Below are 345,085 nucleotides of genomic sequence, written 5' to 3' on the forward strand. Positions count from 1 at the left end.
GTGACCGCCTGCACGATCGACTCGCGCAGCCGGAACCGCACCGACAGATCCTGGACGCGCAGCAGCGGCGGCGGGGTCACAGCGCCAGCTCCGAACGCCGCCGGGGCACCAGCCGGTCCCGCCACCAGCCGGCCAGCCCTGCCACCGCGAGGGTCACCGCGACCAGCACCCCGGCGGGCGCCGCGATCGTCCACCAGGCGCCCAGCAGCACGTCGTCCCGGCTGTCGGCCACCATCGTGCCCAGGCTCGGCAGGTGCGGGGGCAGCCCCAACCCCAGGAAGCTCAGCGCGGTCTCGTGCCAGACCGCGTGCGGCAGCAGCAGCGCCGCGGCCAGCGCCGACTGCGGGGCGACCGCGGGCAGCAGGTGGCGGACCAGCACGGTACGCCGGGACGCCCCGCCCGAGATCGCCGCGTCGACGTAGGGGCGCGAGCGCAGGGAAAGCACCTCCGCCCGGACGATCCGGGCCACCGTCGTCCAGTGCGTCAGCGCGATGGAGACGACGACCGAGATGAGGGAGCCGCGGTAGAGGGCCACGATGAGGATGCCGAGCAGCAGGTGCGGCACCGCGTTGAACCCGTCCACCACCCGCATCACGATGGCGTCGGTCAGGCCGCCGACGGCGCCCGACACCGCGCCCACCAGGGTGCCCAGCAGCGTCGCCACCACGGCGCAGGTGACGGCGACCACCAGGGAGACCCGGGCGCCGAGGACGGCGCGCACCAGCACGTCGCGGCCGGCGTCGTCGGTGCCCAGCAGGTGGCCGGCCCCCGGTGGCAGCAGCACGGCGTCGTAGTCGACCGTTCTGGTCGCCGCGTCACCGGCGACCAGCGGCACTACCAGGATCACGGCGACCACCGCCACCAGCGTGCCGGCCGCGAAGGCCAGCCGCACCCGGGCGGGCACCGCGGTCCCGCGGCCGGGTGCGCCGCCGGGCCGCCGCCGCCCGGCCGGCCGCCACGGCCCGGCCTCCGGGTCGGCCTCCGGACCGGTCGGTACGGTCTTCTCGCTCATCGCCTCATCTCCGCGGGGACGTTCTCGGATCGATCAGCAGCACCGCGGCGTCGGCCAGCAGGTTCCCGGCCAGGACCGCGCCGGTGGCCAGCAGGGTGAGCGCGACGAGCAACGGGTAGTCCACGTTCAGCCCGGCGCGGACCATCGCCCCGGCGACCCCCGGCCAGGAGAACACCTCCTCGACCAGGACCACCCCGGTGACCAGTTCCGGCAGGCGGGTGCCCACGGTGGTCACGAACGGCAGCAGCGCCGCCGGCAGCCCGTGCCGCAGCACGACGGTGCGTTCGGGCAGGCCGCGGGCGCGGGCCGCCGTCACGTGGTCGTCGGCGAAGGCGACCAGCAGTTGCTGGCGCAGGGTGAGGATCAGCCAGGGCAGCTGGGAGACCGCGAGCACGAGCGCGGGCAGCGCCAGGTGCCGGAGCGTCGAGCCGAACCCCGTCTCGCCGGTGGCGTCGGCGACGCCCCCCGCGGGCAGCAGCGGGAGCGCGACCGCGAAGGCGGCGATCGCGCCCAGCCCCAGCAGGAACGTCGGCAGCCCCTCCAGGGCGTGCGCCGCGGTGACGACGAAGCGGTCGGCCCACCCGCCCTGCCGCCACGCCGACACGACGCCGAGGGTCAGCGCGATGAGCACCGCGAGGGTGAGCCCGGTGCCCGCCAGCAGCAGGGTCCAGGGCAGCCGTTCGGCCACCACGTCCGCCACGGGCTGGCCGAAGCTGCGGCTCATCCCCCAGTCCCCGGTCAGCGCCCCGTGCGCCCAGTCCAGGTACTGCCGCCAGATCGGCTCGTCGAGCCCGAGTTGCTCCCGGGTGCGCGCCACGTCCGCTTCGGCCGCGGTGAAGATGCGCGTGCCGTAGTACTGGTACACCGGGTCGAACGGCGAGGCCGCGCCCAGCAGGAAGACCACCACCGACACGGCGAACAGCAGCGGGACCGCCACCGCCAGCCGTGCCAGCGCCAGCCGCCGGACCGTGCGCGCCCGGCCGCCCCGGGCCGTTCTGGTGGCGCTCACCCGCGCCTGGACCACTCGGGGAGGTTCCACCAGGGTCCCCACGTCAGCGTCCCGTGGACGTGCGGGTCGACGACCGGGCGGTAGCCCGACCACTGGCCCCGCATCACGTAGGTGTGCTCCAGGAACACCAGGAAGACCCAGGGCGGGTTCTCAATCAGGCGGCGCTGCACCGTCCGGTACGCCTCGGTGCGCACGGCCCGGTCGGGGCTGTTGCGGCCCCGGTCGAGGGCGGCGTCCACGGTGGCGTCCCGGTAGGAGCCGGGGTTGTTGAACCCGTCCTCGGCCTGCGAGGAGTGCAGCAGGCCGTAGGCCACCAGGTCCGGGTCCAGGGAGGTGCCGCCGCCCATCAGCAGGGCGTCTTTCTTCATCCGCGGCTCGATGGCGTCCCAGCCGAGCCCGAGCAGGTCCACCCGGACTCCGACCTTGCCGGCGTCGGAGGCGAACCCGCCGGCCAGCGCCTTGCGGACCGAGTCTTCGGCGGGGTACATGAGGGTGAACCGCGCCTGCCGGCCGTCCTTGGACCGTGTGCCGCCCGGCCCGGCCCGCCAGCCCGCGTCCTCCAGGATCTTCCTGGCCTGCTCGGGGTCGTGTTTGAAGGTCGCCGCGGGGTCGGCGAACTCGGCCAGCGCCGGCGGTACCGGGGTGAAGGCGCTCTGGCCCCGCCCGGCGAGCAGCGCCCGGATCATGCCCTGCCGGTCCACCGCTAGGTTGAGGGCCCGCCTGATCGCCAGGTCGCTGGTCACCGGGTTCTTCTGCGGCAGCATCACCCCGCGGTAGTCCGCGCTGTCGTGGCCGTAGACGGTCATGCCGTTCTGCCGGGAGAACGTGCCGGCCAGCGCGGGCGGCAGCACCGTCCCGTCGAAGTCGCCGCGCCGCATCCGCTGCGCCCGGGTGTTGTCGTCGGGCACGAACGCCACGGTGACGCGCCGGAGCTTCGGCTTGGTGCCCCAGTAGCGGTCGTGGGCGGCCAGCACCAGCCGTTCGCCCCGCCGCCATTCGGCGAGCCGGTAGGGGCCGGTCCCGATCGGGCGGGTGTTCAGCGGGGAGGACTCCAGTGGGCCGCCGGTCAGCTTCTCCGACGGGAGGACGCCCAGCACCAGCCGGTGGGCGAAGGGCGCGTACGGGTGGCGCAACCGGAACTCCACCGTGTCCGGGCCCGTCTGCCGCACGCCGGACAGCATCTTGAAGGACGAGGAGATCGGGGAGGCCGCCGCCGGGTCCAGCAGCGTCCGGTAGGTGGCCACCACGTCTTCGGGGCCGAGGGCCGACCCGTCGTGGAAGACCACCCCGGGGCGCAGCCGCGCCGTCCAGGTCAGCCCGTCCGCCGAAGGTTCGGGCACCGCGGTGGCCAGTGCGGGTTGGAGCCGGCGGTCGGCGTCGTGGGTCACCAGGCCGTCGAAGATCTTGCTCATGCCGTCTTCGGCGAAGCCCATCAGCGGGTTCAGGGACTCGTCCTCGTAGGGGTCCGCCAGCACCAGACCGTCGGCCACTGGCTCGGCGGGCTGGGAGCACGCCGACAGGGCCGCCGCACCGACCATGACAGCGATCAGTGCAAAGCGGGGCAAACCACTCAAAGAGAGACCCATGATCGAGACGCTAACGACAGCCGGAAGCTATTGCAAGTAGCTCGCAGGTGCAAAGAAAAGGCATCCGTTGCCTGGCCTCCCCTACCGCCCGCTCGCCGAACCCGGGCCGGGACGGGCCACCACCGCCGCGGCGAGCGGCGGGGACACGCCTGCATTGTTGATGTAGTTGCGACTAGTTTGCAATAGTGGTGGCCATGACCTACTCACTGCCCGACCTGCCTTACGACTACGCGGCGCTGGAGCCCGCGATCACCGGGGAGATCCTGGAGCTGCATCACGCCAAGCACCACGCCGCCTACGTCAAGGGCGCCAACGACACCCTGGAGCAGCTGGAGGAGGCCCGCGCCAAGGAGCAGCTGGGCGGCCTGGTCGGCCTGGAGAAGACCCTGGCGTTCAACCTGTCGGGGCACGTGCTGCACACGATCTTCTGGGACAACCTGTCCCCGGACGGAGGCGACCGCCCCGACGGTGAGCTCGGTTCGGCGATCGACGAGCACTTCGGGTCCTTCGAGGCGTTCAAGAAGCAGCTCACCCTGGCCACCCAGACCGTCCAGGGCTCCGGGTGGGGCGTGCTGGGCTGGGAACCCCTCGGCCGGAAGCTGATCGTGCAGCAGGTCTACGACCACCACGGCAACGTCGGCATCGGCTCGGTCCCGCTGCTGGTCTTCGACGCCTGGGAACACGCCTACTACCTGCAGTACCGCAACGTCCGCCCCGACTACGTCGCCAAACTCTGGGACCTGGTCAACTGGAACGACGTCGCCGCCCGCCTCACCGCCGCCAAGGGCGCCTGACCCGGGCGGCCCCGCCGACCAGCGGCGCCCACCAGGCCGAGGATCGTGCTCTCAACCTTTCCTCGCGGCCCGGTGGGCGCCGCTCCCGTCATCGTCCCCCGGCGGCGACGTGCCCGGCCGTACCGTCGAGGAGGATCTGCCTGCGCAGGACGATCTGCATGCGGAAGCGCCAGTCGGGATCGTGCAACCGCGGGCCGTACAGCTCGTGCAGCAGGTTCATGCGGTAGCGGACGGTCTGCGGGTGGACGTGCAGGCGGCCGGCGATCTCGGGGGCGCTGCCGCCCTGGGTGAGCAGGACGAAAAGCGTTTTCACCAGCCGCTCGCGCCTGGCGGGGGGCATCTCCGCGAGCGGGGCGTACTCGTCACGGGTCATCAGCTCGACGATGTCCTCGTCGCCGAACAGGAGCAGGGTGGACAGGTGGTCGGCGGCGCGCACGGGCGAGCCGGCCGTGATGACGCCGCGGTGGCACAGGGCGAGGGTCCGGCGGGCCAACTGCAGGGACAGCGACGCTTCGGCGAGGTCGACGGTCGGGCCGACCGCGAAGACCGAGTCGCCCAGGGCGCGTACGAGCATCTCCTGCCGGCCGGGGCCGTCGGCGTCGGGAACCAGCAGGAACGGTTCGGGGCTCTCCAGGTCCATCAGCACGTCCGGGCTCACCGCGGGCGACACCAGATGCCGGTCCTGCCAGGACCCGCTCAGCGCCACGCACGCGACCCGGGCGGGCACCCGCCAGCCGGATTCGGTGGCCAGCCGGACGACGGCCTCGTGCGAGACCGGCTGCCCGACGGTGGTGAGCAGTTCCAGCAGCCGGCGGCGGCGCCGCTGCGAAGTGTCGGTGGCCTCGGCCGCCAGCTCGGAGTAGGCGTACACCGAGTGGGCTGCGACCTCCTCGATGTAGGCGAAGACGGCCTCCGCCAGGGCGCACAGGGTTTCGGCCGAGTGGCCGGCTCGCATGGCGCAGGCCGCGAAGCGGCGCCAGGCGGCGCGGGCACCGATCCGGTAGGCGGCCTGCAGGGCGTCCATGCTGCGCCCCTCGTGGAACTCGCCCCGGCCGAGCGCCCGGGGGACGCTCGGATCGTGCGGCGCGGGTGCGGTGGGGTCGGCGATCTGGCCGACGAACTGGCGCAGTCCCTGCTCCACGCCCAGCCGGATGCCCGCCCCGAACGCGCCCTGCAACGGGCGGTCGAACTCCGGAACACCGTGCCGGATCTCCGCCACGATCTCGTCGGCGAGACTCGCCAGTTCAGGCTGGAGGACGTCGGCGAGCTCCCGGGGAAGTTCTCGCCATGGGGCAGGGCGTCCGCCTGTCCGGGTCAGGGACTCCCTGCAGTCGTCGATGAGTCCGGTGCTCATGAGTCACCCCGGGTGGGGGGAGGCGTTGTCTGACATGGCGGGCTCCAAATCATCCGGTGGGAGCCGGCCGCCACCATCTCCGGCGGCGGCCGGGTCGAGCGTGTGCGGGAGTCAGCAGTTGCCCCGGACGGGGGTTCCGGCGAAGCGGTCGGCCAGGAACGTCAGGGCGTCGGGCTGGGCGAAGAGCATCCCGAACGCGTGTCCGAGCATCGGGTAGGTCTTCCAGGTGACGTTGACGTTCTTGCCGCACCAGTCACGGCGCAGCTGCTCGGCCTGGGCGAAGGGGATGATCTGGTCGCCCTGCCCGTGTCCCATGAACACTGGCACGGTGGGGGCGGTCGAGCCGAGCTTGTTCTCGCCCAGCCGCCGCTGCCAGGCCGGGGTGGCCAGCGGGTCCGAGGTGGTGTAGTCGGAGATGCGCTTGAACGCGGTCCCCAGGAAGTTGGCCACCCCGTCGATGCTCACCAGGCACATGCTCTGGCTGGTGGCCAGCAGTTTCCTGCCCGCGTCGTTGAGGTAGCCGGACAGGTTCAGCTCCGGGTAGGCGGTGTCGTAGCCGACGGCCGCCATGAAGGCGAACGCCACGGCGAAGCCGCCGTCCAGGCCGCGTGCCACCGCGGTGAGGTCGGCGGGGACACCGCCGGCCGCCATGCCCTTGAGCGCGAGTTCGGGCGCGTAGGAGGGGGCCAGTTCGGCGGCCCAGCCGGCGGAGGTGCCGCCCTGGGAGTAACCCAGCAGCCCCACCGGGTTGGCCGCGGTCAGGCCGGTGCCGGGCAGTCGCTGGGCGGCACGGGTGATGTCGAGCACGGCCTTGCCCTGTGCGCGGCCCACCTCGTAGGTGTGCACGCCGGGGGTGCCGAGCCCCTGCATGTCCGTTACCGCGACGGCCCAGCCCTTCTTGAGCGCGTCGTTGATGAACCCGCTCTCGTAGTCGAAGCCGCCCGGGGTCAGGGTGTACGAGGGGGCGCAGCCGTCACCCAGGCCGCGCGTGCCCACGCCGTAGGAGACCAGCGGGCGCGGGCCCGAGCCTGACCAGGCGGAACCGGGCACCAGGACGGTCCCCGACACCGCGATCGGCGCGCCGGTGGCCGACTCGGACCTGTAGAGCACCTGCCAGGACTTGACCTTGGAGTCGCCGGAGAAGCTGGACTGCCGGGAGCGGATGACGGTTCCCGGCTGCCCCGCGGGCAACGGTGCCGGTGGCGTGTAGAAGGGGTCCTCCGCCGGGGCGGGGGCCGCCTGCGCCGCGGTGGCTCCCGCGAGCAGGCCGGCGGGTACGAGTGCGGCGCCCAGGGCCACCGTCAACGAGGCGCGCAGGCTCCGGTACCTGCGGGAACGGCGCCGGATCGCGATGCCGGGAAATCTTTTCGTCATTTTCCGAGCCCCTTCTACCGCTACTCATCGCAGCATGTTTCCAGCGAGTAACATAGAGGTTTAAGCGGCAGTGGACAAGACCCGAAATCCACATATCACCGTGACCGTTGCAGTAAATCAGACAATGGTGACATTGGTTCCACCAATCGCAATGTTGGCGCTCTGAACTGCACTTATAGTGCACAATGAACATGCCTGAAGGGCGTACAGCCAACCCGTTCACGGCATTGAAAATGCGTCGTCGGCCGTGTCTTCACGATCTACGCGAGAATCTCAAGGGAAGGTTTCATCGCGCAGCAAAGGCGAGCATATTGACAACTGCGTACTCCTCGACACTCACCGCCCGCGGAATGCGAGAGACGACACCGAGGAGAACACACATTAATAAGACGGCAAGGCCGTGTCTAGCCGATCGGCTATAAATTTTCTAGCCGATCGGCTAGATGGTGCTCACAGAAGTTATAGACATCCCGCCCGCACCGGTCCGCCGACGTGAACCTGCGCACAACCCGGGCCCGCCACCCATGATCGTCCGAAACCTGTTCGGTTCCGTTGGTAGGGTTCCGGTGATGGTCCAGAAGAGTCAGCGGCCGGGAGCGGCCCGAGAGCGGCTGCTGGCCGTCGCCGTGGGCCTGTTCACCCGCCACGGCGTCAACGGCACCTCCCTCCAGATGATCGCCGACGAGCTCGGCGTCACGAAGGCCGCCGTCTACTACCAGTTCCAGAGCAAGGACGACATCGTCTGGGCGGTGGTGGCCCCGGCCCTCGACCGGCTCGCCCACGTGATCGAGGCGGCGGAACGGCAGCGCCGCCGGTCCGAGCGGATAGAGACCGTCCTGTCCGGCCTGGTCGACCTCGTCGTGGACAACCGCCAGCTGACGACCATCCTGCAATCCGACCCCGCCATCATCCGGCTCACCCGCGACCAGCCCGTCCTGCAGGAGTTCGAACAGCGCATCACCCTGCTGCTGGTCGGTCCCGAACCCGACGCCGAGGCGCTCGTCAACGCGGCCATGGTCAGCGGCCTGCTGATCATGGGCACCGACTCCCGGCTGATCGGCATCGACAACGACACCCTGCGCCACCATCTGCTCGGCACGGCCCGCCGTATCCTCCGCCTCCGGGCACCCGCGCCCGTACGCCTCGAAAATCCGGAACAGCCGCTGCGTGCCTAGAGCCTGTCTCGAAGCGAGGTCGGCGGCCCCGCGGTCCCACTGACGGCTGCTCCGCGCCCGCCCCGGCCCCATGCCGGAATGATCGTTGAGGAGGGAGGGGGCTGCAGCCCCCTCCCTCCTCAACGATCACCTACGTGTGCGCCGGCGGCTCTGGCCGGGTCGCACCGGTGCCTAGAGACCGGAGATGATCACGGCGTTGGTGTCGGCCGCGGCCTGCCGCAGCGCCTTCGCCTTCTGGTATTCGGCCGACTCGTACCAGGCGCGGGCCGCCTCCACCGAGGGGAACTCCAGGACGACCGTCCGGTCGCCGTGCCACTCGCCTTCGAGGGTCTGCGGCTGCGAGTCGAACGCCAGCAGCTGGAGATCCCCGGACATCGCCGACGCGGCCGCCTGGCCGTAGGCGTCCATGCCCGCCTGGTCCTTGATGGCCTCGGTGAAAATGACATATGCCTTGGGCATGGGACCCTCCTTGGGTTTCGGTGCCCGGGCCGTGCCCCGAGCCGGAAGCGCGGGGCACGACGACCTCAGCTCACCGTAATGGCACGCTCAGGACACTGGCCGACGGCGGTGCGGACCGTCTCCTCGAACTCGGCGGGCACCTGCGGTACCCGCACCTCGGCGTAGCCGTCGTCGGTCAGGGTGAACACCTCGGGGCAGAGCGCGTTGCAGACGCCGTGCCCGCGGCAGCGGTCCTCGTCGACTGCGGCCTTCACCGGGACGTGTCCTCGGCGAGCGTGAACTCCAGGTTCAGGTTGGTCAGCCCGCGGAGGATGTAGGTCGGCAGGTACCGGTAACGGCGGGCGTCCGCGGGACCGTGCACGCTCTCGGCGAGCCTGATGTCGGTCGTGCGGGCGAGGAGCTTCTGGAGGACCACCCGGGTCTCGGCGCGGGCGAGCGGCGCGCCGGGACAGGTATGGATGCCGCGGCCGAACGCGAGGTGGTGGCGGGCGTTCCCGCGGGCGGGGTCGAACGTCTCGGGGTCCTCGAAGTGGCGCGGGTCGCGGTTCGCGGCCCCGTTGAGCACCATCACCGTGGTGCCGGCGGGGATGTCGACCCCGCCCACCGTGGTCGGGACGCGCGACAGCCGGAAGTCACCCTTGATCGGGCTTTCCGTCCGCAGCGACTCCTCGATGAAGTTGGGGATGCGGTCGGGTTCCTCGCGCAGTTGCCGCTGCAGTTCGGGACGCTCGGCCAGCTCTTTGAGGGCGGCGCCGAGCAGCCGGACGGTGGTCTCCTGGCCCGCGGCGAAGAGGTTGGAGGCGACCCGCGCGACGTCTTCGGGGTCGGGCGTCGAGCCGTCGGGGAACGTGGCGGCGGCCATCCCCGAGAGCACGTCGCTGCCGGGCTCGCGGCGCCGGTTCTCGATGTAGGTCACGAACCGCGCGTACAGGTACTCCAGCGGGGAGTGCGCCAGCGCGTCCTTGGTGCTCCCGATGCCGCCGCCGGCGTGCTCCCCCTGCTGGAGCGTCCGGGCGAACTCGTCGCGGTCCTCCTCGGGCATGCCCAGGAGGTCGGCGATGACCAGCAGGGTGAAGGGGGCCGCGAACCCGTTGATGAACTCGCCCTCGCCGGGGGCCAGGAACGTGTCCAGCAGCCGGTCGGCGAGCTGCCCCATGGCGTCCTCGTTCTCCTTGAGGCGCCGGGGCGTGATCAGCTTCATCAGCAGCGCGCGGTGGTCGGTGTGCACCGGCGGGTCGAGCGTCGGAAGCTGGTCGCTCATCGGGAGTTCGTCCCGGTGCTGCTCGATCAGCTCGGTCACGTCGTCGCCCTCGAGCGGAACCGGGAATCCGGGGAACGGACCGGTCACCGAGATGCACGACGAGAACGTCTTGTTGTCGTTGAACACCTGAACGGCTTCGTCGTACCCCGTCACCATCACCACGCCGTGGTGGGGTTCGCGCCGTACGGGGCACTCCTCACGCAGGGACTTGAAGTACGAGTAAGGATCATCGACGAGATCCTCGCCCCGGAAGAAGTCGGGCTCCTGGAAGTCGTTCACCGGCTGTACCGCTCCCTTCGACACCGCGATGCGGATGTCCTGCTGCTGTTCGAGGATGTTCCGTCCTCATCCGTGCACGGCGTCACGTCCTCGCCCCGGCGGAACGTCCCGTGCCGCCGGAGCGAGGAACATCTCAGGCCGTTGCCGAGCCGGGTCACGGCGGTGACCTGGCGGGCGCTGGTCGTGAAGGCCAGGCCGGGCAGCTGGTGCTCGCCGCGCATCAGCTGCCCGGCCTGGCCGGCTGGGGACGGTGGACGAGCACCGTCGGCATGCCCCGGGTCACGCCGCCCGTCGGGCATCAGGCGAGCCGGCGCCGGCGCGGCGCGCGTCGGCTCGTCCCGCCGCTCCTCCGGCGGCGGGGCAGGCACATCCGGCACTCCCCCTCCGTCCGTCCGAGGACCCGGTCCGCGTGCGGGCTCGGGACCGTAGTCCGCATGCTCATCTACACTTCCAACTTACGAGAATTTAATTCTCGCGTTGGAGATTAGGCTTCCATGACGGCGTTGCGACGTCAACAGGTGAAGCCCGTGGCCAGGTCGCGCCAGGCGGGCACCCGCCGGGGTCAGTCGGCCGACCAGCGTGGTGGGCGCTTGTCGAGGAACGCCTGGGGGCCCTCGGTGGCGTCCGGGTGGGCGCGGTGCCGGCGGACCAGTTCCCAGCCCAGGTCGAGGTCGGCTCCCAGAAGCCGCTCCTCGAAGGAGCGCAGGACGCGCCGGCTGAGCCGGACGGCCTCCGGCGAGTTGCGTCCCACCGCCGCGGCGAGCGCGAGCGCCCGCGGCAGGAGTTCGTCGTCCGGGACGACCTCGCTGACGAGTTCGGCGCGCTCGGCGGCCGCGGCGTCGAGGACTTCCTCGCGGCCGAGGAGCACCATCCGGGTGAGGACGTCCACGCGCATCCGCAGCCGCAGCATGACCGGTTCGAGGGCGGTGACGTTCCCGACGCTGACGTGCGGGTCGAGGAACCGGGCCGACCGCGCGGCGACGCTGATGTCCGCGTCGGCGACGAAGTGCAGCCCGCCGCCCGCGCAGACACCGTTGACGGCCGCCACGACCGGCACCGCCAGCCGGTGGCCGGGCAGGAAGTCCAGTTCCTCCCAGGCGGTGTCGCCGAGGGCGCGCCGGGTTCCGGCGAGCATGGACGCGTCCGCGCCGGAGCAGAACGCGCGCCCGGCTCCGGTGACGACCACGCAGCGGATCGAGCGGTTCGCCGCGGCGGCCGTCCAGAGGCCGGCCAGCGCGTCCATCAGCTCGTCGTCGAGGGCGTTCGCGCGGTCCGGGCGGTTGAGGGTGACCACGAGGGTCGAGCCGGACATCCGGCTGAGGAGCACCCCGTCGGTCCGGGTGAGCGCGTCGTCCTGGTCGTCGTCAGCCACTGCCGCAGTACCTCCGAGCTCGGGCGGAACAGGGTTCCCCACCTTGACGGGCGAGATTTCTATCCTATATATCTTTAAAATCTTTAGAATGACAACGCGAGGGGTGGGCGGCGGCATGGACCTCGACCTCGGAGCCGCGGCGAGGGCGCTGCGCACCCGGCTCCGCGCCCTGCTCGCCGAAGAGTTGCCCGACGGCTGGTCCACCTCGTTCTCCCTCGCCCCGGACGTCCAGGCCGTCGTCGCCCGGGTCTGCCGGCGCCTCGCGGACGAGAACCTGCTGACGCTGAGCTGGCCGACCGAGTACGGCGGCGCGGGCGCGGACCTGTGGCAGCAGACGGTGCTCCGCGAGGAGATGTGGGCCCACTTCGAGCCGCGCGGCCCGCAGTACATGGGGCTCAACTGGGTCGGTCCCGTCCTCATGGAGGTCGGGACGAGCGAGCAGCGCGCCCGGCACCTGCCCGGCATCTCCGGCGGGACCGCGGTCTGGTGCCAGGGGTTCAGCGAGCCCGAGTCGGGCACCGACCTCGCCTCGCTCCAGCTCGCCGCGCGCCGCGACGGCGCGGAGTGGGTGCTCAACGGCCAGAAGATCTGGACGTCCTACGCCGGCCTGGCGCAGTGGTGTTTCCTCGCCGCCCGGACGTCCCGCTCGGAGAAGAAGCACGAGGGCATCACGATCTTCCTGGTGCCCATGGACAGCCCGGGGATCAACGTGGTCCCGATCGACTCGATGATGGGCGAGCAGCACCTCAACGAGGTCTTCTTCGACGACGTTCGGGTGGGCGACGACGCGGTGCTCGGTGACGTCGGGCGGGGCTGGGACGTGATCAGGCTCGTGCTCAAACACGAACGCATCGGCATCCCGAGATACGCACGGGACGACCGGGTGCTCTCCGAACTCGCCGGCCACGAGGGGCTGGACGAGCCGGCCGCCGCCGGCGAGTACGCCCGCACGCTGGTGCACGCCCGGGTCGCACGGCTGCTCAGCTATCGCGCCGTCGCGCTCAACGAGGCGGGCGAGCTGACCGACCAGGAGGCGTCCCTGGCCCGGCTGGCGTCGATCCAGCTCGACCAGGAGGTCGCCGAGCTGGCCGCCGACGTGTGCGGCGCGGACGGGCTCGCGCCCGACCCGGGAGGCGGGCTGCTCGGCCACGTCGAAGACGTGCTGCGCTACTCACGGTCGGCGACGATCGCGTCGGGCACGATCGAGGTGCAGCGCCTCGTCATCGCCCGCGCCGCGCTGGAAGGTGCCGCCCGTGCGTCGTGAATGGCCGCAGAGCGCCAGCTCCTACGCGCAGACCGTGTCCGACGTGGTCCGGTCCCTGGACGGGGTCGAGGCGGCCCGGCGGGCCGAGGCGAAACCGGGCCACCGCGCCGAGGTGGTCCGCCCGCGGCTGGAGGCGCTCGGCGCGCTCTCACTCGACCCGTGGGGGGACGAGGAGGAGTCGGCCGCCGCCGCCCTGGCCGTGCGCGAGGCGGGCCGGGCCGTGCTGCCCTGGCCGCTCGTCCACGTCCTGTCCGTGCCGCCGCCCGCCCGCGACGACTGCGGCGGGGTGCACCTCGTGCTGGGGAAATGCACCGCGCTCGACCACGCCGACGTGGTCGCGAACCCGGCCGCCGTCGACCTGCGGGACGGGCGGGTGTTCTCGGTGACCGTGGACCGGCACCGGCACGCCCCCCTCGACCCGTTCGGCTGCGACGTGCGGCTCGCCGGCCGCGAGACCGGCCCGCCGCTGGACGGCGCGGTCGAGATGCACCTGCTGCTCGACGCGTTCTGGGTCGCCGGGGCGCTGGCGGAGGCCGCCGAGCTGGCCCTGCGGCACGCCCGGGAACGCCGCCAGTTCGGCGTGCCCATCGGACGTTTCGGGGAGATCCGCTGGCGGATCGCCGACCTGCTCCTGGCCCGGGACAGCCTCGACGAGCTGGCCCGCTACACCTGGTGGCTGATGCAGGCCGGGCAGGCCGGCCGCGCCGACCTGCTGGCGCTGCGGGTGCAGATGGTCGAGTCGGCCCAGAGCGTCCTCGCCCACACGCACCAGATCCTCGGGGCGATGGGGCTGTGCGAGGAGCACGACCTCGCCGTCATCGACCGGCACCTCCAGCCGGTCCTGCGGCGGCCGGTCGGGCGGATGGGCTCGACGGCCCTGCTCACCGGGCGCGTGCGGCAGGACGGCTTCGCCGCGCTCTTCCCCGTGCCCGCGCGCCCGCACCGCTGAGCCGGCGCGCAGGCCGGTTCCGGCCCGGGTCAGGACGGGCCGGGCAACCCGTCGTCGGCCAGCAGGCCGCGCAGCACCCGGTCGCGGTGCCACCGCGGCTCGCCGAAGAGGAACTCGTTGAGCAGCGCGCGCTTGAGGTACAGGTGCAGGTCGTGCTCCCAGGTGTAGCCGATCCCGCCGTGGAGCTGCAGCGCGGTCCCCGCGTTGCGGGCGGCCAGCTCGCACGCGTGGTCCTTCGCCAGGGACACGGCGAGGTCGCACGACGACGGGTCGTGGGCCACCGCCCGGGCCGCCTCGTCCACGAGCGCGGCGCTCGTCTCCAGGTTGACGAGCATGTCGGCCGCCTGGTGCTTGACCGCCTGGAACGAGCCGACGGGCCGGTTGAACTGCCGGCGCTGCTGCACGTAGCCGACGGTCATGTCGAGCACCCGCCGGGCGTTGCCGACCGAGTCGGCGGCGACGGCCGCCGCCGCGCGGTTGGCGAGCGCGCCGAGCAGCCGGGTCGCGTCCGCGGTGTCGGCCCCGTCCACGGCGAGCACGTCGGCGTCGGACACGCCGACGGCGCCGAGCGTGATCTCGTCGAGGCATCTGGTCTCGTCGGTCTGCGCCTGCGGCGTGATCGTCAGGCCCGGGACGGACGGCTCGACCAGCGCCACGAGCCAGCCGTCCGGAGTGCACGCCGGGATCAGGAGGAGACGGCCGGCCCGGGCGTCGAGCACGTTCCCGGCCCGGCCGTTCAGCGTCCAGGCGCCGTCGGTACGCGTCGCCACGACCCGGTCCCGGCCCCCCAGCCACTCCCCCAGCGCGGCCGTTCCCGAGACGGTCCCGGCCGCCAGGAGCGGCAGCCAGCGCTCGCGCTGGGCCTCGGTCCCCGCCAGCGACAGCGCTCCCGAGCACAGGACGGCGCTGGAGAGCAGCGTCGAGGCGCCGACGTGCTCGCCCAGGACCTCCAGGACGACGGCGAGCTCGGTGAACGAGCCGCCGCCCCCGCCGTACTTCTCGGCGATCTCCAGGCCGGTGAGACCGGCGGCCGCGAGCTCGCGGTCGAGGTCGGCGTCCGGGGCGCCGCCCTTCTCCGCGACCCCCCGGGCGCGGGCCGGCGGGAAGGTGGTGGCCACCAGCCGCCGGGCCAGGTCGCGGATCGCGGCGCGGTCGTCGTCCTCCGGAGACCCGGTCGTCTGGCCGGTCGTCTGGTCGGTCATCTGGTCGGTCATACGGCGGGCTCCCGGGGCAGGCCGAGCGCCCGCTCGGCGATGATGTTGCGCTGGATCTCGCTGGTGCCGCCGGGGATGGTCCACTCCCACGAGCCGATGTGGTCCAGCAGCCACGTGCCGGACTCCCAGCCGGAGCTCAGCGGGCGGCGGGTGGCGCGCTGGCCGTCCAGGCCGGCCAGCTCCATGCCGAACCCGGTCAGCCGCTGCAGCAGTTCGCTGTAGTAGAGCTTCACCACGGACGCGTGCGCCCCCTGCGCGAGCTCCGCGCTCGGCCGCGTGATGACCTGCCGGACCAGCAGCCGCAGCGCCTGGACCTCGCGGGCCAGCCGCGCCAGACGGTCGCCGGCGACCGTGCCGGCCGTCGGTTTCCCACCGGCCCCGTTCACCTCGCCCAGCAGCCAGCCGAGGCCGACCGCCAGCCGTTCGGCCAGCTCGATCATGGTGCCGCCGCGTTCCGAGGCGAGGGTGCTCTGGGCCACCCGCCAGCCGTCGTTCTCCGCCCCGATGAGGTTGCCGACCGGGATCTCCACGTCGGTCAGGAAGATCTCGCAGAAGTGCTCCTCGCCGGTGATCTGGCGGGTTGGCCGCACCAGCACCCCGGGCGAGTCCATGTCCAGGACCAGGTAGGAGATGCCGCGCCGCTTCGGTGCGGCGGGGTCGGTCCGGACGAGCAGCAGGCAGTGCTGCGCGTAGGCGGCGCCGCTGGCCCAGATCTTCTGCCCGTTGACGACGTAGACGTCCCCGCGCCGCTCGGCCCGGGTGCGCAGCGACGCGAGGTCGGACCCGGCCTCCGGCTCGGAGAAGCCCTGGCACCAGACGGCGCCCTCCAGGATCCCGGTCAGGTACCGGTCGCGCTGTTCCGGCGTCCCGGCTCCGAGGAAGGTCCCCGCGGCGTGGTGCAGCGAGACGAAGTGCAGGCTCAGCCGGGGGGCGTCGGCGCGGGCCAGCTCCTCGAAGATCACCGCCTGCCGGGCCAGGTCGAATCCCCCGCCCCACGCCGCCGGCCAGTGCGGGACGGCGTAGCCGGCGGCCCTGAGCTCGTCGAACCACCAGTGCTGGAACCGGACGTATTCCTGGTGGCCGGCGCCGGTCTGCTGCCGGCGCCAGTCGTGCGGGACGTGCTCGGCGCACCACTGCCTGAGTCGGGTGCGCAGCTCGTCCAGCGGAATCTGCTGTGCGTGTTCGCCTGGCATCACCGTCTCCCGCCGGGTTCCGCGGCCGCGCGTCGCCGCCGTCGGCCCCGGCGCGAGCCGCACCCGGGTGCGCACGGTCTCCAGGGACGACACCGCCGAACCATAGTATCAATCTTTACAATGATGGAGATGCTACGGCAATCACCCGTGACGCCCACGCAGGTGGGGTCCCGCAACGCGCGGAGCGACCGCCCCTGGCACGTCGAACCTTCAGCGATCCGAGCGGATGCCCTCCGGCGACCGGGCCTTGGCCAGGACCGAGCGATCGACGGACGCTTCGGCGAGCGCGGCGGCGGCCGGCCCCCGGCCGAGCGCGGCCAGCCCCAGGAGGAGGTGCCTGCAGGTGACCGGACCCTCGTCTTCGGCCGCCAGCTCATGAGCCGCGGCCAGGGCCTTGCGGGTGTAGGGGGTCCAGGCGATGCGCTTGGCCGCCTGGGAGGCCCCCATGGTCAGGGAGCCCTGGATCCGCTGCCGCAGGGAGTCGGCCGGGACGCCGAGGGACGCCAGGAGATGGACCGCGCTGTTGTTCTCGGCGAGCAGCCCGCAGAGCACGTGCTCGGTGCCGATGAAGTTGTTGCGGTACCGCATGGCGGCCTCTTTCATGTGGCCCACCGCCGTGCAGATCTCCTCGGCGAACTCCTCGGGCTCGTACGCCCGGTGCGGTGCGAGGTAGCGCTGCTGGGCCGCCTGCCGGGTGACGCCCAGCGCCGCCCCGATCTGGGCCCACGAGTGGCCGTGGAGACGGCAGTGCTCGACGTAGCCCTCGACGAGGTCGTCGGCGAGTCCGCGGAGCTGGTCGGCCATCGCGATCGCCGCCCTGAGGCGGTCGATCCCGTCCGGCTGCGCCTGTCCCGCATCGTCGCGGGCGTCGCCACAGGTGCGGTCGACTTCGGTGATGAGCGCACCGAGATCGGGGAGAAGCATGAGCCAAGTGTGGGTCGCCGAATTCAAAGTGTCAACACCCACTTGTCAATTCGCAATCCAATCGCGGAGTGTCAATTCCCCCTTGCCACCGCGACGAGGCGCCGAGGGTTGACGAGGTAACCACTTTGTGGAAGCATCATTTCCACATTCTGAGAGTAGTGTTCCCGCTGCTCAGAGTAGATATTTGGAACATGGTGTGGAGCATTCAGAGCGGTTAGGCCAGCTGTATCGGCGAACGGGCGCGAACGAACCTTCCTGTTTTTTAAAGGTCACCTCGCCCGGCCGAAACAAACGCCATATCGCCTGTGAGCCCTCATCACAGCGGGAAATTCGGCCTTAACGACGAGGTTGCCGGGAGCCGCCATGTCGCTGCAAGAGACGCGCTATGCCAGCGCAACGTCAATCAGCCTCGCCGAGGGATGGAGCCTGGAACGGCTCACCCCGCCGAGCCGGCTCTTCGGCGCGAACGGGCTGCGCACCGGCCCGGACGGCCGCGTCTACGTGGCGCAGGTGGCCGGCAGCCAGATCAGCGCGCTCGACGTCGGCACCGGCGAGCTGCACACCGTCAGCGCGCAGGGCGCCGACATCGTCGCGCCCGACGACGTGGCCTTCGACGCCGAGGGCAACCTCTACGCCACGGAGTACTACGACGGGCGGGTGAGCGTGCGCGGCACCGACGGCCGCTCCCGGGTGCTGCGCGACGACGTGCCGGGCGCGAACGGCATCACCTTCCACCAGGGCCGGCTGTTCGTCAACGAGTGCCGGATCGGCGGACGCCTGCTGGAAATGGACCTCGGCGGCGGGGCGCCCCGGGTGCTGCTGGAGAACCTGCCGATGCCCAACGCCATGGAGTTCGGGCCGGACGGCAAGCTGTACTACCCGATGCTCGGCACCAACGACATCTGGCGGATCGACCCGGACGGCGGCGAGCCCGAGCGGGTGGTGGGCGACCTGGGCGTCCCGGACGCGGTGAAGTTCGACGCCGAGGGCCACATCGTCTCCACCCAAGTGGGCACCGGAGAGGTGCTGCGCATCGACCCCCGCAGCGGCGAGCGCACCGTCCTGGCCACCATCGCCCCCGGTCTGGACAACCTGACGTTCGTGGGGAACCGCCTGTTCGTCTCCAGCTTCACCGGGCAGATCACCGAAATCCTCGGCGGCGGCCAGACCCGGGCGGTGCTGCCGGGCGGCCTGACCTGGCCGCTGGACCTCACCGTGGACGCCGACGGCACCCTGTACCTCTCCGACGGCACGTACTTCTACGTCCTGGCGCCCGGCGGCGAGCTGCGGATGCTGGGGATGCTCTTCAGCCCCGGCTGGCCGGGCTACATCCGCGGGGTGACCGCCACCGGCGCGGGCGAGTTCGTCGTCACCACCTCCAACGGCCAGATCGCGCGGTGGCGGCCCGCCGCCGGCGAACACGACGTGCTGGCCGGCGAGACCGAGCCGCTCGACCAGCTCTACGGCGTGGCGGTGGCGCCCGACGGCGGCGTGGTGGCCGCCGAGCTCGGCACCGGCCGCGTGCTGTCCGTGCGGGGCGGCGAGGTGTCGGCCCTGGCCTCCGGACTGAACCGGCCGATGGGCGTGGCGTTCGGCGCGGACGGCACCTGCCTGGTCTCCGAGTCCGGCGCCGGGCGCGTCGTCTCGGTCACCGGCTCCGGTGTCGACACCGTGGTGGACGGCCTGGAGACGCCGCAGGGCATCCTGGTCCGCGGCGGGAAGCTCCTGATCGTGGACGCCGGCGCCAAGTCGCTGGTCGAGGTCGACCTCGACAGCAAGGCCCGGACCACGATCGCCCGCGACCTGCCGGTGGGCGCCCCGCTCGGGGTGGACCCCAAACCCCTCAAGGGGCTGCCGCCGTTCTCCGGACCCCAGGGGCTCTTCGCCGGCATCACCGCCGGACCGGACGGCACGCTCTACGTCTCCGCCGACGCCGAGGGCAGCGTCCTGGCGATCCGGAAGGACAGGTGAGCCGGGCCGTGGAGCACGACTTCATCAAGCTGGACGGGCGCATCGTCATCGTCTCCGGCGCGGGCGGCGGCGGCATCGGCACCACGGTGACGGGCATGGTCGCCCGGGCCGGGGCGACCGTGATCGCGGTGAGCCGGTCCAAGGAGAACCTCGACACCCACATCGGCCCGCTGGTGGCGGAGGGCCTGCCGATCGTGCCGGTCGCGGCCGACGCCGCCACCGACGAGGGCATCGCGACCGTGCTGGAGCAGGTCGGGCGCACCGAAGGCGACCTGCACGGGCTCGTCAACGTCGCCGGCGGCGCCGCCCCCACGGACTGGATGCCGTCGACCCGGGTCAGCCGGGAGTCCTGGCGGGCGCTGTTCACCCAGAACCTCGAAACGATGTTCTTCATGAGCCAGGCGGTCGCCGAGGAACTGAGGTCCGCGGGCCGCCCAGGGTCGATCGTCTCGATCTCCTCGATCAGCGGCATGAACACCGCGCCGTTCCACATCGGTTACGGCACGGCCAAGGCGGCGCTGGTGGCCGCGACCCGCACGATGGCCGTCGAACTGGCCCAGCACGAGATCCGGGTGAACGCCGTCGCCCCCGGGGTGACCGCGACCCCGGCCTCGCTGACCTACGTCGAGGAGGACCCCGAGCGCGACCGCCGCGCCATCGCCATGGGGCGGCGCGGCCGCCCGGAGGAACAGGCCGGGCCGATCCTCTTCCTGCTGTCGGACCTGTCGTCCTACATCACGGGACAGACCCTGCTGGTGGACGGCGGCCTCAACCTCAGGTGGAGCTGGCTGGACGCCGACAACACCTCCCTCTTCCTCAAGGACGAGTCGTTCCGCGCCGCCATCACCCGCTGGTGACCGGACCCGCCCCGATCACTCCCGACGTGAGTTGGAGAATGCCATGAGCGAAACTCTCGAAACCCCCCGGGAAACGGTTTCCGCGACGGCCGAAGCGCTGGTGAAACCGCTCACGATCCCCGTCGAGGCGTACCTTTCCGAGGAGTACGCCCGGGCCGAACGCGACCAGCTGTGGGCCAAGGTGTGGCAGCAGGTCGGTCGCGTCGAGGAGCTTCCCGAGGTCGGCAGCTTCCTCACCTACGACATCCTCGATGACTCGATCATCGTCATGCGCACGGCGCCGGACCGGCTCCGCGCGTACTACAACGTCTGCTCGCACCGGGGCCGCCGGCTCGTCGACACCCCGCCGGGCGCGCGGGACGCCCGCGGCCGTGGCCGGCAGTTCGTCTGCGGCTTCCACGGCTGGCGGTACGACATCGAAGGCCAGTGCACCCACGTGCCTGAGCGCGAGGACTGGCAGGGCAGCCTGGCCGACGAGAAGATCCGGCTCAAGGACGTCAAGGTCGACACCTGGGGCGGCTGGATCTGGATCAACATGGATCCGGACTGCGAGCCGCTGCGCGACTACCTGGAGCCCGCGGCCACCCTGCTCGACGCCTTCCAGCTCGAACGGTTCCGCTACCGGTGGCGCCGCTGGCTGGTCTTCGACTGCAACTGGAAGGTCGCCCTCGAGGCGTTCAACGAGACCTACCACGTGCCCTACACCCACCCGGAGTTCATCCCCTTCGGCAGCTTCCTCGGCTGGTCCAGGATCCAGGGCAGGCACAGCAACATCGGCTTCGAGGCGCCCAAGGGCCTGGAGGAGAACCAGGGCAAGCTGCGGATCGGCGGCGGTGTCGACGCCCGCGTGTCGACGGCCGAGATGCAGAATTTCATCTGGGAGAACGCCAACACCAACACCACCGAGACGCTGGTGGACGTCGCGAACCGGCTGGTCGACGAGCTGCCGGAGGGCACGCCCCCCGACCAGGTGGCGAAGTACTGGCTGGAGACGGCCCGGCGTGAGGACGCCGAGCGCGGCGTGGTCTGGCCGACCGTCGAACCCGAAATCGTCGCCAAGAGCGGCACCGCCTGGCAGATCTTCCCCAACTTCCAGATCGGCCACGGGCAGAACAACATGCTGTGCTACAACGCCCGGCCCTACGGCTACGACCCCGACAAGTGCATCTTCGAGGTCGCCGTCTACCAGCTCTTCCCGCAGGGCGAGGAGCCGGAGACCGAGTGGCTCTACACGCCGCAGGACGACCCGAACTGGCGCACCGTCCTGCCCCAGGACTTCTCCAACATGGCGGCCGTCCAGCAGGGCATGAAGGCGCGCGGCTTCACCGGCCCGAAGCCCAACCCCTACCGCGAGCGCGCCACCGTGAACCTGCACCACAACCTGGCCAAGTACATGGGCACCGGCGCGCCGCGCGAGCTCGACTGAAGTCCCCGACGTCCCCGCCCAGTTCCCCACAGCGAACGACCCTGAGCCGAGGATCCCGCATGCAGAGCTGCGAACCCACCCAGACACCCGAAATCGACCACGCGGCCCTCAGGGCGAAGTACCTGGCCGAGCGCGACAAGCGCCTGCGCCCCGAGGGCCAGCAGCAGTACCTGGTGACCGAAGGCGAGTTCGAGGACTTCTACGAGGCCGACCCGTACATGCCGGTCGAGCCGCGCTCCCCGATCTCGGCGGACATCGACGTGGCGGTCCTCGGCGCCGGCTTCGCCGGCCTCATCGCCGGGGCCCGGCTCCGGCAGGCCGGTGTCGACAACTTCCGGATCATCGACCTGGCGGGCGACTTCGGCGGCGCCTGGTACTGGAACCGCTACCCCGGCATCCAGTGCGACACCGACAGCTACTGCTACCTGCCGCTGCTCGAAGAGGTCGGCTACATGCCGAAGGAGAAGTACGCGCACGGGGACGAGGCCTTCGAGCACTGCCAGCGCATCGGGAAGCACTTCAACCTCTACGAGAACGCGCTCTTCCACACCCTGATCCGCGCGGCGGAATGGGACGAGTCGATCAAGCGCTGGCGGCTCGGCACCAACCGGGGCGACGACATCCGCGCCCGCTTCGTCGTCATGTGCCAGGGGCCATTCAACAAGCCGAAGCTCCCCGGGATCCCCGGCATCACCGACTTCCAGGGCCACACCTTCCACACCGCGCGCTGGGACTACGAGTACACCGGCGGCGACATGAAGGGCGGGCTGGACGGGCTCGCCGGCAAGAAGGTCGCCGTGATCGGCACGGGCGCGAGCGGCATCCAGGTGATCCCGCACATCGCCCGCTCCGCCGAGCACCTGTACGTCTTCCAGCGGACCCCGTCGTACATCGACGAGCGCGGTGACGTGCCGACCGACCCCGAGTGGGTGAAGACGCTGAAGCCGGGCTGGCAGAAGGAGCTGCGGCGCAACTTCCACACCGCGGCGTTCGAGGCCTTCGCCCCGGGCCAGCCGGACCTGGTCTGCGACGGCTGGACCGAGGTCAGCCGCAACCTGGCCGCGCACCTGGACGCCACCGGCGGCTGGGCCGCGCTGGCCGACCCCGCGAAGTTCATGGAACTGCGGGAACTCGAGGACTACAAGGCGATGCAGCGGCTGCGCGACCGCATCGACAGCCTCGTCGAGGACCCGGAGACGGCCGAGGCGCTGAAGCCCTACTACCGCTTCCTGTGCAAGCGGCCGTGCTTCAACGACCAGTACCTGCCGACCTTCAACCGCCCCAACGTCACCCTCGTCGACGTGTCCGGCACCAAGGGCGTCGAGCGCATCACCGCCACCGGCATCATCGCCGGCGGCGTCGAGCACGAGGTCGACTGCATCATCTTCGCCAGCGGCTTCGAGATCACCACCGACCTCGACCGCCGCTTCGGCATCCAGCCGTTCGCCGGCCGGGACGGCCTGTCGCTCTACGACCACTGGGCCAAGGGCTACCGCACCCTGCACGGCATCACCAGCCACGGCTTCCCCAACCTGTTCTTCACCGGGTTCCTCCAGGGCGGCGTGACCGCGAGCACGACGGCGATGTTCGAGCAGCAGGCCGACCACATCTCCTACATCGTCCAGGTGGCCCTGGAGCGCGGCGTCGCGGCCGTGGAGCCCACCGCGGCGGCCCAGGACGAGTGGTGCAAGACCGTCCGGGAGACCGCGGTCGACAACAGCAACTTCCAGCGGGAGTGCACGCCCGGCTACTACAACAACGAGGGCGAGCAGAACATCCGGTCGCACCTGGGCGAGCCCTACTGGCCCGGTTTCTACGCGATGGAGGACGTGCTGCAGGCATGGCGTGACACGGGCGAGCTGGAGGGTCTCGTCCTGGACAAGTGACGGGCACCCGCGTCGTGAGAGGAACATTCCATGCCTGAACTCAGGTTCGACGACCGGGTGGCCGTGATCACCGGCGCCGGTCGGGGGCTGGGGCGCGCCTACGCCCTGCTGCTCGCCGCCCAGGGGGCCAAGGTCGTCGTCAACGACCCGGGCGTCAGCCTGCGCGGGGACGGCGCCGACACCGGTCCCGCGGACGAGGTGGTCAAGGAGATCGCGGCGGCAGGCGGCGAGGCCGTCGCCTGCACCGAGTCCGTGGCGACGGCCGAGGGCGGCCAGGCGATCATCGAGTCGGCGCTCGACCACTACGGCCGGATCGACGTCCTCGTCCACAACGCCGGGATCCACCGGCCGGCGTCGCTGACGGAGATGACGTACGAGGACTTCGAGGACGTCCTGGACGTCCACCTGCGGGGCGCCTTCCACGTCGTCCGGGCGGCGTTCCCCCGGATGCGCGACGCGGGTTACGGCCGCGTCGTGCTGACCTCGTCGATCGGCGGCCTGTACGGCAACCACAAGGTCGCCAACTACGCCGTGTCCAAGGCGGGCATGATCGGGCTGTCCAACGTGGTGGCGCTCGAAGGGGCCGACGCGGGCGTGAAATGCAACGTCATCGTCCCCGGCGCCCTGACGAGGATGGCCGAGGGGATCGACACCTCGGCCTACCCGCCCATGGGGCCGGAACTGGCGGCCCCGGTGGTGGGCTGGCTCGCGCACGAGTCCTGCTCGATCACCGGGGAGATGCTGGTGACGATCGCCGGCCGGGTGGCGCGGGCCTTCATCGCCGAGACCCCGGGCGTGTACCGGCCCTCCTGGTCGATCGAGCAGGTCGGCGAGCAGATCGACGCCATCCGCGACACCGGCGACCCCTGGGTCCTGCCGGTCGTCCCCTCGGCCCATGTCGACCACATCCGCAACAGCTTCGCGATGGCGACACAGGGCCGCCAGTAACCAGAATGGGAGTGGAATCAACCATGGCGGTAAAGGTCTACGAGCGCCTTCTGCAGCTCTTCGAGGCCGAGGGAATCAACACGATCTTCGGTATTCCCGATCCGAACTTCGTGCACCTGTTCCACCTGGCCGAGGAACGCGGCTGGAACGTGGTCGCCCCGCACCACGAGGCGTCCGCCGGTTTCATGGCCGAGGCGGTGTCGCGGATGACCGGGAAGGCCGCGGTGTGCATCGGCACGCTGGGCCCCGGCGTCGCGAACCTGGCCCCGGCCATCATGTGCGCCATGGTGGAGAACTCGCCGGTGATCTTCCTGGGCGGGCAGCGCGCCCGCATCACCGAGCAGCGGGTCCGCCGCGGCCGCATCCAGTTCGTCCAGCAGGCCGGCCTGTTCGAGCCCTCGGTGAAGTACTGCGCCAGCATCGAGTACGCCGACCAGACCGACGAGATCGTCCGCGAGGGCCTGCGCCAGGCGCTGTCGGGAACGCCGGGCCCGGTCTACATCGAGTACCCCTCCCACGTGATCCAGGAGGAGCTCGACGTCCCGCCGGCGGTGCCGCCCGCGTCCTACCGCCTGGTCGGCCAGCAGGCCGGCCCGGACAAGATCGCTGAGGCCGCGCAGGCCATCCGCGCGGCCAAGCAGCCGGTCCTGCTCGTCGGCCACGGCGTCCACACCGCCCGCGGCGGGGAGGCGGTCAGGCAGCTCGCCGACCTGATGGCCTGCCCGGTCATCCAGACCTCCGGCGGTACCTCGTACATCAAGGGCCTGGAGGACCGCACCTTCCCCTACGCCTTCTCGCCGTCGGGGGTCGAGGCGGTGGTGCAGTCCGACCTGTGCCTGGCCATCGGCACCGAACTCGGCGAGCCGGTCCACTACGGGCGGGGGTACCACTGGGTCGCGAACGAGGCGAACCGCACCTGGATCCTCGTCGAGCAGGACCCCGAGGCGATCGGGGTGAACCGTTCGATCGACATACCGCTGGTGGGCGACCTGCGGGCGATCGTCCCGCAGCTCGTCGACGCGCTCAAGGACACACCGCGCACCCCGTCCCCGGAACTCGACGGCTGGATCAGGCAGGACGCCGCCCGGCTGGCGGAACTGGCGGAGACGGCCCCCTCCGGCATGTCGCCCGTGCACCCCGCACGGCTGATCGTCGAAGCGACCAAGGTGTTCCCGGCGGACGGCATCATGGTGCGCGACGGTGGTGCCACCACCATCTTCGGCTGGACCTACTCGCAGGCCAAGCCGCACGACGTGATGTGGAACCAGAACTTCGGCCACCTGGGCACCGGGCTCCCCTACGCCGTCGGCGCCGGCGTGGCGGACGGCGGCAGGCGTCCCCTGATGCTGATCACCGGGGACTCCTCGTTCATGTTCCACATCGCCGAGCTGGAGACGGCCGCGCGGCTGGGCCTGCCGCTCGTCTGCGTCGTGGCCGTCGACTACGCCTGGGGCCTGGAGGTGGGCGTCTACAAGCGCACCTTCGGCCAGGGGTCGCGCGAGACGGGCACGCACTGGAGTAAGGACACCCGCCTCGACAAGGTCGCCGAGGGCTTCGGCTGCCACGGCGAGTACGTCGAGCGCGACGAGGACATCGCCCCCGCCATCAAGCGCGCCTACGCCAGCGGCAAGACCGCGGTCGTCCACGTGGCGGTCGACCCGAAGGCCAACTCCGAGGAGATGCCCAGCTACGACAAGTTCCGCACCTGGTACGCGGAGGGCACGCAGTGACCTGACCCCGGCCCGCCGCCGTGGCCGTGCGGTTCGCACCGGCGCGAACCGCACGGCCGGGGCGTCCACCGCACCGGCCCGTACGGCCCACCCGCCGGACACATTCAACGAGCACTTCGGAGAGGAATGTGCGAATCATGCGTGAGTACCTGAAGTTCTACATCGGCGGCCAGTGGACCGACCCGGCGGAGCTGCGGACCCTGGACGTCGTCAACCCCGCGACCGAGGAGGTCTGCGGCCGGGTGGCGGCCGGCTCGGCCGCCGACGTGGATCGGGCGGTCACCGCCGCCCGCAAGGCGTTCGCCGGCTGGGCGGCCACCAGCCGCGAGGACCGGATCAAGGTCCTGCAGAACATCCTGGAGGAGTACCAGCGGCGTTCGGGCGACCTCGCCGCGGCACTGACCGAGGAGATGGGCGCCCCGGCCGGGCTCGCCGGCGGTTTCCAGGTGGGGCTGGGGGCCGGGCACCTGACCAGGGCGATCGAGGTGCTGGAAAGCTTCGTCTTCGAGGAGCAGCGCGGCGCCACGCTGGTCGTCAAGGAGCCGATCGGCGTCTGCGGCCTGATCACCCCGTGGAACTGGCCCATGAACCAGATCGCCGTGAAGGTCTTCCCGGCCCTGGCGACCGGCTGCACCATGGTGCTCAAGCCGTCGGAGAAGTCGCCCTTCACCGGGCAGATCATGGCCGAGATCCTGGACGCCGCCGGCGTTCCCGCCGGGGTGTTCAACCTCGTCCAGGGTGACGGGGCCGGCGTCGGCGTGCCGCTGTCCAGCCACCCCGAGGTCGACATGGTCTCCTTCACCGGTTCGACCCGCGCGGGCGTCGAGGTCGCGAAGAACGCCGCGCCCGGCGTCAAGCGGGTCACCCAGGAGCTGGGCGGCAAGGGCCCGAACATCATCCTCGACGACGACGCCTTCGCCGCGAACGTCCGCGCGGGCGTGGTCGACATGATGAACAACTCCGGGCAAAGCTGCAGCGCGCCCTCGCGCATGCTGGTGCCCGCCGCGCGCATGGAGGAGGCCATCGGCGTCGCCCGAGAGGCCGCGGAGCAGACGACCGTGGGCGACCCCACCAGCGACGTCGCGATGGGCCCGGTGGCCTCGGCCGCCCAGTTCGAGAAGGTCCAGGGGCTGATCCAGAAGGGCATCGACGAGGGGGCCACGCTGGTGACCGGCGGCACCGGCCGCCCGGACGGGCTGGCGAAGGGCTTCTACGTCAAGCCCACCGTCTTCGCCAACGTCACCAACGACATGACCATCGCCCGCGAGGAGATCTTCGGGCCGGTGGCCACGATCCTCGGCTACGAGGACCTGGACCACGCCGTCGAGATCGCCAACGACACGGAGTACGGCCTGGCCGGCTACGTGGCGGGCACCGACCTGGAGCAGGCCCGCGCCGTCGCCCGCCGGATCCGCTCCGGGTGGGTCGTCGTCAACGGCGGGTTCGACTTCGACTGCCCGTTCGGCGGCTACAAGAAGAGCGGTAACGGGCGCGAGTGGGGCGAGTTCGGCTTCCACGACTACCTGGAGACCAAGGGCATCCTCGGTTACGCACCCGACGCCGCCTCGTAGGACGGGCTCCCGCCGGTCTCCGGCCCGCCCCGGGGTGCCCCGGGGCGGGCCGGAGACCGGCGCATCGCACGCGCCGGACGCCGGCACGTGATCGTCCCCGCCAGGAGGAGTTCCATGGGTGCGCTGTCAGGCAAAGTCGCCGTCGTCACGGGTGCCAGCCGCGGCATCGGCAAAGGCATCGCGCTGGCGCTGGCCGAGCAGGGGGCCACGGTCTACGTCACCGGCCGCACGGTCACGCCCGGCACGTACCCGCTGCCCGGCACCATCGGCGAGACGGCGGCGGAGTGCGGTCGCCGCGGCGGCGAGGGCGTCGCCGTCCAGGTCGACCACGCGGAGGACGACCACGTCGCCGCCCTCTTCGATCAGGTCGAGCGCGAGCGGGGCCGCCTCGACATCCTGGTCAACAACGCCTTCGCGCTGCCCGAGGACCTGACCGACGCGACGCCCTTCTGGGAGAGGTCCCTCACCGACTGGAAGATGGTCGACGTCGGGGTGCGCTCGAACTTCGTGGCCGCCCGGCAAGCCGCCAAGATCATGGCACCGCGGAGGTCCGGCCTCATCGTGGCCATCTCCGGATACACCGGCGTGACGTACACCTACGGGGTCGTCTTCGGCACGGCCAAGTCCGCCGTGGACCGGATGGCGCGCGACATGGCCATCGAACTGAAACCGCACGGGGTGGCCTCCCTCTCGCTGTGGCAGGGCCTGACCTTCACCGAGCGGGCCGAACGCAACCTGGCCGGCGTTCCCGGCCTGCGGGGCGGGGCGGCCACCCGACCGGCGGACGGCTGCTCGCCCGAGTTCCCCGGACGGGTGATCGCGGCCCTCGCCGGCGATCCGGAAATCATGAAACGCACCGGCGGCACCTTCATCACCGCCGAACTGGCGCAGGACTACGGCATCAAGGACCTCGACGACAAGGTGATCCCGTCGCTGCGCGCCACGCGCGGCGCCCCGATCTGGTCACCGGTGTAGCGGGGCGAGACCACCACCGTCAGACGTCCCGGAGGACAGCATGAGCACATCAATCACCCCGGAGAAGCTCGCCGAACTCGACAACCTGCTCGACCGCCAGCAGGTCCTCGACTGCCTGGTCCGGTTCAGCCGGGGCATGGACCGGTTCGACCGCGAACTCTTCCTCTCAGCCTTCCACGCCGATGCCACCATCGCCGCGGGCCCGTTCGTCGGCGGGCCGGCGGATCTCTACGACTGGGCGTCCGAACTGCACGGGCAGGGGCAGTCGGCGACGCACCACAACCTGCTGAACCACACCTGCGACATCGAGGGCGACGTCGCCCACACCGAGACGTACTACCTGTTCGTCGGCCGCAACCGCGACGACAGCAACTGGATCGCGGGCGGGCGCTACCTCGACCGGCTGGAGCGCCGCGACGGCCGGTGGCGGATCGCCCTGCGCACCAACGCCATCGAATGGTCCGGAACGGCCCCCACCATGCCCATCCCGTATGCGGAAGTGCCGGACATCCACCTCAACGGCACGCCGGCCCGCGGCAAGGACGATCCCTCCTACCGGCGCCCGCTGACCAACCAGCGGAAGACGCACATCCCTGACTGAGCGGTTCACGCCGTTCCCACGGCCGAGAACCGGGCCACCGGTCCGGAGAGAGGAGCGACGGATGGCTGCGATCGCCACGCGGAAACTGGGTGAGACCGTCGGGGTGGAGGTGCTGGACGCCGACGTCGACCGCCTGCTGAACGACGACGACCTGCCCGCGGCGTGCATGGAGGCGCTCGAAGAGCACGGCGTGCTGCTGTTCCGCGAACTGCACATCGACGACCACGCGCAGGTGGCGTTCTGCCGGCGGCTGGGCGAGCCGGTCAAGTTCCGCAACTACCCGATCCCGGAGGTCATGGAGATCAGCTTCGACCCGGGCAACCCGAACGCGGAGTACTTCGCGAGCAACGACTACTGGCACATCGACGGCGCCCTGGACGAGATCCCGGCCAAGGCCTCGGTGATGAGCGCCCACGTGACCGCCACGGCGGGTGGCGAGACGGAGTTCGCCAGCACCTACGCGGCCTACGACGCCCTCTCCCCCGTGGAGCGGGAGCTCTACGCCGGGCTCCGGGTGGTCCACGCGTTCGAGGCGATCCAGCGGCTGACCTACCCGGACCCGACGCCGGAGCAGTTGGCGGAGTGGGCGTCGCGGGCGGCGCGGGAGCACCCGCTGGTGTGGGAGCACCGCTCGGGACGGCGTTCACTGGTGTTCGGGGCGACCGCCTCGCACATCGTGGGGATGGACGTCGAGGAGGGCCGGGCGCTGCTGGCGGACCTCGAACGGCGGGCCACCACACCGGACCGGGTGTTGCGGCACACCTGGTCGGTGGGCGACATGGTGATGTGGGACAACCGGGGCCTGGTCCACCGCGCGTGCCCCTTCGACCGGCGGCAGCCGCGCAGGATGCATCGGTCGACCCTCGCCGGCGACGAGCCGATCCGATGAGCGCCCGCACCGCCATCGTCACCGGGGGCGCCTCGGGCATCGGCGCGGCGATCGGCCGGCGGCTCGCGGCCGACGGCACCATGGTGGCGATCTTCGACCCGGACGGTGCCGAGGCCGCGGCCGCGGCGATCGAGGACGCCGGCGGCAAGGCCATCGGCCTGCCCGTCGACGTGACCGACCGCGCCGGCATCGACGCCGGGGTCGCCGCGGTGCGGGCCCGGCTCGGCCGGCCGACGATCCTGGTGAACAGCGCCGGGGTGTCCATCGACGGCCCGTTCCTCGACCTCACCGCCGAGACCTGGAACCGGCTGCTGGCCGTCAACCTCACCGGCACGTTCGACTGCTGCCAGGCGGTACTCCCGGACATGGTCGAGGAGGGCTGGGGCCGCATCGTCAACATCTCGTCGTCGAGCGTGCACAGCGGCGCCGCCAGGATGGCCGGCTACGTGGCGGCGAAGTCGGGCGTGGTCGGCCTCACCAAGGTCCTGGCCCTGGAGTTCGGCCGGCACGGGATCACGGTCAACACGATCCCGCCCGGCTTCATCGACACCCCCATGCTGCGCCGGACCGTGCAGCGCGGCTTCGTCGACGTCGACCAGCAGACGGCGCGGACCCCGGTCGGCCGGATCGGCCGGCCCGAGGACGTCGCCGCCACCTGCGCGTTCCTGGTGAGCGAGGCGGCCGGCTACATCACCGGGCAGGTCATCGGCGTCAACGGCGGGCGGAACACCTGACGCGTCGCTCAGCGTCCCGTCCACCGCGGGGCGCGCTTCTCGGCGAACGCCCGGGGCCCCTCCTGGGCGTCCTCGCTGTTGTAGCAGAGCTCCGACGCGTGCCTGGCGGCCTGCAGCGCCGCCGAGCGCCCCATCTCGGTGCCGAGCATCACGGTCTCCCGCGCGGCCCGCACCGAGAGCGGGGCGCCGGCGAGGATCTCGCCGGCCAGTTCGAGCGCGGCCGCCATCAGGTCCTCGGGTTCGGCGAGGCGGTTGACCAGGCCGATCTCGTAGGCCCGCTGCGCGGTGATCGGTTTGCCGGTGAGCAGGATCTCCATCATGATCCGCTGCGGGATCATGTGGATCAGCGGTGCGGCCCACGGCGAGCTCCTGCCCACCTTGACCTCGGTCACCGCGAACTTCGCGGTGGTGCTGGCGACGCACAGGTCGCAGGCCTGGGCGAGCATCCAGCCGCCGGCGAACGCGACCCCGTTGACCGCGGCGATGGTGGGCTTCGACAGCTCGACGGTGTCGTAGGGCACGGGGAACATGTCGCGGGGCGGGACCCGCAGGCCGGTCTCCACCATCTCCTTGAGGTCGCCGCCGGCGCAGAACGCCTTCTCGCCCGCGCCGGTGAGGACGGCGACGCGCAGCGCCGGGTCCCGCTCGAAACGGTCCCAGGCGGCGTACAGCCCCTCGCGGACGTCCCGGGCCAGGCAGTTGCGGGTCTCCGGGCGGTTCAGGGTGATGACGGCGATGCCGTCGTCCCGGGCGTCGAACAGCACGGCGTCGCTCATCAGAAACCCCTTCGCTGGATGGTGTGGGCCGCCCGCGCCAGTTCCTCCTGGAAGGCGGGGTGGGCGATGGCGATCAGGCGGCGGGTCCGCTCGGCGAGGGTCTGGCCCCTGAGCTCGGCCGCGCCGAACTCGGTGACGATCACGTCCACATCGCTGCGCGCGGTGGTGACCGGCCCCGACAGGTCGGCGGTGATCCTGCTGATCGTGCCGCCCTTGGCGGTGGCGGGCAGCGCGATGATGGCGTGACCGCCCGGTGAGCGGGCGCCGGCGCGGACGAAGTCCACCTGGCCGCCGGTGCCGCCGAGATAGGCCGGGCCGCTCTGCTCGGCGTTCACCTGGCCGGTCAGGTCGACCTCCATCGCCGAGTTGACGGTCACCAGCCGGTCCAGCTGCGCGAGCACGGCCGCGTCATGGGTGTAGGAGGTGCCGCACATGCGGATCTGCGGGTTGCGGTGGGCGAAATCGTAGAGGCGCCGGGTACCGATCAGGGCGCCGTTGATCGACACTCCCCGGTCGATGCGCTTGCGCGCGTTGGTGACGACACCCGCCTCGACCAGCTCCACCAGGCCGTCACCCAGCATTCCGGAGTGCACGCCGAGGTCCCGGCGGTCGTGGAGCAGGCGGAGGATGGCGTCCGGCACGGCGCCGACCCCGGTCTGGATGACCGAACCGTCCTCGATGTAGGCGGCGGCGTGCTTCGCGATGGCCTCGTCGGTCGCGCCGATCCGTCCTGGCGGCACCTCCACCGGCGGGCGCGAGACGTGCACGGCGTAGTCGATCTCGGCTGCGGGAAGCGATTCGCCGTGGGTGAAGGGCACCTGGTCGTTCACCTCCGCCACGACGACGCGCGCCTTCGCGACGGCGGCCCGCACATGGTCGCTGATCAGGCCGAAGCTGTGGTCTCCGCTGGCGTCAGCCGGGCTGACCTGGACGAAGGCGACGTCGCATCCGATGATCCCGGCCTCGATCATCGGGCCGACCTGGCTGACATGGCAGGGGATCACGCCGAGCCGGTGCTCCTTGGTCAGCGCGCGCAACGCGCCGATCGCCCCCATGCTGGACAGCGCGAAGCCGTCCGTCGCCTGCGGGGTGAACAGGCCGGAGAAGCTCGTCGCGATGAAGGCCGAGAGCCCGCCGATGTCGCGGCCCTGGGCGATCAGCGCCTCGACCAGGGTGGTCGGTTCGCCGCAGGCCTGGCCCATGACGATGTGGTCGCCGGGGCGCAGGAAGCCGCTGAGGTCCAGGTCGCCGGCGGCGGAGACGGCCGTCACGCGCGTCCTCCCGATGCCAGCAGCGCCTGTGCCCGGGCCAGATGCGGACGGTCGAGCATGGCGCCCTTGTGCCCGATCGCGCCGACGCCGGGGTGGGCGGCGAACAGGTCGACGATCTCCTGGGCCGCGGCCAGTTCCTCCGCCGTGGGCGTGAAGGCCGCGTTGATCACATCGACCTGGGTGGGGTGGATGGCCAGCATGCCGCGGTAGCCGTCGCGGCGGACCCGCTCGGCCCGCCTGCGCAGCCCTTCCAGGTCGCGGAAGTCGCCCTGGATGGTTTCGATCGGCGCCACCCCGGCGGCGGACGCGCCCAGCAGGCACAGGCTCCGGGCCAGCTCGTAGGTGAACCCGTAGCTTCCGTCGGGGTTGCGGTTCTCGCTGGCGCCCACGGCGTCGGCGAGGTCCTCCGCGCCCCAGGTCATGGCGACCAGCCGCGGCGCGCCCGGGTACGTCCCGGTGGTGAACATGCCTTCGGCCGTCTCGGTCACCAGAACGATGACCTTGGTCGAGCCCTGTTCGACGCCGGCGGAGACCTCCAGCGCCGAGAGGTAGTGGTCCAGCACTTCCACGTCCGCGCGGCCACGCGCCTTGGGGAGCATGATGCCGCCGGGGCGGGCGGGGACGATCGCCGCCAGGTCGGCCAGCGTGTGCGGGCCGTCCAGCGGGTTGACCCGCACCCACAGCCGGCCGCGCTCCGCCTCCGGCCGGGCCGCCAGGAAGGCCGAGACCATCGCCCGGGCCCCGGGCTTCCCCTCCTCGGCCACCGCGTCCTCCAGATCGAGGAGGACGATGTCCGCCGGGCCGGCGGCGGCCTTTTCCATCTTCCGTTCGCTGTCACCCGGGGCGAACAGCCAGGAGCGCGCGCTGAAGGCTTCTCCGGTGCTGGTCATCGCTTCTCTCGAACTCCTCGGCTCGGTGCCTTTTCCGGCGTCAGTAGGACTTGGGCAGACCGAGCACCTTCTCGGCCAGGAAGTTGAGGATCATGTGCGGGCTCACCGGCGCGGTGCGCGGGATGAGGACTTCCCGCAGGTAGCGCTCGACGTGGTACTCCTGCGCGTACCCCATGCCGCCCAGGGTCAGCATCGCAGTGTGGCACGCCTCGAATCCGGCCTCGGCGGCCAGGTACTTGCCGGCGTTCGCCTCGACGCCGCAGTCCAGCCCCTCGTCGAACATCGTGGCCGCCTTCATGACCATCAGGTTGGCCGCCTCCAGCTGGGCCCAGCACTTGGCCAGCGGATGCTGGATGCCCTGGTTCATCCCGATGGGCCGGTCGAAGACGATGCGCTCCCGGGCGTAGCGGGCGGCACGCTTGATCGCCACGCGGCCGAGCCCGATCGCCTCGGCGGCGAGCAGGATGCGTTCGGGGTTGAGCCCGTGGAGAATGATCCTGAACCCTTCTCCCTCGGCCCCGATCCGGTCCTCCTCGGGAATCCAGAGGTCGGAGATGAACAGCATGTTCGAGTCGACGGCGTGCCGGCCCATCTTCTGGATCTTACGAACCTCGATCTTGGAACGGTCGAGGTCGGTGAAGAACAGCGACAGCCCCTCGGTCTTGCGCCGCACCTCTTCGAGAGGGGTGGTGCGGGCGAGCAGCATCATCTTGTTCGCCACCTGGGCCACGGAGATCCAGATCTTCTCCCCGTTGACCAGGTAGCCGCCGTCGCGCCGGGCCGCACGGGTCTTGAGCTTCGTCGTGTCGAGGCCGGTGTTGGGCTCGGTCACGGCGAAGCAGATGCGGTCCGCGCCGCTGAGCACCGGCGGGATCATGCGTTGCTGCTGCTCCTCGGTGCCGAACAGCGCGACCGGCTGCATGCTGAACACCGGGCCGTGGATGCTGGAGGCGGCCGTCATCCCGCCGCCCGACTCGGCGACCGCCTGCATCATGATCGCCGCTTCGGTGATGCCGAGTCCCGCGCCGCCGACCGCCTCGGGCATCGCGACGCCGAGCCACCCCGCCTCGGCCATCGACTTATGGAATTCGCTCGGGAAGACGCCGTCGTGGTCACGTTCGAGCCAGTAGTCGTCGGAAAACTTGGAACAGTAATCGAGAACCGCGTCTCGAATGGTCTGCTGGTCTTCCGTCAGGGAGAAGTCCACGATTCCGATCCTTAGGTGACGAAGTGAAATATGCCTGGAGTCCCTACCGGAGATCCGGGAAACCCCGAGACCACGAGCCGGCCGGCTCCGAGTGGGATGAGCCACCGCACCAGAAGGCCGGATCCGCCGATTCCGTCAGGTGACGTCATCTGACCGCGAATCGCGCCGCGGGGTGTCCGCCCCTTCCGTGTCCCTGCCGAGCCCGTCCATGACCTCCTGCGTGTGGGCGCCGAGCCGGGGGGCGGGACCGGCGACACGGCCGGGGGTCCGGGAGAACCAGGTCGGCATTCCGGGAAAACGCACCGGGCCGTTCGGCGTGTCCACCGTCTCGAAGAATCCCACCGCGTTCAGATGCGGGTTGTCGAACAGTTCGTCGAGCGTGCGGACCGGCGCGGCGGGAATGTCGAGGGAGCGCAGCAGTTCGAGCCAGTCCCGGGTGGTGCGCTCCAGGAACGTCTCGCCCAGCAGGGCGTAGACGGCGTCGATCCGGCGTGCCCGCTGTTCGAGGGTGGCGAAGTGCTCGCCGGCCCAGTCCGGCCGCACCGCGTCGACGAAGGCCGACCACTGCTTGTCGTTGTACACCAGCGCGGAGATATGGCCGTCCTTGGTGCGGTAGGGCCTGCGTTCCGGGGTCACCGCGCGGGGGTAGGCCGCGGTGCCCAGCGGGGGGCTGAACATCGCGCCGTTGGCGTGTTCGACCAGCATGAACGCCGCCATGGTCTCGAACATGCTGACCTCGACCTCCTGGCCTTCGCCAGTCCGCTCGCGGTGGAACAGCGCCATCATGGTGGCGTACAGGGCCGTCATTCCGGCCACCTTGTCCGCCATGATGGTGCCGACGTAGCTGGCCGTACCGGTCAGCTGTTCCTGGACGAACGGCAGGCCGCATTCCGCCTGGATGGTGTCGTCGTAGGCGGCGAGATCCGCGTCCGGGCCCCGGCGGCTGTACCCGTAGCAGTTGGTGTAGACGATCGACGGATTGATGGCGGCCACATCCGCGTAGCCGAATCCGAGCCGGGAGATCGCTTTCGCCCGCATCGAGTGGATGAAAACGTCGCTCTGCTCGACGAGTTCGCGTAGCGCGGCCTGACCCTCGTCAGACCGCAGATCGAGGACGGCGCTGCGTTTGCCGCGGTTCACATTGACGAAAACACCGCCCATTCCCGGTTCCGGACCGACCGAGATATAGCGGGTGTTGTCGCCGGCGGGGGGCTCGATTTTGACCACGTCCGCCCCCATGTCGGCCATGATCTGGGTGCAGTAGGGCCCCATGACCATCGCCGTCAGATCGACGACGCGCACTCCGGACAGCGGACCTGTGTGCTTCATTCGTTCGAGCCTCGCATCGACCTACCACCACCGCCGCCCTGGCACGGGCCGCGCTGGAACGCATACTTGCAAGTATAGAATCCTTGTAAGGATAGTGATATCAACGGGGCGTGAGTAGTACCGACACCGGTGGCACACCGCAACGAGCCCAGGGCACCGCGCCCCTCCCCGGCCCGATCGCCCGGGTGCTGGACGCCGCGCTCGCGGCCCGCCCGCACGCCACGGCGATCGAGGCGGCCTCCGGCGCCTGGTCCTACGCCGAACTCGACGACCGGGCACGCCGGGCGGCCGGTGCGCTGTGGTCGCTCGGCGTGCGCCCCGGCGACCGCGTCGCGGCCTGCCTGCCCAACGACCTGGACATCGTCGCGGCCTTCCACGGCGCGCAGCGGATCGGGGCGGTCTGGGCGGGGATCGGCGAAGCGCTCGCGGCCGGCGAGCAGCAGGAGCTGTACGACCTCTGCGACCCGGCCGTGGTACTGGCCGGACCGCGCTGCCGGCTGAGTTCGCCGGCCTGCGTCGACCCCGACCGCTGGGCGGAACTCCTGGCCGGCGACGAGACCGCCCCCCGCGTCGAGCCGGACATCGACGCGCCCGCAGGGATCGCGTTCACCAGCGGGACGTCGGGACGCCCCAAAGCGGTCGTGCACAGCCAGCGCAACCTGCTCCTGCCGGGTGCGGTCCTCGTCGCCGCCCGGGGCTGGGGACCCGACCTGCGCAAGGGCGACAGCTTCCCGCTGACGATCCTCAACCTCATGGTCCTGTCCACCCTGCTCACCGCGCAGGCCGGCGGGTGTTCCGTCGTGATGGACCGGCGCGACGTCGACGGGGTCGCCGACTGGATCTCCGCGCGCCGCGTCACGGTGTGGAACGGTGCCCCCGCACAGCTCTACGACCTGGCCCGGCGCCCGCAGCTCGACCTCGGCTCGCTCCGCGAGGTGTGGAGCGGGGGCAGCGACACCCCGGACGCGCTGCGCCAGGCGTTCGCCGAGGCGCACGGGCTGGTCCCCCGGGCCACCTACGGCCTGACCGAGGCGCCGACCGTCGTGTCGATCGACCCGCCGGGGAGTGAGTGGCGGCCGGGCGCGAGCGGGCGGGTACTGCCGCACTACGAGGTCGCGGCGTACGACGACGAGGGCCGCCGCCTTCCGGCCGGCACCCTCGGCGAGCTGCGGCTGGGCGGGACCGCCACCGGCCCGTGGGCGGGCGCGTGGACTCCGCTGCTCGGCTACTGGGAGCGCGGCGGCGTCCGGCCCCCGGAGCCCGGCCCACTCCCCACCGGCGACGTCGGCACCGTCGATGACGACGGGTGGCTGACGGTGCTGGACCGCAAGAAGCTGGTCATCATCCGCGGCGGGGCGAACGTCTACCCGCTCGAGGTGGAACGGGTCGTCGCGACCCACCCGGACGTCGCCAAGGTCGCCGTGTTCGCGGTGCCCGACGACCGCCTCGGGCAGCGGGTGGCCGCCGTGGTCCAGAGCGCCGGTCCCCGGCTCGACCTGGAGGCGCTGGCCGAGCTCTGCCGGCGGGAGCTCGCGCCGTACAAGGTCCCGGAGATCTGGTCCCAGGTCGACGCCCTGCCGGTGAACGCCATGGGCAAGGTGCAGCGCACCCGGCTGGCCGAGCTCGTCGATCCGCAACGGCACCGGTGAAGCCACCGGGGACCGCGTTCCATCACTGCTAGCCTTGCAATCATGGAACGTGCAGGGTCCGAGTACGCCAAGATCGGGCAGCTGCGCATGGCGGAGCTGGTCGCCTCCGCACTGCGCGACCGGATCCTCGCCGGGGGCATCACCGACGGGTCGTCGCTGCCGAAACAGGACGAGCTCGTCGCGGAGTTCGGCGTCAGCTACCCCTCCGTGCGGGAGGCGCTGCGCATCCTGGAGACCGAGGGCTTCATCACCGTGCGGCGCGGCAACCGCGGCGGCGCCACGGTGCACGCCCCCGACATCGGGACCGCCGGCTACGCCCTCGGCCTGACGCTCCAGGCGATGCAGGTCAGGGTGCCCGACCTCGGCGCCGCCGTCGCCGACCTCGAACCGCTGTGCGCAGCGCACTGCGCGCAGCGATCGGACCGTGAACGCGTCGTGGTGCCGCGGCTGGAGGAACTACTCGCCGAGAGCGAACGCCACCTCGACGACGGCGCGGCGTTCACCCGGGCCTCGCGCGAGTTCCACGACACCCTCGTCGGGTTCGACCCCAACGCCACGCTGCGGGTCGTCGTGAAGAGCCTCACCTCGCTCTGGTCGGTCCAGGAGGAGGCCTGGGCGGACGCCCAGGTGTCGCAGGGCGCCTACCCTTCGCGCGCCGACTGCGTCGTCGCCCAGCAGGCGCACGAACGGCTCGCGACGAGCATCAAGCAGGGCGACGCCGACGGAGCCGCGCGAATCGCGCAGGAGCATCTCACGGCGACCCAGCGCTGGGTGTGCCGCACGCTCAAGGACAGGGTGATCGACGCCGCGTCCGCCCGAAGCCGGATGCGGTTCCGCCGCGGCTGAGCGCCGGCGCCGCCGGGCTTCCCGCCCGCCCGGCGCCCACCGAAGTCCCGCCCAGGGCACACCAGCAAAGTTTCAATCATTGTAAGGATTGTGCGTTAACGGCTAGGATGCCCGGGGCGTCCCGCCACGGGAGCCGACCGTGACACGTCCCGCGGTGAAGGGAGATCCACGTGGCGCCGGACCGCGATGCCGCCGCACGGATGTTCGATCTCGACGGCCGGGTGGCGATCGTCACCGGTGCCTCGTCGGGGCTCGGGGCCGCCGTGGCCCGGGCGCTGTCCTCGGCCGGAGCCCGGGTCGCCCTGGTGGCCCGCCGGCACGACAAGCTGGCCGCGCTCGCCGAACAGATCGGCGGCGCCGCCGTCGCCTGCGACCTGTCCGACCCCGGCCGGGTCGGCTCCGTCGTGCCGGCGGTGGTCGAGGCCCTCGGCCCGCCGGAGATCCTCGTCAACGCCGCCGGGAACATGTTCACGACCGAGCGTGCCGAGTCCGAGCCGCTCGACGCCGTCCGCCAGACCATGGACCTCAACCTGCTGGCCCCGTTCCTGCTCGCGCAGGGCGTCTTCCCGCACATGCGCGCCGCCGGCCGGGGCTCGATCGTCAACATCTCCTCCATCAGCGGCCGGGTCGGCATCCCGGGGATCCCCCAGGCGTCCTACGCGGCGACGAAGGCCGGCCTGTCCGGTCTGACCGCCGAGCTCGCGGTGCAGTGGGCGCGGCACTCGATCCGGGTGAACACGGTGGCCCCCGGCTTCTTCCGCAGCGAGATCACCGCTCCGCTCTACGAGGGCGAGCGCTCCCTCGAGTACCTGCGCCGCAACACTCCCCTGCCGCTGGAGGGGACCGCGGACGACATCGTCGGCGCCGTCCTGTGGCTCACCGGCGACGCCGGGCGCTACGTCACCGGGCAGACGATCGTCGTCGACGGCGGCTGGACCGCGCGCTGACCGCTCCGGTGCGTCGCGGCGCCGGAGACCCATCCGGTGCATATGACGTTCTCCTCCAGCAAGAGGAATAGTCCGCCCAGCGCGAACCAGACTTTCACATCGGCTCGCTTCCTGGGATCATGGCGGGACACCTGTTCGTGCCCGACGGGGCGGAGCCGCCCGGCAGGTGCGCCGGTTCCGCCTCGCTGAAGAGAATGAGGTCAGCCTTGGCGACGACATCCGTGCGGTCCATGTACCACGAGCGGCCGGACTACCGCGTTGATCTTCTTGCCCGCACCAACGTCATCACCGCGTGGCTGGGCGAGGTCCGGCTGGCCCTCAGCAACGCCTGCCTGATCGTCGATGAGCAGGATCACGGTCTGGCGGTGTACTTCCTCGCGGACGCGGTCGACTTCTCCCGCCTGGAGCAGATCGACCAGCGCACCGTCTGCCCGTTCAAGGGGCAGGCCGTGTACTGGCGGGCGGCGGGCGGTGACGGGCCGGGCATCGCGTGGAGCTACCCGGAGCCCTTCCCCGAGGTCGCCCGCCTGGCGGGTTACGTCGCCTTCGACCAGGACGAGGTCCGCGTGGTCATCGGCAAGGGCGCCTTCACCGGGGTGCGGCCGTGACCGAGTCCACGCTCCAGCGAATGATCGCCATCTTCGACGTGGAACCGCTCGACTCCACCCTGACGCGCTTCGGGGGGGACAGTGACGGCGGGGGCCGGCAGGTGGTCGACGGCAGCCAGATCCTCGGCCAGTCCATCGTCGCCGCGGGCAAGGCCTTTCCGGGCCGGACGGTGCGTTCCGCGCACACGCTGTTCGTCGCCGTGGCCGATCCGGCGAAGCGACTCCAGTTCACCGTGACGCCGGTGCGTGCGGGGCGTTCGTTCGCCAGCGCCACGATCACCGCCCACCAGGGCGACCGGACCTGCGCGACCAGCACCGTGCTGCTGGACCACCCGCAACCCGACCTCATCCGCCACGACAGGTGGACCGGCCCGCCGGCCGCCGGGCCCGAAGCGGCGCACCCCGTCGACATGCCGCTCCAGGGCCGGGAACTGCGGATCGAAGGGATCAAGGACTACGGCAGCCCCGACGAGGTCGGACCGCCGATCATCGACGCCTGGCTCCGCTACGCCACCGTGCCCGAGGACGACCACCTGCGCCGTGCCCTGCTGGCGCACTTCACCGGCCACCTGTCCATCTCCACCACGATGCGCGCGCACCCCGGGATCGGCACCTCGCAGGCGCACCACACGGTCTCGACCGCGGTCATGGGCATCGGGGTGAGCTTCCACGATCCCGTGCGCTGGGACGGCTGGATCCGCTACCACCACGAGAGCGCCTACGTCGGCGCGGGCATGAGCCACGTCCGCGGCCAGGTCCTCACCGAGGACGGGCGCCTGGTCGCCTCGTTCACCCAAGACGGCATGATCCGGGCCTTCGCGCCCAGCGGATCGGCGACGTCGATAGCCGCCGAATCCCGGCTGTAAACGGGGAACCCGGCCACCTCCCACCAGGGCCGAAGGGGTCATCCGCGACCTCGACCGCCCGCTATATAAGCAGATTTATTGCCATTACATTGTGTTAATGCGACTTAACATACAGTATGCAAGAATATAGGGATATGTGCAGCAGCGGGTGATGGCCGAACCGCTGCCGCAACGAGTTCGATCTGCTGGTTGACGAGGCGCCGGGTGGGCCGGTCGCCTCGGAACACACCCGGACGTCAAAGGATGGGTCATCAGTCATGATCGAGGTCATCGGAGCGGGACTGCCGCGCACCGGGACGCTGTCGCTCAAGGCGGCGCTGGAGCAGCTGGGTTTCGGCCCCTGCTACCACATGTTCGAAATCTACGACCACCTCGACCTGATCGACCGGTGGCTGCCCGGGGTTCCGGACGGCCCGGCGGGCTGGGAGCGGGTGTTCGCCGGTTACCGGTCGACGCTGGACTGGCCGGCCAGTTTCTTCTGGCGCGAGCAGGCCGCGGCGTTCCCGCAGGCCAAGGTCATTCTCACCGTCCGGGACGCCAGCCGCTGGTACGCCAGTTTCCGCACGATGATCCGGCTGCGCGCCGCCGCCATGGTGCAGGACGACCCGACGGAGTCCACCCGCGCCTTCCAGGCGAGCTTCGCGCGGATCCAGCCGCTGCTGGCCCGCATCGCCCACCAGACCTTCGGTAGCACCGGGCCGATCCCCGAGTGGCTGCCCGGCGAGGACCAGGCCGTGGCGATCTTCGAGCGGCACACCGCGGCGGTCCGGCAGGACCTGCCCGCCGACCGCCTGCTGGTGTTCGACGTGCGCCAGGGGTGGGAACCGCTGTGCGCCTTCCTCGGCGTCGCCCGGCCCGCCGGCGGCTTTCCCCGGCTCAACGACGTCGACGCCCTCAAGCACAGGTTCGGCAGGTTGGAAGCCGGTCGTCCCTAGCCGCCGCGGGCGGCGCCGGCCGCCCGGGCACCCGCGGACGACCCACGCGTGCCGCACGGGAGGAAGCCATGACCAGCCAGTCACCGACGTATCCGGTTCTCGCCGGCCCGGACGGAACCGGCGGCATCGCCGACCTGCTGCTGCGGGCGGCGACCTCACCCCCGACGTGCGGCGTGCGCTACATCGACGACGGCGGGGCCCTGACCGCGCAGCCGTACGCGGACCTGTACGACCTGGCCCGCCGCGTGCTCACCGGGCTGCGCGACCACGGGCTGCGCCCGGGCGCCACGGTGGCGCTGCTGCTGGAGCACCCCCGCGATGTCATCCCGGCCTTCTGGGCGTGCGTGCTCGGCGGCTTCGTCCCCTGCCCGATGACCCCGCTGCGCGGGGACGCCGACCGCTGGGCGGCGCAGCTGGAACACGTCGCCACGCTGCTGGACGATCCGCTGATCGTCACCAGCGGCGCCGTCCGGCGTGACATGCCTCCCCTGCCCGGGCGCCGGATCGTGGACGTCGACCGGCTGCCGGGCGCCGCGGCCGAGCCGGAACCGCCCGCGCCTGGCCGCGACGACGTGGCGTTGCTGATGCTCACCTCGGGATCCACCGGCAACAGCAAGGCGGTGGCGCTCACCCACGGCAACCTCCTGGCGGCGCTGGCCGCCAAGGCCGAGCGGCTGGGCTGCCACGCCGGCGACGTGATGCTGAACTGGATCGCCTTCGACCACATCGCCGCCTTCGAGGGGCACCTGCTGCCGATGTCGGTCGGCGCGGCCCAGGTCCAGGCGCAGTCGCAGTTCGTCCTGACCGACCCGGTACGGCTGCTGCACGCGGCCGCCGAGCACCGCGTCACGCTGACCTTCGCCCCCAACTTCCTGTTCGGCGAGATCAACAAGGCCCTGCGGGACGCGGGCCCCGGCAGGCGGCTCGACCTGTCGGCGCTGCGGCACCTGCTCTCCGGCGGCGAGGCGGTGGTGTGCGCCACCGCGCGGCGCTTCCTGGACGCCCTCGCCCCGCACGGGCTGCGCCGCCAGGCGATCGCGCCCGCGTTCGGGATGACCGAGACGTGCGCCGGCAGCACCATGAACCTCGGCTTCCCCGACGCGGACGCCGGGGCGGAGTTCGCGTCCCTCGGCCCGCCGGTCCCCGGCCTGGACGTTCGCATCGCCGACGAGCGAGATACGCCCGTTCCGGCCGGCACCGAGGGCTGCCTCCAGGTGCGCGGCCCCATGGTCTTCCGCGGCTACCACAACGACCCGGCCGCGACCGCCGCCGCCTTCACCGGGGACGGCTGGTTCCGCACCGGGGACCGCGGCCGGCTCGTCGACGGCCGGCTGCACCTGACCGGCCGCGACAAGGACAGCATCATCGTCAACGGCGTCAACTACTTCAGCCACGAGGTGGAGACGGCGCTGGAGCGGCTGCGCGAGGTGGCGGGCTCCTGGGTCGCCGCCGTCCCGATCAGGCCGCCCGGCAGTGACACCGAGCAACTGGCCATCATGTTCACCCCGGCCGTGCCCATGGCCGACGAGGCGCGCATCCACCAGGCGCTCGCCGCCATCCGCAACACCGTCGTCCTGCTGTGGGGTTTCCGCCCCGCCCTGATCCTCCCGCTGCCCAGGGCGGACATTCCCAAGACCAGCCTCGGGAAGATCCAGCGCAGCCTGCTGCGCAGGCGGCTGGAGACCGGCCGGCTCGCCGACCGGCAGCGGTGGATCGCCGAGCTGACCCGGCGGCGGCTCGGCGGCCACGTGCCCCCGGACGGCCCGACCGAGCGGGCCGTCGCCGCCCTCTACGCCGACCTGTTCGCGCTCGCCCCCGACCAGGTCGGCGCCACGGCCGGCTTCCTGGAACTCGGCGGAACGTCGCTGGACGTGCTCCGGCTGCAGCAGCGCCTGCGGCGCACCCACCCGCACTCCGACGTGTCGCTGGTGTCGATCCTGCGCGCGCCGACCGTCCGCGCGCTGGCGGCCCTGCTCGACGGCTCGGCGGGGTCGGGCGGCTACGACCCGGTCGTGCCCCTGCAGCTCACCGGCGACCGCACGCCGCTGTTCTGCGTCCACCCGGGCGTGGGCGAGGTGCTCGTGTTCGTCAACCTGGCCGCCTACTTCACCGGCGAGCGCCCCTTCTACGCGCTGCGGGCCCGCGGCTTCGGCCCCGGCGAACCGCACTTCGCCGACTTCGCGGAAATGGTCTCCTGCTACGTGACCGCCATCCGCCGCCGCCAGCCCACCGGCCCCTACGCCATCGCCGGATACTCCTACGGCGGCGCCGTGGCGTTCGAAATCGCCAGGGCCCTGGAGGAACAGGGCGAAGAGGTGGGCTTCCTCGGCATCATCAACCTGCCGCCGCACATCAGGGCCCGCATGCACGAGATCGACTTCACCGAGGGCGCGCTGCACCTGGCGCTCTTCCTCGACCTCATCACCGCGCAACAGACGAACGACCTGGTCCGACCGCTACGCGACCTGCCACCGGAGCGGCAACTGGACCGCATCATGGCGATCGCCTCCCCGCAACGGCTCGCCGAACTCGACCTCGACCGGGCGGGGTTCGCGACCTGGGTCGACCTGGCCCAGTCCCTCGTCCACGCGGGCCGGTCCTACGAGCCCGGCGGGAACGTCGCGTCGGCCAGCGTCTTCTACGCCGTTCCGCTGCACGGCACCAAACAGGAGTGGCTCGACGACCACCTGCGCCGATGGGACGACTTCACCCGCGGCGACAACCGCTACCTGGACGTCCCCGGCGAGCACTACACCCTCATGAACGCCGACCACGTCGGGGCCTTCCAGCAGATCCTGCGCGACGAACTCGACCGGACCCTGCGCGGCAGGTAGCCCCGCCCGATCCGGACCCGCCATCTCTTGAAGGCGCGGATTTAGTTCAGTAAATTTAAGCCTATCGACATGTGGCGCTCGTCACTGTCACCGACCGACACCGCCGCAGGTGAGCATGCCCACGACCACCACCGAACCGGCCCGCGAGACCACGCTGCTCGGGCCCGCTCTCCGCGCGTCCTTAACCGGAGGCCGCCTCCGCACCCCCGAGGGGTCCTTGGATTCGGCCACCAACACAAAATCCATCGAAACGTGATGGCCCCTGGCGGATCAGGACGACTCGTCTGACCCGTCTCCGCAGTCGGTGGACTCCCACCCCGATCGCCGTGCGCGGCATCTCCCACCCCCACGACGCCTCGCTCAACCACCCAGAGTCAACGAGCGGACACCCACGGGTGCCATCTCGCCCTGCGGCGACATCGCACCCGGCACCCCGTGCCCGCTCGTGCATCAAGGAGCGTTGTTCATGAACGCAGCACCAGCCCGACTCCCCGCGAAGACCAGACCATTCATCGTGGTCCTGCTCACGCTCATGCTCATCGAGGGCGCGAGCATCTTCGAGTACGCGATGATCCTCGGTGCGCTCCCGTTCTTCGCGGAGCACTTCCAGACCGACATCGTCGCCATCTCCTGGACGCTCACGGTCTTCATCCTCGTCGGCGCCGCCGCCTCGGTGGTCGCCGGACGCCTCGGCGACGTCTACGGACGCAAGCGCGTGCTCATGGTCCTGCTGGTCCTCTCCATCCTGGGGTCACTGATCAGCTTCGGCTTCGGCAGCCTGCCGGCCATCATCGTGGGCCGGGCGCTCCAGGGCACCAGCGCGGGCATCATCCCGCTGGTGATGGGCATCGCCCGGGAGACCATGCCGGAGAAGCGCGTTCCCGTGGCGGTGATCGTCATCACCGCCACCGCGAACCTCACCGCGGGGGCCGCGGTGCTCATCGGCGGGGTCTACATCGACCACGGGGAATGGCGGCTCATGTTCCTCACCGCCGCCGCCCTCGGCCTCCTGGCCCTCGCCCTGTGCTGGCTGGTCCTGCCGCGCCCGACCGCCGACACGGCCGAGACCGAGACCGAGACCGGGACCGTCGGTATCGACTGGGTGGGAACCCTGCTGCTCGCACCCGCCCTCATCTCGTTCCTGTACGGCGTGACCCACGCGAACAGCGCCGGGATCCTCGACCCGCTCGTCCTGGCCACCATCGGCGGAGGGCTCGCCGTCCTCGTCTTCTGGGGCTGGTGGGAACTGCGCGTCCCGAACCCGATCGTCAACCTGCGCTACGCGGCGAACCCGAAGATCGTGAAGATCCTGCTGGTCGCCGCCTGCAACGGGCTGGGCGTGGTGTCGGTGACGGGCATCGTCCAGCCGCTCATGGCGCAACTCCCCGAGAACATGCCCATCGGAGTGGGCATGACCGCCACCGAGTACGGGGCCTACCACCTGGTCGCGGCCGGTGTCGGCTTCGTGCTCGCCCCGCTGGCCGGCAGGTGGGCGGCCCGCTTCGGCGGCCACATCCCGTTCATCATGGGCGGCACGCTCGCGATCGCGAGCACCCTCCTGATGGTCTGGGGGCCGCTCAACCAGCAACTGCCCGTCGTCGTGGGCGTGCTGGTGGTGACGGGCGTCGCCAACGCGTTCCTGCTCGGCTCCCTCTACAGCATGCTGATCGACGCGGTCCCCGCCGAGAACACCAGCGAGTTCGTCGGCCTGGGCCAGGTCGTACACAACATCATGATCGCCGTCGGCACCGTCATCGGGTCCTCCCTGGTGGCGTCGTCGGTCATCGAGGGAACGACGGCACCCACCACGGGGGCGTGGCAGCTGACGCTCCTCTACCTGCTGGTGATGCTGGCCGCCAGCATCGTGGTCGCCCTCACCGTCCGCCGGCAGCGGCCGGCGGACGACGCCCCGCAGGTCGCCGTGCCGGTCGTGGCGCACTAAGGTGCCGGCCCGCGGACACGGCAGGCGCGCGGACCGGCCCACCGGGACAGGTGGGCGGCGCGGCTGCCGTGTCCGCCCGGTCCGCCCGACAGCCGCCTTGGCGTTGCGAACGGCGTCGGCGAGGCGCGGGCCCGGCGGAGGCCGCGGTCAGCGGATGGTCCCTCCCCCGTTCGCGACGCGCAGCCGCGCGGCCGCGGCGAGGTCCGGGCACGCCGCCAGCGCGAGGGCCGTCTCCAGTTCCTCGGCGAGCAGCCGGAGCACCCTCAGCACGCCCTGGTGACCGCCGGCCGCCAGCCCCCACAGGACCGGGCGGCCGAGCAGCACGCCGTCCGCGCCCAGGGCGAGTGCCTTCAGGACGTCCGTGCCGCTGCGGACACCGCTGTCGAACAGCAGCTCGCACCTCCCCGCAACGGCGTCGGCCACGGCGGGCAGCGCGTCGAGGGCGGGGATCGCGCCGTCGAGCTGGCGGCCGCCGTGGTTGGAGACCACCAGCGCGTCCACACCGCACCCGGCGGCGCGTTCCGCGTCGGCCGGGTCCAGCACCCCCTTGAGGACCAGTGGAAGCGAGGTGCGCTCGCGCAGCCAGTCCAGGTCGGCCCAGCGGAGCGAGGGGTCGACGACGTTCGCGGTCTGCGCGGCCACCGCGCTCGTCCCGCTCCGGGCGTCGCCCGGGACACCGTCGGGGCGCCGGCCGAAGTGCACCGCCGCAACCCCTTCGGGCAGGGTGAAGGCCCCGCGCATGTCCGCCTGCCGGCGGCCCATCCTGGGCGTGTCGACGGTCAGCATCACCGCGCGGCAGCCCGCCGCCTCCGCCCGCTTGAGGAGTTCCTCGGTGTGGCCCCGGTCGCGCAGCCAGTACAGCTGGAACCAGGTGGTGGCGCCGGTCGCGGCGATGTCCTCGACGTGGGTGCTGCTGAAGGTGCACGCCGTGAAGGGGACGCCGGCGTCCTGGGCGGCCCGGGCGGTGGCCAGCTCGCCGTCGGGGTGCACGGCCCGCTGGTACGCCAGGGGGGCCACGGCCACGGGCAGCGCGCTGGCCGTGCCGAGCAGCGTGCGGGCGGTGCTGACGGACGAGACGTCCGCCAGCACGCGGGGGACGAGGTGCAGCCGGTCGAACGCGGCACGGTTGGCGCGCAGCGTGAGCTCCGCGCCCGCCGCCCCGCCGACGAACCGCTCCACCGCGGCGGGCAGGACGTCCGCCGCGAGGGCCTCCGCGTCGGCGGGGGTGAGCATTTCGGCGAGTGCCGGGTGGGTCACCGCACGGTCTCCCCGACGACCTCGTGGTCGGGCTTGTCCGCCTGGACGGCCTCGTAGAGGGCGCGGACGTTGCCGCCGCCGAAGGTGTCGGCCCCCGACCGCTCGATGATCTCGTAGAACAGCGTCCGCCGGGGGTGGACGGTCCGGGTGAAGATCTGGAACAGCTGGCCCGCGTGGTCCTCGTCGGCGAGGATGCGGGACCCGCGCAGCTCGGCGAGCGTGTGGCGGCCCGGTTCCAGGCGCTTCTCCAGCAGCTCGTAGTAGGTGTCGGGGGTGTGCAGGAAGTCGACGCCCCGGTCGTCCAGCCGGGCGACCGCCTGGACGATGTCGTCGGTGGCGAAGGCCAGGTGGTGCACTCCGCCGCCGCCGTGCCGTTCCAGGAAGTCGCCGATGTGGCCGGCGTCGTGGTCGGGGCTGGGGGCCAGGACGGTGAAGGTGAGGTCCCCGGCGGGGCTGCGGACGGCCTTGGAGTCCATCGCCTCGGTTCCCTGCACCATCAGCTCCTCGTACACGGACGCGAACCCGAAGATCCGCTCGTAGTAGCCGGTGCTCTCCGCGAGTTCGCCCATGGGGACGCTCACCGCCACGTGGTCCAGCACCGTCAGCCCCGGCGTCCCGGTGGACGCCGGGGCGGGTTCCGCGACCGGCTCGAAGCCGGGCAGCGGCAGGGCCGCGTCCTCGTGCCCGGCCGGCCGCTGGACCAGCGTGTGGCGTACGTCGTCGAAGCCGGCCGCCAGGACGGCGGTGACCCAGCCGTCCCGCTCCTCGGGTCCGGCGAGGGCCGTGGCGGAGCGGGCGACGGCCGCCGTGAAGGCGGCGCGGGTGTCGGGGGTGCGCAGCGCGATGTCGGCGACACCGTCGCCGTGCCGGCCCACGAAGCCGGCGGCCGGGTGCGTGCCGTCGAGCGCCTCGGTCACCACGAGCACGATGCCGCCCTGGCGCAGTGCCAGGGAGCGGGAGGCGCCGCCGGGGCCGTGGCGCTCGGCGGTGGCGTGGATCTGGAAGCCGTAGCCGTCGGCGAACACCGCCGCGGCGGCGTCGGCGTCGGCGGTGTACAGCTCGACATGGCTGACGAGCAGGGGTCCGGTCGTTGCGTTCACTGCCACTTCGGTCTCCTCACTGTCCGCGGGGATCGGCTCACTGCTCGGCCATGGCGTCGGCCAGGCTCTTGGGACGCATGTCCGTCCAGTGCTTCTCGACGTGGTCGAGGCATTCCTGGCGGCTCGCGGCCGGCAGGGAGACCGTCCAGCCGGCGGGGACCTCGGCGAAGGCCGGCCACAGCGAGTGCTGCAGCTCGTCGTTGACGAGGACGAGGTACTGGGCGTCGTCGTTCTCGAAGGGGTTGGTCATGGCTGCACTCCGGTGTCGGGGACTGTGTGGACTTCGGGTCAGGGGGCTCAGGGGGTCGGGGGTGCGTCCGTGCCGGCCCGCTCCAGCCGTGCGGCGACGACACGGCCGATCTCGGCGATGGGGCCGGGCAGGGTCATGTCGTGGTGGCCGCACCCGACGGGGTGCACGTCCACCCGGCCGTCGACGTACGGCGCCCACGTGCCGGGGGCCGGTGCGCCGGGCACCCGGCCGAGCTCCGCGGTGAACAGCAGCAGGTCGCCGGCGAAGCGCCGCGGGACGAACTCCCGCATCAGCCGGGCGTGGTTGGTGACCACGTCGGGGAACGCCCGCAGCGTGTGCGGCGGGATGTCGGTCAGCGGTGCGCCGCCGCCGCGCCGCAGGATCTCCCGGGCCTCCTCCGGGTCCAGCGTGCCGCCACCGGGCCGCCGGGGCACCTCGTGGCCGAGGAAGCGCAGCAGGTGGGCGAGAACATCGCGGTCTTCCCGCGGCACGTCGCCGGGGCGCCCGGTGGCGGGCGCCCCGGGCGCGCCCGGCGGGAAGGAGTCGAGCAGGGCCAGCAGGGCCACATCCTCGCCCCGCTCGCGCAGCCGTACCGCCATCTCCTGGGCGACCAGGCCGCCGAACGACCAGCCCAGCAGGTGGTAGGGGCCGTCCGGCTGGACCTCGCGGATCCGGGCCAGGTAGTCCTCGGCCATCTCGCCCACGGAGCCCGGTAGTTCCTCCGCGCGCGCCAGCCCTCTGGACTGCAGCCCGTACAGCGGCCGGTCGTCGCCGAGCGCCCGGAGCAGGCCGGAGTAGGTCCAGCTCAGCCCGGCCCAGGGGTGGACGCAGAACAGCGGGGGCCGCCCGCCCGCGGCGCGCAGCGGCAGCAGCACCTCCAGGGCTCCGGCCGCCTCGCCCGTCCCGCCGGACCGCAGCAGCCGGGCCAGGGCCTCGGGGGTGGGCGCCTCGAACAGGGTCCGGATGCCGGGGGCGACGCCGAACGAGGAACGTATCCGGCCGGCGAGCCGGACCGCCAGCAGCGAGTGCCCGCCCAGGTCGAAGAAGCTGTCCTGGGGGCCGACCCGGTCGACGCCGAGCACCTCCTCGAACAGCGCGCACAGCAGCCGTTCCCCGGCGTCGCGTGGCGGGCGCCCGCCCTCGGACGGGGCGAACCGGGGCTCGGGCAGCGCCGCGCGGTCCAGCTTCCCGTTCACGGTGAGCGGGAGCTCCGGCAGGACCACGACGGCCGCGGGCACCATGTGTTCCGGCAGGTGGTCCGCGACGTGGCGGCGCAGCCGCGCCGGGTCCAGGGGTTCGGGTACGGCGCCGCCGGCCGGCACGGTGTAGCCGACCAGCCGTGCCTCGCCGCCCGCACCGGACCGCAGGACGACCGCGGCCCGGGCGACGCCCGGGTACGTGCGCAGGGTCGCCTCGATCTCGCCCGGTTCGATCCGGAAACCGCGCACCTTGACCTGCTGGTCGGTGCGGCCGAGGTACTCCAGCGCGCCGTCGGGGCGCCAGCGGGCCAGGTCGCCCGTGCGGTACATCCGCCCGCCCGTGCCGCCGGTGTCGAACGGGTCGGCGACGAAACGCTCCGCGGTCAGGGCCGGCCTGCCGTGGTAGCCGCGGGCCAGTTGCACCCCGGCCAGGTACAGCTCGCCGGTGACTCCCGGCAGCACCGGTCGCAGTGCCCCGTCCAGGACGTACGCCCGGGTGTTCCAGACCGGCCGGCCGATCGGCACCGGGCCTGCGGTGTTCCGCTCGCATTCGGTGTGGGTGACGTCCACGGCCGCCTCGGTGGGGCCGTAGAGGTTGTGCAGCGGCACCTCCGGCAGCACGGTGTGGAAACGGTCCGCCAGGTCGGCGGAGAGCGCTTCGCCGCTGCACACCACCCGGCGCAGCCCCGTGCATCCGGCCGCGGCGGGATCGTCGAGGAACGCGCCGAGCATCGAGGGGACGAAATGGACCGTCGTCACGCGCTCGGCCTGGATCAGTTCCGCCAGGTAGGCGGGGTCGCGGTGCCCGTCCGGCCGGGCGACCACCATGGTCGCTCCGGTGATGAGCGGCCAGAACAGCTCCCACACCGACACGTCGAAGCCGGTGGGGGTCTTGTGCAGGACCCGGTCCTCGGGCGTGAGCCCGTACTCGTGCTGCATCCACAGCAGGCGGTTGACGATGGCCTCGTGCGGGATCGCGACGCCCTTGGGCCGTCCGGTGGAACCGGAGGTGTGGATGATGTACGCCGGGTTCCGCGGGTGCGGGGCGGGGTTCCGGCCGGTGTCCGGCGCGGCGGGCGGGCCGTCGGCGCCCGCGGCCACGACCAGGGCCGGCGTGCCGGTGGGCAGCGGGAGCCTGGCGGCCGCCGGGACCAGCGTGCAGGCGGGGGTGGTGTCCGCCAGCAGCAGGGCGATGCGCTCGGCGGGCAGCGCCGGGTCGACCGGCACGTAGGCGGCTCCCGTTTCAAGCACCGCCAGCAGGGCGACGACCAGTTCCGCGGAGCGGGGCAGGGCGACCGCGACCCGGCTCTCCGGGCCCGCTCCGGCCCGGCGCAGCCGCGCGGCGAGAACGCGGGCGCGGGCGGCCAGTTCGGTGTAGGTGAGCCGCCGGCCCCTGTGGACGACGGCCACCGCGTCCGGCGTGCGCGCCACCTGGGCCGCGAACAACTCCGGGAGGGTGGCCGGCGGCACGGGCACCGCGGTGTCGTTCCACCGGTCGAGCACCAGGTCGCGTTCCTCGGGCCGGAGCACGTCCACGGCCGCCAGGATCCGGCCGGGGGCGATGACGAACTCCCGCAGCAGCGCGCCCAGCCTGTCCGCCATCGCCGTCACGGCCGTGCGGTCGAAGGCCGCGGGCTGGTGGCCGAGCCGCAGGACCAGGCGGCCGCCGCCCTGGGTCACGACCAGGCTCAGCGGGTAGTGCGTGGCGTCCCTGCCCCGCGCCCCGGCGAGCCCCGGCGCGCCGGTCGGTGAGGCGAGCGCCGCCGGGTCGACGGGGTAGTTCTCGAAGACGACCAGGGTGTCGAAGAGCCGGGAGTGCCCGGAGAGCCGGGTGACCTCGCCCAGCCCGAGATGCTGGTGGGCCAGCAGGGCCGACTGGGCCGCCTGCAGCCGGGTGAGCGTGTCGAGGACGGTCGCCGCCGGGTCGAGGGTGACCCGCACCGGCAGGGTGTTGATGAAGAGACCGACCATGGACTCGATCCCGGGGATCTCCGGCGGGCGGCCCGCGACGGTGGCGCCGAAGACGACGTCGTCGCGGCCGGTCAGCCGGGACAGCAGCAGCGCCCAGGCGCCCTGGACCAGGGTGTTGACCGTCAGGCCGTGGTCGCGGGCCAGCCGGCGCAGGGCCTCGACGGTGTCGGCGGGCAGTTCCAGATCGACGTGGCCGGGCTCCTCGGGTGCGTCGGGCGCCTCGGGGGCGAGCAGGGACGGTTCTTCCAGCCCGCCCAGTTCGGCCGCCCACGCGGCCCGCGCGGCGTCCCGGTCCTGCGCGGCGAGCCAGCGCAGGTAGTCGCCGTACGGTGGTGCCGGGGGCAGGGCGGCGGCCGAGCCGCCCGCCGCGTACAGCGCGAACATCTCGCGGAGCAGTACGGGCATGGACCAGCCGTCGAGCAGGATGTGGTGGGCGGTGAGGATCAGGCCGTGCCGCTCGTCGCCCAGCCGGACCAGTGCGATCCGCTGGAGCGGCGGGCGCGCCAGGTCGAACGGTGCGGATCGTTCCTCGGCGGCGATGCGGTCGGCTTCGGTTTCCCGCTGGTGTGCGGGCAGGGTGCTCAGGTCGAGCGTGCGCCAGGGGATCTGCGGGTCGCGGGTGATGACCTGGACGGGGGTGTCGGCCAGGTCGTGCACGAAGGCCGCCCGCAGGTTGGCGTGCCGGGCCAGCAGCGCCGCCCAGGTCTTCCGCAGGATCTCCTCGTCCAGCGGGCCGGTGAGCGTCAGGGCGAGTTGCGCGGTGTAGACGTCGGCGGACCGGGGGTCGTACAGCGCGTGGAAGAGGAAACCTTCCTGGAGCGGGGAGAGCGGGAGGACGTCTTCCAGGTCCGGGTGGGTGTCCTCCAGGTGCTGGATCTGGTCCTGGGTGAGGCGGACCAGGGGGAAGTCCGACGGGGTGTGACCACCGGCCCCCGCCGAACCGGCCAGGGTCTCCAACGCCTCCAACCACAGGCCGGCCAGCTCCCGCACCGCGGCCTCCTCCAGCAGGGCACCCGCCCAGGAGAAGGTCGCCGACAGCACCGGACCCTCCAGGCCGTCCACCGCGATGGCGTTGACCTCCAGGGCGTGGGCCAAGGGGGTGGCCGGGTCCGGACCGGGCCCACCGGGCAGGTCGATCAGGGTCCAGTCGGTGGATCCGGGTGCGGTGCCCGAGGTGGCGCCCGTGCGGCCGAGGTAGTTGAAGCCGATCTGGGGCTGCGGGAGATCCCTCAGCGTGCCCTCGGTCTCGGTGTTGAGGTAGCGCAGCAGGCCGTAGCCCGCGCCGTTCCCGGGGACCGCCCGCAGCTGTTCCTTGACCTGTTTGACCGCCCGCACCGGGTCGTCCCCGCCGGCGTCCAGCCGGACCGGGTGGATGCGGGTGAACCAGCCGACCGTCCGCGACAGGTCCACATCCGCCCGGTCGCTGTCACGGCCGTGGCCCTCCAGGTCGACCAGCACCGCGCTGGCCTCGGCGCCGCGTGCCCGCCGCCACCGGCGCACCGCCACCGCCAGGGCGCTCAGCAGCACATCGTTGACACCACCGTGGAAGGCCGCCGGAACGCTCGACAGCAACGGTGCGGTCAAGGACGCGGGAAGCGACACCTTCAGCCGGGCGGCCGTGCCCGCCGTGTCCCGCGCGGGATCCAGCGGGCGCGAACCCAGTGGTGGCTCGCCCGCGCCCAGCGTCCCGGTCCAGTAGGGCAACTCGTCCAGCAGGTCCGGGTCCTGCGCCCGTTCGCCCAGCAGCCGCGCCCACCGGCGGAAGGACGTGCCCACGGGGTCCAGCCGGACCGGCTCACCAGCCGTGATCGACTCCACCGCCTGGTACAGGTCAGGCAGCAGAACCCGCCACGACACCCCATCGACCGCCAGATGGTGAATCACCACCAGCAGCCGGCCCGCGGCCGCCGGGCCGGCGTCGAACCACACCACCTGCACCAGGGCACCCGACTCCGGTGCCAGCCGCCCCACCGCGGCGAATGCCTCCCGCGCCACCACCGCATTGGCGTCGTCCGAGGCATCGGAGGCCGGGTCATCTGCCCACGGCACCCGGCGCACGCACCCGGCCGCGTCCACCGCACCGCGCTCGCCGACCGTCAGCCCGGAGTCGCCGGTCAGCCGCAACCGCAGGGCGTCGTGGTGATCGAGCAGTGCCTGCACGGCCGCGACCAGCCGCTTCTCCTCCAGGTCGGCGGGCACCCGCACCAGCACCGACTGGTGGAAGGACCGCACCAGCCCGCGCCGCTCCCGCAGCCGATGCACGATCGGTGTCAGGTCCACCGGGCCCGTGCCGTCGTCCTCGACCTCGGCCGGGGCCTCGGCGTTCCCGCACACCCGCGCCAGCGCGGCGACGTTCTGCCGTTCGAACACGTCGCGTGGCGTGAACACCAGCCCGGCCCGCCGCGCCCGGCTGACCAGCTGGATCGACATGATGCTGTCCCCGCCCAGCGCGAAGAACCCGTCCTCCGCACCGACGCGCTCGACGCCCAGCACCTCCGCGAACAGGCCGCACAGTGTCCGTTCCACGGGGGTGCGCGGCTCGCGTCCGCCGCCCGTGGTGGCCGTGAGGTCGGGCGCGGGCAGGGCCGCACGATCCACCTTGGCGTTCGACGTCAGTGGCAGCGCGTCGAGCAGCATGATCTCCGCGGGAACCATGTACTCCGGCAGCCGTTCGGCGACTTCGTCGCGCAGCCGGTCGGGGTCGGGGAAGCGGCCTGGTTCGGGGACGACGTAACCGGTCAGGCGCTTGGCCCCGGACGGCGCCCGGTGCACCACGACCACCGAATCGGCCACGCCGTCCTGCTCACCCAGCACGGCCTCGACCTCACCCAACTCGATCCGGAAACCACGGATCTTCACCTGGTCATCGGCCCGCCCCAAAAACTCCAGCACCCCATCCAGGGACCACCGCACCAGGTCCCCGGTCCGGTACATCCGCGCGCCCACCGACCCGAACGGATCAGCCACGAACCGCTCCGCCGTCAACCCGGCCCGCCCCACATACCCCCGCGCCAACGCATCACCGGCGATGTACAGCTCGCCCACCGCGCCCGGCAGGACCGGCCGCAACCCGCCGTCCAGCACGTACGCCTGCATCCCGTCACGGGCCCGCCCGATCGGCACGATCGCCGGGACCTCCGCCGCGTCCCGCATGGTGTGCTGGGTGGCGAAGAGGGTGATCTCGGTCGGGCCGTAGATGTCGGTGACATCCGTTCCAGGGCAGGCGCCGAGCACCCTTCGGACGGCCGCCGACGAAACCACGTCACCGCCGGTCAGCACCTCCCGGACGCCCTTCAGGCAGCCGGGGTCCTCCTCGGCGACCACCCGGAACAGCCCGGCGGTCAGCAGCAGCGAGGTCACGCCGTGCTCGCGTACCGTGCGGGCGATGGCGGGCACGTCGAGTTCGCCGGGGGGCGCCACGACGACCTGGCCACCGTTCAGCAGCGGCATCCACAGTTCGTAGGTGGCCGGGTCGAAGCCGTACGGCGAGTGGAACAGCACCCGGTGCGGGCCCGGGCCGCCGTCCCTCCACCGGCGGTCGGTGGCCAGGCTCACCACTCCCCGGTGGGTGATCTCCACGCCCTTGGGCGCACCGGTCGACCCGGAGGTGAACATCACGTACGCCGCACCATCCGGGCGGGGGCGCACCACCGGAGCGACCGCCGGCCCCTCCACCGGCTCATCACCGACCGCCACCAGGTGCTTCACGCCGGGCAGCCCGTCGGCGGCGGTGCTGCCGTCCGTCACCACGACCCGGGCCCCGGCCTGCTCCACCATCGAGGCCAGCCGGGCGGCCGGGAGCCGGCCATCCAACGGCACGTACACCCCACCGGCCTTGAGCACCGCCAACACCGCCACCACCACCTGCGGCGAACGCTCCATCAACAAAGCAACCCGGCCCTCGACACCCACCCCCGCAGCCACCAGCCGCGCCGCAAGCCCATCCGCCCGCTCATCCAACTCCCGGTAACTCCACCAACCACCGTCCCAGCAGACCGCCCCCGCCTCCGGCGTCCGGACCACCTGCGCGGCGAACGCCGCGACGACGCTCGTCTCGCCCCGTACCGAATCCGCGTCCGGGTCGTTCCACTCGACCAGGACCCGGTGCCACTCCTCGGCGGTCAGCACGTCGACGGTTCCCGCGGGCCGGTCCGGGTGGTCCGCCAGCGTCCGCAGCAGTGCGACCAGACGCGTCATGATCGAGCGGGCGGTGTCCTCGGTGAACAGGTGCGGCAGGGTGTGCAGCCGCAGCCACAGCGTGTCGCCCCGCAGCCCGGCGGCGAGGGTCACCGGATAGTGGGTCGCGTCATGGATCTTCGTGCCGGTGACGGCGAGGCCGGTGGCCGGGACGAGTCCTTCCGCCACGGGGTAGTTCTCGAAGACGACGAGCGTGTCGAAGAGCCGGGGCAGGCCGGCGAGCCGGTTGATCCGGCTGAGGCCGAGGTGCTGGTGGGCCAGCAGCCGCGACTGCGCCCCCTGGACCCGCGACAGGAGGTCGAGCAGCCGCTCGGCCGGGTCGAGGGTGACCCGCACCGGGAGGGTGTTGATGAACAGGCCCGCCATGGACTCGATCCCGGGGATCTCCGGCGGCCGGCCGGAGACCGTCGTGCCGAAGACCACGTCGTCACGGCCGGTCAGCCGGGACAGCAGCACCGCCCAGGCGCCCTGGACCAGGGTGTTGACCGTCAGGCCGTGGTCGCGGGCCAGCCGGCGCAGCGCCGCCACGGTCTCCTCGGGGAGTTCCGCGGCGATCCGGGCCGGGAGGTCCTGCCCGCCCGCCGGCGCGGTGTCCGGGGCGAGCAGGGTCGGCTCCTCCACACCGTCGAGTTCGGCCGCCCAGACCTCCCCGGCGGCCTCCCCGTCCTGTGCGGCGAGCCAGCGCAGGTAGTCGCGGTACGGCGGCACGGCCGGAAGGTCCGTGCCGGTGCCGCCGGCGGCGTACAGGGCGAACAGTTCCCGCGCCAGGACGGGTATCGACCAGCCGTCCAGCAGGATGTGGTGGTTGGTCAGGATCAGCCGGTGGCGGGTGGCCCCCAGCCTGGCCGACGTGACGCGCAGCAGCGGCGGGCGCGCCGGGTCGAAGCGCTCGGCGCGTTCTTCGGCGGCGATGCGGTCGGCTTCGGTTTCCCGCCGGTGTGCGGGCAGGGTGCTCAGGTCGAGCGTGCGCCAGGGGATCTGCGGGTCGCGGGTGATGACCTGGACGGGGGTGTCGGCCAGGTCGTGCACGAAGGCCGCCCGCAGGTTGGCGTGCCGGGCCAGCAGCGCCGCCCAGGCCTTCCGCAGGACTCCCTCGTCCAGGGTTCCCTCGAGTTCGAGTTCGACCTGGGTGGTGTAGACGTCGGTGCCCTCGCGGTCGTAGACGGCGTGGAAGAGCAGACCCTCCTGGAGCGGGGAAAGGGGAAGGACGTCTTCCAGGTCCGGGTGGGTGTCCTCCAGGTGCTGGATCTGGTCCTGGGTGAGGCGGACCAGGGGGAAGTCCGACGGGGTGTGGCCACCGGCCTGGGCCGAACCGGCCAGGGTCTCCAGCGCCTCCAGCCACAGGCCGGCCAGTTCCCGCACCGCGGCCTCCTCCAGCAGGGCGCCCGCCCAGGAGAAGGTCGCCGACAGCACCGGACCCTCCGGGCCGTCCACCGCGATGGCGTTGACCTCCAGGGCGTGGGCCAGCGGGGTGACGGGGCCGTCGAGCCCGCCGGGCCGGCGGAGCAGGGCCCAGTCGGCCGTGCCGGCGGCGCCGGAGGACGCCGTGCCCGTGCGGCCGAGGTAGTTGAAGCCGACCTGGGGTTCGGCGAGGGTGGCGAGCGCGGGTGCCGTGTCCGCGTTCAGGTGACGCAGCAGGCCGTAGCCTTCGCCGTTTCCAGGCACCGCCCGCAGTTGTTCCTTGACCTGCTTGACCGCCCGCACCGGGTCGTCCCCGCCGGCGTCCAGCCGGACCGGATGCACCCGGGTGAACCAGCCGACCGTCCGCGACAGATCCACATCCGCCCGATCACTGTCCCGGCCGTGGCCCTCCAGATCGACCAGCACCCCGCCGGCCTCGCCACCGCGCGCCTGCCGCCACCGCCGCACCGCCACCGCCAACGCACCCAGCAGCACATCGTTGACACCACCGTGGAAGGCCGCCGGAACGCTCGACAGCAACGGCACGGTGTACTCGCCGGGGAGCTCCACCGTGAGCCGCCGCGCGGTGGCGGTGGTGTCCCGTGCACGGTCCAGCGCCCGCGAACCCAGCGGTGGCTCGCCCGCGCCCAGCGTCCCGGTCCAGTAGGGCAGTTCCTCCAGCAGAGCCGGGTCCTGCGCCCGTTCGTCGAGCAGCCGCGCCCACCGGCGGAAGGACGTGCCCACGGGGTCCAGCCGGACCGGCTCACCGGCCGCGATCGACTCCCACGCCTGCCGTAGATCCGGCAACAACACCCGCCACGACACGCCATCGACCGCCAGATGGTGAATCACCACCAGCAACCGGCCCGCGGCCGCCGGACCGGCGTCGAACCACACCACCTGCACCAGGGCACCCGACTCCGGAGCCAACCGCCCCACCGCGGCCGACGCCTCCCCCACCACCACCGCATCAGCAGCGTCCAGCGCACCAGCGGCCGGGGCTCCCGCCCACGGCACCCGGCGCACACACCCGGCCGCGTCCACCGAACCGCGCTCGCCGACCGTCAGCCCGGAGTCGCCGGCCAGCCGCAACCGCAGGGCGTCGTGGTGATCGAGCAGCGCCTGCACCGCTGCAACCAGCCGCTCCTCCCCCAGGTCCGGCGGGGCCTGGACCATCACCGACTGCTGGAAGCCGTCCACCGTGCCACGCCAGTCACGCAGCCAGCGCAGCACCGGAGTCGGCACCATCGGGCCCGTGCCGTCGTCCTCGACGCGCACCGGCGAGCCCTCGTCCGCGTCCCGGCAGGCACCCGCCAGCGTGGCGACGTTCTGCCGTTCGAACACGTCGCGTGGCGTGAATACCAGCCCGGCCCGCCGTGCCCGGCTGACCAGCTGGATCGACATGATGCTGTCCCCGCCCAGCGCGAAGAACCCGTCCTCCGCACCGACGCGCTCGACGCCCAGCACCTCCGCGAACAGGCCGCACAGCAGTTTCTCCCGCTCCGTGCGGGGCTCCCGCCCGCCGCCTGTCCCGTCGAGTTCGGGCACCGGCAGGGCTGCCCGGTCCAGCTTTCCGCGCCGGGTCAGCGGCAGTTCGTCCAGGGTGAGCAGGGCGCTCGGCAGCGCGTGCTCGGGCAGCCGCTCGGCCGCGCGGGCCCGGAGCAGCGCGGTGTCGAGGGTGCGGCCTGGTTCGGGGACGACGTAACCGGTCAGGCGCTTGGCCCCGGACGGCGCCCGGTGCACCACGACCACCGAATCAGCCACACCGTCCTGCTCACCCAGCACGGCCTCGACCTCACCCAGCTCGATCCGGAAACCACGGATCTTCACCTGGTCATCGGCCCGCCCCAAAAACTCCAGCACCCCACCCGAAGACCACCGCACCAGGTCCCCGGTCCGGTACATCCGCGCACCCGCCAGCCCGAACGGATCGGCCACGAACCGCTCCGCCGTCAACCCGGCCCGCCCCACATACCCCCGCGCCAACGCATCGCCCGCGACGTACAGCTCCCCCACCGCGCCCGGCGGGACCAGCCGCAGACCACCGTCCAGCACGTACACCTGCATCCCGTCACGGGCCCGCCCGATCGGCACGATCGCCGGGACCTCCGCCGCGTCCCGCATGGTGTGCTGGGTGGCGTACACGGTGATCTCTGTTGGGCCGTACGCGTCCATGACCGTGGTGTCGGGGCAGTGTTCCAGCACTCTGCGGACGGTGGTGGCCGTGACGACGTCACCGCCGACCAGCACCTCGCGCACGGTGGCCAGGCAGCCGGGGTCCTCCTCGGCGACCACCCGGAACAGCCCGGAGGTCAGCAGCAGCAGCGTCACCCCGTGCGCCCGGACCGCCTGGGCGATGGCCGCCACGTCGGTTTCGCCGGGCGGGGCCACCACGACCTCTCCGCCGGTCAGCAGCGGCAGCCACAGCTCGAAGGTGGACGCGTCGAAGCCGTACGGCGAGTGGAACAACGCCCGGTGCGGGCCCGGGCCGCCGTCCCTCCACCGGCGGTCGGTGGCCAGGCTCACCACACCCCGGTGGGTGATCTCCACACCCTTGGGCGCACCGGTCGACCCGGAGGTGAACATCACGTACGCCGCACCATCCGGATGCGGGCGCACCACCGGAGCAACCGCCGGCCCCTCCACCGGCTCATCACCGACCGCCACCAGACGCAGCGCACCGGGCAGCACGTCAACGGGGGCACCGCCGTCCGTGATGACGACCTCAATCTCGGCCTGCTCCACCATCGAGGCCAGCCGGGCGGCCGGGAGCCGGCCATCCAACGGCACGTACACCCCACCGGCCTTGAGCACCGCCAGCACCGCCACCACCACCTGCGGCGAACGCTCCATCAACAAAGCGACCCGGCCCTCGGCACCCACCCCCGCAGCCACCAGCCGCGCCGCGAGCCGATCCGCCCGCTCATCCAACTCCCGGTAACTCCACCGGCCACCGTCCCAGCGAACCGCCCCCGCCTCCGGCGTCCGGGCCACCTGCGCGGCGAACGCTTCGACCATGCTCATCTCGCTCCGCGCCGAGTCGGCGCCGGAGTCGTTCCACTCGGCCAGGACCTGGTGCCGCTCCTCGGCGGTCAGCACGTCCACCGCGTGTGCGGGCCGGCTCGGGTCGTCGGCCAGCGCCTGGAGGAGCCGGACGAGGCGGCCGGCCAGCAGCCGCGCCTCGTCCTCGGTGAACGCCTCCGGCGCGTACTCGATGCGCAACGACAGCCCCCGGCCCTGCGGTGCGGCGATCAGCACCAGCCGGTAGTGGGTGGCCTCGCGGGTCTCGGCGCGGGTGAGGGTGAGTCCCGTGCCAGTGAGGGCCGTGGCTCTCTCGTCGACCGGGTAGTTCTCGAAGACCATTGCCGTGTCGAACAGCCGGGGCAGCGCGGCCAGCCGGTGGATCTCGCTCAGCCCCAGGTGCTGGTGGGGCAGCAGTTCCGCCTGCTCGCCCTGGAGGTGGCGCAGCAGGGACTCCAGGGACCGGGTCTGGTCCAGCCGTACCCGCACGGGGAGGGTGTTGATGAACAGGCCCGCCATGGACTCGATCCCGGGGATCTCCGGCGGCCGGCCGGAGACCGTCGTGCCGAAGACCACGTCGTCGCGGCCGGTCAGCCGGGACAGCAGCACCGCCCAGGCGCCCTGGAGGACCGTGTTGAGGGTGAGCCCGCGGGATCTGGCCCAGGAGCTGAGCCGGGTGCCGAGGTCCGGGGGAAGCTCGGGGTGCACCCGTCCGGGGCGGGCGGCCGGCGGGGCCGAGGCGGGCTGGCCGGGGGCGACCAGCGTGGGTTCTGCCACCCCGGCCAGGGCCCGGGTCCACGCCTCGCGCGCCGCTGCGCGGTCCTGGGCGGAGAGCCAGCGCAGGTAGTCGCCGTATGGGGTCACCCGGGGCAGACCGGTCGCCGGCCCTGCGAGGGCGTACAGAGTGAACAGGTCGCGGGCCAGGACGGGCACCGACCAGCCGTCCAGCAGGAGGTGGTGGTGTGTCAGGACGAGGCGGTGGCGGGCACCGCCGAGCCGGAGCAGAGCGGCGCGCAGCAGCGGCGGGCGCGCCGGGTCGAAGCGCTCGGCGTGCTCTTCGGCCGCGATGCGGTCGGCTTCGGTTTCCCGCTGGTGTGCGGGCAGGGCGCTCAGGTCGAGCGTGCGCCAGGGGATCTGCGGGTCGCGGGTGATGACTTGGACGGGGGTGTCGGCCAGGTCGTGCACGAAGGCCGCCCGCAGGTTGGCGTGCCGGGCCAGCAGTTGCGCGCAAGATCGGCGCAGCCGTTCCACGTCCAGCGGCCCCTCCAGGTCCAGGCGCAGCTGCGGGGTGTAGACATCGCTCTCTCCGCCGTCGTAGACGGCGTGGAAGAGCAGGCCCTCCTGGAGCGGGGAAAGGGGAAGGACGTCTTCCAGGTCCGGGTGGGTGTCCTCCAGGTGCTGGATCTGGTCCTGGGTGAGGTGGACCAGGGGGAAGTCCGACGGGGTGTGGCCACCGGCCTGGGCCGAACCGGCCAGGGTCTCCAGCGCCTCCAACCACAGGCCGGCCAGCTCCCGCACCGCGGCCTCCTCCAGCAGGGCACCCGCCCAGGAGAAGGTCGCCGACAGCACCGGACCCTCCGAGCCGTCCACGGCCACGGCGTTGATGTCGAGCGCGTGGAGCAGTGCGGCGGCCGGGTCGGTGCCGGCGCCGAGCGCGTGGCTGTCGGCCACCGTCCAGTCGGCGGAGGCGGACGCGGTGCCCGATGCGGCCGCGCCCGTGCGGCCGAGGTAGTTGAAGCCGATCTGGGCTCTGGGGCTTTGCAGGAGGAGGGGCGCCGTCTGCGGGTTGAGGTAGCGCAGCAGTCCGTAGCCGAAGCCGTTCCCGGGCACCGCCCGCAGTTGTTCCTTGACCTGCTTGACCGCCCGCACCGGGTCGTCCCCGCCGGCGTCCAGCCGGACCGGATGCACCCGGGTGAACCAACCGACCGTCCGCGACAGATCCACATCCGCCCGATCACTGTCCCGGCCATGGCCCTCCAGGTCGACCAGCACCCCGCCGGCCTCGCCACCGCGCGCCTGCCGCCACCGCCGCACCGCCACCGCCACCGCCACCGCACCCAGCAGCACGTCGTTGACACCACCGTGGAAGGCCGCCGGAACGCTCGACAGCAACGGCACGGTGTACTCGCTGGAGAGCTCCACCGTGAGCCGGGCGGCCGTGCCCACCGTGTCCCGGGTGGGATCGAGCGGACGCGAACCGAGCAGTGGTTCCGGAACGGTCGCCATCTCGGTCCAGTAGGGCAGTTCTTCCAGCAGAGCCGGGTCCTGCGCCTGCTCGCCCAGCAGCCGCGCCCACCGGCGGAACGAGGTGCCCACCGGGTCCAGCCGGACCGGCTCACCGGCTGTCACCGACTCCCATGCCTGCCGCAGGTCCGGCAGCAGAACCCGCCACGACACACCATCGACCGCCAGATGGTGCACCACCACCAGCAACCGGCCCGCGGCCTCCGGGCCAGCGTCGAACCACACCACCTGCACCAGGGCGCCCGACTCCGGCGCCAACCGCCCCACCGCGGCCGACGCCTCCCCCACCACCGCATCAGCGGCACCGGAGGCCGGGGCTCCCGCCCACGGCACCCGGCGCACACACCCGGCCGCGTCCACCGAACCGCGCCGGGTCACCTCGAACGCCCACACCGCCCCGCCCGCGGTCCGGGTCAGCCGCAACCGCAGGGCGTCGTGGTGATCGAGCAGCGCCTGCACCGCCGCAACCAGCCGCTCCTCCCCCAGGCCTGCCGGCACCTCCAGCAGCACCGACTGGTGGAAGGACTCCACCGGCCCGCGCCGCTCCCGCAGCCGATGCACGATCGGCGTCAGATCCACCGGGCCCGTGCCGTCGTCCTCGGCGGGCGCCGGCGCGGGCTCGTCCCGGCACGCCTGCGCGAGCGCGGCGACCGTCTGGTGCTCGAACACGTCGCGCGGCGTGAACACCAACCCGGCCCGCCGCGCCCGGCTGACCAGCTGGATCGACATGATGCTGTCCCCGCCCAGCGCGAAGAACCCGTCCTCCGCACCGACGCGCTCGACGCCCAGCAGCTCGGCGAAGATCCGGCACAGGATCTCCTCGTTCGGGGTGTGCGCGGCCCGGCCGCCGCCGGTCGCCGCGGGGAGGTCGGGGACGGGCAGGGCCGCGCGGTCCACCTTCCCGTTCGAGGTGACGGGGAGGGCGTCGAGCACCATGATCGCGGCGGGGACCATGTACTCCGGCAGCACGCCGGCGACCCGGCGGCGCAGGTCCGCGCCGTCGAGGGCGCGGCCCGGCCGGGGCACGGCGTACCCGACCAGGTGCCGCCCGCCGGACGGCGTGTCGCGGGTCACGACCACGGCGGCGGACACGCCGTCCTGCTCGCCGAGCACGGCCGCGACCTCACCCGGCTCGATGCGCACGCCGCCGACCTTCACCTGGTCGTCGACCCGCCCCAGGTACTCCAGGGCACCGTCCTCGGTCCAGCGGGCCAGGTCGCCGCTGCGGTACATGCGGGAGCCGGGCGCGCCGTACGGGTCGGCGACGAAGCTCTCCGCGGTGGTGCCGGGGCGCCCGAGGTAGCCGCGGGCCAGCTGGGCGCCGGCGATCCAGAGCTCGCCGGGCGCGCCGGGCGGCACCGGCTGGAGGGCGGCGTCGAGCACGTACAGCCGGGTGTTGCCGACCGGGCGTCCCAGCGGCGGCGGGCCCTCGGGGTCGCGGGGGCACTCCCACCAGGTGACGTCGACGGTCGCCTCGGTGGGGCCGTACTGGTTGAACAGCGGCACGTCGAGCACGCCGGCGAAGCGCCGGGCGAGTTCGGCGGGGAGCGCCTCGCCGCCGGAGAACACCCGGCGCAGCCCGGTGCATCCGGCCGCGGCGGGCTCGTCCAGGAAGGCCCGCAGCAGGGGCGGCACGAAGTGCGCGGTGGTGACCCGCTCGGCCTGGATCAGCTCGGCCAGCCGGGCGGGGTCGCGGTGCGCCTCGGGCTCGGCGACGACCACGGTGGCGCCCGTCAGCGACGACCAGAAGAGTTCCCACACCGAGACGTCGAAGCCGATCGAGGTCTTGTGCAGCACCCGGTCGTCGGGGCGCAGGCCGTACTGCTCCTGCATGCCCCACAACCGGTTGGCGACGGCCCGGTGCGGGACGGCGACGCCCTTGGGCCGTCCGGTGGATCCGGAGGTGTGGACGACGTAGGCGGCGCTGTCGGGGTGCGGTGCCGCGAAGGCGGCGGCTCCGGCGTCGTCTCCGGCGCCGTCGGTGCCGGCCGTCCCGTCGAGCGACACGACCGCCGCCGCGCCGGTGGCAGGCAGCACGGTGCGCGCGTCGTCCGTGGTCACCACGCACACCGGGCCGGTGTCGTCGAGGAGCAGGGCGATGCGTTCGGGCGGGAGCCCGGGGTCGACCGGCACGTAGGCGGCGCCGGTCCGCAACACGGCGTGCAGGGCCACGACCAGGCCCGCCGAGCGCGGGACGGCCACCGCGACCCGGCGCTCCGGTCCGGCGCCGAGTCCGCGCAACCGGCGGGCGAGCTCGTCGACCCGGGCGTCCAGCTCGGCGTAGGTCAGCCGTTCGGCGCCGCAGACCACCGCTTCGGCGTCCGGGGTGCGCGCGACCTGGCCGGTGAACAGTTCGGGGAGGGTGGCGGGCGGGACGTCCATGGCGGTGTCGTTCCAGTCCACGAGCACCCGGCGGCGGTCGTCCTCGCCGAGGGTGGCGGCGCGTGACACGGTGCGGGCGGGGTCGTCCGCGAAGGACTCCAGCAGCCGGGTCCAGCGCTCGGTGAGCCGCCGTACGGTCGCGGCGCCGAAGAGGTCGGTGCGGTACTCGACCCGGCCGTCGATCCCGTCGGGCCGCCCGTCGGGGGTGCGGCGTTCGGCCATGTTGAAGGAGAGGTCGAAGCGGGCGGTGGCGGCGTCGACGCGGACGAGCTCGATGCCGAGGCCGGGCAGGTCGACGGCGTCGCGGGTCGGTTCGGGCTGGGCGGCCAGCATCACCTGGAACAGCGGGTTGCGGTCCCGGGAACGGGTCACGCCGAGGTGGTCGACGAGCCGTTCGAAGGGCACGTCCTGGTGGGCGTAGGCGGTGAGGTCGGTCTCCCGCACCCGGCGCAGCAGCTCGCGGAAGTCCGGGTCGCCGCTGGTGTCGGTGCGCAGGACGAGGGTGTTGACGAAGCATCCGACGAGGCCGTCCAGCACCTCTTCGGTGCGTCCGGCCACCACCGTGCCGAGCGGGATGTCGGTGCCGGAGCCGAGCCTGGTGAGGAGCGCGGCGAGACCGGCCTGGAGGGTCATGAAGACGGTGGCGGAGTGTTCGCGGGCCAGCTCGGCCAGGCGCGCGTGGATCCGGGGCGGGATGCGGAAGGTCCACGAGCCGCCGGGCGCCCCCTCCGGCTGCGGCGTGCCCGGCGTGCGGTCGACGGGCAGGTCGATCCGGTCGGGCAGGTCCGCGAGCCGCTCCCGCCAGTGGGCGAGCTGGCGGCCGGCCGGGCCGTCCTCGTCGCCGTCGGCGAACAGGCCGTGCTGCCAGAGGGTGTAGTCGGCGTACTGGACGGGCAGCGGCTCCCACCCGGGTTCCTGACCGGCCAGCCGCCGCCGGTAGGCGGTGGAGAGGTCGGCCGCCAGGGGGCCGAAGGACCAGCCGTCGGCGGCGATGTGGTGCATCACCAGGGCGAGGACGTGGTCGTCCTCGCCCAGGGTGAACAGCGCGGCCCGCAGCGGGATCTCGGTCGCCAGGTCGAACGGCCGCCGCACGGTCCGCTCCAGTTCGGCGGCCAGCTCCGCCTCGGCGACGCGGACCACCGGAAGGTCGGGGCGGGCCCGGTCGGCGGCCAGGATCTCCTGGCGGGGCCGGCCGTCGAGGTCGGGGAAGACGGTGCGCAGCGCCTCGTGCCGGGCGGTGAGGTCGGCGAGGGCGGTGCGCAGCGCGGGAACGTCCACGGGGCCGCGCAGCCGCAGTGCCACGCGCATGTTGTACGCGGCCGTGGCGCCCTGCGCGAGCTGGTGCAGGAACCACAGGCGGCGCTGGGAGAAGGACAGCGGAAGGTGCTCGGGCCGGGCCGCGGCGGCCGGGGCGGGCCGGGCCGGGGCCCCCGCCGCGGCGCCGACGCGCTCGGCGAGCGCGGCGACCGTGGGTGCCTCGAAGACGGCCCGGACGGGCAGGTCGGCGCCGAGCGCGGAGCGGATCGCGGCGACCAGGCGGGTGGCCAGCAGCGAGTGCCCGCCCAGGTCGAAGAAGCCGTCGTCGATGCTGACGCGGTCGGCGCCGAGCAGCCTGCCGTACAGGCCGCACAGGACCTCTTCGAGGGGGGTGCGCGGGTACCGCCCGCCGTCCGTCGTGACGGTGGGGGCGGGCAGGGCCCGGCGGTCGACCTTGCCGTTGGGGGTCAGCGGCAACCGGTCCAGCAGGACGAACGCCGCGGGCACCATGAAGCCGGGCAGGCCGGCCGCGGCGTGGCGGCGCAGCTCGGCGGGCGTGACGGCCGCCCCGGGCTCCGGGACGACGTATCCGACCAGGCGCGGGTCGCCGCCGGGCGTGTCCCGGTACACGTCCGCCACGGCGCGGGCGACCGCCTCGTGGCGTTCGAGTACCGCCTCGATCTCACCGGGTTCGATGCGGTGGCCGCGCACCTTGACCTGGTGGTCGGCGCGGCCCAGATGGTCGAGGCGGCCGTCGGCGGTCCAGCGGGCCAGGTCGCCGGTGCGGTACATGCGGGAGCCGGGCGCGCCGTGGGGGTCGGCCAGGAAACGCTCGGCCGTCTGGGCGGGGCGGCCGGCGTAGCCGCGGGTGATCCCGGGGCCGGCCAGGTAGAGCTCGCCGGGGGTCCCGGGCGGGACCGGGCGCAGCAGGCGGTCGAGGACGTAGGCGCGGGCGCCGGGGATCGGCCGGCCGATGAGGAAACGGCCGTCGGCCCGGCGGTCCCCGGCGTGCTCTACCTGGCCGGCCTCGCGGACCTGCTGGTAGGTGCTGCTCATGGTGGCCTCGGTGGGGCCGTACTGGTTGACGACCCGGGCGGCGCCGAGCGCGGCCACCCGTTCCAGGTGGTGCGCCGCGAGCGCCTCGCCACAGGTCATGATCAGTCGCAGCGTGGGGCGCTCCCCGTGGGGCAGCCGTGCGGCCTCCTCGTTCAGGGCGACCAGCAAGGACGGCACGACGGACAGCAGTGCGGTGACCCGGTGTTGCCGCAGGGCGCGGACGAGGGCGCGCGCGTCGCCGGCCTCGGCGGGCGGCACCAGGGCGACGCGGCCGCCGGCGGCCAGGGTGCCGAGGATGTCGCGCACGGAGGGGTCGAAGGAGATGGAGGCCAGGTTCAGGACCACGTCCTCGGCGCCGAGCCCCGCAACGCCGGTCGTCAGGTAGGAGAAGTAGCCGGCGACGCCGCGGTGCGGGACCACGACGGCCTTGGGCCGTCCGGTGGAGCCCGAGGTGTGGATGACGTAGGCCGGGTGGTCCGGTGTCAGGCGCCCGGTCCGGTCCGCGTCGGTGGGGTCGGTGTCCGGCAGGGCGCGCAGCGCGCGCCGGGTCCCGGGGTCGTCGAGCCGGGTCGGGGCGACGCCCGCGCCGTCGAAGAGCGCCGCGGGGACCTCGGCCGTGGTGAGCACCGCCACGGGCGTCGTGTCGGTGAGCATGGCGGCGACACGGTCCGCGGGGTATGCGGGGTCCACCGGCAGGTACGCCGCACCGGACTTGAGGACCGCCAGCAGGGCGACCACCAGTTCCGGGGAGCGGGGCACGGCGACCGCCACGGTCCGTTCCGGTCCGGCGCCCCGGCCGATGAGCAGGTGGGCCAGGCGGTTGGCGCGGGCGTTGAGGTCCTGGTAGGTCAGCCGCTCGGCGCCGAAGAGCACCGCCGGCGCGGCGGGCGCGGCCGCCACCCGGGTCTCCAGGAGTTCCACGACGGTCCGGGCGGTGGCTCCCGCCCGGGGTGCCGGTCCCTGCCAGGCGGTCAGCAGTTCCCCGCGTTCGCGGGGGGTGAGCACACCGCCGCGTCCGGCGGGCCGGTCGAGGCCCCCGCCGAGTTCCTCGAAGAGCCGCACCAGCCGGTCCATGACGGTTTCCGCCGCGGCCCGGTCGAAGGCCGAGGTGTGGTGGCCGAGGGTGAGGTGCAGCCGCTCGCCGGGGGCGGCGAGCAACCGCAGGGGGTAGTTGGTGGCGACACCGCCCGCCACCGCGGTGACGCGGATGCCGTCCGCCGACCGGAACGCCGCCGGATCCAGGGGGAGGTTGAGGAAGACCACCATCGTGTCGGCGAGCGCGCCGGCGCCGGTCTGCCGCTGGATCTCCGGTAGCCCCAGGTGCTGGTGCGCGGCGAGCCGCGACTGCTCGTCCTGGAGGCGCCGCAGGACGGCGGTCATCGGCTGCGCCGGGTCGAGGCGCACCCGGACCGGGACGGTGCTGATGAACAGCCCGACGATCGACTCCACCTCGTCGACCTCGGCGGGACGGCCGGCGCTGGGGGCGTCGAAGACGACGTCGTCGCGGTTGGTCAGCGCGCCGATCAGGGTCGCCCACGTGCCCTGGACCAGGGTGTTGAGCGTCAGGTTGTGGCGGCGGCACAGCGCGGCCAGCCGGGTGGTGAGCTCCGGCGGGAGCAGCCGCTCCACGACGCCCGTCCGGGGCGTGTCGCCGTCGCGCGCGGGGGCTCGTCCGCCGGCGGTGGGCGGCACGACGAGGGTGGGTTCGGCGCCGTCGAGGGCCTGCCGCCACGCCTGCCGGGCGGTGTCCTTGTCCTGCCGGCCGAGCCAGGCCAGGTACCGTCCGAACTGCGGCGCCGGGGGGAGGGTCTCCGGTTCGGCGTAGGCGGTCAGCAGCTCGTTCAGCAGCAGCGGCTGGGACCAGCCGTCGAGCAGGATGTGGTGGTACGTCACGATCATCGCGTGGCGGTGCGGGGCGAGCCGGGCGAGCGCCGTGCGCAGCAGCGGCGGGCGCGCCAGGTCGAACCCGGCGGCGCGTTCCCGGTCCTGCAGCTCGGCGAGCCGGGCTTGCTGCTCCGCCTCGCCGCTCGCGGACAGGTCCGTCTCCTGCCAGGGCGGCTCCACCTCGCCGGGTACGACGAGGAGCGGTCCCGCGTCCGCGTCGTGCACGAAGGCGGCTCGCAGGGTGGTGTGCCGGGCGAGCATCCGGGCCCAGGCGGCGCGCAGCCGCGCCGGGTCCAGCGGGCCGTCCAACGTGAGCGTCAGCTGGACGGTGTAGTCGTCCTCGCGGTCCGCGGGTTCCCCGGCCAGGGCCTCGAAGAGCAGGCCCTCCTGCAGTGGCGTCAGCGGCAGGATCTCCGCCAGGCCCGGGTGGCGGGCGGCGAGCCGCTCGCGGACCGGGGCCGGCACCGGCACCTCCGGCCGCTCCTCTTCCCGGGACGCCCCCGGGTCGGCGGCCTCCGCCACCGCGGCGAGACCGGCCACGGTGGGGTGGTCGAAGACGTCGCGGACGGTGAGGGCGACCCCCGCCCGGCGCGCGGCGCCCACCAGCCGCATCGCCAGCACGCTGTCACCGCCGAGCGCGAAAAAGCTGTCGTCGATTCCCACCCCGGGAACGCCGAGCAGGGCGGCGAAGGCGGCGCACAGCGTCTTCTCGGTCGCGTCGCGCGGCGCCCGGCTGCCCGCCCCGGCCGCGAAGCCGGGTGCCGGCAGGGCCGTGCGGTCCAGCTTGCCGTTGGCGGTGAGCGGCAACTCCGCCAGCACCACGAAGGCCGCGGGTACCAGGGCCTCCGGCAGCGCGCGCTCGGCCCGGGCGCGCAGCTCGTCCGGCAGCGAGGCGAGCCGCCGGGCCAGGCCGGGATCGTTGGTGCGCCGGGCCGGGACCTGCTCCGGCGCGGGACGGTGGGCGCAGAGCACCGCCCCGCCGTCGAGGGTGTCCTCGCGCCGGAAGACGGCGTCGACCGCGCCGGGCCCGGCGGCCGAGGGTGCGACGGCGACGCGGTAGCCCAGTTCCTTCCCGAGGGCGAACAGGTCCTCGGGTTCCACGGCGCCGGGCACCGGCGCGTCCTCGGCCAGGGCCGCGACGGCCAGCGCCGGTTCGGCCCCCTCGTCCAGCCGCTGGGCGGCCAGGACCTGCCGTGCGGTGCGCTCGTCGGGGATCCGGGAGACGCGCAGCTCCGCCGGGCGCTCCCCGGACAGGGTGTGCCGCAGCCGGTCCGGGCCCGCCCAGTCGCCGGTCGTGCCCCGGCCGCCGCCGGTCGGAGCGGGACGGGTGTGCAGGACCACGTCGTAGCGGTACCGGCTCAGCTCGTTGCGGTACCGCCCCCGCTTCACCTGGACGTCCACGGCGGTGAAGAGCGTGCCGGGGCCGGGCGGCGCGGTGAACCAGGCGGGGTCGACGAGGAGTTCGTTCTCGGTCAGCAGGTCCCGGCCGATCGAGCGCTGGAGCGCGGCCGTGGTGGTGTGCCGGGCCGGGTGGAGCCGGCCCAGGTGTTTCTCCGCCGCGAAGACGCGGGCGGCCCGCAGGTCCCGGACGTCGCCGATGAAGATCCGCCCGCCGGGCGCCAGCAGTGCGGTGGCCTCGCGGAGGACCCGTGCCAGGTAGCCGGCGTCCGGGAAGTACTGGATCACCGAGTTGAGCACGATGGTGTCGAAGAACCCGGTGGGCAGGCCCGCGGTGTCGTCGGCCGCGCGATGGCGCAGGGTCACCCGGCCGGCGAGCCCGGCCGGCAGCCGGCGGGCGAGTTCGTCGATCACCGCGGCCGAGAAGTCGGTCGCCCAGTAGGCCTCGGTCCGCCCGGCGAGCCGCGACAGCAGCAGGCCCGCCCCGACGCCGATCTCCAGCAGGCGTACGGGCCGCAGTTCCCCGATCCGCTCGACGGTGGCCTCCTGCCAGCGGAGCATCTCCTCGCGCGGGATGGGCCGGCCGTCGTAGCCGCTGTCCCAGCCGGAGAAGTCCGCCCCGAAGTCCGGGGCGCGTCCCTCGCGCGCCGCGCCGGCCGGTGCGTAGACCGACTCCCACACCGCGTTCCACTCCCGGACCTGCTCGGCGGCGGTGCCGGCCGGCGCGCCGGCCGGGTCCGGGCCGGCGGGAACGACGTAGGCGACGAGCTGCCGGCGGCCCGGTTCGTCCTCGCGGACGGTCACCACGGCGCGGCTCACCGCCGGGTGGGCGGCGAGCGCGGCCTCGATCTCGCCCGGCTCGACCCGCACCCCGCGGATCTTGACCTGGTGGTCGGTGCGCCCGAGGTACTCCAGCACCCCGTCCTTGCGCCAGCGCGCCAGATCGCCGGTGCGGTACATGCGGTCTCCGGGCGGGCCGAAGGGGTCGGCCACGAAGCGTTCCGCGGTGGTGCCCGGCATGGCCGGGTAGCCGCGGGCGAGCTGCCGCCCGGCCAGGTACAGCTCGCCCGGGACGCCCGGGGGCACCGGCCGGAGCGCCGCGTCGAGGACGTACACCCGGGTGTTGTCCACCGGGCCGCCGATGGGCACCGTGCCCGCCCGGCCGGGGAAGCAGCGCCAGCGGGTGACGTCGATGGCCGCCTCGGTCGGCCCGTACAGGTTGAACAGGTCCGCGTCGAGGAGGCCGGTACAGGCTTCGGCCAGGTCCGCGGGCAGGGCCTCCCCGCTGCAGATCACCCGCCGCAGCCCGGACCCGGACGCGGCGGCCCCGGGCTCGTCGAGGAACACCCGCAGCATCGACGGCACGAAGTGCACCGTCGTCACCCGGTGGGCCGCGATGGTCCGCGCCAGGTAGGCCGGGTCGCGGTGCCCGCCCGGGCGGGCCACCACCACCGCGGCGCCCGTGGTCAGCGGCCACAGCAGTTCCCACACGGACACGTCGAATCCGACGGAGGTCTTGTGCAGCACCCGGTCCTCCGCGGTCAGCGCGAACTCGCGCTGCATGCCCAGGACCCGGTTGGCGATGGCCTCGTGCGGGACGGCGACGCCCTTCGGGCGGCCGGTCGAACCCGAGGTGAAGATCATGTACGCGGCCGCCCCGGGATGGGGGGCCGGTGGCGGGATCCGCCGGGCGGGCTCGTCGAGCGGTTCGCCGCCGTCGAGCAGGATCGTGTCCGGGCCGCCCAGGCCGAACCGCTCGGCGACCTCGCCGGTGGTCAGGGTGCACGCCGGGGCCGCGTCGCCCAGCAGCAGCCCGACCCGCTCCGCCGGAAGGTCCGGGTCCACCGGCACGTACACCCCGCCGGCGCGCAGCACCGCATGGACGGCGACCAGCAGTTCCGCCGAGCGGGGCACCGCGACGGCGACCCGGGTCTCCGGCCGCACCCCCCGCTCGCGCAGGAGCGCGGCCAGCGCCGCCACCCGCGCGTCCAACCGGGCGTAGGTCAGTTCCCGTTCCTCCTCCACCACGGCGACCGCGTCCGGTGTCGCCGCCGCCTGCGCCGCGAACAGCTCCGGGACCGACACGCGGGGCGTCCGCACGGCGGTGTCGTTCCACCGCACCAGCACGGTGTGCCGCTCCTGCGGGGACAGCACGTCGACGGCGTCCACGGTCCGGGCGGGCTCGGCGGCCAGCCCTTCCAGCAGCCGGACCAGCCGCTCGCCGAGGCGGGCCACGTCGTCCGCGTCGAAGAGGCCGGTCCGGTATCCGAACCGCAGGCTCAGCCCGGCGCCCGGCACCACCAGCAGGGTCAGCGGGTAGTGGGTGCCCGCGTGGACCTGGGGGTCGGTGACGTGCTGGCCGGGGCCGGGCCGGAACGCGGCCGGGTCGATGGGGAAGTTCTCGAAGGTGAGCAGGGTGTCGAACAGGCGGTCGAGCCCGGTGAGCCGGGTGATCTCCGGCAGGCCGAGGTGCGCGGCGGACAGGAGGCATGACTGCTGCCGCTGCAACCGGCGCAGGACGTCTCGCAGGTCGTCCGCCGGGTCCAGCCGCACCCGCACGGGAACGGTGTCGAGGAACAGGCCGACCATGGACTCGGCGCCCGCGATCTCCGCGGGGCGGCTGGCGACCGTGGTGCCGAACACGACGTCCCCGCGCCCGGTGAGCTTGGCGAGCAGGAGGGCCCAGGCGCCCTGGACGACGGTGTTCAGCGTGAGGCCGTGCGCTCCGGCCAGGTCGCGCAGGGCGCCGGTGGTGCCGGCGGGCAGCTCGACGGTGTGGCGGCCCTGCCCCGGGCCCGCCGTCCGGTCCGCCGTCTCGGGTGCCAGCAGCGTCGGTGACTCGAACCCGTCGAGCACGGCGTGCCACGCCTCCCCGGCCGCGGCGCGGTCCTGCTCCTCCCACCAGGTCAGGTGCTCCCAGGGCGAAGTCACCGGCGGCAGTTCCCGCCCGTGGTAGAGGGCGAACAGCTGCTGGCCCAGCAACGGCAGCGACCAGCCGTCCAGCAGCATGTGGTGGTGGGTGAAGACCACGGTGTGCCGTTCGGGGGCGAGCCGCAGCAGGGCGACCCGCAGCAGCGGGGGCCGGGCCAGGTCGAACCGCCCGGCCCGCTCCTCGGCGGCCACCCGCAGCAGTGCGTCGTGCCGCGCCTGCGGGTTCCCGGCCGCCGACAGGTCCTCCTCGCGCCAGGGCAGGTCGGTGTGGTCGAGCACCACCTGCACCGGCACGTCGGCCACGTCGGCCACGAACGTGGACCGCAGGACGGGGTGCCGGGACAGCAGGGCGCGCCAGGCGTCGCGCAGGCGCGGGCCGTCCAGCGGGCCGTCGATCGTGAAGCGCAGCTGCACGGTGTAGTCGTCGTCCCCGGGGGTCCGCGCGTCGAGCAGGGACTGGAACAGCAGGCCCTGCTGCACGGGGGTGAGCGGCAGGACGTCTTCGAGCCCGGGGTAGCGGGCCCGGAGGCGTTCGAGTCCGGCCACGTCAGGCCGGTTCGCGGCCCTCGGTTCCGGCGCGGCGTCCCGGGCGAGCGGGGTCGCCACGGCGGCCAGGCCCGCGACGGTCGGGTGCGCGAACACGTCGCGCAGGGCGATCGACAGGCCCGCGCGCCGCGCGGCGGCGACGAGCCGCATCGCCAGGACACTGTCGCCGCCCTGCGCGAAGAAGTCGTCGTCGATGCTCACGCCGGGTGTGCCGAGCAGCTCGGCGCGGAGCCGGCAGAGGAGTTCCTCGGCCGCGCCGCGCGGCGCCCTGCCGCCGGTTCCGGTGGATTCGGGGGCGGGCAGGGCGGACCGGTCCAACTTGCCGTTCGCCGTCAGGGGCAGGGCCGGCAGGGTCACGTACGCCGCGGGCACCATGTACGGCGGCAGCAGCCGGCCCAGCGCCGCGGCCAGTTCTTCCGGGCTCCCCACGGGCCCTTCTCCGGGGACGAGGTAGGCGACCAACCGCCGCCCGCCCGGCGTGTCCTCGCGGGCCACGACCGCGGCGCGGGTGACGCCCGGCTGCTCCACTAGGGCGGCCTCGATCTCGCCCGGCTCGATCCGGAACCCCCGCAGCTTGATCTGCTGGTCGGCCCGGCCCAGGTAGCTGAGGTGGCCATCCTCGCGCCACCGCACGAGGTCCCCGGTCCGGTACATGCGGGTGCCGGGGTCGCCGAAGGGGTCCGCCACGAACCGCTCGGCCGTCAGTCCCGGCCGCCGCGCGTACCCCCGCGCCACCCCTTCCCCGGCGATGTACAGCTCGCCGGCGGTACCCGGCGGTACCGGTTGCAGCGCCCCGTCCAGCACGTACACCCTCGTGCCCGTGATCGGCCGCCCGATGGTGACCGGCGTCCGCCCGGCCTCGTCGGCCGACAGGGTCGCCGCGGTCGACCAGATCGTCGTCTCGGTCGGCCCGTAGACGTTGGTCACCGACGCGGCGGCGGCGACGAGTTCGCCCGCCAGCGCGGTGGGCAGCGCCTCACCCCCGACCAGCACCCGTACGCCGGCCAGCGCCGGGGCGACCTCGGCGGACACCGCCTGCCACAGGCTCGGCGTCGCCTGCATCACCGACACGCGCTCGGTGACCAGCAGCTCGCGCAGGCGTGCCGCGTCGCACACCTCGTCGGGGCCGGCCACCACCACGGTGGCGCCGGACACGAGCGGGGCCAGCAGTTCCAGGTTCGCGATGTCGAACCCGAGGGTGGTCACGGCGAGCAGGCGGTCGCCGCCGGCGAGCCCGGCGCGCCCGGCCATGTCCAGCAGCAGGTTGCCCAGAGCGGCCCGGGGGACGACCACACCCTTGGGCCGCCCGGTCGATCCCGAGGTGTAGATCACGTACGCCGCCGCGGACCCGGGCACGGCGGTGGGGGGAGCCGCGCCGTCGCCCGGCCCGCCGATCAGCACCGGCCGCGGGCCGGGCGGCACCTCCCCGGCCAGGGCGCCCGTCGTCAGCACCACAGCCGGCCGCGCCTCGGCCACCATGTGCGCCAGCCGCTCCGCCGGATGCGCCAGGTCCAGCGGCAGGTAGGCGCCGCCGGCCCGGAGCACGGCCAGCACGCCGACCACCAGGTCCGCGGTGCGCGGCAGCGCGACCGCCGCGCACCGCTCCGGCCCCACCCCCTGCCGGGCCAGCACGCCGGCCAGCCGTGTCGCCCGGTCGGCCAGTTCCGCGTAGGTCAGGGACGTCGCGCCGCAGGCGACCGCGACGGCGTCCGGCGTCCGTGCCGCCTGCGCCGCGAACAGCTCCCACGGGTCGGTCTCCCGGCCGGCGGCGCCGTCGTCCTCGTGCGGGCCGGACCAGCGCGTCAGCACCCGCCGGCGCTCGGTGTGGTCGAGCAGGTCGCCCTGGCCGATCGGCCGCGCGGCGCCCTCCCCCGTGGTGAGGTTCTCCAGCAGGCGCAGGAACCGGTCGTGGTGCCCGGCCAGTTCCTCGCCCGTGTACAGCGCCGGGTTCCCGTCGAAGGCGATCTGCATCGCGTCGCCGCGCCCCGGGCGTCCGCCGAAGCAGGCGACCGACAGGTCGGCCACCTGTCCCATGGCGAAGTTGTGCATCGTGCCGCGGAGATCACCGAAGGTGAAGTCCTGGCCGAAGGGCATGATGTTGACCATCGGCCCGTAGCACCGGCCCCCTGGGGGAACGCCGAGGTCGCGGGCGAGTTCCGTTTCCGGATAGCGCTGGTGCCGTGCCGCGTTCTTCATCTCGGCGGCGGCCTGGGCGGTCAGCTCGGCGAAGGTCATGCCGGGCCGCACCCGCAGGCGCAGCGGGACGGCGTTGGACACCATGCCGGGAACGGCGCTCGCGGCGGGCCCGACGCGGGCGGTGACGGGGAAGCCCAGCACCAGGTCACCCGCCCCGGTCATCCGGTGCAGGTAGGCCGCGACGCCCGCGACGAACGCGGCCGGCCAGCTCGCTCTGCTCCCCCGCGCGACCGCTCGCAGGCCCGCCTCGACCGACCGTCCCGGCCACGATTCCTGCCGGTGCACGGTGGACGAGGGTGGTGCGGTGTGTGCGGCCAGGCCGGCCGGTTCGGGCCGGCCGGCCATCCGCTCCCGCCAGTACGCGCGGTCGGCGCGGAAGTCGTCGGAGGCGCGGTAGGCCGCCTGCTCGTCCAGCAGTTCCCGGATTGACCGCAGCGCGCCCGCCGCGGGGTCGCGCCCTTCGGAAAGCGCCGTGTAGACGGCCGCCACCCGCCGCAGCGCGATCACGGCACCGAACCCGTCGCTGACCACGTGGTGGACGCTCATGTACCACCAGTGACGCTCCTCGCCGAGGCGGATCACCGTGGCCGCCAGGTTCGGCGGGAGTCCCGCGGGGCACGGGCGCGCCATGGCGGCGCTCATCCAGGCCCGCGCGGCGGCCTCGGGGTCGGCCGTGGTGGAGAGATCGACGAAACCCTGTTCCCACTCGCCCGCCGGCTCGATCCACTGGAGCAGTTCGCCCTCGTGCTCTCCGATGCGGGCGCGGAACCCGTCGGCCTCGTCGAGGACGCGCCGGGTGGCCTCGGCGAGCAGCGGGATGTCGAGCGGGCCCGCGAGGTCGACGTAGAGGCCGATGTTGTAGGCGGCGCTGGCCGGGTCCAGTTGCTGGCCGAACCAGACGCCCGACTGTGCCGGCGTGAGGGGAAGGCCCTGCGGGTGATCGTCTGACACTCGAGTACTCCCGGGTACGTGCATGACGAACGTCGTGCGGTGGTGTCACATCGGGTCGGGGAAAAGGCCGGCGCAATGTTGTATCCGTCACATCATCCGGCCCTGCTCCGGGTCGATCCGGCGGCGGATCTCTTCCTATCACCGGGAATTGACAACCCGGGGTCGCGCCGGGCGACAGGTGATTTCTGGGTTAACTGACGGCCGCAGCACAGGCGATGTAGCGACAACCATCTCTGCACGTAGATGCCATGACGCGCATCAGGACGACATGCTTAGTTCACCTCTGAGACATATCAAATTTTTCTCGATTCACCGGGTGAACTCTTTCTCAACTCGATGATCGTCTACGATCGAAAACTGAATGGGACCATACGGTTCCCCCATGTTGCCCGCCCGACTCTTTGGCTTTCCCTTTCGGGATCCCGCACTTTCCCTTTCGGGCATTCACGGTCTCGACCTGTCCCCTATCCCGCCTCCGCGCAGTACGGGGGCGGTGCCAAGGACGTCCTATGGCTCACGCGCCCCCCATGCGCCCCGACGAGATCCGGCAGGCGTTCCGGAGCCTGCTGCTCGGGCTGTTCGCCGGTCTCCTGTCCAGCACGGTGATCGTCACCGCGCTGCCGCGGGTCGTCGCCGACCTGCACGGGGGGCAGGTCGCCTACACGTGGGTGGTCGCCGCCTCGATGGCGGCCGCCACCCTCAGCCTTCCGCTCTGGGGCAAACTCGCCGACCTGGTGAGCCGCAAGGCGCTGATCCAGCTCTCGCTCGGCCTGTTCGCCCTCGGCTCCGCGCTGTGCGGGCTGTCCGGCGGGGTCGAACAGCTCATCGTGGGCCGGGTCGTCCAAGGGCTGGGGGCCGGCGGAGTGACCGCGCTCACCCAGGTGATCATGGCCGCGCTGATCCTGCCGCGGGAACGCGCCCGGTACAACGGCCGGATCGCCCTGGTCATGATGGTCGGCACGGTCGGTGGTCCGCTGCTCGGCGGCGCCCTCGCCGAGACCCCCTGGCCGGGCTGGCGCGGCTGCTTCCACCTGGGGGTGGTCTTCGCGGTCGCCGCCGCGCTCACGCTCCAGCGGACGCTGCGGCTGCCCGCCGTCGAGAGAAGCCGGCCCGGTTCACGCCCGGACCTCGCGGGTGCCGCGCTGCTCACGGGAGCGGCCGGCACCTTCCTCGTCACCCTCACGCTGGCGGGGCACGCGGTTCCCTGGGCGTCCTGGCCGACCGCGGGCGCGGCCTGCGCCGTGATCGTGCTGGCCGTGCTGTTCGTCCGTACCGAGGCCCGGGCCGCCGACCCGCTGGTGCCGTTGCGGCTGTTGCGCGACCGCACCGTCGCCCTGGCGGCGGTCGCCGGTTTCGCAGTGGGGCCGGCGCTGTTCGCCTCGCCCGCCCTGCTGGGCCAGTACTTCCAGATCGCCCGGGGGCACTCACCGACCGTCTCCGGGCTGCTGACCCTGCCGATGATCGCGGGCATGCTGCTGGCCTCCACCGTCACCGGCCGTCTGATCAGCGCGCACGGCCGCTGGAAACGCCATGTGGTCGCCGGAGGCGTGCTACTCCTCCTCGGTTCCGCGCTGCTGGGCGGCGTACGGGCGGGCACGCCGCTGCCCGTGGTCTGCGCCTACCTGTTCATCGGCGGCGCCGGTGTCGGGATGACCTCGCAGAACCTCCTCCTCATCGCGCAGAACGCGGTACCGGCGACCGAGCTGGGCGCCACCACCTCCCTGGTGGTCCTCTCCCGCAGCCTCGGCGGCGTGCTCGGCGTGGCCGTCCTGGGCTCCCTCCTGACCGCCCGGGTGAACGCCCTCTCGCCCGCGACCGGGCTCGGCGGCGGGCTGCCGGACCCGCGCACCCTGTCGCCCTCGGCCATGGAGAGCGTCGGTGCGGTCTACGGGCACGCTCTCGGCGACGTCTTCACGGCCGCCGTGCCCTTCGCGCTGCTCCTGCTGGCCAGCGTCCTGCTGCTGCGGGAGACGCCCCTGCGCACGGCGCGGGCCCGGAAGGTCAGGCGGGCGGGGGCCGTCCGGCCAAGGACTGGATACGGGCCAGGCCGTCACCGTCGACGGTGACCATGCCGAGGCCGAGGACGTGCAGCCACCACACCCGCACCGGCCCCGGGCGTGGCCGCGAACTCGGCCACGTCGAGCCGGCCCCGGGCGCAGGAACGAGAGCGGCGGGCCCCCAGGCAGGTCTCCAATGTATAAACAATATTCTGTATGGTGTATTACAGGTTGGGGAATCCGGGTGGAGCGGCAAGGCCACCGGGTCGCCCTCCTCGTTCGTGGCCGCGCCCCGCCCACCCCGATCCGCAGGGAGCCGCAATGACGACGCACCAGATCCACGGCAGCCGGGTCACCCTGCCGGTCACGGTCCGCGCCGGCACCCCCGCCCTTCGCTAGCCGGGAGCGTCGATCATGCGCTCCGGCCTCTTCGCTCCGCTGGCCTTCAGCCCGTACGACTACGCGGTACACGAGGACCCGTATCCGCTGTATGCGAGGTTGCGGGAGGAGGCCCCGCTCTACCGCAACGACGAGCTCGACTTCTGGGCCATCTCACGGCACGCCGACGTCTCCGCGGCGTTCCGCGACCACGCCCGATTCTCCAGCGGCAACGGCGTCAGCCTCGACCCGTCGGCGTGGGGACCGGCGGCGCACCGGTCGATGTCGTTCCTCGCGCTCGACCCGCCCGACCACACGCGGATGCGCACGCTCGTCTCCAAGGGCTTCACGCCGCGCCGGGTCCGCGACCTCACCGACGACATCCTGCGGCTCACCCGCCGCCACCTGGACCCGGCCCTCGCCGCGGGCGAGTTCGACTTCGTCGAGGAGTTCGCCGGGCGGCTCCCGATGGACGTCATCTGCGAGATGGTGGGCGTCCCCGAGACCGACCGGGACGAACTGCGGCGCCTCGCCGACCTCGTGGTGCACCGGGTGGAGGGGATCGACGACGTCCCGCCGGAGGGCATGGCGGCCGCCCTCACCCTCACCGGCTACTACCAGGACATGGTCTCCGAGCGGCGCCGCGGCGGCGCCGAGGGCGACGACCTCACGTCGGCGCTGCTCGCCGCGGGCACCGAGGACGGCGACCGCCTCGCCGACCACGAGATCATCGCGTTCCTCTTCCTCATGGTCGTCGCGGGCAACGAGACCACCACCAAGCTGCTCGCCAACGCCCTGTACTGGGGCGCGCTCAATCCCGCCCAGGTCGCCGGGCACTTCGCCGGGCCCCCGGACGGGCCGGTCACCGGCCCGGAGTGGGTGGAGCGCTGGGTCGAGGAAACGCTGCGGTACGACACCTCCAGCCAGATGATCGCCCGCACCGTCACCACCCGAACGGAGCTGCACGACACGGCGCTCGCCCCCGGGGACCGGCTGCTGCTGCTCGTCGGCTCGGCCAACCGCGACCCGCGCGCATTCCCCGACCCCGATGCCTACGACCTCGACCGCGACACCTCCGCGCTGATCAGCTTCGGCGGCGGGCGGCACTTCTGCCTCGGGGCCAATCTCGCCCGGATCGAGGCACGCATCGCGCTGACGGAGTTCGTCCGCCGGGTCGCCTCCTACGAGGTCGACGAGACCGCGGCGCGGCGGGTGCACTCGGCCAACGTGCGGGGGTTCGCCCGGCTCCCGGTACGGGTGCGGGCACGCTGACGGACACCGCCTCCGCCCGGAGGCGCCGGTGAAGGGATGTCATGCAAGAAGAGCAGGACGCGCGAGGGCCGGTCTACGGTTTCATCGGGCTCGGCCAGATGGGCGGTCCGATGGCCGCGCACGTCCCGGCCCCCATCGTCTACGACGTGTCGCCCGCGGCCGTCGAGCCGCTGGTCGCCGGGGGCGCGCGGGCGGCCTCCGGCCCCGCCGAGGTGGCCGCGTCCGCCGACGTCATCTCCGTCATGGTCCGCGACGACGCCCAGGTCGACGCGGTCTTCGCGGAGATGGCGGAGGCGTTGCGGCCCGGTACCGTCCTGGCCGTCCACTCCACGATCCGGCCACGGACCGCCGAGGCCCTGGCCGAGCGGGCTCGGCGGCTGGGTGTCGACGTGGTGGACGCGCCCGTCAGCGGGAGCGTCTTCGGCGCGGTGGCCGGCACCCTGGGCGTGATGGTGGGCGGTTCGGCCGAGGCCTTCGCCCGCGTCGAGGGGCCCTTCTCCTCCTGGTCCGGGCTCGTCCTGCACGTCGGGCCGGTCGGCGCCGGCACGCGGGCGAAGCTGGCCCGCAACATCCTGCAGTTCGTCGGCTTCGCAGCTGCCGCCGAGGCCCAGCGCCTCGCCGAGGCCGCGGGCGTCTCGCTGCGCAGGCTCGGCAGGATCGTCCGTCACTCCGACTCCGTCAGCGGCGGCCCCGGCTCGGTCATCCTCCGGCCCACCACCGCGCCGATGACCCCCGACGACCCCCTCTACGACGCCATGCGCCATGCCCTGGCCCTGGGTGAGAAGGACCTCTCCCTCGCGTTCGACCTGGCCGACGAGCTCGGTGTCGACCTCCCCCTGGCCCGGATGGCCGCGCCGCTGCTGGCCGAGGCCCTGGGCGTGCCGGAGGAACGATCATGACCTCCGCGGAGCCGGACGGCCGGGGCACCCGCCGTGCCCGCGGTCTGGAGACGATGTCCCGTGTCTACGGTTTCGAGGTCGCCGAGGCGCACGGTGATTTCATGGAAACCACCGTCGACCACCTCTTCGGCGACATCTGGACGCGTCCCGGCCTCTCCTTCCGTGACCGGCGTCTGCTCCTCCTCGGTCTCCTCGCCGGCCAGCATCTCAACGACGTCCTCGACCTCCAGATCCCGGCCGCCCTCGCCAACGAGGAGATCACCCCGGCCGAACTCCGCGAGATCGTCCTCTTCCTCACCCACTACACCGGCTGGCCCCAGGGCGCCCGCCTCAACTCCCAGGCCGAAACCCACATAGCCCGCCACGAACGCAGGAAGCCTGCCGGCCCCGCCTGATCCGCCCGGCCCCGAGGGCGGCGCGCCCGCGCGAAGTCAGCCGGGCGGAGGTCGTTCGGCCAGAGCCTGGATACGGGCCAGGTCGTCACCGGCGACGGTGACCATGCCGAGGACGTGCAGCCACCACACCCACACCGGCTCGATCCCGGGCGTGGCCGCGAACTCGGCCGCGTCGAGCCGGCCGCGGGCGTGCGCGGCGGTGCGGTCGGTCAGCTCCTGGAGCTGGGCGTCGGTGAGCCAGCGGGCGTTGCGGGTCTCGCGCCGGCTGGGGGCCAGGTCACCGGTGACGGTGGCGCGGTAGACGGTCCAGTGGTGGCCGGGGGTGCGGCCTTCGGCGACGGCGCGGCGGCACCGGTTGGGCCGCCACCCGCCGGCCACCCGCCGCAGGTCCGCGACGGTCAGCCCCAGTTCCTCGGCGACCTCGTCCCGGGCGGCCTGTTCCGGCCCGCCATGGTCGTCGACGTGCCCGGCCGCCGGTGCCACCCCGGCCGGGAACGTGGCCCGGTCGAACATCAGCCAGCGGCCGGTGCCGGAACGGACCAGGACGCCGACGCTGGCGTGGTCGCACACCCCGGCCGGGGAGCGAGGGCCGCATCCGGTGCGCACCCGTTCCTCCCGCTCGTGCGAACCGGCCCGGCCGGCCCCCGCATGGCCGACCGGGCGAGCTCCGGTTCACGTCAATTAGACGCTAACCGCCCGTTCATTTTAGCGTCAATAAGACACAAAAGCTAATCTTGGAGCATGTCGACCCTCGACCGAGCTCATGCCGTCCTCCGCGTCACCGCTGACCTGGTGATCCTCACGGTGCGCAAGGGAGCGATGCACGTCCTGGTCATCGAGCGGGGAAACGAGCCGTTCCACGGCATGCTCGCGCTGCCCGGCGGTTTCCTGCGGGCCGACGAGACCCTGGAGGAGGCGGCCGGACGCGAGCTCGCGGAGGAGACGGGCCTGGACGGCGGGCGGCTGTACCTGGAGCAGCTGCGCAGCTACAGCGACATGGAGCGCGACCCGCGCGGGCGGGTGGTCACCGTCGCGTACCTGGCGCTCGCGCCGGACCTGCCGATCCCAACCGCCGGAACCGACGCGCGGGCGGCCCGGTGGGAACCGGTCGAGAAGATCATGGCCGCGGGGCTGGCCTTCGACCACGGCCGGATCCTCGCGGACGCGATCGAGCGGGCGCGCGCCAAACTCGAATACACCACGCTCGCCACCGCGTTCTGCGGTGATTCCTTCACGGTGAGCGAGCTCCAGGACGTCTACGAAGCCGTTTGGGGCGTGTCCCTCGACCGCCGCAACTTCAACCGGAAAGTGACCCACGCGGCGGGGTTCATCGAGCCGACCGGGCAGAAGAGGCAGTCGGCCGCCGGACGCCCCGCGGTCCTTTACCGGCGCGGTCCCGCCGCGACCTTGTCCCCGCCGATGCTTCGCGCCACCATCGACCGGAACGTCGACTGAATCCGGCGGCCAGGACACGACCGGCTCCGGCCCCGCGCCGGTCAGAGGGAGCAGCGTGACGAACGCCGATGTCGACTTCGTGGTGCTCACCGCGCTCGGCGTCGAGCACGACGCCGTCCGCGCCCGGCTGGGCGAGACGCACCCGCACGTCGATCCGTACGGGACGCGTTACCTGCTCGGAAAGGCCCAGGGCGTCCCGGGGCGGGTCGCGCTCGTACTGGTCGGCGAGGGCAACCTCGCCGCCGCGGTACTCGCGGCCCGGGCGATCGAGGAGTTCGGCCCGGAGACGCTCATGATGGTCGGGGTCGCCGGCGGGCTCAAGGACGAGGCCGCGCTGGGCGACGTGGTGGTCGGCACGCGCGTCTACGCGTACCAGGGCGGCCGGGAGGAGACCGCGGGGTTCCGGCCGCGCCCCAGGGTCTGGCCGGTGTCGCACGCCCTGGAGCAGACGGCCCGCGAGGTGGCCTCCGAGGGACGCTGGCACGAACCCGGCGACGACGCGCCCGCCGTCCACTTCAAGCCGATCGTCTCCGGCGAGGTCGTGCTCGACTCGCGCGCCTCACCGCTCGCCGCCCTGATCGAGAGCCACTACGGCGACGCCCTGGCGATCGACATGGAGAGCGCGGGCGTCGCGGAGGCCGCCCACCGCAAGGACTTCCACCGGATGGTGGCCGTCCGCGGCATCAGCGACGCCACCGACGGCGCCAAACGGCAGATGGACGAGAAGGGCTGGCAGCCGCGCGCGGCGGCGAACGCGGCCGCGTTCGCGCTGGCGCTGGCCGCGCGGCTCAAGGGAGCCTCCCCGGACCCGCCGGCGGAATGCCCGTACCGGGGCCTGGCGGCCTTCCGGGAAGAGGACGCCGAGATCTTCTTCGGCCGGGCCCGGCTGGCCGACGAGCTCACCGAACTGGTGTCGCGCACCCGGTTCGTGGCGGTCGCCGGCCGCTCGGGCTGCGGAAAGTCATCCCTGGTCAGCGCGGGTCTGCTGCCCCGGCTACGCGGGCAGGGGTGGGCGCTGGCGACGTTCCGCCCGATGCCGGGCGTGCCGGCCGCCACGGTCCTGGCCGGCGGGTTACTGCCGCTGCTGCGGCCGGAACTCGACGGGGTGGAGGCCATTCCCGAACGGGCCATCGTGGCCGACGCCATCGCCGGGGGCCGCCTCCCGGAACTCGTCGGCGAGGTGCTGGCGGAGACCGGCGCCCGGCGGCTGCTGCTGAGCGCGGACCAGTTCGAGGAGTACGTCGCCCACAGCGAGGCGGCGGCGGGTGACCTGTGCGGTTTCCTCGCCCGGCTGGCGACCGGCGGCGTTCCCGTCCACGTGCTCCTCACCCTCCGGACCGAGACGCTGGACATCGCCGTCAACCGGCTGGAGCTCGGCGAGGTGACGCGCAACTCGGTGTTCCTGGTCTCCCCGATGAGCGCGGCGGAACTGCGGGAGGCCATCGAGTCGCCGCTGGAGCCGACCGGGCTGTCCTTCGAACCGGGGCTGGCCGAACGCGTCCTGGAGGGCGCCGAGGGCGCTCCCGCCGCCCTGTCGCTGACGCAGTTCGCCCTGACCCGCCTCTGGGAGCAGCGGGAGTCCGGACGGCTGACCCACGCCGCGTACGGCGGGTTCGGCGGGGTGGAAGGCGCCGTCGCGCACTACGCGGAGACGGTCTGGACCGGGGAGCTCGACGACACCGAGCGGCTGCGCGCCCGGCGGCTGCTGGTCCAGCTCGTCCGGCCGGTCACCGGCGCCGAACACGGCACGGGCGAGGTCCCGGGCACGGCCGGGCCGGTCGACGACGTCGTCCTGCGCACCGCCCGGGAGAGCGAACTCGGCCCGGAGCTGGCGCGGACGGCCCGGCGCCTGGCGGAGACCCGCCTGGTGGTGACCGGCTCGGACGGCGGCGAGGTCACCTACGACCTGGCGCACGCGGCGCTGGCCAGGCACTGGCGGCGGCTGGGCGACTGGCTGGAGGAGGAACGGGACTTCCGGTCGTGGCAGGAGGATCTGCGCGAGAGCCTCCGCCGGTCCGAGCAACTGCGCGGCCCCCGGCTGGCCCAGGCGGTGCGGTGGCTGCGCGAGCACCCGGACGACATCACCGCCGCGGAACGCGCCTTCGTCGAGACCAGCCGCAGAGGTCATCGCCGCCGCACCACGGCCTGGCGCGGCGGCCTGGCGGCCATCGTCGTCCTGCTCGTCCTGGTCAGCGCGTTCGCCGTGGTCCTGCGGCAGCAGACCGCGGAGACCGAGCGCCAGCTCCGGCTCAACGCCGCGCACCTGCTGCGGGTGCAGGCCCTCGACCGGCTCGGCGCCCCGGACGCGGCGGCCCTGCGGACGGTCGCGGCGTACCGCGCCAGCGACGACCCACGGACGCAGGCCCACCTGGCCGCGGAGTACCTGCGCCACCAGTCGACCGGCCGGCTCTTCGACGCGGCCGTCGGCGACGTCCACCAGCTGGAGATGAGCGCCGACGGACGGGTCGTCGCGGTGCGCGGCGCCACCGGAACGGCCGTGGCGCGGCCGGACCTGCCGGGCCGCCCACCCGCCCGCCTCGGCCCGGCACAGGTGATCGCCCTCAGCCCCGACGGCCGGCTGCTGGCCCAGGTCACGGCGGGGGGACGGGTGGAGGTGCGTGAGACCGACCGCCCTTCCCAGGGCGCGACGGTCCTGCACGAGAGCGAGCAGAGCACCGGGACCGCCACGAACCTCCGGTTCGACGCGCAGGGCCGCAGGCTGCTCGTGACCCTGCCCCGGGAAGGGCTCAGGATCTGGGACACCGGACGGCGGGCGGCGATCCCCGCCCCGCCGGGGTCCGCCCCGCTGGTGGCCCGCGGCGGGCAGGCGTGGTTCGGCCCGGACGGCGACACGATCGTCGTCCGGGGCGAGGATGAGCTGGTGCTGTGGCGGCTGAGCACCGGGAAGGCCACCCGGCTGCCCGCCCGGGGCCACGTCGCGGCCACCGTGTCGGAGGACGGCCGCACGGCCGTCGCCTGCGGCACCCGGACGTTCTCCGCCTGGAACCTCTCCCCCGGAGCCGCCCCCGCGCCGCGCCGCGTCACCACCGCCAGGTGCCCGATGCTGCTGGGCCCCGGCCACGACCACATCGACCCCACGGGCCGGTTCATGCTGACGGGGCTGGCGCCCGAAGGCGGCGACGACCACCCGCGCCGGCGCGCCACACTGGTGGACCTGGAAACGGGCCACACCGCGCACCCGGTGCTGGTGAGCGGCGGAGTGGGCGACCCCGGCTCCGACACCCAGCTCGCCCGCACCTCCGGCGGCCTACGGCTGGCCGCGGCGACGGGATCGGGCGTCGCGGTGATCGACCTCCCTCCGGCCGCGTTCCAGCAGGTCAACGAGCTGGCCGGGAACTCCGCCGACCCCCACGACCCGGTGCTCAGCGAGGACCTGCAGCTGATGGCGACCCGGCCCATCCTCCCCCACGGCGACATACGGCTGTGGGACGTGGCCACCGGCCGGGAGATCGGCCGCCGGGCGACCACCGGGACGAGAGTGCCGCTCGGCTTCAGCCGGGACGGCCGGTCCTTCCTCGTCCGGGATTCACCCTTCCAGCACCTCGACGTCCTGGACGTGCCCTCGCTGCGGCCGAAGGGGCGCCTGCCGCTGCCCGTGGCCAGGCCGGACGCCCTCCCGGCACCCGGGGCGGCGGAACGGTTCAGCGGGCCGTGCGTGGCCCACACCGACCGGCCGGACACCGTCGCCATCGTCTACGGCGGCTTCGCCGGCCGCTTCGACCTGCGCCGGGGAGTCCCGGCCGGCCCGCCGCTGCGGCTGTGGGGCGACGAGGAGGACCTGACCCGCCTGGCCGACACGGAGCGGTGCGCGACCCGCCCCGGCGGCGACGAGATCGCGTTCGACACCGCTCAGGGGGTCGAACTCTGGGACCTGCCGGGCGGGCGCAGGCAGGCCACCCTCCGCACCACGGCTCCGGGCCAGGTCGCCGACCTCCGGTTCGCCTCCGGCGGGCGGTTCCTGGCGATCCTGCACCGGAACGGCACCCTGGAGACCTGGGACCTCGCCGGCCACCGCCCCTCGGCGAGCCCGCTGCGCGTCCTGCCACCCGCGGCGACGACCAGGGAGATCGTGGCCTTTCCCGGCCCCGACCGGATCGTCGTCCGCACCCTGGACCGCCTGCAGATCTGGGATCTCCGCCGCCGCGCCGCCGTCGCCGACCTCAACCTCGCCGTGGCCGACGCCCGAGTGTCGGCGGACGGCGGCTCCCTGCTGCTGTGGGGCCTCTCCGGCCTGTCCCGGCTGCCGCTCGCACCCGGCGCGTGGGCCGCCCACCTCTGCCGCGCCGTGAACCGCGACTTCACCGCAGCCGAACGCCGGACCCTGCCCCCCGGCACCCCCACGACCCGGGTCTGCCCAACCCCCTGAACGACCACGGAGACCAGGGCAGGCGTACACCGCCACCCGAGCAGGCCACGTCTACAGGTCGTGAGCCCCCCGCTTGATCTCTCCCAACAAAGCGGCCCAGGCTTCCCGTCCCAGAGCCAGGAAATCGCCCTCCGGGTCCTTGGAGTCACGGACCACGTTCACCCGGCTCAGCCGCGCGACTTCGACGCACTCCCACCAGTGCTGCCGCTTCGAGTCCGCGGCCATCATTCTCAATGGGAACGGCTGCAATCAGCGGGTTCGTGCTCTCCACAGGTAGAGGACGAGCACCGCCGTTCCGGTACCGGCCTGTGCAACCAGGGTCGGGCCGAGGGAGGTGGAAGGTGCGAGCAGTGCCTGGAGGGTGGGGAGGCAGCCGAGCAGGGCGAGGTCCGCGCCGGTCAGCGCCCACAGGGTCGGGCCGGTCGGGAGAGGGCCGGCCGGAGTGGTGACGACCGGCATCGTGTGGTCCACCGGGGGGCGCCGGGCCATCCGCAGCGCGCCGGCCGCCAGGGCGGGCGCGGCCGGCAGGGCGAGCGGCCACCAGGGGCCGCCGGGCAGGCCGTCCGCCGCGGCCAGACCGGCCAGCGCGAGAGCCAGCCAGAGGCCGCCGACCAGTGCCGGGAGCAGGGCGCGCGCGGCCAGCGCCGCCCGGGGGGCGACACCGGACAGCCGGGCGAGGGCGGGGTCGTCGGCGTCGCGGCGGGCGCCCACCGTGCAGGACGCGGTGGCGGCCAGCGCCCCGGCCGCCACCAGCGCCACCGCCACCGGCGCGACCCCACCCGCCGCCCGCACCGCCAGCGCGGGCAGCGCGGCGGACGCGAGCAGGACGGCCAGCCGCCCGGGGCGGCGGCCGAGCCTGCGCCAGTCGTGCCAGGCCAGCGCGAGCGGGGCGGGCAGCCCCGGCCACCGCCGCGACCGCAGGGCCCGGCCGCGCCAGTGGGCGTCCTCGGCGATCCAGGTCAGCGTGCCGGGGTCGAGCATGGTGGTGGCGGTCGCCACCCGGTCGAGGCGGGTGGAGGCCGCCAGCAGGTCGCGCGCGTGGATACGGCCGAGCCGGGCCCACGCCAGCCGTACCGCCAGCGCCGCGGCGACGGCGCAGGCCGCCACCAGGGCCGCGCCCAGCGAGGCCGGGACCGCCTGGGCGAGGCGTCCGGCGGGGCCGCTCAGCAGGGCCGCGAGGACGGCGGCGACCACCACCGCGAGGATCCCCAGGCGCAGCCAGCCGTCCCAGGGGTCGGCCGCCTGGGCCAGCACCGCGACGGCCGTCCCGCCGACCGTCGCGGAGACGCCCAGCACCAGCGCCGCCGCCACCAGCAGGGCGGTGCGGCCGGGTGGTGCCCCGAGCACCGCGAGCAGGCTCACGCCGAGGGCCAGCCCGCCCGCCACCGCCACGCCGAGCAGGACCAGCGCCGGCCGGGCCAGCACCCGGCGGCGGGAGAGCGGGGAGAGCAGCAGCCAGGCCGCGTCGGCGGCGGGCAGGGCGACGGGCCCGAAGGCGCGGGCCGAAGCCAGGTAGCCCGCGTAGAGGAAGCCGAGCAGCGCCAGCCCGGCCCCCGCCCGTACCGGGTCCGCCTGGTGGCCGAGGCCCGTGAGCGCGTCCTGGACGAACGGCGCGAGCAGCAGCAGCGCCACCGTCGTACCGAACACCAGGGCGTACCGGTCGGTCCAGCCCATGCGCTCCCCGCGCACGACGGCTTTCACGCTGCCTCCAGCACGATGAACCGCGCCCCCGCGGCCCGGGCCAGCCCGGGATCGTGCGTCGCCAGCACGACCGTCCCTCCGGCCGTCGCGTAGGCGGTGAGGATCGACGCCAGCCGGGCCCGGAACGCCGCGTCGAGGCCGCGCTCCGGCTCGTCCAGCAGGAGGACGCGGCTCGGCCGCAGCAACGCCATCGCCAGGGACAGCCGCTGCCGCTGACCGGTGGACATCGCCGGCGGCGCCATGTCGCGCCGCCCCGCGAGGCCGAACGACTCCAGGGCCTCCTCGGCGCCCAGCCGGGACCCGCCGTGCACGGACGCCATCAACTCCAGATGCTCCAGCACGGTCAGCCCGGGGTACCAGGCCGGCTCGTCACCGACGAGGACGACGTCGCGCCAGAACCCCGGTTCGTCGGCGGGCGGCCGGTCCAGCACCCCGATCTCACCGGCCGCAGGCGGCTGGAGCCCCGCCAGGCAGCGCAGCAGCGTGGACTTGCCGGTCCCGTTCTCCCCCACCACGGCGACGATCTCACCCCGCCCGGCCGCAAGGTCGACACCGTCGAGGACCGCGGCACCGCCGAACTCGACCGTGACGTTCCGGGCCTGGATGATCATTTCGGTCACTCCCCCAGCCTAGAGGCCGCCGCCGAGCCGGAACGAGGGCCAAACGAGGGTCACCGGACGGGCCGCGGGCCCGGGTCTGTCTCCGGGCTCCTCCGAACCGGGACGGACGGTTCAGCGGGCGGCCGGGCTGGCGTCGCGTTCGGCGGCCAGTTGGAGGGCGACGTCGATGATCATGTCTTCCTGGCCGCCGACGTAGCCGGCCTCGCCGACCTTCTGCAGGATCGCGTGCGCGGGGACGCCGTAGCGTTCGGCGGCGCGTTCGGCGTGGAGCAGGAAGCTGGAGTAGACGCCGGCGTAGCCCTGGGTGATGGCCGAGCGGTCGGCGAACGGCAGGCGCGGCAGGAACGGCTGGACGATGTCCTGGGCGGCGGCCATGACGCCCTGGATGTCGACGCCGGTGGTGATGCCCATGCGTTCGAAGGTGGCGGCGACGATCTCGGTGGGTGCGTTGCCGGCGCCGGCGCCGAGGGCGCACAGGGCGCCGTCGATCTGGCGGGCGCCGTTCTGCACGGCCAGGACGGAGTTGGCGACGCCGAGGGAGAGGTTCTGGTGACCGTGGAACCCGACCTGTGCCTCGGCGCCGACCTCCTTGACCAGGGCGGCGACGCGGGCCTGGGCGTCGCCGAGGACCATCGCGCCGGCCGAGTCGACGACGTACACGCACTGCGCGCCGGCGTCCACCATGATGCGGGCCTGGGCGGCCAGTTCGTCGGGGCCGACGCGGTGGGAGAGCATGAGGAAGCCGACGGTTTCCATGCCGAGGGCGCGGGCCGCGGCGAAGTGCTGGGCGGAGACGTCGGCCTCAGTGCAGTGGGTGGCGATGCGGGCGACGGAGGCGCCGGCGCCGTGCGCGTGCCTGAGGTCTTCGACGGTGCCGAGGCCGGGCAGCAGCAGGACCGCGATCTCGGCCTGGGCGGCTTCGTCCACGGCAGCGCCGATCAGCTTGATCTCGTCTTCGAGGGAGAACCCGTAGTTGAAGGAGGACCCGCCGAGGCCGTCGCCGTGGGAGACCTCGATGACCTCCACGCCGGCCGAGTCGAGGGCGTGCACGACGCTCCGCACCTGCTCCTCGGTGAACCGGTGGGCCATCGCGTGGCTGCCGTCGCGCAGCGTGGAGTCGGTGATCCTGATCGGCTCGCTCACGCGGTCGCCTTCCTTCCCGGCGCGAGCCGCTCGCCCACGGAGGCGGCGGCCGCGGTCATGATGTCGAGGTTACCGGCCCAGGGCGGCAGGTAGTCGCCGTTGCCCTTGACCTCCAGGAACACCGCGACGCGGGCGCGGTCGTTCCAGATGTCGCGGGGTCCGTCGAACTGCGGTTCGGCGCGCAGCGTGTAGCCGGGCACGTACGTCGCCACCCGCTCGACCATGGCGTGGACGGAGGCGGCGATCGCCTCGGTGTCGGCGTCGGCCGGGATCGCGCAGAACACGGTGTCCCGCATGATCATCGGTGGGTCCACCGGGTTGAGGATGATGATCGCCTTGCCCCGCTCGGCGCCGCCGACCCGCTCGATCGCCCGGGCGGTGGTCTGGGTGAACTCGTCGATGTTGGCGCGGGTGCCCGGACCCGCCGAGCGGGACGCGATGGACGCCACGATCTCGGCGTAGGCGACCGGGACCACCGAGGAGACCGCGTGCACGATCGGGATGGTGGCCTGGCCGCCGCAGGTGATCATGTTGAGGTTGGGCGCGTCGGCGAGGGTGTCCAGGTTGACCGGCGGGCAGACGAACGGGCCCGCGGCGGCCGGGGTGAGGTCGATGGCCTGGATCCCGGCCGCGGCGTAACGCGGGGCGTTGGCCAGGTGCGCCTTGGCGGAGGTGGCCTCGAAGACCAGGTCGGGCAGGTCGTCCTGCGCCAGCAGCCAGTCCACGCCGCCGGCCGACGCCCGCACGCCCAGCTCGCGGGCCCGGGCGAGCCCGTCGGACGCCGGGTCGACGCCGACCATCGAATGCACCTCGATCGCGTCGCTGCGCAGCAGCTTGACGAGCAGGTCGGTGCCGATGTTGCCGGGGCCGACGATCGCCGCCGTCGTCCTGCTCATGCCCCCTCCCCGCGGAAGCGGGCGGTGACGGTGCCGATGCCGGCAAACGTGGCGGTGAAGGTGTCCCCGGGAGCCACCGGGACGGCGGCGGTGACCGAACCGGGCAGCACCACGTGCCCGGCCTCCAGCGTGACGCCCATCGGGCCGAGCACGTTGGCCAGCCAGACCAGCGCGCTGAGCGGGGAGCCCAGCACGGCCCCGCCCGCCCCCGTGTCGGCCAGGACACCGTTGCGATGCAGCAGGCAGCCGGTCAGCGCCAGGTCCAGCCCGTCCGGCCGGACCGGCGTGCTGCCCAGCACGACGCCGCCGCTGGAAGCGTTGTCGGCGACGGTGTCAGGCAGCGTGATCTTCCAGTCCGCGATCCGCGAGTCGATGATCTCCAGCGCCGGTAGCACGAAGTCCACCGCCGCCGCGGCGTCGGCCGCCGTCACGCCCGGGCCGGCCAGCGGGCGGCCCAGCACGAACGCGATCTCCGGCTCGATCCTGGGCTGCAGGAACCGGCCGGCGTCGATCGGCGCGCTGTCCAGGTGGAACATGTCGTCGAGGAGGACGCCGAAGTCCGGCTGGTCCACCCCGAGCTGCCGCTGCATCGCCGCGGAGGTCAGCCCCACCTTGTGGCCCTTGATCCTCGCCCCGTCCGCCAGCCGCCGCTCCACCTGGGCGCGCTGGATCGCGTACGCGTCCGCCAGGGTGAGCTCCGGAGCGTTCTCGGTCAGCGGCCGCACCGGGATACCGGACGCGTACGCGCCCAGCAGTCCGGCGGCCGCCTTCTCCACGGAAGCAGGGTCCATGGGCCGTCCTTTCCTCGTTGCCGCAGGTGGATCCTGCATCCGCGGGACGGCGCAGACCAAGGAACGCGTCCCACGTCACGGGACGGTGCTCAGGAACGCCGCAATAAACTGCTCGCGTGGCGGCCGCAACCGACGAGACCTATCTCCACCGGGTGGTGGCCGTGCTCGGCGCGTTCAAGGACGCCGAGAACGCGGTCGGCGCCGCCGAACTGGCCCGCCGCACCGGCCTGCCCAAATCGACCGTGCACCGCATCGTGCTGTCGCTGGTGACGGAGGGGCTGCTCGAACCGCACTCCGCCGGCAAGGTCCGGCTCGGCGTGCGGCTGTTCGAGATCGGCCAGCGGGTGCCCCGCCAGCGGGTGCTCCGCGACGCCGCCCGCCCCTACATGCACAACCTGCGCGAGGCCACCCGGCAGACCGTCCACCTGGCCATCCTGGAGGGCGGCGAGGTCGTGTACGTCGACATCCTCGGCTCGCCCGGCGGCCCGCCGCTGCCGTCCCGGGTCGGCGGCCGACTGCCCGCACACGCGACCGGGGTCGGCAAGGCGATGCTGGCCTTCTCCTCGCCGGAGACGGTGCGCGCCGTGCTCGAAGGCGATCTGCCCCGGCTCAGCGAGCGCAGCACGGTCGCGCCCGGCCTGCTGGTCAGAGAGCTGGCCGGGATTCGCCGGGCGGGCGTCGCCTACGACCACGAGGAGTCGGGCCTGGGCATCGTGTGCGCGGCCGGCCCCGTCCTCGGCGCCGGCGGCGAAGTCCTCGGCGCCCTGTCCGTCTCCGGCTGGAGTGGCCGTATGCGCCTCGACCAGGTCTCCCCCGCCGTCCACACCGCCGCCCTCGCGCTCTCCCGGACGCTGGGCCACCGCGAAGGCTGAGACCCGACCGGCGCGCGGGTGCTTCCTCATCGGGCATTGGGCCCAACTTCGGACCGGTCTCGCGCGTCGATCATAAGGACGAGGTTGTGCAACGCCGGTGCCCGTTCCGCAGGTTCCCGGCCGATGGTGATCCGTACGCTCCGGCCGCCGAATCGGCGGCGCCCGGACGCGACGGCCGGGTCACATCGGACGGGCCCACGCCGGGACGGCGGCGCCGGGGGATCGAGGAGATCGTATGTACGGCGTATCAGAACTGACGGTGCCGGAAGAGCTGCTGCTGCTGTGTGCAAGCCCGCGCACCGGCGAACTGGACGTCCCGCGGTACTTCACCCGCGCCCTCGCCGCAGGGGCGCTCACCGAACTGCAACTGCGCGGCGCGATCACGGTCGAGGGCAACCGGATCACCGAGGTCCGGCCGATGACGGTCGGCGAACCCATCGTGGACGAGATCCTGGCCGCCCTCGTGCGCGACGTCCAACTCGGCCGGCCCGGCGCCCGGCAGACCCGGCTGGTCGGCCTGCCCACCGACTACGAGGGCGTGCCCGGCCCCGCACCGGCCGGCGGCTGGGCCCGCCGCGTCGCCCACGCCCGCGTCGCCATGCGGACCGCGGCCGCCAGCGTGCAGGAGCCGCGGGACTTCCAGCGGTGGCTGCAGGTCCTTCCCCACCTCAGGGACCTCGACCAGCGGTACGCCCAGGCGCTGGAACGGCGGGGCCTGCTGATCTCGAACCGGCGCCGCACGCTGGGAATGCCGCGCACCGTCTGGACCACCACCGCCCCGGCGCACACCGAGCAGATAGCCGCCCGCATCGACCGCGAGATCAGGCCGCACGCCCACGGCCGCACCCCCGCACCGCCGAGCCCCCGCACCGTGCACCTGGTCGCCCTCGCCCACGCGGCCGGGCTCACCGGGCGCCGCTACCCGGAACGGGAGCACCACGCCACCCACCGGTACATCGAGGACCTGACGGCCGCCCATCACCTCGCCCAGGCCGCCCACAGCCTGATCAAGCACGACAGCGCCCTCCCCTCAGGAGGGTGACTCCAGCACAGCCGGAGGGCGCCTACCATGACGACGGCGTGGGGCGTCCTGGGACGGCTGGAGCAGCCCTGAACAGCGGTAACACTGCCCGGAGAACTTCCGCCGGGGCGGGACAGGGAGGCGGGGAACGATGGTTGTGCAGCGGCCGACAGCGAAGCGCGCCCCCACCGGATGACGCGGATGGAGCCGATGATGCCGAGTGTGGTGCGCCGGTGGGCGTGGACCGGGGTGTTCGCAGGGGGGCTGGCGATGTACCTCGCGGTCCTGGCGACGCTGGTCGACACCGGCAACCCGAACTACCTGCCCTCGCTCATCCTGCTCGGATCGGTGCTCATCCCGGCCACCTTCCTGACCTTCGCGTCGGGCCGTAGCGGGCAGTGGCAGGTGCCCGCCCTCACCCTTGGCACCGCCGCCCTGTTCGGTGGCGTGGTGGGCACGGTCGTCGCCGGCGTCGTGGAATACGACACGCTCCGCGAGTTGGGGGTGCTGCCGGCGCTGGGAATCGGGTTGATCGAGGAGACCGCAAAACTGATCGTCCCAGTCATCATGCTGATGTGGGCGATCAAACGCGGCCGCCCCACCCGTCCGGCGGACGGGCTGGTCATCGGTGTCGCGGTCGGCATGGGGTTCGCCTCCCTGGAGACCATGGGGTACGCCTTCACCGCCCTCATCTCCTCCGGCGGCAACGTCGGCGACGTCGAGACCACCCTGCTCCTGCGCGGCCTGCTGTCCCCGGCCGGTCACATGGCCTGGACCGCGCTGATCTGCGGCAGCCTGTGGTCCTACGCCGCGGCCCCCGCCCTGCGGACCGCGCTGACCGTCCCGGCGACCTACCTCGCAGCGGTGGTCCTGCACGCCTGCTGGGACGGCATCGGCGGCCTGGCCGCCTACATCCTCCTGGGGCTGATCTCCGTCGGCTGGCTGCTGTGGGAACTCCACCGCACCCGCGCCCTCCCCCTGCGGCCCACCGCCGCCCTCGCCCCGATCGGCTGAACCGGGCGAGCGCCTCCTTCAGCCGGAGGGCCGCTCCCGCCGCGTCGGGTCAGAAGACTCCGATACCGGTCGCCTCGTTGCGGCTCTTCCATTCCTCCCGGGTCATGCGGGTGGTGTCGACGTCCTCGGCCAGGCCGCGCAGGGCGCCGACCGTCGCCTGCTCCCGGGGGGTGTGCTCGAACGGGTCCCAGCCGAAGAACCGGGTGGCGTTCTGCCACGTGATCTTGTGGATCTCCGCACCGGAGCAGTCGGCGTCCTGGAGTTCCTTCCAGGCGAACTCCGGCGACTCCGGCCACGTCGTGTCGGTGTGCGGGTAGTCGCACTCCCAGGCGATGATGTCGACGCCGATCCGGTCGCGCAGCAGCAGCCCCGAGGGGTCGGTGATGTAGCAGGCCAGAACATGGTCGCGGAAGACCTCGGAGGGGAGCTTGCCGCCGAAGTCGTTGCCGAGCCAGGACTGGTTCTGGAAGTGGCGGTCGACCCGGTCGAAGTAGAAGGGGATCCACCCGATCCCGCCTTCGGAGAGGGCGACCTTCAGGTCGGGGAACTGGCGCAGCGTCGGCCCGAACAGCAGGTCCTGGGCGGTGATCGCGCTGATCTGGCAGGCGAGCACCATGAGGTGGTCGATCGGCGCCTCGGGCGCCCTCTTGATGACGTCGAACCCCGCGCCGATGTGCAGCGACAGCACCATGTTCTCGTCGCACAGCGCCTTGAGCATCGGGTCCCAGTAACCGGACAGGAAGCTCGGGAAGCCCTGGACATGCGGTGTCTCGAGGAAGCTGATGGACCGGCAGCCCTTCTTCCCGAGGCGGTGGATCTCCTGCACCGCCAGGTCGACGTCCCACATGGGGACGATGCCCAGCGGGATGAAGCGGCCGGGATAGGTGCCGCACCATTCGTCGATCGCCCAGTCGTTGTACGCCTGGAGCATGACGAGCGCGATCTCCTTGTCCCGGGACTCGTGGAAGGTACGGGCGTTGAAGCCGGCCATGGTCGGGAAGCACATCGAGGCCAGCACGCCGTTGGCGTTCATGTCCCGGACGCGCTCGTGCACGTCGAAGCAGCCGGGGCGTAGCTCGGAGTAGGCGCCGGGGTTGAACCCCCACTGCTCCCTCGGCCAGCCCACGGTCGCCGCCATGCCGAACGGCGTCGAGGTCTTCTGCCCCTGGAACACCCACTCGTCCACGCCCTGCTCGTTGCGGACGACCTTGGGGGCGTCGTCGCGCCACTTGGCCGGCACGTGGTTCTCGTACATGTCCGGTGGCTCGATCATGTGGTCGTCGATACTGACCAGGATCATGTCTTCCATACGCATTGCGGCTGCCCTTCTGACAGTGGGTGGGAACGTCCGCCAGGGACCACGCCGCTCGGGAAACGGCGACCGGCCCGCCTCGAATCGGCCATCGCCCCCTCACGGGTGTTGATAGTTCGTAGAAGAACATATTCACCGACAGAGATTCAAGATCTCATTTAGCGAGTACGAACTTCACCCTGGAGCGAGACCCCACCCCGGCAGCAGGTCACTTCCGACGGACCGCTCGGCAGGGACCGCGGACCGTTACGGCGGGGCCCGCAGTGGCCGGGCCGTCGTCAGCGTCGGCGGTCCTCCCGTACCGGTCGGGGCTCACGCGGCAACCCGAGGGCGCGCTCGGCGAGGATGTTGCGCTGGATCTCGTCGGTGCCGCCCGCGATCCGGGTGGCGTGGACACCGAGCAGGACCCGGGACCACGCGTAGGTACCCCACGCCCCGGTGTCGGCGACCAGTGCCGGCCCGAGAACGTCGAGCGCGAGCTGGACCAGGCGCCGGTCGGCGTCGGTCGCGAAGAGCTTGACCAGGCTGGTGCCGGCGGTGGCGACCTCCGGTGTGGCGGTCTCCAGCGAGGCCGGCAGCACCTGGTTGACGACGTGGCGGACGTAACCGTCGGCGAGCCGGTCGCGGAAGTCGGGGTCCTCGGCGGCGCCGACCTCCTGCCCGAGCAGCAGGAGACGGTCCAGCAGGCGGATGAACAGGTTGGCGCTCTCGTCGCCGAAGTTGTCGCGCTCGCTGCTGAGCGAGACGTTCGCGACCGCCCACCCGCCGCCCACTTCGCCGAGCACGGCGTCGTCGGGCACGAACACGTCGTCGAGGAACACCTCGCAGAAATGGGCGGTGCCGGTCATCTGCCGCAGCGGCCGCACGGTCACGCCCGGGGATTCCATGTCGAGCAGGAACATGGTGAGCCCCCGGCTCCGGCTGGCCGGGTCCGGCGAGGTCCGGGCCAGCAGCTCCCCGACGTGCGCGAGGTGCGCCCCCGACGACCAGACCTTCTGCCCGTCGACGCGCCAGCCGCCGTCCACCTGGCGGGCCCGGGTCCGCAGGCTCGCGAGGTCGCTGCCGGCGTCGGGCTCGGAGAACAGCTGGCACCCGACGAGCTCGCCGCTCCACAGGGCGGGCAGCAGCCGTGCGCGCTGGTCGGCGGAGCCGTGCGCGAGGACCGCCGGGGCGACGATCTGCTGCCCGACCAGCAGCCCGTTGACGTCGGGCACGTCGTACCGGCGCACGACCTCGGCGAACGCCTGCCGCTCCGCGGCCCCCAGCCCCGCACCTCCGTACTCGACCGGTCCGCTCAGCCAGGCGAGGCCGGCGTCGAAGAGCTCACGCTGGTAGGCCCGCGCTCGCCGCAGGTCACCGGCCTCGTCATCGCTGTCCCGGAAGGCGGCGCCGACGAGCGAGTCGTCGCCCTGCCCGTGGCGCAGCGTCTCGTGCCGCCGCGGGTAGCGGGCGCCGAGGAACGCCTCGACGCGCGACCGGAACTCCGCCAAACCGCTCACCTCCCACCACCGGCCTGCTCGGGCGCACGGTCCGCCGGCCGGTACCGCTCGGCGACGAGCTCCGTGACCGCGAACTTCTGAAGTTTGCCGTTGACGTTGCGCGGCATGTCCTCCATCGCGAGGAACCGGACCGGCACCTTGTAGCCGGCAAGGCGCTCGCGGCAGTGCCGGGAGAGGGCCTGCTCGTCGAGCCGGTGGCCCGCCACCAGCTCGATCGCGGCGACCACGACCTCGCCCCAGTAGTCGTCGGGCTGGCCGACGACGGCCACCGCCGAGACCGCGGGATGCCCGAGCAGTACGGCCTCGATCTCGACGGGGTAGACGTTCTCGCCGCCACGGATGATCATGTCCTGTTTGCGGCCGGCCAGGAACAGGAAGCCGTCGTCGTCCATCCAGGCCAGGTCGCCGGCCCGGAACCAGCCGTCCACCACCGCCTGGGCGGTGCGCTCGGGGTCGTCGAGATAGCCGCTCATCACGGTCTCCGAACGGGTGTGAATCTCCCCCACGGCCCCGCGGGGGACGTCGTTGAGGTCGTCGTCGCACAGCCGCAGGTCGACGCCGTACATCGGACGGCCGATGGAGCCGAGCAGGTGCTCCTCCCCGGCCAGCGCCCGCAGGTGGTCCTCGGGGTAGAACATCGTCTGCCCCGCCGCCTCGGTACCGGCGCCGAAGCTGTTGAAGAAGTCGCACTTGAACACGTCGATGGCGGCGCGCAGCAGGTCGATGCCGATCGGGGCGCCGCCGTACACGATCGAGCGCAACCGCGGGTACTCCTGGTCGCGGATGCCCGGCACGTCGAGGAGCGCCTTGAGCATCGTCGGCATCAGCAGAGCCCCGGTCAGCTCACCGCTCCTGATCCACTCCAGCAGGGTCGGCGGGTCGAACTGGTCGAGGATCAGCGACCCGAAGCCCCGGGCGATGCCGTAGTAGATGCTGCCCATGCCGGCGGCGTGGAACATCGGCGAGGCCGTGTAGCGCAACTCGCCCCGCCGGAAACCGAAGTCGAGCAGCGAGACGTTGGTGGAGACGCCGAGCATCCGCATCGACTGCATGACGCCCTTGGGGCGCCCGGTCGTGCCGCTCGTGAACATGATGGAGATGACGTCCTCGGGCCGGGTCGGGACGTCGACGTCGCTGTCGTCCGGCTGCCCCTCGATCAGGTCGGCGACCAGTGGCCGGTCACCGAACGGGTCGAACGACGCCCGCAGCCGCATGCCCGGGCACGCCTCGTCGACGGCGGCGGCCGCCTCGGCGTACCGTGCCATCGTGACGAAACCGTCCAGCTGCGCCGCGGTGGCGAAAGTGACGATCTCGCCGGGTGCCAGCCGGTAGTTGAACGGTACGTAGGTCGAGCCGACCTTCATCGACGCCATCAGCAGCACCATGTAGTCGACCGAGTCCGTGGCGAGGATGCCGATCCGGTCGTGCCGCCCGATGCCGTGGGCCCGCAGCGCCCGGGCCAGCCGGTTCACCCGGCTGTTGATCTCGCCGAAGGTGTACGTCATGCCCGCGCCGGTGACCAGGCAGCGCTCGCCCGGGGTGTAGCGGGCGTGCAAGGTGATCCAGTCTGCGGGCCGGAGCGAGGAGAGCTTGGCCGGTCCGTGGTCGTTCATGGTATCTCCGACGGGGCGAGGAGGTGGGCCGCGATCCGGGCACGGTGGTCGCGCGGGCGGCCGAGCAGCACCTCGCTCGACACCGCCCGCCGGTAGTAGAGGTGCGCCTGGTGCTCCCAGGTGAACCCGATCCCGCCGTGCACGTGGATGTTGGTCTCGGCGGCGGCCGAGAACGCCTCCGAGCACAGCGCCTGGGCCACGCTGGCCGCGACCGGGAGCCCGGCGCCGGTCACGGTCGCGGCGGCGGCGTACCCGAGCGCGGCCCGGGCCGACTCGACCGAGACCAGCTGGTCGGCGAGGAGGTGCTTGACCGCTTGGAAGCCGCCGATCGGGCGGCCGAACTGCTCGCGGGTCTTCGCGTAGGCCGTCGCCATGTCCAGCACGCGCTGCGCCCCGCCGACCTGTTCGGCGGCGAGCGCCACCCCGGCGAGGTCGCACATCCGGCGTACGGCGGGCGTGGCGTCGTGGTCGGGTGCGAGCAGCGTGGCCGGCGCGGACTCGAACACGACCCGGGCCTGCCGCCGGGTCGGGTCGACCGTCGCCATCGGCTCGACCCGCACGCCCGGCGCGGCGGTGCCGACCTCGGCGACGCCGGTGCCGTGCTCGGTGCGCACCAGCACCAGGAGCACGTCGGCGACCTCGGCGTCCAGCACGAACAGCTTCTCGCCGGTGACGGTGCGGGTGGCGCCGGTACCCGTGGCTTCGGCCGCGATCCGGACGGCGTCCCAGGAGGTCGGGGTCTCGACCGCCGCCACGGTGGCGATCCGCTCGCCGGCCGCGATCCCGGGCAGCAGCCGCTCCTGGGCGTCCCGGTCGGGCAGCGCGAGCAGGAGGGTCGAGGCCATGGCGACCGAGGTGAAGAACGGCCCCGCGACCAGGGCCCGGCCCATCTCCTCGAAGACCACCAGCAGATCGGGGTAGGTGAAGCCGCCGCCGCCGAGGTCCTCGGGGATCGCGAGGCCGTGCAGACCGAGGTCCTCGGCCATCGCCTTCCACAGCCGCGGGTCGTGGCCGTGCGCGGAGCCGGCGGCGGCCCGGAGCTCCTCCTCCGGCCACCGCTCGGCGAAGAAGGAGCGCAGGGTGGCGCGCAGCGCCTCCTGTTCCTCGGTGGGTGCGAGGATCGTCACCGCGTCGTCCGTGCGGCGAGCCAGTCGGCGAGGGTGTCCGCGACCACGTCGCGCGCGTCGACCGGCTCGACGAAGTAGTGGTCACCCGGCAGGGTGACCAGTTCCTTGTCCTTCGCCGCGGCGCCGTCGTACAGCCCCTGCGCGTCGCTGGGGAACACGCCGGTGTCGGCGTCCGGCTGGACCACGAGCGTCGGCAGGTCCATCCGCTGCAGGTGCTTGGCCGCGACACAGTCGGACTCCGCCAGGCTGAACATGGTGAGCCAGGTGCGCAGGGTCGACACGACGCCGACGCCGAAGACGCCGAAGTTGGCGTGCTTGGGGTCACCGAAGTAGCACATCGGGGTCGGCCGGCCGGAGGGGTCGATGGTCGGGTCCAGGTAGCGCAGGTCGGCCCAGGTGCGCGGCATGGAGAAGATCCGGTCGCGGGCCGGCCGGCCGGCCATCGCCGCGATCTGCTCCTTGCACCACGCGGTCAGCCGGTCGTTGCGCTCGACCTGGGCCGTCCGGTAGCGGGCGACGAACTCCGGGGAGTACGTCGGGCCGTGGTCGGGGTCGAACATGTCGAGTTCGGGGTCCACGGAGTTGGGGTCGGTCTCGTCGAGCACCGACGGGTCCATCGTGCGGGTGATCCACTCCGGCCGGCCGGGGTGCGCGGCCAGGAAGATCATCAGGTCGCCGGGCGGCAGGTGCAGCGCCGGCTCGAAGACCTGGCTGCGGCCGTATGCCGGGCGGATGTTGGGCTCGCGCGACTGGGAGTGGTACGCCGACATCAGCGACCCGCCGCCGGAGTTGCCGACGAGCACCACCTGCTCCACGCCCTGGGACCGCAGCCACGAGACGCCGACGCCCACCTCGGCGAGCGCGTGGTCGAGGGTGAAGAAGTGCTCGGCACCGCGGAACCGGGTGTTCCACCCGAGGAAGCCGTAGCCGCGCTCGGCCATCCGGGTCGCGATGTAGTGCTCGGTGAAGTCGACGTTGTAGTGGCTGGCGATCAGCGCGGTCTTCGGTTTCTTCCCCGCGGGCGTGTAGTAGATGCCCTGAAGCGGGTGGTTGCCGGCCCCGGCCCGGCCGATGGCCGGCGAGGGGAGGCCGACGAACTCGCGGTCGATGTCCGTCATTGTGGGTCCCTCTCGTCCTGGACGCGGCCCCTGCCACGCCAGCGGTCGTGGTGGATGACGTCGTCCAGCGGCAGCCGCCGGGCGGGCCCGAACGGGCGGTCCGGCCAGCCGACCGGGATCATCGTCCCGATGTGGACGTCGTCGGGGAGGCCGAGGGCGTCGCGCACGCCCTGCTCGTTGCCGACCTGCATCATCGTGAGCGTCGCGCCCAGGCCGAGCGAGCGCGCGGCGACGAGGACGTTCTGGCTGGCGGTGTTGACCGCGGCCCACAGGTACCGCGGGTCCGGGCCGCGCTCGGGGTAGGAGTGCTCGGCGCACACGAACAGCAGCACCGGCGCCTGCGCGACGTTGACGACGAGGTGGCGCGCCTCGGCGCGGATGTGCGCGTCGCCGTCGTCGGCGGGCTCGCCGAGCGAGTCGATCCAGCGCACGAACCGTTCGAGCGCCGCACCGATCGCGGCCCGCCGGTCGGGGTCGCGCACGACGACGAACCGCCACAGCTGGCTGTTGTTCGGGCTCGCCGCGCGGGTGCCGGCCCACACCAGCGCACGGATCAGCTCGTCCGGAACGGGGTCGGGGCGCAGCCGGCGCATCGCCCGCGCGGTACCGATCGTGTGCAGCGTCTCGTTCACCGCGACGCCGGCGGGGAACCCGTCCAGGTCGGCGGCCGTGGGGACGGCCTGCTCGGGAGCGATCACGCGAGGACGGTCCGCTCGGTCGCGACGTACTTGACGATCGAGACCCGGGTGACCTGGAACTCCTTCAGCGCCCGGTTCCAGCTGCGGTAGTGGTCGGCCCGGGCGTGCTCGTCGAACGCGGCCTGGTCGACGAACTCTTCGAAGACCTCGAAGCGCTCGGCCTTCTCGATGCTCCGGGCGAAGCGGTACTCCACGCACCCGGGCTCGCGGCGGGTGGCGTCCACCAGTTCCCGGGTGCGCTCGGCGAACCGGTCCGCGCAGTCGGGCGCGACCTCCATGAACCCACTGACGACGATCACGGGTACCTCCTCGGGGAGCGGGTGTGGCTGTCAGGCGGGGTGCCGGGCGGCGTCATGACCCGGGCCGCCGCTGGAGGAACGTGCTCAGCGCGACGGTGATGATCAGCACGGCGCCGTTGATCACCTGGGTCCAGGTGTAGGGAACGCCGCCGACCACCAGCCCGTCGGTGACGTAGACCAGCGCGATGCTGCCCGCCACGGTGCCCCAGATGTGGAACCGGCCGCGCGAGAGGATGACCGTCGAGAGGAAGGCGCCGGCGTACGCCGGCAGCAGCAGCGGGTCGGCCACGCCGGGCGCGGCGCTGCCCTGCTGCGCGGCGACCAGGATGCCCGCCAGCGCGGCGATGGTGCCGGAGAAGACGAACAGGCACAGCGAGACGAGGTTGATCCGGATGCCGGCGAAGGCGGCGGCGTCCGGGTTGCTGCCCACCGCGTAGATCGCGTGGCCGACGGCGGTGTACTTCATGACCGTCCACACCAGCAGCGTCAACACCAGGACGATCACGATCATCCAGTCGAACTCCGCCGCCAGGCCCAGAGCCCAGGCGGCACCGACCACCAGCGCGCCGACGAGGACCAGGACCGCGACCTGGACCCGGCGCCGCGGCTCGGGGCCGGGGAAGCGCTGGTCGAGCGAGATGAGCAGGGCCGCGACCACGGCGGCGATGACGAGGACGGCCACGCCCAGCGGCGCCTTGTTCTGGAAGTCACCCACCGACCCGGCGCCGGAGAACCAGCCGGGCAGCGGCCCGGAGTCCGGCGTCGGGCCGACCACCTGGCCGGAGGAGTAGACGACCGTGAGCCCGGCGAAAAGGCCGCTGGTGCCGAGCGTCGCGATGAACGCGTTGACCTGGAACTTGGTCACCACGATGCCGTTCAGGAGGCCGGCGACCGCACCCACCAGCAGGGTGAGCACGATGACCATGCCCATGGGAAGCCCGGCGTCGATGAACAGGCCCACCCCCAGGAAGCAGCCCGCCGTGGCCATCGCCGCGACGCTGAGATCGAACCGGTGCCCGCACAGGCAGACGGCGACCGCAATGGCGAGCACCAGTTGCGGGGTGCTCCGGCTGACGTTGAAGGAGAGCCGGGTCACGTCGTAGAAGCCGCCCTGCAGCCAGACGGCATAGATCAGGAACACGAAGCCGAAGGCGACGACGGTGGCCGCGCTGGACAGCATCTCCCGCGACGGGCCCCGCCTGGGCCGCTCGGCCGCCGGGGGCGGTTGCTCGGGAGCCGCGAGCTCGCCGGTGGGGGCGGCCGACGACTCGGCTTCATTGATGGACATCGAAGACCTCTCGTTCACGCGAGCTCGGTGGTCAGTTCGGGAAGTCGGTCGGGGGCCAGCCACTCCGAGACCGTGCCGTCGGCGGTGAGCACACCGGTCGTGTCGGCGAGCGCGACGATGTCCTCGTAGTCGGTGGACGCCACCAGCACCCCGGTGCCGCTGTCGGCCATCCGGCGTACCTGCGCGTAGATCTCCCGCCGGGTCGCGACGTCGACCCCCCGGGTCGGCTCGCACAGGACGAGGAGCTGGGGCCGTCGCATCAGCGCACGGGCGAAGAGGGTCTTCTGCTGGTTGCCGCCGGAGAGGTCGGAGACCGTGGCGTCCAGCCGGTGCGGGACGACGGCGAGCGCGGCCACCGCGTCATCGCAGTCGCGGCGCATCTGCCGTAGCCGCAGCAGCCCGGTCCGCCCGCGCCAGCGGGACCAGCCGCCGACCGCGACGTTGAACTGCACGGTGTGGTCGGCGAACACCCCTTCGGACTCGCGGTGGGCGGGCACGCACGCCCGGCGCACGTCGCGCGCGATCCGCACGGTGCCGGCGTCCGGGGTGAGCAGCCCGGCCGCGGCGTACGCGACCTCGTGCAGTCCCGACCCGAGCGGGCCGGTGATCGCCGTGATCCGGCCCGCGGTGACCGTCAGGTCGATCGGGCCGGCGCCGCCGGCGCGGATGCCCTTCAGCTCGCAGACCACCCCGCCGGTGCCGCCGCTCCCGCCGGCCCGGTCCGCACCGGGCGCCGGGGTGCTGACGGAGCGCCCCCGGCTCATCGTCTCGACCAGGTCGGCGCGCGCGATGCCGGCCGCGTCCCCGTCGAGCACCACCTCGCCGTCGCTGAGCACGACGTAGCGGGTCGCCGCGCCGACCACCTCGTCGAGCTTGTGGGTGACCATCAGCACCGTCGCGCCGAGCTCGGCGGCGACCCGGAGCCGCTCGACCACCCAGCGCGCCTCGTGCGGGTGGAGGCCGGCGGTCACCTCGTCGATGACGACGGTGTCGGCGCCGCGGTGGAGCGTCCTGGCGACGGCCACCATGGCCCGCTGGCCCAGGCTCAGCGAGGACACCAGCGCGTAGGGGTCGATCGAGGTGAGGCCGACGGCCCGCAGCGCCTCGGTGGTGAGCCGTGCCTCGGCGCGCGGGTTGACCAGTCGGCGGGGCGCGCCGAGACACAGGTTCTCCGCGACCGTCATGCCGTCGACCAGGCCGAGGTCCTGGTGGACGACGCCGAGCCCGGCCCGTCCCCCGCGCACCGCGATCGTGCCCGCGTCAGCGGGGTAGACCCCGTCAAGGATCTTGACCAGCGTGGATTTTCCGGCGCCGTTCGAGCCGAGCAGGGCCACGAACTCGCCGCGGGAGAAGGAGCAGGTGACCCCGCTCAGCGCCTGGGTGGCCCCGAAGCGTTTGCGTACGTCGACGACCTCGATCATCAGGTCGTTCCGAGCGTCGGGGGCGAGGGTCGCGATCACCACTGGCGGTCCCTTCCGGGGTTCGGTCGCGGGGCGGTCACAGGACCAGCTGTCCTGCGTCGACGGGGAGGACGACGCCGGTGATGTTGGCCGCCGCGTGCGAGGCGAGGAAGCACACCGCCCGCGCGACGTCGTCCGGCAGGCTCGGCCGCCTGATCGGCATCTCCTGCGCGCGGGTCGAGAAGTAGTCGGTACCGCCCTCGAGGTCCAGGTCGCCGAACCTGGCGACCAGGCCCTCGGTGACGACGGCGCCCGGCGCGACGGCCACGGCGCGGATGCCGTACGGGCCGAGTTCGACGGCCAGCGCCTTGGTCAGGCCCTGCACGCCGTGCTTCGCCGCGGCGTAGTGGGCCAGGCCGGGCGGTCGGCCGACCCGGAAGCCGGCGACCGAGCTGATGTTGACGATGACCCCTTCCAGGCCGGCGTCCCGGAGGGCGAGCCCGGCGGCCCGCGAGCCGTAGAACGTCGCCGTGAGGTCGAGGCCGACCACCCGGTCCCAGTCCTCGTCGCTCAGGTCGGGCAGCAGGTGTGAGGGGTAGATCCCGGCGGCGTTGACCCAGACCAGGCGGCGCGCGCCGGCGGTGAGCACTTCGCGGGCGAGCTCGGCCAGGTCGGCGCTGCGCCGCACGTCGAGGGTTCGCGCCGACACGGCCGTCGCGTGCCGTTCGGCGAGCGCGGCCGCGGCCGCGTCGACCGCCGGGTCGATGTCGACCAGGGTCACCGCCGCGCCCAGCTCGGCCAGGCGGCCGGCGATCCCCCGGCCGATCCCCTGGGCGCCGCCGGTGACCACGGCCGCGGCGTCGTCGAACCGGACGAGGGAGGCGAAGGCGGCGTCGGCGTACTCGTAGGAGTCGCGCATCAGCTCCTGGGTCGTCTTCATCGTCATCCCTCGTTCCGGTTCGGCGGCACGCCTGGGGGGGTCGGTTTTCCTGGTCGGTCGCGGGTCACTTGCCCCACAGCTCGGCGAACTTCGCCTCGTAGTCGAACTTCGGGAGGACGAAGAGGTTGCCCTTCTTGTAGTTGCCGTAGGTCTTCTGGTCGACCAGCGCGACCGGCATCCGGTCGGCCGTCCAGGTCGGTACGCCGGCGAGCATCCGGGCGAGCTCGTCGACCGAGGCCCAGCCGTAGAGCGGGGTGGAGATCAGCACGTCGGCCTTCGCGACGGCGGGCCGGCCCGCGCCGACCATGTCGACGAACGGCGCGAGCGATCCGAGGCCGATGACGGAGAAGTCGTCGCGCCCCAGTTGGGCGGCCGAGTTCGCGAGCACCGAGGCCGGGGAGTCGAACGGCATGATCACCGAGTTCAGGGAGCCCTTCCGGTAGGTGTTGAGCAGCGAGGTGAAGATCGGCGCGTTGGGCTGCATCGCCTCCGCGAGCAGCAGCGACGGCGTCTTGACCGTGCAGCCCGGGCACATCTCCTTGACGGCGGCCGCCGCCTCGGCCATCTGCTCCTCGGACTGCTTGAACTCGGTGTTCTGGTACACGACGACGGTGTCGCCCGACTTCGCCCGGGAGGCGGCGTACGCCGCCTGGGCGCGACCGGCCGCCTTGTGGTCGTTGCCGACGCCGACCATGCCCGTGGGGAGTTCGGGGCCGCACAGGGCGCACACCACCGGGATGCCGGCGCCCTCGGCCGCCTTGACCGCCGCCGCGACGGCCGACGGTGTGATGGAGACCAGGACGATGCCGTCCACCTTGTCCAGCACCGCCTTCTCGATCAGCTGGGCCTGGGTGGTCGGCGTGAACTTGCCGTCTCCGGGCGGGGCGGCCGTCCATCCGATCTTCTTGATGGCCTCCATGGCGTTCTCCGCCAGCACCGACGGGCCCGGTGAGGCCAGGCCGCTCGTGATCACGGCCACGCGGTGCGTGCCCGGGGCGACCGGCGCGGTCGGCATCGGGAACTCGACGTTGCCGGCGAGCAGCGTCTCGACCTCCGCGGCGGCCTTCTCGTTGGTGACGGCCCCGGCCGCGCCCGCGGCCCCCGGCTGCGCCGCCTCGCCGCCCCCGCCACAGGCGGTCAGCAGCATCGCCGCCACGAGCGTGGCACCCATCCTCAGTCGCCCTCTGGTCATCTGAAGTCCTCTCTCAACTGGATCCGCAGGACTCGGTCGACGGGATCCGAGGAAGTAGCGACAATCCGCCCGATGTCTGACAATCCGTCAGATGTCGGCAATGTAACCGCAGTCACATGGCGAGTGTCAATGATCGAAGAGGCTAATCTGATAAATATTCAGAACAGCTACGCGCGATCAGGCTGATCGCGCCCGCGCCTCCACCCCGGGACACCAGATCCTCGACGCCCGGGGGGGCGGCCTGACCTATCGGCGCACTCATCTTTATGACACTTAGTCAGATGTATGGGTGATCTGCTGGCCGCCCGCGACGACGCCTTCTAGGCAGGCCAGGGCGGCAGGTCGCCGCCGACCCGGCCCACCCAGCGCGGCGCGCGCTTCTCGAGGTAGGCCGCCACCCCCTCCGCGGCGTCCGGGGCCGCCAGGAGGGCCTCCAGCAACCGCCGCTCGGTCGCCCCGGCGGTGTGCTGGTCGGCGTCGTTGGCCTCCCAGATCAGCCGCTTCGACACCGCGACGGCGACCGGAGCCGCGTGGTCGGCGATCTCCCGGGCTATCGAGACGGCCGTCGAGAGCACCCCGCCGGCCGGCGGCGCGTGGTTCGCAAGGCCCCAGGTTGCGGCATCGCCGCCGGAGAAGCGGCGTCCGGTGAGCAGCAGCTCCGCGGCGCGAGCCGGCCCGAGGTGGCGTACGGCGGTCCAGTGCCCCATCCACTCCGCGACGACGCCCAGCCGCACGAACGGGAACGCGAGGACGGCGTCCACGGCCACCACGCGGATGTCGCACTGCAGGGCCAGGGTCAGCCCGGCACCGACCGCGTGGCCGTTGACCGCGGCGATCACCGGCTTGCGCAGCTGGAACGGCGCCAGCCACGGGAGCCCCCGGTCCTCGTCCCCGCCGGGTGCACCACCGAAGCCGTCGCCGGACATTTCGGAGCCGGCGCAGAACACCGGGCCGGCCCCGGTGATCACTACTACCCGGACGTCGTCGCTGCGGTCACAGTGGTGCAGCACCCGGGTGAGCTCGCCCAGCATCGGCCCGTCGATCGCGTTCCTGGCCGCCGGCCGGTCCAGGGTGACCGTCACGACCCCGCGGTCGGCCTCGAGCCGCAGCCGCGTCAGGTCCGAGACGTCGACCGGACCGCCGGCGCCGTCTGCTTCGTGCCAGGCGAACGTCGATTCCTCGTAGCGCACGGCTCAGCCCGCGTAGAGCGCCGCGACGTTCGTCGCGATCGTCCGGGCCTGCCCGCCACCGGAGTCGAGCAGCACCTGGTTGGTTTTGGCGCGGCGGTAGTAGAGGTGCACCCGGTGCTCCCAGGTGAACCCGATGCCGCCGTGCAGGTGGATCGCCTCGCCGGCGATCCGGAAGGCCGCGGCGCCGCACCGCCGCCGCGCGACCGCGAGCGCCGCGTCCCGCAGCGGCGGGCTCTCCCCCACCGAGCGGGCGGCGAAGGCGAGCGCCGAGCGGGCGGACTCCAGCGTCACGTACAGGTCGGCCAGCTGGTGCTTGACGCCCTGAAAGGCGCCGATGACCTGCCCGAACTGCTCTCGCACCTTGACGTAGGCGACGGTCAGGTCGAGCGCCTCGGCCGCGATGCCGACGCACTCGGCCGCCAGCGCCAGGGCCGCGCCCGTCTCCATCGCGTCCCGTGCGCGCTCGGCCGCCGCGCCCCGCGCGAGCACGACGGCGGCGGCGTCCTGCAACCGGAGCGCCGCGAACCCGCGGGTCAGGTCGATCGTCGTCATCGGCTCGGTGGCCGCCCCGGCGGTGCCGGCCGGCACCCACGCCAGTGCGGTCCGCCCGCCGGCGTCGGCCGGCACCAGCCAGCCGTCGGCGGCGGTGCCCGCCATGACCGCGGGCACCACACCGGAGATCGTCGGCCCGCCCGCGCCGTCGGAGAGGACGGGCGGCGCCGCGTCCGGCTCGTACCAGCGGGCGTCGGCCGGTACGACCACCGACGTACCGGCGGTGATCTCGGCGAGCATGGTGCGGGCCCGCTCGTCGCCGGCGAGCGTCAGCAGGGCGGGGACCGCCTGCCCGACGACCGGCAGGAACGGCCCGCCGTGCAGGGCACCGCCCATCTCCTCGTGGACGACCAGTTCCGCCTCGAGATCCAGGCCGGTGCCGCCGAACTCCTCGGGCACCCGCACGCCCTGGAGCCCGAGTCGCCGGGCCATCCCGGTCCACGTGCGCCGGTCCGCCGCCGCGGCGGCCTCGTGGTCGTCCGCGCTCTGCGGGGTCGACGCGCGGACGAACCGGCGGGTGGCCTCGCGCAGCGCCCGCGACTCCTCGGCCGAGATCATCGCCCGCCGCCCGCGAGCGAGGTGAGCACCTGCCCGTCGGGCGTGATGCCCGCGGTCTCGAGGGCGAGCGCCCTGGCGGCGTCCATGTCGTAGTGGTGGGAGACGACGACCTTCTGGGCGTAGAGGCCGCCGCCGGCCTGGATCACCGTGACGTGCTTCCACCCGCCGAAGGCGTCCGCGGTGAAGTCGCGGATCGTGTGGAAGAGCCGCATCCGGTAATCCGCGTCGACGCCCTCCATGGTGCGCATGTACTTGCGCAGGTCCGGCCCGGTCTCGGGGTTGCGCAGGTCGGCCATCGACGGCGCGGTGAGCACCGAGCCGCCCGCGATGTCGTGGAGATGGCGCACCATCAGGCTGAACTGCGCGGCGGCGTGGTATTTCGCGGCGTTGGTGAACATCTCGTCCGGCGACGCCCAGCCCTCGGGGGTGAACGTCGAGTGGTGCATCGCCGCCTCGAAGCCGGCCCGGATCAGGGTGGCATAGGTGATCATCTCGGCGATCTTGTCCTTGATGTGGCCGATGCGCTGCAGGCCGTTGGCCTCCGCCACCAGCTGCGCGAGCCCGACCAGTGTGTCCGCGAGGCGCACGTAACTGCCGACGCTGCCCAGCCGTTCCCACAGGCCGAGGGAGTGCGCGAACGTTGCCGAGTGCTCGAGCTCGCCGGCGAGGAACACCTGCTCGTTGGGCACGAAGACGTCGTCGAAGACGATGAGCCCCTCCGTCATCACGTGCCGCGAGCTGTACGGGAAGAAGTCGGGGTCCAGGTCCGGCCGCGGGGCGAACGAGGCGTTGATGACCCGGACGCCGGGCGCGTTGACCGGCACCGCCGCGGCGACGCTGTAGTCCTCCTCGCCGGGCTTCATCCGCTTGGTCGGCATCACCATCAGCTCGTGGGCGATCGCGGCCGAGCTGATGTGCAGCTTGGCGCCGCGGATGACGATGCCGTCCGAACTGCGGTCGACGATCCGGAGGTACAGGTCGGGATCGTCCTGCTTGGCGGGCGGGAGCGACCGGTTTCCCTTGGCGTCGGTGATCGTCTGCACCAGCCGGATGTCGCGCCGCTTGCTCTCCTCGAAGTAGGCGAGCGCGCGCTCGGCGTACTGCGGGAAGTCCCCGCGCATCCGGCTGGCCGCCGTCAGCACCATCAGCAGGCCGTTGGAGGTCGAGATCGTCGGGAAGTCCCAGTGCAGCTGGCGCTCCTGGGTGGCCCGCAGTTCCTCGACCGAGCTCGGGATGAAGAAGTAGGGGCCGAACGCGTCGTCTCCGGGCTGGTAGTGCTGGTCGTAGCCGCGGGCGGCGGCCAGGGCGCCGCCCCGCAGCAGCGGCTCCTCGGTCACGTCCGGAACGGCGTGGCCGTTCACGAACAGCCGCCGGCCGTCACGGAGGGAGTCGAGGTATTGGTCACCGGTGAGCATCAGGCTGGTCCTCGCGATCGCTGTGTCGTCGTGGTCGTGGATCGGCCGGGAATCGGGGGCCGGGGGTCGCGGGGCAGGCCGAGGACGCGCTCGGCGATGATGTTCTTCTGGATCTCGTCGCTGCCGCCGGCGATGCGGTGCGCCGGGGCGCCGAGCAGCAGCTGGCTCCACGCGAACGTGCCCCACGTGCCGTGGTCGACGGCCAGTCGCGGCCCCAGGATCCGAGTGGCGGCCGCGACGTAGAACTCCATGTCGGCGGTGCTCATCAGCTTGAGCACCGACCCGCTCTGGTCCTCGGCCGGTGCGGCCAGGCTGCGCCGGGCCGTCTCGCGCACGATCTGCTCGCGCTCCCAGGCCTCGGCGAGCAGCTCCCGCACGACCGGGTCCGCGTCGGCACCGGTCGACTCGGCCAGCGCGTACAGCCGCCGGACCGGGTCGTTCATCAGACCGTTGTGCTCGTCGCCCATCAGTGACCGCTCGCTGGTGAGCGTGGTCAGCGCGATCGGCCAGCCACCGTCGACCTCGCCGATCCGCTGTGCGTCCGGCACGGCGACGTCGTCGAGGAACACCTCGTTGAAGTGCTCGGCGCCGGTGATCTGCCGCAGCGGTCGCACGTCGACGCCGGGGGCGTCCATGTCGACCAGGAACGCGGTGATGCCGCGGTGCCGGTCGGCCGGATCACCGGTGCGGGCCAGGAGCTCACCGAGCTGGGCGAGGTGGGCGTAGGACGACCAGACCTTCTGGCCGTTCACCACCCACCCGTCGCCGGCGCGGCGGGCGGAGGTCCGCAGGCTGGCCAGGTCGGAGCCCGCACCGGGCTCGGAGAACAGCTGGCAGCAGATGATGTCGCCGCGCCAGATCCCGGGCAGGTACGCGGCCCGCTGTTCTTCGGTGCCGTGGGCGAGGATCGCCGGCCCGACGATGTCGTGGCCGACCATGAAGCAGGCGGTGTTGGGCACGTCGTACTCGCGGAGCACCGCGTGCACGCGGTTGCGGTGCGCCTCGGTCAGCCCGCGGCCGCCGTATTCGACCGGGCCGTCGATCCAGGCGAGGCCGGCGGCGAAGAGGTCCCGCTGCCAGGTCTGGGCGGCCTCGACCTCCGCCAGCTCGGCATCGCCGCGGCGCAGGCCGACGCCCATCACGTCGTCGGGGCCCGCGCCCAGGTTGGCCGGGGCCCGGCGGGGCACGCGCGCCGCCAGGAAGGCGTGCGCCTCGGCGGCGATCTCGTCGAGGGTCGGGCCCGCGGTGGAGGTGGTCGTCATGCGACCACGCCCTCGGCGAGGCGCTCGCGCAGCACGGCCTTGTGGATCTTGCCGGTCGAGTTGCGGGGAAGCTCCTCGACCACGACCACCCGGGTCGGGATCTTGTAGCTGGCGAGCCGGCCCCGGCAGTGCTCGCGGAGTTCGGCGACCGTGAGCTCGCCGCCGCCCTTGAGCGAGACCACGGCGGTGACGACCTGCCCCCAGTGGTGGTCGGCCTCGCCCACGACCGCGATCTCCTCGACCCGGGGGTGATCGCCGATGACGTCCTCGATCTCGACCGGGTACACGTTCTCCCCACCGCGCACGATCATGTCGTCGGCCCGGCCGGCGAGGTGGAGGTAGCCCTCCCCGTCCTTCCAGGCGAGGTCCCCGGCCCGGAACCAGCCGTCGCGCACCACGCGGGCGGTCAGGTCCGGGCGGCCGAGGTAACCGCTCATGACGGTGTCGCCGCGGCTCGCGATCTCGCCGATCTCCCCGTCGGGGACTTCCTTGCCGTCGGGGTCGAGCAGCCGCACGTCACAGCCGTACGCCGGCTTCCCGATCGCCCCCAGCAGCCACTCGTCACCCGCCAGCGCACGGCGGTGGTCCTCGGGCCGCAGCACCAGTTGCCCGCCGGCTTCGGTGCCGGCACCGAAGCCGTTGTGCAGGTCGCAGCCGAAGACCTCGACCATCTCCCGGATCACCGAGGTCGGCATCGGGGCACCGCCGTACATGATCGACCGCAGCATCGGGTAGTCGGTTCCGCGGACCCGCGGGTCCCCGAGCAGCTGGATGATCATGCTCGGTACGAGCATCGCCTGCCGGACCCGTCCGGACTGCAGCCAGCGCAGGCCGAGTTCGAGGTCCCACTGCGGCAGCACCACCGAGCCGGCGCCGCGGGAGACGCCGTACATGACGTGGCCGATGCCGCCGGCGTGGAAGAGCGGGGCGCCCGACATCAGCAGGTCGCCCGGGCGGATGCCGAGTTCGAGCACCCCGGACTGGGTGATCGCCTTGATCATCCGCTGCGACTGCATCACGCCCTTGGGCGTCCCGGTCGTACCGCTGGTGAACGAGATGCTGAGGATGTCGTCGTCGGTCGTGACCGACTCGATCTCACCGCCGTCGGCGCCGCTGGCAAGGAACTCCTCGAACGTCGGGAGGCCGCCCGCCGAGGTGTCGAAGGTGATCCGGGCGCGGACATGGGCGCCGGCCTCGGGGAAGCAGCCGGCGATGATCTCCTCGTAGCGACCGCTGAGGAAGACGACCCTGGCCTGGCTCGCCGCCAGCACCGTGCGCACCTCGGCGGGAGCGAGGCGGAAGTTCAACGCCACGTAGGTGGCGCCGAGCTTCATGCACGCGAGGATCACCTCGACGTACGCACAGGAGTCAGTGGCCATGATCGCGACCCGGTCGCCGCGGCCGACGCCCTGCGCCCGAAGCGCCCGCCCGAGGCGGGTCACCCGGCCATCGACCTGGCCGAAGGTGAGGACGTCGCCCTCGGCGGAGACCAGGCACTCGGCGTCCGGGGTGAACCGGGCGTTCAGCGTCACCCAGTCACCCGGGGCCAGTCCCGACAGCTGCATCTCGCGGCGCCTCCCTCGATGCACGAGCCCTCGTCGCGCTGTCCTGAATTAATTCAGGAAACCGCGCGATACGCAAGGGTGATCACACCCCCGGATCGGGCCTGGTGAGCCCAGGACTCGATCACCAGTCGAGTCCGTGTGGCTGATTTACTGTTCTGACAACTCATCAGTTAGACTGCAACGACAGCCCCCGTCGCGCTCGATTCCGCGGGCGGACCAGAGGAACCGGCACGAGGACGACGGAGACGACGATGACCAGCGAGGTGAACGGCCTGGACGTCGAGGCGCAGGACTCGCCGCGCCTGCAACGGCTGATCAAAGCCGCCGAGGACATCAAGCTGGCCGTCCGGCGCCAGGACGGCCGAGAGACCCCGGTCGGCGAACGGGCGATGCGAACCCGCCGCAAGCTGCTCGACGCGGCCGCCCGCCTCTTCACCGAGCGCGGCTACCTCAACACCTCGCTCAACGACGTCGCCCAGGAGGCGGGCGTGAGCCTGCCGACGATCTACCAGTACTTCGCCGACCGCAACGACATCGTGGCCACCCTGGCGGCCGACCACGCGCTCGGCATGCTCCGGGCGGGAGCCGACGACTGGGAGCCCACCTCGGGGCGGCTCGGGCTCCGGCGGGCGATCGCGGCACTGGTCACGCTCTACGCCGAGAGCAGCCCGTTCTTCTCGCTCTGGGAGGTGGCCAGCCACGTCGACGAGCGCCTGGCCGACCTCCGGCGCGACTTCGAGGACCAGTTCCGGAGCGGCTACGCCCGCAAGATACGCCGGGGCATCGAGCTCGGCGTGATCCGCTCCGACCTCGACCCGGTCGAGGTGGCGCGCGCGATGAACCTGATGGTGCAGTCGTACTGCCACGACGCCTTCGTCGTCGACGCACGCCGCGGCGACCCGCCCCCCAAGCCCGACGACGTCATCGACCTGCTGACCGCGCTGTGGGCCGACGCGATCATGCTCCGGGAGCACTCCGCCATCATCCCCGGCACCGGCCGCTGAGCAGCCGTGGCCGGGCCGCGCCACCGGCCGCCGCAGCTGCCCGGTGTTCTGCCGATGGCCGCGAATCACCCGGTCAGCAGGTGTGCCGGCCCCGGTCAGGGCCGCTGTGCGGACCGGAGCACGGTCTCCGTGTCTTCGAGGGCGGCCAGGGTCCCGGCGAGGTCGGCACGCTCGGTTGCGGAGAGGGCGAGCGCGCGGGCCCGGGCGAGGGCGTCGCGGGCGGCGGCGGGATCCTCGGCGCGGAGGGCGAGTTCGGCGCGGTAAGCCAGCGCTTCGAGGAGTTCGGTCGCCGTCGCGGTGTCCTTGTCCCGCTCCAGGGCCGCGTCCAGGATCTGGGCCGCCCGTACGTGCTTGCCGTGGGAGTCGCCCATCACGACCGCCCTGTGCAGCGTCGTGGTGAGCCTGCCGGCGGCCACCTCCTCGGGCGCGGGTCTGGCGGCCATGATCCTGATCCAGTTGCCGCCGGGGTCGACAACGGTGAATCCGGAATGGTTCGCGGCGTTCTTGCGCTTGCGGGGCCGGGTCATCCGGGGGATCCCGGAGACCAGGAGTTTGCCGTGGACCTCGCGCATGCCCGCGGCGAACGCCGCGAAGAGCTCCCCGGTGTCGGGCACGATGACCAGGCAGCTGCCGTAGGAGTCCGCGGGGTCGAAGTCCGGCATGCCGAAGAAGTCGAGCTGGATGTCTTCGCGTTCGAGTGACACGTACGGGTTCGGACGAACCTGGTAGTAGGTCCGGGTGAAGCCCAGCATGGTGTAGAACTCGACGATCTCGTCGATGGACCGGCAGGGAAGCAGCGGCACGGTGATCTCGTTGGCCATGGGTCTCTCCGTTCCGATGAAAGCGGGCCGTTGCGCCGCCCGGCTCGGGGACGCGGCAGAGCGGGCCGCTACCGGGTGGGGTCGGGGTCCTCGCCGGCCATGGTGAACGCGCCCTCCTCCAGGCGGCGGATCAGCCGGTGGGTCCATTGGGCGCCGGTGTCGGCGGTGGTCAGCCACAGGGACAGGACCTCGCCCACCGGCCCCCAGTCGTCCAGATCGGTGCCCGCGGGCAGGTACGAGGTGATGCCGGCGCGCCACTCGTGCATCGCGCGGGCTCGCTCGCGCAGCATCTGCAGGGCATGCTCCCGGGGAAGGTCCTCGATCAGGCCAACGGCGGCGCCCAGCACATCCAGGCTCGGCTCGCGGTCGGCGAGGGCCCGGCTCAGCAAGGTGAAGTACTCCCGCTCCCCCTTGTCGGTCAGCTCGTACTCGATCCGCGGTGGGCCCCCGGCTTTCGAGGGGGCCGTCTCGTGCGCCACCAGCAGGCCCTGGCCGGCCATGCTCTTGAGCGCGTGGTACACCGAGCCCGACGTGGCGGTGGACCACTCGTGCGCACCCCACGACTCCAGATCCGCGCGGACCTGGTAGCCGTGCGCGCGCCCGCGCCCGCGCAGCGCTCCCAGGACCAGTAGCCGTACCGACTTCATCGAACTCCCCGGACTTCAATTAGCCAAATTTGGCTAGCTTCGCAAGGAGCGTACCGCCGATCTCCTCACTAGCCAAATTTGCCTAGCAGGCAAGGCAGGTAGGCGCCCGGGTCGAACGCTGGCGGGAGGCCGCTGGCGCAGGCTGCCCACGGCGGGGAGTGCCGCCGTGGGCACCGCGCCGGAAGCGGCCCGGGGCGGTGCCCGGCTGCGGGCCGGGAGGCCCGCCCGCCTCAGCGGGTGAGGATGGAGACCCCCGCGGTGCCGGGGGCGCCGTACAGCTGGGCGTAGCCCACCCGGGGCTGTCCGGGCACCTGCCGCTCTCCGGCCTGCCCGCGCAACTGGAGCACCAGTTCGTGGACCTGGCGCAGTCCCGACGCGCCGATCGGCTCACCGTTGGCGATCAACCCGCCGTCGGTGTTGACGGGGAGCCGCCCGCCGATCTCCGTGGCGCCCTCGGCGAGCAGCTTCTCCTGGTCGCCGTCGGCACAGAAGCCGTTCTCGGCCATGTGGATGATCTCGGCTCCGGCGTCGGTGTCCTGCAACTGGATGACGTCGACGTCCTCCGGGCCGATGCCGGCGGCCTCGTAGGCGGCGCGCGAGGCGTACACCGTGGGCGCCTCCGCCTGCTCGACCGCCGCCCACGAGGCGTGCACCTCGTGCGCGCCGTAGGACCGCGTGCGCAGCGTCGTCGCCCGCAGGTAGACCGGCGCGGAGGTGTACCGGTGCGCGAGGTCGGCCCGGCACAGCACGACCGCCGCCGCACCCTCGTCCGGGCTGCAGAACATGTAGTTCGTCAGCGGGTAGTTGAGCATGCGCGAGCCGAGGATGGCCTCCTCCGACAGCGGCTTGCGGCGGAAGGCGTTGGGGTTGATCACGCCGTTGCGGTAGTTCTTCGCCGCGACCCGGGCCAGCGTCCGGTGCGAGATCCCGTGGTCGTGCATGTAACGGTTGATCTTCATGCCGAAGAACTTGGTGGTCAGGAAGTGACCGATCTCCCCGTACCAGGGCGGCGCGCCGTAGTGCACGGGGTCGGCCGTGAACGCGCCCGGGTCGTGCTTGTCCATGCCCACCGCGACCCCGATGTCGTACTTGCCGGACCGGATGCCGTCGGCGGTCAGCTCCAGCGCGGTCGCCGCGGTCGCGCAGCCGTTGTAAACGTCCATGAAGGGGATGCCGGTCAGCCCGAGCAGCCCGACGACCGCGTCCGGGTTGTCGACCTCGCGGCTGCCGCCGAACGCGAACTGCACCTGCTTCCATTCGATGCCGGCGTCGGCAAGGGCTCCGCGCACCGCCTCCGCGCCCATCTCGATGGCGGACTTCGCGCCGAAGCGCCCGAACGGGTGAATGCCGACTCCGATGATCGCCACGTTGTCCATGCGGGGCTCCTAGCTCAGCGGCCTGAAGGCGTACGACATCACTTCCGTGCCGTCCTCTTCGGCCCGGAAGGGGAAGACCACCAGTTCCAGCTCCATGCCGAAACTGATCTCGGCCGGGTCGCTCACCGTCAGCCGGCCCTCGACCCGCACCTCGTCCCCGAGCTGCACCAGGCCGATGGCGAAGGGGCGGAACGTCTCCTGTGTCTCGCCGCTCGCGTAGGGCTCCTTGGGCAAAAACTCCTGGGTGGTCCAGGTCCACAGGGTGCCCGTGCGCGGCAGCAGCACCTGCTCCATGCCGAGGTCGCCGCAGCGCGGGCACGACGACTGCATCGGGAACGTCGTCGTCCCGCACCGCCCGCACCGGCCGCCGATCAGCTGCGGTCGCTCGCTGGGCCAGGTGAAGACGTCGGGAGCGAAGGGGATCTGCGACAAGCGACCGCTCCTAGCGTGCGGGCCGGTCGGCCAGGCCGCCGGCCGTGATGAACCGGCAGGGCAACCGACGGCCACGTGGCCCTCGGGGGACGGACATCCTGTGCTCCTCGTGGCGACCCGGCAGAGGCGGACCGAGCCTCGGCAGGCCGCGGTGTGGCAGGGCCGGCTTCCGGTCACAGTAGTGTTCCCCCGAGCATGGAAGCAATATCGACATCGAAATCAATTATTGAGACCCTCGCCGCACGCCCGCAGGGCCTACGCTGTGGCAGGGCCGGCGACCTGCGGAACCGTCGCCCGCCGTGCACCGCCAGAAAGGATCACTTTTGCCTGAACGGACCGACCGCAGGGCCGCCCTCCCCAACGCCGGCCGAGGCCGGCGCGGCGACGAGGAAACCGACAGGCGCCGCGGCACCGGGCGCACCGTCCGCGGGCGCGAGACCCGGCGCCGGCTCCTTGAGGGCGCCAAGGCGGTATTCGAACGCGACGGCTTCCTGCACGCCCGCATCGCCGACATCTGCGATGCCGCGGGCATCTCCCACGGCTCCTTCTACACCTACTTCGTCTCCAAGGAGGAGATCTTCACCGAGATCGTCGACTCGGTCGAGCTCACCCTGCTCACCCTGGAGCCCGCCCCCGCAGACGCCGACCCGATCGAACGCATCCGCGCGGCGAACGAGCACTACCTGCTGGCCTACGGGGCCAACGCCAAGATCATGCGGGTCATCCACCAGGTCTCCACCATCGACGCCACGGTCCGCGAGACCCGGATGCAACGCCAGGACGCCTTCGCCCGGGCCATCGAGCGCCGCATCCGCCAGCTCCAGGAGGGCGGTTTCGCCGACCCCGCGATCGACCCCGCCTACGCCGCCCAGGCGCTCGGCGGCATGGTCGCCCACTTCGCCGACTACCTCTTCAACACCGACAACACCTTCGGCTTCGACCTCGCCACCGCGACCGACCAGCTCACCCACATCTGGACGAACGCGCTCGGCATGCGCGGCCCCACCACGGACCAGGCACCCGCGCGCGACTGATCGACCAGGTAGCCGGGCCCGGACCGCGCCGTCAGCCGGCGGTGAACGCGCCGGCCACCGCGGAGAAGCGGTGCAGGGTATCGACCGGAGCGAAGTCGGCGAACCAGACGTAGAACCGGTCGACGCCCTCGGCATGGCGGCGGGCGAAGTGGTCGGCCAGTTCCGGAGCGGTTCCCACCACGAGGCTCTCGCCCATCTTCGTCGCGCCGAACCGCCGCCGGGCCAGGGCGGTCACCTCCGCACGCCGGTCCTCGTCGGGGACGAGCGCGACCATGACCTGCATCGACACGCGTGCCTCGCCCGCCTGGTCCCGGAGGGCGCCGAGCCGGTCGAGGGCCTGGACCGGTACGTTCCACCAGTCGGCATGGGCCCTGACCAGGGCGAGGGTCCGCGCCCCGGCTCCGCCGATCGTGATCGGGATCCGCCGGGTCGGTACGGGTCTCTGCCGGGCCCCGGTCAGCGTGAAGTGCTCGCCGTGGTGGTCGATCTCCTCGCCGCTCCAAAGACTACGCATGATCTTGATCGACTCGCCGAGCCGCCCGACGCGCCCGGCCGGCTCGGCGGCCGGAAACCCGAAGACCTCCATCTCGGCGGGGACGGACCCCCACCCGATGCCGAGCTCGAACCGGCCCCCCGAAGCGTGGTCGAGCGAAGTCACCTGGCGGGCGAGCACGGCGGGATGGCGGAACGCGTCGCAGAGCACCAGGTGCCCGACGGTGAGCGTGGTGGTGTGGGCGAGCACCCAGCCCGCCATCGTCATCGCGTCCCACATGTCGTGTTCGAAGGCGAGGGGCGGAGCGAGGTGGTCCATGAACGCCATGCCCTCGAACCCGGCGTCCTCGGCCGCACGCGCGCGCTCCACGATCGCCCCGTGGGACATCCGCATCTGGGGCAGGAACAGATGGAAGGACGGGTTCACCGGCTGACCCCCACCGCACGCTCGGATGACCATGAACAGAGCGCGATCGTAACATCGAGATCAAAGTCGATTCACCGCCCCGGTACCGAAGGCGGCGGCGTGCATCGAGGGCATGGCCGGACCGCGGCAACCGATCGGCAACCGGACGGGCTTAGCGTTCGGGTCTCGTCGATCGGGGGTGCCCATGAAGATGCTGGCAAGATGCGCGATGGCCGCGAGCATGGCGCTCGTCGTGGGGGTCGGTGCCGCGGCGCCGGCGGCGGCGTTGCCGCCCGGGGGTACGGGCGGTCCGGGGGAACCCGCGGAGCCGGTGGAGCCGGTGGAGCGGCCGGTGGTCACCGAGGAGACCAAACGCCTCCTGGTGGGGACGGGCGGGATCGTCGCGCCGCCCGGCCAGCTCTATGACGAGCCGTTCCCCGACGCGCCCACCGCGGGGATCCGCAAGGTCGCGGCCTCCCTGCAAGTGAAGATCAAGAGCGTCTCGACGCTGGTGACGGTGCCGGCGGGGCTGAACGTCGGCGCGACGAAGATCAGCGTCCGCTACTCGACGCCCGCCGGATCGCAGTGGGTCGAGCAGGACTACGTCAACGGCACCGGCAACCGGTTCCTCCACCACTATCCGGCCGGCGACGGGGTGAAACGCGCGAACGGGCTCGGCATCAGGATCCAGCAGGGGGCGGACGTCTACTTCATCCCCTGGGAGATCCCCGTCGAGCCGCTGTACGACGTCACCTACGGGCCGCTGCGCTTCCACGAACTGGACTTCTGTGACCTGGTCTCCACGGCCGACCCGATCATCGGCTTCCGAAGGCCCGGGATCGGCTTCACCGTCGTGGAGGCGGACATGGACGGCTCCACGGCCGATGTACCGGAGTTCGCGGGAACGGTCACCGAGGTCGGCAGTTCCCGAGGCCTGATCACTCACGAGGTGGGCTGGCTGGAGAACGATGACCCGCCGTGGTGGTTGCCCCTGGGCAACGATTTCAGGGAGCCGTTCTTCCTCGACGTTCTCGCGAAGGGCCCTGCGCTGCTGCCCGGCACGTCCCGGCGCGTCACCTTCCAGAAGACGAGCCAGGACGAGGAGTGCACCGCGTTCTTCGCCTACGACATCACCTACAAGCTGCGGACCTACCCGTACCTGTGAGCCGAGCCGTCGTCTCCCGCGCCGCACCCCCGGAGACGGCGGTGTTCACAATCCGCCGCGTTCGATGAGCTGGCGGACGATCACATTGCGCTGGACCTCGTTGGTGCCCTCTCCAACGATCATCAAGGGGGCGTCGCGGAAGTAGCGTTCCACGTCGAACTCGGTGGAGTAGCCGTAGCCGCCGTGGATGCGGATGGCGTCGAGGGTGATCCGCATGGCGGTTTCGGAGGCGAAGAGCTTGGCCATCCCCGCCTCCAGGTCCACACGGTGGCCGGCGTCGGCCTCGCGGGCGGCGTGCAGCGTGAGCTGGCGCGCCGCCGAGAGCGAGGTGGCCATGTCCGCGAGGTAGTTGCCGATCGACTGGTGCCGCCAGATGGCCTTGCCGAACGACTCACGTTCCTGGGCGTACGCCAGCGAGTCCTCCAGGGCGGCCCGGGCGACGCCGAGCGCGCGGGCGGCGACCTGGAGCCGCCCGGTCTCCAGACCCTTCATCATCTGCGCGAACCCCGCGCCGGGTACACCGCCCAGCACGGCTTCGGCGGGGACCCGGTAGTCCTCGAAGGACAGCTCGCAGCTCTCGACACCCTTGTAGCCGAGTTTGGGGAGATCCCGGGAGATCGTCAGACCGGGGCCGTGCTCGACGAGGAGGATGGAGACGCCCTTGTGCGCGGGCGTCGCATCGGGATCGGTCTTGCACATCAGGGCGATCAGCCCGGAACGCCGGGCGTTCGTGATCCACGTCTTCGAGCCGTTGATCACGTAGTCCCCGGCGTCCTTGCGGGCGACGGTGCGCATGGCCTGCAGGTCGGAGCCCCCGCCGGGTTCCGTCAGGGCCATGGTCGCCCGGATCTCGCCCGTGGCCATCCGCGGGAGGTAACGGCGCCGCTGCTCCTCGGTCCCGAAGCGGTGCAGGAGCTTGGCCACCACGGTGTGACCGCCCATCGCCCCGGCCAGGCTCATCCAGCCGCGGGCGAGCTCCTCGGTGACGAGCACGTAGCAGGGCATGGAGACGGGAGTGCCGCCGTACTCCTCCGGGACGGCGAGCCCGAAGACACCGAGTTCCTTCATCTGCTCGATCAGCGCCCGCGGGTAGGTGTCGGCGTGCTCGAGTTCCCGGGCGACCGGCCTGACCTCCCTGTCGACGAAGTCGCGCACCGTGCCGACGATGATCTGCTCGTCCTCGGGCAGCAGGTCCATGTCGCCCATACCGTCGCGCTCCTTGCCGGGTGGTGATGACGTGTTCGGCTTCCAGGTGGCCGGTGGAATGGATTCAAGGCGCACACACCCGACGACCGCGCTCCACGCTAGTGGGACACCAGGCTGTCCGGGCTACGGGGTGGACCCGTCTTCGCCTTTCGCGGCGAGGGCGAGCAGCCGGTATTCCCCCCGCCGCCCAGCACCACCGGGGACCATCCCCGCGTGCGCGGGGAGCAGAGGCCCGAAGCGGAGATGAGGGGATTCGAACCCCTGCCCTCTCAATGCGAGCAAGGTGAGCAGTTCAGGGGCCAGGGAGGGGGCCACACTAGATACGGAAGGGGGCCACCATGAGCGGCACCGCCGAGCGACGCCGCGAGTTCGGCGCCTACCTCGCCGGTTTGCGGCGGCGCTCCGGCCGCTCGCAGCGGCAGTTCGCCGCCGCGCTGTGCGCCGTGTCGGGCGCCCAGTCGATCACATGGAACGAGGTCTCCCGGTGGGAGCGCGGGGAGCGCATCCCGGACGTGTGGCTGCCCACCTTCGCCCAGGTACTCGGGGTGCCGCTGCGTGAGCTGGAGCAGGCCGCCGCGTACGCCCGGAGGGACGCTCAGGCCGCCCTGCCCGGGGTCGCGGCCACCCTCGCGGACCTGCTACCCAACGGGGATGCTCTGGAGCCCTTAGCGACCCCCTTCGGCCGTCGGATCGGCGCCACCACCGTGGACGGTCTGAGGGACATACCTTCAGAATCCTCGGAAGATACCGTCTTCGTCAACAGCGTTGACGAACTCGTGAAAATCCATGTTGGCGAGCGAGAGGTTATTCTCAATCGACCAGAATTCGGCGGCAATGACACGGACCTCTCCTCGGGGTTCCGCCAAGAGGTCAATGACAAGCAACAGCATTTCGGGAGAGTCGATGGTGGTCTTGTCCACCACCGCGATGAACCGACGCTGATACTCTTCCGGGAGCAGCGTGAGTATCTGATCCGTCGTGAGATCTCGGTAGGCAGGATCGTCAAGAACGCCCACAGAGGCCACGAAGCCATCCTCGTTGGGTGTACCGATGGCCACGCATACGGCCTCCCATACTCCCTGGTCAGAGAAGTCGGTGCGGAGCAGTAGCACGGCTTCAGCCCTCCTTCACGGCTGCGTCACTGCCTCTGTCTGACGATCGGGCCGCTGAGGGCAGCGGCGGCCAGCTCGGAACCACACCGATCCTGCCACTCTGCTGAACTCGATCCAGACCGGATGTCCTTCACCAGATCACTGAACGTTATCCGCCGGCAGACTACAGGCCAGGCGGCTTTTTCCCCCTCAAACATTGACTTTGACGCTCACTGAAACGATCGAGGAGATCTATGAGCGACCGAACCGCCGACGCCGTGAACGCACCTGCCCCCGCGTCGTAAAACGCGGCCGCCACAACAGCTATCCGGTCAAGCGCCCCCACCACAAAACCATCCGGCACACCGAACCGCCACAAATAAAGATCATGAACCCTGCGGCTTAATTCACGGGCATTGCCTCCTGCCCTGTCACCGTCGGCCCTGGCCAGGGGCACGGTGACGTACTCGGGTGGAGCCGGAACCCGCGGGCGGACGATCCGCTTGTAACAGACTCCATTCCCGCGAATACTCATCAGCGACGACCAACGGATCGACGAAGAACTCCACACGCTGATGAGCCTCGAGCTCCTCGGCAATGAGCGGGCGGTCATCGGTCATCGGCTCCCAGATCGGTAAGTCGTCTCAGTCATACCTACCTCATGACACTCAATCCGGTTCCGATGTAGGTCCTGCCCCGAAGCGGGCGGCTCCAACGAAACCCGTCAAGCGCCCGCATCGCAGCGGGCCCTTTCCGGGTGCCCCGAGAGACGTTTCACACACGGGCGTGGTCGACCCGCCCAGCCCAGTCGACCCGGTGGTCGAACCTCCAATCGAGGGATCCGATCCCGCCCTTGGCTGCCCTCCAGAGAAAGTACGGGGTGAGGAGCCGTACGACCAGTCGGGCAAGCCGTTCGTCGCCGCCCCACGATGCCCAGGTACCGGGCTTTCGGTGCGTCCGGGTCGATGATCTGCCGGGTCCGCGAGTGGATGCCGTCGGCTCCGATCATGACGTCCGCGTCAAGCCGATGTCTTCGCCCAAGTGATGAAGACGAGGGTGACCGTACCGACTGGGCGCGGTGGACCCATTCGGCGCGGTTCGGTGCCGACGGGTCAGGCCTCCTCATCTGACGACGGGCCGGTGTGGCCGCCATAGGTGGCGATCTTGTATTCGGTCGCCGCCAGCGACAGGGTCAGCTCCTTGAGCTGTCGGCGGATCGTGTCGCGGTGTTCGAGCAGCAGGTCAAGGCGCTCGGGGACGGTGTCGTCGCCCTTGTCGGCCAGCCGCATGTAGTGCTGAAGGTCGCGCATGGCCATCCCGGACAGCCGCATGCGGGTCAGGAATACCAGTCTCCGTACCGCCTTCGCGTCGTAGCTGCGGTGGCCGCTGGCGTCGCGGGCCACCTCGACCAGCCCGATCCGCTCGTAGTAGCGCAGCGTGTGCGGCGACATGTCGAGCAGGTCGGCGACCTCCGTGATGGTCATGGGGGCGGTGGCGGCGCTGACGTCGACGAGGCGGTGGATTACCTCGACCGACATCGGGCCGTCGACCTCGTCGAGGGCAGCGAGCGCCTTCGACATCAGATCGTCCGTGGCCATGGCGACACTCTAGATCGGCCGGGCGGATGCGGTAACGCCGGGGAAGTCGGCGGCACGCGCGGCAGGGGCCCAGCGTTCGAGCTCCTCCAGGTTCTGCCGGTAGGACCTTCCGATGCGCTCGACCGCCTCACGCCCGAGCGGAAGGCGCAGCGGCAGCTCGTCACCGGCGACCAGGTTCACGATGATCTCCGCGGCCCGTACTGGATCGCCCTCCTGAATCCCGTCGGCGCTCGCCATGTCGTTGCGGACGGCCTCCAGCAGCCCGGTGTACGCGGCGCTGGCGTCGGCGAACCCGAGCACGTCGGGCGCGTTGAACGAGGTGCGGAACCGGCTCGGCTCGACGATCATCACCCGGACCCCGAACGGCGCGACCTCGCTGGCCAGCGCCTCCGACCAACCTTCGAGCGCAAACTTGCCGGCCGAGTACGCGCCGACACCGGGGAAGGAGGTGCGCCCACCCTGGCTGCTCATCTGCACGATCGTGCCCGACCCCTGCTCACGAAAGTACGGCAGGACGGCCCGCACGAGCGCCGCCGGACCCAGCAGGTGCAGTTCCAAAGACGCGCGAAGCTCCTCCTCGCCGATCTCCTCGGCCGCGCCGATGACCCCGCGGCCGGCGTTGTTCACCAGCACGTCCACCCGATCGAACCGGTCGACCGCCGACCGTACGATGTCCCCGGCGCGCCCGGTGTCACGCACGTCGAGCTCGGCGACCAGCACCTGGTCGCGGTGGGCGTCTGCGAGGTCGGCCACCGACCCGGGCCGCCGCACGGCCAGCACCACGTTGTCGCCCCGCCCGACCGCGCACTCGGCGATGGCACGGCCGAAGCCCGCCGACGCGCCGGTGATGATCCATGTCCGCTGAGTCCCTGGTTGAGATGTCATGCCAACGACGCTAGGAGTTCGAGCGCGCTCGAACGCAAGCGCGGCGTCCGCCGCTGCTCGTCGACGATCAGCCTGCCGATGCGTTCACCGCCCCCGGCCAGCCTGCCGAGCCGTACGTCGTCCCTTGCTCCCGAACCCAAGGACCGGATACGCCCACCACGGACCAAAGCCGCCCTCGGTTCACTGAGGATCCTTCAGTTCGCCGCAAGCCCTGGGATTTCCAGACCCCCGCCAGGGTCCGTGAAACCGGGGGAACATCACCACTGGCACGCCTCGCTGGAGGCCCGGGCGGCGATCAACGCCCACTCCCCCATCCCGTCCTGGAGGAACTCCTCCAGGCCCGGACAAGGAAAAAGGGAGACGATTCCAAGATCGTCTCCCGAAATTCTCCCAGGAGAGGTTTTTCACCTCTCCGAGCGAGGCCCTAAAGTAGGCCTGACCTGCGTCGGGACGGCGGGATTTGAACCCACGACCCCTTGACCCCCAGCTACCCGCAAGCTCGACCACCCCCTGTTCAGCCCAACGTCAGCGCCCCTCCCCCGTCTACCGGCGTCCACCTGCGTACAGCGCTAGCCGCTGCTGTAGCTGTACCGGACGGCTGTACTTCCCTGAGGCAAGACGTCGCCCCGGCGACCGGGACGACCGGCATAGAGAGGGTAGTTTGCGAAGCATGACAGGCCACACCGCGCCGGCGAAGTCCTCCCACGAAGACGTGTTCACGCCTGCCGACACCGCCCTGACCCTCGAACGGGCTTGCGCGCTTGCGGGTTTGGACGCTGAGGGCGCCCAGCTCATGCGCTTGGGCTCCAACGCTGTCTACCGGTTGGCGGCTCCCGTCGTCGCTCGCATCTCCCGAACGGGGGCCAACGTTCAGGAGGCCCATCGGGCAATCGGCGTAGCCCGCTGGCTGGAATCTGTCAGCTACCCGGCGGTGCGCGCACTTTCTCTCGATCAGCCGGTTATCGTTGACGACCGGTGCGTGACTTTCTGGGAAGCGCTCTCTGACAACGGAGACGAATACGCTTCAGTCCGCGAGACAGCCGAAGTCCTCGCACAGCTTCACGCGCTTACTCTTCCCCCCAACCTAGAACTCCCCCCACTGTCGCCATTTGAAAAAGCAGATCGCCGTATTCAGTCGAGTACCAAGCTTAGCCCTGCCGACCGTGACTTCCTGACGGAAAAGCTCACTGAACTCAAGGCTAGTTATTCCGCCCTGAGTTTCTCTCTCCCCCAAGGTGCTATCCACGGAGATGCGAACGTTGGCAACGTACTCCGCGACCGACACGGCAAGGCCACCCTTATCGACCTGGATGGCTTCACTGTCGGCCCCCGAGAGTGGGATCTAGCCCTTACCGCGATTTACTACGATAGATTTGGTTGGCACACTCGTGAGGAATATGAGACCTTCACCGAGGTCTATGGATTCGACATCATGAAGTGGACTGGCTACCCAGTCATGCGTGATGTTCGAGAATTTCTCATGGTGACTTGGATTAGCCAGAAGTCAGGCGAGAGTGAACAGACTGCCACAGAGGCAAGGAAGCGGATTTCGGCGCTTCGTACAGGTGCAAGCCGAAAAGATTGGCACCCTTACTAGCCTTCTGATCAATCAAGGCGTCGAAGCAATCCGCCATAGACGTGATACTTCCGCCTGTTCACGGAAGTCACTTACGACTGCTGTATGCCCGATACCGGCGAGGCGCTGACGAAACTCACGAAGGTAGCTCACACATCGCGCCGACCGGAGCTGCTCCCCCAAGGTCAGGGCATCAAGAGCGACGCTACAGGCTCGCTCCACCTCGCCGGCCCCCAGATGGGCATCCGCAAGGACCATAGTCGCAAAGAAGTCACTGCGCAGATACACGCCATCATCGATGGTGCCCAAGCATTGATTCGCGTAGAGAGACGCATCTACCGACCGGCCGAGGTCACGGAAACAGTGCCCGAACTCTGCAGACAGTTCGGCGTCATCGAAGTAGCGAATCCACTCGGGGTCATTTTCGGTATTTCGCCGCTCAAATGCTCGCACCGCCTCAGACAAGGCAAGGTCGCATGCACGAGCGTCCCCGAGTCGAGCAAGCGCGCGAGCCTCCATCGCGTAGAAGTGCGCAGATAGGGTAGGTGTCGCGACTCCCTGAGTGCCACTACGCGCAGCACGCGCAAGGTTCGCCGCATCCTGAAATCGCCCCACGAATGTCGCTTGATGACTCATGGCGTCGAGAATGCTTGCGGCCAACAAGCGATCATCTCCAGCTTGAGCGAGACTCAAAGCCTGGATGAAATATCGCTGAGCCAGTCCATGCAAGGCACTGTCATACGACATCCACGCCGCAAGTAGCGTTGCTTCCGCCACCGCCGAAAAAAGCGCCTTACGTACCGGTTCCGCGTGCTGTCCGCGCAGCATTCGCTCACCATCAGAGGCCAAGTACTGAATAAGCGACTGGCGAGCATGACCACCGCCAAAGCGATTATCAAGCTGAACGAACATGTCAGCCGTTGCCCGGAAGCGCTCAACGTCAGAAATCCCGATCTTCGGCCCAACCGTCCGCCGATTAGCAAACGGGACATCGGGATTGATGAGCCAACGCAACGTGGCCTGATTCCATGCGTCTGGATCGACTTGCCCCTTAACAAGAAGAGTGGCGCCGTCTAGATCTGCATGCCAGAGGTGGGCAAGACTTTCCGCACCGGTATCAAGCGTCTCGGGATAGGTCATGCCGAGGTCAGCCGGCAATACGTTTGCAGCGGTGGCCATGCCGATTTCCGCCAGCGTTACCGGTCGGCCCAACTTCCGCCCAAGCGCCGCAGCGATGAACGTCGGAGTCTTACCACGTGGCTTCATGCCCTCAAGCCAACGAGCCACATAGGTGTGATCGCATCGGGTCAAGGGCTGTCCAGCACTCCGCGACTCGTCCATGTCGGCGCGCGCGAACGCCTTATGCGAGGTGAAACCAGCCTGCGCCATCAGACGAGCAAGACGATCGTTCGGGGCTCTGGCCGTCATACCCCCATCCCGAGTGCACATCTGCGCCCCCCTGTGCGCCCTGTCGTGCGCTCTGGGAGGTCAAGCAAGCTAGGTCGTGTCCAAAGGTAACGAGCACCCCGCCCCAGAGTCGACCGGCTGAAAGGAGGTTCTGCGGATGAACGCCCACCTACTGACGCAAGCGCGTTTCGATGTCCTCAACGCGCTGTCGGAGGTCTGCCAGCTCTGCGCGCAGACCTTCCAGGACCGGCGCATCCGTCCCACTGGGCTCGCTGGCTCGACCTCCCATCGACACCCGTCGCAAATGATCCTCGGAGAAACCGAGGGCACGAGAGATGGCCGCAAGCGTCGCACGCGAGCGCTGGCGATCCATCCCCTGTTGGATCTGCCGCAGCGTTGCAGGCGAGATACCCGAGCGCTCAGCCAGTTCCCGCTGAGTGATCCCACGTTCCTGCATCCGCTCGTTGACCGCCCGCGCAACGGCTGCCCAATCACCCATATCACCCTCCTGACCAGGGGCTAGGCCCTAGACCCACCGATCGAAGCGTACTCAGGTAATCGCGCTCTTGACAGCGCTACTTTTAGCGCTCATAGTTGCGCTAACGGATCCAAGGAGGTTCCGCCGATGTTTCCTCAGCCCAAGAAGTACGGCCGGTACGTGGCCGCCGCGGTGTTCGTGGTGTTCGCGATCCAGAGCCCTGAGGCCGCCGCGCTGCTGGTCAAGCAGGCCGGTGGTCTTGCTCTGGGTCTGGCCGAGTCGCTCGGGACGTTCGTGGAGGCGTTCCAGTGACCGCCCGCGGTTCCGGCACCCAAGGGAGTGCCGTGGGGCGCTGGGTGCCGGGACCGCTTCCCGTGTCGATCGATGTGGAGGAAGACGTGTTCATCCCCCTGCCCCTGGTTCTGGATGCGGTCGTGGTGCCGCTGCGGGACTTGCGTGATGACCTGCTTGAGGGTGCGCAATGCCGGTTTGACCCGGATCTGCACACTGGGCCGGACGAATTCGCCGACGAGTCGCCCGAGGAGTGCGCGGCCCGTGAGGACGTGGCCCGTGAGGTGTGCGCGGCCTGCCCGCTGCGTCTTGAGTGCCTGGAATTCGCGCTGCGCGTCCTGCCCGAGTGCGGCATCTGGGCCGGTCTGACCGCTGACCAGATCGCCGCCCTGGCCGATGACCTGCCCGAGGGGCTGTCGCTGGGTGAGGTGGCGTGATGAAGGTTCGCATCATCGGGACGGCCGAGGAACTGCCCACCGCCCTGGCAGCGCTGGGACGGACGTTCACGGTGCTGGAGACCTCCCGCCCCTACCCGCGCCGCGGTGACAGCCAACTGTGCTCGGTGTACCTGGAAGTCCGCCTGACCCCCGACCGCCCGGAGGACCTGAGCGGGGGTGCGACGCCGTGACCGCCCGCGCATGGGTGCGCTTTGCCACCTGGTGGTTGCTGGTGGGTGCGTTCTCCATGGTCGTCCTGGCCCACCTGATCCCCTGACCCGCCCGCACCAACGAACAGGAAGGAACCCCACCGATGGCCGGCACCGACGCGAGCAAGGGCAAGTCCGCCGACTGGCCGCACGGCGAACCCAAGAGCGTCCGCGACGCCTACGACGCCAAGAACGGCACGACCGGCAAGAAGTAGCTGTGGCGCCGGGGGTGGCCTCCGACCAAGAACGGCCTGCCCCCGGTGGCCCCTCAACCCCACCAAACCCGGAAGGGAGTGATCCGCGTGAGCTGGCACGAGTGCCCCGAGTGCGGCAACGCCTACGACGACGCATCCGACGCCAACCGCTGCTGCCGGTCCTAACCCGGCCGGCTTGGGCACCGGGGGCGGCCTCCGACCAAGAACGGCCCGCCCCCGGTGGCCCCTCAACCCCAAACAGGAAAAGGGAGCACCCCCATCATGACCGACACCACCCCCACCCAGGAACACGCCCGGGCCGACTACATCACCGGGCTGCGGACGCTGGCGGACCTGTTGGAGCGCTTGCCCGAGGTCCCGCACTACGACCTTGGGTCGATCTCCTTCGCGCTGGGCGGCACCCAGGATGAGGCGTTCGAGGTCATCGACCGGGCCGCCGCCGCGCTGGCCGCGGCCGGCATCGACCACGAGTACCGCGAGTACGGCGAGCACTCCCGGGGCGTGGAGTTCCGCGCAGCCGGGGTGCGCTACGGCTTCTCCCGCCTCACCGACCAAGCGCGCGAGAAGGACAACGCGCGCCGGTCCTACGAACCGGTGATCCAACTCGACCCCGCCCCCGCCCACGCCACTGCGGGAAACGAGGGCGGCCGATGAACACCGAGGGAATCGGCTTGCTCGCCGACGAGCTGGCGGCCGTGCGCGGTGAACTCGTGCGCATCGACGCCAAGTGCGCCACCCTGGCCGGGCTGTCGGGGGCCGCGCTGGCGTTCCTGGTCACCCAGACCGGCACGGCCGAACCGTGGCCGGTACGGGCGCTGCTGGCCGCCGCCGGCATCGCCCTGGCCGCTGCCGCGGTGCTGCTGCTGGCTGGGGTGCTGCGGCCCCGGCTCGGTTGTACCGGGTTCCTGCGGTACGCCACCCAGAGTGCCCCGGAGATCCGCCGTGGCCTGATGCTCCTCAATCCCCACGGTGTCGAAGAGCACCAGGCGACCGAACTGCTGGTGCTTTCGCGCATCGCCCGTGCCAAGAACGTACGGCTACGGCGGTCGGTGGACCTGATGACGGCCGGTCTGGTCTTGGTCGGTGCTGCGCTGCTGGCGGGGGTGGCGCTGTGACCACCCGACTCCCCACCCCCGACCCGGACCCCGAGGACATCGGGCAGGGCATCGCCGCCCTAGAGGCGCACCTGGCCGCCCACGCCCCCACCGAACCGCCCGCCCCGAACGGCTCGGACGAGTTCGACGGGGAGACTCGCCGGGTGCGCAGGTTGCGCGCGCAGGTCGCCGAAGCTCGGATGTTGGCCGACCTGCACGACGATGACACCCCGCTGCTACTCGACAGCCGCAAGGTCCGCCGCCGTCGGCGCGCCGCGCACGAGGCCGCCCGGTTGCACGCCCTGGCCCAAGACCCGGCAATGCGCGCCTGGCAGGCCGCACGGATGCGCCGGGTGCTGGTGACCGCCGCGATGGTGTCGCTGACCCTGGCATTGGCGTGGTCCACGGCCGGTGTGCAGAAGTTCGCCGCCGACGGCGCCCCCGCATGGTCGCCGTCGTGGCTGTTCGCCTGGCTGGTAGAGCCGTTCATGTCACTGGCGCTGCTGGTGGTGGTAGGCGCCAAGGCATACATGGGCACCCGCGGCCAACCCATCCACTCGCCGACCCTGACCCGGATCGAATGGCTGTTCCTGGCACTGACGCTCGCCATGAACGGATGGCCCTACGCCCCCGGCATCGCCGCCGAGTTCAGCCTCTCCCGGCTGGTGCTGCACCTACTGGGACCGGTCGTCGCGGTGGCCGTGGTGACCGCTCTGCCGATCATTTTGGAGGCGTTCGCCGGGCTCGACCACGGCACCGTTACCGGCGCCTCTACCGGTGCCCCTACTGCCCCTACGTACAGGCATAACGCGCCCACCGGCGACCCCGCCGGTAGCCCTGCGGTGCGGGCCGACGTAGGCGAGTTGACCCGTCGGGCACGGGACCTGATCGCCGCCGGGGCGCTGCCGGTGAATCCCTCGGCGACCGCGCTCCGTGCCGCGTTGCGGTGCGGGACCGACACCGCCCGCCAGGTCCGCGACGAACTCCGCAACAGCACCCAGTGACCCCGGACCGGTCCGGGGGCCACCAGCCACGAAACGCCCCCGGACCGGCCCCTCATAGGAGGTGAACCACCATGACCGGGAACCCGATGACGCGCTTCGAGCCGCCGCCCTGGGAGGAACGGCCCTGGCGGGGCCTGGACGGCCCGCCGTGCCCGACCTGCGGCGCCCAGGACACCCGATGGGACTGCATCAGCCCGGACTACCCGGGCGACTGGTGGGAGTGCCGCAACGACCACCGTTTCCTGCTCGACCACGACGGCCGTACCTGGCGGGAGGCGTAACGATGACCGAGAACACGATCCCGAACAGGAACGACCGCGGTGACGCCGAGGTGATTCCGCTGCGTCCCGACACCGACGCCGGAACCGGCGCTGAGTCGGTGCCGACCGGCCGGCCGGTGCCCAGATGGGCGCGCGAGCGCCGGCCCGCCCACCTCGACCAGCCTGCCGAGGAGATCCCCGACAACGCCGACGCCCCGGACGCCGACGACGCCGAATCGGTGGTCATCACCGGCACCGTCGTGGGCGCCCCGGTGGACCCGCCCGACGAGCCGCGCCGTTTCCACCCGCGCCGCACTCGCGCTGAGGTGCGCCCGCCGGTGATCCCGTCGTGGATGAACTCCCGCGCAGCGGTGCGCGAGTCTGTCAGGTGGGCCGCGGGTGAGGTGCGCTACCGGGTGGAGTTCCACGCGGTCCGCTTCCCCAAGTACGCCGCCAAGGTGCTGGTGTTCGCCCCCGTCGGTGCGGCCCGCCTGGTGGTGCGGTTGCTGCGCTGGGCCTCCGCCGAAGACGGTAACTGGGACCTGCGGCAGGCCGCCGCCCAGCGCGGGGACGCCGACACCTGGATGAAGCTCGACGCGCGCCGGCAGCGTCAGGCCAAATGGCGGTGGTCGCTGGCCGCCGGGGTGGGCGCGGTGGCCGCGGCCGGTGGGATGGTGCTGGTGTTCGGCGACGCCCCATGGTGGTGGCGGGCCGCCGCTTTGGCGGTGGGGTTGCCGGTGCTGGCCCGCGCCGGCCGCCCCGCCGATCGGCCGATCACCGACCGGGTGTCACAAGGCAAGACCTACCGCAAGCTGACCGCCGACCTGGTGCGCCGTGCCCTGATGTCCCTGCAACTGGCGGGGATCAACTCGGCGGTCGCCAAGGACCCGGGCGCGATCTCCTTCCCCGTGGAGATCCACCGGGATGGCCCCGGGCACCTGGCGATCGTGGACCTGCCCTATGGGGTGGAGGCCGCCGACGTCATCGCCCGCCGCGGCCGGCTCGCCTCCGGGCTGCGGTTGCCGCTGGACCAGGTGTGGCCCGAACCGGCCCCCGGGCACACCGGCCGCCTGGCCCTGTGGGTCGGACACGAACCGGCCTCACAGATGCGGCAACCGTCCTGGCCGCTGCTCAAGGGCGGGCAGGTGGATGTGTTCAAGCCGTTCCCGTTCGCCACCACCCCCCGCATGAACGTGGTGGACGCCTCGCTGATGTACCGCAACTGGCTGTTCGGCGGACAACCCGGTTCCGGCAAGACGTTCGCGCTTCGGTTGCTGGCGCTGGCCGCCGCGCTGGACCCGCGGGCTGAGCTGCGGATCTATGAGATGAAGGGGGTGGGGGACTTCAAAGCTTTGGCGCCGGTGTGCGCTGAGTACGGCAACGGGTTCGATGACGACACCCTGACCGGATGCGCCCAGCTCATCGAGTGGCTGTATGAGGAGTGCCAGCGACGCTCCAAGCGCATCGACCACTACGCCGCCGCCGGCAAAGCCCCCGAAAACAAGGTCACCCCCGAACTCGCCTCCCTCAAAGGGTCGGGGCTGCATCCGCTGGTGGTGTGCCTGGACGAACTCCAGGAACTCATGCTGTCCCCGCACGGCAGGCGGGCCGGGGAGATCCTGGAGAAGGTCATCAAACTCGGCCGCGCCCTCGGGGTGGTCCTGATCATCGGGACGCAGATCCCCGACAAGGACAGCCTGCCCACCGGGATCACCCGCAACGTCAACACCCGGTTCTGCCTGTCGGTGGCCGACCAAACCGCCAACGACATGATCCTCGGGACCAGCCAGTACAAGCTCGGCCACCGCGCCACCGTCTTCAAGCCCGGACCCCCCACCGAAGGCGGCGAAGCCGGATGGGGCATCCTGCGCGGCATCGGCGAGACCGGCGCCCGGTGCTCCTTCTACGTCGACTCCGACCAAGCCGCCCGCATCATCGACCGCGCCGTCACCCTGCGGCGGGATGCCGGGACCCTGCCCGCCGAAGGCACCCAGACCCGGGAGACCAGCCCGGCCTATGACGTGCTCGCCGACGTCGCCACCGTGTGGCCCGCCGGGGAGGACGCCGCATGGAACGAGACTCTGCTGGAACTGCTCGCCGAGATGCGGCCCGAGGTGTACGCCGGGTGGAAGCCCGCCCAGCTCACCTCCGCCCTGTCCACCCATGGCGTCAAGGTCGGGCAGGTCGGTCGGCGCATCGACGGCAAGACCGTCAACCGCCGCGGCCCTCACCGTGCCGACATCACCACCGCCATCACCGACCGTAATCACAAGCGGAGTGCCGAGTAGGCCCGATTCGGGTGCTAGTGCTAGCGACCCACCCTGCTAGCGCTAGCACCCCCGCTAGCACCCCAACCCTGCGATCACCAGCACGTTAGCCGCTAGCGCCCTGACCAGCCAACACCCCCAAAACCGCCCCTGAATGAGGTTTGTGACCCCTACCACCGGGCCGCTAGCCCAGCTTCACCGTTCCCTCTGCCCGTCACTGTCCGTCACGTTCACCTGTGGGAGGACCGCTGTGAGAACCCTGTTGCTCGCCGCTGCCGACACCCCCGGAACCGGCACCGGAACGCTGATCCTGTTCGCCCTGGCCGCGCTCGCCGTCTACCTGATCTCGTGTCGGATCTGGCCGTTCACCGCCTGCACCAAGTGCGAGGGCGCCGGCCGGTTCCGCTCGCCCAACGGTCGCGCCTGGCGGTACTGCACCCGCTGCAACGGCAAGGGCGCCCGGCTGCGCACCGGCCGCCGCATCCTCAACCACCTCACCGGCACCCGCCGCTAACCCCCCGCTCTGCCCCGAAGGAAGGACCACGCGCGATGACCGCCAACCACGCCATGTCCGCCGGGATGCCGCCGGTGGCCAACCCGGACGGGATCACCACCGGCACCCCGTGCGGGTGCACCGGATGCGCCGCACACGAGGGCCCGTGTCGGTCCCTGCACCAGTTCCGGCACCCGCAGACCAAGACCGCCATGTACCTGGAGGACACCGAGCGCGGGCCGCGCTGCCCGTACTGCCTGCTGGTCACCACCCGACCGGGCGCAACCGGGCAGCGGGCCGCCGCCGCGTTGGAGCGGCCGGCTGCGGCCGGACAGCAAGACGGGCTGTTCGATGCCGCCCCCTACCGCACCCGCCACAGGGGCACGCAGTGACCGCCCCGACCATCCCGACCGCCCCGGTGTTCTATCTAGGTGCCCACCAGCCGCACTGGCTGTGGCGGGTGGCCTTCCCGCTGTTCGTCTCCCACCGCCAACTGGCCCGCAAGGGGCGGTTGCGCCGGGCGGGGTGCCGGTGGGCGCTGGATTCTGGTGGGTTCACCGAGCTGTCGCTGAACGGCCGGTGGACCACCACCCCCGCCCAGTACGCCGAAGCGGTGGCCCAGTACGCCGAACACCTCGGCCGGTTGGACTTCGCGGCCCCGCAGGACTGGATGTGTGAGCCGTTCATGGTCGAGCGCACCGGGTTGAGCGTGGCCGAACACCAACACCGCACCGTGGCCAACTACCTGGAGTTGACCGCACTCGCCCCCCACCTGCCGTTCATCCCCGTGCTGCAGGGCTGGAAGCTGCCGGACTATCTACGGTGCGTCGAGTTGTACGCCGCCGCCGGCATCGACCTGGCTGCGCTGCCGCGGGTGGGGCTGGGGTCGGTGTGCCGACGGCAGTCCACCGCCGAGATCGGCCACATCGTGGCCACCCTCGCCGGGCTCGGGTTGCGGTTGCACGGGTTCGGGGTCAAGACCGGCGGGTTGCACCGCTACGGCCACCAGCTCTCATCCGCGGACTCCATGGCGTGGTCGTTCACCGCCCGCCGCCGGCTCCCGCTGCCCGGGTGCACCGGTCACAAGAACTGCGCCAACTGCCTGACCTTCGCCACCCGGTGGCGGTCGGCGCTGCTGGCTGACCTGACCGCCCGCGGCCACCAAACCGACCTGTTCACCCTCCCCACCACCGAAAGGGCAGCATGACCACCGCCCCCGACCGCACCGAGCTGGCCGCGGCTGCACTGGCCGCCGCGGCCCGCGGGTGGCACGTCTTCCCCCTCACGCCTGGCGACAAGCGGCCCCTACCGAAGTTCACCGACTGGGAGCATCGCGCCACCACCGACCCCGCCCGCATCCGCCGGTGCTGGGACCACGGCCCCTACAACATCGGCATCGCCTGCGGCCCATCCGGGCTACTCGTGATCGACCTCGACAAGCCCAAGCCCGGCGAACACCCGCCGCCCGCATGGGCGAACGAACCCGGGATCACCGAGGGCGCCGACGTGCTCGCCGCGCTGTGCGAACGGCACGGCGCCGACTGGCCCGGCGACACCTTCACCGCCACCACCCGCCGCGGCGGCATGCACCTGTACTTCACCCCACCGCCCGGCACCGAGTTCCGCAACACCAACGGCAAACACCGCACCGGACTCGGGTGGCTCATCGACACCCGCGCCCACGGCGGCTACGTCGTCGCCCCGGGCAGCGTCGTGGACCTGCCGGACGGCACCGGCCGCTACGAGGTGGTTCATGACGTGGCGCCGGCCCCGCTCCCTGACTGGATAGCCCGGCTGCTGACCGAAGTCCGCGCCCCTGCTCCGCTCTTGGGTGCCCTACCTGCCGACCGGGACGGGGTCGGGGACTTGCCCGCCTACGTGCAAGCGGCACTCAAGGCGGAAGCCGACCGGGTGGCCACCGCCGTCCCCGGGGGCCGCAACCACGCCCTCAACAAAGCCGCCTACAACCTCGGCCGACTCGTCGGCGCCGGGCTGCTGGCCGAAGACCTGGCCGCCGAAGTGCTCTACAACGCGGCCGGCGTCCACTTCGGACCCACCCGCGCCGACGTCCGGCCCGGCGAGGCGCGCGCCACGATCCGTTCCGCGCTGGCCGCCGGTGCCCGACGGCCGCGCCACATCACCATGAGGGGAAGTGCAGCATGACCGCGCCCGCCCGACCCGCAAGCCACGGCGCCGTTCTACTGGACGCGCTGCTGAATGCGCTGACCCGGTACGTCATCCTTCCCAGCGAACCCGCCGCCGACGCCGTGGCGCTGTGGATCGCCGCAACCCACGCCCAACCCGCATGGGCGCACGCCCCCCGGCTGGTCATCCGCGGCCCTGAGAAGCGGTGCGGCAAGTCCCGGCTGCTGGACGTGGTGGAGGCCACCTGCCATGAGCCGTTCATCACCGTCAACAGCAGTTCGGCCGCGGTCTACCGGTCCATCACCGACGACCCGCCCACCATGCTCGTGGATGAGGCCGACACCATCTTCGGACCCAAAGCCGACGGTAACGAGGACCTGCGCGGGCTGCTGAATGCCGGGCACCAGCGCAACCGGCCCGCCAAACGCTACGACGCCAACACCGGGCGGGTGGAGTCCATCCCGACGTTCGCCATGGCCGCGCTCGCCGGCATCGGCGCGATGCCCGACACCATCGAAGACCGCGCCGTCATCGTGCGCATGCGCCGCCGCGGCCCCGGCGAAACCGTCTCGCCCTACCGGCACAAACGAGACCGGCGGCCCCTACGGCACCTCGCCGACAACCTGTCCAAGTGGCTGCGCGCCGACCTGTCCGCCCTCGAAACCGCCGAACCGCCCATGCCCGTAGAAGACCGCGCCGCCGACACATGGGAACCGCTCGTGGCCGTCGCCGACCACGCCGGTGGGCACTGGCCCGACCGGGCGCGCGCCGCCGCCCTGGCGCTCACCGCCGACGCCAACGACAACGGGCAGATGTCCACCCGGCTGCGGCTGCTCACCGACTGCCGGACAGCATTCGGTGCCGACAACGCGCTTCCTACGGCCATGCTGCTGGAGCGGCTGAAAGCCGACTCGGAAGCACCATGGGCCGACTTCGGAGCAAACGGCCTGACCGCGATGAAACTCGGCGCGATGCTGCGCGAATACGACATTCGCTCGACCACCGCCCGGTTCAACGGACAACCCGCCAAGGGGTACCTGCGCGCCGACTTCACCGACGCCTGGGCGCGCTACTGCGGTGATGACACCCCGCACGCAGACGCCGAAATCCTCGTTCTCGCCAGGGACAGCCGTAACAGCCGTAACAGCATCGATTCCCCAGCTCAGGCCCGATGAGGCTTGCAACACCGTTACGGCTCAAGCCGTAACACCCGGGGAGCCGTAACGCGCTGAACAGCCAAAACGAGTCTGTTACGGCTGTTACGGCTCCCCCTCCCCAAAGCGCCGGATCACGCCCCAAGGAGACGCCACGGTGACCACCGCCACCGCCGCCCCGCCCCCCGGCAAAGCCCTCTACCGCGTCCACGAGGCCATGCCCCTGCTGTCCCTGAGCCGAGCCAAGATCTACCAACTCATCCGCTCCGGCCGGCTGCGCACCGTCAAGGAAGGCCGTACCCGCCTGATCCCCGCCGCCGCCATCGCCGAATACGTCGCGCTGCTGGAGCAGGAAGCCGAGGTCGCCTGACCCATGACCACCGCACTTGCCACCCCGGACGACTCTGACGAGCACGGCAAGCCCGCCAAGGGGCGCAAGCCCAAGCGGCGCGCCAACGGGGAAGGGTCGATCTTCCCCTACCGCAACGGTTACGCCGCCTACGTCTGGGTCACCACCCCCACCGGCGAGCGTAAGAAGCGCTGGGCCTACGGCAAGACCCGCGAAGCCGTCCACACCAAGTACGTCAAGCTTCTGGGCGAAGCGGCCAAAGGACCGGTGCCCACCAGCGTCCCGACCGTCGAGCGGTACCTCACCTACTGGCTGAGTGACGTCATCGAGCCGAACCGGGAACCGCAGACCTACGCCCATTACGAGACCATGGCGCGCCTGTATGTGGTGCCGGCGCTGGGCCGCAAGCGGCTGGACCGGTTGACCGTCCGCGACGTACAGACGTGGCTCAACCAGCTCCCAAACGCCTGCCAGTGTTGCGCGCAGGGAAAGGACGCTGCGCGCCCTGAACGGCACACCGACGCGCGCAAGCGGCAACGGTGCTGCGCGATCGGCCGATGCTGCAAGTCCTATCCCAGCCGCCGCACGATTCAGGCCGCGCGGAACACGCTGCGCGCTGCGCTCAGCCACGCCCAAGCCGAGGAAATCCTGTCCCGCAACGTCGCCGGCATGGCAAAACTCCCCACCATGCGTAAGCGTGCCCGCGGGAAGTCCTCATGGAGCGTTGACGAGGCACGCCGGTTCTTGGAGTCTGCGCGCAGCCAAAAGGACCCGCTCTATGCTGCTTGGGTGCTCATTCTGGTACTCGGGCTACGGAAAGGCGAAGTTCTCGGGCTGCGCTGGGAAGACGTCAATCTCGACGCCGGTGAATTGTCGGTCAGCATGCAGCTTCAACGCGTCCGCGGCGAACTCATCCACAAAGAGCGCACCAAGACCGAGGATTCCACCGACGTTCTACCGCTCCCGGAAATCTGCGTGACCGCGCTGCGCATTCGCCAAAAGCGCCAGGAAAGCGAGTGCACGGCCCGTAACGAGCGGTGGACCGGTAAGGGCCTGGTCTTCACCACCCGCACCGGCCGGCCGATCGAACCGCGCAACGTCAATCGCAGCTTCGCCCACCGATGCGCATGCGCTGACGTCCGCCCCATCCGCGTGCACGACACCCGGCACACCTGCGGTTCACTACTCGCCGCCCTCGACATCCATCCGCGAACCGCGATGCAGATCCTCCGACACAGCCAGATCGGCATCACCATGGAGGTCTACACGCAGGTACCCAACGAGGTCACTAGAGAGGCACTCAAGAGGCTTGGGGATCGCCTCACAAGCCCAACTCAGCACGACTAGATGAAAGCCCTAGATGCGGAACGGGGCGGTCCGACAGGCGACCGCCCCGTCCAAGCCCTGGCTTGGCGCGTACCCACAGGGTCACGAATGACCGATTCGAACTTCAAGCCCCCTGCCGGGTCTCACCGGGTCGCTGTGGTGCTCCGCATGGAGCGTTTTCCGGCTGTGGCGAAAATTAATGATGTTCACCACCTCCTAACGAGCGCGCCTCTCGGGCGATGCTCGCAACGCGAGCTTAACAAAGCTCAGCCGAAACGCCGTGCCGTTTACGGAAGCTGCCCTTCGGGGCCCACCTCGTTCACGTCAGCGGGGACCACCCGGGGACCATCGATCAAGCCCCGTAGCTGTACAAACCGGCTGTACGAACGAGCAAAGACCACTCCCAAATGATCGGAAGTGGCCTCTGACCTGCGTCGGGACGGCGGGATTTGAACCCACGACCCCTTGACCCCCAGTCAAGTGCGCTGCCAAACTGCGCTACGTCCCGGTGCCCGCCGTGGCGAGCGAGTCCACCTTAGCGCAGCCCGGAGGGTCCTGGGTAACAGGTTTCCGGGGCCGGGCGACACACCGAGCGGCGGCGGGAAGACCCCGGTGGCGTCGAGCGCGCACGTAGGATCACGCAGCGTGACCGAGGACCGTGCGCTGGTGGCGGAACTGTTCCCGGAGCTCACCGCCGAGTTGGTCGGGTTGCTGCGCGCCGAGGGTGAGCACCGGCTCGCCGGTTCCGTCCCGGGCCTGCGCTTCTACGAGTGGTGCGGCTGCCCGGACGATTTCTGTTCGAGCTTCTACACCGGTCCGCGGCCGGCGCACCCCTACGGCCCGGAGCACCGGAACGTGGTGCTGTCACCGCACGACTGCATGATGGTGCTCGACGTGGTGAGCCATGCGATCCGGTACGTGGAGATCCTGTACCGGGGGACGCTCCGCTGAATCGGACGGGTGACGGCGCCGTCACCTCCTTCGTTTTCGCCCGGGCGGGCCGTTACAAAAAAATGATCATGAACTATGTTCATGGCAGGATCAATCCCTCGACAGTCACAAGGAAAGGACGTCGGTGTCCGATTCGGACCCTCATGATCGTTGGACCGGGCGTGAGGGCGCCCGATGAGCATGATCTTCGGCCTGCTGGCGGTGCTCCTTCTGACCGCCGCCACCGGCTACTTCGTCGCACAGGAATTCGCCTACGTGACCGCCGACCGGCTGGCGCTGGAGCAGCAGGCCAAAGCCGGTGACAGAGCGGCCGCCCGAGCCGTCCGGGTGATGGAACGGCTGTCCTTCATGTTGTCGGGCGCTCAGCTCGGCATCACGGTCACCGCCCTGATCGTCGGTTTCATCGCCAAGCCGGCGCTGGCCGGGCTGATCGAACCGGTGCTCGTCTCGGCGAAGGTGCCCGAGGCCGCGGTCGGCGGGATCGCGCTGGCCGCCGGGTTCACGCTGGCGACCCTGATCCAGATGGTGCTCGGCGAACTGTTCCCCAAGAACCTGGCGCTGGCCCGGTCGGAGTCGCTGGCCCGCGCGCTGGCGGCGTCCACCCTCGCCTACCTCGCGGTGGCCTCCCCCGTCATCCGGCTGTTCGACGCGTCCGCCAACCGCCTGCTGCGCGCCGTCGGCATCGAGCCGGTGGAGGAGTTGCACCACGGGGCCACGCTCGAGGAGCTGGGCCACATCATCGGCGAGTCCGAGTCGCAGCTCACCGCCGAGCACACGGATCTGCTGGAGCGGGCGCTGGTGTTCTCCGACCGCACGGCGGAGGAGACGATGGTCCCCCGCGTCGACGTCGTCACCGTCTCCAAGGACACCTCCGCGGCCGGGCTGACCGAGATCATCACCGCCCACGGCCACACCCACTACCCGGTGATCGGCGACCGGGTGGACGACGTGATCGGCATCGTGGGGTTGCGCGAGCTCATCCGGCTCAGCCCGCAGGAGGCCGAGCGCACCCCGGTCGACGCGATCGCCCGGGCCGCGCTGCTGGTGCCGGCCAGTCTCGCGCTGCCGGACGTGGTGGCGCAGATGCAGGCCGGCGGCGAGGAGATCGCCTGCGTGGTGGACGAGTACGGCGGGTTCGCCGGCCTGCTCACCTGGGAGGACGTCGCCGAGGAACTGGTCGGCGAGATCGTCGACGAGAACGACGCCGACGAGGATCTGGCGATCCAGCGCGGCGGCTGGTGGACCACCGACGCGGGGCTGCGGGTGGACGAGATCGCGCAGCTCACCGGTATCGAGCTGCCCGAGGGCGACTACGAGACCGTCGCGGGGCTGCTGCTCCAGCGGCTGGGCCGGGTGGCCGAGCCCGGTGACGCCGTCGCCGTCGCCCTCCCGCCGAGCCGGATGGACGAGCCCACCCGGCGGGCCGAGGTCGAAGTGATGTCCGTCCACCGGCACGTACCCGAGATGATCCGTATCCGGGCCGTGGAGCTCCAGGAGGAGCGGTCATGAGCCTGCAGACCGGTCTTCTGCTCACCTTCCTGCTGCTGGTCGGCAACGGCTTCTTCGTGGCCGCGGAGTTCGCGCTGGTCGCCGCGAAGCGCCCGCGGCTGGAGCGCGCCGCCGCCGCGGGCAGCCGGGCCGCCGGCACCGCGGTGGCCGGGATCAGGGAGCTGTCGCTGATGCTGGCCGGCGCCCAGCTCGGCATCACCATGTGCTCGCTGGGCCTGGGTGTGGTCTCCGAACCCGTCATCGCCGACACCTTGACCCCGCTGTTCCACCAGCTGGGTCTGCCGGACGCCGCCGCGCACGCCGTCGCCTTCGTGATCGCGCTGGCGCTGGTGACGTTCCTGCACATGGTGATCGGCGAGATGGCGCCCAAGTCGTGGGCGATCACCCGGCCGGAGCGGTCGGCCGTGCTGCTGGCGCCGCTCTTCTGCGGGTTCACCAACCTGGTCCGGCCCGTCCTGACCGGGCTCAACTCGTTCACCAACCTGATGCTGCAAGCCCTCGGGGTGCAACCGCGCGACGCGATCGCGCTGTCGCGCACGCCCGAGCAGCTCCGGCACCTGGTGGAGGAGTCACGCCGGCTCGAACTGATCGAGGAGGCCGACCGGGTGCTGCTCAACGCGGCGTTGGAGGCGCCCCGTGCCACCCTGGCCGACCTGGTGATCCCGGTGGAGGCCATCGTGGCGGTCCCGACGTCCGCCGACCCCCAGGAGGTCATCGACACCGCCGTGCGCACCCGGCGCAACCGCATCATGCTGCGGCATCCCGACGGTTCGGTGGCGGGCATGGTGCACGTCCGGGACGCGTACCTGGCCCGGGCCCGGGGGAAGCGGCCTCCCGCGGGCCGGCTGGCCCACCCGGTGCCGACACTCGGCCTGGACACCCCGGTGGCCGCGGCCGTCACCGCACTGCGGGCGCACCACAGCCAGCTCGGCCTGGTCCGGGACGCCGACGGTCGGCCCGCCGGCCTGATCAGTCTCGACGACCTCCTCACCACCCTCCTCGCCCCCGCCTGAGGCGAGGGAGTGAGCGGAGCGGTCCGCCCGGCCTCAGGGCCCGGGCGGGCCGTTCGTCGGTTGAGGACGCATGTGGTCACGACCCCCGGGTAGGGCGCGGGAAGCCGAGCTATGGGGGGATCGGACGTGACCGAAACCGATGTTGTGGACCTGCTGCGCCGTCAGCACGAGCAGGTCCGCGAACTGTTCTTCGACGTGCAGGACCGTACCGGCACGGACCGCCGGGACGCCTTCGAGCGGCTGGTGCGGTTGCTGGCCGTGCACGAGACGGCGGAGGAGGAGATCGTCCACCCGCTGGCCCGGCGCGCGCTGCCGGACGGGGCGGAACTGGTGGACGCCCGGCTGGCCGAGGAGCGCCGGGCCAAGGAACTGCTGGCCGCGCTGGACGGGATGGACACCGACGACCCGGCGTTCATCGCCGGCCTGAAGGACCTGCGCGAGGCGGTGGTGACGCATGCCCGGGCGGAGGAGCGGGAGGAGTTCCCGCGGATCGCGGCGGAGTTCGGCGAGGCCGAGCGGCGGGCGCTGGCCGCGGCCGTCCGGCTGGCCGAGGCGACCGCGCCCACGCACCCGCATCCGGGGAGCGAGACGCCGGGCCGCAACCTGCTGCTGGGCCCGGCCGCCTCGGTCATCGACCGGACGCGCGACCTGATCCGGGACGCGATGGGGAAGGCGGGGGTGCGCTGATGCGGGTGGTGGTGGTCGGCGCGACCGGCAATGTGGGCACCAGCACGGTACGGGCGCTGGCCGCGGACCCGCAGGTCACCTCGATCGTGGGGGTGGCGCGGCGGGTGCCGCGCTGGCAGGCGGACAAGACCGAGTGGGCCACCGCGGACGTGGCCGGGGACGACCTCCGGCCGCATTTCCGTGGCGCGGACGCGGTGGTGCACCTGGCCTGGCTGTTCCAGCCCACCCACGATCCGGTCGTGACCTGGCGGACGAACGTGCTGGGCAGCGAGCGGGTGTTCCGGGCGGTCGCGGAGGCGGGGGTGCCCGCGCTGGTGTACGCGTCGTCGGTGGGCGCCTACTCGCCGGGCCCCAAGGACCGGTCGGTCGACGAGGACTGGCCCACGCACGGCTACCCGGCCGCGGCCTACAGCCGGGAGAAGGCGTACGTGGAGCGGTTGCTGGACGGGTTCGAGACCGAGCACCGCGACTGCCGGGTGGTGCGGCTGCGGCCGGGGTTCATCTTCAAGCGGGAGGCCGCGGCCGAGCAGCGGCGGCTGTTCGCGGGGCCGCTGCTGCCGGGTGCGCTGGTCCGGCCGGGGGTGGTTCCGGTGCTGCCGGACCTGCCGGGGCTGCGTTTCCAGGCGCTGCACTCCGCCGACGCCGGCGAGGCGTACCGGCTGGCGGTGGTGGGGGACGCGCGCGGCCCGTTCAACCTGGCGGCCGAGCCGGTGATCGGCACCGCCGACCTGGCGGACGTGCTGGGGGCGCGGCGGATCCGGGTGCCGGCCCGGGGGGTGCGGGCGGCGCTGGCCGCCGCCTGGCGGCTGCGGCTGCTGCCGGCCGCGCCGGAGCTGTTCGACCTGGCGATGCATGTGCCGGTCATGGATACGGCGCGGGCCCGGGACAGGCTCGGCTGGACGCCTGCGCACGACGGGGTGGCGGCGATGCGCGAGTTCCTGGAGGGGCTGCGCGAGGGCGCCGGGCTGGACACGCCGCCGCTGGCCCCGGAGACGGGCGGGCCGCTGCGGATCCGCGAGATGCTGACGGGGGTGGGGCGCCGGCCGTGATCTGAGCGTGGGGGCGGCTGGGCTCACGTACAAGGCACTGGTTTTCCGACATTTATCGCAAAAAACCGTGCAACGATCTGTGGGTATGAGCGAGTCAGACCTTCCGCCGCCCCCCAGGACCGAGACCGACATGCCGCGACCGGGCGGGCTCGCCGCCGAGGACGTCGGCACCTACACCACCCTGGCCAACGCCGGCACCCTGCTGCTGGCGCTGGTGCACTACGAGTGGATGTGGCTGCCCGCCGCGGTGTTCTTCCTCTACCTGCGCAACCGCGACCAGGCGGGGCTGCTGCGCGCCCATCTGGCGGGGGCGCTGTCCTTCGCCGCGGTCATGACCGGCTATTTCATCGTGATCCGCCAGGTGGTGGCCGTGGCCGACCTGGAGGGGCGGTGGCTGGCGCTGTGGCCGATCATCGTCGCGGCGGCGGTGGCGTTCCCCGCCGTCCAGGCGAGCCAGGCGGCGCGGCGGCTGCGGCCCTACACCTTCCCCAAGCCACTGGCCTGGCTACCGCTGCGCTGACCGTCACGCCGGCCGCCGCCTGCGGCTCACCCCCTCGCCTCAGGCGGCGTTGGTCACCGGCCCGCGGCTCACTCGTTCGCCACGCGGGCCGCTCGTCCCGCACGGGCCGCTCCGCCCGCTCCCCCGCCTCAGGCGGTCACAGGCGGTCCACCGCGGTGACCCGGACGACCGCCTCGCCGGCCTCGTCGGACGCGGCCAGGTCGACCTCGGCGCTGATGCCCCAGTCGTGGTCGCCGGCCGGGTCGTCGAAGATCTGCCGGATCAGCCACCGGCCGGGCTCCGGCTCGATCAGCAGCAGCTTGGGGCCGCGGGCGTCGGGTCCGGTGCGCAGCTCGTCGTGGTCGTCGTGGTAGGCGTCCATGGCCGCCGCCCAGCCGTCGGCGCCGAGGTCGGGGTCCAGCTCGCCCAGTTCGGCGTGTCGCCCCAGGGCGGCGAGCTCGACCCGGCGGAACATCGCGTTGCGCACCAGCACCCGGAACGCGCGGGTGTTGGCGGTGACCGGGACGGTCCGCTCCTCGATCGCGGTGTGGACGTCCGTGGCGGCGGGGTTGGCCAGCTGCTCCCACTCGTCCAGCAGGCTGGAGTCGACCTGGCGGACCAGCTCGCCCAGCCACTCGATCAGGTCGACCAGGTCGTCGGTCTTGATCGACTCGGGCACGGTCTGCTGGAGCGCCTTGTAGGCACCCGACAGGTAGCGCAGCACCAGCCCCTCGGTGCGGGCCAGCTCGTAGAACCCGACGTACTCCACGAAGGTCATGGCCCGCTCGTACAGGTCGCGCACCACCGACTTGGGGCGCAGCGGGTGGTCGCCCACCCAGGGGTGGCCGCGGCGGTAGATCTCGTAGGCGGCCGACAGGTGCTCCTCCAGCGGGCGCGGGTAGGTCACCTCCTGGATGAGCTCCATCCGCTCGTCGTACTCCACGCCGTCGGCTTTCATCTGCGCGATCGCCTCACCGCGCGCCTTGTTCTCCTGGGCGGCCAGGATCTGGCGGGGGTCGTCGAGCGTCGCCTCGATCACCGACAGGACGTCCAGCGCGTAGGAGGGGGACGCCGGGTCCAGCAGTTCGAAGGCGGCCAGCGCGAACGTCGACAGCGGCTGGTTGAGCGCGAAGTCCTCCTGCAGATCCACGGTGAGGCGGGCGTACCGGCCCTGCTCGTCGGGCTCGCCGAGCTGCTCGACCACTCCCCCGGCCAGCAGCGACCGGTAGATCGCGATGGCCTGCGTGATGTGGCGGCGCTGCCGGGGCCGGTCCTCGTGGTTGTCGGTGAGCAGCTTCTTCATCGCCTGGAAGGCGTTGCCCGGGCGGGCGATGACCGACAGGAGCATGGCGTGACTGACCTGGAACCGGGACTGCAGCGGTTCGGGCTCGGCGGTCTGCAGCTTGACGAAGGTGTCCTCGTCCCAGGAGACGAAGCCCTCCGGCGGCTTCTTGCGCACCACCTTGCGGCGCTTCTTGGGGTCGTCGCCCGCCTTGGCCAGCGCCTTCTCGTTCTCGACGACGTGCTCGGGGGCCTGGGCCACGACGTAGCCGATGGTGTCGTACCCGGCCCGGCCCGCGCGGCCGGCGATCTGGTGGAACTCGCGGGCGCGCAGCCGCCGCACCCGGTGCCCGTCGTACTTGCTCAGCGCGGTGAACAGCACCGTGCGGATCGGCACGTTCACCCCCACCCCGAGGGTGTCGGTGCCGCAGATGACCTTGAGCAGCCCGGCCTGGGCCAGCCGTTCGACCAGCCTGCGGTACTTGGGCAGCATGCCGGCGTGGTGGACGCCGATGCCGTGCCGGACGAACCGCGACAGGTTGCGGCCGAACCGGGTGGTGAAGCGGAACCCGCCGATCAGCTCGGCGATCTTCGCCTTCTCCTCCTTGGTGCAGACGTTGATGCTCATCAGCGACTGGGCCCGCTCCATCGCGGCGGCCTGGGTGAAGTGCACCACGTAGACCGGGGCCTTCTGCACGGAGAGCAGTTCCTCGATGGTCTCGTGCAGCGGGGTGGTGCGGTACTCGTAGGTGAGCGGTACCGGGCGCTCGGCGGAGCTGACCAGCGCGGTGGGGCGCCCGGTGCGCCGGGTCAGGTCGCGCTCGAACCGGGTGACGTCGCCGAGCGTGGCCGACATCAGCAGGAACTGCGCCTGCGGCAGTTCCAGCAGCGGGATCTGCCAGGCCCAGCCCCGCTCCGGCTCGGCGTAGAAGTGGAACTCGTCCATCACCACCAGGCCGACGTCGGCGTCGGCGCCGTCGCGCAGCGCGATGTTGGCCAGCACCTCGGCGGTGCAGCAGATGATCGGGGCGTCGGCGTTGACGCTGGCGTCGCCGGTCATCATGCCGACGTTGGCGCTGCCGAACATCGCGCACAGGTCGAAGAACTTCTCCGACACCAGCGCCTTGATCGGGGCGGTGTAGAAGCTGACCTCGTCGCGGCCCAGCGCGGCGAAGTGCGCGCCCGCCGCGACCAGGCTCTTACCGGAGCCGGTGGGGGTCGCCAGGATCACGTTGGCGCCGGAGACCACCTCGATCAGCGCCTCCTCCTGTGCCGGGTAGAGGGTGATCCCCCGTTCCTCGACCCAGCTCTGGAAGGACTCGAACAGGGAGTCGGGGTCGGCGGGGTTCGGCAGGCGGTCGATGAGGGTCACGCCCTCCATCCTGCCCGTAGCCGGGCGGTGGCCGAGCCAATTGGACCTAACGTACGATGCGACCTCTTCGCCCCCCTTTGGGAGAGTGCCCATGCGCGTCCATCACCTCAACTGCGGCACCATGCTGCCCCTCGGCGGGTGGCTGATGGGCGGCCAGGGACATCCGCTGTCCACCGCGCCGCTGGTGACGCACTGCCTGCTGATCGAGACGGACGCGGGGCTGGTGCTGGTCGACACCGGGTTCGGCATGCGGTGCGTCGAGCAGCCCGTCCAGGTGCTGGGCCGGCAGTTCATGGCCGCGTGCCGGCCCCGGCTGGATCCCGCCGAGACCGCGCTGCGCCAGGTGATCGCGCTCGGCCATTCCGCCGAGGACGTCCGGCACATCGTCCTCACCCACCTGGACCTCGACCACGCGGGCGGGCTGGCCGACTTCCCGCACGCCACGGTGCACCTGCACGAAACCGAGCGGCAGGCGGCCGCGGCACCTTCCAGTGTCAGCGAGAAGCAGCGCTACCGGCCGATCCAGTGGGAGCACGGCCCTGACTGGCGGACCTACTCGGGGGCCGACGGGGAGCGCTGGTTCGGTTTCGAGGCGGTGCGGGAGCTGGCGGGGCTGCCCGAGGACATCCTGCTGGTCCCCCTCGCCGGGCACTCCCGTGGGCACACCGGGGTGGCGGTGCGCACCGGCGACCGCTGGCTGCTGCACGCGGGGGACGCGTTCTTCTTCCGCGGCGAGGTCGACCCGGCCCGGCCCTACTGCCCGCCCGGCCTGCGGGTCTTCCAGACGGTGGTGCAGGAGGACGGCGCCGCGCGGCACACCAACCGCAGGCGGCTGGCCGATCTGGTCGGCGGGCACGGCGACCAGGTGGACGTGTTCTGCGCGCACGATCTCACCCAGCTGCGCGAGACGTCCCGGCTCTGATCAGGTGCAGTCGGGGACGCCGCAGGCGGTGGCCTTGGCGATGAGCCGCCGCGGGCCGGGGCCCTCCTGGCCCAGCTCGTCGCGCGGGTTGGCGAGCGCACAGCGGTCCAGCGACAGGCAGCCACAGCCGATGCAGTCGCTGAGGTCGTCGCGGAGCTGTTCCAGGGCGCTGATCCGGGCGTCGAGGTCGGCCCGCCAGGAGGCCGACAGCGCCGCCCAGTCCTCCCGGGTGGGGGTGCGTTCCTCCGGCAGGGTGGCCAGCGCGCCGGCGATGGCGTTCAGCGAGATGCCGACGCTCTGGGAGAGCCGGACGAACGCCACCCGGCGGATGGTGTCGCGGGTGTAGCGGCGCTGGTTGCCGGCCGTCCGGCGGCTGCGGATCAGGCCCTTGGCCTCGTAGAAGTGCAGTGCGGACACCGCGACGCCGCTGCGCGCGGCGAGCTGTCCGACGGTGAGCTCCTGGGGCATCGGCATGCCCTGATCATAGAAGCAACCTCAAGTAAGGTCGAGATAACTTCGGGCGGCGTGTCCGGATCGGCTGAGAACTGTCGGAACGGCCTGCCATGATGCGCGGCATGTCCCCCACGTCACAGTCCTCACTGCTGGACGCCGGGCTCGCCCCGCTGGGCGGCCCGGAGCCCGACGGCGCCGACGTCGTGCGCGCCCGCCGCTACTCGCACCCCCAGCTCGGCGGGCGTCCCGTCGTCCGGCTGACCGGCGACCTGCCCGCACCCGGCGAAGACCGGGCGCTGGGATTCCTCGGGTTCGCCGCGCCGGCGACCGGCGAACCCCTCGCCTACGGGCGGCGGCGCGGGCTGGGCTACCCGGCGTGGGCGCTGGTGCACGACCCGAAGAACGCCGACCGGGCGCTCGCCGTCGTCACCCCGATGGAGCGCGCGGCCCGGCTGGCCCGCAGCCGCCCCGGGGCCGCGACCGACGCCTTCCACGAGCTGGCCGCCCGGTTGCCGCACGCCCACCTGCCGAGCTACTGGGAGCAGGCGGGGCGGGCGTTCCTGGCCGGCGGCAACGTCGGGCCGGCCGCCGTCCTGTTCGGCAAGGCCCGCGAGGCCGAACTGGTCTACGCGCTGCCCGTGGACGAGACGGTGCGCCGCGACGTCTTCCTGGAGTTCGCCTTCGCCGGGGCCCTGCCGGTCAAGGCGATCAAGGACTACTTCGACGAGCTGCGCCGGCGTTACGACCCGGCCCGGGCGTACGCGGAGTTCACCGAGCTGGCGCTGCGCCGGACGCTGGGCGGGCTGCCGCCCTGGAGCGACCTGCCCAAGCAGCTGCGGGCGCTGGCCAAGGCCGCCGGGCTCGACGCCCGGGCCGAGGACGACCGGCTCGCGGAGGCGCTGCTGGCCACCCCCGCCGTGAAGGAGGCCCCGGCCGGGTTCTTCAAGGCCTACCGGGCGGCGCTGGTCCGGGTGGGGCGCGCCGACCCCGCCGTGCGCGGGCGGCTGCTCAACCTGTTCCCGAAGGCCGACTCCGACGGCTTCACCGGCTGGTGGCTGGAGCTGCTGGAGGAGGCCGGCGCCCACACCGCCCACACCGCCCTCACCGACGGCGACGCGCCCGCCGCGGCCCGGGCCGAGGGCGGGCCGGGCCGGTGGCTCGGCCGGATGGTCTCGCACGTCCAGGGCGGCTGGCGCGGCCGGCGCATCCCCGACGAGCTGTACGCGCTGGTGCCCCGCATGGCCGGCCGGCTGCGGGCCGAGGGCGAGCCGGTGGACCTCTCCATCGGGCGCCGCACCGACGCCGACCTCGTCGACCTGTGCCTGTCCCTGGAGATCCCGCTGGCCGACCCCGAGGACGACCTCTGGTTCGACCTGTCCCGGCGGCACCCCGCCGGGCACCGGCGCGACCTGGCCGTGACCGACGCCGATCCCCGCTTCCGGCCCGTGCTCGACCGGTCGGTCGACAGCTTCTGCACCCGCAGCAACAAGATCGGCGAGCTGCTCGACAGCCCCGTGCTGACCCGCATGGCCGCGCGCTGGCTGCGCGGGCAGATCGCCGGGCTCTCCCGCGGCGGGCTGCTGGAGGCCGGCCGGGCGGCCCGGCGCATCGACACCGCGGTCGACGGCCCCACCCTGCGGGCGCTGCCCGAGGAGGCCGCGCTGCTGGCCTCCGCCGACCGGCGGCTGGCACTGATGCGGACGGTCCGGCTGGGCACCCCGGGCGAGCTGGGCTGGCCCGAGTTCGACGCGGTCGTCGCCGAGCTGGGCGGCCCGGAGAAGGTCCAGTGCATACCGAGCTGGCCGGTCATCACGGTGACCGGCGCCGGCCGGGCCGTCGTGGTCGGCCCGGCCGGGCGGGTGGCCGAGCACGACCTGCGCGTCCCGCCCAGTACCGAGCACCTCGCCGTGTACTGCGGCGGGCGGCTGCTGGTGTGCTGGTGGGACCGGTCCGGCAACCACGCCTACTGGTCCGACGCCCCGCACGAGGTGTTCACCCCCGAGTCCGGCGAGGGCACGTGGTCGCTGCGCTGGTCGTCCGAGCGGGGCAGCGGGTTCTGCGTGCTCACCGCCGACGGGGCCCGGATGGGCGACGGCCGGCCACTGTACCCCGGCGACCGGCGGGTCCCCGGCGGCGGGCACGTGCTGCACGACGGCGCGACCTACTGGGCCTACCGGCACGACCCGCGCGGGCTGTACGAGATCGACCCGGCGACCGGGCAGCGGGGCCGCGGGTCGCTGCCCGCGTTCCTGGAGGACGCTCCCCTGGCCGAGGGCGAGGACTGGGTGCCGGCCGCATGCTCGCTGGCCCCGCTGCCCGCCGGCCTGGAGGACACCCCGCTGGGGCACGCCGGCGGCATGGTCGGCTTCCGGGTGCACCACATCCGCGGCGGGCACCGCATCACCGGCGTCGACGGCCGGACGGCGGACGTGCCGGGCGACTCGTACGCGCCGTGGGGGATCCTGTCCGTCCCCGGCGGCGCGCAGCCGATCGTCCTGCGCGCCGCCTGGAGAGACGTCACCGCGCTGGTCCCCGGCGACGGCGACCTGTGGGAGCTGAGCCTGGGCCACGACCACCGGACCGGCACGTTCGTCCCGCCGCCGGCGTTCTGGCACCTGTTCCAGGCGCGTGACGCGGCGGCCTCCGCGGTGCTGCGCGAGCTCACCGGGGAGCAGGCCGGCGCCCTGCTCGACGCCGCGCTCGCCGACCGCGCCGAGAAGCACGGCGACGACGAGGACCCCACGCCGCGGCTGCGCGCCGCCGTCGCCGCGCTGCTGCCGGACGGCGCCCACCCCGCCCTGGTCGCCGGGGTGGTCGCCACCGTCGTCGTCGCCGCCGACACCGAGCGGTACCGTGCCGGTGTCCTGGAGCGGGCCGAGGCCCGCTCCGGGCCGCGCATCGACCCGGAGGCCCAGCACCAGGCACTGCGCGGCCTGGGCGGGCACCCCGGCCACTGGACGGCCGATGACATCCTCGGCGAGGCCGCGCGCGCCTCCCGCTTCCTGCTCGGCGGGCCGGCGCCCGGCGAGCCGGTGAGCGACTGGCCGGTGCTGCCGGGCCGGGTGGGCGCGCTCGCCTGGCGCGCGGCCTCGCCGCTGACCTCCGCCACCGACCGCACGACACTCGGCGCGCTGCTGGAGCACTGGGCCGGCCTGGTGTTCGCCGACCCGGCGGCCCGGCTGCGCCGGGGCCGGTCCGCGCGCTCCCACCCGGCGGCCGGGGAGCACGCGGGCGGGCGCCACCTGGTGCTGGGCACCGTCGAGGGCGAGCCCGACCCGGCGGCCCGGCACTACGTGGAGCTGCGGTCCGGAGACGGCCCGCCGCCCCCCGAGGTCGAACCGCTGGACGCCGCGGACCTGACCCCCGGCTGGGGCACCCGGGACCGGATCCACGCGTTCCTCGCGGCGCTCGGCGAGCACGGCCCGGCCGCCTGGGACCCGCGGGCGGTGGACCTGCTCACCGAGCGGACCGGGCTGACCCGGGGCACGGCGGCACTGCTGCTCGCGGCACTGCCCGACCTCGACGACTGGCGGACGGCGTACCTGACCGCCGAGCAGCGGAAGCTGCTGGGCCTCGGCGCCGCCGAGGCCGCCGCGGCCCGGCAGGAACTGCGCCGCCTGCCGGTCGCCGACCGGCTGGCCCTGCTGGAGGCCGCCATGCCGGGCGACCCCGCCGAGCTGTGGGACACCGGCATACTGCCGGCCGCCGAACGGCTGGCCGCCGCCTGGGTGCACAGGTTCGGCCGCCGGGTACCGATCCCGGAGGACGCGGTCACCGAAGCCGCACAGATCATCGGATCCCGCGACGCCGCCCCGCTGCTGGCGCTGCTGACCGATCCCGGTTCGATCCCCTGGCTGACCGGTGGCGCCGGCCGGCTGGTGGACAAGGACGACGACGGCGCCCAGTTGGCCGCGCCGCAGGAGGCTCCCGGCCACAACGGCATGGCCATGATGGTGATCGCCCTCCTCTGGGCCGCCACCGCCCGCCCGGTGGGCGACCCGCTGACCGCGCACCTGCCCGAACTGCTCGACCGGGCGCGCGCCCGGCTGGGCCGGCCCGACCTACTGGTACCGGTGGGCCTGTGCTACGGGCTGCCCGGCGGGCCGGGCGACGAGTCCCCGGAGGACACGCTGCGGCGGGTGTTCGGCGACCGCCGGTACCCGGGGCTCAAGGCCGTCGCCCATGACGACGGGGTGACGGTCGCCGTGGCCCGCAACTACGGGTTCCAGCTCTACGTCAGGGTCGCCCGGCTCGGCGACGACGACCCCCGCGCCCTGCTGGCGACGGCCCTGCTCACCGAGGAGGTCCACGGTGGCCGGCAGTTGCTCCAGGCGCTGGCGCTCGTTCGTGCCGGCGGGCTCACCGCACTTGCCCGGCGCGTCCGCGACACCCCGGTGCCGGCGGGCGGCCACGAGGCGAACCCCGCGCTGTCGGTGCCCGGCCTGGTGGCCGAGGTGGCCGCCGAGCACGGGCTGTCCGGCGACGCCGCCGCGCTCTACCTCCAATTGCTCGCCCTGCTGGAGCCCACCGACCGCAACGTCCGCCGGTGGAACGGGTGGACCCCGGCCCGGCACAAGAAGGCCGTGGCCGAGCTGACCGGGGCGGGCCTGGTGCTGGCGGCCAAGCGGAGCCGGGCCGGCCGCTCGGTGTTCCTGCCCGGCGACTGGGCCGAGGCGGCCGCCCCGAACCTGCCGGTGGAGCGCTGGAAGGCGGAGATGTACGGGCTGTCGGTGCCGGCGGGGCAGCGCAAGCTCTCCGGGCCGCTGCGCCGGTTCCTGCCGCTGCGCCCGCTGCACGAGTTGTTCGAGCACGCCTGGGCTCGCGTCCGCTCCGGCGACCTGCCCTGACCGGGTTCTGGCACGGCCTCTCCGGAGGCGGCGCTCACCCCCTGCTCCCCCTCGGGCCGGTCCCGGCCGACCGGTCCGAGGGGGTTATCGAAATCCGCGGTGAACCTGGGGCGGGTGGGGCGCGTATCACCGACCGCATCCCCAGGGAGCGGCCGGGTGGGTGCGGGAGGGAGACTCGCGGTGAGGCCCGCCCCACCCGGCCGCACCATCCCCGGCACGGCTTTGTTGTCACTTTGACACAAATCGACCGGCCCCTATTGGCGGGGATGCCCCTGGCGTAAAGAGCAGGCAAAGTCCACTGTGGGACCATGCTTCCGCGTCACTTACCGAACCGGTACCACGACCGCGGGGAAGGGCCGGTCGGATACCTGGCGGTGCTCCTGCTCCTGGCGGCCGTGCTCGGCTCCGTCGGGGCGGTCGTCCCCGGGGAACGCCTCACCCGAGGGATCGAAACGGCGATCTGCCGGCTGGTGGGCGGCCCCTGCCCCGCCGGGACCACCGCGGCGCCCCCGCCGGCGCGGCCGCCGGACGACCAGTGCGTCACCCGCTCCGGCATCGACCAGCGGACCGAGGGGCGCAAGGTGCTCGTGGTGGGCGACGAGCAGGTCTCCACCCGGCAGGAGGACGTCCTCGGTGACGGGAGCCTCTCGATCACCACCGCCGACCAGTCCAGCCAGGGCATCGACCTGGAGCTCGGGCTGGGCGTCCAGTGGAACGGGCTCGGCATCGGGGCGAGCGCGGGCGGCGGGGTGATGTGGACCGGCTCCGACCAGTACCAGTTCCGGTTCGCCGACCGGCGCGAGGCCGACGCGTTCTACCGGGAGGCCCACCGCCGGGTGGAGGACCACTTCGACGAGCACGGCTTCGGCGCCGTCTTCGACGGCGGGCTGGCCGAGATCCCGCTCCGGCTCGCCGAGCAGCGCGGCATCCCCTACACCTACATCAACGCCGACGGGCGAAGCGCCTTCGTCCAGGGCCAGGCCACCGTCGGCATGGGGAACGACACCGGGGAGGTCGGGCTCGGCGGGGGCGGCGAGTACCGGGAGGTCCGCCTGCTGGGCACCTCGGAGTCCGTCGACGCGCAGGGGAACCGGACGACCGGCCAGTACTACGAGGCCACCAACACGCTGACCCGCGAGCTCTTCGGCGGGGTGCGACTGAACGACGTGGGCGGCCCGGGCGATGTCGGTGACTGGACCTCCGACGAGACCAACATCTACCACGTCGAGTACGACAGGAACGGCGCCCCGATCCGGGTCACCGCCGTCCAGACCACCCAGTGGGTGTTCGGCGGGGGCGGCACGCTGGAGGTCCGCCCCGGGCTCGGTCCCGACGACGGCGTCAATCCCGAGGGCGGCGGCGGTGTCACCACGTCCCTGCGGATCCAGGACGGCGACACGACGGTCGCCACCACGACCGTGGAGATCCCCCCGGAGCTGCGCGCCGACGTCCGGAACGAACTCGACGGCCTCACCGACCACAACCTCGGGGACCGGCTCCGCGGGCTCGACACCCTCAGGCGGCTGGCCCGCGGCGAGGGCGCCACCTTCACGCTCCAGGAGTACGGGTTCGAGGGCCGGCAGACCCAGGGCGGTCTCGACCTCGACTACGGCATCGAGATCGTCGACTGGGGCAACGAGCACCAGGAGGCCACCCTGGAGCTGGAAAGCGCCCAGTACCGCGATCCCGAGAGCGGCGAACTGGTGCCGTGGGTCACATGCACCGGCACCTGAGAGCCGGCACCGGCCTGGCGGCGGCCGCCCTGCTCGCCGCCACCGGCTGCTCCGACGCGGGCGAACGTCACACGCAGGGCACACAGGGCGCCGGCCTGACGACGTACCGGGGCGCGGGCTTCACCGTCGGCCACCCCCGGGGCTGGCGGCCCCCGGCCCGGCGGATCTTCCCGGGGGCGAACTTCGAAGTCGTCCCGCCCGGCCCGGCCGGGGCCCCGCCCCGAGCCTCGCTGTCGGTCTTCACCGAACGGGATCGGCGCCCGCTGCACCGGATCGTGGACGGTCTCGTGGCGCTCGGCCGGACCTCGGCCGACTTCCGGCTGATCGAACGCCGCGCGACCGAGGTGGGCGACCGCCCCGCGTACGTCGTCCGCAGGGGGTACTCCGCCGCGGCCCGGGACGGCCGGCGGGTCCACCTGCGCCAGGTGGACCTGCTGGTCCGGCTCTCCGCGACGGCGGTGATCGACGTGCGCGTCGTCGCCACCGCCGACCGGTACGAGGCCGACCGGCCGTCGATCGACGCGGTGCTCCGCTCGTTCCGGAGCGGGACCGGATGAGAACCGGCCCGGCCCTCGGCGCGCTCGCGGCCCTGGCCGTGCTCGCCATGACGACCGCGCTGCTGCGCACCCCCACCGGCCAGGGCGGGGTGGCGGCGATCACCACGTCGGACGGCACCCCCGCCTCCGCCGCCTTCGCCCTGGTCACGGCCGCCTGGCTGGCCGCGGGAGCCTTCGGCACCTGGCTCGCCGTCCCGCGCCGGGAGGACCGGGAGCCGAGCGCGGCGCCGACGGCCGCCGCAACGGTGGGTGCGGTGCTCGCCGCGCTCGCCCCCATCGTGCTGGTCCTGTCGTCCACCACCACATCGCCCGGCCGGCTCGCGCTCTCGATCACCGCTCTGGAACTGGCGGTGGCCGCCGGAGTCGGCGCGGGATTGCTGCTGGGCCGGCATACCGCCGGCACCGGGATGGTCGCCGCCGCAACGGCGACCCTGGTCCTCGCCCTGGCGATCCGGTGCGCGCTGGTGGAGACGCTGGTGCCGGGGCCGCTGATCGACCCGGCGGGCCGGCTCACCGCGGACGCGGCCGCCGCGCTGCGCGCGCTGGAGGACCGGCTGCCGGTCGGGACGGGCGTCGCCGCCCTGCTCGGAGCGGCGCTGGGCGGAGCGGTGACCCGTGCCCGCCCGGCGGCGGCGCTCCTGGTGGGGCTGGCGCCGCCGGCGCTGTGGGCCGCCGGGACGGTCATCGGGCTGGTCGGCGCGGGCACGCCGGTGTTCACCTCGGTCCAGCCGGGCGAGTGGATCTGCCTGGCCGTCGGCGGGCCGCTCGGCGCCGGGTCGGGTTACGCGCTGGGCCGGGCGATCCGCCGCAGGTCAGGACCAGGCGGCGCGTAGCAGGGCACGGTGGGCGGCGTCGAGGTAGGCCATCGCGGCGGCCCAGGCGCGGGCGGACGGCTCCGGCGCGGCGGGACGGGACTCCCCCGTCACCGTGCGCTCCACCTCGGCCGCGGCCGCGTGCAGGTGGTCGAGCAGGTCCGCGGCGGTCGGCAGGTGGGAGCGGCGCAACCGGGCCGACTCGGCGCGCAGTCCGGCCGTGGCCGCACCGGCCAGGGTGGCCCGGCCGCCGAGGGTGGCCCGGTGCAGCGTGCGGCGCAGCCCGGCCAGCGGGTCGTCGGGCGGCTCCGGTGCGGCGGCCGGTCGTGGCGCCGCGGTCGCGGCGGCCGGGCCGAGGGCGGCTCCGGGCAGGTCGTCCAGGCCCACGTTGATCCGGCCGAGCCGGCGGTCCGGCAAGTGCAGCGCCGGGGCCGCCACCGCCAGCAGGGTGAGGGTGCGGGGCCGGGACGGGTGGATCCGGCCGACCAGCCGCAGCGGCTCGCCGTGCAGCGTGCCGAGCCGCCGCAGGACGGCCCGGTGGTCGCCGGCGGGGGACAGGGCGTGCACCGGGTCGGCACCGGCCACCTCCAGCAGCACCCCTTCGGGGGTGAGCCCGGCCACCACCGTGTCGAGGAAGAGCAGGTCGGCACCGGCCGGACGGGCGGTCTCCGGCAGCCCGGCCGCCGCCCAGGCCCGGTCCAGCTGGTCGCCCACGGCGGCCTCCCACAGCGCGGCCAGCGGCGGTTCGGTCCAGGGCGTGCCGGCGAGGCGGGCCGCGTCGGCCCCCTCCCCGCCGCCCAGCCGGCCGTCCGCCGTCGCGGTAAGCCCCTGCCCGAACACACCGGACCGGCCGAGGTCGTGGTGGTCCAGGGTGAGGCGGCCCAGCCGGGCGGCGCTCCGGTACGCGGTCTTCGGCCGCTCCGGCCCGCCCGGCATGACGTCGGAGACGGTGTGCAGGCGGCCCGCGCCGTCGGTCAGGTAGGTCACCACCCCCGCGTAGCCGGACGCGGTCACCACCGCCTCGCTGCACAGGCCGTGCAGCCGGGCGGTGGCGGTGGGCGCGTACGACCGGCGCGCGACGCCCACGGCGGCGGCGTCCGGGGCCCGGTCGAGCCGGTGCGCCGTGGCGATCAGTTCCGCCAGGTCGGCCGCGAAGACCTCCAGGGCGAAGGCCGGCCGGGCCGTGGCCAGGTCCCGCATCCCGCCCGCCACCCGGGTGGCGGCCGCGGCCAGCCGGGGCAGCGACGCCTGCCGGGCCGCGTGGGCGGCACGCAGCAGGTCGGCGCGGAGCAGCGCCCCGGCGGCCTGCGCCCCGGTCGCCAGCAGCCGCGCCCCCGCGTCCACCGCCAACCGTGCCGCGCCCGCCTGCGCCTCCGTCAGCTCGACCGCTTCGTCCCCGCGCGTTCCGGCCAGGCCCGCTCCGGTGCGGCTCGTTCCAGCCTGGCCCGCCCCGGTCTGGCCCGCCCCGGTCTGGTCCGCCCCGGTCTGGTCCGCCCCGGTCTGGTCCGCTCCGGTGCGGCTCGTTCCGGTGCAGGCCGTTCCCGCGGGGCTCGGGTGGGAGAGGTCCGGCTCGGCCGCGGAGTCCACCGTCCGGGCCGGCCGTGTCCGCGGGTCCGGTTCCGCTCCGGTCTCCTCCGGTTCCGCGGGCGGGGCCTCCTCCTGGTCGGCGAGGGTGTCCAGGACCGTCAGGACCGCCAGCAGGTGCAGGCAGCGCGGGGCGAGCAGGCAGGAGCAGCCGACCTGGTCGGCGCCGGTCAGGCGGGGCCCGGCGAGCCGCACGGTCTCGCCGCCCGCCGCGACCTGCCAGCCGCCGCCGGTCTCCGTCCACGTCCAGCCGTCGGCCAGCGCGGGGTCCGCGTCCAGCCGTCGCCGGACCCGGGCGGGTGCGGCACCGATCAGCTCGGCCAGCAACCCCGGCTCCACCACCGGTCGGGTCACCATTCCTCCTCCGGATGCACCGGCCGCGCCGTCGCCGGCCCGGCCGCAAGGGAGCGACGCCCGGTCACGGCGCTCATCCGCGGACCCGCTCGCCGATCCAGGCGGCCAGTTCGGCCGGGGAGAGCGCGGCGACGGGCATCCCGGCGGCGGCCACCCGCTCGGCGATCCCGCGGTTGAAGACGGGCTGCCCCCCGTCGTCGAGGGCCGCCAGGCCCAGCAGGTGGGCGCCGCTCTCGGCGAGCGCGCGCACCTCGCCGAGCAGCCGCCCGGTGGAGACGCCCTCCTCGAAGTCGCTGACCACCGCGACGATGGACCGGGCGGGCACGGTGATCTGCTCGCGCACGTACGCCAGGCCGCGCCCGATGTCCGTGCCGCCGCCCACGGAGATCTCCAGCAGCAACGCCAGCGGGTCGGCGACCCGGCCGGTGAGGTCGATGACCTTGGTGGAGAAGGTCACGAAGTGCACCGAGAGCGCCGGGACGCCGTGCAGCACCGCCGCCGTCAGCGCGCTGTAGATCGTCGAGCGCTCCATGGAGCCCGACACGTCGACGGCGAGGAAGATGTGCCAGTCGGCGCTGCGCCGGGCCCGGGTGCGGAACACCGGCCGCTCCGGCACCAGGGTGATCGCGGTCCCGGTGCGCCGGGCGGTGTGCAGGTTGGCCCGGACGGTCCGGCCGAGGTCCAGCGGGCCCACGGGGCGGCGGCTCGGGCGCGGGGTGGCCAGCCCGGTCAGCGCGGGCCGCAGCCGGCGGGCCAGCTCCCGGGTCAGCTCGGCGACCAGCCGATCCACCAGCCGCCGCAGCCGGGCCAGTCCCGCCTCGGGCAGCGCCCCGGCCAGCGAAAGCACGTGTTCGAGCAGGTCGACGGAGGCGGTCACCCGCTCCGGGTCGAGCTGGAGGATCGCGTCGGAGCGGCCCCGGGCGGCGGCCCGGCCCAGCACCTCGTCGCGGATCCGGGCGCCGAACAGCGCCTCCAGTTCCCCGGACCACTCCCGGGCGGTGGGGTACGGGTCTCCGGTCCCGCCACCGGTGCCGGCGGTCGAGCCCTCGCCCTGCCCGTGCCCGTACAGTTCGTCCAGGCCACGGGCCACGCGGGCGGCACGGCCCGTCAGCCGCTCCCGCTCCCGGCCCAGCACCAGCCGCCACCGGTCCGGCCCCGAGATCGCCCGGCCCTCCCCCGGCCCGGGCGCCGGTCCCGCCCCCGGCGGTCCGCCCCGCGCGAGAGTTCCGCCACCCTCGTGCCCACCGCTCGCGGGCGTTCCCCCGGGGCGGTCCGCGGGCGGCTGCGCGGCCCCGAGCACACGGCCGGCGGTCTGCCGGCCCACCGCCGCGGACAGCGCCCGCGAGCCGGGCACCCCCGGCTCCGGCGGTTCGGCCGGCCGCCCCGTCGCCGGCGTGGGGCCGGACGTCCCCGGCTCCGGCGGCTCGACCGGCCGCGGGCCGGGCGGCCGCACCGGCACCGGCACGGGGCCGGACGCGCCGGTGGCCGGCGGTTCGGCCGGCTGCCGCTCCGCCGCCGGGCCGGACCCGGACGCGCCGGCGGGCGACGCCGCGGGAGGGAGCGGCCCGGCCGGGAGGAGGGCGGGGTCGAGGGCGCGGACGGCGGCACGGCCGGCCAGGTCCGCGGCGGCCTGGGCGGCGAGCACGGCGGGGTCGGTGTCGAGTTCGAACGGGTCCGGGGCCCCGGGGTCCAGCCGGTGGCGCTCGCGGACCGCGACCAGGAAACGCCCGCGGGCGGCGGGCGCGAGGGCGTCGAAGCCCTCCCGCAGGGCGGGCAGGCGGCGCAGGAACTCCGCGTCGGGCCGGTCCTCCACGACGCTCGCCAGCGGGTCGAGCAGGTCGGGGGCGGACTCCAGCAGCGGCCCGGCCACGGTGAGCGCTCCGGCCAGCCGGCGGGCCGAGCCCGCGCCGTCGGACGCGTCGGCCCAGCCGGCGAGGCGGGTCGCCAGCGTCCCGGCCGGTTCGGCGCCGAGCAGCACCAGGGCCGCCGCGGCGGCGCCCTGGGGCAGCGGCGCCCCGTCGGCGACCAGCCCGCGCAGCAGCCAGACCAGCCGGTTCGCCCCGGTGGCGCCGCGCTCGACGAGCTGGACGAGCTGGAGCAGGGCGCGCGTGTCGGCGGGATCGTCGGATCCGGCGATGCCCGCCACCGCACCGATCGCGGCGGCGGCCAGTTCGGCGGTCTGCGGCCCGGCCTCGACCGCGCCCGGGCCGGGCAGGCCGGGCAGGTGGCCCGCGGTGATCCGCTCGATCAGGTCGTGTGCGGCGATCAGCTCGGGCAGCCCGGCGACCGGCAGGAAACCGGTGCGCAGCTCCGCCATGAACCGGTGCGCCGGCCGGGCCAGCCCGGCTTCGGCGGCCTCCTCCAGCAGGGCGAGCCGGGCGGCCGGGGTCAGTTCGTCCCGTGCGGCCAGCGTCCGGGCCCGGGCTTCGAGCGCCCCCTCGGCGGCCTGTTCCAGGGTCGCGCCGTACGCGGTGGCGAGTTCGAGGGTGGCCGCGGTCAGCGGGCGCCAGTGGACCGTCCAGGCCCGGCCGGTGGCGCGGACCGCGCCCACCCCGGCCAGCTCGCGTTCGGCACCGTATTCGACCCCCGCGGTGCGCAGCCGCCGCAGCGCCAGGTGGCGGCGCAGGTCGAGCGGGCTGCGGGCGGGGTCGAGCCGCTGTTCCACCGGCCGGGACGGCGCGTCCGGTCCGGGCAGCCCGAGCTCGGCCAGCAGTTCCTCGACGTGCACGGCCAGGCCCGACCGGGGGGCGCCGGGGGGCGGCGTGCCGCGCCGGTCGCCCACCAGGACCCGCTGCGCGGCGCGGGCGACGGCCCGGGACCGGCCCAGCGGCTCGCCCTGGCCGAGCGCGGTCTCCAGCGCCTCGACCAGTTCCCGGCGGCCGGGCGCGGGTAGGCCCCGCAGCACGGCCAGGTCCCGCGCCACCCGGTAGGCCGCCGCGGCGTCGGGGGTGCCCGCCACGTGCCCGTCGGCGCGCAGTTCCGCGCAGATCCGGGCCAGCCGGGCGGCCGCGGCGCGTTCGACCGCGGCCGGGGCGCCGCGGGCGTCCAGCACGTCCTGCTGCCACTCGGGGTCCCGGATGCCCGCCGGGTAGCCCGACCGGGAGTCCAGCAGTTCGAAGGTGTAGGGGATGAGCGCGGTCGCGACCTCGCCGACCGGTTCGGGCACCTCGACGGGCGGGCCGGGCGGCGGGCCGGCCAGCGCGGGCGCGTGGAAGGCTCCGATCACGGCGGCCGGGCGGCGGGCGCCCAGTTCGGCGACCCGGCGCCGCATCCACTCCTCGCGGACCAGGTCGCGCCGGGAGACCCCGGCCGGCGCGCCGGCCCGCAGCGCCCAGCCGAGCGCCAGCGCGGCCCGCCGCACCCGCTCGGGCTCGGCCCCGTAGGAGCGTGCCTCGACCAGCCGGTCCCACAGCTCCTCGGTGTCGTCGACCCCCGCGGTCCGCAGCAGCGCCCCCAGGTGGTCCGCCCCGCCGGGCCCCAGCTCGGACGGGTCGATCGGACGGGCCGCGGGCAGGTCGATGGCGTGCACGGGGACGCCGTGCGCGACGGCCCAGCGGACGGCGACCAGTTCGGGCGAGAAGTCGGCGAACGGGTAGAAGCCCAGCCGCTCGCCCGCGCCGCCGGCCACGGTGAGCGCCACCGGGGCCACCAGGGCGGGGTCGCCCAGGTGGCCCAGCCACCCCTCCAGTTCGGCGGGCAGTTCGATCAGGACCGCGTCGGGGTCGGCGGCGGCCAGCAGTTCCGGCACGACCGCCGCGAGCACCGGCGAGTGGTGCCGCACCCCGATCAGGAAGGGCTCGCGGCACCCCGCCAGCAGCTCCAGCGCCGCCGCCGGTTCGCCCGGCCCCGTCACCGGCCCCGTCACCGGCCCTGTCACCGGCCCTGTCACTCCGGCTCGCCGAGGACGTGCCGCAGTTCGTACAGCCGCTTCCACATGCGGGCGCCGCCCTCCGCACGGCGGCGGACGGCGGTGTCCCAGTAGGCGAGCAGCCGTCCCTGGTCGGCCGGGTCGTCCTTGCGGACCACGCCGAGCAGGTAGCCGGGCACCAGCGACAGCGGGTCGGGGACCCGTAGGTAGGCGCGCTGCAGACCGAGGTCGGTGGCCACCCCGACGGCCTCGGCGGTGCTCATCACGGTGGCCGGCCGCTCGACGCTCCAGCCCTCCTCGGCACGGCCCGAGCGCAGGTCGCGGAACGCGGTGACCAGCGCCTCCAGCACGGCGTCGTCGACGTCGAGGGGGCGGCCGTGCCGTTCCAGCGCGGCCGCCGCCCGGCCGCGGACCAGCGCGACCTCGGCGGCCAGGTCGCCGATCGGCGGCACGGTCTCGAAGTTGAAGCGGCGCTTGAGGGCGGCGCTCATCTCCGACACGCCCCGGTCGCGCAGGTTGGCCGTGCCGATCACGTTGAAACCGGGCCGGGCGAACACGGTCTCGCCCAGTTCGGGGACCGCCATCCGCCGGTCGGACAGGATCGACACCAGCGCGTCCTGCACCTCGGGCAGGCAGCGGGTGATCTCCTCCACCCGGACGAGCCGCCCCTCGCGCATGGCGGTGAGCACCGGCGAGGGCACCAGCGCCTCCTCGCCGGGCCCCTTGGCCAGCAGCAGCGCGTAGTTCCAGCCGTACCGCAGGTGGTCCTCGGTGGTGCCGGCGGTGCCCTGGACGGTCAGCCCGCCGCCGCTGATCGCGGCGGCCAGCAGTTCCGAGAGCATCGACTTGGCGGTGCCGGGCTCGCCGACCAGCAGCAGCCCGCGGTCGCCCGCCAGGGTGACCACGGACCGCTCGACCAGCGCGCGCTCCCCCACGAACTTGGCGGTGATCTCCAGCGCGGCGGGCAGGTCACCGGCCGGCCCGGGCAGCCGCAGCCGCTCGCCACCGGAGCCCGTCACGAACGTGACCACCGCGGCGGGGGTGAGCCGCCAGCCGGGCGGGCGCGGCCCGGTGTCGTGGGCGGCCAGGAAGTCCAGTTCGGCGGCGTACCGCCGCTCGGCGGCCTCGACCTGCCGCTCGGCCTGCGGTTCGGCCTGGGTCACGGGGTCTCCTCGCCCTCTTCGGCCACCCGGCCGGCGTAGATGAGTTCGGCCAGCCGGACGCCCTCGGACCAGGCGACCGGCCCGACGTCGGACAGCGGCAGCGCCCGCTCGTCGGCGTCGACCCAGATCAGGTCGCCGGTCCAGGCCGGCGCGTCGGGCGTGTCGGAGCCCACCCAGTAGCGCGCCTGTACCGGCACCCCGGCGTCGTAGGCCCGGCAGACCGCGTACCCGCCGCGGACCTGGAACCCGAACCGGGTGGCCCGGGCGGTGGCGTGCCGCAGTTCCTTGAACTCGCCGCCGCCGTAGGAGTCCAGCCGGCGGGCGGTGCCGTCCAGGCCGGCCGGGCGGCGGTGGACCTCCCGGGCGAGTTGCGGCACCGTCTGCCGGACGCCCAGTTCCACCGCGAACTCGCGCAGATCGTCGAGGTCGTCGAGCAGGACGGGGTGCGGGATCAGCACGCTGTCGGGTTCCAGCCACCGGGTCTCGGCGTCGAGGTCGACGATGCCGAGCCGCCCCTTGGCGTCGACGTCGCGCAGCAGGCCCGCCGAGCCGTCGGCCCCGACCACCGCGAGGTTCTCCAGCGGGACCCGCCAGGCGGGGTCGGGCCAGATCTCGACCAGCACGTTCCGGGGCACCGGGAACGAGCCGAGCATCCACGACTCGACGGTGGCCCGGCAGTCGGTCTCGTGCCGGACGAGCCAGTCGCGCAGCGCGTACAGGTGCTCGGCGGCCTCACTGTCGCGGGCCTTCTTGGGAACCGACTTCAGTTCCCGTCCCTTGGCGTTGCGGCACACCAGGGTGGAGCCGTCGAGCGCCAGTTCGTATCCGTCGGCGGCGGGAATCCAGACCCGCTCGCCGGTGCTCTCCGCGACCGGCGGAGCGTTCTTCTGCGGCATGGCCGGAATCCTGGCAGATTCCCCCGACAATCCAGGCGAAAACGAGGACGGGACCGCCCCCCGAGGCGGTCCCGTCCTCGAACCGGGCTAACCGAGCCGGTTGACCAGTGCCTTGTGCTCGTCCCACAGTTCCCTGGGCAGGTGGTCGCCGAAGGTCTCGAAGTGGCCGGGCACCAGCGCGGCCTCCTGCTTCCAGATCTCGGTGTCCACCGTGAGCAGGGTGTCGAGATCGGCGGCGTCGATCTCCAGGCCCTCGGTGTCGAGCGCCTCCCTGGTCGGGACGTGCCCGATGGGCGTCTTGGCCGCGTCGGCGCGGCCGTTGAGCCGTTCCACGATCCACTTGAGGACCCGGCTGTTCTCGCCGAAGCCCGGCCAGATGAACCGGCCGTCCGCGTCCTTGCGGAACCAGTTCACGTAGTAGATCCGGGGCAGCTTCTCGGCGTCGGTGGACCGGCCGATCTTCAGCCAGTGGCCGAAGTAGTCGCCCATGTTGTAGCCGCAGAACGGCAGCATGGCGAACGGGTCGCGGCGCAGTTCACCAACGGTGCCCTCGGCCGCGGCGGTCTTCTCCGACGCCACGTTGGCGCCGAGGAAGACGCCCTGCTGCCAGTCGAACGACTCGGTGACCAGCGGGACGGCGGTGGCCCGGCGCCCGCCGAACAGGATCGCTGAGATCGGCACGCCCTTGGGGTCCTCCCACTCCGGCGCGATGATCGGGCACTGCCCGGCCGGGGTGGTGAAGCGGGCGTTGGGGTGCGCGGCGGGCTCGCCGGACTCCGGCGTCCAGTCGCGGCCCTTCCAGTCGGTCAGGTGCGCGGGGGGCTCGTCGGTGAGCCCCTCCCACCACACGTCGCCGTCGTCGGTGAGGGCGACATTGGTGAAGATGCTGTTGCCCCACAGGGTCTTGATCGCGTTGGCGTTGGTGCCCTCGCCGGTGCCGGGGGCCACGCCGAAGAAGCCGGCCTCCGGGTTGATCGCGTACAGCCGGCCGTCCTCGCCGAACCGCATCCAGGCGATGTCGTCGCCGATGGTCTCGACCTTCCAGCCGGGAATGGTCGGCTGGAGCATCGCCAGGTTGGTCTTGCCACAGGCGGACGGGAAGGCGGCGGCCACGTAGCGGGTCTCGCCGGTGGGCGGGGTCAGCTTGAGGATGAGCATGTGCTCGGCCATCCAGCCCTCGTCGCGGGCCATGGTGGAGGCGATGCGCAGCGCGTAGCACTTCTTGCCGAGCAGCGCGTTGCCGCCGTAGCCCGAGCCGTAGGACCAGATCTCCCGGGTCTCCGGGAAGTGCGAGATGTACTTGGTCGAGTTGCACGGCCACGGCACGTCCGCCTGGCCGGGCTCCAGCGGGGCCCCCACCGAGTGCACGGCCTTGACGAACGAGCCGCGCTCCTCGATCAGCCGCAGTGCCGGCGTGCCCATCCGGGTCATGATCCGCATCGAGACGGCGACGTACGGCGAGTCGGTGATCTCAACGCCGAGCTGGGAGATGTTGCCGCCCAGCGGGCCCATGCAGAAGGGCACCACGTACATGGTGCGGCCCCGCATCGAGCCCTTGAAGATGCCGGCGAAGGTGGCCCGCATCTCGGCGGGCGCGATCCAGTTGTTGGTGGGGCCTGCGTCCTCCTCCTTCTCCGAGCAGATGTAGGTGCGGTCCTCGACCCGGGCGACGTCGCTCGGGTCGGACGCGCAGTAGAAGCTGTTGGGTCGTTTCTCTGAGTTGAGGCGCCGGAAAGTCCCCTGCTCCACGAGGAGGTCGGTGAGCCGCTCCCACTCGGCGTCCGAGCCGTCACACCACTCGACTCGGTCCGGTTGGGTGAGCTCGGCGATCCCGCGTACCCAGTCGAGCAGTTCGGCATGACTGGTAGGGGCCTGGTCAATACCGGAGATGGACGGCGCGGAGACCTGGTCGGACACGGGCAACTCCTTTTGCTGTTCGCAGGATCTTTGCATCATGAACAAAAGCGAATGGTTTTGCCATTTGGTCCAGACCAATTCCCGCCGCATTTCCCCGTAACTCGGCGGGAGTGTGACTCATCTCACCATATGGACCGCACCATTGTCACCCTGAGTGATGTAATTCGGTACACAGCGTCACTGATGTGAACGCACCGTGAAGCCCGCATGTGACAGGCACCTCGCCCCGGCAACGCGCCCGTCACATTCGTCACGCCGGGTAGGCGTGGGTCTCGGTCGCCTTCACCGCGGCCCAGACGGCGACGCCCTCGGCGAGCCCGAGTTCGGCGACCGCCGCGGGGGTGACATCGGCCGCGGCGGGCAGCGGGCCGCCGAGCCGCACCCGCACCCGGTCGCCCTGCCGCTCGATCCCGGCGATGGTGGTATTCCACACATTACGCGGACTGCCGTGCGGACGGGAACGGTACAGCGCGACCGCGGCAGGGGCGAACACCACGAACACCTCGCCGTCCAGCGCCTCGGCCGCGTCCAGTTCGGCGCGTTCCACCGTGACCGTGTGCCCGCGGGCCGTGCCCCGGTAGAGGTTCAGCCCGACCAGCCGGGCGACGTAGCCGGTCCGGGGTCGCCGGGCGACCTCGGCCGGCGACCCCTCCTGGACCAGCACCCCCTCCTCCAGGACCACCAGCCGATCCGCGAGCGTCATCGCGTCCAGCGGGTCGTGGGTGACGAGCACGGTGACGCCGTCGAAGTCGGCCAGATGCCGGCGCAGCCCGGACCTGATCTCCAGCCGGGTGTGCGCGTCGAGGGCGGCCAGCGGCTCGTCGAGCAGCAACAGCCCGGGCTCCGCGGCCAGCGCGCGGGCCAGCGCCACCCGCTGGGCCTGCCCACCGGACAGCGCCCGGGGCCGGACGGCGGCGTACTCGGCCAGGCCGACCCGGTCCAGCAACGCCGCGGCCCGCCGCCGTGCCTCCCTGCGGCCCACCCCCCGGCAGCGCGGGCCGAAGGCCACGTTCTCCAGGGCGCTCAGGTGCGGGAACAGCAGGTAGTCCTGGAACACCATGCCCACCGGCCGCGCCTCCACCGGCAGGGGATGCAGCGCGGTGCCGCCGAGCCGGACGTGCCCCGCCGTCAGCCGCTCCAGGCCGGCCAGCGCCCGCAGCGCCGTGGTCTTGCCCGCGCCGTTGGGGCCCAGCAGCGCGACCACCTCACCGGGCGCGGCGGCCAGCGCCAGGTCCAGCGCGAACCGGCCCGCCCGGGACTCGCGGTGGACGACCAACCGCGCGTCCAGCCCCCCTGTCCCCCGGTTCATCCGGCCCTCGCCCCCAGCCCCCAGTGGTCCCGCAGCAGCGCGAGGACCGCGACCGAGACCACCAGCAGCACCAGGCTCAGCACGATGGCCGCCTCCGGGTCGGTCTCCAGCGCCAGGTAGACCGCCAGTGGCATCGTCTGCGTGCGGCCGGGGAAGTTCCCCGCGAAGGTGATCGTCGCGCCGAACTCGCCGAGCGCCCGGGCCCAGCTCAGCGTGGCGCCGGCCAGCACCCCCGGCGCGATCAGCGGCAGGGTGACCCGGCGGAAGGCCGTCCAGCGGGACGCGCCGAGCGTCGCCGCGGCCTCCTCGTACCGGGAGTCGGCGGCGCGCAGCGCCCCCTCGACGCTGATCACCAGGAACGGCAGCGCCACGAACGCCTCCGCGACCACCACCCCGGCGGTGGAGAACGGCAGCGTGACACCGAAGGCGGCCTCCAGCCACCGGCCGAGCAGCCCCCGCCGGCCGAGCAGCATCAGCAGCGCGACGCCCCCGACCACCGGGGGCAGCACCAGCGGCACGATCACCAGGGCGCGCACCAGCCCCTGGCCGGGGAACCTGGTCCGGGCCAGCAGCCAGGCCAGCGGCACGCCGAGCACCAGGCAGAGCGCGGTGGCCAGGGTCGCGGTGACCAGCGAGAGCCGCAGCGCGGCCAGCACCTGCGGTTCCGCCAGCCGGGCGCCCAGGGTGGACCAGGGGGCACGGACGAGCAGCCCCGCCAGGGGCAGCACGAGGAACGCCAGCCCGGCCAGCGCGGGCACCAGGAGCGCCCAGGGCACTCCAGCCCGGCGCCCGGTCACAGCGCCTCGAAGCCCGCCGCGGGCGGCACGGCGGGCTTCGGGCCGGACGGTGCGAACCGGAGGGTCTCCACCGGCTCAGGATAGGGCCCGGCATCTTGCACCTTCCAGGCTTCCCCCTCGGATCGGCAGGTGCCCGCCGGGGGAAACCGCCGGTTTCCCTCCTATCCGCGAGGTACGGCTTCCTCCTGCCCCTGGCGGCGCAGCGGTTCACCGACCGCGCGCAGGTGCCCCAACGCCAGGGCGTAGGAGTCGAGCGGGCCGGTCTCGGCGTAGGGCAGGCCGAGCCGGGCGCAGTGCTCGCGGACCAGCGGCTGCGCGCGGCGCAGGTTGGGCCGCGGAATGCCCGGCAGCAGGTGGTGCTCGATCTGGTAGTTGAGCCCGCCCAGGAGCCAGTCGGTCACCGGACCGCCGCGGACGTTGCGCGAGGTGAGCACCTGCCGGCGCAGGTGGTCCCAGTCCTCCTCCTCGCCGGGCATCTCCATGCCCTTGTGGTTGGGCGCGAAGGCGCAGCCCAGGTGCAGCCCGAACAGCGCCTGGTGCAGCGCCATGAACGCGACGGCCTGCAGGGGGGTCAGCACGGCGAAGGCCAGGACCGGGTAGCCGATCGCGTGCACCGCGAGCAGGGATCCCTCGACCAGCCGTTCCCGGCCGGCCCGGTTCCGCAGGTCGAGGACGCTGGTGATCTGCAGGCTCAGCCCCTCCAGCAGCAGCATCGGGAAGAACAGCGCGGCCTGGTGCCGGGCCAGCCAGGCCGTGGCCCCGCGCCGCTCCCCCGCCTGCTCCGGGGTCCACACCAGGGCGCCGGCGCCGACGTCGGGGTCCTTGCCGACGTGGTTGGGGTGGGCGTGGTGACGGTTGTGCTTGTCGACCCACCAGCCCCGGCTCATGCCGAGCATGACGTTGCCGAGCAGCAGCCCGAGCAGCCGGTTGGCGCGGGCGGTGCGGGCGATCTGGCGGTGACCCGAGTCGTGCCCGAGGAAGCCGGTGCGGGCCGACAGCACGGCGGCCGGCACGGCCAGCAGCAGTTGCCACCACGTGTCACCGAGCATCGCGAGGGCGATCCAGATCGCCGCGGTGCCCAGCAGGTTGAGCCCGATGGACAGGGTGTAGTACCCCCTGCGCCGATCGAGCAGCCCGCTGTCGCGGACCTGCCGGGCCAGCGGGGCGAAGTCGCTGCCGCGCGGCACGGTGAGAGTTTCGGGCATCGAGAGGTCCTCCGCTTCCTGGGTGATCGCTCGCATAGAAGGTAGGAAGCGAAGCCCCGGCAGGGCGCCCCGCCAGGGAGCCAGGTGCGGTCTGGCTCTCAGGTCCCGGATCCTCCTCCGAGGACCGAATCAGCCACCCCAAAACCAGCACTCTTCGTAGTTGTCGCAGTTCACATGGGGGTTTACATGTCGTTCACATTCGGGCAACAGATCCGAAATTCTCCATTGGGAGCCTCTGGACGGCCGAAAAGAGCCGGCTCGCTGTGATGAAGGGACCGACGTTGACCTACAAGGCCGAGTACATCTGGATCGACGGAACCGAGCCCACCGCAAAGCTCCGTTCCAAGACCAAGATCCTTGCCGACGGCGCCGACCTGCCGACCTGGGGCTTCGACGGCTCCAGCACCAACCAGGCGCCCGGGGACTCGTCCGACTGCGTGCTCAAGCCGGTCTTCTCCTGCCCCGACCCGATCCGCGGCGGCGACAACAAGCTCGTGCTGTGCGAGGTCTACCTGATCGACGGCACCCCGCACCCCAGCAACACCCGCGCCAAGCTGCTGCCGGTCGCCGAGCAGTACGCCGACCAGGACTCCTGGTTCGGCATCGAGCAGGAGTACACCTTCTTCCAGGCAGGCCGGCCGCTCGGCTTCCCGGTGACCGGTTTCCCCGCCCCGCAGGGCCCCTACTACTGCGGGGTCGGCGCCGACGAGGTCTTCGGCCGCGAGATCGTGGAGCAGCACCTGGACGCCTGCCTGGCCGCCGGCCTGAAGATCTCGGGAATCAACGCCGAGGTCATGCCCGGCCAGTGGGAGTTCCAGGTCGGCCCGGCCGGACCGGTCGAGGTCGCCGACCACCTGTGGGTGGCGCGCTGGCTGCTCTACCGGATCGCCGAGGACCACAACGTCGCGGCCACCCTCGACCCCAAGCCGGCCAAGGGCGACTGGAACGGCGCCGGCGCGCACACCAACTTCTCGACCAAGGCGATGCGCGAGGGCTACGCCCCCATCATCACCGCCGCCGAGTCCCTGGGCGAGAAGGTCAAGGAGCACATCGCCGCCTACGGTTACGGCATCGAGGAGCGCCTGACCGGCCTGCACGAGACCGCCCCGTGGAGCGAGTACAGCTACGGCGTCTCCGACCGCGGCGCCTCGGTCCGCATCCCGTGGCAGGTCGAGGTCGATCAGAAGGGCTACCTGGAGGACCGCCGGCCCAACGCCAACTGCGACCCCTACCAGGTCACCCGGGTGCTGGTCGACACCTGCTGCGCGGCGCTGGAGAAGGCCGGGCAGGTCTGACAGAGGCTCCGGCCGGTCACCCGACCGGTCGGCGGGTACGAGGGGATCCCGGGGCGGGGCGCTTCCGGGGTCCCCTCTCCCATTCCCGCGGACGGTGGCACTCGGCTCCAGCGCCCTATGGACTGACCTGTCGCCGAAGCCCACGCCAAGGGATTCGAAAGGCCCGCCCACGTTCGCCCGTCAAGGCATTGGGACCTCCCGCACCACTGCGGCAAACCGTTATCAGGCCCCCGGAAAACGGTACAGAAAGCGCAAAGAAGCCCTAGGGCGATTCACCGGCGCCGACGACCGACCAGTTCCGCGGGATCGAACCGGACCGGGAAGGGCTCGGTCAGCGCCACGGTCTCACCCGCCGCGGCGTTCACGACGCTCACGTACTTTCCGTCCCGGAGGGCGAGTACCTCGACGTGCGGCGGGTTCGGCCCCGCCAGTTCGATCCGCAGGAAGGTACCGATTCCTGCCTCGGCGTACAGCCGCGGCTTGTCCTGGTAGTCGCGCCGCCGGTTGCCCATGCTGACGATCTCGGCGACCGCGTACACCTCGCCGGGCTGGAGCACCGCCGCCGCCCCGAGCAGCACCTCGGCGTCGCCCACCAGCACGTCCGGTACCGGCACCTCGTCGGCCGTCCGCACGCCGAACGCCTCGACGACCTCCATGTCGCCCGGTGCGGCGTCGTCCAGGATCCTGACCAGCCGCTTGGCGCAGATCTGGTGGATCGACAGGGGGGTGGGGCTCACTACAAAGCTCCCGTCGATGAGCTCGACCCGCTGCCCGACGCTCTCGGGCAGGTTCATCCAGTCCTCGACGGTGTAACCGCCATGCGACGGCTCCGCTGGTAGCGGCATCGCCATGCCGCCCTCACCTCCGTCCATGTGCCCAGTGTGGCACGTACGAGTGTGGGGGCACCCGCACCGGCAGCGATCGTTCAGTGACGTCGAGACCACTCCAAGTTAGCGGCAGCAGGCCCGCCTACCGGCCGGTTTCCGGAATTCGGGGACGGTCGGCGAAGAAGGCTTCGGCGAGCATGCCGAGGGTGGACCAGTCCACCAGGCGGGCGTGGACGATCTCGCCGTAGGTGGCGACCTCGGGGTAGGTGCGTTCGCCGTCGGCGGCCGTGCCGTGCGGGCCGCCGGCGCGCAGTACCGCCAGTTCCCCGGCGGTGAGCTCGGCCGAGAACAGGTGGGCCCGGTAGGACGACAAGGTGGCGGCGACCTGGCGGGAACCGTGCGCGCGCAACCGGTCAGGGGTGATCCGCAGGCCGGTTTCCTCCGCGACCTCGGCGACCGCGACGGCCGGCGGGTCGCCCGGACCCGAGCCGCCGGGCAGTTCGTGCACGAAACCGTCCGCGGTGGCGCCGGGGGTGCGGAACTCCCGGACGAGCACCACCTCGGTGTCCGCCGGAGTCACGCCCGGGCGGTACAGCACGACGACGCTGACGTCCGGGCGCAGCAGCACGACCTCGTTGTCCTTCACCCGGTCCTCCGCCGCGACGTGCACATGGGCCCGGAGCAGCCACAGCCGGTTCGCGGGGGCCGCCCATTCCAGCCGGGCGGCGCGCAGCGCGTTCCCCGCCCCGCGCTGCGCCGCGTACCAGGCCTGGAAGGACGCCGTCCGCCAGACCAGCAGGGGGACCTCCCGCTCACCAGCCGCCCGGCGCGCGCCCGCACCGATCCGGCGCAGCGCCGCGGCGGCCGCGTCACCCGGCGTGGTGGCGGTGGGCACCCCGGACACGCCGGCGTAGTGCAGCAGGTAGCGGTTCTTCGGCGCGTCCGGCGGGGCACCGAACACGGCCCGGCCGCTGTCGTGCCACATCCCCCACTCCACGTTGGTGGTGAAGGCGGGCAGGGTGACCAGGTCGCGGGGCACCCAGAAGATCACCTCATCGGCGAGGTTGAGGCAGCGCTCCTCCCAGCCGACCTGGCCGGTGTAGTCGTCGTGCAGGCCGTCCCAGTGCTCGGGCGAGAAGACCACCAGCCGGCCCGGCCCCGGCCAGCGGCGGCGCAGCTCACCGATCATCTCCGGCCGCCAGGAGAGGACGTCGGGCGAGCGCGGCGTGGGGCCGGCCAGGAACACCGCGGCGTCCCACTCCCCCGGCGGCTCCTCCAGCGCATACACGACCGTGACCTCGCCGCCCATCGGTTCCTCCCGCTCCGCCGTCCGCCCAGGTGATTGTCCCGCAGGGCATGGAGCGGCCCTGGACGGGTAGGGAGTGCGCGCACCCGACCCCGGTCAAGGAGATGTGTCCAGATGGCAGGGAAACTGAGAGTGCCGCGCAGCAGGGGCGCACTGAGCGGTGTCCTGCTGGTGTTGGCGGGGCTGTGGGGCGGGCTCATCCCGTTCATCGGCCCCTACTTCAACTTCGCGTTCACCCCCGACGAGCCGTGGGTGTGGACCGCGAACCGGTTCTGGCTGAGCGTGCTGCCCGCCCTGGCCACCGTGCTCGGCGGGCTGATCCTGCTGTTCAGCGCCAACCGGATCATGGCCATGCTCGGCGGCGGGCTGGCCGCGCTGGGCGGCCTGTGGTTCATCCTCGGCGGGCCGCTCAGCACGCTGTGGACCGCCACCGGCGTCCCCGCCACCGGCACACCGGTCGGCGGCCAGACCCGGCGGCTGTTCGAGCAACTGGCCTTCTTCGAGGGCATCGGCTCGCTGATCCTGCTGCTGTCCGCCCTGGCGCTCGGCCGGCTGGCCGTGGTCGGGGTGAAGGAGGCCCGGATGGCGGCCGAAGGGCACGCCCGGCCCGGGCGCCACGAACGCGGCCGGGTACCCGAACCGGTCCGGGAGCCGGTCCAGCAGGCACCCGCCCGGGAGCCGGTGCGGCAGGCGCCGGCCCGGGCCCCGGAGGGACAGGAGTCGGGCGCCACCGTGTCGCCGCGCGGCCGGTACGCCCGCCCCGAGCAGCCCGAGCACAAGGAGCACTGGGTGGACAGGGTGCGGCACCTGGTGCACCGCTGAACCCGCGTCCCGGGGCGCCCGAAGCGCCCCGGGACGGTGCTCGACCGCCGTGTTCAGCCGCGCCGCTTCCCGCGCTTCTCGCGGATCTTCATGGTGATGTCGATCGGGCTGCCCGCGAACCCGAACTCCTCGCGGAGCCGGCGCTCGATGAACCGCCGGTAGCCCTCCTCCAGGAACCCCGAGGTGAACAGCACGAACCGGGGCGGGCGGACGCTCGCCTGGGTGGCGAACAGCACCTTCGGCTGCTTGCCGCTGCGCACCGGATGCGGGTGCGAGGCCACCAGTTCCGCGAAGAACGCGTTCAGCTTGGCGGTCGGTACCCGGGACCCCCAGCTTTCCAGCGCGGTCTCCAGCGCGGGCACCAGCTTCTCCACATGCCGGCCGGTCTTGGCCGAGACGTTCACCCGGGGCGCCCACCGGACGTGGTGCAGCTGCCGGTCGATCTCGCGTTCGAGGTAGTGCCGGCGCTCCTCGTCCAGCAGGTCCCACTTGTTGAACGCCAGGACCAGCCCCCGGCCCGCCTCGACGACCATCGACACGATGCGCAGGTCCTGCTCGGCCAGCGGGTCGCCGGCGTCGACCAGCACCACCGCCACCTCCGAGCGCTCCAGCGCCGACCGGGTGCGCAGGGTGGCGTAGAAGTCCGCGCCCTGGTTCTCGCGGTGCCGCCGCCGGATACCGGCGGTGTCGACGAAACGCCAGGTCTTGCCACCCAGCTCGATCAGCTCGTCGACCGGGTCGCGGGTGGTGCCGGCCACGTCGTGGACCACGGCCCGCTGCTCCCTGGCCAGCTTGTTGAGCAGGCTGGACTTGCCGACATTGGGCCGTCCGACCAGCGCCACCCGGCGCAGGCCGGACTCGGCACCGTAGTCCTCGGGCGGGGCCTCCTCCGGCAGCGAGTCCAGGATCGCGTCCAGCAGGTCGCCGCTGCCCCGCCCGTGCAGGGCGCTGACCGGCCAGGGCTCTCCGATGCCCAGCCCCCACAGCGTCGCCGCGTCGGCCTCGGCGGCGGTGTCGTCGACCTTGTTCGCGGCCAGCACTACGGGCTTGCCCGAGCGGCGCAGGATCTCCACCACGGCCTCGTCGACGTCGGTGGCACCCACCGTGGCGTCCACCACGAACACCACCGCGTCGGCCAGTTCCACCGCCAGCCGGGCCTGCTCGGCGATGGCCGCGGCCAGCCCCACGGCGTCGGGCAGCCAGCCGCCGGTGTCGACCACCGTGAACCGGCGCCCGCCCCAGTTCGCGTCGTAGGCGACCCGGTCGCGGGTCACCCCGGGCACATCCTCAACGACGGCCTCACGGCGGCCCAGGATCCGGTTGACCAGGGTGGACTTGCCCACGTTGGGGCGGCCCACGATGGCCACCATCGGGGCCGGGCCCTCCTCGTGCCCGGCGCCGATCTCCGGCCCGAACTCGTCGCCGGCCAGATCCGGCCGCACCACTTCGATGTCGTACTCGCTCACTGCTTCTCCGGTTTCGCGGTCGTCCTGCCGTACCACGTGCTCCGCGGACGACCTGCTCGGAGCCTGCGGCCTGACGGCGGGGCGGTCTCTCCCGGACGCGCCCGCCGTGAAGTCTTTACAGAGAGCTCTCCTTGGCCAGCCGGAGCACCTCGGCGACGACCTCGTCGAGGTCGAGGTCGGTCGAGTCGATCTCATGGGCGTCGGCGGCCTTCGCCAGCGGCGACGCCGTACGGGTGGAGTCGAGCCGATCGCGGCGGGCCTGCTCGGCCAGCGTGACCTGCACGGTGGCCGCCGGGTCGTCGGTCAGGTCCCGGGCCCGGCGCTGGGCCCGGGCGTCCTCGCTGGCGGTGAGGAACACCTTGACGGGGGCGTCCGGCACGACCACGGTGCCGATGTCACGGCCCTCCACCACGATACCGCCGGCGCCGATCACCTCGCGTTGCAGCGCCACCATCCGCTGCCGTACCGCAGGCACGGAGCTGACCGCGCTGACGGCGTTGGTCACCTCGCGGGTGCGGATCGGACCCGACACGTCGACGCCGTCCACCGCGATCGTGGGCGCGGCGGGGTCGGTGCCCACCTCGATCACCGGTTCGGCGACGCGGGCCGCGACCTGCCCGGCGTCCGTGACGGGCACACCCTGGTCGAGCATCCACCAGGTCATCGCGCGGTACATCGCACCGGTGTCGAGGTAACGCAGCCCGAGCGCGCGGGCCACCCCCTTGGACGCGCTGGACTTGCCCGAGCCGGAGGGGCCGTCCATGGCGATGACGAGCGTCACGATGTTTCCTTCCGCGTGCCGGCACGCCGCACGGCGACGCCGCGTGGCGGTGGTGACTGGTATCCCCGAACGGGCCCCGGCGTGCCAGGTTACCGGCCCGGCCGGCCGCTCGTGCCGCCTCAGCCGGGTACGGACCAGCCGCGGGCCCGCAGCTCCCCGGCCAGCCGCTCGGCCGCCTCCGGCCGGACCGCCAGCTCGGCCACACCCACCGGCAGGCCGGGCGAGTGCTCGATGGTCACGTCCTCGATGTTGACACCGGCCACCCCGGCCGCCTGGAACAGCAGGGCCAGCTCGCCCGGCCGGTCGGGGATCACCACCGACACGACCGCGTACGCCGGCGCCCGCTCCCCGTGCTTACCCGGGATCCGTGCCCGCCCGGCGTTGCCCCGCCCCAGCAGTTCCCGCAGCGCCTCGGCGAGACCGTCCGCGGGGACGTCACCGCGCAGGGCGGCGGCGGCGCGGGCGAGGTCGGCCGCGACCGACTCCAGCACCCCGGCGACCGGCTCGGCGTTGGCGGTGAGGATGCCGATCCACAGCTCGGGGTCGCTGGCCGCGATCCGGGTGACGTCCCGCACGCCCTGGCCGGCCAGGCGCAGCGCCACGTCGTCGGCGCCCTCCAGCCGGGCGGCGGTGGCCGCGGCCACCACGTGCGGGCCGTGCGAGACGAGCGCCACCGCCCGGTCGTGCTCGGCCGGGGCGACCGTCAGCGGTCTGGCCCCGCACGCCCGCACCAGTCCGGTCACGGCGGCCACGGCCTCGGGGGCGGTGGCCGCGGTGGGGCACAGCGCCCAGGTGCGACCCAGGAACAGATCACCGCGGGCGGCGGCCGGACCGGAACGTTCCCGGCCCGCCAGCGGGTGCCCGGCGACGAAGCCGCGCAGGTCGCAGCCCAGCTCGGCGGCCTCCCGCAGCGGCCGGTCCTTCACGCTGGCCACATCGGTGTAAGCGCGGGCCAGACCGCGCTTCTGCGCGTCGCGCAGGGTCGCGGCGACCGCGCCCGGCGGCACCGCCAGCACCGCCAGGTCGGCGCGCCGTGCCAGGGCCGCCTCGGGCAGCGGAACGCCCGCGCCGAGTTCGGCGGCCAGCCGCAGCGCCACCGGGTCGCGGTCGTCGAGCAGAACCTCGGTGCCGTGCTCGCGCAGCGCCAGCGCGATCGAGGTACCGATCAGCCCGGTGCCGATCACCACGACCCGCTCGGGCGCCTCCGCTACGTCCATCCGGCCAGCCTAGGACATGTCCGGCGGGCTACTGGGCGATGTCCAGGCGAAGGGCGGTGGCGCCGTGCAGGTAGACGTGCTGCATGGCCGACCTGGGCAGGTCGGTCTCGATGTGGGCCATCAGCCGAACCACCCGGGGCAGCGCGTGCGGCACGTCGATCTCCGTCATGCACAGCAGCGGCACCTCGTGGAAGCCGAGCTTGCGCGCGGCCAGCGCCGGGAACTCCGCCGCCAGGTCCGGTGTGGCGGTGAACAGCACGCTGATCACGTCGTCGGTGGTCAGGCCGTTGCGACTCATCACCTCGGTGATCAACTCGGCCGTCCCGGCGAGGATCTGCTCCCGGTCGTCGGCGTCGACCTGCGTCGCCCCCCGGATCGCGCGTACCGCCACGTTCGCCTCCTTACAGCCCGACCGCCTTGTACAGCTCGCCGATCTCCTTGATCGTGAGCGCGCGCATCGTACCGGGCTTGAGCTGCCCCAGCTTGATCGGCCCGAACTCGATGCGGGCCAGTTGCTGCACGGGATGGCCGACGGCCTTGAGCAGCCGGCGGACGATGTGCTTGCGCCCCTCGTGCAACGTCACCTCCACCAGCGCCCGCTTGCCGACCTGCTCGAAGACCCGGAACCGGTCGGCCTTGGCGAAGCCGTCGTCCAGTTCCACGCCGGCCCGCAGCCGCTTGCCCAGGTCCCTGGGGATCGGGCCGGGCACCTCGGCCAGGTAGGTCTTCTCCACCCCGTAGCTGGGGTGGGTCAGCCGGTGGGCCAGCTCGCCGTCGTTGGTGAGCAGGATCAGCCCCTCGGTGTCGGTGTCGAGCCGGCCGACGTGGAACAGCCGCTCGGGCACGTCCACGTAGTCGGCCAGCGACTTGCGGCCGCCCGGGTCGGCCATGGTGCTGACCACGCCCCGCGGCTTGTTGACCATGTAGTAGCGCATCCCGGCCCGGGTCTCGACCCGCCGGCCCTCGACATGGATCACCGCACGCTGCGGGTCGACCTTGGCGCCGAACCAGTCGACCACCCGGCCGTCGACCTTCACCTTGCCGTCCGCGATCAGCTGCTCGCAGTGCCGGCGGCTGCCGACCCCGGCCTCCGCCAGCACCTTCTGCAGGCGCACTTCCTCGTTCTCGCTGGTCACGTCCGTCGTTCCTCGGTCTCGTCGGGCAGGTCGTCGGGAAGGTACTCGGCCAGGTCCGGCAGGTCGTCGAGGCTGCGCAGACCGAGCCGCTCCAGAAAGTACCGGGTGGTCCGGTACAGGTGTGCCTGGCTCTCGGGATCCTGGCCCGCGTCCTCGATCAGGCCGCGCAGCGTCAGGGTGCGGATCACCCCGTCACTGTTGACCCCGCGGATCGCCGACACCCGCGCCCGGCTCACCGGCTGCCGGTAGGCCACCACCGCCAGCGTCTCCAGCGCCGCCTGGGTCAGCCTGGCCTGCTGGCCGTCGGTGACGAACCGCTCGACCACCGGGGCGCAGACGTCCCGAGTGTAGAAGCGCCAGCCGCCGGCGATCTCCCGCAGGTCGAAACCGCGGCCCTGCTCGGTGTATTCCGCCGCCAGGTCCCGGAGCGTCGCGACCACCTCGCCGCGCGGGCGCTCGACCACCTGTGCCAGCACCACCTCCGGCACCGGCTCGTCGACCACCAGCAGGATGGCCTCCAGGCTCGCGCGCAGGCCCGGCTGCTCCTCGTCGTCAATCATCGTCGTCTTCGTTCCCGTCGGGGGCGGGCGGGGAGCCCTCGTAGTCGTCGCCGACCGACACGTCCCCCTCGTCGGTGCCGGTCCAAGTCACGTGCAGCTCGCCCAGCGCCTCCACCTGCTCGAACGTCACCACCCGCTCCCGGTAGAGCTCCAGCAGCGCCAGGAAACGCGCCACCACCTCGTAGGTGCCCGCACAGTCGGAGGTCAGCGTCCGGAAGGTGGTCTTGCGCAGCCGGCGCAGCCGGGCCACCACGATGGCCGCCTGTTCCCGGACGCTCGCCTGCGGCTGGTACATGTGCTCGACCGAGACGCCCGGCGGGGTGCGGGGGGTCAGCGCCCGGGCCGCCAGCCGGGCGAACTCCACCGGGCCCAGCCCCAGCAGCACCTCCGGCAGCAACCCGGCGAACCGGGGTTCCATCGGCACCATGCGCGGGAAACGCCGGGACTCCGCGGCCAGCCGACCGGACAGCACCACGGCGACCTCCTTGTACGCCCGGTACTGCAGCAGGCGGGCGAACAGCAGGTCGCGGGCCTCCAGGAGGGCGAGGTCCTCCTCGTCGTCGACCTCGCCGGAGGGCAGCAACCGGGCGGCCTTGAGATCGAGCAGGGTCGCCGCGACGAGCAGGAAGTGGCTGGTCTGGTCGAGATCCCACTCCGGGCCCCGGGACCGGATGTAGGCGATGAACTCGTCGGTGACCTTGTGCAGGGACACCTCGGTGATATCGAGCTTGTGCTTGGCGATGAGCCCGAGCAGCAGGTCGAAGGGCCCCTCGAAGACGTCGAGGTGGACCTGGAATCCCCCGGGTGCGGGTTCCTGCTGCTCACTCACCCCATCGATGGTGGCAGAGCTCACCGGCTCACTCGAGGTGGCTCCACCGCTCGAGGACCTCTTTGGCCAGCTCCCGGTAGGCGTTGGCGCCCATCGAGGAGGGGTCGAAGACGGTGATCGGCTCGCCCACCACCGTGGCGTCGGGGAAGCGCACCGTGCGGTTGATCACCGTGTGGAAGACCTTCTCCCCGAACGCCTCCACGATCCGGCCCAGCACCTCGCGGGTGTGCAGGGTGCGCGAGTCGTACATGGTGCCCAGGAAGCCGTCGATCTGCAGGGTCGGGTTGATCCGGCCCTGGACCTTCTCGATGGTCTCCATCAGCAGCGCCACCCCGCGCATCGCGAAGTACTCGCACTCCAGCGGGACGAGCACCCCGGCACTGGCCGCCAGCGCGTTGATCGTCAGCAGGCCGAGGGACGGCTGGCAGTCGATCATGATGTAGTCGTAGTGCTCGATCGCCGGCTTGAGCACCCCGGAGAGGATGTACTCGCGGCCGACCTCGTGCACGAGCTGGACCTCGGCGCCCGACAGGTCGATGTTGCTCGGCAACAGATCCATGCCGTCGACGCCGGTCTCCAGGACTATGTCCTCCCACTCCACGTCCGGCTCCAGGAGCAGGTTGTGGACGGTGACGTCGAGCTGGCGGGGGTCGCCCTTGCCCAGGCCCACCGAGAGGGCCCCCTGCGGGTCGAAGTCGACGAGCAGCACCCGGCGGCCCTGCTCGGCCAGGGCGGCGCCCAGATTGATGGTCGTGGTCGTCTTGCCCACGCCACCCTTCTGGTTACAGATCGACACGATGCGCGCCGGCCCGTGCTCGGCCAGCGGCTCCGGGTCGGGGAACTTCGGAACCGGGCGCTGCGTCGGCCCCAGGGCATGACGAGGATCGGTCTCGATGGCGGCGGAGAGCACTTGCTCCGCGGCCTCCTTCGTGCTGGTCACCAGCTCTCGTACCTTCCCGGCGGCGACGCCGTGCCGGATGCGCGTCCCCGACCTGGGGACCGCCCCCTCGCACGGCCGTTCAAGACGGGGACTCTAGGACGTGACAGGGCCTGTCACAAGGCGACGCGCGCCATTCGGGCGGAATGACACCAGGATCGCCCGGCCGCCCCCTCACCCCAGAGCCCGGGGATGTGACGTTGCGTACACCTCGCGGAGCAACTGGACGGTCACCAACGTGTAGACCTGGGTGGTGGTGACCGAAGCGTGGCCCAGCAACTCCTGCACCACCCTGACATCGGCACCCCCGTCGAGCAAATGGGTCGCGAAGGAGTGCCGGAGGGTGTGCGGCGAGACATCCGACAGGCCCGCCCGGTCGGCCGCGGCGCCCAGCACCATCCAGGCGCCCTGCCGCGACAGCCGGCCACCGCGCGCGTTGAGGAACAGCGCCGGCACCCCCCGCCCGGCCCGGACGAGCTCCGGGCGCGCCCGGACGAGATAGGCCTCCACCGCCCGGCTCGCGTACCCGCCGATCGGCACCACCCGGTCCTTGCCGCCCTTGCCCGACACCCGCACGACCCCGCCCGCCAGATCCAGGTCGTCGACGTCGAGGCCGACCGCCTCGGAGATCCGCGCGCCGCAGCCGTACAGCAACTCCAGCAGGGCGCGGTCGCGCAGCCCGCGCGGGCCCTCGTCGCCCGCCAGCGCCAGCAACCGCTCCACCTCGCCGACCGAGATGGCCTTGGGCAGCCGCCGTGGCGGAGTCGGCGGCCTGACGTCGTGCGCCGGATCGGAGGGGGCCAGCCCCTCCCGCAGCGCGAACCGGTGCAGCCCGCGCACCGTCACCACCGCGCGGGCGGCCGACCCGGCCGACAGCGGCGGATGCTCCTCGTCGCCCTCCCGCAGGCCGACCAGGAACGCCAGCACGTCGTCACGGCTCACCTGCCCGATCGACTCGCGGCCCCGCCCGCTCAGCACCTGCACGTACCGGCGCAGGTCACGCCGGTACGAGGAGAGCGTGTTCGCGGCCAGCCCGCGCTCGACGGCCAGGTGCCCCAGGTAGGTGCCCACCGCCGACTCCAGCGCGGACCGGGCGGGTACCCGGGCGTCGGGTTCGGCCGCCTGCGGGAAGGAGTCCATGACGAGCCCATCATGCCCGCTGCGACCGCCCACAAGGGCCTGATCGCCGCCGTGTTCTCCGCCGCCGGTCACCCTTCCGGGGCGTCGGGCGCCCGCAGGTCACGGAATCCGCCCGCCCGGGCGGCGGACGCGGCCAGGATGCCGACCACCGCCGTGGGGTTGTGGATGTCGCCGGCCAGCACCTTCGCCACCGCCTCGTCCAGCGGCACCCACTCGACCGGCATGTCGGCCTCCTCGTGCTCCCGCTGGAACCCGGGTTCGGCGGGCGCCTCGGTGAGGTCACGGGCCAGGAAGATCCGCTTGCGCTCGTCGGACATGCCCGGCGAGGTGAACGTGTCGACCAGGGTGTGCCAGCGCGCCGCCCGGTAGCCCGCCTCCTCCAGCAGCTCCCGCTCGGCCGTCTTCCACGTCGGCTCACCCTGGACGTCACGCAGCCCGGCCGGGGCCTCCCACAGCATGTAACCCGGCGCGTGCCGGTACTGCCGGATCAGCAGCACCCGGTCGGCGCCGTCCAGGGCCAGCACGCCGACCGACCCCGGGTGGTCGATCACATCCCGGACGACGGTCTCGGGACCGTCCGAGCCGGGCATCCGGACCTGATCGCTGCGAACCCGGATGATCCGGCCGCGGAAGTGCTCCTGGCTCCCGACGACCTCCCACCGCTCGGGATAGTCCCTGATAGAGCTCAAGTCAGCCCCCTTCTCCGCCTGCGGCCCCCCAGCCTAGGGGGTGGGGACGGCGCCGTCGGGGGTCTGGGCCGGGGTGTGGCGGGCGGTGGCGTAGTCCAGGGCCGCCGCGATCAGGCCGGCGAACAGGGGGTGGGGGCGGGTGGGGCGGGAACGGAACTCCGGGTGTGCCTGGGTGCCCACGAAGAACGGGTGCGTCTCGGGGGGCAGTTCGACGAACTCCACCAGCCGGCCGTCGGGTGACAGGCCGCTGAACCGCAGGCCGGCCTCCTCCAGGCGGGCCCGGTAGGAGTTGTTGACCTCGTAGCGGTGGCGGTGCCGTTCCTCGATCTTGTCCATGCCGTACAGGGCGCGGACCACCGAGCCCTCGGCCAGGTCGGCCGGGTAGAGGCCCAGCCGCATGGTGCCGCCCATGTCGCGGTCGCCCGACACCACGTCGACCTGGTCGGCCATGGTGGAGACCACCGGGTACGAGGCGTCCTCGGCGAACTCGGTGCTGTCGGCGCCGGCCAGCCCGGCCAGCGAGCGGGCGGCGTCGATCACCATGCACTGCAGGCCCAGGCAGATGCCCAGCAGCGGGATGCGGTGCTCGCGGGCGTGCCGGATCGCGCCGACCTTGCCCTCGATGCCGCGCACGCCGAACCCGCCGGGGATCAGCAACCCGTCGACCCCGTCGAGTTCCCGGGCGGCGCCCTCGGGGGTCCGGCAGCGGTCGCTGGCGACCCAGCGGATGTTGACCCGCGCGTCGTTGCCGAACCCGCCGTGCCGCAGCGCCTCGGTGACCGACAGGTAGGCGTCGGGCAGGTCGATGTACTTGCCGACCAGCGCGATCGTGACCTCACCGGCGGGCCGGTGCACCCGGCGCAGCAGCTCGTTCCAGCCCGCCCACTCGACGTCGCGGAACGGCAGCCCCAGCCGCTGCACCACGTACGCGTCCAGGCCCTCGGCGTGCAGCACCTTGGGGATGTCGTAGATGCTCGCCGCGTCCACGGCCGACACGACCGCCTCGCGGTCGACGTCGCACATCAGGCTGATCTTCTGCTTGAGCCCGTCGGAGATCGGGCGGTCGGAGCGGCAGACGATGCCGTCGGGCTGGATGCCGATGCTGCGCAGCGCGGCCACCGAGTGCTGGGTGGGCTTGGTCTTCAGCTCACCCGAGGGGCCGATGTAGGGCAGCAGCGACACGTGCAGGAAGAAGCAGTTGTCCCGCCCGATCTCGTGCCGGATCTGCCGCACCGCCTCCAGGAACGGGAGCGACTCGATGTCGCCGACCGTGCCGCCCACCTCGGTGATGACCACGTCCACCCCGGGCTCGGCCATGCCGCGGATACGGTCCTTGATCTCGTTGGTGATGTGCGGGATCACCTGCACGGTGTCGCCCAGGTACTCCCCGCGCCGCTCCTTGGCGATCACGTGCGAGTAGACCTGGCCGGTGGTGACGTTGGCCGAACCGTGCAGCTCGGTGTCGAGGAAACGCTCGTAGTGGCCGATGTCGAGGTCGGTCTCGGCGCCGTCGTCGGTCACGAAGACCTCGCCGTGCTGGAACGGGTTCATCGTCCCGGGGTCCACGTTGAGGTAGGGATCGAGTTTCTGCATCGTGACGCGGAGCCCGCGCAGCGTCAGCAGCCGGCCGAGGCTGGAGGCCGTCAGTCCCTTGCCGAGGCTGGACGCGACGCCGCCGGTGACGAAGATGTGCTTGGTGGGACGCGAGCCACCCATGGTTGCCGAAGGCAAGAAGACACTCCCGTGGTCGTTGCGAGGCGGCCGTTAGCCGCTCTGTCCACGGGCCACCAGAATAACAGCCGGTCAAAGCGAACAGGCGCGACATGCGATGACCGCCATGTCTCGCCCCGGAAAAGACCGTTCCGGCAGGTCAGGGACGGGCGGCTCCGGTCGGCATGATGCTGCGCAGCTGCCGGTGCAGGTCGTCGATCAGAGCGCGGGCCTGGTCGGCCGCGGTCCGCGCCGCGTCGCGCTCCTGGGACAGCTCGGCGAGCTGGCCGCGTTGCTCGGTGACCGCGGCGGCGAGCTGGTCGACCCACTGGTCGCGTTCCTTGAGCTTCTCCAGCACCGCGTCGCGCTCGGCGGCCATCTGCCGCATCGCGGAGACCGCGCTGTCACGTTCCCGCCCGGCCTGGTCGGCCCGGCCGCGGGCGATGGTCAGCTCGGACTCGGCGCGGGCCTGGGCCTGCATCGCCGCCTCCCGGCCGTTCTCGGCCTGCTGGACGGCTTCCAGGGCCTGCTGGCGCTCGGTCTCGGCGTCGTGCATGCGCCGGCGCAGCTCGTCGAGCTCCTGGGCGGAGGCCGCCGCGGTGTGCTGGAGGTTCTGCGCGGTCATCTCGGCGTCGGAGAGCTTGGCGCGCAACCCCGCCAGCTCGGCGTGCGCCGTCTCCAGCGCCCGGGTCAGCTCGCCGGCGTGCTCGGAAAGCCGCTCGCGCTCGGTCTCGGCGGCCCGGCGCAGGACCGTCGCCTCCTCCATGCCGCGGTGCGCCTCGTCGCGGGCCTCGCGCATGGAGTCGCGCTGGGTGATCGTCTGGCGGGCGGTGGTCTCGGCCTCGCCCGCCCGCCGCTCGGCCTGCTCGGCCTGCGTCCGGGCCTGCTGGGCCTGGTTCCACGCGGCGGCGGCGTCGCGCTGCGCCGACTCGCGCTCCTGCTGCAGCGCGGCGATCTGCGCGGCGGCGTCCTGCTGGACGGCCGCGATCTGGGTGGCCGCGTCGGTCTGCGCCTCCGCGGCCCGCCGCTCGAACTCGGTGGCGCGCCGGTCGGCCTGCTCGGCCTGACCCCGTGCCCGCTGCACCTCACCCCACGCCGCCGCGGCGTCGCGCTGCGCCGACTCGCGTTCCTGCTGCAGCGCGGCGATCTGCGCGGTCAGTTCGGTCTGCGTCTCGGTGGCGCGCCGGTCGACCTGCTCGGCCTGACCCCGTGCCCGCTGCACCTCACCCCACGCCGCGGCCGCGTCGCGCTGCGCCGACTCGCGTTCCTGCTGCAGCACGGCCACCTGGCCGGCCGCCTCGGTCTGGGCCTCGGAGACCTTGCGTTCGCCGGCGGCCAGCGCGTCACCGATGAGATCGGCCATCTGCCGCAGCCGCTCGACGATGTCCCACGGCTGGGCGAGGGGTTCCTCCCGGGCAGGCTCGCGCGCGGCCGGCTCCGGTGCCGGGGCGACCGGAGGCTGCCAGGGCAGGCCGAGATCGGGGGCGGAGCGCGAACCGCCGGATCCGTTCAGATCACTCACAACAGGAACTCTAGGGCCCGTCAGCGGGGATGTCTGCCCCAACGGCCGAAGGCATACCTACATCACACCATCGGGCAGGTGGAAGAATCCCAGGTCATGGAGCTTCGCACCCTGTATCCAGCGATCGAACCGCATGATCATGGTCTCCTCGACGTCGGGGACGGTAACGAGGTCTACTGGGAGGTCTGCGGCAACCCGGCGGGCAAGCCCGTGGTCATGGTGCACGGCGGGCCGGGCGGCGGCTGCACCCCGGACCACCGCCGGCAGTTCGACCCGGCGGCGTACCGGATCGTGCTGTTCGACCAGCGCAACTGCGGGCGCAGCGTGCCGCACGCCAAGGACCCGGAGGTGTCGCTGGAGGCCAACACCACCTGGAACCTGGTCGCCGACATGGAGCGGCTGCGCGAGCATCTGGGCATCGACCGGTGGCAGGTCTTCGGCGGCTCGTGGGGCAGCACGCTCTCGCTGGCGTACGCCCAGACGCATCCCGACCGGGTCACCGAGCTGGTGCTGCGCGGCATCTTCCTGCTGCGGCCGTTCGAGATCTACTGGTTCTACCAGGAGGGCGCGTCGCTGATCTTCCCTGACCTGTGGGAGGAGTACCTGGCGCCGATCCCCGAGGAGGAGCGGGACGACCTGATCGCGGCCTTCCACGCCCGGCTGAACTCCCCGGACCGTGCGGTGCGGGTGGCGGCGGCGCGGGCGTGGTCGCGCTGGGAGGGCTCGACTCTGAAGCTCCGTCCGGACCCGGAGCTGACCGAGCACTTCAGCGAGCCCGACTACGCGGTGGCGTTCGCCCGGATCGAGAACCACTACTTCGTCAACGAGGGGTTTCTCGGGGAGGACCAGCTGCTGCGCGACATCGACAAGATCCGGCACATCCCGGCGGTGATCGTGCAGGGCCGCTACGACGTCTGCACCCCGCCCGCCACGGCGTGGGACCTGCACCGGGCCTGGCCGGAGGCGGAGTTCCACCTGGTGTCCGACGCCGGGCACGCGTTCGACGAGCCGGGCATCCTGCACCACCTCATCGAGGCGACCGACGGCTTCGCCGGCGGCTGACGCACCGGAGCCCCACCGAATCCCATTCGGTACTGTGGTCGGGCAGGTACCGGGCGGGAGGGGTTCCATGACCGATGGGGCGGCGATCGCCGGGCTGGGGATGACCGAGCTCGGCAAGGTGTACGGGCGCAGCCCGCGCCGGCTGGCGGCCGACGCCGTGCGGCTGGCCGCGGCCGACGCGGGGCTGGCGCTCTCAGATCTCGACGGGCTGCTGGTCAGCCACGGCCTGGGCGGCTCGCCCGGGATCGAGCTGGCCGGCGCGCTGGGGCTGCGCGACCTGCGGCTGCTCTCCCAGATGAACGCCTTCGGCGCGACCGCGGGGGCGATGGTCGCGCACGCCGCGACGGCGGTGCTCAGCGGCCAGGCCACCGCTGTCGCGTGCGTGTTCGCGGACGCGCCGCTGCGCCCCCGGCAGCCCTCCGGCGCCGCCTACGACCGCGGCGCCCGGGAGTACCACGGCTACGGCGGCATGACGGCCGCCCTGGGGTTCCGCAGCGTGAACGCGTTCTACGCGCTGGCCGCGCGCCGGCACATGGAGCGGTACGGGACCACCAGCGAGCAGTTCGGCGCCGTCGCGGTCGCCACCCGGCGGTGGGCCGCCATGAACCCGCTGGCCCAGCTGCGCGACCCGATCACCCTCGACGACCACCAGAACTCCCGCTGGGTGGCCGAACCGCTGCACCTGCTCGACTGCTGCCTGGTCTCCAACGGAGCGATCGCGGTGGTGGTCACCGGCGCCGACCGGGCCCGCGACCTGGCCCGGCCGCCGGTGCACCTGTGGGGCTGGGGGCAGGGCCACCCGGGGCACCGGCAGGAGCGCGGCAGCGAGTTCGGCCTGACCACCGGCGCGACGATCTCCGGGCCGATCGCGATGAAGATGGCCGGGATCACCCCCGGCGACGTCGACGTCTGCCAGCTCTACGACTGCTACACCTACACGGTGCTGGTGTCGCTGGAGGACTACGGCTTCTGCGCCAAGGGCGAGGGCGGCGCGTTCGCCGCGTCCGGGGCGCTGGGCCCCGGCGGGGCGCTCTCCACCAACACCGGCGGCGGCCAGCTGTCGGGCTACTACATGTGGGGCATGACGCCGCTGTCGGAGGCGGTCATCCAGGCCCGGGGCGAGGCCGGCGAGCGCCAGGTCCCCGCCCGGGACGTGGTCCTGGTCAGCGGCAACGGCGGCATCCTCGACCATCACTCCACGCTGATCCTCAGCCCGCATCCCCGCACCTGAGAGCCCCGGAGCGCGACATGGACATCGGAACACTGCGGCGGGACGGCCGCACGGACCCGTTCTTCGACGGCGCAGCGGACGACCGGCTGGTCATCAGGCGCTGCGCGGACTGCGACCGCTGGCACGCCCCCGACGCGACCGGCTGCCCGGAGTGCGGCGGCGACCGGCTGGAGTGGGCGGCGGCGGACGGCCGGGCGGAGCTGGTGACCTGGGCCGTGCTGCACGGCCGCCCCGGCCCGGACGGGACGGCGCCCGAGCCCGCGCTGCTGGCCCTGGTGGAGCTGGCCGAGGGCCCCTGGCTGCAGGCCCGGCTCGACGGCGTGGCCCCCGCGGGGCTGCGGGCGGGCCTGCCGCTGCGGGCGGCCTTCGGCCACCCCGAGGAGGGCGAGCTCCACCTGCTGTTCCGCCCCGCCGGCTGAACCGGTTCCCGGCCCGGGAACGGTGGACCGAACGGCATTCGGTTCAGTACCGTCATCGGTATGCGCACCGAGATCAGCGAGATGTTCGGGATCGACCTCCCGCTCTTCGCGTTCAGCCACTGCCGGGACGTGGTCGCCGCCGTGACCAACGCGGGCGGCCTCGGCGTGCTCGGCGCGGTCGCCTACAGCCCGCAGCGGCTGGAGGAGGAGCTGCGCTGGATCGACGACCACGTCGGGGGCCGGCCGTACGGCGTGGACGTCCTCGTCCCCGGCAAGATCGACGCATCCGCCGAGGAGGCCGCGGCGGGCGGCGGGCTGGGCCGGATGCTCGCGGCCGTCCCGCAGGAGCACTGGGACTTCCTGGGCGGCCTGCTGGAGAGGTACGGGGTGCCCCTCCCCGACTTCGAGCGGGCCCGGGCGTCCGCCGAGACCGGCGCGGGCGGGTCGGTGACCAGGCAGGGCGCCGGCGAGCTGATCGACGTCGCGCTGAACCACCCCATCCGGCTGATCGCCAGCGCGCTCGGCCCGCCCCCCGCCGTGATGGTCGAGAAGGCGCGCGCCGCCGGGGTGGCCGTCGCCGCGCTGGTCGGGACGGTGGAGCACGCCCGCCGCCAGGTGGCCGCGGGCGTGGACCTGATCGTCGCGCAGGGCGGCGAGGCCGGCGGCCACACCGGCGAGATCTCCACCATGGTGCTGGTGCCCGAGGTGGTGGACGCCGTGGCGCCCCTTCCGGTGCTCGCCGCCGGCGGCATCGCCACCGGACGGCAGCTGGCGGCCTCGCTGGCGCTGGGCGCCGCCGGGGTGTGGTGCGGCTCGGTCTGGCTCACCACCGAGGAGGCCGAGACCCCGCCCGCGGTCAAGCGGAAGATGCTCGCCGCCACCTCCCGCGACACCGTCCGGTCGCGGTCGCGCACCGGCAAGCCCGCCCGGCAGCTCAGGTCGGCGTGGACCGACGAGTGGGACGGGCCCGGCAGCCCCGGCGCGCTCCCCATGCCGCTGCAGATGATCGTCGCCGAGGGCGCGATGCGGCAGATCGGCAAGGCCGCCGAGACCGGCAACGAGGGCGCGCAGGCCCTGGCGAACTACTTCGTCGGCCAGGTCGTCGGCCAGATGAACCAGGTCAAGCCGGCCCGGCAGGTCGTCTACGACATGATCGAGGACTTCGCGGCCGCCCTCGACCGCCTCAACACCATCACCGCCGGCTGACCAGCCCCGGGCGAGGCGGTGCGCGCCTCCCCCGGCGAAAGGTCAGTCCACCTTTTCCAGGAGCAGGGCGATGCCCTGGCCCACGCCGATGCACATGGTGGCCAGGCCCAGGCGGGCGTCGTCGCGCCGCCGCAGCTCGTGGGCCAGCGTGGTGACGATGCGCGCACCCGAGCAGCCCAGCGGGTGGCCGAGGGCGATCGCCCCGCCGTTGACGTTGATCCGCGGGTCCGCGGCGTCGACGTCCCACTCGTGCAGGACGGCGAGCGCCTGGGCGGCGAACGCCTCGTTGAGCTCGATCAGATCCACGTCGGAGAGCTTGCGGCCGGTCCGGCCCAGCAGCTTGGCCGTCGCCGGCACCGGGCCGATGCCCATCACCCGCGGCGGGACGCCGGCCACCGCGCTCGCCCGGATGCGGGCCAGCGGGCGCAGGCCGTGGGCGCGCGCGTACGCGGCCGAGACCACCATCACCGCGGCGGCGCCGTCGTTGAGCGGGCTGGAGTTGCCCGCCGTCACCGAGCCGCCGGAGCGGAACGCCGGCCGCAGCCCGGCCAGCCGCTCGGCGGAGGTGTCGGGGCGGGGCGCCTCGTCGGCGGCGAACACCACCGGGTCGCCCCTGCGCTGCGGGACCGGCACGGGCACGATCTCGTCGGCGAACCGGCCCGCCTCGGCCGCCGCCACCGCCTTGCGGTGGCTGGCCAGCGCGAACCCGTCCTGCGCGGCCCGGGACAGGTCGTACTCGCGGGCGAGTTCCTCCGGGCGGCCCTCCTCAGGGGTCAGCAGGTGGCGCTCGCCGGCCAGGTTCTCGGCGGTGATGCCGAGCGGGTCGGTGTGCCCGAGCTCCTCCATCCGCGGGTTCACCATGCGCCAGCCCAGCGAGGTGTCATGCAGCTGCGCGGGGCCCTGGGCGTAGGGGCGGTCGGGCTTGGGCAGCACCCACGGGGCGCGGCTCATGGACTCCACGCCGGCCCCGATGTGCACCTCCCCCTCCCCCGCGAGCACGGCCCGGGCGGCGTCGGCCACGGCCTGCATCCCGGACCCGCACAGCCGGTTGACCGTCACCCCGGACACCGTGAGCGGCAGGCCCGCCAGGATCGCGGCCATCCGCGCCACGTTGCGGTTGTCCTCGCCGGCCTGGTTGGCGCACCCCATGTGGACGTCCTCGACCTCCTCGGCGGGGACGCCCGACCGGTCGATCAGCTCGCGCAGCGCCACCGCGGCCAGGTCGTCGGGACGGACGGTGGCCAGCGCGCCGCCGTACCGCCCGATGGGGGTGCGCACCGCGGCCACGATCCAGGCCTCACGGGTCATCTCGGAAGTCATCGGACGGTCTCCCTGATCCGGAACGGGGCCGTGGTGTGCGCACGGACCCAGTCGAGTGTCGTCCCCGCCGCGAGTTCGGTGAGGACCAGGCCGCCGTCCTCGACGGCGAACGTCGCCGCCTCGGTCACGACGAGATCGACCGTGCGGTCGGCGGTCAGCGGGAACGCGCACTCCGGGACGATCTTCGGTGCGCCGTCCTTGGCGGTGTGCGTGGTCGCCACGATGACCGTGCGGGCGCCGACCAGCAGGTCCATCGCGCCGCCGACGCCCAGCACGGGCCGGCCGGGGAGGGCCCAGTTGGCGATCCGCCCGGTCGCGTCGATCTGCAGCGCGCCGAGCACCGCGACCTCCACCCGGCCGCCGCGGATCATGCCGAACGAGGCCGAGCTGGCGAAGTACGACGCGCCCGGGGTCTCGCTCACCGGCAGCTTCCCGGCGTGGATCAGGTTGGGGTTCACGTCCTCGGGGGCCGGGGTGGGGCCCACGCCGAGCATGCCGTTCTCCGTCTGGAAGAAGACCGAACCCCGGTCCGGCAGGTGGTCGGCGACCAGCGTCGGGATGCCGATGCCCAGGTTGACCACCTGCCCGGGCTTCAGGTGGCGCGCCACGCGGGCGGCGATCGCGTGCTGCACGTCGCTCATCGGGTGCCTTCCGCCAGGACGAGGTGGTCGACGAAAAGGTGCGGCGTCACGATGCGCTCCGGGTCGAGGGCGCCGACGGGGACGATCTCGTCCACCTCGGCGATCACCACGTCCGCCGCGGTGGCCATGTCCGGGTTGAAGTTGCGGGCGGTCTTGATGTAGGTCAGGTTGCCCAGCTCGTCCGCCTGCCCGGCCCGGACCAGCGCCACGTCCGCGCGCAGGGGCCGCTGGAACAGGTAGGGCAGGCCGTCGATGACCCGCGTCTCGCGGCCCTCCGCCAGCGCGGTCCCGGCGCCGGTGCGGACGTAGAAGCCGCCGATCCCGGCGCCGCCCGCGCGGATCGCCTCGGCCATCGTGCCCTGCGGCAGCAGTTCGATCTCCAGCCGGCCCTCGGCGTGCCAGCGCACCACGTCGGGGTTGCTGGTGAAGAAGGAACCGACGGCCTTGCGGACCTTCCCGTCCAGGAGCAGCCTGCCGAGCCCCCGGCCGGGCTCGCCGAGGTTGTTGCTGATGATCGTCAGGTCGCGGGCCTCCGGCTGCCCGCGCAGCGCCTCGATCATGGTCAGCGGCGCGCCGACCAGGCCGAACCCGCCGACCATGAGGGTGTGGCCGGGGCGGACCAGGGCGGCGGCCTCGTGCGGGGACCGCAGGAGGGAGGGTGGCGTTCGGGTGTTCACCCGAGCAAGGGTCCGCCATCCCGACACATACGTCAAATATCTAAATCAGCGCTTTCCATAGCTTCTCAGTATCATCGAGCCATGGAGATCCGGCATCTGCGGTACTTCACGGTGGTCGCCGAGGAGCTGAGCTTCACCCGGGCGGCGCGCCGGCTGCACATGGCGCAACCGCCGCTGAGCACCCAGATCCGGCTGCTCGAACAGGAACTCGGCGTCCCCCTGTTCGACCGCTCCCAGCGGGCCATCAAGCTCACCGAGGCCGGGCGGGCGCTGCTCCCCGAGGCGCGCCGGCTGCTCGCCGACCTGGAGCAGACCGCGCGGCTGGTCCGGCGGGCCGGCGACGGCGGGATCGGCCGGCTCGGCATCGGGTTCGTGCCCTCGGCCGCCAACGGCGACCTGCCCGGCATGCTGCGCCGGCACCGGGAGCGCTTCCCGGGCGTCGAGCTGTTCCTGCGGGAGATGGACCCCGACGCGCTGGTCCGCGGCCTGCACGAACGCCGGCTCGACGCCGCCTTCTTCTACCTGCCGTTCGAGGATCCGGCGCTGTCGGCCGTACCGGTCGCGGCCGAGGAACTGGTGCTCGCCCTGCCCGAGGGGCACCGGCTGGCCCGCAATCCCGCGGTGGACCTGCGCGAACTCGCCGGCGAGCCGTTCATCCTGCCCGCCCGGCACCAGATGCCCGGCCTGTACGCCTACATCAGCGAGTTGCTCGCCACCGCCGGGGTGTCCCCGCAGGTCGTCCAGAAGGACGTGTGGATGCTGCAGACCATCCTCGGCCTGGTCTCCGCCGGGCTGGGGCTGGCCCTGGTGCCCGCCTCCGCCGGGGTGACGTACCGGCCCGGCGTCGTCCACCGGCCGCTGCGCGAACCGCCGGGCCCGGTCCGGCTCGCCGTCGTCTGGCGGCGCGACGACACCTCCGCCGTCCTCACCGGCTTCCTCGACACCGTCCGCGCCCATCCGGACGGGGCACCTCCCACGACCACCTGAAACACTCGTGCCGTACGGTGTACGTCGCTGCTGTCGGCGGCCGGAAAGGTGAGATGTGAACGACTCCGCGGTGGAACGGCTGCTGGCCCTGCTCGATCTCGACCCGGTCGGCGACGACACCTTCGCCGGCTCCCCCGGCTCGAACCAGCCCGGAGACCGGCTGTTCGGCGGGCAGGTCGCGGCGCAGAGCCTGCGGGCGGCATGCCTGACGGTCGCCCCCGACCGGCGGCCGCACTCCCTGCACGCCTACTTCATCCGGCCCGGCCTGCCGGACGAGCCGCTGCGGTTCGAGGTCCGCCGCACCCGCGACGGCCGCTCCTTCTCCACCCGGCACGTCACCGCCGCACAGGGCGGGAAACCCATCTTCGAGCTCATCGCCTCCTTCCAGGTGACCGAACCCGGCGAGGAGTGGCAGCCGCCGGCGCCCGCCGGCCTGCCCGGCCCCGAGGACATCGGCCCGATCGAGCTGCCCGACTGGGTGTCGGCGCTGGCGGTCTTCGACATCCGCCCGGTACGCGGCCCGGCCGCCGACGGGTTCGTGCTCACCCACCCCTTCTGGATCCGCGTCCCCGCACCGGTCGGCGACGACCCCGCCGTGCACGCGTGCCTGCTGACCTTCCTGTCCGACATCGGAGTGGTGCACAGCGCGATGGCGCCCGGCTGGGACACGCCCATCTCGCACGCCGCCAGCCTGGACCACGCCCTCTGGTTCCACCACCAGCCCCGGGTGGACGAGTGGCTGCTGTACTCGGTCACGCCGACCGGCGGCGCCGGGGCCCGCGGGCTGGCCCACGGCACCCTGCACACCGAGGCGGGGCTCCTCGTCGCCTCCGTGACCCAGGAGGCGCTGCTGCGCCCCGCATAAGCCGCCGGCAGGCGGTTAGGACCACCCCGTAGGCAGAACCCGGAACCCGAGGAGGCACCATGAGGACCTCACCCGAGGTCGACTCGCTCTGGGACAGGTTCCACCGGGTCGTCAACATGAGCTCGCACGAGCTGCGCGCCTGGCTGCTGACCGACGCGTCGGGCGAAAAGGCGTTCACCGCCGACCCCGACCTGCATCTGCCCGACCTGGGCCGGCGGGTCGTCCACGTGCTCAACAAGCGCAAGGGGGACCTGACCGACGAGGACACCGCGACCATGCGGCGGGTGGTCGGGTTCGTCTCCGCCCGGCTCGGCTCGCCGCCCCCCGCCGGGGCCGGGGACGAGCACTGGCGGCACGCCCTGATGACGGTCGGCCACGACCCGCTGAAACCGAGCCGGGCTAGCGATATTGGTTGATGGCCCGGCCGGGCCCTTCCTTGATCTGGGCGACGACCAGCTCGCCGAGCCGGCGGTACCCGGCGATGGTCGGGTGGAAGCTGCGCGGCTCCGCGGCCAGGGCGCCCAGGTTGACGTCGAGCTTGTTGATGTAGGGGTCACGGCTGCCGATCTCGTGGCCGGCGAACGCGCTGTACACGTCGATGAACTCGACGCTGCCCTGCCGCCCCGAGGTGGCGATGCGCTGGTCGGCCTCCTGGGAGATCTGCCGGATCAGCTCGTTCAGGGTGTACCCCTGGCCGTTCAGCCAGCGCTGGTCGGAGACGCTGAGGTTGTCGAAGGCGGAGCCCTTCGTCTCGGAGAACATCCGCGGGTAGCCCAGCACGATGACCCGGGCGTAGGGGGCGCGGGTGGTGATCTGCTCCAGGACGGTGGTGAGCGACCGCCGCAGGTAGGCCATCCGGTTGGCGATCTCCGGGCCCTGCTCGGTGCACTTGTCGCTCCATGGCAGCCTGACCACGCAGCCGACGAGCACCTTGGAGAAGCCGAGGTCGTTGCCGCCGATGCTGATGGTCACCAGGCTGGTGCCGGTGTCGACCCGCCCGACCTGCGGCGGCTCCCCCGACTTGCCCCGCAGCACCTGGCCCGAGGTCGAGCCGGCGCAGGCCCAGAACTCCGAGCCCCGCGCGAACGGGTACGCCTTCGCCACGGCGTGGTAGTAGGACGCGGAGGTGCGGTGGCAGCGGTTGGCGGGGTCGCGGTCGGCGGCGATGGAGTACCCGCCCTCCCCCGAGGAGTAGGAGTCGCCCAGCGCCACGTAGCGGCCCTGGGTCGCGACCTGCAGCGGGCTCAGCGGGCGGGTGCGGTCGCCGAGCGGCCGGGGCGCGGGGGCGGGGAACGTGCCGCGGTGGCAGCCGATGCCGAAGACCTCGCAGCGCACGGCGGGCAGCAGTACCAGCGGCGCCACCATCACCAGCAGCAGCGCAGCCAGCACGGTGAGTGCCGTCCCCCGCGGGCCGAGCCGCCTGCCGATCACCCGTAGCAGCCTTCCCGGCCCCGCCATCGCCCCGCCTTTCCGCGTTGCCGCCGCCCTCGGCTCGCTCGCTCACTCCCTCGCCTCAGGCCGCATTGCCACCGCCCTCGGCTCACTCGCTCACTACGCGGGCCGCTCGTCCCTCACGGACCGCTCCGCTCACTCCCTCGCCTCAGGCGGTGCATCCCCCATGGGAGACGCTACCGGGGACGCGGGGGTTCCCTACATGGTGCGAACCGGTCGAAGGCAGGATTTGACCGGCCCGGCGCCTTTACATTGTAGATTCGTTACGGGAACCGGGCGCGGCGGCCGACCGTCTGAGAGGACTGCACACCGAAAACGGAGGGCACATCGTGTTCGCCATGCTGACCGGGCTCGGCCTGTCCGCCGCGGCCGGGTTGAACGCCTACATCCCCCTGCTGGTGGTGGGGCTGCTCGACCGCCAGACCGACCTGGTGCGGCTGCCCGCCGAGTTCGGCTGGCTGACCGACGCGCGGGTGCTGGCGGTGCTCGGGGTGCTGCTGGTGGCGGAAATGACGCTCGACAAGATCGCCGTGGTCGATCACCTGAACGACGCCGTCCAGACGTTCGTCCGGCCCGCGGCCGGTGGCGCGGTCTTCGCGGCGACCGACTCGGCCGCCCGGCTCGACACCTTCCTCGCGCAGGACCACCCCTGGCTCGGCTGGGTGCTGGGCGTGGCGACGGCCCTGGTGGTGCACCTGGTCAAGGTGACGGCGCGGCCGGTGGTCAACCTGGGCACGGCCGGCACCGGGACCCCGGTGGTCAGCGCGGCCGAGGACGGCCTGTCCCTGGGGATGAGCCTGCTGGCCGTCCTCGCCCCGGTGGTCGCGCTGATCCTGCTGCTCGCGGCGGGCTGGGCCGGCTGGCGCCTGGTCCGCCGCGCCCGGCGGCGCCGGCGCACCGCCGACCCGGTCAGTCCAGCAGGGCGCCGGCCGCGGCGAGCAGGTCGCACTGCCGGCGCCAGTCGCCGCCGGCGAAGCCCAGCACGAGGTGGCTGACGCCGAGCGCCCGGCAGGCGGCCAGCCGCTCGGCGGCCTCCGCCGGGCCACCGGTGACCGGTAGCGCGACGGCCTCCTCCAGCGGGACGCCGTAGACGCCGGCGAAGCCCGCCGCGATCTCCTCCCGGGTGGGCAGCCCGGGCTCGGTGCCGAGCACCCCGGTCGTCCCGAGCGCGATCACCGGTGCCGGGCGGCCGTGCCCGGCAGCGAGGTCGGCGAGGCGGGCCGCCCCGTCCGCCACCCGGGCGTCCGGCACCAGGGACGGGAACCAGCCGGTACCCAGCCGGGCGGCCCGCCGGACCGCCGCCGGTGACGCGTTACCGACCCAGATCTCCGGCACCGGCACGGCCGGCGACAGTTCCACCTCCGGGCCGTGCGGGAGCCGGACCGGCTCCCCGGACAGCAGCCGGGGCAGCAGTTCCAGAGCGGTGTCCGTGCGCGCTCCCCGCTCCCCGTACGGTACGCCGGCCGCCGCCCACTGCTCCGGGCCGCCGCCCGAACCGACGCCGAGGACCAGCCGCCCGCCGGACACGTACTGCAGGGCGGCCACCTGCTTGGCGGCCCAGGCCAGCGGCCGGATCGCCGGGATGAAGACGCTCGCGCCGATCCGGATGCGCGTCGTCGCCGCGGCGGCGGTGGCGAGCCCGACGGCGCAGTCCAGCGACGGTGTGCCCGTCGCCAGGTGGTCGCCGTGCCACACGCCGTCGAGCCCCGCGTCCTCGGCGTGCTGCGCGGCGGTGGCCAGGTCCAGCCCCTGCCGCCGCTGCACCGCGATCCCCGGCAGGACCACCCCGATCTCCAGCCTTCCCATGCGCGCCTCCCCGGCCCGGTTCCCGCCGGTCCGCCCGGCGGTGCACCGATCCTGCGACCTCAAGAAGACTTGAGGTCAACCGCGGAGCCCGGTGCGGCGCCGAGCGCAGGAAAAGCGGCCTCGCCCCCTCGCCGGCGTGGCCGGTCCTTCAGCGGCCGGGGTGCCCTGGCGCCTGAAAGCCGAAGGGCCCCGGCCGAGATGGGACGGCGGGAAGGGACGCGACCGGTGGAGCCGATGGACGCCGCCGAACACCGTGCAAAGGCGTGTTCCGAAGTGGGCCAAGTGCCGATGATCCTGGCTCGCTCGCGCGGGACCCGGCCACCACAAGCGCCTGCGCCGGTGATCGTTGAGGATGGGTGGGGCCCCGGCCCCACCCATCCTCAACGATCACGCGAGCAAGCGGCCGGAGACGGGCGTTGGTGGTACCGCCGGGGGCTGTCGGCCTCGCTTTGGGACAGGCCTTAGCTTTCCGCCTCGCCCGGCCGGGTCGTGGCCGGGCCACCCGCGACCGCCGCGGCGTGGGCGGCGCCCCGGCCCTGGGCTCGGGCGGTGATCTCGCCCGCGCGGACGCGCACCGCGGCCTCGGTGGCGTCGTTCACTCCCTGGATTCCGAGGGCCGTCGCGACGGCGGCGTGGTCGTCGAGGACGAGGTGCAGGCCCGGCCGGGTGGCCGGTGCGAACACGCGCCGCAGGCAACCGGCGAGATCGCCGATCCGGAGCCATACGGCCCGGCCGATCTCGGTGGGATCCGACGTCACCACGGCCACAGTGACCCGGTCGCCGGGGCGGGCGGCGCGGACGGCCTCCTCGGCCGCCTCCAGCCGGCCGGCGCCGAGGACCGCGATCACGCCGTCGGCGGTGAAGCCGACCTGGCGGCCGGTGAGCTGGTCCGGCAGCTCCGCGGGCGGCTCCCAGGGGTCCCGGACGGGTTCGGCGGGGGCGACGAAGGGCAGGTGCGGCGGGTTCCACGGGTCGGGCAGGTCGAGGGTGGTGAGGTGCCGGCAGGCGAGTGCCACGTCGAAGGGGTCGCCGAACCCGGGCGCCGTCTCGGCCAGGTGGTCGGCGCCGTTCAGCAGGGTGAGGACCAGTTCGGCCAGCCGCACCCGCCGGGTGCGGCGCGGCGGGCAGGACTCCAGCGCGAGCGCGAGCAGCAGCGCCTCCAGCCGGGTGACCTGCGCCAGTGCGGTGCGGCCCGACTCGTCGTCGAACACCCCGGTCAGCGAGCGCAGCCGCAGGTTCCCGGCGGCGGGCGTGTCGCCGGTCAGGGGCAGCCGTTCGAGCCGGTGTCGGGCGAACGCGTCCACCGCCTCGGCCAGGCCGGGGGGCGGCGGTGCCTCGACCACCCTGGGGGGTTCGCTCTCGTCGAGCAGGACCGCCAGGTAGAGCGCGCGCTTGCTCGGGAAGTTCGAGTACACCGCACCCCTGGTCAGCTCGGCCCGCTCCGCGATCCGGTCGACCTTGGCGTCGGTGTAGCCGTGTTCGGCGAACTCCTCCCGCGCCGCGGCCAGCACCGCCGCCCGGGTGAGTTCCTGCCGCTGTGCCCGGGTCAGCCTGGCCATCGCGCTCCCCTCGCTTCGCTCACAGCCGTACGATACCGACCCCATTCAGATGTTGTTATCATCCGAATGTTCAGAACATTTGAATTGTCATCGACTGGAGGGAGCACGGGTGAGCGAGCACGGGTTCGAGGCGGAGGACCTCGCCAAACGGTTCGGCAGGACCGCGGCGCTCGACGGCGTCGACCTGGCCGTCGCCCGCGGCCGGGTGCTGGGCCTGCTGGGGCCCAATGGCGCAGGGAAGACCACGATGATCCGCATCCTGGCGACCCTGCTCCGGCCCGACCGCGGGCGCGCCCGGGTGGCCGGCTTCGACGTGGTGCGCCGGCCGGCGCAGGTCCGCGAGCGCATCGCGCTGTCGGGCCAGCACACCAGCGTCGACGAGGAGCTGACCGGGCTGGCGAACCTGGTCATGATCGGGCAGCTCCTCGACCTGCCCCGGCGCCATGCCGTCCGGCGGGCGGGTGAGCTGCTGGCCCGGTTCGGCCTGGAGGACGCCGCCACCAGGCCCGTCGCCGGCTACTCCGGTGGCATGCGCCGCCGGCTCGACCTGGCCGCGAGCCTGGTCGGCCGTCCCGAGGTGCTCTTCCTCGACGAGCCCTCGGTCGGCCTGGACCCCGGCAAACGCGAGGAGTTGTGGCAGATGATCCGCGGCCTGGCGGCCGACGGCGTCACGGTCCTGCTCACCACCCAGTACCTCGAGGAGGCCGACGCGCTCGCCGACGCCATCACCGTCATCGACCACGGGCGGGTCATCGCCGCCGGCACTCCCGCGGACCTGAAGCGGCAGGTCGGCGGGCACACCATCGCCGTGCGGCTCGACGACCCCGCCGACACCGAGCCGGCGGCGGCCATCATGGCCGCGGTCGCCGGGCGCGCCCCGGAGCGCTCCACCCGGCACGAGCTCGTGGTGCCCGTCGCCGGTGCCGGCGAACTCTTCGAGGTCACCGCCCGCTTCCGCGACCGCGCCATCGGCGTCACCGAACTGTCGCTGCGGCTGCCCGGCCTCGACGAGGTGTTCCGCGCCCTGACCGGCTCCTCCGCCCCCTCCTCCACCGGCCCTGTCTCCGGCCCAGCCCTCGCCCCTGCCCCCGACCCCACCACCGACCCCGCCACCGCCACCGACCCCGCCACCGACTCTGCGAAGGCCACGCGATGACCGCCACCGTGCACGCACCCCGGCGACCGCGGACCCGGCTGCCGGGCTGGCTCCGGCACAGCCTCGTGCTCGCCCGCCGCAGCCTGGTCAAGACCAGGCGCAACCCCGGCCCCGTCATCAACGGGGTCGTCACGCCCGCGCTGTTCCTGGTGATCTTCCTTTCCCTGTTCGGCCGGCCGGTCGCCGGGTCCACCGCCGGCTACATGCAGTACCTGCTGCCCGGCGTCCTCGTCATGGGCGCCGGGCTGGCCGGGATGGTCTCGACCGGCACGAGCATCAACCTCGACCTCAAGAACGGCGTCACCGACCGGTTCCGCAGCCTGCCCATCAGCCGGCTCGCGCCCCTGCTCGGCTCCGTGCTGGCCGACATCGTCCGCTACCTGCTCGCCGTCGCCGTCCTGTTCGGCATCGGGGTGGCCTTCGGTTTCCGCGTGCACGGCGGGCCGGTCGCCGCCTGCGCCGCGGCCGGCCTGGCCGTCCTCTTCGGCTTCTGCCTGAGCTGGGTCACCGTGTTCGTCGGGGTGCTGGTCCGGGACGCCAACGCCGTCCTGGCCCTCGGGTTCTTCGCGTTCCTGCCGCTGCAACTGGGCACCAGCTTCGCCGCCCCCGTCGACACCCTCCCAGGCTGGCTGCGCGCCTGGGCCGGCGTCAATCCGGTCACCCACGTCATGGACGCCTGCCGCGCCCTGCTCAACGGCACACCCCCCGGCGACGCCGGCACCACCGCGCTGATCTGGTGCGCGGCCCTCTTCCTGGTCTTCTGCCCGCTCGCCGTCCGCGCCTACGCCCGCCGGCAGTGACCGGCCCGCGGGGACCGGCGGGAGCGCCGGTCCCCGCGGTCACTCCCGCGGGCGCGAGCCAGGGGCACCTCGCGCGTGGCCCGACGACCGACGTTCCAGCCGCTCCCGGCCGGCACGAGCCAGGGGCGCCTCCCGCATGGCCCGACGATCGACGCTCCGGCCACTCCCGGCCGGCTCTGGCCAGGGAAGCCTCCCGCGTGGCCCGACGACCGACGCTCCGGCCACTCCCGGCGGGCGCGGGCCTGGACACCTCTCGTGGCCCGGCGACCGACGCTCCGGCCACTCCCGGCCGGCGCGAGCCTGGACGCCTCTCTCGCGGTCCAACGACCGACGCTCGGTCACTCCCGGCCGGCGCGAGCCTGGACGCCGTCGAGCAGGCAGTCGAGGCCGAGGGCGAAGGCGTCGTCCCAGTCGCGGCCGATCGGGGGGCCGGTCTCGGCGAGGGTCGGGTAGCGGTCGCTCCGTTCCCGCAGGTGCCGCTCGGCCGCCCGCCGCGCGGCCTCCTCGTCCGCCGGTTCGGCGGTGGCCTGCATCAGGGCGGAGCCGATGACGTAGTTGGCCAGGGCGGAGGCCAGGGCGGACAGCTCCGGGCCGGCGAACCCGGCCGTGGCCAGCCTGGCGTGCAGGAACTCGGTGCGGGTCAGGACGTTGGGGCCCATCAGGGGGCGGGCCAGCACGGCCGTCGACCACGGGTGGCGCAGCATCGCGGCACGCCAGCCGAGGATCAGGGCGGTGACGTCCACCCGCCACGAGGGGTCGCCGGGGTCCGGCAGCGCGACCTCGCCGAACACCTCGTCCAGGGCGAGGTCGATCACGTCGTCCTTGGTCTTGACGTGCCAGTAGAGCGTGGTCGATCCGGTGCCCAGCCGTTCGGCGAGGCGCCGCATGGTGAGCCGGGCCAGCCCCTCCTCGTCCAGCAGGGCGATCGCCTCGGCCACGATGCGCTCGCGGCTGAGCGGGGGCGTCTCGCGCCGGGCGCGCGGGGGTCTGAGCCAGACGTCCCCCGCCGCGGCGGCTCTCGTCTCACCGGTGTCCACGGCAGGGAGTTTAGTAGGGTGTTCCATCACTGGATCAATGATCCGGTGAATCGAACACTGATCCGGTCTGCTCGGGAGGAACCGTGGGACACGTGGAGGTGGACCGGCTGAGCTACGCGTTGCCGGACGGCCGGCTCCTGCTGAACGAGGTGTCCTTCCGGGTCGGCGAGGGGGTCACGGCCGCCCTCGTGGGGCCGAACGGGGCGGGAAAGACCACCTTGCTGCGGTTGATCGCAGGTGAGCTGCAGCCGTCCTCGGGGCGGATCGCCAGATCCGGCGGGCTGGGCGTGATGCGGCAGTTCGTCGGCGGGGTGGGTGACGGCCGGACCCTGCACGACCTGCTGCTGTCGGTGGCGCCGGACCCCGTCCGGGCCGCGGCCGGGGCGCTGCGCGACGCCGCGGCGGCGCTGGCCGGGCGCGACGAGGAGGCCACCCAGCTCGGCTACGCGCAGGCCGTCGCCGACTACGGGGACGCGGGCGGGTACGACGTCGAGGTCGTCTGGGACACCTGCACCACCCTCGCCCTGGGCCGCCCCTTCGACGACGTCCGGGACCGGCCGGTCAACGAGCTGTCGGGCGGGGAGCGCAAACGGCTGCTCCTGGAGGCGCTGCTGCGCGGGCCCGACCGGGTGCTCCTACTGGACGAACCCGACAACTACCTCGACGTGCCGGGCAAGGAGTGGTTGGAGGAACGGCTGCGGGCCACCGGCAAGACCGTCCTGCTCGTCTCGCACGACCGGCGGTTGCTGGCCGGGGCCGCCGACCGCGTCGTCACCGTGGAGCCCGGCGGCCGGGTCTGGGTGCACGGCGGCGGCTTCGGCACGTACGCCCGGGGGCGGCGCGACCGCGCCGAGCGGCTGGCCGAGCTGAACCGCCGCTGGGACGAGGAGCACGCCCGGCTGCGGCGGCTGACCGACAACCTGCGGCGCAGCGCGGCCGGCAACGACGCCGTCGCCTCCGCCTACCGCGCCGCCCGGACCCGGCTGCGCAGGTTCGAGGAGGCCGGGCCGCCCGAACCCGTGCCCCGGGAGCAGAACGTCCGGATGCGGCTGCGCGGCGGGCGCACCGGCCGGCGCGCGCTGGTCTGCGAGAAGCTGGAACTCACCGGGCTGACGCGCCCCTTCGACACCGAGGTCTGGTACGGCGAGCGCGTCGCCGTGCTCGGCTCCAACGGTTCGGGAAAGTCCCGCTTCCTCACCCTCCTGGCGGGGGCCGAGGACGTCCCGCACACCGGCTCCGCCCAGCTGGGGGCGCGGGTGTCACCCGGCCACTTCGTGCAGACCCACACCCGGCCCGACCTGCACGGGCGCACGCCCGCCGAGATCGTGACGGCCGACCACGCCCGCACCCTGAACGAGGCCATGGCGGCGCTCGCCCGCTACGAGCTGGCGCCTGCCGGGCGGCGGCCGTTCGAGACGCTGTCGGGCGGCCAGCAGGCCCGGCTGCAGATCCTGCTCCTGGAGCTGTCCGGCGCCACCCTGCTGCTGCTGGACGAGCCCACCGACAACCTGGACCTGGCCAGCGCCGAGGCCCTGCAGAACGCCCTGGCCGCCTACTCCGGGACCGTCCTCGCCGTCACCCACGACCGCTGGTTCGCCGCCGACTTCGACCGCTACCTGATCTTCGGCGCCGGCGGGGACGTCCGCGAGACCCCCGAACCGGTCTGGGCCTGACCGTTGACCTCGATCGGAGTTGAGGTTGCACGCTACCCGGGACGGTTCGGGCGGCTCGGGAGGGTCCATGCATGCAACGCGGTCAGCGGAGTCCGGCGAGGCGGTGAACGCCCTCAAGGTGGGCGTGGTCCTGCCCCGGCACGGGGTGGGGGACGTCGCCGCGCACGCCCGGCACGCCGAACAGGCCGGGCTGGAGTCGGTGTGGGTCGGCGACCATCTCATCCCGACGAGCCCGTTCCTGGACAGCACGCTGGTGCTGGCCACCGCGGCGGCCGTCACCGAACGGATCAAGATCGGCTTCGGGGTGATGGTCCTGGCGCTGCGCCCGGTGGCCTGGGCCGCCAAGCAGGTCGCCACCCTGCAACACCTGTCCGGCGACCGGGTGCTGCTCGGCGTCGGGGTCGGCGGCGAGGTGCACGGGGACGCGGCCTGGCGGGCCGTCGGCGTGCCGTACCGCGAGCGGGGCCGCCGCACCGACGCCGCGCTGGCGGTGCTCCCCGACCTGGTCCGGGGCGAGCCGGCGAAGGTGGACGGCGAGGAGGTCACCCTCTCCCCCGGCGCGACCATGCCCCCGGTGCTAATCGCCGGCGGCCCGGCCGCCCTGCGCCGCACCGCCCGGTACGGCGACGAGTGGTACCCGGCGTTCTCCGCCCCGGACCAGATCGCCGCCGCGGCCCGGGAACTGGCCGCCCTCGCCGCCGAGCACGGCCGCCCGGCGCCGCGCCTGACCGTCGCGTTGAGCATCGCCCTCGGCGATGTGCCCGCGGCGGCGATCGACGCCCAGGTCCGTTCGCTGACCGAGTACGGGATGACCGACGCCCAGGCCCGCCGGGCGCTGCTCACCGGCCCGCCCGCCCGGGCCGCGGAACACCTCGCCGCCCTGGCCGAGGTCGGCGTCCACCGCGTCATCGGCATGCCCTTCACCGGCGACCGCTTCCGCCAGGCCGAACTCTTCACCGAAGCGGCCCACCTGGCGGCCTGACGCCCGCCCGCCGTCTCAGCGGGGAGGGAAGGCGGGGCGCCACTCCCCTTCGGTGACGAGCCGGCGAGGAACCAGGGAGAAGGGGAAGGGGCGCCGGGTGGTGAAGACCTCGTCGCCGACCACGTGCGCGGCCTCGATGTACCGGCCGTCCGGCTGGAGCTCGTAGGCGGTGATGCTCGGGTGATCGCGGTCGGGGACGACGATCCAATAATTCTCGATGCCGAACTCCTCGTACTCGGCCCGCTTGACGTTGCGGTCGCGCAGCGCGGTGCCCGGCGAGGCGACCTCCACGGCCAGTACCGCCGGAAGGATCTGGTACCTGGGCTCGTAGTCCTCCCGCCTGATCACGGTGGTGTCGGGCACCCGGTGCCGGGTGGGGTCTCCGTGCAGGTTGACGCCCTGCCCTCGCATGACCTTGAGTTCCGGGGGCCGGTGGAACTCCAGCAGGAACTCCAGCCGGTGCAGGGCGTCCGCGTGGTCGCCAGTCGGTGCCGGGCTCACCTCAAGCACCCCGTACATCAGCTCGTACCGGTTGCCGTCGTCGGGCAGCGGTTCGAGGTCGTCGACGGTGAGCGGCCGGTCGTCCGGCAGCCGAACGTCGTTGATGCCCATGACACTCATCGTGGCTCCACTCGTTCATGCGGGCCAGCTTTCTATGGTGACGTTCCGCGTTCGAGAGGTCACGTGGAATGTGGATAACCGTCACGGAGGAGGGCGGGGAAGCGCATCCAGACGGTGGTGCGGTCGCCGTCCGGGCGGGCGCCCCAGCTTTCGGCGAGGGCGGCGATGATGCGCAGGCCGCGGCCGTGCTCGGCCAGGGGGTCGTCGTGCAGGCGGGGGCGGGCGCCGGCCGCGCCGTCGTCGGCGACCTCCGCCACCAGGTGGCCGCCCTCGGCGGCAAAGAGGAGGCCGACCTTGCCGCCCGCCCCTGACGCGGTGTGCCGGACGGCGTTGGTGACGGCCTCGCTCACGCAGGTCAGGACCGGGTCGAGCGCGGGGTGGTCCGGGCCGAGCAGTTCCCGCGCGTAGAGCCGGGCGGCCCGGGGTGCGCGCTCCGTTCCGGGCAGGGTGATGGCCATGATGATCTGCCGCCGCATGGTCACCTCGCCCTCCCAGACGGTGCGCCGGGGCGGCCCGCGACGGGGCGGGCGGTGCGTCCTGGGTAGGGAGGGGCGCCCATGGAGTGCGGGGGGTGTCCGGCGGGATGCGGGAGCCGGGGCGGGCGGGGAGTCATCGCCGTTCCTCTCGGTCGGTGTCACCCGCCACATTCGTCGCCGTGCGTGGTCGTGACCACACGGATCGGATGTCTCGCCAGGATCGGAAACTGAATTTTGAGGGCCTTCGGCTTTTCCGGCGATCGGCTGCGCTGCGTGACAGGGTGAACGCATGCGGGAGCAACCGACATCCTCCGCCCGGACCCGCCGGATCGGCCGGGAGCTGCGCGGGATACGCGAAGCGGCAGGTCTCACCCTCAACGCGGCGGGGCGCCGCTTAGAACGCGCCGGATCCTCGCTCAGCCTGATCGAGAACGGCAAGCAGAACATCCGCGTCCGCGACCTGAAACACATCCTGGACGTCTACGCCGTCCCCGACCCCCTCCGCACCACTCTCCTCACCCTCGCCGAGCAGAACCTCCGACCGGGCTGGTGGGCCGACTTCAAACACGACCTGCACCCTGCCGACCTGGACTACGCCTCCTTGGAAGCCGCCGCAACCAGGCTCAACATTCTGGAACAGAATGTAATTCCAGGGTTGCTCCAAACCAAGGACTACGCCCGAGCAATCCAACGCACCAGCCTCATCGAAAGCGAACTCTCGAAGGCGGACATCTACGTGAGATATCGCATGGCCCGGCAACGAATCGTCCATCAGGACGACCCGCCACAGATAACGGCGATCATCGGGGAGACCACGTTGCACAGACCTCTGGGCGGTCCCGGCGTGATGCGCGCCCAACTCCAGAAACTCCTCGAAGAGTCGGACAAGGAAAACATCACGGTGCAGGTACTACCTCTCACACTCGGTGCACCTGTCTACACAAGTAGTGCCTTTCTCGTGCTGTATATCGGCCAACCACCTGCCCTGAGCGCCGTGTTCATCGACCACCTGACTGGGCGGTGGATGCTAGATAGCACACCTGATGTCGTTCGCTATCAGGATGCCTTCGATCGACTACGCCGCATAGCTCTATCGGAAACCGACTCTCGGGCGCTGATCCACCGCGTAAAGTCAGAGCTATGAATGGAGCAGATCTGGCTCACGTCATCTGGCGCAAGAGCAGCCGCAGCAATAGTCAAGGCGGCACCTGCGTCGAAATAGGGCTGGTGTGGCACAGGAGCAGTTACAGCGAAACCCAGGTGTCCGAGTGCATCGAAGCGGCCAGGGCTGAGCGGGTGGTGGCCGTGCGTGACTCGAAGAACCCCGACGGGCCGGTGCTCGCCTTCTCACCGGCCGAGTGGCGTGGCCTCCTCACCGCCATCCGCACCGGCGCCGTCGCCTCGTAGCGTGTACTGGCCGTCCGCCCGGACGGACCGGTCGTCCGGGCGGACGGTCGTTCGCGGGTCCGGGCCAGGCGACGGTTCCGGCCGGCGGCCGGGGGTCACTCCACGGTGCGGGCGAGGATGCCGAGGGTCGCGCGCAGCGAGATCTGCGGGACGACCGGGAAGGTCAGGACGCTGCGGTACTGCTCGCCGGTCCGGCTCCAGTCGCAGTACGAGGTGACGCGGGTTCCCGTTTCGGTGGGTTCGAGCCGGTAGCCGTAGCGGTGGTCGAGCCCTCCTTCGGCGACGGTCCATTCGATGTGCGCGTCGCGCTCGAACTCGGTGATCGTCACGGTGACGTCGTATTTCCCGAGGGGCATGTCGCCGAGCGCCTCCCGGTCCATGTGGACGACGAACGCGTCGCCGGTGTCCTTGACGGGCTCCCCTTCCGCCGACTGCAGCATCCCGGAGCTGTCGATCGCCACATGCCCCTTCGGGTCGCACAGCACGCCGAATACCTTCTCCGGCGCCGCCTTGATCTCCCGCTGGGCCTCGACCCGGTCCTCCGTCACGGCTTCCCCTTCCCAAGAATGAAATACAGTTTTCATGATTGAGAATGCGCTTTCCGAAGCCTACTCGACGCAGGACGGCCCGCCCCGGTGGGGTCACCGGGGCGGGCCTGACTCCGTGCCGCCGGCTACCGGGTGGCGCCCCAGGGCATGTTCTGGACGCGCGCGATGGCTTCGGCGCGGTCCGCGGGCAACAGGTGCCCGGCGGCGAGGGCCCGGTCGGCGGCCTGGGTGAAGGCCGTCACGTACGCCTGCCGGGTGGGGTAGAGCTGGCCGATCCGGGCGGCGCTGAACGGTGTGGTGGCGCCCAGGAGCAGGCAGGCCCCGGTGACCTCTCCCCCGGAGTTGGTGGGTTCGTAGGTGGCCAGGGGGGCGTCCAGGTCGGGCAGGCGGATCCCGCCGCGGGCGTTGCCGTCGCCGTCCCGGCGGACGTTGCCGAACAGCATGCTGATCTGGGGGCCCGTGGGCGGGGCGCCCAGGCCGCGGGTCCACCGGTCGAGGTGGTGGTAGGCGGCGTTGGAGGCGTAGCGCCAGGTCATCCTGTTCGGGGGCTTGTCGCAGACGATGGGGCGTCCGCCGTTGATGGCGCCGTCGCGGGCGTTCTGGGCGTCGTACTGGGCGAGCCCGTAGGCGTCGGCGTGCGAGGTTCCGGCGACCTCCCAGGTGCGGATGCGGGAGGTGTCGGTCTGGCGGGCGTCGGAGAAGGAGCCGATGTCGGTCTCGGACTCGATCTGGAAGATCGGGATGGTGGTGTCGGTGCGGATCCGGGCGGTGAGTGGCAGGGCGATGAACCCCTCGCCGATGGGGGCGGCGCCGGCGCCCCGGCCGTGGATCATGATGCCGTCGTAGGCGGGGGTGACGGGCTGGATGGCGTTGGCGAAGGTGGCCAGGCGCCCGGCCGACTGGGAGTGGCCGCCGGCGACGACCTTGGCGGGCGCGCCGGTGCCCAGCAGCGTCGCCGAGTGGGCGCGGACCGCCTGGGCGGCCTGGGCGAAGATGGAGTACGAGAGCGCGTCGGAGGCGAGGGACACCTGGTTGTAGCGGGCCGGGTCCATGCTCTTCAGCTTGTCGGCGCCGACCTTCTGGGCGGTGACGCCGACGTAGGCGTACCCGGCGCGGGTGTACTGCTCGTGGGACTGGGACCATTCGATGCCGATGTCGACGCCGAAGCTGACGTTCAGCCACTCCACGACGACGGTGCCGTTGAACCGGGCCGGATCGGCGGGCCGCTCGACCAGCAGCCGGGTGGTGTAGGCCTGCTGGGTGCCGGTGGTGCGGGCGCCCCAGGCGCCGCTGCTGGTCCAGGTGCCGACCTTCTGGTAGGTGTCGGCGAGCCCGCTCATCAGGAACTCGCGCTCCTGGTAGCCGCGGGCGGCGATGTCGACCACCGTCGATCCGACCGGGCGGCCCTTGCCGGCGGCGGCCGGGATCTCGGTGACGGTGGGCACCGGGGCCGCCGCCGCGGCGACCGTGGCGGCCGGCGCGAAGGTCGCGGCCAGCGCCACGGCGAGCGCGACCGGTGCGAGCGCGCTCCAGGCGGCCGTCCGGACGCGTGGCCGGGCGGACCCGTGGCGATTTCGCCGTCGGAACGTTCGGAACATGCTGTGTCTCCTCCTCGGGGGCGGGATGCGGGCGGACAGGCCCGCCCGGCGACCGGGGCCGCCGGGCGGTCGATGCCTGACCGGGCGGGGCGAGGAACGGGGCCGGCCGCACACCGGCATAAGTGACAAGTTGTCACCAACCCAGGCGACAAAGTGTCACGATGGGATCGCTGCGGCAATGGGAAGGGGCACAGCGTTGATGGGCGGTCCGATGGGCAGGGCGACGAGCGGGCCGCGGCGGCTGGCCCGCTCCGATCGCCAGGAGGTGCTACTCCAGGCCGCCGCGGAGCTGGTGGCGGCCGGGCCGGCCGACGCCGTCTCCATCGAGGCGGTGGCCGAGCGGGCCGGGGTGAGCCGGCCACTGGTCTACAAGCATTTCGCCAACCGGGACGACCTGCTGTCGGCGGTCTACCGGCGGGAGGCCGCCCTGCTGCACGCCCGGCTGGCCGAAGGGGTCGGGCGGGCGTCCACCGTCGAGGAGATGTTCCGCATCCTGGTGCACGGCCTGCTCCGCGCCCAGGCCGAGCGCGGCGCCGTCCGGGCCACCCTGCGCGCCGGCGGGGGCGCGGTGTCCGCGGCCCGGCGCGACCAGCGCGGCCGCAACCGTGCCACCGTGCGCTACTTCACCGCACGTGCCGTCGCCGAGTACGACCTGGATCCGGTGCGGGCCGGCGCGGCCGTCACCCTCGCGCTCAGCGCCCTGGAGACCGTCCTGACCCACTGGTGCCACGACCCGACCCCCGAGCGGGCCCGCACGCTGGAGGACGCCTATGTCGCCCTCGCCGTCGGCGGGCTGACCCACCTGGCGCAGACCGCCCCGCGCCCGCGGGAATGACACCCCGTGAACAGGTGCTGCCGGTGCCGCCAGGCCACCCGCGGCCGCGGGAATGACCGGACGCGGCCGGCCCGCGCGGGCCGCCGGACCCGGGGACCGGGGTCACGGTGTAAATCGCGACCAATGGGTAGATCGTCGGCTCTATCCAGCTCCGGGAACGGTCGTTCGCCGGCCGGAAGCGGGCACGGGCACGGCGGGAGAAGCGATGTGGGTGCGTGATCGGCGGATCTCGGCGGCGGCCGGGCGGATGCTGGGGCTGCGCAAGCTGCGGCCGGGGCAGCGGGAGGCGCTGCGGTCGCTGGTGAAGCGGCGCGACGCGCTGGTGGTGATGCCGACGGGCGGCGGGAAGTCCGCCGTCTACCAGGTCGCCGCGGCCGTCCTCGGCGGGCCCGCCGTGGTGGTCTCGCCGCTGGTCTCCCTGCAGCGCGACCAGGCGCAGGGGCTGCGCGCGGCGGGCGTCCCGGCGCACACCCTGAACGCCGCGACCGGGGCCGAGGACCGGGCGCGGGCGCTGGCCGCGCTAGGCGGCGACGCCGTGGCGTTCGTCTTCATGGCGCCCGAGCAGCTCGTCCGGCCGGACGTGCGGGACGTGCTGCGGGCCGCCCCGCCGAAGCTGGTGGCCGTGGACGAGGCGCACTGCATCTCGGCGTGGGGACACTCCTTCCGCCCGGACTACCTGCGGCTCGGCGCGGTGATCGACGCGCTGCCGCGGCGTCCGGTGGTGGTCGCGCTCACCGCGACGGCCGCCCCGCCGGTGCGCGCCGAGATCGTCGAACGGCTCCGGCTGCGCGATCCGGTCGAGATCGTCCGCGGGTTCGACCGGCCCGAGCTACGGCTGTCGGTCCGGGCCTTCCACCGGGCCGCCGACCAGCGCGCGGCCGTCCTGGCGGCGGCGCGCGAGCTGGACGGGCCCGGCATCGTGTACGCGGCCACCCGCAAGGACACCGCCTGGTACGCCGAGCAGCTGGAGTCGGCCGGCCTCTACCACGCCGGGCTGCGGCGCGGCGAGCGCGACCGGGTGCAGCAGGAGTTCATGACCGGCAAGACGCGGATCATGGTGGCCACCACCGCGTTCGGGATGGGCATCGACAAGCCCGACGTCCGGTTCGTCCTGCACGCCCGGGTGCCCGACTCCCTCGACTCGTACTACCAGGAGATCGGACGGGCCGGCCGGGACGGGGACCCCGCCGAGACGATCTGCTTCTACCGGGCCGAGGACCTCGCCCTGCCCCGCTTCTTCACCGGCGGCCTACCCGCCGCGGACACCCTGACCGCGATCTGCGACACGGTCGCCCAAGGCCCCATCGGCCGCCGGGACCTGGCCGACCGTACCGGGATCTCCCCGCAGCGGCTCACCGCCCTGCTCGACCTCCTGCAGGAGGCGGGCGCGGTGCGGTCGCACCAGCGGATCGAACCCGCCCCGGACGCCCCCGCCCCGGCCGACGCCGTGGAGCAGGCCCTCGACCTGGCCGAGCGGCGCCGGTCGGTGGAGCGCACCCGGATCGAGATGATGCGCCGCTACTGCGAGCTGGACGACTGCCGCGGCCGCTTCCTGCTGCGCTACTTCGGCGAGGCCCGCGACCGCCCCTGCGGGCACTGCGACATCTGCCTGCACGGGCGGGCGGAGCACCACGCCGACAACACCGCCTTCCCGATGGGCTCGCGCGTCCGGCACCGCGAATGGGGCGGCGGAGTGATCGTCGGCGGTGCGGACGACCGGGTGACCGTCCTGTTCGACGAGGCGGGCTACAAGGAGCTCTTCGTCCGCGCGGTCCTCGACCGGGACCTCCTCGCCCGCGAGTGACCCTCCGCTCCGGTCCCTGGGAGTGGCTGGACCGGGCCGGGCGGGCCGGGTTAGCGTGGGGCCGGGCAGTGCGCCTGCCCGCGCCCTGTGCGGGCCGCCCACGCCGGTGCCGCGCGATGCGGCCAAGAGGCTCCGACTCAGCGCCCTCCGTCAGGTTCGGCCGCGCGCCGTCCGATCGGCGGGGAGCGTGGGCCCCTGCCGGAGGACGCCATGGCCGACCAGCGGCTGCACCGATCCGTACCCGACCGCGCCCGCCGGCGCGCCATCCGGGCGTACGCCGCCCGGGCCGGCGTCCCCTACTCCGTCGCGGCCCGCCGGCTCGCCCTGGGCCCGGGCGAGACCCTCGCGGACGCGGGGCGCACCGTCCACCCGGCGAGCCCCGGCCGGGACGGGTTCCTGGACCGGCGGCCCGTCGAGGAACGGCTGCTGGACGCCCGGCGGGCCGCCGAGCCGCCCCGCGGCCGCGCCGCCCACCTGACCGACCGCTTCCCGCCGCTGGCCGGCACCCCCTTCTACCGGGGGGCGGGACGGCGGGACGCGCTCGCCCTGCTGTACACCGTGGTCGCCCACGAGGTCCCGGGCCGGCTGCCGTCCGCCGCCGAACTGGCGCCGGTGGCCGGGCTCGGCGAGGAGACCGCGGTCGACATCGCCTGCGCCGAACTCGACCGGGCCGCCCGCCTGCTCCTCGACGACCTGCCCACCGGCCTGACCGACGGCACGGGCGCGCCCGGCCCCAGGATCGAGGCGGCGCTGGCCGGCGGGCGGGCCCATCCCGATCCGCGGCTGCGCGAGGCCGCCCGGAGCCTCACCGCCGCGCACGGCACCGGGCCGGCGCTGGCGGGGGCGCGGCAGATCCTGGACGCGCTGCTGGTGGTCGCCGACGACGGGCACGCGCCGGGCACCCGGGTGCGGACGCTCGGCGGGCGGACCGGGGCGATCGCCGGGGCGGTCTGGGGGCCGTACGGCCCGCCGCTGCGCTACGAGGTGCTGTCCGACGACGGGCCGGCCCGGGGGTTCGCCGACCCCGGTGATCTCGTCGTCATCGCTCCGGTGTGAACCGGCCCCGGACGCCCGCCGCACCGCTCGAGGCCGGCCCGGCATGGCCGCCGGCGCCACCGCGACCTTCCCGGAGGGTCACAAGTATGAGGCTTTTCAGGTGGTGGCTCCTGGTTTCACATTGATGCTGCTACGATCAGCCCGTTTGTGTAACAACTGCATAGGTTTCCGCCCGTGGCGGGGAAGCCGGTCAAAGTCCGGCACTGTCGCGCAACCGTAGGTCACCGCAGGGTGACGAGTCGGGTCCACCACACGGGCGGTGTTGTCAAACCACTGTCGCGAGAAGCAGGGGTGGACGCGTTCGACGCCGGGTGTCGATCTCTCCTTCGTATCGCAAAGGAAGAGAGATTGGGCCGCACCCTCCGCAGGCATCGCCGGTCGATCGCCGTCCTGCTGTCCGCCGCCGTCGCCGGGCTGTCCGCGCCCTACCTGACGGGCACCGCCGTGGCCGCCGACCGGGCCGCCGCGAAGGCCAACTCGCGCTGGCTCGCCGACCAGCTCGGCGACGACGGGACCCTGCAGAACCCGCTCGGCGGAACGCTGCCCGACCACGGGCTGATGATCGACGCCCTGTTCGCCATGCACGCCTCCGGCGACGCCGAGCTCGCCGCGCCGATCGTCCGCTACCTGGACGAGGGCGAGCACGCCTCCGACTACTTCACCTGGGACGGCCTCGTACCCGACCAGGGGTTCGACGCCATCATCACCGGCGGCGCCGCCGCGAAGGTCCTGGTCGCCGCCCAGGTCGCGCGGCGCGACCCGCGCGACTTCGGCGGCTACGACATGGTCGCCGAGACCAAGGGCGCGATCATGCGGTCCGGCCCGGACAAGGGGCGGGTCAGCGACTACTCCAAGAACCCGGACTACGCCGACTACGTCAGCAACAACGCCAACATGTTCGGCCAGGCGCTGGCGGTCATCGGCCTGGCCGGGGTGGGCGAGAACGACCCGCTGGCCATCGACACGATGCTGACCCAGCAGTGCTCGGAAGGCTACTTCCGGATCTTCTTCGGTTACATCCCCACCGAGGAGACGGGCGACCACGTCACCCCCAGCGGGTACAAGGTCTCCACCTGCGACGAGGGCAAGGCGTTCGACCAGTCGGCCCCCGACGGCGACACCACCGGGTTCGCGCTGTCGGCGATGCTCGCCGCCCGGAAGGCGGGCGCCCAGGGGCTCGACGGCCCGATCGGCAAGACGGTCGCCTGGCTGAAGGCGAACCAGACCGAGGGCGGCGGCTGGGGCGGCGGCGTCAACACCGAGGCGCCCAACACCAACAGCACCGGGCTCATCGTGCAGGCGCTCGCGGAGGCCGGCGGGGCGGACGCCGCGGTGGCGGCGGGCGTCGACTACCTCAAGTCGGCCCAGGCGACCACCGCCGCGGACTCGGGCAACATGCTCGCCGACCACATCGGGGCGATCGCCTACAACCCCGACCAGTACCGGGACGCCCGCACCGGCGGGCTGGCCGGGCTCGACACCTGGATCCGCGCCGGCGCCCAGGCCTCGCTGGGGCTGTCCCAGGTCGGTTTCCATGCCCTCACCCAGGGCGACGTCCCGGCGGGCGAGGACCCGCCCGGCGAAGACCCGCCGGGTGAAGACCCGCCCGGCGAGGACCCGCCCGGCGGCAAGGACCCCGTCAAGAAGCCGCCCATCCAGCGGGCCGGTGACCCCGGCCCGCCGCCGGCGTCGCCGTCCGGTGGCAACGGCGTGTCCCCGCCCTCCAGCGCGAACCAGCCGGGCCCGGCGGCACCCGCCGCCCGGCTCGGCAGGTACCTGGTGGGCAAGCTCGTCGGCGGCGACCACATCGAGGTGACCGAGAACGGCAAGACGTTCGTCGACTACGACGCCACTGCCGACCTGGTGCTCGCCCTGCGCGCGCTGGACGAGCAGCCGCAGGCCGTCGCCCGCGCCACGCGCTTCCTGCTGCATCCGGACTCGGTCAAGGCGTACGCGCACGGCGCCCCCTACGAGAAGGGCACGGCGGCCTACGCCGAGCCGCTGGCGAAGCTGCAGATCATCGCCCGGTTCGCCCAGGGGAGCGGCGGAGCGCCGGAGGGCGTCGCGGCGACGATCACCCGGCTGCACGACGCCCTGGTGGCGCTGCGGACCGCCGACGGCCGGTTCGCCGACATCGGTGCCTACGCCGACGCGGACACCTCCGTCCGGCGCCAGGCGTGGGCGATCCTGGCGACCACCGCCGGATCGGCGACCGCCGCGACATCCCTCGACGTGCTGATCAGGAGCCGGTGCGCGGACGGCACCTTCCCCGCGGACCTGGCCGCCAGGAGCTGCGCGACCGGTGACCTCACCGCGACCGCCGCGGCGGTCATGGCGCTGAACGGCACGGCGCGGGCGGCCTCCGCCACCCCGCCGGTCGCGGCCCCCACCCCGTCCGGCGCCGTCCCGACCGGCTGGTCACCCGCCCGGGCCGCCGCGCTCACGGCCGCGGTCACGGCCCTCACCGCCAAGTCCACCGCCGCCGGGGTGGTCCTGGGCGCCGGAGGTCGCGTGGACGCGGTGCTCAGCGCCGCCGTCGCGAGCGGGCGGCAGGCCGCGGGCCTGGACGCGAGCGGCACCACCCAGGCGCTGGGCGCGCTGCTGCTGGCCGACGGCGGGCTGGCGAAACCGCCGGGCACCGGGAGCGACGTGCCGACCAGCATCGCCGCCGCGCCGGGCGTCGCCGGCCGGGCGTGGACGAGCGCCCCCGGCTCCCCGGTGACCCCGGCCGTGCGGCTGCCCGTCGCCGGCGGCACGCCGCCGCCGACGACGACGGCCCTGGCCCGCGCCGGCGGGGAGTTCCCGGCGGGGCCGGTCATCGGCGGGCTCGTCCTGGCCGTCGCGCTCGGTTTCGGGCTGCGGCACCTCCTCTTCCGCAAGCCCTCCCGCAAACCCTCCCGCAAGGCGACCTCCAAAGGAGTTTCGGCATGAGAAGGATCCTGACCCTGCTCTCCGCCCTCGCCGTGCCGGCCGCGATGGCGGTGGCCGTCCCGGCTCCCGCCGCGGCCCTTGACCCGACGAAGGGATACTCCGGGATCTGCACCGGCGCCGACGCCCTGACCGGGGTCACCGTCGTCATCGACTTCCAGGAACTCGACGGCAACGGCGGCGTCGCCGCACCGACCATCACCCGGTGCTCGCCGAACGCGAACCCGGGCACCCAGCGGACCGGGGTCAAGGCCCTGCAGGACGCCGGCATCGCCGTGACGGGAACCGCCCAGTGGGGGCTGGGCTTCATCTGCCGGCTGGAGAACCGGCCGTCGTCCACCGAGGCCATCCCGCGGCAGAGCAACCCCAACTACCACGAGGCGTGCGTGGTCACCCCGCCCGCCGAGGCCTACTGGTCGTACTGGCACGCCAGCGGCGCGGGCACCACGTGGACCTACAGCAGCTACGGCGCGCTCAACCGGAACGTGATCCCCGGCGGTTTCGAGGGCTGGTCGTTCTCCCTGAACAAGACCGCCACCACGAACCCGCCGCCCGGCGTGACCCCGCGGAACCCGGCGGTCAACCCGAGCAGCCCCACGGTGGGCCTGTCGGTCAACGACCTCGACCGCAGGATCAACCTCGGCCAGAGCACCAGCCTGACGTGGACCTCGACGAACTCGACGAGCGTCACCGCCCACGCGGTCTCCCCGGCCACGGGCGGCGGCTCCTGGTCCGGCGCGCTGGCCGTCCCCGGCGGCACGCGGACGATCACGCCGACGGCGCGGGGCACCTACACCTACACGGTCCGCGCCACCGGCACCGGAGGGACCGTGTACTCGACCGCGACACTGACCGTCCAATGATCCGGCCACCGCGGCGGACCCGGGTGGCGCGCCGCCTGGCCCGGCCGCTCGTCGTGCTGGCGGTGGCCGCCCTCCTGGCGCTTCCCGCCGGGGCGATGGCGCCCGGCGCGTACGCGATCGACCCGAGCAAGGGGCATCCCGGGTTCTGCAAGTCCGCCAAGGGCGTCACGGTCGTGGTCGACTTCCAGCAACTCGGCGGCACCACGATCGTGCGCTGCAACCCGCGGGGCACCCGCGGCACGGGCCTGGACGCGCTCAAGGGCGCCGGTTTCCAGATCGCCGGCGTCCAGCGGTGGGGCGAGGCGTTCATCTGCCGCATCGAGAACCGGCCGTCCGCGGTCGAGAAGATCCCGATCAAGGGGAACAAGGACTACCAGGAGTCCTGCATCGACACGCCACCGGCCGCCGGGTACTGGTCGTACTGGCACGCGGGCAACAACTGCGCGTGGACCTACAGCCAGTGGGGCGTGAAGAACCGCGACTTCATCCCCGGCGGCTTCGAGGGCTGGTCGTTCTCGCTGAACGCGACCGCCGACACCAACCCCAAGCCGCGGATCGCCGCGGTCCGGCCCGGCACCGCGGGCCGGCCGTGCGTCGCGCGGTACGAGCCGAAGCCGACCTCCACCGACCCGAACGCCCGGCAGCCCGGGTCGGGCGGCCAGACCGCGGGGGCGGGCTCCGGCGGGAGCGGCGGCGGCGGAGGCGGGGGCGGCCAGACCACCGAGCCCGGATCGGGCGGGCGCGAAGGGGCGCTGCCGCCGCCCAGACCGCGCGCCCTGGCGACCGGCCGGCCGGCCGCCGACGACCCGGCCCGGAACGTCGCGTTCACCGGAGGCGAGAACGCCCCCGACGTCAACCAGCTGGTCAAGGAGCAGTCCGGCGCCAGCGACCTCGCGCCGTGGGCCGCCGGTGGCGCCGCCGTGCTGCTGGCGCTGCTGACCTGGCTGACCGCGCGACGCCGCGGGCGGGCCCGGGACGCATGATGCGCCGTGGTGCCCTCACCACCTATTTCCTGCCCCGTGACCTGCATCCGCTCGCCTGGTGGACGTGGACGCTGGGCCTGGCGGTCGCCGCGAGCCGCACCACGAACCCGTGGCTGCTGCTGACGATCCTGGCCGTCGTCTGCCACGTCGTGGTGGCCCGCCGTTCGGACGCGCCCTGGGCGCTGGCGTTCCGGGTCTACCTCTACCTGGGCGCGGTGATCGTGCTGCTGCGGGTGGCCTTCCGGCTCGTCTTCGGCGGCGCCGAGGGCGCCACGATCATCCTGCGGCTGCCGGAGATCCCGCTGCCCGCCTGGGCCGCCGGCATCCGCCTGTTCGGCGCGGTGTCGGCCGAATCCCTGCTGGGCGGGTTCTACGACGGGCTGCGCCTGGCCACCATGGTGATCTGCCTGGGCGCGGGCAACGCGCTGGCCAACCCCAAGCGGCTGCTCAAGGCCATGCCCCCGGCGCTGTACGAGATCGGCACGGCCGTGACCGTCGCGCTGTCGGTGTTCCCGCAGCTGGCCGAGAGCGTGCTGCGGGTCCGGCGGGCGCGCAAGCTGCGCGGTGGCGGCGGGGGCGGCCGGGTCCGCGCCGTGCGCACCATCATCATCCCGGTGCTGGAGGACGCCCTCGACCGGTCCCTGCAACTCGCCGCCTCGATGGACGCCCGCGGTTACGGCCGTGCCGGCACGGTCCAGGCCCGGGCGCGGTTCGTCACCGGGCTGCTCATGATCGTCGGCCTGATCGGCGTGTGCGTCGGCATCTACGCCACCCTGGACGGCTCGACACCGCGCTTCCTGGCCGCGCCCGTGCTGTTCTCCGGCCTGGCGGTCGCGCTGGTGGGGTTCCGGTTCGCCGGCCGGCGGGTCCACCGCACCCGGTACCGGCCGGACCGCTGGCACCTGGCCGAACTGGTCGTCGCCGCGAGCGGCGTCGCCGTGGCGGTCGCCCTGTTCGCCACCTCCAGCGTCGACCCGACCAACCTGAACCCCTCGCTGACCAACCTGTCCTGGCCGTTGCTGTCCTGGCCGCCGCTGTGCGGGGTGCTGCTCGGGGTCCTGCCCGCCTTCCTGTCCCCGCCGCCGGGAACCCCGTTCACCGCCGCCGACGGCGTTCCGGAACCCGCCGCCGAGAAAGTCCCCGCATGATCGAATTGGACCACGTCACCTTCTGGTACCACGGGCACGCCGAACCGGTGCTGGCCGACGTCACCCTGTCCGTCGGCGAGGGCGAGCTCGTCCTGCTCACCGGACGGACCGGAGCCGGCAAGTCCACCCTGCTCGGCACCCTCAACGGCCTGGTCCCGCACTTCACCGGCGGCCACCTGGAGGGCACGGTCTCGGTCGGCGGCGTCACCACCCGCTCCCGCCCGCCCCGCGAGTTCGCCCACCTCGTCGGCATGGTCGGCCAGGACCCGCTCGCCGGCTTCGTGACCGACACCGTCGAGGAGGAACTCGCCTACGGGATGGAGCAGCTCGGCCTGCCGCCGCAGGTGATGCGCCGCCGCGTCGAGGAGACCCTCGACCTGCTCGGCATCGCCGACCTGCGCCGGCGGGCGCTGCGCACCCTGTCCGGCGGGCAGCAGCAGCGGGTGGCGATCGGCTCGGTGCTGACCATGCATCCCCGGGTGCTGGTCCTGGACGAGCCCACCTCGGCGCTGGACCCGACCGCCGCCGAGGACGTCCTGGCCACCCTGGCCCGGCTCGTGCAGGACCTCGGCACCACGGTGCTCCTGGCCGAGCACCGGATGGAACGCGTCATCCCGTTCGCCGACCGGATGCTCTACGTTCCCGGTGACGGGACCGTCGTCGACGGGGCGCCGCCGGACGTGCTGCGGGACGTCCCGATCGTCCCGCCCATCGTCGCGCTCGGCCGGCTCGCCGGCTGGGAACCGCTGCCGATGTCGGTGCGCGACGCCCGGCGCCGGGCGGAGCCGCTGCGCGCCGGCCTGCGAGCCGCCCCCGCCCGCCCCGCGCCGACGGGCGACGGGCCGCCGCTGCTCACCAGCGCCGGCGTCGTCGTCCGCTACGGGCCGGTGGTCGCGGTGCGCGGCGTCGACCTCGACCTGCACGGCGGCAAGGTCCTGGCCATGATGGGCCGCAACGGGTCGGGCAAGTCCTCCCTGCTGTGGGCGTTGCAGGGCACCGGCCCGCGCCAGGGCGGCACGGTGCGGGCGGAAGGCACGGACCCCAGGGAACTGCCCGCCGCCAAGGCCCGCAAGATCGTCGGGCTGGTGCCGCAGACCGCGAGCGACCTGCTCTACCTGGAGAGCGTCGCCGACGAGTGCACCGCCGCCGACCTGGAATCGGGCGCCGAGCCCGGGTTCTGCCGGAACCTGCTCGACCGGATCGCGCCGGGCGTCGAACCGGACCGGCACCCGCGCGACCTCTCCGAAGGGCAGCGCCTCGCGCTGGTACTCGCCGTCCAACTGTCGGCCGCGCCGCGGGTCGTGCTGCTCGACGAACCCACCCGGGGGCTGGACTATCCGGCGAAGGCCGCCCTCGCCCGGGTGATCGCCACGCTCGCCGCGGAGGGGCGCGCGGTCGTGGTCGCCACCCATGACGTCGAGTTCGTCGCGGCCGTCGCCGACCGGGTCGTCGTCATGGCCGAGGGGGAGATCGTCTCCGACGGCCCCACCGCCGAGGTCCTGGGCGGGTCGCCGGCCTTCGCACCCCAGGTCACCAAGATCCTCGGCGCGGACTGGCTGACCGTCGACGACGTCCGGGCCGCCCTGCCCGAGGCGGTGCGATGACCGCCCCCGCGCACCCCCGGGCCAGGCGGTGGGGCCGCGCCGACCAGGCGGTGCGGATCGGTCCCCGCTCGGCCGTGGTCCTGGCTCTCGCCTCGCTGGCGGGGCTGATGATGTTCGTCTGGCCGCTGCTGGTGCGCGTCGAGCCGCAGAGCATGCAGCACGGGCCGGACGCGCCGTTCATCTTCATCGGCATCCTGCCCATCCTGATCATCGTGGTGCTCGCCGAGCTGTCCGAGGGCGGCATGGACTCCAAGGCGCTGGCGATGCTCGGCGTGCTGTCGGCCGTCAACGCCGCGCTCCGGCCGCTGGGCGCGGGCACCGCGGGGATCGAGACGGTGTTCTTCATGCTCGTGCTCTCCGGGCGGGTCTTCGGCGCGGGGTTCGGCTTCGTGCTGGGCTGCACGTCGCTGTTCGCCTCGGCGCTGCTGACCGCCGGGGTCGGCCCCTGGCTGCCGTTCCAGATGATGTGCTCGGCGTGGATCGGGATGGGCGCCGGGCTGCTGCCCCGCAGGGTCACCGGCAGGGCGGAGATCGCCATGCTCGTCGGCTACGGCATCTTCGTGGCCTACGCCTTCGGTTTCCTGATGAACCTGTGGTTCTGGCCGTTCATCACCGGCGCCGAGGTGCCCTACCACGACGGGCACATCTCCTACGTCCCCGGCGATCCGGTGCTGGAGAACCTGCACCGCTTCGCCGTCTTCACACTGCTGACCTCCACCGCCGGATGGGACACCGGCCGCGCCATCACCAACACGGTCGCGATCCTCGTCCTCGGTCCGGCGGTGCTGGCGACCCTGCGCCGGGCCGCCCGCCGGGCCTCCTACGGCGCCGTCCCCACCTTCTCCGCCGGGGAGGCGAAGAAGACCTGAGCGTTCCTCAGACCAGGCGGCGCGCCTCGGTGTCCCTGACCGGCTCCCCGACGATCACCCCGTGCAGGACGTGCGCGAGCACCTCCACCCCGCGCACCACCCGGGGGCCCGGACGGTTGAAGTACGCGGGGCCGTCCAGCACCCAGACCTGCTCGGCCCGCCCCGCCCAGTCGCCCGGTTTCGCCTCGCGCTCGGTCCGATCCGGCGAGAACCCGCAGGGCAGCAGGAGGATCACCGCGGGCCGGGCGGCGCTCAGCCGCTCCGCCGGCATCGGGCCGGTGTGCTCGCCGGGCTCGGCGAGCAGCGGCTCGCCGCCCGCCGCCCGGATCTGCTCGGGAACCCAGTGCCCGGCGGGCCACAGCGGGTCCAGCCATTCGATCGCCGCCACCCGCGGCCGGGGCGCCCCCGCGACGGCCTCGCGGACGCGCGCGAGCCGTTCCCCCAGCTCGCGCACCCGCGCCGCGGCGACCTCGGGGACGCCCAGGACCGTCCCGACCTGCACCACGCAGTCCAGCACCTCCGGCAGCGTGCTCGGCTCCAGGCTGACGACCCGGGGCGCGGTGCCCGTACCGCCGTCCATGACACGCAGCGCGCCGGCCACCCGCCGGTAGGAGACGGCGCAGACCTCGCACAGGTCCTGGGTCAGCACCACGTCCGGTGCGAGGCCGGCCAGCAGCTCCGCGTCCAGGCCGTACAGCGAGGAACCCCGGTGCTGCACGGCGGTGGAGATCTCCCGGCTGTTCAGGTCACCGGCGTCGAACCCGGCGGCGGTCACGACCGGGACGCCCGCGACGGCCTCCGGCGGCCAGTCGCACTCGTGCGTGCGCCCCACCAGGGCGCCGGCCAGGCCGAGTTCCGCCACGATGTCGGTCGCGGCGGGCAGCAACGACACGATGCGCATGTCCCCGACCCTAGCCGGGCACCCCCTTACGGCCGCACGTGCCCGGCCGCGCTCAGATGTTCGCGCTGCGCGGGGTCAGCCCGCGCAGCCGCCGGTCGAGTTCGCTCTGGTAGAAGTCGAAGAACCCGTCCGGGTCGGGGCCGCTGTTCATCATGACCAGGTGGTCGAAACCCGCGTCCACATACGGCTGCACCACTTCGACATGGCGGGCGGGGTCGGGGCCGCAGGCGAACCGCTCCCTGATGTCGTCCTCGCGGACGAACGCGGTGGCCGCCGCGAAGTTCGCCGGGTTGGGCAGCTCGCTCATCACCTTCCAGCCCGTCACCAGGAAACGCGCGCCGGTCAGCGCGGCCTTGGCCGCAGCGGACTCGTCGGGCGCCCAGGCCAGCGGCGCCTCGGCGTAGCGGGGTCCCGAGCCGCCGGCCTCCCGGTACGCCTGGATGATCTCGGGCTTGGGCTCGGTGGCGAACAGGCCGTCGCCGAGTTCGGCGGCGGTCCGCGCCGCCTTCCGGCCGCCAGCCGCCACCGCGATCACCGGTGGCCGCTCGGGCAGGTCGAACACCCGGGCGTCCCGCAGCTGCAGGTGCTTGCCCTCGTAGGAGCGGTAGCCGCCCTGCCACAGCAGCCGGATGATCTCCAGTGCCTCGCGGAGCATCTCGTGCCGCGTCGTGACGGAGTCGGGGAACCCGCCGACGACGTGCTCGTTGAGCCGTTCCCCCGCCCCGATGCCCAGGGTGAACCGGCCGTCGGACATCACCGCGAGCGTGGCGGCCGCCTGGGCGATGATCGCTGGGTGGTAGCGCACGGTCGGGCAGGTCACGCCGGTGGCCAGCCCGATGCGTTCGGTGCGCTCGGCGATCGCGCCGAGCACCGACCAGGCGAACGGGGAGTGCCCCTGGCTGTCCAGCCACGGGTGGTAGTGGTCGCTGATCTCCACGAAGTCGAACCCGGCCTGCTCGGCCCGTACCGCCTGGTGGATCAGCTCCGCCGGGCCGAACGCCTCCGCCGCCAGCTTGTAACCGATCTTCATCTGCCCTCCCGGGGTCGCTGAGCTCGATCGACACCTCACGCGTATCCGCGGCCGGGGGCGGTAAACGATCGAGGCGGGCGGCTCAGCGGCCGGGGTGGCGCATGGCCAGGCGGGGGCCGAGGGCGTGCAGGCCGGCGTCGATCTCGGCCTGCCAGTGCGCGCGCAGGCCCGGCCCCCACTCCACCGCCGGGAACCCGGCGAAGCCGTGCCGGGCGTACCAGGGGCCGTTCCACCGGACGTCGCGGAAGGTCAGCAGGGTGACGGGCCCGGCCGCGACATCGAGCACCCGCCCCAGCAGCACCCCGCCCAGGCCCCGGCCGGTGTGCCCGGCGCGCAGCGCGATCTGCTCCAGGTACGCACCACCGTCGAGTTCGGAGACCGCCGCGAAACCCACCGGCGGGTCACCCACCACGAAGATCTCGGCCGCCCCGCCGATCAGCTCCTCGACGACCGTCGGACCGGGCGGGAAGACGATCCCGACCGACCCGAACATCCCGTCGGCGCTCCGCTCGATACCGGGCAACAGCGGCAGGTCCCGCTCCTCGGCGGCGCGCACGGCAATGGACACCCGCCCGAGAATAGGCGGCCCGGCCTTCGAGCGCACGCCCGTTTCATCCGCGACCCGAACCGCCCCGAAGGTGGAAGGCCAGCGGTTGCAGGCGGTCTCCGGGGCCGCGCGGGCACGGCCGGCCACAGCCGATGAAGGCAGGACTCACTCAAGATCATCCTATGCCAACGGTTGCGCCTACTTCGTTTGTTGCAGATACTGCGAAGAAAGGGGGTGGGCCATGGCCGACATTCAGGCCAAACGCGTGGAACCTGGAACCATCGACGCCGAGGTTGCCGGCCGCGCAGTTCGCCGCATCAAGGACTACCTCATGCGGCACCCCGATCAGGATGTCATCGCCGTCGCCGGGGAGCATGGGGTTGAGGACGCCCTGTTCCTGCCTCGCGAGGCCGTGAGCCTGCTCGCCTTCATCCTTGCTCAGGCGGCAGCGGGCCGAGGCATCACGGTCATGCCCTCTCATGCCGAACTGACCACCCAGCAGGCCGCGGACATACTCAATGTTTCACGCCCTTACCTGATCAAGCTTTTGGAGTCGGGGGAAATACCCTTCCGGCTGGTTGGAAAACACCGCCGAGTCACCTACGAAGCACTCCAGGAGTACAAGCGCCACGATGACGCCAGGCGCCGAACCGCCGCCGACGAACTTTCCGCACTCGGCCAGGAACTGGGCCTCTGACCATGGCATTCGTGGTGGTCTACGACGCCAACCGCCCGGACATCCCATCGCAGAAGCTCGACAACCTGCGCCGACTTATGAACTTGGCCGTGCGGGACTGTCTGGTGGAAAATTACGAACCGCTGATCGAAGGACTGAAGCTTCCCGACCCTGGTGATCGGCATGTGCTTGCTGCTGCCATTCGGGCGAACGCCCAGGTCATCGTCACATCCAACCTCAAGGACTTCCCTGCGGAGGACATGGATCCCTGGGGCATAGAAGCGAAGTCCCCAGACGACTTCGTTCTCGATCAGATCGGCCTCGACAGCCGGATCGTATGGGCATGCGTTCAACAGATCGCGGATTCACGAAACAACCCGCCTGAAACAGTCGACGATGTACTGGACGCCTTGGAGGCTGCGGGTCTCGTAGAGGCAGTCGCCGCCCTGCGCACCGGTTACTGACCTGTGTAACACCCGCTGTGCGGCTACTCGACGCCCGCTTCGCGCATGTCGCGTAGTTCGCGCTTGAGTTCCTTCATTTCGTCGCGGAGCCGGGCGGCGAGTTCGAACTGGAGGTCGGCGGCGGCCTGGTGCATCTGGGCCGTCATCTGCTCGATCAGTGCCTCCAGTTCGGCGCGGGGGCGCTCCCCCACCAGGTCGGCCGCGTGCCGGCCCACCTCTCGGGTGCGGGAGGCCAGGCCCGGGACCGGGGCCTTGCCGCGGCTCTGCTGCCGGCCGGAACCGCCGAGCATGGTCTCGGTGTCGGCGTCCTCACGGGCCAGCGAGTCGAGGATGTCGGCGATCTTCTTGCGCAGCGCGGTCGGCTCGATGCCGTGCTCGGCGTTGTAGGCGATCTGCTTGGCCCGGCGCCGGGAGGTCTCGTCGATCGCCCGTTCCATGGACGGGGTGACCTTGTCGGCGTACATGTGCACCTGGCCCGAGACGTTGCGGGCGGCCCGGCCGATGGTCTGGATCAGCGAGGTCTCCGAGCGCAGGAACCCCTCCTTGTCGGCGTCGAGGATCGCCACCAGCGACACCTCGGGCAGGTCCAGGCCCTCGCGCAGCAGGTTGATGCCGACCAGCACGTCGAACTCGCCGCTGCGCAGCTCGCGCAGCAACTCGATCCGGCGCAGCGTGTCGACCTCGCTGTGCAGGTAGCGCACCCGGATGCCGATCTCCAGCAGGTAGTCGGTGAGGTCCTCGGCCATCTTCTTGGTCAGCGTGGTGACCAGCACCCGCTCGTCGCGCTCCTCGCGCAGCCGGATCTCGTGGATCAGATCGTCGATCTGCCCCTTGGTGGGCTTGACCACCACCTCGGGGTCGACCAGCCCGGTGGGCCGGATGACCTGCTCGACGACGTCGCCCTTGACCCGGCCCAGCTCGTACGGGCCGGGGGTGGCCGACAGGTAGACGGTCTGGTCGATCCGCTCCAGGAACTCCTCCCACTTCAGCGGCCGGTTGTCCATCGCCGACGGCAGGCGGAACCCGTGGTCGACCAGCATCCGCTTGCGGGACGCGTCGCCCTCGTACATCGCCCCGATCTGCGGGACGGTCTGGTGCGACTCGTCGATGACGAGCAGGAAGTCCTCGGGGAAGTAGTCGAGCAGGGTGTTGGGGGCGCTGCCCGGCTCGCGGCCGTCGATGTGCCGCGAGTAGTTCTCGATGCCCGAGCACGTCCCGATCTGGCGCATCATCTCGATGTCGTAGCTGGTGCGCATCCGCAGCCGCTGCGCCTCCAGCAGCTTGCCCTGCCGCTCCATGACGGCCAGGGTGTCGGTCAGTTCGGCCTCGATGCCGCGGATCGCCCGCTCCATCCGCTCGGGCCCGGCCACGTAGTGAGAGGCGGGGAAGACGTACAGCTCCTCGTCCTCGGTGATCACCTCGCCGGTGAGGGGGTGCAGCGTGGCCAGCTTCTCGATCTCGTCGCCGAACATCTCGATCCGGACGGCGAGCTCCTCGTACTGCGGGATGATCTCGATGGTGTCGCCGCGGACCCGGAAGGTGCCACGGGTGAAGGCCAGGTCGTTGCGGCTGTACTGCATGTCGACCAGCTTGCGCAGCAGGTCGTCACGGTCGACCTCCATGCCGACCCGCAACCGCGCCATCCGGTCGACGTACTCCTGCGGGGTGCCCAGGCCGTAGATGCAGGACACCGAGGCCACCACGACCGTGTCGCGCCGGGTGAGCAGCGAGTTGGTGGCCGAGTGCCGCAGCCGCTCGACCTCCTCGTTGATCGAGGAGTCCTTCTCGATGTAGGTGTCGGTCTGCGGGACGTACGCCTCGGGCTGGTAGTAGTCGTAGTAGGACACGAAGTACTCGACCGCGTTGTTCGGCAGCATCTCGCGCAGCTCGTTGGCGAACTGGGCGGCAAGCGTCTTGTTGGGCTGCATGACCAGGGTGGGCCGCTGCACCCGCTCGATCAGCCACGCCATGGAGGCCGTCTTCCCGGTACCGGTGGCGCCCAGCAGCACGGAGTCCTTGTCGCCGCCCTCGACCCGCCGCTGCAGATCGGCGATCGCCTCGGGCTGGTCGCCCGAGGGCGTCATCTCCGTGACGACCTCGAACGGCGCCACCCGGCGCTGCAGATCAGTGACCGGACGCACGTCGGCCTCCCCCCATCGGTTGACCCGTCCACTCTACGTACGGGGTACGACAGTTCAGGTCGTGCCGGCCGCGACCCTCACCTCTTCGCTCACTCCGCGGACCACTCGTCCCTCATCGGCTCAGGTCGCCACCGCGGGGAGCGGGATGCGGGCGCGGACCGCGAACCCGCCCCGGTCGCAGGGGCCCGCCTCGAAGGTGCCGCCCAGCGCGACGACCCGTTCGCGCAGGCCGAGCAGACCGTTGCCGCCGCTGGGCAGCTCGTGGTCCGGGCCGGCCTCCGGCGGCCCGTTGCGCACCTCCACGTCGACGGCCTCCCGGAGCTCGATGGTCACGCCCGTGTCGACGTTGCCCGCGTGCTTGTGCACGTTGGTCAGCGCCTCCTGGACCACCCGGTACAGGGTCTGCGCCACCGTGGGGGGCGGCGGCCGGTGGTCGAGGCCCTCGATCCGCAGGGTGACGGGCAGGCCCGCCGCCGCGGACTGGTCGACCAGCCCCCGGATGTCGGTGAGGCCGGGGGTGTCCGGCAGTTCGGCGGCGTCGCCGAGCCGCAGCACGCCGATCACCTGGCGTAGCTCGTCCAGCGCCTGCCGGCCCATGTCGCCGATCACCGCCGCCGTCTCGGCCGCCTTGGCCGGATCGCGGGCCGCCACCGCGCGCAGCGCCCCGGCGTGCACCACCATCACGCTCACCCGGTTGGCCACGACGTCGTGCATCTCCCGGGCGATCCGGGTGCGCTCCTCGATCCGGGCCTGCTCGGCGAGCAGGTTCCGCTCGCGCTCCAGCCGGGCGGCGCGCTCCTGCAACGAGGCGACCAGTTGCTTGCGGGTGCCCATGTACAGGCCGAGCAGCACCGGCGGCACGATGATCGCCACCCCCAGGATCAGCCGCCCCCAGAACGGCCCGCCCTCGCCCATCCCGGGGCCCGGCTGGATGATGAAAGCGACGTACGCCGCCACCGCCAGGCCGGTCACCAGCCGCCGCGTCGCGCAGTAGGCGCCCATCGAGTACAGGGCGATGAAGTAGGACAGGAACCCTCCGGCGACGAAACCGCCCGCGATGCTCAGCGTGGCAACGGCCACCGGGTACCGCCGCCGGGCGACCAGGATCAGCCCGATCAGCACGCTGGCGGCCGCGGACACCCACGAGGGGATGTAGAAGTCGCGGACCACGAACCACAGCAGGGTGCCGTCGAGCAACGCGGCGGTCAGCGCCAGCGAGATGTCGAGCACCCGAGAACGCCGTCGCGGCCACCATGCCGCACCCCGTCCCCAGCGCATGAGGCGAGCCTAAATGACTCCACCGGGTGCAAGGCCATAGAACTGGGAGGGCCGGCGGCGCAGTGCCCGCCCGCTCACTCCCAGTAACGCGCTCCGCCGGATCCCGCCGGGCGCACGCCCGCCCTTCGGAGGAGACTCCCGCATGTTCCGCAGGCTCGGTCCGGCCGCCGTCGCCGCCCTCACGCCGCTGCCGGTCCTCGCACCGGCCGCCCTGGCCCCGCCCGTCCCCACCGCCCAGACCGTTCCGGTCACCCAGGCGGTTCCGGCCGATCCCCTGCCGGACGTGCCAGCGGGAACGGCCCTGCCGGTGCTGCACCGGACCACCGGGCTGGTCAAGGTCGCTCACCGCGGCGCGTCCGCGCACGCCCCCGAGAACACCCTGGCCGCGTTCCGGCAGGCGCGGGCGATGGGCGCCGACGTCTTCGAACTCGACGTCCGGCAGACCAAAGACGGGCGGCTGATCCTCATGCACGACACCACGCTGGCCAGGACGACCGACGCGGAGCGGGTCTTCCCCGCCCGGCGGCCGTGGCGGGTCCGGGACTTCACCCTGGCGGAGATCCGCAGGCTGGACGCCGGTTCCTGGTGGGGCCCGGCCCACCGCGGCGAGCGGGTGCCGACGCTGCGCGAGGCGCTGCGCGCGATGGGCGACGGCCCGATGGGCGTGCTCATCGAGGTGAAGCCCCCGGCGGGCCAGCCGGGCGTCGCCCGGCGCGTCGCCACCGAGCTCCGGGCCGGTCCCACCTGGCTGGGCACCGGGCGGACCGTCGTGCAGAGCTTCGACCGCGCCTTCGTGCGCTCCTTCCACCGGATCGCGCCGGACGTGCCCACCGCGGTGCTCGGCAATCCCACCCCCGCCGAACTGCCCGGCATCCGGCGGTACGCCCGGTACGTCAACCCGCCGCACCGCAACCTCACTCCCGCCTACGTCGCCAGCGCCCACCGGCACGGCCTGCGGGTGTACGCCTGGACGGTCGACGACGTCGCGACCATGCGACGGCTCGCCGCCGCGGACGTCGACGGCATCGTCACCAACCGGCCCGACCTGCTGTGGCAGGCCACCGACCCCGGCCTGCTGGCCTGATGGGCTACCGTCCGGCGCCGGTGACCCGTATCGTCGGCGGGTGTGAGCTACTGGACACCGCCACCCGGTGACGAGCCCGTGCTGTTCACCCTCGGCGACGTGGCGGTGACCAACACGTCGCTGATCCTCCCGCACGGCCGGTACCCGCTGCGCGGCACGGTCTGGACCGTCCACAACCAGACCTACGCCACCAGCGCGATCCCCGCCTGGGCGATCGTCGTGGCGATCGTCGGTTTCCTCTTCCTCTGCGTCTTCAGCCTGTTCTTCCTGCTGGCCAAGGAGACCCGGATGCAGGGCTACATCGAGGTCCACATCCAGAGCCCGGACGGCCTGCACCACGTCACCCGGATCGCCGCGGTCGACCCGTTCACCTTCGGCTGGGTCCAGCAGCAGGTCTCCCAGGCGCAGGCCCTCGCCAGCGGGCCCACCGCGTAAAAATCCGTGGTCCGCCCGGCGCGGCGGCGCCTACGATGTCGGGGCCGCCGACGGACGGAGACGCGCGCCCATGACCCGGTTCGCCATCTGGCTGGGGAAGAACGCCGACGCGGTCATCGCGCTGGTGCTCGCCGTGGTGGTCGCCGTGCTCGGGCTGGGGGTCGAGCTCGGCGACGGTGTGGTCGAGAGCGCGATCCTGCTGGTGATGGGCCTGCTGTCCAGCGCGCTGCTGCGGGACCGATCCCGTCGGGAGCCGGTCGAGGCCGAGGTCCGTGACGTGTTGCTGGGTTCGTCCCACACCCTCGCGGGGCTGAGCGAGCGGCTCTCCCACATCGAGCGCTTCGAGGGCGTGGTCGCCGACACCAAGCGGGCCCTGGACGAGACCACCGCCGTCCGGATCATCGACGGCGCCCAGGTCGAGCCGGTGCTCGCGGCGGCCCGGCGCACCACCGACCGCTGGGTCTTCAAGGGCGGCACCGGCACCTACATCCGCGCCAAGACGCTGCCCGAGTGCGTGGCGACCGCCCGCCGGGAGCGCCGCACCCTGCTGTTCCGGCTGGAGATCATCGACCCGACCGACACGGAGGTCTGCGACACCTACGCCCGGCACCGCCGGTCGGTGTCGGAGGACCCCGACGGCACCGGTGAACCGTGGACCCTCGACCGCACCCGCAAGGAGTCGTACGCGACGATCCTGGCCGCCTGCTGGAACCGGCAGCGGTTCAACATGCTCGACATCGACATCGGCCTGTCCTCGGTGATGACGACGCTGCGCTGGGACCTGTCGGCCGGCTGCGTGGTGATCACCCGGGACGATCCGCGCGGCCCCGCCCTGGTCGTCGACAGCGAGAAGTTCTACTACGGCTGGTGCAGCGCCGAACTGCAGAACAGCCTCGACCAGGCCCGCCGGGTACCGATCGAGCAGGCCAGGGCCGTCGAGCTGAGCGACGAGCCGACCGTGGACGAGGTGCGCCGGCTCTTCACCGCCCTCGGGGTCGCGCTGCCCGGCACCTACGGCGACCGGGACGTCGTCGACATCACCCGGCGGGCGCTGCGCCCGCGCAACCCCTTCCCCACACCCTGATGCCGCCATGCGCTACGAAGACGTCCACGCGGAGATCGACGCCGGGACCGCCCGGGACGTCCTGCCGCACTGGGCCCGCGGGCTGCTCGACGACATCGCGCACGGCCGGCGGGTGACGGCCGCCGTACGCCACCCGCTGGGGTTCCTGTGCCTGCCGGTGGAGCGCCGCGGCCCGTACGGCATGTGCCTGCACCTGTGGTCGGCGGAGCTGCCGGCCGGCCGTGTCACCACCTCCCAGGTGCACTGCCACAGCTGGGACCTGGTCAGCTACGTGCTGTACGGGTCGCTGCGGAACGTGCGGTTCCAGATCGTCGACGACCCCGCCGCCGCCACCCACCGGGTGTTCGAGGTGATCAGCCGGGGCGACGTGGACGAGCTCCGGGCCACCGACCGGACGGTGCGCTGCGCGCCGGGCCGCGACTCGATGCACCGGACAGGCGAGTCCTACGCGCTGCCCGCGGGGGTCTTCCACAGCACCGTCCTCGACGACGGCCCCGAGGCGGCGACGGTCGCGCTGGGCCTGGAGGTACCGGCCGCCGGCGACCTGTCGTTGGGCGGGCTCGGCACCCCGACGCACCGCGTCCACCGCCTGCCGCACGGGCCGGCCGAGACGGCCCGGGCGGCCTTACTGTCGTCCCGGCGGATCGCGGCGGTCCATGCGGACTGACACGACGGCCGATCAGCACCCGTACCGCCCTCGGAGGCGCCCATGGAACCCCCGTCCGATCCGGTGGACCTCGCCCGGGCCCTCGGGGTCGCGATCGACGCCGCGGAGGCCGCCGGCATCCTGTTGCGGACGGGCGCCCGCGGCCCGGTGGAGGCCTGGGCGAAGGGCACCTCGGGCGACGTGGTCACCGCACTGGACCTGGCCGCCGAGGACCTGATCCTGCGGCGGCTGCGCGGCGCCTACCCCGAGCACCGGATCATCTCCGAGGAGGCCGGCGTGGTGGGGTCCGCCGACGGGCGGCTGACCTGGCTGGTGGACCCCCTCGACGGCACCAACAACGTGGCGGTCGGGCTGCCGGTGTACGCGGTCGGGCTGGCGCTGTGCGCCGGCTCGGTACCGGTGCTCGGCGTGGTGCACGACCCGCTCACCGCCCGCACCTGGTCGGCGACCTGCGGCGGCGGCGCCCGGGGGCCGGACGGCGCCCTGTCCGGCCCCTCCGGCCCGGGCCGCGACCGTCCCGTCATCGCCTGGACGCAGGGGCACGCGGTCGGCCGGGACGACCCGGCGGCCCGGGCGCTCAAAATGGTCCTGGAGGCCAGGTCGGGCCGGCTGCTCCAGCTGTGGGCGCCCCTGGTGGCGTGGGTGATGCTCGCCCGCGGCGACATCGACGGTGTCGTCGGTTACCGCACCGAGATGGTCGACCTACCGGCGGGGGCGCTGATCGCGCGGGAGGCCGGGGCGGTGTTCCGCGGCGCCGACGGCGGCCCCTACGAGGTGCGTCTCGACGAGCCCGAGCCGACGTTCGTGGCCGCCCGGCCCGCCCTGGTCGACCGCCTGCTGGAAACCGTGGCGGACGCGGCCCGGCTGGCCCCCCGGCTGGCCGGGCTGGGCCCGCCGTAGGCCCGGGTCAGCCGGTCAGCAGCAGCGCGCCCACCGCCGCAGCGCAGCCCGCCACCGCGAGCGCGGCCCCGGTGAGCACGAACCGGACGATCGGCACCTGGACGTCCCGGCGGCGGCACCACTCGAACCACAGCAGGGTGGCCAGCGACCCCCAGGGCGTGATCACCGGCCCGACGTTCGTGCCGATCAGCAGGGCGAGCAACTGGTCGCGGTCGCCCACCGGAACGACGGCCTCACCGGCGACGTAGGCGGGCAGGTTGTTGAGCAGGTTGGACAGTCCGGCCCCGGCCGCGGCGGCCCGGAGCGCGCCCGCCACACCCCCCTCGGAGCCGATCAGGGCGGTCATCACCGCGTCGAGGCCGTACCGGCTGAGCGTCGGCACCACCAGGAACAGCCCGGTGACGAAGACCAGCAGCCGCCACGGGATCAGCGCCGGCCGCAGCGCGGACCGGTCGCGGACCGCGAACGCCAGCACGGCCACCGCCGCCGCGGCCGTCGCGGCCACGCCGATCTCGACCCCGGCCAGGATCGCGGCGATGAACAGCAGGCAGGCCAGGCCGGTGGCCGAGAACAGCACCCGGTCGCGCACCGGGGACGGCTCGGGCGGGTCGTACCGGTCGGCGCCGCGCGCCCCGCGCCGCCAGTACCAGACCCACAGCAGCACCATCGTCACCGCCACGGACGCCGCCTGCGGCGCCCACATCCGGGCGGCGAACCCCGGCCCCTCCAGGGCCACCCGGTCGGCGGCCAGCAGGTTGGTCAGGTTCGACACCGGCAGCAGGAGGCTGGCGGTGTTGGCCAGCCACACGGTCGTCATGGCCAGCGGCAGCGGGGCGATCCGCGCCTTCGGGGCCAGCGCCAGCATCACCGGGGTGAGCAGCACCGCGGTGGTGTCGAGGTTCAGGAAGGTCGTCGTCAGCGCGGCGAAGGCGACGCACAGCAGGAACAGCGCGCCGTAGCCGCCGCGCCCCAGCCGCGCCATCCGCTCGGCGATGAGGTCGAAGACCCCGGCCTCCTTGGTCAGCTCGGCCAGCACGATGACGCTGCCCAGGAACACCAGCAGCGGGCCGATCCGGCGGATGCTCGCCTCGGCCTCCGCGACCGGCAGCAAGCCGGTGACCACGAAGAGCAACCCCAGGAACAACAGGCCGAACCGTACCCCGTCGAGCGGGTTCAGCAGACCGCGCAGGGGGCCACGGGAGGGCGGCACGGCCGCCATGATCTCACGACCGGCTGGTGAACTCTCCTGTTCCGGCGGACTTGTCCGCGACTCCATGCGCGTGCCTCCCGTCGCCTGCGATCGTGGCGCCGCCGCCGGAGGGCGTCCCGGATCGACGCGCGTGAGCGGGGAAATTCTTACATCGGAGATCGCCCCTGCGGGTGATACTGGCCCCTATGACCCCTCGGGACGACACCCCCCGGCAGGATCGCCCGACCGACTTCTTCATCAGCTACAACCCGGCCGACGAGCGCTGGGCGGCGTGGATCGCCTGGGAGCTGGAGTCCGCGGGCTTCCGGACGATGATGCAGGCCTGGCATTTCGTCCCCGGCACCAACTTCATCGACTTCATGGACCGCGGCCTGTCCGAGGCCAAGGTCGTGGTGGCGGTGCTCTCGGGCAACTACCTGCGCTCCCGGTACGGCCGGCTGGAGTGGATGACCGCGCTGCGCGCCGACCCCGACGACCCGGCCCGCAAGCTCGTCACCGTCCGGGTCGAGGACTGCGAGATCGAGGGCCTGCTGTCCACCATCACCTACGTGGACCTGGTCGGGGTGACCGACCCGCAGGAGGCCCGGGCGCTGCTGGTGCGCAGGATCGGTGAGGCCCTGGCCGGCCACGCGATGCCCGCGGTGGAGCCCGGCTTCCCCCGGACGGTCCGCGCGGCCGTCGAGCCGGCCCCGGCCGGGCCGGCGCCCACCGGGGAGCGCCCCTACCGGCGGACTCCGGTGGCCGCGCCGCCGTTCCCCGCCGGGACGGCCCTGGCGAGCGGGCCGCGCGAGCACCTGTCGGTGCTGCACGTGGGCGGGCCGCGGTTCGGCCGGACGCTGGCCGCCGCCGACGAGCCGGTGACCGCCGAGGAGTTGCAGGAGCGCATCTGGAGCGAGGTCACCCGGCTGGCCGACGAGGGCGTCCCCCGCCCCGACCTGCTGGTGGTCTCGGGCGACCTGACCGAGTCGGGGGGCCGCCGCGAGTTCGGCGAGGCGCTGTCCTTCCTGGCCGGTCTGCGGGCCCTGCTCGGGCTGGACGCGCAGCGGGTGGTGGTGGTGCCCGGCGAGCGCGACGTGACCCGCGCGGCCTGCCAGGCGTACTTCAACAACTGCGAGGCCGACGACATCGAGCCGAAGCCGCCGTACTGGCCCAAGTGGCGGCACTTCGCCGGCCTGTTCGAGGAGCTCTACCAGGGGGTCGGCGGTGTCCTCTTCGACAGCGCCCAGCCCTGGACGCTGTTCGCCGTCCCGGACCTGAAGGTGGCGGTGGCCGGGCTCAATTCCACGCTCGCCCAGACCCACCGGCCCGAGGACCGTCACGGGTGGATCGGCCGGGCCCAGGCCGCCTGGTTCGCCGAGCGGCTGCGTCCCTACGAGGAGGACGGCTGGCTGCGGCTGGGCGCGGTGCGGCACACCCCGGTGCGCGGCGAGCCCGGCGCGGTCCGGGACGCCGCCGCGGTCGAGGCGCTGCTGGGCGGTCACCTGAACCTGGTCTTCCAGGGGGTCCCGGCGCACCCGGGCCTGGTCCCGGAGCTGCCCTCGGGCGTCCCCTGCCTGCCCGCGCCGGGCCCGGGCGGCCACGAGATCTCGGTGATCACCGCGGCCGGGCTGACCCGCTGGTCACCCGACCCGCCCGGCCGGGAGCCGCACCGGCTGGCCCGCGGCTGGCAGGGGGCGGGCGGCACCTTCCGCACGGCGCCGGAGCGGCCGCCCGAGCCGCAGCTGCCGGCCGGCGACCCCGATCCGGTCGCCGAGCCCGAACCCGACCCGGCGTCCCTGCTGCTGGAGCGCATCGCGGAGGCGTGCGAGACCCGGTTCGAGCGGGCCGGCATCCGGCGGATCGACGCCGACCCGCCGCACCTGCTGGTGACCCGGCTGGAGGACGGGTTCATCCGGCAGTACCTGATCGCCGCGCACGTCGGCGAGGTCACCGAGGCCGAGGTCGACGCGTTCCTCCAGCACGTCCACGCCGCCGAGACCTACCACGGCTCCGAGCTCGTCTACACCGGCCCGCCGCCGGCCCGGTCGCTGCGCTCGGAGGCGCTGCGCCGCGGTGTCCGGCTGCGCAGCTTCGTGGAGTTCCAGGGCCTGCTGGACCTGTCGGGCTACGTCGCCCGGCAGACCGCCGAGCTGACCTCGGGCCGGCTGTACCCGCCGGGCCTGTACGTGCCGCAGCGGTTCCGTGAGCTCGACCGTCCCGCTGCGAACGCGCGCGACGACCTGGTCGGCGAGATGCTCCAGTTGCTGACCGCCGACCACGGCCGGTTCGTGCTGCTGCTCGGCGACTTCGGTCGGGGCAAGACGTTCGCCCTGCGGGAGCTGGCCCGGCGGATCCCGGTGGAGCTGCCGCATGTCATCCCGATCCTGATCGAGCTGCGCACCCTCGACAAGGCGCAGTCGGTCGACGCGCTCGTCGCCGCGCACCTGGCCACCCACGGCGAGGAGCTGATCGACCTCAAGGCGTTCCACTACATGCTCGGCCAGGGCCGGGTGGTCCTGCTGTTCGACGGGTTCGACGAGCTGGTCACCCGGGTGACCTACGACCGGGCCGCCGAGCACCTGGACACCCTGCTCCAGGCCGCCCGCGACAAGGCCAAGATCATCGTCGCCAGCCGCACCCAGCACTTCAAGTCCCAGGCGCAGATCCTCACCGCGCTCGGCGAGCGGGTCGGCGTGCTGCCGCACCGCCGGGTGCTGTCCATCGAGGACTTCAGCCGGGCGCAGATCCGGGCCTACCTGGTCAACCGGTACGGCGACGAGGACGCCGCGGACGCCCGGCTGCAGACGCTCAGCGGCATCGAGGACCTGCTCGGGCTGTCCAGCAACCCGCGGATGCTCGGCTTCATCGCCGACCTCCCCGAGGAGCGGCTGCGCGCCGTCGCCACCGCCTCCCAGACCGTCAGCGCCGCCCACCTCTACCGCGAGATCCTGGACTTCTGGCTGTCGGTCGAGGCCGACCGGATGCGCCAGGCCGGCTCGGCCGGCGGGCTCGGCCTCACCGATCTCTGGCAGGCGGTGCGCGTCCTGGCGGTGCGGCTGTGGGAGGGCGACGAGCGCTCCCTGGGGCTGGCCGAGCTCTCCGACGTCGCCGCGGCGCTCACCGGGCTGGCCGAGGGGCAGATGTCGGCCCCCCAGGTCGCCCACGCGGTGGGCGGCGGCAGCCTGCTGGTGCACACCGCGGACGAGCGGTTCGGGTTCATCCACCGCTCGGTGACGGAATGGCTGATCGCCGAGCGGATCGCCACCGAACTCGCCGTCGGGGCGCCCGCCCCGGCCATGCTGGGACGCCGGGCGCTGTCCCAGCTCACCGTGGAGTTCCTGTGCGACCTCGCCGACACCCGCGCCTGCCAGGAATGGGCCGCCGGCGTCCTCGGCGACCCCGCCGCCGACGACGTCGAGCGCGCCAACGCCATCAAGGTCACCACCCGGCTGCGCACCCCGGCCCGGTCCGACCTGCGCGGCGCCAACCTGCAGGGCGAGGACCTGTCCCACCGCGACCTGCGCGAGGTCGACCTGACCGGGGCCAACCTCGCCGACACCCAGCTCGTCGGGGCCAACCTCGCCCAGGCCGTGCTGCGGGACGCCGTCCTCACCGGCGCCCGGCTGGACGAGGCCCGGCTGACCGGCGCCGACCTGAGCGGCGCCGACCTGAGCCGGGCCCGGCTGACCCGGACGGACCTGCGGGACGTCACCCTCGACGGAAGCACCTGGACCCGCGCCGCCCTGATCGACGCCGCCGTGTCCGACCGGGTCGCCGCCGCCCCCGAACTACACGACGCCGCCATCGCCCCGGGCCGGCCGGTGGAGGCCCAGTTCGCCCCCGCGGCGATCGGCGTCCCCTACGGGTTCCGGTTCCACGGCAGGACCAGCCGGCTCCCCCAGCCCCTCGCCTACTCCCCCGACGGCGCGAGCCTGGCGATCGGCAGCATCGACGGCGGGGTGCTCGTCTGCGACCCGGTCACCGGGCAGCCGCTGCGCACCCTGCAGGGGCACCGCGACCGCACCTACGCGGTCACCTTCGGTCCGGCCGGCGGGCCGCTGGCCACCGGCTCCGCCGACGGCACCGTGCGGCTGTGGGATCCGGGCTCCGGTGTCTGCACCCGGGTCATCGACGTCCACCCGGAGGGGGTGTGGCCGCTGGTGGTCGGCCCGGACGGGACCACGGTGGTCGCCGGGGCCGCCGACGGCGTCCTGCGCGTCTGGGACGCCGCGACCGGCGAGCTCCGGCACAGCCTGCCCGGCCACACCTCGCCGGTCTACACCGCCGTGTTCAACGCCGAGGGAACGTCCCTGGTCACCGGCGACTCGCAGGGCGTCCTGCGCGTCTGGGACGTGCCCACCGGTGCGCTGCTGCGCACCCTCACCGGGCACCGGGGCGCGGTCTTCCAGATCCGGTTCACCCCCGACGGCACGCTGCTCGCCGCCGGCGACGAGGCCGGCACCGTCCGGCTGTGGGACATCGTCAGCGGCGAGGTGCGGCGGGAGCTGACCGGCCACACCGGCCGGATCTACTCGCTGGCCTTCCATCCCGCCGGGCACCTGATGGTGACCGGCGACACCGACGGCGGCGTCCGGCTGTGGGCCGGCGAGCGCGGATCCCGGCCCCTGGTCGGCCACACCGGCGCGATCTACCAGGCCGTCTTCAGCTCCGACGGCGGCACCCTCGCCACCGCCGACAGCGACGGCTCGATCCGGCTGTGGGATCCGGTGACCGGCCGGCAGCGGCTGGAGCTCACCGGGCACCGGGGCGCCGTCTGGCCGATCGCCTTCCGGCCCGACGGCGCGCAACTGGCCACCACCGGCAACGACGACAGCTTCCGGCTGTGGGACGTCGCCACCGGCCAGTGCCGGGTGGTGCGGCGCGGGCACGGGCGCCGGGTGGTCTCGGTGCGTTTCAGCACGGGCGGCGGGCTGCTGGCCAGCAGCGGCAACGACGGCGTGGTCCGGCTGTGGGAGCCCCGCAGCGGGCGCCTGGTGCGGACCCTGACCGGTGCCGCCGACCGCCTCACCTCGGCCGTGTTCGGCCCCGTGGGCGGGCAGCTGGCCACCGCCAGCAACGACGGCGGCGTGCACCTGTGGCAGGCGGGCACCGGCACGTTCGAGCGGGAGCTGGACGTGGAGACCGAGCACGTGTGGGCCCAGGCGTTCAGCCCCGACGGCGAGGTGCTGGCCACCGCCAACGACGACGACAGCGTGCGGCTGTGGTACCGGCTCAGCGGGCGTGAGATCCGCAACCTGGCCGACCACCGCGGCCGGGTCCGCTCCATCGACTTCCACCCCGGCGGGACACTGGTCGCCACCGGATGCGACGACTCCCTGGTCCGGCTCTGGGACGCCGACACCGGCGCCTGCGTCCGGGTGCTGCGCGGCCATACCGACCGGGTGTACCAGGTGGCCTTCGACCGCACCGGCGACGTGCTCGCCACCGCCTCCAACGACGGCACCGCCCGGCTGTGGGACCCCTGGACGGGCGAGCCGCGGCACGTGCTCGCCCGGCACACCGGCCGGCTGTGGAGCGTCGCGTTCCACCCCGACGGGGCGATGCTGGCCACCGCCGGCGACGACCTCGTCGTCCGGCTGTGGAACGCCGCCACCGGCGAGCACCTGCACACCCTGCCCGGGCACACCCGCCGCGTCTCCTCGGTGGCCTTCAGCCCCGACGGGACCCTGCTGGCCAGCTGCGGCGACGACGGCGCGATCATCCTGTGGAGCCTGGACACCCCCGGCGAGCCGGCCCGCCGGGTGACGCTGCTGGGGCTCGCCGAGGGATGGGCCGCGCTGGCGCCCGACGGCCGCTACAAGCGGGCCGGGGAGACCGCGGGCGAGTTCTGGTACGCGATCGGCATGTGCCGGTTCGAGCCGGCCGAACTCGACCCCTACCTGTCCTCGGTGCGGCAGATCCCGCTCGACGCCGACTTCTGAGCCGGCCCCGGCCGGGGCACGGTCCGGTGCGCCGGGCTCAGCCGGCGCCGGAGATCTCGGCGGCGAACCGGTCGATCTCCGGCCGGCCGGGCATCGCGGTGGCCGCGCCGCGCCGCTGGACGACCAACGTCGCCGCCGCGGTGGCCGTCCGCAGGGCGTCCTCGACGGGGGCGCCCTCGGCGAGGGCCACGCCCAGCACCCCGGCGAAGCAGTCGCCGGCCCCGGTGGTCTCGACGACGGGGACGGCGGGCGCCGCCACCCGGACGCGCTCGCCCGCCCGGGTCCCGTACACGCAGCCCGCCGGGCCCAGCGTGACGACCGCCCGGGAGACCAGGTCCAGCAGCCCGCCGAGCGGGTCCTTGTCCCCGCCCAGTTCGGTCGCCTCGTGCTCGTTGGCGACGATCAGGTCGATGTCGGAGAGCAGTTCCGGCGGCAGCGGACGGGCCGGCGAGGGGGTCAGCACGGCGGGCACCCGGTTGGCCCGGGCCACCGCGGCCCCGGCGCGCACCACCGGCAGCGGGACCTCCAACTGCAGCAGCAGCGCCCGGCTCGCCGCGATGACCGCCTCGTCGGCGTCGTCGAGCCCCATCACCGTGGCGTTCGCGCCGGGCACCACCACGATCGCGTTGGCGCCGGAGCCGTCCACGGTGATGTGCGCGGTGCCGGTCGGCCCGGCCACGGTGCGCACCCGCCCGGTGCCAACCCCGGACTCCTCCAGCACCGCTCGCAGCCGCGCCCCGTAGTGGTCGTCGCCCACCGCGCCGATCATGGACACCCGGCCGCCGGCCCGGGCCGCCGCGACCGCCTGGTTGGCGCCCTTGCCGCCGGGCGCGGTTTCGAACCGGTCCCCCGCCACCGTCTCGCCCAGCCCGGGCGCCCGGGCGGTGTAGGCGACCAGGTCCATGTTGCAGCTGCCCAGCACGCTGATCCGCGGCTTCATCACGTCCCCGAGCCTGCCCCGGAAAAGTCGCAGTACGCCACCGTGGCGTCATCGTGGCGCTTGCCGCGCGGCCAGCGGACGCCGTCGGGGTCGGCGTACTCGGTCTCCCGGGTCCGCTCGATCAGCGCCATCGGGCCGTAGGTCTCGACCAGCCGGAGCAGTTCCCGCCAGTCGAGGGTGTGGAAGCGGTCGGCCGGCCGGCTGGCGCCGTCGGTCATCAGGATCGCCCGCCGCACCTCGCGCAGCGGCACGGTACCGGTGATCGCCCGTTCGGCCACCGCCGGGTCGGCGGCGGCGTAGGGGGTGATCCGGCCCGGCGGCTCCGTCACCGCGTCCAGCCGGCCCGCGGTGTGCAGCAGCAGCGTCGAGTCGCCGAGCACCAGGTAGTCGAGCGCGTCCCCGCGCACCCGCAGCGCGACCACCGTCGCCGCCGGGGTCTGCGGGTGATTCAGGTCGCAGTCGCCGCGGTGCGCCGCCGCCACGTCCGCGATCGCCCCGGCCAGCCGGCCGACCAGCGGGCGGGACGCCGGGCGGTGCGCCCCCTCGGGCGGGCCCACCGGCGGCCGGGCGGCGGGGCCGTGGCCGTCCGTCAGCCGGGCGAGCAGCCGGGTGCCCAGCGACCGCGAGAACCAGGCCGTGCCGTGCGCGCAGCCCAGGTCGGTGCCCAGCGGCAGGCTGCACCCGTCGAGTACCACCACCGCGCCCGGCGCGGCGGCCACGAAGTCCTCGTTGGGACGGGCCGGGCTGCCCGGTTCGGTCGCCCAGGAGATGCGCACGCGATGACCCCTCTCAGCCGGTGGCCTGTGCGACCAGCTTCGCCCAGACCTCCTCGACACGGGTGTCGAGGTCATCCAGCGAACCCGAGTTGTCGATCACATGGTCGGCGATCGCCAGCCGCTGCTCCCGGGTGGCCTGGGCGGCGATCCGGGCTCGCGCGTCCTCCTCGGGCATCCCGCGCCGGGACACCAGCCGCTCCAGTTGCGTCTCCACCGGAACGTCGACCACCACGACCACGGCGTACACCGGCGCCAGCCCGTTCTCGGCCAGCAGCGGGACGTCGAACACCACGATCGCGTCCGGCGGGGCCGCGGCCAGCAGCTCCTCCGACCGCTTCCCGACCAGCGGGTGGGTGATGGCGTTCAGCTTCGCCAGCCGCTCCGGATCGGAGAACACGATCTTTCCCAGGGCGGGCCGGTCGAGCCACCCGTCGGGCAGCAGCACACCCTCGCCGAACTCGGCCACGATCGCGGCCAGCCCGGGAGTGCCCGGCTCGACCACCTCCCGGGCCATCTGGTCGGAGTCGATGAGGACGGCGCCCCGGGCGACGAACCGCCGGGACACCTCGCTCTTGCCGGACCCGATCCCACCGGTCAAACCCACGCGCAGCACGCGAACCAGCCTACTGACGTCCGGCCCCAGCGGACCGGGCGGGTTGCACCAGGGGTTTACGCATGTGCACGAGGGTGAGGTGGGCGGCGACCCGCTCCCGGTGCGTCTCGGTGTACCCGAGCCGCCGGCAGAGCCGGAGGTTGCCGTCGCTGAGGTGGCCGGTGAACAGCACGCACGCGTCGACCCGCCCGGACACCCGCTCCTCCACGGCCTCCATCAGCCGCCGGCCGATCCCCTGGCCCTGCCGGTCGGGAACCACCGAGAGGCGGCCGATCAGGCACGTCCGCTCGCTCAGCCGGGCGCGCACCGCGCCCACGAGGCGCTGCCCGGCCGTCGCCTTGAGCACTAGCGCCGCACCGGAGATCGCCTGGCGCACCTGGTCGCAGGACTCCACCAGCGGCGGGATGAACGGGTCGCCGTACAGCTGGGCCTCGGTGAGGTACGCGGCCCGCTGCACGGTGAGGATCTCTCCCGCGTCGGCCGGGCCGGCCTGCTCGATCAGTACGGGCTCAGCGCTCATCGGTCGCTCCGCTCCCTGCCGGCGGGCGGTCCCGCCCCGCCGCGACTCTACCGGGAGCCGGGGTGTCCGGTCCGGCGGAGTTCACTGCCCGAAGCGAACCGTGACCGCGACCGGGTGGTGGTCGGAGGCCGGGGAGGGGCGCACCGAGTGGTCGGAGAACAGCAGATCGTCGGTGCCCAGCACCCAGTCGTACTTCTCGCCCGACGCGGTGGTCGGGGCCGCGTCGGCACTGATCGCGGCGCTGCGCAGGCCGGTGCCGTCGGTGAGCAGGCCCAGCTCCGGGCTGCCGGGACCCGCGTTCAGGTCACCGGCGATGATCGTCCGGGGGGCGTCGCCCCATGCCTTGAGCAGGGCCGTGATCTCCCTGGCCCGGGCGTCGGCCTGGTCGGCGCCGTCCTCCAGGTGGGTCGACCAGACGTCGACCGTGCGGTTCCCGACGGCCAGCCGGGCCCACACGTACCCGCGGATCTGGGACCAGTCGCCGCGCGGCATCCGGGCGCCGCCCGAGGACCGCACCGGGTAGGAGGTCAGGATCGCGTTGCCGAACTGGCCGTCGGCGGCCGGACCCCACACCAGCCGCATCCCGAGCCGCCGCGACAACCAGACCGCCAGGTCGGTGGTGCCGGAGGTCAGCGACCCCCGGCTCACCTCCTGGAGCAGCACCACGTTGGGACGTTCGGCCTCGATGGCCGCGGCGGTCGCGGCCGGGTCGAGCTTGCCGTCGCGCCCGACGGCCTCGTGGATGTTGTAGGTGACCACCCGCAGCGCCTCGGGGTTCTGCGGCGCGGGGGCGTGCTCGGGCACGGTCAGGCTGAACACGCCGATCGCCAGCAGCAGCACCAGGGGCACCGCCCCGCCGATCAGGGCGCGCAGCGGCGCCCGGGCCGGCAGCGGGCCGCCCCGGGCGGCGGCGATGGCGGCCAGCGCGCCCAGGCCGATTCCGGCCAGTCCCGGCAGCACGTTGTTGGGCAGCGGGATCGTCTCGACCGTGCCCAGCTGGTAGGCGACCAGGACCAGGGCGATCAGGAACCCGCCGAGGGCGGCGCCGACGTCGATCCGCCACACCGGCCCGCCCCGGCCGGCCCGGCGCAGCGGGGCCCGGCAGGCGACGGCCAGCAGCCAGGCCGACAGCACCTGGCCGAGCACGGCGATGACCGGCACCGGCCAGCCGGTGAGCGCGTAGGTGCCCGCGACGGTCCCGGTGAGCACGCCCAGCACCGTCCCGCCCAGGACGGCGACGCCGCCGGGCACGGCCCGGACCGCCACGCCCGAGGCCAGGAACGCCAGCGCCAGGGCCTGGCCGATCAGGACGGCCGCTCCGGCGGCGGTCAGCGACCGCCATCCGGAGGAGGCCACGAACGCCGGGTTGGCGAACACCAGCGCCTGCAACGCCAGGAACGGTCCCAGGGCGGCGGCGCCCAGCGCGTCCCGCCAGGAGATGCCGGGCGGCGGCACCAGGCCGGTGCTCAGCTCCCGCACCAGGGCGGCGGCGCCCAGCCCGACCAGCGCCAGGCAGACCAGCCAGGGGCCGATCCCGGACCGCCAGACGGGGTCCCAGGTGGCGAACGTCATCCGCACCGCGGTGTCGACCGCGAGCCCGGCCACCACGGCGGTGGCGAAGCCGACCCCGGACAGCCCGCGGGCGCTCTCGTAGAGCGCCGCGATCGCGATCATGGCGAGGGCGGTGCCGAGGCAGGCCAACCACAGCTGCGGTGACAGCACCTGCGCGAGCAGCCGGACCGCGAGCAGCCCGCCCACACCGGCGACGATCAGACCCTTCGGGCCCGCCGCCCGGCGTACGGCCGGGGCCAGCAGGCCGGCCAGGTAGACCAGCAGCACGACCGCCGCGGCGGCCGCCACGCCGCTGGACTCGGCGAACCGGTCGAACAGCGGCAGGGAGAAGCGCAGGGTCTGCGCGAGCACCACGGTGGTCACCGCGATGAGGGTGAGCCGCGCGGGACCCTGGGGGACGATCGTCGGTCCGGCCTCTTCGGCCGAGCCTCCGGCCTGCGTGCCAACGTCGGTGGTGGCCACCAGTCTGTCGCTCCCGAGGAAGAGCAGTTCGGAACAGGATCGTGGGCGGGCGGTCCGCCGCGCAACGGAGCGCGGCCGGTCGGTGGCCCCTCGAAAAGGGCCACCGACCGGCCGCGATCACCAGGTCACGGCCGTGTCAGCAGCGACCCGGAGGTGCTCACTGACCGCCGGACAGCTTCTCGCGCAGCGCCGCGAGGGCCTCGTCGGAGGCCAGGGCGCCACCCGAGGCGGCCTCGGGCTCGGCACCGCCGGAGTACGACGTGTCGCCGCCCCCGCCGGCCGCCTCGGCCTCGGCCTTGCGGGCCTCCTCGACCTGCTTGCGGTGGGCGTCGAAGCGGGTGCGCGCCTCGGCGTACTGCCGCTCCCAGGTCTCCCGCTGGTCGTCGAAGCCCTCGAGCCACTCGCCGGTCTCGGAGTCGAAGCCCTCGGGGTACTTGTAGTTGCCCTCGGCGTCGTACTCGGCGGGCATGCCGTAGAGGGTCGGGTCGAAGTCCTCCTCGTCGATGCCGGCCGCGCTCTCGTTGGCCTGCTTGAGCGAGAGGCTGATCCGGCGCCGGTCGAGGTCGATGTCGATGATCTTCACGAAGATCTCGTCGCCGACCTGGACGACCTGCTCGGGGATCTCGACGTGCCGCTCCGCGAGCTCGGAGATGTGCACCAGACCCTCGATGCCCTCCTCGACCCGGACGAACGCGCCGAACGGCACCAGCTTGGTGACCCGGCCGGGCACGACCTGGCCGATCTGGTGGGTGCGGGCGAACTGCTGCCAGGGGTCTTCCTGCGTCGCCTTGAGCGACAGCGAGACCCGCTCGCGCTCCATGTCGACGTCGAGGACCTCGACCGTGACCTCCTGGCCGACCTCGACGACCTCGGAGGGGTGGTCGATGTGCTTCCAGGACAGCTCGGAGACGTGCACCAGACCATCGACGCCGCCGAGGTCGACGAACGCGCCGAAGTTGACGATCGAGGAGACGACGCCCTTGCGGACCTGGCCCTTCTGCAGGGTGTTGAGGAAGGTCTGGCGGACCTCGCTCTGGGTCTGCTCCAGCCAGGCGCGCCGGGACAGGACCACGTTGTTGCGGTTCTTGTCCAGCTCGATGATCTTGGCCTCGAGCTCGCGGCCGACGTAGGGCTGCAGGTCGCGGACCCGGCGCATCTCCACCAGCGAAGCGGGGAGGAAGCCGCGCAGCCCGATGTCGAGGATGAGACCGCCCTTGACGACCTCGATGACCGTACCGGTGACGATGCCGTCCTCGTCCTTGATCTTCTCGATCGTGCCCCAGGCGCGCTCGTACTGGGCGCGCTTCTTGGAGAGGATCAGCCGACCTTCCTTGTCCTCCTTCTGGAGGACCAGGGCCTCGACGTGGTCTCCGACCTTGACGACCTCGTTGGGGTCGACGTCGTGCTTGATCGACAGCTCGCGCGAGGGGATGACGCCCTCGGTCTTGTAGCCGATGTCGAGCAAGACCTCGTCTCGGTCGACCTTGACGACGGTGCCTTCGACAATGTCGCCGTCGTTGAAGTACTTGATGGTCTCGTCAATCGCGGCGAGGAAGGCTTCCTCTGACCCGATGTCGTTGACCGCTACCTGCGGGGTGGTCGAGGTGGCCTCGGTGCTGCTCGTCATGTGTCGACTGACTCCGGATACGGACATAGTAGGTGTCTGGTGTTCGCGCGGAGGGCCCCTGTCCGCCCTGCCGAGAACCGGAGGATGGCAAATGACTACTTCGCCGTTGAACCGATGCCGACCTGACCGAGCGCGAGCCTGCTCCGTCTGAAGCGCGCGCAAGCCCACAGCGCAACGATCAGCATATTGGACCAGGCGCGCAGGGTCAATCCGGAGCCCGGCGCGCGACCGCTCAGTACGAGCGTCCCCAGGCGAGGAGGCCCTTGTGCAACCGGTCGGACTCCATCGCGGGGAAAGCGATCGTCTTCGGGTCGCCGTCAGAGGTGTACCGCTTGCCCGGGTTCTTGTCCAGCCATTCCAGCCAGGCCGTGGAGCAGAACTTCATGCAGTCACCCTCCTTGATCTTGCCCTTGGAGCGGATCCGGGAGATCGCCGTCCGGTCGAAGTCCGTGCTGAACGGCGACGGGGACGGCCGCCAGCCGGCCAGGAAGAGGCCCTGGAACTCGTAGGCGCCCGCCTTGCGGCGCGCCCACTCGGGCTTCTTGGGGGCCGACCCGAACGGGAAGGCCAGGGTGGTCGCGTGCGCGCCGCCCAGGGACACGATCAGGCTCTCCACCCGGGAGATCTCCTCCTCGACCTTCTCGCGCGACAGCCGGGACAGGTCCGCATGGGTGAAGGTGTGGTTGGCGATCTCGTGCCCGCGCTGCCGCAGCCAGCGCAGCCCCGGGCCCGCCCGCTCGGCCAACTGGAAGGGCTCGGCGTTGATGAAGAAGGTGGCCACCGGGCGGAAGCCCGGGTGCCGCTTGCCGACCTCGTCCAGGATCGCCACGGCGCTGTCGCGGTTGGGGTTGCCGTGCCCGTCCAGCCCGAACTGGCTGGGGCTGGCGTCGTCGAAGGTCAGCACCACCGGATGGCGGCCCGCCGGCACGTTGAACCGGCCGGAGACGAACTCGGCCGCGGTGATCGGGACGTAGCCGCCCTTGGCCAGTTGCTCCAGTTCGGCCCGCAGCTCGGCCGGGGTGCGGTCGAGCGACGTCTCGACCTTGGGCACGATCCGGTGGTACATCAGCACCGGGATCTCGCCCAGCTCGTTGGCGCGGACCCGTTTGGCGGTGGCCGACGCCACGCCGATCTTGGCGGGGGGCCGCGGCGCCGGGCGGGCCGGTTTGGCGGCGGCCGGGCCGCCCGGGGCGGACCCCGCCGCCTGGGTGGCCGGGCGTTCACGGTCGGGCGCCAGGAACAGCCCGGCGACGAACGCGCAGACGATCATGATGCCGGCGAGCTTATGCAGATGCGGCACGACTCCCCCGTCGATCATGGACCTGGCCATGCCGGAACGCGGCACGGCCAGGTCGACCGGGTGCTGTAAGGATCTCCCACGTTCTACCCCGATCAGGGGATCCGCAGCAGCCCCCTACCCCATGATCGTGTAATTCTCCAGTCACACACACCGAAGCGATCCGATCACTTTCCGTTGTCGGTTTCGGGCCGGCCGCCGCTAGTGGCCGGCGTCCTGCCAGGTGCGGCCGGTGCCCATGGAGACGTCGAGGGGGGCGCGCAGCTCGTAGGCGCCGCACATCTGCTCGCGGGCCAGCGCCTGCAGCTCGTCGAGCTCGCCGGGGGCCACCTCGAAGACCAGTTCGTCGTGCACCTGGAGCAGCATCCGCGAGGCCAGCCCGCGCTCGCGCAGCGCCCGGTCCACCCGCAGGCTCGCCACCTTGATGATGTCGGCGGCCGACCCCTGGATCGGCGCGTTCAGCGCCATCCGCTCGGCCATCTCCCGGCGCTGCCGGTTGTCGGAGTTCAGGTCGGGCAGGTAGCGGCGGCGGCCGAGGATGGTCTCGGTGTACCCGTCCTGCCGGGCCTGCCGGACCACGTCCTGCAGGTAGTCGCGGACCCCGCCGAACTGCTGGAAGTACTCCTCCATCAGCGCGCGGGCCTCGTCCGGCGGGATGCGCAGCTGCTGGGACAGGCCGAACGGGGACAGCCCGTAGGCCAGCCCGTAGTTCATCGCCTTGATGCGGCTGCGCAGCTCGCCGTCGACCTGCTCGGGCGGCACGTCGAACACCCGGGCCGCGGTGATCGTGTGGAAGTCGGCCCCCGAGGTGAACGCGTCGATCAGCGCCTCGTCGCCCGACAGGTGCGCCATGATGCGCAGCTCGATCTGGCTGTAGTCGGCGGTGAGCAGGCACTCATAGCCCTTGCCCACCACGAACGCCTCACGGATCTGCCGCCCCTCGGCGGTACGGATCGGGATGTTCTGCAGGTTGGGGTCGGTGGACGACAGCCGGCCGGTGGCCGCGATCATCTGGTTGAACGTGGTGTGGATGCGCCCGGCGTCGTCGACCATCGGCATCAGCGAGTCGACGATGCTCTTGAGCTTGGCCACCTCGCGCCAGCGCAGGATGTGCTCCAGCACCGGGTGCCCGTTACTCACCAGCAGGTTCGTCAGCGCCTCGGAGTCGGTGGTGTACCCGGTCTTGGTGCGCTTGGTCTTGGGCAGCCCCAGCTCGTCGAACAGCACCTGCTGCACCTGCTTGGGCGACCCCAGGTTGAACTCGCGGCCGACCGCGGTGTGCGCGTGCTGCTCGACGTCCTTGACCTGACCGCCCAGAGACGCCGACAACCCCGCCAGGTGGTCGACGTCGACCGCGATACCCGCCCGCTCCATCTCGGCGAGCACCTGCACCAGCGGCAGCTCCACCTCGTGCAGCAACCGCGCCGCACCGCGCCGCTCCAGGTCGCGGTCGAGCGCGTCGGCCAGCTCGGCCACCGCACGGGCCCGCACCGCCAGGTCGCGGGCGACCTCCTCCTCACCGGAGCCGTCCAGGGTGAGCTGCCCCGAGGGGTCGGCCTCGCCGCGCAGCTCACGCCGCAGGTAGCGCAGCACCAGATCACCCAGGTCGAAGGTGCGCTGTCCGGGCAGCGCCAGGTAGGCGGCCAGCGCCGTGTCGCTGGTGACCCCGGCCAGGGTCAGGCCACGGGCGGCGAACGCCAGCGCCGGCCCCTTGACGTCGTGCAGCGCCTTGGGCCGGGCCGGGTCGGCCAGCCAGCCGGCCAGCGCCTGCTCGTCCTCGGCCACCAGCGCCGCCGGGTCCAGGTGCACCGCCGGGCCCTTCTTGCTGGCCAGCGCGACCCCGGTCAGCTCACCGGTGCCCCGCCCCCAGCTGCCGGTGACGGCCACCCCCACCCGGTCGGGCCCCGCGGCGTGCTCGGCCAGCCAGGCCGCCAGCTCACCCGGGCCGGGCAGGGTCAGGTCGACCTCGAATCCCTCGTCGGCCTCCGGCTGCACCGCCGACAGGCTGGCGTACAGCCGCTCGCGCAGCGCCCGGAACTCCAGGCTGTCGAAGAGGGTGTGGATCGCCTCGCGGTCCCACTGGCCCATCTGCAGCTGCGGCGGGGCCGCCTCCAGCGGCACCGCGCAGTCGAGCTTGTTGATCTGCTGGTTGCGCAGCACGTCGCCGAGGTGCTCGCGCAGGTTGTCGCCCGCCTTGCCCTTGATCTCGTCGACATGCGCGACCAGCGTGTCGAGATCGCCGTACTTGATCAGCCACTTGGCCGCGGTCTTGGGCCCCACCCCCGGCACCCCGGGTAGGTTGTCGCTGGTCTCACCGACCAGCGCGGCCAGCTCGCGGTAACGCTCGGGCGGTACCCCGTACTTCTGGGTCACCGCCGGCGGGTCCATCCGGCTCAGCTCGGAAACGCCCCTGACCGGGTACAGCACGGTGACGTGCTCGCCGACGAGCTGGAAGGCGTCGCGGTCACCGGTGACGATCAGTGTCTCGTAGCCCAGGCCGGCCCCCTGCGTCGCCAGCGTCGCGATCAGGTCGTCGGCCTCGAAGCCCGCCACCGACAGCCGCGGGATGCGCAGCACGTCGAGCACCTCGAAGATCAGGCTCATCTGGCTGCGGAAGTCGTCGGGCGTCTCGCGCCGCCCCGCCTTGTACTCGACGTACTGCTCGTGCCGGAAGGTCGGCTCGGAGCGGTCGAAGCACACCGCGATATGGGTGGGCCGCTCGTCGCGCAGCACGTTGATCAGCATCGAGGTGAACCCGAACACCGCGTTGGTGGGCTGCCCGGTGACGGTCGAGAAGTTCTCCAGAGGGAGCGCGAAGAACGCCCGATATGCCAGGGAATGCCCGTCCAGCAGGAGAAGACGGTTCTTGTCAGGGGTCGCTTCCATCATGGCCACCCTGTGAGCCTAGCCTTCGGTTACGACACTTACCGGCAGGTCGCCCGGCCTGCCGCCACCATGAAGGGGAAAGCGTGACGGCGAACACCTCCGACGAGGAACGGCAAGCCCTGATCGACCAGTACGGCATCGACCCCTACGGCGATCTCACCCGCAGCATGGGCGTCGAACTCGTGGAGATCTCCGCCGAACGCATGGTCGGCCGGATGCCGGTCAAGGGCAACACCCAGCCCTTCGGGCTACTGCACGGCGGCGCCTCCTGCGTCCTCGCCGAATCGCTCGGTTCCGTCGGCGCCGCCCTCTCCGCCGGACCCGGCAAGATCGCCCTCGGCATCGAGATCAACGCCACCCACCACCGCGCCGCCGCCGACGGCTTCGTCACCGGCGTCGCCACCCGCGTCCACGGCGGCCGCACCCTCGTCACCTACGACATCGTCATCACCGACGACCGCGACCGGCGGGTCTGCACCGCCCGCCTCACCTGCATGATCCGCGACGCCGGCTGAACACCGCCCGGGACGGCCCGCCGAAATCGCGATCAGATCGCGATTCGGCGGAGCCGGTGACCGCGGCCGCCCCGGCAACCTAAATTGGATCATGCGCACCCTCACGGCGGTCGCCGGCATCGCAATCCTCCTGGCCGCCACCACCGCGGCCTGCAGCGACGACGCACCCGCCACCACCACCTACGACCTGCCCGCCCGCAAGGTCCGCGACGGCGAGAAAGCCCTCCACACCGGAACCGTGCAGAGCGGGTTCCTCGCCTTCACCGTGATCGGCTACACCGGCGGCATGAAGGTCCTCGCCGGCAGCCACGCCGACAAACCGCCCCGCGGCCTCTACACCCGCGTCCGCCTCGTCGTCGAGAACCGCGACCGCAGCACCCAAACCCTCGACGTCCGCAAGCAGTTCCTGATCACCTCGGACGGCACCGCGCACACCCGCGACCGCCAGTCCACCCTCATCAAGCGGCAACCCGCGACCACCCTCGACATCGGCGCCGCCATGCGCATCGAGTTCGACCTGTGGTACGACGTCCCCCACGGCGCCAAGCCCGTCGCGGTCCGCCTGCACGGCACCCCGTCGATCTTCAGCCCCGCCGACGCGCTACCACCACCCGCCGAAGTCCGGCTCGGCTAACGAACAGGGCCCGGCCGTCAGCCGGCCGGGCCCCGCACGTCATTCCTCACTCACTCCTCGTCAGGAGCCTCCCGCGCCTCCGGAACGGAGGTCTCCGCCGGAGCCGCCGCCACCGCGGCCTCCCCGCCGGCACCACCGCCCAGATAGGCCGCCCGCACCTCCGGGTCGTCCAGCAGCGCGTGCGCCTGCGCCGACTTCACCACATGACCGGTCTCCAGGACGTACGCCCGGTTCGCGATCTGCAGCGCCTGCTGCGCGTTCTGCTCCACCAGCAGCACCGTCGTGCCCCGGCGGTTGATCTCCACGATGATCGAGAAGATCTGCTGGACGAGCTTGGGCGCCAACCCCATCGACGGCTCGTCGAGCAGCAGCACCTTCGGCCGGGCCATCAGCGCCCGCCCGATCGCCAGCATCTGCTGCTCACCGCCCGACATCGTCCCCCCGGCCTGCGTCTTACGCTCGGCCAGCCGCGGGAACAGCTCGTACACCTCCGCCAGTTCCTTGGACAGGTCCCCGCTCCGGGCGTACGCGCCCATGTACAGGTTGTCCTCGACCGTCATGCCAGGGAAGATCCCCCGGCCCTCCGGCGACTGGCCGATCCCCACGAGCACCCGCTTGTGCCCCGGCATCCGGCTGATGTCGTCGCCGTTGAAACGCACCCGGCCCGACGTCAGCGGCCGCAGCCCGGAGATCGTCTTCAGCGTCGTCGTCTTGCCCGCGCCATTGGCGCCGATCAGCGTGACGATCTCGCCCTCGTCGACCTCCAGCGTGATGCCCTTGAGCGCAGCAATCTTCCCGTAGTGGACGTGGATGTCCTGAATCTCAAGAAGCATCGGCCGGAGCCCCCAAATACGCCTCGATGACCCGCGGGTCGTTCTGCACCTCCGCCGGCAGCCCTTCGGCGATCTTCTGACCGAAGTCGATCACCGCCACCCGGTCGCTGATGCCCATCACCAGGCTCATGTCGTGCTCGATCAGCAGCACCGTGCGACCCGAGTCCCGGATCTTCCCGATCAGCTCGCTCAGGGACTCCTTCTCCGACGGGTTCATGCCCGCCGCCGGCTCGTCCAGCAGCAACAGCCGCGGATCGGTGGCCAGCGCCCGGGCGATCTCCAGCCGACGCTGGTCACCGTAGGGCAGGTTCTTGGCCATCTCCTCCTGCCGCTGCCCGACACCGACGAAGTCCAGCAGCTCCCGCGCCTGCTCCCGGCCCTCGCGCTCCTCGCGCCGGTGCCACGGCAACCCCAGGGCCGCCCCGACGAAACCGGTGCGGTGATGCGCGTCCGCGCCCACCATGACGTTCTCCAACGCCGTCATGTTGTGGAACAGCCGGACGTTCTGGAACGTGCGGGCCACGCCCAGCTTCGTCACCTGGAACCGCTTGCGGCCGCTGATCCGCAGCATGCCGGGCGACTCACCGCCGGACCCCCCGGGCAGGCCGAACGGCCGCCCGGCGGACTTGGCGAGGCCGAACACCACCTCACCCTGGGTCGGCTTGTACACCCCGGTGATCACGTTGAACACCGTGGTCTTCCCGGCCCCGTTCGGCCCGATCAGGGCGAAGATCTCGCCCTCCCGGAGCGCCAGGTCCAGGCCGTTGATCGCGACCACGCCGCCGAACCGCATCGTGATACCGCGCAGTTCCAGCGCGGACACGGGCTTCTCGTCGCTCACTTGCCCACCTCCGCGGTCTCCGGCCGGTCGTCCGGCGTGTCATCCGGGGCATCGCCCAGCGCCTCGTCCGCGACGCTCGGCGTCGGACCGCCGACCTCGGCGCCCAGGCTGCCCATGCCGCCCGTGCCCTCCGCCAGCTCGGCCTTACGCCGCCGCGACGGCAGCAGGCCCTCCGGCCGCAGCGCCATCATCAGCACCAGCGCACCACCGAACACCAGGATCCGGTAGTCCTGCAGGCCCCGGAAACGCTCCGGCAGCCACGCGATCAGGAACGCGCCCAAGATGACCCCGGGCAGGTTGCCCGAACCACCCAGCACCACCGCCGCCAGAATGATCGCCGACACGATGAACGGGAAGTTCGCCGGAATGATCGACGTCGCCTGGGCGCCGTACAACACCCCGGCCGCACCACCGATCGACGCGCCGATCGCGAACGCCGCCAGCTTGAACTTGAACGTCGGCACGCCCATCAGCTCGGCCGCGTCCTCGTCCTCCCGGATCGACGCCCACGCCCGGCCCACCCGGCTGCTCTCCAGCCGCTTCACGAAGATGATCACGATGATGATCGTGATCAGCATCAGGTAGTAGTACGGGCGCATGTCCAGAGCCCCGTACTTGAGCGGCGCCATCCCGCCCAGACCCAGCGAAGTGAGCGGCTCCACATCCGGGAACTCCCACTCCGACAGCGTCGGCGGGTGCGGAATCCCCGAAATCCCGTTCGGCCCACCGATCGAATCGGTGTTCCGCGCGGTGATCCGGATGATCTCACCGAAGCCCAACGTCACGATCGCCAGGTAGTCACCCCGCAACCGCAGCGTCGGCGCCCCCAGGATCACCCCCGACAAGGCCGCCAGGAAGATCCCGACCGGCAGGACCTCCCAGAAGTTCCAGCCGTGCATCTTGCCGAGGATCGCCATCGTGTACGCGCCGATCGCGAAGAACGCCACGTACCCCAGGTCCAGCAGACCCGCCTGCCCGACCACCACGTTCAACCCGATCGCCAGCAGGATGTACCCGCCGATCGGGAAGAACAGCAACGTCGTCCAGTCGCTGTGCGGCGACATCACGTTACCCACCGTCTCCGACGGCAGGATCACCGCACCGATGATCAGCAGGATGTAGACAGCCCACCGGGCCGCGCCCGGAGCGTGCGCCCAGCGATCCCGGACCACCTCCAGGCCATCCGAGACACCCTTGAGCGGATTCCTGTTACTCGAAACCTTTGTGTTCATGCGCGCGCCTGCTGGAGAGACTCACCGAGGATTCCGGTGGGACGGAACATCAGGACCAGGACCAGAACCGAGAACGCGATGACATCCCGCCACTCGGAGCCGAACGCCGCCGAACCGTACATCTCGATCAGGCCGAGCACCATGCCGCCCGCCAGGGCGCCCCGCAGGTTCCCGATACCGCCCAGCACCGCGGCGGTGAACGCCTTGATGCCCAGCAGGAAGCCCACGAAGTACTCGGTCTCCTCGAACCGCATCAGGTACAGGGCCGCGGCCACACCCGCCATCGCCCCACCCAGCATGAACGTCGCCGTCACGATCCGGTCGATGTTGACCCCCATCAACACCGCCGTCTCCGGATCCTGCGCCGTCGCCCGGATCCCCCGGCCCAGCTTCGTCCGGTTCACGAACATGTCCAGCGCCACCATCATCAGGATCGCCCCGACGAAGATGATCAGCTTGTCGCTACGGATGTCGATCGGACCGATCGAGAACAGGTTCACCGGCTCCACGAAGTCCGCCGACTGCACCGGCAGCCGACCGCCCTCCTTCGGCCGGTCGAACATCCACGGAATCACCACCAGGGCGAACAGCTGCTGCAAGAACAGCGAAGCACCGATCGCCGAGATGAGCGCCGCCAACCGCGACGCCCCGCGCCGCCGCAACGGCCGGTACGCCACGAACTCCAGCGCCACGGCGGTACCGCCCGACACCAGCCCCGCCACTAGGGCCAGCAGCAGAACGAACGCGATCAACGGCACCGTGCCCAGCGGGGAGGTGATCCCCGTGAGCTCCACCGTCAGTAGCGCCGCGAACGTACCGATCATGAACACTTCGGAATGCGCGAAGTTGATGAGTCGCAGCACGCCGTACACCATCGTGTACCCGAGTGCGACAAGCGAATAGATTGCGCCCAGCGACAGACCATCGACGGTCGCGGGCCAGAACTGATTCAGAAAACTATCAAGCACGTATCGGTCGCCTTCGTCGAAGGGGCGGGAGCGCCGCAACACTCCCGCCCCTGCGTCTCTCCTGACATCACCCGCCGCTACCTTGAGGCGGGCAACGGAGTACTAACCCTCGACCTTCGCGGTCTTGGAGCTGCCCAGCAGCGGCAGCGCCTGCCCCTTGGCCTGGTAGATGTAGACGTCCGTCGCAGTCGGCTCACCATTCGGGCCGAACTTGATCTGCTTCGAGACACCCGGGACATCGACCGTCTTGAGGAACTCGTTGATCTTCTCCGCCGTGGTGTTACCGGCCTTGATCGCCTCGATGAAGGCCGTCGCCGCGTCGTAACCCTCAGCCGAGTAGATCGCCGTGTCCGCGTTGAACTTCTTCTTGTACGCGTCAGAGAAGGTCTTGCTCTTCGGACCCGCAGTACCCGTCGGGTCGATCAGGCAGGCGCAGCCCACCAGCGAACCCTCGGCGTTCGTCCCACCCGCGCCCTTGATCAGACCCGGGTCCAGCGAACCGTCCGCCGACAGGAACCGCGCGTCGACACCCGCCTCACGCAGCTGCTTGATCAGCTTGCCGCCCTCGGCGTAGTACCCGCCGAAGAAGATCGCGTCCGGGTCGAACGCCTTCGCCTTGTTCACCGTCGCCGCGTAGTCCGACGCCTCAGGGTCGATCGACTCGGTCTCCACCCGCGCACCGGCGTTCTTCACCGTCTGCGCCAGCTTCTCCGCCAGCGGCTTGCCGTACTCGGAGTTGTCGTTGATGACGAAGACCTTCTTGGCCTTCAGCGTCGCCCCGATGAACTCACCGATGCCCGACCCCTGAACATCGTCGTCCGCGACGATCCGGTGCCAGTACTTCCAGTTGTTGTCACCGAGCTTCACGTTCGTCGCCGACGGCGACACACTCGGGATCTTGCCCTCTTCGAGGACCGGCGCGACCTGCTGCGACTCACCCGAGAACGCCGGGCCGATCAGGCCGACGATCTTGTCCTTCGTGATCGCGTTCTTCGCCAGCGGCACCGCCTGCTCGCCCTTGCCCTGGCTGTCGTAGGTCTTGAGAACGATCTTGACCTTGGGGTTCGTCGCGTTGTACTCGTCGATCGCCATCTGAGCGCCCTTGCTGGGCGGAATGACGATCCCGGAGTTCTCCCCGGTCAGGTCGCCCATGAAGCCGATCGTGACGCTGTCGCCGCCGCCGGCACCGCCGTCGTCGCCACCGCACGCGGACGCGCCGAGCGCAAGCACCGCGCTCAGCGCCACAGCGCCGGTAACCCTCATCATGTTGCGCCGCAAGGTGCCCAACCTTTCCATCCTGATCCGTTGGGATCGGGTACGAGTGACGATCCCCAGGGGACGGAACTCGCGCGGTAGCGCGAAAACCGGTCACGGGGACCCAGTCCGTAGTACACCGATCATTGCGCCTAGATCGGCACCCCAGAGCAGAAGGGTTACTGCTTCGTTACTGCTCCGTAGCCAGATCAGACCCGCGAATTAAAACCGGATTCACCATCCGTAACCTGCGGTGACGTAACGACGATCACCCCTCGGGCACCCGAAAACCCCCCGAACCCCGATCACTCTCCGTAGACCACCCGGCTCACTCCCCCGGGCGCTCGGAACCCCCCGCCAGAACCGCCTCCGCCACCGCACGCATCGTCATCCGCCGATCCATCGACGTCTTCTGGATCCACCGGAACGCCTCCGGCTCCGTCCACCCGTGCGCCACCTGCAGCAGACCCTTGGCCCGATCCACCACCTTGCGCGTCTCCAACCGCTCCTGCAAGGTGCCGACCTCGGCCTCCAGCGCCCTGATCTCCTGGAAGCGGTACACCGCCATCTCGATCGCCGGCACCAGATCGGCCTTCGTGAACGGCTTCACCAGGTACGCCATCGCACCCGCCTCGGTCGCCCGCCGCACCAGCTCCCGCTGCGAGAACGCCGTCAGGATCACGATCGGGGCCACCCGCTCCGCCGAGAGCCGCTCCGCCGCCGAGATACCGTCCAGGACCGGCATCTTGACGTCGAGGATCACCAGATCGGGCCGGAGCTCGGTGGCCAGCTTGACCGCGGTCTCACCGTCCCCCGCCTCCCCCACGACGGCGTAACCGTCCTCTTCCAGCATCTCCTTGAGGTCCAGGCGGATCAAAGCCTCGTCCTCAGCGATCACTACTCGTCGAGCGCTCTCCGTCACGCGCACGAGACTACCGGGACCCGGTAAGCTAGGACTCTCCAGGTGGACCTTGTCCAACTTCTACTGGTCAATAATCGAATATCTGGTTCATCCCGAAGATGCCCCGGTAGCCCAATCGGCAGACAGGCAGCACCCTCAAAAGGTGAACAGTGTGGGTTCGAGTCCCACCCGGGGCACTCTGTAACCGCCACTCCACGTTGAGTGGCGGTTTTGTCGTACCCGGGCGAGATACTCGACGCATGTACCCCCAAGAAACCGTGGAACGAGCTCTTCGTCTCGCGAGCCAAGGTGTTCCCGACCACGAGAACGCTTATATCTGTGGCGTCTCAGTGAGCGCCATCCGCAAATGGCGACGAGGTGAACGACGCAATCCTGAGCACGAAGATCAACGCAATAAGAGCACCTGCCCACGCTGCGACAGCCGCGAACTGGACGCTCCCCGCTACGCCTACCTGTTAGGCCTCTATCTCGGCGACGGACACATCGCTCGTACACATCGGGCAGATGTTTACCGACTAGAGATCGCCTGCTGTGACGACTGGCCAGGCCTCATGGACATGACAGAGCAAGCGATATCCGCCGTCATGCCAGGCCTTAAAGTGGGACGTCGCCGCAGTACCGGATGCACGAATGTGGGCGCGTACTCAAAGCACTGGCCTTGTGTGCTCCCCCAACATGGGCCAGGAAAGAAGCACGCCCGGAAGATCGAAATCGTTCCCTGGCAGCAGCCGATCGTCAACGAGCATCGTGCTGAATTGGTACGGGGGCTGATTCATTCGGATGGGTGCCGGGTGACCAACCGGGTAAGGCGGCCCTGCAAGGACGGAGACCGCTGGTACGAGTACCCGCGCTACTTCTTCACCAACGCATCAGACGATATCCGACAAATATTCACCGATTCGCTCGATGAACTGGGCATCGCCTGGAAGCGATCCAACGCCCGTAACATCTCGGTGGCGCGGAAGGACGCGGTGGCGCGGTTGGACGGTTTCGTGGGGCCGAAGTACTGAGCCGTCGTCGAGGCGGGTGCGCGGTGGCAGGGCGCTCCACCGCGTACCCGCCTCTTCGGTCCCGGGCTCCCGGCGCGGCCGGTCGCGGGCGCGGTCGTGCGACCGCGGGGGTCCGGGGTGTCTGGCAGGTCAGGGGCGGTTGCCGGCGATGGCGTCGCCGATGCGGTGGACGCGGAGGGCGTTGGTGGAGCCGGCGGTGCCGGGGGGTGAGCCGGCGACGATGACGACGCGGTCGCCCTTCTGGCAGCGGCCGATTTCGAGGAGGGCCTGTTCGACCTGGCGGACCATCTCGTCGGTGTGGTCGACGTGGGGGACGAGGAAGGTTTCGACGCCCCAGACGAGGGAGAGCCGGCTGCGGGTGGTCTGCACGGCGGTGAAGGCGAGGAGGGGGATGGGTGAGCGGTAGCGGGAGAGCCGGCGGGCGGTTTCGCCGGACATGGTGAAGGCGACGAGGGCTTTGGCGTTGACGGTGGCGCCGACTTCGGCGGCGGCGCGGGCGATGGCGCCGCCGACGGTTTCGGGGACGCGGGAGAGGGAGTGGGTGGCCTGGAGGTGGGCTTCTTCGGCGGCGCGGACGATGCGTCCCATGGTGCGGACGGATTCGATGGGGTACTGGCCGACGCTGGTTTCGCCGGAGAGCATGACGGCGTCGGCGCCGTCGAAGACGGCGTTGGCGACGTCGGAGGTCTCGGCCCGGGTGGGGCGGGGGGCGGAGATCATGGATTCGAGCATCTGGGTGGCGACGATGACGGGTCGTGCCTTCTCGCGGCAGAGTTCGATGGCGCGTTTTTGGACGATGGGGACCTGTTCGAGGGGGAGTTCGACGCCGAGGTCGCCGCGGGCGACCATGAGGCCGTCGAAGGCGGCGACGATTTCGGGGAGGCGTTCGACGGCTTGGGGTTTTTCGAGTTTGCCGATGAGGGGGACGCGGGCGCCTTCTTCTTCCATGATGCGGTGGCAGGCGGTGGCGTCTTCGGGGGTGCGGACGAAGGAGAGGGCGACCATGTCGACGCCGAGGCGGAGGGCCCAGCGGAGGTCGGTTTCGTCTTTTTCGGTGAGGGCGGGGACGCTGACGGCGACGCCGGGGAGGTTGAGGCCCTTGTTGTCGGAGATCATGCCGCCGACGAGGACTTTGGTGTGGACGCGGGGGCCGTCGACGTCGGTGACTTCGAGGGCGACGCGGCCGTCGTCGATGAGGACGGTGTCGCCGGGGGCGACGTCGCCGGGGAGGCCGTGGTAGCCGGTGGAGACTTCTTTGCGGGTGCCGGGGACGTCGTCGGTGGTGATGGTGAACTCGTCGCCGAGGGTGAGCCGGACGGGGCCTTCGGCGAACCGGCCGATTCTGATCTTGGGGCCCTGGAGGTCGGCGAGGATGCCGACGCCGCGGCCGGTGACGTCGGCGGCTTCGCGCAGGTAGCGGTAGACCTGCTCGTGCTGGGCGTGGTCGCCGTGGCTCATGTTGAGGCGGGCGACGTCGATGCCGGCTTCGACGAGGGCGCGGATCTGGGCGCGGCTGGAGCAGGCGGGGCCGATGGTGCTGACGATTTTCGCTCGACGGTTCACGTGTTCAACACTAAGTAGTTACTGGCGGGTAGGTAGCCGCTATCCAGGCATGTCGGCCAAGATTCACCCATTGGTCTAGACCCATCTCACTGCGTGGCGGGGCCGGTCGGCCCCGCCGCGCAGCGGTCCGGAGGTCAGCCGCGGAAGGCGTCGACGGCGGCCTGGCAGAAGGCCTTGAGGTCGTCGGGGCGGCGGCTGCTGACGAGCGTATTGGGTCCGTCGGTGCAGCTGTGCACCTCCTCGTCGACCCAGGTGGCGCCCGCGTTGCGCAGGTCGGTCCGGAGGCTGGGCCAGGAGGTGAGGGTGCGGCCGCGGACGACGTCGGCCTCGATCAGCGTCCAGGGGCCGTGGCAGATGACGGCCACGGGCTTGCCGGCGGTGAAGAACCCCTTGACGAACGCGACGGCCTTGGGGTCCGTGCGCAGGAAGTCGGGGTTGGCGACGCCGCCGGGCAGGGCGAGGCCGTCGAAGTCGTCCGGGGTGACGTCGTCGACCGTGGTGTCGACCTCGAAGGTGTCGGCCTTGTCGAGGTGGTCGAAGGCCTGGACGCGGCCGGGTTCGGTGGAGACCAGCCGGGGTCGTCCGCCCGCCTGCTCGACCGCCTGCCAGGGTTCGGTGAGTTCGACCTGCTCCGCGCCCTCGGGGGCGACCAGGAAGGCGATGGTCTTGTTCCTCAGGTCGGTGGCCATGGTGTGGCCTCCTTCCTTCTGGTGATGTGCGCCGTACTCGTGTACGAGGCGGGCCATGCCCAGCGATCGGGATGGTATGCACGTGAACGTGTATGAAGAGTTCGCGTTGTCTCCCGCGACGGGTCTGGTGTGCGCCTGGGTCCGTGAGCCGGAGCCGGCGGCCCCGGTGGCGCGGGTGGTGCCGGACGGTTGCGTGGATCTGATCTGGTGGTCGGGGCGGGGCGAGGTGATGGTGGCGGGGCCGGACACCGGCCCGCATCTGTCGGCGGTGCCGGCCGGTGAGCGGCTGGTGGGGGTGCGGTTCCGGCCGGGGCAGGCGCCGCCGGCGTTGGGTGTGCCGGCGGACGCGGTGCGGGACGCCCGGGTTCCGCTGGCGCGGCTGTGGGGTGATCCGGCGCTGCGGCTGGCGGACCGGCTGGCCGGGGCCGGGGATCCGCGGCGGGTGCTGGTGGCGGCGGTGGCGGGCCGGGGCGGTCCCGCGGATCCGGTGGTGCCGGCCGTGGTGGCGGGGCTGGCGGAGGGTGCCTCGGTCGGGGAGGTGGCCGGCCGGCTGGGGTTGAGCGAGCGGCAGTTGCGGCGGCGGTCCGTGGCGGCGTTCGGGTACGGCCCGAAGACGTTGCAGCGGATCCTGCGGTTCCGGCGGGCGGTGCGGCTGGCCCGGGCGGGCGTGCCGTTCGCGGTGGCGGCGGACGCGGCCGGGTACGCCGACCAGGCGCATCTCTCGCGTGAGGTGCGGGATCTGGCGGGCGTCCCGCTACGGGGGTTGTTGTGACGCGGCGGGCGCCGGGTGGGGGTCAGCGGGCGCCGGGCCAGGGGCCGGGGATGTCGAGGGGGATGGGTTGGGTGGCGGTGTGGGTGTCGTGCAGGCGGAAGCCGCGGGCTTGGTAGTTGCGCAGGGCGGCGGGGCCGTCGAGGGAGCAGGTGTGGACGTGGACGCGGGTGGTGGGTTCGCGGTCGGGCCAGCGGGTGGCCAGGTCCCAGGCGCGGGCGGTGCCGGTGGCGAGGAGGGGGCCGCCGAGGCCGCGGCCGAGGAAGGCGGGGAGCATCCCGAAGTAGGCGATCTCCACCTGGCCGCCGGTCTGGGGGTCGAGTTCGAGGTAGCCGGCGGGGACGCCGGAGGTGTAGGCCACCCAGGTCTCGACGCCGGGGCGTTCGAGCCAGCTGCGCCACTGGTCGTAGGTCCAGGTGAGGCGGTCGGTCCAGTACCAGTCGCCGCCGACGGCGGTGTAGAGGAAGCGGCTGAACTCCGGGCTGGGGGTGCCGGCCCGGACGATCTCGGTGGGGAGGTCGGCGGGTTCGGCGGGGCGGAGGTCGCCGGGGTCGCGCTGCTCGAGGTACCAGGTGGTGACCTCGGCCGGGCGGAGGGACATGCGGCGTCTCCCGGGATGGTGGGTGGCCGGTGGCGGAAAAGGCTCCGCCGTGACCGCACGATCGTCGCATGAACGACCGGGTGGTCACGGCGGGTCGGTGAATCTCAGGCGCTGCTCATGATCGCGTGACCCTCCTCGTTCGCTACACGGCCCGCTCGTCCCTCACGGTCCGCTCCGCTCACTCGTCAGGTCAGGCGATCACGCGATCGGTCGGGCGGTGGGTGGGATGGGTCGGGGCAGGTCGGTGCGGCCGGTGAGGTGGGCGTCGACGCCGGCGGCGGCGGCGCGGCCCTCGGCGATGGCCCAGACGATCAGCGACTGGCCGCGGCCCATGTCGCCGGCGGCGAAGACGCCGGGGACGGAGGTCTGGTAGTCGTCGCCGCGGGCGACGTTGCCGCGGGCGTCGAAGTCGACGCCGAACTGTTCGGGCATGGGCTTCTCGGGGCCGACGAAGCCCATGGCGAGGGTGACGAGTTGGGCGGGGATCTCCCGTTCGGTGCCGGGGACGGGTTGGAAGCCGGTCTGCGGGCCCTCGACCTCGACCAGGCGCAGTGCCCGGACGTGGCCGTCGTCGTCGCCGAGGAACTCCTGGGTGGAGACGGCGTAGACGCGGTCGCCGCCGAGTTCGGCGAGTTCCTCGTGGGCGCTCTCCATCTTGAACAGGATGGGGAAGGTCGGCCAGGGCTGGCCGGCCGGGCGCGTTTCGGGCGGCTGGGGCATGATCTCCAGTTGGGTCACCGAGGCGGCGCCCTGGCGGAGGGCGGTGCCGATGCAGTCGGCGCCGGTGTCGCCGCCGCCGATGACGATGACGTGTTTGCCGGTGGCGGTGATGGCGGGCTCGTCGTAGTCGCCCTCCTGCACCTTGTTGGCCAGGGGGAGGTATTCCATGGCCTGGTGGATGCCGGTGAGCTCGCGGCCGGGGACGGGCAGGTCCCGCCAGGCGGTGGCGCCGCCGGCGAGGACCACGGCGTCGTAGGTCGCGCGGAGTTCGTCGGCGGTGACGTCGACGCCGACGGTGACGGAGGTCTTGAACTCGGTGCCCTCGGCGCGCATCTGGGCGAGGCGCCGGTCGAGGTGCCGCTTCTCCATCTTGAACTCGGGGATGCCGTAGCGCAGCAGCCCGCCGAGGCGGTCGGCCCGTTCGTAGACCATGACGTCGTGGCCGGCGCGGGTGAGCTGCTGGGCGGCGGCGAGCCCGGCGGGGCCGGAGCCGATCACCGCGACCTTCTTGCCGGTCCTGACGGCGGGTGGCTGGGGGCGGACCCAGCCTTCGGCCCAGGCGCGGTCGATGATCTCGGCTTCGACGCGTTTGATGGCGACGGGGTCCTGGTTGATGCCCAGGACGCACGCCGTCTCGCAGGGGGCGGGGCACAGCTTCCCGGTGAACTCGGGGAAGTTGTTGGTGGCGTGCAGGCGCTCGATGGCCTCCTGCCAGTCGTGCCGGTAGACGAGGTCGTTCCACTCGGGGATGAGGTTGCCGAGCGGGCAGCCCTGGTGGCAGAAGGGGATGCCGCAGTCCATGCAGCGGCTGGCCTGCCGTTCGAGCCTGTCGGTGCCGAAGTCCTGGTAGACCTCGGTCCAGCTTTTGATCCTGACGTCGACCGGGCGGCGGGCGGGGAGCTCGCGCGGGTGGGTCAAGAACCCCTTCGGGTCGGCCATGTTCGGAGTTCCCCCTTTCAGCCCTGGGAGGCGGCCATGACGGCCTCGTCGATGTCGCGGCCCTCGGCTTCGGCCCGGGCCCGGGCGGCGAGCACCCGCTTGTAGTCGCGCGGCATGATCTTGGCGAACCGTTCGGCGGAGGCGTCCCAGTCGGCGAGGAGTTTCTCGGCGACGGTGGATCCGGTCTCGGTGAGGTGCCGTTCGATCATGTCGTGCAGGAAGTCGCGGTCCTCGTCGGTGAGCGGGTCGAGGTCGACCATCTCGGGGTTGACCCGGCCGGGGGCCAGGTCGAGGACGTAGGCGATGCCGCCGGACATGCCGGCGGCGAAGTTGCGGCCGGTGGGTCCGAGGACGACGGCGCGCCCGCCGGTCATGTACTCGCAGCCGTGGTCGCCGACGCCTTCGACGACGGCGGTGGCGCCGGAGTTGCGGACGCAGAACCGTTCGCCGACGACGCCGCGGGCGAACACTTCGCCGGAGGTGGCGCCGTAGAGCATGACGTTGCCGCCGATGATCTGGTTTTCCGCGGCGAAGGGCGCTTCGGGGTGCGGGCGGACGGTGAGGCGCCCGCCGGACAGGCCCTTGCCGATGTAGTCGTTGGCGTCGCCGGTGAGCCGGAGGGTGATGCCCTTGGGCACGAACGCGCCGAAGGAGTTGCCGGCCGAGCCGGTGAAGGTGACGTCGATGGTGTCCTCGGGCAGGCCGGCGCCGCCCCACTTGCGGGTCACCCGGTGGCCGAGCATGGTGCCGACGGTCCGGTTGACGTTGCGGATGGGCAGTTCGAGCTTGACCTTGTCGCCGAACGCGAGGGCGCCCTCGGCGAGCTGGATCAGGGTGTTGTCGAGGGCTTTGTCGAGCCCGTGGTCCTGGACGGTGACCCGGCGCAGCGGGGTGCCCTCGGGCAGGTCGGGTCGGTGCAGGATGGGGGTGAGGTCGAGCCCGGCGGCCTTCCAGTGCTCGACGGCGTCCCGGGTGTCGAGGGCCTGGACCTGGCCGATGGCCTCGTCGAGGGAGCGGAAGCCGAGCGCGGCGAGGTACTCGCGGACCTCTTCGGCGACGAACTCGAAGTAGTTGACGACGAATTCGGGTTTGCCGGTGAACCGCTCGCGCAGCACGGGGTTCTGGGTGGCGACGCCGACGGGGCAGGTGTCGAGGTGGCAGACCCGCATCATGACGCAGCCGGAGACGACGAGCGGCGCGGTGGCGAAGCCGTACTCCTCGGCGCCGAGGAGGGCGGCGATGACGACGTCGCGGCCGGTCTTCATCTGCCCGTCGGTCTGCACGACGATGCGGTCGCGCAGCCCGTTGAGCAGCAGGGTCTGCTGGGTTTCGGCGAGGCCGAGCTCCCAGGGCGCCCCGGCGTGCTTGAGGGAGGTCAGCGGGGAGGCGCCGGTGCCGCCGTCGTGCCCGGAGATGAGCACCACGTCGGCGTGGGCCTTGGACACGCCGGCCGCGACGGTGCCGACCCCGACCTCGGCGACGAGCTTGACGTGGACGCGCGCCGCGGGGTTGGAGTTCTTGAGGTCGTGGATGAGCTGGGCGAGGTCCTCGATGGAGTAGATGTCGTGGTGCGGGGGTGGTGAGATGAGGCCGACGCCGGGGGTGGAGTGCCGGGTCTTGGCGATCCACGGGTAGACCTTGTGGCCGGGCAGTTGGCCGCCCTCGCCGGGCTTGGCGCCTTGGGCCATCTTGATCTGGATGTCGTCGGCGTTGGTGAGGTATTCGGAGGTGACGCCGAACCGGCCGGAGGCCACCTGCTTGATGGCGCTGCGGCGCAGGTCGCCGTTGGCGTCGGGGGTGAACCGGTCGGGGTCCTCGCCGCCCTCGCCGGTGTTGGACTTGCCGCCGAGGCGGTTCATCGCGATGGCGAGGGTCTCGTGTGCTTCGGCGGAGATGGAGCCGTAGGACATGGCGCCGGTGGAGAACCGCTTGACGATCTCGGCGACGGGTTCGACCTCGTCGATCGGGACCGGCGGGCGCTGCCCCTCGCGGAGTTTGAACAGGCCGCGCAGCGTCATGAGCTGCTGGGACTGGGAGTCCACCAGGGAGGTGTACTCCTTGTAGATCTCGTAGCGGCGGGTGCGGGTGGCGTGCTGGAGCTTGAACACGGTGTCCGGGTTGAACAGGTGCGGTTCGCCCTCGCGGCGCCACTGGTACTCGCCGCCGACCTCCAGGGTGCGGTGCGCCGCCTCGTTGCCGCCGGGCGGGTAGGCGCGGCGGTGCCGTTCGGCGGCCTCGCGGGCGATGACGTCGAAGCCGACGCCGCCGAGCCGGGAGGTGGTGCCGGTGAAGCAGCGGGCGATGACGTCCTCGCCGAGGCCGATCGCCTCGAAGATCTGCGCGCCGGTGTAGGACGCGACGGTGGACACCCCCATCTTGGACATGACCTTGAGGACGCCCTTGCCGTACGCCTTGACGAGGTTGCGGGCGGCGGTGCGTTCGTCGATGCCGGTGATGGCGCCGGTCCGGACCAGGTCCTCGACGGTCTCCAGGGCGAGGTAGGGGTTGATCGCGGAGGCGCCGTAGCCGATGAGCAGTGCCATGTGGTGGCACTCGCGGGCTTCGGCGGTCTCGATGACGAGGCCGACCTGGGTGCGGGTCTTCTCCCGGATCAGGTGGTGGTGGACGGCCCCGGTGAGCAGGAGGGACGGGATGGCCGCCCGGGCGGAGTCGGAGCCGCGGTCCGACAGCACGATGATGCGCGCGCCGGCGGCGATGGCGCGGGAGACCTCGCCGCAGATCTCCTCCAGCCGTGCCTCCAGGGCCTCTCCCCCGCCGGCGACGTCGTAGCGGCCGTGCACGACGTGGGCCTGCAGGTGCGGCAGGGAGCCCTCGTCGTCAATGTGGATGATCTTGGCGAGTTCGTCGTTGTCGAGGATGGGGGTGGGCAGCACGAGCCGCCGGCACGAGTGCGGGCCGGGGTCGAGCAGGTTGCTTTCCGGGCCCAGCGTCGACTGCAGGGAGGTGACGAGCTCTTCGCGGATGGCGTCCAGCGGCGGGTTGGTGACCTGGGCGAACAGTTGCTTGAAGTAGTCGAACAGCAGCCGGGGCCGGGTCGAGAGCACCGCGATGGGGGTGTCGGTGCCCATGGAGCCGATCGGCTCGGCGCCGGTCTTGGCCATCGGGGTGAGGATGATCCGCTGCTCTTCGAGGGTGTACCCGAAGGTCTGCTGTCGCCTGACCAGCGTCTCGTGGGTGGGGACCTCGCGTTCGCGCTGCGGCAGTTCCTCGAACCGGACGAGCCCCTGCTGGAGCCATTCGGCGTAGGGGTGCTCGGCGGCCAGTTCGGCCTTGATCTCGTCGTCTTCGATGATGCGGCCGGCGGCCGTGTCGACGAGGAAGATCTTGCCGGGCTGCAGGCGGCCCTTGCGGACGACCTTGGCGGGGTCGATGTCGAGGACGCCGGCCTCGCTGGCCAGCACGACGAAGCCGTCCTCGGTCACCCAGAAGCGGCCGGGGCGCAGCCCGTTGCGGTCGAGGACCGCGCCGACGACGGTGCCGTCGGTGAAGGTCACGCTGGCGGGGCCGTCCCAGGCCTCCATCAGGGTGGAGTGGAACTCGTAGAAGGCGCGCCGGGCGGGGTCCATCTCGGCGTGGTTTTCCCACGCCTCGGGGATCATCATGAGCACGGCGTGCGGCAGGGAGCGGCCGCCCAGGTGCAGCAGTTCCAGGCACTCGTCGAACGAGGCGGTGTCGCTGGCCTCGATGTCGATGACCGGGTAGATGCGGGACAGGTCGCCGGGCAGCAGGTCGGAGGCGAGCAGGGCCTCGCGGGCGCGCATCCAGTTCCGGTTGCCCTTGACCGTGTTGATCTCGCCGTTGTGGGCGATGAACCGGTACGGGTGGGCCAGTTCCCAGGCCGGGAAGGTGTTGGTGGAGAACCGGGAGTGCACCAGCGCGATGGCGCTGCCGAAGCGCCGGTCGGACAGGTCGGGGAAGAACGGCTCCAGCTGCGGGGTGGTGAGCATCCCCTTGTAGACGATGGTGCGGCTGGACAGGCTCGGGAAGTAGACCCGGACGTCCTGCTCGGCGCGCTCGCGCATGCAGAACACGACCCGGTCGAGTTCCAGGCCGGTCAGCTCGGCGTGCGGGCCGGCGGGGTCGGGGGCGACGAACATCTGGGCGAAGTGCGGCATGACCCGGCGGGCCGCGGGGCCGCAGAAGGTGGGGTCGTGCGGCAGCGCCCGCCAGCCGAGGACGGTCAGGCCCTCCTCGGCGCACAGCGCGGCGATGTGGTCCACGGCGCTGGAACGCTCCGTCGCGTCGACGGGGAGGAAGGCGATGCCCGCCGCGTAGGCCCCGGGGTCGGGCAGGGGGAAGTCGCAGACCTCGCGGAAGAACGCGTCGGGGATCTGGGTCATGATGCCGACGCCGTCGCCGTCGTCGGGCTCGGCGCCCACGGCGCCGCGGTGGTCGAGGTTGCGCAGTACGGTCAGGGCCTGCTCGACGATGTCATGGCTTTTGCGACCATGTAGGTCCGCCACCATTCCGACACCGCACGCGTCATGCTCGTTGGCCGGGTCGTAGAGCCCCTGGGATTCGGGCCGACCTGGTGTGAGGGCAGCAGCCGCCATCAACCCTCCCGTCATCGTGTCACTGCTTCTCAGGTCAGTGCAGTCGGGGACGGCGTTGGCCCTGCTGCGGTGCTACGAGGTTACATCACTGCCGGGATCATGCCCGACTGCACCAGATCGCGAAACTCCTCCGCAAGCATGGCCTGTAATGCCAGGTACCGCCGGGTTCGGAGCCACGGAGGAACGGCGCGTCACAACGTGTCGACCGGTCGACCGGTACGGCCCCAGGACGGCACCGTCCCCTGTGTGGTTTAGACCAGAATAGCCCGGACTTGTACCATCAAAACCCCCACCAGAGGGCGATCTGTGCCGATGGGGACCTAATTGGACAAACTTGCCCGTGGCCTTACCCGGCTTGCCCGGCGCGGGCGGCGCGGCCCAGCACCGCCGGAGACTTCCCGCCCTCGATCAGCAGGGACAGCAGCCCCTCGTCGGTCTCGGTGCCCTTCCCGTCCAGCCGCTGCGCCCAGCTCACCACCACGTAGTGGCCCAGCGCCAGGCCGCGCGCCATGCTGAAGCCCGTGCCGAACCGGTCCAGCGGCGCCGCCCCGGACAGCGGCTTGACGAACCCGCCGCCGCGGCCCCGGCCGAGCGCCTCGACCGCCCGGTCGGCGTCCTCGACCGAGGCCAGGTTGAAGACGGCGGTGGTGAGGGCGTATCCCGCCCGGGTGTCGGCGTACAGCGTGCGGGCGGCCTGCGTGCAGCCGCCCCGGCGCAGCTCCTCGCCCAGCGCCCGGCCCCAGATCGCCTCGGCGCAGTCGTGGTCGAGCCGCTTGCCGCGCAGGGCCAGCCGCGCACCGGTCTGCGCGTCGGGGAGGGCCGCGGCCTCCTTGGGGAAGACCTCGGCCTCGTACAGCGGGGCGGGGTCGTCCGCGCGCCGGGCCAGCGGGGCGTACACCCCGGTGGACGGCGAACTGGAATAGGACGCGGGGCCGACCCCGGTGTCCACCGGTACGCCCATCGCGACGGCCGGGGCCGCCGACCGGGGCTTCTCCTCGTCGGAGCCCAACCCCACCACCGCGACCAGGCCCGCGGCCACGGCCACCAGCGCCGCCGCGGCAACGAAGAACAGCACCGGCCGGCCCCCGCGCCGCTTCCCGCCGGAGGGCCGGTCCGGGGCTGGCCGTTCCTCCCGCGGGCGCCCGCGGGGCGGCGGGCGGCGATCCCGGGAAGGCCCCCCGTCCCGGGCCCGCTCCGGCGCGGGCCGGTCGGCGGGAGGCCGCTCGGGCCCGCGCTTGCGGCCCCCGAACAGGCCGCCGGTCTTCCGCGGCTTCTTCGGCTTCGGCCGGGCGCCGGGCGGCAGCTCCTTCGGCCGCGCGCCCGAAGAGCGTTCCGGAGGACGGCGGCCGGGCGGTCGCGGCCGGTTCGCGGCCCCGGGCGGCTGCTCGCCCTCACGCGGCCGGCGGCCGGAGCCGCGGCGCGGCGCGCGGCGCTCCCCGGGGTCCTCACCGCCGCGCCCGGCACCCCCCGGCGGCTGCTCGCCGGGTGGGCGGCGGGCCGGGGACCGTCCCGGCATCCCCTGGCCGCCCTGGCCCGGCGGGGCCGGACGGCGGGGACGGCCGCCGGCGGGCGGGCGGCGGGGGCGGCCGCGCCCTGACCCGGCGTGGGGATCGTCGTGGTTCACGTCGGGCGAGGTTACTGCGGAGTCGGCGGTGCGGCGGCCATCGGCGGCTAGCGTCCCGCGCCGGTGGCGCCGTCGAGCAGGGACAGCCTGCCCCACACGAAGTCGGCGGGCTTCTCGACCGGGATGCTCACGTCGATCATCTCGTTCAGCGAGGCCGGCTTCCCGCCGCCCGCGCGCTGCACCCAGACGACGACCGCGTAGTGGCCGTACGCCTGCCCGTAGGCGGCGCTGAAGCCCGCGCCGAAACCCTCGACGCCGGGCGCCCGCAGCGGCAGCACGAACCCGCTGGTGGCCCCCTGACCCAGATACTGGACGATCTGGTCGGCGCCCTCCTGCCGGTCCAGGTTGAGGGCGATGAACTGGCCGACGTGCCGCTTGTCCTTGCTGACGTAGGCGCCGCGCACGACCTGGGTGCAGTTGTACTTGGCCAGGTCCCCGTGCAGCCTGCTCCCCCAGGTGACGGACTTGCAGTCGGTGGAGATCTCGGACTTCACCAGCGAGAAGGAGTAGGTCTTGTAGCCGACGCTCTTCGCCTGCGGGGTGAAGACCTCGCCCGCGTTGAGCGGCCGGGCGTCGGCGCTGCGCAGCTTCAGCGCGGCGGTTCCCGGGTCGGCGTCGCCCGGCGTGTAGACCGTGGGCACCGGCCGGCCGTCACCGGCCGCGGTCTCGCCGTCGCGGAGGAGGAAGAAGGCCGTGGCCGCCGCGACCGCGAGCACGACCACCACGGCCGCCGCGATCAGCAGCTTCCGCCGGGACCCGGACCTCTCGCTCCGGTCGGCCGGCCAGAAGTCCTCGTCGTCGTCCCTGCGCGTACGGGTCCGTGAGCCCGTGTCGCTCACCGCGCCTCCAAGCTCGCTCACCGGGTGATCGTTGGTCATCGAGAGGTGACGGTGCCCGGGCCGCCGCCCTGGAGAGAGCCCACGGGCGACCGGCGGGAGAGCCGTGGACGAGGTCCACGACGTTCTCCGTCACTGTCCGGTGAGCTTAGTGGCACGCAGGGGTTTCGCGCATGAAAAGGGACCATTCATCCCACTTCATACCGGCGGGTCACAAGCCAGGCCGGCCGCTGGAGGTCACGACCTGGTGCCGGCCGACCCGGTCTCCTCGTCCGCGGACTCCCGCATCCACCAGGGCTGCGAGCCGTCCTCGCCGCCCTCCCCGGCGCCCTCGCCCGCGTCGTCATCGCCCCCGGAGTCCGTTCCGGCCGTCTCAGCCGGGGCCTCCTCGCCCTCCGCCGGCGGGTCGTCCGAGGCGTCGGCCCCCGGGGTCTCGTCCGCGGTGGGCGGCGGTTCGCTCGCGGCGTCGGCGTCGGCGTCGGCGTCGGCGTCGGCGTCGGCGTCGGCGTCGGCGTCGGCGTCGGCGTCGGCGGTGGGCTCGGCAGGCTCCTCCGCCCGGTCCGCGGCGTCGGTGGCCTCTTCGGCGCTCTCCGCGGGCGATTCACCGGAATCCGCGGCGTCGGCGTTCTCCGTGGTCGGTTCCGCCGCGTCCTCGGCGTCGGTGGACTCCCCGGTGCTCCCCGTGGGCGGCTCCTCCGCCGGATCCGTGGCGGTGTCGCCGGCCGCGGGAGGCTCGTCCTCGTCCGTGCCAGCCTCGGTGCCCATCGCGCGGGTGGGCGGGCCGTCCGCGGCGTCGGTGGGCGACTCGGCAGGCAATTCGGCGTCGGTGGGCTCGTCGGGTCGCTCGGCCGCGGCGTCACCGGTGCTGTCACCGGTGCTGTCACCGGTCGCCGGGGCGGCCGAGGTGGCTCCGGCGACCGTCGCGGCGGCCACCGCGGCGGACTTGGCGGGGGTGCCGGTCCGGTCCGGTTCGGCGACGGTCACCTGCTCGGGGCCGCTCCGGTCCCGGGCCAACCACAGGTAGGCGACCGCGCCGAGGAAGACGAGCAGCGCCGTCCAGTTGTTCAGGCGCAGGCCCAGCACGTGGTGGGCGTCGTCGATGCGCAGGTACTCGATCCAGAAGCGGCCGAGCGTGTATCCCGCCAGGTATAGCGCGAACGCGCGGCCGTGGGTGAGCTTGAACCGCCGGTCGGCCCAGATCACGACGATCGCCAGCGCGACGCACCACAGCGACTCGTACAGGAAGGTCGGGTGGTAGGTCGTGACGTCGGCGTACTTGGGGTCGAGCATGCCGTCCGCGAGCCGCGGCCGGTGGTCCCGGTCGATCTCCAGCGCCCACCAGGTGTCCAGCGGCCGGCCGTAGAGTTCCTGGTTCCACCAGTTGCCCCAGCGGCCGAACGCCTGGGCCAGCGCGATGCCGGGGGCGACGGCGTCGCCCAGCGGGGCGAGCGCGATCCCGCGCCTGCGGCAGCCGATCCAGGCGCCGAGCGCGCCGAAGAGCACGGCCCCCCAGATGCCCAGGCCGCCGTTCCAGACCTGGAAGGCCGCCATCGGGTCGCGGCCCTCACCGAAGTAGCGCTGGTAGTCGGTGACGACGTGGTAGACCCTGCCACCGACCAGCCCGAACGGCACCGCCCAGACGGCGACGTCGATGACGACCCCCGGGGTGCCGCCGCGAGCGGCCCACCGCCGCTCGCCGAGCCAGACGGCCACCACGATGCCGAGGATGATCATCAGGGCATAGGCCCGGAGCGGCAAGGGGCCGAGGTTCCAGACGCCGTTGGCCGGGCTGGGAATGGACGCGAGCGGATGCATGAGGGTTGACGCTACCTTCCGGACCGTCGAGCGCGCCGCGGATCTCCCTGTATCGGGTGATTTGCCGCGTGACTGCGCATCAGTCTGCCGACTAGCTGTTCTTCTTCGGCGTCGCCGAAGGGCTGGCGGCCGGTGCGGCCGACGCCGCGAGGATGGCCTGCTCCAGCCCCTGCGCGGTGAACGCCGTGTCCCCCAGCTCCTTGCCGTTCAGACGCACCGACGGAGTTCCTTCGATCCGTTGCTGCTGCGCGTACTGGGTGGCCGCATCGACCGTCGAGCCCTTCTCCCCGCCGTTGACGCACTTCTCGAAGCCGGCTCCGGTGATGCCGACCGAGCCCGCCCAGTCGATCAGATCCTTGTTGGCGAACCCGGCCTGGCCCTCCGGCGGCTGCTCCTTGAAGACCTTGTCGTGGAAGCGGATCCACTTGTCGGCGGGAGCGCACGCCGCGGCGTTGGCGGCACGCTGCGAGTTGGACTTCAACGGCTCCTGCTGGAACAGCCGGAACGGCCGGTACACGACCTTGACCTTACCGTCGGCCGCCAGCCGCTTGACCGTGTCGCCGGTGGTCTCCTCGAACTTCGCGCAGGCCGGGCACTGGAAGTCCTCGTACACCTCCAGCACCGGCCCCTGCACACCCGGCCTGGCCATCACGACCGAGCCGTCGGCCTGGCGGGTCTGCGGGGCCAGCGGGCCGGCGTAGCCGTCGGGCTTGTTCCGGTTGGACTGCACGACCACGAACACGGCGACCACGACGCCGATCACCGCGAGCGCGGTCAGGCTGATCAGCAGTGCCCTGAACCGGCGCTGCCGATCGGCCTGCCGCCGGCGTTCCTCCGCAAGCCTCTCCCGGGCGGACTTCTGCCGCGCGGCCTTGCTCATCTGGTTCCCCTCCGAAGACATGTCACCGCTGGCCGGGGCCTCCTGCGGTGGCCCCGGTTCCCCTTCAACGGCGGTAGAGCAGAATGTTGTCCAGCGCGGCCCTGCTGCGCGGCCATACCGTGATCCAGACCGCCAGCGCCAGGAAACCGATGTCCCGAAGGATCTCCTGGAGATAGCGGGTCTCCCCCGCGGCCACCTGCCCGCCGCCGCCGAAGCAGCCGCAGTCGATGGTGAGCCCCCGGCTCCAGGCGGAGATGATCGCAGCGATGAAGACGAGCATCAGCAGCGCGGAGACCGCGGCGGTGAACCGGGTGGCGAAACCGACCAGGAGGAAGGCCGCCAGCAGCAGTTCCGCCAGGGGCAGGCCGATGCCGACCGGCCCGGCCACGCCGTGCGGCAGGAGCTGGTAGGCCTCGACGGAGAGTTCCTGCTTGTAGGTCGGCAGCGTGAATTTGGCCCAGCCGGCCCAGGCCAGGACCACCGCGAGGGCGACCCGCGCGGCAGTGCTGAGCCAGGGCTGGAGGACCGGCCAGTCGCGGAGCCGGCCGGGCTCTTCGGTGACGGCCTCCGCCGCCTTCTCGGTCACCACCGTGTCCTCGTCTTCCGTCGATCGGGGTCGCTGCGCGACGCACGCTACGCGAACCCCCATAAGCGGGCTGTCAGAACGCGGTCACCCATCCTGCCACGTGAGAGGCGGTCCGCACCGCCGATGACGCGTGTTCACCCGACGGTGCGGCCCTCCGATCGGCACTGCTCAGCGCCCCTGGCGCACGCCCTCGGCGAGTTCGGCGGCGAGGCTCCGCACGGCGTCCAGCCCGGCGCGCTCGGACGGGGCGTCGAGCAGCCTGCGGATGAACGCCGAGCCGACGATGACGCCGTCGGCGAAGCCGGCGACCTCCGCGGCCTGCGCTCCGGTGCCGACGCCCAGGCCCAGCCCGACGGGCAGGTCGTCGCCCTGCTTCTCCAGCACCGCCCTGGTCCGCTCCACCAGCCGCGCGGCCCCGGTGTCGACCGCGCTGCGGGCGCCGGTGACGCCCATCAGGGACGCGGCGTAGACGAAGCCCCGGCAGGCTCCGGTGATGGTCTCCAGCCGCTCGTCGGTGGAGCTCAGCGCAACGAGGAAGACCCGGTCCAGATCGTGCTCGTCGGCGGCGGCGATCCACTCGCCGCCCTCCTCGGGCGTGAGGTCCGGGGTGATCAGGCCGACGCCGCCGGCGGACTTCAGGTCTCGCGCGAACGCGCCGACGCCGTAGCGGTCGACCGGGTTGTAGTAGGTCATGACGAGAGTGGGCGCGCCGGTGGCCGCGACCGCCTCGACGGTGCGGAACACGTCGGCCAGCCGGACCCCGCCGACCAGCGCGCGGTGCACGGCGTCCTGGATGGTGGGGCCGTCCATCAGCGGGTCGGTGTAGGGCAGGCCGATCTCGATGATGTCGCAGCCGCCCTCGACCATGGCGGTGGCGGCCCGGACCGAACCCTCGATCGAGGGGAAGCCCGCCGGCAGGTAGCCGACCAGCGCCGCCCGTCCCTCGGCGGCCGCCCGCTCGTACGCCCGCGCGACGCTCATCGGGCCGCTCCCTCGTCCTCGTTCTCGTTCTCGCCCACCAGGCCGAACCAGGTGGCGGCCGTGTGCATGTCCTTGTCGCCGCGGCCGGAGAGGCTGACCAGGACGGTGCCGCCCTCACCCAGTTCCCGGCCCACCTTGAGCGCCCCGGCCAGGGCGTGCGCGGACTCGATCGCCGGGATGATGCCCTCGGTGCGGCACAGCAGCGCGAACGCGTCCATCGCCTCCGCGTCGGTGATCTCCCGGTAGGTCGCGCGGCCGGTGTCGTAGAGCCAGGAGTGCTCGGGGCCGACGCCGGGGTAGTCGAGCCCGGCGGAGATCGAGTGCGACTCCAGGGTCTGCCCCTCGTCGTCCTGCAGCAGGTAGGTGCGCATCCCGTGGATGACGCCGAGGGAGCCGCCGACCAGGGTGGCCGCGTGCCGGCCGGTGGCGACCCCGTCGCCGCCGGCCTCGAACCCGCACAGCCGCACCGACTCGTCGGGGATGAACGCGTGGAAGATGCCGATGGCGTTGGAGCCGCCGCCGACGCAGGCGACCACGGCGTCGGGCAGGCGGCCGGTCAGTTCCAGGACCTGTGCCCGGGCCTCCACGCCGATGATGCGCTGGAAGTCGCGGACCATCATCGGGAACGGGTGCGGGCCCATCACCGAGCCGATGCAGTAGTGGGTGTCGTCGACCGTGGCGACCCAGTCGCGGAACGCCTCGTTGCAGGCGTCCTTGAGGGTGCGGCTGCCGGTCTTGACCGGGATCACCTGGGCGCCGAGCATTCGCATCCGGGCGACGTTCAGGGCCTGCCGCTCGGTGTCGACCTCGCCCATGTAGACGGTGCATTCGAGGCCGAGCAGCGCGGCGGCGGTGGCGGTGGCGACGCCGTGCTGGCCGGCGCCGGTCTCGGCGATCACCCGCCGCTTGCCCATCCGCCGGGTGAGCAGCGCCTGCCCGAGCACATTGTTGATCTTGTGTGAGCCGGTGTGGTTGAGGTCCTCGCGCTTGAGGAGGATGCGCGCGCCGCCCGCGTGCTCGGCGAAGCGCTTCGCCTCGGTGAGCAGGCTGGGCCGGCCGGCGTAGTTGGCGAGCAGGTCGTCGAGTTCGGCGACGAAGGCGGGGTCCTGGCGGGCGGCCTCGAACTCGGTGGTGAGCTCGTCGAGGGCGGCCATGAGGGCCTCGGGGGCGAAGCGTCCGCCGAAGCGGCCGAAATGGCCCGTCGAAGTGGGTATCGCGGTGGGCACGGCGTCGGTCAGGGCGCCGGAAAGGGCGCCGCGCGCGGCGTCGATGGTCATCTGAGGTGTCCTGTCGTGATGGAAGGGACCGATCCGGTCGGCGTGGCCGCGCCCCGGTGGGCGCGCCCGCTCAGTGCGACGTCGGATATACCCGCCATCGTTCGCGCAGCGGCTCAGGCATGGCCCGAGTTTACTTTCCCTGACGCAACGCGGGGTGTGCCCCGGCCGCGACCAGATCGGCGACTGCGGACCGCGGGTCGCGGCCGGTGACCAGGCTCTCGCCGACCAGCACCGCGTCGGCGCCGGCGGAGGCGTAGGCCAGCAGGTCGTGCGGGCCGCGCACCCCGGACTCCGCGATCTTGACGACGTCCCTGGGGATGAGCGGCGCCAGCCGGGCGAAGACGCCCCGGTCGACCTTGAGGGTCTTCAGGTCGCGGGCGTTGACGCCGATGATCTGGGCGCCCGCGTCGAGCGCGCGCGCCACCTCGTCCTCGGTGTGCACCTCGACCAGCGGGGTGAGACCGATGGACGTGGCCCGCTCCACCAGCGACACCAGGGCCTCCTGGTCGAGCGCGGCGACGATGAGCAGGGCCAGGTCGGCGCCGTACGCCCGGGCCTCCCACAGCTGGTAGGCGGAGACGATGAAGTCCTTGCGCAGGATCGCGACGTCCACGTTGGCCCGGACGGCCGCCAGGTCGTCGAGACCACCGCCGAAGCGGCGGCGCTCGGTCAGCACGCTGATCACCTTGGCCCCGCCGGCCTCGTAGTCGCGGGCCAGCGCCGCCGGGTCGGCGATCGCGGCCAGCGCGCCCTTGGAGGGGCTGCTGCGCTTGACCTCGGCGATGACCGAGACCCCGTCGCCGCGGAGCGCGGACAGCGCGTCGCGCGGCGGTGCGGCCAAGGCGGCCTTCTCCTTCAGCGCGTCGAGCGAAACCTCTCGCCGCCGATCGGCGAGATCCGCTCGAACGCCGTCCAGGATCTCGTCGAGCACACTCACGCGTGGCCCCCTCGTCTGCGGTCTGTGCGTGCACCGATCGTAGCCGTAGCGTCCCCCCGGCGACGCACCCGGGCGGAAGATCGTGGGCCTGTCGTGGTCTCAACCGCGAGTTACACCTGGTCACAGCCTCATTACGGTCATCGGCGCGCGATCACGGGGCGAGTGCCTGCCCGAAGGGCAGGTTGCGGACGACCCCGTACACGACGATGACCGCGAGCAACGCACCGATCGCCCCTGGGGACAGCAGCCGGGAGCGCATCGGCTCGCCCCGGGCGCGCAGGGTCAGCCAGCGCGCCCACAGGTAGCCGAGCACCGGCAGCGTCAGGAAGGTCAGCGGGTTGGAACCGAACGCCTCGCCGAACCGGCCGTGCGCCGCCGAGTTGACCATGCGCAGCGCCCCGCAGCCCGGACAGTACAGCCCGGTCAGCGCGAGGAACGGGCAGGTCGGGTAGTGGCCCGGCTCGTGCGGGTCGACGGCGGCCACATACGCCACCGCGGCGCCCACCCCGGCGAGCACGCCCAGCGGGAGCAGTGCCGCCCGGGCGAGGGGCCGGCGGACGGGAACGGGTGCCTGCGTCACGCGTCCAGCCTACGGCCGTCCGGGCGCGCGGGTCAGGGACCGGCGGCGTAGCCGACGCCGCGGACGGTCCGGATGGGGCTGGCCGGGCCGAGTTTGCCGCGCAGCTGGGCGATGTGCACGTCGACGGTGCGGGCGCCCGCGCTGGCCTCCGGCCCCCAGGCCGCGGCCAGCAACTGCTCCCGGCTGAACACCCGTCCCGGGCTGGCCACCAGGAACGCCAGCAGGTCGAACTCGGTCGCGGTGAGGGCGACCGGCCGGTCCCCCACGTGGACCGTGCGCGTGCGGGGGTCGATCGTCACACCGCCCAGCCGGAGCAGGCCCGGCCCCTCGCCCTCACCCTCGCCGCGCAGCGCCTCGCCGACGGCCGCCACCAGCAACCGGGGGCCGTACGGCCGGGACACCCGGTGTTCACCCACCCCCGGGGGCACCGAGTCATCGACCACGCACACCACGGGCGCGGCCCCGGCGGCGGCGGCCACCTTCCGGTAGAGCTCGGCGGGCCGGGGGGTACCGGTCAGGTCGAGGACCACCGCGTCGGGGCGGACCCGGGCGGCCGCGGGACCCGCCTGCGCGGGATCTCCCTCGATCCGGACGTCGAACCCCTCGCGGGCGAGGTAGAGCCGGGCGAGTTCCGCCACCCCGGGCTCGGGTTCCACGACCAGGACCACCCCTGCGGCCTCGTTCACGGCGCTCAGGGAGACGGGACGTAGGTCTTCTTGCCCAAGCCCATCATCTGCATGACCTTCCCCACCACGGCGCCGATCACGACGACGGCCGCGCCGGCGGCGCCCAGCGGCACCGAGCCCGCCACGACCGCCCAGCCGATCGCGCAGGAGCCCAGCAGGATGATGGTGACGGCGGTCCAGGCCGCCGGGGTGTTGCCGTGGTCGACGTGGTCAGCGGACATCGGGCTCCTCGTGCTCGTTCACCGTGGGGTCCTCGCCGCGGTCGAGAGACTTCCAGAGGCCGGCGGGATCGTCGGCCGCCGGGGACCTGGCGGCGGTGCCGGGCCGATCGTAGCGGGCCGACATGCCCGGCCAGCGGTGTCCGCGGATGACAGTGATCACACCGCCGGCGGCGAGCAGCAGGCCGCCCGCCAGCGAGATCGCCCACCAGGCCGAGACGGTCACGGCGGGCGCCCCGCTCAGTTCGAGCAGCGCGCGGCGGCTCCCCGCGGCGGCGAGCACGTCCGCGCGGCCGGTGGAGACGGTGGAGACCACCGCGATCACCGCGCCGAAGAGGGCGAGCAGGGCGCCGACGACGGTTCTGGCCCGGCCACGGGTGGCGACCAGCGCGGCCAGACCGGCGAGCCCGGCCCAGCCCAGCGCGGCGGCGGCCGGAGCGAGTTCCCGGCCGGTCACCGCGAGGCTGAACGGGGTGACCGCGGCCGGTGCGCGGACGGTCGCCCAGGCCCGGCCTGCGGCCAGCACGGCCAGGAGCGCACCGGCGGCGCACAGCAGTGCGACCGACGCGAGTTCGCGCCGGGGGGCCGGGGGGTGCGGGCCGGTCAACGGGTCACTCGGGCCGCTCGCCGATGACCACGTCGAGCGGGGCGGCGTCCCAGCAGGTGCGGTCACCGGTGTGGCAGGCCGCGCCGACCTGGTCGACCTTCACCAGGAGGGCGTCGCCGTCGCAGTCGAGGGCCACCGACTTCACCCACTGCTGGTGACCGGAGCTGTCGCCCTTGACCCAGTACTCCTGGCGGCTGCGGGACCAGTAGGTGCAGCGGCCGGTGGTCAGGGTGCGGTGCAGCGCCTCGTCGTCCATCCAGCCCATCATCAGCACTTCTCCGGTGTCGTGCTGCTGGGCGATGGCCGGGACGAGGCCGTCGGAGGTGCGCTTGAGCCGCGCGGCGATCTTGGGGTCCAGGTTGGACGGACGTACGGACATGGCTTCCATTCTGCCTGGTGGCCCGGAATCTCCCGACCCGGGCACAACTGCACCGGGGCCCGCACCTGGAAGATGCGGGCCCCGGTGAGACGACTGTTGACTTACAGGGGGCGGACCTGGTCGGCCTGCGGACCCCGGTTACCCTGCGTCACCTCGAACTCGACACGCTGGTTCTCGTCGAGGCTCCGGTAGCCGGAGGTCTGGATCGCCGAGTAGTGCACGAAGACGTCCGGTCCACCGCCGTCGACAGCGATGAAGCCGAAGCCCTTCTCGGCGTTGAACCACTTCACGGTGCCCTGCTGGGGCATGTCTTTCTCCTTGCGGCAAAACTCGGGCCCACACCTCGCGGGCCCGCCACGGTCACTGCGGAACGTCCTCGCTTCCCGGTACGGTCCCGGAAAAGCCAAAACGCCCGCTGTCATCAGTCCGCGGGCGTCTAGACAAACGATCGAGAACCACGACTGCAACCGACGACTCCACCGTATCACCGGTCGTGCGTAAACGACGGATGGCAGAGGGCCCAACGAATCAGCCCACGGCTAAATCTTCCCCTCAAAGACGCCAGCTCTCCTGGCGCAGAACCTCGACGGCTTCGGCATCTCCTGTGAAGCGCACCTGTGCCACATCACAACGCCCCAGCGCCCACAGCACGAGTTCACCGATCGGCCCGTGTACCCGGGCCGCCCGGGCCCCCTTGCCCACCCGCAGCGTTTTTCCGTCAGGCCTGACCAACGTGACCTCTACCGAAACTTTACGCAGGACAAAGCGGGCAATTTTCAACCTTCTCCATAGCACTTCCTCGAGGCCGGGTGGTAGCTCCCGTGGTGTCCAGTCTGGGACCGCCCTACGGATGTCCTCGTGATGCACGAAGTACTCAACGGTATTGGCGCTTTTGTCCGCACCTGGCAACGCATAGAGGGACCACTTGGGCGGTCCCTCCCGAATCCGCTCGACCAACTGCGGGAAGGGTGTCACGCGCTTGGTCCGCCGCCGCACCCGCTCGGTGTGGAACCCGAGCGGGCGCAGCGCCATTCCGGGCCACGTGTCCGGCCGCCCCTCGCGCACGACGAGGTGCGCCGCGAGATCAGCGGTGGTCCATCCGGCGCACAGGGTGGGCGCCTCGGGTCCGCTCTCGACGAGCGCGTCGCAGAGCAACCGGCGTTCGGCCCTGGCCGGGTTCGCCTGGTCTGCGGAGCCCGCCGGGCCGGAATTCGACTGTGTGTCCACTAAGTGATGGTAGGGCTCTGGACCCGCCACGGGAATAAGTCGGACCTATCGGATGGTAGGCATGACACGGAGTCCCCGGCCTGGTTCCCCCCGCCGGGTGGATCAGGATCGGAGGACCACGTGCCGTCACGGGTGAATCCCGGCATTCTGCGCGAGGGCTTGGGTGTGCTCTGGGTCGCGGTCAAGGCCGAGCCCCGCGTCTTCGCCCTGTCGGTCGCGGCCAGCGGGCTGTACGCGGTGATGACCGTGGCCAGCGCCTGGGTGCTCGGCCGGGCGACCGACGAGGTCATGCTCCCGGCCTTCCGCTCGGGCGAGACCGGGGCGGGCGCGCTGGCCGGCGCGGCCGTGCTCATCGTGGGTGTGGCGCTGCTCAAGGCGCTCGGGGTGGCCGGCCGGCGGTTCTACGCGGGGCTGATGCAGTACCGGATGCAGGCCCGCTACCGGCGCGAGGTCACCCGCCAGTACCTGCGGCTCCCGCTGGCCTGGCACCACCGGCACCCGACCGGGCAACTGCTGTCGAACGCGAACGCCGACGTCGAGGCCGTGTGGGCCCCCATCGCCCCGCTGCCGATGGCGGTCGGCGTGGTCTTCATGCTCGTCATCGCGGCCGGCGCGCTCCTGGTGGCCGACGTCATGGTGGCGCTGGTCGGCTTCCTGGTCTTCCCGGCGATCGCCCTGCTCAACGTGATCTACCAGCGCCGGCTCTCCCCGCTCGCCGCCCGCGCGCAGCAGTTGCGCGCCGAGGTGAGCGAGGTGGCGCACGAGAGCTTCGAGGGCGGGCTGGTCGTCAAGACGCTGGGCCGTGAGGACTCCGAGACCCAGCGGTTCGCCGAGCGCGCCCGGCAACTGCGGGACGCCAACGTCCGGGTCGGCCGGGTGCGCGGCCTGTTCGACCCGCTGCTGGAGGCCCTGCCCGGCCTCGGCGTGCTGGCCGTCCTGCTCGTCGGCACCGTCCGGATGCGGTCGGGCGCGATGGACGCCGGCGACCTGGTGCACGTGGCGTACCTGTTCACCCTGCTCGCCTGGCCGATCCGGGCGCTGGGCTGGGTGCTGGCCGAGGTGCCGCGCAGCGTCGTCGGCTGGCACCGGGTGCGGGGGGTGCTCGACGCCGGGGGCTCGCTGCCGTACGGGACGGCCGAGCCCGCCGGCGACGCGGCGGCCTCCCTGCAGGTGCGCGCGGTGCGGTTCGGCTACGGGGAGGACGGCGACACGCCGCACGACATACTGCACGACGTCACCTTCGGCGCCGCCGCGGGCCGGACCGTCGCGATCGTCGGGCCGACCGGCTCGGGCAAGTCGACGCTGACCGGGCTGCTCGTCCGGCTGGTGGACCCGGCTGACGGGTCGGTGCTGCTCGACGGGGTGGACGTCCGGGACCTGCGCCGCGGCGGTGTCGCCGCGACCGCCGCGCTGGTCCCCCAGCAGACCTTCCTGTTCGACGACACCGTGCGCGGCAACGTGACGCTGGGCCGCGAGACGCCGGACGAGCAGGTGTGGGAGGCGCTGCGGCTGGCCCAGGCCGACGGGTTCGTGGCCGCCCTGCCGCAGGGCCTCGACACCCGGGTCGGAGAGCGCGGCACCACCCTGTCGGGCGGCCAGCGCCAGCGGCTGGCGCTGGCCCGTGCCCTGGTCCGCCGGCCCCGGCTGCTGGTCCTCGACGACGCGACGTCGAGCGTGGACCCGCAGGTGGAGGCGCGCATCCTGGGCGGGCTGCGGGAGGCGCAGGCCGGGGGCGGCGCCACGGTGATCGTCGTGGCGTACCGCAAGGCCACCATCGCGCTGGCCGACGAGGTCGTCCACCTCGACCGGGGCCGGGTCGTCGACCGCGGCACGCACGAGGAGTTGCTGGAACGCTCGGCGGGCTACCGCGAGCTGGTCAACGCCTACGACCGCGCCGAAGCCGAGCGCGCCGGGGCGGAGGGCACCGAGGAGGCGCTGACGTGACGACGCTGAGCGAGACCGCGGTCCGCGAGGGGGCGCTGAGCACGCTGCGCCGGGGGCTGCGGGACAACCCCGAGTTCCTGGCCGGGCTGACCGGCACGCTGCTGCTCGCGCTGGTGGCCACGGTCGGCCGGGTGGTCATCCCGGTGGCCGTGCAGCTGACGATCGACCGGGGCGTCGCGGCGCCCGGCGGGCCGGACGTGGCTTTCGTGCAGGTGGCGGTGCCCGCCTGCGCGCTGGTCGTGCTGATCACCACCGTGGCGGCGTACGCGATGAACGTGCGGCTGTACCGGAGCAGCGAGACCGGGCTGGCCGCGCTGCGGGTGCGGGCCTTCCGGCACGTGCACGACCTGTCGATGCTCACCCAGAGCAGCGAACGGCGGGGCGCGCTGGTGTCCCGCGTGACGAGCGACGTCGACCAGATCAGCCAGTTCATGCAGTGGGGCGGGCTGATGATCATCGTGGCGTCGGGTCAGCTGGTGGTGGCCAGCGTCCTGATGGCGATCTACTCCTGGCAGCTCGCGCTGCTGGTGTGGGCGTCGTTCCTGCCGCTGGCGTTCGCGCTGCGCTGGTTCCAGCGGCTGATCTCCGCCGCGTACACCGCGGTGCGGGAGCGGGTCGGCGACCTGCTGTCGGCGGTGAGCGAGTCGGTGGTCGGCGCCTCGGTGATCCGGGCGTACGGCGCCGAGGAGCGCACCGCCGAGCGGGTGGACGCCTCCGTCGAGCACTACCGCAAGGCGCAGGCCAAGGCCCAGGGGCTGGTGGCGCTGACCTTCCCGACCAGCGAGTTGGTGGCGGCGATCGCCACCGCGGCCGTGGTGGTGGCGGGCACCCTGCTGGGCATCGGCGGGCACCTGACCGCGGGCGAGCTGGTGGCGTTCCTGTTCCTGATCACGCTGTTCGTCGGGCCGATGCAGGTGGCGACCGAGGTGCTGAACGAGGCGCAGAACGCGATCGCCGGCTGGCGGCGGGTGCTCGGGGTGCTCGACACCGAGCCGGACGTGGCCGACCCCGGACCGGCCGGGCGCGAGCCGCCGCGCGGGCCGATCGAGGTCCGGTTCGAGGACGTGGAGTTCGCCTACCCGGCCGAGGGCGGCGGCCCGGGCCCGGTGGTGCTGCACGACGTGACGGTCGGCATCCCGCCACGATCGCGGGTGGCCGTGGTGGGCGAGACCGGTTCGGGCAAGACCACGTTCGCCAAGCTGCTGACCCGGCTGATGGACCCCACCTCCGGCCGGATCTTGATCGACGGGGTGCCGCTGCGGCAGGTGCGGTTCTCGTCGCTGCGGGAGCGGATCGTGATGGTGCCGCAGGACGGGTTCCTGTTCGACGCCACGCTGGCCGACAACATCCGCTACGGCCGGCCGGAGGCGACCGACGACGACCTGCGGGCGGCCGTGGGCGAGCTGGGGCTGGCCGACTGGCTGGCGGGCCTGCCCCGGGGTCTGGAGACGCCGGTCGGGCAGCGGGGCGAGTCGCTGTCGGCCGGTGAACGGCAGCTGGTGGCGCTGGCCCGCGCCTATGTCGCCGACCCCGACCTGCTGGTCCTGGACGAGGCCACCTCGTCGGTCGATCCGGCCACCGACGTGCGCATCCAGCGTGCGCTGGAGGGCGTCACCCGGGGCCGCACGGCGATCACGATCGCGCACCGGCTGTCGACCGCGGAGGCCGCCGACGACGTCATCGTGTTCGACGAGGGGCGGATCGCGCAGCGGGGCACGCACGCCGAGCTCGTCGCGGTGCCGGGCGTCTACGCTGACCTGTACGCCTCCTGGGCCGCCCAGCGCAGGCTCTGACGATTCACCGACATCGATGGGCTAAAGGACTTGCCCGTTATGTAGTCGAGTGCGCATCCTGCTGAGGTGGACGAGGTCGTGAGGGAATCTGCGGACACGCTGCACGGACAGTTGCAGCGCGGGCTGGGCCGAGCCGCTCGGCGGGCCGCCGGGCATCCCGGCGCGGGAGAACTCGTCTACGACTGTGTGCGCCGCGATCCGCGCTGGGACCACCAATGCGAGTCGCGGTCCCTGTACTACGCCCGGCTGATGGTCGACCTGGAGCTACCGACCGGGCCGCTCGCCGGCCACCTGCTCGATCCGGTCGACCACGCCGACCCGGACGAGGGCCGGGTGCGGCTCGCCCTCGACGTGCTCGCCGATCTCGTCCGGTTGAGCCGCCGGGAGGCCGCCGGGCCGTTGCGCGAGTACGCCCTGGAGGGCCATCACTGGTTCGAGGCGGTCGACGTCCTGGTGGAGCTGCGCGACCCCGGGCTGACCGGCGGAGTGGCCGAGACGATCGCCGCCCGATGCGACGAGCCCGACCTCGACTGGCTGATCCTCGATCCGTCGAATCCGGTGATCGCCGACTGGGCCGGGCGGCAGCCACGGATCGCGGCGGCACTGGCCCGGCGGGCCGCCCGGCCGGCGGCCGCGCGACCCCGGCGAGGTCCGGCGGGGCCCGACCGATCCGACAGTTCCGAATCCGAGCTCCTCGACCTGGCCCGGCGGCGCGACGAGGGCGCCGTCGCGGCCATTTTCGAGCTGGGGCGCAGACGTGCGCCGGCCCTGTTCGACCTGGCGGAGGAGTTGCTGCCCCAGCGGTCCGGCCGGTTGGGCGGGGCGGTGTGCCGGGCGTTGCGCGAGTACGGTTCGGCGGCGCTGCCCCGGGCCCGGGCCTGGGCTCGGGCACACTCGGGGTGTGAGCAACTCGCGCTGTGCATCCTGGCGCGGTACGGCACGCAGCAGGACGTCCCGGTCCTGATGGACCAGTTCCAGACGGCCCTGGAGCGGGGCGCGTGGGGGGCCGCCGCCGCGCCGGTGGAGGGGTTGGGCCGATTGCGTGCCGGGGCCGCCGTCCCCCTCCTGAAGACCGCCTGGACCGAGACCGATTACTCCTACCTGCGCCCGCGGATTCTGACCGCGCTGACCCGCACCGCTCCGCACACCGCCGAGTCCTACGTCGTCGAGGGACTGTGGGACTGCGAGGAGGACGTGCGCCGCACCGCCGTGGAGACCGGCCCGCTCACCGAGGACACCCGCTTCCGGCTGGCCCGGCTGCACACCGACCCCGCCGAGTCGTCCGAGGTCCGCACCACCGCCGGCACCCGCCTGAACTGACGAGTGAGCGGAGTGGACCGCGCAGGCCTGAACTGATCCGGCGAGAACACTCCCCCAGGCCCTGAACCTTCCCGTGCCGTGCCGCGTACCCCCGGGGGAACTGCGATCTCCCTGGAGGACGGCGATGCGACGGTACGGAAAGGCACTTCTGCACGGCGGCCTGGTGATGACCGCTCTCGCGCTCGCGGCCGGCTGCAGCGGTAAGGAGTCCGGGCCGGAGGCGAAGCCCGCCCCCGCGACCCTGGAACAGCTCGCCTCCCGTACCGGCTGCACCCCGCAGGGCGAGCGCCGGGCCGACGAGTTGCGGCAGGCCAACTGCCAGACCAGCGCTGGCCGCTACGTGATGGCGACGTTCGTCACCGACCAGGCGCAGAAGACCTGGACCAGCGAGGCCAAGAACTGGGGCGGCTCGTACCTGGTCGGCACCCGCTGGGTGGTGGTGGGCGACGCCAAGACGCTGGAGCAGTTGCGGCAGAAGCTCGGCGGCCGGATCGAGGAGGGTGCCCGCTACCACCACTGAGCCCGCACCGCTGAGCCCGCACCGCTGAGCCCGCACCGCTGAGCCCCGTTCACAGTTCGAGCACGACCTTCACGTCGCCGTGCTCGGGGTGGAAGGCCTCGGTGGCCCGCTCCAGCGGCAGCCGGCGGGTGATCAGGCGTTCCAGCCAGGACCGGTCGGCCCGGTCCAGCGCGGCCGCGGCGGCCTCGTAGTGCCGCCGGTTGGCGTTGACGCTGCCGAAGACCACGTCGTTCTCCAGCACCAGTGATCGGTTGACCGCGCCCGCGTCGATGTCCAGGTGCCGGCCGGCCGAGGACACCCCGGTCAGGCAGACGATCCCGGCGGGGCAGGTGTTCTCCATGGCGTCCAGGACCAGCGGCGCGGCGCCGGTGGCCTCCACGATGATGTCCGGCAGCGCCTTGGCGGCCACCTCCGGGATGCCGCCGGTGTGGTAGGTGGCGCCCAGGTCGCGGACCAGGTCGGGCTTGGGGCCCGATTCGGCCCGGTCGAGCACGTGCACCTCCAGGCCGCGCTGGGTACCGAGCAGCGCGGCCAGCAACCCGATCGGCCCGGCGCCGGTGACCAGCACCCGGCGCGGCCCGTACCAGGCGCGGTGGCCGATGCGTTCGATCTGCTCCCACGCCTTGGCCACGATGGTGGTGGGCTCCATCAGCATGCCGACGCCCTCCAGGGCAGGGTTGATCTTGACGGCGTAGTCGGCCTCCACGGTCCACCGCTGCGAGCCGTACCCGTGCCGGTCCTTGATGCCGCGCTCGGTGTAGCGGTCGTTGCGGCACATGTCGAACTCGCCGCGCGCGCAGGCCGGGCAGGGCACCGGGTCGGGCCGCCGGACGATCCCGACGACCAGGTCGCCGGGGGCGAACCCGCCGCCCGCGTCCGCCGGGACCTCCAGCACCCGGCCCAGCGACTCGTGGCCGAGGATCAGCCGTTCGGAGCCGGACGGGGCCGATCCGTACTCGCCCGCGGCGATCTCCCGGTCGGTGCCGCAGATGCCGAGGGCGATGCCCTGTACCAGCAGCTCTCCGGGGCCCGGGACGGGTTCGGGGACGTCCGTCACCTGCTCGGAGCCGGCCTTGCCCGGCTCGACGGTCAGCGCCCGCATGATCGTCCTCTCGACGGCTGGGATGGATATGCCCTTCCTGCCCGAGACATCCCCCGCCATTCGGGCGGGTCCGGGAGCCGGCACGCCGTCCCCTGCAGGGCAGGGTGCGGCGGGCCGCCGGACCGTAGACTCGCGAGCATGAGCCTCCCCATGCGCCGCCGGCTGGCGGTCCTCCCCTTCGCCCTCCTTGCCCTCGGCGGCGTCGCCGGCTGCAGTTCCGAGGGGGCGCAGACGCAGTGCACCCTCAACGACTGCACGGTGACCTTCAACCGCGGGGTGGACGCCAACGCGTCCATCCTGGGGGTGAAGGCCGAACTGGTCGGGGTGCAGGGCAACAACGTCACCCTCAAGGTCGCCGGGCAGCAGATCACCGTTCCGGTGAACGGCGAGCAGCAGGCCGAGGGGTTCAACATCGCGGTGCAGTCGGTCACCCAGGACAACGTGGTCGTCAAGATCTCCCGGAGCGGGGGCGGCGGCTGATCCTAGCCACGTGATCCGCACATTTGACGCGGCCGAGCGGCGGGCCCGCCTGGCGGTGCGGCACGGGCTGGCGGCGGGCTTCGACCGGCCCGAGGATGCGGCTGAGGCGCTGCTGGCCCTGCACGCCACCGACCCGGCCTCGGTGTTCCTCGCCGCGGCCGCCCGGCTGCGCCCGCCGGGGGCGGTGCCGGCGGTGGAGCGGGCGCTGTACGCCAACCGCACGCTGGTCCGGATGCTGGGGATGCGCCGCACCGTGTTCGTGGTGCCCGTGGGCCTGGTGCCGTCCGTCCAGGCGGGTTGCACGGACGCGGTCGCCGTCCGGTTGCGGACCCGCCTGGTCCAGCTGCTGGGGACCACCGCGGTCGGCCCGGACCCGGGCGGGTGGCTGCGCGAGGTCGAGGAGTCGGTGCACCGGGCGCTGCTCGCCCGGGGCGAGGCGACCGGCGCCGAGCTGAGCACGGACGAGCCCCGGCTGCGGGTGCAGCTCCACCCGCCGCCGGACAAGGCGTACGCCCGCCCGCAGAACATCACCAGCCTGGTGATCGGCCTGATGGCCGCCGAGGGGCTGATCGTCCGGGGCCGCCCGCTGGGGTCCTGGACGAGCAGCCAGTACCGCTGGGCGCCGGTGGAGGCATGGCTGCCGGGCGGCGCCCCGGCGCTGGACGCCCAGGCCGCACGGACCGGGCTGGCCCGGCGCTGGCTGGCGGCGTACGGGCCGGCGACCGTGGCCGACCTGCGCTGGTGGACCGGGTGGACGGCCGGCGAGACGAAGCGGGCGCTCGCCGGGCTGGAGACGGCCGAGGTCGGGCTGGACGACGGCGCGGCCGGGCTGGTGCTCGCCGACGACCTGGAACCGGTGCCGGCGCCCGAGCCCCGGGCCGCGCTGCTGCCCGCGCTGGACCCCACCGCGATGGGCTGGGCGGGACGCGACTGGTACCTCGGCGAGCACGGCCCCGCCCTGTTCGACCGGACCGGCAACATCGGGCCGACCGTGTGGTGGGACGGGCGGATCATCGGCGGCTGGGCGCAGCGCGCGGACGGCGAGATCGCGGTCCGACTGCTGGCCGACGCGGGCGCCGAGGCCACCGCCGCGGTGGACATCGCGGCCGGGCGGCTGCGGGCCGAACTCGGCGACGTCCGCGTCACCCCCCGCTTCCGAACCCCCCTAGAACGGGACCTGTCGGGCTGATCGGAGTTAATCACCGTTAACATCGGGGGTGACGTGAGGAGCCCCATGCCCGCCGACCGGACCATGCCCACCCCAGAGGCCACCGACCTCATCGCGCTCACCCGCGAGATCGCCGCCGCCGAGCTCGCCCCGCACGCCGCCGACGCCGAGGCCGCCGGCCGGTTCCCCCGGGAGACGTTCCGGCTGCTCGGCCGGGCCGGGCTGCTCGGGCTGCCCTACCCCGAGGAGCAGGGCGGCGGCGGCCAGCCCTACGAGGTGTACCTCCAGGTGCTGGAGGAGATCGCGGCGGTCTGGGCCTCGGTGGCCGTGGGGGTGAGCGTGCACACGCTGGCCTGCCACCCGGTGGCCCGGTACGGCGACGCGGCGCAGCGTGAGCGGCTACCGGACCTGCTGGGCGGCGAACTGCTCGGCGGGTACGCGCTGTCGGAGGCGCACGCCGGGTCGGACGCGGCGGCGCTGAGCACCCGGGCCCGGCGGGACGACGCCGGCTACGTGATCGACGGGACCAAGAGCTGGATCACGCACGGCGGCGAGGCCGACTTCTACGCGCTGTTCGCCCGCACCTCCGACGAGGGGTCGCGCGGGATCTCCTGCTTCTTCGTGCAGGGAGAACCGGCCGGCCTGACGTTCGGGCCGCCCGAGCGGAAGATGGGGCTGACCGGGTCCACCACCGCGCAGCTGATCTTCGAGGGGGTCCGGCTGCCCGCCGGCGCGCTGCTCGGCGCCGAGGGGCAGGGCTTCCCGATCGCCCTGTCCGCGCTGGACTCGGGCCGGCTGGGCATCGCCGCGTGCGCCACCGGGCTGGCCCAGGGCGCGCTGGACGAGGCGGTCGCCTACGCCGCGGAACGCCGGCAGTTCGGCCGCCCGATCATCGAGCACCAGGGGCTGGGCTTCCTGCTGGCCGACATGGCCGCCGCGGTCGAGTCGGCCCGGGCCACCTACCTGGCGGCGGCCCGCCGCCGCGACCAGGGACTGGACTTCGCCCGGCAGGCGTCCATCGCCAAGCTGGTGGCCACCGACGCGGCCATGAAGGTGACCACCGACGCCGTCCAGGTGCTGGGCGGGTACGGCTACACCCGCGACTTCCCGGTCGAGCGGTACATGCGCGAGGCGAAGGTCATGCAGATCTTCGAGGGCACCAACCAGATCCAGCGCATGGTCATCGCCCGGCACCTGGCGCGCTCGGCCGCCCGCTGACGCTCACCACCTCCGCAGCCGGGTGAGGCGCTGGGAACCGCTCGCCACCGTGGCCGACGCCAGCGACCGTACGGTCGCGTCGCGGCGGGTACGGTCCGACAGCGCGTACCAGTTCATCAGCACCCGCTCGGTCCCCACGTCGATCACGCCGTACCCGTGCGCGTCCAGCTCGGCCCAGCGCACGTGCGGGTTGGTGCCCGCGAGCAGGCCCTCGGCCAGCAGCGACACGGTACGTGGCGGGACGCCCAGGATGTCGTCGATGTTGTCGCTGGACACCGAGGGAACCACCATCTCGGTGGCCACCGAGGGCGACCTCGGGTAGGTGGCGGCGGTGAGCGGCACGTCGTTGGCCCAGGAGGTGTGGATGTCCCCGGTGAGGAAGACCGTGTTGTCGATGCGCTCGTCGTGCAGGTGGCCGAGCAGTTCCCGCCGGTCGGTGGTGTAGCCGTCCCACTGGTCGGCGTTGATCGGGACACCGCCCTGCGGGATGCCGAGCAGCTTGGCCAGCGGGCCCAGCAGGTGGGCGGGCTGGGCGCCGAGGGCGACCGGACTGATCATCACCGAGTTGCCGACCAGCCGCCACCGGGTCTCGCTCGCCGACAGGCCGGACTTCAGCCAGTCCATCTGGGCGGCGCCGGTGATGGTGCGGGCGGGGTCGTCGACCGCCACCCCGGACGTCTGCTGGGAGCGGTGGCTGCGCAGGTCGAGCAGGGTCAACTCGGCCAGCCGGCCGAACCGCAGCCGCCGGTAGATCTCGCCGCCGGCCCGGGCCCGGACCGGCATCCACTCGAAGTACGCCTGCCGGGAGGCCGCCAGCCGGGCCGCGTAGGGGCCCTCGGTGGCGGGGTCGTGGTTCTCCGCGCCGCCGGACCAGGCGTCGTTGGCCACCTCGTGGTCGTCCCAGACGATCATCCAGGGGAGGTGGGCGTGCAGCGCCTGGAGGTCCGGGTCGGTCTTGTAGAGGGCGTGCCGCATCCGGTAGTCGGCCAGGGAGAGGATCTCGTGCGCCGGCGTGTGCGCCCGGACGACCGTGCCGCCGGCGTCGAACTCGCCGCTCCCGTACTCGTAGAGGTAGTCGCCGAGGTGGATCACCCCGAACAGGTCGGCGCGGGCGGCGAGGTGCCGGTACGCGGCGAAGTGGCCCGCCTCCCAGTTCGAGCACGAGACCACCCCGAACCGCAGTGCGGAGACGTCGGCGCCCGGGGCGGGCGCCGTCCGGGTGCGGCCCGTGGGCGAGGCGACGTCGCCGGCCAGGAAGCGGTAGTGGTAGGCGGTGCCGGGGTGCAGCCCGCGCACGTCCACCTTGACGGTGTGGTCGCGGTCCGGGCCCGTGCGCACGGTGCCGGAGGCCGCCACCTCGGTGAAGGCGGCGTCCCGCGCCACCTGCCAGCGGACGTCCACCGCCGGGCCCGTGCCCGAGCCGGGCAGGGCGTCCTCGGTGGGCGTCACCCGGGTCCACAGGATCACCGAGCCGGGCAGTGGGTCGCCGGAGGCCACGCCGTGCCGGAACGGTCCGCCGGGGGCCGCCAGGGCCCGGCCCGGCAGCGCGCCGAGCATGACCGCGCCGGCCGCGCCCGCGCCGCCGACTCGCAGGAAGTCACGTCTGTCCAAGTGCGTCACAAACGGACGTTAAACCGCCCAGACCGCCTCGGGAAGATCGCGTCCACAACGGGCCACGAACTGTTCATCGCGCGGTCAGCGCACCGGGTGACCGGCGGCCCTGATCGAGTCCTTCACCTCGGAGATCTTGAGCTCGCCGAAGTGGAACACGCTGGCGGCGAGCACCGCGTCCGCGCCCGCCGCCACCGCCGGGGCGAAGTGCTCGATCGCCCCCGCTCCCCCGCTGGCGATCACCGGGACGCCCACCGCCGCGCGGACGCCCCGGAGCATCTCCAGGTCGAAGCCGGCCTTGGTGCCGTCGGCGTCCATGGAGTTCAGCAGGATCTCACCGACCCCCAGTTCCTCGCCGCGGCGGGCCCAGTCGATCGCGTCGATGCCGGTGCCGCGGCGCCCGCCGTGCGTGGTGACCTCGTAGCCCGAGGGCGTGCGGGTGTCGCCGGTGACCCGCCGGGCGTCCACCGACAGCACGATGCACTGCGAGCCGAACCGGTGGGCCGCCTCGCGCAGGAACTCGGGCCGGGCGATCGCCGCGGTGTTGATCGAGACCTTGTCGGCCCCGGCGCGCAGCAGCCGGTCGATGTCCTCCACCGCACGCACCCCGCCGCCCACGGTCAGCGGGATGAACACCTGCTCGGCGGTGCGGCCGACCACGTCGTACATGGTGGCCCGGTCGCCGCTGGAGGCGGTGATGTCGAGGAAGGTCAGCTCGTCGGCGCCCTCGGCGTCGTAGCGCCGGGCCAGTTCCACCGGGTCGCCCGCGTCGCGCAGGTTCTGGAAGTTGACGCCCTTGACCACCCGCCCGGCGTCGACGTCCAGGCACGGGATGATCCGCACCGCCACGCTCACGACGCCACCGCGGCCAGTGCCTCTTCGAGGGTGAACGCCCCGGCGTACAGGGCCTTGCCCACGATGGCGCCCTCCACCCCGGCCGGGACCAGCGTGGCCAGGGCGCGCAGGTCGTCCAGCGAGGACACCCCGCCGGAGGCGATCACCGGGCGGTCGGTGCGGGCGCAGACCTCGCGCAGCAGGTCGACGTTGGGGCCGCGCAGGGTGCCGTCCTTGGTCACGTCGGTGACGACGTAGCGGGGGCAGCCGTCCTCCTCCAGCCGGTCGAGCACCTCCCACAGGTCACCGCCCTCCCGGGTCCAGCCGCGGGCCGCCAGGATGGTGCCGCGCACGTCCAGGCCCACCGCGATCTTGTCGCCGTGCGAGGCGATGATCTTGCGGCACCACTCGGGGTCCTCCAGCGCGGCGGTGCCGATGTTGACCCGGGCGCAGCCGGTGGCCAGCGCGGCCTCCAGTGAGGCGTCGTCGCGGATGCCGCCGGACAGCTCCACCTTGACGTCGAGCTTGCCGGTCACCTCGGCCAGCAGTTCCCGGTTGGACCCCCGCCCGAACGCGGCGTCGAGGTCCACCAGGTGGATCCACTCGGCCCCGGCCCGCTGCCAGGCCAGCGCGGCGTCCAGCGGGGCGCCGTAGGAGGTCTCGGTACCGGCCTCGCCCTGCACCAGGCGCACGGCCTGGCCGTCGGCGACGTCAACGGCGGGAAGAAGGGTCAGCGTCATGCGGGAAAGCCTATCGACCCCGAACCCCCGAGCCCGTAACCTCTGTCATCCCTGGTCGGTAAGGTCCGCGTCATGAGTGTGAAGCTGCTCCCGATCGACGCCGGGTGGGTGCGCCGGATGGCCGTGCTGGCCGACGGGCCGTGGACCCGGGAGGTGGTGGAGTCCGCCCTCCGCGCCCATGGCTGGGCCGGGCCCGACCCCGTCGTCTGGGATCCGGGCGAGCCGCACCACCTGCCCGGCGAGGCCGGCGAGGCCGGCGACGAGGAAGAGGGTCCCACCGGCTGGAAGCTGGAGCTGGGCGAGCCGCCACCCGCCGACCCCGGCGAGGCGCCGGAGCCCCACTCCTTCGTCGCGCTGCCGTTCGCCCTGCTCTGGCCGCCGCCCGGCCTCCTCGACGACGACTGGGACGACGAGGAAGAGGAGGACGACCTCGACGAGGACTACTCCGCGGCATGGGCGCGCCGCCCCGAGGCCGGGCCGGAGGAGTTCCACGCCGAGTTCGACCGCGTCGGCACCCTGGTCAGAGAGCTGCTCGGCCCGCCCACCCGGACCTTCGGCGTCCCGGGCGACGAGGTCAGGCGGGAGATCTGGGACCGGGGCCCGATGGCCCTCGTCCTGGCCATGGACGACGACGTCCCCACCTACTCGCACTACGACCGGATCGCCCTGACCGTCCGGCCGTCCTCCTCGGCCGGCTGGACCGAGGAGGGCTGACCGGCGTCGCGGTCAGCGGCGCCGGTCGAAGGCCAGGGTGACGACGACCGGGACCAGCAGGACCGACAGGAGCAGCAGGGCGAAGCGAGCGGTCCAGGTCGGCAGCAGCACCCAGCCGACCACCTGCACCACGACGAAGAGCCCGAGGACGACCCGGTTCTGCACCCGGCGGCGCCGGGCCAGAACACCGCCCGGCTGCCGTCCCGGCCGAGGCACCAGCACCGCCAGCCACCGCCATCGGGCCCGCCGACGAGCCTCCCGGGCCTGGCGGGCCGCCCGCTCCGCTGCCGCCTGCTCGATGGCGGCGGCCCGCTCCGCCCGTCGCCGCGCCCGCTCCTTGCTCACTCGCGGAAGGTAACACCATCGGTGCCCACCTCCCGACCACGCCTGAACCCGTTGTGCATTTCCGTCCGATACCACCGAGCCCATGGCCTCGGTACGCGGAACTCGTCGAAAAACGCCGGGGAGCGTGAGCTCCCCGGCGTTGCAATACGTGAAGGAGGCAAGAGCCTTCACGGCGGCACAATGACCCTTGGTTCTACACCGATCGCATACCGTGTCCAACTCCCGCCGGAGAGACGAGCGGCATGATCGTCAGAGTGTGGTGAGCCAGTTGTGCAGCAGGTGGGCGCCGGCGTCGCCGGACTTCTCCGGGTGGAACTGGGTGGCGCACAGGGCGCCGTTCTCGACGGCGGCGACGAAGCGGTCGCCGTGTTCGGCCCAGGTGACCAGGGGCGGGGTGAGGCGGCCGGGGGGCAGTTCCCAGGTGCGCGCCGCGTAGGAGTGCACGAAGTAGAAACGGGTGCCCGCGTCCAGGCCGCCGAACAGCACCGAGCCCGCGGGGGCCTCGACGGTGTTCCAGCCCATGTGCGGCAGCACGGGGGCGTTCAGGCGGTCGACGACGCCGGGCCACTCGGCGCAGCCCTCGGTGGTGACGCCGTGCTCGACGCCCTTCTCGAACAGGATCTGCATGCCGACGCAGATGCCCAGCACCGGGCGGCCGCCGGCCAGCCGGCGGCCGATGATCTGCTCGCCGCGGACCGCCCGCAGGCCCGCCATGCACGCGGCGAACGCGCCCACACCCGGCACCACCAGGCCGTCGGCGGCCAGCGCCGCGTCCATGTCGGAGGTGACGGTGACGTCCGCACCGGCCCGGGCCACCGCCCGCTCGGCCGAGCGCAGGTTGCCCGACCCGTAGTCCAGGACGACGACCTTCGGCTTCACAGCGCGCCCTTCGTCGAGGGGACGCCGTGCACCTTCGGGTCGAAGGCGACCGCGTCGCGCAGCGCCCGGGCGAGCGCCTTGAACTGCGCCTCCACGATGTGGTGGGCGTTGCGGCCGTACGGCACGTGGACGTGCAGCGCGATCTGGGCGTGCGCCACGAACGACTCCAGGACGTGCCGGGTCAGCGTGGTGTCGTAGTCGGGGCCGATCATCGGCGCCATGCGGTCGGGCTCGCTGTGCACCAGGTACGGGCGGCCCGCGATGTCGACGGTCACCTGCGCCAGCGCCTCGTCCAGCGGGATCGACGCGTCGGCGAACCGGCGGATGCCGGCCTTGTCGCCCAGCGCCTGGCGGAACGCCTGGCCCAGCGCGATCGCGGTGTCCTCGATCGTGTGGTGGCTGTCGATGTGCAGGTCGCCGATGGTCTTGACGGTGAGGTCGAAGGAGCCGTGCTTGCCGAGCTGGGCCAGCATGTGGTCGAAGAACCCGACCCCGGTCTCGACCTCGACCCGCCCGGTGCCGTCGAGGTCGATCTCGACGAGGACCTGGGTCTCCTTGGTGCCCCGCTCGACGCGGCCGATCCTGCTCACACGCTCTCCTTCAGGGCGGCCCGGAACGCCGCCATCTCCTCGGAAGTGCCGATGGTCACCCGCAGCCACTGCGGCGGGCCGACCTCGCGGACCAGCACGCCCCGCTCCAGCATCGCCCGCCAGACCGCGCTCCGGTCGGCGAAGCGGCCGAACAGCGCGAAGTTGGCATCGGAGTCGGCGACCTCGAAGCCCTGGCCGCGCAGCCAGCCGACCAGCAGGTCGCGCTCCCGGCGCAACGTCTCGACACTACCCAGCAGCTCGCCCGAGTACGCCAGCGCGGTGCGGGCCACGGCCTGGGTGACCGCCGACAGGTGGTAGGGCAGCCGCACCAGCAGCAGCGCGCCGATCACCGCCGGGTCGGCCGCCAGGTAGCCCAGCCGGGTGCCAGCCATCGCGAACGCCTTCGACATGGTGCGGGTGACGATCAGCCGGGGGTGCTCCTCCAGCAGTTCCAGTGCCGAGAGGGTGTCCTCGCGGCGGAACTCCCCGTACGCCTCGTCGACCACCACCATGCCCGGGGCCGCGGCCAGGACGGCCTCGACGGCCTCCAGCGGCAGCGCCGTGCCGGTCGGGTTGTTGGGCGAGGTGAGGAAGACCACGTCGGGCCGGTGCTCCTCGATCGCCGCCACCGCCCGCTCGGGGTCCAGCCCGAAGTCCTCGTCGCGCTGGGCGTTGACCCAGGCCGTCCCGGTCACCCGGGTGATGATCGGATGCATGGAGTAGGACGGCTCGAAGCCCAGCGCGGTCCGGCCGGCGCCGCCGAACGCCTGCAGGATCTGCTGGATGATCTCGTTGGAGCCGTTGGCCGCCCACACCCGGTCGGCGGTCAGTCCGGCGCCCGGGGTGTCGGCGTTCAGGAACCCCGCGAGGTCGGCGCGCAGCTCCGTCGCGTCCCGGTCGGGGTAGCGGTTGAGCGAGCCGGCCACCTCGGCCACGGCCTCGCCCAGCGCCTTCACCAGCTCCGGCGACGGCGGGTAGGGGTTCTCGTTGGTGTTGAGCCGCACCGGCACGTCGAGCTGCGGTGCCCCGTAGGGTTCGCGCCCGCGCAGGTCGTCGCGGATCGGCAGGTCGTCGATGGAGGTCATGCGGGGATCTCCCAGCCGAAGCGGGCCTTGAGGGCGGCGCCGTGCGCGGGCAGGTCCTCAGCCTCGGCGAGGGCGACCACCCGGCCGGTGGCGTCGGCCAGCGCCGCCTCGTCGTACTCCACCACGTGCACGCCGCGCAGGAAGGACTGCACCGACAGGCCGGAGGAGTGGCAGGCGCAGCCGCCGGTCGGCAGGACGTGGTTGGACCCGGCGAGGTAGTCGCCCAGCGAGACCGGCGCGTGGGTGCCGACGAAGACGGCCCCGGCGTTGCGCACCCGGGCGGCGACCTCCCGGGCGTCCGCGGTGTGGATCTCCAGGTGCTCGGCCGCGTAGGCGTTGACCACCGCGAGGCCGGCCGCGACGTCGTCCACCAGGACGATGCCGGACTGCCGGCCGGCCAGCGCCTCGGCGATCCGCTCGGCGTGCTTGGTGCGGGCCGTCTGAACGGCCAGTTCCGCCGTCACCCGCTCGGCGAGTTCGGCGGAGTCGGTGACCAGCACCGCGGCGGCCATCGGGTCGTGCTCGGCCTGGCTGATCAGGTCGGCGGCGACGTGCACCGGGTCGGCGGTGGCGTCGGCCAGGATCGCGATCTCGGTCGGGCCGGCCTCGGCGTCGATGCCGATCACGCCCTTGAGGTGGCGCTTGGCCGCGGCCACCCAGATGTTGCCGGGCCCGGTGACGAGGTTCACCGGCGGGCACTCCTCGGTGCCGTACGCGAACATCGCGATGGACTGCGCGCCACCCGCGGCGTACACCTCGTCGACGCCGAGCAGCGCGCACGCGGCCAGGATGGTCGGGTGCGGCAGCCCGCCGAACTCCTGCTGCGGCGGCGAGGTGACGGCCAGTGAGCCGACCCCGGCCTCCTGGGCGGGCACCACGTTCATGACCACGCTGGAGGGGTAGACGGCCCGGCCGCCCGGCACGTACAGCCCGACCCGGTCGACCGGGATCCACCGCTCGGTGACGGTGCCGCCGGGCACCACCTGGGTGGTGGTGTCGGAGCGCCGCTGGTCGCGGTGGACCAGGCGGGCCCGCCGGATGCTCTCCTCCAGCGCGTCGCGCACGGCGGGGTCGAGGCCGGACAGCGCCGCGGCGATCGCGCCGGCGGGCACCCGGGTCGACTCCAGGTCGACGCCGTCGAAGCTCCTGGTGTACTCCAGCACCGCCGCCGTGCCGCGATGGCGGACCGCGTCGCAGATCAGCCGCACCTTCTCCAGGGCGGCCTCGACGTCGAGTTCGGCGCGGGGCAGGACGGGGCGCAGGTCGCCGGGCAGCGAGCCACGCAGATCGATACGGGAGATCACCCGCCCAGTCTACGGAACCCGGCCCTCCGCGGGTGCGAGCACGCCGCTCAGGAAGGTGACCGCCGCACCGGTCAGCAGCACCCGATCCCCGGCCAGGGCGACCTTCACGGTGCCGCCGCGCGCCGACAACTGGCGGCCGGTCAGCGTGTCGCGGCCGAGCCGAGCCGCCCAGTACGGGGCGAGCATGCAGTGCGCCGAACCGGTGACCGGGTCCTCGGGGACGCCGACCCGCGGGGCGAAGAAGCGGGACACGAAGTCCACCGGGTCCACCGGGTCCGTGGCGTCCCCGGGAGCGGTGACGCAGATCCCCCGCGCGTCGAACGCGGCCAGCGCGTCCAGGTCGGGCGCGAGCGCGCGCACCGTCGCCGCGTCGGCGACCTCGGCCAGCAGGTCGTCCTGCCCGTTGCGGCCGGTCCACCGGAGCGCGGCGCCCAGCGCGGCGGCCAGGCCCTCCGGGGGCTCGACCGCGGTGGCAGATGCGGCGGGGAAGTCCATTTCGAGGCCGCCGGGCGCCCGCCGCACCACGAGCGTCCCGCTGGCGCGGGTGGCGAACCGGATCGGGCGGTCCGCGGATACCGCCCCCGTCTCGTACAGCACGTGCGCGGCGGCGAGGGTGGCGTGGCCGCACAGGTCCACCTCGACGACCGGAGTGAACCAACGCAGTTCGTAGTCGGCCTCCGGCGGGTCGAGGGGCCGGACGAAGGCGGTCTCGGAGTGCCGCATCTCGGCGGCGACCCGCTGCATCCAGCCGGAGCCCACCGGTTCCTCCGGCAGGCACACCCCGGCCGGGTTGCCCGCGAAGGGGCGGTCAGTGAACGAGTCGACGACGAAGATGCGCATGCGGCCGACGGTAGCCCGGCCGCTCCCGCCGAGCCAGCCGTGAGGCGCGGCGCGCTCCGGCGTACGCTGGCGAGGTGACCGAACGGCTACCGCTGTTTCCGCTGGGCACCGTGCTGTTCCCGGGACTGGTGCTGCCGCTGCACATCTTCGAGGACCGGTACCGGCTGCTGGTGCGCGACCTGCTGGACCTGCCCGAACCGCGCCGGTTCGGGGTCGTCTCGGTCGAGCCCGGCCACCGGGCCGGGCCGGGTGATGATCCCCGGTTCGCGGCGGTGGGCTGCACCGCCGTCCTGCACACGGTGACGCCGCGCGACGACGGGCGCTTCGACATCGTCACCGTCGGCGGGCGCCGGTTCCGGATCAGGGACGTGGACGGCTCCGCACCCTACCTGCGCGCCGAGGTGGACTTCCCGCCGGACGGGCCGGGCGCCGAGCCGGATGCCGTCGCGCGGCGGGTCGTCGCCCTGTTCCGGCGGTACCAGGACCGGCTGGCGGCGTTCGGCGGTGAGCCGGCCGCGCCGTTCGACCCGCCCGGCGATCCGGTGCGGCTGTCCTACCTGGTCGCCGCCGCGATGGTGCTCGACCGCGACGAGAAGCAGCGGCTGCTGGAGGCGCCCGACGCGACGGCCCGGCTGCGCGCCGAGGAGGACCTGCTCGGCCGGGAGAACCGGCTGCTGGAGGCGCTGCCGACGGTGCCCGCCACCGGGTTCATCGACGGTGGGGCGCATCCCAACTAATGGGGTGCGACCGCGGATCGGCTGCGGGCAGACTCCCGCCATGAGCTCCAAGGCCAAAGGCACCCCGGCGACCGTCGCCGCCGGGCGGGCCGGCATCGCGTACACCCTGCACCCCTACGAGGTCGGCCCAGGCGGCGAGTCCTACGGCGAGGCCGTCGCCGACGCGCTGGGCGTACCGCGGGAACGGCTCTTCAAGACCCTGCTGGCCGAGGTGGACGGGCGGCTGACCGTGGGGGTGGTGCCGGTCTCGGCCTCGCTCGACCTGAAGGCGCTGGCCGGAGCGGCGGGCGGCAAGCGGGCGAAGATGGCCGACCCGCAGGTCGCCGAGCGCGCCACGGGGTACGTGGTCGGCGGGATCAGCCCGCTGGGCCAGCGCAGGCGGCTTCCCACGATCGTGGACGAGTCGGCCTCAGGGTTCGCGACCGTCTACGTCTCGGCGGGGCGGCGCGGTCTGCAGATCGAGCTCTCCCCCGCCGACCTGATCAGGCTCACCGGAGCCGCCGTCGCCGCCGTCGCCCGGGTCTAGCCGGCCGAACACCGCCTCCAGCGTCCCGTACCCGGCCACGGCGGCGAGCGCCCACAGCACCATCAGCCCGCGGGCGTGCAGGTCGACGGCGGCGACGACGACGTCACCGTCGGCCGCGGCCCGCAGCGCCCTCTGGTACTCCTCCAGGCCGGCGTAGTGGCCCGCCTGCCAGGCGAGCCAGGCGGCCAGCAGCCCTCCGGCGAGCAGGCCGAGCAGCACGGGGACGTCCTTCCAGGTGTCCGGTCTGCGGACCGGCACGTCCTCGCCGGGGGTGCCCGGCCCGTGGTCCCGGCCGTCGGTGCGCCGGGCGACCCGGTAGGCGACGAGTGCGCTCAGCAGGCCGGCGACCAGGGTGAGCGCGGCGTACCGCCCGTCGGTGCCGATCATGGCCTGCGACTCGGGGTCGGCCGGGAAACGCTCGCCGTCCAGCACGATCTCCCGGACCGGCGGCGCGATCGCCGCCCACCACCATCCGAGAGGCGGGCCGAGCAGCGCGAGCACCGTGGTCGTCGCCAACCAGGCCCGCACCCGCCGCGGCCAGTCTCGCCCACCCAACCGAACACGCTCCTGCCCGCCGTCCCATGTACCTTTACGGCAGCGTAACGCGCGATCGATCACCCTTCGGTTCTGGCCCGAAAGGCGCCCCCGAGCTGAGATAATGTGCCCGACATGTCTGGATTCAGCCCGGCCTTCGAACGCCTCGGTGCGGCCCTGGCCGCAGTGGTCCTGCAGCAGCAGGAAACCCTGGCGGAATTCCTCCCGCGGGAGGACTGGAACGCCGATCTGACCGCCCGGACGTACAGTAGCGGCGGTGTCACCGTACGGGTCTCCCTGCTGGGCAGCTACGCCGTCCACGAACGCACCTGGCTGTGGGGCTGGGCCAACCACCAGTTCGGCGACGAGCACCCCTCGGTGGCACCCACCCTGGCGGTGCGGGAGGCCGGCGAGCGGCTGGGCATCCCGGAGTTCACCACCCCCGAGGTGGACCTGTCCTGGTACGAGGGCCCGGCCGCGCACGGCGGCGAGCTGATCGCCATGGCCGCGGCCGGGATCCTGGGCGGAGCAGGCTACATCGGGGCCGGTTACGACGGTGGTTCGGCCTACCTGCACGTGGACGACCCACAGGTGCCGCGCGCCGGTTGGGACCCGGTCACCACGCCCCGGCTGATCGTGAATGCCGCGACGCTGTTCCCGACCGCCTCCGACCTGACGTTGGCCCGGTACCTCAGCCACCACCGGGTGCCCTACCGGCAGGCGCCCGGCCTGATCGAGGCCCGCCCGGCGGGCGGCGGGACCGTCCGCGCCACGTTCGACGACTTCGGCCGGCTCACCGGCTGGAACGCCCGGATCCCCCCGGCTCCGACCGGGCCGGCCGCCGCGGGGCAGCCGCTGTAGCCCGGGCCGTCCAGGGTCCGTTGTTCCCGGCCCGCCCCCGGCGCTCCGGATCTCCGGCATACCCGGCATGAAGGTCACAGCGAGTCAAATTCCAGCCACGGAATGCTCCGGCCTCCGGCACGCCGTTCCCCTTGGGGCCCCTCTTGGAACCGGATCCGCCACGACACGCCGATGCGCAGTTGACCTGCGGATTTAAACGGACGAACAGGTTATTTCGGACGAAACGCGGTAGGGCCTATCGAACAAGAAGGGGGAACGAACATGATCACGCAGGAACAGATTCCCAAGGTCTTGGACCATACGGTCTACGACACCAACGGCGACAAGATCGGCGACATCCGGCACGTCTTCCTCGACGACGCCACCGGCCGTCCGGAGTGGCTGTGCGTCAGGACGGGGCTGTTCGGCACCAGGGAGACCTTCGTCCCGACCCGCTCCGCGGAACTGGTCTCCGACCACGTGGAGGTCGGCTACGACAAGGACCGCATCAGGCACGCGCCCCACGTGGACGTGGACGCCCGCGGGCACCTGTCCGCCGCCGAGGAACGCGAGCTCTACCAGTACTACGACATCGACTGGACCTGGGAGTCCGCCGACCGGCCGGGCGGAGCGGCCGAGCCCGGTGGCGGGCCCGCCCGGGCACGCGAGGGCGGCCGGCACGAACGAGGGCGCCCCCAGGCCGAGAGCGGCCGCCACGAGCGGGGCCGTCCAGGTGCCGAGAGCGCCGGCCTGCAAGGCCCCGCGATGACCCGTTCCGAGGAGCACCTGCGGGTCAGCACCGAAAGCCACGAGGCCGGCCGGGCACGGCTGCACAAATACGTGGTCACCGAACAGGAGCAGGTCACCGTCCCGGTCTCGCACGAGGAAGTACGGCTCGAACGCGAGCCGATCACCCCGGAGAACCGGGACGCCGCGCTGAGCGGCCCGGAGATCTCCGAGGCCGAGCAGGAGATCATCCTGACCGAGGAGCAGGTCGTGGTCTCCAAGGAGACCACGCCGGTCGAGCGGGTCCGGGCCACCAAAGAAAGGATCGTCGAGCAGGAAACCGTCGGCGGAGAGGTCCGCAAGGAACGCATCGAACTCGAGGTCGACGAGGAGACCGGCCGTAAGCGGCCGAAGAACCGCTGACCGGAAGACCCGCGAGGCGGGAACGGCCGAAGTCCCCGGCCCGCCGCCCCTCCGCGCCGGGCGGCGGGCCGGGCCTTCCGGCCCGGCCGCCGGGGTGCGCGTCAGGGCACGATGAGGGCAAGCACCTCCGCCACGCAGGCCGGCTTGGCCCCGCCTTCGATCTCGATGGTGTGCCGCACGGTGGTGCGCACCCCCTGGGCGGTGGTCACCGCCTCGATCAGCTCCGCGGTGGAGCGGACCCGCGAGCCGACCGGCACCGGGCTGGGGAAGCGCACCTTGTTGACGCCGTAGTTCACGCCCATCCGGATGCCCTGTACCCGGAAGATCTCCGAGGACAGGACGGGGATCAGCGACAGCGTCAGGTAGCCGTGCGCGATGGGGCCGCCGAACGGGCCGGCCGCGGCGCGCTCGGGGTCCACATGGATCCACTGGTGGTCGCCGGTGGCCTCGGCGAACTGGTTCACCTGCTCCTGGGTCACCGTGCGCCACGCGCTGGAGCCCAGCGTCTCGCCCACGGCGGCCTTCAACTCGTCGAGGTCGGTGAAGACGCGCATGCTCGTCCCTCCCGTCAGTCGAGCGGCCCGCCGGCCACGTAGATCACTTGGCCGGAGACGAACCCCGCTCCCTCGCTGACCAGGAACGAGATGGTGTGGGCGATGTCCTCGGGGGCGCCCACCCGGCGCACCGGGATGTTCGCCGCGGCGCCCTTCTTGAAGTCCTCGAAGTCGACGCCGACCCGGGCTGCGGTCGCGGCGGTCATGTCGGTGGCGATGAAGCCCGGGGCCACCGCGTTGGCGGTGATGCCGAACTTGCCCAATTCCTTGGCCAGGGTCTTGGTGAAGCCTTGCAGGCCCGCCTTGGCCGCCGAGTAGTTGGCCTGCCCGCGGTTGCCCAGCGCGGACGAGGACGACAGGTTCACGATCCGGCCGTACCCGGCGCTGACCATGTGCTCCTGCGCCGCCCGGGCCATCAGGAAGGCGCCCTTGAGGTGGACGTTCATCACGGTGTCCCAGTCGGACTCCGACATCTTGAACAGCAGGTTGTCGCGGAGCACCCCGGCGTTGTTCACCAGCACGGTGGGCGGGCCCAGCTCGGTGACGGTCCGCTGCACGGCGGCCCCCACCTGGGCGGCGTCCGAGACGTCCGCGCCGACCGCGATGGCCCGGCCACCGGCGGCGGTGATCGTGTCCACCACGTCCTTGCCGGCCGACTCCTCCAGGTCGACCACGGCCACCGCGAATCCGTCCGCGGCCAGGCGTACGGCCGTCGCCGCGCCGATGCCGCGGGCGCCGCCGGTGACGATCGCCACGCGGCTCCCGGTCTGCTCAGGGTTCATATCGCCTCTCCTGTTTTCGGTTGTCCGGAGCCTGAGGCAGTGACCATACCAACCAGTCGGTATGGCAACCAGGCCGGGGTCCGGCCGCCGGATCGACCACGCCAAGAGACTGCCATGCTGGATTCATGGATCGGCACACCGAGGTCCTGCGCGTCTCCGCCCCGGCGGAGCGCGCGCAGGCATACGACGTCCGGACGCGCGTCTTCGTCCACGAGCAGGGCGTCCCAACGGAACTGGAACTGGACGAACTCGACGAGAAGGCCGACCACTTCCTGGCCCGCCTGGACGACCGGCCGGTGGGCGCCGGCCGGATGATCGTGCGCGACGGGGCGACAGGCGTGCTGGGCCGGCTGGCCGTGCTGGCCGAGGCCCGCGGCACCGGGCTCGGCGTGGCGCTGGTCCGGGCGATCGAGGACCGGGCCCGCGAACTCGGCCTCACCGCGATCGAACTGCACGCCCAGACGCACGCGACCGGCTTCTACGAGCGCCTCGGCTACACCTCCTACGGCCCCGAGGAGCTGGACGCCGGTATCCCCCATATCTGGATGCGCCGCGCCCTGTAGACCCCAGACCGTCTCGACAGGCGAGACATGCCGTCCGCCCAGTGGCGCCGGTCTCCCTCCGTCACCTACGGTTACGCCCATGAGACGTCGTCGCACCCATGGCTTTATGCCGCCGGCTCCGGTCGGCGCGAGCTGACGCGACGACCCCGGAGCCGGCCGAGGCGGAGCCGCCCCCAGGGCGCCCGCCCACTGTTCACACAGGACGCGGCCGGCGTCCGGCCCCGGGCCACCGGCCGCCGCGAGGAAGGGAATTCCGGTGCCCGATCAGGCGGACGCGCTACCCCATCCCGAGGACATCACCACGCTGACCTCGGCCCGGGCGGCCATCGACGAGATCGACGCGGCGCTCGCCACCCTGCTGGAACGGCGGGCCGCGCTCGCCGAGGCGGTGCAGCGGCTCAAGCCGGTGCGCGGCTTCGCCGGACGCGACCCCGAGCGGGAACGCCAGATCGCGGAGGGCATGGCGGCCCAGGCGCCCGCGCTGGGCGCCGAACGGCTGGCCCGGATCATGAACGTGGTCATCGAGGCCGGGCTCGAACTGGCCGAGGAACGGATCAGGGCCCGGTCCTGACCGGCGGAGGTCAGGACTCGGCGCGGACCACGTCGAGGGCGTGCGCCAGGTCGTCGGGGTAGGGGCTCTCGAACTCCACGCGCCCGCCGTGGGTCGGGTGCTCGAAGGCGAGCAGGACGGCGTGCAGCCACTGCCGGCCCAGCCCCAGCCGGGCGGCCAGCGTCGGGTCGGCACCGTAGAGCATGTCGCCCACACAGGGGTGGCGGATCGCCGACATGTGCACCCGGATCTGGTGGGTGCGCCCGGTCTCCAGGTCGATGTCGAGCAGGCTGGCCGCGCGGAATGCCTCGATGGTGTCGTAGTGCGTCACCGACGGCCGGCCGCCGGCGACCACGGCGAACCGGCCGTTGCCCGAGGGGTGCCGGTCGATCGGCGCGTCCACGGTGCCCCGGAACGGGTCGGGATGTCCCTGCACCAGCGCGTGGTAGCGCTTGTCGACCCGGCGCTCCTTGAAGGCCCGCTTCAGCGCCGAGTACGCGACCTCGCTCTTGGCGACGGCCATCGTCCCGGTGGTGTTGGCGTCCAGCCGGTGCACGATGCCCTGCCGCTCGGCGGCGCCGCTGGTCGCCACGGTGTGTCCGGCGCCGAGCAGCCCGCCGAGCACCGTCGGGCCGGTCCAGCCGGTGGTGGGGTGGGCCGCCACACCGATCGGCTTGTTCACCACCACGATGTCGTCGTCCTCGTACAGCACGCTCATCCCCGGGACCGGCTCGGCCACCGGGGTGGGGGCGCCGGGCGGGGGCGGCAGCGTCACCTCCAGCCAGCCGCCGGCGTGCAGCCGGTCGGACTTGCTCACCGGACCGCCGTCGAGCAGGACGTCACCGGCGGCGATCACCTCTGCGGCGCGGGTGCGGGACAGCCCGAACAGCCGGGCCAGCGCGGCGTCCGCGCGCTCTCCCTCAAGCCCGTCCGGGACGGGTAGGGCACGTACGTCGGCCATCGCGATCAGGCCTTCTCCTCCGGCCGGGTGGACGGCCCCGGGCCCTGCTCGGGGGACGCGGAGCCCGCGCCGTCCGACCGACCCGGCCCGCCCGCCGGGTCCGTGACTTCCCCAGGCTCCTCGGCCGTCCTGGCCTCCCTGGCCTCCCCGGTCTCCGCGGCGTCGTCGCCGGGGATCCGGGTGCCGTCGAGTTGCAGGCCGCGGGCGGCCAGCAGGACGGCGAGCACCCCGCCGACCACGATCGCCGAGTCGGCCAGGTTGAACACCGGCCAGTTCGGCAGCTCGATCCAGTCGACGACGTGGCCCTTCAACGGGGCCGGATGCCGGAGCATCCGGTCGGACAGGTTGCCCAGCGCGCCGCCCAGCAGCAGTCCCAGGGCGATCGCCCAGGGGACGCTGCGCAGCTTGCGGGCGTTGACCAGGATCGCGATGACCACCCCGGTCGCGATCAGGGTGAAGACGATGGTCAGCCCCGTGCCGATCGAGAAGGCCGCCCCGCTGTTGCGGGTGACGCGCAGCGTCAGCAGCCCGCCCAGCAGCTCGATCGGATCACGGTTCTCCAGCCGGGCGACCACCACGAGCTTGGTGATCGCGTCCAGCGCCAGGGCGACGGCGGCGACCGCCATGCACACGCCGATCCGGCGCGGCTTCGAGGCGGCACGGACTTGTGTGGCGTCGTCTCGGGGGTTCAGCGACGCTCCTCGCGTTGTTTGCATGTCACGCATAGGGTCGCACGAGGAAAGGCCTGCAGGCGCGCCTTGCCGATGGGAAGGCTGCACGACTCGCAGGTCCCGTACGTCCCGGCGTCCATGCGGGCGATGGCCCGCTCGTTCTGGGCCCGCAGGTCACGGGCGTTGTGGGCGAGCGCCATCTCGTGCTCGCGCTCGTAGGTCTTGGCTCCCGCGTCGGCCTGGTCGTCGCCGGCCCCGTCGTTGGCGTCGCCCTCGGCGATCTGCGATTCGGCGGCGGCGATCTCGGCGGTGAACCCGGCCAGCTCGGTCTCGAGGCGGGAGCGGACCTCCGTGAGCTCGACGTCGCTCCAGCGCTCTTCGCCCACCCGGACGGGCAACTGCCCGGCGGCCGCCTGGGCGCGTTCGGCCGTGCCCGTGGCCGCCTTGCCCTGCTCCGCGCCGGTCATGCCGGCCCCCCTCGCGCTGATCTTGTCGACAGGCAGTGCGGGAAGCATAGGTCTCCTTAGAGATGTCGGCAAATGACCTGGGTTGACTACAGGCCGCATATGCCCAAGAGCGGGTAGTCAGGAACCCCGCAGCCCCGCGATCCGTGTAGTGATGTAGGTCACATCACCGTCGATCTCCACTACCTTGTCGCGGCTGGTGGCGCCCGTGACCAGGCGGACATCGCGCCGCCGCACGCCCACCGCGTCGGCCACCGCGCGCAGCGCCGCCTCCGTCGCCCGCCCCTCCACCGCCCGCGCCGGAACCCGGACGACCAGCGCCCCGCCATGCGTCCCGCCCACCGCGACCCGGGCCGCGCCGGGGCGCACCCTGATCGCCACCCGGACCCCCGTCCCGTCCCCCATGCCGCCTCCCCTCCGGATAACGGGAAGAGTTTCCCCGCCAGGTGCGTTATCGTCGCAGTCATCGGCACGGCCTTGATGAGGACACCTGCCGCCGAAACGCAGCCATGAGCGACCCGGGGACGGTGCGAGCCCGGGGGCGGGCCCGGCGGTCTGATCACCTCGGAGCCGCCGGAAGAACCGTCCGCACGGACCCAGTAGACCCGGCCGCCGAGACCCGAACGAAGCGGGCCGCCCCACGGGCGCGGCCAAGGAGGGTGGTACCGCGGGGCCCCGGGCCTCGTCCCTCCGGTCCACGTCAACGTGTCGATCCGGAGGTCCGCCGCCGTGACGAAACAGTTCCGGCCCCTGCCCGCGCAGGTCGATCTGCCCGCCCTGGAGCGGGAGATGCTGCGCCGCTGGCAGGACGGCAAGGTCTTCGAACGCTCCCTGGAGCGCACCGCGGCGGGACCCCGCTGGGTGTTCTACGAGGGGCCGCCCACCGCCAACGGGATGCCCGGCGTGCACCACGTCGAGGCCCGCGTCTTCAAGGACGTCTTCCCGCGTTTCAAGACCATGAAGGGTTTCCACGTCCCCCGCAAGGCCGGCTGGGACTGCCACGGCCTGCCCGTCGAGGTGGCGGTGGAGAAGGAGCTCGGCCTCTCCGGCAAGCGGGACATCGAGGCCTACGGCGTCGCCGAGTTCAACGCCCGCTGCCGCGAGTCGGTGCAGCGGCACGTCGACGCCTTCGAGGACATGACCGAGCGGATGGGCTACTGGGTCGACATGTCCCAGGCCTACTGGACCATGAACGCCGACTACGTCGAGGCGGTGTGGTGGTCGCTCAAGGTCATCTTCGACAAGGGCCTGCTGGTCCGCGACCACCGCATCAGCCCGTACTGCCCGCGCTGCGGCACCCCGCTGTCGGACCACGAGCTGGGCCAGCCCGGCGGGTACGAGACGGTCGTCGACCCCTCGGTGACCGTGCGGTTCCCGGTCGTCTCCGGGGCGCTGGCCGGGCAGGCCGACCTGCTGGTGTGGACCACCACCCCCTGGACGCTGGTCTCCAACACCGCCGTGGCCGTCCACCCCGAGGTGACGTACGTGGTGGCCGAGGGCCCCGGCGGGCGGGTCGTGGTCGCCGAGCCGCTGTTCGACAAGGTCCTCGGCGAGGGCTGGCAGGTCACCCGGCGGCTGCCCGGTACGGACCTGGTCGGCGCCGCCTACCGGCGGCCGTTCGACCTCGTCGAGATCCCTGACGCGCACCGGGTGATCGGCGCCGACTTCGTGACCACCGAGGACGGCACCGGCCTGGTGCACATGGCGCCCGCGTTCGGTGCCGACGACTTCGCCGCCTGCCGGGCCAACGGGCTGCCGGTGGTGAACCCGATCCGCCCGGACGGCCGGTTCGAGCAGGCGGTCCCGCTGGTCGGCGGGATGTTCTTCAAGGAGGCCGACCGCGTCCTGGTCGACGACCTGGAGGCCCGCGGGGTGCTGTTCCGGGCCGAGTCCTACGAGCACAGCTACCCGCACTGCTGGCGCTGCCACACGCCGCTGCTCTACTACGCGCTGCCCGCCTGGTACATCAAGACGACGCAGATCAAGGACCGGCTGCTGGCGGAGAACGCCCGCACCCACTGGTTTCCCGAGACCGTCAGGGACGGCCGGTACGGCGAGTGGCTGCGCAACAACGTCGACTGGTCGCTGTCGCGCAGCCGCTACTGGGGCACCCCGCTGCCGCTGTGGGTGTGCGACGACGACCACGTGACGTGCGTGGGCTCGCTGGCCGAGCTCGGCGCGCTGGCCGGTGCCGACCTGTCGGCGCTGGACCCGCACCGCCCGTACGTCGACGACGTGACCTTCGGCTGCCCCGAGTGCGGCGGCGAGGCCCGCCGGGTCCCGGACGTGATCGACGCCTGGTACGACTCGGGCTCGATGCCGTTCGCTCAGTGGGGCGCGCCGCACCGCAACAAGGACGTCTTCGACGCCTCCTACCCCGCCCAGTACATCTGCGAGGCGCAGGACCAGACCCGCGGCTGGTTCTACTCGCTGATGGCGGTCGGGACGCTGGTGTTCGACCGGTCCTCCTACGAGAACGTGCTCTGCCTGGGGCTGATCCTCGCCGAGGACGGCCGCAAGATGAGCAAGCACCTGGGCAACGTCCTCGAACCGATCCCGCTGATGGACCGGCACGGCGCCGACGCGCTGCGCTGGTACATGCTGGCCAGCGGGCTGCCCTGGGCCGCCCGGCGGGTCGGCCACGCGGCGCTGGAGGAGATCGTCCGCAAGGTGCTCCTCACCTACTGGAACACCGCCTCGTTCTTCGTGCTGTACGCCAACGCCGCCGCGGCCGGCGGCGGCCGGGCCTGGACGCCTGACCGCGCCGCCGCGGCGCCCGCACCGGCCGACCGGCCGATGCTCGACCGGTGGGCGCTGGCCGAGTTGCACCGCACGGTCGCCGAGGTCGACGCCGCGATGGAGGAGTTCGACACCTCCCGGGCGGGCCGGCGGCTCGCCGAGTTCGTCGACGACCTGTCCAACTGGTACGTCCGCCGGTCCCGGCGGCGGTTCTGGGAGGGCCCGGAGAGCCCGGAGGGCGCCGCGGCGTTCGCCACGCTCTACGAGTGCCTGGAGACGGTGACCCGGCTGATGGCGCCACTGGTGCCCTTCGTCACCGACTACGTGTGGGACGTGCTGCGGCCCGAGGACGGGCCCGACTCGGTGCACCTGACCGAGTGGCCGGCCGTCCGGGAGGAACTGCTCGACCCGGAGCTGACCGCCCAGATGGGCCTGGTCCGGCGACTGGTCGAGCTGGGCCGGGCCGCCCGCGCCTCCAGCGGTGTACGGACCCGCCAGCCGCTGGGCCGGGCCCTGGTGGGCGCGCCCGGCTGGGCCGCGCTGCCGGCCGAGCTGCGCGCCCAGATCGCCGACGAGCTCAACGTGACGCAGTTCGAGGAGCTGTCGTCGATCGGCGGCGACCTGGTCGAGTACGCGGTCAAGCCCAACTTCCGCGAGCTGGGCCGGCGGTACGCCAAGGACACTCCACAAGTGGCCAAGGCGGTCACCGCGGCCGACCCGGCCGAGCTGGTGCGGGTGCTGCGCTCGGCCGGTACGGTCACGCTGGCGGCGACCGGGATCGGCGAGGTGGCCCTGGGGCCGGACGACGTGGTGGTCACCGAGCGGCCGCGCAGCGGCTGGGCGGTCGAGAGTGCCGCGGGCGAGACCCTGGCGCTGGACCTGGAGGTCACCCCGCAGCTGCGGCGGGCCGGCCTGGTCCGCGAGGTCGTCCGGCTCGTCCAGGATGCCCGCAAGTCTTCGGGGCTGGAGGTCACCGACCGGATCGAGCTGTGGTGGGAGGCTGGTTCCGACGACCTCGCCGAGGCGCTGCGCACCGACGGCGACACGGTGGCGACCGAGGTTCTGGCGGTGGGTCTGCACGAGGGCCCCGCTCCCGAGGACCTGGTCCGGCACCACGATGCGGAGCTCGGCTTCACCTTCCGGCTGCGTCGCGCCGGCTGAGGTCCACCCGGTTCCGACGGGACCGCCCGCCGTCCGGGCGGTCCCGTTCGATCCCGGGATGGGTAGTCGAGACACATCGTGTTTGGAATGATGTACCGGTGAGCCCAGAACAGCCCGCACAGCCCGACCCGTCCCGGATGCGCGCCTCCGACGCCGATCGCGACCGGGTCGCCGACCAGTTGCGCGAAGCGCTGGCCGAGGGGCGGATCACCCCCGAAGAGCACACCGAGCGCATCGAGGCCGTCTACGCGGCGAAGACGTACGCCGAACTCGTCCCGGTCCTGGAGGACCTGCCGACGGCGGGCGACGCGCCTGACACCGAGGTGAACCTGCGCAAGGAGACCTCTCCGCAGGCCCCCGACCGGCAGTCCCCCACCCTTGTGGCGATCTTCAGCGGCGCCGAGCGGAAGGGTCGCTGGCTGGTCGAACCGACCACCAACGTGATCACCGTGTTCGGCGGGGTGACCCTCGACTTCCGGGAGGCGGTGCTGTCACAGCGCGAAGTCACCGTCAACGTCACCTGCATCTTCGGCGGGGTGGACATCAAGGTGCCGCCCGGGGTGCGGGTCATCAACTCCAACGTCGCCATCTTCGGCGGTACCTCGGTGCCCGGCGACGATCCGCTGGAGGCCGGCGCGCCGGTGATCCGGGTCACCGGGCTGACCCTCTTCGGTGGCGTGGACGCCAAGCGCAAGTCGCTCAAGCGCCGCAGGAACGGATCCCAGGGCTGACCGGGCGGGGCACCCCGCCTCGCCCCGGTCCTCTCAGGCGTGCGCCTTGTCGGGCTGGCAGACCAGGCAGGGCGTGCACCCCCGGGCCCGGGCCTCCGCCTGGCTCAGCGCCTCCAGGTCCTCGGCCTCGTCGCCGATGTCCTCGATCAGCGCGCAGTCGGCCCGGTGGTAGCGCTTGGTGCCGCTGAGGATGCGCACCTGGGGTCCGGGGTCCGGAGCTTCTCCCCCGGGCTCCTCGGGTTCGGACTTGAGCCGCCGTGGCCGCTCGGCCGCCCGCGGGGCGGAGGCGGCCGGTTCCGGACGCTGGGGAGGCGGCACGGGAGCGGCCTTCCCGCCGGCCTCCGGGGGGGTCCGATCGGCGGGATCCGCCGCGATCGGGTCCGTGGCCGGGGTACTGGGCGTGGACCACGCCGAGGGCGGGTCGCCGGCCAGTGACCCGGTTCCGAGCCGGTCGGGCTCGCGGGTGGGGGCCGGAGCGGCGGGAGGCGCCGATGGCGCGCCCAGAACGCTCGCCGGGGCCGTGGGCGGCTCCGACGCGGCGGGCGGCGGCTGCGGGGCGCTCAGCGGCGCCGCGGCGGCGGCCGTCGGCTTCTTCGCGGCGTCCTTGCCTGCCTGCTCCGCCTTCTCACCCTTCTTCGCGGGCTCCGGCTTCGCGACTCCCGCGGCGGCGCGCGCCGCCAGCGCGGTGTCGGGCAGGCAGGCGGTACAGGGGCTGAAGCCCTCTTCCTTCGCCTCGGCGTAGGTGAGCTCTTCCCGATCCCGCCCGGTGAGCTGCCGGCAACTGTCGATGTGGTAACGCTTGCGCCCCCGGACGACGTAGACGATCGCGTCCTCGGGCACCTCCGCCGACGGCGAGGGCAGCGTCAGGGTGTCGCCCGGGACCGCGTCCCCCTGCTCGGCCGGAGTCGCGGCGCCCTTGCCCTTGGCCGCGGACTTGCCCACCGCCTTCTTCTGCGCGGCCCTGGCCTTCTTCTTCCTGGTGGAGGAGGCCACCGCACTTCCCGTGCCGAAGAGCTCCCGGCGGCGCAGGAAGACCCCGAAGGACAGACAGAGCGCGGAAACGACGCTGACCGAGATCGAGATGTAGATCAGCGTCAGCGCGTCGAGTCCGAAGACCTGCGCGCTCTCTCCGTTACTCGCGACGATGCCCACGACGAGCAGGGCGATCGCCACCACCACGAGTACGCCACTCAGGATGATCACGGGGTTTTCTCTCCTCATACGGGTCGCGCACCGACCCGGTAATCACCGCACCACCGCATACCAAACACGCTCCGGACGGCAACAGTGCCATCCGCGGCGCGCGGGCCCGATGGACCGAAGCTCTCCCGTCGGGCCTCAGCGCCGGTCGTGCGGCGGGTTGTCGGCCGTGTGGAAGGCGCCGGTAGCGGAGTGCTGGGCATGCTGGGGCGGCTCTCCGTGCTGCGGGAACGGAGTCGGGCCGGTGGCCGTGGGCGGCGGCGCAGGCTGGCCTGCACGAACCTCTGCGTGCTGCAACACGGGCTGCGGACCGGTCTGCGGGCCTCCCTGAGCCGGCTGCGGACCCGTCTGCGGACCACCCTGGCCGGGCATGCCCGGCGGGAAGGCCCCGCCTTCGTTCGCGCCGAGTTCCAGCTCGCGGAGCTGACCCTCCAGATAGACCTTCAACCTGCTGCGGTACTCGCGCTCGAACGCCCGCAGGTTGTCGACCTCGCGCTCCAGTTCCTCGCGCTGCTGCACCAGGGAGCCCATCACCTGACGGTGCCGCTCCTGGGCGTCGCGGTCGAGGGTCTCGGCCCGCGAGCGCGCCTCGCTGACGATGTGGTCGGCCTGCCGGCGCGCCTTGCCGAGGATCTCCTCGGCCTCCCGGCGGGCCCGGCCCAGCGTCTCGTCGGCCTCGCGGCGGGCGTCGGCGATCGCCTGGTCGGCGGTCTGCTGCGCCAGCGCCAGGACGCGGGCCGCGGTGTCCATGTTGTCCTCGCCGCTGGGCGCCATGCCCAGGCTGCCGAGCGGCGCGGGCTCCGGCTCCGGCTTGGGCTCGGGACGGGGCGGCTCGGGGATCGGAGCGATGTCGGGCTTCGGCTCGACGATGGGAGCTGCCATCGCGGGCACCTTGCCACGCAGGCATTCGGCCAGCTTGGCGCGCAGCTCCTCGTTCTCCTGGATGAGCCGGTCGAGCTCGGCCTCGACCTCGTCGAGGAAGGCGTCGACCTCCTCCTCGTCATAGCCCGGCCTCAGCCGGGTGGTACTGAACTGCTTGTTCCGCACATCGGCGGGTGTCAGTGGCATGTCGTCTCCTTGGCGCGCTTGGAGTCTGTCCCCAAAGGACGGTATCCGATCAGAGCCTCTGTACGAAGATGATCACTACGACCAGCTCTGCACGAAGATGATCATGACCCAGACCACAATGAAGAGCACCGTAAAGCTGAGGTCCAGTGCCACGTTACCCAGACGCACCGGCGGGAGGAAACGCCTCAGCAGCTTCAGGGGTGGATCGGTGACCGTGTACACGGCTTCGGCCAGCACGAGCACCAGCCCCGTAGGGCGCCATGATCGGGCAAACGACTGCACGGTCTCCAGGATCAATCTCCCGATCAGCAGCAGGAGGAAGAGGTACAGAAGTACGCTCAGCACGGTTCCGACGATCGTCACGGATACTCTCGCAGGTAGCTGTCAGCTTTGGTTGAAGAATCCACGTTCTGCCATCCGGGCCTTGTCCTCCGCCGTCACCTCCACGTTGGCGGGCGACAGGAGGAACACCTTGTTCGTAACACGCTCGATGCTCCCATGGAGGCCGAACACGAGACCTGCCGCGAAGTCGACCAGCCGCTTGGCATCGCTGTCCATCATCTCGGTCAGGTTCATGATCACCGGAGTGCCCTCCCGGAAGTGCTCCCCGATGGTCCTCGCCTCGTTGTAGGTCCTGGGGTGCAGCGTAGTGATACGCGCAAGGTCGGAGGAACCGGAATCGTAAAGCGCTACGGAACGTCGCTCCGTCGTCGACGCCAGGTGATGGTCCCGGTCCCGGTCCGTGGCGTCCTCGCCTCGGGTAAGCTGACCGCCGGGCTCGTCGTCGTGGCGACGCCGGCCCTGGTCGACGGCCTCGTCGTCATAGACGTCGTAGTCGTCGTACTCGTCGTAGCGGTCGTCCTCCACGAGGCCGAGGTAGACCGCCATCTTGCGCATCGCGCTGGCCATGTGCCCCTCCATCGTCCTGTGGGGCGGTGCCGGGTCTCCGGTGACCGCTGGTGGACTGGTCGACGTTCCGTGTCGCCTGTTCATGGCAGGCGCCACTGGGGGGACATTACCTGACGATTGCCCGCCTGCCGCCGAGCAACGCCGTACCGACACGCACGTGTGTCGCGCCACACGCGATCGCCTCGGCGAGATCCCCGCTCATTCCGGCGGAGATCACCCCTGCCGCCGGATGATCTCGCCGCACCCGTGCCGCGATCTCGGCCAGCGCGGTGAACGCGGCGCGGGGGTCGGAGCCCAGCGGGGCGACCGCCATCACCCCGCCCAGATCCAGCCCTTCGGCCCCGGCGATCTCGTCGGCCAGCCGGAGGACGTCCGCCGGACGGATTCCTCCGCGCGCCTCGTCCTCGTCCAGCGCGACCTGGACCAGGCAGCGCGGCCGGCGCCCGGACCGGGCCGCGGCGGACGAGAGCGCGGCAACCAGCCGGGACCGGTCGACCGAGTGCACGACATCGGCGTAGGAGACCACCGAGCGCGCCTTGTTGGTCTGCAACTGCCCGACGAAGTGCCAGGTGAGGCCGAGCCCGGCGCACTGCGCGACCTTGGGGCCGGCTTCCTGGTCGCGGTTCTCCGCGACGTCCGTGACGCCCAGGCCGGCCAGCAGCCGGACGTCGGAGGCGGGGAACGTCTTCGTCACCGCGACGAGCGTCACCTCGGCCGGATCGCGGCCCGCGGCGGCGCAGGCCGCGGCGATCCGGGCACGCACCTCCGCCAGTCCCGCGGCCACCTCGTCGGCGCGTCCGCTCACGGAGTCACTTGAGGAAGTCGGGAACATCCAGGTCGTCGTCCTCGTCGAACACGACCGGCTGCCGACGGCGGGCCGGCTCCTTGTCCTTCCACCCCGGGGCCGCCGGTGAGTCGCCGTCAGTGTCGGCGGGAGCCGCCGGAGCGGGCTGGGATGTCCGCGCCGCGGTCGGCTCGCTCGCCGGCCGCGGCACATTAGGGCGCGCCGCGGACTCGGAATCGCGCTCGTCGTCGGCCGGCCGCGAGGTGGCGGGCTCGGCGGGCTCCGCGGACAGCGCCTCGCGCGGCGGTGCGGCGGGCGACGCGGCCGCGGCCTGGGCCACCGGCTGCTGCGGGGGTTCGGGCCGGGAGATCCGGCTGGGAATCGGATTCGCCGGGGCGGTGCTCGGCGGCGGGGCCGCCGCTCGGGGCGGCGGCGTCTGCAGCCGCCGGGTCTCGGGTGCGGGTTTGCTCGGCCGGCCCTCGTCGAAGCCCGCGGCGATCACCGTCACCCGGACCTCGTCGCCCAGCGCGTCGTCGATGACGGCGCCGAAGATGATGTTGGCGTCGGGGGCGGCGGCATTGGAGACGAGCTGGGCCGCCTCGTTGATCTCGAAGAGACCGAGATCCGAACCGCCGGAGATGGACAGCAGCACGCCGTGCGCACCGTCGATGCTGGCCTCCAGCAGCGGGCTGGAGATCGCCATCTCGGCCGCGGCCACGGAGCGGTCGTCGCCGCGCGCGGAGCCGATGCCCATCAGGGCCGAACCCGCGCCGGACATGACCGACTTCACGTCGGCGAAGTCGAGGTTGATCAGACCGGGAGTGGTGATCAGGTCCGTGATGCCCTGGACACCGGAGAGCAGCACCTGGTCGGCGGCCTTGAAGGCGTCGAGCACGCTGACCTGGCGGTCGGAGATCGACAGCAGTCGGTCGTTGGGAATGACGATGAGGGTGTCGACCTCGTCGCGCAGCGTCTCGATGCCCGCCTCGGCCTGCATCGCGCGGCGCTTGCCCTCGAAGCTGAACGGCCTCGTCACCACGCCGATGGTGAGGGCGCCCAGCGAGCGGGCGATGTTGGCGACCACCGGGGCTCCGCCGGTGCCGGTACCACCACCCTCCCCCGCGGTCACGAACACCATGTCGGCGCCCTTGAGGACCTCCTCGATCTCCTCGCGGTGATCCTCGGCCGCCTTCCGCCCCACGTCGGGGTTGGCGCCGGCCCCCAGACCGCGCGTGAGCTCGCGGCCCACGTCGAGCTTGACGTCGGCGTCACTCATCAGCAGCGCCTGGGCATCGGTGTTGATCGCGATGAACTCGACGCCCTTGAGACCCTCCTCGATCATCCGATTGACGGCGTTGACGCCGCCGCCGCCGATACCGACGACCTTGATGACCGCGAGGTAATTCTGCGGTGCTGCCACGACGAGGGGCCTTTCCGCTCGCTCTATCCGACCGATCGGCCCGGTTCGGTGAACCGGTGCCGCTGCGGTGTCGCTGGACCTGGTTGTGTTCGGTTGCGAGGACGGTGACGGTACGAACCGCCCCAACCCTCACCCTCAAGTTGAGGTTTACAGTTATGTCAACTTGAAGACTGATACGGACAGTAGGGGCGCTCAACCACCAGGGTCAACTAACCCCCCGCGAACTGAGTCGGCGTGTCGCAGTGAGACCGGGTTGCCCCGGTTCGCCGCACCGAAGCCCCTCCCGACGCACCGGTCTCCCCAGATTGCCCCATCGGAGGCCGGTGAACCGTTCGACACTCGGTCAAAGACGTCCTCGTGCTCCGTCTTCGGCCCGTCTTGGTCTCTCGCATACGGAAGGTGATGATCATCACGAGGTGGTCACCACCTCGGGTGAGCTCACGTCGATCGACCGGGCCGACCGCCCGGCGGGCGTGCCCTGCAACGCGTCGATCAACCGGATCTTCTCCGCGGCCCGCTCCGGCGCCCCCCAGACGACCGCCGTGCCCGCCTTCAGCCGGAGCGTGACGTCCTCCGGCCCCGGCGCCTCGATCGCCACCAGCCGCCCGGTCAGCCGGGTCGGCAGGCTCCGCAGCACGCGCAGCGCCGCGCCCGTCGCCGGATCCGCCGGTCCCGGCGCGGTCACCACCAGCAGCGGCAGGCCGGGCCGCGCCGCGGTGTCGGTGACCGTCACGCCATGCCGGTCGAGCTGGTAGAACCGCCCGCCCCGTTCCACCGCGACCAGGGGAATCCGCTCCCGGACGACGATCCGCACCGTCGTCGGCCAGCGCCGCTCCACCCGGGCGGACTCGACCTCCCGTAGCGCCGTCACCCGGTCGCGGACCGCGCCGGTGTCCAGCCGCGCCAGCGGGTGGCCGAGCTGCACCTGGGCCGCCGCGACGAGGCGGTCGCGGGCCACCAGGTGGGTGCCCGCCACCTCCACCTGCCGGACGACCAGCAGCCGGGAGCCGAGGACCGCCCACGCGGCGGTGCCGAGCACGCCCAGCACCAACAGGGCGACGAACGCCGCCTTCCACCGGTCGAGCCGCCGCCGGGTGCGGGCCGGGCCCGGCGAGGACTCGGCGGCGGGATCGGCCTGCTCCGGCGGCTTGTCCGTTTCCGTTTCCGTGTCCGCCATCCGCCGATGATGGCCCGAAACGCCCGGCGGGCCGGGGATCCCACGCCGGGCGGGCTCAGGTCGGGCTCAGGTGGGACTCGGGCGGGGCTCAGCCGGAATCGGCCAGCCGCTGCAGGATCAGCGGGCCCAGGTCCGTCACGTCCCCGGCGCCCAGCGTGATGACGATGTCGCCCGGACGGACCAGCCCGGCCACCGTACCGGGCACCTCGGCCCGGTCGGGGACGTAGACCGTCACGGTACCGGCGGGCACGGTGTCGGCCACCAGCCGGCCCGTCACCCCCGGCTCGGGGTCCTCCCGGGCACCGTAGACGTCGAGTACCACGGCCGTGTCGGCCAGGCCCAGCGCGGCCCCGAACTCGGCCGCGAAGAACCTGGTGCGGCTGTAGAGGTGCGGCTGGAACACCGCGATGATCCGGCCGGCCCGGCCGGTCTCCTGAGCACGCTGCCCGGCGTAGTCGCGGGTCGCCTCCAGGTCGGCGGTCAGCTCCGTCGGATGGTGGGCGTAGCTGTCGAAGAGCTCGACCCCCGCGGTCTCCCCCTTGCGCTCCAGCCGGCGCATCGCCCCGCCGAAGCCGGCCAGCCCGTCCCGGACGGCGGAGAAGTCGCAGCCCAGCGCCCCGGCGACCGCGACCACGGCGGCCGCGTTGAGGGCGTTGTGCCGGCCGGGCACCCCCAGCGTCACCTCGCCCAGCCCTTCGACGACGAACCGCGAGCCCAGCCCGCGCGGGGTGAAGCCGATGACCCGCAGGTCGGCGTCGGCGGCCGTGCCGTAGGTCCGCACGGTCAACCCGCGGGCCCGGCCGAGATCGGCCAGTTCCACCGCCACCGGGTCGTCGGCGCCCGCGATGAGCACCCCGCCCGGCTCGATGCGGTCGACGAACCGGGCGAAGTTCTCTTTGACCTTCTCGAAGCCGCCGTAGTTGTCGAGGTGGTCCGCCTCGACATTGGTGATCACCGCGATCCGCGGCGTGTACATCAGGAACGACCCGTCGCTCTCGTCGGCCTCGGCCACGAACACGTCGCCGCTGCCCTCGTCGGCGCCCAGCCCGGTGGTGACCAGCTGGCCGCCGATGCAGTACGCCGGGTCGACTCCCGCGTGCTGCAACGCCACGGTGAGCATGGAGGTGGTCGTCGTCTTGCCGTGCGTGCCCGCCACGGCCACCGCCCGGCGGCCGATCATCAGCGCCGCCAGCGCCGCCGACCGGTGCAGCACCCGCAGCCCGCGCTCGCGGGCGGCGACCAGCTCCGGATTGGTCGGGCGGATCGCGGTGGACACCACCACGGTGTCGGCGTCGCCCAGGTACTCGGCGGCATGACCGACGAACACCTTGGCGCCCAGCCCGGCGAGCTGGCCGAGCAGGTCCGAATCGCGCGCGTCGCTGCCGGAGACCGCGATGCCCCGCTTGAGCATGATGCGCGCGATACCGGACATACCGGCGCCGCCGATCGCGATGAAGTGGACCTTGCCCAGCCGTTCGGCGGGGACGATCTCGCCGGGGTCGATCAGGCTCATGCCCGCGCGCCCCCGCGCGCCACGTCGCGCACCATGCGGGCCAGCGTCACGTCGGCGTCGCGATGGCCGATACCCGCCGCGGCCTCGGACATCCGGGCCACCCGTGCCGGGTCGGCCAGCACCGGCAGCACGTTGCCCTGGATCCACTCCGGGGTCAGCTCGGCGTCGTCGATCAGCAGGCCGCCGCCGGCCGCGACGACCGGCTCGGCGTTCAGCCGCTGCTCGCCGTTGCCGTGCGGCAACGGGACGTAGACGCCGGGCAACCCGACCGCCGCCAGTTCGGCGCAGGTCATCGCCCCGGCCCGGCACATGGCCATGTCGGCCGCGGCGTACGCCAGGTCCATCCGGTCGCAGTACGGCAGGGTCACGTACTGCGGGGCGTTCGGCGGCCCGGGCTCCGGCTCCTCGGTGTTCTTGGGGCCGACGATGTGCAGCACCTGGATGCCGGCCGCGCGGAACGCCGGGGCCGTGGCCACCGCCGCGCGGTTGAGGGAGCGGGCGCCCTGCGAGCCACCGAAGATCAGCAGGGTCGGCAGGTCGGGCAGCAGCCCGAAGTACGAGCGCGCCTTGTCGCCCATGGCCAGCCGGTCGAGCGAGGCGATCTCCCGGCGCAGCGGGATGCCCACGAAGGTGGACTTGGGCAACGGCGAGTCGGGGTGCGACACCGCCACGTGCTCGGTGAACCGGGCGCCCAGCCGGTTGGCCAGCCCGGCCCGCGGGTTGGCCTCGTGCACGACGATCGGCACGCGGCGCTTGCGGGCGGCGAGGTAGCCGGGGGTGGCGACGTAACCGCCGAAGCCGACCAGCACCTCGGCCCGGGTCCGGTCGAGCACCGCGGCGGCGGCGTTGATCGCGCCGCGCAACCGGCCCGGGACCGTCAGCAGCCGGGGGGTCAGCGTCCGGGGCAGCGGGACCGGCGGGATCAGCGCCAGCTCGTACCCGCGCTGGGGTACCAGGCGGGTCTCCAGCCCGCGCTCGGTGCCCAGACAGGTGACCTCGACACTGGGATCTTCCCGGCGCAACGCGTCCGCGAGGGCCAGGGCGGGCTCGATGTGTCCAGCGGTGCCGCCGCCGGCCAGGACAACCCTCATGTTCGCGAACGCCTCCTCAGCGTGTCTTTCTCAGGCGCCCTCTCGGGGCAGTACTCCAACGCCTTCTCACCGCCGTGCCAGGCCCAGCCAGCTTAGGGCTCGCGACGCCGGCCCGGGACCACGAGCGGCCAGCGCCTGCCGCGCCCCCGGCTCGCGCTTGGCGAACGCCAGCAGCATGCCCAGCGCGATCAAGGTGGGAATCAGCGCGGACCCTCCGTAGGAGACGAGCGGCAACGGGATGCCGGTGATCGGCAGCACGCCGATCACCGCACCGATGTTGACGATCGCCTGGACCACGAGCCAGGCCGTCGCCCCCGAGGCGGCCAACCGCATGAACGGATCCTTGACCCGCCGGGCGATCCGGAGACCGGCATAGGCCAGCAACCCGAACAGACCCAGCACGACGAGCGTACCGATCAGGCCGAGTTCCTCACCGATGATCGCGAAGATGAAGTCCGTCTCCGCATGGGGCAGGTAGTCCCACTTGGCCCGGCTTTCCCCCAGGCCCGTTCCGAACCAGCCGCCGGTGGCCACCGCGTACAACCCCTGCATCCCCTGGTAACGGTCGCCCAGCGGGTCGCCTGAGGGGTCCAGGAAGCCGGTGAGCCGTCGCATCCGGTACGGCTCGACCACGATCAGGATCGCCACCAGCAGGCAGATCAGCCCGCTCATCCCGAGGAACAGCCGGCCCGGGGCGCCGATCACCCACAGCAGCGCCAGGAAGATCGTGAGCAGCACGAGCGTGGTGCCCAGGTCGCTGCCGAACATCACCAGCAGGACCAGCACGCCGGTCGCCGGCAGCAGCGGCACCAGCAGCTGGCGCCAGTCGGTCAGCAGCTTCAGCTTCTCCTTGCGGGCCAGCAGGTCAGCGCCCCACAGCACCAGCGCCAGCTTCGCGGGCTCGGACGGCTGGAGCTGGACGAACCCGAAGTCGATCCAGCGGGTCGCCCCGCCCGCCTCCCGGCCCAGCCCCGGGATCAGCGCCATCGACAGCGCGATCGCCGACAGCAGCAGCAGCGGGTAGGCCAGCGCCCGGAACGCCTTGACCTGCAGCCGGGCCGCGACCCACATCGCGGGCAGGCCCAGCGCCATCCACATCGCCTGCTTCTGCACCAGGGTGAAGGCCGAGCCGGTCTTCTGCAGCTGGGAGACGCTCGACGCGGACAGCACCATGGTCAGGCCCAGGCCGAGCAGCATCATCGTGCAGCCCAGCACCAGGTAATAGGAGGTCAGCGGGCGGTCGAGCAACCCGACCACGGCCGCCGTCTGGCTCCGCGCCGACGCCGTCCACCCGGCCTGCTCCGTCGCGTCCGCCGTCCGCTCGACCGGTTCCGCGCTCACGGCGCACCCACCGGCGGGCGGTCAGCGCTCCGCACGCGCGGGCCGACCGCTCCGCTCGCTTCGCGGGCCACCGCGGCTCACCGCTCGGGAAGCCGGTGGACCGCGGCGGCGAAGGCGTCGCCGCGGGCGCCGTAGCCGGCGAACATGTCGAAGGAGGCCCCCGCGGGGGCGAGCAGCACGGTGTCGCCGGCGCTGGCCAGCCGGGCGGCTTCGGTGACGACGCGGTCCATCGCCCCAGTGTCGGTGTCGGCGACGTCCACGACGGGGACATTCGGCGCGTGTCGCGCCAGCGCCGCCGCGATCTGGGCCCGGTCGGCCCCGATCAGCACCGCCGCGCGCAGCCGGTCGGCGCACGAGCGGACCGCGTCGTCGATGTCGGCGCCCTTGAGCAGCCCCCCGGCGATCCAGACGACCGACGTGTAGGCGCTCAGCGAGGCCGCCGCCGCGTGCGGGTTGGTGGCCTTGGAGTCGTCCACGTAGTCGACCCCGGCCACCGTCGCCACCCGCTCGATCCGGTGCGGATCGGGCCGGAACGCCCGCAGGCCCTCCCGTACCGCCTCCGGTGCCACCCCGTAGGCGCGGGCCAGGGCGGCGGCCGCCAGGGCGTTGGCCACGTTGTGCGGGGCGAACGGGCGGACGTCGGCCAGTTCCGCCAGCTCGACCGCCTCCCGGTGCGGGTCGGCGGTGAACGCCCGGTCGACCAGCAGGTTCTCCACCACGCCGAGCCGTCCCGCGACCGGGGTCGCCAGGGTGAAGCCGACGCCGCGCTCGGCCCCGCCGCCCAGGCGCACCGACCATTCGTCGTCGGCGTTCACCACCGCGAGGGTGCCGGGCGCGAAGATGCGGCCCTTGTCGGCCGCGTAGGCGTCCAGCGAGCCGTGCCAGTCGATGTGGTCGGGGGCCACGTTGAGCACCGTGGCGGCCAGCGGGACGACCGAGCTCGACCAGTGCAGCTGGTAGCTCGACAGCTCCACCGCCAGCACCTCGTGCGACGGGTCGAGGACGGCCTCCACGATCGGCGTGCCGACGTTGCCGACGGCGAGGGTGCGGTGCCCGGCCGCCTCCAGCATGCGCACCAGCATGCGCACCGCGGTGGTCTTGCCGTTGGTGCCGGTCACCGCCAGCCAGGGGGCGGCGTCGGGGCCGCGCAGCCGCCAGGCCAGCTCCACCTCGCCGTAGATCTCGGTGCCCGCGGCCGCCGCGGCGGCGAGCAACGGCACGGCGGGCGACCAGCCCGGCGAGGTGACGACCAGGGCGGTGCCGTCCGGCAGCGTGTCGCCGTCGCCCAGGCGGACCGTCACCCCCTGCGCGCGCAGCGGCTCGGCCTGCTCCTGTGCCGCCTCGTCGGCGCGGGCGTCCACCACGGTGACCCGGGCGCCGCGCTCGGCCAGCACCCGGGCCGCGGCGGCACCCGACACACCCAACCCCGCCACGCACACCGGCAGGTCCTGCCATGAAACGCCCATGCTTGCCCCCGTTCCCTCGATCGTCCCGCCGATCACCCCTTGGGCATCCACTCCAGGTAGAACAGCCCCAGTCCGATGGCCGTGAAGAGGGCCGACATCAGCCAGAAGCGGACCACGATGGTGGTCTCGGCCCAGCCTGAAAGCTCGAAGTGGTGCTGCAGCGGGGCCATCTTGAAGACCCGTTTCTTGGTCATCTTGAACCCGCCGACCTGGATGATCACCGAGAGGGTGATGATCACGATCAGCCCGGCGAGGATGCCCAGCAGGAACTGCGTCCGGGTCGTGATGGCCAGGCCGACCAGCACGCCGCCCAGCGCGAGCGAACCGGTGTCGCCCATGAAGATCTTGGCCGGCGGGGCGTTCCACCACAGGAACCCGAAGACACCGCCCAGCACGGCGGCGGCCACCACCGCCAGGTCCAGCGGGTCGCGCACGCTGTAGCAGTTGGGCGCGAGGCCATCGTTGTAGCAGCTGTTGCGGAGCTGCCAGTTGCCGATGATCACGTAGGCGGCCAGCACCATGCCCGCCGGGCCCGCGGCGAGACCGTCGAGACCGTCGGTGAGGTTGACGCCGTTGGAGGTGGCCGCGATCAGGATCAGCGCCCAGACCACGAACAGGTACGGACCGATGGACGGCCCGAAGTCGCGCAGGAAGGACAGGTGCGGGGAGGCGGGGGTGACGTCGTAGCCGTCGGGGAAGTTGAGCGCGCCGACCGCGAAGACGACGCCGATCAGGATGATCCCGATCATCTTGGCGCCACTGCGCAGGCCCAGGCTGCGCTGCTTGAAGACCTTGATGTAGTCGTCGACGAAGCCGACGACGCCCAGCCCGGTCATCAGGAACAGCACCAGCACCCCCGACACCGTCGGGCTGGTACCGGTGATCAGGTGCGCCGCGGCGTAGCCCAGCAGCGAGCCCACGATGAACACCGCACCACCCATGGTGGGGGTGCCGCGCTTGTCGAGGTGGGCCTGAGGGCCCTCCTCACGGATCATCTGGCCGTAGCCCAGCCGGGCCACGATCCGGATCCACACGGGGGTGCCGACCATGCCGATGATGAGCGACACCGCCGCGGCGATGATGATGAGGGTCACGCCGGCGACCCTCCCTCGCCGAGCAGGGCCGCGGCGACCCGTTCCAGCCCGGCGACCCGTGATCCCTTCACCAGCACGACGTCCCGCGGCCGCAGCCACTCGCGCACCGCGGCCACCGCGGCGTCGACGTCATCAACCAGCACGACTTCTCCCGTCCATGACCCCACTTGCTCAGCTCCGGCGCGCATCGCCGCCGCCGGCTCGCCGACCGCGATGAGACCGGCGATGCCGCTGCGCGCGACATGCTGCCCGATCTTCTCGTGTTCCGCCACAGAAGAGACACCCAGTTCCGCCATCTGACCCAGAACCGCGAACGCCCGACCGCCGGCGGCCATGTGGGACAGGGTGTCGAGCGCGGCGCGCATCGACTCGGGGTTGGCGTTGTAGGCGTCGTTGACGACGATCACGCCGTCGGCCCGCTCGGTGACCTCCATCCGCCACCGGCTGGCCGGGGCGGCCGCCGACAGCGCCGCCGCGACGTCGGCCGGGGCCATGCCGACCGCGCGGGCCACCGCCGCGGCGGCCAGCGCGTTGCCGACGGCGTGCGCGCCGTGCAGGCGCAGCTCGACCGGGGCGGCGCCCTCCGGGGTGACCAGCGTGAACCGGGGGCGCCCGCGCTCGTCCAGCACCTCGTCGGCGGCGCGCACGTCGGCGCCGAGCGCCCGGCCGAAGGTGGTCACGGCCGCCTCGGTGCGGGCCGTCATGGCGCGGACGAGCGGGTCGTCGGCATTGAGGACGGCAGTGCCGTCCTTCGGCAGCGCCGCCACCAACTCGCCCTTGGCCTGCGCCACCGCCTCCCGGCTGCCGAACTCGCCCAGGTGCGCCGAGCCCACGTTGAGGACGGCGCCGACCCGGGGCGGCGCCACCGTGGTCAGGTAGGCGATGTGACCGATGCCGCGGGCACCCATCTCCAGGACCAGATGGCGGGTGGCCGCATCGGCCCGCAGCGCGGTCAGCGGCAACCCGATCTCGTTGTTGAAGGACCCGGGGGGCGCCACGGTGGGGCCGTGCCCGGCGAGCACATGGGCGATCAGATCCTTGGTCGAGGTCTTGCCGGCCGAGCCGGTGACACCGACGACCGTCGTCTCCGGCAGCCGGGAGACCACGCCCCGGGCCAGCCGGCCGAGGGCCGGCACCACGTCGTCCACCAGCACCGTGGGCACGTCCGGGACAGGACGCTCGGCCAGCACCCCGGTGGCCCCGGCGGCCACCGCCCCGGCGGCGAAGTCGTGCCCGTCGACGCGCTCGCCGCGCACCGCCGCGAACAGCGCGCCGGGCTCGACCAGCCGGGAGTCGACGACGACCGGGCCGGTCACCTCGGCACCGGGATCGACCGCGACGGCGGTGCCGCCCGTGATCTCAGCGATCTGTGCCAGTGAAAGTGAGATCAACTCCCGGCCCCGTCCTTCCCCTCGTCCCTGTCACGCCGCGCCGACGTGTCGGCGCAGCGCCTCCCGGACGACCTCGCGGTCGTCGAACGGGAACACCTCTCCGGCCACGTACTGCCCCTGTTCGTGGCCCTTTCCCGCCACCACGACCACGTCGCCGTCCCGGGCCCGGCCCACGGCCAGGTCGATCGCCGCGGCCCGGTCGGGCTCGACGACGATGTGCGCCCGCTCGGCCCGGGGCACCTTGAGCCCGCCCTCGACCATAGCGGCGAGGATGGCCAGCGGGTCCTCGGACCGGGGATTGTCGTTGGTGAGAAACGCCTCGTCGGCCAGGCGTGCCACCGCCTCCCCCATCAGCGGGCGTTTGCCCCGGTCGCGGTCGCCGCCGCAGCCGAGCACCACCAGCAGCCGGCCGGCGGTGACCCGGCGCAGCGCGGTCAGCACGGCCTCCACCGCTCCGGGCTTGTGCGAGTAGTCGACCAGGACGGTGAAACCCTGGCCCTCCTCCACCGGTTCGAGCCGGCCCGGCACCCCGACCAGCGAGCCGACACCGCGCACCGCGGTGGACAGCGGGATCCCGGCCTCCACCAGCGCCACGATCGCGGCCAGCGCGTTGGCCACGTTGAACGCGCCCGCCAGCCGCACGCTCGCGTCGGCCTCGACCCCGCCCGGGCCGACCACCCGGAAGACGCTGCCGTCGGCGCCCAGCCGGACGTCCTCGGCCCGCCAGTCGGCCGCGGGGTCGCCGGCCGCCGAGAAGGTGGTGACGGGGATCTCGGCGATCCGCACCAGCTCACGGCCGTACTCGTCGTCCAGGTTGACCACGCCGATCCGGCTGTAGGCGGCGGTGAACAGGCGGGCCTTGGCGGCGAAGTAGTCACGCATCGTCGGGTGGTAGTCGAGATGGTCCTGCGACAGGTTGGTGAAGATCGCCACCTCGTAGAAGGCCCCGCCGACCCGGCCCTGCTCCAGCGCGTGGCTGGAGACCTCCATCGCGGCGGCCCCGGCGCCCCGCTCCCGCATCATGGCGAAGATGCCGTGCAGGTCAGTGGCCTCGGGGGTGGTGAGCGAGCTCGGCAGCCGGCTGTCGCCGATCCGGGTTTCGACCGTTCCGATGACACCGGTCTCCAGACCGGCCGCGCGCAGGCCGGCCTCCAGGAGGTACACGGAGGTGGTCTTGCCGCTGGTGCCGGTCACGCCGATCAGGGTGAGGTCGCGGGCCGGCTCCCCGTACACCCAGGCGGCGGCGTCGCCCAGCCGGGATCGGGGTTCGTCCACGACGAGCACCGGCAGGCCGGTGGCCGCCGCGCCCGCGCGGCCCGCAGGGTCGGTGAGGATCGCCGCCGCGCCCGCCTCGGCCGCCTGCGCGGAGAAGTCGGCGCCGTGCGCCCGGCTGCCGGGCAGCGCGGCGTACACGTCGCCCGGCCGCACCTGCCGCGAGTCATGCGTGATCCCGGTGACGGAGGCGCCCGCGTCGCCCTCCGCGGTGACGCCGAGCAGGGCGGCGAGCCCGGACAGCGGGCGGGCCGGGTTGGTGGTGGGGCGCATGGCGGCGCTGTTTCCTTTCCGCCCAGGCGTCCCCCCGGCGGCCTCGCCGGGGCGGGTGACGGACGGGCGCTGGGGCGACGATGCTGGGGCCACGGCGAGAGGGTACAGAGGGTACTCGGTGCGCTCAGCGCGCGGCGTAGATATCGATCTTCGGTGATCTGCTGCCCGTCGGCGGGATCTTCCGGGTCTGCAAGGCGAAGGACATGACGTCCCGGAACACCGGCGCGGCCGCGTCGCCACCATAATGGCTCCCCCTGGTCGGGTGCTGGAGGACGACCTGGACGACGAGCTGGGGGTCGTCGGCCGGCGCGAAACCCGCGAACGACGCGGTGTAACCGCCGCCCTTGTAGCAGCCGCAGCTCGGATTGACCATCTCGGCGGTGCCGGTCTTGCCCGCCACCCGGTAACCGGGGATCTGGGCCTTGGGCGCGGTGCCCTCCGCGGTGGTGACGCCTTCGAGCATCCGGATGAGCTCCCGGGCCGTGCCGGTGCCGATCACCCGCTGCTGCGCCGGGGCCGGGTTGGCGGTGAAGGCCCCGTCCTCGCCGGTCGTGCCGAGCATCATGGTCGGCGTCACCCGCATCCCGCCGTTGGCGATGGTGGCGTAGACGCTCGCCATCTGCAGCGCGTTCACCGAGACGGTCTGCCCGTAGGAGATCGGGTAGCGGTCGGTGCCCGACCACTGCTCCACCGGCTTGAGCAGCCCGCGCGTCTCGCCGGGCAGCTTCACCCCGGTCCGCTCGCCGAAGCCGAAGGCCCGGTTGAACTGGTAGAGCGTCGCGGCGTCGATCCGCTCGCTGGCGAGGATCGTGCCGACGTTGCTCGACGTGGCGAGCACGCCGGCGAAGGTCAGCCGCTGGGTCGGGTGGTGGTGGGAGTCGTGGAACGGCCGGTCGTACCGCTTGATCTCGTACGGCACCCGGAAGACGGTGTCGGGCCGCACCACGCCCTTCTCCAGCACCGCGGCGGCGGTGATGACCTTGCTGGTGCTGCCGGGTTCGAAGGCCTCCGTCACCGCGCGGTTGTTCAGGTCGGCGGGGCGGGCCTTCCCGAAGTCGTTGGGGTCGAAGCCGGGAGCGGTGGCCATGGCCAGGATGTGGCCGTTGCGCGGGTCCATCACGATGACGCTGCCGCTGCGCGACCCGGTGGCCCGGACCTGGGCCTCGATCGCCTGCTGGGCCTTGTACTGGACGTCGCGCAGCAGGCTGAGCCGCACGCCCCGGCCGGGCACCGGGGCGCGCCGCTGGTCCTCGCCCATCGGGATGTGCTGGCCGGTGGGGCTGATCTCCACCCGCTGCCAGCCGTCGCGCCCGGCCAGCAGGGAGTTCATGGCGTACTCCAGGCCGGCGCCGCCCTCGCCGTCGCGGTTCACGAAGCCGACGACGTTGGCGGCCAGGGTGTCGTTGGGGTAGACGCGCCGGTACTCCGGCAGCGTGCCGATGCCCTCGAACTCCAGCGCCGTGACCAGCCTGGCCTGGTCGGGCTTGACGCCGCGGACCAGGTACTCGAAGCAGCTGTCGGGCGTGCTGATCACCTTGAGCACCTGGGCGGGGTCCAGGCCGAGCATCGGCGCCAGGGCCGTGACGATCCCGGGCCGCTGCTCGGGCTTGATCAGGCACGGGTCGGCGAAGATCGCCTTGGCCTCGACCGTCTGGGCCAGTGGGTGCCCCTCCGCGTCGGTGATGCCGCCGCGCACGGCGGGCAGGTCGATCTCCTGCATCCGCTGCTTCATGGCCTTGGCGGTGTAGACGTCCGACTCGATCGTCTGCAACTGCACCAGGCGGCCGGCGAACAGCGACAACACGAAGGCGATGACGAGCAGGGCCGCGTTCAGCCGCTTGAGCGGATCGCTGCGCCGCAGCGGGGAGCGCGGCCGGGGCCGCCGGGGCGGCGGGGCGCCGCGCGGGGCCGCCGGCGGGCGGCCGCCGGGCCGGGACGGGGCCTTGCCCGGTCGGCGCGGCGTTCCCGTCCCGGTGGAGCGGGAGGTCCCCCGGGCCCCGCCGGGGGGACGGGGCGTCCCGCCCTTGCCCGGCGGTGTGCGGCGGCGTCCGGGCGGCGGCGAACCACGCCCGGACCGGGTCGTCACCGGACCTCCCGGGAACTCGTCCCTCGCACCGGTCGCAGGATCATGGCCGTCCCCGTTACCGCGCCCCCGCGACGGGAGCGCCCATGCCGGGGACCGCCGCGCCCGGAACGCCGAGCACCCCGGCGGCGCCCGCGGCGGCCGCCCCGGCGTCGGGCGCCGGGCGCGCCGCGCCGCCGACCACCTGGCCGGTGGGTGCGTCGATGAACGCGGGCCGCTTCGACTGCTCGCCGCCGAGCGCCTTGGCCTTGCGCTCGAGCTGCTCGGGCGACTCCTCCCGCGCGATCTGCTGTTCCAGTTCCTGCGCGCTCTGGCCGAGCTGCTTGTTGCCGCGCTGCAGCTCGGTGATGGTGAAGGCGTCCTCGGCCAGCACCGTGTTCAGCAGCAGCAGGCTGACCAGCGCGCCGCCCAGCAACCCCACCACCAGCAGCACGAACGGCGTCCGGGGCGGCGCCGCGCCGCGGCCGGCCCGGGCCCGCTTCGGCGCGGGCTGGGCCGCGGGCTCGGGGGCGGCCTTGCGGCCTCCGGTCCGGGCCGGGGCCGAGCGCCGCGGCCGGCGGGTGGTCGTCGTGGTCATGAGGCCTCCCGGATCCGCTCGGCGGCGCGCAGCCGTACCGAGCCCGCCCGTGGGTTGGTCGCGGTCTCCTCCGCGGACGGCAGTTCGGCGCCCCGGGTCAGCAGGCGGAACTGCGGCTGCCGGTCCGGGAGCGGGACGGGCAGGTCCGGTGGGGTGGTGTCGGTGGCGCGGGCCGCCATGACCCGCTTGGCGATGCGGTCTTCCAGCGAGTGGTAGGCGAGCACGACGATGCGGCCGCCCACCTCCAGCGCGTCGAGGGCCGCGGGCAGGGCGCGCTCCCAGACCGCCAGCTCGTCGTTGACCTCGATGCGCAGCGCCTGGAAGGTGCGCTTGGCGGGGTTGCCGCCGGTCCGGCGGGTGGCGGCCGGGATGGAGTCGCGCACGATGTCGGCCAGCCGCCGGGTCGACGTCAGCGGGGCGCGGCCGCGCTCGCGCACGATCGCGCCGGCGATCCGGCGGGCGTACCGTTCCTCTCCGTACTCGCGCAGGATGCGGGCGAGCTCGTCGAGGGGGTAGTCGTTGAGGACGTCGGCCGCGGTGCGCCCGCGGGTGCGGTCCATGCGCATGTCCAGCGGCGCGTCGTAGGAGTAGGCGAAGCCCCGCTCGGCCTCGTCGAGCTGGGGCGAGGACACCCCGAGGTCGAACAGGACCGCGGAGACCCTGGGCAGGCCCAGCCGGACCAGCACTGCGGGCAGCTCGTCGTAGACGGCGTGCTCCAGCGTGACGCGGTCGCCGTACCGGGCGAGCCGGCGGCCGGAGCGCTCCAGGGCGGTGGTGTCGCGGTCCAGCCCGACCAGCCGGAGCCGGGGGTGGGCCTCGAGCATGGCCTCGGCGTGCCCGCCCAGGCCCAGCGTCGCGTCCACGTAGACGGGATCGGGGCCGGTGACCGCGGCGGAGAGCAACGACTGGACGCGGTCGAGCATGACCGGTATGTGACCGGCCTCGGCCGCGTTCGCCGTGTTCTTGTCCATGCGTCACCCCCAGGTGGCCACCGCTCGCGGATGTGGCGTGGCCCGCCCGGACGGGTGTGACCGCCGGACGGGCTCTCGTCGGGGTTCGAAAGACCTCGCCCGGCCAGGTCCCCAACCGCTGCCCAGAGGAAGTGCACCGCGCGAACGCGGAATGCCACCTGGCGCCGGGGAAGCTGCGTCAGCTGGCGCGGAGAGCGGGTGGGAACCTGGCCGCACGTGGGCCATCCGGTCATCCGACCGACGAGTCGGTTCTCAAAGCACCCCGGGCAACACCTCCTCCGACAGGTCGGCGAACTGCGGCTCCTCCTGCTCGAGGTAATCCGCCCAGGCCTGCGCGTCCCAGATCTCCAACCGGGTGTTGGCGCCGATGACGATGCAGTCGCGGGTGAGTCCGGCATAGGTGCGCAGCGGGGGCGGGATCGTGATGCGCCCCTGCTTGTCGGGCACCTCGTCGGAGGCGCTGGCGAAGAAGACCCGGCTGTAAGCGCGGACCGCGCGTGCGGTGACCGGCGCCGTGCTGAGGGCCTCGGTGATCCGCTGGAACTCCGCGACAGGGAAGACGTAGAGGCAGCGTTCCTGGCCCTTCGTGATCACCAAGCCCCCCGACAGCTCCTCGCGGTACTTCGCCGGCAGGAACAGCCGCCCCTTTTCGTCGAGACGCGGTGAGTGCGTGCCGAGAAACATCGGCCCACCTCCCGCCGCGTAGGGGGCAACTGCCCCCCACGGCGCCCCACTCTACTCCACTCTCCCCCACCGTCAACTATTAAAACCCGTGCCACACGGCTACTTTCGCGAAGAAACCGCAGGTCAGAAAGGGTGGGGTGAAGTGGGGGGCATGACGGCCCCCCGGCCGGCCGCAAGAGAGGCGCGCGAGACGAATGGCCGGCACGTTAACGCGGGGCAACGGCACGGGAACTCCCGCCGCTGAGGTAAGGGGAGCCAGGGGTCGCGGGGGATCGCCATGGTGTCCCACGGCCCTTACGGTTGGAGCAGAATGGGCGGAAGACGACCGAAGACCGCACGCCCGAGCCGCACCGGATGTCACGATCTATTTCGGTCGGCATGTAAGCAGCCACTCGAACGTTCGACCACGTAATCTCATCAACACCGACAAATATGGATGGACACGGCTTCGCCGACGCCCGCGGCCGGGGTGGTGGAAAAGGGTACCCTCGCCGGGTGCTCTGAGGAGGGTTAGTGGTAGTAGGCACGCATGGCGAGCCGTATCGAGGCGACATCCCCGCGGATTCGCCCGACAGTATCCGGAATGGGGCCAGCCGCGGACTCGACGAGCTCGCCCAGGTCGCCGGGAAGATCCGGGGCGCCGTCGAATCGGTCATCGAAGGGAAGCCCGACGCGGTCCGGCTCGCCCTGACGGTCCTCCTCGCCGAGGGCCACCTGCTCATCGAGGACGTGCCCGGGGTCGGCAAGACCATGTTGGCCAAGGCGCTCGCCCGGTCCGTCGACGGATCGGTGCGCCGGGTCCAGTTCACCCCCGACCTGCTGCCCAGCGACATCACCGGGGTCAGCGCATTCAACCAGGAGAGCCGCGACTTCGAGTTCAAGCCCGGCCCGATCTTCGCGAACATCGTCGTCGGCGACGAGATCAACCGCGCCTCGCCCAAGACGCAGTCGGCGCTGCTGGAATGCATGGAGGAGCGGCAGGTCACCGTCGACGGCACCACCTACGAGCTCGAACGCCCCTTCATGGTGATCGCCACCCAGAACCCGATCGAGATGGAGGGCACCTACCCGCTGCCGGAGGCGCAGCGCGACCGGTTCACCGCGCGGATCTCGATGGGCTACCCCGACCCCGGTGCCGAGCTGGAGATGCTCGACGTCCACGGCCGCTCCTCCCCGCTGGAGGGGCTCGCCCCGGTCGCCTTCTCCCACGACGTCCGCGCCCTGATCGACGTGGTCCGGCAGGTGCACGTGGCCCAGGGGGTACGGCGCTACGCGATCGACCTGATCACCGCGACCCGGCGGCACCCCGAACTCCGGCTGGGCGCCTCTCCCCGGGCCACCCTGCACCTCGTCCGGGCCGCCCGGGCGCTGGCCGCGCTGGAGGAGCGCGACTACGTCGTGCCCGACGACATCCAGGCGCTGGCCGTGCCGGTGCTCGCCCACCGGCTGCTGCCGACCGCCGAGGCCCAGGTCGAGCGCAGGCTGCCCGAGCAGGTGGTCCGCGAGATCGTCGACCGGCTGCCGGTGCCCACGCCGCACAGGTGAGCAGGGCATGAGAAGGGCATTCGCGGGCCTGACCACCCGGGGCAGGTCGTTCGCCGCCGCCGGGATGACCGCCATCGTCTGCGCGTTCATCCTGGGCGAGCGCGATCTGCTGCGCGCCGGCGTGCTGGTGCTCGTACTGCCGTTGCTGTCGACGCTGCTGGTGGCACGGACCCGGTACCGGCTGGCGTGCGCCCGCCGGATCCGGCCCGCCCGGCTGCCGGTCGGGCACGAGGCCCACGTCGACGTGCGGCTGGAGAACGTCTCCCGGCTGCCCACCGGGCTGCTGCTGGTGGAGGACCGGGTCCCCTACACGCTCGGCGGGCGGGCCCGTTACGTGGTCGACCGGATCGAGCCACAGGGCGCCCGCGAGCTCAGCTACCGGGTGCGTTCCGACCTGCGCGGCCGGTACCGGGTCGGCCCGCTGACGGTCCGGCTGGCCGACCCGTTCGGACTGGTGGAGCTGGCCCGCTCGTTCAGCCTGGCGGACACCCTGACGATCACGCCGGCGGTCTTCCCGCTCCAGGACAGCCCGCTGATCGGCGCGTGGAACGGCGGCGGGGACGGGCGGACCGCCCTGCTGGCCGCCGCCGGCGAGGACGACGTGGCGCCCCGCGAGTACCGGCACGGCGACGACCTGCGGCGGGTGCACTGGCGGTCGACCGCGCGCTACGGCGAGCTGATGATGCGCCGCGAGGAACAGCACCGGCAGAACGGCGGCGTCCTGTTCCTCGACACCCGCCGCGGCGCCCACTACGGCGAGGGGGCCGAGTCGTCGTTCGAGCACGCCGTGTCGGTCGCCGCCTCGGTCGGCGTCCACCTGGCCCGGACCGGAACGAGCCTGCGCTTCGTCACCGACTCCGGGCAGCGGCTGCCGGCCTCGCAGTCCTTCGAGCCGGCGCTGCTCGACACCCTGGCCACCGTCCGCACCTCCCGGGAGACCGGGCTGACCCGCGGTCTCGCGGCATTGCGCGGCGCCGCGGGCTCCGGCCGGGACGGTGACGGCCTCGTCGTCGCGGTCCTCGGCGAGCCGACCGCGGCCGACGCCCGGGCGCTGGTCACGGTCAGGCACGCCACCACCACCTGCGTGGCGATCCTGGTCGACGTGACCGGCGGCATCGGCGCGCGGGCCTCCGCCGAGGTGCTGCGCCAGGGCGGCTGGCGGGTGCTGCTGATCGGGTCGGCCGGCGAGCTGACCGGTGCCTGGGCGGGCCGGGGAACCGAGGATCCGGTCCTGGACCGGGGATGAGAGGCCGTGGGGGTCATCGTGGGGATCATGGCATGAGGGTCAAGCTCGCCTGCGTCGCCGCGGCGGCGACGCTGCTCTGCTCCGTCGGGCTCTACCCGCTGTTCGAGGGACAGGGCTGGTTCTGGTCCGGGCTGGGCGCGGTCGTGACGGTCGCCGCCACCGGACTGGTCACCCGCCGGTTCCGGCTGCCCGCGGCGTTCGACCTGCTGGCCGGGCTGGCCGCGTTGCACCTGTACCTGACGGCGCGGTTCGCCGCCGGGGAGGCGTTCCTGGGCGTGGTGCCCACGCCCTCGTCGCTGTACGCGCTGGCCGAACTGGTCGAGACAGGCTGGGCGGAGGCCAACAAGTACGCCGCCCCGGTCCCCCTCGTGCCAGGGCTGTCGCTGCTGGTCACCGCGGGTGTCGGCGCGGTGGCCCTCATGGTCGACCTGCTGGCGGTGCGGCTGCGCCGGGCCGCCCCCGCCGGGCTGCCGCTGCTGGCGATGTACAGCGTGCCGGCCGCGGTCCGCGAGGAGAGCCTGGGCTGGCCCGCGTTCGCGCTGGGCGCGGGCGGGTTCCTGGCCCTGCTGCTGGCCGACTCGCGGGAGCAGGTCGGCGGCTGGGGACGGCCGGTGCCGTCCCGCTTCCGGATGGGCGCGACCACCGGGGAGCGGCTCGACTCCAGCGCGCTGGCGGTGACCGGCCGGCGGCTCGGCGGCGTCGCCATCGTGGTGGCCGTGCTGGTGCCGATGATCGTCCCGGGTATCCAGCGGGACGGCATGTTCGGGCTGGGCGGCGACGACGGGGGCGGCGGCGCGCAGACGGTCACCACCCCCGATCCGCTGGTCAGCCTGAAGCGCGAGCTGGTGGAGCAGGACGACGCGGTGGTGCTCACCTACCGGACCGACGACCCTGAGGTCGCCGCCGGAGGCCGGCCCGAGTACCTGCGGCTGTACGCGCTGGACCGGTTCGACGGCGACCGGTGGACCTACAGCGAGCTGCGCAGCTCGGCCACGGACCGGGTGCGGGACCGGCCACTGCCCCCGGCGCCCGGTCTCACCTCCGTCGGTTTCCGGCGGGTCCGCACCTCCATCGGGATCGAGGACCGGGTCAGGAACATGACCTTCCTGCCGGTGCCGTATGCGCCGACCTCCGTCGACATCAGGGGCGACTGGCGGGCGGACGCGGCGTCGCTGATGGTCTACTCGCTGCGGCACTCCGCCGGTGGCCGGAACTACCGGGTGGAGAGCACCCGGGCGATGCCGACCGCGCAGCAGCTCGCCGTCGGGGAACCCGCGCCGATGGAGATCAGCCGCCGCTACACGCGGGTACCGCCGAACATCCCCGAGGCGGTCAGGCGGGAGGCCCGGAGCATCGTCGGCGACGCGACCTCCGCCTACGAGCAGGCCGTCCGGCTGCAGACCTGGTTCACCCGGACCGGCGGGTTCGTGTACGACCTGAACGCGCCGCCGCCCAAGCACGGCGCCGACCTGGTGGACTTCCTGCTGGAGAGCAAGCGGGGGTACTGCGAGCAGTTCGCCGCGTCGATGGCCCTGCTGGCCCGCATCCTCAACATCCCGGCCCGGGTCGCGCTGGGCTACACCCCGGGCACGCAGGGCTCCGACGGGATCTGGACCGTCCGGTCGAGGGACGCGCACGCCTGGCCGGAGCTGTACTTCCAGGGCGCCGGGTGGGTGCGGTTCGAGCCCACCCCGTCGGGCGTGGCCGGGCAGGGCAGCGCGTCGCCGCCGGCCTACTCCGAGCCGGCCCCGGCCGAGGGCGAGCCCGCGCCGGGCGACACGGCCGTGCCCACTCCGGCGGCGACGGACGGCGCGCAGCCGTCCACCGCCCCGAACGACCCGCGGCAGAACCGGCCGGACGACCCCGGCGCGGCGGGCGATCTGGGCTCCGGTGCGGACTCCGGCCTTCCGGTGGCCCCGCTGCTGGCCGGGCTGCTGGTGCTGGCACTGCTGATCACCCCGATGGCGGGCCGGGCCGTGACCCGCCGGCGCCGGTGGGCCGTCCGGTCGCCGTCACCGACCGAGGGCGCGCACGCCGCCTGGGCCGAGTTGCGCGCCGACGCGGTCGACCACGGTCTGATCTGGCGGGCCAGTGAGAGCCCCCGGGCCACCGCGCGCCGGCTCACCGGCCAGCTGGCGCTGGAACCCGAGGCCGCCGAGGCGATGGGGCGGCTCGCGCTGGCCGAGGAGCGGGCCCGCTACGCGCCGACGCCCGCGGCAGCCGACACGTTGCGGGCCGACGTGGCGACGGTGCGGGCGGCGTTCGCCTCCTCGGTGGGCCGGGCCACCCGGTGGCGGGCACGGTTGCTGCCGCCCTCGACGGTGACGGCGCTGCGTTCCTCGGCCGGCCGGCTGCTGGTGGTCCTCGACCGGCTCGACGCGACCCGGCTGGACCGGGACGCCCTGCTGCGGGTGCTCCGCCGGAGGCGGTGACCGGGACAAGCCGGTGACAGCCGGTGACAGGCCGGTGATAAGGCGATCGGGCCGTCCCGCACGGCCTGCGGGACGGCCCGATCGACGGTTACTCGCCTGGAGAACCGATCATTCGCCCTCGGAACGGCGGCGCCACCGCTCCTCCATGCGCTCCATGAAGCCCGACCGGTTCGGCCGGGCGGACCGCTGGGGGGGTGGTGTCGGCTCGCTGCCGACGCCGGTCATGCGCTTCCAGCTCGACAGCCCCCAGATGCAGCAGGCGAACATCATGATGAAGCCCGTCACGCTGACCGCGATGGTGACGGGGCCCGCATTCATGATCGGCCCGATCATCAGCGCGCACACGCCCAGCACGAAGCCGAGAATCGCCTTGACGATGCGCCGCTTGTAATGCACCTGGGGGTTGGTCGAACGGACCGCATGGGCGAACTTCGGATCCTCGGCGTACAACCCCTGCTCGATCTGCTCGAGCAGACGTTGCTCGTGCTCAGACAACGGCACGGCGCCTCCCAACGACTGCCCCGCTACGGGGAATCCGGTGCCGGGCAGGCACCGGGCTATCGGTGATATGCCCAGAATACGAGGCCCGACAAGCGTACGAAAGAAAACGTCCGACTGGGGATAACGAGCAAGTCTTCTTCCGTGTTCCCATCGTCTTCCATCATGGCCCGTGCCGGCCCGTTCCGTCACGGCCACGCTCAGGCTCGTCGACGAGAGCGGCCGGGCGGACCGCTCCCGTGCCGAACCGGTGGATCACCTGGTCGATCGCGCGCTGGGCCTCGCGCCACCCGGTCTCCGGCTCGTCCAGGGCCAGCTGGCGAGGGGTCTCGCCGGCCGGGCCGAGGTTCTCCACCCGGACCCCGACGAGGCGGAGCGGAACCCCCTCCAGCCCGGCCGCGGCGTAGAGTTCACATGATGTGATATAGATCACACGGGTGAGATCGGTGGTCTCCGGTAGGGTGCGCGACCGCGTCAGCGTGGTGAAGTCGCCCCGCCGGAGCTTGACGCTCACCGTCCGGCCGGTGACGCCCGCCGACCGCAGCCGGGCCCCGACGCGCTCGGCCAGCCGCAGTAGTTCCCGGCGGATGGCCTCGGGGTCGGCGATGTCGTGGTCGAAGGTCTCCTCCGCACCGATGCTCTTGTCGGGGGCGGTGGTCACCACCGGGCGGGGATCGCGCCCCCAGGCCAGCTCGTGCAGGTGCCTGCCGACCGCCGTGCCCAGTTCCCGCTGCAGCGTGTCGAGCGGCGCCCGGGCCAGATCGCCGACCGTGCGCAGGCCCAGCCGGGTCAGCGCCTGCTCGGTGCGCTCCCCCACCCCCCACAGGGTGGCCACCGGCAGCGGGTGCAGGAAGTCCACCACGCCGTCCGCGGGCACCACCAGCATCCCGTCGGGCTTGCAGCGGGTGGAGGCCAGCTTCGCCACGAACTTGGTGCTCGCCACCCCGACCGAGCAGGTGATGCCCTGCTGCTCGTGCACCTGGGCGCGGACCAGCTCCGCGATCTGAGCCGGCCGGCCCAGCCGGCGGCGCGCCCCCGCCACGTCGAGGAACGCCTCGTCCATGGCCAGCGGTTCGACCAGCGGGGTCACCGACCGGAAGAGCTCCATGACCGCCGCGGACACCCGGGCGTACCGGCCGTGCCGACCGGGCAGCACCACCGCCTGCGGGCACAGCCGGCGGGCCCGCGACATCGGCATGGCCGAGTGCACCCCGAACCGGCGGGCCTCGTAGGAGGCCGCCGCCACCACTCCGCGCGGCCCGGCCCCGCCGACGACCACGGGCCGCCCGCGCAGTTCGGGACGGTCGAGCAGTTCGACGCTCACGAAGAAGGCGTCCATGTCGACGTGCAGGATCGGGCAGCCGGTGTCGTCGGCGGGCGGACCCGGCTGCGGGCCCGGCCGGTGCAGCTGCTGTTTCCTGCTCATCGGCCGGAGCGGGCTCAGGCCCGGTGCGCGAGGAGGTGGAGCTGGGTGGCGAGGTCGCGCAGCGCCGGGTGGGTGGCCGCGGCGAGTTCCAGCGCGACCAGCGCGTCGGTGGCCTCGCGGTCGCTCTCGGCCAGGCCGCTCGGCACCAGGTCGGCGAAGATCCGGACGCCGTGCACCTCGCCGGGCCGCAGCCCGGCCGCCGTGGCCAGGTCGGTGAGGCTCGCGCAGGTGAAGCGCCGGGGCGTCGGGTCACGGTCGCCCCAGCGGCCGGCCGGGTCGGACAGCACCCGGCGGGCGTCGTCGAAGTGCCCGGCGATCGCCCGGTGCAGCGCGACCGCCAGCCGCCCGGCGGCCAGCACGCTGATCGAGCCACCCGGGCGCACGGTGGACGCCAGGGCGGCCATCGTGCGCTCGGGGTCGTCGACGTACTCCAGCACGTTGTGGCAGAGCACCAGGTCGGCGCTGCCGGAACCGAGCAGGTCGGGCAGCTCCGCGGCATCGCCCTGCACGGCCCGCACGGTGACCCCGGCCTCGGCCGCCCGGCGCTCGAGCGCGGCCAGCGCGTCGGGGCTGGAGTCGACAACGGTCACCCGGTGGCCCAGCTCGGCCAGCGGCACCGCGAACCCTCCGGTGCCGCCGCCGGCGTCGATCACGTCGACCGCACGGCCGCCCGCGACGGCGGTGAGCGCCGCGCGGACGACATCCCAGACCACGGCCGTGCGGACCCGGCCGGAACCCCGGGCCGCCGACTTGTTTCCCGGCTGGGCCGCCACGGCCGCCCCTCTCGTCTCAGTCATCGCCGCCCAGCCTAGCTGTTCTGTCCTGACAGGTTGGTGACGCGGCTGGCGGGTGGTTGGCCGTCCAGGGCGGTGTGGCCGCGGTGGTGGTTGTAGGTGTGGAGCCAGGTGGGGAGTGCTTGGCGGCGTTGGGTTTCTGAGGT

287 protein-coding genes, 2 tRNA genes and 2 pseudogenes (1 of these 291 only partly in view) are annotated in these 345,085 nt (G+C 72.7%); 120 read left to right on the forward strand and 171 right to left on the reverse strand.

Translation table 11 applies throughout. From position 1 onward, the window contains the following. The 4 genes in view from DPM19_RS36085 to DPM19_RS05245 are tightly spaced (at most 4 nt apart) and all read right to left on the reverse strand, a layout consistent with a single transcriptional unit that may run on beyond the window. Positions 1–80 carry the beginning of an ABC transporter ATP-binding protein gene (locus DPM19_RS36085; RefSeq protein ID WP_111863634.1) on the reverse strand. The gene continues 961 nt to the left of window position 1, outside the view, so only the first 80 of its 1,041 coding nucleotides appear in the window; its start codon is at positions 78–80; the stop codon falls past the left edge of the window. Beyond that, the gene (locus DPM19_RS36090) at positions 77–1,012 is read right to left on the reverse strand and encodes an ABC transporter permease (protein WP_111863635.1); all 936 of its coding nucleotides are present in this window, start codon (positions 1,010–1,012) and stop codon (positions 77–79) included. Before DPM19_RS36090 ends, DPM19_RS36085 begins: the two co-directional genes overlap by 4 nt. Before the next feature lie 4 nt (positions 1,013–1,016). Continuing rightward, the gene (locus DPM19_RS05240) at positions 1,017–2,051 is read right to left on the reverse strand and encodes an ABC transporter permease (protein WP_199484863.1); all 1,035 of its coding nucleotides are present in this window, start codon (positions 2,049–2,051) and stop codon (positions 1,017–1,019) included. After that, positions 2,018–3,559: an ABC transporter substrate-binding protein gene (locus DPM19_RS05245; protein ID WP_199484864.1), complete on the reverse strand. Its 1,542-nt coding sequence runs from the start codon at positions 3,557–3,559 to the stop codon at positions 2,018–2,020. Before DPM19_RS05245 ends, DPM19_RS05240 begins: the two co-directional genes overlap by 34 nt. Before the next feature lie 236 nt (positions 3,560–3,795). Between DPM19_RS05245 and DPM19_RS05250 the strand changes: the two genes are divergently transcribed. Then, complete coding sequence (locus tag DPM19_RS05250; protein ID WP_199484898.1) at positions 3,796–4,401, forward strand: superoxide dismutase; 606 nt, start codon at positions 3,796–3,798, stop codon at positions 4,399–4,401. Between the two features lie 88 nt (positions 4,402–4,489). Here the strand turns inward: DPM19_RS05250 and DPM19_RS05255 are convergent, their stop codons facing one another. Both DPM19_RS05255 and DPM19_RS05260 read right to left on the reverse strand, forming a co-directional pair. Further along, a complete protein-coding gene (locus DPM19_RS05255) occupies positions 4,490–5,755 on the reverse strand; it encodes a PucR family transcriptional regulator (protein WP_146778743.1) in 1,266 nt (421 codons plus the stop codon). Positions 5,756–5,866: 111 nt separating this feature from the next. After that, the gene (locus DPM19_RS05260) at positions 5,867–7,129 is read right to left on the reverse strand and encodes a lipase family protein (RefSeq protein ID WP_111863639.1); all 1,263 of its coding nucleotides are present in this window, start codon (positions 7,127–7,129) and stop codon (positions 5,867–5,869) included. A gap of 569 nt (positions 7,130–7,698) precedes the next feature. Between DPM19_RS05260 and DPM19_RS05265 the strand changes: the two genes are divergently transcribed. Beyond that, entirely contained in the window at positions 7,699–8,304 is a 606-nt protein-coding gene (locus tag DPM19_RS05265) for a TetR/AcrR family transcriptional regulator (protein WP_111863640.1), read from the forward strand. Between the two features lie 171 nt (positions 8,305–8,475). On the opposite strand, the gene DPM19_RS05270 is transcribed toward DPM19_RS05265, so the two are convergent. From DPM19_RS05270 to DPM19_RS05285, 4 genes are all read right to left on the reverse strand, one after another. Then, a complete protein-coding gene (locus DPM19_RS05270; protein ID WP_111863641.1) occupies positions 8,476–8,763 on the reverse strand; it encodes a DUF1330 domain-containing protein in 288 nt (95 codons plus the stop codon). A gap of 65 nt (positions 8,764–8,828) precedes the next feature. Further along, positions 8,829–9,017, reverse strand: coding sequence for a ferredoxin (locus DPM19_RS05275; protein ID WP_111863642.1), 189 nt, complete (start codon positions 9,015–9,017; stop codon positions 8,829–8,831). Beyond that, positions 9,014–10,303, reverse strand: coding sequence for a cytochrome P450 (locus DPM19_RS05280; RefSeq protein ID WP_111863643.1), 1,290 nt, complete (start codon positions 10,301–10,303; stop codon positions 9,014–9,016). Before DPM19_RS05280 ends, DPM19_RS05275 begins: the two co-directional genes overlap by 4 nt. A gap of 562 nt (positions 10,304–10,865) precedes the next feature. Beyond that, positions 10,866–11,675 carry an enoyl-CoA hydratase/isomerase family protein gene (locus DPM19_RS05285; RefSeq protein ID WP_233509856.1) on the reverse strand — a complete coding sequence of 270 codons (810 nt, stop codon included), beginning with the start codon at positions 11,673–11,675 and terminating at the stop codon, positions 10,866–10,868. An 88-nt stretch (positions 11,676–11,763) separates the two neighbouring features. Here DPM19_RS05285 and DPM19_RS05290 point away from each other — a divergent pair, with 88 nt between their 5' ends. Both DPM19_RS05290 and DPM19_RS05295 read left to right on the forward strand, forming a co-directional pair. Further along, positions 11,764–12,939, forward strand: coding sequence for an acyl-CoA dehydrogenase family protein (locus DPM19_RS05290; RefSeq protein WP_233509857.1), 1,176 nt, complete (start codon positions 11,764–11,766; stop codon positions 12,937–12,939). Beyond that, positions 12,929–13,888: an acyl-CoA dehydrogenase family protein gene (locus DPM19_RS05295; RefSeq protein WP_111863922.1), complete on the forward strand. Its 960-nt coding sequence runs from the start codon at positions 12,929–12,931 to the stop codon at positions 13,886–13,888. The genes DPM19_RS05290 and DPM19_RS05295 overlap by 11 nt, the downstream gene beginning before the upstream one ends. Before the next feature lie 29 nt (positions 13,889–13,917). Here the strand turns inward: DPM19_RS05295 and DPM19_RS05300 are convergent, their stop codons facing one another. The 3 genes from DPM19_RS05300 to DPM19_RS05310 all read right to left on the reverse strand — a co-directional run bounded on the left by DPM19_RS05300 (position 13,918) and on the right by DPM19_RS05310 (position 17,219). Further along, positions 13,918–15,102: an acyl-CoA dehydrogenase family protein gene (locus DPM19_RS05300; protein ID WP_111863644.1), complete on the reverse strand. Its 1,185-nt coding sequence runs from the start codon at positions 15,100–15,102 to the stop codon at positions 13,918–13,920. Further along, positions 15,099–16,388 (reverse strand): acyl-CoA dehydrogenase family protein, encoded by a 1,290-nt coding sequence (locus tag DPM19_RS05305; protein ID WP_199484866.1) that lies wholly within the window; start codon positions 16,386–16,388, stop codon positions 15,099–15,101. Before DPM19_RS05305 ends, DPM19_RS05300 begins: the two co-directional genes overlap by 4 nt. A 117-nt stretch (positions 16,389–16,505) precedes the next feature. Next, positions 16,506–17,219 carry a Clp protease N-terminal domain-containing protein gene (locus DPM19_RS05310; RefSeq protein ID WP_199484867.1) on the reverse strand — a complete coding sequence of 238 codons (714 nt, stop codon included), beginning with the start codon at positions 17,217–17,219 and terminating at the stop codon, positions 16,506–16,508. A 363-nt stretch (positions 17,220–17,582) separates the two neighbouring features. Between DPM19_RS05310 and DPM19_RS05315 the strand changes: the two genes are divergently transcribed. The 11 genes from DPM19_RS05315 to DPM19_RS05365 all read left to right on the forward strand — a co-directional run bounded on the left by DPM19_RS05315 (position 17,583) and on the right by DPM19_RS05365 (position 30,807). Next, positions 17,583–19,190 carry an SMP-30/gluconolactonase/LRE family protein gene (locus DPM19_RS05315; protein WP_111863645.1) on the forward strand — a complete coding sequence of 536 codons (1,608 nt, stop codon included), beginning with the start codon at positions 17,583–17,585 and terminating at the stop codon, positions 19,188–19,190. Next, a complete protein-coding gene (locus tag DPM19_RS05320) occupies positions 19,187–20,047 on the forward strand; it encodes an SDR family NAD(P)-dependent oxidoreductase (RefSeq protein WP_199484868.1) in 861 nt (286 codons plus the stop codon). Before DPM19_RS05315 ends, DPM19_RS05320 begins: the two co-directional genes overlap by 4 nt. Before the next feature lie 43 nt (positions 20,048–20,090). Continuing rightward, the gene (locus DPM19_RS05325; protein ID WP_111863646.1) at positions 20,091–21,473 is read left to right on the forward strand and encodes an aromatic ring-hydroxylating oxygenase subunit alpha; all 1,383 of its coding nucleotides are present in this window, start codon (positions 20,091–20,093) and stop codon (positions 21,471–21,473) included. 59 nt (positions 21,474–21,532) lie between these two features. Next, complete coding sequence (locus tag DPM19_RS05330; RefSeq protein ID WP_111863647.1) at positions 21,533–23,359, forward strand: flavin-containing monooxygenase; 1,827 nt, start codon at positions 21,533–21,535, stop codon at positions 23,357–23,359. A 30-nt stretch (positions 23,360–23,389) separates the two neighbouring features. Beyond that, entirely contained in the window at positions 23,390–24,307 is a 918-nt protein-coding gene (locus DPM19_RS05335; RefSeq protein WP_111863648.1) for an SDR family NAD(P)-dependent oxidoreductase, read from the forward strand. A gap of 23 nt (positions 24,308–24,330) precedes the next feature. After that, positions 24,331–26,037, forward strand: a complete 1,707-nt coding sequence (locus tag DPM19_RS05340; protein ID WP_111863649.1) for a thiamine pyrophosphate-binding protein — start codon at positions 24,331–24,333, stop codon at positions 26,035–26,037. A gap of 137 nt (positions 26,038–26,174) precedes the next feature. Next, the gene (locus DPM19_RS05345) at positions 26,175–27,608 is read left to right on the forward strand and encodes an aldehyde dehydrogenase family protein (RefSeq protein WP_111863650.1); all 1,434 of its coding nucleotides are present in this window, start codon (positions 26,175–26,177) and stop codon (positions 27,606–27,608) included. 114 nt (positions 27,609–27,722) lie between these two features. Continuing rightward, the gene (locus DPM19_RS05350; RefSeq protein ID WP_111863651.1) at positions 27,723–28,583 is read left to right on the forward strand and encodes an SDR family NAD(P)-dependent oxidoreductase; all 861 of its coding nucleotides are present in this window, start codon (positions 27,723–27,725) and stop codon (positions 28,581–28,583) included. Positions 28,584–28,623: 40 nt separating this feature from the next. Continuing rightward, complete coding sequence (locus DPM19_RS05355; protein ID WP_111863652.1) at positions 28,624–29,184, forward strand: nuclear transport factor 2 family protein; 561 nt, start codon at positions 28,624–28,626, stop codon at positions 29,182–29,184. Between the two features lie 61 nt (positions 29,185–29,245). Then, on the forward strand, positions 29,246–30,073 hold the full coding sequence (locus tag DPM19_RS05360) for a TauD/TfdA dioxygenase family protein (RefSeq protein WP_111863653.1): 828 nt from the start codon (positions 29,246–29,248) through the stop codon (positions 30,071–30,073). Next, on the forward strand, positions 30,070–30,807 hold the full coding sequence (locus DPM19_RS05365; RefSeq protein ID WP_111863654.1) for an SDR family NAD(P)-dependent oxidoreductase: 738 nt from the start codon (positions 30,070–30,072) through the stop codon (positions 30,805–30,807). The genes DPM19_RS05360 and DPM19_RS05365 overlap by 4 nt, the downstream gene beginning before the upstream one ends. Before the next feature lie 8 nt (positions 30,808–30,815). Here the strand turns inward: DPM19_RS05365 and DPM19_RS05370 are convergent, their stop codons facing one another. The 5 genes from DPM19_RS05370 to DPM19_RS05390 form a co-directional block, all read right to left on the reverse strand. Further along, positions 30,816–31,583 carry an enoyl-CoA hydratase/isomerase family protein gene (locus DPM19_RS05370; RefSeq protein ID WP_111863655.1) on the reverse strand — a complete coding sequence of 256 codons (768 nt, stop codon included), beginning with the start codon at positions 31,581–31,583 and terminating at the stop codon, positions 30,816–30,818. After that, positions 31,583–32,854 (reverse strand): acetyl-CoA hydrolase/transferase family protein, encoded by a 1,272-nt coding sequence (locus DPM19_RS05375; protein WP_233509858.1) that lies wholly within the window; start codon positions 32,852–32,854, stop codon positions 31,583–31,585. Before DPM19_RS05375 ends, DPM19_RS05370 begins: the two co-directional genes overlap by 1 nt. Continuing rightward, positions 32,851–33,744 carry an HpcH/HpaI aldolase/citrate lyase family protein gene (locus DPM19_RS05380; protein WP_111863656.1) on the reverse strand — a complete coding sequence of 298 codons (894 nt, stop codon included), beginning with the start codon at positions 33,742–33,744 and terminating at the stop codon, positions 32,851–32,853. The genes DPM19_RS05375 and DPM19_RS05380 overlap by 4 nt, the downstream gene beginning before the upstream one ends. Positions 33,745–33,784: 40 nt before the next feature. Beyond that, complete coding sequence (locus tag DPM19_RS05385) at positions 33,785–34,951, reverse strand: acyl-CoA dehydrogenase family protein (RefSeq protein WP_111863657.1); 1,167 nt, start codon at positions 34,949–34,951, stop codon at positions 33,785–33,787. Positions 34,952–35,086: 135 nt separating this feature from the next. Next, positions 35,087–36,280 (reverse strand): CaiB/BaiF CoA transferase family protein, encoded by a 1,194-nt coding sequence (locus DPM19_RS05390; protein WP_111863658.1) that lies wholly within the window; start codon positions 36,278–36,280, stop codon positions 35,087–35,089. Between the two features lie 110 nt (positions 36,281–36,390). Here DPM19_RS05390 and DPM19_RS05395 point away from each other — a divergent pair, with 110 nt between their 5' ends. From DPM19_RS05395 to DPM19_RS05430, 8 genes are all read left to right on the forward strand, one after another. Then, on the forward strand, positions 36,391–37,929 hold the full coding sequence (locus DPM19_RS05395; RefSeq protein ID WP_199484869.1) for a class I adenylate-forming enzyme family protein: 1,539 nt from the start codon (positions 36,391–36,393) through the stop codon (positions 37,927–37,929). 42 nt (positions 37,930–37,971) lie between these two features. Next, positions 37,972–38,775 carry a FadR/GntR family transcriptional regulator gene (locus DPM19_RS05400; protein ID WP_111863660.1) on the forward strand — a complete coding sequence of 268 codons (804 nt, stop codon included), beginning with the start codon at positions 37,972–37,974 and terminating at the stop codon, positions 38,773–38,775. Between the two features lie 170 nt (positions 38,776–38,945). Beyond that, positions 38,946–39,722: an SDR family NAD(P)-dependent oxidoreductase gene (locus tag DPM19_RS05405; RefSeq protein WP_199484870.1), complete on the forward strand. Its 777-nt coding sequence runs from the start codon at positions 38,946–38,948 to the stop codon at positions 39,720–39,722. Between the two features lie 206 nt (positions 39,723–39,928). Further along, positions 39,929–40,330, forward strand: coding sequence for a DUF427 domain-containing protein (locus tag DPM19_RS05410; protein WP_158566705.1), 402 nt, complete (start codon positions 39,929–39,931; stop codon positions 40,328–40,330). Then, positions 40,327–41,196, forward strand: coding sequence for an acyl-CoA thioesterase (locus DPM19_RS05415; RefSeq protein WP_199484871.1), 870 nt, complete (start codon positions 40,327–40,329; stop codon positions 41,194–41,196). The genes DPM19_RS05410 and DPM19_RS05415 overlap by 4 nt, the downstream gene beginning before the upstream one ends. Positions 41,197–41,453: 257 nt before the next feature. Beyond that, entirely contained in the window at positions 41,454–42,131 is a 678-nt protein-coding gene (locus tag DPM19_RS05420; protein ID WP_233509859.1) for a sulfotransferase family protein, read from the forward strand. Between the two features lie 68 nt (positions 42,132–42,199). Continuing rightward, positions 42,200–44,965, forward strand: a complete 2,766-nt coding sequence (locus DPM19_RS05425) for a non-ribosomal peptide synthetase (protein ID WP_111863663.1) — start codon at positions 42,200–42,202, stop codon at positions 44,963–44,965. 466 nt (positions 44,966–45,431) lie between these two features. Next, positions 45,432–46,907, forward strand: coding sequence for an MFS transporter (locus DPM19_RS05430; RefSeq protein ID WP_111863664.1), 1,476 nt, complete (start codon positions 45,432–45,434; stop codon positions 46,905–46,907). A 147-nt stretch (positions 46,908–47,054) separates the two neighbouring features. On the opposite strand, the gene DPM19_RS05435 is transcribed toward DPM19_RS05430, so the two are convergent. Genes DPM19_RS05435 through DPM19_RS05450 form a run of 4 tightly spaced genes read right to left on the reverse strand, consistent with a single transcriptional unit; the run spans position 47,055 to position 78,148 of the window. Next, the gene (locus tag DPM19_RS05435; RefSeq protein ID WP_199484872.1) at positions 47,055–48,164 is read right to left on the reverse strand and encodes an alpha-hydroxy acid oxidase; all 1,110 of its coding nucleotides are present in this window, start codon (positions 48,162–48,164) and stop codon (positions 47,055–47,057) included. Further along, on the reverse strand, positions 48,161–49,270 hold the full coding sequence (hppD, locus tag DPM19_RS05440; protein ID WP_233509860.1) for a 4-hydroxyphenylpyruvate dioxygenase: 1,110 nt from the start codon (positions 49,268–49,270) through the stop codon (positions 48,161–48,163). The genes DPM19_RS05435 and hppD overlap by 4 nt, the downstream gene beginning before the upstream one ends. Positions 49,271–49,301: 31 nt before the next feature. After that, on the reverse strand, positions 49,302–49,514 hold the full coding sequence (locus DPM19_RS05445; RefSeq protein WP_111863666.1) for an MbtH family protein: 213 nt from the start codon (positions 49,512–49,514) through the stop codon (positions 49,302–49,304). 47 nt (positions 49,515–49,561) lie between these two features. After that, positions 49,562–78,148 carry a non-ribosomal peptide synthase/polyketide synthase gene (locus DPM19_RS05450; RefSeq protein ID WP_158566706.1) on the reverse strand — a complete coding sequence of 9,529 codons (28,587 nt, stop codon included), beginning with the start codon at positions 78,146–78,148 and terminating at the stop codon, positions 49,562–49,564. 509 nt (positions 78,149–78,657) lie between these two features. Here DPM19_RS05450 and DPM19_RS05455 point away from each other — a divergent pair. The 4 genes from DPM19_RS05455 to DPM19_RS05470 all read left to right on the forward strand — a co-directional run bounded on the left by DPM19_RS05455 (position 78,658) and on the right by DPM19_RS05470 (position 83,089). Then, a complete protein-coding gene (locus DPM19_RS05455) occupies positions 78,658–80,214 on the forward strand; it encodes an MFS transporter (protein WP_111863668.1) in 1,557 nt (518 codons plus the stop codon). A gap of 345 nt (positions 80,215–80,559) precedes the next feature. Further along, positions 80,560–81,795, forward strand: coding sequence for a cytochrome P450 (locus DPM19_RS05460; RefSeq protein WP_111863669.1), 1,236 nt, complete (start codon positions 80,560–80,562; stop codon positions 81,793–81,795). Between the two features lie 41 nt (positions 81,796–81,836). Further along, positions 81,837–82,694, forward strand: a complete 858-nt coding sequence (locus tag DPM19_RS05465; protein WP_111863670.1) for an NAD(P)-dependent oxidoreductase — start codon at positions 81,837–81,839, stop codon at positions 82,692–82,694. Further along, complete coding sequence (locus DPM19_RS05470) at positions 82,691–83,089, forward strand: carboxymuconolactone decarboxylase family protein (protein ID WP_111863671.1); 399 nt, start codon at positions 82,691–82,693, stop codon at positions 83,087–83,089. The genes DPM19_RS05465 and DPM19_RS05470 overlap by 4 nt, the downstream gene beginning before the upstream one ends. Before the next feature lie 36 nt (positions 83,090–83,125). Here the strand turns inward: DPM19_RS05470 and DPM19_RS05475 are convergent, their stop codons facing one another. After that, on the reverse strand, positions 83,126–83,695 hold the full coding sequence (locus DPM19_RS05475; protein WP_111863672.1) for an NUDIX hydrolase: 570 nt from the start codon (positions 83,693–83,695) through the stop codon (positions 83,126–83,128). Positions 83,696–83,830: 135 nt separating this feature from the next. Between DPM19_RS05475 and DPM19_RS05480 the strand changes: the two genes are divergently transcribed. Then, complete coding sequence (locus tag DPM19_RS05480) at positions 83,831–84,544, forward strand: NUDIX hydrolase (RefSeq protein ID WP_111863673.1); 714 nt, start codon at positions 83,831–83,833, stop codon at positions 84,542–84,544. 55 nt (positions 84,545–84,599) lie between these two features. After that, on the forward strand, positions 84,600–88,931 hold the full coding sequence (locus DPM19_RS05485) for an nSTAND1 domain-containing NTPase (RefSeq protein ID WP_111863674.1): 4,332 nt from the start codon (positions 84,600–84,602) through the stop codon (positions 88,929–88,931). A gap of 51 nt (positions 88,932–88,982) precedes the next feature. Here DPM19_RS05485 and DPM19_RS05490 read toward each other — a convergent pair whose 3' ends face one another. The 6 genes from DPM19_RS05490 to DPM19_RS05515 all read right to left on the reverse strand — a co-directional run bounded on the left by DPM19_RS05490 (position 88,983) and on the right by DPM19_RS05515 (position 94,082). Continuing rightward, on the reverse strand, positions 88,983–89,159 hold the full coding sequence (locus DPM19_RS05490; protein WP_111863675.1) for a DUF397 domain-containing protein: 177 nt from the start codon (positions 89,157–89,159) through the stop codon (positions 88,983–88,985). Positions 89,160–89,180: 21 nt separating this feature from the next. Continuing rightward, on the reverse strand, positions 89,181–90,632 hold the full coding sequence (locus tag DPM19_RS05495) for a DUF6297 family protein (RefSeq protein WP_233509862.1): 1,452 nt from the start codon (positions 90,630–90,632) through the stop codon (positions 89,181–89,183). Next, positions 90,629–91,243 (reverse strand): heme ABC exporter ATP-binding protein CcmA, encoded by a 615-nt coding sequence (ccmA, locus tag DPM19_RS05500; RefSeq protein ID WP_233509928.1) that lies wholly within the window; start codon positions 91,241–91,243, stop codon positions 90,629–90,631. Before ccmA ends, DPM19_RS05495 begins: the two co-directional genes overlap by 4 nt. 120 nt (positions 91,244–91,363) lie before the next feature. Next, the gene (dmpG, locus tag DPM19_RS05505) at positions 91,364–92,395 is read right to left on the reverse strand and encodes a 4-hydroxy-2-oxovalerate aldolase (protein ID WP_111863677.1); all 1,032 of its coding nucleotides are present in this window, start codon (positions 92,393–92,395) and stop codon (positions 91,364–91,366) included. Beyond that, the gene (locus DPM19_RS05510; protein WP_111863678.1) at positions 92,392–93,291 is read right to left on the reverse strand and encodes an acetaldehyde dehydrogenase (acetylating); all 900 of its coding nucleotides are present in this window, start codon (positions 93,289–93,291) and stop codon (positions 92,392–92,394) included. The genes dmpG and DPM19_RS05510 overlap by 4 nt, the downstream gene beginning before the upstream one ends. Beyond that, on the reverse strand, positions 93,288–94,082 hold the full coding sequence (locus tag DPM19_RS05515; RefSeq protein ID WP_111863679.1) for a 2-keto-4-pentenoate hydratase: 795 nt from the start codon (positions 94,080–94,082) through the stop codon (positions 93,288–93,290). Before DPM19_RS05515 ends, DPM19_RS05510 begins: the two co-directional genes overlap by 4 nt. Positions 94,083–94,198: 116 nt before the next feature. Here DPM19_RS05515 and DPM19_RS05520 point away from each other — a divergent pair, with 116 nt between their 5' ends. The 3 genes from DPM19_RS05520 (at position 94,199) to DPM19_RS05530 (ending at position 96,989) form a co-directional block, all read left to right on the forward strand. Next, positions 94,199–94,954, forward strand: coding sequence for an IclR family transcriptional regulator (locus DPM19_RS05520; RefSeq protein ID WP_111863680.1), 756 nt, complete (start codon positions 94,199–94,201; stop codon positions 94,952–94,954). Positions 94,955–95,189: 235 nt separating this feature from the next. Beyond that, positions 95,190–95,996: a GOLPH3/VPS74 family protein gene (locus tag DPM19_RS05525; protein ID WP_111863681.1), complete on the forward strand. Its 807-nt coding sequence runs from the start codon at positions 95,190–95,192 to the stop codon at positions 95,994–95,996. 192 nt (positions 95,997–96,188) lie between these two features. Further along, the gene (locus DPM19_RS05530) at positions 96,189–96,989 is read left to right on the forward strand and encodes a PrsW family intramembrane metalloprotease (RefSeq protein WP_111863931.1); all 801 of its coding nucleotides are present in this window, start codon (positions 96,189–96,191) and stop codon (positions 96,987–96,989) included. Positions 96,990–97,038: 49 nt separating this feature from the next. On the opposite strand, the gene DPM19_RS05535 is transcribed toward DPM19_RS05530, so the two are convergent. The 16 genes from DPM19_RS05535 to DPM19_RS05615 form a co-directional block, all read right to left on the reverse strand. Continuing rightward, positions 97,039–98,289 (reverse strand): amidohydrolase family protein, encoded by a 1,251-nt coding sequence (locus tag DPM19_RS05535; RefSeq protein ID WP_199484873.1) that lies wholly within the window; start codon positions 98,287–98,289, stop codon positions 97,039–97,041. A 290-nt stretch (positions 98,290–98,579) separates the two neighbouring features. After that, positions 98,580–99,800, reverse strand: coding sequence for an acyl-CoA dehydrogenase family protein (locus DPM19_RS34735; RefSeq protein ID WP_158566707.1), 1,221 nt, complete (start codon positions 99,798–99,800; stop codon positions 98,580–98,582). Beyond that, entirely contained in the window at positions 99,797–101,413 is a 1,617-nt protein-coding gene (locus DPM19_RS05550; protein WP_111863683.1) for a class I adenylate-forming enzyme family protein, read from the reverse strand. The genes DPM19_RS34735 and DPM19_RS05550 overlap by 4 nt, the downstream gene beginning before the upstream one ends. Next, entirely contained in the window at positions 101,410–102,540 is a 1,131-nt protein-coding gene (locus tag DPM19_RS05555; protein ID WP_233509863.1) for an acyl-CoA dehydrogenase family protein, read from the reverse strand. The genes DPM19_RS05550 and DPM19_RS05555 overlap by 4 nt, the downstream gene beginning before the upstream one ends. Continuing rightward, a complete protein-coding gene (locus DPM19_RS05560) occupies positions 102,537–103,658 on the reverse strand; it encodes an alpha/beta hydrolase (protein ID WP_111863684.1) in 1,122 nt (373 codons plus the stop codon). The genes DPM19_RS05555 and DPM19_RS05560 overlap by 4 nt, the downstream gene beginning before the upstream one ends. Further along, entirely contained in the window at positions 103,655–104,356 is a 702-nt protein-coding gene (locus DPM19_RS05565) for a nitroreductase family protein (protein ID WP_111863685.1), read from the reverse strand. The genes DPM19_RS05560 and DPM19_RS05565 overlap by 4 nt, the downstream gene beginning before the upstream one ends. Beyond that, positions 104,353–104,655 (reverse strand): putative quinol monooxygenase, encoded by a 303-nt coding sequence (locus tag DPM19_RS05570; protein ID WP_111863686.1) that lies wholly within the window; start codon positions 104,653–104,655, stop codon positions 104,353–104,355. Before DPM19_RS05570 ends, DPM19_RS05565 begins: the two co-directional genes overlap by 4 nt. Before the next feature lie 52 nt (positions 104,656–104,707). Further along, positions 104,708–105,943 (reverse strand): ABC transporter permease, encoded by a 1,236-nt coding sequence (locus tag DPM19_RS05575; RefSeq protein ID WP_111863687.1) that lies wholly within the window; start codon positions 105,941–105,943, stop codon positions 104,708–104,710. Between the two features lie 14 nt (positions 105,944–105,957). Then, the gene (locus DPM19_RS05580) at positions 105,958–107,406 is read right to left on the reverse strand and encodes an ATP-binding cassette domain-containing protein (RefSeq protein WP_111863688.1); all 1,449 of its coding nucleotides are present in this window, start codon (positions 107,404–107,406) and stop codon (positions 105,958–105,960) included. A gap of 34 nt (positions 107,407–107,440) precedes the next feature. Then, positions 107,441–108,283: an SDR family oxidoreductase gene (locus DPM19_RS05585; protein ID WP_158566708.1), complete on the reverse strand. Its 843-nt coding sequence runs from the start codon at positions 108,281–108,283 to the stop codon at positions 107,441–107,443. A 64-nt stretch (positions 108,284–108,347) separates the two neighbouring features. Next, positions 108,348–109,454, reverse strand: a complete 1,107-nt coding sequence (locus tag DPM19_RS05590; RefSeq protein ID WP_111863690.1) for a substrate-binding domain-containing protein — start codon at positions 109,452–109,454, stop codon at positions 108,348–108,350. Between the two features lie 341 nt (positions 109,455–109,795). Next, positions 109,796–110,665: an enoyl-CoA hydratase/isomerase family protein gene (locus DPM19_RS05595; protein WP_111863691.1), complete on the reverse strand. Its 870-nt coding sequence runs from the start codon at positions 110,663–110,665 to the stop codon at positions 109,796–109,798. A 3-nt stretch (positions 110,666–110,668) separates the two neighbouring features. Continuing rightward, on the reverse strand, positions 110,669–111,775 hold the full coding sequence (locus DPM19_RS05600; RefSeq protein ID WP_111863692.1) for an acyl-CoA dehydrogenase family protein: 1,107 nt from the start codon (positions 111,773–111,775) through the stop codon (positions 110,669–110,671). Next, positions 111,772–113,190 carry a 4-hydroxyphenylacetate 3-hydroxylase N-terminal domain-containing protein gene (locus DPM19_RS05605; RefSeq protein ID WP_111863693.1) on the reverse strand — a complete coding sequence of 473 codons (1,419 nt, stop codon included), beginning with the start codon at positions 113,188–113,190 and terminating at the stop codon, positions 111,772–111,774. The genes DPM19_RS05600 and DPM19_RS05605 overlap by 4 nt, the downstream gene beginning before the upstream one ends. After that, positions 113,190–114,452: an acyl-CoA dehydrogenase family protein gene (locus DPM19_RS05610; protein ID WP_111863694.1), complete on the reverse strand. Its 1,263-nt coding sequence runs from the start codon at positions 114,450–114,452 to the stop codon at positions 113,190–113,192. The genes DPM19_RS05605 and DPM19_RS05610 overlap by 1 nt, the downstream gene beginning before the upstream one ends. Beyond that, on the reverse strand, positions 114,449–116,017 hold the full coding sequence (locus DPM19_RS05615; protein ID WP_111863695.1) for a class I adenylate-forming enzyme family protein: 1,569 nt from the start codon (positions 116,015–116,017) through the stop codon (positions 114,449–114,451). Before DPM19_RS05615 ends, DPM19_RS05610 begins: the two co-directional genes overlap by 4 nt. Positions 116,018–116,268: 251 nt before the next feature. Here DPM19_RS05615 and DPM19_RS05620 point away from each other — a divergent pair, with 251 nt between their 5' ends. After that, a complete protein-coding gene (locus DPM19_RS05620) occupies positions 116,269–117,021 on the forward strand; it encodes a TetR/AcrR family transcriptional regulator (RefSeq protein WP_111863696.1) in 753 nt (250 codons plus the stop codon). A gap of 95 nt (positions 117,022–117,116) precedes the next feature. On the opposite strand, the gene DPM19_RS05625 is transcribed toward DPM19_RS05620, so the two are convergent. From DPM19_RS05625 to DPM19_RS05640, 4 genes are all read right to left on the reverse strand, one after another. Then, a complete protein-coding gene (locus DPM19_RS05625; RefSeq protein ID WP_111863697.1) occupies positions 117,117–117,842 on the reverse strand; it encodes a VOC family protein in 726 nt (241 codons plus the stop codon). A 68-nt stretch (positions 117,843–117,910) separates the two neighbouring features. Further along, positions 117,911–118,489 (reverse strand): PadR family transcriptional regulator, encoded by a 579-nt coding sequence (locus DPM19_RS05630; protein WP_111863698.1) that lies wholly within the window; start codon positions 118,487–118,489, stop codon positions 117,911–117,913. A 230-nt stretch (positions 118,490–118,719) separates the two neighbouring features. After that, complete coding sequence (locus DPM19_RS05635; RefSeq protein WP_111863699.1) at positions 118,720–119,865, reverse strand: thiolase family protein; 1,146 nt, start codon at positions 119,863–119,865, stop codon at positions 118,720–118,722. 9 nt (positions 119,866–119,874) lie between these two features. Further along, on the reverse strand, positions 119,875–120,297 hold the full coding sequence (locus DPM19_RS05640; RefSeq protein WP_111863700.1) for a Zn-ribbon domain-containing OB-fold protein: 423 nt from the start codon (positions 120,295–120,297) through the stop codon (positions 119,875–119,877). Between the two features lie 323 nt (positions 120,298–120,620). Here DPM19_RS05640 and DPM19_RS05645 point away from each other — a divergent pair, with 323 nt between their 5' ends. Continuing rightward, positions 120,621–121,331 carry a TetR/AcrR family transcriptional regulator gene (locus DPM19_RS05645; RefSeq protein ID WP_111863701.1) on the forward strand — a complete coding sequence of 237 codons (711 nt, stop codon included), beginning with the start codon at positions 120,621–120,623 and terminating at the stop codon, positions 121,329–121,331. Between the two features lie 31 nt (positions 121,332–121,362). Here the strand turns inward: DPM19_RS05645 and DPM19_RS05650 are convergent, their stop codons facing one another. Beyond that, the gene (locus DPM19_RS05650; protein ID WP_111863702.1) at positions 121,363–122,283 is read right to left on the reverse strand and encodes an LLM class flavin-dependent oxidoreductase; all 921 of its coding nucleotides are present in this window, start codon (positions 122,281–122,283) and stop codon (positions 121,363–121,365) included. A 151-nt stretch (positions 122,284–122,434) separates the two neighbouring features. Between DPM19_RS05650 and DPM19_RS05655 the strand changes: the two genes are divergently transcribed. Then, the gene (locus DPM19_RS05655; RefSeq protein WP_146778746.1) at positions 122,435–123,394 is read left to right on the forward strand and encodes a hypothetical protein; all 960 of its coding nucleotides are present in this window, start codon (positions 122,435–122,437) and stop codon (positions 123,392–123,394) included. Between the two features lie 45 nt (positions 123,395–123,439). On the opposite strand, the gene DPM19_RS05660 is transcribed toward DPM19_RS05655, so the two are convergent. Further along, positions 123,440–124,600, reverse strand: a complete 1,161-nt coding sequence (locus DPM19_RS05660; RefSeq protein ID WP_111863704.1) for an acyl-CoA dehydrogenase family protein — start codon at positions 124,598–124,600, stop codon at positions 123,440–123,442. Positions 124,601–124,938: 338 nt separating this feature from the next. Here DPM19_RS05660 and DPM19_RS37020 point away from each other — a divergent pair. After that, positions 124,939–125,154: pseudogene (locus tag DPM19_RS37020) on the forward strand (helix-turn-helix domain-containing protein); the annotation flags it as partial. A 174-nt stretch (positions 125,155–125,328) separates the two neighbouring features. Here the strand turns inward: DPM19_RS37020 and DPM19_RS37025 are convergent. From DPM19_RS37025 to DPM19_RS05680, 3 genes are all read right to left on the reverse strand, one after another. Further along, positions 125,329–125,712: a DUF6924 domain-containing protein gene (locus DPM19_RS37025; RefSeq protein ID WP_407642486.1), complete on the reverse strand. Its 384-nt coding sequence runs from the start codon at positions 125,710–125,712 to the stop codon at positions 125,329–125,331. A 1,091-nt stretch (positions 125,713–126,803) separates the two neighbouring features. Then, positions 126,804–127,289, reverse strand: coding sequence for a MerR family transcriptional regulator (locus tag DPM19_RS05675; RefSeq protein WP_111863706.1), 486 nt, complete (start codon positions 127,287–127,289; stop codon positions 126,804–126,806). Between the two features lie 9 nt (positions 127,290–127,298). Beyond that, complete coding sequence (locus DPM19_RS05680; protein ID WP_111863707.1) at positions 127,299–128,174, reverse strand: SDR family NAD(P)-dependent oxidoreductase; 876 nt, start codon at positions 128,172–128,174, stop codon at positions 127,299–127,301. A 670-nt stretch (positions 128,175–128,844) separates the two neighbouring features. Between DPM19_RS05680 and DPM19_RS05685 the strand changes: the two genes are divergently transcribed. Beyond that, entirely contained in the window at positions 128,845–129,771 is a 927-nt protein-coding gene (locus DPM19_RS05685; protein ID WP_199484875.1) for an aminoglycoside phosphotransferase family protein, read from the forward strand. A 12-nt stretch (positions 129,772–129,783) separates the two neighbouring features. Here DPM19_RS05685 and DPM19_RS05690 read toward each other — a convergent pair whose 3' ends face one another. After that, entirely contained in the window at positions 129,784–131,178 is a 1,395-nt protein-coding gene (locus DPM19_RS05690) for a transcriptional regulator (protein ID WP_199484876.1), read from the reverse strand. 148 nt (positions 131,179–131,326) lie between these two features. Beyond that, the gene (locus DPM19_RS37030; RefSeq protein WP_111863709.1) at positions 131,327–131,656 is read right to left on the reverse strand and encodes a helix-turn-helix domain-containing protein; all 330 of its coding nucleotides are present in this window, start codon (positions 131,654–131,656) and stop codon (positions 131,327–131,329) included. Positions 131,657–131,782: 126 nt separating this feature from the next. Between DPM19_RS37030 and DPM19_RS35145 the strand changes: the two genes are divergently transcribed. From DPM19_RS35145 to DPM19_RS05765, 15 genes are all read left to right on the forward strand, one after another. Further along, positions 131,783–131,947, forward strand: coding sequence for a hypothetical protein (locus tag DPM19_RS35145; RefSeq protein ID WP_158566709.1), 165 nt, complete (start codon positions 131,783–131,785; stop codon positions 131,945–131,947). A 62-nt stretch (positions 131,948–132,009) separates the two neighbouring features. After that, entirely contained in the window at positions 132,010–132,363 is a 354-nt protein-coding gene (locus tag DPM19_RS05700; protein WP_158566710.1) for a WhiB family transcriptional regulator, read from the forward strand. Next, positions 132,363–132,554, forward strand: a complete 192-nt coding sequence (locus tag DPM19_RS05705; RefSeq protein ID WP_111863711.1) for a hypothetical protein — start codon at positions 132,363–132,365, stop codon at positions 132,552–132,554. Before DPM19_RS05700 ends, DPM19_RS05705 begins: the two co-directional genes overlap by 1 nt. 494 nt (positions 132,555–133,048) lie before the next feature. Beyond that, complete coding sequence (locus DPM19_RS05710) at positions 133,049–133,441, forward strand: hypothetical protein (RefSeq protein WP_111863712.1); 393 nt, start codon at positions 133,049–133,051, stop codon at positions 133,439–133,441. After that, a complete protein-coding gene (locus DPM19_RS05715; protein ID WP_111863713.1) occupies positions 133,438–133,902 on the forward strand; it encodes a Pycsar system effector family protein in 465 nt (154 codons plus the stop codon). Before DPM19_RS05710 ends, DPM19_RS05715 begins: the two co-directional genes overlap by 4 nt. Continuing rightward, the gene (locus DPM19_RS05720) at positions 133,899–134,885 is read left to right on the forward strand and encodes a conjugal transfer protein TraI (protein WP_111863714.1); all 987 of its coding nucleotides are present in this window, start codon (positions 133,899–133,901) and stop codon (positions 134,883–134,885) included. Before DPM19_RS05715 ends, DPM19_RS05720 begins: the two co-directional genes overlap by 4 nt. Before the next feature lie 71 nt (positions 134,886–134,956). Beyond that, positions 134,957–135,166, forward strand: coding sequence for a hypothetical protein (locus tag DPM19_RS05725; protein WP_111863715.1), 210 nt, complete (start codon positions 134,957–134,959; stop codon positions 135,164–135,166). A 2-nt stretch (positions 135,167–135,168) separates the two neighbouring features. Further along, positions 135,169–137,433: a hypothetical protein gene (locus DPM19_RS05730; protein WP_199484877.1), complete on the forward strand. Its 2,265-nt coding sequence runs from the start codon at positions 135,169–135,171 to the stop codon at positions 137,431–137,433. Positions 137,434–137,662: 229 nt separating this feature from the next. Further along, entirely contained in the window at positions 137,663–137,926 is a 264-nt protein-coding gene (locus tag DPM19_RS05735) for a hypothetical protein (RefSeq protein WP_199484878.1), read from the forward strand. A gap of 35 nt (positions 137,927–137,961) precedes the next feature. Then, positions 137,962–138,297, forward strand: coding sequence for a hypothetical protein (locus tag DPM19_RS05740; protein ID WP_111863716.1), 336 nt, complete (start codon positions 137,962–137,964; stop codon positions 138,295–138,297). Next, positions 138,294–139,112 (forward strand): deazapurine DNA modification protein DpdA family protein, encoded by an 819-nt coding sequence (locus DPM19_RS05745; RefSeq protein ID WP_111863717.1) that lies wholly within the window; start codon positions 138,294–138,296, stop codon positions 139,110–139,112. The genes DPM19_RS05740 and DPM19_RS05745 overlap by 4 nt, the downstream gene beginning before the upstream one ends. Beyond that, positions 139,109–140,068, forward strand: a complete 960-nt coding sequence (locus DPM19_RS05750; RefSeq protein WP_111863718.1) for a bifunctional DNA primase/polymerase — start codon at positions 139,109–139,111, stop codon at positions 140,066–140,068. The genes DPM19_RS05745 and DPM19_RS05750 overlap by 4 nt, the downstream gene beginning before the upstream one ends. After that, positions 140,065–141,225 carry a DUF3631 domain-containing protein gene (locus tag DPM19_RS05755; protein WP_111863719.1) on the forward strand — a complete coding sequence of 387 codons (1,161 nt, stop codon included), beginning with the start codon at positions 140,065–140,067 and terminating at the stop codon, positions 141,223–141,225. Before DPM19_RS05750 ends, DPM19_RS05755 begins: the two co-directional genes overlap by 4 nt. A 136-nt stretch (positions 141,226–141,361) precedes the next feature. Next, positions 141,362–141,574 (forward strand): helix-turn-helix domain-containing protein, encoded by a 213-nt coding sequence (locus tag DPM19_RS05760; RefSeq protein WP_111863720.1) that lies wholly within the window; start codon positions 141,362–141,364, stop codon positions 141,572–141,574. A 3-nt stretch (positions 141,575–141,577) separates the two neighbouring features. Continuing rightward, complete coding sequence (locus tag DPM19_RS05765; protein ID WP_111863721.1) at positions 141,578–142,900, forward strand: site-specific integrase; 1,323 nt, start codon at positions 141,578–141,580, stop codon at positions 142,898–142,900. A 413-nt stretch (positions 142,901–143,313) separates the two neighbouring features. Here DPM19_RS05765 and DPM19_RS05770 read toward each other — a convergent pair. After that, positions 143,314–143,387, reverse strand: a tRNA-Pro gene (locus tag DPM19_RS05770). Positions 143,388–143,524: 137 nt separating this feature from the next. On the opposite strand from DPM19_RS05770, the gene DPM19_RS05775 reads away from it, so the two are divergent. The 6 genes from DPM19_RS05775 (at position 143,525) to DPM19_RS05800 (ending at position 148,608) form a co-directional block, all read left to right on the forward strand. Then, entirely contained in the window at positions 143,525–143,830 is a 306-nt protein-coding gene (locus tag DPM19_RS05775; RefSeq protein ID WP_199484879.1) for a hypothetical protein, read from the forward strand. A gap of 174 nt (positions 143,831–144,004) precedes the next feature. Next, positions 144,005–145,339, forward strand: coding sequence for a hemolysin family protein (locus DPM19_RS05780; RefSeq protein WP_111863722.1), 1,335 nt, complete (start codon positions 144,005–144,007; stop codon positions 145,337–145,339). Then, positions 145,336–146,352, forward strand: coding sequence for a CNNM domain-containing protein (locus DPM19_RS36730; protein ID WP_111863723.1), 1,017 nt, complete (start codon positions 145,336–145,338; stop codon positions 146,350–146,352). Before DPM19_RS05780 ends, DPM19_RS36730 begins: the two co-directional genes overlap by 4 nt. Positions 146,353–146,478: 126 nt before the next feature. Then, positions 146,479–147,039 (forward strand): hemerythrin domain-containing protein, encoded by a 561-nt coding sequence (locus DPM19_RS05790; RefSeq protein ID WP_199484880.1) that lies wholly within the window; start codon positions 146,479–146,481, stop codon positions 147,037–147,039. Continuing rightward, on the forward strand, positions 147,039–148,088 hold the full coding sequence (locus DPM19_RS05795; RefSeq protein ID WP_111863725.1) for an NAD-dependent epimerase/dehydratase family protein: 1,050 nt from the start codon (positions 147,039–147,041) through the stop codon (positions 148,086–148,088). Before DPM19_RS05790 ends, DPM19_RS05795 begins: the two co-directional genes overlap by 1 nt. 85 nt (positions 148,089–148,173) lie before the next feature. Continuing rightward, positions 148,174–148,608 (forward strand): hypothetical protein, encoded by a 435-nt coding sequence (locus tag DPM19_RS05800; protein ID WP_111863726.1) that lies wholly within the window; start codon positions 148,174–148,176, stop codon positions 148,606–148,608. A 136-nt stretch (positions 148,609–148,744) separates the two neighbouring features. Here the strand turns inward: DPM19_RS05800 and DPM19_RS05805 are convergent, their stop codons facing one another. Beyond that, the gene (locus DPM19_RS05805) at positions 148,745–151,249 is read right to left on the reverse strand and encodes a DEAD/DEAH box helicase (RefSeq protein WP_111863727.1); all 2,505 of its coding nucleotides are present in this window, start codon (positions 151,247–151,249) and stop codon (positions 148,745–148,747) included. An 82-nt stretch (positions 151,250–151,331) separates the two neighbouring features. Between DPM19_RS05805 and DPM19_RS05810 the strand changes: the two genes are divergently transcribed. Beyond that, positions 151,332–152,162 (forward strand): MBL fold metallo-hydrolase, encoded by an 831-nt coding sequence (locus tag DPM19_RS05810; RefSeq protein ID WP_111863728.1) that lies wholly within the window; start codon positions 151,332–151,334, stop codon positions 152,160–152,162. Here DPM19_RS05810 and soxR read toward each other — a convergent pair whose 3' ends face one another. Beyond that, positions 152,163–152,636: a redox-sensitive transcriptional activator SoxR gene (gene soxR, locus DPM19_RS05815; RefSeq protein WP_111863729.1), complete on the reverse strand. Its 474-nt coding sequence runs from the start codon at positions 152,634–152,636 to the stop codon at positions 152,163–152,165. It lies immediately after the preceding gene. Positions 152,637–152,737: 101 nt separating this feature from the next. On the opposite strand from soxR, the gene DPM19_RS05820 reads away from it, so the two are divergent. The 4 genes from DPM19_RS05820 to DPM19_RS05835 all read left to right on the forward strand — a co-directional run bounded on the left by DPM19_RS05820 (position 152,738) and on the right by DPM19_RS05835 (position 160,585). Further along, complete coding sequence (locus tag DPM19_RS05820) at positions 152,738–157,462, forward strand: hypothetical protein (RefSeq protein WP_111863730.1); 4,725 nt, start codon at positions 152,738–152,740, stop codon at positions 157,460–157,462. A gap of 308 nt (positions 157,463–157,770) precedes the next feature. Then, on the forward strand, positions 157,771–159,195 hold the full coding sequence (locus DPM19_RS36735; protein ID WP_146778747.1) for a hypothetical protein: 1,425 nt from the start codon (positions 157,771–157,773) through the stop codon (positions 159,193–159,195). Continuing rightward, a complete protein-coding gene (locus DPM19_RS05830; protein ID WP_111863732.1) occupies positions 159,180–159,752 on the forward strand; it encodes a hypothetical protein in 573 nt (190 codons plus the stop codon). Before DPM19_RS36735 ends, DPM19_RS05830 begins: the two co-directional genes overlap by 16 nt. Beyond that, entirely contained in the window at positions 159,749–160,585 is an 837-nt protein-coding gene (locus tag DPM19_RS05835; RefSeq protein WP_111863733.1) for a hypothetical protein, read from the forward strand. The genes DPM19_RS05830 and DPM19_RS05835 overlap by 4 nt, the downstream gene beginning before the upstream one ends. Here DPM19_RS05835 and DPM19_RS05840 read toward each other — a convergent pair. From DPM19_RS05840 to DPM19_RS05875, 8 genes are all read right to left on the reverse strand, one after another. Further along, on the reverse strand, positions 160,565–162,505 hold the full coding sequence (locus DPM19_RS05840; protein WP_111863734.1) for a hypothetical protein: 1,941 nt from the start codon (positions 162,503–162,505) through the stop codon (positions 160,565–160,567). The genes DPM19_RS05835 and DPM19_RS05840 overlap by 21 nt on opposite strands. Positions 162,506–162,575: 70 nt before the next feature. Continuing rightward, a complete protein-coding gene (locus tag DPM19_RS05845; RefSeq protein ID WP_233509865.1) occupies positions 162,576–166,379 on the reverse strand; it encodes a DUF5682 family protein in 3,804 nt (1,267 codons plus the stop codon). 8 nt (positions 166,380–166,387) lie between these two features. Continuing rightward, entirely contained in the window at positions 166,388–167,533 is a 1,146-nt protein-coding gene (locus DPM19_RS05850; protein WP_111863735.1) for an AAA family ATPase, read from the reverse strand. After that, entirely contained in the window at positions 167,530–168,429 is a 900-nt protein-coding gene (locus DPM19_RS05855) for a DUF4132 domain-containing protein (protein ID WP_111863736.1), read from the reverse strand. Before DPM19_RS05855 ends, DPM19_RS05850 begins: the two co-directional genes overlap by 4 nt. A gap of 87 nt (positions 168,430–168,516) precedes the next feature. Beyond that, entirely contained in the window at positions 168,517–170,346 is a 1,830-nt protein-coding gene (locus DPM19_RS05860) for a phosphoenolpyruvate carboxykinase (GTP) (RefSeq protein ID WP_199484881.1), read from the reverse strand. A gap of 250 nt (positions 170,347–170,596) precedes the next feature. Beyond that, positions 170,597–171,655, reverse strand: a complete 1,059-nt coding sequence (locus tag DPM19_RS05865; protein WP_111863737.1) for an ABC transporter ATP-binding protein — start codon at positions 171,653–171,655, stop codon at positions 170,597–170,599. After that, complete coding sequence (locus DPM19_RS05870) at positions 171,652–172,431, reverse strand: ABC transporter permease (protein ID WP_407642480.1); 780 nt, start codon at positions 172,429–172,431, stop codon at positions 171,652–171,654. The genes DPM19_RS05865 and DPM19_RS05870 overlap by 4 nt, the downstream gene beginning before the upstream one ends. A gap of 182 nt (positions 172,432–172,613) precedes the next feature. Beyond that, complete coding sequence (locus DPM19_RS05875) at positions 172,614–173,657, reverse strand: fatty acid desaturase family protein (RefSeq protein WP_111863739.1); 1,044 nt, start codon at positions 173,655–173,657, stop codon at positions 172,614–172,616. A 266-nt stretch (positions 173,658–173,923) separates the two neighbouring features. On the opposite strand from DPM19_RS05875, the gene glnII reads away from it, so the two are divergent. Further along, positions 173,924–174,952, forward strand: coding sequence for a glutamine synthetase (gene glnII / locus DPM19_RS05880; protein ID WP_233509866.1), 1,029 nt, complete (start codon positions 173,924–173,926; stop codon positions 174,950–174,952). A 272-nt stretch (positions 174,953–175,224) separates the two neighbouring features. Here glnII and DPM19_RS05885 read toward each other — a convergent pair whose 3' ends face one another. Together DPM19_RS05885 and DPM19_RS05890 are read right to left on the reverse strand one after the other, a co-directional pair. Continuing rightward, on the reverse strand, positions 175,225–175,824 hold the full coding sequence (locus tag DPM19_RS05885) for a Uma2 family endonuclease (RefSeq protein WP_111863741.1): 600 nt from the start codon (positions 175,822–175,824) through the stop codon (positions 175,225–175,227). 97 nt (positions 175,825–175,921) lie between these two features. Next, complete coding sequence (locus tag DPM19_RS05890) at positions 175,922–177,088, reverse strand: nucleoside 2-deoxyribosyltransferase domain-containing protein (RefSeq protein WP_111863742.1); 1,167 nt, start codon at positions 177,086–177,088, stop codon at positions 175,922–175,924. Between the two features lie 111 nt (positions 177,089–177,199). Here DPM19_RS05890 and DPM19_RS05895 point away from each other — a divergent pair, with 111 nt between their 5' ends. Further along, positions 177,200–177,907, forward strand: coding sequence for a hypothetical protein (locus tag DPM19_RS05895; protein ID WP_146778749.1), 708 nt, complete (start codon positions 177,200–177,202; stop codon positions 177,905–177,907). Between the two features lie 53 nt (positions 177,908–177,960). Here DPM19_RS05895 and der read toward each other — a convergent pair whose 3' ends face one another. The 12 genes from der to DPM19_RS05955 form a co-directional block, all read right to left on the reverse strand. After that, positions 177,961–179,373, reverse strand: coding sequence for a ribosome biogenesis GTPase Der (gene der, locus DPM19_RS05900; protein ID WP_407642481.1), 1,413 nt, complete (start codon positions 179,371–179,373; stop codon positions 177,961–177,963). A gap of 115 nt (positions 179,374–179,488) precedes the next feature. Beyond that, positions 179,489–180,154: a (d)CMP kinase gene (gene cmk, locus DPM19_RS05905; RefSeq protein ID WP_233509867.1), complete on the reverse strand. Its 666-nt coding sequence runs from the start codon at positions 180,152–180,154 to the stop codon at positions 179,489–179,491. A gap of 119 nt (positions 180,155–180,273) precedes the next feature. Then, positions 180,274–181,371 carry a prephenate dehydrogenase gene (locus tag DPM19_RS05910; RefSeq protein ID WP_111863745.1) on the reverse strand — a complete coding sequence of 366 codons (1,098 nt, stop codon included), beginning with the start codon at positions 181,369–181,371 and terminating at the stop codon, positions 180,274–180,276. 28 nt (positions 181,372–181,399) lie between these two features. Continuing rightward, positions 181,400–181,762 (reverse strand): chorismate mutase, encoded by a 363-nt coding sequence (gene aroH, locus DPM19_RS05915; protein WP_111863746.1) that lies wholly within the window; start codon positions 181,760–181,762, stop codon positions 181,400–181,402. Between the two features lie 10 nt (positions 181,763–181,772). Then, complete coding sequence (locus DPM19_RS05920; RefSeq protein ID WP_111863747.1) at positions 181,773–182,507, reverse strand: pseudouridine synthase; 735 nt, start codon at positions 182,505–182,507, stop codon at positions 181,773–181,775. Beyond that, entirely contained in the window at positions 182,504–183,067 is a 564-nt protein-coding gene (gene scpB / locus DPM19_RS05925) for an SMC-Scp complex subunit ScpB (protein ID WP_111863748.1), read from the reverse strand. The genes DPM19_RS05920 and scpB overlap by 4 nt, the downstream gene beginning before the upstream one ends. Continuing rightward, a complete protein-coding gene (locus DPM19_RS05930) occupies positions 183,060–183,896 on the reverse strand; it encodes a segregation and condensation protein A (RefSeq protein WP_111863749.1) in 837 nt (278 codons plus the stop codon). The genes scpB and DPM19_RS05930 overlap by 8 nt, the downstream gene beginning before the upstream one ends. Positions 183,897–183,924: 28 nt before the next feature. Continuing rightward, entirely contained in the window at positions 183,925–184,791 is an 867-nt protein-coding gene (locus tag DPM19_RS05935; RefSeq protein WP_233509934.1) for a ParA family protein, read from the reverse strand. Positions 184,792–185,007: 216 nt separating this feature from the next. After that, positions 185,008–185,973: a site-specific tyrosine recombinase XerD gene (locus DPM19_RS05940; protein ID WP_111863751.1), complete on the reverse strand. Its 966-nt coding sequence runs from the start codon at positions 185,971–185,973 to the stop codon at positions 185,008–185,010. A 68-nt stretch (positions 185,974–186,041) separates the two neighbouring features. Further along, positions 186,042–186,662, reverse strand: a complete 621-nt coding sequence (locus DPM19_RS05945) for an NUDIX domain-containing protein (RefSeq protein WP_111863752.1) — start codon at positions 186,660–186,662, stop codon at positions 186,042–186,044. Positions 186,663–186,695: 33 nt separating this feature from the next. Then, on the reverse strand, positions 186,696–188,378 hold the full coding sequence (locus DPM19_RS05950) for a CTP synthase (protein ID WP_111863753.1): 1,683 nt from the start codon (positions 188,376–188,378) through the stop codon (positions 186,696–186,698). 154 nt (positions 188,379–188,532) lie between these two features. Continuing rightward, positions 188,533–189,894 carry a coiled-coil domain-containing protein gene (locus DPM19_RS05955; RefSeq protein WP_146778750.1) on the reverse strand — a complete coding sequence of 454 codons (1,362 nt, stop codon included), beginning with the start codon at positions 189,892–189,894 and terminating at the stop codon, positions 188,533–188,535. A 96-nt stretch (positions 189,895–189,990) separates the two neighbouring features. Here DPM19_RS05955 and pip point away from each other — a divergent pair, with 96 nt between their 5' ends. From pip to DPM19_RS05975, 4 genes are all read left to right on the forward strand, one after another. Continuing rightward, positions 189,991–190,956: a prolyl aminopeptidase gene (gene pip / locus DPM19_RS05960; RefSeq protein WP_111863755.1), complete on the forward strand. Its 966-nt coding sequence runs from the start codon at positions 189,991–189,993 to the stop codon at positions 190,954–190,956. A gap of 67 nt (positions 190,957–191,023) precedes the next feature. Continuing rightward, positions 191,024–192,187 carry a thiolase family protein gene (locus DPM19_RS05965; RefSeq protein ID WP_111863756.1) on the forward strand — a complete coding sequence of 388 codons (1,164 nt, stop codon included), beginning with the start codon at positions 191,024–191,026 and terminating at the stop codon, positions 192,185–192,187. Between the two features lie 17 nt (positions 192,188–192,204). After that, positions 192,205–192,606 carry a Zn-ribbon domain-containing OB-fold protein gene (locus DPM19_RS05970; protein ID WP_111863757.1) on the forward strand — a complete coding sequence of 134 codons (402 nt, stop codon included), beginning with the start codon at positions 192,205–192,207 and terminating at the stop codon, positions 192,604–192,606. Between the two features lie 60 nt (positions 192,607–192,666). Then, positions 192,667–193,812, forward strand: a complete 1,146-nt coding sequence (locus tag DPM19_RS05975) for an NAD(P)H-dependent flavin oxidoreductase (protein WP_111863758.1) — start codon at positions 192,667–192,669, stop codon at positions 193,810–193,812. A gap of 42 nt (positions 193,813–193,854) precedes the next feature. On the opposite strand, the gene DPM19_RS05980 is transcribed toward DPM19_RS05975, so the two are convergent. The 3 genes from DPM19_RS05980 to DPM19_RS35635 are packed head-to-tail and all read right to left on the reverse strand — an operon-like array spanning position 193,855 to position 196,450. Further along, entirely contained in the window at positions 193,855–195,132 is a 1,278-nt protein-coding gene (locus tag DPM19_RS05980) for a thiolase family protein (RefSeq protein WP_233509868.1), read from the reverse strand. After that, complete coding sequence (locus tag DPM19_RS35630) at positions 195,129–195,773, reverse strand: 3-oxoacid CoA-transferase subunit B (RefSeq protein WP_199484883.1); 645 nt, start codon at positions 195,771–195,773, stop codon at positions 195,129–195,131. The genes DPM19_RS05980 and DPM19_RS35630 overlap by 4 nt, the downstream gene beginning before the upstream one ends. Continuing rightward, positions 195,770–196,450, reverse strand: a complete 681-nt coding sequence (locus tag DPM19_RS35635) for a CoA transferase subunit A (protein ID WP_233509869.1) — start codon at positions 196,448–196,450, stop codon at positions 195,770–195,772. Before DPM19_RS35635 ends, DPM19_RS35630 begins: the two co-directional genes overlap by 4 nt. 81 nt (positions 196,451–196,531) lie before the next feature. Here DPM19_RS35635 and DPM19_RS05990 point away from each other — a divergent pair, with 81 nt between their 5' ends. From DPM19_RS05990 to DPM19_RS06000, 3 genes are read left to right on the forward strand one after another with little or no spacing between them, the layout of a single operon-like run. Beyond that, entirely contained in the window at positions 196,532–197,437 is a 906-nt protein-coding gene (locus DPM19_RS05990; RefSeq protein WP_111863759.1) for a LysR family transcriptional regulator, read from the forward strand. A gap of 55 nt (positions 197,438–197,492) precedes the next feature. After that, on the forward strand, positions 197,493–198,302 hold the full coding sequence (locus tag DPM19_RS05995) for an acyl-CoA thioesterase (RefSeq protein WP_111863760.1): 810 nt from the start codon (positions 197,493–197,495) through the stop codon (positions 198,300–198,302). Between the two features lie 59 nt (positions 198,303–198,361). Beyond that, positions 198,362–198,718: a DUF3140 domain-containing protein gene (locus DPM19_RS06000; RefSeq protein WP_111863761.1), complete on the forward strand. Its 357-nt coding sequence runs from the start codon at positions 198,362–198,364 to the stop codon at positions 198,716–198,718. Here DPM19_RS06000 and DPM19_RS06005 read toward each other — a convergent pair. Further along, a complete protein-coding gene (locus tag DPM19_RS06005) occupies positions 198,702–199,760 on the reverse strand; it encodes an SGNH/GDSL hydrolase family protein (RefSeq protein WP_111863762.1) in 1,059 nt (352 codons plus the stop codon). The two genes, DPM19_RS06000 and DPM19_RS06005, sit on opposite strands and share 17 nt — an antisense overlap. Positions 199,761–200,092: 332 nt before the next feature. Between DPM19_RS06005 and DPM19_RS06010 the strand changes: the two genes are divergently transcribed. Beyond that, positions 200,093–200,749, forward strand: coding sequence for a DUF4126 domain-containing protein (locus tag DPM19_RS06010; protein WP_233509935.1), 657 nt, complete (start codon positions 200,093–200,095; stop codon positions 200,747–200,749). Here the strand turns inward: DPM19_RS06010 and DPM19_RS06015 are convergent. After that, positions 200,664–201,560: an LLM class flavin-dependent oxidoreductase gene (locus tag DPM19_RS06015; protein WP_111863764.1), complete on the reverse strand. Its 897-nt coding sequence runs from the start codon at positions 201,558–201,560 to the stop codon at positions 200,664–200,666. The two genes, DPM19_RS06010 and DPM19_RS06015, sit on opposite strands and share 86 nt — an antisense overlap. A 461-nt stretch (positions 201,561–202,021) precedes the next feature. Continuing rightward, positions 202,022–203,119, reverse strand: coding sequence for a TetR/AcrR family transcriptional regulator (locus DPM19_RS06020; RefSeq protein ID WP_111863765.1), 1,098 nt, complete (start codon positions 203,117–203,119; stop codon positions 202,022–202,024). Positions 203,120–203,228: 109 nt separating this feature from the next. Here DPM19_RS06020 and DPM19_RS06025 point away from each other — a divergent pair, with 109 nt between their 5' ends. Both DPM19_RS06025 and DPM19_RS06030 read left to right on the forward strand, forming a co-directional pair. Further along, a complete protein-coding gene (locus DPM19_RS06025; protein ID WP_199484884.1) occupies positions 203,229–204,275 on the forward strand; it encodes an ATP-binding cassette domain-containing protein in 1,047 nt (348 codons plus the stop codon). After that, a complete protein-coding gene (locus tag DPM19_RS06030; RefSeq protein ID WP_111863767.1) occupies positions 204,272–205,075 on the forward strand; it encodes an ABC transporter permease in 804 nt (267 codons plus the stop codon). The genes DPM19_RS06025 and DPM19_RS06030 overlap by 4 nt, the downstream gene beginning before the upstream one ends. A gap of 338 nt (positions 205,076–205,413) precedes the next feature. Here the strand turns inward: DPM19_RS06030 and DPM19_RS06035 are convergent, their stop codons facing one another. After that, positions 205,414–206,112 carry a TetR/AcrR family transcriptional regulator C-terminal domain-containing protein gene (locus DPM19_RS06035; RefSeq protein WP_233509870.1) on the reverse strand — a complete coding sequence of 233 codons (699 nt, stop codon included), beginning with the start codon at positions 206,110–206,112 and terminating at the stop codon, positions 205,414–205,416. Positions 206,113–206,195: 83 nt separating this feature from the next. Here DPM19_RS06035 and DPM19_RS06040 point away from each other — a divergent pair, with 83 nt between their 5' ends. Further along, complete coding sequence (locus DPM19_RS06040; RefSeq protein ID WP_111863769.1) at positions 206,196–207,785, forward strand: ABC-F family ATP-binding cassette domain-containing protein; 1,590 nt, start codon at positions 206,196–206,198, stop codon at positions 207,783–207,785. Positions 207,786–207,852: 67 nt separating this feature from the next. After that, a complete protein-coding gene (locus DPM19_RS06045) occupies positions 207,853–208,767 on the forward strand; it encodes an LLM class flavin-dependent oxidoreductase (protein WP_111863770.1) in 915 nt (304 codons plus the stop codon). Between the two features lie 15 nt (positions 208,768–208,782). Here the strand turns inward: DPM19_RS06045 and DPM19_RS06050 are convergent, their stop codons facing one another. Beyond that, on the reverse strand, positions 208,783–209,388 hold the full coding sequence (locus tag DPM19_RS06050) for a Uma2 family endonuclease (protein ID WP_111863771.1): 606 nt from the start codon (positions 209,386–209,388) through the stop codon (positions 208,783–208,785). A gap of 59 nt (positions 209,389–209,447) precedes the next feature. Further along, a complete protein-coding gene (locus tag DPM19_RS35150) occupies positions 209,448–209,864 on the reverse strand; it encodes an ATP-binding protein (RefSeq protein ID WP_233509936.1) in 417 nt (138 codons plus the stop codon). A gap of 289 nt (positions 209,865–210,153) precedes the next feature. Here DPM19_RS35150 and DPM19_RS06060 point away from each other — a divergent pair, with 289 nt between their 5' ends. Both DPM19_RS06060 and DPM19_RS06065 read left to right on the forward strand, forming a co-directional pair. After that, positions 210,154–211,008, forward strand: a complete 855-nt coding sequence (locus DPM19_RS06060; protein ID WP_111863773.1) for a helix-turn-helix domain-containing protein — start codon at positions 210,154–210,156, stop codon at positions 211,006–211,008. Next, positions 211,005–211,271 carry a DUF397 domain-containing protein gene (locus DPM19_RS06065; RefSeq protein ID WP_111863774.1) on the forward strand — a complete coding sequence of 89 codons (267 nt, stop codon included), beginning with the start codon at positions 211,005–211,007 and terminating at the stop codon, positions 211,269–211,271. Before DPM19_RS06060 ends, DPM19_RS06065 begins: the two co-directional genes overlap by 4 nt. Before the next feature lie 95 nt (positions 211,272–211,366). On the opposite strand, the gene DPM19_RS06070 is transcribed toward DPM19_RS06065, so the two are convergent. Continuing rightward, the gene (locus DPM19_RS06070) at positions 211,367–211,819 is read right to left on the reverse strand and encodes an SRPBCC family protein (RefSeq protein ID WP_233509871.1); all 453 of its coding nucleotides are present in this window, start codon (positions 211,817–211,819) and stop codon (positions 211,367–211,369) included. Positions 211,820–211,944: 125 nt separating this feature from the next. Further along, positions 211,945–213,417 carry an alpha/beta hydrolase domain-containing protein gene (locus DPM19_RS06075; RefSeq protein ID WP_233509872.1) on the reverse strand — a complete coding sequence of 491 codons (1,473 nt, stop codon included), beginning with the start codon at positions 213,415–213,417 and terminating at the stop codon, positions 211,945–211,947. A gap of 211 nt (positions 213,418–213,628) precedes the next feature. Here DPM19_RS06075 and DPM19_RS06080 point away from each other — a divergent pair, with 211 nt between their 5' ends. The 9 genes from DPM19_RS06080 to DPM19_RS06120 all read left to right on the forward strand — a co-directional run bounded on the left by DPM19_RS06080 (position 213,629) and on the right by DPM19_RS06120 (position 225,507). Next, entirely contained in the window at positions 213,629–214,252 is a 624-nt protein-coding gene (locus DPM19_RS06080; protein ID WP_158566712.1) for a TetR/AcrR family transcriptional regulator, read from the forward strand. Positions 214,253–214,457: 205 nt separating this feature from the next. After that, a complete protein-coding gene (locus tag DPM19_RS06085; RefSeq protein ID WP_199484885.1) occupies positions 214,458–216,056 on the forward strand; it encodes a RecQ family ATP-dependent DNA helicase in 1,599 nt (532 codons plus the stop codon). A 210-nt stretch (positions 216,057–216,266) separates the two neighbouring features. Further along, positions 216,267–217,112: a hypothetical protein gene (locus DPM19_RS06090; RefSeq protein ID WP_111863778.1), complete on the forward strand. Its 846-nt coding sequence runs from the start codon at positions 216,267–216,269 to the stop codon at positions 217,110–217,112. Between the two features lie 348 nt (positions 217,113–217,460). Then, a complete protein-coding gene (locus tag DPM19_RS35155; protein WP_158566713.1) occupies positions 217,461–220,043 on the forward strand; it encodes a serine/threonine-protein kinase in 2,583 nt (860 codons plus the stop codon). Continuing rightward, the gene (locus DPM19_RS06100) at positions 220,040–220,903 is read left to right on the forward strand and encodes a hypothetical protein (protein ID WP_199484886.1); all 864 of its coding nucleotides are present in this window, start codon (positions 220,040–220,042) and stop codon (positions 220,901–220,903) included. Before DPM19_RS35155 ends, DPM19_RS06100 begins: the two co-directional genes overlap by 4 nt. Next, positions 220,900–221,886, forward strand: coding sequence for an ABC transporter substrate-binding protein (locus tag DPM19_RS06105; protein ID WP_233509873.1), 987 nt, complete (start codon positions 220,900–220,902; stop codon positions 221,884–221,886). The genes DPM19_RS06100 and DPM19_RS06105 overlap by 4 nt, the downstream gene beginning before the upstream one ends. Then, positions 221,883–223,034 (forward strand): energy-coupling factor transporter transmembrane component T, encoded by a 1,152-nt coding sequence (locus DPM19_RS06110; RefSeq protein ID WP_111863779.1) that lies wholly within the window; start codon positions 221,883–221,885, stop codon positions 223,032–223,034. The genes DPM19_RS06105 and DPM19_RS06110 overlap by 4 nt, the downstream gene beginning before the upstream one ends. After that, positions 223,031–224,638 (forward strand): ABC transporter ATP-binding protein, encoded by a 1,608-nt coding sequence (locus DPM19_RS06115; protein ID WP_111863780.1) that lies wholly within the window; start codon positions 223,031–223,033, stop codon positions 224,636–224,638. Before DPM19_RS06110 ends, DPM19_RS06115 begins: the two co-directional genes overlap by 4 nt. Further along, entirely contained in the window at positions 224,635–225,507 is an 873-nt protein-coding gene (locus DPM19_RS06120) for an ECF transporter S component family protein (RefSeq protein WP_111863781.1), read from the forward strand. The genes DPM19_RS06115 and DPM19_RS06120 overlap by 4 nt, the downstream gene beginning before the upstream one ends. A gap of 7 nt (positions 225,508–225,514) precedes the next feature. Here DPM19_RS06120 and DPM19_RS06125 read toward each other — a convergent pair whose 3' ends face one another. The 3 genes from DPM19_RS06125 to DPM19_RS06135 form a co-directional block, all read right to left on the reverse strand. Beyond that, a complete protein-coding gene (locus DPM19_RS06125; protein WP_111863782.1) occupies positions 225,515–226,408 on the reverse strand; it encodes an ABC transporter substrate-binding protein in 894 nt (297 codons plus the stop codon). Between the two features lie 52 nt (positions 226,409–226,460). Beyond that, a complete protein-coding gene (locus DPM19_RS06130; RefSeq protein ID WP_111863783.1) occupies positions 226,461–227,438 on the reverse strand; it encodes a TIGR03557 family F420-dependent LLM class oxidoreductase in 978 nt (325 codons plus the stop codon). Between the two features lie 82 nt (positions 227,439–227,520). Further along, positions 227,521–228,006, reverse strand: a complete 486-nt coding sequence (locus tag DPM19_RS06135; protein ID WP_111863784.1) for a GNAT family N-acetyltransferase — start codon at positions 228,004–228,006, stop codon at positions 227,521–227,523. A 220-nt stretch (positions 228,007–228,226) separates the two neighbouring features. Here DPM19_RS06135 and DPM19_RS06140 point away from each other — a divergent pair, with 220 nt between their 5' ends. Then, complete coding sequence (locus DPM19_RS06140) at positions 228,227–228,682, forward strand: excisionase family DNA-binding protein (protein WP_111863785.1); 456 nt, start codon at positions 228,227–228,229, stop codon at positions 228,680–228,682. 11 nt (positions 228,683–228,693) lie between these two features. After that, entirely contained in the window at positions 228,694–229,125 is a 432-nt protein-coding gene (locus DPM19_RS06145; protein ID WP_233509874.1) for a PIN domain-containing protein, read from the forward strand. A gap of 23 nt (positions 229,126–229,148) precedes the next feature. Here DPM19_RS06145 and uvrB read toward each other — a convergent pair whose 3' ends face one another. After that, positions 229,149–231,266: an excinuclease ABC subunit UvrB gene (gene uvrB, locus DPM19_RS06150; protein WP_111863787.1), complete on the reverse strand. Its 2,118-nt coding sequence runs from the start codon at positions 231,264–231,266 to the stop codon at positions 229,149–229,151. 120 nt (positions 231,267–231,386) lie between these two features. Continuing rightward, entirely contained in the window at positions 231,387–232,544 is a 1,158-nt protein-coding gene (locus DPM19_RS06155) for a sensor histidine kinase (protein ID WP_111863788.1), read from the reverse strand. Positions 232,545–232,686: 142 nt separating this feature from the next. Between DPM19_RS06155 and DPM19_RS06160 the strand changes: the two genes are divergently transcribed. The 5 genes from DPM19_RS06160 (at position 232,687) to DPM19_RS06180 (ending at position 236,714) form a co-directional block, all read left to right on the forward strand. Next, positions 232,687–233,628 carry a glycerophosphodiester phosphodiesterase gene (locus DPM19_RS06160; protein ID WP_111863789.1) on the forward strand — a complete coding sequence of 314 codons (942 nt, stop codon included), beginning with the start codon at positions 232,687–232,689 and terminating at the stop codon, positions 233,626–233,628. 42 nt (positions 233,629–233,670) lie between these two features. Further along, on the forward strand, positions 233,671–234,063 hold the full coding sequence (locus DPM19_RS06165) for a hypothetical protein (protein ID WP_146778752.1): 393 nt from the start codon (positions 233,671–233,673) through the stop codon (positions 234,061–234,063). Between the two features lie 70 nt (positions 234,064–234,133). Continuing rightward, the gene (locus DPM19_RS06170) at positions 234,134–235,147 is read left to right on the forward strand and encodes a hypothetical protein (protein WP_111863791.1); all 1,014 of its coding nucleotides are present in this window, start codon (positions 234,134–234,136) and stop codon (positions 235,145–235,147) included. Positions 235,148–235,154: 7 nt separating this feature from the next. After that, positions 235,155–235,814, forward strand: a complete 660-nt coding sequence (locus DPM19_RS06175; RefSeq protein ID WP_111863792.1) for a hypothetical protein — start codon at positions 235,155–235,157, stop codon at positions 235,812–235,814. Positions 235,815–235,856: 42 nt separating this feature from the next. Next, a complete protein-coding gene (locus DPM19_RS06180; protein WP_111863793.1) occupies positions 235,857–236,714 on the forward strand; it encodes an inositol monophosphatase family protein in 858 nt (285 codons plus the stop codon). A 7-nt stretch (positions 236,715–236,721) separates the two neighbouring features. On the opposite strand, the gene DPM19_RS06185 is transcribed toward DPM19_RS06180, so the two are convergent. Beyond that, positions 236,722–237,924, reverse strand: a complete 1,203-nt coding sequence (locus DPM19_RS06185) for an ArsB/NhaD family transporter (protein ID WP_233509875.1) — start codon at positions 237,922–237,924, stop codon at positions 236,722–236,724. 185 nt (positions 237,925–238,109) lie between these two features. On the opposite strand from DPM19_RS06185, the gene DPM19_RS06190 reads away from it, so the two are divergent. After that, positions 238,110–243,845: a WD40 domain-containing protein gene (locus DPM19_RS06190; RefSeq protein WP_111863795.1), complete on the forward strand. Its 5,736-nt coding sequence runs from the start codon at positions 238,110–238,112 to the stop codon at positions 243,843–243,845. A 37-nt stretch (positions 243,846–243,882) separates the two neighbouring features. Here DPM19_RS06190 and DPM19_RS06195 read toward each other — a convergent pair whose 3' ends face one another. The 8 genes from DPM19_RS06195 to polA form a co-directional block, all read right to left on the reverse strand. Continuing rightward, on the reverse strand, positions 243,883–244,785 hold the full coding sequence (locus tag DPM19_RS06195; protein ID WP_111863796.1) for a ribokinase: 903 nt from the start codon (positions 244,783–244,785) through the stop codon (positions 243,883–243,885). Further along, the gene (locus tag DPM19_RS06200; RefSeq protein WP_233509876.1) at positions 244,785–245,561 is read right to left on the reverse strand and encodes a protein phosphatase 2C domain-containing protein; all 777 of its coding nucleotides are present in this window, start codon (positions 245,559–245,561) and stop codon (positions 244,785–244,787) included. The genes DPM19_RS06195 and DPM19_RS06200 overlap by 1 nt, the downstream gene beginning before the upstream one ends. Before the next feature lie 13 nt (positions 245,562–245,574). Next, on the reverse strand, positions 245,575–246,174 hold the full coding sequence (gene coaE, locus DPM19_RS06205) for a dephospho-CoA kinase (RefSeq protein WP_111863798.1): 600 nt from the start codon (positions 246,172–246,174) through the stop codon (positions 245,575–245,577). 10 nt (positions 246,175–246,184) lie between these two features. Further along, positions 246,185–246,694: a GNAT family N-acetyltransferase gene (locus DPM19_RS06210; protein WP_111863799.1), complete on the reverse strand. Its 510-nt coding sequence runs from the start codon at positions 246,692–246,694 to the stop codon at positions 246,185–246,187. 81 nt (positions 246,695–246,775) lie between these two features. After that, complete coding sequence (locus DPM19_RS06215; RefSeq protein ID WP_111863800.1) at positions 246,776–248,728, reverse strand: endonuclease/exonuclease/phosphatase family protein; 1,953 nt, start codon at positions 248,726–248,728, stop codon at positions 246,776–246,778. A gap of 157 nt (positions 248,729–248,885) precedes the next feature. Further along, positions 248,886–250,355 carry a 30S ribosomal protein S1 gene (rpsA, locus tag DPM19_RS06220; RefSeq protein WP_111863801.1) on the reverse strand — a complete coding sequence of 490 codons (1,470 nt, stop codon included), beginning with the start codon at positions 250,353–250,355 and terminating at the stop codon, positions 248,886–248,888. A 232-nt stretch (positions 250,356–250,587) separates the two neighbouring features. Next, a complete protein-coding gene (locus tag DPM19_RS06225; RefSeq protein WP_111863944.1) occupies positions 250,588–251,655 on the reverse strand; it encodes a polysaccharide deacetylase family protein in 1,068 nt (355 codons plus the stop codon). A 198-nt stretch (positions 251,656–251,853) separates the two neighbouring features. Next, complete coding sequence (gene polA / locus DPM19_RS06230; protein ID WP_111863802.1) at positions 251,854–254,541, reverse strand: DNA polymerase I; 2,688 nt, start codon at positions 254,539–254,541, stop codon at positions 251,854–251,856. A gap of 116 nt (positions 254,542–254,657) precedes the next feature. Here polA and DPM19_RS06235 point away from each other — a divergent pair, with 116 nt between their 5' ends. Both DPM19_RS06235 and DPM19_RS06240 read left to right on the forward strand, forming a co-directional pair. After that, on the forward strand, positions 254,658–255,053 hold the full coding sequence (locus tag DPM19_RS06235) for a PaaI family thioesterase (RefSeq protein WP_233509937.1): 396 nt from the start codon (positions 254,658–254,660) through the stop codon (positions 255,051–255,053). Between the two features lie 91 nt (positions 255,054–255,144). Further along, positions 255,145–255,687, forward strand: a complete 543-nt coding sequence (locus tag DPM19_RS06240) for a DUF4352 domain-containing protein (RefSeq protein WP_111863803.1) — start codon at positions 255,145–255,147, stop codon at positions 255,685–255,687. A 50-nt stretch (positions 255,688–255,737) separates the two neighbouring features. On the opposite strand, the gene DPM19_RS06245 is transcribed toward DPM19_RS06240, so the two are convergent. The 6 genes from DPM19_RS06245 to DPM19_RS06270 all read right to left on the reverse strand — a co-directional run bounded on the left by DPM19_RS06245 (position 255,738) and on the right by DPM19_RS06270 (position 261,743). Next, the gene (locus DPM19_RS06245; RefSeq protein WP_111863804.1) at positions 255,738–256,520 is read right to left on the reverse strand and encodes an ABC transporter ATP-binding protein; all 783 of its coding nucleotides are present in this window, start codon (positions 256,518–256,520) and stop codon (positions 255,738–255,740) included. After that, positions 256,510–257,313, reverse strand: coding sequence for an ABC transporter ATP-binding protein (locus DPM19_RS06250; RefSeq protein WP_111863946.1), 804 nt, complete (start codon positions 257,311–257,313; stop codon positions 256,510–256,512). Before DPM19_RS06250 ends, DPM19_RS06245 begins: the two co-directional genes overlap by 11 nt. A gap of 44 nt (positions 257,314–257,357) precedes the next feature. Next, positions 257,358–258,593, reverse strand: coding sequence for an ABC transporter permease subunit (locus DPM19_RS06255; RefSeq protein ID WP_111863805.1), 1,236 nt, complete (start codon positions 258,591–258,593; stop codon positions 257,358–257,360). Continuing rightward, positions 258,590–259,603: a branched-chain amino acid ABC transporter permease gene (locus DPM19_RS06260; RefSeq protein ID WP_456049238.1), complete on the reverse strand. Its 1,014-nt coding sequence runs from the start codon at positions 259,601–259,603 to the stop codon at positions 258,590–258,592. Before DPM19_RS06260 ends, DPM19_RS06255 begins: the two co-directional genes overlap by 4 nt. Before the next feature lie 60 nt (positions 259,604–259,663). Beyond that, positions 259,664–260,848 (reverse strand): branched-chain amino acid ABC transporter substrate-binding protein, encoded by a 1,185-nt coding sequence (locus DPM19_RS06265; protein WP_233509877.1) that lies wholly within the window; start codon positions 260,846–260,848, stop codon positions 259,664–259,666. Positions 260,849–261,143: 295 nt separating this feature from the next. Next, positions 261,144–261,743, reverse strand: coding sequence for an ANTAR domain-containing response regulator (locus DPM19_RS06270; RefSeq protein ID WP_233509880.1), 600 nt, complete (start codon positions 261,741–261,743; stop codon positions 261,144–261,146). A gap of 94 nt (positions 261,744–261,837) precedes the next feature. Here DPM19_RS06270 and DPM19_RS06275 point away from each other — a divergent pair. Next, a tRNA-Leu gene (locus DPM19_RS06275) sits at positions 261,838–261,913 on the forward strand. A 63-nt stretch (positions 261,914–261,976) separates the two neighbouring features. Next, on the forward strand, positions 261,977–262,747 hold the full coding sequence (locus DPM19_RS06280; protein ID WP_111863807.1) for a helix-turn-helix domain-containing protein: 771 nt from the start codon (positions 261,977–261,979) through the stop codon (positions 262,745–262,747). 129 nt (positions 262,748–262,876) lie between these two features. On the opposite strand, the gene pyk is transcribed toward DPM19_RS06280, so the two are convergent. After that, positions 262,877–264,310, reverse strand: a complete 1,434-nt coding sequence (gene pyk, locus DPM19_RS06285) for a pyruvate kinase (protein WP_111863808.1) — start codon at positions 264,308–264,310, stop codon at positions 262,877–262,879. A 134-nt stretch (positions 264,311–264,444) separates the two neighbouring features. Continuing rightward, positions 264,445–264,999: a type 1 glutamine amidotransferase domain-containing protein gene (locus DPM19_RS06290; RefSeq protein ID WP_111863809.1), complete on the reverse strand. Its 555-nt coding sequence runs from the start codon at positions 264,997–264,999 to the stop codon at positions 264,445–264,447. A gap of 76 nt (positions 265,000–265,075) precedes the next feature. On the opposite strand from DPM19_RS06290, the gene DPM19_RS06295 reads away from it, so the two are divergent. Next, complete coding sequence (locus tag DPM19_RS06295) at positions 265,076–265,771, forward strand: DUF6597 domain-containing transcriptional factor (protein WP_111863810.1); 696 nt, start codon at positions 265,076–265,078, stop codon at positions 265,769–265,771. A gap of 22 nt (positions 265,772–265,793) precedes the next feature. On the opposite strand, the gene DPM19_RS06300 is transcribed toward DPM19_RS06295, so the two are convergent. The 18 genes from DPM19_RS06300 to DPM19_RS06390 all read right to left on the reverse strand — a co-directional run bounded on the left by DPM19_RS06300 (position 265,794) and on the right by DPM19_RS06390 (position 285,235). Beyond that, on the reverse strand, positions 265,794–266,369 hold the full coding sequence (locus DPM19_RS06300; RefSeq protein ID WP_111863811.1) for a GNAT family N-acetyltransferase: 576 nt from the start codon (positions 266,367–266,369) through the stop codon (positions 265,794–265,796). 198 nt (positions 266,370–266,567) lie between these two features. After that, positions 266,568–268,028 (reverse strand): glutamate synthase subunit beta, encoded by a 1,461-nt coding sequence (locus DPM19_RS06305; protein WP_111863812.1) that lies wholly within the window; start codon positions 268,026–268,028, stop codon positions 266,568–266,570. Positions 268,029–268,045: 17 nt separating this feature from the next. Beyond that, positions 268,046–272,602: a glutamate synthase large subunit gene (gene gltB, locus DPM19_RS06310; protein WP_111863813.1), complete on the reverse strand. Its 4,557-nt coding sequence runs from the start codon at positions 272,600–272,602 to the stop codon at positions 268,046–268,048. Between the two features lie 346 nt (positions 272,603–272,948). Then, on the reverse strand, positions 272,949–273,677 hold the full coding sequence (locus DPM19_RS06315) for a hypothetical protein (protein WP_111863814.1): 729 nt from the start codon (positions 273,675–273,677) through the stop codon (positions 272,949–272,951). Positions 273,678–274,273: 596 nt separating this feature from the next. Continuing rightward, entirely contained in the window at positions 274,274–275,086 is an 813-nt protein-coding gene (locus DPM19_RS06325) for a hypothetical protein (RefSeq protein WP_146778753.1), read from the reverse strand. 213 nt (positions 275,087–275,299) lie between these two features. Beyond that, entirely contained in the window at positions 275,300–276,877 is a 1,578-nt protein-coding gene (gene lgt, locus DPM19_RS06330; protein WP_111863816.1) for a prolipoprotein diacylglyceryl transferase, read from the reverse strand. Between the two features lie 91 nt (positions 276,878–276,968). Then, positions 276,969–277,757, reverse strand: a complete 789-nt coding sequence (locus DPM19_RS06335; RefSeq protein WP_111863817.1) for a DsbA family protein — start codon at positions 277,755–277,757, stop codon at positions 276,969–276,971. Positions 277,758–277,821: 64 nt separating this feature from the next. Continuing rightward, positions 277,822–278,343, reverse strand: a complete 522-nt coding sequence (locus DPM19_RS06340) for a MauE/DoxX family redox-associated membrane protein (RefSeq protein WP_233509887.1) — start codon at positions 278,341–278,343, stop codon at positions 277,822–277,824. Between the two features lie 168 nt (positions 278,344–278,511). Next, positions 278,512–279,324 (reverse strand): tryptophan synthase subunit alpha, encoded by an 813-nt coding sequence (gene trpA, locus DPM19_RS06345; protein WP_111863819.1) that lies wholly within the window; start codon positions 279,322–279,324, stop codon positions 278,512–278,514. Beyond that, complete coding sequence (trpB, locus tag DPM19_RS06350; RefSeq protein WP_111863820.1) at positions 279,321–280,601, reverse strand: tryptophan synthase subunit beta; 1,281 nt, start codon at positions 280,599–280,601, stop codon at positions 279,321–279,323. Before trpB ends, trpA begins: the two co-directional genes overlap by 4 nt. Positions 280,602–280,731: 130 nt before the next feature. Beyond that, the gene (gene trpC / locus DPM19_RS06355; RefSeq protein ID WP_111863821.1) at positions 280,732–281,538 is read right to left on the reverse strand and encodes an indole-3-glycerol phosphate synthase TrpC; all 807 of its coding nucleotides are present in this window, start codon (positions 281,536–281,538) and stop codon (positions 280,732–280,734) included. A gap of 151 nt (positions 281,539–281,689) precedes the next feature. Beyond that, the gene (locus tag DPM19_RS06360) at positions 281,690–282,118 is read right to left on the reverse strand and encodes a DUF2752 domain-containing protein (protein ID WP_111863822.1); all 429 of its coding nucleotides are present in this window, start codon (positions 282,116–282,118) and stop codon (positions 281,690–281,692) included. 32 nt (positions 282,119–282,150) lie between these two features. Then, positions 282,151–282,804, reverse strand: a complete 654-nt coding sequence (locus DPM19_RS06365; protein WP_111863823.1) for a winged helix-turn-helix transcriptional regulator — start codon at positions 282,802–282,804, stop codon at positions 282,151–282,153. Between the two features lie 5 nt (positions 282,805–282,809). Then, positions 282,810–283,025, reverse strand: a complete 216-nt coding sequence (locus DPM19_RS06370; RefSeq protein WP_111863824.1) for an HGxxPAAW family protein — start codon at positions 283,023–283,025, stop codon at positions 282,810–282,812. Then, entirely contained in the window at positions 283,015–283,629 is a 615-nt protein-coding gene (locus DPM19_RS06375) for a Trp biosynthesis-associated membrane protein (protein WP_111863825.1), read from the reverse strand. Before DPM19_RS06375 ends, DPM19_RS06370 begins: the two co-directional genes overlap by 11 nt. A 4-nt stretch (positions 283,630–283,633) precedes the next feature. Further along, positions 283,634–284,017 carry a phosphoribosyl-AMP cyclohydrolase gene (gene hisI / locus DPM19_RS06380; protein WP_111863826.1) on the reverse strand — a complete coding sequence of 128 codons (384 nt, stop codon included), beginning with the start codon at positions 284,015–284,017 and terminating at the stop codon, positions 283,634–283,636. Between the two features lie 92 nt (positions 284,018–284,109). Next, entirely contained in the window at positions 284,110–284,316 is a 207-nt protein-coding gene (locus DPM19_RS06385; RefSeq protein ID WP_111863827.1) for a cold-shock protein, read from the reverse strand. Between the two features lie 244 nt (positions 284,317–284,560). Then, the gene (locus tag DPM19_RS06390) at positions 284,561–285,235 is read right to left on the reverse strand and encodes a TIGR03085 family metal-binding protein (protein WP_111863828.1); all 675 of its coding nucleotides are present in this window, start codon (positions 285,233–285,235) and stop codon (positions 284,561–284,563) included. Positions 285,236–285,355: 120 nt separating this feature from the next. Between DPM19_RS06390 and DPM19_RS06395 the strand changes: the two genes are divergently transcribed. The 4 genes from DPM19_RS06395 (at position 285,356) to DPM19_RS06410 (ending at position 290,812) form a co-directional block, all read left to right on the forward strand. Further along, positions 285,356–287,179, forward strand: coding sequence for an ABC transporter ATP-binding protein (locus DPM19_RS06395; protein WP_233509889.1), 1,824 nt, complete (start codon positions 285,356–285,358; stop codon positions 287,177–287,179). Then, the gene (locus tag DPM19_RS06400) at positions 287,176–288,972 is read left to right on the forward strand and encodes an ABC transporter ATP-binding protein (RefSeq protein WP_111863830.1); all 1,797 of its coding nucleotides are present in this window, start codon (positions 287,176–287,178) and stop codon (positions 288,970–288,972) included. The genes DPM19_RS06395 and DPM19_RS06400 overlap by 4 nt, the downstream gene beginning before the upstream one ends. Positions 288,973–289,038: 66 nt before the next feature. Further along, on the forward strand, positions 289,039–290,292 hold the full coding sequence (locus DPM19_RS06405) for a hypothetical protein (protein ID WP_111863831.1): 1,254 nt from the start codon (positions 289,039–289,041) through the stop codon (positions 290,290–290,292). 124 nt (positions 290,293–290,416) lie between these two features. Next, positions 290,417–290,812, forward strand: a complete 396-nt coding sequence (locus DPM19_RS06410; RefSeq protein WP_111863832.1) for a hypothetical protein — start codon at positions 290,417–290,419, stop codon at positions 290,810–290,812. Between the two features lie 49 nt (positions 290,813–290,861). Here DPM19_RS06410 and DPM19_RS06415 read toward each other — a convergent pair whose 3' ends face one another. Then, positions 290,862–291,914, reverse strand: a complete 1,053-nt coding sequence (locus DPM19_RS06415; RefSeq protein WP_111863833.1) for a glucose 1-dehydrogenase — start codon at positions 291,912–291,914, stop codon at positions 290,862–290,864. A 138-nt stretch (positions 291,915–292,052) separates the two neighbouring features. Between DPM19_RS06415 and DPM19_RS06420 the strand changes: the two genes are divergently transcribed. From DPM19_RS06420 to DPM19_RS06430, 3 genes are read left to right on the forward strand one after another with little or no spacing between them, the layout of a single operon-like run. Next, positions 292,053–292,394, forward strand: coding sequence for a hypothetical protein (locus DPM19_RS06420; protein WP_111863834.1), 342 nt, complete (start codon positions 292,053–292,055; stop codon positions 292,392–292,394). 10 nt (positions 292,395–292,404) lie between these two features. After that, positions 292,405–293,583: a winged helix DNA-binding domain-containing protein gene (locus tag DPM19_RS06425; protein ID WP_233509894.1), complete on the forward strand. Its 1,179-nt coding sequence runs from the start codon at positions 292,405–292,407 to the stop codon at positions 293,581–293,583. A gap of 45 nt (positions 293,584–293,628) precedes the next feature. Further along, the gene (locus tag DPM19_RS06430; protein ID WP_111863835.1) at positions 293,629–294,780 is read left to right on the forward strand and encodes an acyl-CoA dehydrogenase family protein; all 1,152 of its coding nucleotides are present in this window, start codon (positions 293,629–293,631) and stop codon (positions 294,778–294,780) included. 3 nt (positions 294,781–294,783) lie between these two features. Here the strand turns inward: DPM19_RS06430 and DPM19_RS06435 are convergent, their stop codons facing one another. The 3 genes from DPM19_RS06435 to priA all read right to left on the reverse strand — a co-directional run bounded on the left by DPM19_RS06435 (position 294,784) and on the right by priA (position 297,965). Next, positions 294,784–296,400: an alkaline phosphatase D family protein gene (locus DPM19_RS06435; protein WP_199484888.1), complete on the reverse strand. Its 1,617-nt coding sequence runs from the start codon at positions 296,398–296,400 to the stop codon at positions 294,784–294,786. Between the two features lie 75 nt (positions 296,401–296,475). After that, positions 296,476–297,246, reverse strand: a complete 771-nt coding sequence (gene hisF / locus DPM19_RS06440; RefSeq protein WP_111863836.1) for an imidazole glycerol phosphate synthase subunit HisF — start codon at positions 297,244–297,246, stop codon at positions 296,476–296,478. After that, positions 297,243–297,965 (reverse strand): bifunctional 1-(5-phosphoribosyl)-5-((5-phosphoribosylamino)methylideneamino)imidazole-4-carboxamide isomerase/phosphoribosylanthranilate isomerase PriA, encoded by a 723-nt coding sequence (priA, locus tag DPM19_RS06445; protein WP_111863837.1) that lies wholly within the window; start codon positions 297,963–297,965, stop codon positions 297,243–297,245. The genes hisF and priA overlap by 4 nt, the downstream gene beginning before the upstream one ends. Positions 297,966–298,037: 72 nt before the next feature. On the opposite strand from priA, the gene DPM19_RS06450 reads away from it, so the two are divergent. After that, complete coding sequence (locus tag DPM19_RS06450) at positions 298,038–298,679, forward strand: hypothetical protein (protein ID WP_146778754.1); 642 nt, start codon at positions 298,038–298,040, stop codon at positions 298,677–298,679. 12 nt (positions 298,680–298,691) lie between these two features. Here DPM19_RS06450 and DPM19_RS06455 read toward each other — a convergent pair whose 3' ends face one another. The 6 genes from DPM19_RS06455 to DPM19_RS06480 form a co-directional block, all read right to left on the reverse strand. Then, positions 298,692–299,024, reverse strand: coding sequence for a hypothetical protein (locus DPM19_RS06455; RefSeq protein ID WP_111863839.1), 333 nt, complete (start codon positions 299,022–299,024; stop codon positions 298,692–298,694). A 249-nt stretch (positions 299,025–299,273) separates the two neighbouring features. Beyond that, on the reverse strand, positions 299,274–299,903 hold the full coding sequence (gene hisH / locus DPM19_RS06460; RefSeq protein ID WP_111863840.1) for an imidazole glycerol phosphate synthase subunit HisH: 630 nt from the start codon (positions 299,901–299,903) through the stop codon (positions 299,274–299,276). Then, positions 299,900–300,493 carry an imidazoleglycerol-phosphate dehydratase HisB gene (gene hisB, locus DPM19_RS06465; protein WP_111863841.1) on the reverse strand — a complete coding sequence of 198 codons (594 nt, stop codon included), beginning with the start codon at positions 300,491–300,493 and terminating at the stop codon, positions 299,900–299,902. The genes hisH and hisB overlap by 4 nt, the downstream gene beginning before the upstream one ends. Further along, positions 300,490–301,578, reverse strand: coding sequence for a histidinol-phosphate transaminase (locus DPM19_RS06470; protein WP_111863842.1), 1,089 nt, complete (start codon positions 301,576–301,578; stop codon positions 300,490–300,492). The genes hisB and DPM19_RS06470 overlap by 4 nt, the downstream gene beginning before the upstream one ends. Beyond that, positions 301,575–302,882, reverse strand: a complete 1,308-nt coding sequence (gene hisD / locus DPM19_RS06475; RefSeq protein ID WP_111863843.1) for a histidinol dehydrogenase — start codon at positions 302,880–302,882, stop codon at positions 301,575–301,577. Before hisD ends, DPM19_RS06470 begins: the two co-directional genes overlap by 4 nt. 9 nt (positions 302,883–302,891) lie before the next feature. Continuing rightward, entirely contained in the window at positions 302,892–303,722 is an 831-nt protein-coding gene (locus tag DPM19_RS06480) for a PhzF family phenazine biosynthesis protein (protein WP_111863844.1), read from the reverse strand. Between the two features lie 74 nt (positions 303,723–303,796). Here DPM19_RS06480 and DPM19_RS06485 point away from each other — a divergent pair, with 74 nt between their 5' ends. Both DPM19_RS06485 and ybaK read left to right on the forward strand, forming a co-directional pair. Further along, positions 303,797–304,459, forward strand: a complete 663-nt coding sequence (locus DPM19_RS06485) for an LON peptidase substrate-binding domain-containing protein (protein WP_111863845.1) — start codon at positions 303,797–303,799, stop codon at positions 304,457–304,459. Positions 304,460–304,499: 40 nt separating this feature from the next. Further along, complete coding sequence (gene ybaK, locus DPM19_RS06490; RefSeq protein WP_111863846.1) at positions 304,500–304,985, forward strand: Cys-tRNA(Pro) deacylase; 486 nt, start codon at positions 304,500–304,502, stop codon at positions 304,983–304,985. On the opposite strand, the gene DPM19_RS34740 is transcribed toward ybaK, so the two are convergent. Next, on the reverse strand, positions 304,869–305,540 hold the full coding sequence (locus DPM19_RS34740) for a hypothetical protein (RefSeq protein ID WP_233509895.1): 672 nt from the start codon (positions 305,538–305,540) through the stop codon (positions 304,869–304,871). The two genes, ybaK and DPM19_RS34740, sit on opposite strands and share 117 nt — an antisense overlap. Before the next feature lie 114 nt (positions 305,541–305,654). On the opposite strand from DPM19_RS34740, the gene DPM19_RS06495 reads away from it, so the two are divergent. After that, positions 305,655–306,380 (forward strand): DUF6882 domain-containing protein, encoded by a 726-nt coding sequence (locus tag DPM19_RS06495; protein ID WP_111863847.1) that lies wholly within the window; start codon positions 305,655–305,657, stop codon positions 306,378–306,380. Between the two features lie 261 nt (positions 306,381–306,641). Next, the gene (locus DPM19_RS06500; RefSeq protein ID WP_111863848.1) at positions 306,642–307,508 is read left to right on the forward strand and encodes a DUF2382 domain-containing protein; all 867 of its coding nucleotides are present in this window, start codon (positions 306,642–306,644) and stop codon (positions 307,506–307,508) included. 101 nt (positions 307,509–307,609) lie between these two features. Here DPM19_RS06500 and DPM19_RS06505 read toward each other — a convergent pair whose 3' ends face one another. After that, entirely contained in the window at positions 307,610–308,062 is a 453-nt protein-coding gene (locus tag DPM19_RS06505) for a MaoC family dehydratase (RefSeq protein ID WP_111863849.1), read from the reverse strand. 14 nt (positions 308,063–308,076) lie between these two features. After that, the gene (fabG, locus tag DPM19_RS06510) at positions 308,077–308,817 is read right to left on the reverse strand and encodes a 3-oxoacyl-ACP reductase FabG (protein WP_456049240.1); all 741 of its coding nucleotides are present in this window, start codon (positions 308,815–308,817) and stop codon (positions 308,077–308,079) included. A 152-nt stretch (positions 308,818–308,969) separates the two neighbouring features. Here fabG and DPM19_RS06515 point away from each other — a divergent pair, with 152 nt between their 5' ends. Together DPM19_RS06515 and DPM19_RS06520 are read left to right on the forward strand one after the other, a co-directional pair. Beyond that, complete coding sequence (locus DPM19_RS06515) at positions 308,970–309,407, forward strand: GNAT family N-acetyltransferase (protein ID WP_111863851.1); 438 nt, start codon at positions 308,970–308,972, stop codon at positions 309,405–309,407. A 256-nt stretch (positions 309,408–309,663) separates the two neighbouring features. Next, the gene (locus tag DPM19_RS06520) at positions 309,664–309,978 is read left to right on the forward strand and encodes a chorismate mutase (protein WP_407642484.1); all 315 of its coding nucleotides are present in this window, start codon (positions 309,664–309,666) and stop codon (positions 309,976–309,978) included. Positions 309,979–309,988: 10 nt separating this feature from the next. On the opposite strand, the gene DPM19_RS06525 is transcribed toward DPM19_RS06520, so the two are convergent. The 4 genes from DPM19_RS06525 to DPM19_RS06540 form a co-directional block, all read right to left on the reverse strand. Next, positions 309,989–310,918 (reverse strand): RluA family pseudouridine synthase, encoded by a 930-nt coding sequence (locus DPM19_RS06525; protein ID WP_111863852.1) that lies wholly within the window; start codon positions 310,916–310,918, stop codon positions 309,989–309,991. Positions 310,919–310,923: 5 nt separating this feature from the next. After that, positions 310,924–311,544, reverse strand: a complete 621-nt coding sequence (gene lspA / locus DPM19_RS06530) for a signal peptidase II (RefSeq protein ID WP_233509899.1) — start codon at positions 311,542–311,544, stop codon at positions 310,924–310,926. Between the two features lie 62 nt (positions 311,545–311,606). Further along, complete coding sequence (locus DPM19_RS06535) at positions 311,607–312,056, reverse strand: TraR/DksA family transcriptional regulator (protein WP_111863952.1); 450 nt, start codon at positions 312,054–312,056, stop codon at positions 311,607–311,609. A 117-nt stretch (positions 312,057–312,173) separates the two neighbouring features. Next, positions 312,174–312,458: a DUF167 domain-containing protein gene (locus DPM19_RS06540; RefSeq protein WP_111863854.1), complete on the reverse strand. Its 285-nt coding sequence runs from the start codon at positions 312,456–312,458 to the stop codon at positions 312,174–312,176. Positions 312,459–312,782: 324 nt separating this feature from the next. On the opposite strand from DPM19_RS06540, the gene ileS reads away from it, so the two are divergent. Both ileS and DPM19_RS06550 read left to right on the forward strand, forming a co-directional pair. Then, positions 312,783–315,953, forward strand: a complete 3,171-nt coding sequence (gene ileS / locus DPM19_RS06545; RefSeq protein WP_111863855.1) for an isoleucine--tRNA ligase — start codon at positions 312,783–312,785, stop codon at positions 315,951–315,953. 98 nt (positions 315,954–316,051) lie between these two features. Beyond that, positions 316,052–316,684, forward strand: coding sequence for a DUF1707 SHOCT-like domain-containing protein (locus tag DPM19_RS06550; protein ID WP_407642485.1), 633 nt, complete (start codon positions 316,052–316,054; stop codon positions 316,682–316,684). Positions 316,685–316,717: 33 nt separating this feature from the next. Here the strand turns inward: DPM19_RS06550 and DPM19_RS34745 are convergent, their stop codons facing one another. The 18 genes from DPM19_RS34745 to mraZ form a co-directional block, all read right to left on the reverse strand. Next, positions 316,718–317,887: a hypothetical protein gene (locus DPM19_RS34745; protein ID WP_146778755.1), complete on the reverse strand. Its 1,170-nt coding sequence runs from the start codon at positions 317,885–317,887 to the stop codon at positions 316,718–316,720. A 135-nt stretch (positions 317,888–318,022) separates the two neighbouring features. Then, on the reverse strand, positions 318,023–318,952 hold the full coding sequence (locus DPM19_RS06565; RefSeq protein ID WP_111863859.1) for a DivIVA domain-containing protein: 930 nt from the start codon (positions 318,950–318,952) through the stop codon (positions 318,023–318,025). 75 nt (positions 318,953–319,027) lie between these two features. After that, the gene (locus DPM19_RS06570; protein WP_111863860.1) at positions 319,028–319,315 is read right to left on the reverse strand and encodes a YggT family protein; all 288 of its coding nucleotides are present in this window, start codon (positions 319,313–319,315) and stop codon (positions 319,028–319,030) included. Between the two features lie 21 nt (positions 319,316–319,336). Continuing rightward, positions 319,337–319,861, reverse strand: coding sequence for a cell division protein SepF (locus DPM19_RS06575; RefSeq protein WP_111863953.1), 525 nt, complete (start codon positions 319,859–319,861; stop codon positions 319,337–319,339). Positions 319,862–319,967: 106 nt separating this feature from the next. Then, positions 319,968–320,693 carry a YggS family pyridoxal phosphate-dependent enzyme gene (locus DPM19_RS06580; RefSeq protein WP_111863861.1) on the reverse strand — a complete coding sequence of 242 codons (726 nt, stop codon included), beginning with the start codon at positions 320,691–320,693 and terminating at the stop codon, positions 319,968–319,970. Further along, the gene (gene ftsZ / locus DPM19_RS06585) at positions 320,671–322,065 is read right to left on the reverse strand and encodes a cell division protein FtsZ (protein ID WP_111863862.1); all 1,395 of its coding nucleotides are present in this window, start codon (positions 322,063–322,065) and stop codon (positions 320,671–320,673) included. The genes DPM19_RS06580 and ftsZ overlap by 23 nt, the downstream gene beginning before the upstream one ends. A gap of 409 nt (positions 322,066–322,474) precedes the next feature. Then, positions 322,475–323,242: a cell division protein FtsQ/DivIB gene (locus DPM19_RS06590; protein WP_111863863.1), complete on the reverse strand. Its 768-nt coding sequence runs from the start codon at positions 323,240–323,242 to the stop codon at positions 322,475–322,477. Between the two features lie 88 nt (positions 323,243–323,330). Then, on the reverse strand, positions 323,331–324,755 hold the full coding sequence (murC, locus tag DPM19_RS06595; protein WP_111863864.1) for a UDP-N-acetylmuramate--L-alanine ligase: 1,425 nt from the start codon (positions 324,753–324,755) through the stop codon (positions 323,331–323,333). Further along, entirely contained in the window at positions 324,752–325,846 is a 1,095-nt protein-coding gene (gene murG, locus DPM19_RS06600; protein ID WP_111863865.1) for an undecaprenyldiphospho-muramoylpentapeptide beta-N-acetylglucosaminyltransferase, read from the reverse strand. The genes murC and murG overlap by 4 nt, the downstream gene beginning before the upstream one ends. A 66-nt stretch (positions 325,847–325,912) precedes the next feature. Continuing rightward, positions 325,913–327,187 carry a putative lipid II flippase FtsW gene (gene ftsW / locus DPM19_RS06605; RefSeq protein ID WP_111863866.1) on the reverse strand — a complete coding sequence of 425 codons (1,275 nt, stop codon included), beginning with the start codon at positions 327,185–327,187 and terminating at the stop codon, positions 325,913–325,915. 77 nt (positions 327,188–327,264) lie between these two features. Further along, positions 327,265–328,653: a UDP-N-acetylmuramoyl-L-alanine--D-glutamate ligase gene (gene murD / locus DPM19_RS06610; RefSeq protein ID WP_111863867.1), complete on the reverse strand. Its 1,389-nt coding sequence runs from the start codon at positions 328,651–328,653 to the stop codon at positions 327,265–327,267. Between the two features lie 32 nt (positions 328,654–328,685). After that, positions 328,686–329,747: a phospho-N-acetylmuramoyl-pentapeptide-transferase gene (gene mraY / locus DPM19_RS06615; RefSeq protein WP_111863868.1), complete on the reverse strand. Its 1,062-nt coding sequence runs from the start codon at positions 329,745–329,747 to the stop codon at positions 328,686–328,688. After that, the gene (locus DPM19_RS06620; RefSeq protein WP_111863869.1) at positions 329,744–331,138 is read right to left on the reverse strand and encodes a UDP-N-acetylmuramoyl-tripeptide--D-alanyl-D-alanine ligase; all 1,395 of its coding nucleotides are present in this window, start codon (positions 331,136–331,138) and stop codon (positions 329,744–329,746) included. The genes mraY and DPM19_RS06620 overlap by 4 nt, the downstream gene beginning before the upstream one ends. 30 nt (positions 331,139–331,168) lie before the next feature. Beyond that, on the reverse strand, positions 331,169–332,683 hold the full coding sequence (locus tag DPM19_RS06625; RefSeq protein ID WP_111863870.1) for a UDP-N-acetylmuramoyl-L-alanyl-D-glutamate--2,6-diaminopimelate ligase: 1,515 nt from the start codon (positions 332,681–332,683) through the stop codon (positions 331,169–331,171). Between the two features lie 124 nt (positions 332,684–332,807). After that, a complete protein-coding gene (locus tag DPM19_RS06630; protein WP_456049241.1) occupies positions 332,808–334,544 on the reverse strand; it encodes a peptidoglycan D,D-transpeptidase FtsI family protein in 1,737 nt (578 codons plus the stop codon). Between the two features lie 280 nt (positions 334,545–334,824). After that, complete coding sequence (locus DPM19_RS06635) at positions 334,825–335,343, reverse strand: hypothetical protein (RefSeq protein ID WP_111863872.1); 519 nt, start codon at positions 335,341–335,343, stop codon at positions 334,825–334,827. Further along, entirely contained in the window at positions 335,340–336,314 is a 975-nt protein-coding gene (rsmH, locus tag DPM19_RS06640; protein ID WP_111863873.1) for a 16S rRNA (cytosine(1402)-N(4))-methyltransferase RsmH, read from the reverse strand. Before rsmH ends, DPM19_RS06635 begins: the two co-directional genes overlap by 4 nt. Positions 336,315–336,566: 252 nt before the next feature. Further along, positions 336,567–336,998: a division/cell wall cluster transcriptional repressor MraZ gene (gene mraZ, locus DPM19_RS06645; RefSeq protein ID WP_111863874.1), complete on the reverse strand. Its 432-nt coding sequence runs from the start codon at positions 336,996–336,998 to the stop codon at positions 336,567–336,569. 513 nt (positions 336,999–337,511) lie between these two features. Between mraZ and DPM19_RS06650 the strand changes: the two genes are divergently transcribed. The 3 genes from DPM19_RS06650 to DPM19_RS06660 are packed head-to-tail and all read left to right on the forward strand — an operon-like array spanning position 337,512 to position 342,221. Further along, on the forward strand, positions 337,512–338,543 hold the full coding sequence (locus DPM19_RS06650) for an AAA family ATPase (protein ID WP_199484889.1): 1,032 nt from the start codon (positions 337,512–337,514) through the stop codon (positions 338,541–338,543). A gap of 7 nt (positions 338,544–338,550) precedes the next feature. Continuing rightward, complete coding sequence (locus DPM19_RS06655) at positions 338,551–339,789, forward strand: DUF58 domain-containing protein (RefSeq protein WP_111863875.1); 1,239 nt, start codon at positions 338,551–338,553, stop codon at positions 339,787–339,789. Positions 339,790–339,821: 32 nt separating this feature from the next. Continuing rightward, positions 339,822–342,221, forward strand: coding sequence for a DUF3488 and transglutaminase-like domain-containing protein (locus DPM19_RS06660; protein ID WP_111863876.1), 2,400 nt, complete (start codon positions 339,822–339,824; stop codon positions 342,219–342,221). Between the two features lie 108 nt (positions 342,222–342,329). On the opposite strand, the gene DPM19_RS06665 is transcribed toward DPM19_RS06660, so the two are convergent. From DPM19_RS06665 to DPM19_RS06680, 4 genes and pseudogenes are all read right to left on the reverse strand, one after another. Further along, positions 342,330–342,722 carry a DUF3040 domain-containing protein gene (locus DPM19_RS06665; RefSeq protein ID WP_111863877.1) on the reverse strand — a complete coding sequence of 131 codons (393 nt, stop codon included), beginning with the start codon at positions 342,720–342,722 and terminating at the stop codon, positions 342,330–342,332. A 160-nt stretch (positions 342,723–342,882) separates the two neighbouring features. Beyond that, on the reverse strand, positions 342,883–344,145 hold the full coding sequence (locus DPM19_RS06670; RefSeq protein ID WP_111863878.1) for a DNA polymerase IV: 1,263 nt from the start codon (positions 344,143–344,145) through the stop codon (positions 342,883–342,885). Between the two features lie 14 nt (positions 344,146–344,159). Then, a complete protein-coding gene (locus tag DPM19_RS06675; RefSeq protein WP_111863879.1) occupies positions 344,160–344,942 on the reverse strand; it encodes a class I SAM-dependent methyltransferase in 783 nt (260 codons plus the stop codon). Positions 344,943–344,953: 11 nt separating this feature from the next. After that, positions 344,954–345,085, reverse strand: a pseudogene (locus DPM19_RS06680) (integrase core domain-containing protein); the annotation flags it as partial.

Source organism: Actinomadura craniellae (assembly GCF_003289645.1).
Classification (GTDB): domain Bacteria; phylum Actinomycetota; class Actinomycetes; order Streptosporangiales; family Streptosporangiaceae; genus Actinomadura_D; species Actinomadura_D craniellae.

Excerpts from the sequence above, each read along its gene's own strand:
- DPM19_RS05335 (WP_111863648.1), top strand. The coding sequence starts at position 23,390 with ATGCCTGAACTCAGGTTCGACGACCGGGTGGCCGTGATCACCGGCGCC.
- DPM19_RS05910 (WP_111863745.1), bottom strand. The coding sequence starts at position 181,371 with ATGGACGTAGCGGAGGCGCCCGAGCGGGTCGTGGTGATCGGCACCGGG.
- DPM19_RS05370 (WP_111863655.1), bottom strand. The coding sequence starts at position 31,583 with ATGAGCGACGCCGTGCTGTTCGACGCCCGGGACGACGGCATCGCCGTC.
- DPM19_RS05755 (WP_111863719.1), top strand. The coding sequence starts at position 140,065 with ATGACCGCGCCCGCCCGACCCGCAAGCCACGGCGCCGTTCTACTGGAC.
- DPM19_RS06300 (WP_111863811.1), bottom strand. The coding sequence starts at position 266,369 with ATGTCCCTCCGCCCGGCCGAGGTCACCACCTGGTACCTCGAGCAGCGC.
- DPM19_RS06245 (WP_111863804.1), bottom strand. The coding sequence starts at position 256,520 with ATGCTTCTTGAGATTCAGGACATCCACGTCCACTACGGGAAGATTGCT.
- trpB (WP_111863820.1), bottom strand. The coding sequence starts at position 280,601 with ATGACCATCGACGCCGCGCGCGGCGCCCTTTCCGGCGCCCTGACCGAC.
- scpB (WP_111863748.1), bottom strand. The coding sequence starts at position 183,067 with ATGATTGACGACGAGGAGCAGCCGGGCCTGCGCGCGAGCCTGGAGGCC.
- DPM19_RS05830 (WP_111863732.1), top strand. The coding sequence starts at position 159,180 with ATGCACCGGCACCTGAGAGCCGGCACCGGCCTGGCGGCGGCCGCCCTG.
- DPM19_RS05315 (WP_111863645.1), top strand. The coding sequence starts at position 17,583 with ATGTCGCTGCAAGAGACGCGCTATGCCAGCGCAACGTCAATCAGCCTC.
- DPM19_RS06010 (WP_233509935.1), top strand. The coding sequence starts at position 200,093 with ATGCTGACCGGGCTCGGCCTGTCCGCCGCGGCCGGGTTGAACGCCTAC.
- DPM19_RS06045 (WP_111863770.1), top strand. The coding sequence starts at position 207,853 with ATGCATGCAACGCGGTCAGCGGAGTCCGGCGAGGCGGTGAACGCCCTC.
- DPM19_RS05260 (WP_111863639.1), bottom strand. The coding sequence starts at position 7,129 with ATGACGAAAAGATTTCCCGGCATCGCGATCCGGCGCCGTTCCCGCAGG.
- DPM19_RS05630 (WP_111863698.1), bottom strand. The coding sequence starts at position 118,489 with ATGAAGTCGGTACGGCTACTGGTCCTGGGAGCGCTGCGCGGGCGCGGG.
- DPM19_RS05355 (WP_111863652.1), top strand. The coding sequence starts at position 28,624 with ATGAGCACATCAATCACCCCGGAGAAGCTCGCCGAACTCGACAACCTG.
- DPM19_RS06335 (WP_111863817.1), bottom strand. The coding sequence starts at position 277,757 with ATGAGCAAGGCCGCGCGGCAGAAGTCCGCCCGGGAGAGGCTTGCGGAG.
- murD (WP_111863867.1), bottom strand. The coding sequence starts at position 328,653 with ATGGGCGTTTCATGGCAGGACCTGCCGGTGTGCGTGGCGGGGTTGGGT.
- DPM19_RS06000 (WP_111863761.1), top strand. The coding sequence starts at position 198,362 with ATGAGGACCTCACCCGAGGTCGACTCGCTCTGGGACAGGTTCCACCGG.
- DPM19_RS05795 (WP_111863725.1), top strand. The coding sequence starts at position 147,039 with ATGCGGGTGGTGGTGGTCGGCGCGACCGGCAATGTGGGCACCAGCACG.
- pip (WP_111863755.1), top strand. The coding sequence starts at position 189,991 with ATGGAGCTTCGCACCCTGTATCCAGCGATCGAACCGCATGATCATGGT.
- DPM19_RS35145 (WP_158566709.1), top strand. The coding sequence starts at position 131,783 with ATGTTTCCTCAGCCCAAGAAGTACGGCCGGTACGTGGCCGCCGCGGTG.
- DPM19_RS05270 (WP_111863641.1), bottom strand. The coding sequence starts at position 8,763 with ATGCCCAAGGCATATGTCATTTTCACCGAGGCCATCAAGGACCAGGCG.
- DPM19_RS06430 (WP_111863835.1), top strand. The coding sequence starts at position 293,629 with ATGCCCGCCGACCGGACCATGCCCACCCCAGAGGCCACCGACCTCATC.
- DPM19_RS05550 (WP_111863683.1), bottom strand. The coding sequence starts at position 101,413 with ATGAACGACCACGGACCGGCCAAGCTCTCCTCGCTCCGGCCCGCAGAC.
- DPM19_RS06495 (WP_111863847.1), top strand. The coding sequence starts at position 305,655 with ATGTCTGGATTCAGCCCGGCCTTCGAACGCCTCGGTGCGGCCCTGGCC.
- DPM19_RS06160 (WP_111863789.1), top strand. The coding sequence starts at position 232,687 with ATGTTCCGCAGGCTCGGTCCGGCCGCCGTCGCCGCCCTCACGCCGCTG.
- DPM19_RS05835 (WP_111863733.1), top strand. The coding sequence starts at position 159,749 with ATGAGAACCGGCCCGGCCCTCGGCGCGCTCGCGGCCCTGGCCGTGCTC.
- DPM19_RS06210 (WP_111863799.1), bottom strand. The coding sequence starts at position 246,694 with ATGAGCGCTGAGCCCGTACTGATCGAGCAGGCCGGCCCGGCCGACGCG.
- DPM19_RS05465 (WP_111863670.1), top strand. The coding sequence starts at position 81,837 with ATGCAAGAAGAGCAGGACGCGCGAGGGCCGGTCTACGGTTTCATCGGG.
- DPM19_RS06170 (WP_111863791.1), top strand. The coding sequence starts at position 234,134 with ATGACCCGGTTCGCCATCTGGCTGGGGAAGAACGCCGACGCGGTCATC.
- DPM19_RS05765 (WP_111863721.1), top strand. The coding sequence starts at position 141,578 with ATGACCACCGCACTTGCCACCCCGGACGACTCTGACGAGCACGGCAAG.
- DPM19_RS05490 (WP_111863675.1), bottom strand. The coding sequence starts at position 89,159 with ATGATGGCCGCGGACTCGAAGCGGCAGCACTGGTGGGAGTGCGTCGAA.
- DPM19_RS06540 (WP_111863854.1), bottom strand. The coding sequence starts at position 312,458 with ATGGGGGACGGGACGGGGGTCCGGGTGGCGATCAGGGTGCGCCCCGGC.
- gltB (WP_111863813.1), bottom strand. The coding sequence starts at position 272,602 with ATGGCGGCTGCTGCCCTCACACCAGGTCGGCCCGAATCCCAGGGGCTC.
- DPM19_RS06450 (WP_146778754.1), top strand. The coding sequence starts at position 298,038 with ATGAGTGTGAAGCTGCTCCCGATCGACGCCGGGTGGGTGCGCCGGATG.
- DPM19_RS05425 (WP_111863663.1), top strand. The coding sequence starts at position 42,200 with ATGACCAGCCAGTCACCGACGTATCCGGTTCTCGCCGGCCCGGACGGA.
- DPM19_RS05690 (WP_199484876.1), bottom strand. The coding sequence starts at position 131,178 with ATGACGGCCAGAGCCCCGAACGATCGTCTTGCTCGTCTGATGGCGCAG.
- DPM19_RS05895 (WP_146778749.1), top strand. The coding sequence starts at position 177,200 with ATGGCAGGGAAACTGAGAGTGCCGCGCAGCAGGGGCGCACTGAGCGGT.
- DPM19_RS05590 (WP_111863690.1), bottom strand. The coding sequence starts at position 109,454 with ATGGGTGCCACGCTCGTGGCGGCGATGCTGCTGACCGCCTGTGGCGGG.
- DPM19_RS05940 (WP_111863751.1), bottom strand. The coding sequence starts at position 185,973 with ATGGACTCCTTCCCGCAGGCGGCCGAACCCGACGCCCGGGTACCCGCC.
- DPM19_RS06115 (WP_111863780.1), top strand. The coding sequence starts at position 223,031 with ATGATCGAATTGGACCACGTCACCTTCTGGTACCACGGGCACGCCGAA.
- priA (WP_111863837.1), bottom strand. The coding sequence starts at position 297,965 with ATGACGCTGACCCTTCTTCCCGCCGTTGACGTCGCCGACGGCCAGGCC.
- DPM19_RS37030 (WP_111863709.1), bottom strand. The coding sequence starts at position 131,656 with ATGGGTGATTGGGCAGCCGTTGCGCGGGCGGTCAACGAGCGGATGCAG.
- DPM19_RS06065 (WP_111863774.1), top strand. The coding sequence starts at position 211,005 with ATGAATGGAGCAGATCTGGCTCACGTCATCTGGCGCAAGAGCAGCCGC.
- DPM19_RS35150 (WP_233509936.1), bottom strand. The coding sequence starts at position 209,864 with ATGCGGCGGCAGATCATCATGGCCATCACCCTGCCCGGAACGGAGCGC.
- DPM19_RS06155 (WP_111863788.1), bottom strand. The coding sequence starts at position 232,544 with ATGCGCTGGGGACGGGGTGCGGCATGGTGGCCGCGACGGCGTTCTCGG.
- DPM19_RS05970 (WP_111863757.1), top strand. The coding sequence starts at position 192,205 with ATGGACATCGGAACACTGCGGCGGGACGGCCGCACGGACCCGTTCTTC.
- DPM19_RS06420 (WP_111863834.1), top strand. The coding sequence starts at position 292,053 with ATGAGCCTCCCCATGCGCCGCCGGCTGGCGGTCCTCCCCTTCGCCCTC.
- DPM19_RS05805 (WP_111863727.1), bottom strand. The coding sequence starts at position 151,249 with ATGGAGGGCGTGACCCTCATCGACCGCCTGCCGAACCCCGCCGACCCC.
- DPM19_RS05605 (WP_111863693.1), bottom strand. The coding sequence starts at position 113,190 with ATGCTCACCGGTGACCAATACCTCGACTCCCTCCGTGACGGCCGGCGG.
- DPM19_RS06190 (WP_111863795.1), top strand. The coding sequence starts at position 238,110 with ATGACCCCTCGGGACGACACCCCCCGGCAGGATCGCCCGACCGACTTC.
- DPM19_RS05245 (WP_199484864.1), bottom strand. The coding sequence starts at position 3,559 with ATGGTCGGTGCGGCGGCCCTGTCGGCGTGCTCCCAGCCCGCCGAGCCA.
- DPM19_RS05585 (WP_158566708.1), bottom strand. The coding sequence starts at position 108,283 with ATGAAGACGACCCAGGAGCTGATGCGCGACTCCTACGAGTACGCCGAC.
- DPM19_RS05400 (WP_111863660.1), top strand. The coding sequence starts at position 37,972 with ATGGAACGTGCAGGGTCCGAGTACGCCAAGATCGGGCAGCTGCGCATG.
- DPM19_RS05300 (WP_111863644.1), bottom strand. The coding sequence starts at position 15,102 with ATGACCGACCAGATGACCGACCAGACGACCGGCCAGACGACCGGGTCT.
- DPM19_RS06575 (WP_111863953.1), bottom strand. The coding sequence starts at position 319,861 with ATGGCCAGCGCGATGCGCAAGATGGCGGTCTACCTCGGCCTCGTGGAG.
- DPM19_RS05740 (WP_111863716.1), top strand. The coding sequence starts at position 137,962 with ATGACCGCCAACCACGCCATGTCCGCCGGGATGCCGCCGGTGGCCAAC.
- DPM19_RS06370 (WP_111863824.1), bottom strand. The coding sequence starts at position 283,025 with ATGTCCGCTGACCACGTCGACCACGGCAACACCCCGGCGGCCTGGACC.
- DPM19_RS06635 (WP_111863872.1), bottom strand. The coding sequence starts at position 335,343 with ATGACCACGACGACCACCCGCCGGCCGCGGCGCTCGGCCCCGGCCCGG.
- DPM19_RS05875 (WP_111863739.1), bottom strand. The coding sequence starts at position 173,657 with ATGCCCGAAACTCTCACCGTGCCGCGCGGCAGCGACTTCGCCCCGCTG.
- DPM19_RS05290 (WP_233509857.1), top strand. The coding sequence starts at position 11,764 with ATGACAACGCGAGGGGTGGGCGGCGGCATGGACCTCGACCTCGGAGCC.
- DPM19_RS06090 (WP_111863778.1), top strand. The coding sequence starts at position 216,267 with ATGGCCGACCAGCGGCTGCACCGATCCGTACCCGACCGCGCCCGCCGG.
- DPM19_RS05650 (WP_111863702.1), bottom strand. The coding sequence starts at position 122,283 with ATGGTCATCCGAGCGTGCGGTGGGGGTCAGCCGGTGAACCCGTCCTTC.
- lgt (WP_111863816.1), bottom strand. The coding sequence starts at position 276,877 with ATGCATCCGCTCGCGTCCATTCCCAGCCCGGCCAACGGCGTCTGGAAC.
- DPM19_RS05675 (WP_111863706.1), bottom strand. The coding sequence starts at position 127,289 with ATGGCCACGGACGATCTGATGTCGAAGGCGCTCGCTGCCCTCGACGAG.
- DPM19_RS05380 (WP_111863656.1), bottom strand. The coding sequence starts at position 33,744 with ATGACCAGCACCGGAGAAGCCTTCAGCGCGCGCTCCTGGCTGTTCGCC.
- DPM19_RS06105 (WP_233509873.1), top strand. The coding sequence starts at position 220,900 with ATGATCCGGCCACCGCGGCGGACCCGGGTGGCGCGCCGCCTGGCCCGG.
- DPM19_RS05365 (WP_111863654.1), top strand. The coding sequence starts at position 30,070 with ATGAGCGCCCGCACCGCCATCGTCACCGGGGGCGCCTCGGGCATCGGC.
- DPM19_RS06250 (WP_111863946.1), bottom strand. The coding sequence starts at position 257,313 with ATGCGGTTCGGCGGCGTGGTCGCGATCAACGGCCTGGACCTGGCGCTC.
- DPM19_RS06195 (WP_111863796.1), bottom strand. The coding sequence starts at position 244,785 with ATGAAGCCGCGGATCAGCGTGCTGGGCAGCTGCAACATGGACCTGGTC.
- DPM19_RS06660 (WP_111863876.1), top strand. The coding sequence starts at position 339,822 with ATGAGGGTCAAGCTCGCCTGCGTCGCCGCGGCGGCGACGCTGCTCTGC.
- DPM19_RS05615 (WP_111863695.1), bottom strand. The coding sequence starts at position 116,017 with ATGCAGCTGTCGGGACTGGCCCCGGGTGACTGGGTGACGCTGAACGCC.
- DPM19_RS06305 (WP_111863812.1), bottom strand. The coding sequence starts at position 268,028 with ATGGCCGACCCGAAGGGGTTCTTGACCCACCCGCGCGAGCTCCCCGCC.
- DPM19_RS06480 (WP_111863844.1), bottom strand. The coding sequence starts at position 303,722 with ATGCGCATCTTCGTCGTCGACTCGTTCACTGACCGCCCCTTCGCGGGC.
- DPM19_RS05890 (WP_111863742.1), bottom strand. The coding sequence starts at position 177,088 with ATGGGCGGCGAGGTCACGGTCGTGTATGCGCTGGAGGAGCCGCCGGGG.
- DPM19_RS05510 (WP_111863678.1), bottom strand. The coding sequence starts at position 93,291 with ATGAGCAGGACGACGGCGGCGATCGTCGGCCCCGGCAACATCGGCACC.
- DPM19_RS05750 (WP_111863718.1), top strand. The coding sequence starts at position 139,109 with ATGACCACCGCCCCCGACCGCACCGAGCTGGCCGCGGCTGCACTGGCC.
- DPM19_RS06385 (WP_111863827.1), bottom strand. The coding sequence starts at position 284,316 with ATGCCCCAGCAGGGCACCGTGAAGTGGTTCAACGCCGAGAAGGGCTTC.
- DPM19_RS05325 (WP_111863646.1), top strand. The coding sequence starts at position 20,091 with ATGAGCGAAACTCTCGAAACCCCCCGGGAAACGGTTTCCGCGACGGCC.
- DPM19_RS05620 (WP_111863696.1), top strand. The coding sequence starts at position 116,269 with ATGACCAGCGAGGTGAACGGCCTGGACGTCGAGGCGCAGGACTCGCCG.
- murC (WP_111863864.1), bottom strand. The coding sequence starts at position 324,755 with ATGAGCCTGATCGACCCCGGCGAGATCGTCCCCGCCGAACGGCTGGGC.
- hisI (WP_111863826.1), bottom strand. The coding sequence starts at position 284,017 with ATGGAAGCCATGTCCGTACGTCCGTCCAACCTGGACCCCAAGATCGCC.
- DPM19_RS05255 (WP_146778743.1), bottom strand. The coding sequence starts at position 5,755 with ATGAGCACCGGACTCATCGACGACTGCAGGGAGTCCCTGACCCGGACA.
- DPM19_RS06240 (WP_111863803.1), top strand. The coding sequence starts at position 255,145 with ATGCGCACCCTCACGGCGGTCGCCGGCATCGCAATCCTCCTGGCCGCC.
- DPM19_RS06120 (WP_111863781.1), top strand. The coding sequence starts at position 224,635 with ATGACCGCCCCCGCGCACCCCCGGGCCAGGCGGTGGGGCCGCGCCGAC.
- DPM19_RS06075 (WP_233509872.1), bottom strand. The coding sequence starts at position 213,417 with ATGTTCCGAACGTTCCGACGGCGAAATCGCCACGGGTCCGCCCGGCCA.
- DPM19_RS06670 (WP_111863878.1), bottom strand. The coding sequence starts at position 344,145 with ATGAGCAGGAAACAGCAGCTGCACCGGCCGGGCCCGCAGCCGGGTCCG.
- DPM19_RS06625 (WP_111863870.1), bottom strand. The coding sequence starts at position 332,683 with ATGCGCCCCACCACCAACCCGGCCCGCCCGCTGTCCGGGCTCGCCGCC.
- DPM19_RS06050 (WP_111863771.1), bottom strand. The coding sequence starts at position 209,388 with ATGAGTGTCATGGGCATCAACGACGTTCGGCTGCCGGACGACCGGCCG.
- DPM19_RS05705 (WP_111863711.1), top strand. The coding sequence starts at position 132,363 with ATGAAGGTTCGCATCATCGGGACGGCCGAGGAACTGCCCACCGCCCTG.
- DPM19_RS05625 (WP_111863697.1), bottom strand. The coding sequence starts at position 117,842 with ATGGCCAACGAGATCACCGTGCCGCTGCTTCCCTGCCGGTCCATCGAC.
- DPM19_RS05455 (WP_111863668.1), top strand. The coding sequence starts at position 78,658 with ATGGCTCACGCGCCCCCCATGCGCCCCGACGAGATCCGGCAGGCGTTC.
- DPM19_RS05460 (WP_111863669.1), top strand. The coding sequence starts at position 80,560 with ATGCGCTCCGGCCTCTTCGCTCCGCTGGCCTTCAGCCCGTACGACTAC.
- DPM19_RS06020 (WP_111863765.1), bottom strand. The coding sequence starts at position 203,119 with ATGGCCAGGCTGACCCGGGCACAGCGGCAGGAACTCACCCGGGCGGCG.
- DPM19_RS06015 (WP_111863764.1), bottom strand. The coding sequence starts at position 201,560 with ATGGGAAGGCTGGAGATCGGGGTGGTCCTGCCGGGGATCGCGGTGCAG.
- DPM19_RS05730 (WP_199484877.1), top strand. The coding sequence starts at position 135,169 with ATGACCGAGAACACGATCCCGAACAGGAACGACCGCGGTGACGCCGAG.
- DPM19_RS05800 (WP_111863726.1), top strand. The coding sequence starts at position 148,174 with ATGAGCGAGTCAGACCTTCCGCCGCCCCCCAGGACCGAGACCGACATG.
- DPM19_RS05600 (WP_111863692.1), bottom strand. The coding sequence starts at position 111,775 with ATGATCTCGGCCGAGGAGTCGCGGGCGCTGCGCGAGGCCACCCGCCGG.
- DPM19_RS06290 (WP_111863809.1), bottom strand. The coding sequence starts at position 264,999 with ATGGCCACCGACCTGAGGAACAAGACCATCGCCTTCCTGGTCGCCCCC.
- DPM19_RS05715 (WP_111863713.1), top strand. The coding sequence starts at position 133,438 with ATGAACACCGAGGGAATCGGCTTGCTCGCCGACGAGCTGGCGGCCGTG.
- DPM19_RS05530 (WP_111863931.1), top strand. The coding sequence starts at position 96,189 with ATGCCGAGTGTGGTGCGCCGGTGGGCGTGGACCGGGGTGTTCGCAGGG.
- DPM19_RS06505 (WP_111863849.1), bottom strand. The coding sequence starts at position 308,062 with ATGCGCGTCTTCACCGACCTCGACGAGTTGAAGGCCGCCGTGGGCGAG.
- DPM19_RS06295 (WP_111863810.1), top strand. The coding sequence starts at position 265,076 with ATGCACGTGAACGTGTATGAAGAGTTCGCGTTGTCTCCCGCGACGGGT.
- DPM19_RS06500 (WP_111863848.1), top strand. The coding sequence starts at position 306,642 with ATGATCACGCAGGAACAGATTCCCAAGGTCTTGGACCATACGGTCTAC.
- lspA (WP_233509899.1), bottom strand. The coding sequence starts at position 311,544 with ATGGCGGTCGCCGCCGTCGCCCTGGCGCTGGACGCGATCACCAAGCTC.
- DPM19_RS06515 (WP_111863851.1), top strand. The coding sequence starts at position 308,970 with ATGGATCGGCACACCGAGGTCCTGCGCGTCTCCGCCCCGGCGGAGCGC.
- DPM19_RS05535 (WP_199484873.1), bottom strand. The coding sequence starts at position 98,289 with ATGATCCTGGTCAGTATCGACGACCACATGATCGAGCCACCGGACATG.
- DPM19_RS06100 (WP_199484886.1), top strand. The coding sequence starts at position 220,040 with ATGAGAAGGATCCTGACCCTGCTCTCCGCCCTCGCCGTGCCGGCCGCG.
- DPM19_RS06060 (WP_111863773.1), top strand. The coding sequence starts at position 210,154 with ATGCGGGAGCAACCGACATCCTCCGCCCGGACCCGCCGGATCGGCCGG.
- DPM19_RS05965 (WP_111863756.1), top strand. The coding sequence starts at position 191,024 with ATGACCGATGGGGCGGCGATCGCCGGGCTGGGGATGACCGAGCTCGGC.
- DPM19_RS05350 (WP_111863651.1), top strand. The coding sequence starts at position 27,723 with ATGGGTGCGCTGTCAGGCAAAGTCGCCGTCGTCACGGGTGCCAGCCGC.
- DPM19_RS05525 (WP_111863681.1), top strand. The coding sequence starts at position 95,190 with ATGTACGGCGTATCAGAACTGACGGTGCCGGAAGAGCTGCTGCTGCTG.
- DPM19_RS05265 (WP_111863640.1), top strand. The coding sequence starts at position 7,699 with ATGGTCCAGAAGAGTCAGCGGCCGGGAGCGGCCCGAGAGCGGCTGCTG.
- DPM19_RS06140 (WP_111863785.1), top strand. The coding sequence starts at position 228,227 with ATGGCCGACATTCAGGCCAAACGCGTGGAACCTGGAACCATCGACGCC.
- DPM19_RS05360 (WP_111863653.1), top strand. The coding sequence starts at position 29,246 with ATGGCTGCGATCGCCACGCGGAAACTGGGTGAGACCGTCGGGGTGGAG.
- DPM19_RS05310 (WP_199484867.1), bottom strand. The coding sequence starts at position 17,219 with ATGCTTCTCCCCGATCTCGGTGCGCTCATCACCGAAGTCGACCGCACC.
- DPM19_RS05685 (WP_199484875.1), top strand. The coding sequence starts at position 128,845 with ATGACAGGCCACACCGCGCCGGCGAAGTCCTCCCACGAAGACGTGTTC.
- DPM19_RS06525 (WP_111863852.1), bottom strand. The coding sequence starts at position 310,918 with ATGGCCGACGTACGTGCCCTACCCGTCCCGGACGGGCTTGAGGGAGAG.
- DPM19_RS05560 (WP_111863684.1), bottom strand. The coding sequence starts at position 103,658 with ATGACGGACATCGACCGCGAGTTCGTCGGCCTCCCCTCGCCGGCCATC.
- DPM19_RS05990 (WP_111863759.1), top strand. The coding sequence starts at position 196,532 with ATGGAGATCCGGCATCTGCGGTACTTCACGGTGGTCGCCGAGGAGCTG.
- DPM19_RS05610 (WP_111863694.1), bottom strand. The coding sequence starts at position 114,452 with ATGACGACCACCTCCACCGCGGGCCCGACCCTCGACGAGATCGCCGCC.
- DPM19_RS05390 (WP_111863658.1), bottom strand. The coding sequence starts at position 36,280 with ATGAAGCACACAGGTCCGCTGTCCGGAGTGCGCGTCGTCGATCTGACG.
- DPM19_RS05885 (WP_111863741.1), bottom strand. The coding sequence starts at position 175,824 with ATGGACGGAGGTGAGGGCGGCATGGCGATGCCGCTACCAGCGGAGCCG.
- DPM19_RS06280 (WP_111863807.1), top strand. The coding sequence starts at position 261,977 with ATGTACCCCCAAGAAACCGTGGAACGAGCTCTTCGTCTCGCGAGCCAA.
- DPM19_RS06085 (WP_199484885.1), top strand. The coding sequence starts at position 214,458 with ATGTGGGTGCGTGATCGGCGGATCTCGGCGGCGGCCGGGCGGATGCTG.
- DPM19_RS05635 (WP_111863699.1), bottom strand. The coding sequence starts at position 119,865 with ATGGACAACGTGGCGATCATCGGAGTCGGCATTCACCCGTTCGGGCGC.
- DPM19_RS05780 (WP_111863722.1), top strand. The coding sequence starts at position 144,005 with ATGAGCATGATCTTCGGCCTGCTGGCGGTGCTCCTTCTGACCGCCGCC.
- DPM19_RS36735 (WP_146778747.1), top strand. The coding sequence starts at position 157,771 with ATGCTTCCGCGTCACTTACCGAACCGGTACCACGACCGCGGGGAAGGG.
- DPM19_RS06080 (WP_158566712.1), top strand. The coding sequence starts at position 213,629 with ATGGGCAGGGCGACGAGCGGGCCGCGGCGGCTGGCCCGCTCCGATCGC.
- DPM19_RS05340 (WP_111863649.1), top strand. The coding sequence starts at position 24,331 with ATGGCGGTAAAGGTCTACGAGCGCCTTCTGCAGCTCTTCGAGGCCGAG.
- DPM19_RS05980 (WP_233509868.1), bottom strand. The coding sequence starts at position 195,132 with ATGACTTCCGAGATGACCCGTGAGGCCTGGATCGTGGCCGCGGTGCGC.
- DPM19_RS05680 (WP_111863707.1), bottom strand. The coding sequence starts at position 128,174 with ATGACATCTCAACCAGGGACTCAGCGGACATGGATCATCACCGGCGCG.
- DPM19_RS05480 (WP_111863673.1), top strand. The coding sequence starts at position 83,831 with ATGTCGACCCTCGACCGAGCTCATGCCGTCCTCCGCGTCACCGCTGAC.
- ybaK (WP_111863846.1), top strand. The coding sequence starts at position 304,500 with ATGAGCTCCAAGGCCAAAGGCACCCCGGCGACCGTCGCCGCCGGGCGG.
- DPM19_RS06175 (WP_111863792.1), top strand. The coding sequence starts at position 235,155 with ATGCGCTACGAAGACGTCCACGCGGAGATCGACGCCGGGACCGCCCGG.
- DPM19_RS05820 (WP_111863730.1), top strand. The coding sequence starts at position 152,738 with ATGTCCCCCACGTCACAGTCCTCACTGCTGGACGCCGGGCTCGCCCCG.
- DPM19_RS06180 (WP_111863793.1), top strand. The coding sequence starts at position 235,857 with ATGGAACCCCCGTCCGATCCGGTGGACCTCGCCCGGGCCCTCGGGGTC.
- DPM19_RS05660 (WP_111863704.1), bottom strand. The coding sequence starts at position 124,600 with ATGGGCGACATGGACCTGCTGCCCGAGGACGAGCAGATCATCGTCGGC.
- DPM19_RS05420 (WP_233509859.1), top strand. The coding sequence starts at position 41,454 with ATGATCGAGGTCATCGGAGCGGGACTGCCGCGCACCGGGACGCTGTCG.
- rsmH (WP_111863873.1), bottom strand. The coding sequence starts at position 336,314 with ATGGACAAGAACACGGCGAACGCGGCCGAGGCCGGTCACATACCGGTC.
- DPM19_RS06110 (WP_111863779.1), top strand. The coding sequence starts at position 221,883 with ATGATGCGCCGTGGTGCCCTCACCACCTATTTCCTGCCCCGTGACCTG.
- DPM19_RS05330 (WP_111863647.1), top strand. The coding sequence starts at position 21,533 with ATGCAGAGCTGCGAACCCACCCAGACACCCGAAATCGACCACGCGGCC.
- DPM19_RS06580 (WP_111863861.1), bottom strand. The coding sequence starts at position 320,693 with ATGTTCCCGACTTCCTCAAGTGACTCCGTGAGCGGACGCGCCGACGAG.
- DPM19_RS06255 (WP_111863805.1), bottom strand. The coding sequence starts at position 258,593 with ATGAACACAAAGGTTTCGAGTAACAGGAATCCGCTCAAGGGTGTCTCG.
- DPM19_RS36730 (WP_111863723.1), top strand. The coding sequence starts at position 145,336 with ATGAGCCTGCAGACCGGTCTTCTGCTCACCTTCCTGCTGCTGGTCGGC.
- DPM19_RS06565 (WP_111863859.1), bottom strand. The coding sequence starts at position 318,952 with ATGCCACTGACACCCGCCGATGTGCGGAACAAGCAGTTCAGTACCACC.
- DPM19_RS06005 (WP_111863762.1), bottom strand. The coding sequence starts at position 199,760 with ATGGCGGGGCCGGGAAGGCTGCTACGGGTGATCGGCAGGCGGCTCGGC.
- DPM19_RS05345 (WP_111863650.1), top strand. The coding sequence starts at position 26,175 with ATGCGTGAGTACCTGAAGTTCTACATCGGCGGCCAGTGGACCGACCCG.
- DPM19_RS05810 (WP_111863728.1), top strand. The coding sequence starts at position 151,332 with ATGCGCGTCCATCACCTCAACTGCGGCACCATGCTGCCCCTCGGCGGG.
- rpsA (WP_111863801.1), bottom strand. The coding sequence starts at position 250,355 with ATGACGAGCAGCACCGAGGCCACCTCGACCACCCCGCAGGTAGCGGTC.
- glnII (WP_233509866.1), top strand. The coding sequence starts at position 173,924 with ATGAAGGGACCGACGTTGACCTACAAGGCCGAGTACATCTGGATCGAC.
- DPM19_RS05855 (WP_111863736.1), bottom strand. The coding sequence starts at position 168,429 with ATGCCGCAGAAGAACGCTCCGCCGGTCGCGGAGAGCACCGGCGAGCGG.
- DPM19_RS05840 (WP_111863734.1), bottom strand. The coding sequence starts at position 162,505 with ATGGTGACCCGACCGGTGGTGGAGCCGGGGTTGCTGGCCGAGCTGATC.
- DPM19_RS05445 (WP_111863666.1), bottom strand. The coding sequence starts at position 49,514 with ATGACCAACCCCTTCGAGAACGACGACGCCCAGTACCTCGTCCTCGTC.
- DPM19_RS05655 (WP_146778746.1), top strand. The coding sequence starts at position 122,435 with ATGAAGATGCTGGCAAGATGCGCGATGGCCGCGAGCATGGCGCTCGTC.
- DPM19_RS06415 (WP_111863833.1), bottom strand. The coding sequence starts at position 291,914 with ATGCGGGCGCTGACCGTCGAGCCGGGCAAGGCCGGCTCCGAGCAGGTG.
- DPM19_RS06130 (WP_111863783.1), bottom strand. The coding sequence starts at position 227,438 with ATGAAGATCGGTTACAAGCTGGCGGCGGAGGCGTTCGGCCCGGCGGAG.
- DPM19_RS05865 (WP_111863737.1), bottom strand. The coding sequence starts at position 171,655 with ATGAACCGGGGGACAGGGGGGCTGGACGCGCGGTTGGTCGTCCACCGC.
- DPM19_RS05470 (WP_111863671.1), top strand. The coding sequence starts at position 82,691 with ATGACCTCCGCGGAGCCGGACGGCCGGGGCACCCGCCGTGCCCGCGGT.
- DPM19_RS05710 (WP_111863712.1), top strand. The coding sequence starts at position 133,049 with ATGACCGACACCACCCCCACCCAGGAACACGCCCGGGCCGACTACATC.
- DPM19_RS36090 (WP_111863635.1), bottom strand. The coding sequence starts at position 1,012 with ATGAGCGAGAAGACCGTACCGACCGGTCCGGAGGCCGACCCGGAGGCC.
- DPM19_RS06125 (WP_111863782.1), bottom strand. The coding sequence starts at position 226,408 with ATGCGCATCGTGTCGTTGCTGCCCGCCGCGACCGACATCGTGGCGGAA.
- DPM19_RS06410 (WP_111863832.1), top strand. The coding sequence starts at position 290,417 with ATGCGACGGTACGGAAAGGCACTTCTGCACGGCGGCCTGGTGATGACC.
- DPM19_RS06655 (WP_111863875.1), top strand. The coding sequence starts at position 338,551 with ATGAGAAGGGCATTCGCGGGCCTGACCACCCGGGGCAGGTCGTTCGCC.
- ccmA (WP_233509928.1), bottom strand. The coding sequence starts at position 91,243 with ATGATCATCCAGGCCCGGAACGTCACGGTCGAGTTCGGCGGTGCCGCG.
- DPM19_RS05515 (WP_111863679.1), bottom strand. The coding sequence starts at position 94,082 with ATGGACCCTGCTTCCGTGGAGAAGGCGGCCGCCGGACTGCTGGGCGCG.
- DPM19_RS35630 (WP_199484883.1), bottom strand. The coding sequence starts at position 195,773 with ATGAGCGACGTGCAGCACGCGATCGCCGCCCGCGTGGCGCGCCACCTG.
- DPM19_RS05725 (WP_111863715.1), top strand. The coding sequence starts at position 134,957 with ATGACCGGGAACCCGATGACGCGCTTCGAGCCGCCGCCCTGGGAGGAA.
- DPM19_RS05430 (WP_111863664.1), top strand. The coding sequence starts at position 45,432 with ATGAACGCAGCACCAGCCCGACTCCCCGCGAAGACCAGACCATTCATC.
- DPM19_RS06590 (WP_111863863.1), bottom strand. The coding sequence starts at position 323,242 with ATGGCGGACACGGAAACGGAAACGGACAAGCCGCCGGAGCAGGCCGAT.
- trpA (WP_111863819.1), bottom strand. The coding sequence starts at position 279,324 with ATGAGCGTCGCGCGGGCGTACGAGCGGGCGGCCGCCGAGGGACGGGCG.
- soxR (WP_111863729.1), bottom strand. The coding sequence starts at position 152,636 with ATGCCGATGCCCCAGGAGCTCACCGTCGGACAGCTCGCCGCGCGCAGC.
- DPM19_RS06470 (WP_111863842.1), bottom strand. The coding sequence starts at position 301,578 with ATGACCTCCATCGACGACCTGCCGATCCGCGACGACCTGCGCGGGCGC.
- DPM19_RS06030 (WP_111863767.1), top strand. The coding sequence starts at position 204,272 with ATGACCGCCACCGTGCACGCACCCCGGCGACCGCGGACCCGGCTGCCG.
- polA (WP_111863802.1), bottom strand. The coding sequence starts at position 254,541 with ATGATGGAAGCGACCCCTGACAAGAACCGTCTTCTCCTGCTGGACGGG.
- DPM19_RS06675 (WP_111863879.1), bottom strand. The coding sequence starts at position 344,942 with ATGACTGAGACGAGAGGGGCGGCCGTGGCGGCCCAGCCGGGAAACAAG.
- mraZ (WP_111863874.1), bottom strand. The coding sequence starts at position 336,998 with ATGTTTCTCGGCACGCACTCACCGCGTCTCGACGAAAAGGGGCGGCTG.
- DPM19_RS06535 (WP_111863952.1), bottom strand. The coding sequence starts at position 312,056 with ATGACCGGCGCGGAGCAGGGCAAGGCGGCCACGGGCACGGCCGAACGC.
- DPM19_RS05975 (WP_111863758.1), top strand. The coding sequence starts at position 192,667 with ATGCGCACCGAGATCAGCGAGATGTTCGGGATCGACCTCCCGCTCTTC.
- DPM19_RS05575 (WP_111863687.1), bottom strand. The coding sequence starts at position 105,943 with ATGTCCATCAATGAAGCCGAGTCGTCGGCCGCCCCCACCGGCGAGCTC.
- murG (WP_111863865.1), bottom strand. The coding sequence starts at position 325,846 with ATGAGGGTTGTCCTGGCCGGCGGCGGCACCGCTGGACACATCGAGCCC.
- DPM19_RS05950 (WP_111863753.1), bottom strand. The coding sequence starts at position 188,378 with ATGGGTGGCTCGCGTCCCACCAAGCACATCTTCGTCACCGGCGGCGTC.